This is a genomic window from Streptomyces sp. 35G-GA-8, assembly GCF_023534745.1.
Taxonomy (GTDB): domain Bacteria; phylum Actinomycetota; class Actinomycetes; order Streptomycetales; family Streptomycetaceae; genus Streptomyces.
In genome coordinates this window covers 173,015-627,716 of record NZ_JAMHJQ010000005.1, presented here as the reverse complement: position 1 = coordinate 627,716, position 454,702 = coordinate 173,015, and the positions used below count along the sequence as shown (strand labels likewise).

The following is a 454,702-nucleotide window of genomic DNA, read 5'->3' as shown; positions in this document are numbered from 1 at the left end:
GCCGAGTCGCGTGGGGGCGGCCGAGGGAGCGGGGGCGGCGGCGCGCGGCGCGGCGGCGGGCGCGGTGCGCGGTGTGCCGGACACTGGGGGTGCCCCGGGTCGCCGCGGCGCGCGCGGGCCCTCGTCCACCGCCGGACGCGGCACCGGGGTCCGGTGTGACAGCGGGGGGAGCAGCGGCCCCGTGCTCGGCGTGGCGACGGTGCCGACGGGACGCTCGGGCCCCACGCCCGGACGTGCCGCCTCGGTCCGTACCACCGTCTGCCGGTCCGTCCGGACCTCGCGCTCCTGGTACATCAACTCCGCAGGAGCGGCGGCGGGTTGGGAAGCGTACGGGATCAGCGCGGCAGGCTCGTCGGGCTCCCGCGGGCCGGACCGCAGCGCTTCGGCCCGCTCGTACCGGCCGGGCAGCCGTGGCCGGACCCGCGCCATGCCCCCGACGCCGTCCGCGCCGCCGGCGCCCCCGGCACCGGGCACCCCGGGCACCGGCGTGTACCGGGCGAGCAGCCGGTCGAAGTAGTCAGGCATCCGTACACAGCTCCAGGTAGTAGCGACGCCGCAGCGGGCTGAGCGCCAGGATCTCCGGTTCGCTCCACCCGTAGGCGCTCGCGAGCAGATGGACATCGAGCAGCAAGTCCCTTGCCCAGGCGTCCAGTTCGGTCCACAGATACGAGGTGATGTCCAGTGCGGCGGGGGTGGCCCCGCCGCACTCGGGGCAGTTGACATTCAGCGTCACATCGGCCGCCGGATCGGCCTCTGCCGCCTTCTCGGCGAGACGCCGCTGTACGTCCGCGGGCAGCAGCACGGCCAGCCGCTCCGGTGGCACCGGCTCCCCGCCCCGTACGGCCGAGACCGCGCAGCGCGCCACCAGCAGCCGACGGGCCTCCGCCGCGTCCGGTGCGGAGCCGGCCGCCGCGAGGTCGGCGACGGTGGGCAGCCGGAACTCCACCACCCAGTCGCCTTCCTCGACCCGCACTGGTCCCTCCGGTGTCCGCCCCCGCACACCCAGCGATGTCGCGTCGAGATCGAACTCCATCGCCTCTTCGCACGACGCGCACTCGACGCGGACCTGCATGCGCTCGCCGAACAGCGCCCGGCGCAGCGCGAAGAGATCCGCCTCGCGCGCGCCGACCGGCATCGACAGCAACTCGTCGGTGCCGGCCCCCGGGCGGGCCGCCCGGTGCAGCAGCAGAGACCGTCCCGCGTCGCGCTGCGCCAGCCCGGCTTCCCAGGTGGCGAGCAGCTCGGCCGGCCCCGTCGGCGTCATCGCTCATTCCTCCGGTGTGCAGGTGGTATCGGTGGTACGTCTCCGCGTGAAGAGGCGGTGCGTCTCCGCGTGGAGAGGCGGTGCGTCTCCACGGGAAAGGCGGTGCGGATCAGGCCGGATGAGTGAACGACGGCTCGACCGGCTCCTCCACCTCGTAGTCCCGCTCCCAGCCCTCGCATTCGAGCTTGACGCTCTGGATGGCGACGGCGTTCGCGTTCGCGTCCAGCTCGCCGAGCACCTGGTACTCACTCACCCAGGCCCGGTAGAGCTTGTGCGAGACGGCCACCTGCCCGGCCTCGTTGAGGACCTGGATGATGATGTCCTTGCGGAAGTCGCGCAGCGAGACCTCCGAGCCGAGCCCGGCCCCGACCTGCCAGACCTTGTTGGCCCAGCGGTCGAACTCCGGGTCGTGGGTGACGCCGCGTTCGAGCGTGACCCCCTCGAACTCGGAGCGGCCCGGGGACTTCCGCGGTGAGCTGGGGTCGCCGCCATGGCGGTGCTTGACCACTTCGGTGGTGCGCTTCAGCGGACTGATCTTGCTGACGCCCGCGACCGTTCGACCGTCCCACAGGACCAGGAACTTGAAATTCTTGTAGGGGTCGAAGCGATGGGCGTTGATCTGGAACTCAGCCATCGGTTTCCTTCGTGTTCCTTTTCCTCGGTTACGACAGGTCGAACTGCCCGGCCACCTGCTGGATCTTCACGATCACGAACTCCGCGGGCCTGACCGGCGCGATGCCGATCACGACATTGACCACTCCGCTCTCGATATCCGCCTCGGTGGTGGTGTCCTTGTCGCACTTGACGAAGTACGCCTCGCGCGGTGTGCCGCCCTGGAAGGCGCCCTGCCGGAAGAGATCGTTGAGATAGGCGGAGGCCTTCAGCCGGATCTGCTGCCACAACTGCTCGTTGTTGGGCTCGAAGACGACCCACTGCAGACCGCGGTAGAGACTCTCCTCGACATGCAGCGCGAGCCGGCGCACCGGCACGTACTTCCACTCGCTGTCGAGCGCGTCCGCGCCCCGCAGCGTACGGGCGCCCCACACCAGCGGACCGACCACCGGGAAGGTGCGCAGACAGTTCACACCGAGCGGATTGAGCAGTCCGTTCTCCCGGTCGGTGAGCTTGACGGTCAGCGCCCTGACACCGGCCAGCCGAGCCTCGGTCCCCGCCGGTGCCTTCCAGACGCCGCGCTCGCCGTCGGTGCGGGCGATGACACCGGCGATGGCCCCGGACGGCGGGAAGGGGCGCAGCCGTCCCGTGAGCGGGTCCGTCAGCTGGAGGTGCGGGAAGTACAGCGCGGCGTGATCGCTGCGTACGGGGTCGAACGCGCCGATCCCGGCCCGCGCGGCGTCCACGCTGCCCCAGGTGGACGGCGAGTCCACGAGCAGGAAGATCCGCCGCTCCCGGCACAGCTGCTCGGCCGCGGAGAGCACCGTGACCATGTCCTCGGTGGACTCGTACGCCGAAAGCTCGGGCAGGGCGAGCAGATTGACATCGTCCACATCGCGCAGCGCCTGCACACCGGTCTTGCGCGCCTCGCTGCCGATGAGATCGCGCGGTCCTGGCGGATCGCCGTCCTTGCCGCCCTTGAGCGGGAAGACGGGCGGGTTGACCGATGCCTCAAGGCCCAGATCGTTGGCGCACTCGCCGACGAAGCGCACCACGTCGTCGGGGTCGAGGGAGCCGGCGACGACCTGGATCCTCCGGCCGAACGCCGTGACCTCGGCGCCGGCGAAGGTGTGCTTGCCCGGCGCGTCCGGGAGCGAGCGCAGCTTGCGTTCCAGCAGGAGGGCCAGTTCCGTGACGGTGGTCGGCGCCTCGCCGTCGTGGTCGGGTTCGTGGAGTGTGAACTCACGCTCCACATCGCCGATCTTCACCTTCAACTCGACGTTCAGATTGGGCAGTTCCGCGGAGAACGGCTTGGAGACCGTGCCGGAGGGGTCGGGCCTGTCCTCGTCCAGGGCCTTGACGCGGACGAGGGAGGAACCGGCGTTGACGACCGTCTCCACGAACCGTCCGTGGCCGGTGTTCATCGACAGACCGGTGAAGGTCTCGCGGGCGCCGCCGCGGGCGTCGAGGATCCGGAGGTTGAACGTCTTGTCCGGGGTCGGTGTGTCGTGGTCGACGGCCACCCGCAGCCCCGAGCCCCAGACGCCCGGCTCCTTGGCGCGTACCTCAAGCACCGGGCACTGGCTGTGCCCCTCGGTGGATTCGAGCGTGACGCGGGCTTCTTCGCCGGTGCCGGCCTTGGCCACGCGCACGATCACCCCGACGGAGCCGCCGTTGCCGAAGAACTGATGGACGGCGTAGCCGACCGCGCTCTGGGAGGTGAGCCCGCCGAAGCGGCGCTCGAAGTCCGCGAAGCTGGTGATCCGCACGGGTTGATTGAGCGGACCCCGGCGGGTGTGCCCCACGAACGCGGTCACCGAGGTGGTGACCGAGGCGATGGTACGGATGCTGCTGGGAAGCTCTTCGATGTATACGCCGGGATAGCCCATGTGCGTCGGCATTCCCCCTCCATTCCCTTCGCGCACCAAGAGATGAGGGGAGGAAGTGAAGAGGTTGCGTATATATGCCGAACTCGCTTACGCGTTCCCCGTTGTTCCCCCGTCACACACCCCGTGCGATATCGGTCTCGCAGGGCCGTCCGCATGCGTATGCGAATGGCGCATGCGCATGCGTCAGTGGCTCCTGATGCATGAGTGCCGCTTGCGAGTCTGGATTGTGCGTCAAGGGATGGTCAAGAGAGTGATTCGGTCATCGGTTGATCGTTTTCCGCGATTCCGTTCGCGGGCGAAAAGGCATGGTCGGAGAGGTGGCGCCGGACGGGTATGAAGATGAATTCACGGCTGCTTCACAGGACCACTCGATCCCGCGCGGGAAACAAGCCGAATAAAAACCCGCCCGGCGCGCCGCCTTGTGTCCGGTTCACGCGGTATATGCGGCTTGGGTGGGTTCTTGTCAGCGGGCCAGAAAGGTGACCGCGCTACAGGCACCGCTCGCCGCCCCGACGGCCACCACGGCCGCCGCCACCGCGCGCGTTCTGAGCTGCCGGTAGCGCGCGGTGTATTCGAGGCGCAGTTCGGTCGCGCGGTCGGAGATACGTACGAGCATCGCCCGGGAGGCCGCCACCCGGTCTGCGGTATAGACCCTCTCCACGTCCTCGCGCTGGGCCGTGGTCAGCCAGGGCAATTGTGCGGTGAAGCGGGCCGCCTGCCGGCGTACGTCCTCGATCTCCGCGCTCCAGAGCAGATAGCCCTCGATCTGGTAGAGACCGCGGGCGCTGTCCTTGTCGGGCTCCACGTATTTCTCCTTGCTTTTCCCCTTGCGCTCCTCGTGCATGCCGCTCTCTTCGTACAAGGCACCGGGATAGTCATTTCCGCTGGTCACCCGCCCCCGAGGGGGTGGCGGCGGCGCCGGGGTTGTTCAGCGCCTCGTCGAGCAGCCGGATGGACGGGTAGTGCAGATCGAACGCGGGGGACTCGGAACGGATACGCGGGAGCGTGATGAAGTTGTGCCGCGGCGGGGGACAGGAAGTGGCCCATTCCAGCGAACGCCCGTACCCCCAGGGGTCGTCGACCCCGACCGGCTTCCCGTACTTCTCGGTCTTCCAGACGTTGTAGAAGAACGGCAGCATCGACAGGCCGAGGACGAACGAGCTGATCGTGGAGACGGTGTTCAGCGCGGTGAAACCGTCGGCGGCGAGATAGTCCGCGTAACGGCGCGGCATGCCCTCGGCGCCCAGCCAGTGCTGCACGAGGAAGGTGCCGTGGAAACCGGCGAAGAGCGTCCAGAACGTGATCTTCCCGAGCCGCTCGTCCAGCATCTTGCCGGTGAACTTCGGCCACCAGAAGTGGAATCCGGCGAACATCGCGAACACCACCGTGCCGAACACCACGTAGTGGAAGTGCGCCACCACGAAGTACGAGTCGGACACATGGAAGTCCATCGGCGGCGACGCCAGGATGATGCCGGTCAGACCACCGAAGAGGAACGTGACCAGGAAGCCGATCGACCACAGCATCGGTGTCTCGAAGGAAAGTGAACCGTTCCACATCGTGCCGATCCAGTTGAAGAACTTCACCCCCGTCGGCACCGCGATCAGGAAGGTCATGAACGCGAAGAACGGCAGCAACACCCCGCCGGTCACAAACATATGGTGCGCCCAGACCGTGATCGAAAGACCTGCGATCGCGATCGTCGCCGCCACCAGACCGATATAGCCGAAGACCGGCTTGCGGCTGAAGACGGGGAGGATTTCCGTGACGATGCCGAAGAACGGCAGGGCGATGATGTAGACCTCCGGATGGCCGAAGAACCAGAAGAGGTGCTGCCACAGGAACGCCCCGCCATTGGCCGCTTCGAAGACATGCGCGCCGAACTTCCGGTCCGCCTCGAGCACGAGCAGCGCGGCGGCCAGAATGGGGAAGGCGAACAGAACCAGTACGGCGGTCAGCAGGACGTTCCAGGTGAAGATCGGCATCCGGAACATCGTCATGCCCGGTGCCCGCATACAGACGATCGTGGTGATGAAGTTGACCGAGCCGAGGATCGTCCCGAAACCGGAGAAGGCCAGCCCCATGATCCACAGATCGCCGCCGACCCCCGGCGAGCGGACCCCGTCCGTCAGCGGTGAGTAGGCGAACCACCCGAAGTCCGCCGCTCCGTTCGGAGTGAGAAAACCGGCAACGACAATGAGTGACCCGAACAAATAGAGCCAGTACGCCAGGATGTTGAGCCGTGGGAACGCCACATCGGGCGCACCGATCTGCAGCGGCATGATCCAGTTCGTGAATCCGGCGAACAACGGTGTCGCGAACATCAGCAGCATGATCGTGCCGTGAATCGTGAACGCCTGATTGAACTGCTCGTGCGAGATGATCTGAATACCGGGACGGGCCAGTTCGGCGCGCATGAAGAGCGCCAGCACCCCGCCGATGATGAAGAACCCGAACGACGTCAGGAGATAGAGCGTGCCGATCGTCTTATGATCGGTGGTGGTCAGCCACCCCACGATGACTTTGCCCGGCTCCCTGCGCCGTACCGGCAGCTCATTCTCGTAGCTGTCGTCGGCCTCCGCCGATTCTTCCGTGCCCGTCGTGGTCACTGCAACGCTCCTCCGGTCAGCAGTGGCGTGTGAACTCGGCAGCAGCATGGCGTTGCTTTCACCCGGCCGGTGCGACCTTCTTCCCTCCGGCGCGTCGCGAGAATCGTCATCGCCCTCCGCGGAATTCCCCGAAAGCGTGCTGTCACTGGGCCGAGGGGCGGTTTTGCCACGTATCGCGGGCTCCGCGCCCGGCAATCGCGGCCGGGGCACATTCACCCGATCGTGCGGTCCCTGTTCGCCGTCCGGGACCGGGGGCGCCGCCCCGCGAGCACAGCGGGACCGGAGCGGGGAGGCCGGGGGAGCAGGGCGCCCGGGTGAGCTCACGGGTCGCGGAATACGCCCCTGCCCCACCTCGTTGAGCGCGGGGAGTGGGAGTGGCAGCTCTCCAGCGATCAGAACCAGAGCCAGAACCAGAACCAGAGCCAGAGTCAGAGGGAGACCATCCGTGACATCGACGGTACCGGCGACATCGACCCCCGACGAGCGGGCGAACCGGGCGGGACGCGTCCTTTCCCGCCCCTTCAGCATCGGGGACCTCGTCCTGCCGAACCGGATCGCCATGGCGCCCATGACGCGCAACTTCTCGCCCGGTGGCGTCCCCGGCGCCGATGTGGCGGAGTACTACGCGCGCCGGGCGGCCGGCGGCGTGGGTCTGATCATCACGGAGGGGACCCATGTCGACCATCCCTACTCCGGGCTTGAGAAGCGGATCCCGCGCATCCACGGGGAGGACGCGCTCGCCGGCTGGGCCCGGGTCGTCGATGCCGTACACCGCGCCGGTGGCCGGATCGCCTCCCAGCTCTGGCAGGAGGGCACCGGCCGGGTGACCGACGACGACTCCGTGGCGAAGGCGGTCAGCCCGTCGGGGCTGGGCCTGGACGGCAATCCGGAGGGCCGGGCGATGAGCCTCGCCGAGATCGACGACGTCGTCGCGGCCTTCGCCGCCGCGGCGGCCGACGCCGAGCGCCTCGGGTTCGACGGTATCGAGCTGCATGGAGCCCACGGCTATCTCATCGACCAGTTCCTCTGGTCCCGTACGAACCGCCGTGCCGACGCCTACGGTGGCGACGAGGCGTCCCGGATCCGGTTCGCCACCGAGATCGTCGCGGCCACGCGCGCGGCCGTGTCGGCGTCCTTCCCGATCATCTTCCGGCTGTCCCAGTGGAAGGCGGGTCACTACACCGCCAAGGTGACCGAAACCCCCGAAGCGCTGGAACGTCTGCTCACCCCGCTCGCCGAGGCGGGCGCCGATGTCTTCCACGCCTCCACACGCCGGTACTGGGAGCCGGAGTTCGACGGCTCGGAGCTGAATCTCGCCGGCTGGGCGAAGAAGCTGACGGGCCGGCCGACCATCACCGTCGGCTCCGTCGGACTGGACAGTGTGTTCCTGGAGGCCGTCGAGCAGGGCAAGGTCAAGGGGGTCGCGGGTATCGAACCGCTGCTGGACCGGCTGGAGCGGGACGAGTTCGACCTGGTGGCCGTCGGGCGCGCGCTGCTGGCCGATCCCGAGTGGGCGGTCAAGACGATCGAGGGACGGGCGGACGAACTGGTGCCCTTCGACACCGGCGCCCTGACGGAACTGCGCTGACGGAACTGCGCCGGTCGAGCGTCGACCGAGCCGCGCTGACCGCACGGCACTGATCGGCGGACCGTACGACGACGGGACGAGCCGGCCTCTTCAGCTCTGTACGCGGAGGGTCCGGCCGTCCCCTCCGCGCCCGCGCCATCGGTCAGTCCCAGGCCCGGCGTTCGTCATCCCGTGGGGCGTGGACGACCTCGGGGGCACCGGGGCCGTACGTCATCACCGGGCGCGAGGCGTCCCAGGCCGGCCAGCCCGGATTCCCGGTGGTCGCGAAGCGCACCCAGTCGGCGTGCATGGTGTCCGCGAGGGACTGCGGCGCCTCGGCGCCGGTGAGCGAGATCGTGGCCGGCTCGCGCAGGGTGTCGAAGACGAAGCCGATCTCCAGGGCGTGGCACGCGCCGAGCCGCTGGACCGGCGAGGGCCAGGCGAACTCGTAGAAATAGGTGGCGGCCGGGGCCTCCCGGCGCGCGTCGGCGAGCCGGGTGAGCGGGATACGCAGCAGCCGGTCGGTGGCGAGCGCGCCGAGCAGTTCCCCGGCGGACGCGTCGGGCCGGTTGGCGCGGTACACCGCGACCGTCCGGCGCCGTACCCGGAACCGGACCATGGCGAGGCGCAGCGCGACCGGACCGATCCGGTCGAGCGCGCCGCCGGGTATGAGCCACAACCGGTACTCCTCCGAGGTGGTGCCCATCAGCAGACCGATCTCCGCGCCCTGCCCCGCGGCCAGCGCGGCGGCCGGGTCGCGGGGCAGCACCTCGCCGTCCACCACGAGATCGAAGCTCGCGCCGCCGCCCAGCGGGCTGCCCGCGGTCATCTCGCGCTGTGCCCGCAGCAGCCGCTCGCGGTCCACCCCGGCGAAGGCCGCCGCCGTCGCCGGGACTCTCAGCCGCCGGGCGATGCGCCGGGTGGTGCACCGGGCCCTGGCCGGGGTGACGGCGGACGGGACACCGCTCTGCAGCACGGCCCGCCGCAGCAGGCCCGCGGAGAGCGGGGAGGCCAGGATCCCGGCGATGGAGAACGCCCCGGCGGATTCGCCGAAGACGGTGACCAGTCCGGGATCGCCGCCGAAGGCCGCGACATTCCGCCGTACCCACGCGAGCGCGGCCAGCTGGTCCCGCAGCCCCAGGTTGGCGGGCGCGTCGGGGAACATCCCGAACCCCTCGACACCGAGCCGGTAGTTCAGCGACACGAGGACCACGCCGTCCCGGGCGAACGTGGCGCCGTCGTAGGTGGGAACGGCCGACGAGCCGTGCCGCAGCGAGCCGCCGTGGATCCAGACCATGACGGGCAGCCCGGCGCCGCCCGGATCGGGGGTCCACACATTGAGGTTCAGACAGCCGTCCCCCGGCACGGACGGTTCGGCCAGCAGCCGGTCCAGGGGCGGGGCGTACGGCAGCTTCGGGGCGGTCGGCCCGAAGGCGGAGGCATCGCGGACACCGTCCCACGGCTCGGGCGCGGCCGGCGCGCGGAAGCGGTACGGGCCGACGGGCGGCGCGGCGTACGGGATACCGCGGAAGACGGCGACCCCGCGCTCGATCCGGCCGCGCACCCGGCCGTACTCGGTGCCGACGACGGGTTCCCGACCGGCGACGGGGTCCGCGTCACCGATCCCGCGTGGCCCGCTCACGCCCGCCCGTCCCGCCCGCCGCGCCGGCGGGCACGGACGGCGCCCGCCCCCATCCCCCGAATGGGCAGCTCGTTCTCCGCCGGGCCGGCCGGGGGCACACCGGTGACGGCTGAGGCCTTTCCGTAGCGCTGGGCGAGAGGCGCGGAGGTGATGCCGTGTGCGAGGACACTGAGCAGCACGGTGCACGCGACCACGGGGGCGATCGAATGCCAGGCGGACGGGGCGAGTTCTTCGACCGCCAGCAGGCCGAAGATGACGGATGCCAGCCCGCGTGGGCCGAACCAGCCCACGAACAGGACGGTTCTTTTGTCCAGACCGCTCCCGGCCAACGAAAGGGCCACGGGCACCATGCGTACCACCGTCAGGCTCAGTACCGCGTAGAGCACCGCCTGCCAGGTGAAGTGCTCGAAGGCGGCCGGTACCAGTACGGCACCGAAGAGGAGCCAGACCAGCATGGAGAACAGCGAGCCGGTCTGCTCGACGAACAACAGCACGCCCTGCGGGGCGCCGTGCGTCGATCCGAAAGCCAGGCCGGCGGCAAAAGCGGCGACGAAGCCGTTGCCGCCGATCGCGAGGGACGAGAGATAGCTGAGGAGGGCCAGCGCCAGGACACCCGTCCCCGCGACGTCCTCCGTCGCCCAACCCCTGCGCAGGGCGAAGCGCAGCAGCCATCCCGCCACCAGTCCGAGCACCACGCCGTAGATCAGACCGATGGCGAGTTCCACGAGGGCGCCACCGGAGCCATGCGTGTCGGACGTACTCCCGGCCGCCGCCACTCCGGCCAGCGCGAGCACGACGAACGGGGTGGCGATGCCGTCGTTCAGACCGCTCTCGACGTTGATGAGCCGGCGAATCCTCGCGGGCACGGCCGGATCGACCATCATGGTGGCGCCGAGCGCGGCGTCCGTCGGAGCGAGTGCGGCGGCCACGTACAGCGCGGCCCAGCCCGACACCCCGGGGAGCAGACCGATGGCCAGCAGGGTGCCGAGACCGATGCACATCGGCAGCCCCAGCAGCAGAAGCCGTCCGTACAGGCCGAGTTCCGGGCGCAGGGCCCGGAAGGACAGCCGCGCGGCATCGGTGAAGAGCACCCAGGTGAGGGTGACTTCGGCGAGTGTCCGCACTGTCTCGGGCGACGGGGCCAGGTCCAGTACGCCGACTCCCTCGCTCAGCAGAAGGCCCAGCAGGACGAAAGCCACGGGGGCGGTGAGTTCGACGCGCGCCAGCCGCTGCGAGCACAGACTCCAGAGGAAGAGAAGAAGCAGGATCAGTGAGAAGGTTCCATCCACCGTGGACTCCGTAACCGTGGCCGGCTCGTCGGCCGGGTCCCGCGGACCGGACAGGCCGTAGGGCCTGATTCTCGGCGGTCGTGGCGCCTTGAGGATCCGGCCGGAGGAAAGGACCACAGCTTTCACCCGAGTGGCGGAGCGCGCCGTGCCGTCCCGCGCCCGCCGGCGGTCCGGTCTCGGTGCGCGAGATCACGTTGACCCCGGGTGACGTTCCTCGGAAAGGTTGGGTGCATGACACATGTACCGATACCGTCGCCCGGACAGGCACTGGGCCCCGGCGCCGCCCTCTCCATCGACGGGGGCGTGCGGTGCGCGGGGTACTGACCGGATTCGGTGTCATCGCGGTCGTCATCGGTGTCGGCTATCTGATAGGCCGTCGCAGATATCTCGGGGACAACGGGCGCGAGGTGCTGACCAAGCTCGCCTTTCACGTGGCCACACCGGCGCTGCTGTTCACGACGCTCGCCCAGGCCGATCTGTCGGTGGTCCTCTCCAGCAGGCTGCTGATCACCGCGCTCAGCACGGCGGTCGCGGCCGGGGCCTTCGTGGCGGTCGCGCTCGTACGCCGCTGGGACGTGGGGGCCACCACGATCGGCGCGCTCTGCTCCAGCTATGTCAACGCCGGCAATCTCGGCATCCCGATCGCCGTCTATGTCCTCGGCGACGCCTCGCTGGTGGCGCCCGTACTGCTCTTCCAGCAGATCGTGGTCACACCGATCGCGCTGACGGTGCTCGATCTCTCGGGCTCCGGCGAGAAGCGACCGGTGTGGCAGCGGGTGACGACACCGCTGCGCAACCCGGTCGCGGCCAGCTCACTGTGCGGAGTCGCCGTGGCGGCGACGGGGGTGACGGTGCCGGGCCCGGTGCTCGACCCGCTGGTACTGATCGGCAACATGTCCGTCCCCGCGGTGCTGCTGGCCTTCGGGATCTCGTTGTACGGCAGCGCCCTGCCGGGCCGGGGTCCCGACCGCCGGCCGGTGCTGCTGTCCGCGGTCCTGAAATCGGTGGGGCAGCCGCTGGTGGCCTGGGCGCTCGGGGCGCTGGTCTTCGGGCTGCACGGTGCGGCCCTGCTCGATGTCGTGGTGACCTCGGCCCTGCCTGCCGCGCAGAACCTCTATACGTACGCGTCCCGCTACCGCGTCGCCGAGCGGCTGGCCCGTGAATCGATTCTGCTGTCCACGATGCTGTCGGTGCCGGGGCTGGTCGTGGTGGCGGCGTTCCTCGGCTGACGGCGGGGGTTCCCCCCGGTCGGGCGGCGGACCGGGCACCCGGCCGCGCGGTCACCCCGTCACCCGGTCACCCCGTCACCCGGTCACCCCCCGTCACCTGGTCACCTCACCAGTCGAACGCGCCGCTGTACGCGTTGAGCGCGGGCTGACCGCCCAGATGCGCGTACAGCACCGTCGAGTCCCTGCCGATCTCGCCCGTACGCACCAGATCGATCAGCCCGGCCATGGACTTGCCCTCGTACACCGGGTCGATGATCATCCCCTCCAGCCGGCCGGTGAGCCGGATCGCCTCCAGCGTCGACGCCACAGGGACGCCATAGCGGTCGCCCGCCCATCCTTCGAGCACGCTGATCTCGTCGTCGCGCAACTCGCGCCGCAGGCCGATCAGATCGGCGGTGTGCCGGGCGATGCGCCCGACCTGCTCACGGGTCTCGTCGATCCTCGCGGAGGCGTCGATGCCGATCACCCGCCGCGGGCGGTCCTGGCCCGCGAATCCGGCGACCATCCCGGCCTGTGTGGAGCCCGTGACGCTGCAGACGACGATCGTGTCGAAGAAGACGTCGTGCTCGGCCTCCTGACGCTCCACCTCGTACGCCCAGTTCGCGAACCCCAGCCCGCCGAGCGGGTGTTCGGAAGCCCCGGCCGGGATCGGGTACGGTGCGCCGCCCTCGGCGCGTACCTCGTCCAGCGCCCGCTGCCAGGAGTCCTTGATGCCGATTCCGAACCCCGCGGTGCCGAGCCGGACATCGGCGCCCATGACACGGGACAGCAGGATATTGCCGGTCTTCTCGTTCGCCGGGTCGGGCCAGTCGACCCACTTCTCCTGGATGAGCCGGGCCTTGAGGCCGAGATGAGCGGCGACGGCCGCCACCTGCCGGGTGTGGTTCGACTGGTACCCCCCGATCGACACGAGCGTGTCCGCGCCCTGGGCCAGCACGTCGGGGACGATGTACTCCAGCTTGCGCGTCTTGTTCCCGCCGTGGGCGAGAGGGGAGTTGCAGTCCTCGCGCTTGGCCCAGACGCGGGCTCCGCCGAGGAACTCGGACAGCCGGTCCAGCCGGTGGATCGGGCTCGGTCCGAAGAGCAGGGGATAGCGCGGGAAATCCTCGACGGCCACGGGAGGTCCTCTCTGCGGGAAGGCGTCTCCCGGTACGGCCTTCCCCGTGGCGAGCCCCGTCAAGAGTCGAGCACGCTCCCCAGCCGCCCCTCCAGCAGGACCAGCAACTCGCCCAGCGAGCCCGCCAGCCGCTCCTGGTTCCGGGCGCCGAGCCCGTCCAGCAGGGTCGCCTCGTACCCCAGTTGCTCGGGCAGCAGACGGTCGAGCAGCTCACGCCCCTCGGTGGTCAGGAACAGATGGGTGACCCGGCGGTCCCGGTCGTCCGGGCGCCTGGCGACCAGTCCCCGCTCCTCCAGCTGCCGCAGCCGCTTGGTCACGGCCGCCCCGGAGGCGAAGGTCTCCCGGGCGATCCGGCCCGGGGTCAGCTCCCGGTCCGTACGGCGCAGGGTGCCCAGGATGTCGAACTCGGGCCGGGTCAGTCCCTCCCGCCGCAGGGGTGCGTCGGCGGCCTGCTGGAGGAGCGCGGAACAGCGGTTGAGCCGCCCGATGACCGCCATCGGTGCGGTGTCCAGATCGGGCAGTACCCGCTGCCACTGCCGCATCACGCCGGCGACGATGTCCTCGGCCATGGGGACGCTCCTCTGGCTCGTGGAGTGCGCTTCGGCAGGGAAAAAGATCAGTATGTGTTTTATCAGTAAAGGTAATATCGGTCTTCTTATCCCACCACTACACAAAAGGGTCCAAAGCGCGCAGAATGGATCTGGTGCGGCTCGATGCCGCCCACCACGGTCAGACTTCGCGAGCGAAGGAGGCGAGTCGTATGGCCGACGTCTCACACACGAGGCAGGACGTCTCACAATCGAGGCAGGACGTCTCACATACGAGGCAGGACCTGGCCGGTCACCCGGATGTCCCGGAGATGCGGGAGCGTTACAACCGCGTGCTCGGCGGACGCGACGTGGCGCTCCTCGACGGGCCGCTGTTTCTCGTCGGCCTGTTCTGCGCCTTGTCGCCCTGGATCATCCACTTCACGACCACCCAGCCGGCGCTGGCGACGCACAACCTCATCATGGGTATCGCACTCGTGGTTCTGGCGGTGGGCTTCACTGTGATGCCGCAGCGCATGTACGGCCTCAGCTGGGCCATGTGCGCCATGGGTGTGTGGCTGATCATCGCGCCCTGGGTCGTCGGCACCGGTCCCGACAAGGGCATCATCTGGACGAACGCGGTCATCGGAGCGCTGACCATCCTGCTCGGTCTGGTCGCCGCGGCCGCGGCGATGAAGAAGAGGGGTCGCAGCAGCCAAAGGGCCTGAGTCGGTCGGTTCGGCCCGTCCCGGGATGCCGGGCGGGCCGACCGCCGCTCCCCGCTCCCCGACGGCTCTTCTCCCGAAGTCTGGGACAGTGGGGCCATGCAGGCCATGACGCGCACCGAACTCACCGATCTCGTCGACTCCCTTCTCGACGGGCCCTCCCCGCTTCCCATCGTGCGCGCGGGCGATCCCGTGCTGCGGCGCCCCGCGGTCCCGTACGAGGGGCAGTTGGGGGACGCCCGGCTGGCGCGGCTGGTGCGGGTGATGCGCGAGACGATGCATGCCGCGCCCGGCGTCGGGCTGGCGGCGCCGCAGGTCGGCATCCCCCTGCGGCTCACGGTCGTCGAGGACTCCGCCGAGGTGAGTGACGAGGTACGTGCCGCGCGGGGGCGAGTTCCGCAGCCGTTCCGTGTGCTCCTCAACCCGTCGTACGAGCCGATCGGCGCCGGCCGGGCCGCGTTCTTCGAAGGCTGCCTGAGCGTCCCCGGCTGGCAGGCCGTGGTCGCACGGCACGCGCGGGTCCGGCTGCGCGGGCAGGACGAGCGCGGACGGGAACTCGACGAGGAGTTCTCGGGATGGCCCGCCCGAATCGTCCAGCACGAGACGGACCACCTCGGCGGGACGCTCTACCTCGACCTCGCCGAGATGCGCTCGCTCTCCAGCACCGAGCACGCGGTGGCGCGTTGGTCGGGACCCACCCCCGCCCTCGCCGCGGCGGAACTGGGCTTCCCGCTTCCCGCTTCCTGACAGCTTCCTGGCGCACCCAGGACGCCGCTCGGGCATCGCTCGGAGTTTCGAACGAGCCGTCAGATTTCCATGTCCACAGACGAGTCGCTGTGGCAGACTCCCCGGTGTAACGGTGGCGCTCGGGGGGTGCTGTGGTGCGTAGAGGTGGGACGTGAGCGAGCCGCGCTCCGCGCCGACGATCGGCCAACTCGTCCTCAGCAAGCAGTTGCAGACCCTGCGCGAGGGCGCGGGCCTGAGCCGGGAGCAGGCGGGCAAGCTGCTGCGTGTCACCGCCGCCACCGTCCGCCGCATGGAGACGGCCGAGGTCTCGCTCAAGATCCCCTATGTGCAGATCCTGCTGCCCGCCTACGGCGTGCCCGCCGACGATGCCGAGATCTTTCTGCGACTGGCGGACGAGGCGAACGAACCGGGCTGGTGGCAGCGGTTCCACGACATACTCCCCGACTGGTTCAGCGGATACGTGAGCCTCGAAGAGGCCGCCACGACCATCCGCTCCTACGAACCGCACTTCGTGCCGGGACTGCTCCAGACCGAGGAGTACGCCCGCGAGGTCCTCACCGCGGGCGCCCTGGGCCGGATGACCGACCCCGGCAGGATCGAGCGCCATGTCGCGCTGCGCAAACGGCGCCAGGCGTTGCTGACCCGCGCCGACGCCCCTGCCCTCTGGGTCGTTCTGGACGAGACGGTGCTCCGAAGACCCGTCGGCTCGTCGACGGTGATGCGGGCGCAGATCGACCGGCTGCTCGAGGCGACGGAGCTGCCCAATGTGACGATCCAGATAGCCGAGTTCGCCTCGGGTCATCACCCCGGCACCTACAGCCCGTTCGTGCTGTTCCGATTTGATATGCCCGAAGTGCCCGACATGGTGTACATCGAGTATCTGACCGGTGCCCTCTATCTCGATCAGGACGCGGAGGTCACCGAGCACAAGGAGGTCATGGACCGGATGGTGGCCCACGCGGAGTCCGCGAGCCGGACCAGACAGCTCCTCGCCGCGTTCCGCCGGGCGATCTGAGGTCCGCGACACCACCCGTAGCGTCCCCGGCCCGTCGTTGTGACCGGGCCGGTCCGGCCGTCACGTACTGCCCGATCCTGGCCGGACGGAATTCTTGACACAGGTCTCCCCGGGGGTTCAGGATGCGCGGGTGAACCTGTCAGACAGCCAGACAGCTGGCGAGGCGCCCAAGCGGATCAGCGCGCTGGAAGCGGTGCTCGGTCATCTTCGCGGTGCCATCGAGCGCGGAGAGTACGCCGTGGGGGAGAAGCTCCCCTCAGAGGCGGAGCTCTGCCGCCGCCTGGAAGTGAGCAGACCCGTGCTCCGGGAGGCGCTGCGCGCGCTCCAGACCATGGGGCTCACGGTCTCGCGCACCGGCAAGGGCACCTTCGTCCTCGCCCACGGCCCGGTCGAGGATCCGACCTTCGGCGACTACTCGGCGAGCGACCTCCTTGAGGTGCGCCGCCATGTGGAGATCCCGGTGGCCGGATACGCGGCGCTCCGCCGCACCCCCGAGGACCTCGACCATCTCGCGCATCTGCTGGAGCGGATGGAGCGGGAGACCGACACCACCGCGTGGGTGGCGATGGACACCCTCTTCCATCTCGCGGTCGCGCGGGCCGCTCAGAACCCGGTCTTCCGGCGGGTCATCGAGGAGATCCGGGACGCGCTGGCCCGCCAGTCGGCGTTTCTCAACGATCTCGGCGGCCGGCGCGAGCAGTCGAACCGGGAGCACCAGGCGATCGTCGACGCGCTCGTCGACCGCTCCGAGCACGAGGCCGTGGCGGCCATGACCCATCATCTGGCCCGTGTCGAGTCGACGTTGACCACCATCGTGGGCTCGCCTCGGCGCGCGGTTTCCCCCACAGAAGGCGAAGTCCGCGCGTGAGTGACCATGGCTCCTGGTACGGGGCCGCGACCTCCCTCGGCACCAAGAACGACAACGAGAGCTGACCATGAGCCACCCCACCCCGGCCGGCGCCACCCCGTCGCCCGCGCCACGCCCCGCGCGCTCCACGAGCCCCACGCCGGGCGCGCCCCCCACCGTCCGCGAGCCGGCCCATGTCCCCGTCGCGCATGTCGTACGGGGAGGAGTTGTCGAGGGCGTTCACTACGGCTCGGTCGTCGTGCTCGCGCCGGACGGCGGTGTGGAGTACCGCGCGGGCGACATCGAGGCCGCGTTCTACCCGCGCTCGGCGCTCAAGCCCGTCCAGGCGGTCGGACTGCTGCGCGCGGGACTGCCGCCGCTCGATGGTGAGGCGCTGGCCCTCACGGCGGCCAGCCACTCGGGCGAGGAGCGCCATCTGGCCACGGCCCGGCGCATCCTGGACGCCGCCGGGCTGACCGAGGACGACCTGCGCAACGTGCCCGATCTGCCCTACGGTCCTGCGGTGCGGGACGAGTGGATCCGCGCCGGGCGCGGCCCGAGCCGGCTCGCCCAGAACTGCTCGGGCAAGCACGCCGCCATGCTGATGACGGCCAGGGCCAGGGGCTGGTCACTGGAGGACTACCTCGACCCCGGGCATCCACTCCAGCGGGAGATCGCCTCGACCGTCGAGGAGCTGACCGGACAGGGCGTCGCGCGGGTGACGGTCGACGGCTGCGGCGCCCCGCTCTTCGCCGTGTCCCTGTACGGTCTCACCCGGGCCGCGGCCCGGATCGCGACGGCCGCGCCCGACAGCGCCGAGGGCCGGGTCGCGCACGCCATGCGTGAGCACCCGGAGATGGTCTCCGGCAGCGGCCGGGATGTCGCCGGGCTGATGCGCGCGGTGCCGGGACTGCTCGCCAAGGACGGCTTCGAGGGCGTACAGATCGCGGCGCTGCCGGACGGGCGGGCCGTCGGCGTGAAGATCGCCGACGGCGCCGACCGCGCCAGGATGCCGGTGACCGCGGCGGCGCTCGCGAGGTGCGGGGTCGATCCGGAGGTCCTGGCCATGTTCGACCACGCGCCGGTCATCGGGGGCGGACGGGAGGTCGGAACCCTGCGTGCGGCAGCCGCGCCGGGCGCCGCCTCGTCCGCCGCGTGACACCGCTCCACCGCTTCGCCGTTCCGCCCGACCCTCGCTCTCCCCGACCCCCGCTCTCCCCGACCCCCGCTCTCCCGCTCTTCCGCCTTCCCTTCGGCTTTCCCCCTCCCTCCTCACGAAGGACCCGCGACATGACCCCCGGCCACCGCCGCGAACACGATCTGCTGGGCGACCGCGACATACCCGCCGACGCGTACTGGGGCGTCCACACCCTGCGTGCCTCGGAGAACTTCCCCATCACCGGTACGCCGATCGCCGCCTACCCCCATCTGATCAACGCGCTCGCCGCCGTCAAGGAGGCCGCGGCCCGCGCCAACCAGGATCTCGGGCTGCTCACCGCCGAGAAGGCCGACGCCATCTCCGCCGCCTGCCGGGAGATCAGGGACGAGGGCCTGCTGCACGACCAGTTCGTCGTGGACGTGATCCAGGGCGGCGCCGGTACGTCGACCAATATGAACGCCAACGAGGTCATCGCCAACCGGGCGCTGGAGATCCTCGGTCACACCAAGGGCGACTACCACGAGCTGCACCCGAACGAGGACGTCAACCTCAGCCAGTCGACCAACGACGTCTACCCGACCGCCGTCAACGTCGCCACGATCCTCGCCGTACGGGAACTGCTCGACGCGATGACGATCCTGCGCGAGGCGTTCGCGGCCAAGGCCGAGGAGTTCCACGAGATCCTCAAGATGGGCCGGACACAGCTCCAGGACGCGGTGCCGATGACCCTGGGCCAGGAGTTCTCCGCGTACGCCGTCATGCTGGAGGAGGACGAATGCCGGCTGGCCGAGGCCGTCTGCCTCGTCCATGAGATCAACCTCGGCGCGACCGCCATCGGCACCGGTCTCAACGCCCCGGCGGGTTACGCGGAGGCCGCCCGCCGCCATCTCGCCACCCTCACAGGACTGCCCCTGGTCACCGCGGCCAATCTGGTCGAGGCCACCCAGGACTGCGGCGCCTTCGTCCATCTCTCCGGTGTGCTCAAGCGCATCGCGGTCAAGCTCTCCAAGAGCTGCAACGATCTGCGGCTGCTCTCCTCGGGACCGCGCGCGGGCTTCGCGGAGATCAATCTCCCTCCGGTGCAGGCCGGTTCCAGCATCATGCCGGGCAAGGTCAACCCGGTGATCCCGGAGGTCGTCAACCAGGTCGCGTTCGAGGTGATCGGCAACGACGTCACCATCACCATGGCGGCGGAGGCGGGTCAGCTCCAGCTCAACGCCTTCGAACCGATCATCCTGCACTCCCTCTCGGAGTCCATCACCCATCTGCGGGCGGCCTGTGTCACGCTCGCCGAGCGCTGCGTGTCCGGTATCACCGCCAATACGGAGACGCTGCGCGCGAGCGTGGAGAACTCCATCGGACTCGTCACCGCGCTCAACCCGCACATCGGCTATCTCGCCGCGACCGAGATCGCCAAGGAGGCCCTCGCGTCGGGGCGCGGTGTCGCCGAACTGGTCCTGGAACGGGGGCTGCTCCCGGCCGACCGGCTCATGGCCCTGCTGCGCCCTGAGGTGATCGCGGGTACGGGTACGGGTACGGGTGGGGGTACGGGTACGGACGCGCCCGATACGGACGCGGCCTGATACGGAGCCGCGACGCGACCAAGGGGGCACGACCACGGGGCACGACCACGCGACGCGCCCCGGCCGCCCTCAGGTTCACGGCGAGCCGCCGTGCTCCCTGCGGGGGAACGACTGGAGTTGTACGACGATCGGGAGCGCGTCCGGGGCGGGCTCGGTGCCGGGTTCGGCGCCGGGCGAGGGGAGATGGCGGGCGATGACCGCCATCAGCTCCTCGTTGAGGGCCCGCAACTGGTCCGGTGTCATCCGAAGATCACGCCAGTCCGAGATCGTGCCGGCGTTGCGCCACTCGTCCTCCCACTCCTCGCCCAGATAGTGCGTGACCCGGTCGAAGTGCTGTCTCAGCAGTTCGTGGGTGAAGACCGACACCGCGCCTCGGGCATCGGGATCGTCCCGGAAATCGGCGGTGTTGAGCACGTTCGTCACATTCACCGTGCGCCACCACCGCTCCCGTTTCGTACCGCGTCCCGTCTCCTCCTCGATGAAGCCGTGCTCGGCGAGATGGCGCAGGTGCCAGCTGATGGTGCCGGTGTTCTCGCCGAGGCGTTCGGAGAGCAGGGTTGCGGTGGCGGGGCCGTCGAGCCTGAGCAGTTCGTAGATGCTCATCCGCAGGGGATGGGCCAGCCCGCGCAGGCTGCGCGCGTCGAGGCGCCGGGTGGGCTTGGCGGCGGGCGGTGCGGCGGTCTCCGGCGTGGGTTCGTCGGTCATGCCGGAATCGTATGGTGCGCGTCCGCGGGGTCCCCCCGCCGGTGGAGGGGCGCGTGTCCTCCGTCGTCTCCACGCGTTACACCGATCATGAACGCGTATCGATTTCTCACCGCCGCCGCGGCAGGCTCCGCGCTGCTCGCCGCCGTCGCCCCCGCCGCCCAGGCGGTCGAATTCGGCTCCACGCTCAGCAGTGCCGCACAGACCGCGGCGACCGTGGGCACCAAGGCCGAGCCTGTCGTGGAAGGCGTCCTCGGGAACAAGGTGGACAAGAAGGTGGGCGCCGTGAAGAGCGCGGTGAAGGCCGGGGCCGACGCGGTGAAGGCCGGGAACGATCTGATCAACTGAAGGGAATGACGGTGGGGGCGGTGCCGGTCGGCACCGCCCCCACCGTCATGTCGGGGGCCGGAATCCCAGGGGTCCGCGCGAGGGAGTCCGACCGAGGCATGGTTGCCCGCTGCGGGACATGCGTCAACAATGCCCATGACAAAACCGGAGGAACTTCGGTCACAGAGAGGACCCCACATGAGAAAGCCTCTCCTCGGCGCGCTGCTCGCCGTTCTGCTCCTCGGAGCGGGAGCGGCACCCGCCATGGCCACCAGCCATGACGCGGGCGCGCCCACGAAGACCGCCGGGACCGCGGCAACCGCCCAAGCCAAGGTCCAGGCAGTCGACTTCGCCGGAACGGTGGCGCTCAGCAACTGTTCCGGCTCCGTTGTCCGTACGCCCGCCTCGCAACCGAGCGACCCCGCCCTCGTGCTGTCCAACGGCCACTGTCTGGAGAGCGGGATGCCCGCCGCCGGCCAGGTCATCGTGGACAGGGCGTCCACCCGCACCTTCAGCCTGCTGAACTCCTCGGGCACCGGCGTCGCGACCCTGCGCGCCAGCAAGATCGCGTACGCGACCATGACCGACACGGATGTCTCGCTGTACCAACTCACCAGCACCTACGCACAGATACAGAGCGCGTACGGGATATCGGCGCTGGAACTCAACGCCGCCCGCCCGGTCCAGGGCACCGCGATCAAGGTCGTCTCCGGCTACTGGAAGCGGATCTACAGCTGCAACATCGATGGATTCGCCTACCTGTTGAAGGAAGGGAGCTGGACCTGGAAGGACTCGGTCCGTTACACCTCCGCGTGCAACACGATCGGCGGCACCTCGGGCTCGCCCGTCATCGACAACACCACGGGCAAGGTCGTCGCCGTCAACAACACGGGCAATGAGAGCGGTGCGCGCTGCACGGTCAACAACCCGTGCGAGGTGGACGAGAACGGCACCGTGACCGTACGCCAGGGCATCAACTACGCCCAGGAGACCTACGGGATCGTGCCGTGCGTCGGCACCGGCAGCAAGATCGACCTGACCCGTACCGGCTGTACCCTGCCCAAGCCGTAGGAACGCGGGGAGCGCGTACACGGTGTGGCGCCGCCGGGGGACCGGCGGCGCTGTCGACGAGAGGGGCCGCCATGCGCGCCGAGCAGTGGACCGGGGTCGTCACCCATCACGGCGAGGGGCCCGGCTGGGACCCGAACACCGGGCAGTTGAGGATCGTCGACCTGCTGGCCGGAGATCTCCTCACCTTCGGCCCTTTCGGCCCCTTCGGCAGCTTCGGCACCGAGGCCAACGGCGTTGACGCGTACGAGCGGTGGCATCTCGGTACGGTCGCGGCGGCCTGGCGGCCCCGGCGCTCCGGCGGCGTGGTCGCCGCTGTCGAGCGGGGCTTCGTCCTGGTGGCCGAGGACGGCACCGTCACCCCCGGCGACGAGCTGTGGACCGACCCCACGGTCCGGATGAACGACGGGGCCTGCGATCCGGCCGGCAACTTCTACTGCGGTTCCATGGCGTACGACACCCGCCCCGGTGCCGGCTCCGTCCACCGCCTCACCCCCGACGGCGCCACCTCGGTCGTGCATACCGGGGTCACCATCTCCAACGGCCTCGCGTGGGCTACGGACGGCGGTTTCGCCTACTACGTCGACACCCCCACGGGGACCGTCGCCCGGATCACGACCGACCCGTCGACCGGACGCTTCTCCACCCCCGAGCCCTGGGTCACCATCGACCCGGACGACGGCTCCCCCGACGGCCTCACCCTGGATGGCGAAGGTGGGGTATGGGTCGCTTTGTGGGGCGGCTCCGCGGTCCGCCGCTACGCCGCCGACGGGACCCTGGACGAGGTGGTCGAGGTCAACGCCCGGCAGGTCAGCGCCTGTTCGTTCGGCGGCGACGGCTACCGCAGGCTCTTCATCACCACCTCGCGCCAGGGCCTCGCGGACGGCGACGATCCGGCCGCGGGCGCCGTGTTCACCGTCGATCCGGGAATCGCCGGACTGGCCCCGCTGCCGTACGCCGGGTGACGACGCGGCCGGCGGTCTTTCCGCGGACCTGCCAGGAGCACACATCGGGCCCGGTCAGAGTCCCGGCGCACCCCAGACGGGGAACCAGCGCGCGAGATCGGGCTCGATCCGCAGATCGCTCCCGAGCACCGCTCTGACCTGGAGTTCCCGCTGATTGTCCCGCTTCTCGGCGCTGCCGGGCAGGGGCGCGAAGGGGTAGAAGCTGCCGCGTTTGTAGAGATACACGAGAGCCAGCGCCCGCTGTTCGGCGTCCCGGAAGCTGAGCAGTGAGCAGAGCAGCTGAGGGCCGAAGCCGCCGTCCTGGAGCAGGGTGTTGACCGCGTGCAGATCGTTGACCAGCGTGGCCGTGTCGTCGGGCGCCCGACGCGCGAGCAGCCAGGTGTAGCCGTAGGAGTCCTGGCTGAATTCCACCGGGCGGCTGTCCTGGCCGGTGTCCGCGTCCAGCAGCTCTCGCACGTCCTGCCGGATACGGGCGAAGCCGCCGCCCTCGACGCCCGCGAAACAGACCGAGCCGAGGCCGGTGGGGGTGTATCCGGCCCCGGCCTGGAGGGTGAGCGCGGCGGACGGGAGGGCGAAGAGCTGGTCGAGATCGGGGCTGACCGGTTTGCTCCGGCCGAGGATGGCGTCGAGAAGGCCCACGGGACCAGCTCCTCAGTGTGACGGCAGTGATGGCAGTGATGGCCGTGCGGGAAGCGACGGCGGTGACGGCAGGAGCCTCACGGACGGGCGAGTTCGGCGGAGATACGGGCCAGCTGGTCCAGCCGCTGTTCCAGCGTCGGGTGCGAGGCGAGCAGCCGCCCCAGGCTCTCCTTCGAGGCGAACGCCGGCACGAAGTAGAAGGCGTTGTACGGCTCCGCCTTCCGCAGGTCCTCCGTCGGGATCCGCGCCATCTGACCGCTCACCTTGGTCAGTGCCGAGGCGAGCGCCGAGGGCCGGCCGGTGAGCAGCGCGGCCGTACGGTCGGCGGAGAGCTCACGGTAGCGGGAGAGCAGCCGGGTCAGCAGGAAGCCGATCGCGTACACCACCGCGCTGACCAGCGGAATCACCAGGATCGCGAGCCCGGCCGGGCCGGCGTTCCTGGCGCTCCTCGACAGCCCGCTGTAGAGCGCGATCCGGGTGATCAGACCCGCGAGAACGCCCAGGAACGAGGCGATGGTCATCACCGCGACATCGCGGTGCGCGACATGCGACATCTCGTGCGCGAGGACGCCTTCCAGCTCCTCCGGCTCCAGTCTGCGGAGCAGGCCGGTGGTGGCGCAGACCAGCGCGCTGCGTTCGTTCCGGCCGGTCGCGAAGGCGTTCGGTATGTCACTGCGCGCGATCGCCACCTTGGGTTTCGGCATATCGGCCAGCGCGCAGATCCGGTCGACGGCGCCGTGCAGCTCGGGTGCCTGCTCGGGGGTGACCTCGTGCGCGCCCATGCCGAAGGCCGCGATCTTGTCGCTGAACCAGAACTGCGCGATGAACAGTCCTCCGACGAGGATCAGGATGATCGGCCAGAACTTGCCCAGCACGGCCAGCAGCACACCGACCAGGACCACGTACAGCAGCCCGATCAGAAACATGGTGGTCACCATGCGGGTGGTCAGACCGCGGTCCTGGGTGTAGCGGGTCCCTGTCATCGCTCGCCTCCATTAGTTCTTTCTTCTTTCATTTTCCCCCTTTCCTGGCGAAACGGAATAAGCGCACTATATGGAAGGCGTAGGACCGGCCCCCCGAGGCGCCCCCCGGCCGGTCCTACGCCCGCTTCGCGGCCCCTTTCGTGGCCTTTCGCGCTGCCGCTACAGCTGCCGCTACGGTTGCCGCTACAGCGCCGGGTTCGCGTTCTTCAGCAGCTCCTGGAACTGCGCGGAGAACCAGTCACCGGACAGCGGAGCGTTCGGCAGCGCACCGGACATGTGGTTGTTGTTCCGGGGATTGCCGGTGTACGTCGGGTCGCACATCCGGTCGAAGCCCTTGCCCTGGTCGTTCGGGATCTCCTTGCTCGCGCCGTCCGACTCGCCCGGGGGCTTCATCCATACGTACGCGTCGATCCCGGCGGCGGGCGCCGCCTTCGGCCGCTCGCCCAGTCCGGCGCCGGACTGGTTGCACCAGTTCCCCAGGTGGATGCGGCGGTCGTAGCGCCCGCCGTCCACATAGGTGTCGACACTGGTCTGCGGACCGGGACCGGTGGGCCTGGCCGAGCCGCCCCAGCCATTGCGGGAGGTGTCGATCAGCATGCCGATGCCCGACGGGAAGCCCACGCTCACCAGCTGCTGCCGGAACGCCTGGGCGAACGACTGCTCGTCGACGTAGCGGTTCCAGTCCACCCACTTCGACTCGCGGACCGACTTGCCGGCGACGTTGTCGTTGATGGTGAAGTTGTTCTCCTTGAGCGTGCCGTAGTTGGCGGTGTTGACGATGAAGCCGTGCACCTTGTCGACCGTGCTGCCCTCGGCGGTCGCGGCCTGCTTGAAGATCTGCGCCGAGGCGTTGAAGTTGTCGTCCCAGCCGATCCAGCCGTGGTGGCCCGCGTCGACATAGTTGTAGACGTTGGGGACGGCGCCGAGATGGTTGAGCGCGTAACCGACGCCCTTGACGTAGTTGCCGTTCGCCTTCATCACATCGCACTGCGGCGTGACGGTCGGGCGGGGCGTGACATTGGTGACCAGGTTGGGCAGCGAGTCGATCTCGACGGTCGTCACGATCCGCAGTCCGGCGTACTTGCTGTCGGCGAGTATGGCGGCGATCGGATCGATGTACTCGCGCTGGTAGCGGCCGATCTCCGTCGGGCGCAGTTCCCCGTTGGAGGCGAGCGCGGCGCAGTCACGGCCCGGCAGGTTGTAGATCACGAGCTGGACGACGAGCGGCTTGCCCGCGGCCTGCCGCAGCGCCTCGTCGAGATGGTCGCGCAGCCCCATGCCCGTGCCGACGCCCTCGATGGCCGCGATCCGGTCCAGCCACACACCGGTCGGCTGGTTGGAGACCTTGCTGCCGCCGGGCTCGGCCGCGGCCTTCGCGGACCACTCCGGGTTCACGTACACCCCGGCGCCCGCGTACGGGTTGTCGACCTTGGATCCGGCCGGCGGGTCGGTCGGCGGGTCGGTCGGAGGATCCGTGGGGTCGCCGCCACCGGGCGCGTTGCAGGTGACCCCGTTCAGCTTGAAGGCGGCCGGCACCGCGTTGGACCCGGTGACCGAGGCGTTGAAGCCGAAGGACGCCGAGGCGCCGGTCGCCAGCGAGCCGTTGTACGAGACATTGGCGGCGGAGACGGCCGTACCGCTCTGGGTGATCGTGGAGTTCCAGCCCTGCGTCACCTTCTGGTCGCCGGCGAAGCTCCACTCCAGCTTCCAGGAGCTGATCGCGTCGCCGGTGTTGGTCACGCTGACATCGGCCGTGAAGCCGCCGTTCCAGGCGGTCTGGATCCGGTAGTCGACGGTGCAGCCGGCCGCCGCGGCGCCGATGGGCGCGTCCAGCGCGGTCGCGGTCCCGGCCGCGGCTGCGACCAGCGCGAACGCGGCGAGCGCAGCGCCTCGCGCACGTCGCGGAGGGGTGGTGGTGCGGCTCATGAGAGTCCCTTCAGATGGTCACGGAGTCCTACGCCGAAATTGGTGGGCGTGCCGTTGTAGTCGCTGATCAGAGCGGGCCCCGACGAACAGTCCCAGGTGTTCCAGGTCCATCCGAGATACGAGGCGCCATGGCTGTCGAGCCAGGCCATCACCCGGTCGATATAGCCGTGCGAGCAGGTGTTCTCGCCGATCTCGCCCGCCACGAAGGGCACTTGGGCGGCGACCGGCGCGAGCTGTTCGTTCCAGCAGCTCTCGCTCGCGCAGACGTTGAAGTTGTACGTGTGCCAGGCGGCGGCCAGATTGCCCGCCGGGTCGGCGGGCCGGTACTTCAGCCACTGCCGCATGTCGTTGGAGTAGGCGATGCCGGGCACCAGCACCAGGTTCCGGGCGCCGGTGGCCCGTACCGCGGTCACCAGCGACTGCATTCCGGCCACCTCGAAATCGATCCCCGGACAGCTGCCACCATCGCGCCAGCAGGTCCAGGCCGCGTCGAGATCGCCGGTGGCGCGGTCCGGGAACGGCTCGTTGAAGAGGTCGAAGACCACCGCCGGGTCGTCCTTGAAGGTCTGCGCGACCGAGGTCCAGAAGGCCGGTGTGTACCGCGCGTTCGGCATCGGCTTCTGGCAGGTCGCGTACTCGGTGTCCGGGCAGTGGTTGTCGTTGCCCGTGTACCTGCCGTGGGTCCAGTGCAGTTCGACGACCGGCGTGATGCCGTGCGCCTCCAGCCTGGTCACGAACTGCTCGACCGCCGCGATGTAGTTCGCGCCGGCGTACTCCGGCTTCACATGCGAGAGGCCGAGCCAGCACTCCTCGTTGAGCGGTATCCGTACGGTGTTGACCTTCCAGTCCGCGATGGCCCGCACCGACGCGTCGTCCACCGGACCGTCGAAGATGCCATAGCCCTGGACGCACGCGAACTCGCCACCGGAGCGGTTCACCCCGAGCATGCGGCGGGTCGCGCCGTTCTCGTCGACCAGTTTGTTGCCCGAGGCGCGCAGCTTCGGCGGGGCGCCGCCCGGCCCCGGCGGATCGGTGGGTGGATCGGTGGGGGGATCCGTCGGCGGGTCGGTGGGGTCGCCCGGTCCCGGATCGCCGTCGCACGCCACGCCGTTGAGCCTGAACGCGGTGGGCGCCGGGTTGGCCCCGGACCAGGAGGCGAGGAACCCGGCGCTGAGCGAGCCGCCGGTGGCGATCTTCCCGTTCCAGCTCTCGTTGACGGCGGTCACGGTCCTCCCGGACTGCGACCACTTGCCGTTCCAGCCCTGGGTCACCCGCTGACTTCCGGGAAAGTCGAAGGTCAGTGTCCAGTTCTCGACCGGTGAGCCGTTGTTGGTGAGCGTGACAGCGCCCTGGAAGCCACTGTCCCATTCGCTGGTGGTGCTGTAGGCGACGGTGCAGCCGGCCGCGGTTCCCGACGCGGTCGGCTGCGGTGCGAGAGCGGTGCCGGCCACGGCAAGGGCCCCGGCGGCCAGCAGTGCGGTGAGGCGCGGTGGTGCTCGCATGGAGCGACTCCTCGATGGCCGATACGCCGCCTGACACGGCGTATGACTGATGGAAGCGCTCCCACTGGTTGGCTTCCGACGGTAGCGCCGAAGTCGCGTGAGTCAACAGTCCAGTTGAATTCTTTTATCTGGCGACTCGCCCGGACGTGCGTCGTGTTCAAACTCTTGACAGGTGCACGGTCCCGCTCAACGCTTGGGAGCGCTCCCACTGGTTCGCACCCCCCTCACCACCCGCACCGGACCGCGAGGAGGACCACCCCATGCCCGGCTTACGAGGCTCACCACCAGGGGCACCACCGCCACCCGGAAGATCCGGCCGATCACGTGGAATCCGGCGTCTGCTCACCGCGCTGGCCGCCGCCCTCTCCCTGCCGCTCGGTCTGACCGCGGTCAACAGCACCCCCGCGCACGCCGCGGCCCTCCAGTGCGGCGTCGACTACAAGACCAATGACTGGGGCTCCGGCTTCACGGCCGATCTCACCCTCACCAATCGCGGTACGGACCCCATCGACGGCTGGACACTCAGCTACGAGTACGCCGGCAACCAGAAACTCACCAGCGGCTGGAACGGCACCTGGACCCAGACCGGCAGGACCGTCACCGTCAAGAACGCCGCGCACAACGCGAGCATCGCGCCCGGAGCGGCGGCGACCGCCGGTGCCAACTTCGACTACAGCGGCGCCAACGCCAAGCCCACCGTCTTCGCCGTCAACGGCGTGACGTGCGCGGGCGCGCATCAGCCGCCCCTCACCGTACTGACCAGCCCGGCGCCCGGCGCGGTGTTCACCGCGGGCGGCACCATCCCGATGGCCGCCACCGCTGTCGCCGCCGACGGCGCGGGGATCTCCAAGGTCGAGTTCTACAGCGACACCCAGCTGCTCGGCACGGACACCACCTCCCCCTACACCTTCGACTACGCGAACGTCCCCGCGGGCGATCTCTCGCTCTACGCGAAGGCGTACGACGGCCAGGGCGCCGCGGCGGAGTCCACCCCGGTCGGGGTACGGGTCACCGCGGGCCCGTCGCTGGTCGCGAGCCCCGCCCAACTGGGCGTACAGCAGGGCAGGACGGGCACCTTCGGGGTGAAGCTCTCCACCCGGCCGGCCGCCGATGTCACGGTCACCGTGGCCCGTACCGCGGGCAACCCCGGCCTCACCGTCACCTCCGGCTCCACCCTCACCTTCACCGGCGCCAACTGGAGCACCCCCCAGCAGGTGACCGTCTCCGCCGCGGCCACCGGCACCGGCGCCGCCACCTTCACCGCGACCGCGCCAGGACAGACCAAGGCCGAGGTGACCGTCACGCAACTGGCGGCGGCCGGCACCTACGACGCCCGGTTCCTCGATCTGTACGGCAAGATCACCGACCCGGCCGCCGGCTACTTCTCGCCCGAGGGCATCCCGTACCACTCGGTGGAGACCCTGATCGTCGAGGCGCCCGACCAGGGCCATGAGACGACCTCGGAGGCGTACAGCTATCTGATCTGGCTCCAGGCCATGTACGGCAAGGTCACCGGCGACTGGAGCAAGTTCAACGGCGCGTGGGCGACCATGGAGAAGTACATGATCCCCACCCACGCCGACCAGCCCACGAACAGCTTCTACAACGCGTCGAAGCCGGCCACCTACGCCCCCGAGTGGGACCTGCCCTCGCAGTACCCCTCGCAGCTCAACAGCAATGTCCCGGTCGGCAACGACCCCCTCGCGGGCGAACTGAAGAGCGCCTACGGCACCGACGACATCTATGGCATGCACTGGATCCAGGACGTCGACAACGTCTACGGCTTCGGCAATTCGCCCGGGAAGTGCGAGGCGGGACCTGCCGACCAGGGGCCCTCGTACATCAACACCTTCCAGCGCGGACCGCAGGAGTCGGTCTGGGAGACGGTGACCCAGCCCACCTGCGACGCCTTCAAGTACGGCGGCAGGAACGGCTATCTCGACCTGTTCACCGGGGACGCGGCCTACGCGAAGCAGTGGAAGTTCACCAACGCCCCGGACGCCGACGCCCGCGCCGTCCAGGCCGCCTACTGGGCCTCGGAATGGGCCAAGGAACAGGGCAAGGGCGGCGAGGTCGCGGCCAATGTCGCCAAGGCGGCCAAGATGGGGGACTACCTCCGCTACGCGATGTACGACAAGTACTTCAAGAAGATCGGTGACTGCGTCGGCGAGACGGCCTGTGCGCCGGGCAGTGGCAAGAACAGCTCGCACTATCTGCTCTCCTGGTACTACGCCTGGGGCGGTGCCACCGACGCCTCGGCGGGCTGGGCCTGGCGTATCGGGTCCAGTTTCAGCCACAGCGGCTACCAGAACCCGATGGCCGCCTGGGCGCTGAGTTCGTACGCCGATCTCAAGCCGAAGTCGGCCACCGGCCAGCAGGACTGGAACACCAGCCTCAAGCGGCAGCTGGAGTTCTACCGCTGGCTCCAGTCCTCGGAGGGGGCCATCGCGGGCGGCGCCACCAACAGCTGGCAGGGCAGATACGCGGTGCCCCCGGCCGGCACCCCGACCTTCTACGGCATGTACTACGACGAGGCGCCCGTCTACCACGACCCGCCGTCCAACCAGTGGTTCGGCTTCCAGGCCTGGTCGATGGAGCGCGTCGCGGAGTACTACCACCAGACCGGCGACAGCGCGGCCAAGGCCGTGCTGGACAAGTGGGTCGCCTGGGCCCTGTCCAAGACCACCGTCAACCCCGACGGTACGTACCGGATCCCGTCGACCCTCCAGTGGTCCGGCAAGCCCGACACCTGGAACGCCACCACGCCCGGCGCCAACACCGGTCTGCATGTGACCGTCGCCGACTACACCAATGATGTCGGGGTGGCCGCCGCGTACGCCAAGACCCTTTCCTACTACGCGGCGAAGTCGGGCAACGCGGCGGCCAGGACCACCGCGAAGGCGCTCCTCGACGGGATGTGGGACCACCACCGCGACGCGCTGGGGATCGCGGTCCCGGAGACCCGCGCCGACTACAGCCGCTTCGACGACCCGGTGTACGTACCGAGCGGCTGGACCGGCACCATGCCCAACGGCGACGCGATCAACGGGAGTTCCACCTTCGCGTCGATCCGGTCCTTCTACGAGAGCGATCCGGCCTGGTCCAAGGTCGAGGCGTATCTGAACGGCGGGGCCGCGCCGAGCTTCACGTACCACCGCTTCTGGGCGCAGGCCGACATCGCGCTGGCCCTCGGCTCGTACGCCGATCTCTTCGAGTAGCGCTGTCCTTCCGGGGTGGTTGACCGATCGTTCATGCTGGGCCCCGCGCGTCATGGGCGCGGGGCCCTCCCGCTGTCAAGACCCCTGCCAATGCGACCGATTGATGTCTGTATGCCGCACTCAATTGACAACACCAGGTCAAATCCTGGTATCTGATCTGTTCCTGCGAGTCCGATCGATGTCACTCTCTGGACGGCTCAGGGCGCGTGGATCACGCGGTGAGCCAGTTCGTGGCATTCGCACAGCTCAGCACAGCTCAGCACAGCTCAGCACCACCGGGCGGCGGTCCACCCACGGCCGTCGCTTCCCCACACAGGGCCGTTCCCGACGGCCCGGCACTCTTGGAGACTGAGTGAGACTCGTAGCTTCCACCCCCCGCTCCCACACCCCCCGCAAGAACGTCGTCCGTGTCGCGGCCCTGGTCGCCTCCGCCGCCATGGTGGTCGTCGGCGTCCAGTCGGGACCGGCCGCCGCCCAGCCCGACCCCACTCGGGAGAGCGGCGCCACGGCCCTGGAGCTGAGCCCGGCCCAGCGCGTCGACGCCATCAAGTCCGCGCAGGCGGACGCCGCGAGCGAGGCCGGTGCCCTCGGCCTCGGCGCCCAGGAGAAGCTGGTCGTCAGGGACGTCATCAAGGACGCCGACGGCACCGTCCACACCCGTTACGAGCGGACCTACGCGGGCCTGCCCGTCCTCGGCGGCGACCTCGTCGTCCACGAGGCCCCGGCCGGCGCGCGCAGCGTGACCAAGGCGACCACGGCCCGAATAGCCGTGCCCTCCACCGCCGCCGAACTCCCCGCGGCCACCGCCAAGTCGAGCGCGCTGAAGGCCGCTTCGGCGGAGAAGACCGCCGAGGCGGCGGCGGACACCGCGCCCCGCAAGGTGATCTGGGCCGCCACCGGCAAGCCCGTGCTGGCCTGGGAGACCGTCGTCAAGGGCGTCCAGCCCGACGGCACCCCGAGCGAGCTGCACGTCGTCACCGACGCGGCCACCGGCGAGCGGCTCTTCACCGACGAGGCCATCGAGGCGGGCACCGGCACGGGCAAGTACAACGGCTCGGTGACGCTCGGCACCACCAAGAGCGGCACCACGTACAACCTCACCGACGGCGGTCGCGGCGGCCACAAGACGTACGACCTGAACCAGGGCACCTCGGGCACCGGCACGCTCTTCACCGACGCCGACGACATCTGGGGCGGCGGCAGGCAGAGCGCCGCCGTCGACGCGCACTACGGCGCGGCCGAGACCTGGGACTTCTTCAAGAACGTGCTGGGCCGCAACGGCATCAAGAACAACGGGGTCGCCTCCTACTCCCGCGTCCACTACGGCAACAACTATGTGAACGCGTTCTGGAGCGACAGCTGCTTCTGCATGACCTACGGCGACGGCTCCGGCAACGCCAACCCGCTCACCTCGCTCGATGTGGCCGCGCACGAGATGAGCCACGGCGTCACCGCCGCCACCGCCAACCTCACCTACAGCGGTGAGTCCGGCGGACTCAACGAGGCGACCTCCGACATCTTCGCCACCGCGGTCGAGTTCTACTCCAACACCGCGAGCGACCCGGGCGACTACCTCATCGGCGAGAAGATCAACATCAACGGTGACGGCACGCCGCTGCGCTACCAGGACAAGCCGAGCAAGGACGGCGCGTCGAAGGACTACTGGTCGTCCACCCTGGGCAACATCGACGTCCACTACTCCTCGGGCCCGGCCAACCACTTCTACTACCTGCTGTCCGAGGGCAGCGGCGCGAAGACGATCAACGGTGTGAGCTACAACAGCCCCACCTACGACGGCTCCACGGTCACCGGCATCGGCCGCGACAAGGCCACGCAGATCTGGTACAAGGCGCTCACCACGTATATGACGTCCTCCACCAACTACGCGAAGGCGCGCACCGCGACGCTGAGCGCGGCGGGCGCCCTGTACGGCACGACCAGCGCCGAGTACAAGGCGGTCGGCGCCGCCTGGACCGCCATCAACGTCAAGTGACCCCGATGGTCCGGCACCACGGCTGATCTCCGGGGTACGGTCCCGCGCGCTCCGAGCGCGCGGGACCGTACCCCTTCGGGTCCACCGGGTCCACCGGTCGGCGCGCTCCGGATGAGGGATCGCAGCGCGCGAACTAGGGTGCGATTCATGGCCGGAGATACAGGGCTGGGGAGCGGACGGGACGCCGCCGCGGCGCCGGACCCGCGCCGCTGGAAGGCGCTGGCCGTATGTCTGGTGGCGGGCTTCATGACGCTCCTGGACGTCTCCATCGTCAATGTGGCCCTTCCGTCGATCCGCGAGGGGCTGCGCACCCCGGTCTCCGACCTCCAGTGGGTGCTGTCCGGTTACTCGCTCGCCTTCGGCCTCTTCCTGATCCCCGCCGGGCGACTGGGCGACGCCCACGGGCGGCGGCCGGTCTTCATGATCGGGCTCGCCCTCTTCACCCTGGCCTCCGCCGCCTGCGGAGCGGCCCAGTCCAGCCTCTGGCTGGTGATCGCCCGGCTCGTACAGGGCTTCGCCGGAGGCATGGTCACCCCGCAGATCTCCGCGCTGATCCAGCAGATGTTCGCCGGCCGTGAGCGGGGCCGGGCCTTCGGCATGTTCGGGGTGGTGGTCGGCCTCTCGACGGCCGTGGGCCCGCTGCTCGGCGGTCTTATCATCCAGCTGGCGGGCGCGCGGGAGGGCTGGCGCTGGGTCTTCTACGTCAATCTGCCGCTGGGCGTCGTCTGTCTGCTGCTGGCGCGGCGACTGCTGCCGGACACCCCCTGCGCGGGCCCGGCGCGGATACGCGATCTCGACCCCGTCGGGGTACTGCTGCTCGGCACGGGCGTCCTGGCGCTGCTGCTGCCCTTCGTCCAGTCGCAGCAGTGGCACGGCGGGGAGAAGTGGCTGCTGCTGATCGTCGCCGCCGTGCTGCTGGCCGGCTTTGTGAAATGGGAGTCCCGGTGCCGGCCCGGTGGCACCCAGCCGGTGCTGGACCTGGGGCTCTTCCGCGTCCGCTCCTACTGGCTCGGGTGTCTGCTGATTCTGCTGTACTTCGCCGGGTTCACCACGATCTTCTTCATCACCACTCTCTATCTCCAGAGCGGACTGCACTACAGCGCCCTGGAAGCCGGACTGGCCATCACCCCCTTCGCGGTGGGCTCCGCCGCGGCGGCGGGCATCGGCGGACGGCTGGTCAACCGGTTCGGCAGACCCTTGGTCGTGGTCGGACTCACCATGGTCACCGTCGGACTGGCGGCCACCACGCTCGCCGTGCATCTGGTGCCGGGGCGGGGCGCGGGCTGGGCGATGGCGGCTCCGCTGCTGGTGGCCGGCCTCGGCAGCGGCCTCGTCATCACACCGAACCAGACCCTGACCCTCGCGGAGGTACCGGTGCCCATGGCGGGCAGCGCGGGCGGCACGCTCCAGACCGGCCAGCGGGTGGGATCCGCGATCGGTATCGCCGCCGTGGGATCGGTCTTCTTCGCCGAGGTGGGGCCGGAGGGCTGGGCCACGGCGTTCGACCACGGGCTGATCGTCTCGGTGGCGTTCGTGATCGCGGCCCTGCTGGTCGCCGTCGCCGACGTGCTCACCGCGCACCGGGACAGAAAGCGGGGTACGGGACCGAAGGGGCCCTTCACCCACCGAACGTCCGCACCGCCGGAAGGAGACCAGCGATGAGCGGCACGCGCACGGAGAGCAACGCGGAGTACGGAAAGAAGCCCTTCAAACGTTCGAGGAGCCATTTCGCCGACCGGATCACGGCCGACGGCAGGGACGGCTGGCCCGTCGAGGCCGGCCGCTACCGGCTCGTGGTCAGCCGGGCCTGCCCCTGGGCGAGCCGGGCCCTGGTCTCCCGGCGGCTCCTCGGTCTGGAGGACGCGATCTCGCTGGCGGTCGCCGACCCGATCCAGGACGATCGCAGCTGGCGCTTCACCCTGGACCCGGACGGCCGGGATCCCGTCCTCGGCATCCGCTTCCTGAGCGAGGCGTACGACGCGCGGGAGACGGGATACCCCGGCGGGGTCAGCGTGCCCGCGATCGTCGACGTACCGAGCGGGAGACTGGTGACCAACGACTTCCAGCGGATCACACTCGACTTCGCCACCGAATGGACGGCGCTGCACCGGCCCGGCGCGCCCGATCTCTGTCCCGAGCCGTTGCGCGAGGAGATCGACGAGGTCATGGAGGGGATCTACCGCGATATCAACAACGGTGTGTACCGCGCCGGGTTCGCGGACGGGCAGAGCGCCTACGAGGACGCCTACCGCGCGCTGTTCCGCCGTCTCGACGAGGTGTCAGGGCGGCTGGCGGACCGCCGCTATCTGGTGGGCGACACGCTCACCGAGGCGGACATCCGGCTGTTCACCACGCTGGTGCGCTTCGACGCCGTCTACCACGGACACTTCAAGTGCAATCGGTCCAAGCTCACCGAGGACCCGGTGCTGTGGGCCTATGCCAGGGACCTGTACCAGACCCCCGGGTTCGGTGACACGGTGGACTTCGACCACATCAAGCGCCACTACTACCAGGTGCACACCGGTATCAACCCGACCGGCATCGTGCCCCTCGGCCCCGATCTGTCCGGCTGGCTGACCGCGCACCACCGGGAGGAACTGGGCGGACGGCCGTTCGGGGACGGGACACCGCCAGGTCCCGTGCCGAGGGGCGAGGCGGTGCCACCGGCGGGACGCCCCTGACACGCCCGCTCCACCGACCCGCGTCGGCTCCCGTGGCCCCCCGTCAGCTCTCCACCGAGGGCCGGCGCAGCAGATACACCGCCACGCACGCCACCAGCACCATCACACAGGCCGTGAACGTCAGCCCGGCGCCCTTCAGCCCCAGCCCGAGCGTCAGCGCGCCGACGCCGACGACGGGCAGCGAGATACCCGTATAGGCCACGACGAACAGCGCGGAGACCGTGCCGCCCCGGTGCTCGGGCGGCGCCGCGCCGCTGACGGCGGTCATCGCCGCGCGGAAGGAAAGCCCCTGGCCCAGACCGCCCAGGACCGCGCCCACGACGAGCAGCGCCAGCGACTCCACCGCGAGCGACGTGCCGACCAGCACCAGACCGGCCACCAGCACCAGACAGCCGCTCGGCAGCGCCCGGCGTACCCCCAGACGCCCCATCAGCGACTGGCCGATCGTGGAGGCGAGGAAGAGGGAGAAGACGACCGCTCCCGAGACGGCCAGATTGTGCACGTTCAGGGTCTGGGCCACAAAGGACGGCGCCACCGCGGTGAACAGTCCCAGCAGGGCGAAGCCCGCGAACGCGGCGAGCGCGGACGGCGCGAACACCCCACGCACCTCGGGCGGCACCACCAGCCCCTGCGGTTTCAGCCGGGGCCGCCGCGTCGGGTGCGCGACGGTCTCCGGCAGGAACCAGGTCAGTACGGAGGCGACGGCCACCAGCGCGAGATGGACGAGGAAAGGCAGCCGCAGCGGCCACGGCGCGTACTGCGCGAGCAGCCCGGCCAGCAGCGGGCCACAGCCCAGGCCGCCCATGTTCGCCGCGGTGGCGGCGAGCCCCGCCCGTGCCTCGTGGCCGGGCGGCGCCAGCTCCAGCACGGTGACGGTGGCCGCGCCGCTGAGCAGCCCGGCGGCGAAGCCGGACAGTAATCGGCCCGCGAACAGCAGCGGAAGCCCGCCCTCGAAGAGGAAGCAGAGGGCGCTCGCGGCGGACAGCCCCAGCGCGGCCAGCAGCACCGGCCGCCGGCCCACCTGGTCCGAGAGATCGCCCGCCAGCAGCAGTACGGCGATCACCCCGAGCGCGTAGACGGCGAACACGACCGTCACGATCAGTTCGGAGAAGCCGAGTTGTGCGCGGTAGAGCCCGTACAGCGGGGTGGGCAGGGTCGTACCGGCCATACCGACTGCGAACACCCCGGCGGCCACGGGATAGCCCAGGCGCCGGCTTCCATGAGCGCGATCCGTCATACCAGCCCCGTCCGTCCTGCGCGCCCTGTGGGTCCTGTCCCCCGAGCCGGGGTGGGAATCAGCTGTCGTCGCCCGTACCGGCCGTCCGCCGGCGGCGCATCAGGACCGAGCCGACGAGGGGCGCACGCTTGGATACATCAAATGCCCCTGTCGGACTTCTGTGCCATCCGGGACCGGCATAAGAGGTGACCGGGCTCTCCCCGGGCCCGCGCGCTATCCGGCGGGAGCGCCGCCGGTGCCCCGGGTGAGGTCGGCGGTCAGCGAGGGGCCCGGCTGGGGGACCTCACCGAAGTCCTCGTCGGCGCTGTCGACGCGGAGCCGGTTGATGACGGCCTCCAGCGCGGCCGGCAGCGTGGGGTGGCGTCCGTGATGACACTGGCTGAGCAGATCGTGCCTGACGGTCTCGGGCAGCAGCGAGGAGAGCGCGGGCGCCGCCGCGGGCCTGCCCGACCCGGGCAGATGACGGGACTGATGGCGCCAGTACGCCGCGTCCTTGAACTCGGCCCGCTGCTGATGGGCGAGGAAGAGACAGAAGGCGGCGGTGCGATTGCCACCGCCGGCGGCGAACTGCCACCAGAACTGGGCCGCGTCACGGTGCCCGGTCAGATGCAGGAGCGCGGCGAAGACGACGGCGCCCTCGGGGTCGATACGGTCATGGTCCACCAGCCGGGACAGACTGGCCGCAGCCTCGGGCGCGTTCAGGACGAGGGCCACGGCGAGGCTGAGGTCGTGCGCCGCCTGCTCATGGGCCGAGGGATAACGGCGCGGCGCCGCGCCCGGATCCTGGCGGCACGCCGCTCCCCGTACCGTCCGCCGAGCCCCGGCCCGGCTCCGCGCCGCGGCGGTGTCGTAGTCGTCATAGGTGGCGGTGAGGACCTCCGCGTCGTCGAGCAGCGCGTCGATCCGTCCGGGATCGGGTTCGTCGGTGTGGCGCACGGTCTACTCCTCCGCCTCGGTCTCACCTGCGTCGAGGTCCTTGGCCAGTCGCCTGCGGGCATGCCGTACATGGGACCGTACGGTGGCGACCTCGATGCCCATGTACTCGGCGACCTCTTCGTCCGGGACCTGGAGGACATGGCGCAGCACAACCACGTCGTACTGCCGCTCGGGAAGCCGGGCGATGGCCCGGTACAGCCGGATCTCCCGTTGCAGCACGTCGAACTGATCGCGCTTCTCGTGGTGGAGCAGCTTGCGGACCGCGGCGTGGAAGGCGGCGGTGTCGACCAGGGCCGGTTCCCTGTTGTGGTCGTCCAGCCACCACGCCACCTCCTCCTTGAGGAGCGCCCACGCGTACCGGGCCACGGATTCCTGTGCCAGCACATGCGGCCAGTGCTCCAGCAGCCGGGCGCAGGTGGCGTCGACCACCGTCTCGGCCGCGTCCCGACTGCCCACCTGTGTATGGGCGTAGCGCAGCCACACCGTGTGGTGGCGCGCGTCGAACGCGTCAAAGGTGAGCGCCAGCCGGTGGACCGTCCCGTCCGGGGGGACCGGATCGCGGCGGTCCTCCACGCACTGCGCGCCGTGGGTGACGCGGACCACCGGACGTTCCGGATCGACCTGCACGCATGCCCCGTTCCCTGGACACCGCGCCGCTCCACGGCGGAGGGCGTCGGTGCGAGAGGTGTGCCTCTCTCCACCAGTCAGCCAACCGGATGAGCGCCCTCAATGTGCGGGACACACCCGGGGGTTTCTCGCGGACCGCCATCATATGATTACTGGGCGGTAGAACGGGTGACGTTTCCCGAATGTTTCGTTGCCCTGTGCGCCGGTCCTCTCTCATCTGGCCTGCCCGCGAGGAGAGTTGGGTCATCTCGTACGGTTGTCCGCATGCGGTGGCGGGAAGTCACCGACTGTTATGCGGTGTTGTCCGGCGATGAGAACGGGGGGTCGCGCGATGAGCGACAACGGTGCGGTGGATCTTGAACTGGACCGGGCGCATTCAGCCCGGATGTACGACTACTACCTGGGCGGGACGACCAACTTCCCCGCGGACCGCGAGGCCGCCGCGAGGGCCATCTCCGCCTTCCCCTCCATTCTCTCCACGGCCCGCATCAACAGGCGCTTCATGCACCGCTCCGTCCGCTTCCTCGCGCGGCGGGGTATGCGGCAGTTCCTCGACATCGGCACGGGAATCCCCACCTCTCCGAATGTCCACGAGGTCGCCCAGCGGGAGGTGCCGGAGGCACACGTCGTCTATACGGACAACGATCCGATCGTGCTGGCCCACGCCCGCGCGCTGTTGCACAGCCACCCCGCCGGACGCACCGCGTACGCGGAGGCCGATGTCACCGACCCCGAGGCCCTGTTGGCCGCCGAGGAGATACGCTCGACGCTCGACTTCACCCGCCCCATAGCGCTCAGCCTCAACGCGCTGCTGCACTTCGTCACCGACGAGCACGACGCCCACGACATCGTCGAACGGCTCAAGTCCGCGCTGCCGTCCGGCTCCACGCTCGCCATCGCGCATGTCACCACCGAGTTCGACCCCGAGGGCATCGCGCGGCTCACCACCGCCTACCGCGCGGCGGGCACGCCGGGACAGGCGCGCACCCGCGAGGAGATCGCCCGGTTCTTCGCCGGCTGGCAGCTCCTCGAACCGGGGATCACGCCCTCGCACGAGTGGCGCCCCGACCCCGCCGAGCAGAGCGGGAACGTCACCGACAAGGAAGCCGCCTGCTACGTCGGGGTGGCGCGCAAACCCTGACCGGCAGCCGCCGCCGTGCGGTGGTGCCCGTCGCTCTCGCCGTTCGCCACCGCGAGTCCGGCCTCGACATCATCCAGCGCACGGCGCGCGGCGGCTATCCGGGCGAGCAGCACAGCCCGCGACTCGTCCAGGGCCGGTGCCACCGGTACGGCAGGGCTCTCGCGGCTCCGCTCGTCCTCCAGTTCGCGTGCCTCCTCAAGGGAGTTGATGACGACCCCGATCAGCAGGTTGACGAGCAGGAAGGACCCGAGCAGCACGAACGAGGCGAAGTAGACGATCGTCCAACGGGAGATCTCCAGGCCGCCCCGCACCGCGTCACCGAGGCCGTCGAGCGTGATCAGCAGAAAGAGTGTGAGGGCCGCGCGGCCCAGCGAGCCGTAGTGTTCCGGGTCGGCCGCGGCGAAGAAGACCCAGCCGAGCATGGCGTACACGTACAGCAGCAGCGCACCGACCAGCACGAAGCTCAGTGTGCCCGGCAGACTCTTGCCGACGGCGACGATGACGATGCGCAGTTGGGGCAGGAAGCGCGCGGCGCGCAGCACGCGCGCGAGCCGGAGCAGTCGCAGGACGGTGGCGTTCTCGCGGGCGAGGGGTGTGAGTGCGAGCCCGACGACCGCCAGATCGAAGATGTTCCAGGGATCGCGGAAGAAGTCCTTGGGGCGCTCCGCGTAGGTGGCGGCGCGCAGCAGGATCTCCGCGGAGAAGGCGGCGAGGAAGAGATGCTCGGCGACCTTCAGTTCCGTGTGCCACTGGTCGACCGCGCCGGTGTAGGTCTCGATGCCGAGCAGGACGGCGTTGCCGATGATGAGGCAGAACACCGCGGTGTCGAAACCGGCGGACTCCACGACGCGCCGGCTGCGATCGGCGAGAGCCGGCTGTAACCGGCTCGTCCTGTCGGACATCAGATGAACCCATTCCCCACGACGGAAGGTGACACAGACACGGATACAGAAGCTGATACGGACCCGGACCCCGGCCCGGAGCCGGCAGCAGGAGCGGACCGCACCGGAACGGACCGGGCAAGAGAAGCGGCCGGTGCCCGGGGCGGGGCACCGGCCGCTCTTCCACCGCGTGGCCTACGCGGCGGTCGGTGAGCCGGCCGCGGGGCCGACCAGTTCCTCCAGGACGTCTTCCATGGTCACGAAGCCGATGACGGTCCCCTTGTCACCGCTGACCGCGGCGAGGTGCGTACCGGCGGCGCGCATGGCCGTCATGGTGTCGTCGAGCGGGGTGTCGATCTCGACCCTGATCACCGTGTGCAGCGCACTGCGCGGGAAGGGCCGGGTCCGGTCGGCGGCACCGAGGGCGTCCTTGATGTGGAGATAGCCGAGGATCGTGTTGTCCGGCCCGGTCACCGGCAGCCGCGAGAAGCCGGAGGACGACGCGGCGCGCTCCAACTGCTGCGGAGTGACCTGGTGGTCGACGGTGATCGTCCGGTTGAGCGGGACCATCACCTCACCCACCGGACGCGTGCCCAGCTCCAGCGCGTCACGCAGCCGCTCGCCGTCCGCGGGGTCGAGCAGCCCCGCCTCGCTGGAGTCCTTGACCAGCCGGGCGAGTTCGTCGTCGGTGAAGACCGACGAGACCTCGTCCTTGGGCTCGACCTTCAGCAGCCGCAGGATGGCGTTGGCGAAGGCGTTGATCCCGAAGATCACCGGGCGCAGCGCCCGGGTCAGCCAGACCAGCGCGGGCCCCAGCGCGAGCGCGGTCGGGGCCGGCGCGGCCAGCGCGATGTTCTTCGGCACCATCTCGCCGATCAGCATGTGCAGATACGTCGCCAACGTCAGCGCGATCACGAACGCGATCGGGTGGATCAGCGCCTCGGGCACACCGATCGCCTCGAACGGCGGCTCCAGCAGATGGGCGATCGCCGGTTCGGCGACGGCGCCGAGCACCAGCGAGGAGATGGTGATACCCATCTGAGCCGTGGCCATGGCCGCGGACAGATGCTCCAGGCCCCACAGGGTGCTCTTGGCCCGACGGCTGCCCTTGATCGCCTGGGGCTCGATCTGGCTGCGCCGTACGGAGATCAGGGCGAACTCGGCGCCGACGAAGAACGCGTTGGTGAACAGGGTGAGCACGCCGATGGCGAGCTGCAGGGCGGTCATCGGTTCTCCTCCACGAGCCGGCCGGCCGCGGCGGGCTCGGTGATCCTGACCCGGTCGGCCCGGTGGTGTTCGACCCGCAGGACCGCGAACTGCCAGCCCTCGATCTCCAGCGTGTCGGTCAGCACGGGCAGCCGCTCCAGCCGGGTCGCGAGGAGCCCGGCGAGCGTCTCGTACGGGCCCTCGGGCGCGCCGAAGCCGATCTCCGCGAGCTGGTCGAGACGGACACTGCCGTCCGCCTCCCATACGCGGCGGCCGTCGGCGGCCGGCCGGCCGGGGGCCAGGTCGGGGGTCTCGTCCGGGTCGTGCTCGTCACGTACCTCGCCGACGACCTCCTCGACGATGTCCTCGACGGTGGCGACGCCCGCGGTGCCGCCGTACTCGTCTATGACCACGGCCATCGTCCGCGACTCGCGCAGGCGCCGCAGCAGCCGGTCCACCGGCAGGGAGTCCGGGACGAGCAGCGGGCTGGTGGCCAGCTCGGTCACGAGGGTGGCGTCGCGCTTGCTCTCGTCCAGGGCGAGGACATCGCGGATATGGATGGTGCCGATCACCTCGTCGAGACTGTCGCGGAAGACCGGGAACCGGGACAGGCCGGTGGCCAGCGTCAGGTTCGCCGCGTCGGTGGCGGTGGCGTGGGCCTCCAGGGCCCGCACGTCCACGCGCGGTGTCATCACGTTCTCCGCGGTCAGGTCGGCCAGATGCAGGGTCCGTACGAACAGCTCGGCGGAGTCCGCCTCTATGGCGCCCTGCCGCGCGGAGTGCCGCGCCAGGGCGACCAGTTCCTCGGGGGTACGGGCGGAGGCCAGCTCTTCGGCGGGCTCCAGCCCGAAACGGCGTACCAGCCGGTTCGCGGTGTTGTTGAGATGCCTGATCAGCGGGGCGAAGGCGGCGGTGAAGCCACGCTGCGGCCCCGCCACGACCTTGGCGACCGCGAGCGGGCTGGAGATCGCCCAGTTCTTCGGCACCAGCTCGCCGATGACCATCAGCACGACGGTGGACATGGCCACGCCCAGCAGTGTGGCGATGGTGGGCACCGCGCCCGCGGGCAGGCCGGTCGCCTCCAGCGGGCCGCGCAGCAGCACGGCCAGGGACGGCTCGGCGAGCATGCCGATGACCAGCGAGGTCACCGTGATGCCCAGCTGGGCGCCGGAGAGCTGGAACGTCAGCCGCTTGGCCGCCGCCAGCGCGCTCGCGGCGCCACGCTCACCAGCGGCGGCGGCGCGTTCCAGCTCGCCGCGCTCGATGGTGGTCAGGGAGAACTCGGCCGCCACGAACACCGCACAGGCGAGGGTGAGCGCGAGGGCGAGGAGCAACAGAAGCACTTCGGTCACCGTGCCACCTCCGGTCCATCGCTCGACGGGACGGGGACGGCACGGCTCGTACTGGGAGGCTCACCCATTGCGGGACCGCAGCTCCTTCTCAGGTCAGATGGTAGGGACGGGGTGGGCACCCCGTCCATCAATAGTAAAGGAATCGCAAAGCAGCGCAATGTCCTGTCCGATTTATGACATCGCTCAGTTCATCGGACCGCTGTGAAGTCCTTGCCCACGGTCAGTGTCACCACTCCCGGGGCGGCCTCCGCGTCCTGCTCGGCGACGCTGCCGGGCAGTCGTGAGGCCAGCACCTCGGCCGGTTCCGCCTGGTCCTGCGGATAGCCGACCGTGGTCTTCGTCGTGTCCTCGGGTGCGTCGCCGATACCGACGACGGTGAATCCCGCCGACCGCAGCGTCTCCGCGACCTCCGCGGCCCGGCCGGTCGTGCCGGAGCCGTTGAGGACCTGGACCCGGACCGTACTCGCGTAGACCGGGCTCTTCGCGTCGGCTTCCAGCTTCTTCTTGTCGACCTCGGTGTCCTTCGCCAGGGCGGCGAACAACTGCGACGCCTGCGGATACTGCCAGACGACATTCGCCTTGTCGGTCGGCACATCGGCCTCCCGCGGGTAGTTCGGCACCGTGAGGAACGTCAGCCGGTCGGTGGGGATTCCCTTGACCTCGGACGCGAGGCCGGTGAGGGGCTTGATCCCCGCCAGCGCCTTGTCCGTGGTCAGTGACTTCGTCGCCGAGTCGAGGAACCCGTAGAGCGCGTTCGGGCTGGTCAGCTTCTCCTGAGCCTTGGCGGCCAGGGCCTCCATGAACTCCTGCTGCCGGCCGATACGCCCCAGATCGGAGCCGTCGCCGACGCTGTAGCGCGTCCGTACGTACCCGAGGGCCTCCTCGTCCCTGACCGTCTGGCACCCGGCGTCAAGGTTGATATGCGCCTTCTTGTCGTTGATCGCGCTCTCGGGGCAGACCTCGATGCCGTCCAGCGCGTTCACCATGCCCTTGAAGCCCTGGAAATCGACCGACATGAAGTGGTCCATGCGCAGGCCGGTGTTCTGCTCCACCGTCCGGATGGTGCAGGCGGCGGCGCCCTCGACCTCGCCGGTCGTACCGCCTATGGCGAACGACTCATTGATCTTGAACTTGTGCGGCGTCGACTTGCTGCCGTCCCCCTTGTCGCAGGACGGTATGTCCACCCATGAGTCGCGGGGGAGCGAGACGACCGTGGCCCACTTACGGTCGGCGGACACATGCAGGACCATCAGCGTGTCCGACTGCATCGTGGTCAGGCCCTTGCCGTACTTCGCGTTGTCGCCGTCCCGTGAGTCGGACCCCACCACGAGGATGTTCTTGGACCCCGGGCTCAGATTGACCGGCCGGTCGCCGCCGATCTTGTTGTCCACGTCGGCGGAGTGGATATTGCCGTTGAGGTCCTGGTACACCCAGGCCGCCGCGCCGGACACACCGATGAGCAGCACGGCCAGTGTCCCGCCCGACCAGATGGCTATTCGGCCCCGCCGGGTCAGCCTGGCCTTGCGGCGCGCCCTCCGGCCGCCGCGGTGACCCCCGCCCGCCGAGCGGCCCCGCCGCCCGCTGGATTCCCTGCCCACGCTGATCCTCCGTGCCCCGTTACGGGCCGCCGTTCGTCCGGACAGGCCGGTTATCGCCCCGTGCGACGGATGCACTCTACTGGCTCTACAAGTCTGTAGAAGAAGCTGGGTGTTCCGGCGGCGTTCACAGCGGCGTGGCCGCTTCGAGGGCGACGAAGAGCGCGAGGGCCGCGTTGAAGGCGGACAGCGTGGACGCGGCGGTCCCGGCGGCCGCCACACAGGCGGCCATTCCCGCGCGGGTCAGCGCGGACGGCCAGCTTCCGCGCGGCGGCACGGGACCGAGCAACGCCGCGACCCGGCGCGGCACCGGGCCCGCCGCGGCGAACGCCGCCAGTCCCGGCGTCGTGACCCGGCGGGAGAACAGCGCGGCCTTGCCCACCGCGCGCGCCGTGATCCGGCGGTCGCCGGTGACCCGCGCCGCCTCCTCGTCCGCCCAGCGCTCCGTGCCGTACATCACCGCGGCCCGCAGGGGCCGCAGGAACGGGTTGGCGCAGCCGGCCAGCTGCACGGCGAGCAGCAGCCGGTGATGCCGTCCGGCCAGATGGGCGCGTTCGTGGGCGAGCAGCGCCCGCCGCTCCGCCTCGTCCAGACAGGACAGCATCCCCGTGGAGACGACGATCCGGCCGGGGGAGCCGGGCAGCGCGTACGCGTAGGGCTCCTCGTCGTCCAGGACGGCCACCTCGGCGGAGCCGATTCCGACTCCGACTCCGGCGCCGGTTCCGAGCCCGGCCAGCGCCCGGTGTGCGCGGAGGCGGAAGCGGACATGCCGCCGTAAGGTCAGCGCACACGCCACGACGACCAGGGCCAGCGCCACGATCGCCGCCTTGCCCGCGACCTCGTCGTACGGCACGGCCGCCCGCACCTCGGGATCGGACCAGCTGTCCGGGAGCGGATTGCCGGGCAGCTGCGCGGTGCCGACGACCACGAGCAGACCGAGACAGAACGTGCTGCACGCCGCCAGCACCACGGCGACGGAGGCCAGGAACACCGAGGCGCTGCGCGGATGCAGATGGTGTTCGGCCAGCCGCGCGAGCGGCAGCGCGGTCAGCGGCAGGACGAGTGGCAGGAAGACGAAGACGCCCATGGATCAGCTTTCGGGGCCGGGTTCGGATCGGGTCTCGGGGCCGCCGGTGTCCCTGAGCAGTGAGCGCAGCACCTGCTCGTCATCGGGTGACAGCGCCGACACGAAGCTGGAGAGCACCGCGTCGCGGTCGTCCCGCTCATCGAGCAGACGCCGCATCCGCAGAGCCGTGAGCCCCGCCTCGTCCGCCACCGGCGTCCACAGGAAGGAGCGCCCCGAACGACTGCGGGTCACGGCCTGTTTGCCGAGGAGACGCGTGAGGATGGTGATCACCGTGGTGTACGCCAGCTCACCGTCGAGCCGTTCCTGCACCCAGGTCGCCGCCACCGGGGAGGTTGCCGAGCCCAGCACGGCCAGCACCTGGGCCTCCAGCTGACCCTGGCCGCGTCTGCCCGTACGGGACGCCCCGTCCCGGTCGTCCATGTTCCCGACCACGAAATGGCCTCCTCCCACACCGCCGCCCCGGCCACCCTCGGGCCGGACCATCCTGACCAGCTCTTCGCGGCTCACCTTTACGGCGGCCAACTTCTACAGTGTTGTAGATTTACGATGGTGCCACACGGCACCGCGTCGCGCCGGAACGTCCGGCGTGCCCGGTTCCGGGACCGAGGAAGGGAAGCAATATGGGTGTGAGCCTCGCCAAGGGCGGCAACGTCTCGCTGAGCAAGGAGGCTCCCGGTCTGACCGCCGTTCTGGTCGGCCTCGGCTGGGACGTACGGACCACCACCGGCGCCGATCACGATCTGGACGCCAGCGCCCTGCTGGTCGACGGCTCCGGCAAGGTCGTCTCCGACCGGCACTTCGTCTTCTACAACAACCTGACCAGCCCGGACGGTTCGGTCGAGCACACCGGGGACAACCTCACCGGTGAGGGCGAGGGCGACGACGAGACGGTCAAGGTCAATCTGGCCGGTGTGCCCGCCGATGTCACCAAGATTGTCTTTCCGGTCTCGATTCATGACGCGGAGTCCCGCGGCCAGTCCTTCGGACAGGTCCGCAACGCGTACATCCGGGTGGTCAACCAGGCGGGCGGCGCCGAGCTGGCGCGCTACGACCTGAGCGAGGACGCCTCGACCGAGACCGCGATGGTCTTCGGCGAGCTGTACCGCAACGGCGCCGAGTGGAAGTTCCGCGCCATCGGCCAGGGGTACGCCTCCGGCCTCGCCGGTATCGCCTCCGACTACGGCGTCAACATCTGACCTCCGTACCCGTATCCGCCGTACCGACCGGCGCGCCCGACCCCCACGCCTTCCCAGGAGCGAACGATGAGCGTCAACCTTGCCAAGGGCCAGCAGATCAGCCTGACCAAGTCCGGTGGAGGTGAACTCACCGTCGTCCGCATGGGCCTGGGCTGGCAGGCGGCCCGCAAGGGCTTCTTCGCCCGTATGACCGCCCGCGAGATCGACCTGGACGCCTCGGCGCTGCTCTTCGCCGGCAAGGAGGCCGTCGATGTCGTCTTCTTCCAGCATCTGACCAGCAATGACGGTTCGGTGCGGCACACCGGGGACAACCGCGTCGGCGGCGCGGGACAGGGCGGTGACGACGAGTCGATCGTGGTGGACCTCCAGCGGGTCCCCGTCCATGTCGACCAGATCGTCTTCACCGTCAACTCCTTCACCGGCCAGACCTTCGAAGAGGTCGAGAACGCCTTCTGCCGGCTGGTCGACGAGACCAACGGCCAGGAGCTGGCGCGTCACACACTCACCGGCGGTGGCAAGCACACCGCGCAGATCATGGCCAAGGTGTACCGCTCGGGCGGCGGCTGGCAGATGGCCGCCATCGGCACCCCCGCCGAGGGACGGACGTTCCAGGACCTCATGCCGGCCGTCGTCCCCCACCTGTAGGCCGTGCCCCGGACCTCCCGTCCGGCATCCATCACCCCCCGACCCTCACTATCCAGGAGACTCCACGTGGCCCTGTGGGACCGCATCAAGGATTCCGCCGCGTCGATGCAGACGCAGCTGAACGCGAAGAAGAACGATCTCAAGAGCGGCGCCTTCCGTGACGCCAGCATGGCGATGTGCGCCCTGGTCGCGGCGGCCGACGGATCCATCGACCCGTCCGAGCGCCAGCGCGTCGCCTCGCTGATCATGACCAACGACGTGCTGCAGAACTTCCCCGCGGACGATCTGCAGACGCGCTTCAACGACTACTGCCAGAAGCTGACCGCCGACTTCGACTTCGGCAAGGTCGGCGTGTTGCAGACCATCGGGAAGGTCGCCAAGAAGCCCACCGAGGCCCGCGCGGTCATCCAGATCGGCATCGTCATCGGCGGCGCCGACGGCGACTTCGACGAGAGCGAGCGCGCGGTCGTCCGCGAGGCCTGTTTCGCGGTCGGCATCGCGCCGAGCGAGTTCGACCTCTGACGGTCATGAGCTGAGGGGCGTGCCGTTCTCGAACGGCACGCCCCTCAGGAGCCCCCGGCCTCGCCGGGCCGGTCCGTCCCGTCGCCGCGGTCCGTCTCGTCGTCCGCGTCGATATATCTCTGGATCCGCTTGTGCGTGCGGTGCTCGTGGAAGAGACGGCCCACCAGCGCGCCGCCGTAGACGACGAAGCCGACGCCGACCAGCCAGGACTGGATCACCAGAACCGTTCCGAACGGGCCGTAGGTGACCGCGTTCGCGGCGATCAGCGGGGAGAAGACGACGCGCGAGAACACCCGCAGCCCGAGCAGCCCCAGCGCGGTCGCGACGGCTCCCGGCAGGAGGGCCGGCCAGCGGACGCGGCCCGCCAGAAGCACCCGCTGAGACCACCAGAAGAAGAGACACGTCCCGATCAGATCGCCCAGCGTGGCGAACACGATCTCGACGACCGACTCGGAGGTGACGGGTGTGTTGACGAAGGCCAGCAGGAAGACGACGAGCACCGCCAGCCACAGGACATGGCGCCACATGGTGTGCCAGCGCGCCGTCGGCAGCTCCCAGACCCGCTCGTAACCGGTCTGTACGGCGGATCCGAACGTCAGCCCGAACACCGCCAGCGCGGCGAGTCCGAACGCCGTCGTACGCTGCAACGCCTGACCCGGCCTGCCGAACAACTGCTGGATCTCCGCCTGTGCGGAGGACGACACCCCCAGCCCCTGGCCCAGCCAGCGGGCGAACCCCTGACCGCTCGCCGGGTCGGCCGCGGCGACGAGGATCAACAGGGGCACGAGAGTAAGGAATCCGAGCGCGGCGAAGCTCATCGCCCGATGTATCAGCTCCATCTCACGCCCGCGGTTCCAGGCGAGCACGGCGGCGGACATGGCGATCGAGCGATACAGGCTCCGGAACCGGTGTCTGTGCTCCGTCGCACCGAAACGCTTGCGGGTCATAGGTCGTCTACTACCCGCCGGGGCCGCGGGGGGCGTGCACGGCCCCCCGGATGGGTGCCGCGCGCCCCGCCCGGCCCCGCCCACGCGGTCAGGCCGCGGACGGGACGGGGCGAAGCGCGTACTACCCGGGCTCTCCAGGGACTTCGGCCTCCTCCAGGGCCCAGACGCGTTCGGCGCGCAGCGGCCCGCTCCGGGCCATCACCCGTCCGTGGTCGATGGCGAGCGGGGCCAACTGCGAGGCGTAACAGAGCACCACCGCGCGCTTGGCCGCCCACTGCTCGTCGGACAGCGTCAGATCGTGAACGGCCCGTGTCCGGTAGCGGCTCGCGATCTCCCGGTAGGCGGATCCGAAGTGCTCGTCCCCGGCGAGGGCCGTGTCGGTCTCCGGGCCGCCCCACTCCTTGAGATGGCCCGTATAAGGGAGGTCGGCGTAGATGAGGGGGAGCGGCCTGCCGAGTTCGCCGAGGACCCGCAGCGCACGGTCGCGTACCTTCGTGTGATCGGCCTGGTTGGTGCCCAGGGGAAGCAGCAGCCGTGTGTCGGGGGCGAGATCGGCGAGATATGTGTCGATCTCATGGAGCGGGCCGCCGTCCCCGTACGGACCGTCGGGATGTCCCAGGACGACCCGCTCGACCCCGAGCAGCGCACAGGCCCGGGTGTCCTCCGCCACGCGGGCGAGATGTGCCTCGCCGCCGGATGAGAAGCCGCAGGTGGTGTCCCACCAGGAGACCTCCTGTCCGGGACAGGGCGCGCCGCCGTACACGGTCACGACGGTGACTGGCGAGTCGAGCGCGGGGATCAGACCCGCGAGTGACAGCGCGGCGTCGTCGAAGTGCGGGGAGACGATCACGGTGGAGGGCGGGGGCGGTGTCATACGGACATGCTCCTGTCGGTGACGGACGGAATGGGCGTCGTGAAGGCTCCGGGCGATACGGATGGCTCTGTCGAGGGCGAGGGCGAGGGCGGGGGCGGCGGCGGGGCGAAGCGCACAGCGCGGAACGCGGCGTCCCACTCGGCGTCGTCGCCCTCCCACCGCCCGGGGGCGGCCGCGACCGTGCCCCAGCCGATCCCCGGGCCGAGAGCGGCGCCGTCCGGCGGCGGGGTACGGCGCAGCCAGAGCAGATCGAACCGGTGGCGCGGATACGCCGCCGCGATGACCAGCCGCAGCCTGCGCAGATCGGCCGCGGTGAGTTCGTCGAAGGCGTCGTGGTGGACGTACAGCACATGCGCCGACGACCGCGCGAGCGTACGCCAGCGGTCGGCCAGCGCCCGGAACTTGGCGCGTACGCCGTCGAACTGCCGGTCGATGTCGGACTGCGTGAGCGCGGTGCCCGACGTGGGGTGGAAGTCGTGGAAGAAGCGGATGTCGGAGCCCCGGTCCAGCGCGCAGAGACCGTCGCTGAACGGCTCGACCATCCCGGGCCGCAGCACCTCGGCGAAGTCACCGGCGATCGTCTCCACGACGGACTCGAAGTCGAGATCGAGCCAGTCGAAGAAGTGCGCGCGGTCATTGCCGGTGATCCGGCGGATCTGATGGGTGGACTCGCAGTGGTAGCCCAGCCCGACACAGCGGTCGTACATGTCGCACATCTCCGGTCTCCCCAGGCGGTCAGCCGTTCGTACGCCGCAGGAGCAGCCCCACGCTGCCGCGCTTGCTCAGATAGGCGCGTCCCGCGCAGACCGTCTCCAACTGCGGCGGCACGAGAACGGTCTCCTCTTCCGCACGCCAGGTGGCGGACCGCTCCAGCCAGGGGCGTACGCGTGAGGCCAGCGCATCGGGTTCGAGGGCGACGAAGACGAGATCCGTGGCCAGATCGTCGAGGAGCGCCAGATCCTGGCCGTAGTAGAGCATTTCGATCAGCAGGTGCGCGGTGGCACGGGGAGCGTCTTCCTTGGCCAGATCCGCGAGATCGGCGCCGTCCACTGTGACCGCGTCGGTGCCGGCGAGCGCGGCGGTGAGCCTGGATCTGAACACCGCGTTGGGCTCGGTGGCCCGTACGGCGAAGCCGGCGGCGACGAGCCGGCGGGTCAGCGCCCCCTCACAGGCCCCCACTTCCACGAGCGCGCCTGCGGAGCCGGAGCCGAGGTCGGCGCATCGCTCCCGCACCCAGGCCGCGGTGGCGTCCAGCCGGCGCGCCTCGTACCGCGAGCTGCCGAACTCCCAGGGGTCCACCACGGACGCCGCCTCGTCGTCCAGGCTGGCGAGCAGTGCGAAAAGCCGCTCACGCTGATCGGGGTCGGTGTCGAAGAAGCGCTCGGCGGCGGGGACACGGGGGGTCTGCACCACTAACTCGGGGTCGGTCTCGGCCAGCAGATGCCCGCACGAGCCGTTGACGAAGTCCAGCTTGGCGGCGATGTGTTCCGGCCCCAGCGGGCGGTCGAGATCGCTGAGGATCTGAAGGTACGGCGAGAACCCGACGGCGTGCCGCAACTCGGCCCCCGTGAGGCCGGCGCCGGAGTCCTCGGCGTCGGCGGCGCGGGCGAGGGCGGTGTCACGGCCGAGACGCCCGCGGCTGCGCCGGTTGTCCGCGGGGGAATGGGTCCAGATCCGGCAGGGCCCTCCGGCGGCGGCCCGGCGCAGGAGCGTCGCGAGTACCTCGGGCCCCGGTGAGGCGATGCCGTCCGTCACGGGCCCGACATGGGACGCGATCAGGGCGAGGCGTTCCGGCGCTCGCATGCCCGCGCCGAGGATCAGCGTCTCGGCGCGATCGGCGAGGATCACCCGGGTCTCGCCACCGCCGTCGTCGGTGAGTACGGACAGGAAGTCGAGGACGGCGTCCTCGGCCCGGAGTACGACAACGATATCGATCACGGTACTTCGGTCCTTGGTACGGAGCCGACTGCGGGAGCGGGGCAGGGTGGGGCCGGTCGGGGGGTGCTCGGTACGGGTGTCGGCTGGCAGGGACCCTAGCGGTCACCACGTATGTGGTCCAGACCAATTGGGCGAAGGGGCGTCGAGTTTCGGCCACCTCGGCCCAGCTGGCCGAGGTGGGCCGAGAGGGGCCGAGGTGGCCGTACGCGCCGAAAACGCCGGGCGTCGACGGCGCGTCGGCTGCTACGAAGAGGAGATGGAGATGGAGATGACCACGCAACCCCTCGGCCCCCTGGAACGTCTGCTCGCGGAGCGCGCCTGTGAACGTCTGATCGCCGAGTTCGTCCGCCGGCTCGACCTCGGGGAACCGGGCACGGTCGCCGACCTGTTCACGCCCGACGGCGTCTGGGAGTGGGCCCACGACAGCCGCCGGGTGGAGGGGCGCGACGCGCTCCGCGCCTACTTCGGCTCCCGGCCCGCGGACCGGCGCTCGCTCCGCATGAGTACGAACGTCCTGGTCACCGTGGACTCCCCGACCACGGCCACGGCCACCTCGTACTTCGCCACGTACCGGGTCGACGGCTACACCGGCGGCATCGTCCCGCCCCGGCCACCGGCGAATGTCGGCCATTACGAGGACACGTTCCGCAAGGCCGGGGACGAGTGGCTGCTCGCCGCCCGGTCGCTGTTCCTGTCCTTCGGGGGTCCGACGGAGCGTCTTGCCGCTCCTCGGCGGCCGGCGGACTGAGGGCGCGGCGACACGAGCCGACGGCGGCCGGGGCCCGGCATGCGCGCCGGGGCGGCGAGCCGGTACGCGACTGGGGCGTGTCTTCGAAGACACGCCCTCGCGCTCCCACGCGCCGCCCGCGTGGGTGAACGCGGAGACGGGGCCCGTCCGGAGAATGATCAATCATCGAACGCGTCACCCCACGCCCGTGTTCGTGTACGTCCCGGAGGTTCGCCATGCCCGTAGCCCCGCTCGACCATCGGACGACCGGTTATCAACTGGCCCACGCCTACTGGCTGGCGAAGGCCGCGGAACTCGCCTACCGCGAGGAGGGCGAGGTGCGGAGCGTCCTCGCCGACTGGGGGTTCGACCGGTTCCGGCACGTCGAGGCCCGCCATGAACCGCCGTTCCCCCTGGAGGACACCCAGGAGTATGTCGCCGCGAGCGACCGGATGATCATTACCGCCTTCCGCGGCACCCAGCCGCTGGAGATCCGCGACTGGCTGACCGACGTCAACACCCCGCCCGTGCCGGGTCCTGGCAACAAGGGCTTCGTCCACTTCGGCTTCCACCGGGCACTCGCGTCGGTGTATCCGGACGTACGCTCCGCCATCGAGACATTCCGTACCGGTGGACAGACGGTGTGGATCACCGGGCACAGCCTGGGCGGCGCCCTCGCCATGCTCGCCGGTGGCCGGCTGTGCTTCGAGGAGCCGAGGATCCTCGCCGACGGCATCTGCACATACGGCCAGCCCCGCACCTGCGACCGGGTGCTCGCCGCCGCGCACAACACCGCGCTGAAGGGCCGTACCCACCGCTTCGTCAATAACAACGACATCGTGCCCCAGGTCCCGCCGGCGCCGGTGTTCACCCATGTGGACCACGTCAGGTATTTCGACGCCGACGGCGTACTCCACGACCGGATGCCGCTGATCGACGGACTCAAGGACCGAATCAAGGGGCGTACCGCCGATCTGTTCGCGCCCGCCTCCGACGGAATTCGGGACCACTTCATGCCCGCGTATCTGGCGAATATCGAGAAAAACCTCGCCTGATCCCGAGCGGGCCCGGCGGCGCGTGACGCGGTACGCACACCGCGCTCCGCGCCGCTTTTCTCAGCGGCGGCCCAGCCGGCGCTCGCCCTGCGCGCCGGTCGAGTAGGGCAGTCCGTAGTGGGCGAAGATCCGCGGCTCGTCCTCGGCGAGCAGTTCCCCGTCGGTATCGATCGACGGGGCGTTCTTGGCGAGTTGCCGGTCCCACGGGATCTTCAGGTAATTCGGCCCGACGGTGGCCTCGGCGAGCGGAACGAAGACGAGCCGCCGTTTCGTGGGCAGACCGACCGTGACCGTGGCGAACGACGGGGCGTCCGTGGCGGTGTCGACATAGATGGCTTCCAGCGAGCCGATCTTCCGTTTCTCGCCATCGACCACATCGTGGCCGCGGTACTCCCGGATGTCCTCGGCTTCGAACATGAGCGACTCGCCTCTCCTCCGCTTATCATCTGCTTATCCGCCGTTCGGGGTGGCGGACGGTTACACTCGAAAAACATTCCCGGTCGGTGTACGAAATCAACACAGCCGGCTCAAGACGGTCGCGATCGACCCGAAAGGCGTGGCTGAATGCCGATCCGTCCCTCAGGCGAACCCGCGGTACTCGAAAAGCGGCGGGAAGCGGGCAGTGATTTCGCGTGCCTCTCCAGGAAAATCACCGCGGCCGGCCTGATGCGCCGGAGGCCCGGTTACTACCTGGCGCGGATGTCACTCATCGCCGTGCTCTACGCGGCCGGCTGGGTGGCCTTCGCCCTTGTCGGTGACAGCTGGTGGACGCTCGCCGTCGCCGCGTTTCTCGCCGTCGTCTTCGGACAGGTCGCTCTCGTCGCGCATGACGTGGGCCACCGCCAGGTGTTCCGGCTGCGCCGGTCCAGCGCCTGGGCCGGCCGGATCGCCGGGAACGTCGGTATCGGCATGGGATACGGCTGGTGGCAGGACAAGCACTCCCGGCACCACGCCAATCCGAACCATGTGGAGCTGGATCCGGACGTCGAGCCCGACGTACTGGTGTGGACCCGTGGCCAGGCGCGCGAGGCCAGGGGGCTGCCCCGGCTGATCGGCGGCTCACAGGCCTATCTGTTCTTCCCGCTCCTCGCGTTGGAGGGCATCAACCTCCATGTGGCCGGGGTACGGGCGCTGGCGGACCGGTCGCTGAAACAGCGGCGCCTGGAGGGCCTGTTGCTCTTCACTCACTTCGCGCTCTATCTCGGCGCGCTGTCCGTCGTCCTGCCGCCCGGCAAGGCGGTGGCCTTCCTCGCTGTCCACCAGTGCCTGTTCGGCCTGTATCTGGGCTCGATCTTCGCCCCCAATCACAAGGGCATGCCCACCCTGACCGGCGAGGACCGCCCCGATTTCCTCCGGCGCCAGGTCCTCACCTCGCGCAATGTGCGCGGCGGCTGGTTCACCGATCTCGCGCTGGGCGGGCTCAACTACCAGATCGAGCACCATCTGTTCCCGAGCATGCCGACGCCGCATCTGCGCCGGGCGCAGCCGGTCGTCCGGCGCTACTGCCAGGAGCTCGGGATCGACTATCTGGAGACGAGCCTCCTCACCTCCTACCGCCAGGCGCTCAGAAGCCTCCACGACGCCGGCGCCCCACTCCGCTCGGCCGTCGCCGCCACCGAGGCGTGAGCCGCAAAAGCGCTGGCGGGCGCGGTGCGCGTACGGGCATCCTGGCCCCATGTTGATCAGGGAAGCCACCACCGAGGACTGGCCCGCCATCTGGCCGTTCTTCCACCGGATCGCCGCCGCCGGCGAGACCTTCACCTACCCCGTCGGGCTCAGTGAGACCGACGGGCGGGACATGTGGCTCGTCGCGCCCCCGAACCGTACCGTCGTCGCCGTCGACGACGCGGGTACGGTCCTGGGCACGGCGAAGATGAACCGGAACCACATGGGCAACGCCTCGCACATCGCGAGCGCGAGCTACATGGTCGACCCGGCGCACGGGGGGCGCGGGGTGGGCAGGGCGCTCTGTACGTACACGATCGACTGGGCCCGGGCGGCGGGGTTCCGCGCGATGCAGTTCAACGCCGTCGTCGAGACCAATACGCACGCGGTGAAGCTGTACAGGTCACTCGGCTTCGAGGTGGTGGGCACGCTCCCCGAGGGCTTCCTGCACCCGGAGCACGGTTATGTCGGGCTGCACATCATGCACCGCGCGCTCTGAGCGCGGGAGCCGACGGGAAGTGACGGCCGTCCTTTCTCGATGTGGGCTGATGTGGGCTGGCGAAGAGGTGGACACCCGCGGAGTACGGGACTCATCGGCCGGTCCGGCGGTGGTCGCGGACGGCGCCTACGGAGGCGACCGCCGGGCGCGTCCGGGCCGTCCGAGCTGTCCTGGCGGTATGAAGGACGCGCCCAGGCCGAGCCAGGTGGCGGCGAAGAGCCATCCGCCCACGACATCCGTCGCCCAGTGCACCCCCAGATAGATCCGGGTCAGCCCCACGGCGACCGCCCAGCAGACGAGGAGCACGATGAGCGCCCCTCTCAGCCATCCGGGGACCGCGTGGGGGCCGCGGCCGAACCGGACGAGCCCCCAGATCAGCAGCCCCGCCGCGAGCGCCGACGTGGTCGTGTGTCCGGAGGGGAACGCGAAGCCGGTGGCATGGGTCAGCCAGTCCGCCCTCGGCGGCCGGGGCCGGGCAGCCGCCGCCAGCAGTCCGTAGCGGGCGGCCTGCCCCGCGAGGAGGAACACCAGCGCGCCGGCCGCCGCCAGCAGCCGGTGCCGTGGATCGCGGCCCGCGAGCAGCCCGGCCGCGACGGCGCAGAGATAGGGGTACGGACCGGTGCCGCTGGCCGTTACGGCCCGCGCCGCCGTGATGCCCGCGGGGGACGACCGGTGCCTCACCGACCAGTCGAGCGCGGTCGTGTCCAGCGGGAAGGGGACGCCGTCGCGCGCCGTCGTGAAGACGGCCAGCAGGGCGAGGGCCGCGGCGCAGAGCGCGGTGACGGCCAGCGGCGCCGTGCGGACGGCTCTGCGGACCGGCGGTGCCGTACGGCTCACCGGCGGGCGACCAATGGGCGCAGCGGGGTGTCATGGAGCCGTTCGGCCAGCGGAGCGGTGCGTCGCGCGAGACTCATCAGCGCCCAGGCCACCACCGCCCCGACCAGCAGCCCGAGGACGACATCGTGCGGGTAGTGCGCCCCGACCCAGACCCGTGATCCGGCCATCAGCAGCGCGGCGGGGACCGCGAGCGCCGCGAGCGCGGGGTCGACGAACAGCAGCGCGACGGCCGCCGCCCCCGCGATCGCGGCATGGTTGCTCGGCAGCGACCAGTCGCCCAGCGGCGGGCATGCCTCGATGGTGATCGTGTGCAGCGTCTGACAGGGCCGTTGCTCCCGCATCACCGACTTGAGGGCCAGACCGGTGACATACGCCAGAACCAGCGCGAAGGGGGCGGCGAGCGCCATGACGGGCCGCGCCGAGGACCGCGGAGCCCCGGCCGTCGGCCGGGCGCGCCACCACGCGGCCAGCAGGAGCGCGCCGAAGAAGACCAGACCGTACGTGGACCAGAAGGAGACGGCGGCGTCCAGCCGGCCGGGCGAGCGGTCCGCCAGGCCGGTCACGGACCTGTACAGACCCTCGTCGAACCATCGGTCCTCGGTGGCGGACGCCGCCCGCGCGCTCGCGATCAACGTGCCTCCTCGCGGGAATCGGGCACGGTGCCCGCCCGGCGCGAGCGCAGCACCTCCAGGCCCAGCGGAATGAGGGAGATGATCACGACCACCGCGACGATGGGCAGCAGATAACGGTCGACATTGGGTACGGACGAGCCGAGCGCGTATCCGGCGAGCACGAGCCCGACCGTCCAGACCACACCGCCGATGACCTGCCAGAGGGTGAACAGGCGCGCGGGCACGTTCAGGGCGCCGGCCAGCGGGTTCAGCACGGTGCGCACGACCGGGACGAAGCGGGCGAGCACGATGGCCTTCGCGTGGCCGTACCGGTCGAGCAGTTCCTCCGCGCGGGCCGCCCCCTCGTGGAGCTTGCGGGCGCGGCTGCGCGCCAGCAGCGCCCGGCCGCCGCGCCGGCCGATCCAGTAGCCGGTCTGCGCGCCGAGCAACGCTCCGAGGACGGAGGCGATCAGGACCTGCGCGAGCGAGAGACGCGAGGTCCCGTCCGCCCCGGAGACACAGAGCAGCCCCGCGGTGAAGAGCAGCGAGTCGCCGGGCAGGAAGAAGCCGACGAGAAGGCCGGTCTCGGCGAAGAGGACGAAGGCGATGCCGAGGGCGCCGAACGCGGAGAGCAGTGATCCCGCGTCGAGAGGGTTCACGGCCCCCGGCATCGTCGCGAGGGTGGATACGTCCATTGAAGGGCTGCTCCCATAATGGTGGACGGAGGATGGACAGGGGTGTCCGTACGACGATCCGGTTGACTACAGTTCTGTAGACGGTCTACTTCACTGTAGACGAAGAGAACGGGAGGAGCGTTCCCATGGGCGACGACGGCGCGGAGCGGCGGCCGGCGGGGGAGTTGGAAGCCGGTGTGCTCGCGGCGCTGTGGGCGGCCGAGGAACCGCTCACGCCCGGACGCGTTCAGGAAGCGCTCGGTGGATCGCTCGCCCGCACCACCGTCACCACGATTCTGTCCCGGCTCTACGAGAAGGGCAGTGTCACGCGCACCCGATCGGGGCGCGGCTACGCGTACTCCCCGACCGAGGACGCCCCCGGGCTGACCGCCCGCCGTATGCACTCCGAGCTGGCGAAGGACGAGGACCGCAGCGCGGTGCTCGCCCGCTTCGTCTCCCAGCTCAACGACGAGGACGAGCGAATGCTGCGCTCCCTGCTCGACAGCGGGGAGGCCGGATGACCTACCTCGTACTGATCCCGCTGCTGATGCCGTTCCTCGCGGCCCCCGCCGCCTGCCGGGTCGCCGCCGTCCTCCCGCCGCGCCGCGCGGCCCAGCTGCTCACCGCCGCCGCGCTGGTCCTGGCCGGGAGCAGCTCGGCGGCCCTGGTGCTGCTGGTCGTACCGGGCGCGTCGTATCTGCCGGTCGTCGCCGTCCTCGGTGAACTCGCCGAACCGCTGACGGCCGGACCGCCCCCCGTGACCATCGCGCTCGCGCTCGTCGCCGGAACTCTGCTGGCGTGGCGTACGGCGGCGCTCACCGCCGCCGCCCGCCGCGACCGGGCGGAGCTGCGCCGGGCAAGGACCGTCACCGGCGGTACGGACGGCGAGCTGGCGGTGGTGCGGGACGACCGGCCCGACGCCTACGCGCTGCCGGGCCGCCCCGGCCGGATCGTCGTCACCACGGGCATGCTGCGCGCCCTGGAACCGCCCGAGCGCGAGGCGCTGTTCGCCCATGAACGCGCCCATCTGCGCGGCCGCCACCATGTCCTGCTCATGGCGGCGGAACTGGCCGCTCTCTGCCACCCCGCCCTGCGCGCGCTGCGCGAACCGCTCGGCTACGCGCTGGAGCGCGCCGCCGACGAGGCCGCCGCGACGGCCGTCGGCGACCGGCGGCTCGCCGCCCGCGCGATCGGGCGTGCCGCGCTGGCCACCCGCGGTGCGCCGGGGCTGTCCGGGGCGCTCAGGCCCCGGACCGTACTCGCGGCGACCGCGGGCCCGGTGCCCCGGCGCGTCGCCGCGCTGCTTGGCACCGGCGCGAGCGGCCGGCCCGCGCTCACGCCCCGGACCCGCCGCCTCGTCGCGGGCGCCGTGCTGATGTGTCTGACGCTGTCCGGCGCCTCGGCCATGGGGGCGGCGAACGACCTGCACACCCATATCGAGATCGCGCAGGGAGAGAATCCCGGGCGCTGACCGGCACTGCCGTCGCCGATGACCCGGGATTCCCCGTCATGCGTCCTTCACCGGGAAGTCCGGCCGAACTCCAAGGTGTCCCCGAAGGAATCATCACCCCCTGCCCTCCGGCCGGGACCGCCGCCGTGTCTTCGATACTCAGGGGCGGAGGCCGGCGCGGAGGCGACCAGTGGGCGCTCCCGGCGAAGCGGCTCCGGCAGGGCTTCCGGTGTGATCAGAGTCGGCAGCGCGCGGTCCATACGCAGCGCGTCCACCGATTCCGCCAGCAACTCGTATTCCGTGGTGTCGTCGCGGGTGGCGACACGGATGAGACGCCCGGCCGCCAAATGCTCGGCGACCATGTCCTGATGGGCCGTGTCGTCCCGCCAGTTCCGAAGTGTCGTCGGTACGTCCGGCACGCTCCGCCCCACCGGAGTGAGCGCGGCGGCCGGAAAATGGTCGCTTTCCGGGCTGGGATCCAGCCGTTCCGCGATCCAGGTCGCTCGATCCCGCAACCACCACAGTGCAAGTGACAGAGTGGGAGCGCGATATGTTCCCAGCGGAACGCCGATTCGCTGTCCACCGCAGATTCCGTACGCGGTGACATGGCACAGGAATTCGTCATGCACGGCCGCTCTCCTTGCGCCGTTCTGTGGGCCTGATGGCCTGGGCCGCAGTGCTTTTGGAGTGACGTTGCGCGGGTACTGCCGGGCGCCGTGGCGGAGCGATTTCCCGGGGGAGTGGAAAACGGCCCTGGAATGCCCGAACTTCCAACTATGAAGCCATTACTGACTTCCTGTCACGACGCGGATCCGGCCAGATTCGGAGCGTAATCACCGCCGCGTATGGCGGAAATTTCATGACACCGCGCCGCGCCGACGCGCTCATCGGCGCCCGCTCATATGCCAGCATCTGCGGGTACTGCGCGACGTCGGCCTCGTCGGGGCCGGCAGGTCTCGACGCGATGGAGGACATCCCTCATGAATACGAACCCGCACGACGGCACCCCGTACGACCACACCTGGCACGACATCTCGCAGGACGACACGCTGATGACCGCCGTCGACGGCCGGAGCGCCCTGCGGATGGAGCGCAGGCTCCCGCACCCTCCCGAGCGCGTCTGGGCCGCGCTCACCGAACCCGCCGCTCTCGCCCAGTGGTTCCCCTCGGAGGTGACCGTCGACCTCACCCCCGGTGGCGCGATGGGCTTCCACTTCCCCGGTGTCAGCGGACCGGGCATGACCGGCACCGTCACGGATGTCGACGAGCCCCGTCTCTTCGCGTTCACCTGGGGTGCCGACCATCTGAGCTGGTCCATCGCGCCCGACGGCGAGGGCTCGCTGCTCACGCTCGTGCATACCTTCGACGATCTCCCCGGCGCGGCGAGCTTCGCCTCCGGCTGGCATCTCTGCATCACCGCCCTGGCCCAGCTGCTCGCCGGCGGCCCGGTCACCGTCGGCCGTGACACGGGCGAGCTGCACGAGACATACGTACGCCGGTTCGGCCTCGGCCGTGGCACCGCCGAGACCGCCGAGACCGCCGGGGGCGACGCCACCGGTCCGCGGATCAGGCTGGAACGTCAGCTGGTGCGGCCGGCCGCGACCGTCTGGGATGTCCTGTCGGCCGGTATCGAGCCGGTGGCGGGCCTGCCCGTCCCCGCCGGATTCACCGCCGGGAACGTCCCGGCGGGCCATGTCACGGAGGTGCGGGCGCCGAAGTCGCTCACCTACACCTGGGAGCCGGCGGGGTCGGTCACCTGGGAGCTGGGGGAGGGGACGGGGCACGGGGCCCGGCTGGTGCTGACCCAGACAGGTCCCGAGGGCGGCGACGCGGACGCGGCCCTGGCGGCCTGGCGGACCCGGATCGACCAGCTCGCGGCGGACCTTCTCAAAGCCTGACGTCCTGGAAGCCGTGGGGGGAGGTGGCCGGAAGGAGGCCGTGTGGCGAGCGTGTGACGGCTCGGTAGGGGCCGTCCGATCCGCGCCGCCCAGGTGGAGGGGCGGCGGGAGCTCTCGTTAGGGTGCCTTGAATGTTCGCCCCACGAGTTCCCCCCACATTTTCTGTAAGAGGCGTGTTCGCTGGTCCGGGTTCCCTCCGGGGGGATCTGTGACACAGCTCACTGCTCAATCGTCACGGGCCGCGGCGACCGCGAACCAGGCGGAAGCCGGGCCGGCCGCGCCATCGGCCAAGAAGCGGGACGCGTTCTTCGACAACGCCAAGTACCTGGCGATCGTGCTGGTCGCGATGGGACACGCGTGGGAGCCGCTGCGGGACGGCAGCCGGGCGGTCTCGGCGCTCTACATCGTCGTCTACACCTTCCATATGCCGGCGTTCATCGTCATCTCCGGCTATTTCTCGCGGAGCTTCGACTTCCGGCCGGACCGGGTGCGCCGGCTGATCACCGGTATCGCCGTGCCGTACATCGTGTTCGAGGTCGCCTACAGCCTCTTCCGCCGATGGGCCGCGGACGATCCGTCCATGGAGATCACCCTGCTCGACCCGTGGTACCTCACCTGGTTCCTGCTCGCCCTCTTCGTCTGGCGGATGACGGCGCCCATCTGGCGCCTGGTGCGATGGCCCGTGCCGGTCGCGCTGGCGATCGCCATGCTCGCGACCCTCTCACCGGACATCGGCGACGACCTCGATCTCCAGCGGGTCCTGCAGTTCCTGCCGTTCTTCGTGCTCGGCCTGCGGCTCAAGCCGGAGCACTTCCAGATCGTCCGCCGCAAGGAAGTGCGCCTCCTGGCCGTTCCGGTCTTCGCCGCCACGGTCGTCTTCGCGTACTGGGCCGTCACCCGGATGAACATGGCGTGGTTCTTCCACCGCGACAGCGCTCAGGAACTGGGCGCGCCCTGGTGGAGCGGGATCCCGATGACGCTCGCCCTCTTCGGCTGCTCCCTCGTACTGACCGCGTGCTTCTTCGCCTGGGTCCCCGGCCGCCGTATGTGGTTCACGGCGCTGGGCGCCGGCACGCTCTGCGGCTATCTGCTGCACGGATTCCTCGCCCAGAGCGCGAGCATCTGGGACTGGTACGACGCCGACTGGCCGCACCGGCCCATCGGCGCGGTGCTCGTCACCGTCCTCGCGGGCGTGGTCGTCACGCTCCTCTGTACGCCCCCGGTCCAGCGGCTCTTCCGTTTCGCGCTGGAGCCCGAGATGGCCTGGGCGTTCAGGACCGACCCCGCCGAGCGGCGCGGAAAGAGCTGAGCGAGGAACCCGGGAGGTTCGGGCGTACGCGCGGGGCGGTGGCCGCCGGCCGCCGCCCCGCGCGTCACCCACCGGCCGACCCGATCAGAGGTCGAACTCGTGCGGCGGCAGGTCGAGGGCGTAGCAGGCCTCGCGGACCACGGCCTGCTCCGTCTTGTCGAAGTCGCCGTCGGCGCCGCCGATGACGATGCCGATCTGGATGACGGCCCGTGCCTCGACGGGCTTCTTCCTGGCCTTGCCCACCTCCTGGAGGAGGCCCACCTTGCCGAACGTGAAGTCGGCGGCCAGCTTGTTCAGATAGTCGTCGAAGCGGCGCTGGAGGTCTTCCGCGGGGAAGTTCCGCAGCACCTCATTGGTGGCGATCAACGAGGCGACCCGCTGGCGCTCGGCGGGGTCGACGGAGCCGTCGGCCGCCGCGACCAGCGCGCACATCGCCATGCTCGCGTCGCGGAACGAGCCGCTTTTGAGGTCGTTCTTCTTCGCCATGAGCTGCGTCTGCATCGTCGCGGCGGATTCCTTGAACCGGTCCCACAGGGCCATTCCGTCATCTCTCCTCAGGTGTCACACAGAGCCACCCCGACAACGCGCGGGACCGCCGCCGCGTGCCCGTCGGGTGGAGCCGGTCGCGGTCCGGAGAGGCGTTCGCCCTCAAGGCGCCCCCTTTCATACGATCGCGATGTCGCCCCTCATCGCACCAGAGCTGGGAGAGCACCTGCCATGGCCACCGAGCCGATCGACTCCAACGACTCCACCGCGCCCACCGAATCCTCGCTGCAGAACGTCTCGTTCCCGAGCGCGGGTACGACCGCCTACGGCTATCTCGCCGTACCGCCCGCCGGACACGGCCCCGGCCTGATCGTCATCCAGGAGTGGTGGGGCCTGACCGCCCACATCAAGGACATCGCCGACCGCTTCGCACGGGCGGGCTTCGTCGCGCTCGCCCCCGATCTGTACGGCGGCCGGGTCGCCCACGATTCCGGCGAGGCGCTGCGCATGATGAGCGCACTGCCCACCGACCGGGGTGTCGAACTGCTCTCCGGCGCCGTCGACTATCTGCTCGCGCGGCCCGAGACGGACGGCGACACGATCGGCACCGTCGGCTTCTGCATGGGCGGCGGATTCGTGCTCAGCCTCGCCGCCAAGGACCAGCGGATCTCCGCGGCCGTACCGTTCTACGGCGTCAACCGGGACGGCATCCCCGACTTCTCGAACCTCAAGGCCGAGATCCTGGGCCACTACGGCGCGGAGGACGACACCGTCTCGCCGTCGAGCCTCAAGGAACTGCGTACCGCGATCGAGTCCCAGTCCGGCATCGTGCCGGTCATCCATGTCTACCCGGGGGCGGGCCACGCCTTCTTCAACGACGGCCGCCCCGAGGCGTATCACGCGGAATCCGCCGCGCTCGCCTGGGACCGTACGATCACCTTCCTCCGGGAGCGGCTCGGCGTGTCGGACTGACGCCCTCCCGCGGCCGACGCGGGGCCGGACGCGGTCAGTTGAGCGCGGCACCCTGCGACAGCAGCAGCGCCACATCGGCGCCCGCGACCACGATCGCCGCGAGGAACGGCACCCTGGGACGGCGGCGGCCCAGCAGCGCGCCGCCGACCGCCGTGATCAGCGCCACGGTGACGGCGACGGCACCGAGCGCGCCCGCTCCGCCGAGCGCGAGCAGGACCGTCGCCGCCACCAGCGGGGCCGGCAGCAGCAGCCGTACCGCGGCCGGCCCCAGCCGCTGCGGCCAGCCCCGCACCCCCAGGGCGAGATCCGCCTCGATGTCGGGCAGCACATTGCCGAGATGCGCGCCGACCCCCACCAGCGCCGCGGCGGTGACGACCCACCAGACCGGCCGGGGCTGCCCCGGCAGACCGAGCGTCACAAAGGCGGGCAGGGAGGCGAACCCGATCGCGTACGGCAGCCACGACAGCACCGTCGACTTCAGCCGGAGGTTGTACAGCCAGGCCGCGGCCACCCCCACCAGATGCACCACGCCCGCGAGCGTCCCGTACGCCAACGACAGCGGAACGCACAGAGCCAGCGCCGTCAGCGCGGCGGCCCGTACGGCACGCACGCCGACGGCCCCGCCCACCAGGGGCTTGGCGCGCCGTCCGGCCGCGGTGTCGCGCGCCGCGTCGACCGCGTCATTGCTCCAGCCGACCGACAACTGCCCCGTCAGCACGGCGGCGGTCACCAGCAGACAGCCGGACGCGTCCTGTCCGGCGGCCACCGCGAGCCCCGCGACGAGCAGCGTCACCGCGACCGTGGGCCCCGGATGACACGCGCCCAGCAGCGCGGCCACCCGGCGCGGCCACCGTCCCGGTGGCCCTGTCGGTGCCCGGACGATGCTCCCTGGCCGGTCGATGGCGTCCACGCGCTCATCGTAGGCAGCGCCACCGGCATCGGGCGGCCGTCACGCCGTATCCCTCACGAACGCCGAACTGCCCGTCACGGCGCGGTCGTACAACCGCCTCTGAGGGGCCGTACAGGCGACTTCGTGTGTGGCGCGACCGAGCGGGGGCAGGGATGGCACGTCAGTCGCCTCCCGACCCCGACCTCGGACCGCAGATGACAAGCATCGCAGCCGTCCACGGAGCCCTGGCTCCGCATCGGTACCCCCAGCACGAGATCACGGACATGGTCGCCAGGACCTGTCTGCCCGCAGGTGCCGACAGGAAGGTTCTCGACCGGCTGCACCGCGGTGCGCGCGTGGACACGCGCCATACGGCCCTGCCCCTCGACCGGTACGACTCTCTCACCGACTTCGGGGCGGTGAACGACGCCTTCATCGCGGGGGCGTTACCGCTGGGAGCCGAGGCGGTCGGCGGGGCGCTGGAGGCGGCGGGGCTGTCCCCGCGCGATGTCGATCTGCTGATGTTCACCTCGGTGACGGGTATCGCCGCGCCGTCCGTGGACGCGCGCCTCGTCGGGCGGCTCGGCCTGCGCTCCGACGTCAAGAGAGTGCCGGTGTTCGGGCTCGGCTGTGTGGCGGGGGCGGCCGGCATCGCCCGGTTGCACGACTATCTGCTCGGACGGCCCGACGATGTGGCCGTCCTCCTCTCGGTCGAGCTCTGCTCGCTCACCTTCCAGCGCGACGACGTCTCGTCCGCCAACCTTGTCGCCACCGCGCTCTTCGGGGACGGCGCCGCGGCCGTGGTCGCCTGTGGCCCCCGCCGCCGGACCGCCGGGCCCGTCGTCGTCGACACCCGCAGCCAGCTCTATCCGGACACCGAGCAGACCATGGGCTGGGACATCACGGGCTCCGGCTTCCGTATCGTCCTGGACGCGAGCGTTCCGGATCTTGTCCGCAAGAACCTCGCGGCGGACGTCGACGGATTCCTCGCCGACAACGGTCTGACGCGTGACGACATCACCGCGTGGGTGTGCCACCCCGGCGGGCCGAAGGTGCTGGAAGCGGTCGAAGAGGTGCTGCAACTGCCCGCCGACGCCCTCGACATGACCTGGCGTTCGCTGGCTGCGGTGGGGAATCTGTCGTCCTCGTCCGTACTGCATGTGCTGCGTGACACGCTGGCCGAGCGCCCGCCGCCGCCCTGTTCGTACGGGCTGCTGCTGGCGATGGGGCCCGGATTCTGCTCCGAGCTGGTGCTGCTGCGCTGGTAGGGCCGGCGGCTGGTTCGCGGGCGGGGGCGGGGGCGCCGAGCGGGGGCGAGCCGCGTGGGGACGAGGAGAAGAGACCGACGGACGGGGAGAGATGATCTGGTACACCGCGCTGGTACTGGCCATGGGCGCGGAGCGCGTCGCCGAACTCGTCGTCGCCCGCCGCAACGCGCGCTGGAGTCTGGCGCGCGGCGCCGTCGAGCGGGGGCGGCGGCACTATCCGCCGATGGTCGCCCTGCACACCCTGTTGCTGCTCGGCTGTCTCGTGGAAGTGCGGCTCGCGGACCGGCCGTTCGACCCGTCGCTCGGCTGGCCGATGCTGGCCGTCGTGCTGGCCGGACAGGCGCTGCGCTGGTGGTGCGTCCATACGCTCGGCCCGCGCTGGAACACCCGGGTGCTGGTCGTGCCGGGACTTCCGCTCGTGACGGGCGGCCCGTACCGGCTGCTGCGGCACCCCAACTATGTGGCGGTGGTGGCGGAAGGGATCGCACTGCCGCTCGTGCACGGCGCCTGGGTGACCGCGCTGGTGTTCACCACGCTCAACGCGGTGCTGCTGACGATCCGGATACGGTGCGAGAACCGCGCGCTGGAGTCGGCCGCCGCGGGCGCTCTGCCGTGATCGATCTGCTGGTGGTGGGCGGCGGCCCCGCCGGTCTCGCCACCGCGGTCCATGCCGCGCGGGCCGGCCTGGAGACGGTGGTGATCGAGCCCCGTACCACCCCCGTCGACAAGGCGTGCGGCGAAGGCGTGATGCCACGCGGCGTACGCGCGCTGTCGGCCCTCGGCCTCGGCCCGCTCCCGGGCCATCCGCTGCGCGGCATTCGCTATGTCCATGGCACCCACCGGGCCGAGGCGCCGTTCGACGAAGGACCCGGGCTCGGGGTACGGCGTACGGAACTCCACGCCGCGCTGGCGCGACGGGCCGCCGAGGCCGGCGTCAGGACGGTGACCGGCCGGGTCGGCGAGGTGGAGCAGAGCGCGGACTCCGTGACCGCGGGCGGACTGCGGGCGCGCTGGCTGGTGGCCGCGGACGGGCTGCGCTCACCCGTGCGCCGCCGCCTCGGCCTGGATCTCCCGGACCCGCGGCCCCGGCGGTACGGGCAGCGGCGGCACTACCGGATGAAGCCCTGGACGGACTTCGTGGAGGTCCACTGGTCGCCTTCGGGACGGGCGGGGGAGGCGTATGTGACACCCGTGGCGGACGATCTGGTCGGGGTGGCCGTACTGACCACGGCGAAGGGCGGTTACGACGACCATCTGGCCCGCTTCCCGCGGCTGCTCCCGCTGCTGGACGGTGAGCAGGTCGGCGCCGTGCGCGGCGCGGGCCCCCTGCGTCAGCGGGTACGCCGCCGCAGCGCCGGCCGGGTGCTGCTCGTCGGCGACGCGGCGGGCTATGTCGACGCTCTCACCGGCGAGGGCATCGCGCTCGCGCTGGCGTCGGCGGAGGCGGCCGTACGGTGTCTGCGGGCCGGCCGGCCGCAGGAGTACGAGCGGCGCTGGCGCACGCTGTCCCGGCGCCACCGGCTGCTGACGGAGGGGCTGCTGAGGGTCAGCGGCCACGAGGCGGGAGCCCGGCTGATCGTCCCGGCGGCGGCCAGGATGCCCGCGGTGTTCGCGGCGGCGGTACGCGCCCTTCAGTGAGAGCCGGCCCCCGGCCCGGGTCCGGCCTCGGGTCCGGTCCGGGCCTCGGGTCCGGTCCCGGGATCAGGGAGACAGACCACCCGTCGTGTCCGTCCCCGGGGGCGTCATCGCGTTCACCGAGTGCGGCAGTACGTTCACGAGATAGTCCGCGATCGTCGCCTCCAGACCGATGTCGCGCCCCGCCGCCTCCGAGAGATACCAGCGGTGCTCAAGCACCTCGTGGTAGATCTGCGCCGCGTCCATCTCGCCGCGCATCTCCAGGGGTACGGCCCGCACGGTCGGCCGGAAGACATCGCGGACCCAGCGGTGTGCCAGGACCTCCGGCCGGGCCCCCAGCGGATCGCCCGGCGCGTAGTCCTCCTCGCCGGCCATCCAGCTCTCCAGGTCGTTGAGCAGCCGGCGCGCCTGGTTCTCCTCGGCGTCCAGTCCGGTCAGCCGCAGCAATTGCCGCTGATGATGGCCCGCGTCCACCACCTTCGGCAGGAAGGTGACCGTGTCACCGACCGGGGAGCGCTCGATCTGCATCTCCGCGACATCGAAGCCCAGATCGTTGAGCCGGCGGATCCGGCGGTCGATGTAGTGCCGCTTGTCCACCGGGTACACCGACTCGCGCGTCACCTCGTGCCACAGGTCCTCGTACCGCTGGACGATCGCCGCGCCGAACGGCACCGGGTCGACGGAAGGGTGCAGCGCGCCCGACGCCTCCAGGTCCATCAGCTCCCCTGCGATGTTCACCCGCGCCAGCTCGATGTCGTAATCGCGCTGTCCCGGGCTCAGGTTCTGCTGGATCTGCCCGGTCTCGGCGTCCACCAGATACGCGGCGTACGCGCCCGCGTCACGCCGGAAGAGCGCGTTCGACAGCGAGCAGTCGCCCCAGGCGAACCCGGCGAGATGCAGTCGTACGAGCAGCACGGCCAGCGCGTCCATCAGCCGCTTGACGGTGGTCGGCCGCATCGTCGACTCGAACATCGAGCGATAGGGCAGCGATCCCTTGAGATGCCGTGTGATCAGCGCGGGTTCCAGGGGCGCCCCGTCCGCGTCCACCCGCCCGGTCACCACCGCGACCGGGTCCACGGCGGGGATTCCGAGGCGGTGCAGATCGCGGAGCAGACCGAACTCGCGGACGGCCCCGCGCTCGGATATCTCCTTCACCGCCACGACCTCGGGCCCGGCCGAGGCGAAGCGCACCACATGGCGCGAGATACCGCGCGGGAGCGCGACCAGGCACTCGTCGGGCCACTGGTCGAGCGGGGTGTTCCACGGCAGATCCAGCAGCACGGCCGGCTGCTCCGGATTGGTCGCGCTGATCTGCAGCGCCATCGTGCCTCCCACGGCGGTCGTCGGGCGGGCACCGGACACGGAACCGCCCCGGACAGTGTGCCGGGTCGGGTCGCGCGGCCGGAGGGGCACGGGGGTGCACAGGTGTATACCCTGGAGGTGAACAGTTGTGCACCCCTGCCGCTTCCCCTCAGCGCTTCCCGTTGGCGCTTCCCGTTACGGAGAGAGATGCCCGAAGCGATATCCGAGCCCCCCGAGCCCTCCGAGCCCTCCGAATCCGAACCTTCCGCGTCCGAGCCCTCCGCGCCGCACCCCAGATTCCTCGTCGCCGTCCTGGCGTTCTGCGGCGTGGTCGTGGCCGTCATGCAGACGCTGGTCGTACCGCTCCTTCCGCACATCCCCGCGCTCACCGGCGCCACCCCCGCCGCCGCCAGCTGGCTGGTGACGATCACGCTGCTCACCGGCGCCATCTGCACCCCCGTGCTCGGGCGGATCGGCGACATGTACGGCAAGCGCCGGGTGCTCCTTGCCTCGCTCGGCGTGCTGACCGCCGGCTCCGTCCTGTGCGCGGTCAGCTCCCACATCGGGGTGCTGATCACCGGCCGGGCCCTCCAGGGCGCCGCGCTCGCCGTCGTACCCCTGGGCATCAGCATCATGCGGGACGAGCTGGCACCCGAGCGGGTGCTGTCCTCGGTCGCCCTGATGAGCTCGACCCTGGGCATCGGCGCGGCCGTCGGACTGCCCGTCGCCGCCCTGGTCGTCGAGCACTACGACTGGCACACGATGTTCTGGGCGTCGGCCGGGCTGGGGCTGCTCGACATCGTGCTGGTGCTGCTCTGCGTACCGGAATCACCGCTGCGCACCCGGGGCCGCTTCGACGCACTCGGCGCGCTCGGGCTGTCCGCCGCCCTGGTCGGCCTGCTGCTGGCGGTCACCCAGGGCGGGGCGTGGGGCTGGACATCCGTCCGTACCCTCGGGCTGCTCGTACTCGCCGTGCTGATCGGCCTCCTCTGGGGATGCTACGAGCTGCGCGTCACCACCCCCATGGTCGATCTGCGGGTCTCCGCGCGACCCGCCGTGCTGTTGGCCAATCTCGCCGCCCTGCTGATCGGCTTCGCGTTCTACGCCAACTCCCTGACCACCGCGCAGATGGTGCAGGAGCCCACCAGCACCGGTTACGGCCTGGGCGCTTCCCTCGTCGTCAGCGGACTGTGCCTGCTGCCCGGCGGCCTCACGATGGTCGCCCTGTCTCCGGTGTCCGCGCGGATCTCCGCCGCGTACGGCCCCAAAACCACGCTCGTGCTGGCCTCGGCCGTGCTGGCCGTGGGCTACGCGGTGCGCTTCTTCACCAGCCACCGGCTGTGGACGATCATCCTCGGTGCCACCGTCGTCGCCGCGGGCACTGCCATCGCGTACTCGGCGCTGCCCGCGCTCGTGATGCGCGCGGTGCCTGTCAGCGAGACAGGCGCCGCCAACGGCCTCAACACCCTGATGCGCTCGGTCGGACAGGCCTTTTGCAGCGCGGCGGTCGCCGCCGTACTCACCAGCCTCACCTTCGAGGCCGGCGGCCGTACCGCCCCCACACTCCACGCCTATCTGCTGGTCTTCGTCATCGCGGGCGGCGCCGCGCTCCTCGCGCTGGCCGTCACCCTGTGTCTGCCGCGTCAGCGGGGACGCGCGCCCGGTAGCGTCGCACGGGACAGGACGACATCGCTTGCCCGGGAGGGCGCATGAACGGGCAGGCAGCCGGCGGGTCAGCCGACGGGGCGGCGGGCGGCGCCGCGGCGCCCGAGGCGGGTACGGGACGGGACGCGATCCTGCGGGCCGCGCGGCGCGCGTTCGCCTTCCGGCCCTACGCCGAGGTCACGATGCGGGGCATCGCCGCCGACGCGGGGGTCAGCGCCTCGCTCATCGTCAAGCATTTCGCCACCAAGGAACGGCTGTTCAACGCCGTCGCCGACTTCGAGGCCGCGGCGGACCAGCTCTTCGCGGCGCCCCTGGACACGCTCGGCAGACATCTGGTGCTGACCATGCTGCGCAGCCGCCGCGAGCGCGGGGCGGACCCCTTGCTGCGCGTCGTGTTCTCGCTCGGCCACGACGACGAACGCACCCTGCTGCGCGAGCGCTTCGGCGCGCAGATCACCGAGCGGCTGGCCGGGTCGCTGACCGGCCGTGAACGCGCTCTGCGCGCCGAGCTGATCTCCGGCCAACTGCTCGGGCTCGGCGCCACGCTCAGCCTGTACCGCGAAGGCGCCACCGGACGGGCCGCCCCCGAACGGCTGGCCGATCTGTACGCGCCCGCGCTCCAGCGTCTGATCGACGCCGGCTGAGAGGCTGATCGGCCCCCGGCCGTCGACCGACGGGTTCTCAGCGGCTCAGCAGCAGCTCGGTGTTGCGGTCCGTGGACTTGCCCGCCGGGGCGGTGGTGGAACCCGGCGCGTTGTGCGACAACTCCCGGTAGAGGGCGGCGAGACCGGTCTGCGAAAGGTCCTCGAAGTCCGTCCTGTGCGGCGCCGCCGACTCGATGAGCGTGGTGAACAGCGAGAGCGTGCCGTCCCCGTTGTCGGCGATCTCGATGACCCGGGCGAGCTGCGGGAAGTCGATGTGCGAGGCGGTGGAGATCTCCCAGAAGCTGCCGTGCGGCAGGATCGAGTTGCGGTGGCTGTGCCCGTTGACCCAGGCCAGCACATTGCGGTTGCGCTTGAGCAGTGCCAGGACCTCGTCGCCGCTGTGCCGGGCCTCGCCCGGGTGGGCGGGGTCGGGGTGGGTATTGGTCATCGTCCAGCTGTTGTGATGGCTGAAGACGACGACGTATCCGTCCCGGTGCTCCGTGAGCTTGCGCTTCAGCCAGTTGAGCTGGGCCGTGTTGAGCGAGCCGGTGAAGTGCCCACCGCGGTCCGTGGTGTCGAGGCTGATGCCGGTGACGTTCTCGCCCATCGGGAACGTGTAGTAGAGCGTGTCGTTGTCCAGATTGGCCGAGGTGTAGCCATGTCCGGCCGGACCCGCGCCCACCCGGGCCGGGTCGAGGTGCGCGGTCAGATACTCGCGCGGACCGAACGGCGCCCTGCGCGGATCGGCGGTGATGGACCGCATCGCGCGCTTCGAGCGGCGCAGCAGGCCGATCAGCTTCGCCCCGTTGGGGTCCCCGCCCTTCGAGAGGAGCTTCAGCAGCTGCTTGGCCTCGGCGTCGGGGATTCCGTACAGCTTCTTCGCACCGACGGCGAACTCCGCGAGGTAGCCGGACGGGTCGGCCATCGCACCGCTGGCCAGCCCGTCGTGATTGCCGACGGTCGAGTACCACGGGATTTGCAGACCCGGGCTGTTCACCGAGCGGATCGCGGCGTCGAGGAACCCGTCGATACGCGGGTAACCGAGCCGCTTGTCGGTGTCGCGCGCGGAGTCCTCCGGATGCCAGAACAGCCGCTCGTCGGAGTTCTGCACCCCTTCGTAGCGCTGGAGGTCACCGGTGTTGGGGGTGATACGGCCACCGCTCATCACCGTGAGGAACCAGTCCAGTTCCGCCCGGGAGTTGTTGTCGGTGTTGTCACCGGTCGTCACGGCGAAGGACAGCGGCGCCCCGGTCACGGGCCCGGCCTTCAGCGCGTTGATCTGCTCGATCAGGGCCACGGCCCCCGGGACGGTGAGCGCCTCCTGCGGCCGCCACCCCGAGAGCTGCTGCGAGCGCAGATACTCGGTGCGTACCGGGTGCTGGACATCCACCAGATGCAGATCGGTGAGCTGGACGAACGAGCTGAGTACGGTACGCCGCTGGGCGCGGCCGGGGCGCGGGGCCGCCAGCGTCTCGCGGACGACCCTGCGCCAGCCGGGACCGTCGCCGAGCCGTCGGAAGGCCGCGGCGCTGTCGCGGGGCGCGGCCACCGTGTCCAGCGTCGTACGGGGGGAGACGGTACGGGTGGGCGTGGCCGGGGCGGCGGGGGTGCGGGGGGCGGGCACGGAGGGCGTCGCGGTCACTCCGGGCGCGGCGGCCGCCTCTCCGGGACCGCCGCCCGCGCCGAGCGCCAGCCCGATTCCGGCGGAGACGCCGACCGCTCCGGTGGCGGTGAGAAAGGAGCGGCGGTCGACGCCGGTGACTGCGGAGCGTATGCGTGTCATTCTGCGGCCTCCCGAGTGCGAGCGCATTGACGAGCGCGCCGGGGACGGCCCCCTGGCTACTCCTCGATGGTTGACACTGGGCGTGGCCTGCGCGTGAACGACGTTCCAACGGCCAACACCGATCACCACACAGGGATCACCGTGTCGGCGAACCGTCGCCGCGCCCATGGCCACAGGACCGGAGCCGGTCACTCACCGTTCACTCCGCGGGGAAGGGCTTCGGTCCGTACGGGTTCTTCGAAACTCGTGCGCATACGTCGTGGCGTGCCGGGCAGACGCGTCTCGGAGCCAAGCTCGCGGCCGCCCCCGGCCGCCCGAGCTCTCCCGGCCCCACCGGTGCGTCCCCCCTCGCCGGTGGGGCCGCCCCTCTTTCCGGCCTCGCGGGTCTCGCATCTCGCGCGATTCTCCGGCGGGTTGCGGGCCGGTCGGTTGTCAGACCCCCGTGGCAGGGTGTTCCCCGGGCCGGTGTTCCACCCGAACACCTCGCATCCCGACCTGAGGAGCTGTCATCATGACGGAGCGTCGTCCTGCTCGCACCCCCGCCGCCGAGGCACTGGCCGCGCTGGCCGAGCTGCTCGCGCCGGGCCGCGCGGCCGTCGTCGACGAGGTGCTGTTCGCGTACGACGATCCGGACGCCTACGTACGGACCCACGCCGAGCGTCTTGAGGACCGCGGCATCGACGCGCCCATCGAGAACCTCGCGTGGATAGCGCTCGTCGACGCCCTGACGGCACAGGGGCTGCTGGCCGAGGTCGACTGGAAGGAGGGCTCCGATGAGATCAGCCATCGGCTCCGGGGCCTGGAATCCCGTCCCACCGTCGACCCGTGGTCCCATGCCGGAGCGGACGGCACGGACGCGGCGCCCCCGGACATGGACACCGCCGCCTTCCTGAACGACGCCGGACGGCTCCATCTGAAGGTCGGGGTGGCGCTCGCCGTCCTCGACATAGAGTCGGACTGCTACCCCCTGGTCTGCTTCCCGGCCGAGCGGGCGGGTGAGCTGACCCCGCTCGCCGCGCGCGCCGGTTTCTACGCGGCGGTCCTGGGGTCCGACCAGCTCTGAACCGGGCGCGCGACGCGACGGCCCGGGGCTCAGCCCGCGCTGATCACGATCGGGCCGCCGCCGGGATCGGCGCGGTCGATCCAGTCGGCGCAGGCGTACAGCGGCCGGTTCGGCACCGCGCCGCGCCGCAGCCGTTCCCGGTGCAGCACCCGTCCGTCCTGGGTGACGACAAGGAATGACAGCCGGTCCGCCGAGCGCGCCGTACGGAGCGTGAAGCGGCCCAGCGGCGGACGTGGACCGCGTGGGTCGATACGGTTCGGCGCGACCCACCGCAGGGGCGCGTCCACCTCCACCGGCACCTGGCCACCCGGCCACGCGCCGTCCGCCAGAAACCGCAGCACGGGCCCCGCGACGAGCCGGCCCTCCCGGGCGGCGGTGCCCGCGGGCTCGATGGCGTGCAGCAGATTGCCGACGGCGAAGACACCGGGCGCGGCGGTACGGAACGCGGTGTCGACCGCCGGGCCCCGGGTGCCCCGGTCGAGGGCGATCCCGCCCCGGCGGGCCAGCTCGTGGTCGGGGATCCAGTCCCCGGTGAAGACGACCGTGTCGCAGCCGATGGTCGTCGTCCTGCCGTCGTCGTGCCTCAGCGCGACTCCGGTGAGCCGGCCCCTGCCGAGCAGTTCGGTGACGGTCGTGGCGGTGAGCAGCGGAACGCGGTGACGCAGCCGGGCCCCGAGCCCCGAGACCCAGGAGGACTGGTGGTGCGGCTGTTCGGTGACCATCGCCGCGATCTCCACGCCCGCGCCCCGCAGGGTGCGTACGGCGGAGTAGCCGACGGGTTCGGCCCCGATGACGACGGCCCGCGCCCCGATCCACTGATGGTGCAGATGGACGGCCTGTTGCAGCTCGCCGGTGGTGAACACCCCGGCCGGCCGCGTCCCCGGCACCAGCCGGGCGCCGCGCGGGCGTTCGCGTGCGCCGGTGGCGAGGACGACCGCCCCGGCGGAGAGGCTTTCCAGGCCCTCGGGGCCGGTCGTCTCCACGGTGAGCGGCCCGGGGCCGCCGGGGGTGACCGCGCGCCCATGGCGGCCCGCCCAGCCGGTCACGGAGACACCGGTGCGCAGCGTCGCTCCCGCGTCGATCGCCAGATCGCGCCAGTGGCGGGCGTACGCGGGGCCGCTCATCGGGCGACGCAGATCACGCACGCCGAACCCGGTGTGGAAGCAGTGGCGCGGGATACCGCCGGCCTGGTCCTCACGGTCGACGACCTCGACCGTACCGGCGCCCGAGGCGGCCAGTCGCCCGGCCGCGGCCAGACCGGCCGGACCCGCGCCGACCACCAGCACATCGACCGCGCGCTGCCGCCGGCCGGGGTCGGGGGCGCGGGATGCGGCGTCCCGGTCCGCTGTCGCGCTCATGGACCGACCTCCGGCCGCGGTGATGGTTCGTCGTGAGTGGTCGGGGCTCCGCGACCGTCGGGAGCTCCCGGAACTCCGGGGGTTTCGGGGGTGAGCAGGGCGCGCACCGCGGCGCCGCAGTAGAAGCCCTGGCACCGGCCGCCCCGGGCCCGGGTACGGCGCCGCAGCCCCTCCGGTGAGCGCGGCGGGACGGTACTGGCGAGGGCGTCACGGATCTCCCCGCGCGAGACCCGTTCGCAGTGGCAGACGATCCTGCCGTACTCCGGGTCCGCCGCGATCAGTTCGGCGCGTTGGTACGGTCGCGGCGACGACTCGCCGATATTCGGCATCCGTACCGGTTCGAGCTCCCGCGCCGCGCCCAGGTCCCGGCCGGAGTCGGCCAGCAGCTCCACGACATGGGCGGCGATCGCCATGGACGCGGTCAGCCCGGTGGAGCGGATACCGCCCACCGTGATGTACCGCTGCCCGGGATGGGAGCGGATGCGGTAGTCGTCGTCCTCGGTCGCGGCGCGCAGCCCGGCGTAGACGGCCGTGACCTCCTCGTCGAGCAGTTCCGGCATGATCCGTCCGCCCTTCTCGCGCAGGAAGTCCAGCCCCTCGGCCGTCGATCCCGTCGCCGTCTTGTCGGCCAGGTCCTCGGCGGTGGGGCCGAGCATCACATTGCCGTACACCGTGGGCGCCACCAGTACCCCCTTGCCGAGGGCGGTCGGCACCGGCAGCAGGATGTGCCGGACCAGCTCGCGGGCGAACTTGTCGAAGACCATGAGCTGACCGCGCCTCGGCGTCACGGTGAAGTCGGCGTGGCCGAGCAGCCGGTCGATCTCGTCGGCGTACAGCCCGGCGGCGTTGATCAGTGTCCGCGTCCGCAACACGCCGCGGCCGGTGGTCAGTTCGTGCGGTGACGCGCCGCCGGGCGCGCCGCTGACGTTCTCCACGGGGCAGTTGAGATGCAGGTCCGCCCCGGCCCTGACGGCCTGGGTGGCGTAGGCGAGTGTGGTCGTCCAAGGACAGATGATGCTCTCACCGGGGACTTCGAGCGCGCCGAGCGCGCCGGGGCCGAGGTGGGGCTCGCGGGAGTACAGCTCGTCCGCGCCGATGATCCGTGTCTCGCGGTACTCATTGCGCTCGGCCTTCTCCACCAGCCCGGGCAGCGCGGCCAGTTGTTCCTCGTCCCAGGCGACGAGCAGGGCGCCGACCGGCTCCACGGGGATGCCCGTTCGGGACGCGTACGCCGCCAGCCGCCGCTGTCCCTCGCGCACGAGCCGGGACTCCAGCGAACCGGGCACGGCGTCGAAGCCGGTGTGCAGAATGGCCGTGTTGGCCTTCGACGTACCGTCGCCGACATCGTCGGACGCCTCCACCAGCGCGATCCGCAGCCGGTAGCGGCTCAGTTCACGGGCGATGGCCGTGCCGACCACTCCCGCGCCGATGACGGCGACGTCGTACGTCTCGTCCGGCAGCGTGCCCGAGGTCGTGACAGTCATGGTGCTCCAGGTCCGGGCCGGGACGGACGCAGGTCCGGGCCGGGGTTCGGTTCTCTTCGGTTCCTTCCGGGCGGCTTCGCCGCGGGACCCGTGGTTCAGGGCGGGGGAGTACGGTCGAGCAGCGCCGCCACCTCCGCGCGGAAGACGCCCAGACGCTCCGCCGCCTCGTCCGCGCCGATCCTCGGCTCGTAGACCGCGGCGGGTTTCCACTCCGGGATCACCTCCCGCAACGACTGCGCCGGGTCGAGGCCGAGACGCGCGAGTGCGCCCACTCCCAGTGCCGTGACATCGGGCAACGCCGAGACCTCGACGGGCCGTTGCAGCAGATCGGCCTGGGTCTGCATGAGCAGCGCCGACCGGGTCAGACCGCCGTCCACCCGCAGACTCGTCAGGGGCGCCCCGAGATCGGTGGCCACCGCGCCGGCCAACTCCACGACCTGGGCGGCGATGCCCTCGCACAGCGCGCGGACCAGCTGTCCCGGGCCGGTGTCCAGGCCGAGGCCGGTCAGCGAGCCGCGCAGATCGCCGCGCCACCACGGCGCGGCGAGTCCCGCGAGCGCGGGTACGAAGGTCACACCGCCGCTGTCCGGTACACGGGAGCCGACCGTATCGAGATCGGCGGCCCCCGAGATCACCCCGAGATCGGTCAGCCAGCGCACGGCGGACGCGGCCGTGTAGACCTGTCCGTCGAGGCAGTAGCTGGTGTCTCCGCCGAGCCGCCAGGCGACACAGCTGACCAGGCCCGTCGTCCCCCGGCGCGGCCGGCCGCCGGTCTGCGCGAGCAGGAACGCGCCGGTGCCGTAGGTGCACTTGGCGGATCCCGGTTCGGTCACATCCTGGGCGAGCAGCGCGGCCTGCTGGTCCACGAGCAGCCCGGTCAGCGGGAGCTCGGCACCGAAGGCGGTGGTGGTGCCGACCGGCCCCGCCGCGTCGACGATGCGGGGCAGCGCCTCGTCGGAGAGTCCGAAGACGTCCAGCGCCTCAGGCGACCAGTCGACCCGGTCGAGGTCGAGCAGCTGGGTACGCCCGGCGGTGGCCGCGTCCGTGACGAACGCGCCGGTCAGCTGGTGGATCAGCCAGGAGTCGCTGGTGGTCACGGCGCCCTCGCGGGTCAGCTCGCGCCGGATCCAGGCCATCTTGGGCGCGGCGAAGTACGGGGCGAGCGGAAGTCCCGTCAGCTGCCTCAACCGGTCGTCGTACGGCGCGAGTTCGGCGCACAGGTGCTCCGAGCGGCGGTCCTGCCAGACGATCGCGTCGGTGAGCGGGGTGCCCGTGGCCGGATCCCAGGCGAGCACCGTCTCGCCCTGGTTGGCCAGACCGACGGCCGCGACCGGCTCCGCCGCGTCGGCGAGCGCCTGCTGCCCGGCGTCGAGTACGGAGCGGAGCAGGACGGCGGGATCGACCTCCACCAGTCCGCCGGAGCCGTAGCGGGGCGGCGCCGGCGCCGAACCCGTTCCGATCACGCCCCGTTCGGGGCAGACGACCAGCGCCTTCGTGGACGAGGTGCCCTGGTCAACGGCGAGCACCGGCCGGGTGGTTGAGCCGGCGCGGGGGCGGGGCGAGTGCTGGGCTGGCGGCATATCCCGTTCTTCGGTCGCGGAGGGGCACGAGGGTGGCGTCGATCGCGGTGGGTACTGATCGCTGAGCTGATCGCTGAGCGAAAGCGTGGTGCAGGTCAGAGCGGGCGTCAAGGGTTCTCTGGACCGTCCGGGTGCGGGTGCGGCGGCCGGGCGTCCCGGCGCTCCGGGAAATCGTCCGGGCGCCGTCGCCTGGACAGGCCCAATCCGCTTTGATCAACAGAGAGTTGCGAAAGATCAGCAAAGTGTTCGAGCCATGTCACTCTGACCCCTACACTGATCGCCGCAGTGGCAGAGAGTGCTCCTCGGTTCTCCCTCACCTGCGGCACGGCTGGTCCCTGCCTTCTGCGACGACGCCGGATCGCTCCACCCCCCACCGTCCTAGAGGATCTATGACGAACATATTTTCAGCCAGGCGCCTCTTCGGGCATGCCCGGCTCAGTACGTCCTGTAGCCGGTCCGCGGTGGCCCCCTCCTCCCGGCCGCCGCGGATCGGGAGTTCCGTGACCCCGGGTCGGGGGAGCATCCGCCACCCCCGGGTCCCAGGGCCACCGGGGACAGGGACGGTGGGCCGGTGCTAGCTTCCCCCGCCTCGCCGTCCTCACGGCTTCCCAAGCGGCCGTCACCGTGGTTCGCCCGGCGGCCGTTCTCGCGCGCGCGGACAGGACCCAGCTGATGGCGAGCGACAACATGCGACCCGTCTACCACCCGGCGGGCCACGACAACGAACTGCGCGCCGCGGTCCAGGACCTGCGCACCGGACGCTGGGTCTCGATGCGCAACCTCCTTGCCGAGACGCGCGATTGGTCCCTGTGGACCCAGCGCACCCAGGTGCTCGCCGCCGTCGCCGCCGGCTCCGACGCCGTACAGGCGTGGCTGTCGGAAGAGCCACGGAACGTCGCCGCACTCGTGATGCACACCCGCGTCCTGGTGGAGCGCGCCGTACGGGCCCACCGTGAGGGACATGCCCGCACACAGGAGCTGTGGCAGCAGGCGTGGGAGGCGTGCGGCAACGCCACGCGCCAGGCCCCCGACGACCCGGTGCCCTGGGTATGTCTGCTGGCCCTGTCCCAACTCGACGGCAGACAGCGGCTGGAGGAACACCGGCTGGCGCCGCCGGGGCCCATGCTCTTCCCCGGCCCCTGGGCGCTGCTCGCGGAGGCCGACAAGCGCGATCCGTACAACCGCGAGGCGTACCACCGCATGCTCCAGTTCGTCTACGCGCGGCGGGCCGACGGATCACTCTCGGAAGCGGTCAACTTCGTCCAGTGGGCAGCCTCTTCGGCCCCCGAGGGCTCGGCGCTGCATGTCATGCCGCTGTTCGTACGGGTGGAGCGCTACCGCCGGGAGAACGGCCACGAGAAGGCGCTGGACCTCCACTGGGTCACGGAGGACGCGACCCGGGACGCGCTGCGGGCCCAGCAACTGTGGTTCGACCACGCCGTCCTCGCCGAGGCCTCGCTGCTCGACCTCAACCAGCTGGCGCACGCGCTGTGGGGGTCGCTCCAATTCGCGCAGGGGGCCCGGGTGTTCGAGGCCCTGGGGCCGTACTACGTCTCCGTGCCGTGGGCGTATCGTACGCGCAGCCCCGGCGACGCCGCGCAGGCCGAGGACGTGTTCCTGCGCGCCCGCAGCCGGTGTCTCGCGGCTGCCCGTGATCCGCGGGACGGACCGGCCGGCTGAGTGAACACCCTTCGCGGTGCCGCTCGTTGCCCCCGCCCTCGGCAGTACGTCCCGTAACCGTCCCCTATGTGTGGTTTCTTACCGGAGGTCCATTCCATGTCCACTTCACCACCGACCTGGTCGAAGGCCGGCTCCATACCCCAGAAGGATGAGGAACAGCGGCTGCGCGAGCTCGGCTACCAGCCCGTCCTCGCCCGCCGCATGGGCGGCTTCGGCAATTTCGCCATCAGCTTCTCGGTCATCTCCATCCTGTCCGGCTGCATGACCCTGTACGGCTTCGGCATGGGCAACGGCGGTCCCGCGGTGATGCTCTGGGGCTGGGCGGGCGTCGGTCTGTTCGTGCTCTGCGTGGGCATGGCGCTGGCCGAGGTCACGAGCGCGTATCCCACCTCGGGCGCCCTCTACTACATGGCCGACCGGCTCGGCGGTCGTAAGTGGGGCTGGTACACCGGCTGGCTCAACCTGCTCGGACTGCTCGGCGCGATCGCGGGTATCGACTACGGCGCCGCGCTGTTCACCGGGGCCTTCCTCAATCTCCAGTTCGGTTTCGCCCCCAGCCCCGGCTGGACCTTTGTCATCTTCCTGTGCATCCTGCTGCTGCACGCCGTGCTGAACCTGTTCGGGGTCAGGCTGGTCAGCGTGCTCAACTCGATCAGCGTGTGGTGGCATCTGGTCGGTGTCGCCATCATCGTCGGCGTGCTGGCGATCGTCCCCGACCACCACCAGTCGCCGTCGTTCGTCTTCACCGAGTTCGTCAATGATTCCGGCTGGCAGAACCCGCTCTATGTGGCCGCCATCGGGCTGCTGCTCGCGCAGTACACCTTCTGTGGCTACGACGCCTCGGCCCATCTCTCCGAGGAGACCTCGAACGCGTCGGTCACCGCCGCGCGCGGGATCGTCCGGGCCATCTGGGTCTCCTGGATCGCCGGGTTCGCCCTGCTGGCCGGTCTCACCTTCGCCATCCAGGACTACGAAGGCGCCCAGAACAGCGCCACCGGCGTGCCGCCCGCGCAGATCCTGATCGACGCCCTCGGTACGAGCGGGGCCACCGCGCTGCTGCTGCTCGTGATCGTGGCGCAGCTGTTCTGCGGCAACGCGGAGGTCGCGGCGGCCAGCCGGATGGTGTTCGCCTTCAGCCGTGACAACGCCCTGCCGGGCTCCGCGCTGTGGCGGCGCGTCAGCAGCCGTACCCAGACCCCGGTTCCCGCGGTCTGGCTGTCGGTCATCGTCGCGGGTGTGCTCGCGCTGCCGTCCCTGTACTCCACGACGGCGTACGGTGCGGTGACCGCCATCAACGTCATCGGTATCACCCCGGCGTACGCCATCCCCATCTATCTGAAGCTGCGCGCCAAGAACCGCTTCGAGCCCGGACCGTGGACCCTGGGGCGCTGGAGCAAGCCGATCGGCTGGATCGCCGTGGTGTGGGTGGCCTTCGTCACCGTCCTGTTCTGCCTGCCCCAGTCGAACCCCGTGACGGTCGACTCGATGAACTACGCCGTGATCGCCCTGGCCGTGGTGCTGATCCTGGCGACCGCGTGGTGGTACATAGCCCGTAGCTCGTACAGCACCCCGCAGGCGTACGGCAACGCGCGCGAGCAGTCGGAGATCTCGGAAGGCATCGTCTGAGCTTCGCCGCCGTTCGGCGGGAGGCGGTGTGTGCGGCGGGGGTCCGGCCCGAGGGCGGGGCCCCCGCCGCATGGGCCGGCTCCGTCTCCGCTCAGTTGTCCATGATGAATTGTTTCGCCAGCTCGTCGCCCCGCCGCGTGATGGCCTCCTGGTCGTCCAGCCGGGCGATCTCGGAGTCCTTGAAGACGATGTAGGTCACGCCCGACGCCACTCCGCCGCCCGAGGGGTCGGCCACGATGCCCAGCGCGCGGGCCGTCGCGTACGACGCCTCCCCGATGATCCCCGGCGGGCCGGTGTCGCCGACGACGGCGTACTCCACCTTGTCGCGGTGGATGACCGCCGCGACGGATCCGCCCCGGATGCCCGACGAGCGGTAGTTCCAGATGGAGCTCGACAGGGGCACGACGATATACGGCAGCTCCTCCGGATTGAGCGCCCGGCCGTCGGCCTGGGTGAAGGCGGTGGCGGGCTGGTAGTAGGGGTCCGCCGCGGAGTTGCAGTGGGCCGTGGCCTGGCCGTCGCAGTCGATGTCCATGTCGGCGTTCCAGAACACGGCGCCCTTGGCGTCGCAGACGGGGATCGTGGCCGCGCTGCCTTCGCCGGCCCGGTAGAGCCCGTTGGAGATCTGGTCGCAGCCGCCGGCCCTGGACAGCAGAGCCGCCGCCGTGACCGGTCCGTCCTCGGGGAAGCCGTCCTGCCTGAACGATTCTCTATCGGCGGGCGGCCCGGCCGCGGGCGGCGGCGCGTCGTGGCGTTCCGGCGACGGGGCGGAGGGAGGCGCGGAGGGGTGTGGTGGCGCGGAGCGCGGCGCGGAGGGGGGCGGTGCGGACGGGTGAGGTGCGGAGGAGTGCGGTGCGGAGGAGTGCGGTGGCGCGGAGAGAGGTTCGGAGGGCAGCGAGGAGGACGGTACGGAACGCTGGGCCGCCAGGGCGAGGTACGCGGGATCGGGCGACGCGCGGGCGGGAGACGTGGGAGTGTGCGGAGCCTCGGTGGGTACGGCCAGGGCGGGGAGCACGGTCGCGGGGATGACCGCGGCGGCGAGCAGCGCCGTACTGGCGGCTACGAAGGCATGGGGGCGACGGGGCACAGAAACGATCCCTTTCCTGAATGAACCGGGCGGGACGCCGCGGCCTGGGCGGCACCGGGGTGGCGGGGTCAGCGGCGGGACGGGGACGGCCTGCGGCCGTCACCTATGCACTCGCTCAGCCGGTCGAGGAAGACCCGCTGTCCCATCACCAGTGGCTCCACGGCGTTCTCCAGGGAGAACCAGGCGACACGGTCCAGCTCGGGGAATTCGCGCAGGACACCCGATCCTCTCGGCCACTCCATGCGGAAAGTGCCGGGCGCGGCGAGGGCGGGGTCGAGATCCCCCTCTACGGCCCAGACCGTCACCGTCTTGCCACTCCGTTGCCGGGCCTCGCCGAGCGCGATCCACGGTCCGTCGGGCGGTGGCAGACCCAGCTCCTCCTGGAACTCCCGGCGCGCGGCGTCCTGCGGCCGCTCGTCCGGTCTCTGCTCACCTTTCGGGATCGACCAGGCGGCGGCATCGCGGCCGGACCAGAACGGCCCGCCCATGTGCCCGAGAAGCACCTCGGCACCGGTGTCCTTCACCCGGTACACGAGGAGCCCCGCGCTCTGTTTGCCCGACATGCCGTCAGTCTGGGCACAGTGGCATAACGGTGCATTCTGGATATCAGTTGTTTGTGCGGGTTCGGCTCATATCTTCGATGCCGACGTCCGTTGCCGGGCCCGTGGGCGGTGGAGCCCGCGGCGCATCATCGGGCGCGTCACGGGAGACCGCAGCTCTACGGTGCGTCACGCCGGGCCGATCGTATGAACCATTGCGCCGGACGAGGGTGCCGCGTCCGGTCGGTCCACGGCACGGGTTCGCCGGTCGTGTAACGGACCGCACGCGAGGAAGGGAATGGGGCGTCGATGGTCCGTCAGGGGGTAGGCGCGAGAAAAGCCCGCCCGCCCCGGTCCCGGACCGCGGCAGACGACATGGAGACGACATGCCCGGAATCATCGAGCGGATCAAGCGGTTCGCAGGCAGTCCGCAGGGGCGCCGAGTGACGGATCAGATACGCAGCGCCTCCGCCGATCCGAGGAAGCGTGCGCAGGCGCGTCAGCTGCTGAGCCGGCTGCGCGGAAGGCGCTGACGGAGCCGGGCGGCTGACGGGCTGTACGGCGGGGGAGGAGCGGGGCCCGGCCTCGGTGCGAGGCCGGGCCCCTTGACGCGTACGCCCGCGTACGCGTCCCAGCTGTGGGACCCGCTGTGGGACCTGCTACGGGAACGAGGTCACTGTCGACGGAATCGTCGAGGTGCCCGAGGTGGGTGACCCGATGCTGTTGATCACATGGTTGTACTGGCCCATGCCGCCCAGGGAGACGACCAGGAGATCGTGGAACCTCACTCCCGGTTTGACCGGCGCCTGGAAGCCGTGGTCCTGGCGGATGGTCGAGTCCGAGGTGTAGTTGCAGTAGCTGCCCAGACCCCAGCCCTCATGGTTGTTGACGGTGTCGGCGACCTTGTAGGCCGCGTAGCCCTTGATGGCGCCGTTCTGGATGGCGGCCTGGTCGGGGGCGTCGTACGCCTTCTCGTTCTGGAAGAAGATCGTCCTGCCGTTCTCGCCGTACCACTCCACGTCGTACTTGTTGAAGTGCTCGACGAAGAGCCCCGTGGCCAGCACATCGTCACCGTTGACGCGGATGCCGTAATCCGCGCGATTGGTCTCCCAGCCCACGCCCGCGCCATGGTCGGCGCGCCAGACCCAGGTGTGGTCGATGATCGTGTCATCGCTGTTGATCACCATGCTGGTGGTGGCCTTGCCGGGGCCGGCGCCGCCGATCCTGATGAACACGTCCTGGACCGTGGTCGGATTGGCGGAGTGGTCCGCGCCCGCGCCCTGGGGGCCGACCTCCAGAAGGGTGGGCGAGTTCACCGGACCGGCGTCGATCAGGAAGCCGGCCAGCTTCACCCCGTCCACATCGGCGACCTTCATGGCGGTCACCCCGTTGTCCGGGATGATCGTGGCGAGCCCGAGCCCCAGCACGACGGTGTTGGCGCGGTTCACGTTGATCGGCTGGTCGACGTGGTAGATGCCGGGGGTGAAGAGCAGGTTGAGCCCCTGGGCGAGCGCCTGATTGATCGTCGCGGCCGTCGCGCCCGGCTTGACGACATAGAACTGGTCGAGCGGCAGGGACTGGCCCTGCGGCGCGCCATTGCCCCAGGTGGTGCCGCGCGCGTTGGTGCGCTTGGCGGGGACGAAGACCTTGTACGCGTTNACTGGGTGAGCGGCAGTGACGTACCCCTGGGCGTGCCGCTTCCCCAGGTGGTGCCGCGCGCGTTGGTGCGCAGCTCCGGCAGGAAGACCTTGTACTCGGCGCCGTCGAGGTAGAGGAAGGGTTTCTCGCGTGAGACGGGGGTGTTGGTGAGGGTGGTGTAGGGCGGGTTGGGGAAGCTCTGGGCGGGGGCGCCTTCGACGCCGGAGAAGGTCATGTTCCAGACGGCGTTGGTCCAGCCGCCGACGGAGCTGTCGCGGGTGTACCACTGCTGCTGGGAGTAGGGGCCGACGGTGCCGTCGATGCGGCTGTCGGCGATATAGCCGCCGCTGGCCCAGCCGTAGCCGTTGGGTGCGAGGTTGAGGCCGCCCTTGACGTGCATACGGCGGAAGGGGGCGGCCTGGGCGACGGCCCAGCGGTTGGTGCCGCTGACGGGGTTGAGGGCCAGGTTCTCGGCGGAGCGCCAGAAGTTCTGGGTGGCGTTGCCGTTGAACCAGCCGGCGTCCACGGTCACATCGCCGTTGAAGGTGGTGTCGTCGGGCGAGAGCCCGAGGCCGGAGATCGAGGTGTAGAAGCCCAGTTGGGCGTTGATGTTGTTGTAGGTGCCGGGCTTGAACAGCAGCTGGTAGCGGCCCGAGCCGAACTGCGCCGACTCCTGCTGCCGGAAGATCTCGTCCAGCCTGCCCTGGATGTTCGGTGTCGACGGATCGAAGACCACCACATTCGGCCCGAGATCACCACCGCCCGGGAGCGGGTCCCCGCCGCCCGAGGTGCCGCCGAAGACCTGGAACTCCCATAGCGAGTAGCCCCATTGGGTGGCGCGCGCGGTGCCGTACATCCGTACATAGCGGGCGTTGCCCGAGACATTGAGCGTTTCCGTGCCGCCGGGTCCGGTGGTGGTGGAGTACGCGGTGGTCCAGCTCGTGCCGTTGGCCGAGAACTCGATCCGGTACGCGGTGGCGTACGCGGTCTCCCAGCGCAGCACGATCTGACTGATCGCGGCGGTGGCGCCGAGGTCGACCTGGATCCACTGCGGATCGGACGCCGCGCTCGACCAGCGGGTCCCGTTGTCGCCGTCGACGGCCCCGGTGGCGGGGGTGCCGGCGTTCTCCTGGCTGGAGGCGGTCACGGGCTTGCCCTGGGAGAGCAGCGTGGGCGCGGCCTGGGCGGAGGTGCCGGGGACGAGGAGTAACAGGGAGGCGATCAGGGCGGCCGCGAGGGAGGCGGCGAGCCCGCGCCGGCGTGCGGGGCGCCGACGCGCGGGCGAGGGGCCCCGGAACACCGGCGAGGCGAGGGGAGGAGCGTGCATGGGCAGGTCTCCTGAGTGTCGGGCGATGCGGGAGGCGCGGTGGGAGAGAGCTTGGAGAGCGCTCTCTGAGTACCCGAGATGGTTCTCCCGTGTTTCGTACACGTCAAGAGTTGTGCCCGAAGCGGCCGGACGCGTTCCGCGATGGCCAACACATCACCGTCGGGGCGTCCCCGTTGTGGTCGTTTGCCCCGCGTCCCGGGTGGGTGTCGGTTCAAGATCTGACGGCGGGGGCGCGCCCGTGGTGTCCGGCGCGTTCGACACGCGCTCCAGCCACTCGCCGAGCAGCGCGGCCTCGGCGGCGGTCAGCGCCGTGGGCGGCGACTGGCGGAGCAGTGCTCCCAGACGTGTCGCGGTGGCCGGGGTGTCGGCGGGGGCCGTGGCCGCGTCCCCGGCCGAGGCCGCCCCGTACATCGCCTCCGGAGTGAACACGGCGGCGTGCACCGCGTCACGGACCCTCCGTGACATGTCCGGGTCCGTGAACGTGGCGGGGCGGGCGACCAGCATCAGCGCCACACCGACATTGGCCGACATGACCATCTGGGCGGCGAGGTCCGGGGAGATCCGCAACTTTCCCTGGGCCGCCGCCCGTTCGAGATCCCGGGTGAGGATCCGATGGGTCTCCAGGGCGGAGGCCGGCGGCTTGCGCGTCAGCGGGGAGTTCATCAGCCGGTAGAGGTTGGGATTCGCCAGCGCGAACGCCACATGGGTGTCCCAGCCGTCACGCAGATCCTGGATCGGGTCGGCCCCCGGCTGATGAAGGCGCTTGGTCGCCAGATAGGTGTCGAAGCCGTGGTCGACGACGGCGGAGAGGAGTCCCTCCTTGTCGCCGAACTGCCGGTAGAGCACCGGCGCGCCGATCTGGGCGGCCTCGCAGACCGCGCGCGTGGAGATGTCGCCGTTCGGCGACTTCGCCACGAGATCGGCGGCGGCCTCCAGGATGCGTGCGCGTGTACTCATGAAAGGGATGCTATCAATCGGAGCGTAGCGTTGCTATCACGCGGACGGGACGCGCTGCCGGCACGCGCGGGAGCCGCCCGCCGGGGCCGCTGTCAGAGCAGCCTCCACAGATGGTCGTCCGTGCCGTTGTCGGCGAACTGCACCACCTGGGCGCTGTTGGCGGTCGACATGCCGTCGACGCCCAGCACCTTCCCGCTGTGCTTGTTGCGGATGCGGTACCAGCCGTCGCCGCTGTCCAGCAGCTGCCAGAGATGGTCGTCGGTGCCGTTGTCGGCGAACTGCACCACCGGCGCGCTGTCGGCGGTGGACATGCCGTCGACGCCGAGCACCTTGCCGCTGTTCCCGTTCCGGATCAGGAACCAGCCGCCGCCCGCGTCGATCAGCTGCCAGGCGTGGTCCGCCGTACCGGAGTTGTCGAACTGCACCACCCGGGCGCTGTCGGCCAGCGACATCCTGTCCACCGCCAGCACCTTCCCGCTGTGCTTGTTCTGGACACGGTGGAAGGCGGGTTCCGGTGTCCAGGGGCGCCCGTCGGGGTGCGCGGTGGGGAAGGCGGTGACACGCAGCCTGGCCGCGCCCATCGGGATCAGCGTGACCCGCTCCACCGCCGAGGCGCTGCGGGCCGGGCTGTCCTGAAGGGGAGCGACGACCCGCTGGTCGTCCGCGACCCACTCGGTGATGCGCCGGGCGGGGGCGGTGATCCGGACCGGTGTGCCCTCCTGGGTGAAGGGGTCGCCGGACAGCGGACCGCTGTCGGCGGAGAACCGCAGATCCGTCGGTGGATCCTCGGGCCGGTCGGTGGCCAGACCGTAGTTCCACGCTCCGCTCGCGTGCACGGCGAGTTCGGGGAAGTCGTCCGTCCCCGCGTAGCGCTCGTACCGTTCGCCGATCCGCAGGGAATAGGTCAGCGGGCCGTGGTCGACGCTGACGGCGCCGTGGTTGCCGTCCCAGCGCCGCACGGTGGTGCGCTGCGGCAGCCGCAGGGTCACCTGGTCACCGTCCCGCCACGTACGGTCGACCTTGACGAAGGCCGGGCCCGACGGGGCGGCCGTCCGCCGTCCTGCGACGGTGAGTTGGGGTTGTTCGCACCAGCCGGGTATCCGCAGATGGAGCGGGAAGCGGAGAGGGCGCGGGGTGGCGACGGTGAGAGTGACGGTCTCCTTGAAGGGATAGTCCGTGTCCTCGGTGACGGTGATCTCCGTACCGTCGGCGACCTTCGCGCGGACGCGGCTCGCCGCGTACATCGCGGCGGCCAGCCCTCGGTCGGGGGTCGCGAGCCACAGCTCCTCGGTGAAGTAGGGCCAGCCCATACCGTAGTTGTGGGGACAGCAGCGGTACTGGTCGACGCCGGGCTGATACGACTGCATCGCGAAGCCGTTCTGGAACTGACCCTGTGTCTTACGGGAGTTGTCGAGATCGACGCTGTTCGCGGAGGTGATGTAGTGCACGCCCCGGCCCCAGGGGTCCGTGGCGGCCGGGAGCATGTTGAACGCGAGCTCTTCGCAGCGGTCGGCCCACACCGGGTCGCCGGTGATCCGGGTGAGCAGTTCATGGCTGGCCATGAACTCCACGATTCCGCAGGTCTCGAAGCCCTGCCTGGGGTCTCCGAAGCCGGGCCTGGCGTTCTCGTCCCCCGCGAATCCGCCGCCGGGGAACTGGCCGTAAGAGCCCATGACGGAGGCGTAGTTGCGGTAGGTGGCGCGAGTGAGCTCGGCGGACCCCGAGCGCAGGGCGTACTGCGCCGGCTCACGGAAACCCTGCGCGATATTGACATTGTGCAGATCGGGGAAGCGGTCGACCCAGTTCGCGCCCCGCGTATGCATCGTGTCGACCAGATCGAGCAGGAAGGGCTCGCGGGTGCGGTTGTAGATCCACATGGCGATGTCGAGCCCGTCGCCCCAGCGTTTCGAGACCCAGCTGGAGTCGAACGCCCCGGGACCCTGCGCGTTCATATAGCGGAGGAAACGCACGATGAAAGGCGTGATCCGCTCGTCGCCGGTGAACTCCTCGTGCGAGCGCAGCGCCTGGAGCAGCGGCAGATAGGGCCAGAAGTCGGGGCCTCCGTTGAGCGCCGTACGCAGCCGGGTGGGGCCGAAGAAACCGTCCGGCCGCTGAGTGGCGAGGATCGCGTCGATCCAGCGACGGCTCGTGGCGAGGGCGTCCCGGTCGCCGGTGAGCGCGGCGAGGCTGACGTATCCGCGCAGCCAGTAGGTGACTTCCTCCCAGCCGTCCTTCTCCGGGTGGACCCAGCCGGACTCGTCGAACCGCAGGAAGTGCGAGATCTCGGCGTAACGGCCGAACAGCCCGTCGAGAAGCAGGCTCAGCTGCCCCGAGAGCCAGCCCCGGGCCGTGACACTGCCGAGGGGGAGCTTCTGGAAGGCGGTGGGGGCGAGCGGCGCGGCGTTCGGCGCGTACCAGCCGCCGGGCGCCGGAGCCACGCCGAAGGCGGAGGGCGCGAAGGGGCCGAGGAGGCCCCCACCACCGAGAGCGAGGGCGCCAGTGTGCAGAAAACGTCGTCGGTCGAGCATGATCAGGGACTCCCATCCATGTCAGTGCCGAGCAGTACAACGTTGAAAACAGCGGGAGTTGGCATCACAGCACGCGGTCGTCGCGCTGTCCAGGTGCGCGGCGCGGCGACCCCGGCGATCCTGGACGGGGGCCCGGTCGCGGGAGAGGCCGGGCGACTCTCTTGAGCTGGTCGGCGGTGCGACCGAGCTGGTTAACAATGCGACATTTTTTCGGGAAAGTTATGCTACATGCGTTCGAGCGCCACGAAACGGTGCCACGAAACCGCCACGAAACGGCGCCACGAAACAAGGAGCCCGGCCGCTGACCGGGCTCTCAGCCCACCTCCGGAGCGGGCGCATGGCAGGACGCGATCGGGACCGGGACCGGCCGGTGATCGGTGCGGACGAGGTACTCGCACTGAACCGCATGGGCAGCTTCGACTGGGACCTCGAAAGCGGGGCCTTCGAGCTGGATGCGGCGGGCCTCGCTGTGTTCGATCTGCGCCCCGACGAGTACGACGGTGTGGCCGAGACCCTGGTCTCACGCGTTCCCCACGAGGAGGGCCTGCGCCTGCAAGCCGTGGTGGACACGGCGATCCGGAGCGGCCGGACCTCGTACGGCTCGTACTTCCAGCTGACGCGCCGCACCGGGACGCGGCAGTGGACCCATACGCGGGGCCGCATCCTGCGCGACGAGCGGGGCCGCCCCTACCGCATCGTCGGCATCGTGCGGAACGCGACGGCGGACCTCTCCGAATTCACCGTGGTCGACCCGGCGGAAACGGGCCGTACAGGCATGACCGGCATGGTCCACAGCGCCGCGGACGCCCTCTCCCGGGCGATCACGGTGGACGATGTCGCCGCCGCGCTGACCGGCGCGGGCGGCCTTGAGCACTTCGGCGCCGACGGACTCGCGCTCGGGCTGGTGGAAGGCGGCGCCCTGAAGCTCATCGCGCTGGCCGGCGAGTCCATCGAGGTGCTGGACGATCTGCGCCTCCATCGCCTCGACGGCTCCCTGCCGCTCGCCGAGGCCGTACTGAACCAGCGGCCGCGGTTCGTCAGCTCACTGCGTGACCTGGTGGTCGACCGCTTCCCCCGGCTGCGGCCCTACGTCCGGGGGCTCGGGGCCAACGCCGCGGCCTTCCTGCCGCTGGTCGCCCAGTCCCGCTCGATCGGCTGTCTGGCGCTCTTCTACCGGCGGCGTACGCACTTCTCGTCCGAGGACCGCACCATGCTGATGGGCCTCGCGGGCGTCGTGGCCCAGTCGCTCCAGCGCGCCATCCTCCTCGACCAGGAGCGCGAGTTCGCGACCGGCCTCCAGGCGTCCATGCTGCCCAGGGACATCCCGGAATTCCCCGGCGCCGAGATCGCGGTCCGCTACCACGCGGCCTGGAGCGGCAGAGAGGTGGGAGGCGACTGGTACGACGTCATCACCCTGCCCCGGAGCCGGGTCGGCGTCGTCATCGGCGATGTCCAGGGGCACGACACACACGCCGCCGCCGTCATGGGCCAGCTCCGTATCGCCCTGCGCGCCTTCGCGGGCGAGGGCCACACGCCCGCGACCGTCCTGGCGCGCGCCTCGCGCTTTCTCGCCGAACTCGACACGGAGCGCTTCGCGACCTGCGTATACGCCCAGCTGGACCTGGCCTCCGGCGGGATATGCGCCGTACGGGCCGGTCATCTCGGCCCGCTGGTCCGGCACACCGACGGCAGAATCGGCTGGCCCCACCTGCGCGGTGGACTGCCGCTGGGGGTCGCCACGGCCTTCGGACAGGAGGATTACCCGGAGACCCGGCTCGATCTCGTACCCGGCGAGACCCTGGTGCTGTGCACCGACGGGCTGGTCGAGGAGCCCGGCAGTGACATCTCGACCGGGATGGACGCGCTCGCCGAGATGGTGCGGACCGGCCCCGGGCGGGCGAGCGAGCTGGCCGACCATCTCTCGGAGCGGCTGTGGGAGCGCTGGGGTACGGGCGACGACATCGCGCTGCTCGTGCTGCGCCGCCGCCCCGATCCCGGCACCGACCAGGCGCCCCGTATCCATCTGTACGTCCACCAGGCGGACCCGGAGGGCCTGGTCGAGAGCCGTTCCGTGCTGCGCCAGGCGCTGGCGGACTGGGGGCTGGCCGAGCTGGTCGACGATGTGGAGCTCGCCGCCGGAGAGCTGCTGGTGAATGTGCTGCTCCACACCGAGGGCGGCGCGGTACTCACTCTGGAGGTGCTGCCGGAGCCGGTGCGCCGCGTACGTCTGTGGGTCAAGGACCGCTCCAGTGTCTGGCCCCGCCGCCGGCAGCCCGGCGAGGCGGCCACTTCGGGAAGGGGGCTGTTGCTGGTGGACGCGGTGGCCGCGCGCTGGGGGGTCGAGCCGCGCGGGGACGGCAAGGCGGTCTGGTGCGAGTTCCGGCCGGACGGTGGACGGGGCTGAGGGCGGCCGACCGGGGTCCGGGGGCGGCCGACCGGGGTCCGGGGGCGCCGACCCGGCCTGGAGCGCCGCGGCGAGGACAATGGTCCCGTGACGTACGACTATCGCGTGCTCGGCACCACCCGGGCCGTTCGCCAGGACGGGACCGAGGCGCCGCTCAGCGGGGCGCGACTGCGGGCGCTGGTCTGCGCGCTCGCCGCCGCCGGGGGCCGGGCCGTGGGCACCGGACAGCTGGCGGACCAGATCTGGGGCGAGGACGCGCACGCGCCCGCCGACGAGATCGCCGCGCTCCAGGCTCTGGTGGGGCGGGTACGGCGGGCCCTCGGGAGCGCGGCCGTGGCCTCGGCGCCCGGCGGCTACCGGCTGACCGCGCACCGCGACGACATCGACCTCTTCCGCTTCGAACGGCTCGCCGCCGAGGGCACGGCGGCCCTCGGCACGGGCGATGTCCGACAGGCGGCCACGCTGCTGGACGAGGCCCTGGCGCTCTGGGACGGGCCCGCGCTCGCGGACCTCCCCGGCAGGGACACCGACCCACGGGCCGTACGCGCCGAACAGCGGCACGCCGAGGCCCGCCGCGCCCGGCTGGCGGCCGATGTCGAGGACGGCAGGCCGGAACGGGCCCTGGCCTCTCTCGCCGCCCTCACCGCCGGGCAGCCGCTCGACGAGCCGCTCCACGCGCTGCGCATCCGGGCCCTGCGCGCGGCCGGCAGACCCGCCGAGGCCCTTCGCACGTACGAGGAGATACGCGTCCGGCTCGCCGAGCGCCTGGGCACAGGACCCGGCCGTGAGCTGCGCGCCCTGCACGCCGCGCTGCTGGCCGACGACGAGCCCGCGCCCGCCGCCCCGGCGGTCTCGCCGCCACGCACCGCCACCCCACCCGCCCCCGCCGCCCGGTCCGCGCCCACCGACCCGGCCGTCCCCGGCAACGTCCGAGCCCGTCTCACCTCCTTCGTCGGCCGCGAGCCGGAGCTGGCCTCTCTCGCCGCCGAACTGCCGGCCGCGCGGCTGATCACACTGACCGGCCCCGGCGGCGCCGGAAAGACCCGGCTCGCGCTGGAGGCCGCACGCGCGGCCGCCGGGACATGGCCGGACGGCGCCTGGCTGGCCGAGCTGGCGCCCGTACGTGACCCCGCCGCCGTCGCCGAGGCGGTGCTCACCGCGCTCGGCGCCCGCGAGACCGTGGTCCAGGGCCCGGCGTCCGGAGACGCCGCGCCGCGCGACCCGCTGACCCGGCTCGCCGAATACTGCGCCCAGCGCCGGCTGCTGATCGTGCTCGACAACTGCGAGCATGTGATCGACACCGCCGCCGGGCTGGCGGAGACACTGCTCACCGGCTGCCCCGGAGTGAGCGTGCTGGCCACCAGCCGCGAACCGCTCGGCGTGCCGGGCGAGTCCGTACGTACCGTCGGACCCCTGCCGCGGGACATGGCGCTCCAGCTGCTCGCCGAACGCGGCGCCGCCGCCAGGCCCGGATTCCGCACCGCCGACGATCCGGTCGCGTGCGCCGAGATCTGCCACCGGCTCGACGGGCTGCCGCTCGCCATCGAGCTGGCCGCCGCGCGGCTGCGCGCGTTCGAGCCCCGGCAGCTCGCGGACCGGCTCGATGACCGCTTCCGGCTGCTCGGCGCCGGCAGCGGGGCCCGGACCGTACTGCCGAGACAGCGGACCCTGCGAGCCGTCGTCGACTGGTCCTGGGAACTGCTCACCGAGGGCGAACGGGCCGTACTGCGCCGTCTGTCGGTCTTCTCCGGCGGCTGCGCCCCGGCGGAGGCCGAGGCCGTGTGCGCGGAGAGGCCCGAGGACGGGAACACGCTGGGGCTGCTCGCCTCCCTCGTCGACAAGTCGCTGGTCGTCGCCGAACCCGGGGGCGCGGACGGTATGCGCTACCGGCTGCTGGAGACCGTCGGCGAGTACGCGGCCGAGCGGCTGGACGCGTCGGGGGAGCGCCCGGCCGTCGAACGCCGCCATCTGGCCGTCTACCGGGAGCTGGCCCGTACCGGCGACCCGGAGCTGCGCGGTCCGCGCCAGGCCCGGGTCCTGTCCCGCTTCGAGCGGGAGCACGACAATCTGCGGACCGCGCTGCGCACCGCCGTCGACCACAAGGAGGAGCAGGAAGCGCTCTGTCTGGTGCTCTCGATGGGCTGGTTCTGGCAGCTGCGCGACCACCGGTCCGAGGCCAGCGCCTGGTCCGGCGCCGCCGCCGCGCTCGGCCCCGATCCCTTCCGCGCTCCGGTGCGCCCCGCCGTACCCCTGACCGAGCCGTGCACCGCGCACGCGCCGCCCTGGCCGGAGGAGTCGCTGTGGGAGGCGCGGCGCGGGGCGCGGCTGCTGGTGCTGGCGAGCCGCGGCGAGGCGGATGCCTCGGACCCGACCTGGCCCGGTACGCCGACCCGGCTGCGCGCGATCGTGGCGGCGTACCGCCCGGGACTGCCGCAGATCTGCCGTCAGCCGGGAACCATGTGGTTCATCGCCAAGCTGATGGTGGGGGACTTCCCCGGGATCGGTGAGGCCCTGGACGCACAGGTGCTGGCCTGCCGGGAGCTGGGGAGCGGCTGGGATCTCGGGCTGGCGCTGACGCTACGGGCGCAGCTGGTGGGCGGGCGTCCGGACGGACCGGTCGGCGCGGCGCGTGACGCGGACGAGGCCCTGGCCTGGTTCGAGCGGTCGGGGGATCTCCATGGGATCGCCCAATCCCTGGGTGCGCGCGGCGAGTTGTACGAGCAACTGGGACGGTACGAGGAAGCCGCCACCGACTTCGCCCGCGCCATGGAGAGCTGTGCGCCGATCGGCGCGTACGCCCAAGTGCCCCTGTTCAAGGCCCGGCTGGCGTCCGTACGCCTGGAGTCGGCGGGGGATCCGGCCGCGGAGCGGGACGCCGAGCGGCTGCTGATCGAGGCGGTCGAGGAGGCCGCCGAGGCGGCCGGGTACGCCGAGAGCACCGCCCGGCTGCTGCTCGCCCGGCGCTTCGGACGCACCGGCCGGACGGATCAGGCGCGTACGCAGCTGCGGGCCCTGGAAACGGGCGCGGCGCGGGAGGGCGGCGCGGCGGACGAGGCCGGGGGCGGGGGCGGTGCCGGGGACGGCGCCAGGGATGGCGCCGCCTCCACCCCCGCCTCCGCCGAACAGCCGTTCCTCGGCGGGGTGGTCGCGGGCATGCGGGGCTGGCTTGACTGCCTGGACGGCGAGTTCGAGGGGGCGCGGGAGTGGACCGCCCAGGCCGTACGGCGGCTGGACAGCGTGGTCTTTCTCGTCACACCCCATCTGATCGTCCATCAGTTTCCCTGCGCCGCCTGGGCCAAGGCCCGTCTGGGGGCCGCCGAGGACGCGGCGCGACTGCTCGGCGCGTACGCCCGTCATATCGCCCGGCCGGAGGGGTTCCGTCTCGGGACCCTCCCGTCCGTCCCGGACACGGAGATTCTCGGCAGGGCCGAGGAGGCGGTGCGCGCGGGGCTCGACGAACAGACCTACGCCCGCGCCCACGCCGAGGGCGCCGGCCTCCCGGTGAAGGAGGCCGCCGCCCTGATTTGACGCTACGTCAGGTCGGCTGCGTCCGACAGGCGTTCACGCGCCTCCGCCAGATCCTCCGCCGTCGGGGCGTCGTCCTGGGTGAGGTCGAGCCGCCAGTAGCCGGAGAAGTGGACCGACCGCTTGTCGAGCCCGCGCTCCGCGACGAGATGGCGCCGCAGTGCGCGGACCGCGCCCGCCTCGCCCGCCAGCCAGGCGAGGACCGAGCCCGCGGGGAACTCGGCGGCGCGCACCGCCGCCACCAGCGGGCCGCCGCGCCCGGCGGGCGCCCCGCCGCGGTGCAGCCAGTGCACCGTCACCTCGCCCGCCGTCTCGAAGCGCTGCTCCTCCGCCGCGTCCACCACCTCGACATAGACCACGGCGCGGGCGCCTTCCGGCAGCGCCTCGACCAGGGTGCCGATCGCCGGCAGGGCCGTCTCGTCGCCCGCAAGCAGCAGCCAGTCGGTCGTGCCCAGCGGTACGGGTGTGGCGAAGTACGCGGACGGTCCGAACATACCGAGCACATCACCCGGCGCGGCGCTCCGTGCCCACGAGGTCGCGGGGCCGGCGCCCGCGCCCGCGTCCTCGCCATGGAGCACGAAATCGATGTCGATCGTGGCGCGCAGCGGATCGTGCGACCGGACGGTATAGCTGCGCGTCCAGGGCCGTTCCGCCTCGGGGATCGCCTGGAACGCGCCGTACCAGCGCATCACATCGCCGTCCGTACCGGCCTCGGGCAGCCGTGGGACGCGCTGCCCCGGCCTGGGGAAATACAGCTTCACCTGCTGATCGGGCCCGTCCAGCGTGAAGTCGCCGAGGGAGGGGCCGCCGAAAGTGACGCGTGCCAGGTGCGGCGAAATCCGCCGGACCCCGGTCACTTCGACGGTCCGTACCGGCAGCGCTCGTGGTGCGGCGACGCCGCCTGGCTCAGATGCGTTGTCTGTCATACGGCAACGCTGGCAGCCGGCTCCGACACGCCGCCGACAGCGCGCCTACACCGACGCGACGCCCAGGTCCGGGCAGGGTCTACGCCCCGTCCCCGGCCGCGAGGGCATCCACGGCGTCGGCGACGGTGTCGAGGAACCGGGCGTGCGCGCGATGGCTTCCCGGCGCTTCCGGATTCCACGGCACGATCCGCGCCCGCTCCTCGATGGCACGCCAGTGCACGTTGCCCCTGAGCCGCTCGCGCGGCGCCGCGTTAGCGCGTATGTCGGCGAGCACGATGTCCGGTGCCAGCGAGGCCGCCTCGGCCCACTCGACCGTACGCCAGTTGGCCCCGCCGCCCTCCTCGGGCTCGATCAGCGCCACCCCCAGCTCGCTGACGGCCCGTAGATCGGGCCAGGTCCCCGGCCGGGCCAGATACGCCGTTTCCGGTCCCGCCGCCGAGAGAGCCAGCACCCGGGGCGCGTCGGGGCGGGCCGCCGCCGCGCGCAGCCTGGCCTCCGCCCGCTCCAGGTCCGCCTCCGCGGGGCGCAGCGGCGTACGCAGCGAGCGGGCCAGCGCGGTGAACCGGTCCCTGATCCCGTCGAGCGAGCGGTCCTTCCCCACATCGAGGACGACCACGGGCACCTGCTCCTCCAGATGCTTGGCCGCCTCCGGGTCGATGCCGTAGATCTGCCCGCCGCCGTAGCTGACGGCGACGACGAGATCCGGATCGGCCGCGAACAGGGCGTCCAGATCGAGGGCGCCGCCCGCGCCGAAGGAGCGCAGTTCGGCGAGGGGCAGCTCGCCCGCCTTCGCCGGATCGGGGGTGTCCCCGTCGTGGTGGGATCCGAAGACGCCCAGTGGACGCAGTCCGTGGTCCCAGAGGGTCGCGCCCGCCTGTATATAGGCCACCACCCGTGTCGGGTGGTTTCGTGCCACGGTGAGATGGCCGCGGTCGTCAGTGAACTCCCAGCTGTTGCCCGGGTTCATGCCTCGCCTCGTTCCGCTCGTGTTGGTGCGGTGTCCTGGGCGCCCAATCCGTACGCGGGTTCGTACAGGCGCCACCCAGTCTCTGCCCAGCGCGGAGCGCGCGGACTCCCGTCAGGTGCCGGGCGCGATGTGCCGGACAGGATCTAGGGTTCGATCAGACCGGCCCGGATCGCGTAGCGCGTGAGTTCCAGCCGGTCCCGCAGCCCGAGTTTCTGCAGCAGGTTGGCGCGATGGCGTTCGACGGTCTTGGCGCTGATGACCAGGATTCCGGCGATCTCCTTGGAGGTGTGTCCCTCGGCCACCAGCTTGAGGATTTCCTCCTCGCGGGGTGTGAGGGCGCTGTCCGGGATGCTGTCGCCCTGTCGTACCCGGTCGAGATAGTTACGGATCAGAGCGGTCACGGCCCCGGGGTAGAGGAACGGTTCGTCGCGCATCGCGGCCCGGCATGCCTCCACCAGGTCGCGGTCCGCGACGGACTTGAGGACATAGCCGCTCGCCCCGGACTTCAACGCCTCGAAGAAATACTGCTCGTTGTCGTACATGGTCAGCATGAGGATGCGGATCTCCGGCTGGAGCCTGGCGAGTTCGCGCGCCGCCTGAAGGCCGGTCAGCCGGGGCATCGCGATGTCCAGAATGGCCAGGTCGGGTTGGTGGGTACGGGCCATCTCGATGGCTTCCGCGCCGTCGCCCGCCTCGGCGACGACCGTCAGATCCGGTTCGTTGTCGAGGATCAGCCGGACTCCCCGGCGGACCAGGGCGTGATCGTCCGCCAGGAGGATGCGGGTCTGGGTCGCCTCGGGCATGGTCAGTCGATCCCCTTGATCTCTTCGCTCTTGGTGTTCCCGGTGTTCCCGGTGTTTCCCGTGTTCTCGGTGTTCTCGGCGTTCTCGGCGCTTCGGTCGCTGTCGCCGCCGATCGGTACGCGCAGCCGTACGTCCGTTCCGCCGCCGGTTCCACCGCTCCGCGCGTGGCCCTGCCCCACCGACAGCTCGGCGCCGATGAGCAGGGCCCGTTCGCGCATCCCCCGGATGCCCGCGCCCTCCGTCGCCGTACCGATCCCGCGCCCGTCGTCCCTGAGACGCAACTCCACGCCCCCGGTGGTGCGCCGGAGCGTGAGAGCCACCTGCCGCGCGTCGGCGTGGCGCACGACATTGGTGAGACCTTCCTGCGCGACCCGGTAGAGCACCAGCTCGACATCCTCGCCCAGCCGGGGGAGCGCGCTGTCGAAGCCGCACCGTACGGAGAGGCCGGAGTGCGTGGTGATCTCGCCGGTCAGCGCCTTGAGCGCGCTGATCAGACCCAGTTCCTCCAGCACACCGGGGCGGAGCCGGCGGGCGATCCGGCGGATCTCGTCCAGGCTGTCCCGGGTCGTCTCCTGCACATGGCGCAGTTCGTCACACAGCGGCGCGGGCGCGCGGTCGGCGACGCGCTTCAACTCCAGCAGCACCGCCGTGAGGGTCTGCCCGATCTCATCGTGCAACTCCTGTGCGATCCGCCGTCGTTCGGCCTCCTGGGCGGAGAGCGCGAGCCCGCTGCTGGCGGCCCGTTCGGCCTCAAGCCGGTCGAGCATGGTGTTGAACGTCCGGATCAGGCCGGCGATCTCGCCGTGCCCCGATACCGCCGGCCTGCGCCCGGGACGCAGCAGATCGGTCGTGGTCATGGCCCGGGTGAGCCGTTGCAGCGGAGCGAGTCCGATCCGCAGCAGCGCGGCGTTGGCGACGAGCATGGCCGCCAGCCCCAGGGCCATGATCAGCGCTTCGGTGAGCAGTACGGGGGCGGACACGGTGACGGGGCCGAGCAGCAGCAGGGCGGTGGCCGCGAACAGGACCGCGGCGTTGAGCAGAAAGATCCGCCAGAACAGGGACACGGAACGCGGGCCTCCTCGCAGTAGACGCCCCCCACTATCGCCCCCACTATGGCCCGCCCGGCGAGGGCGGTCCGCCAGTCGCCCCGTGCCCCCATGCCCCCCGTGCTCCGTGGGGGGCGCACGCCCGCGCATCTACATGTCGGCCACCCCCCGATGTGGGTGTCGGCTCCGATGGCGGCCGGGTGCCCCGGCGGGTGATCGTGTGAAGGACCCGACGAGAGGGAACTCGTGGCAGCCTTCGAAGACCGGCGACTGGGCGATCTCGCCGCACAGCTGCGCCAGGACGACCCCCGTTTCGCGCGCGCCCTGGCCACGGGCTCCCCCTGCCGGCCGCGCGAGTACCGCCACGGCGCCGCCTGGCTGCTGCTGGCCGTCGCACTCGGCGGATTCGTTCTCGGCGTCGTCGTCGGACATGGACTCCTCATCGCCGGCGGCCTCGTGCTGGCCGGGTTGGCCGCCCACCTCTTCGACCCCGACCGGGGCCGCGTCCGCCGGGGCATCGCCCGCACCTCGGAGTAGCCCTTTCCCGGGCAGACCGTACCTTTTCTCCCATAAAGCCCAATCAGTACATTTTATTTTACGTTAAAATGGCGATCGGGTGACCAGCGCTCCCTTGAGTGTTGGTGTGCCCATGGCAGTGATTCTGGGCGAACGGTCGGTCACGCGGGGTTTGAGGGGGCGGTTTCCATATGCGCGCTTCCCTGCCTGTCCGCCGCGCCGGGTCGACTGACGCCGCGTCAGTCCCGTCACGGGTCCCCTTACCGGAGTGCCCCGCACCGCTGCCTCTCGCAGGGGTGCCTCCGCACGGCGCATGACGCGGAATCCCTGTCCGGTGGCGGGCGGCGCACCGCCCCGCCCCGCCGCCAGGTGGGCCCTCCACGGGACCGCCGTGCCCGCACGCCCTCACCCCACGCCCGCATGGAGCGTTCTCAATGGAGCCCACAGCTCACGTCAGCAAAACCCCCCTGCCCGGGGTCGGCACCCGCTACGACCTCAGCACCGACGCGGGCAAGCATCTGTCGGTCGTCGTGCACCAGGACGGCCGGCGCATCCTCTCCTTCCACGATCCCGAGGACGACGACAACTGCCGGGACGCCGCGACCCTCGCCCCGCACGAGGCGACCGCGCTCTCCAAGCTCCTGACGCCCGATCCCGTCGCGCATCTGTACCAGCACCTCGAAATCGATCTGCTCACCGAGCACATCCAGATCACCAAGCGGTCCCCGTATGTGGGCAGGACGCTCGGAACCGCCCAGGTGCGGACCCGTACCGGTGCCTCGATCGTCGCCGTCCTGCGCCGCACCGACGCCTTTCCCTCACCCACCCCGGACTTCCGCTTCGCCCTCGGGGACACGCTTGTCGTCGTCGGCACCCGCGAAGGCGTGGACGCCGTCGCCGAACTGATCGCCGGAGGATAAGCGCCCGTGCACGACACCACCGCACTGCTCATCGAACTCGGGGCCATCATCCTGACCCTCGGGATACTCGGCCGGCTCGCGGGCCGGGTGGGCTTCTCCGCCATTCCGCTCTATCTGCTCGCCGGGCTCGCCTTCGGCCACGGCGGGCTGCTTCCGCTCAACGCGAGCGAGGAGTTCGTCGCCACCGGCGCGGAGATCGGCGTCATTCTGCTGCTGCTCCTGCTGGGGCTGGAGTACAGCGCGTCCGAACTCGTCTCGAACCTCAAGACCCAATACCCCTCCGGCATCGTCGACTTCGTACTGAACGCCGTGCCGGGCGCCGTCGCCGCGCTGATCCTGGGCTGGGGGCCGGTCGCCGCGGTGGCCCTGGCCGGGGTCACCTGGATCTCCTCCTCCGGCGTGATCGCCAAGGTACTCGGCGATCTCGGCCGGCTCGGCAACCGCGAGACACCCGTGATCCTCGGGGTCCTCGTCATCGAAGACCTCGCCATGGCGGTCTATCTGCCGCTTCTCACGGCGCTGCTCGCCGGACTCAGCCTCGCGGGCGGGAGCCTCACGCTGCTGATCTCGCTCGGCACGGTCGGCGCCGTCCTCTATCTGGCGCTCCGTCACGGCCGGCTGATCAGCCGCGCGGTCTCCTCCGACAACCCGGAGATGCTGCTCCTGGTCGTCCTCGGTCTCACGGTCCTGGTCGCCGGGGTCGCCCAGGAGCTCCAGGTGTCCGCCGCCGTCGGCGCGTTCCTCGTCGGTATCGCGCTCTCCGGCGAGGTCGCCGAGGGCGCGCACAATCTGCTCGCCCCGCTGCGCGATCTGTTCGCCGCCGTCTTCTTCGTCTTCTTCGGTCTGAACACCGACCCGGCCGCCATTCCGCCGGTTCTTGTGCCCGCCCTCATCCTGGCGACCGTCACCACTCTGACGAAGATCGGCACCGGCTGGTACGCGGCCAAGCGGGCCGGAGTGAGGACCGCCGGTCGCTGGCGCACCGGTGGCACGCTGGTGGCGCGTGGTGAGTTCTCCATCGTCATCGCCGGACTGGCGGTCGGGGTGGAGCCGCGGATCGGGCCGCTGGCCACCGCGTACGTACTCATCCTGGTGATCCTCGGGCCGCTGGCCGCCCGTTGGACGGAGCCTCTGGCCCGGCGTCTTACGCGCAAGCCCGCTCCTGCCGCGCCCGCGCCGACGGCTCCCGCTGTCGCCGCCTCCGCTTCGCCGGAGCCGTCCGTGGCGCAGCCGCCTGCCACGGAAGCGAATGACGCGGCGCCCAGCCATCCCTGAGCCCTGGGCTCGGACGTGAACGGATCACAGGACGCGCGCCCTCGTCCTGTGACCCGAACTGAAATCTACAGGACTGTAGAAAGAATCGGGAGTGCGCCTCGCGCGAGCGCGGGGGTCGCCGGGCTCAGTAGGATGTACGACCTGCCCCCGTGAGGTGACGGCGCGGCGGGAGGGAGACATCGTGAGGGTGCACGGCAGTCCGGACGACCGTCCCCGCCGACGTGGTCAGGGCGAGCTGGAGGCCCAGGTGCTCGCCGCGCTGCGGCAGGCACCGGGGCCCGTCACGGCCGCCTGGGTGCAGGAGAGGATCGGCGGGACACTCGCGTACACGACCGTGATGACCATCCTGACCCGGCTCCAGACCAAGCACGCGGTGACGCGGGAGCGCGCGGGCCGCTCCTTCGAATGGCGCGCGGCCTCGGACGAGGCTGGGCTCGCGGCCCTCCGGATGCGCAAGGTGCTCGACGCGGAAGCGGACCGCGAGGCCGTACTGGCGCGGTTTGTCACCGCACTCTCGCCGGACGACGAACGGCTGCTGCGCGAGCTCCTCGTCCTGCCGGAGGACGGTTTTGACATCGGCCCCGCCTCCGGCGCCGCTTCCGGGGACGAACCCGAGGGCGGGACGGGGGCCTGACGGAATGGGGTTGTTCGTCTTTCTGCCGCTCGTCCTCCCGCTGACCGCACTGCCGATCGCGCGCCTGGCCGAAGTCCATCTCCATCCCCGTGTCGCCACCCGGCTGCTGTCGGCGCTGGCCGGAGTCCTCGCGCTGTGCAGCACCCTCTGTCTGGGGCTGCTGGTGGTGGTCGGTACGGCGCAGCTGCCCGGCAATCCGCTGCCCGACGCCTGGTCGGACCCGGAGGTCAGGGAGGCGGTGCCGTACGACGAGGTGGCGGGCAAGGCGGCCATCGTCGCCCTCGCCGGGGTCGCCGTCGGCTGTGCGGCCGCCGGTGTGCGCCACCGGCGCGTACGCCGTCGCGCGCACCGCGCGCTGGCCGGACTGCCCGACGGCGAGCTCGCCGTGCTGACCGACGACGCGCCGTACGCCTACGCGCTCCCGGGCTCCCGGGCGTCGAGGGGCCCCGCCGACGGCTCCGGCGTCGCGGCGCGGGGACGGATCGTGGTCTCCACGGCCATGCTCGCGTGCCTGGACGACCAGGAACGTGCCGCCCTGATCGCGCACGAGCACGCGCATCTCACCGGCCGGCACCACCGGTTCCTGCTGGCGGTGCGGCTCGCCGCGCGGGCCAATCCACTGCTGCGGCCGCTCAGGTCGGCGGTCGCGTACACCACGGAACGCTGGGCGGACGAGGAGGCGGCCAAGGCCACCGGCGAACGTACGGTCGTGGCCCGCGCCATCGGCAAGGCCGCGTTGATCTCCCGGGCGACGCCCACGCCGACTCTGGCCGGTTTCGCCGCTTCGGTGCCGGGGCCGGGACCGGTCCCGCGCAGGGTGGCCGCGCTGCTGGGGCCCGAGCCCTCGGCCGTCCGCTGGCCACCGATGTTCACGGCGGTGGGGCTCGCGGTCTGGGCGGCGGCGGCCGGAACGCTCGGCTCCGCTCTGTCCTCGGCGAACGCGACCGTCACGCTCTTCCTCGTACTGAAGGCGGCCACGCCCCTCTGACCGGCGCGCCCCCGGGCCCGCCCCCGCCCCCGCCTCACGCCGGCGGTCAGTTCCGCGCGGGCTTCCCGCTCCCCGCTTCGGCCCCGGTCGCTTCATGGGCCTCCGCCGCCCGCGCGATATTGCGGGCCATCCCGCCGAACACCACCGCGTGGAACGGCGAGACACTCCACCAGTACGCGTGGCCCAGCAGCCCCCGCGGATGGAACAGCGCCCGCTGCCGGAACACCGTACGGCCCTGACCGTCCCGGTCCGCGCGCAGCTCCAGCCACGCGAGCCCCGGCAGCCTCATCTCCGCGCGCAGCCGCAGCAGCCGGCCCGGCTCGATCTCCTCCACCCGCCAGAAGTCCAGTGAGTCACCCACCCGTAGCCGCGCGGCATCGCGTCTGCCCCGGCGCAGTCCCACCCCGCCGACGAACCGGTCGAGCCATCCCCGTACCGCCCAGGCCAGTGGGAAGGAGTACCAGCCGTTGTCACCGCCGATGCCCTCGATCACGCGCCACAGCGAAGCGCCCGACGCGTGCACGGTCAGTGCCCGGCGGTCGGTGTAGAGGCTGCCGCCCGCCCAGTCCGGGTCGGTGGGCAGCGGATCGCTCGGTGCGCCCGGTACGGAGGCGGAGGACCAGCGGGTGGTCACCCGGGCGTCGTGAACGCGCCGCAGGGCCAGTTCGACCGCGCGGTCGAACGGGAGCGGACCTCCCGGGGGATCGGGGATGTAGCGCGTGATGTCCCGTTCGCGGCAGACGACCTCATGACGCAGGGACTCCGCCAGCGGCCGGGCGATCGAACGGGGGACCGGTGTCACCAGACCGATCCAGTGGCTGGACAGCCCCGGTGTCAGGACGGGCACCGGAAGGATCAGCCGCCTGGGCAGTCCGGCCACCGCCGCGTACCGGCGCATCATGTCCCGGTACGTCAGCACGTCGGGGCCGCCGATGTCGAAGGCCCGGCAGACCTCGGCGGGCAGCCGCGCGCAGCCCACGAGCAGGCGCAGCACATCACGGACCGCGATCGGCTGGATGGATGTACGCACCCAGCTCGGCGTCACCATCACCGGCAGCCGCTCCGTCAGATAGCGCAGCATCTCGAACGAGGCGGACCCCGAGCCGATGATGACCGCCGCGCGCAGCACCGCGGTCGGCACTCCGGAGCCGAGGAGGATACGGCCGACCTCGGCGCGCGAGCGCAGATGCGGCGAGAGTTCACGCTCCGGGACCCCCGCCGGGGTGAGACCGCCGAGATAGACGACGCGCCGTACGCCCGCGGCCCTGGCCCGCTCCGCGAAGATCCTGGCGGCCCGGCGGTCCGTGGCCGCGAAGTCCCGCCCCGTACCGAGCGCGTGCACCAGGTAGTACGCCACGTCGATGCCGTCCAGGGCCGCCGCGACCGACTCGGGGTCGGTCACATCGCCCCGTACCACCTCGGCGCGGCCGGCCCAGGGATGGTCACGGAGCTTGTCGGGCGACCGGGCCAGACAGCGCACCGTGTGGCCGGCGTCCAGCAGCTCGGGCACCAGCCGGCCGCCGAGGTACCCCGTGGCCCCGGTGACCAGACAGCGCGCCCGCTCCGAAGGGGCCGGAGCGGCCGAAGCCGCCGAAGGGGCCGAAGCCGCCGAAGGGGCCGAAGCCGCCGGGAGGTCCGATTCGTCCGATGTCATACGCCACTCCCAGCGCTCCCGTTCGAGGTGTCTCGGTTCTGACGGGTCATTCCTTGCGGTACTGGTATGCCTCCGCCGCCGCGGCCGCCACCGCGTCCAGATCGCCGCCCGCCGACGCGGTGACCATCGCGGCCACCGCGCCCTCCACGAAGGGCGCGTCCACCAGCCGGGCGCCCTCCGGCAGTTCGTCCCCCTCGGCGAGCAGCGACTTCACCGTGAGCACGGCGCTGCCGAGATCCACCAGGATCGCGATACCGGCCCCCCGGTCCACCTCCCCGGCGGCGGCCACGATCAGCTCGGAGCTGGTGCCGAGCCCGCCGTCCGGGGTGCCGCCCGCGGCGGCCACCGGCGCGGTCCCGCCACCGCCCGCCAGCCCCCGCGCCAGTGCGGCGACGGCCACGGCGACCGGCCCGCTGTGCGACACCAGCACGATGCCCACCGGCGCCTCGATGCTCATTCCTTCGCCCCCTGGGCCCCCGCCGCCGTTTCCGCGAGTGAACTGATCAGCAGGGCGGAGGAGGTGGCCCCCGGATCCTGGTGCCCGATGCTTCGCTCGCCCAGATAGCTCGCCCTGCCCTTGCGCGCCTGGAGCGGTACGGTCGCCAGGGCCCCTTGGTCCGCCGCCTCCGCCGCCGCCGCGAACGAGGTGCCCAGCGCCTCGACCGCGGGCTCCAGCGCGTCGAGCATCGTCTTGTCACCGGCCTTCGCCCCGCCCAGCTGGGCCACCGCCGCCACCCCCGTACGCAGCGCCTCGGTCAGCTGCGCGGCCGTCACTTCGGTGGCGTCGCCGAGCGCCTTGCCCGTACGCCGCAGCAGCGTCCCGTACAGCGGCCCCGACGCGCCGCCCACCGTCGAGATGAGCTGGCGGCCCGCCAGCATCAGTACCGCGCCGGGCCCGGCCGGCCGCTCCTTCTCCAGTACGGTCACGACCGCCCGGAAACCGCGCTGCATATTGGTGCCGTGGTCCGCGTCGCCGATGGCCGAGTCCAACTCGGTGAGCCGGTCCGCCGCACACTCCACCGCGGCGGCCGCCGCGGTCAGCCAGTCGCGGAAGAAGCCGGTGTCGAGCACCCGGCCGGGATTCTGATCGGTCACGTGATCTCCTCGCCCCGTGGGTCGTTCCCTGCCGACCCTGCTGTCCGTCCCTGCCGTGCCGGATTCCCGTCGGTACTCAGCGGCCCCAGCGGAGCGCGGCGGTCTCGACCGGCGCGTCCCACAGCCGCAGCAGTTCCTTGTCGACCTGGCAGAGAGTCACCGAGCACCCTGCCATGTCCAGCGAGGTCACATAGTTGCCGACGAGCGTACGGGCCACCGCTACGCCACGCTCGCCCAGCACTCGCTGGACCTCGGCGTTGAATCCGTACAGCTCCAGCAGCGGTGTGCCGCCCATGCCATTGACCAGAGCGATCACCGGGCCCGACGGCCGCAGATCCTCCAGCACCGCGTGCACGGCGAAGTCCGCGATCTCGTGCGACGTCATCATCGCGCGCCGCTCACGGCCGGGCTCGCCATGGATCCCGATGCCCAGTTCCAGCTCGCCCTCGGGCAGGTCGAAGGTCGGGCTGCCCTTGGCGGGTGTGCTGACGGCGGTCAGGGCGACACCGAAGCTCCGCGCGCTCTCGTTCACCCGCCGGCCGATCGCCTCGACGCGCTCCAGCGGCTGCCCCTCCTCGGCGGCGGCACCCGCCATCTTCTCGACGAACAAGGTGGCGCCCGTACCGCGCCGGCCCGCCGTGAACAGGCTGTCGGTCACCGCCACATCGTCGTTGACCAGCACCTTCGCGATCTGCACCCCCTCGTCCTCGGCCAGCTCGGCGGCCATGTCGAAGTTGAGGACGTCCCCGGTGTAGTTCTTGACGATGAACAGCACCCCGGCCCCGCTGTCGACCGCGGCGGCGGCCCGCACCATCTGATCGGGCACGGGAGACGTGAACACCTCACCGGGACAGGCGGCGGAGAGCATCCCGGGCCCGACGAACCCGGCATGCAACGGCTCATGCCCGGACCCGCCCCCGGACACGAGCCCCACCTTCCCCGCGACGGGCGCGTCGCCCCGTACCACCACACGGTTGTCCACATCGACGGAGAGCCCGGGATGCGCGGCGGCCATACCGCGCAGGGCATCCGCGACGACCGTCTCCGGCACATTGATGAGCATCTTCATGGGTTTCTCCCGGATAGGTTGGCGGCTCTGCCCAGGACCGTGGTTCTCGCGAGCGGCTTTCGGCGGTACTGACGCTGACCGGACACCAACCTTTCTGACGCATGGTCAGCTCCTTGGGGACGGGGATGAAGACGCTCCGCGGCGGTCCGGCGTTCGGATCCAGTATCGATCCAACGCCGCCCTCCGGCACGGCCTGGAGGAGAAAGGCTTGTTGCCGGAGGCGACATACATTTATTCGAATGAGGTGGGGTGCCGCAGAGCGCGCGGAGGGACCGGGCAAGATGGTGCCATGAGCATCGTCAAGATCAATGTGCTGCGGGTTCCGGCGGAACAGCGTGAGGTGCTGGAGCAGCGCTTCGCCTCCCGCGCGGGGTCGGTGGAGAACTCCGACGGATTCGAGTGGTTCGAGCTGCTGCGCCCGGTCGAGGGCACCGACCAGTACCTCGTCTACACGCGCTGGCGCAGCGAGGCCGACTTCCAGGCATGGCTGGAGGGTCCGATGAAGGCGGCCCATCAGCGCGGCGGAGACGGCTCCCCTCAGCAGAAGCCGGCGGCTTCCGGCTCCACCCTGTGGTCCTTCGAGGTGGTCCAGCAAGCCGCTCCCAAGTCCGCCGACGACAACTGACCCACCCGGCGGGGCGGGCCTCGCGGCGGGCGGCCGGTCAGCCGCGGGGGCCCCTTCCGCCGTGGTAGCCGAGTTCGAGGTAGCGGGTGCGGGTGCTCCAGGCGCCGAGGTCCGGCGTGTCGGCCAGGATGTCGTGCCAGGGCCCGGCGCCGGGAGAGGCCGCCTCGCCGGAGGAGTCCCCCTCGTCGTGCGCGGGCGGCGGATGGCCGGGGCGCCCGGCCCAGAGCCGTACCCCCGACCGCGCCTCGGACTCGGGGACCGGCTCCCAGAAGCCCACCGAGAACATGTCGGCGAGCTGGTGCATGGCGACGAAGCTGTGCACGCCGGCCTCGGGGTCCGTGGGGTCCTGCCGCTCGGTGAGGGCGTGCCACAGGATGTACAGGTTCGGTGGCCGCACCTCGGGCCGGAAGCGGTACACGAGCCGCCTCAGCGTGATCGAGCCGATGCGGGGCAGCTGTACCCGGGTGAGCGGGAGGACCGCGGGCTCGCCGCCCGCCCAGGTCAGCGTCTGATTGCGGCCCAGGTAGCCGGGCTCGCCGAAGACCGTGACGTGGAGGCGTTCCCCGCGATCGGGCCGGCGGTTGTGCAGCAGGCCCGCGCCGGCGACGGCGCCGCCGACGGAGGCCAGGCCCGCCAGGAGGAATCCGGTCTTGCGCTTCATCGGGACGCGGCACCTCGCTTCTGACGGGACGGGCGCCTCCATCATGCGCCACCGACGGTCCGTTGATCCACCGTCCGGCCCAAGGGCCCCGGTGAGGCGTGCTCGTGCTCGTCAGCGAGCGCACCGCAGAGCGGACAGGTCGACGGCGTCGGCCATCGCCTGCATGCCCTTGTCGTTCGGGTGGAGATGGTCGCCGCCGTCGAAGAACGGCAGGATCCGCTGGTGGTCGTAGGGGTTGCGCGTGATCCTGTCGAAATCCGTCACGGCGTCGAACGCGCCGCTGTTCCTGATCCAGTCGTTGACACCCCGGCGTACGGCCTCGGCCTCGTCGTCGTACTCGTACCAGCCCTTGAACGGCATGACGGTCGCGCCGACGACACACTTCCCGGCGGTGTGCGCCCGGTCGATGATCCCCCGGTAGCCGGCGATCAGATCGTCCGCCGTGACACCGGTGTGGGCCTTGATGTCATTGATGCCTTCGAACAGGAAGACCGTGCTGACCCCCGGGTGGGAGAGCACATCACGCTCCAGCCTGTTCAGCGCGGACTCTCCGGCCCCGTCCGCCAGTACCTTGTTGCCCGAGATGCCCTCGTTCACCACCCCCTTCACGGTGGTTCCGGACGCGGCCTGGAGCCGCCGGGACAGATAGTCGGGCCAGCGGCGGTTCCCGTCCGAGGTCGAGGCCCATCCATCGGTGATGGAGTCCCCGAGGGTCACCACCGCGCCGACCCGCGCGGATGTCGTCACACTGACGGCGTCCAGCCAGTACCAAGAGCCCATCGGATCGGTCCAGTTGGCCGCGCCCTCCTCCGCGGCGTGGTCACCGGCGGCCGCGTAGGAGGTTTGCATGGCCATGCCGTGGCCGGTCGTCGGCCCCTGGGCACCCGTCACATACAGGCTGACGACGAGATCGCTCTCGGCGGCCAGCTTCCCGGGCAGCGGATCGCTCAGCACGGTCTCACCCGGCGGTACGGTGACGGACGCGGCCCGGCCGAACGTCAGCTGCCGGTTGGAGCCGCGGACCAGCTCGGCCCCCTGTTTCCGGAGCCCCGCGTAGGCGCTCGCGAAGGTGACCGGGTGCTCGCCGAAGGCGTTGGAGAGCCGGATACGCGGGTCCGTACCGCCGACGCTGGTGCGTACGATCAGCCGGTAGCTGCGGTCGGCGGGGCCGGCGCCCTGCCGCTCCGCACTCGCGCCCCAGGTCACCACGGTGTGCGTGCCCTGCCCGGACACTGTGGCCCCCTGTGCCGCCGGCGCCGCCCGGGCCGCCGGGGTGACGGTCGGCGGCCCGAGAACCGCCAGGACCAGCGCGCACACGACACCCACCGCGCGGCGCCCGGACGCGGACCGTATCCACCGCCCCCCGAGACGCGCCGAGTCGCCCCTCATCCGAGGTTCCGCAAGGTGACGGACCCACCGGGCTTGAGGCTGATCTCGCGCGCCGTGCCACCCGCGACGACGGTCGTGCGACGGCCGCCCACACTCTTCAGCGTCGCGCGGGTCACCTTGCCGTTCTTCCAGCTGACATCGGCGACGAAGCCGCCCCGGACCCCCACACCGGACACCGAACCGGAGGCCGCCCACGCGGCGGGCAGCGCGGGCAGCAGCTCGATGTGCCCCGGCCGCGAGTAGAGCAGCATCTCGATGATCGAGGCGGCGGTGCCGAAGTTGGCGTCGATCTGGAAGATGCCACGCCCCTGCTCGACCTCGTAGATGTCGAAGAGGTTCATCGCGCTGCCGTTGCTGCCGTTGGCCGACGGCTTCAGGTTGGTGACGACGAGCCGGTACGCCTTCTCGGCGTCCTTCAGCCGCGCCCAGCACAGGCCGCGCCAGGCGTTCGCCCAGCCGAAGCTGTTCATGCCGCGCGCGTCGAGAAGGGCCGTCGCGCCGTCGACGATGTCCTTCGGAGTCGATCCGTCGGGGCGGATCCTGTCGCCGGGGAAGAGCCCGATGAGCGGCGAGAGATGGCGGTGTGTGGTCTCGCCGAGGTTGTCGGGCGACATCCACTCCTGGAGCCAGCCCGTCTTCGGGCTGACCTCGGGCAGATACAGCCGCTCCCGCAGCCGGTCGACGGTCCTGCCGTAGCCGGTGTCCCGGCCGAGCGTCTCGGTCGCGGCGCGGTAGTTGCCGAAGAGGTTCCACACCACCTCCTGCGCGTAGGTGAGGCCCTTGGCGTCCTGCGGACCGTGCTCGGGCGACCAGTCGCTGTCGGCGATCAGGACCTCGCGCGAGACTCCGGACGCGTCGGTGACGGTCGTGGTGAGCAGGCGGGCCTCCCAGAACTCCACGGCGCCCTTGAGGAGGGGGTAGATCTTGCCGAGATACGCGCGGTCCTGGGTGTACTCGTAGTGTTCGTAGAGGTTCTGGCAGAGCCAGGCGTTGCCGGCCGGATGCCACCACCAGCCGCTGCCGCCATAGGGGTTGGTGGAGAAGGCCACCGTCCAGCCGGCGACCTTGCCACTGGAATTGCGGAACCTGTTGGACGGGTCGTTGAACAGCCGCTGAGTGACATCCGTCCAGGCGGGCACCTGCGCGAGGCAGTAGTCGGCGAAGGCGTCGAAGCAGTCGGACAGCCCCGCCCGGTCGGCCAGCCAGTAGTTCATCTGGACGTTGATGTCGGTGTGGTAGTCGCCCATCCAGTCCGGGTCGTTGCCGTCCAGCCACAGGCCCTGGAGGCCGAGCGGCAGGCTGCCCCGTGATCCGGAGATCATCAGATAGCGGCCGAACTGGAGGTAGGCGGCTTCGAGTTCCGGGTCGGGGACACCGTCACGGTCGCGTGCCCGCACCCGCTCCCAGGTGTCGAGTTCACGCTGTGCGGCGGACGAGGCGCCGAGATCGATGCCGAGCTGTCCGAACACCGCGCGGAAGTCGGCGACATGGGTGCGCAGCAGGCTGGTCGGTGAGTGGCCGGCCGCGTCGAGGACCTTGGTCCTGGCCAGGCGCTCGGGTTCCAGCGAAGGGTCACGGAAGCCCGCGGCGGCGTCGGGCGCGTAGTTGGTGCCACCGCTCACGACAACGGTGAGGTCCTGGCAGCCGCTGAAGGTGATCGACGTACCGTGCACCCGGACCGTGCCGGTGCCGCTGTGGGCGGTGACGGCCGCGCCGTACTTCAGACCATTGGCGAAGGAGGCGCCGAACGACGCGTACCGCCCGGCGCTGTCGGCGCTGGTGGATTCGCCGTGGGTGCCGGCGAGGGTGATGGTGCCGGTGTACGTGCCACCGCCGCGCTGCGAGAAGTACAGGACGATGGCGTCATCGGGACGGCTGGCGAAGATCTGCCGCCGGTAGCCGACCCCGGCGAGATCGTACGAGGTGGTGACCAGACCCTGGGCGAGGTCGAGGGTGCGACGGTAGTTGTGCACACGCCCCAGATCATGGTCCGGGAGGTCGACCGTGAGTTCGGCGAGCAGTGTGAAGGAGCCGAAGTCGTCGCGCCCGTAAGGGAATTGGCCGTCGCTCTGAAGTGTGTCGTTGAGCCCGCCGGTCCACAGGGTGGCATCGGTGATGAGCAGGAGTTCGGCGGCGGGGTCGTTGCTCGCGAGCGCCCCGAGGCGTCCGTTCCCCACCGGCAGCCCCTGCTCGATCATCGAGCCGGCGTCGCCGGGAGCCCCCCACCACAGCTGGTTCCTCGCGGCGTCGGCCGGTGACAGCGCGGGTGACTCGGTGGGGCGGAGCGGGGCCGCCGAGGCGGCGAAGGCGGGCAGGGCACCGAGCGCGGTGGCCGCGCCGGCGGCGGTGAGAGCGAGAAAACCTCTGCGGCTGTGCCTCGGACTGTGCCTCGGGCCGGGGGCCGGGCCGGAGGTCGGGCGGTCGTCGGGGGAGGACGAGGGAGAGTCGGTGTGCGGGATGTCCACGGGTGTGTACTCCATATCCGGGAAAACGCGCAGGCGGGATCGACGGCCGCGGACCGTCGGTGTGATGTCGGGGAATCACTCGGTGGTGCCGGGAGCCGGGGCCGGGGCCGGGGCCGGGGCCGGTCAGGGACACCGCGGGGGCCGGCACGGGGCCCGGTCGTTGTCACCGGGCCCCGCGCGGGTACGTCGGACCGGTCGTCAGACGGAGTGCGGTACGTCGATCCTGTCGAGGTCGGGCGCGTAGCCGCTGCCGCTGTCGAACGTGATGGTGTTGGCGCCCGCCTTCAGGGCCAGTTGGACACTGACGGTCTTCGCCGTGCTCCAGTCGCCGGTGGAGGGGAACTTCAGACTGGTGCCGTTGCCGCTGTTGGAGGAGACGGTCACCGAGCGGGCGTCGCCGCTGACATAGCCGACCCGGACGGTGTAGATCCCGTCCTTCCGCACGGTGATGTCGTTGAACCGCAGCTTGCCGCCGGCGTAGAGGTTGCCGACCTTCTTCCCACCGGAGCAGGCGTCGCATCCGGCGATGGAGGCGTTTCCTGTCAGTGTGTTCGCCGCCGACTCGGCCTCGTAACCGGTGGTGGGCAGCGCCTCGCCGCCGGGCCTGACCGTGAACAGTCGCGAGCCGTGTGCGGGCAGCGCCGCGGTGATCCTGTTCTTGTGGGGCCCGAGGTTCTCCTTGTTCCACAGATCGCGCACGGAGGCGTTGCCGGTGAACCCGAAGGATGCCCAGTGGGCGGTGACGGAGGCCGGTGAGTCGCCGAGGTTGAACAGGGCGACGGTGTAGCTGCCGTCGGAGTTCTCGGTGCCCCAGACCTGCTGGTCGCCCAGCGGAGTGACCGGACGCGCCACGGGCGAATCGCTCTGGTCGACGGCGATGACCTCCCGGTTGGTCAGCAGCGAGAGACCGTAACTGTCCAGTTTCGTCAGGTCGTCACCGGTGTACAGGGGCGACTTGCTGATGGCCCACAGGGTCATATAGCTCTGTCGTTCGGCCTTGGTGAGGCCGTCCATCTCGCCGTTGCCGACATTGAGCGCGTCGAGGTCGTTCCAGCCTCCCGGGCCCGCCTTGTCACTCCACGCGGGGGCGTCGTCCCATCGGTCGTCGACCGAGTTCTCCCAGGTGACCAGGGTGTTGCAGTAACACTCGATGTCGGTGTCGATGCGCCAGCCGTTGGAGTACCGCTTCCAGTCGGCGGCGTGGCCGATGTCGAGCGACCAGGAGAGCTGGAGGTGGATCGGGCGCCCGGTGGCGGCGATGGCCTTCTGCCAGGCGGCGACATCGGCCACATTGTTGTAGTTGTCACCGGACTTGAACGAGCCGGGACCCACGCCGTCCAGCTTGAGGAAGTCATATCCCCAGTCGGCGAACAACCGGGCCTGCGAGTCGATGTACTTCTGCGCGCACGGGTCGGCGAAGTCCAGCTTGTAGGAGCTGTCCCAGCCGTTGGTGGTCCGCAGGTCCGGGTGGACGATATCGGCGGTGGTGCAGCCCGGGGCGTTCCAGATCGGCACCTTGCCCTCGCCGTACGCCTCCTTCTCCAGACCGACGGGCAGGTAGATGCCCGCCTTCAGGCCCTTGGCGTGGATATGGTCCGCGACCGGCTTCATACCGCGGGGGAACCGTACCGGGTCGTTCGTCTGCCGCCCGTACTGGTCGAACCCGGGCTTCCAGTCGTTGTCGCGCCACCAGCCGGCGTCGATGTTGACGCGGTCGTAGCCGTACTTCTTGAGCTTGGCGGCGAGTGCGTCCGTCTGCTTGAGGACATTCGCCTCGGTGAGATAGCTGTAGTCGCCGTCCGGGTTCAGACCCGGGTACTTGGAGGACTGCATGCTCCAACTGGACCAGCCCATATAGGGCTTGGCGGCGATGTCGGCGTCGGCGACATCGGCGGCAGTGACAGCACCGGCCGCCTCGGGCTCGGCCACGGACGAGGCCGTCGCCGCGTCCCGGGCGGGAGACGTGGCCTCGGCGGCGGGCACGGCCATGGCGAGAGTGGCGGTGACGGCCAGGACCAGCATGGTTCTCATGGTCCGGCGCGGGGAGCCCGTCCGGGCTGCCGGCGGGGCGGGGTACGAGGATGACCGCATGGGGTCGCACCTCCTGTTGTCGGGTCACGGGGATCGCGCGGGTGGAACCGGGTGCCGGTCGGGAGAACGGGGCCGCGGTACGCCGGGCCGCGGCTCAGCCCTTGCCCGAGCCGATGGTGAGTCCGCTGATGAACTGGCGCTGGAGCGCGAAGTAGACCAGCAGGGTGGGGATCGCGGTCAGCAGGGCGCCGGCCGCGATGAGGTTCGGATTGGTGAAGTACTGGCCCTCCAGATTGGCCAGGGCCGAGGTGATCGGACGCTTGTCACCGGTCTCGATCAGCGTGAGGGACCAGAAGAAGTCGTTGTAGATCCAGATGGATTCCAGCGTCGCGAGCGCCGCGAACGCAGGCCGGCACAGCGGCAGCACGATCTGGAAGAACTGGCGCCACACCGGGGCGCCGTCGACCAGAGCGGCTTCGGAGATCTCTTTCGGGATCGTCTTCATGTAGTTGCTGAGGACGAAGGTGCAGAAGCCGCACTGGTAGGCGATATGAATGAAGATGATGCCCCAGAGCGAGTTGTAGACGAGCAGCGAGTCGCTCATCCACGAGGGCAGCGGTACCAGCAGATACAGCCGGTACAGCGGTGTGATCAGCACCTGCGCGGGGATCAGGTTCCCCGCGGTGAAGAGGATCAGCAGCGCGATGTTCCAGCGGAAGTCGAACCGCGAGACGAAGAAGGCCACCGCCGCGGCGAACAGCAGAGTGCCGAGGACCGCCGGAATGGTGATGAGCACCGAGTTCCAGAAGAAGCGCGGCATCCCGGACTGGCTCCAGGCGTCCGCGAAGTTCTCCAGACCGATACCGCGCGGCCAGGACAGATAGCCGTGCTTCGCGGTGTCGGAGTAGGGCCGCAGTGAGGTGTAGACGGCCCACAGCAGCGGAACGAGCCACAGCAGCGCGATGCCGCTGAGCATGAGGTGACGTCCGGTCTCCCGCTTCGGCCCCCGGGGAGCCTCGGCGGTCGGTGGGAGCGGGGTGTGCGACCGGGGGGCCGGCGGCGTGACGGTCGCGGTCACTTGTCCTCCTTGCGGAAGGTCTGGAAGAGGAAGGCGCCGATCGCCGCGAGGGAGACGAGGAGCAGGATGACCGCGAGGGCCGACCCGTATCCGATATGGCTGGACTCACCGATGATGTTGTCGGTGATGAGGAGGGACAGCAGCTCCATGCCGGGCTTGCTGCCGGTGCCGCCGCCGAGTACGTAGACGATGTCGAAGGCGCGCAGGGACTCCATGACGGTGACGACCACCACGATGATGTTGACCGGCTTCATGGCCGGCAGCACCACCCGCAGGAAGGTCTGGCGTCCATTGGCGCCGTCGAGCGCGGCGGCCTCCTTCAGGGCCGGGTCGAAGCCCTTGAGGCCCGCCAGATAGAGAATCATGATGTAGCCGGTGTGCCGCCAGCCCGAGGCGATCAGTACGGCCCAGAGGTTGAGGTCGGGATTGCCCAGCCAGTCGATGTGGTGACCGGACGACACGGCGCCGATCACCCCGTTCAGCAGCCCGTTGTCCGGGTTGTAGATGATCTCCCAGATGAAGCCGACGACCGCCAGGGACAGCACCATCGGCATGAAGATGGCCGTCTGGTAGATCCGGGTGAAGCGGATCTTGCGGTCCAGCTGGTAGGCGAGGAAGACCCCGAACGGGGCGGGCAGCAGCACCGTGAACAGCAGCCAGATCACGTTGTGCCGGACGGCCGGCCAGAACGGCGGGTAGTTGGTGAAGATCTGGTGGTAGTTGTCCAGCCCGACCCAGTGGATGTCGGACAGGCTCAGACCGTCCCAGCTGGTGAAGGACAGACCGATGGAGGCCAGCGCCGGGAGCCACACGAAGACCAGCAGGGCGATCAGCGGGATGCCGACGACCACCGTCAGGAAGAGGCGGTCACCAGGACCGAGCCGGCGAGGACGGGACGGCGCGCGCGACGGGGACCCGGGCGCGGTACGCACGGAGGACATGGTGGAACCTCTCCGGTGGGATCAGGCCGTGAAGAAGCGCGAGCGCTGCGACTCGATCTTCTTCAGCAGGGCCGAACCGTCGTCGGGGTGGTTCAGCCACTCGGTGAAGCCCGGCTGGACCACCGTGGAGATGAATCCGGGGTCGCTGTCGCGGTCCCCGAACTGCGTGATGTGCTTGGCGCCGGCGATGAGTTCGGCCGACTTCTTCTGGAGCGCGTTGTACGAGCCGGTGGTGGCGGCGGAGTTGACGGCGACATTGCTCGGGTCGACGCCCATGTAGAGGTTCTCGGCCTTGGCGCCGCCGAGGAATTCGAGGAACTTGCGGGCGCCGTCCGGGTTCTTCGGCTTGCGGCTCAGCATGAAGCCGTCGGTGGGCGCCTCGACCGCGTCCTGACCGTACGCCGGGTCGATCTCCGGGAACGGGAAGAAGTCGATGTCGGAGCGCAGGGATTCATCGGTGACCTGCTGTCCCAGGAAGAGACCGATGATCGCCATGCCGGACTTCTTGTCGAGCAGCGACTGCGCGGCGTCCTGCCAGGAACGCCCGCCCGCGCCCTTCTGGTAGTACGGGGTGAGCTCGCGCCACAGGTCGATGGTCCTGGCGGTGCGCCTGTCGGTCCAGGAGACCTGACCCCGCATCAGGGACATATGGAAGTCATAGCCGTTGGCCCGCAGATTGAGATAGTCGAAGGCGCCGAGAATGCTCCAGATGTCACCGCCGCCGTACCCGGACGCGATGGGGGAGAGCCCGTCCTTCTGCATCCGCTTGGCCAGGGCCGTGAACTGACTCCAGGTCACGGGGATCTCGTAGCCGTACTGCTGGAAGACGCTCTTGCGGTAGAAGACGGCCCACGGATAGTTGTACAGCGGGACGAAGTAGTACTTCCCGTCCTCACCCTTGGAGAGCTGCTTGGCGGCGTCGCTGTAGCCGGCGCCTATCGTCTCCCACACATCGTCGATGGGGCCGGCGAGGCCCTTCTTGGCGAAGTACTGCATGCGGTAGCCGGCGAACCAGGTGAAGACATCGTCCGGGGTGCCCTGGAGATAGGTGGAGATGGTCTTCTGGAACGTGTCGTGGTCGACCGTGTTCGTCTTGACCGTGAGCTTGCTGTCCTTCTCGAAGGCGTCGGTCACCGCGGCGTACGCCTTCTTCGGTGTGGCGTCCGCGCCGTTCGAGCCGAAGGTCACCGTCTTCGGGTCGGACGCGGCCCCTCCGCCGCAGGCGGCGAGGGCGGGCATGGCCAGGGCCCCGGCCCCGACACCGAACAGCCCCTGGACCACCCTTCTGCGGTGTGGACCCGCGGGGGTCCGGTGGGTGCGGCTCTGCAGCGTCATCGCTACTCCTATTGCGTGTCGGATCCGATGAAGGTCTGGATCGCGGTGGCCGCGGCCCCGCGCGCCCACTCCTCGAAGGGCAGGGGACGTGTCATCACGTCGCACTGCGCGGCGGTACCGAAGGCGGACGCGGCGAACGCGTCGCGGATGCCCTCGGCGAACAGGTCGTACGCGGCCAGGCCCTCGCCGGAGATGATCACTCGCTCAGGTCCGAGGACATTGACCACGGATCCGATGGCCCGGCCGATGGCCTCGCCCGCCCGCGCGTAGACCTCCCGGACCCCGGGGTCCCCGCCGTGGGCCATCTCCAGCGCCTCGGCCGCGGTGGTCACGGGCTTGCCCGTGGCCTCCCGGACCCCGCGCAGGATCGCCGGGTCCGCCGCGATGGCCTCGACACATCCGTGGTTGCCGCAGTGGCACCGCGGACCGAGCGGGTCGATGGACAGATGTCCGATCTCGCCGGCCACGCCATGCGCGCCCGACACCACCCGGCCATGCACCACCAGGCCACAGCCGATGCCGGCGCCCACGGTCACCAGCGCGAAGTCGGAGAGCCCGACCCCGGCCCCGAACCACTGCTCGGCGACCGTCAGCGCCCGTACGTCGTTGTCGACCGTGACCGGCAGACCGGTCGCGGTTCCGACGATCTCGGCGAGTGGGATGTCCCGCCACTCCAGGAACGGCGAGTAGCGCACCACACCGTCCGTACGGTCCACATCACCCGAGACGGCGATGCCCAGCCCCCGCACCCGCACACCGAAGCCATCGGCCTCCAGGAGCAGTTCGCGCACCAGCGCGGTGAGGGCGGGGAGCACCGCCGTAGGCTCACGGTCGGTGAGCCGTACATGCCGGGCGACCCGGATATGGCAGCACAGATCGGCCAGGACGGCGATGATCTCGTCGCCCGTCACCTTGATCCCGATGAACAGCGCCCTGCCCGCGTCGACCCGTACCAGGTTGGCCGGACGTCCGAGAGCGGGCGGCGCCCCTTCGTCCACCCCTTCGACCAGATACCCGACCTCCATCAGCGGTCGCACCGCCTTGGTGACCGCGGCCGGGGACAGCCGGGCCCGCCGCCCGATCTCGGCCCGGGTGAGCGGGCCGTGGGACAGGACGGTCGTGAAGACCAGGGAAGCGGCCGGCGTCGTCGCCGGGACCGCCTCATGAGGAGTGGTTGAGCGCATGGCCGGAAAGCTAGGGTGATTCTTTTCTGCTGTCAATGAAAGAAACAGACTTCATCCGAAGGGCCTTCTGAGGATGCCGTCGACCTGTGAAAGCCAGATGCACCACAGGTGTTGACAGCTGATCGAAGGAGAGGTTGGCTTCTCACCTCTCCTGTGGCGCTAATCGAACGCGAGGATCAATGTCTCTGATCTCCTTCGCCCCGGCCTCCGGGGTCTGGCTGCTCTCCACCGCGCGCACGTCGTACGCGCTGCGGATCGATGACACGGGAGCGCCCTGCCACCTCGCGTGGGGACCGCGGCTGACCCTCGCGGCGGCCGGGGAACTCGTACCTCCTCCGGCCGTGGAGATCAGCAGTTTCGAGGGCCGCCCGGCGGCGGGCGAGGAACTGCCCGTCGACGGAGGAGCCCGGTACGGGGCGCCCTCCCTGCGGGTACGGTTCGCCGACGGCACCCGCGCCTTCGAGTGGCGGGCCGTCGGCCATCGCACCAGCGCACCGGCGCCCGGAACAGCCGAGCTGGCCTTGGAGTTCCGCGACCGCCACTACCCGCTCTCGGTCACCCTGCACTACCGCGTCCACGAGGACACCGATGTCATCGAACGCTGGACCGTGCTGCGCAACACCGGCCGGGAACCGGTCTCGCTGCCCCGCGTGGACTCCGCGGCCTGGACCCTGCCGCCGCGCGACGACTACCGCATCAGCCATGTCACCGGACAGTGGTCGGCGGAGGGCGTGCTCCACCGGGAGCCGGTACCGCACGGCGAGACCGTGCTCACCAGCCGGCGCGGCATCACCAGCCATCACGCCAACCCCTGGCTGATGCTGGACGCCGGCGACGCCACCGAGGACCGGGGCGAGGTGTGGAGCGCGGCCCTGGCCTGGAGCGGAAGCTGGCAGGTCACCGTGCAGCGCACCCCCGACGGACGTACCGCCTTCACCGGCGGAGCCGGACATGACGGGCCGGCGCTCCCGCTCGGTCCCGGCGAGGAGTACGCGACCCCGCGCTACGCGGCCGTGTACACCGACGGCGGCTTCGGCGCGGCCAGCCGGGCCTGGCACGCGTACATCCTGGCCCATGTGCTGCCGCACCCCGAGGAGGTGCGCCCCGTACTGTTCAACTCCTGGGAGGCCACCGGCTTCGAGGTCGACGAGGCCGGGCAGAAGGCGCTGGCGGCGCGGGCCGCCGAGCTCGGTGTGGAGCTCTACGTCGTCGACGACGGCTGGTACGGCGGGCGCCGCGACGACACGGCCGGACTGGGCGACTGGGCGCCCGCGACCGGGGGCTTCCCCGACGGGCTCACGCCGCTGATCGAGGAGGTCCACCGGCTCGGAATGCGTTTCGGCCTCTGGGTGGAGCCCGAAATGGTCAACCCGGACAGCGACCTGTACCGCGCGCACCCGGACTGGGTACTGCACTTCCCGCACCGCACCCGCACCGAGCTGCGCAATCAGCTCGTGCTCAACTTCGCCAGGGACGATGTCGCCGAGTGGGCGTACGGCTGGCTGACGCGGCTGGTCGCGGAGAACGGGATCGACTTCCTCAAGTGGGACATGAACCGCGCCTTCAGCGAGGCAGGCTGGCCCGGCCGCGAGGACGGCGAGGACGTGTTGTGGACGCGGTACACACACCATCTGTACGAGGTGATCGACCGGCTGCGCGCGGACCACCCGGGACTGCGGATCGAGACATGCAGCGGCGGCGGTGGCCGGGTGGACCTGGCCATCCTCTCCCGTACGGACCAGGCGTGGCCGTCCGACAACACCGACGCGGCGGACCGGGTCTCGATCCAGCACGGATTCGGCCAGGTCTACCCGGCACGGACCATGGCGGCCTGGGTGACGGATGTGCCCAACCAGCTCACCGGCCGCTCGGTGCCGCTGCGTTACCGGTTCCATGTCGCGATGGCGGGGGTGCTGGCGGTGGGCGGCGATCTCGGGCGCTGGACGGCGGCGGAACGCGCCGAGGGCGCCGAGTGGGTGGCGGAGTACAAGAAGGTCCGCCATATCGTGCAGCACGGCACCCTGCACCGGCTGCGCGGTCCTGTCGACGACGCGCCGTCCGCCGTGCAGTACACCACCGCGGACCGGCGGGAGGCGTTCGTGCTGGTCTGGCAGCGGGCCCCGCGCCACGGCACACCGCGCCCCGCCCTCAGACTCGCGGGTCTGGACCCCGCCGCGCGCTACCGGGACACCCGTACCGGCGCCGTGCGTCATGCGTCGGTGCTGACCGGGTACGGGATCACGCCCGACCTGCCGGCCGGGGACTGGTCCAGCACGTCCCTGCACCTGATCAGGGTGGACGAGGAGGAGTAGGGGAGAAAGGAGCCGGCTTCATGGCGACGGGGGCCGCCCGGCCCGCGGCCGGACGGCCCCCGAGATCTTCAGCGGGCCGGAGGGGTCCTCTCCCCGAGGTCAGCAGTAGAGATTGCCGCCCGGTGTGGTGCCGAGGATCGAGATGAAGCGCTGGTAGGCGTCGACCCGGCTCTGGACCTGGGCGGGGTTGCGCCCGTCACACTCCAGGGAACCGTTGATGCTGCGGATCGTCTCGCCGAAACCGCGCTGGTTGACCATCGCGTTGTGCGGGGTCATCGTGCCGGGGCCGGACTGGGTGTTCCAGTACCACAGGGCGGTCTTCCAGGCCACGGCCGAGTCGTTCTGGACGAGCCAGGGGTTGTTGAGCAGATCGATGCCGAGCGCGTCCCCGGCCGCCTTGTAGTTGAAGTTCCAGCTGAGCTGGATCGGACCGCGCCCGTAGTACGCGGCCTGGCCCGCCGGGCAGCCGTAGGGCTGGCCCCAGTCGCAGTAGTGCGGGTAGTTGGCGGTGTTCTGCTCCACGACGTGGACCAGGCCGCCGGTCTCATGATTGACGTTGGCGAGGAAGGCCGCCGCCTCCTGGCGCTGGACGGTGTCACTGCCCGTCTTGGCGAAGGCGGGGTAGGCGCCGAGAGCGGCGGTCAGACCGCTGTACGTGTAGAAGGGGTTCCGGCCCGGGAACATCTGGTTGAACTGGGCCTCGGAGACCACGAATCCGCCCGGACTCGGGTTGCCGCCGCCGGTGGCAGGAGCCGACCACTTCTGGTTGCCGGCGCCGGTGCAGGTCCAGATCTGCAACCGGGTGCCGTTGGCCGAGTTGTTGCCCGTGACATCGACACACTTGTCGGCGGCGACACTCACGATGTCCCGCGCGGCGGTCACGACCCACCGTTGATTGGCGCCGCCGCTGCAGTCCCACAGCTGGAGCGGGGCCCCGTTGGCGGTCGAATTGCCGGTGACATCCAGACACTTGCCGAGAGCCCGGATGGTGCCGTCCGAGTTGACGCTCCACTGCTGGGCACCGGTGCCGTTGCAGTCGTACAACTGCACGGCGGTGCCATTGGCGCTCGAAGCGCCCGCCACGTCGACGCACTTGCCCGCCAGTCCGCTGATCTGGCCGGTGGCCGCCGCGGCGGGAGACGCGGGGAGCACGCTCAGCAGGCCCACGATGAGGGAGCCGATGGCGGCGTATGCCGCCCTGCGGGTCATGGAGCCGCGCCGCCGGGCGACCACGCGTCTCCAGTGAATTCTCATGCCCATGTCATACCTTTCACGAGCCGCGCACAAGTCGGGGATGTGGCAAGGGAGTTCACTACTTGATTCAAGGTGTGAGCGAAGCGCGCGTCAAGGGTTTGGTATGGACCAATCGCGCCGTCGTCGCGCCTCCACGATTTGGCCCTGTCCGCGGCACACCATGAGCTCCGCGGTCCTTCCCGGGCGAGCGGCGAGCGGTGAGCGGCGAGAGAGAACGGAGGAAGGGCGAGGTGGGTGTGTGGCAGCCGGTGCTGGTTCTCCTCGCGGTGGTCGTGGCCGGACTGGCGGCGCTGTACGGCCTGGCCGCTTGGCTGGCCGTCGACCGTACGCCGCTGGATTCGGGCCCGTTCACCGGTGGACTGCCCGCCGCCGAACACGCGTTCTCGCGGTTCCATGTGCGCTGGTACCCCGTCGCGATGATCTTTCTGGCCTTCGACATGGAGATGCTCTTCATGTACCCGTGGGTCAAGGTGGTGTCGCGGGTCGGGGCGAGCGCCGTCATCGAGATGTTCCTGTTCCTCGGGATTCTCTTCGCCGCGGTGGCCTACGCCTGGCGTGAGGGGGCCTTCCGATGGACCTGAGAGGCGCTCTCCGGCGCACCGCCATGCGGCAGCCCGCCGTCTTCCTCGTGACCTGGCCGGGCGCGACCGGGATCCGGCTCGGTGTGGAGGCGGAACTCCGGCGGCGGGGCCGGACGGTGGTGGCCTCGCCCGCCGCCGCCGACGCGCTCGTGGTCTGCGGGGCCCCGGTACCCGCCCGCGCGCGGTGGCTGGACGATCTCGAACGCGCCGTGCCACGGCCCGCTGTCCGCGTCACCGTGACAGAGCCCGGTCACGCCGCCCGTGCGCTCGACGAGGTACGCGAACGGGTACGGGCACAGCTGGACACGGAATCGACACCGCGCCCCACCGGACGCGAACCGACACACCACGAGGACCACGCGGGCCATGAGGACCACGACGGACACAACGGCCACGCGGACCACGACGCACACGTGATGTCCGAGGCGGCGGGTCTGCCCCTGGCCGAACGGGCCGACGACCGGGACGGCCTCCGGCTGGACCGGTTGCATGTGCCGCTGGGCCCCGCCCTGGCCGACTGGCCGGCCGGGCTGATCCTGCGCTGCGCGCTGCAAGGAGACATCGTCCAGCGGGCCGAAGCCGAGCATCTGCCCGTGGCACCGGGCGGTCTGCCGTTCTGGGCCGCGCCCTGGCTGCGGGCCGCCCGCGGTGAGCGGGTCACGCGCGGGACGGCCGCCCGCCGCCGCTGCGCGGCCCATCTCGACAGCCTCGGCAGGCTGCTCTCCGTCGTTGGATGGGCCGATCCCGCCGCCCGCTCCCGGCGCCTGCGGGACGAGGTGCTGGGGGGCCCTCACGCCGCGCGTACGACAGCGGAAGTACGGCGCCTGGCCACGCGGGTGGGGCGGTCCCGGACCCTGCGCCTGCTCCTCGCGGGACTCGGCCCGCTGCCCGCGGCCCACGCGCGGGAACGGGGCGTGAGCGGCCCGGCTCTCGCGGCTGACGGAGACGCCCACGCCCGCCTCCACCGCTGGCTGACGGAGATCGGCCGGGCCGCAGGGGACTTCGACGACACCCGGCCACTGGCCCCCGGCGACACGCACGGGCCACGCGGCGCCCTGGACGGGGAGCGCCCGCCCTCGCGGGCACTTCTCGATGTCCTGCCGGGGCTCCTCGCGGGGACGGAGTTCGGGTGCGCGCGGGCCATTGTGGCGAGCCTCGATCCCGATATCGACGAGTTGGCCCCCGCACCGTCGGCGGAGGCGGCCCATGCCTGAATCCGCGCCCCTGTGGGCCACCGCGGTCCTGCCGCTCGTCCTGCTGGCCGCCGCCGTCGTCACGGCGGGATGCGACGCGGCGCTGACGGCCGCCGCGGAGCGGGGGCGCGCGGGTACACCAGGCGAGTGGGGCGCTCGGGCGGCGGCACCGGTACGTGAGGGCCTGCGCCTCCTCGTACAGCAGCGGCGCCGGACGACAGCCGCGGACGCGGCGCTCGGCAGGGCCGGAGTGGTGCTGGTCCCCGTGGCCGCCGTGCTCGCGGGCGCGGTGCTGCCCTGGGGGTTTCGCGCCGTCAGCGATCCGAGCGTGGGCGTTGTGTGGTTCAACGCCATGGAGGCCCTTTCCTGGGCGGCGGTGTGGCTGGCGGGCTGGGGGCCCAACTCGGTGTTGTCACTGATCGGCGGATACCGCTTCCTCGCACAGGGGCTGGCGTACGAGCTGCCGCACATGTTCGCCCTCACCACCGCGGCCCTGGGCGCCGAGTCCCTGCGCGTCGGCGATGTCGTCGCCGCTCAGGAGGGGCTGTGGTTCGTGGTGTGGATGCCGGCCGCCTTCGTCGTCTATCTGCTGAGCGCGATGGCCATGTCGTTCTGGGGGCCGTTCGGCGGACCGCTGGGACGGGACACGGCAGGTGGCGCGGCGGTCGAGCTGTCGGGCGTGGACCGGCTGGTGTTCCTGGGCGGGCGGTGGCTGCTGCTCGTGGTGACCGCGGCCTTCAGCGTGCCGCTCTTCCTCGGCGGCGGACACGGGCCGCTGCTGCCCGGCTGGGCGTGGACCGTGCTGAAGACCGCGCTGGTACTGGCCCTGCTGGTGACGGGGCGCCGGCTGCTGCCGGTCCTGCGCATGGACCGCTACATGGGGTTCGCCTGGCTCGTGCTCGTACCGCTGACGCTCCTTCAGGCGCTCCTCGTGGCCCTGGTCGTGCTCCATCGATGACAGGACAGGTGGCGGGCGGGTGAGGAGCCGTTGACGCGTGACGACGTGATCTTCTGGGTGCTCGCCGTCCTCGCGACCGGCGCCGGGATCATGGTGTTCCGGTTCGACTCGATGGCGCGGGCGACCTACGCCCTGCTGATGTCGTTGCTCTGCGTCGGCGGTGAGGTCCTACTGCTCGGCCTCGACTATCTCGGCGTGGTGATCATCCTGATGATGACCATCGAGATGGCCGTCATGGCGGTGTTCATGGTGATGTACATGATGAACCCGGCCGGTCTCCTGCCCATGTCGATGGTGCACAACAAGAACGGCGCGGCCGGGATCTGCGGGGTGGTCTTCGCGGTGCTGGCCGCCGGCGCGCTCCTCGCGCCCTGGCCCGCCCCGGAAGGGAAGACCGCCGGACGATCCCACGACAGCGCTCGGGCTGTCGCTGATGGGACCGCAGATGCTCGCCATGATGACCCTGGGCCTGGCCCTGTTCGCCGCGATCGTCGCCACGGTCGCGCTGGCCACCCGACACGGACGCTACGACCGGTTCGGCGACGACCTACGAGCCGGAGCCGGAGCTGGAGCCGGAGCCCGAGCCCGGACCCGGACTGCCGGAGATCCGGAACGAGGAGGCGACGGCCCATGAGTCTCGATCTGTTCCTCCTGCTCGCCGCCGCGCTGTTCAGCACCGGGCTGTTCGGCGCGCTCACTCAGCAGTCGATCGTCATGCTGATGATGGGCCTCGAACTGATGGTGGGCGGCGTCATCCTCGGTGCCGCCGCCGTCTGGCACTACATCGCGCCCGCCTCCGCCGACGGTCAGGTGCTCGTCGTCCTCGCGGTCACGGTGATGGCGGTGGAGATGGCCATCGGCTTCGCCGTGGTCACCGCGCTCTTCCGGGCCCGCGAGGTCGACATGACCGACATGGCGGCGGAGCTGAGGGAGTGAGCGCCCTGCTGTGGGCGCTGCTCGCCCTGCCGCTCACCACGGGAACCGTACTCGCGGCCGGCGGACGCGGCACCGACCGGGCCGCGCCCGTGGCCGCGGTCGCCACCGCCCTCGTCACCCTGGGCCTCGCCATCGCGGTCGCCGTCGGCCGTCCGACGGCCGGGGCCCCGCTGCTCGACGGGCTGCCCGTACGGCTCGTGGTGGACGGCCTTTCCGGGGTGATGACCGTGACGGTGGCGGCAATCACCACCGCCGTCCTGGTCTTCAGCGTCGGCGATGTCCCTCCCGGGGCGGCGCGCGCACGTTTCTTCGGGCTCATGCTCCTGTTCAGCGGCGCCATGCTGGCCACCGTGACGGCGGCGACGCTCCCCGTACTGCTGATGGCCTGGGAGTTGATGGGCGCCACCTCCTGGGCGCTCATCGGGTTCTGGTGGCGCGATCCGGAGAACGGCCGGGCGGCGAACATCGCCTTCCTCACCACGCGCGCGGCGGACCTCGGGCTGTATCTCGCCGCCGGGGCCGCCCTCGCGGCCGGCGGGGCGGGCTCGCTCGCCCTCGCGGATCTGCCGGGTGCCACCGGACCCTGGCTCGCGGTCATCACCGCGGGGGTCATCGTCGCCGCACTTGGCAAATCGGCCCAACTGCCCTTCAGCTTCTGGCTCTCGCACGCCATACGGGGTCCGAGTCCGGTCTCCGCCCTGCTGCACTCCGCGACCATGGTGGTGGCCGGCGCGTATCTCCTGATCCGCCTGGAACCGCTGCTGGCCGCGTCCGGCTGGGGAGGGACCTCGGTGGCCTGGGCGGGCGCGGTCACCGCCGTGCTGCTGGGCCTGGTCGCGGTCGCGCAGAACGACCTCAAGCAGCTGCTGGCCGCGTCCAGTTGCGCGCAGATCGGCTTCATGGTGCTCGCCGCGGGCGTCGGATCTGCCACCGGCGCGACCCTCCAGCTGATGGCCCACGCGGCGGCGAAGAGCCTCGCGTTCCTGGTCGCGGGCTGCTGGCTGGCCGCCCTGGGCGCCAGAACGCTCCCCGCCCTGCGCGGCGCGGCACGCCGCGACCGTACGGCAGGCATCGCCTTCACCGTCGCGGCGCTCACGCTCGCCGGCGTCCCACCGTTGTCGCTGTGGGCGGCGAAGGACGTTCTCCTCGCCGCGGTGCTGCACGAGAGCGCCGCGCTGTACGGGGTCGGTCTCGCGGGGGCCGTCGTGTCGGCGGTGTACGCGGCGAAAGCGCTCTGGTTCGTCTGGGGGCCTAGGCCCTGTCTGACAAATCCCGCCTGGCTCGCGACGCCTGGCACGCGCGCTCGCCGCGTTGTCGGGCTCGTCCAAGTAGCTCCGCTACGAGAACGACCCTCCGCCTTGCGATCGCGCTCGGCATCCGAAGGAGGAGTCAGGGCGCCGAGACGGAGAGAGCGCAGCGAACGTAGTGCACCAGACGCCGCGAGCCCCGCCCTCCGGGCGGACGACGCTATTTGTCAGACAGGGCCTAGCGACGCGCCCGAGGTGACCCTTCCCCGGGTGACCCGGCCGCCCCTGGTGGGTCTCGCCGTCGCCTGCGCAGGACTGACCGTGCTGGCCTTCCCGCCGGGGCGCGAGGCCCTCGGCCGGGTACTGGGGGCCCCGGCCGAACCCGCCCCGCCGGTCTGGGAGTTCCTGCTCTCCGGCGGGCTGGCCCTCGTCGCCTCGGCCGCCGTGTGGGTGAGAGGCCCACGCGCTCCCGGCAGCCGGTGGTGGGCCGACTGGCTGGGCCTGGAGGCAGCGGCCCGTCTCCTCCTCGGGCGCCCGGTGGTACGCCTCGCCCACGCCCTGGCCGCGTTCGACGACCACGTACTGGACCGCGCGGTCGACGGCGGCGCACGCGCCGTGCTGCGGCTCGCACGCTGGACCGACCGCCGGGTCGAAGGGCGCGTCGACGGCGGCGTCGAGGGCGTCGCCGCCGGTGCGCGCGCACTCGGCCGCTGGGCACGCCTGCCGCAGACCGGTCAGCTGCATCAGTACCTCGCCCAGGCCGTTGTCGCCTTCACCGTCCTCGCCGTCGTACTCGTCCTCATGAGGTGACCGCCGTGCTCACGGCCATCGTCCTGCTTCCCACCGCCGTCGCGGCGCTGCTGCTCTGCGTCCCGCGCGGCGCCCCGCGCGGTCTGTTCCGCGCCGCGTGGGTGGCCACCGCCGCGGTGGAACTGGCCCTGACCGTCGCCGTGTGGTGGGGGTTCGGGCCCGGCGACGGGATGCGGTACGAGATCCGCGCCCGCTGGATCCCCAGCGCCGGGGTCGGCTACCACGTGGGCGTCGACGGGCTGTCCCTGCCACTGGTCGCGATGGCCTGTGTGCTGTTCCTGGCCTGCGCGCTGTACGCGTGGCGCGAGCGACGGCGCGTCCGCGAGCTCGCCGCGCTCTTCCTGTTCCTCCAGACGACCTGCCTGGGGCTGTTCGTCGCCCTCGACCTGATCCTCTTCTTCGTCTTCTTCGATCTGTCGATCGTGGCCATGTACTTCGTCATCGCGGGGTGGGGACACCGGCACGCGGCCCGTGCCGCGCTGAAGTTCTTCCTCTACACCTTCATCGGCTCGCTGGCCCTGCTGCTGGGATTCATCGGCCTGTATCTGGGGGCCTCCCCGCACACCTTCGACATCGTCGATCTCACCCGCGAGAACCCGCTCGCCGGACGGTCCCTGTACGGCGCTCTCGTCCTGCTCGCGATCGGCGTCGGACTGGCGGTCAAGACACCGACCGTCCCCTTCCACACCTGGCTGCCTCCGGCGCACACCGAGGCACCGGCCGCGGGGTCGGCGATCCTCGCCGGGGTCCTGCTGAAGATGGGCACGTACGGATTCCTGCGTATCGCCCTGCCGATCGTCCCCGGTGCCTGGCGCGAGTACGCCGCGGTCTTCGTCGTGATCGGTGTGGTCTCCGTGCTGTACGGGGCGCTGGTCGCGCTCGCCCAGAGCGACTTCAAGCGGATGATCGCGTACACCTCGGTCAATCACATGGGCTACATCATCCTGGCGATCGGCGCGGCGGCGTCCGTCGGTACGGACCCGGAGGCGCGCCGGCTCGCCGTCAGCGGCGCCGTCTTCCAGATGGTCAGCCACGGTCTGCTGACGGGAGCGCTGTTCCTGCTCTCCGGCGTGCTGTACGCGCGCGGGCGTACGTACGACATGGCGGCGTACTCGGGCGTCGCCGCACGAGCGCCGGTCTTCGCGGCGCTGACCGGCGTCGCCGCGTTCGCCTCGCTTGGGCTGCCCGGGTTCTCCGGCTTCATCGCCGAATTCCAGATCCTCACCGGGAGTCTCGGCCCGCGGCCGGTGGCCACCGGGCTCGCCGTGCTGGGGATCCTGATCACCGCGGGCCTGTTCCTGCGCGCCCTGCGACAGATCTTCTTCGGCCCGCTCCGGCTTCCGGCCGTCGCGCCGGGCGCGGCGGGACCGTTCCCCGACCTGCGGCCCCATGAGAGTGCCGCCGTCGTTCCGCTGCTCGGCCTGGGTGTGATCCTCGGCCTGGCGCCACGCTTCGTGCTGGACGTCATCGAACCGGCCTCCCGGCACGTGCTGGAGCTGCTCGCGCGATGACGGAGATGAACGAGAACCCGCTCGATCTGCTCCCCGAGGTACTGCTCGCCGCGTCCGCCGTCCTCGGACTGCTGCTGGGCGCCTGGCTGCCGCGGCGCCGGCAGTGGCTGACCGGCGCACTGGCGGTCACGGCGTGCGGCGCGGGCATCGGGGCCTCCGCCGTGGCCGCCGCCGGGCCGGCCACCACCGTGTTCGGGGGGTCCTTCGCGGTGGACCCGGTCACGAACACCGGCCGGATCGTCATCCTCGGTGGCACCCTGCTGGTGCTCGTCCTCGCCGTCGGACCGCTCCACGCGAACCGCCGGGAATGCGAGTTCTATGTACTGCTGCAACTCGCCGCCCTGGGGGCGCTGATGCTCGCCGGAACCCAGGACCTGCTGCTGCTCGCGGCCGGCTATCTGCTGGCCAGTGTCCCCGCGTACGCCCTGGCCGGCTTCCGCAAGGACGGTCCGGGCACCGAGGCGGCGCTGAAGTACTACGTCGTCGGGGCACTCCTCGGTGTGGTGATGCTCGGCGGGATCACCCTGCTGCTCGCCGCCGGGCGCGGCACGTCGTATCCGGCGCTGCGGACCGCGCTGCCGCAATCGTCCGCCGGGCTGGTGGCCGCCGGTGTGGTGGCGCTCCTGGCAGGGGTGCTGTTCAAGGCGGGCGGCGTACCGGCGCACTTCTGGGTTCCGGACGCCGTACAGGGCAGCTCGGCGCCGGTGGCGGCGTTCCTCACGACCGTGCCCAAGATCGGTGCGCTGGCCGCGTTCTACCGCCTCGTGGCCGTACCCCTCGCGGACACCTCCGTACCGTGGCCCGCGCTGGTGGCGGTCATGTCCGTCGCGTCGATGACGGTGGGCAATCTGGCCGCCTTCTTCCAACGGGACGTCAAACGGCTGCTCGCGTACTCGACCATCAGCCAGGTCGGCTACCTCCTGCTCCCCGTCGTCGTCGGCGGACGTACGGACATCGACCAGCGAGCCCTGCTGTACTACCTGGCGGCGTACGCGCTGACGAACCTCGGGGCGTTCGCCGTCGTGTGCGCGCTGCCGGGGGCACGCACCATCGAGGACTACCGGGGCCTGATACGGGAACGGCCCGCGCTGACCACCGCGTTGGTCGTCTGTCTGCTCGGCCTGGTCGGTACGCCGCCCACCGCCGTCTTCCTCGGCAAACTGGAGGCGTTCAGCGCGGCGTTCGACGGCGGCCACGCGTGGCTGGCGGTCGTCGCGGCGGTCAACACCGTGGCCTCGCTCTTCTACTATCTGCGCTGGATCGCCGCCGCGGTCTCGGGCCCCGCCCCGACGACGCCTCGCGCGTGGTCGCGGACGGCCGGCGCCCTCGCCTGCGCGATCGCCGCCGGGTCGGTGGTACTCGGACTGCTGGGCGGGCCCGTTCTCGGGATGCTGGACGGCCGCCCGGCGCCCTGAACTGCCCGCGCCGACAGGGGCGGGGCTCCCTGACCACGGCCTTACGCGTCCGGCCTCGACACCTGACGGAGTTCGCCCTCCAGCAGCCCCATCGTGAACATGTCGTACCACTGGCCATCGCGTCGGAAGGCCTGGCGCAGCCTGCCCTCGTCGACGAAGCCGACCTTCTGGTAGACGCGGTGCGCGGCGTGGTTCTCGGTGACGACGGTCAGTGAGATCTTGTGCAGCCGCATCTCCTCGAACCCGTAGCGGCAGACCGCCCGCATCGCGTCGGTGGCGTACCCGCGTCCCCAGTACTCCTTCTCACCGAGATAGATGTCCAGCTTGGCGCATCCCGTCTCCGGCTCGGCCTCGCGCAGCTGGACGAGGCCGATGAGGTGCCGATCGGTGAGCGCCTCGATCCCGAAGAGCACCTCGCCGTAGGCATTGCGCGGTCGCTCCTCCAGCCACCTCCTGACCCGGCCGAGCGGCTGGGCGTAGTCGTCGTTCATCCAGCGCATGACGTCGGGATCGTGGTTCCACCGCCACAGTGCCTCGGCGTCCGACGGATCCATCGCTCGCAGCTTGACGAGGTCTCCGAGCACCATGTCTGCCAGCCCTTCGCTGTTTCATGATCAGCTTTCTGTGAACCCGTCAGTGGTAGCACGGGCCGAACTCGGGGCTCAACCTCATAAGCGCCCGTGTACGGCGGATCCACCGCGGTGCCGATCACGCGCGTACGGACCTACTCTGTACGGATCTCCTGCGTACAGCATTTCACCCCGCCGCCGGCCTTCCGGAATTCCGAGAGATCCACCGGGACCGGACGGTAACCGCGCTCCGCCACCGCCTCGATGAGACCGACCGCGTCCTCGGCGATGACCACATGACGCCCGTCCGACAGGGAATTGAGACCGAAGCACTTGGCGTCCTGCGCGGTCGCGATCACCGCGTCAGGAAAGAGGGTTCTCAGTACCCGCTGACTTCCCGGTGAGAACGCGCCCGGATAATAGGCGACATTGTCGTCGTCGAGCGCGAACATCGCCGTGTCCAGATGGTAGAAGAGCGGGTCGACAAGGCGCAGGCTGACCGTGGGCACACCGAAGAACTCCTGGGCCTCCTGGTGCGCCTGCGGCAGGGTACGGAAGCCTGTCCCCGCGAGAAGGAGCCCTCCCACCGGTATGAAGTCCCCCTCTCCCTCACAGATATGGACAGGTGTGCCCACCTCGAAGCCGGCGCTTTCGAACCATGCCCGGTAGTGACCGGATTCCGGCCGCCGCTCCGGCGCGTGAAAGTGCGCGCCGAACACCCTCCCGTCCAGTACCAGAGCGGAGTTGGCGGCGAACACCATGTCCGGAAGACCGGCGACGGGCGTCATCAGCTCCACGTCATGTCCCAGATCCCGGTATACGGAGACGAGGGTTTCCCATTGCCGCAGCGCCAGCGCGGAATCGACCGGCACCTCCGATGTCATCCAGGGGTTGATGGCATAGCGGACCTCGAAATACTCCGGCGGGCACACCAGATAACGGCGCTTTCTCGCTGTCCGTCGTTCCACCATGAACGGCCCTTTCGTAGAACCGGGGAGAGGGGCACCAGAATAAGGAGGCCCGGGAGCCGCGAACAAGAGAGGAATGTTGCGTGGGACCGCAACTCTGTTGCGTGTGAGGGCGGGAGAGCGGCTACTCGTTAATCCGTGAGAAGCGACCGGACCCCGCCTCGGGACTGCTCGGCAGCAGATGCGACAGCACCACGAAGCTGTGCGTCTCCTTCACGAACGACTCCGCGCGGATCCGTTCGAGGACATCCTCGAAGTGCTCGACGTCGAGCGCCCTGATATGGAGGATCGCGTCGGCGCGCCCGGTCACGGTGACGGCCGACTGGACCTCGGGGTGGTTCCTGACGACCTCCGCCAGCCGCTTCGGCGGCGCGGCCCCCTCGCAGAACACCTCCACATACGCCTCGGTGTGCCAGCCCAGCGCCGACGGAGTGACCACCGTGGTGAAACCGGTGATGATCTCGTCCTCCCGCAGCCGGTCCACCCGGCGCTTCACCGCGGGCGCCGACAGCCCGATGGCCAGACCGATTTCCTTGAAACTCGCCCTGGCGTCGGCGATCAGCGCGGTGAGGATCTTGCGATCGAGGTCATCCAGGACAGTTCCGTGACGGCGCATCAGGAATCCCCTCCACTCGGGCGCACGCGCTGTCGCGTGGCCGTTGCGAAGATCATCGTGCATCACTCCGGCGGCGTCAGCGGCGTCGGTGCCGAACCCGGGGGACCCGGCGGACCCGACGGACCGACAGGTCAGGACTTCTTTCCGATGCCACTTTCGCGCTGTGTGGGCTCCTTCGCGCCCAACGGTCCGATTCGTGCGACGAAGGGCGGCCACCGTTCAGCTCCCTGCCATCGTGCGGACACGGCCGATCAGCACAGTGCAGCGGACACGGACATCCAGTTCATGGAGTACGCATGAGTACGGCAGACAGCAAGAAGAACCTGGACAGACGGGCGCTCCTGCAGGCCGCGCTGGTCGTACCGGCGGCGGGCGCCGCGGCGACGGCGCTCGACACCGTACCGGCGCGGGCCGCCACAGCGACGGCGGCGGCCACGGCAGGGGGCGGCGGAGGCCGGTTCGACGCCGAGGGCCCCCGGTTCGCGCTGGCCGTCCTTCCGGACACCCAGTACCTCTTCGACGCCGACAGTTCCGACCCGGCGCCGCTGCGCGAGACGTTCCGCTACCTCGTCTCCGAGCGGGGCGAATCGAACATCGCGTTCATGACGCACCTCGGTGATGTCACGGAGCACGGCACCGAGGAGGAGATCGAACTCGCCGCCGACACCTTCCGTACCCTGCACGGCAAGGTGCCCTACAGCGTCCTCGCGGGCAATCACGACATCAACGGGTCGATGGACGACCAGCGTGGTGACAGCGCGTATCTCAAGGCCTTCGGGCCGAAGCGCTACGCCTCCATGCCGACCTTCGGCGGTGCCTCGCCCGACGGTTACAACAGCTACCACGTGGTGCGCGCGGCGGGCCGCGAGTGGCTGGTCCTCGCCCTGGACTGGCGGGTGTCGGACGCGGGACTGCGCTGGGCGCAGGGCGTGCTCGACAAGCACGCCTCGCTGCCGACCGTGCTGACCACCCACGACCTCGCGTGGTCGGACGACGACGGCGCGGCCCAGCTCTCCGACAACGGCAAGCGGCTGTGGGACGGCATCGTCCGCGGCAACGACCAGATCTTCCTGGCCCTGGGCGGTCACTACTGGCCGCCGGGCCGCACCGTACTGACCAACGACGCCGGTCATGACGTACACGTCCAGATCACCAACTACCAGGACCGCTACTACGGCGGTGCCGGGATGATCCGGCTGTACGGCTTCGATCTGGCCCGCGGGGTCATCGATGTCGAGACGTTCTCACCGTGGTTCCTCTCCCGCGACCCGGAGAAGCGGACGCCGCTGGAGGCCGAGACCATCGAACTGACCGGCCCGGTCGACCGGTTCAGCCTGGACATCGACTTCACCGAACGGTTCGCCGGCTTCGCGCCGGTCGTACCGCCCGCCCCGCGGCCCGCCTCCGCCGTGATGCCGCGCGGAACGGTCGCGTACTGGCGGTTCGACTCCTCCGGACTGCCGGACGGCGGCCGGGCCGGCAAGCCGGTGACGGACGGCAGGGTCGCCCGTGACCTGACCGGCAACGGCAACGATCTGACGGTGCGTCGGCTGCACACGAGCGGCGACGACGCGCTGACCTGGTCCACCGAGCACCACCTCGGCCAGCCGGCCCACGCGAGCCTGCGCTTCGACGGAGGGAAGGCGCCGGACCGCGGCGCGGTCCTCACCACCGCGGCGGGCGCCCCGCTCAACAGCGCCACCTTCACCTCGGGTTACACCATCGAGACCTTCATCAAGCTGCCGGAGCCCTTCGACGGCGATCACGCCTGGATGGGGATCCTCAGCTGGGAGGGGCGCAACGGCGACGCGGGCAAGACGACCGGCTGGTCGCCCGACGAGCCCACCTGCAGCCTCAATCTCTCCCCGGAGCGATTCCTCCAGTTCGTGGTCTATCCGCAGCGCCAGGACGCCGACCCCACCTCCTGGAGCCACGCCGTCCCGGTGGGCCGCTGGATGCATATCGCCCTCGTCAACGACGGCCGTCGTACGGTGATGTACGTGGACGGCTCGAAGATCGCGCGCAACCCGGCCCAGAAGTCGACCGGTATCGCCACGCTGGGCAAGCCCTTCGTGCTGGGCGCCACCCAGTTCGACGAGCGGTTCGGCCAGGGCTTCTACGGCTGGATCGGTGACACCCGGATCGTGAGCCGGGCACTCGCGCCGAAGGACTTCCTGACACCGTTCGCCTAGGGCGTGTATCGAAAGTAGCGCCGTCCGCCCGCAGGGCGGGGCTCGCGACGTCCGGTGCGTGCGATCGCAAGGCGGAGGATCGTCCTCGTAGCGGAGCTACTTGGACGACTCCGACAACGCAGCGAGCGTGCGTACCGGACGCCGCGAGCCAGGCGGGACTTTCGATACACGCCCTAGGTCGGTGGGCCGGGTGGCGGCGGCGGGCTCACGTCCGTCGCCACCCGGCCGTTCTCGGTCCCCCTCGGCGAAGTCACCGCCGGCAGTACGGCACCGGTGACTGGTTCTCGACGTAACGGGCCGCGACATAGCCCGGTCGTGCGTCCCCGAGCAGGTACCACAGGTTGTTGCCGTCCACGTTCTCGCCCCTGACCTTGCAGAAGAGGGGGATGACCGTACCGGGCCGCAGGCCGCCCAGATAGGCGGAGTGCGAGGTCGGCTCCTCACGGATGCTCAGGGTGATCCGCGAGACGACCTTGCCCCGGGGCTCTCCCACGGGCATCCATGCCGATCGCGTGGGCAGGGGATCGCCCGCCGCGAAGGAGGCGGCGGCGGGGGAGTCGGTGATGTCGGCGGCGCCGGCGGGAGTGGCGGCCAGCGGTCCGGAGCCGACGATGACGAGCGCGGCGAGACCCGAGGCGACGCGGCGCCAGGTGCGCGGTCTGTTCACGGTATTCCCTTTCCCCGGTGGGATGTTGCCTCCTCCTTATGGCACGCGGGGCGGGACGATCGCCAGGCCGGAGGGGAATCCTCACCCGAACGGGGCGGCGTGCCCGCTGTGTTCGATGGCGCGGCCGGCAACGACCGCCGACCGCGCCCGTGGTGGAACGCCCGACCGGCCCGTGGTGGACCCGACCGACCGGTCAGCTGTTGACCAGTGCGATGTACCGGTCCCAGTCCCAGAGCCGGCCCGGGTCGGTGTGCGTGGCGCCGGGGACCTCGCTGTGCGCGATGATGTGTTCGCGTGTCCTGGGGATGCCGTATGTGCCGCAGATGGCTGCGGTCAGCGCCGCGGACGACGCGTACATCGCGTCCGTGAAGTACTCGGGCCTGTCCACCCAGCCCTCGTGCTCGATGCCGATGCTGCGGGTGTTGTAGTTCCAGTTCCCCGCGTGCCAGGCGACGTCCTTCTCGCGTACGAACTGCCCGATATACCCGTCCGCCGAGGCGACCATGTAGTGCGCGGAGACCTTCTTGGCCGGGTTCTGGAAGATCTTCATCGCGTCGGGGAAGGTCTCCTGCGTCACATGGATGACGACGAAGTCGACCTGATACGTCGTCGGACGGCTGGACACCGTGTAGTTGGAGGTGCTGGCCGGGATCCAGTGGGTGGGCGGATAGCCGGCGGACGCACGCGGTCCGCTGTCGGGGGCGCCGCGTTCACCGGGAGTACGGCGGTCGTCGGCGGCGCGGGCCGTGGAGGCGGAGATCGTGGCGAGTCCCAGCGCGGCGGCGCCGAGACCGGCACCGGAGCGGAGTAAGGCGCGGCGGGACGGTGTGGGGGCGTGGGGTTCCATGGGGTCTCCCGAAATCCATTGCCTGGAAGGGGTGACGCGCGTAGTGCGATTCCATGCTGAACCTTCTGCATGACCATGCCAATAATCGCCGGGCAAAGAAAGAAACCGGGTCTCGGTCTGGACCTCTGGCATACGCGACGCACTCCAGGGCCGGTTCGGTGGGCCGGTCCCGGTCCCCATCCTGTCGGCCGTCCGGATCCGCGCAAGGGCGCCCCATGCCGGGAGTTACGAGGGTGTAATACTCACCCCATGGTGTCGCGAGTTACGCGTGTGGGTGAAGGTGCGGCCGGAACGACGGTCTCGATCAGACGGGCGAGCGCGCGGGACGCCCGGCGGCTCACCCGGCTCGTCCGGGTCTCCCGCGCCTACGAGGGCCCGTACGCCCCGATGGTCGCGGGGTACCGGGTCGGCCCCGACTACATCGAGACCCACCGGGTCTTCCTGGCCGTGGCGACCGAAGGGGGAGAGGCGCGCGGCGCCGCGGAAGCCGTACGCACGGGCGAGCGGCTGCTCGGCTTCTACGCACTTGTTCTCGATCCGCCCGAGCTGGATCTGATGTTCGTCGCGGACGCCGCCCAAGGGCTCGGTATCGGGCGACGGCTCGTCGAACACATGACGGACGAGGCGCGCGGCGCCGGACTCGACGCCGTCCGTGTCGTCTCCCATCCGCCCGCCGAGGGTTTCTACCGCAGCGTGGGCGCCCGCCGGACCGGCACGGTGGCGGCGAACCCGCCGGCCGTGATGTGGGACCGGCCCGAACTGCTGCTCTCCGTTCCGGCCGCCGCGGACCGTACGGGGAGTGGCGGAGTGCCGCTCTCGTAGCGTCGCCCGACCGACCGGGGACCGCGCGCGGCGCGGCCCCCGACCGACGGGACACGACCTGGCTAGTTGTCGAGCAGCTTGTTCATCCGGGTGATCTCGGCGCTCTGGGACGTGATGATGGCGTCGGCCATGTCCTTGGCGCGTTTGTCGGCCCCTGCCGACTTCTCGGTCCTGGCCATCTCGACCGCGCCCTCGTGGTGCTTGACCATCAGGTTCAGGAACGCGGTGTCGAACGCCGGGCCCGTGGCCTTCTCCAGCGTGGACATGTCGCTGTCGGCCATCATCCCGGGCATCGAGTGCCCCGAGTGATCCATGCTGCCCTGCGTGGGCACCTGTGCGTCCCAGGACGTGAGCCAGCCGGACAGGGTCTTGATCTCCGGGTCCTGGGCCTTCTTGATCTCGGCGGCGAGCTTCTTCACCTCCGCCGAGGAGGCCCGGGTGGCGGCGAGGTCGGCCATCTCCACCGCCTGCCGGTGATGCGGGATCATGCCCTGCGCGAAGGCCACGTCCGCGGCGTTGTACAGCGAGCCCGCGGCCGAACCCGGGGCCGAGGCGGACGCGGACGTCGAAGCGGTGGCGGACGTACTTCCGCTGTCGGTGCCGCAGGCGGCGAGAGTGAGCGCGGCGGCGGACACGGCCGCGGTGACGGCGGCCGCGCGGGCCGCGTGACGGTACGAGGTCATGGTGGAACGACTCCTGTGCGTGGTGGGGGAGAAAAGGGCCATACCGAACGCGGCCGTCTGCCCCGCGAACCGATCGACGCGATCGGCTCGGCAGCGGGGAACGGCCGCCGGAGCGGCGCCTATATGCGCAGGAGTTGGAGTTCGCTCAATGAGGGAGGCGCCCGGTCGCCGGTCGCCGTCCCGGGAGCCTGTCGTAGCGCGGCGGGCACGTCGAGCGGTCCGGCGGGCAGCGCGGAGGCGAGCGGGGTCGGCAGCCCGGGACCGGCACCGACACCGGCGGCGGCGCAGGTGGCATCCGCGTGATCCAGATGCCCGCCGCCACCGCCGCCCTGATGCGCGCAGTCCCCGTCCACCGCGCCGGCGGCCATGGCATGAGCCGAGGGCGCGGGTACGGAGGACGACCGCGGGCCCGTGGCGGAGGCCGAAGCGGACGAGGACGGAGCGGAAGCGGTGTGCGCTTCCGGCGGGGGTACGGACGACAGCCCGTGCATCGCCAGCAGACCGGTCAGCACCGCGGTCACCAGCGACAGCAGGAGAATCCGCGGCCCCGCGGGCCGGGTCCTGCCTCGTGATGACCATCGCCTCATGTGTTTATCGTAAACACTGGTGGGCGCCCACCATGACGCGGCCCGGCCGTCGGGGAGCGACCTCTTCCCCCGAGGGACCATTCGCCACCGGCCTGCTCGGGCTCATCGCGCCCGGGCGTTCCTCTTCTCCCTGGACAGCAGCCACAGCAGATAGAGACCGCCGAGAGCCCCGGTGACCAGCCCCACCGGGATCTGGAAGGGGGACAGGAGACGCTGGGCCAGCAGATCGGCGGTGGCGAGGATCAGCGCGCCCATGAGCATGGCCGAACCGATCGGGGCACCCGGGGCCCGGGTGATCCTGCGGGCCAGTTGAGGTGCCGCCAGCGCCAGGAAGCCGATCGGGCCCGCGACGGCGATGGCCGCGCCCGCCAGGGCGACACCGAGCAGCAGGCCGAGCGCGCGGACGCGCGCGATGTTCACCCCGAGCGCGCCGGCCGTGTCGTCCCCCATCTCCATGAGCCGCAACGGCCGGCCCACGGCCAGGGTCGCGACGGCGAGTACCGGCAGCGCCAGCGCCAGCGGCGTCACCTGCGGCCAGGACACAGCGTTGAGGCTGCCGAACGTCCAGGCCTTGGCGCTCTCCGCGGACTCCAGATCGGCGCGGGTGATGAGGAAGTCGTTGACCGACGCCAGCATCGCGCCCACGGCGATTCCGGCGAGCACCAGCCGGTTGCCCGAGACACCGCGCGACGCGGTGAACGCGTACACGACCACCGCGGTCACCAGCCCGCCGAGCACCGAGCCCGCGCCGACACCGACCCCGGCCGTACCACCGCCGGCCAGGATGACGACGAGCGCGCCGCTGGTGGAGCCGGTGGTGAACCCGATGACGTCCGGGCTGCCGAGCGGATTGCGCGACAGGCTCTGGAACAGCGCCCCGGACAGCCCGAGGGCCGCTCCGACGAGCAGCGCGGCACAGACGCGCGGCAGCCGCTGACCGACGATGATGAACCGGTCCGTCCCCGATCCGCCACCGGTGAGTACGTCGAGGATCCGGCCCGTGTCGATCCGGTACGTGCCGGTGAACACGCTGAGCGCCCACACCGCGGCGCAGGCCAGCAGCAGGACGGTCATCACGACCGCGGTACGGCCCGAGTAGCGCAGGGTGAGTTCGCCGGGAAGCCGCAGTACGCGTGTCGGGGCGGCGGTCCGGTGCGGGGTGCTCACGCCGCGACCTCCTTGCGCCTGACGACGAGCCAGAGCAGCGCGGGCGCCCCGATGAACGCCGTGACGATACCGACCTCGATCTCGCCCGGCGGCGCGACCACCCGTCCGGCGATATCACTGACGAGCAGCAGAATGGCGCCGCCGGGCAGCGCGAAGGCCAGCAGCGGGCGCAGGTCGGGGCCGAGGACCAGCCGCAGCACATGCGGAACGACCAGACCGACGAACGCGATCGGCCCCGCGGCGGCGGTCGACGCGCCGCAGAGCAGCATGATCGAGAGGAAGCCGGCCGCGCGCACCCAGGGGACTCTGAGCCCGAGAGCCGCCCCGGTCTCGTCACCCAGCGCGAGCGCGTTCAGGGACGGGCCGAGCGCCACCGCGATGAGCGCCCCGACCAGGACGAAGGGGACCGCGGCGGTGAGCGCTTCCGTACCCCGGTTCTCCAGCGCCCCCACCACCCAGAAGCGATAGGAGTCGAAGGCCGTGGTGTTGAACATGGTGATGATGCCCGTACCGGCCCCGAGGCTCGCGGACAGCGCCGCTCCCGCCAGGACGAGCCGGGTGTGGTGGTGCGCGCGGGTGGCGCCCGAGGTGAGTGAATAGACGATCAGCGCGGCCAGGACCGCTCCGGCGAAGGCGAACCAGATGTACCCGGAGACGCCGGTGACATGGAACGCGGCGATCGCGACCACGACCGCGAAGGAGGCGCCCGCGTTGACGCCGACGATGCCCGGCTCGGCGAGCGGGTTACGGGTGATGGCCTGCATGACGACCCCGGCCAGCGCCAGCGCGGCACCGACGACCACCGCGAGGGCGGTACGGGGCATCCTCAACTGCCAAACGATGATGGCCTCCGGGCTTCCGTCGTCATGGAGCAGCACCCGCCCCACGGTCCCCAGCGGGATGCCCCGCGCGCCGACGCCCAGGCTGATCAGTACGAGCAGGACGACAAGGGCGAGACAGACCACCAGGGCGGCGAGGTGCTTTCCGCGGCGGCGCCCGCCGGTCCGGGCGCGCCCGCCCGGCGGTTCGACGGATCGCGGCCCTTTGGAACCCGCGCTTCCGGATATGTGATCCATCGCATGACTGTCGTACCTACTCATCTGCACTTAGGGAAGCCTAAGCTAATGCCTCGTGTACCGCTTCCGTGATCTCCCTCTCACCCGCCGCGTCAGCGGCGTCGCCATAGCCGGCGCCCTGCTGCTCAGCGGCTGTTCCACCAACTCGACGGACCCGTCGGGCGATGGCGGGACCTCCGCCCCGTCGGCCACCTCGGCCACCTCCGCCCACACGGCTCCCCGCTCCGTGCCCAAGGGCATGGGGAGCGGCGAACCCGACGGGCAATTCCCGCGTACCGTCGGCCACTTCGAAGGCAAGACCACTCTCGAGGCCGCGCCGAAGAAGGTCGTGGTGATCTCCACAGGACAGGCCGACGCGCTGCTCACGCTCGGCACGGTGCCGGCGGGCTCGACCCGCGGGGACGGGGCGGATCTCGTACCGCGGTATCTGAAGGACGACTTCCCGAAGGACGCCGCTCAGCTGGCGAAGGTCGTGGACGTGGGCTCGCGGGTCGACCCGAACCTGGAGACCATCGCGAACATCAAGCCGGATCTGATCCTGATGAACATCGCGGGCAAGAACGCCAAGACCCTCTATACGGCGCTGACCGAGCTGGCGCCCACCATCGCCACCCAGGGCACCGGGCTGTACTGGAAGCAGGACTTCCTGCTCGTCGCCGACGGACTCGGCAAGACCGAACAGGCGCGGACGTATCTCGACGACTTCCACGCCGACGCCGAAGAACTCGGCACGCGCCTCGACAAGCCGGTGACCGTGTCCTTCCTGCGGCTGAACGGCGACCGGCTGCGGGTCTTCGGTGTGCCCTCGTTCACCGGAGGCATCGCCGAGGACGCCGGGCTCGGCCGTCCCAAGAGCCAGCAGTTCGACAAGACCTCCCAGAACATCAGCAACGAGCAGCTGGACCGGGCCGACGCGGACTGGCTGTTCTACGGGGTCCAGGGAGCCGAGTCCAAGGCGTCGGCGCTGACGAAGGCGCCGCTCTGGCCGACGCTGTCCGCCGTCGCGGGCAAGACGGCGATCCCGGTCGACGACGATGTCTTCTATCTCAACACCGGGCCCACGGCGGCCCGTGATGTTCTCACCGTCCTCGAAAAGCACCTGGCCCCGGCCGCCTGAGAGCCGCTGTCCCGTCCGAACCGTCCCCTCCGAACCGTCCTGCGCATCCCATCGGAAAGCCCTGCCCGCCGGCGCTCGCCGGCGGGCAGGGCTTTGTCCATGTGGCGGCTCGTCAGCCCACGAAGATCTCGGTCACGGACCAGATGGCGAGGCCCAGCATGCACAGACCGCCGATGCGCTGGACGGTCTTGAGGGGGACGCGGGTGGCGATGAACCGGCCGGCGAGCAGCGCCAGCGCGGATACGGACATCAGCGCCGCGGCCGAACCGATGGCGGTGGACCAGGTGCCGTTGCTGGCAGCGAGGTTGGCGGTGGTGATCTGGGTGAGATCGCCCCACTCGCTGATGAAGACGGCCATGAACGCGGTGGAGTAGACGGGCCAGAAGCCGGTGACCGTCTTCTTCTCGCCTTCCTCGTCCTCCCCGTCGCCTCCGCCGCGCAGCAGCATGAAGGCGCCGAACGCGAAGAGCAGAGCGGAGACGAGCTTGACGATCCAGTCGGGCAGGAGCCCGATGAGACCGCCCGCCGCGACAGCGATGGCGACGTGCACGATGAACGCCGTCGACGTGCCGAACCATACGTAGAGAGGGCGCATGCGCGTCCCCATGGCCAGGGACGCGAACATGGTCTTGTCGGGGAGCTCCGCAAGGAAGATCAGCCCGAAGGCGGTGACGATCGCCAGGGGGTCGAGATGCATTCCGGGTGGCTTTCTCTGAGGGCCGGGCCCGGATCTTCGCGAAGCCCCGTACGGAGCCAGGAGGAGACTCGGCCCGGCACGACGGCGGCGACCGCGAGGCGCGGACACCGTCAATGCCTGACCGAAGGTCTCGCCCGCCCACTGGATCAGTGGGCCCGGCCACCGGGAACCCGGGGGTTCCAGTGTGTCGACGACCGGTTCGCGGGGCTACTCCCCTTCGCAGCACTCCACGATACCTCACCCGATCGGCAGAGCCCAGACCGGAACATGCCAGGTCCGCGGGGGTGTCGACGGGCGCCGGACGAGGGCCTGACGCGTGCCTCCCGCGGGGCCGTGTACTCCGGACGGCTCTGTCCGGTGGCCCGCTTTCCGACCCTGTCGTGTAGTGGGTGCTGAGGCCGCGATCGGGCGGGCGCTGTGCTGTCCGTGGGGCGGCCCCTGAGCTGAGGAGACCTGAATGAGGATCAACACCAGGACAGCCACCGCGGTGGCCGCGGCGGCACTCTGCGCCGGGGCGCTCGCCGGCTGCTCCGACAGTGGGAGCGGATCGGCGTCCAAGGAGAACCCCGCGGACTTCGTGGCGGCCTCCGCCACCACCTCCCCGTCCTCGTCCATGCCGGCCTCCCCGTCGGTGAACCCGTCCGAGGAAGTGGGCAAGGTATCCGTCAAGACCGGACCCTTCGGGAAGATCCTGGTCAACGGCAAGGGTCATACGCTCTACCTCTTCGAGGCGGACAAGGCCAAGAAGTCCACGTGCAGCGGGGACTGCATCGTCGACTGGCCGCCCGCGCTCGTCAAGGGCACGCCGCAGGCGGGCACCGGGGTCAAGGCGAACCTGCTGACCACCACCACCCGCAGTGACGGAACCAAGCAGGCCATGTACAACGGCCACCCGCTCTACACGTTCAGGGAAGACACCAAGCCCGGCGACACCAAGGGCCAGGACCTGACCGAGTTCGGCGCCAAGTGGTTCGTCGTCAGCCCCGAGGGCAAGGCCATCACCACGCCGCCGCAGAGCGCGAGCCCGACCTCGACCACCAGCCCGACAGCGAGCGAAAGCGCCGGCGCCAGCCCGACCGCGAGCTGACGCTCCCCGACCCTCCTGGTCCACCGGTGGCGCACCCACCTGGTCCACCGGTCCGAACTCTCGGAGAGGCCATGCCACTCACGAGGCAAGACGACGTGTGTGCGTATGGCCTGCCCCCGCCGGCCACGCGGACGTGGTGGGCGGGGGCGTGCGGCCGGATGCCGTCGGGTTCAGCGGCCGGAGCCGCGCCTGCCGCCCATGTCCGTATCGGTCCGATCGGTGTCGTACTCGATCTGCTCCTTGCGGACCTCGGCGGAGACCTCCTTCTGTTCGGTCACCTTCTCCGTCTCCATGCGCACGCGCTCGACCGGCACGGACTCCTTGCGGATGACCGGCTCCTCGGCGTGCAGGGTCACCTCGGTCTGGGCCTCCCCGATGAGGGAGCCGCGGACGCCCGTCCGGTCCTCGGGCGCGATCGCCTCGTGGATGACCCGGACCTCCTCATGGCTGAGCGGTACGGAGGTGGTCACGTTCTCGGTCACCACGACCTTGCGCAGCCGGGCGTGGCCCACCTCGTGCTCCTCGGTGCTGACGTGCAGCTGCTCCTCGGACCGGATCAGCTCCTCGCCGTGCCGTTCCTTGCCCTCGTCGGGCATCGAGCCGCGCACCCCGGCCATGGGCCGTCCCGCGCCACTGGTGGCCGCGCCGGCCAGCCCGCCGGTCGCCGTCCCGGCTCCCGTCCGCCCCGTGCCCGAGGCCGTGCCCGGTGCCGTGCCCGCGCTCGTGCCCGTGCCGGCGGTCGTGCCCGTACCCGCGGCGGTGTCCGAGGCCATGCCCAGACCCGCGCCCGTGGCGGTCAGACCGTAGTGCTTGTAGAGCTGCTTCTCCTGACTGGGGTCCAGATGCTCGTCGGCGTCCAGTCGCGGAGCGTCCTTGACGGTCTCCTTCGCGTACGGGACGTGGATGTCCTCACCCGCGCGGCGGGCGCCGGACAGCGGGACGAGGCTTTCCTTCATGCCGAACAGACCGGTCTTCACGGTGACCCACTCCGGGCGGCCCGACCGGTCGCCCACATAGACCTGGCCGACGTTGCCGATCTTGTCGCCGTCCTTGTCGTATATGGCCAAACCGTTGAGCCTGCTGGGGTTGTCGAACACGCCATCGGCTGACATCAGCGATCACTCCTCGCGTGGGGGAAGCGCGTCTGCGGGATCAGGCCCCTCACGGTCAGGCGCGCACGACTCCATCGCGCATCCGTCCGGGACCCGTGGCAACCGGGGCAGCGTGCCGGCCCCGCCGCGATGTGGCCCCCGGTGCCTCCCGGGCCAGCGCTCACGGTGGTCGTCGCCCTGGCGTGGGCATCCGGAGCCATCCGCCATTCGGGTGAATTCGACGGGGGGCCGACCGGCCCCGGCCGTCCCGCCGGGCAATCGGTGATGCTTGACAGTGCGGGGCCGCTCCCGGACTGCCGGAGCGGACCGCCCACGAGGAACCGGACGCACGGAGAGCGCGAGCATGACTGTCGAACGCATCGGTCTCGTGGTCCACCGGGGTCGCCCGGAGGCCGTCGAGGCGGCGATCGCGGTCCACACCTGGGGCCACGCGCACGGGATCCCCTGCACGGAAATCGATGTGTGGAAGGACCATGAACCGCGCCACGGCGGCCAGGAGGAGGCCACGGCGGCCGGCCATCCCGACCTCGTCCTGACCCTCGGCGGCGACGGCACCTTCCTGCGGGGAGCCCGGATCGCCGCCAAGAACGACGCCGCGGTGCTCGGGGTCGATCTGGGCCGGGTCGGTTTCCTGACCGAAGTCCCGGCGGAGAAGGTCACGAAGGCGCTGGACGCCGTTCACGAGGGGCGCGCGGAGATCGAGGAGCGGATGACGCTCACCATGCGAACGTCCCGTGTTCCGCAGATGCCCTCCGTCATGGAGGCGCTGCTGCGCTCCGGCCGCGTACCGACGCTGCCACCGCCCCATGTCCGGCCGGACACCGCGGTGGGCGACGGCTGGGGGGTGGCGCTGGACATCGTCGCGGTCAACGACGTCGTACTGGAGAAGCTCGTCCGGGACCGGCAGGTCAGCCTGGGCGTCTATATCGCCGGCCGGCTGCTCGCCGCGTACTCCGCGGACGCGGTCATCGTTGCCTCACCGACCGGCTCGACGGCCTACAGCTTCGCGGCCGGGGGACCGGTGCTCTCCCCGCACATGGACGCCGTGGTCTTCACGCCCGTGGCCGCGCACATGACATTCGACCGCACGGTCGTGGCCGCGCCGGACGAACCGGTGGCCATGCGGGTGTTGCCGCACTCCGGGGAGGTGGCGCTCAGCATCGACGGACAGTTGCGCGGGGTGCTCGGGCCCGGCGACTGGGTCGGCGTGTACGGCGCCAAGTACCGGCTGCGGCTGGTCCGGTTGGGCCCCACCGACTTCTACACCCGGTTGCGCGCAAGGTTCCGGCTCACCGACGCACCCGCGACGGCCGCCGACGGCGAGTCGGCCCCGCTGTTCCGCCCCAACACCCCGGTCCCGGACGACCTGGCCCATCTGAGCCTGCCGCCACCGTCACCGCCACCGCCCGCGCCCTCGGACTGACGCGCCGGGCCCGCGCCGGGCCCGCGCCGGGCCCGCGCCGGGCCTTCTTGCCGACAATCTAATGGTTCTGGACAGAAAAAGTTTTCGGTGCGATGCTGGGGCCATGTTGGACGTGACCGTGATCGAGGACGCGGCGGCGGCAGCCGTCTCGCTGGACCCCATGAGAGCCCGGCTGCTCGCCGAGCTGGCCGTCGGACCCGCGTCGGCGACGATGCTCGCCGGGCGGGTGGGGCTGCCCAGGCAGAAGGTGAACTACCACCTCAAGGCCCTGGAGCGGCACGGCCTGGTGGAGCTCGCGGGCGAGCGGAGAAAGGGCAATGTCACCGAGCGGCTGATGCGGGCCACCGCGGCCTCGTATGTCATCTCGCCGCTCGCGCTGGCCGCTGTCCAGCCCGACCCCGCCCGCTTCCGCGACCAGCTCTCCGCGCGCTGGCTGCTCGCGGTCGCCGCGCGGCTCGTACGCGACGTGGGCGCGCTGATCACCGGCGCGACGAAGGCCCGTAAGCGGCTCGCCACCTACGCGCTCGACGGGGAGGTGCGCTTCGCCTCCGCGGCCGACCGGGCGGCCTTCGTCGACGAGCTGACCCGCGGCGTCAGCGCGCTGATCGCCAAGTACCACGACGAACACGCCGACAACGGCCGCGATCACCGGATCGTCGTCGCGCTCCATCCCACCGTCAAGCCCGGCACCCTCAAGCCCGACACCGTCGGACCGGAGCCCGTCACGGCCGAGGCCGCCGGGCCGGCGGGCGCGGGACCGGCCGTCGAGAGCCGGGGGAACACCTCCGGCGCGCTGCCCGCCGTGCCCGCGTCCCACCCCGCATCACCCACACACGCACAGGAGTAAGTCGTCATGTCCAAGGAATTCGAGATCATCCGCGAGTTCGAGGTGGACGCGAGTCCCGAGCAGGTCTGGGAAGCGCTCACGACCGGTACGGCGGGCTGGCTGTGGCCCATGGAGTACGAGCCCCGTGAGGGCGGGGCCGCACCGCACGGCGGCACCGTCACGGCCTGGGACCCGCCGCGGCGGCTCACCGGCCGGGTCGAGAACGTGGAAGGGATCCCGCAGCAGACGCTGAATCAGCTCGACCATGTCATCGAGCCACGCGAGGGCGGCGGTTCGTGGGTGCGGTACGTCCACAGCGGCATCTTCGTCGACGACTGGGACAACCAGTACGACGGTGCCTCCAAGCACACCGACTTCTATCTGCACACACTGCGCCAGTACCTGCTGCACTTCACCGGACGCACGGCGGTCTTCGCCAGCGCGGACGGACCCGCCGCCTCCCTGGCCGCGGACGCGCTTGAGACCGCGAGCCGGGGGCTCGGGCTGCCGGACGAGACGCCGGAGGGGACGGCCGTACGGGTCGAACTGCCCGGCGCGGGGCCCGTCGACGCCGTCGTCGACTACCGCGATGCGTACTTCGTCGGTGTGCGCACCGACACGGCGATGTACCGGCTGTTCGGCAGGAACCACTTCGGCGCGCCGGTGGGGGTCAGCGTGCACGACTTCGCTCCCGGCGCCGACTCCAAGGCGATCGAGGGCGCGTGGCGCGACTGGCTCGACAGCCTGTACGCGTAGGGCCTTCTCACCGTGTCCGTCCGGGCGTTCGCACGGATGCCGGTCGCTCACCCGTACGGCCCCGCTCAACCCGTTCCGGGCCGGGAGAAGACGGCATGATCAAGACGTTGCTCCAGGCATCCGGGCCCCCGGGGCGTGTCCCCGGGGGCCCGACCCGAACGGGAACGGGAGACACATGGCGACGCGCGCGGCACTGTTCGACATCGACGGAACGCTCGTCGACACCAACCACCTTCATGTGACGGCCTGGTGGGAGGCGTTCCGGCAGGCCGGCCACACGCTCCCGATGTCGGCGATCCACCGGGCGATCGGCCTCGATTCCGGCGAACTGATCGCGTATCTGCTCGGTGACGAGCGCGACCGCGGCCAGGACGCGCGGATCAGCGCCGCGCACACCGCGCTGTACGGGACCTTCCTGAACCGGCTGCCCGCCTTCGAGGGCGCCGGTGATCTGCTGCGGTCGCTCGCCGACCGCGGCTGGCGGATCGTACTCGCCACCTCGGCGGGCGCGGCCGAGATCGCCGCGCTGCGCGAGGCGGTCAATGCCGATGACGTCATCCTGGGGACCGTGGGCGCGGACGAAGCGGCGGCGGGCGAGCCCGCGGCCGACCCGGTCGGCCGGGCGCTGGCGCTGGCCGGGGCGCCGGCGGAGCTGGCGGTGTTCGTCGGCGACTCGGTGTGGGACATGGAGGCGGCGACCAGAGCCGGTGTCCGGCCCGTCGCCCTGCTGTCGGGCGGCATCTCGCGCGCTGCCCTGGAGTCCACCGGCGCGGTGGAGGTGTACGAGGATCCGACCGATCTGCTGGCCCGCCTCGACACCAGTCTGTTCGCCGAGTTGGACGGCCGCTGAGTCCCGCTCGCCGTCCCCGCTCAACCGTTCCCCGCCGCCCCGGATGCCACGCCCGGCGGGCATCGGTCAGCCAGGGGCCGGTGCCAACCGGGTCCGGGTCCACTCCCGCAATTCCTCGGCCCGCCAGGTGTTGATGACCCGGTCGGCGGGCACGTCGCACTCCTCCGCCCGCGCGCAGCCCAGGAGTTGCCAGTCGAGCTGCCCCGGCGCGTGCGCGTCCGTGTCGATGGCGAAGAAGACCCCGGCCGCCACCGCCCGGCGCAGCAGCCGGCGGGGCGGATCGAGCCGCTCGGGTCTGCTGTTGATCTCCACCGCGGTGCCGGAATCGGCGCATGCCTCGAACACCGCGTCGGCGTCGAACGCCGACTCCGGCCGGCTGCCGCCCGATCCGCCGCGATCCCGTCGGCTCCGTCCGATGACCAGCCGTCCCGTGCAGTGACCCAGCACATCGGTCAGCGGATTGCGTACGGCGGCGAGCATGCGCCGTGTCATCGGAGCGGCGTCCATGCGCAGCTTCGAATGGACGGACGCCACCACCAGATCGAGCCTGTCGAGCAGTTCGGGCTCCTGGTCGAGCGAGCCGTCCGGCAGGATGTCGCACTCGATGCCGGTCAGCAGCCGGAACGGCGCCCACCGCTCGTTCAGCTCCGCGATCACATCGAGCTGCCGGCGCAGCCGCTCCGCTGTCAGACCCCTGGCCACGGTGAGGGTGGGGGAGTGGTCCGTGAGCACGGCCCACTCATGGCCGAGCGCGGCGGCCGTCCGCCCCATCTCCTCGATGGGGCTGCCCCCGTCCGACCAGTCCGAGTGCAGATGGCAGTCACCGCGCAGCGCCGCGCGCAGCGCGTGCCCGCGCTCCGCGAGCGGCCCGGCGGCCTCCCGCTCCAGCCGCGCCAGATACTCGGGCACGGATCCCCTCACGACGGCTTCCACGACCTGCGACGTCTTGGGACCGATGCCGCGCACCCGGCCGAGGGTGCCCGCCTCGGCCCGCCGGGCGACCTCATCGGCGGGCATGTCCGCCACCACCGCCGAGGCGGTACGGAACGCCCGTACCCGGTAGGTCTCGGCCCGCGAGCGCTCCAGCAGAAAGGCGATCCTGTCGAGTGCCTCCACCGGATCCATGGCGCCCCCAGTGCGTCGGCGGGTGTCCGGTCCATTGTCCGCGCCTGGGTCACCCGGCGCATGACGAGGCCCCGCGAACGGGGGATGTCGCGGGGCCTCACACGGTACGAGGAGAACGTCGGGGTGGCGCCCAAGTGGGATCGCCCGCCCGCTCCGTACCTCCTCGGCCTCACACCACCTCCGCCGCGGGGAGTCCGGCAGACGCGCCCCTGGGGGGCGAGCAGTCGGCCGGTCCATGCCTCATGGCCGGGTCACCACTGTCCGGGCCGCCGAGTGTTGGCGGTGGAAGTCCGGACGGCGTCCGGCGTGGCGACGGGGCGGTGTGTCGAGCGGTGGATCAGTTGCCCGCGGTACGACGCTTGCGCGCGGCCCACATGATGCCCGCTCCGGCGACCAGTACGACACCGGCCGCACCGGCGATCAGCGGGGTGGAGCTGGAGGAACCCGTCTCGGCGAGGTCGTCGCCGGCCGGGCTCGGCTGCGAGGAGGGAACCTCCGCCGGAGCCGATTCGCTCGCCTCCTCGGAGGGCGTGTCCGTCACCGAAGGCGTCGGCGTGGGCGCCTCGGTGGTGGGCGTCTCCTCCGTAGGCGTCGCAGGCGGCGTCGGGGCGTCCGACGTCGGCGGCTTGGTGGGCTCGTCGCAGACCGGAGCGGTCTTCGTCTCGTCCCTGGAGAACTGGTCGCCGTCGGCGGCCACCACGATGAGACGAACGCTCAGCTCGGCCTTGTGCTCGGGGAGATCGAGCTTCCGGTGGAAGTCGTTCTTGAAATTCTCCGTGGGCAGCAGGTCCTTGCCGTCCACGGTGACCGTCACCGTGTTCTTGTCGCTGTTGCCGTAGGCGGTCAGGTCGAGGCTGACCTCGGAGCAGGTCACCGACCACGTCGGCGTGTGCGCGACCGCGGGAACGGCCGAGAGGCCGACACCCAGCGCGCTTGCCGTGGCGACGGTTATGAGGGCGCTTCTGCGCCGCCATGATCCGCTGAATAGAGTCACAAAATCCTCCGCTATAACCGCGCCGCCCACGATGACGGCGCGCGCGCACAGTACCGCCATCCGCACCGGCCTCATCAACCGCCCCACCCAACTCGCCCTCTCCGCACACCCCATGGACCTGCTGTGACGCCGGAAAACGGGCCGCGCGGCGCGTGCGGGCGGCGGGGGCGAAGCTCCTGATCACTTCCGGCCGAGCGGCCGGATCTCGTCGTCCTCGCTGATGGCGCCCATGATTGCGGGGCGCGGAGGGGGCGGATGACGGCGTCCCCGCCCGAATACACCTCGCCTCAAAGCGTTGTGGGCAAAAACTCCGTCAATAATTCGGCGCGAGTTTCCCGTTGCGCCGCGGACGAGCGATTCACGCCACGGCGGTGGCCGGGAGAAGCCCGGCCGCCGCGCCCTTTCCCGGTCCGGTATATCGGCCGGCTTTTATCCCCGACGCCGCGGCAGGGCTTCCCGTACCCATTGCCAGGCGGCGGCCAGCCGGGGGTATCGTTCACGCGTTTCACGAGAGGCGCGGTCCAACTCCTCCATCAGCCGCTGGGAACGATTCTCCATGTCCAGCTCGGCCAGGATCCGGTCGATCTCCGCGAGCAGCGCGCCATGGAGCTGCCACTGACGAGGGTGCCGCTGGACGCCCTCCAGCAGCAGCTCCGCCACCTGTTCCCGGCTCACGCGCGCCGCCGCCAGATCCTCGGCGAGCCGTGCCTCCGCGGTCTCGGCGCTCCGGCTGGCCTCCGTGGTGACCAGTACGGCGAAGCTGACGACCGCGTCGGCGATCCGGGCCAGCAACTCCTTCAGCGCGATCCCCACCTCCCGCGGGAACAGCGGCTCCTCCGTACGCTCCTTGGCGAGATCGGTCAGCGTCCTGGCCAGTACGCGCAGCACCACCGTGCAGATCTCCAGGGTGTCGAGACCGGTACGCAGCACCACGCGGTTCAGCAGCCCCTCCTTGACCCGGGGGTTGAGCCGCACGCTGTCCTCGGCCTGCCGGAGATCCGCGTCCACCTCGCTGATGTCGTGGTCCAGCCGGCGCGCGTCGTGCAGCCGGTCGGCGGCGCGCTCGACCGGAGTGGTCTCCGTCAGCCCCTCCCCGATACGCAGCAGCAACTGGCGCATACGGCGGGACAGATCCTCGATGGACTGGCCCGCCGTACGGACCCACACCGGCGGCACGAACAGGAAGTTGAAGAGCAGCCCCACCACCGCGCCGATCAGCGTCTCCAGCACCCGGTCCCAGGCGGTGGACGCCACCCGGGTCACACCGAGGACGAGCATCGCGCTGATCGCGACCTCCGGCACGAACTCGTCCACCCTGACCAGCCGCCCGACGATCAGCGAGGCCACGATGATCAGCCCCAGACTCCACCAGGTCAGCCCCACCAGCACACTGAAGCCGCTGGCGACCAACACCCCCGCGACGACGGAGTTCACCCTGCGGATGCCGGTGGTCAGGGTCGAGTAGAGCGTGACCTGTACGACGAGCAGCGCCGTCAGGGGAGCGGTCAGCGGTGCGGGCTCGTTGCTCAGCCGGAGGGCAACCACATAGGCGATCGTCGCGGCGGCGGCAGACCGCACCGTCTGTACGAGGACCGGCTGCGTGCGCCGCCCCCTCACCAGCTCGGCCACCGCTCTCACCGCCTTCCGGAACGATGAAGGTTCACACGCGCAATGCTCGTTGGGTACGAAAGGAAGCGCACGGCCATGACCGTGCGGGGGGCCATCGCGTCGTCCCCGGGGACCGGGCTCCCGGATGCGTGTCCCGGGGCCGCTCTCGCGTACTCTGGATCAGCTCCGTACGGGCGCGCTCACCGACCGGTGGGCGATGCGCGGCCGGGGACTCTCACCACCCCGCCCCGCACCCGGTGGAACAGGCGGACGCCGTACGCCGGACGAGCAGCCGGGTCCGATGGCGCCACGCTCCGGCCGCTCGCGGTGATGCGGGACGGGGAATGATGAGGTAAACACCTTTCCAGCGGGTCGATCGGCATTCGGGCCGCGCGGCCGCTCGACTATCCGAACGGTTGTGCATGCCTTCTTCTCCGTCCCGTCAGGATCCGCCGCAGGAGCCGAGCACGGGGGCCGCGCCGAACGCGCGTCCGCAGCATCACGACATCTTCCTCGAACCGCGCTACACCGTGGAGCTGCCACCGCTGCCCGATGGCGAGGGAGAGGACGAGCCCTCCATGGACAGCGTGTTCGACCGGCCGGCGGCCCGTCGGCGTACGCCCACCGCGCGCCGCGGATAGCCGCGGGCAGCGGGACATCCGGGGAGGCGGGGCGACGGCGGGGCCGCGGGGCCCGCTCGGACGGGCCGGGTGACACCCGATCATCACCCGGATCAGCACCCGGCCCCTCGCTCCTACGCCCAGACGATCCCGTAGTACCTCAGCTGTTCGTCCTCCGCGACGAGCCGCATCCCCACCGCCGTCATGACGCGCTGGGACGCGGTGTTCTCATGGTCGGTGTCGCCCTGGACACGGGTGATCCCGCTCGCCCGCGCGAACCGCAGCAGCTCGCGCAGGGCCTCGGAGGCGTATCCCCTGCCGTGTGCCGACGGGATCAGGCCGTAGCCGATCGTGACCGTGAGGTCCTCGTCCGGGGCGCCGTGGAAGCCGAGACCGCCTATGGCGTACCCGTCCTCGCGACGGCGGATCTCGTAGGGACCGAAGGGCTGGGGATCACCGGTGATCGCACAGGTCGTCAGATAGCGCCTGGCCCCCACCATGTCGCCGTCGGCGGGGTATCCGGGCGCCCAGCGGTCATCGTCCGCGGGCTCGGCCGCCGCCACCCGTTCGGCCTCCAGAACACTCAACGGATGCAGCACGAGCCGCTCAGTCACAAGATCGTCCATGACACGGAGACGTATCACGCGCCGCGGCGGCTCCACACGCGTTTCATCCGATGTGCATATCCCGTCCGCCCGCACGTCCGGCACGTCCCGCACGTCCGGCACGTCCCGCACGTCCGGCACGTCCCGCACGTCCGGCACGTCCCGAACGTCCGGCACGTCCCGCACTGACGGCCGGTGCCGGGCGTCAAGATCGCGTCAAGGTCCGTCCGGCGGACGGCAGGGCCGCGTCAAGACGCTCGACGGCCCGAGTCGCCGGGGGCCCCGGGGGGAGAATTGAAGGTGTGGGCCGGTGTTCGGCCTGGATTCGGTGGTCGGACGATCCGGTCCGGCACACGATGTACTGCGAGGTGGACCATGACATTCCCGCTTCGCGACCGCATCGCACTCGGCGCGGCGCTGTTCGCGCCCCTGGCGGTCGCCCTGTTGCTGCTGCCGTTCCGTTCGGGCCTGGCGAGCGCCGACCTGGCGCTGATCCTCGTCCTGGTCGTCGTGGCGGTCGCCGCCATGGGGAACCGTGTCGCCGGCGCGCTGGCCGCGCTGTCGGCGGCCCTGTGGTTCGACTTCTTTCTGGCCCGGCCGTTCGAGCGGTTCAGTATCACCGGCGCCACCGACATCGCGACCGTTGTGTTGCTGCTGCTGGTGGGGCTCGCCGTGTCACAACTGGCCGCCCATGCCCGGCGGCTGCATGTCATGACGGTGGTGGACGCCGGGCTGCTCGCCCGGATCCATGACACCGCCCGGCTCGCGCAGTCCACCGGCTCTCCGGACTCCGTGGTCGACCAGGTGAGCCGTCATCTCGTGGAGATCCTGCGGCTGCGGGGCTGCCGGTTCGAGTACGGCAGTCTTCTCGGCCATCCGGCCCGCCTGGAGCAGGACGGCACCGTGACGGTGGACCGCAGGCCATGGGACATCGAGCAGCTCGGCTGGCCGGACGGCGATATCGAGCTACGGGCGGCGGGCAGCGGGCATTACGTGGGGCGGTTCATGCTCCGGCCCAATCCCGGCCTCGTCCCCTCCAAGCAGGTGCGGCTGGTGGCCGTGACGCTCGCGGACGACGCGGGGGCCGCCCTCGACACCGCGGGCCCGGCCCTGGACGCCGGCTGAGGCCCCCGGCCCAGCGGCGCGGCTCTTGATGGCTTGATGGCTCAACGCAGAGGGAACGGCACCCCGCGCTCCGCGTCGGGCCGGGGGCCGAAGATCCGGCGCTCGCTCTCCTGGATCGGTACGTCGTTGATGCTGGCCTCGCGGCGGGACATCAGGCCGTCCGCGTCGAACTCCCACAGCTCATTGCCGTACGAGCGCCACCACTGGCCGTCCGCGTCATGGCTCTCGTACTGGAAGCGCACCGCGATGCGGTCGGCCTCGAAGGCCCACAGCTCCTTGCGCAGCGCGTACTCCAGCTCGCGCTCCCACTTGCTGGTCAGCAGCTCGACGATGGCGTCCCGGCCGGTGACGAACGTGTCCCGGTTACGCCATCGCGAGTCCTCGGTGTAGGCGAGCGAGACCTTGCGCGGATCGCGGGTGTTCCACGCGTCCTCGGCGGCCTGGACCTTCTGCTTCGCCGTGTCGAGGGTGAACGGCGGCAGGGGCGGGCGGGTGCTCATCACGGACTCCTTCTGGGGTGGACGGTGCGGACGGTGCGCAGGGTGTGGACCACCATGGAGAACTGTCGTTCTCCTCGCTCGTTGATACGCTAGAGAACGATGGTTCTCAGGTCAAGGAGCGAGGGGACGAGGAGCGGAGTGGGGAACGTGCCGAGGATGGACGGCGTGGCCGCCAGGGAACAGGCGCTGGACGCGGCCGAGCGGCTGTTCTACGCCCGGGGCGTCCAGAGCGTCGGCATGGACGACATCCGCGGCGCGTCCGGAGTCTCGCTCAAGCGGCTCTACCAGCTCTTTCCCGCCAAGGAGCAGCTGGTCGAGGCGTATCTCGCGCGGCGCGACCTCGTATGGCGCCAGCGGCTGGCCGACCGGGTGGAGCGCCACCGGGATCCCGAGGAACGGATCCTGGCGGTCTTCGACCATCTGCACACCTGGTTCGGCGAGCCGGACTTCCGTGGCTGCGCCTGGATCAACGCGTACGGCGAACTCGGCGCCACCTCGCCCCGGGTCGCGGCCCAGGCGCGCGCCCACAAGCTCGCCTTCAAACGGTATCTGGCCGCCCTGGTGGCCGATGCCGAGCTGCCCCCGGACACGGCCGATCAGCTCCAACTCCTCGCCGAGGGCGCCATGGTGACCGCCGCGATACTCGAAACGGCGGAACCGGCCCTCCAGGCGCGGGAGGCCGCCGTCCTGCTGGTACGGGCCGCGCGCTGAGGGGACGCCGCTGAGTGGTGCCTCTGGGGCGCGGACATGTCATGGGCCATTCTGGAGCGGTACGGCACCGCCACCCCTCGCGTACGACAGGAGCCGCGCCCGTTATGAAGATCACCGCTGCCGACACCATCGTCACCAGCCCCGGCCGTAACTTCGTCACCCTGCGGATCACCACGGAGGACGGCCTCACCGGACTCGGCGACGGCACCCTCAACGGACGTGAACTGGCCGTCGGGAGCTATCTGGCGGACCATGTGGCGCCGCTGCTGATCGGCCGGGACGCGGCGCGTATCGAGGACACCTGGCAGTACCTGTACCGGGGTGCGTACTGGCGCCGGGGACCGGTGACGATGGCCGCCGTCGCGGCGGTGGACACCGCGCTCTGGGACATCAAGGCCAAGGCCGCCGGCATGCCGCTCTACCAGCTGCTCGGCGGGGCCTCCCGCACCGGCGCCCTCGCCTACGGCCATGCCTCGGGACGGGACGTCCCCGAGATCCTGGACTCCGTACGCGCCCATCTGGCGCAGGGGTACCGCGCCCTCCGGATCCAGTCCGGGATTCCGGGGCTCGACTCGGTCTACGGCGTGGCCGCGTCCGGTGCGGGAAGCGGCGGCCACGACGACGACCCCGCGCGCCGATCGGCGGACGGACCGCCCCGGCCGGTGGAGGAGGTGTGGGACACCCGCGCGTATCTGCGCCATGTCCCCCGGGTGTTCGAGGCGGTACGCGCGGAGTTCGGCCCGGAACTGCCGCTGCTGCACGACGGACACCACCGCATGACACCGATCCAGGCGGCCGGGCTCGGCAAGGACCTCGAACCGTACGACCTGTTCTGGCTGGAGGACGCCACGCCCGCCGAGGACCCCACGGCCCTGCGGCTCGTCCGGCAGCACACCACCACCCCGCTGGCGATCGGTGAGGTCTTCAACTCCCCGCACGACTACGGCGTTCTGCTCAGCGAGCGGCTGATCGACTACGTACGCTCGGCCGTCACGCATGTCGGGGGCGTCACGGCGATGCGCAAGCTTCTCGACCTGGCCGCTCTGTACGGCATCAGGTCGGGCATCCACGGGCCCACCGACATCTCACCCGTCGGTATGGCCGCGGCGCTCCATCTCGACCTGGCCGTGCACAACTTCGGCATTCAGGAGTACACGAAGCACTCGGCCAGGACGCTGGAGGTCTTCCGGACCTCCTACCGCTTCAGCGAGGGGCTGCTGCATCCGTCCGATCAGCCGGGCCTCGGTGTGGAACTCGACGAGACGGCCGCCGCGCGCTTCCCGTACACACCGGCCTATCTGCCCGTCAACCGCCTCATGGACGGGACCGTGCACGACTGGTAGCCGGCCGGGCGGGGTGTGCTACCGGTGGTGGCTCACCGGCCCCGGGCGCTCCTCCGGCAGCCGTCCCGCCGCCACCGCCGCGGCGAGCGCGGCGTGGTCGGCCGCGTTCCGGTCGGCGTACCGCAGCGCGAAGTCGGCCATGGCGCGGTCGAAGGCGTCGGAGCCGCCGAGGTAGTGGGCGATGGCGATCCGGTCGCCGGACCTGGCGTGGGCGCGGGCCAGCGCCGCGCCGCACAGCCGCGCGTAGTCGTGCAGCAGGGGCGGCGACATGTCCGCCACGACGGGGGAGCCCTTCATGTCACGCAGCTGGCGCCAGTAGAAGTGCCGGCCCTCGGGCCCGGTCACCCACCCGAGGAAGACATCGCCCGCGGCCTGGAGCAGCCGCTGCCCCGCCACCACCCGGTGGCCCTGGTGCGGATAGCCGCTCTGCCGCAGATGGGGTTCGAGCACCGACCGCTCGGCCTCCCTGATCTGGAGGAACAGCGGATCCCCGGCGTGCCGGCCCTCCAGCAGCACGATGTAGCAGCGCGTACCGACGCTGCTGACGCCCACGACCTTGCGGGCCGCGTCGATGAAGCGGTACCGGTCGAGGAGTGTGCGCCGGTCCTCCGGGAGAGTGCTCCGGTAGCCGATGAACACGCGGCGGAGCACGGCCATGTCCAGTCGGCTCACCGGTTGCAGCAGGGGCGGGTCGGGCGTGATCCTGCGGTGCCCGTCCGGCGCGTCGGTCAGCATGTCGAGCGTCCGCAGCCCGATGCGTTCCCCGGCGCGCGCCAGCTGGGATTCGACGCGCTTGCGGTGTTCCGACCGGATGAGCGGAAGGATGTCCTCGGCGTCGAGCCGCTCGTACCAGACGTCCAGTTCACCGCGGGCGGACAGCCGCCGCATCGACGTCCGGTAGGCGGCGGAGGCGGCGTGCACGGCCCGCCGGGTGTCGGGCTCGGAGTGGCCGTTCTCGCCCGCGGCGACCGCGATGCTCGCGGCGAGCCGCTTCACATCCCATTCGAAGGGGCCGGGAAGGGTCTCGTCGAAGTCATTGAGGTCGAAGAGCAGCGCGCGCTCGGGCGAGGCGAACACACCGAAGTTCAGCAGATGGGCGTCCCCGCAGAGTTGGACGGTCAGTCCTGTGCGGGGCTGGGTGGCCAGATCGGCGGCCATCACGGCGGCGGCGCCGCGGAGGAAGGCGAACGGAGAGGCGGCCATCCGCTCGTAGCGCAGCGGCAGCAGCTCGGGGACGCGGTTGGCGGTCTGGCGCGCCAGTACGGTGAGCGGATCGAGCCGGTCGGCGGCGGGTATCCACAGACCGTGCGATGACCGGGACGCCTGTTTGCGTGCGGACCGGCCGCGCTCCGCCCGGTCCGCGGGAGTGGTCATCACGGCCCCGCTCCCTCCGCTGGTCGATGACGCGGTATCGCCCGTGAGCACGAGCATCGCGTTCCGGCGCCCGAGGAGCCCGGCGTGACGGCCATTCGGGTGGTTTTCACATGGGAATGCACCGCGACGGCGGACAGCGGAGCATTCTCGGATCACGGCGTGTCGGCCCCCGGCGCGTGCCATGCTCGATAAGCGCCCTTACCCCCACGCGACCGCGCAACACCGCACGTACACAGGGCGATTCGGGGAGGTCGGATGGATCCGGTCCGGAAATCCGCAGACACATCGCCCGCCGGTACGGGCCGTTCGCACGCGCGTACGGGACCGCCGTCCGCCGGTGCGCGCCCACCGTCCGCCGGTACGGGCACACCGTCCGCCGGCACGGGCCAGTCACCCGGGGATACACCACCCGCGCCGGACCGCACGAGCCAGGCGCGCAGGGCGCGGCGGCGCGAGCGGCTGCTCACGACCGCCACCGAGCTGTTCATCGCCCGTGGTTACCCGGCCACCTCCATCGAGCGGATCTGTGTCACCGCGCGAGTCTCCATCCGCGCGTTCTACGAGGAGTTCGAGGGGCGTGAGGCGCTGCTGATCGCGCTGCACAACGATGTCGCCCGCGCGGGCATGGAAGCGGCGCTGACGGTCCTCAGCGATCCCGCGACGGAGTCCGCGGACACCCGCGCCAGGATCACGGCCCTGACCCGCGCCTATGTGGACGCCGTCACCGCCGACCCCGCGGCCACCCGGATCGCGTTCATCGAGGTCGTCGGCGTCGGGCGCGCGGTGGAGGACCACCGGCTGCTCTGGCGCGGCCTGTGGACCGACTTCCTGATCGGGGAGGCGGAGCGTGCCGTGGAGCGCGGCGAGGCGGTACGGCGCGACTACGCGCTCGCCATGGTCGCCCTGATCGGGGCGGTCAATGAACTGGTCGGGCACTGGGCCCGTAACACCAGTATGTTCTCGCCACTGATGCTGGCCGACGAGCTGGTCCACCACGCTCTCGCCGTCCTCGGTCTCTCCGCCGCCCCCGACGCCCCCGACGGCGCCGTCGGAGGCGACGGTTCCGGCGTTCCCATGGAGGCCGTGGCGCATAGGGACGGCGCGCGGGGCGGCCTCGCGGACGAAGGGGAGTGACGCGATGACCGGGCTCTGGCACCAGGTCCTGCGCACCATGTCCCAGCCGGGCGCGTCCCCCGACGACGATCTGCTCGCCCGGGCGGCGGCGGACATCGCGCTGCGCGACCACCCCCATCCGCCCGCCGACGCCCAGGTGGTGCTGGAGATCGCCCGCAACGAGTTCGCCGCCGTCCTCACGGTCGGCCAGGCGCGGGCGGCCCTCGACCGTGCGCGCCGGTCGTCGAAGGACGGGCCCGCCCGATGACCGAGCGGCGCGGCGGCGGGCGGGCAGGACCGGCGCTGAACAGGCATCGCGCGCGTCTCGAAGCGTACGCCGCGCTCCCGGACGGATAGCCTGTGACCACGATGAACCGTTTGACGACACCCTGGGGCGAGTTCGGCCTCACCCGATTCCCCGAGCATCCCCGCGAGACGCTGCGCGCGTGGGACGCCGCCGACGAATATCTGCTGCGGCATCTCGCGGGAGCCGAGGGCGGGCAGGGGGACTCCGCGCAGCGGGGCGACACGCCGACGGACACGGAGCCGGCGGGCGACACGCCGGGGGGCGTCGAACCGACGGACCTGTCGGGCACGGTGGTCGTCGTCGGTGACCGCTGGGGCGCGCTGACCACGGTGCTCGCCGCGCGCCGGCTCGAACAGCTCGGCGCGGACCCGCTCGTGCAGATCACCGACTCGTATCTCACCCAGCAGGCGACCCGCGCCAATCTGCGCCGGGCCGGCGTCGGCGCGGATTCCGTACGGCTGCTCTCGGCCAGGGACACCCCGCCGGAGCGCGTCGACGTGCTGCTGATCCGTGTCCCCAAGAGTCTGGCGCTGCTTGAGGACCAGTTGCACCGCCTCGCTCCGGCCGTGCACCCGGGGACCGTGATCATCGGTACGGGACGGGTCACCGAGATCCACACCTCCACACTGAAGCTGTTCGAGCAGATCCTCGGGCCGACCAGGACCTCGCTCGCGGTCAGAAAGGCGCGGCTGATCCTCACCACGGCCACGCCGGGGCGCACCAGGACCGCCAGCCCCTGGCCGCACAGCTACGCGCTGCCGGAAGGGCTCGGAACCGTATCGGGCCGTACCGTCGTCAACCACGCGGGGATCTTCTGCGCCGAGCGGCTCGACATCGGTACGCGCTTCCTGCTGCGCCATCTGCCCCGGCGCCAGGGGGCCGAGCATGTGGTCGACCTCGGCTGCGGCAACGGTGTGGTCGGCACGGCCATGGCGCTGGGGAACCCGGCGGCCAGGGTGACCTTCATCGACGAGTCGTTCTCGGCCGTGGCCTCGGCCGAGGCCACCTTCCACAAGAACGTCGACGCCGGGACCGCGGCGGAGTTCGTCCTCGGCGACAGCATGACGGACGTACCGGCCGGGACCGTCGATCTCGTACTGAACAACCCGCCGTTCCACACCCATCAGGCGACGACCGACGCGACGGCGTGGCGGATGTTCACCGGGTCCCGCGCCGCGCTGCGGCCCGGGGGCGAGCTGTGGGTCATCGGCAACCGGCATCTCGGCTACCACACCAAGCTGCGGCGGCTCTTCGGCAACTGCGAGACCGTGACCAGCGATCCGAAGTTCGTCATCCTGCGGGCCGTCAAGCGCTGAGCCGGCCGCCGGGGGCCGGGACTCGGTCGGACCGGGCCGGACCGGGCCTTGGGGACTTCCTCCAGGCGACCTCGCATCTGCCATGGATGATCATCTTAAGGATTGTATGTGCGAGTGAATACGGCCTATCTTGTCGCACATGCAGTCCTACACCATCGGTCAGGCGGCCAGGCTTCTCGGGGTGAGCCCCGACACCGCGCGCCGCTGGGCCGACGCCGGCCGCGTCGCGACCCATCGTGACGAGGGCGGGCGCCGTCTGATCGACGGCCGCGCGCTCGCGGCGTTCTCCATCGAGCTCGCGCAGAACGACTCGGGTGAGGAGGACATCTCGTACACCTCGGCCCGCAACGCGTTTCCCGGCATCGTCACCGCCGTGAAGCTCGGTGATGTCGCCGCCCAGGTGGAGATCCAGGCCGGTCCGCACCGGCTGGTGTCCCTGCTGACCCGGGAAGCCGTCGAGGAACTGGGTCTTGAGGTCGGCATGCAGGCCACCGCCCGCGTGAAGTCCACCAGCGTGCATATCGACCGCCCGTGACCCGCGCCGCCCGCGAGGCGACGCGACGCGCCGTACCGCGCCGTCGCCGTCTCCCGGGCCGCGCCGGGGCGGGACTTCGAGGACACGCCCCCGAGCCCTGCCCCACCGCCCCGAGGCGTCGCCCGTCCCCGGCGCTCCTGTCATCGTCCGCTCGCGTGCCCGCACCGGGCCCGTACCGCCAAGGAGTCCACCCTCATGTCTCTCGTCCTCACCCGGCGCCGTGCCGCGACCGCGCTCATGACCGCCGCCCTGCTCGTGCCGCTGGCCGCCTGCGGCGGTGAAAGCGACAGCGAGAAGGACACCGGCGCGGGCTCCAGCGCCGAGGCGTCGGCGAGCGGCGCCCCCGCCGCGGATCTGACCGTGCTGGCCGCCGCTTCGCTGACCGATGTGTTCAAGACGGCGGGCGCCGCCTACGAGAAGGCCAACCCGGGTACGAAGGTGACGTTCTCCTTCGCCGGTTCGCAGGAGCTGGCCGCGCAGGTCAAGCAGGGCGCTCCGGCGGACGCGCTGGTCACCGCCGACACCAAGACGATGGACGGTCTCCAGGGCGACACCGGCTCTCCGCAGATCATCGCCAAGAACCGGCTGGTGATCGCCACCGGTGAGGGCAACCCGGACGGGATCAAGAGCCTGAAGGACCTCGCCGACCCCAAGCTGAAGGTCGTCCTGGCCGCGCCCGAGGTGCCGGTCGGCCGGTACAGCAAGCAGGTGCTCGACGCCCAGAAGATCGAGGTCAAGCCGGTCTCGCAGGAGCCGAACGTGCGTGCTGTGCTGAGCAAGGTCGAGCTCGGCGAGGCCGACGCGGGCATCGTCTACAAAACCGATGCCGCCACCGCCACCGACAAGGTCGACGCCATCGCCATCCCGGACGCGGAGAACGCCATCGCCGCCTACCCGGCCGCCACCCTGAAGACCTCCGAGCACAGCGACGCCGCCGCCGCGTTCGTCAGCTGGCTCAGCGGGCCCGAGGCGCAGAAGATCCTCCAGGACGCCGGATTCCAGAAGCCGTGACCCCCACCAGGTGACCAGCGACTCCTCCTCCCAGGAACCCCGATGAGAAGCAAGCGCACCCGTGGCCCCGGCGCCCCCGTGGCGCTGGCGCTGCCCGCGCTGCTCGCGATCGCGTTCCTGCTGCTGCCCCTGATCGGCATTCTCGCCCGCACCCCCTGGGGCGATCTCGGGACGCATCTCACCAGCCCCGGTGTGGTGGAGGCGCTGAGGCTGTCGCTGCTGGTCTCCTTCTGGGCGCTCGGGCTCTCCCTGGTGCTCGGGGTGCCACTGGCCTGGCTGCTGGCCCGGGTGAGGTTTCCCGGCAAGACGCTGGTGCGCGCGCTGGTCCTGCTGCCGATGGTGCTGCCGCCCACCGTCGGCGGGGTCGCGCTGCTGCTCGGCTTCGGCCGGCGGGGGCTGCTCGGGCCCTGGCTGGAGGATTCCTTCGGGATCACCCTGCCGTTCCACACCTCGGGCGCCGTGATCGCGGCGACGTTCGTGGCGATGCCGTTTCTCATCATCAGCCTCGAAGGCACCCTGGCCGGCATGCGGCCCGCCTACGAGGAGACCGCCGCGTCGCTGGGCGCCTCGCCGGTACGGGTGTTCCTCACCGTCACCCTGCCGATGGTCGCCCCGGGGCTCGCCGCGGGCGCCGCGCTGACCTGGGCGCGCGCCCTCGGCGAGTTCGGCGCCACGATCACCTTCGCCGGCAACCTCCCCGGCACCACCCAGACTCTTCCGCTCCAGGTCTATCTGCTGCTCCAGGACTCGCCCGAGGCCGCGACCTCGGTCTCCCTGCTGCTGCTCGCCATCGCGATGGCCGTCCTGATCGGACTGCGCGGACGCTGGACGGGTGTGACGGCCGACCGCGCGCCGGACCGTGCCCCGCCGCCGGACGACACGGACGCGCCCTCCGTGCCCCCCGCGGCCGCCGCGCCCGACACACCGTCCGGGCCGGACGACGCCGTCCTCGCGGCGGACAAGTCCCCCCTCCCGGCCGAGCGCTGGCGACTGCACGCGGAGGTCACCGGCTTCAACCGGCTCGTCCTGGCCGCCGAGCCCGGTACGACCATCGCGGTCGTCGGACCCAACGGCGCCGGCAAGACGACGCTGCTGCGCGCCCTCCTCGGCCTCACCCCGCGCGCCCACGCCGAACTCCGCCTCGGGGACCGGGATGTCACCGCTCTCCCACCGCACCGCCGCGGTGTCGCCTGGGTGCCGCAGGACGGCGCGCTCTTCCCCCATCTGAGCGCCCTCGCCAACACCGCGTACGGACTCCGTGCCCACGGCGTCCACCGTGCCGAGGCCCGCCGTATCGCCCGCCAGTGGCTCGACCGCCTCGGCGTCGGGCAGCTCGCCCACCGCAAGCCGCACCAGCTCTCCGGCGGCCAGGCGCAGCGGGTCGCGCTGGCCCGCGCGCTCGCCGTCCGGCCCCGGCTGCTGCTTCTCGACGAACCGCTCGCCGCGCTCGACCAGACCACCCGGGCACGGGTACGGCATACCCTGCGCGGCCATCTCGACGGCTTCGGCGGGGTCTGTCTGATCGTCACCCATGACCCGGTCGAGGCCGTCTCGCTGGCCGACCGGGTTCTCGTACTCGACGACGGCAGGGTCCTCCAGGACGCCCCGCCCGCGGAAGTGACCCGTAACCCGCGCTCGCCGTGGGTGGCCCGGATGCTCGGACGTAACGCCTGGCCCGGCAGGTCGGGTCCCGACGGGTTCGAACTCGCCGCCGGTGGGCGGCTGGTGGTGGCCGAGCCGCCCGCCGAGGGCACGGCGGCCCTCGCGATCATCGCCCCGGAGGCCGTCTCCGTACACCGTGAGCGCCCCGGCGGCAGCCCCCGCAACGTCTGGCCGGGAACGGTACGCGAGATCACCGCGCTCGGCAGCCGGCTGCGTGTCCTGATCACCTCGGACGAGTCCCCCGATCTGGTCGCCGAGATCACGCCCCAGGCCGCCGCCGAACTCGGCCTGGCCGACGGCGTATCCGTATGGACCAGTGTCAAGGCCACCGAGGTCACCCTCGTCGCCCTGTGAGCCCCGGCCCGTCGGGGAGGTCCCGCCGGCGCCGTCGGACTGACAGGGTGAGTACGCGGACCGAGCAGGGGAGCGAGCGATGTTGCTGCGTCAGCTGGAGTATCTGGTGGCCCTCGCCAGGGAACGGCACTTCGCCCGTGCCGCCGCGGCCTGCTATGTGTCGCAGCCCTCGCTGTCCGCCGCGATCCGCAAACTGGAACACGAACTGGACGTGCCCATCGTGCGGCGTGGCCGCCGTTTCGAGGGGCTGACCCCCGAGGGCGAACGGGTGCTGCTCTGGGCACACCGGATCCTGGCCGAGCGCGACGCCCTGGGCCATGAGCTCTCCGCGATGCGCGACGGTCTGGCCGGCACCCTGCGGCTGGGGGCCATTCCCACCGCGCTGACCGCCGCCTCCTTGCTCACCACCCCCTTCGTGGAGCGCCATCCCCGGACCCGGGTCTCGCTCGACTCCCTCTCCTCCCGCGAGATAGCCCAGCGGCTGGCCGCGTTCGAGCTGGACATCGCGCTGACCTATCTGGACGACGACAGCCTGGGGCTCGTCCGCAGGAGCCCGCTGTACGAGGAGCGCTATCTGCTGCTCACCCCGCTCGACGGACCGATGGCCGGCCGCCCGGCCGCCCGCTGGGCGGAGATCGCCGAGCTGCCGCTCTGTCTGCTCTCCCCGCAGATGCGCAACCGCCGCATCATGGACGAGTACTTCGCCGCCGAAGGCGTGAGTGCCGTGACCCCGGCCATCGAGACGGACTCCGTCGCCGCTCTGTACGCGCATCTCACGGCCGGCCACTGGTCGAGCGTCATCTCCCATGCCTGGCTGCATATGTTCGGCGTGCCCGACGGGATGCGGGTGATCCCGCTGGAACACCCGGCGCACGGCCCGCGCGTGGGCCTGGTCATCGCCGACCGCAGCCCCGGATCCGTGCTGGCCAGAGCCCTGTTGGAGACAGCCAGGGAGGCGGGCGTACGGGAAGCGCTCGACCGGCTTCTGGACACCTATCTGTATCCGGCGGACCCGCCCGGTGATTCGGGATAGCCATCGCCTATCCCGAGATAGAAAGGTTCATTTTGACCATGACCCGGCGCCGCCACGAGGGTGGAGACATCTTCCCGCAGCAACGAATGAGGAGCCGCTGTCATGGCAAAGGTGCTGTGCGTGCTGTACGACGACCCGGTCGACGGATACCCCAAGACCTACGCCCGCGACGACCTTCCGCGTATCGACCACTACCCGGGCGGCCAGACCACGCCCACCCCGCAGGGCATCGACTTCACCCCCGGGCAGCTCCTCGGCAGTGTCTCCGGTGAGCTGGGGCTGCGTACGTTCCTGGAGTCCCGCGGCCACAGCCTCGTCGTCACCTCGGACAAGGACCGCGAGGGCTCGGTCTTCGACCAGGAGCTGGTCGACGCCGATGTGGTCATCTCGCAGCCGTTCTGGCCCGCCTATCTGACGGCGGAGCGCATCGCGAAGGCCGAGAACCTGAAGCTCGCCATCACGGCGGGCATCGGCTCGGACCATGTCGACCTCGACGCCGCCATCGCCAAGGGCGTCACCGTCGCCGAGGTCACGTACTGCAACAGCATCAGCGTCGCCGAGCATGTCGTGATGATGACGCTCTCGCTCGTACGGAACTACCTGCCCTCGCACCAGTGGGTCCTGGACGGCGGCTGGAACATCGCGGACTGCGTGGCCCGTTCGTACGACCTGGAGGGCATGCAGGTCGGCACCGTCGCCGCGGGCCGGATCGGGCTCGCCGTGCTGCGCAGGCTGGCGCCCTTCGACGTCGGGCTGCACTACACCGACCGCCACCGGCTCCCGGAGTCCGTCGAGCAGGAGCTGGGGCTCACCTGGCACGAGAGCGCCGCCGCGATGGTCCCGCACTGCGATGTGGTCACGATCAACGCGCCCCTCCACCCCGAGACGGAGGGGCTGTTCGGCGACGAACTGCTCGCCACCATGAAGCGCGGCGCCTATCTCATCAACACCGCCCGCGCGAAGATCGCCGACCGGGACGCCATCGACCGCGCGCTGCGCAGCGGCCAGCTCGCCGGTTACGCGGGCGATGTGTGGTACCCGCAGCCCGCGCCGGCCGACCACCCCTGGCGGACCATGCCGAACCACGGCATGACCCCGCACATCTCCGGCTCCTCGCTCTCCGCCCAGGCCCGCTACGCCGCGGGGACCCGGGAGATCCTGGAGTCCTGGTTCGCGGGCACCCCGCTGCGTGACGAGTATCTGATCGTCGACAACGGGGCGCTGGCGGGTGTCGGTGCCCACTCGTACTCCGTGAAGAACACCTGATCGCTCGGTGGCGAGCGCCTGATCGAAAGACCTGATCAGGCGTCATAGGTCCCCCGGACAAGGGGGATCCGACCTGGGTTCAGCCGCTCCTCGCCACGTCCCTGGCAGGGGCGGCTGTGTCGTGTCCGCTCGGATGTTCGGCACACTGGTGCCGTGTCCACACTTCCTCACCAGGTACAACAGGCCTCACCGGCGGGCCATATGGTCGTCTGCGGCGACGACACACTGGCCCACCGGCTGGCGGGCGAGCTGCGCGATGTCTACGGCGAGCGGGTCACACTCGTCATCCCGCCGGTACGCCCCTCCCGCCTCCCGCCCGCCCCGCTGGCCGGTCTGGGCAGAGCCTCCGCCTTCTTCGGACGGATGTCCGCGGCCATGGCCCGTACGGCGGCGACGCTCCCGGACCCGGCCGGGGAAGGGCCCAGGAGACCGGACGGCACGCGCATCCTGGAGGCGGCGGAGCTCGACGAGGATGTCCTCGTGGACGCCGGAGTCGAGGAGGCGGCGGCCCTCGCCCTCGTCCATGACGACGACGAGATCAATATCCGGGTCGCGCTCGCGGCCCGCAGGCTCAACCCCCATCTGCGGCTGGTCATCCGGCTCTACAACCGCAAGCTCGGCCAGCATCTGGAGGAACTGCTCGACCAGGCCGCCGCCGTCGCCGTCCCCGGTCTCGACCGGGCGGCGCTGGACGCCACCACCACCGTCCTCTCGGACGCCGACACCGCGGCCCCCGCGCTGGCCGCCACCGCCGTCGCGGGGACCAGCAAGGTCGTACGGGCCGACGGCCTGCTGCTGCGAGCCGTGGAGCGTAACCCGCCGGGACCCGGCGAGATCGCCGACCCGGGGCTGTGCACCCTCGCCCTGCTCTCCGCCACCACCAACGACCCGGCGGGCGCGGAGGGTTCGGACAACAGCGGCCAGGACGGCCCGCGACTGCTGCCCGACGACGCGAGCGCCGCCGCCGCCACCGGACGCGGCACGGTCGTACTGGAAGCCGTCTCGCACGCCGCTCCCGATCTGCCGCCGCGCCGGCTCGCGGGCCGCGGCGCCCCGCTCGCCTCACTGTTCTCCCGCCGGCTGCGCTGGTCCTTCGCCGGGATCATCGCCGCCGTACTCGCCCTCGCGGTCGTCTCGTCGCTGGTCACCGGAGCCCATCCGCTGGGCGCGATGTATCTGACGCTGCTCGATCTCTTCGCCATCGGCGATCCCGCCGTCGGCGAGCCCGCGCCCCGGCAGGTCATGCAGCTCCTCGCCATGGTCACCGGAATCCTGCTGCTGCCTGTCGTACTCGCGGCGGTCCTGGAGGCGCTCGGCACGTTCCGTACGGCGTCGGCGCTGCGTCGGCCGCCGCGCGGTATCTCCGGTCATGTCGTGCTCCTCGGACTCGGCAAGATCGGCAGCCGGGTGCTCGTACGCCTGCGTGAGCTCGGCATCCCCGTGGTGTGCGTGGAGGAGGACCCCGACGCGCGGGGGATCGCGCTCGCGCGCGGCCTGCGCGTGCCGACCGTCCTGGGCGATGTGACCCAGGAGGGGGTGCTGGAGGCGGCCAAGATCGAGCGCGCGCACGCGCTGCTCGCCCTCACGAGCGTCGACACCACCAATCTCGAAGCCGCGCTCTACGCACGCTCCATCGCGCCCGATCTGCGGGTGGCACTGCGGCTGTACGACGACGACTTCGCGACCGCTGTCTACCGCACCCTGCGCGCGGCGCATCCCGGGGCGCTCACCCGCAGCCGCAGCGTGTCCACCCTGGCGGCCCCCGCCTTCGCCATCGCCATGATGGGCCGCCAGATCCTCGGGGCCATCCCGGTGGAGCGCAAGGTGCTGCTGATGGCCGCCATAGACGTGGCGGGTCATCCGAGGCTGGAGGGGCGCACGGTCGCGGAGGTGTTCCGGCCGGGCGCCTGGCGGGTCATCGCGCTGGACACCGCGGCGCCGGGGGACCGGGTGCCCGATCTCGCCGACACCCGGCTCGATCATGAGCAGCACCGGCCGGCCGGGCTGGTCTGGGATCTGCACCCCGGCTATGTGCTGCACCCCCGGGACCGGGTGGTGCTGGCGGCCACCCGCAGGGGGCTGGCGGAACTGCTCGGGCGGCAGTCCGCCTCCCGGCCCCGCCCGGCGGGGTGATCCACGGCCCCGGCGCCGCCGCATACCGGGGATGCGGCGGGGCCCGGCGGGCACGAGAATGGCGAACACCGGATGAACGAGGAGGCGGCATGAACGCAGAATCCACGGCGCGACCGGAGCCCGAGAGCGTGACCCCCGACCGGCTGCTGCACACCGGCGCGTACGACCAGGTCACGGCCGAAGATCTCGCGCTGGCCTCCGGCCGCGATCTCACCCCCGAGAACATCGAATGGGCCAGGCGGCGGCTGGCCGAGCGGGGTCGCGCGGCCATCGAGGAGCAGCTGCCCTAGGGCCTGCCCCAGCCGTACCGCGGCTGTCCTGGCGCGACCGCACCTCCCATCAGGCGCCTCGCGCACCGAGCGCGCTCCACCGCGACCGAGCGGCGGGGCGCGTTTCTCGCTGCCCGCTCCCGCTGATCACATCCGTAAGCTCGCGTCCTCCCGCCCGTCATGGAACTCGCCTACGCTCCCTCTCGGTTGACATGCCCAAGACATGCGCAACGGGAGGAACAAGGCATATGGCAAAGCTCCTTCGCACCACGGTGGCGGCCGGCGCCGTCGCCGTGCTCGCCTTCACCGCCACGTCCGCCGGCGCCGCCGACCCGGGCGCGCTTCCCTACCCCTCCACCACCGGGGTCGGTGTCCACAACGCGTACGAGAAGGCCACCTTCCCGTACTTCGCGGACGCGCTCGACTCCGGGGCCGGGATGCTCGAACTCGACGTATGGACCAACCTGTTCGGCGCCTCCTGGCGGGTGTCCCACAGCAATCCGCTGGGCAATGACAACAACTGCGCCAACGCCACCACGGTGAGCCAGCTGCGGACCAACGCGAAGAACCGCGATCTGGCCGGCTGTCTGACCGACATCAGGACCTGGCACGACGCCAACCGGAACCACCGGCCCATCGTCATCAAGATCGAGATGAAGGACGGCTTCCAGGGGCAGGGCGGCCGTGGCCCCGCCGCCCTGGACGCGCTGCTCAACAGCAAGCTCGGCGACGCGCTCTTCCGCCCCGCCGACCTGGTGGGCGACCGCGCCGACCTCGACCAGGCGGCCCAGGCGGGCGCCTGGCCGTCGCGCGCGCAGATGGCCGGCAAGTTCATCGTCGAGCTGATCCCCGGCACGGTGGAGGAGCAGAACCCCCTCGACACCCTGTGGACCGACCGTGAGTACGCCACCCATCTCCGTGACCTCAAGGCGGCGGGCCGGCTGAGCGAGGCCGCGGCCTTCCCCGCCGTCCACAAGGCCACCGCCGGAGATCCGCGCACCCGCTACACGGACGCGACGATCAGGCCCTGGTTCGTGTTCTTCGACGGCGACGCCGCCACGTACACGGCGGGCGGCATCGACACCGCGTGGTACGCGCAGCGGAACTACTTCCTGCTGATGACGGATGCCCACAACGTGCCGCCGGCCATCGACGGCACCAACCCCACCGAGCAGCAGGCCCGCGACCGGCTGAGCCTGCTGGCCCAGCGGAACGCCAGCCTGATCTCGGCTGACTGGCGCGCGCTGCCGACGGTGCTCGCGACCGTCGTTCCGCGCGGCTGAGTCCGAGGGAAGCCAGGGACCCCCGGGAACCCCCGGGGAGCCACACACGTCCCGGGGCCGGTTCCGCTCACCGGCCCCGGGACTCGCGGGTTCCGCCGTCCCCTGGGTCCTGTCCGGCCCATGGCCCTGCTTCCTCAGCCGGGCTCCGCCACCTCCCGGCCGTGCGCCGAGAGGACCGTCTCGACCGTGTCCGCCTCCGTGGCGGTCTTGTCCTCGCGGTAGCGGACCACCCGGGCGAAGCGCAGCGTCACCCCCGCCGGGTAGCGGGACGACCGCTGGAGTCCGTCGTAGGCGATCTCGACCACCAGTTCAGGGCGTACGGTCACGGTGAAGCCGTCGTCACGGACCGCCAGTTCCCGCAGCCGCTCCGTCTGCCACTCCAGCATCTGGTCCGTGAGTCCCTTGAACGTCTTGCCGAGCATCGCGAACGAACCGTCCTGGCGTCGCGCGCCCAGATGCAGGTTGGAGAGTCTGCCGGTGCGCCTGCCGTGCCCCCACTCCGCGGCCAGCACCACGAGATCCAGGGTGTGCACCGGCTTCACCTTCAGCCAGCCTGCCCCGCGCCGGCCCGCGCTGTAGGGGGTGTCGAGCGCCTTGATCACCACACCCTCATGGCCCCGGGCCAGGGTGTCGCGGAGAAAGGCCTCGGCGGCCCGCCCCTCCTCCCTGGCCGCGCCGGTGACCACGATCCGGCGTACCCGCATCGGCTCGGGAACCAGCCGCGCCAGCGCCTCGTGCCGCTCCGCGCACGACAGCTCCAGCAGATCCTCGCCCCCGGCCGCGAGGACATCGAAGAAGACGGGGGACAGCGGAACGGCCGCCGCCGCGGTCCGTACGTCCATCCGCGAGCCGACCCGGCTCGCGATCTCCTGGAACGGCCTCGGCCTGCCCTCCGCGTCCAGCGCGATGACCTCCCCGTCCAGCACGAAACGGTCGCCGGGCAGCCCCAGGGCGATCGCCGTCACCTCGGGCAGCCGGTCCGTGATGTCGTCGAGCGTGCGGGTGAAGATCCGGACCGTCGGCCCGTCGCGGTGCACCTGCACCCGGATGCCGTCCAGCTTCTCCTCGACGGCGCACTCCCCGAGCCGGCCGATCGCCTCCGCGACGCTCGCCGCGCTCTGCGCGAGCATCGGCAGTACGGGCCGCCCCACCGTCAGCAGAAACTCCTCCAGCACCCGGGGCCCCTCCGTCAGCAGCCGCTCCGCCACCTGCTGGAGGGAACCGGCCAGCATCACCGCCCGGCGTACGGCGGCGGCCCGCGCGCCCGAGGTCTCCGCCAGCGCCTCGACGGCGACGGCGTCCAGCGCGCCCTGGCGCACCTCGCCGGAGATCAGCCCCACCAGGAAGCGCTGCTCCTCCTCGGTGGCCGCGCCCAGCAGCTCCTGGACCAGCCGTCTGCGCTCGCCCTGTGCCCCACGGCCCGCCACCGCCGCGAGAGAGGTGAAGACGGCGTCGACCCGGTGCACCGTCAGCGTGGCGCGGTCCGCGGGCGGTGGCGGGTCCTTCAGCGCGTTCCAGCCGACGCCGATCTTGCCCTGCGGGAGCCGGCCCGCCAGATACGGAATGACGATGGGCACGTCCTCGGCCCCCGCCGTACGGAAGAGTCCGGCCAGCAGGGAGATCTTCCGGGAGCGCGCCGACGTCTCGGCGACCTCCCGGGAGACATGCGCGAGCGGTGCCAACAGCATGCTGCCATCGTGCAACGCCGCGCGCGGGTCCGCCCGTCCTGACGGGGGACCCGGCCGCACGCCCCGTCAGCCCGGCTCCACGACGTATGGCACGAACGTATGGCAAGAACGTACGGCCGTCGGCACATTCTCCGGGCAATGGCCCGGCTCGGCCCCGACACCCGTCCCGCCCCGTGCACACTCCGGGACGGTGCGGCCATACTGGACGGGCCGGGGAGGGCGCAGCGAGGTGACGGGGGCGACAGCACGCGATGGCGGACACCAGGCTGATCCAGGGCCGCTACCGGCTGCTCGATCTGATCGGGCGCGGGGGGATGGGCGAGGTGTGGCGGGCTCGCGACGAGTCGCTCGGCAGACAGGTCGCGGTCAAGTGCCTCAAGCCGCTGGGCCCGCAGCAGGACCAGTCCTTCACCCGGATCATGCGGGAGCGGTTCCGCAGGGAGGCGCGGGTCGCCGCCGCGCTCCAGCACCGGGGCGTCACCGTCGTCCATGACTTCGGCGAGGACAACGGAGTGCTCTATCTCGTGATGGAGCTGCTCGACGGACGCAATCTCAGCCAGCTGCTGGAGGACAACGAGCAGCATCCGCTGCCGGTGCCCCATGTCGTCGACATCGCCGAGCAGGTCGCGGACGCCCTCGCGTACACCCACGGCCAGGGCATCATCCACCGCGACCTGAAGCCCGCCAACATCATGCGGCTCGCCGACGGCACGGTGAAGATCTGCGACTTCGGCATCGCGCGGCTCGGTCATGACATCGGCTTCACCTCGCGGCTGACCGGTACCGGCATCGCGATGGGGACCCCGCACTACATGTCGCCCGAGCAGATCGGCGCCGGCCATGTCGATCACCGCAGCGACCTCTACTCGCTGGGATGCGTGCTGTACGAGATCGCCACCGGCGCCCCGCCGTTCGACCTCGGCGACGCCTGGGCGGTCCTGGTCGGCCACCGCGACACCCTCCCGGAGCCGCCGCGCAAGCACCGGTCGGAACTGCCCGAGTTCTTCGACCGGCTCGTCCTCGATCTGCTGGCCAAGACGCCGGAGGAGCGGCCCACCGACGCGGGCGACCTGCGGCGCAGGATCGGCGCGGCGCGCGGCGCCCCCGGTCCGGCGGGCACGGTCCCGGGAGGCACGGGGCTCGGGAGCACGGGCCCGCTGAGCAGCGGTCCGCAGCCGACCCCGGCCTTCCCGGCGCCGTACGGGGGTGCCACGCCCCACCACCCGGGCGGCTCGGGGCCGCCGCCGGACGCGACCCCGCTGCCGCCCTGGGCCCGGTCCATGACCACCGGCCACAAGGCGACCGGTGTCTCCGTGCTGCGGCCCACCCCGCCCGACCACACCGCGGGCCTCACCGGCGAGTGGACCCGCCCGGCCGATCCGCGCGCCACCACCGGAACGTATCCGGCCGCCGCGCGGCCCACCCCGTCCCCCGAACAGCTCGCGGTCCTCGTCAGCCGGCACAACGCCGGTCTGAGCCTCGGCCGGCTCGGCCGCTGGGAGGAGGCGGGAGAGGTGCACCGCGCGGTCGCCGCGGAACGGGAGCACGCCCTGGGCCCCGACCACCCCGACACCCTCGCCAGCCGGTACGAGGTCGGGTTCACGCTCAGCAGGACCGGGCGCACGGCGGACGCGCTGCGCGAGTTCACCCGCGTCGCGGAGGGGCGCGCCCGCGCGCTGGGCCCGGACCATCCGGAGACGCTCGCCGCCCGTCAGGAGATGGCGTTCGTACTGGGACAGCTCGGCCGGCACTTCGAGGCCCATGACGTGTTCGCCGCGGTGCTCGCCTCGCGCGAGCGCACGATGGGCCCCGACCATCCGGACACCCTGCGCTGCCGCCACAACCTGGCGTACAACCTCGGCCGTCTGGGACGCCTGGAGGACGCGTACGGGCTGGCCCACTCGGTCGCCATGGCCCGTGCCCGGGTGCTCGGCGCCGACCATCCCGACACACTGGTCAGCCAGTACGAGGTGGCCTACGCGCTGGGGCGGCTCGGCCGCTGGCCCGAGGCGCTGGGCGGCTACCGCGAGGTGGCCGCGGTCCGCGCCCGCGCGCTGGGCCCCGACCACCCCGACACACTCTCCGCGCGCTACGAGATCGGCATCAGCCTGGGCCGGCTCGGCCGCAGCGAGGAGGCGCTCGATCTGTACCGCGGGCTCGTCGCCGACCGCGCCCGTGTGCAGGGGCCGCTGCATCCGGAGACCCTGCGGGCCCGGCACGGCTTCGGGGTCAACCTGGGCCGGCTGGCCCGCTGGGACGAGGCGCTCGCGGAGGCCCGAGAGGTGTGCGAGGCCCGCGAGCGGGTCCTCGGCCCCGACCACCCCGACACCCTCGTCAGCCGCCGCGAGATCGCCGTCGGCCTGGGCTGGCTGGCCCGCTGGTCCGAGGCCCTGACCGTCTACCGCAGGGTCGCCGAGGCACGGCACCGGGTCCTGGGCGCCGTCCACCCGGACACCCTGGCGGCCAGGAACGACGAGGCGCACTGCCTGGAGCAGCTGGGACGGGGCGGCGAGGCGGTGGAGCTGTACCGCCAGGTCGCCGCCCTGCGCCAGCAGCACGGCACCAGGGGCCGCTGAGCGCCCTCCCCGGCCGCCGGGGGTCAGTCCTCCGAGGCCACCCAGCCGGCCGCCTCGATACGCGCCGCGTCCTTCCGCCGTGCCTCGTCGAAGACCGGGCGTCCGCCGTCCTCGACCCGCAGCCCGTCCACATACGCGCCCCGCCCCACATACAGCCGGTCCGTCGTGTACCGCCAGCGCAGCCGTACCTCCGTATCCCGCCAGGCCGCCAGATCAGCGGTCAGCCGGTGCCAGCCGCGTCCCGACCAGCCCGTGGCCGAGCCCGCCGGGTGCGCCAGCGGCTCCTGCCCGGGGCCCACGGTCGTGAAGGGCACCGGCCGCCACGCGCCCCCGGCGTCGGCCGACGCCTCCAGGAACAGCCCGTCCGCGTCCGGCTCGGTGTCCCACCACAGCGAACAGCGCAGCACTCCGGCGCGGGCCGTGACCGGGGGAAGCGTCAGCGTGGCCGTCGTGGCGCTCGCCATGCCGGAGAACCACGCGGTACGGCCGTGCGCGGGCCGCACGGCGACGGCCCGCGCCATCCGGTTGGCCGCCGCGACGCGCGGCGCGCTGCCGGACCGCCAGCTCCGTACGGGGTGCACCGAGTTGCCGAGCACGATCAGGAAGGAGTCGGTCGTCGGGTCGAGAACGAGACTGGTGCCCGTGAACCCGGTGTGGCCCGCCGTGCTCGGGGTGGCCATCGCGCCCATGTACCAGTGCTGGTAGAGCTCGAAGCCCAGTCCATGGGCGTCGCCGGGGAAACCGGAGTTGAAGTCGGTGAACATCAGCTCCACGGACTCGGGCCGCAGGATCCGGGCCCGGCCGTACGCGCCGCCGTTCAGCAGCGTACGGGCGAGGACCGCCAGGTCCCAGGCGCGGGAGAAGACCCCGGCGTGGCCCGCGACCCCGCCGAGGCTGTACGCGTTCTCGTCGTGCACCTCGCCCCACACCAGCCCCCGGTCGAGCCCCGACCAGGGCCGACGTGCGTCCTCGGTGGCGGCGATCGCCGGTTTCCAGGAGGCGGGCGGGTTGTAGCGCGTGCGACGCATCCCGAGCGGGGCCGTGATCTCGTCACGGAGCAGGGCGTCCAACGTGCGACCGGTGATCCGCTCCAGGATCAGCTGGAGCGAGATCAGATTGAGGTCCGAGTACAGATAGGCCGTGCCGGGCCGCGTCACCGGGGCCTCGTTCCACAACAGCTGGAGCTTGCCCTCGTACGTCGGCGCCGTATAGAGCGGGACCCAGGCGCGGAAGCCGGAGGTGTGCGTCAGCAACTGGCGCACGGTCACGTCCTCCTTGCCCGCCCGCCCGAACTCCGGGAGATACGTGGTGACGCGTTCCGCCAGCTCCAGCGCTCCGCGCTCGATCCGCTGGACGGCGAGAATCGAGGTGAACAGCTTGGAGAGGGAGGCGAGATCGAAGACCGTGTCCTCGGTCATCGCGATCCGCCGCTCGGGAGGCAGCTCCACTCCGGTGTCGGTCTTCTCGTCGTACGACGCGTAGCGCACGGCGGCGCCGAGCGGACGGTGCAGGGCGACCGTACCCCCGCGCCCGGCGAGCAGTACGGCCCCCGCGTACCAGGGGTGCGCGGGGGAGGGGCCGAGGAAGGCGGCCGCGTCGTCGACCAGCCGGTCCAGCTCACCGGGGAGGAGACCGGCCCGCTCGGCGGAGCCGTGCCGCAGAGTCGTCCGTCGCGCGCCGCCGGACCCGCCGAACCCGCCGGACCCGCCGTCCGAACCGGGTGTGGTGGCGCGGGCCGAGCCTGAGGCGAACGGGATCGGCGCCACGGCGAGCGCCCCGCCCAGGGCCAGTACCCCGCCGCCCAGCCTGCGCCGGCTCATCCCACCGGCCCGCGGCTCGCTCCGCCCGCCGCCCCGTGCGCCATCCCGCGCGCCGCCCCCCGTACCGCCCGCTCCGCGTCCGCCCGCCCGGTCCTCCGCCATGCGGCAGCCCTCCCCTGAACGTCGCTTCTCACATCCGACCCAGCCGTCAGGACCTCTTACCACACCGGAACTGACACCGCATCACGTGTGACGGGACGGGATTGCCGTACGGCGCCGCCACCGCGCGTACCACCAGTACCTCTGGCAGCGTGTGGCGCATGAGGACGAGCGCCGGCATCAGGTCACTGGTGTCCCAGTGGACCGTAGTGGTGCCACTGCTCGCGGTGGTCGCGCTGATCCTCAGCTGGGGGCGCAGCCTGCCGGGCTTCGCGGTCGCGCTCGTCGCCCTCTGTCTCGCGGGCGCCGTGCTCGCGGCCGTGCACCACGCCGAGGTCGTCGCCCACCGGGTGGGGGAGCCGTTCGGCTCACTCGTCCTCGCCGTCGCGGTCACGGTCATCGAAGTGGCGCTCATTGTCACGCTGATGATCGACGGCGGCGACAAGACCGCCTCGCTCGCCCGGGACACGGTCTTCGCCGCCGTCATGATCACCTGCAATGGCATTCTCGGCCTCTGCCTGCTGGTCGGGGCGGTGCGCAGCCGGGTCGCCGTGTTCAACGCCGAGGGCACGGGGACCGCGCTGACCACCGTCGCCACCCTGGCCACGCTCACGCTCGTGATCCCGACGTTCACCACCAGCAAGCCGGGCCCGGAGTTCTCGTCCGCGCAGCTGGGCTTCGCCGCGGTCGCCTCACTCGTGCTGTACGGGCTCTTCGTCGCCGTACAGACCGTGCGCCACCGCGACTACTTCCTCCCTGTCACCCAGGAAGGGGACGTGCGCGAGGAGGACTCGCACGCCCCGCTGCCCACCCGCCGGGCCGCCGTCCTGAGCCTGGTGATGCTGGTCGTGGCGCTGATCGCGGTGGTCGGGGACGCGAAGGCGGTGTCCTCGACCATCGAGTCGGGGGTGGAGTCGGCCGGGCTGCCGCAGGCTGTGGTCGGTGTGATCATCGCTCTGTTGGTGCTGCTGCCCGAGACCCTCGCCGCCGTGCGCGCGGCCCGCCGCGAGCGGGTGCAGACGAGCCTCAACTTGGCGCTCGGCTCCGCCATAGCGAGCATCGGTCTGACGATCCCGGCCATCGCGCTCGCCTCGATCTGGCTGAGCGGGCCGCTGGTGCTGGGGCTGGGTGCCGTCCATATGGTGCTGCTCGCGCTGACGGTGGTGGTGGGCGCCCTGACCATCGCGCCGGGCCGGGCCACCCTGCTCCAGGGCGGGGTGCATCTGGGGATCTTCGCCGCGTTCGTCTTCCTCGCCATCAGCCCGTGACCCGGAAGGCCCGTGACCCGGAAGGCCCGTGACCCGGACGGCCCCTCCGGGGGATTGACCCGCCGCGCGACCGCCCGGAGGATCGCGCCATGAACACCGAGGACCACACCGCGCCGGAGTCCGACGACCCCCTGCGGGAACTGCTCGACAGCACCGTCGACGGCGTGGTGCGCCGTACCGCGGCGCGGGTGCCCGGCCGCGTGGCCGTACGGTACGCGGACCGTACCTGGACCTACGCGGAGCTGGACGCGGCCGTCTCCACCGCCGCCGCCGAGCTGCGCGGACACGGGCTCGCGGACGGCGACCGGGTGGCGACCTACGGCCATAACTCGGACGTCTATCTGATCGCCTATCTCGCCTGCGCGCGCGCCGGGCTGGTCCACGTACCGGTCAATCAGCACCTCACCGGCGAGGACCTCGGCTATCTCGTGAAGCAGTCGGGCAGCGCGCTCGTCCTCGCGGATCCGGGCCTTGCGGAGCGGATCCCCGAGGGCGTGCCGGTCCGTGCTCTGCGCGACACCGCCGGCTCACTGCTCACCGCGCTGGCCACCCCGAGGCCCTATGAACGCGCCGGCGACCCGGGCGAGTTGTCCCAGCTGCTCTACACCTCGGGCACCACCGCGCTGCCCAAGGGCGCCATGATGACGCACCGCGCCCAGGTGCACGCGTACGCCAGCGCCATCACGGCCCTGGATCTGCGGGAGAGCGACCGGCCGGTGCACTCGCTGCCGCTCTACCACTCCGCGCAGATGCATGTCTTCCTGCTGCCGTATCTCGCGGTCGGCGCGGAGAACACCATCCTGGACGCACCGGACCCGGAGACGATCCTCGAACTCGTGGGCGCGGGCCGGGCGGACAGCCTCTTCGCGCCGCCCACCGTGTGGATCGGCCTGTCGCGGCACCCCGGGTTCACCACGCGCGATCTGACCGCGCTGCGCAAGGCGTACTACGGCGCCTCGATCATGCCGGTGCCCGTACTGGAACGGCTGCGCGCACAGCTGCCCTCGCTCGCCTTCTACAACTGCTTCGGACAGAGCGAGATCGGCCCCCTCGCCACGGTCCTCGGACCCGGCGAGCACGAGGGCCGGATGGACTCCTGCGGCAGGCCCGTACGGCACGTCGAGGCACGGGTCGTCGACGAGAGCGGCGAGGACGTGCCAGACGGCACGGCCGGCGAGGTCGTCTACCGGTCGCCACAGCTCTGCGCGGGGTACTGGGACAAGCCGGAGGAGACGGCGGAGGCCTTCCGTGACGGCTGGTTCCGCTCGGGGGATCTCGCCGTGCGGGACGCCGAGGGCTACTTCACGGTGGTGGACCGGGTGAAGGACGTCATCAACTCCGGTGGGGTGCTGGTGGCCTCCCGGCAGGTCGAGGACGCTCTCTACACCCACCCCGGCGTCGCCGAGGCCGCGGTCGTCGGGCTGCCCGACGACCGCTGGATCGAGGCCGTCACCGCCGTCGTGGTACCGCGCGGCGAGGTCACCGAGGCCGAACTCCTCGCCCACGCCCGCGAGAAGCTCGCCCGCTTCAAGGTCCCGAAGCGGATCGTGTTCATGGCGGCGCTGCCGCGCAACGCCAGCGGGAAGATCCTCAAACGTGAGCTGCGCGAGCGCCTGAGCGAGTCCTGAGGCGCCGCTCGGGACTCGCTCGGGACTCGCTCGGGGTCTGCCCGGGACCCGTTCGGGCCCCGGGCTCAGTGGGGCCTGAGGTCCACGATCCGCTTGATCTTGCCCACCGAGCGCTCCAGGGTCCCCGGATCCACGACCTCCACCGCCACCGAGACCCCGACCCCGTCCTTGACGGCCGAGGCGATCGCCCGCACCGCGTCCACGCGCTGCGCGGACGTCGCGTCCGCGCGGGCCTCGGCCCGTACCGTCAGCGCGTCCATCCGGCCCTCGCGGGTCAGCCGGAGCTGGAAGTGCGGGGCCACCCCCGGCGTACGCAGCACGATCTCCTCGATCTGGGTGGGGAAGAGGTTCACCCCGCGCAGGATCACCATGTCGTCGGACCGGCCGGTGATCTTCTCCATCCGGCGGAAGACCCGCGCCGTACCCGGCAGCAGCCGGGTGAGGTCCCGGGTCCGGTAGCGGATCACCGGCATCGCCTCCTTGGTGAGCGAGGTGAAGACCAGCTCGCCCTCCGCGCCGTCAGGCAGCACCTCCCCGGTGAACGGATCGACCACTTCCGGATAGAAGTGGTCCTCCCAGATGTGGAGACCGTCCTTGGTCTCCACACACTCCTGGGCGACCCCCGGGCCCATCACCTCCGACAGCCCGTAGATGTCGACGGCGTCGATCGCGAACCGCTCCTCGATCTCGCGCCGCATCTCCTCCGTCCAGGGCTCGGCGCCGAAGATGCCCACCCGGAGAGAGGTCGTACGGGGGTCCACGCCCTGCCGCTCGAACTCATCGAGCAGCGTCAGCATGTACGAGGGCGTCACCATGATGATCTCGGGGCGGAAGTCCTGGATCAGCTGGACCTGGCGGGCCGTCATGCCCCCGGACGCGGGGATCACCGTGCAGCCGAGCCGCTCCGCGCCGTAGTGCGCGCCGAGTCCGCCGGTGAAGAGCCCGTAGCCGTACGCCACATGGACCTTGTGCCCGGGGCGCCCGCCGGCCGCCCGGATCGAGCGGGCCACCACATCGGCCCAGATGTCCAGATCCCGCTGGGTGTACCCGACGACGGTCGGCCGGCCCGTGGTGCCGCTGGAGGCGTGGACGCGCCGTACCTCCGACTGATCCACGGCGAACATCCCGAACGGATAGTTGTCCCGCAGATCGGTCTTGGCGGTGAACGGGAAGCGCGCCAGATCGGCGAGCGTACGGCAGTCCTCGGGGCGCAGCCCCGCGCGGTCGAAGGCCGTCCGGTAGTGGCCGACGTTCGCGTAGGCGTGGCGCAGTGTGGCGCGCAGCCGTTCCAGTTGCAGTACGGCCAGCTCCTCGCGGCTGAGCTGTTCCGCCGCGTCCAGCAGAGGTGTCATCGGCGCTCTCCCGGTCCCTCGGACAGTGCGGTCGTCCGATCGACCGATCATTCGGTTGATCGTCCCGGGATCAGTAATTCAGGAGTGCCGACGAGCGTCAAGAGCCGTGACGCGGCCCACGCGGCGATTCCCGGACCAACTCGTCCAGCCCCGTTCCGGCCTCGCACCGCGGCCTGTCCGGGACCGGCGCCGGTCGATAGGGTGGCTCCGGGACGACGCAGCGGGAGGAGCAGGACGTGGCTGAGAGCACCACCACCCATAAGCCGCTTTCGGGCTGGGACAAGCCGGAACTCGATCTGAGCAACGCGGACTGGCAGTCGAGCAGCCGGGGTACGGGTGACGTCCAGATCGCTTTCGTCGAGGGGTTCATCGCCATGCGCAACAGCGGCCGGCCGGAGAGCCCGTCGCTGATCTTCAGCCCCGCCGAGTGGCGGGCCTTCGTGATCAACGCGCGCGACGGGGAGTTCGACCTCACCTGACGGACGTGCCGTGGTTCCGCCCGGCGTCCGGCTGACAGAGCGTGGGCGGCCGGCTCCGGTGAAGTGGCGCGAACCCGTACCATGGTGGGATGTCCTTTCTCCGCCGCCGCAGCGCCGCCACACCCGCGGGCCCGGACTTCGATGTCCTGGCCATGGACCCGGGTGACTGGCCCGGCAATCTGGGGGCGGGGCTGCTGCCCGCGCCCGATGGCAGCTGCCAGGGTGTCTTCCTCAGGTACGACCTGTTCGGTGGCCGCGGGCCCGCGATGATCATCGGGAATCTGCCCGCGGGGTCACCCGCCCGCGAGCTGGCCGACGGGCAGATTCCGTTCGAGGTGGCCCAGCTGCTGCTGGCGTTGGAGAACGAGGAGCCGGTCGAGGTGACCGGCGCCGAGGACATCCCGGTGATGCAGGGGGACAACCTCCTGATCGTGCGTCGCCTCAAGCTCTCGGAAAGCCGGATCTCCTGCGTGCAGTTCGACCGCAGCGACGATGTGCTGGTGACCATCGCCAGCTGGGACCGGCCGATCACGGACGACCTCTACGCGCTGCTGAAGCCGCTGCCCGCGGAGCTGTTCCAGCAGGGCTGAGCCGGGAGCCGGGCGCTCCCGCACGGTAGGGATCAGGGGTCGGTATCCGGCCGGGTCCGCACCGGCGGGAGCGAATTTGTCATGTCCCTTGCCATATCAGTCATCGGACTTTTACCGTGCCTGCCATGACCCCTGGGATGAGCCGCAGAACCACGATCAAGTCCGCGCTTGGGGTAACGGGCGCACTGACGCTGGGTGTTCCGGCGATATCCGGAGCCACAGCCGCCGTTAACCCCTCCGATGAATTGACACTCAGGTATCAGACACCCGCCGCCGACTGGGAGCGCGAGTCGCTGCCCATCGGCAGTGGTGCGCTCGGCGCGAGCGTGTTCGGCACCCTCGCCACCGAACGCCTCACCCTGAACGAGAAGACCCTGTGGACCGGCGGCCCCGGCGCCGCCGGATACGACCACGGCAACTGGACCCAGCCCCGGCCCGGTGTGCTCGCCTCCGTGCAGCAGCGCCTCGACACCGAGGGCAAGCTCACCCCGGAAGCCGTTGTCGCCGAACTCGGCCAGCCGAAGCACGGCTTCGGCGCCTACCAGGTACTGGGCGATCTGGAACTGGCCGTACCGGACGCCCCCTCGGCCCCCGACGGCTCCTACCGCCGTACCCTCGACCTCGCGTCCGCGCTCGCCGCCGTCACCTACACCCACCAAGGCGTCGCGTACACCAGGGAGTTCTTCGCCTCCCACCCCGGCAAGGTCATCGTCGGCCGGTTCTCGGCCGATCAGCCGGGAAAGATCGGTTTCACCCTGCGCTACACCTCGCCGCGCGCCGACTTCACCGCCACGGCGAGCGGCGACCGGCTCACCGTCAAAGGCGCGCTCCAGGACAACGGGATGCGGTTCGAGACCCAGATCCGGGTACGGACCAACGGCGGCCGGGTCAGCGCGGGAGCGAACGGCACCCTGACCGTCACCGGCGCCAACAGCGCCTGGTTCGTCCTCGCCGCCGGTACGGACTACGCCGACACCTATCCGCGCTACCGGGGCGCCGATCCGCACCGCGCCGTCACCGGCGCGGTCGACGCGGCGGCCGCCCGCACATACGACGCCCTGCGCACCGACCATATGAACGACCATGGCGCGCTCTTCGGCCGGGTCTCGCTCGACATCGGCCAGCAACTCCCCGACCTGCCCACCAGCCAACTGCTGGCGCAGTACACAGGCGGCGCGAGCGCCGCCGACCGGGCGCTCGAAGCGCTGTTCTTCCAGTACGGCCGCTATCTGCTCATCGCCTCCTCGCGGGCCGGCTCCCTGCCCGCGAACCTCCAGGGCGTGTGGAACAACGTCACCAACCCGCCCTGGTCGGCGGACTACCACGTCAATATCAACCTCCAGATGAACTACTGGCTCGCCGAGGTCACCAACCTCGCCGAGACCACCACGCCCTACGACCGCTACGTCGAGGCGATGCGCGCGCCCGGCCGGGTCAGCGCGCGGGAGATCTTCGGCTCGGCCGGCTGGGTCGTACAGAACGAGACCAACCCGTTCGGCTTCACCGGCGTGCACAACTGGGCCACCTCGTTCTGGTTCCCGGAGGCCGCGGCCTGGCTCACCCAGCAGCTCTACGACCACTACCGGTTCAACGGCTCCACCGACTATCTGCGCTCCACCGCCTACCCGGTGATGAAGGAGGCCGCGGAGTTCTGGCTCGCCAATCTCCGCACCGACCCGCGCGACGGCAAGCTCGTCGTCACGCCCAGCTACTCACCGGAGCACGGGGACTTCACGGCGGGCGCCGCGATGTCCCAGCAGATCGTGCACGATCTGTTCACCAACACCCTGGAGGCCGCCAGAACCCTGGGGGACACACCCGGCTTCCGAACCCGGCTGGAGACCGCACTGCGCGACCTCGACCCGGGGCTCCGTATCGGCTCCTGGGGCCAGCTCCAGGAGTGGAAGACCGACGTCGACAGCCGCACCGACGACCACCGCCATGTCTCGCATCTCTTCGCACTCCACCCGGGCCGGCAGATCGTCGCGGGCAGCACATGGGCGGAGGCGGCGAAGGTGTCGCTGACCGCGCGGGGCGACGGCGGGACCGGCTGGAGCAAGGCATGGAAGATCAACTTCTGGGCGCGGCTGCGGGACGGCGACCACGCCCACAAGATGCTCTCGGAGCAGCTCAAGAGCTCCACCCTGCCCAATCTCTGGGACACCCATCCGCCCTTCCAGATCGACGGAAACTTCGGCGCGACGTCGGGCGTCGCCGAGATGCTGGTGCAGAGCCAGCACGGCCCGATCGAGATTCTGCCCGCCCTGCCGGCCTCCTGGCCGAACGGCCGGGTGACGGGGCTGCGGGCGCGCGGCGGCGCCACCCTCGACATCAGCTGGAGCGGCGGCAGGGCGAGCCGGATCACGCTGCGCGCGAGCCGTACGAGGGACCTGACCCTGCGCAGCACCCTGCTGCCGGGCGGTGAGCGCACCTTCCGGGCGACCGCGGGAAGAACCTACGAGTTCACCCCGTAGGTCCCCGACCGCTCGGTCCGGGCCCCATCCGCCACACGGCCGATGGGGCCCTTCGTGCCGAGTGGACCGCCCCTCCTGCGGAACCGGGCGGAATCGCGCAAGATGGGAGGCACGACGGGGGGCCGGCAGGCGCCTGTCCGCCCGCCCGCCGGACCTTCATCGAGCGAAGGGACAGCATGGACAGCAATGGTCTGAACCCCGACGTCCTGCGGGAACTGCGCGCGCTGCGCCCCTATCCGGCCGTGTCCCTGACGATGCCCACCCACCGCCGCGAGCACCATCACGAGCAGGACGCGGTACGGCTGCGCAATCTCCTCGCCGAGGCGGGACGTCGGCTGGAGGCCGAACCGGATCTGGACAAGCGGTCCCGCGCGGCCGTCAAAGGACAGCTCGACAAGGCCGTCGCCGAGGTCGATCTGCGTCATCTGCTCGACGGACTGCTGCTGCTCGCCGACTCCGGGGAGTTCCGGGTCTGGTATCTGCCGCGCGAGGTGCCCGAGCGCGTCGTGCTCTCCGACACGTATCTGACCAGGAACCTCGTGGCCGCCACCGCGCAGTCGCGGCCGTACTGGGTGCTGGCGATCGCCGCCGACCGCGCGACGCTCTGGAGCGGATCCGGTGAATCCCTGCGCGAGCACCGCGAGAACGGGTTTCCCATGACGCCGCCGGAGGAGACCTGGGACGTCGAACGCGAGGAACGGATCGGCGACACCCCGAGCACGTTCACCGACGAGGAGACCCGCCGCTTCCTGCGGTCCGTCGACGAGGCCATGGGCGCCGTGCTCGCGCGCCGGCCCCGGCCGCTCCTCCTGGTCGGCCTCGCCCCCGCGCTCGCCCTGCTGGACGAGGCGGGCAACGCCACCCGCACGGCGGTCGGACGGCTGGTCAAGGGTGGTCTGACGGACGGTCCGGCCCCCGTCCTGCGGAGGGAACTGGCGCCCGTGGTCGAGGAGTACGCGGACCGGCGGATGGCCGAGGTACTGACCCGGCTGGACGACGCCAAGGGCCGGCGCACCTTCGCCGCCGGACTCGACGAGGTCTGGGAGTCGGTACGCGAGAAGCGGGCCGATCTGGTCGCGCTCGAAGAGCACTACCGCCGTACGGTCCGCGTCAGCGACGGCCATCTGATTCCGGTCGACTACGAGTCCGTCGCGGCCCCCGACGTACGCGAGGACATCGTCGACGAACTCGTCGAAGCCGCTCTGGACGGCGGCGCCGAGGTCGTGTTCCTCCCGGACGACGCGCTCGCCGCCCACGACCGGATCGCCGCCGTCCTGCGCTACTGACGGGACGCCACGCCCCGGACCCCGCGCACCGACTCCGAGTGCACCGACTCCGCGCTGTCGTCCCGCCTGCCAGGACAGACATGCGCCGGGCGTCACCGGCTCCCCCGCGGCCGGCGACGCCCGGCATCCCCCCGCCGGTTGGTCAGCGCGCCGGACGCACCTCCACATCCGCCGCCTTCACATAGGCGACCCGGTGCCCGAACTGGATCTCGTAGTACGTGTCCTTGCCCCGCACCACCCGGTGTCCCGCGGTGTCGAAGGTTGGCGCGAAGTAGTACTCACTCGGCGCCTCGGCGCCCATCACATAGCGCTGCCCGGCGAGCAGCTTGTAGGGGAACGCCGACACCGTCTGGACCGGAACACCCTCCGGGTAGGCATCCGCCTCCGGATAGGCCCGTCCGTACACCGGGATCTCCGTGAGCCCGGCCCTCGGCGTCAGCACCGGCGCCTTGGCGCCCACGGCGGTCGGGCTCTTGCGCGGGTTGTGGAACCACGCCTTCTGTCCGAGGTACCAGATCGCCGTCCAGTCGCGCTCGCGACCGGCGACCGCGTACTGCTGGCCGGTCGAGGCACGGGCACCCAGGTCATTGACGTCGATCGTGGAGTCCTGGCCACCGGGCCGGAGCCCGATGTCCTTCACGAGCGGCGCGGTCGCGGCCGGCGCCGTGTGCAGCCGTACGGCGCCCGAGCCGTGCGGGGCGCAGGCCTGGCCCGCCTTCTCGCAGCCGGTGTACGCCGGCTGGTGGGACGCGTAGTCAGGACGGATCGTGACCACGGACGCGGATGACCCGGCGGTCGCCTTGAACGGCTTGCCGAGCAGCTGGAAGTAGTGCGCCCAGTCCCAGTAGGGGCCCGGGTCGGTGTGCATCCCGGGGATCAGCGCGGTGGTCGTGCCGGGCACGTTGTCGTGGCCCAGGATGTGCTGACGGTCCAGCGGGATGTCGTACTTCCTCGCCAGATAGCCGACCAGCCGCGCGGAGGAGCGGTACATCGCCTCCGTGTACCAGGCGTCCGGCGCGGCGAGGAAACCCTCGTGCTCCAGACCCACCGACTTGGAGTTGATGTACCAGTTGCCGGCGTGCCAGCCGACATCCTTGGTCGCCACGTGCTGGGCGATATGCCCGTCGGACGAGCGCAGCGTGTAGTTCCACGACACATACTTCGGGTCCTGGATCAGCTTGATCGTGGTGTCCCAGGAGCCCTCTGTGTCATGGATGATGATGTAGTCGACCGACTGGGACTTCGGCCGGTCGGCCTTGTCGTGGTTGCCGTAGTCGCCCTCGCCGAACTCCCCGTACGGCGCCGCGATCCACTCACAGGCGACGGTGCTCGGACACTCGGCCTTCCCCGGGTCGGCCGCGCGCAGACCGAGCCGCGCCGCACGCGAGGTGTCGGGGGAGATCCGGGGCGCCGCGGGCAGCGCCACCCGCTGGCCGCTGTCCGTCGTACGGCGCTCGCCGTTCCTGATCACGTCGTACACATCATTGGCGTAGATCGTGGCGGTCGCCGAGTCGTCCGCCCCGGAGAACCGGGCCACCGCTGCGTACCAGTCGGCCGGATCGCTGCTCAGCGGCGCTCCCAGCTCCCGCTGCGCGGCGGCCAGCAGCGCCGCGCCACCCCGGACATTGGCGGCGGGGTTCCGCCGCAGCTCCTCGGCGGGCAGCCCGGTCAGCTCGGCGGCGCGCTCCAGGGTGCGCAGCCGGGCGGGCAGTTCGGAGGTCGTGGGCAGCGCCGTCCCGGTGACGGTCCGCACCGCGCGCGAGGAGTCCCCGCGCGGGTCCTCCGTGCCCTCCGAGTGGTGCGGCGCGTCGGCGATCGCGGTCCTGGCGTCGGTCAGATGCATCGGGCCGTAGCCGCCGGTGACGCTGGGGGCGCCGCTGTGCGTGTCCCAGCGGGACTGGAGATACGAGACACCGAGCAGCACGCTCCGCGGCACCTGGTACCGCGCGGCAGCGGCGGCGAACTCACTTTGCAGCGCGCCGGATCCCGGCTGTTCCGCGGTGGCGGACGGAGCGGCGGAGACCAGGGGCAGCAGCAGTGCGGCGGACGCCACGACACCCCCCGCTCGCAGTGCGCGACCACGCGGGAATCTCGGTCGTGGGGGGAAGGAACCTTGCAATGCAGCCTCCAGTGACGGGTGGTGCGTGAAGGGGCCTGCCGGGCCGACGAGGACTACAGGGGTATCGGCTCCCGGACGATCCGTCAATCATCGGGCACGGAACGGATTTCGCACGTCAGCGTACGTATGACGGAGTTTCGCGGCGGTGGTGTCCGGGCCTGCGGCGCGTCAGTGGAATGGACCAATGATCAGACATCCGCCGCATGGAGCAGCGGGGGCGCCGGGAGCGGCAGGAGCCGCCGCGAGGATCCGGGCGCGGCGAAGCGCGGCCGGGCACGGCCGTCACACAGACGCGCCGCGCCGCCCCGTGAGTCCCACGGGGCGCGCGGCGCCGGTTCGTTCTCGCTCGGTACGGTACGGCCGGATCAGCGGGTCCCGACCGCCGCGCGTACGGCCCGCCGGGCCATCGCGCAGTCGTCGTGCAGCCGCCGCAGCAGCAGCCGCTGTTCCTCGGCCGGCGTCAGACCGTTCTGCTGCCCGGACGGCGACGGGTGGGGGGAGGGACCGGTGCCGGGCGCCGGCGTCTCACGCAGCGCGCGCTGCACCGCCGTCTCGTACATCCGGATCTCCCGGGTCAGTACGAGCATCAGATTGACCAGGAACGCGTCCCGCGCCACCGGTCCACTGGCCTGGGCGAGCTGACTGATCTTGCGGCGGGCCAGCGGGGCGTCCCCGAGCACCGCCCACAGCGTCGCCAGATCGTAGCCCGGCAGATACCAGCCCGCGTGCTCCCAGTCGACGAGCACCGGACCCGCAGGCGACAGCAGGACGTTGGAGAGCAGGGCGTCACCGTGACAGAACTCCATGCCCTGCCGGGCGCCGGCCAGACCGTGCAGCAGCTTCTGCAGATCGCCCAGGTCCCGGTCGGTGAACAGCCCCAGTTCGTGGTAGCGGGCGATCCGCGACGCGTAGTCGAGCGGCTTGTCGAACAGACCGGCCGGGGGCCGCCAGGTGTTCAGCCTGGCGATCGCGCCGAGCGCGGCCCGCAGATCGGCGCGCGGCGGCGCCTCCACCGGATGGCGCGTCAGCGCGGCGGCCCGCCCCGGCATCCGCTCGATCACCAGCGCGCAGTTCTCCGGGTCCGCGGCGATCAGCCGGGGAACCCGTACCGGCGGCCGGTGCCGGACGAAGGAGCGATAAGCAGCTATTTCGTGCCTGAACCGTTCGGTCCAGACGGGCGAGTGGTCCAGCAGACACTTGGCGACCGCGTTGGCCCGCCCGGTGGTTCCGACGAGCAGAACGGAGCGCCCGCTGCGCCGCAGCACCTGCACCGGGTTGAACTCCGGGCAGACCCGGTGCACCGCCGTGATCGCCATACGCAGCTGCGCGCCCTGGGGGCCGGACACGTCGATTCTCCCGCTGAGCGGTTGGGTGACCGTCCCCGCCCTGAGCCGCGGCCGCCCCGCGTGTGTGGGGTCCAGATACGGTCCGCTGCCGGGAGTGACCGTACGCTGCGACCGGGGCGGGGCGGACACGGAGGACGATGCTGTGTACATGGGCGATACAGATCCCTTCGTGTGCCGACGAATTACTCGCGCCTCCCGCCCGGCAGCCGTGGAGCACCCTGGGGAGTACGTCCGGCTGCCGGGCCGGGATGGCGCGTTCCTACCTCACACCGTCGACCCCCTGGCATACGAGCTGGCGAAGCCTGGCGAACCGTGGCGAATAGTCGCCACGCGTCTGACAGGCGGTTACTGTCAACTCAGCCGAGAACCTGGGGGCTTGACGTGAGCGGTGAACCCAACACCCGTCTGTCGGATCTGTTCGGCCTGGCCGGCTGGTCCAAGGGCGAACTCGCGAGGCTGGTCAACCGGCAGGCGGCGGCCATGGGCCACCCCCAACTGGCCACCGACACCTCGCGGGTCAGGCGTTGGATCGACATGGGGGAGACCCCGCGCGATCCCGTGCCGAGAGTGCTGGTAGCGCTGTTCACCGAGCGGCTCGGTCGTGTCGTGACCATCGAGGACCTCGGGTTCGTACGGAGCGGGCGCGCGGGGAAACGACGGGACGCCGGGAACGCGGACAACCCCGACGCCCTCCCCTGGGCGCCCGACCGGACGGCCGCGGTCCTCACCGAATTCACGGGAATGGACCTCATGCTCAACCGTCGCGGCTTGGTGGGCGCGGGTGCCGCGCTCACCGCAGGCTCAGCACTCACCAGCGCCATGCATGACTGGCTGCACTCCGACCCCGCACTCTCGTCCGACGCTCCCCGGATCGACGATCCCCTGAACGCGGAACCCGCCGGGTTCGACCGTTACGAGGCCGCCCCCATCGGGTCACAGGAGATCGAGGCCCTGGAGCGCTCCGTCGAGGTGTTCCGCGCCTGGGACGCCGCACGTGGCGGCGGGCTTCAGCGCAAGGCAGTGGTGGGCCAGCTCAACGAGGTGGGCGGCATGCTCGCCTACCGTCACCCCGACCATCTCCAGCGGCGCCTGTGGGGCGTCGCCGCCAACCTCTCCGTACTCGCCGGCTGGATGTCCCACGACATCGGTCTCGAACCCACGGCCCAGAAGTACTTCGTCATCGCCACCCACGCGGCCCGCGAGGGCGGCGACCGGCCCCGCGCGGGTGAGGCGCTGTCCCGGGCCGCTCGTCAGATGGTCCACCTCGGCAGGCCCGACGAGGCACTTGATCTGATGAAGCTCGCGGATTCGGGCTCGGGCGAGGAGGCCCTGCCCCGTACCCGCGCCATGCTGCGCACCATCGAGGCATGGGCGCACGCGTCCATGGGCCACGGCCAGGCCATGCGCCGCACTCTGGGCGAGGCGGAGGAACTCTTCGTCGCGGACGAACAGGACGTCCCGTCGCCCTGCTGGATGCAGATGTTCGACGAGGCCGATCTCCACGGCATGGAGGCACTGGCCTTCCGTACCCTCGCCGACCATGAGCCCGAGGCGGCGATCACCGCGCAGCAGCACGCCAAGCGGGCGCTGGAGCTGCGTGGCAACGGCCGGCAGCGCTCCAAGATCTTCGACTACATCTCGCTGGCGTCCGCCTGCTTCATCGCGGACGACCCCGAACAGGCGGACCGTTACGCGCGGCTGGCGCTGGTGTCGATGGGGGAGACCTCCTCGCACCGCACCTGGGACCGGCTGCGGGAGATGTACCGGCTCACCGGCCAGTACGCGGGGTACGAGAAGATCGACGATCTGCGCGAGGAGCTGAAGATGGCGATGCCGAAGGGGCCGGCGAAGCGGACGGGGAAGACCGATGTCTAGAGCGCTCTTCCCGGAGGCCCGGTCCGGCAGCCGGCGATCGTGATCAGCCTGAGCCCGTGATCGGTCGGAGCTCCTGATCAGCCGGGGATCCTGATCAGCCGGGGATACGGATGACCATCAGACAGGCGGCGTCCGTGCGTTCGGCCCTGCCCGACTCCTCGACGATCAGCTGAGCACACTCCCGCGCCGAGCCGGTTCCGGCGATCCTGGGCGCCAGCTCGACGAGGCGGTCCCGGGGCAACTCGTCGGTGTGCAGCACCAGCAGATCCCCCGGCCGAAGCCGGATCTCGGCCTGCTCGTACGCGGCCCCCGAGGTCGCTCCCAGCAGGACGCCGTCCGGCGGCGTCAGCGCGTGCCCCGTCCCGTCGCGGAACAGCAGCGGGGCGGGGTGGCCCGCCTGCGCCCAGGAGAAGGTGCCGGTCTCCGGGGCGTAGCGGGAGCAGAGCGCGCTGCCGAGCGCGGGCTGTTCCGAGGTCTCCAGCAGCTGGTTCAGATGGCCGAGCAGGGCCCCGGGCGCGATGCCCGCCACCGCCATGCCGCGCAGCGCCCCCAGCAGCATCGCCATCGAGGAGGCGCCGGCCACCCCGCGGAGGGTCAGCTCGCCAATGGTCAACAGCGATTCCCCGCACGGAAGTTCAAGGGCGTCGAACCAGTGACCACCCGTCGCGGGATGCGCCGTGTCGGGCAGCCGGCGGGCGGCCAGGTCCAGTGCGCCGGGCCCGCGCCTCGGCAGATATGACGAGCCGTGCCACGCGGGGAGCACTGCCTCGTGCAACTCGGCCACCAGCCGGTGTTCGGTCCGCGCGAGATGGTCTTCGCGCCGGAGGGAGTCATGGGAGTCGCGTACGGTCTGCTCGCCGTGGCGCAGCGCGCTGATGTCGCGCAGCACCGCCCACATGGAGGCGGTACAGCCGTCGGTGTCGAGGATGGGCTCACCCATCATGTGCAGCACCCGGACCCGGCCGTCGGCCCTGATGATCCGGAACTCGCCGTCCATGGGCTTTCCGTCGATCAGACAGTCCGTCACCATCGCGGTGAGCAGCGCCTGGTCGTCGGGGTGTACCAGGGACGGTAGTTCGTCGAGGGTCAGCGGCCCGCTCTCCGGGTCGCGTCCGAGGATCCGGAACAGCTCGTCCGACCAACTGACCTCGTCGGTCAGGAGGTTCCACTCCCCGCTGCCCACCCGGCCGAGCCGGGGCCCGGAGCAGTCGTGGCCGGGAGAGGTGTCGCGCGCGGGGCAGTCGGGCGCCCCGTCCGCCTCCGGCCTTCCCGCCTTGAGCTGATCCAAGTGCGAGCCCAGATGGTCCAGTTGACGTACCGCCAGATCGCAGAGCGCGCGCTGCCAGCGCCAGAGCGTGTTGCCGTCGTCGACCTCGGTGCCCCGGCGTACGGCGTCCACGTCGCCGCGCAGCCGGCGGGTCCGGGTGATGAGCGCGTCCATCGCTCCGGGCTCGGCGGGCCCGGGGACGGGGCGGTCCGCGAACAGAGGGGACGGCATCTCGTACTCCGATACGGGGTGGCACGGCCTGTCGGTGGGGGGACCGCTACGACTGTCGCACAGGCACCCCGGGCGCGTAAGGCGTTTGGCAACACTCGGGGCGATGGTGCCTTTGGCATATGCCGCAGGCGGGGCGTCTCGCATTCATGCACCGCGTGGGGACCGGTCTCGCGCCGTATGTCTCAGGTGACGGGCATCCGGTGGAGCGCCACCAGCAGCCGCCAGATCCGGGCCGCGATGCCCTCGGGCGTGTCCTCGATCAGCCCGTGCAGCCAGTCGGCCAGTACCCCGGCGAAGGCGGCGGCCACCGCCGAGGCGATCAGCTCGGGGGCGGGCGCCCCGGCGAGGGTCCGCTCGACACGGCTGCGCTCGCGCAGTTCCCGGTGGAGCAGTTCGCCGAGCGGGCCGCTCCCTCCCGGGCGCAACAGCGTCCGGTAGAGCGCGGTATGCGGGGCGAGACCGGTGAAGAACGAGGTCAGCGCGGGCGGCGGGACCCGTGGATCGGGGGCCCCGCGCCAGGCGTGCAGGGCGTCCACCGCGTCCCGCACCACTTCCGCGCAGGCATCGACCGCCAGCGTCCGCAGGTCCGGGTAGTGCAGATAGAACGTGGCCCTGCCCATCCCGGCGCGACGCACCAGAGCGGCGACCCCGACCTCCTCCAACGGGCGCTCCGCGCAGGCGTCGAGCAGCGCCCGCCGGAGCCTGGCCCGGGTCCTGGCCGTACGGGGATCGCCGGCCGGCCCGCTCGCGGGCGCCCCCGCCGGTGCGCCGCTCATCCCGCCGCCAGTACGGCGGCCAGGGCGAGTGCGCCGGGCAGTGCCTGGACGAACAGGATGCGCCTGTTCGCCGTGGCCCCGCCGTACAGACCGGCCACGACCACGCAGATCAGGAAGAAGACCTGGACGCGGTACCCCGTCGGGTCGGCGGCGATCAGCCCCCATATCAGCCCGGCGGCCAGGAAGCCGTTGTAGAGCCCCTGGTTGGCGGCGAGGGGCGCGGTCGCGCGGGCCATGTCGGCGTCGAATCCGGAGAGTTGACGGCCCGGCTTCCGCTCCCACAGGAACATCTCCAGCACCATCGCATAGACATGGAACGCGGCCACAAGGCCGACCAGGACGTTCGCGGCGGTCTGCATGATCGGGATCTCCCGTGGATCGGCGCTGCTGGACAGGTGTCCATGAAGCATAGACATCTGTCCAGGAAGTACCGCGGGCGGGGTGGCCCGTCAGGCCCGGGGGCCGGGCCTGACGGTGCGGCAGATGGCGGGCAAGCCGAAGCCCCCGGGCGAAGCGTGTCCCGGGGGCTCGGCCAGCATTCCCCGCTGGGGGCGCTTGGAGTTAACGCGGCACAGTCTGGCACCGCGGGCGATCAGGCGCGGGCAGGCCGCGCCGTGATCACCGGACGGTCCGCACGATCACCAGATGGCCTCCACCCATTCCGGGTGGTCGATGAACGGGTTGCGGTTGTGCTGGATCTGGTCGTAGATGACCTGGTTGCGGCGCTTCTCGAAGGCGTCCGGCGGGTCCTCGTCGTTCCACTGCTTGAGTACGGACAGCTTGCCCATCGCGGGGCTGGATCCGTTGTTGACCCGCTCATTGGGTTCGAGGTTGGGCCACGAGTCGTTGCCCTCGTACCGTACGGCCATGTACAGGATCATCCGGGCGACATCGCCCTTCACCGCGTCGCGCGGCTCGAAGGAGTCGGAGTCCGTGTAGTTGCCGGGCGCGCCGGAGACCGCGCTGCCGCCGTTGTCGAAGTCCTTATTCCCGCGTATGGAGTTGACCTGGACGTCCTCCGGGCGCAGATGGTGGACATCGGTGCCGGGACCGGTCGCCTCGCCGAAGTCGCCGTGGGACTTGGCCCAGACGTGCTCGCGGTTCCACTGGCCCGTGTTGCCGCCGTTGTTCGACTTGGAGATGGACTTGCCGGTGTACAGCTCGATCACGTTCGACGAGTTCGCGGGGTCCTGGTCCGTGGCCTTGAGCGCCGTCCAGACCTGGTCGTAGGAGATCTTCGTCTGGTTCCTGATGATCGAGTGCAGCGACGACTTGAGCGCGGTGCCGGTCTTGCCGATGGCGCTCTGGTAGTACGTGTCGTCGAGCGCGGCGGTGGCCGTGACGGTGACCGTGCCGGCCGGCGCGGCCTCCGGGGCGGCGACGGCGGGTGCGGCGGCCGCGGTGGTGGCGAGCACCGCGGTGGCGGCGCAGAGAGCCAACAGCGTGCGTCGGGTGGGGCGTTGACGACGGGACATGGGGGAGCTGTCCTCTCCGGCGGGACCATCGCGACGCACGGCCACAGGGTGGGGGCCGTGCGGCGCATGGTCGTGAAGTAACGGTTCAGCGGGAGCCTTCCACATGGCTTGTGTCCTCGCGTGAACGCCCGGTGTCGGTCATGTGCAGGTCAAGTTTCCTTACCGTTCGGTGTCGTGCCGCCCGGTTGTGGGGGGTCTGCGTTCATATGGATGCGAGACGGCCATGAATCTGGTCAGCTTTGGTCCATACCAGCTTCTTGACGACCCCTCGTACCCTCCCTTAAATCAAGTATTGAAATAAGCGTCCGAGGCGGCTCTCCCCGAAGCTTCCCGGTGCCTGCGATGTCATGCGCATGACCCCCCACTCGAAGTGATGTGATGACCTGTGCGAATCCCCATGGGACGCCGAATGGCGCTGTACGCGCTCGCCCTTCTCTGCTGTTCCAGCCTGGCGGCGGCGGTCCCCGCCGCCGCGGCGCCCGCCCCCGAGCAGCCGACCGCCGCGGTCGGGGCGGCGGCGGTCACGTTCTCCGACGACTTCAACGGCGCCGCCGGCTCGGCCGTCGACGGCGGGAAGTGGCAGATCGAGACCGGCGACAACGTCAACAACCATGAACGGCAGTACTACACGGCGGGCAACAACAACGCCGCCCTCGACGGCCAGGGCAATCTGGTCATCACCGCGCGCAAGGACAACCCCGGCAACTACCAGTGCTGGTACGGCCGGTGCGAGTACACCTCGGCGCGGCTCAACACCTCGGGCAAGTTCACCTCGACCTACGGTCGGGTCGAGGCACGCATGAAGGTCCCGCGCGGCCAGGGCATGTGGCCCGCGTTCTGGATGCTCGGCAACGACATCGGCAGCGTCGGCTGGCCCAACAGCGGTGAGATCGACATCATGGAGAACGTCGGTTTCGAGCCCAGCACGGTGCACGGCACCCTGCACGGCCCCGGCTACTCCGGCTCGGGCGGCATCGGCGCCGGCTACACCCTGCCCAACGGCCAGGCGTTCGCCGACGCCTTCCACACCTTCGCCATCGACTGGTCGCCCAACCGCATCAGCTGGAGCGTCGACGGCAACGTCTACCAGACGCGCACCCCGGCCGATCTCGGCGGCCGTAGCTGGGTGTTCAACAAGCCGTTCTTCATCATCCTGAACCTCGCGGTCGGCGGCTACTGGCCCGGTGACCCCAACAGCAGCACCCCGTTCCCGTCGCAGCTCGTCGTCGACTACGTGCGCGTCAGCACGAACGACGGCGGGTCCGGCACCGGCGGCACGATCACCGGACTCGGCGGCAAGTGCGTGGACGTGGCGGGCGCCAACCCCGCCAACGGCACGCCCGTACAGCTCTACGACTGCAACGGCTCGGCCGCCCAGCAGTGGACCGTCGCGGCCGACGGCTCGCTCCGCGCGCTCGGCAAGTGCCTGGACGTGAAGGACAACAGCGTCGCGGACGGGGCGCAGCTCCAGCTGTGGGACTGCTCCGGCGGCGCCAATCAGCGCTGGGCCGTCCCGGACGCCAGAGACATCGTGAACATCCAGGCCAACAAGTGCGTGGACGCGACCGGCAACAGCTCCGCCAACGGCACCCGGCTGCAGATCTGGACCTGCACGGGCGCCGCGAACCAGAAGTGGACGGTGAACCGCGGATGACGACGGCACGCACCCTCCGCACGTCCCTCCGATCCCTCGTTCCGCTGGCCGCGCTGCCCCTCGCGCTCGGCGCGTCGCTCATCACCGCGCCCACCCCCGCCACCGCGGCGGTCGCCGCCGTCGGCACGATCACGGGCGTGGGCGGCAAGTGCGTGGACGTGGCGGCGGGCAGCTCCGCCAACGGCACGGCCGTACAGCTCTACGACTGCAACGGCTCGGCCGCCCAGCAGTGGGACGTGGCCTCCGACGGCTCGATCCGGGCCCTCGGCAAGTGCCTGGACGTGAAGGACAACAGCACCACGAACGGCGCGCAGCTCCAGCTGTGGGACTGCACCGGCGGCGCCAACCAGAAGTGGACCGTCTCCGCGGCCCGCGACATCGTGAACACCCAGGCCGACAAGTGCGTGGACGCGACCGGCAACAGCTCCGCCAACGGCACCCGGCTGCAGATCTGGACCTGCACCGGAGCGGCCAACCAGAAGTGGACCGCGCACTCGGGCGGCGGAGGCCCCGCCCCCGGCGGACCCATGGCGGTCGCGCCGTACATCTACAACGGCTGGGGCAGCCCGCCGAACCCGACCACCGTCATGAACGCGACGGGCGTGAAGTGGTTCACCCTGGCGTTCGTGCTCAGCAACGGCTACTGCAACCCCCAGTGGGACGGCGGACGGCCGCTGACCGGTGGAGTGGACCAGCAGACCATCAACACCGTGCGGGGCGCGGGCGGCGATGTCATCCCGTCCTTCGGCGGCTGGAGCGGCAACAAGCTGGAGAGCTCCTGTTCCAGCGCCGGTGAGCTGGCGGCGGCCTACCAGAAGGTCATCAACGCGTACGGCCTCAAGGCGATCGACATCGACATCGAGGCCGCGGCCTACGACAGCCCCACCGTCCAGCAGCGCACCGTGGACGCCCTCAAGACCATCAAGGCCAACAACCCCGGTATCAAGGTCTATGTCACCTTCGGCACCGGTCAGAACGGTCCCGACACCAGTCTGATCAACCGCGCGGCCGCCGCCGGACTCACCGTCGACAGCTGGACGATCATGCCGTTCAACTTCGGCGGCGCCGGCCAGAACATGGGCACGCTCACCACCCGCGCCGCCGAGGGCCTCAAGAACGCGGTCAAGAACGCGTACGGGTACAGCGACGACCAGACGTACCGCAGCATCGGCATCTCGTCGATGAACGGCATCACCGACAACAACGAGACCGTGACCGTCGCGGACTTCCGCACCATCCTCGCCTACGCGCAGCAGCACCATCTGGCCCGGCTGACCTTCTGGTCGGTCAACCGCGACCGGCCCTGCACCGGCGGCGGAGCCGACACCTGCTCCGGCGTGAGCCAGCAGGCGTGGGACTTCACCCGCGTCTTCGCCCAGTACGCCGGCTGACCGGGCGAGGAGCCTCCATGAACCGACACCCGTACGGCGGCGGGCACCCCCGCCGCCGTGCTCTCCCGCTCACCCTGCTGCTGACCGTGGTGGCCCTGTGCGCCTCCCTGATCGGTCTGCCGCAGCAGGAGGCCGCCGCGGGAACCACCGCGGCGGCGGCCCTGCCCACCGGCTGGACCACCATCAGCAACAAGGGCAACGGCAAGTGCGTGGACGCCCGCGCCGCGGCGACCGGCAACGGCACCGCGGTGCAGCAGTACGCCTGCAACGGCAGCCTCGCGCAGAACTGGTCCCTCACGGAGACCGGCGCCGGCTACGTCAGGGCCGGCAACCGCAATGCCGACAGCCAGGTCTGGGACGTCACCGACGTCTCGGCAGCCGACGCCGCCACGATCCAGCTCTGGACCTACGGCGGAGGCGCCAACCAGCAGTGGCTGCCGGTGGCGGAGGCCGACGGCGCCTACCACTTCGTCAACCGCAACAGCGGCAAGTGCCTCGACGTACCGAGCGCCTCGACCGCCGACAGCGTCCAGCTCCAGCAGTACACCTGCAATGGCTCGGCGGCCCAGTCCTTCCGGGTCCAGGCGGCCGATCCGCCGGCCCCGCCCGGCACCCCGGACCTCGGTCCGAACGTCGTCGTCTTCGATCCGTCGATGTCGGCCTCCTCGATCCAGAACCGGGTGAACGCGACCTTCCAGCAGCAGGAGACCAATCAGTTCGGCGCCCAGCGCGCGGCCTTCCTGTTCAAGCCGGGCACCTACGACGCCGATGTGAACGTCGGCTTCTACACGCAGGTGGCCGGCCTGGGGCTGTCTCCCGACGACGTCAACATCCGTGGCGCCGTCCATGTCGAGGCCGACTGGTTCCCGCCGCAGAACGCCACCCACAACTTCTGGCGCAGCGCCGAGAACCTTTCCGTCACCCCCACCACCGGCACCGACCGCTGGGCCGTCTCACAGGCCGCCCCGTATCGCCGGATGCATGTCCGCGGCAATCTCGCCCTGGACGACGGCGGCTGGGCCAGCGGCGGATTCATGGCGGACTCGAAGATCGACGGCCAGGTCAGGTCGGGTTCACAGCAGCAGTGGCTGTCCCGCAACACCGAATGGGGCAGCTGGACGGGGTCGAACTGGAACATGGTGTTCGTCGGCGCCCAGAACGCGCCCGCGAACAGCTTCCCCAACCCGCCCTACACCACGGTCGACCAGACCCCGCAAGTGCGGGAGAAGCCCTTCCTGTACGTCGACGCGGCAGGCGCCTACAAGGTGTTCGTGCCCGCGCTGCGCGCCAACTCGAAGGGAACGACCTGGTCGGGCGGTGCTCCGGCGGGTACGTCGCTCCCGCTGGACCAGTTCTACATCGCCAAGCCCGGAGCGACGGCCGCGGACATGAACGCCGCACTGGCGGCGGGCAAGAACCTGCTCGTCACCCCCGGCGTCTACCACCTCAACCAGACGCTGAGGATCACCCGCCCCGACACCGTCGTCCTCGGGCTCGGCCTCGCCACCCTCATCCCGGACAACGGCATCACCGCGGTGTCGGTCGCGGATGTGGACGGCGTCAAGGTGGCGGGTCTGCTCATCGACGCGGGCACGGTCAACTCCCAGCGGCTGATGGAGGTGGGCGCCGACGGCTCGAACGCGAACCACGCCGCCAACCCCACCTCGCTGCACGACGTGTTCTTCCGCATCGGCGGCGCGGGTGTCGGCAAGGCGACCACCAGTCTGGTCGTCAACAGCCGGAATGTGATCGGCGACCATATGTGGATCTGGCGCGCGGATCACGGCAGCGGGGTCGGGTGGAACACCAACACGGCGGACACCGGTCTGGTCGTGAACGGCGCCGATGTCACGATGTACGGCCTGTTCGTCGAGCACTACCAGAAGCATCAGACGATCTGGAACGGCAACGGCGGCAAGACGTACTTCTACCAGAACGAGATGCCGTACGACCCGCCCAACCAGGCGGCCTGGATGAACGGCGCGACACAGGGATACGCCGCCTACAAGGTGGCCGACTCGGTGACCAGCCATCAGGCGTACGGGCTCGGCAGTTACTGCTTCTTCAACGTCAACAACAGCGTGACCGCCGAGCACGCGTTCGAAGTGCCCAACAACGCCAATGTGCGCTTCCGCAACATGGTGACGGTGTCGCTGGGCGGTACGGGCACCATCCGGCATGTCATCAACGACAGGGGAGGCCCGTCGAACTCGGCCACCAATGTGGCCAATCTCGTCAGCTATCCCTAGGCTTCGCCGTACCTGGGACCACCCCGGGCCCCCGCACGACAGGGGGGTGCCCGGGGTGGTTCCGTTCCTCTCGTCGGTAGCTCCCCCCGGGGCGGGGAGTTACCGGCAGGGGGCCCGGCAGCGGGCGTTCTACGAGGCCGGTTCGACCTCCAGGAAGCGTCGTTGCCGTGGCCCCCGGTAGAGCAGGGCCTCCCACCCCAGACGCGTCAGCACGGCGGCGCACTCGGTCAGGGCCCGCTCCTCGTCCTGGGCGGCCCCGGCGCCGTGCGGGCCCAGCCATTCCACCCGTACGGCGGCGGGCGGCTCAGCCGCGACCACGCGATATCCCGTCGCGACCCGCTGCCCCGAGCTGTCGACCACGGACGCCGGCACACCGGCGGCCTCCAGGGCCAGCGCGACGGCGCGCACCGGCCGCCGCCGCTCCCACCGCGCGGGCACCGCCGCCGGATCACCGGACCCGGTGTTCGTGAGCCGTCTGATCTGGAGCAGTCCTTCGAACGCGACCCGGACCTCGGCCGCCCGTGCCCGGGGCGTCGTGGCGCGCACCGGGCCGTCGCCCGTGGCCGCCTCGAAGCCGTCGGACCGCTCCGTCCCCTCTTCCTCGCTCGCCATCCCCGCCGCCGTCCCCTTCCGCCATGCGCCCGAACCCGTCAAGCCTGGACCGCTCAGGCCTGGACCGACAGAAGACCCCGACCGGACGGGGGATGCCGGTCGGGGTCGTCAGAGGGAGAGCGTGGATGGCGGTCGCCTCGCGGCGATAGGCTCCATGGGGCTTCAGCCGAACGATCTTCCCCATGGGCGATTCTTATGTGGGGCCCGGGGACTCAGTTCCATCCACACCCTCGATGGGTGCAACGGCGGGACCCCGCCGATTGTTCCCGGTGCGGATGATCAGGCGGGAAGCACCCAGATCGGGTTGGAGTAGAACCACAGGTCCTTCCACGGGTCGGCGTCACCCAGCACGTCCATCGCCGGGCCCACCGGGTCGACGGACGCGCCGTTCAGCCCGACGGCGGTGCGGTTGCCGTCCGTGCCGCGCAGCCGGACGTAGAGCGGTCCGGAGACCCGGCCGAGCTTGTACGTCAGCTGGACGGTGCCCTTCGACTTGTTGACCTCGAAGGACTTCGCGACCTTGGCGGTCGGCGCGGTGAAGGTGTCCTTGTCGTGGACAGGGCCGGTGACCTGGCCCTGGATGACATCGACCCGGGCCAGCGTCGGCACGAACTGCGCCCAGTTCGCGCCGTTGGCCAGCGCGATCTCGATGGACAGCTCGACGTCCGTACCACGCTTGACGTGCAGCGCGCCGCCGAGCGTGGCCCAGCGGCCCCCGCCCTTGAGCCGGGCGTCCAGACCGCTGATCAGACCGCCGTGGTCGACCCAGATCCGGCCGGCCCGCATACCGTCCATGACCGCCGCGTAGGAGAACCGGTCCGCGCCGACGTGCGTACGGCTGTAGTGGCCCGGCCAGTAGTCGCCCTTCCCGAGGTCGAGGCCGTTTCCGTAGACGGGGTCGGAGTGCTTGCCGTTGGCGTTGAAGTTGTCGTCGGGCCCGATGACGGAGGGCTCGGCGTACACGCTGTGCGAGTCCGAGTTCGCGGTGATCCACCACGGCTTACCCTCGGCCAGCAGGCTGTCCCAGAGACCACCGACGGTGGAGGTCATCCAGTCGAAGCCGCCCCAGGTGCGGTAGCTCTCCGGCGGGTACGCGGCGAAGGAGTTGGCGTTGGGGCCGTTCTCGTAGTAGCCGCGGCCACCGCCGCTGCCGACCGGCTTCGGCAGGCCGGCCGCCTGGTGACCGGGGGCGCCCTCCATACCGATGGCGATGGGGTGGCCGGACGAGGTGGCGTCGCGCCAGGCGCGGATCTCGTGGGGCGAGTCGATGCCGTTGCGGGCCGGGTGGTTGGCGAGCATCACGGCGTCGTCGACCTTGCGCCGGCGCACCTGGTCGGCGAGGAACTGGAGCCCGGAGATGGCCAGGGCCTCATCGGTGGCGTTCGAGGTGCTGGGGTGCAGGCTGCCGTCGTAGTCGGTCTCGAACTTCTTCAGCACCTCCACCTCGTTGCGGCCCGGGTGGACGAAGACCGTGGCGTGCTCGGCGCCCGGGATGTTCCACTCAAGGCCCTGGAAGACGAGCTGGTCCTTGTAGGTCTCGCGGGCTTCCTTGATGTCCGGGTTGACCTTCTCCACACCGATCTTGGCGTGCGCGGCACTGCCGTGGTCGGTGATGACCATCCAGTCGAGGCCGTGCGCCGTGCCCTGGCGCACCTGGTCGACGACGCGGTACTTGCCGTCGCTGCTGTACTGGGTGTGGATGTGGTGGTCGCCCGCCAACCAGAGGAAGCCGTTGCTCTTGCCCCGGTCGGACCCGCTGCCGGAAGCGCTTGAGTGCGCGGCGGCGGCGGCAGCGGTGGCCCCGCCCAGCACGCTCGCTCCCGCCAGGCCCGCGCCGAGCAGACCCGCGCGGCGCAGCATCGAGCGGCGCGACAGCTGACTGGGCGACAGCTCACTGTCCGGGACATTGGCGTCGAGCGCCGGGGGCAGGGGGCCGGTGTCGGCCTCCGTGTGGTGCGTGTGGTCGTGTGCGTGGTCGTGCGGGTGGTGATGGCCGTGGCCCATTGTCGCTCCTCGCCGATGCCTGTGATGCCCAGCGGGTCAGATGTTCGATCGCTGGGATGAAGGCCGGGTGACGGGAGCCCGTACGTCTGATGTTGAACTCTGAACGGAATGCCGGGTTGGGGCACGTTGGCGCAGGTCGTGTGGGTGCGAGCACCTTCACGAAATATCCGGGGGTGAGAGAACACCCCACTATGCACTCCATGTATACGCGCTATGTATAGTGCGGTGATGTCATCCGGCCGTGCCCTGACCGGGTTACCGACCCCTGCGTCGGGCCCTCCGGGCCCGCGGCCGAACCCACGTCACCCGGCGCGCTTCTCCGCGCGCCGACGTCCATCCAGGCCCGGTGCGGGCTCAGTGCCGCGCGGCCGGGCCCCGCCTCTCGTGGGGCCGTTCCGTCATCAGTAGAGGGATTTGTCATGCGAAAAAACACTTCGGTACTCGGCCCCCGAGCGGCGGGTCCCCGAGCGATGGGTCCCCGAGCGGCGGGCGCCCTGGCGGCGGTCGCCTCGCTCGTCCTTGCGTTGAGCGGCTGCTCCGCGTACGACGCCAACTCGCCCGCCGACGCCAGAGGTGACGCCAAGAGCGGGGCGAAGGTTGCTTCCGGCACGGTCGACTGCGGGAAGGAGCGCTGTATAGCCCTCACTTTCGACGCGGGACCCTCCGAGCACACCCCCGGGCTGCTCGACATCCTCAAGAAAGAGAAGGTCCCCGCGACGTTCTTCCTGCTCGGCGAGAACCATGTCGTCAAACACCCCGACCTCGTGCGCCGTATCGCGGCCGAGGGCCATGAGGTGGCCAATCACACCTGGTCGCACAAGATCCTGTCGGACCAGGACCCCGACTCCGTACGCGAGGAACTCGCGCGTACACAGGACGCCATCGCGGAGATCACCGGCCACGAGCCCACGCTGATGCGTCCGCCGCAGGGCCGCACCGACGACGAGGTCGCGAAGGTGAGTCGCGAGCTCGGTCTCGCGCAGATCATGTGGAGCGCCACCGCCAAGGACTACTCGACGACGGACTCCGAGCTCATCGAGAAGCGCATCCTCGACCAGGCGGACCGCGACGGCATCATCCTGCTGCACGACATCTACGACGGCACCGTGCCCGCCGTCCCCGGGATCATCGAGGAGCTGAAGAAGCGCGGGTACACGTTCGTCACGGTCCCCCAGTTGCTGGCGCCGGGACGCGCCGAGCCGGGGAAGGTCTACAAGCCCTGACCTCGCGGGCGCGCGGCTCGGACCCCCAAGGAATGCGGTAAAAGGTATAAAACTGTCATGATCGGATATGTGGACGCCGAATACGTGGACTCCAGACACCGCATGCGCATCAGTGAAGTGGCCGCGCGTACCGAACTGTCCCTGCGCACCATCCGGCACTACGAGGAGGCCGGGCTCGTCACCCCCTCCGCCCGCTCACAGGGTGGTCTCCACCTCTATACCGACTCCGATGTGGCCCGGCTGATGGTCATCCGCAGGATGGAACCGCTGGGCTTCTCGCTGGACGAGGTGCGTGCCCTGCTCGCCGTCGTCGAACGGCTCGACGCCGAGGAGCCGCCCGCCCCTGACGAGCGGGACGAACTCCTGGCGCGGGTGGGCGCGTTCGAGCGGGCCACCGCGGAGCGGATCGCGAATCTCCGCATCTGGCTGGCGCGGGCGGAGGAGTTCGCCGCCACGCTGCGCGTATGGACGGCGCCCGCCGGGCCGCGCGACGGCTGAGGGACGTGCTGAGGGACGTGCCGACGCGCGGTGCGGGGCGGCCGAGCGGTTCAGGACGGGAACTCGCTCTCGGGGACCTCGCTGGTGGTGGCGTTGCCGCCGATCGTCTTGGCCAGCGAGAAGGTCAGCACGGTGTACTGCGTACCCCCGCTGACCTCCACCGTCCTGAAGTCCGCCGTGTCGTCGAACTTCTCGAAGGCGCAGTCCCGCGTGAAGGACTTCTTCGCGGAGCTCCAGTCCGAGCCCGAGGCGAAGTACACGGTGTACGAGCCGTCCCCGACGCGGCGCACCGTCGTACTGGTGCCCTTGCGTATGTACACCGTGAAGGCGGTCTTCTTGCCACGGGTCAGGGAGACCACCGCGTCGGAGTCCGTGCCGTTCTTGACGGTCAGCCGCCCCAGCCCGCCCGAACGGGCGTCCTTGACGAGGGCGCCGTTGCCGAGCCGGCGGTGCTTCGGCTGCTCGGTGCGGGGCAGCTTCAGCCGTACGGGGTAGCCGAGGCCGGTGAGCGTGGTGCTCGCTTCCTTCACACGCCGGGGGCCGTCGGCCGAGCCCAGTTCGACGCGCGGTGAGACGGCACAGCGGCCTTCGCCGCCCCCCGCGTCCGCCAGGCTCCGGCTCAGATCGCGCAGCGAGGCGGCGAGAGCGGCGTTGCCGGTCGCGGCGTCATCGGGGGTATCGGCCGTCTCCAGCCCGCCCGCGGCGGTGGCGGCCGCGGTGGAGGCCGTACCGAGCGCCTGAGTCAGGGCGCGGCCCTCGCTCGCGCGGTCGACCGCGCGCAGCGCTTTGTCGAGCGGGCCGAGCGCGGTGTCCAGCGTGCCGCGGTACGCGGCGGGATCGACGGTCGGCGTAGGGCTCGGCGTGGGACCGCCGGCCGCCGACGGGGACCCCGGGCCGCCGCTGTCACCCCCCGAGGTGCACGCCGTCAGTGGTATGGCGAGAGCCAGGACCACACCCGCGGCCGTGGCCCGCCCCGAAATACGCGCGCGAATATCACTCACCCTGCTGCCCCGTTTCCCCCCGCTCGCCCCCCGGCGAGCACCGAATGCCCAGGCTTCTCCCGTGCCGGACTGCTGTCAAGACGCCGAGGGCGCGGCCCCGGTTCCCTTCCTGCTGGCGGTGGCGAGGGACCGGCCGTACGGTGAAAAAGGACGACGGACTCGTAGTGAGCTGTGCGAGTGACCTGTGCGGTCGGACGGGCGGCGGCGTGATGACGAACAGCGGAGAGGGCGTGAGCGGGTTCATCTGCAGTCATCTCGCGGATGTGGAGCCGGTGACTCCGGACAGTCCGGACAGCTGCACCGAGTGCGTGGCCATGGGCGACCCCTGGGTGCATCTGCGGGAGTGCCAGACCTGCGGCCACATCGGCTGCTGCGACTCCTCCAAGAACAAGCACGCCACCGCGCACCACAACACCTCCGGACACCCGCTCATCCGTTCGTACGAGCCGGGTGAGGGCTGGTGGTGGTGTTACGAGGACGAGGTCGTCTTCGAGGTCGAGGGCGTTCCGCCGATCCGGCCCGCCTGACCGGACGCCCCGATGCCGCCTGACCGGACGCACTCGGCGCCCGGCCCGCGCCCGTAGGGGCGTCAGCCCGACGTCACGGTGAACAGCGCGCCGTCCGGATCGCGCAGCGTCGCCTCGGCCGGGGCCCGCGACGTGTCCGGCGGCGAGAGCAGCGCGCCTCCGCCGTTGAGCGCCGCCCGCACCGAGCCGGACACCTCCGGCACCCGGAAGTACACATGCCAGCGCGGCCGGATCCGCGGGTCGGGCGTGGCCTGCACGGCGCCGCCGCGGATCTTGGCGACCACATGCTCGTCCTGCCGCAGCACCGCGTGATCGTGTTCGCGTACGAGGGTGAACCCGCCCTCGGTCTCCGGTGCCCAGCCGAGGACCTGGCTGTAGAACCGGGCCGCGTGGTCGGTGTCGCGGGTGCGCAACTCCAGCCAGGCCGGGGCGCTGCCGCGCCCCACGGTCCAGTCGGAGCGCACCGCGCCCTCCCAGATACCGAACGCCGCGCCGTCGGGGTCCGTGGCCAGCGCGGCCCGGCCCGAGTGGAAGGCCAGCGGACCCACCGCGACGGTCGCGCCGCGCTCCCTGATCCGGGCCGCGGCCTCGTCCACATCGGCCACCGCGAAGTACGGCGTCCAGGAGACGGCGACCTGGAGCGAGGCCGCCAGCGCGCCGATGCCCGCGACCGGCATCCCGTCGGAAAGGGCGACACAGAAGTCGTCCCCCAGCCCCGCCGGCCGGTACGTCCAGCCCAGCACATCGCTGTAGAAGGCCTGAGCGGCGGGCAGTTCACGGGAGAGCAGCGTCACCCAGCAAGGAGCTCCGGCCACCGTCTGTGAATCAATCTTGTCCCGCTCCACACCGCTCACTCCACCCTCGCCCCGACTCGTGTCACTCTCTGCTGTCACTACCTGCTGCCCCCGATCGGTGCCCCTACTCTGTCAGGCCCGGCGCCGCTTCCCCGCCGCGGGTGGAGAGCGCGACCGTACGCCACGGTGTCAGCCGCCTTCCCGGGGAACGGTGTCCAGTACCTTGCCGGATCTGCTCGCGGCCAGATAGGCGGCGCCGTAGTCGTCCATCACATAGACCAGCAGGACGGGCTGGTCGTCGGCGAAGACCCACGCGGGGTCCACGATCACATAGCGGTTTGTCGGTTTGTCGACGCCGAGGTCCTTCTCGGCGGTACGGAGCAGACCGGGCAGCGCGTCCCAGTCGAACGAGGTGAGGTCCACCGTCCGCTTGCCTGCGATGAGAGTGCCGCCCGCGCCCTGCCGGGTGGCCTCGCCGTCCCGGTACTGGAACGTGTCGTACAGCCGCTTGTCGTCCGGGACCGGGGCCTCGGCGGAGGCGTAATCGTCGTACACGACGAACCTGTTGACGTCCGTACCGCCCATCACGGGTTTCAGCCCGGCGATCACGTTCCTGATGGCCGACGGCGAGAGCAGGGAGTCCGGTGACCCCTCGGGAGACGTCGATGGGGAAGCCGACGGGGACACTGAGCCGGTCGGGGTCCGCAGTGGTGCGGAGGGCGCGGGGGCGCCGGTCACGGACCGGTCGCCGCCCGCGGAGTCCCCGTCGGTGCGGGAGTCGCCGGGCCACGGCACCAGCGTCCAGATCAGTACACCGGCGAGGCTCACCGCGACGACGGTGGCGGCGACCGACACCCCGCGGCCGAGGCGTCCCCTTCCGGCCGGCAGGGGTGCGGGCGGCACGTACGCGTACGGTGACGGCGGTACGGGCGGTGACGGCGGCGTGGGGGACCGGTCGACGAGCGTCACGGTGTCCACCGGTCCGACGGCGAGGCCGCCCCGCGGACCGTCCCGCTCCGGCCGTCCCGTCCCCTCGGGCCGCGGCGGCTCCTGCGGGACAGCGGCGAGCATACGGTCCAGTCCGGCCGCGTCCGGCCGGGCGCCCGTATCCCGGGTCAACAACGCCACCAGTACGGGGGCGAGCCGACCGGCCCGCACCGGCGGGGGAATCTCCTCGTCGAGCACCGCCGCCAGGGTGGCGAGCGTGGTGGCCCGCCGCAGCGGATGGCGGCCCTCGACCGCGACATACATCAGCATGCCCAGCGACCACAGATCGGAGGCGGGATCGCCCTCGTCACCGCGAATGCGCTCAGGGGCGATGTAGTCGGGGGAGCCGATGAGTTCACCGGTGGCCGTCAGCCCGCTGGACTCGCGCAGCGCCGCGATACCGAAGTCCGTGAGCACCGGTCGGCCGTCGGCGCGCAGCAGCACATTGGCGGGCTTCACATCCCGGTGGTGGATCCCGGCCGCGTGCGCCGCGCGCAGCGCCGCCAGCACGCCGCGTCCGATTCGCGCGGTCTCGCCGGGGGACAACGGCCCGTGCGCGAGCCGGTCCTGAAGCGACGCTCCCGGCACCAGCTCCATGACGATCCAGGGATGGGCCACCTCGGCGGCGTCCACGATGTGATGGATCGTGACCACGTTCGGATGGTCGATCCTGGCCAGCGCGCGGGCCTCCCGCAGCACCCGCTCGCGGAGCGTCCTGGCGGCCGCCGGATCGGCCGCGAGCATGGCCGGATCGGGGGGGCGTACCTCCTTGAGCGCCACCTCGCGGTGGAGCGCCAGGTCACGGGCGCGCCACACCATGCCCATGCCGCCACTGCCGAGCCGGTCGAGCAGCTCGAACCGTCCGTCGATGACCCGTCGTTCGGGACCCCCTGCGTTCATGGCGCTCAGGGTACGAGCCCCCCGAGGGCGCGTTCACACCGCGCTCGCACCCGATCCCGTTCCCGCACGTGCTCCCGTACCTGTACCCGAGCCAGGGTCCGCGCCGGCGTGCGCCGGATTGTGCTCCCGGCCGCCGGGGTGCCGACCGCGCCAGATCCAGAACACGGCGATGGACACGAGCGCCCAGCCCGCCAGCACGGCGAAGGGGAACACATGCTGGGCTCCGCCGAAATACACCGCCGTGTGGTTGGCGTTGATCGAGGCGCCCGGTGGCAGCCACCGTCCGATGTGCCCCAGCACGGAGGGCAGCAGCGGCCAGGAGACGGCCCCGCCGGAGGAGGGGTTGCCCAGCAGCACCAACAGCCCCCAGGTCGGCAGCATCGCCCATCGGCCCATGAGGGTGTTGAACATGGTGAAGACCATCCCGGACGTGAACATGGTGAGCGCCAGGATCAGCCAGGACTCCACGAACGGAAGACGGAGCGCGCCGAGCCACCAGTCCACCACCGAGGCGATCGCGAAGGCGCCGAGCAGTGCGTACGCGAGGGTGAAGGCGATCCGTTCCCCGGGGTTCAACCCGCTCGCCTGGACATTCAGCTGAATCGCCCCCACGAGCCCCACGACCACGGCGGCGAGCGAGACATAGAAGAGCGCGAGCCCGCGCGGATCCCCCTTCTGGAGCGGCTTGATGTCGCTGATCCGTACGGGGACCCCGGCAGCCTTGGCCACGGGCAGGGCGGTCTCCGTGAGCAGCTGCGCCACGGAGGCACCGGCCGCGCCGGCCACCGCGAAATCGACGCGGTCCGTACGGAACGTCAGAATCGCGAAGACCTCCTGTTCCTCGACTCCGCGCCGCGCCGCCGCGTCGCTCGGGAACCGACGGAGTTCGAGCGATCCGTTGAGGGCCTTCTCCATGCCGTCCACGAAGGCGGTGGCGGTTGCCGTGCCGGTGGGCCCCACCGCGGCGGCGGGGATCCGATGGGGCGTCGGGTTCGCCATGTTGTACGTGTAGGAACCCGCGAAGAGCCCGGCGGCCGCGGCGAGGATGAAGGTGAGGACGATCGCGGGGAGGAAGGGCGAGGCGGTGAAGGCGGACCAGCGCTCGCCCGGGGTCCGATGTCTGCCGTGCGCACCGCCGGAGCGTGGCCGACCTTCGTGATCCGCGTCCATGAAGGCACCGTAAACCACACATATCGGAACAGCGTCGCGGCGCAGAGGCGCGGGATTCCGGAACGGGTTCAGCGCAGCAGAAGCTGAAGACCGCCGAGGACGGTCGCACCGATCACCAGCCGCTCGAAGAGCCGTTGGTCGATCCGGTCCACACACGCCTTGCCGATCAGAGCGCCCGGGAAGACGAAGAGCACCAGGGCGGCGTCCAGCAGCAGGGAAGGGCCGTCGATCAGTCCGAGTCCCACGCTGAAGGGCAGCTTGGAGGTGTTGACGATCAGGAAGAACCACGCGGAGGTGCCCAGGAACCCGAGCTTGCGGAAACCGGCGGAGAGCAGATAGAGCGACATGACGGGGCCGCCCGCGTTGGCGACCATGGTGGTGAATCCGCCGAGCACCCCGTACGAACGTGCCTTGACGCGGCCGGCTGACGACGTCTGCGCGCCGCCTTCCCCGGCGGCCACTTCCGCCGCTTCCGTTCCCCCGGCTCCTTCCGCCCCGGCGTGCTCCTCCGGTATCCCCTCGGTCTTCTCCTCCTCGTTCTCCTTCTCGTTCTCCTTCTCCTTCGCGCTGTCCGCGCCGCCGCGCCGACGCCAGATCGTGACACCCGCCATCAGCAGCAGGATCGCGCCGATCGAGGTGCGGACGGCGGCGTCATCGGCCCAGAGGAGAAAGACCGTACCCGCCGCCACCCCCGCGGCGACCGCGGGAAACAGCCGCCACAGGGTCGGCCAGTGGGCATGGCGCCGGTAGGTGAGGACCGCCACCACATCACCGACTATCAGTATCGGCAGCAGCACGCCCGTCGACTCCCGCGCGGGCAGCACGGCGGCGAATACGGCCAGGCTGACCGTATTCGCGCCGCTCACCGCGGTCTTCGAGAAGCCGACGAGCGCCGCCGCCGCGGCGAGCGCGGCGAATCCCCACCAAGATATGTCCATTTCGGCAACCGATGGTATGCCCCGGTCCGCGGCGGCCATCGGGCGGTCGGCGCTCGAAGCGGGACTCAGCCTGGTACGGACCGGTCCGCCGGGGCGGTCAGCCGGCCGCCGCGCGCGAGCGCGAACACCGCCCCGGCGCAGGCCAGGCCCGTAGAGGCCAGCACCGCCCAGGGCAGCCGGCCGGCGTCGTGGCGCTGTGCCACATCCCACAGCGCGCCCGTGCCCAGATTGCCGAGCGTGATGCCCAGCCCGGAGACGGTGTTGTAGAAGCCGTAGTGGGTGGCGATCAGCCGTCCGCCCGACAGCGCGACGACGGTGTCCATCTCGAACGGATGGACCACGGCGCTGCCCACGGCCAGCGCGACGACCGCCGCCACCAGCGCGGCGAGCATCCACAGCCGCGCCGGACGCCCGTCACCGGCGGGGACCAGGGCCGGTGGGACGAACGCCAGCCCCATGATCGTCAGCCCCCGCACCAGCGCTCCCCGCGGACTCCAGCGGCGCGTGGCCCAGCGCGTCAGCCGGGTCTGCCCCACCACCGCCACGGCGGCCGAGACCATGAAGAGCGCGCCCGTGGCCTTCTCGGCGTCGGGCCCCAGCGCGTCGGCGGTCGCCAGTGGCAGGGCCAGATAGACCTGGAAGGTCAGCACGTACGAGCCGATCATGGCCAGCGAGAACAGCAGGAACGGCCGGTTGGCCAGCACCGCGCGCCACTGCGCGGAGACCCCCGCGGGGCGTCCGGCGGCGTTCTCCGCGCCGCCCCGGGCGGGCAGCGCGCGCCACTGGAGCACGGTCAGCGCGGCGAAGATCACCGCCGCGACCACGCACACCAGCCGGAAGTCCGCGACGAGCAGGGCGAGCCCCACCGGCGGCCCCAGCAACATCCCGGCCTGGTAGTAGACGTTGAAGACCGCGAAGGCCTCGACCCGCCGCTCGCCCGCCTCGGCCGCCAGATAGGCGCGTACCGCCGGATTGAACAGCGCGCCCGCGAACCCGGTCGCCGCCGAGGCCACGATCAGCGCGGGCAGTTGGTCCACCCACCCCAGCAGCCCGAAACCGGCCGTGCGCAGCAGACAGCCGGCCATGATCGGTGTCTTGTAGCCGAATCGGTCGGCGAGGGCGCCACCGAGGACGAACATCCCCTGTTGCGAGAGCGTGCGTACGCCGAGCACCAGCCCGACCGCCCAGGCGGCCAGCCCGAGCCCACCGGCGAGATGCGCCGCGAGATAGGGCATGAGCATGTAGAAGGCGAGATTGATGGCGAACTGGTTCGCCATCAACAGGCGTGCCGCGGGCGGGAAGGACCGGGTCGTGGCCCAGACGCCCATGGTCCCGGCCCCTGGGCCCCGGGCTGTCACCGAGCCCTTCACCTGGCCACCCCCGCCAGGCCGCCGCCCGCTTCCGGGCCGGTCGCGGCGAGCGGGTCCACCACCGTGGTGCAGCGCGTCCACCGGGTGACGGCGCGTTCGCCGGGATGCGCGATCTCCCCGGGACGGTCGGCGGGCCGGTGGTCGAGCAGGCCGTGCTCACGGCAGTACGTGTCGTCGAACACGGTCCCGACGTAGCGCTGCGGGCCGTCCGGGAAAACCGCCACGATCCGCTCCTCGGGCGGCCGTACGGACGCCAGCCAGCGCGCGACCAGGGCGACCGCCCCGACGCTCCAGCCGCCCGTCGCGTAACGCGCCCGCGCCAGCGAACGCGCGGCCCAGACCGCCTCCGGGGCGGCCACCCAGTGCACCTCGTCGAAGAGGCCGTACGCGACATTGCGCGGATGGATGCTGCTGCCCAGACCGCGCATCAGCCGGGGCGCCGGGGGCTGGCCGAAGATGGTCGAGCCGGTGGTGTCGACACCCACCACACGCAGGGCGGGGAAGTGGTCGCGCAGCACGGTGCCGATCCCGGCGGAGTGCCCGCCGGTGCCGACACTGGCCACGAGCGTGTCGATCCGGCCCAGTTGGGACACCAGCTCCTGGGCGAGCGGACGGTACGCGGCCACATTGTCGGGGTTGTGGTACTGATCCGGGCACCAGGAATCCGGATACGCCCCGAGCAGCTCCGCCACCCGCCGCCTGCGGGCCTCCTGCCAGCCGCCCACCGGATGCGGCGCCCGCACCAGCTCGATGTCCGCGCCGTACGCCGTCAGCAACCCGGTCATCAGCGGTTCCATCCCGGGATCGGTGACGACGGTGACGGGATGGCCGAAGACCACCCCGGCCAGCGCCAGCCCCAGACCCAGCGTGCCGGAGGTGGATTCCACGATCCGTGCCCCGGGCGGGAGTTCGCCGCGCTCCCGGGCGCGCGCCACCATGTACAGGGCTGTACGGTCCTTGATTCCGCCGGGGTTGTGGCCTTCCAGCTTGGCCCAGAAGCCGCGCCCGGGGGCCGTGAACGGGGCGCCGATCCACAGCGTCGGGGTGTCGCCGACCAGCGCGGCCGGGCTGTGGGCCGGCTGGGGGGCGGGTGAAACGTCGAAGGTGTCCATCGCGCAGAGCTCCAGTGGCCGGCCGCGCGTGGGCGCGCCCCGGCCGAGGTGAGGGGGGAACGGTCAAAGCCCGTGGCGAGCCACCGGCGCCACGGGCGGACGCAGCCGCCCGTGCGCTGTCAGCGGCCCGGGGCCGTCATCAGTTCCGCCACACACCCAGCGCGGCGCGCCGTCGCTGTTCCGTGTCCCGGTCACCACCGGCGTCCTCGCGTGCCGCGTGGGCGCCTGGGCCCATCGGGTTCCGTACGGCGGTGTCCGCCGCGTCCGGACCGCCGTCGACGGCGAGGGGTACGGCGAACGCGTCCGGGCGCGGCGGCAGGACGCTCGGTTCATCCGTGTCGGTGCAGGAAGCCGCCCCATGGCCGGCCCGACCGGCGCAGCCGGCCATGGGCGTGGGCGGGTGACCGATGGCGGGGTACTGCGCCGAGAGGGCCGTGGACGTCGCCGCGCCCTGTGGTGCCACCGCGGCGACCGGACCGTGCGCACAGGCCAGCACGTGGAACAGGGCGGCCAGCACGGTGAGCAGGACGACGCATGGTCTCGACCCGCGCCCGCCCTTCCCGTGTCCCGCCGAACCGTTCATGTCGCGCAGCGTATGTGATCGCTCACCCCATGTCGTCACCACAGGGTGTTCGTCGCGCTGCCCGCTGCGTAGCCTGTGGCTCCCGGGAGAGGCCTCCTGGGCCGGGACGACGAAACCGCGAGGTGGATGCGATGGACGCGGAGCGACCACCGGAGTTCCACTCGGACGTGGCCCGCCCCGCACGGGTGTACGACGCGTGGCTGGGCGGCACACATCACTTCCCCGCCGATCAGGAGGCCGCCGAGCCGGCGGCCGTGGACAGGGCCTAACCCGGGGATCGTGCCCGCCGACCGCGCCAACCGCGCCTTCCTCGGCAGAACCGTCCGGTATCTCGCATCCGGCGAGCGACATCGGCGCGGAGCTGCCGGCGCCCGGAGCCGTGGCGCTGCCGGACTGGCGGCCGGACCCGCACGACGCGCGGGCCGCGAACATCCCGATGTGGGGCGGAGTGGGGCGCAAGCCCTGAGCGCCGAAACCCCCAAAAACCCGGGGACATCGGCCGCCGTAATCCGTAACCTCCTGGTCGGCGTGGCACGCGAGGGCCGCGCGGGCTTCGACGCGCCAATCCGACCTGGGTCGGACCGGTACCGGCCGAGGCCGATTCCACGAGCTGACGAGTCGACGGGCAGGGAGAACGCGATGCAGGGTGTCGGCCGGCCGATCGTCGATCTGTTGTCCCGGTACCGGACACGGGATCCCGGGGAGGCCGCCGACGCGGCCCGCGTCCGCGCGCTCGCGGAGGGCGCGGACGATCCCTGGCTGCGCTCGATCCCGCTGCATGTGACGGCGTCCGCGCTGATCGTTCACCCGGCGAGCGGACGGGTGCTGATGCGCTGGCATCAGCGCCAGCGCTCATGGCTCCAGGTCGGGGGCCATGGTGATCCGGGCGAGAGCGATCCCCTGGAGGTCGCGTCGCGGGAGGGCCGCGAGGAGACCGGGCTCGGGGACCTCGTCCCGTATCCGGACCCGTCCTCCGCGCGGCTCGTCCAGGTGGTGATCGTGCCGGTCGCCGCGGGCGCCGGTGAACCCGCGCATGAACACGCGGACCTCCGGTTCGTCCTGGCCACGGCCGAACCGGACGCGGCACGGCCGGAGAACCCCGACGCCCCGCTGCGCTGGATGACCCCGGCCGAGGCGCGGGAGGCCACCTCCGAGGAGAACGTCCGTGAGGCGCTGCGGCGGGTGGAGGAGCTGATGGCCGTCGCCGCGGAGCGCGGCTGACCGACGGACACACGGCTCAGGCCGTGGCATCGTCCGGCGCCGACCTCGGCGCCGGCGCCAGCGCGAAGACACAGGCGACCCCCGCCACCAGCACGGCGGCCAGCCCGACGACTCCCGCCAGCGTCAACTGAAGCAGCAGCGCGCCGGTCGCCGCCCCGGCGAACATGGCGATCAACGAGCCGATCTTGCGGTGTGGTTTCGTACCGGTGCCCGTTCCGAGCACGCTCTCCGCCGTGAGCCCGGTGAGCGTCTGGGTGAGGACGGTCGTCATCAGATCCCGGGGGGCGAGCACGCGCACCGTCGCGTTCTGCAGACCGGAGCAACCACCGAGCAGCGCGATGATCACCAGCACGAGCCGGTCCTCGGGGCGGAGCACCCCCGTACCGAGCAGCAGAGCCGTCAGCGTGAGTCCGAGGGCCTGGCAGGTGAAGGCCCGGACCAGCCAGAGCCGGGGCCGGCCGCCGAGGAACTTGCTGAGATGCCCGCCGAAGAACGCCCCCAGGACGAAGGCCGCCATGGCCACGATCGGTGCGAGCACCGACACCTGGGACCCCTTCGCGACGGAGAATCCGAGGAAGACGACGTTGCCGGTCATATTGGCGACGAAGACATGCCCCAGCCGCAGATAGCTCACCGCGTCCACGAGACCGGTCGTGAAGGTCATGGCCAGCAGCGCGCCGACGGCCCACCGCCGTGCCACGGGAAGTCTCTCTGGCACAGGGGCACCTGCTTTCCTTCGCGCTCGCCCTCGCGGGCGGACCGACGGATCGACCCTAGCCCCGGAGTACGGGCCGTCCTGTCCGCACCACGCGGACGGGCGCCGCGTGCGCATGAGGTAAGAAGTACGGGAACGGGCATGGCCGCCAGGCCCGATCGCCGAGAAGGGGAACTCCATGCTCCAGCCGCCCGCAAACCCCGATGTCCCCCGTGACCGGGCCATACCTCCGGTGCCGAGGAACTGGGCCGGCAACATCACCTTCAACGCGGCGCGCGTGCACACGCCCTCCTCGGTGGAACGGCTGCGGGAGATCGTCGCGGGAAGCGACTCGGTGCGCGCCCTGGGCAGCGGCCACTCGTTCAACACCATCGCCGACACCCACGGCGATCTGGTCTCGGTGGCCGGGCTGCCCCGGATCGTGGAGGTCGACGAGACGGCCGCCACCGTCACGGTCAGCGCCGGTCTGCGGTTCGCCGAGTTCACCGGAGCGCTCCACCGCGCGGGCCTCGCCCTGCACAACCTCGGCTCGCTGCCGCATATCTCCGTGGCCGGCGCCTGTGCCACCGGAACCCACGGATCCGGGGTCGGCAACGGCACACTCGCCTCGGCGGTACGCGCGCTCGAACTCGTCACGGCGGACGGCGAACTGCTCGTCCTCGACCGGGACGACGAGGACTTCGCGGGGGCGGTGACCGCCCTGGGCGCGGTCGGCGTCGTGACCCGTATGACGCTCGGCCTCGTGCCCGCGTACGACATCCGGCAGTGGGTGTACGAGGGACTTCCGTACGAGCGGCTGCGCGAGCGGTTCGACGAGGTGCTGTCCGCCGCGTACAGCGTGAGCGCCTTCACCAGCTGGCGTACGGAGCGGATCGAGCAGCTGTGGCTCAAGCAGCGGATCGGCGACGGCGACCCGGACCCGGCTCCCGACCACCGATTCGGTGCCCTACGCGCCGACGGCCCCCGGCACCCGGTGCCCGGTATGGACCCGTCGACCTGCACGGTTCAGTCCGGCGTCCCCGGGCCGTGGCACGAACGACTGCCGCACTTCCGGCCCGAGTTCACCCCGAGCAACGGCGAGGAGCTGCAGAGCGAGTACTTCGTCGCGCGGGCTGACGGGCCGGCGGCCTTCGACGCGCTGGCGCGGATCAGGGAGCGCATCGCGCCGGTCCTCCAGATCGGTGAGATCCGGACGGTCGCGGCCGACGAACTGTGGCTCAGTCCCGCCTACGGACGGGACACCGTGGCCTTCCACTTCACCTGGCACCCGGACACCGCGGCCGTCACGCCCGTGCTGGAGGCGATCGAGGAAGCCCTCGCGCCGTTCGACGTCAGACCGCACTGGGGAAAGCTGTTCACGATGGGCCCGGAGCGGGTGGCGGCGCTGTACGAGCGGTACGCCGACTTCGAGGCGCTGACGGCGAAGCTGGACCCGCGCGGAGTCTTCCGCAACGACCTGCTGGAACGGTACTTCCCGGGCAGGCGGGACTTTGAAGACACGCCCTAGGGGCGGACAGCGGTCATCGGCCGATCCGCACCACGTAAAAATGGCGGGATTTACCCCGGAAGATCCTCCCGTACCGCGCTCGGGGAGCACCATTTTGCGGCACGCTACTCGGGTGAGCGCGAACCCCGATGAGGCAGCGGACGATGAGACGGCGGACGATGAGTCCGTCGGCGAGTTATTCGATGACGCGGCGGCCCGGCGGCTGCTGGAGCTGGGCCGACGTGAGGAGGCGCTGCGGCGCAAGTTCCCGGTGAACGGACCCGACTGGGAGCGGACATCGGTCTCGCACTACACGGCGTATTCGGCGATGCTCCACGAGGACGGCGGCTGGCGACAGCTCTTCCCGGCTGTTCCGGCCGAGGCGGAGGCCAGGACGGATCTCCGCGATGTGCTGCGGGTACGGGCCCTGGACGCGGGCGAGCTGGGACCGCGCTTCACCCGGGCGGCCGAGGCGGTCGTACGCGGCGAGAACCAAGTGATCATCGGCGGCGATGTCTACCGCGTGGTGCGCATCGAGCAGACCATCATCATGACCGGCCATGGCCCGCAGCCGCCGCAGCCCCGGGACCAGGAGTTTCCGGAAGTGCTCGACGAACGTCCGGGGCCCCGGGGACCAGGACGGGAGCTGGACGACTGAGCGGTTCCCCGGTCCGACAGGGCCCATGGGGGTACACCCATGGGGGCACGCCTACGCGGGCACCCCCATGGGGTACGGCGCTCACCCCCGGCGTGCCACCACCAGGGCACATCGAGGGCTCCCGTCGGGGCGTCGGCCGAGATCCGTCAGCGGGAGGAGTTCGGTGGTGAACCCCGTACGGGCCAGTTCGTCCAGTACCTCGGGCAGCCTGAACGTGCGGTAGTACATGACGAATCGCGGATGCCAGAGCAGATTGCGCAGCCGCATCGCCGTGTCGAAGCCCCAGAGCGCCCAGTAGAGCCGGGAGCCGACGGGGGGCGGGGCCGGAAGAGGAAAGACGAACAGGCCGCCGGGACGCAGCACCGCGTGCGCCCGCGCGAACAGCACGGGCCGTTCGGCGGGCAGGAAATGGCCGAACGCCCCGAAACTGACGGCCAGATCGAAGACCGGCGCGAAGGGCAGGGCGCGCGCGTCGGCACGTACCCAGTCCACGGCCGCCGAGGTGAACTCGGAGGAGGCGGCGGACGCCGGGCCGGCCGAGGAGGCCCCGGCGGCGGCCAGCATGCCCGCGCTGAAGTCGACACCGATGACCCGCTCGTCGCACAACCGCCGCAGCACACCCACTCCGGCCCCGGTGCCGCAGCAGATGTCGAGCCCCGTGGCGAACGGCCCGAGCGGCCGGACCGTACGTACCACCGCGTCCAGCAGATGATCGGGCGTACGGAACGGCGTGTGGTCGAACTTGGGCGCCAGCAGGTCATAGCCGTGCTCGATGGACGAGAACGCCTGCACGGCGAGTTCGCGAAGGGTCGGGCCCTGAGGTGTGAACATCAAGGCCCAGGGTAACGACAGAGCCCCACGCGTCCTCGGGAGGTGCCGGTCAGGGACTCCCGAGCCGCCGCGACACGTCCGACGGCGTCCCTCAGAGGCGGAGGTTGCGGTGCAGCCGCCTCAGCGCGAGGGCCAGTTGCAGCCGCAGCCGTCCCCGGGGATCCTGCACCGGCCAGCCGAGCCACTGCTGTGCCTGCGCCAGCCGGTCCTGGAGCGTGGAGTGATGCATGTTCAGCTCCGTGGCGGCGGCGCGCAGGCTCGTGGCGTACGCGACCGTGTGGAGGGTGCCGGCCGCCCAGGGTGCCGCGGCGACGGCACGGTCCAGCGCCCGTACATCGGGGATCGGTTCCGTGTCCGGGCCGACGGAGCCGGCCAGCAGGGCGAGCCCGCCCAACTCGTCCGCGTACACCGTCCTCGGCCCCGGGTCCTGATCGGTGCCCTCCGCGGTGAACAGCGACGCGGTCCGGGCCGCGGCCGCGGACGCCGGCAGTTCGAGCACGGGCACGGCGGGACCGACACCCGCGCGCCGGCCGGCGGACAGCGGCGGCCGGACGTCCGGGGAGTGCGCCGCCTCGACCACCGGCACATCCCCCACCGGCGCCACCACCCGGGCCAGTGCCACGTTCCGCAGCCCGAGCCGGACGGCCGCCCGCCACCGGGCGTGCTCCGGGGCCGACGCGTCGAGCAGTACCTCCACCGAGGCGGGATCGGCGGCCGGGCCCGCCAGCGGCGCCCGGCCGCGGGTCCGGTCGAGGACCACACGGGCGGCGGCAGCGGTCCGTTCCAGCACCATCGCGTGGACCCCGTCGGGCGGTCCCGCGCGCTCCAGCCAGACCGCCGGGGCGCCGCCGGGCGCCAGCGGGGCGGACATCCACGACGACAGCACTGGTCCCAGGCGGCTGTGGCGTACGCCGTCGGCGTCGACCCGGATGCGTACGCCCCGCTCGTCGTCCACCAGCCGGGCCGGGCAGCCCGACAGCACGGCCGCGCCGCGCACCAGCGACTCCAGGCCCGCGCGGCCCTCGACCAGCCGGTCGAAGTACGCGATCACATGGAGGGCCGCGCCCGCGTCGGGGTCCAGCGCCGCAAGCTTGCCCGCGAGCTCCTTCACTCCCTCATCCTGCTTCTCCGCGCGGCCGGTGCCAAGCGTTCCGTTCCCTTTTCTCCCTTTCCGGTTTCTCCCTTTCCGGCGGATCCCGGTCCGGCCGAGAGCCCGCGCGCGGGTCCGTCGGCCCGTCCGTGTGTCAGCTGGCCGCCAGCACTCTGCGCAGCCACTTCAGCTGGGCGTTCCGCGCGTCCTGGGAGATCGCCGCCTGTGGCGCAAGGCCCTCGAAGCCGTGGAAGCCGCCCGGCCACACATGCAGCTCGGCCTGGCCACCGGCCTGCCACAGCCGCGTGGCGTAGGTCACGTCCTCGTCCCGGAAGGTCTCCGCCGAACCGACGTCGATGAACGCCGGGGGCAGCCCCGACAGATCCGTCGCACGGGCGGGCGCGGCGTACGGCGGGACATCGGGCCCGCCGCGCCGGTCCCCGAGCAGGGCTGTCCATCCCGTGTGGTTCGCCGCCCTGTCCCAGAGGCCGAGGCCGGCCATCTGGAGACTGGAGGGCGTGTCGTTGCGGTCGTCGAGCATGGGGCACATCAGCATCTGCCCGGCCAGCGCGGGTCCGCCCCGGTCGCGTGCCAGCAGCGCGACGGCGGCGGCCAGCCCACCGCCCGCGCTGCCCCCGGCGACGATGATCCGGCCGGGGTCTATGCCGAGTTCGTCGGCGTGCTCGGCCGTCCAGACGAGTCCCGCGTAGGAGTCCTCCACCGGCGCCGGATGCGGATGCTCGGGGGCCAGCCGGTACTCCACCGAGACCACGACCAGGTTCAGTTCCCGCGCCCAGTCGAGGAGGGAGTCGAAACCGGCCCTGTTGTCGCCGAGGATCATCCCGCCACCGTGGATGTGGTAGAGCGCGGGCAGTGCCGTGCCCGCCCCCGCCGGCCTGCCGATCAGCAGGGAGATCTCCGGCTCGCCCGGCGGGCCCGCCACCGTGCGTTCCTCGATCTCGAAGGCACCGTCCTGCCGCAGTTCCTCGTCCGAGGGCCCCACCACGATTCTGCTCTCGCGCAGGGCGGGGATGTCATCAAGGCTCACGAGGGCGCTTATCTGCTCACCGATGAGACCGAGCGCCGCCGCGAGTTCCGGATCGAACGGCGGCGGCGGACCGTACCGGTCGTCCTGCGCACCGGAGAGCGGGGTGGCGTTCATGGGCATCTCCCTACGTCGCGGTCACGTCCCTGAGACCGGTACGGCCATCCTGCCTCCGGTCCCGAGCCCGCAGGGAGTGCCAAACGGCGGAGATCGTCCGCCGGACGGCGGGTGCCGCGCGGGCCCTACGAGTGCCGCGCGGGCTGTACGGTCGGGCGCGCTGTGCGGGGTGCCGGGCGACGCGCTTGGCGCGCGCGATGGGCGGATCCCGGCCACGCGAGCCCGCCCACCGGCGGAATTCATGCGATCGCAACGCCCTGATCTCGACAGGTCCCCCCACGCGGTGCCACTCTCCCGCCATGCACCTCACCGCCCGAAGCCTGTTCCCCGCGCTCCCCGCCCTCCTCGTCATCGCCGCCGCCACGGCCTGCGCCCCGCAGGACACCTCGACCGAAGCCGACGCCACCGCCTCCGGGTCCGCCGCGTCCTCCTGCGACCCGGGGACGATGCCCACGGAAGCGAAGGGAAAGCTGACGGTGGGCACGGACAAGCCCGCCTACGCGCCCTGGTTCCAGGACGACGACCCGGCGAGCGGCAAGGGATTCGAGTCGGCGGTGGCCTATGCCGTGGCCAAGGCCCTCGGGTACGAGAAGAACCACGTCGTCTGGCAGACCGTGCCGTTCAACAACTCGTTCGCGCCCGGCGAGAAGAACTTCGACTTCGACATCAACCAGATCTCCATCAGTGACGAGCGCGAGAAGGCCGTCGACTTCTCCTCGGGCTACTACGACGTACGGCAGGCCGTCATCGCGCTGAAGGACTCCCCGTACGCCAAGGCCACGGACGCCGCCGCTCTCAAGGGCGCCAAGCTCGGCGCGCAGGTCGGCACCACGAGCCTCGACACGATCAACCAGATCATCAAACCGACGCGGGAGCCCGCCGTCTACCAGAAGAACGACTTCGCCAAGTCGGCGCTGCGCAACGGTCAGGTCGACGCCATCGTCGTCGACCTCCCCACCGCCTTCTACATCACCTCGGCGGAGGTGCCGGACGCGAAGGTCGTCGGCCAGTTCGCGGACTCGGCGGGCACCGCGGAGCGGTTCGGACTCGTCCTCGACAAGGGCAGCGCGCTCACGACCTGCGTCACCGAGGCCGTCGACGGACTGCGGGCGGACGGCACGCTCGCCGCGCTGGAGAAGCGGTGGCTCTCCGACGCCGTGGACGCGCCGGTGCTCAAGTGACCTCCTCGAACACCGTCCGGCTGACGAAGGACGACGGCGAGGACACCTACACGCCCTCGGCACGGCGGATCGCGCGCGAGCGGTACAAGCGCGCCCGCGCCCGCCGGGCCACCGCCGTCGCCGCGCTCTCCACCCTCGTGACCGGCGTCGTCCTGTTCCTTGTCATCACGGGCTCGCCCGGCTGGCAGCGCACCCGCGAGACCTTCTTCAGCGCCGAGTACGCGCGGATGGCCCTGCCCAAGGTCCTCGACGGACTGCTCCTCAATCTGCGGCTGCTGGCGATCTGCGGGGTGTGCGTCCTGCTGCTCGGACTGCTGCTCGCCGTCGCCCGCACCCTGCGCGGCCCGGTCTTCTTCCCGGTGCGTGCCCTGGCCACCGCCTACACCGACTTCTTCCGCGGACTGCCCCTGATCATCTGCCTGCTGATGGTCGTCTTCGGGGTCCCGGCGCTGCGGCTGGAGGGCGTCACCACGGACCCGGTACTGCTGGGCGGGACGGCGCTGGTCCTCACGTACTCCGCCTATGTCGCCGAGGTGTTCCGGGCGGGCATCGAGTCCGTACACCCCTCCCAGCGGGCGGCGGCCCGTTCGCTGGGACTGTCCAGCGCAAGGACACTGCGGTACGTCGTGCTTCCGCAGGCCGTACGGCGTGTCGTGCCGCCGCTGCTCAATGATCTGGTGTCGCTTCAGAAGGACACAGGACTCGTCTCGATCGCCGGCGCCGTGGACGCCGTGTACGCGGCGCAGATCATCGCCGGAAAGTACTTCAACTACACGCCGTACGTGGTCGCCGGCCTCGTCTTCGTCGCGCTGACGATCCCGATGACCCGGTTCACGGACTGGGTCACGGCCCGGATGGACCGCCGACGCGTCCAGGGAGGAACCGTATGACCGCCCACGAGGTCCGCGCGACGGGCGGCGGCGACGGGCCGGTGCTGCGTCTGGAGTCCGTACGCAAGACCTTCGGACGGGACCGGGTCGTCCTGCGCGATGTCAGTCTCGATGTGGCCCCGCACACCGTGACCGCGCTGATCGGTGCCTCCGGCTCCGGCAAGTCCACCCTGCTGCGGTGCGCCAATCTGCTGGAGGAGATCGACGACGGCGCGATCTTCCTCGACGGCGAGGAGATCACCGACCCGCGGGCCGATCCGGACGCGGTGCGCCGCCGCATCGGGGTGGTGTTCCAGTCGTACAACCTCTTCCCTCATATGACGGTCCTTCAGAACATCACGCTCGCGCCGCGCAGAGTCCTCGGCGTCTCCCGTGAGGAGGCGGAGGCGCGGGCACGCGAGCTGCTGGAACGGCTCGGTCTCGGGGACAAGGCGGGGGAGTACCCGGACCGGCTCAGCGGCGGTCAGCAGCAGCGCGCCGCGATCGTACGCGCGCTCGCGGTACGGCCGAGGCTGCTGCTCCTGGACGAGATCACGGCGGCGCTCGACCCCGAACTCGTCGGTGAGGTGCTCTCGGTCGTACGCGATCTGAAGGGCGACGGGATGACGATGGTGCTGGCCACCCATGAGATGGGCTTCGCCCGTGAGGTCGCGGACCAGGTGTGTTTCCTGGACGACGGGGTGGTGCTGGAGCGCGGGTCGCCTCAGGAGGTGTTCGGGAATCCGCGGCAGGAGCGCACGAGGCGCTTCCTTCGGCGAATCGTCGAGGCGGGCCGGCTGTGACGAGTCGGGGCCGGCTGTGACGAGTCGGGCCGGCTGTGCCGGTGGCACGTCGGCGAACTGAGGTTTTCCCCAGTCCCATCGTGAGGCCAGCGGTATGTTCCACGACCACGGTCGATCGGATCATGGGAGTCGTACCTGAACGATCGACGGGGGAGACCTGAGCATGCGCGGGAAGAGTTCTTCGGGCCGGTCGGCGACCGGAGTCGTGGCGGCGCTCGCGCTGCTTTCGGTGGTGGGCGGTGTCGCCATCCCCGCGCCCCCGGCGGGCGCCACATCGCGTCCGGGGCCTCCGACCGGAGTGTGGCGGACAGACGGGTACGGGACGGTGCTCGCGGCGGAGGAGGGTGTTCTGCGGGAGTACCAGACCACCGCTGTGGGCTGTCTGGAGGGCGCGCCGGCGCGTCGCACCGGCGGGGACGCCGGATCGGCTCGGTACGCCGACGACGACGGCGATGTCTTCACCCTGCGCTCGACGGACAGCCGGGACCGGGCCTCGATGCGTGTGGACGGGTCGGTCGGGGAGAGGACCCTGTTCCGTATCGCGGCGCTGCCGGATTCCTGCGCCCGGGAGCAGGCGACCGGTCCCGTGGCGACCTTCGATGTCTTCTGGGCGACCTTCGAGGAGAACTATCCGTTCTTCGCCGCCAAGGGGATCGACTGGTCGGCGGTCCGGGAGCGATTGCGCCCCATGGTCCACGAGAACACGACCGACGCCGAACTGTTCGCTGTTCTCAGCGAGATGGTGCGCCCGCTGTACGACGCCCATGTCGTCGTCCTCGGGGGCCCCGCGGGCGTCTTCGCGCAGAGCAGGCCGGGCACCGCGGTACCGGGGCCGGAGCTGGACAACCGGACCAAGGAGTATGTCGAGCGGCGCGATCTGGGCGGCCGTCAGCTCCAGGAGTTCGCGGGCGGGCGGATCGGCTACGCGGATCTGCCCGGCGGACAGGGGTATGTGCGTGTCTCCGGCTTCAGTGGCTATACGGAGGAGGACACCTACGCCACCGACAGCGCCGAGCTGGACCGGGCCCTGGATGCGATTCTCACCCGTGAGCGCACGACCGGACTGACCGGGCTGATCATCGACCTGAGGGTGAACGGTGGCGGGTCCGACGCTCTCGGACCGCGGATCGCCGCCCGTCTCACCGACCGTCCGTACTTCGCCTACGCCAAGCGGGCCCGCAACGACCCGGCCGATCCGACCCGCTTCACCCGGCCGGAGCCCCTGTACGTACAACCGGCGCGAGCGCCCCGGTTCACCGGGCCCGTCGCCGTGCTGACGGCGGGCACCACCTACAGCGCCGGGGAGACCTTCACCCAGGCACTCATCGACCGTCCCGGCAGGACCGTACGGATCGGGGAGCCGACCCAGGGCGTCTTCTCGGACATCCTGCGGCGCGAGCTGCCGAACGGATGGTCGTTCTGGCTGCCGAACGAGGAGTTCCTGACCCGCTCGGGCGAGACCTTCGACGGTGCCGGTATCCCGGCGCACCTACCGGAACCCGTCTTCACCGAGGAGGAGTTCGCCCATCGGCGGGACTCCGCGTTCGACCGGGCGACCGAGGTGCTGCCGACGCGGTCCTGAACGCCGGTTTCCCGCCCGCGATATCGCTCGATCATTGGTCATATGTGCTCGGGGGCGGGTCCGACGGGGCGGTTCACCGGGGGCCGGGGATCCGGGCCCCGGCCGGTGAGAACTCCACGGGGAGGGAGACCGGGATACGTGTCCAGGGTGAGGGGCGCCAGGCGACCTGGTCGGCGGGGATGGTGAGTCTCATGTCGGGGAGCAGGTGCAGGACGGTGTTGACGGCGGTGCGGGTGATGAGTCGGGCGGGTACTTGTGCGGGGCAGACGTGGGGGCCGGCGGAGAAGGCGAGGTGGGCGCGGTTGCCGGGTTCTCCTGCGGTGTCGTCGGGGCGGATGGCGGGGTCGTCGTTGGCGGCGGCGATGCCGAGGATGAGGACGTCGCCGCGGCGGATGCGGCGCCCGCCGAGTTCGGTGTCGCGCAGTGCGTAGCGGGCGGGCATGTTGTTCATGGGCGGGTCGCGCCAGAGGGCTTCGTCGAGGGCGTCGTCCACACCGAGCCGGCCGCCGTGTGACCGGGCGCCGAAGCGTGGATCGGTGAGCATCAGCCGGAGCGCGCCCGAGATCCAGGACGTGACGGTCTCGTTCCCCGCCGAGACCATCACCACCATCGACTGGAGACGCTCCGATTCGCTCTCCAGCTTGGGGTGGTTGAGAAACGCCGTGGTCAGATCGTCGGTCGGGTTCTCCCGCCGGGCGCGCAACGCGTCGACCAGGATCTCCTCGAAGTGGCGGTCGCCGTCCCGTGAGCCGTCGGCGGGGCCGGACAGGGCGAGGTGCGCACGGAGCAGTTCCTGTCCCTCCGTGCCGTCCAGACCGAACAGGGAGGCGATGGAGAGTGTCGGCACGATCGTCGCGTACTGGCTCACCAGATCCGCGCGGCCCCGCCGGGAGAATTCCTCGATCAGCTCGGCGCAGAGAGTTTCGACCTGGCGGCGCGCCCTGCGCTGGTCGATCCGCGCCACACCGTCGTCCAGCGGCTGGCGCAGCCGACGGTGCTCGGGGCCGTCCGTGCCGATGACATCGGCACGCCGGGCCATCATCGGCAGCAGCGCGGAACGCGGTGAGACCACGCCCTTGTCGAGATCGCGCCAGTTGCGGGCGTCGCGGGAGAAGACCTGTTCCTGCCGGGTGATCGTCAGCAACTCCCGGTAGCCCATGACGAGCCAGGCCGGTACGCCCGGTTCCAGCTCGACGCGGGCGACGTTGCCGTACCGCTCGCGCAGCCGGCGGTAGACCTCGCGGGGCCGGCTCGCGCCGGTCGCGGCGGAGAGCGGAAGCAGCTCCGTATCAAGGGGATCGGGGCTATCGGGGGTATCGAGGCGATCGAGGGAGAGGAGGGAGGGGGAGGGGGCCGGGCAACCGGGTGGCGGGGAGAGCGCCGGAGGCGGGGCGGGCGGCGAGGAGCGGTTCATGAAGCGGTCTCCCTGGCACGTACCGCACCGACGCTCGACACATACTCGACCAGGCTGATCAGCGCGTCCACCGACGCGGCACGCTCACGCGCGTCGCACATCACCACAGGCGTCTCCGGCAACAGATCGAGCGCGGCGCGCAGTTCCTCCACCCCGTACTCCTCGCTGTCCGGGAACTGGTTGACCGCCACCGCGAACGGCAGCCCCCGAAGCTCCAGTTGCTCCAGAACGTCGAAGCTGTCCTCCAGCCGCCTCGTGTCGACGATGACGAGCACCCCGAGGGCGCCTTCCGCGAGGCCGTCCCACAGATCCCAGAACCGCCGCTGTCCCGGGGTGCCGAACAGATAGAGGACCAGCCAGGAGTTGAGGGTGATCCGGCCGAAGTCCATGGCGACCGTCGTGGTGGTCTTGGTGCTCATCCCGGCCAGATCGTCCACGCCGACACTCGCCTCCGTCATCACCTCCTCCGTGCGCAGCGGTGCGATCTCGCTGACCGAGCCGACCAGGGTGGTCTTCCCGACGCCGAAAGCGCCCACCACGAGAATCTTGACGGCCTGCTGGACCGTGTCGGGCAAGTAGCGGTCAGCGGAGCCGACGGAGACCATCCAGTACCTCCTGAAGCAGTTGCGAGTCGGGCAGAACGGCCTGCGGAACGCCGGAGCGCGCGGACAGATGGCCGCTGTCGACGAGATCGGATGCCAGCACCTTCACCAGACTCACCGGCAGTTCGAGATGGGCGGCGGCCTCCACCAGGGAGAGCAGCCGCTCGCACATCCGCACCAGCGCGCGCTCCTCCCGCGTCGCGGAGACCGGAACGTCGCGCGGGGGATCGACGGCGATGAGGAGGGTCTCGACTCCTATGGTGTTACGGGAGGGCCTGGAGCGTCCCTTGGTGATCACATAGGGACGTAACGCACTGGCCGCGTACTCACCGTCCGGTTCACTCACCGCGCGGACTCCTGTCGCGGCGGGCTGCTCAGATTCCCGGCGCCGATCTTCATGACCTGCGCCTGCATCTGACGGGCCACCAGCTTCGGGTCCACCACGGGGCCGGTCACCACCGCGAGATGGGCGCCGTTGGCGCTGCGCATGAAGAGGAAACCGCCGTTGAACTCCACCATCTGCTGATGGACGGCTCCGCCGTCCTCGCCGAACTCCCGGCCCAGGCTGCGGGCCAGGGACTGGAGACCCGAGCAGTTCGCCGACAGCCGGTCGGCGGAGTCCCGGTTCATCCCCTCGGAACTGGCCAGCAGCAGTCCGTCGGCGCTGAAGACGATCACCTCGCGCACCCCGGGAACCGCGGCGACCTCGGCGATCATCCAGCCTCGCTGCTCCGGGTTCTCCACGTAACTCATGCTCACGTCAGTCCTTCCGGTGAATCGGGGGTGGGGGAGGAAGAGCCGTCCTGGCCCTCGTACGGGACGGAGTCGGACGTCGGGACGGCCCGGCCGCCCTCGAAGAACTGCTCCATCCAGTCACCGGCCTGTTCCGGTGTGCCCGGCGGTGTGAGGGCGGTGGGGGCCGCCTCGACTGCGGGTGCGTACTCGTCGCGCCGTGAACGGCGCTGGGGGAGCCGGCGGCCGTTTCGCGAGGGGAGGGCCGACGCGCCGGAGGCCGGGGCGTCCTGGACCGTCGCGTCGCGCGCGGAGGGCACGGACACCTCGGGTGGCGGAGCCGCGGCGCTCGCAGGGGCGGCGGGCCGGGAATCGACGGGCACGGTCGTCCCGGGCTCGGGAGCGGCGATTTCGGGAGCGGTGGATGCGGAGACGGCGGCCTCGGAGACCGCGGGCTCGGAGACGGCTGACGCGGAGACGGCGGATGCGGAGACGGCCGGGTGAGCGATGGCCGGCCGGTCGGCGACGAGGCCGTCCCCGGGGGCGGTTCGCTCCGACGGGGTGCCGAAGGCGTCGGGCGCTGAGCTGGGCTGGGGCACTTGGGGTACCTGGGGTACGGGAGGGACGGGCGCGGTGGTACCGGCGGGGGCGAGGGTCTCCAGCACCCCCGTGGGCACCAGCACCACGGCGCGGACACCGCCGTACGGTGAAGGGCCCAGGTCGACCTGGAAGCCGTGCCGGTCGGCGAACCGGCCCACGACCGGGAAGCCGGTCTGCGGGATCTCGCCGACCTCGCCGACCCCGAGCAGCCGGCTGCCGGAGACGATCTCGCGCGCCTCGGCCAGCCGGTACTCGTCCATGCCGAGACCGCCGTCGTCCACCTCGATGACCGCACCGCGCTGCACCGTGCGTACGGTCACGGGCACACCCGTACGCGGCGGTGAGTACTCGGTGGCGTTGGCGAGCAGTTCGGCGAGCAGATGGATCAGGGGTTCGACGACCGACGGTGTGACCCCGACATCCGGGTCGCCGGTGACCTCGATGCGCTTGTACGCCACGATTCGTCCGGACGCGGCCCGGACCACGTCCACCATCGCCAGCGGCTTCTGCCACTGCTGCCCCGGCCACTCGCCGCAGAGCACCTTGAGGCTCTGCGCGTGCCTGGCCTGCTGGGTCGCCGCGTGATCCACCTGCATGGTGGTCTCCAGCAGATCGGCGTCACCGGGATAGCGGTCCGCCAGCCCCGTCACCGCCGCCTGGATCCGGTGTGCCGAGGTCTGCACCCGGCTGGCCAGCTCGACCAGCGCGAGCCGCTGCGACTCCTCGCGATGGTCCACCGCCTCGGCGACCTCGGTCAGCAGCCGGCCGAACCAGTCGGTGACCCCTTCCCCCAGCCGGTCGGGGCCATGCAGCGGGCCGGGGATCTCCCCCCTGGAGAGTGCCGCGGGCAGCCGCTCCTTGACGAGATGCTCGACCTCCTCCCGTACCAGCTCGGCCTGGTGCTGGACATGGGTGCGCCAGCGGGTGTCGCGACGGGCCGCGTCCGCCTCCCGCTCCCGTGTCTCGTCGCCGTGGCGGACCACATCGGACTCGGCGCGCCGGTGCTGTGCGCGCAGCACCGACAGGGAGACGAGGACCAGCAGCACGACCACGCCGTAGGCCACGGCCGCGCCGGTGCCGAGGCGCGCTATGGGCACGATCGCGACAGCGAACGCGGCCAGGGCGGTCAGCAGGGTCGCCCGCCAAAGCCACGGCGACCTGCGGGAGCGGGGAGAGGGCGCGGGGGAACGTGCCATGGAGAACCTTCGAGTTGGCTGAGAAATGTGGTGCGGAGGCTTCACCCGGCGATGGTCACGGGGAGTGGGGGCGGCGCGGAGCCGGTACGACTGCCGAGTGCGAGGGCGCCGGTCGGCGGGGTATCTCAGTCCCACCACGGCCATGCGACTTGATCACGGGTTGAACTACCTCTTCACCAGACGTTGTTGGGGGATCGTATATCCGCCCGGCCTCCCCCGAAGTCATCTCGGGGCCACTGGGAGTGACGAGGATGTGGTACGCCGGTGGGCGCACGCCGGTGTTGTTCTGTGCATGATTGTCGCGAACGAGCGGGGCGTCGGGAGCCCCGCTCGACCCGTCTGGCGAGGTGGTCTTCCCCTCGTGGCACCCCGGCCCCGGGGGCGCGCGAAAGAGTGTCCAGGGTCTCGTGTATCCCCTTCGGGGTTCCCTGGACGGCAGTTGTTCCTGAAAGCAAAGAAACGGCAAAGGCCGGTAGGCCCGCTGTCATACGGTCGGGGGCGCCCTGTCCCGACGGCAGCCGGGCGGCGGGCTCAGCGCTTCATACGGTCGATCTCGCGGATCTTGTTGGTCACATCGAGAGCGGCGACCTTGTACGACTCGGCGAGCGTCGGGTAGTTGAACACCGCGTCCACCAAGTAGTCGACCGTACCGCCGCACCCCATCACGGCCTGGCCGATATGTATCAGCTCCGTCGCCCCCGAGCCGAAGCAGTGCACTCCGAGCAGCCGCCGGTCCTCGGGGGACACCAGCAGTTTCAGCACCCCGTGCGCGTCGCCGACGATCTGGCCCCTGGCCAGTTCGCGATAGCGGGAGACACCGACCTCGAACGGCACCCGCTCCTTCGTCAGCTGGTCCTCGGTCCGGCCGACGAAGCTGATCTCCGGGATGGTGTAGATACCGATCGGCTGGAGATGGTGCATCGGATTGACCGGCTCATTGCACGCGTGATAGGCGGCGGCCCGGCCCTGCTCCATCGAGGTCGCGGCCAGGGCGGGGAAGCCTATGACATCACCGACGGCGTAGATATGCGGAACCTCGGTGCGGTAATGCTCGTCGACCGCTATCCGGCCGCGTTTGTCGGCGGAGAGACCCGCCTTGCCGAGATCGAGTTCATCGGTCAGCCCCTGGCGCCCGGCGGAGTACATCACGGCGTCGGCGGCGATCTTCTTGCCGCTCTCCAGAATGGTGAGCGTGCCCTCCTCGTGCCGTTCGACCGCCGCCACCGTCTCGCCGAAGCGGAACGTCACGGCCAGATCCCGCAGCCGGTACTTGAGGGCCTCGACCACCTCGACATCGCAGAAGTCCAGCATTCCCGCGCGCTGTTCGACCACAGTGATCTTGCTGCCGAGGGCGGCGAACATCGACGCGTACTCCATGCCGATGACACCGGCGCCGACGATCACCATGGACCGGGGCACCTTCTCCATGCTGAGCACACTGTCCGAGTCCAGGACCGTACGGTCGTCGAACTCGACGCTCGCCGGACGGGCCGGCCGGGTGCCGGTGGCGATCACGATGTGTTCCGCGGTGAGCAGCCGGTCCTGGCCGGTGGCGTCCCGCACGGCGACGGTGTGGTCGTCCATGAACCGGCCGGTGCCCGCGAGCAGCGTGATCTGGTTCCTGGCCAGCTGGCTGCGTACGACATCGACCTCCAGGCCGACCACATGCCGGGTGCGTGCCGTCAGATCGGCGACGGTGATCTCTTCCTTGACCCGGTAGCTCTGGCCGTACAGATCCCGCTGGGCCAGCCCGGTGAGATAGAGCACCGCCTCGCGCAGGGTCTTGGACGGCACGGTTCCGGTATGAATGGAGACACCACCGACCATGTCGGGGCGGTCGATCACAGCGACCCTGCGACCGAGCTTGGCCGCCGCGATGGCGGCCTTCTGGCCGCCCGGTCCTGATCCGATGACAAGCATGTCGAAGTCGGGCACGGGAGGAGTCTGTCAGTCGCGCGTGTTTCCGGGAAGAGCCGGCTTCACGGTGAGATCCTGACCGGGCCTCATCGGGGGAAGGCCCGTCCTCACCGAGGAGGAATGGATCAACAGTGATTCTGAGAACATTCAGATGGGCGTTTGTCGTCACCGCGGCTGGCCTCGCCGTCGGGGGGCTGTACGGCGGTTGGGCGGCTCTGGGGATCGTCGCCATCCTCGCCGTCCTGGAGATCTCGCTCTCCTTCGACAACGCGGTGATCAACGCCGGGATCCTGAAGAAGATGAGCGCCTTCTGGCAGATGATCTTCCTCACCGTCGGTGTGCTGATCGCCGTCTTCGGCATGCGGCTCGTCTTTCCCGTCCTGATCGTCTCCCTCACCGCCAAGATCGGCCCGGTCAAGGCGGTGGAACTGGCCATCGACGACAAGGACCGCTACCAGCAACTGGTGACGGACGCCCATCCGTCGATCGCCGCCTTCGGTGGCATCTTCCTGCTGATGATCTTCCTCAACTTCATCTTCGAGGACCGGGAGATCAAGTGGCAGGCGTGGCTGGAGCGGCCGCTGGCGAAGCTCGGCCAGGTCGACATGCTCGCGGTCTGTATCGCGCTGATCGTGCTGCTCGTCGCGTCCATGACGGTCGCCACCCATGCCCACCAGCACGGCGGCGCACACGCGGACAAGGCTCAGACGGTGCTGACGGCCGGGGTCGCGGGGCTCATCACCTATCTGATCGTCGGCGGGCTCTCCCGCTTCTTCGAGAACCGCATCGAGGACGAGGAGGAACGGGTCGAGGAGGCCGAGAGGAAGCGCGGAGCCGGCTCGGCGCTCGCGCTCACCGGCAAGGCCGCGTTCTTCATGTTCCTGTATCTGGAGGTCATCGACGCCTCGTTCTCGTTCGACGGGGTCATCGGCGCCTTCGCCATCACCAACGACATCGTGCTGATGGCCCTCGGCCTCGGCATCGGGGCGATGTATGTCCGCTCGCTCACGGTCTATCTGGTCCGGCAGGGAACACTCGACGACTTCGTCTATCTGGAGCACGGCGCGCACTACGCCATCGGGGCGCTCGCGCTGATCCTGCTCATCACCATCCAGTACCAGATCAGCGAACTCGTCACCGGACTCGTCGGCGTCGTCCTGATCGGCTGGTCCTTCTGGTCCTCGGTCCGTCGTAACGCCCGTCTGGCCGCGTGACCCGTGAGAACGGCGGCGGCACCTGGGAATGGTGCCGTCACTCCGAGATGACGGTGAACAGGCCGCCGTCGGGGTCGCGGAGGGTCGCCTCCTCCCCGGCCCGGGTGAGACCCGGGGGAGTGACGACGACGCCTCCGGCCTCGGCGGCGGCCCGCGTGGCCGCGCTCACGTCGGCCACCCGGAAGTACACATGCCAGCGCGGTCTGATCTGCGGGTTCGGAGCGCTCTCGATCGCTCCGCCGCGCAGCGCCGCGACCGTGTGCGCGCCGACGCGGACCAGCACCTGATCGTCCTCGTAGTGGACGTCGGGGCCCTCCTTCTCCTCCGAACCCCAGCCGAGGACCTGCCCGTAGAAGATGGCGGCGGCGAACGCGTCCCTGGTACGCAGCTCCAGCCGCGCCGGCGCGCTGCCCCGCCCCACGGACCAGCCGGCGACGGTCCTGCCCTCCCAGAGGCCGAACACGGCGCCGTCCGGATCGGCGGCGAGGGTGGCACGGCCCGTGTGCATGGGCAGCGGCCCCACCGCCACGGTCGCGCCCCGCTCCCGGATACGGGCGGCGACCAGGTCGGCGTCGTCGACGGCGAAGTAAGGGGTCCAGGCGACCGCGGCCTGAAGACTCGGAGCGAGAGCCCCGATACCGGCGACCGCCGCGCCCTGGTTGAGCGCGAGGCTGAACTCGTCGCCCAGGGCCGTGGGCCGGAAGGTCCAGCCGAGGACCGCGCCGTAGAAGACCTGGGCCGCCTCCAGGTCGCGGGCCATCAGGCTCACCCAGCAGGGGGCCCCGGAGAGGGGGTGACGTGACGCCGGCATGGTTCCTGTCCGCTCCCTTCCGCTCCGGCCCTCAGCCCATCGCCCGGTCGAGGTTGATCGCCGAGCTGATCAGGGCGAGGTGGGTGAACGCCTGCGGGAAGTTGCCCAGATGCTCACCGGTCAGCCCGATCTGCTCGGCGTACAGGCCCACATGGTTGGCGTACGTGAACATCTTCTCCAGCGCCAGCCGCGCCTGCTCCACCTCGCCGGTGCGGGCGAGCGCCTCCACCCACCAGAACGAGCAGATCGAGAACGTGCCCTCCGAGCCGTCGAGCCCGTCCGGGGCCTGCGACGGGTCGTAGCGGAACACCAGGTTGTCCATGACGAGCCGGTCGGCGATGGCCTCGACGGTGGACAGGAACCGCGGATCGACCGGCGAGATGAACTTGACCATGGGCATCAGCAGCAGCGAGGCGTCCAGGATGTTCTCCGGAGGCCGGCCGGGGTCGAGCGAGAGCCGCTGGACGAACGTACGGGCCCGCGGATCCCAGCCCCGCTCCATGATCTGGTGGTAGATCTCGTCCCGCGCCGCCGTCCAGCGGACCAGATCGCCGGGCAGTCCGCGCTGGCGCGCCATCCTGATCATGCGCTCGACGGCGACCCAGCACATCAGCCGGGAGTACGTGTGGTGCTGCTGGCCCGCCCTCGTCTCCCAGATGGACTGGTCGGCGCTGTCCCAGTGTCTGAGCAGCCACTCCAGGATCTCGCACAGATCGGTCCAGCTCTCGTGCGAGATGCCCGCGCCGTACTTGTTGAACAGATAGATCGAGTCGATCAGTTCGCCGTAGATGTCCAGCTGGCGCTGGTCGCTGGCGTTGTTGCCGATACTCACCGGATACGAGCCGCGGTAACCCTCCAGATGTCCGAGCACCTCCTCGGGGAGATGGTCGTGACCGTCGATCGAGTACACGACACGCAGCGGACCCACCCTGCCGTCCGTCGCGGCCCGCAGCCGCTCGGCCAGCCAGCTGATGAACCCCTGGGCCTCCTGGGTGAAGCCCATCCGCAACAGCGCGTACAGGGAGAACGCGGCGTCCCTGATCCATACGTACCGGTAGTCCCAGTTGCGCGCCCCGCCGAGCTGTTCGGGAAGCCCGAGCGTCGGCGCGGCGACGATGGCGCCCGTCGGCTCATGCGTCAGCAGCTTGAGGGTCAGCGCCGAGCGGTGCACCGTCTCACGCCAGCGGCCGGTGTACGTGGACTGGCGCAGCCAGCGGCGCCAGAAGTCCTTGGTGGCCAGGAAGAGCGCTTCCGCGGCCTCGGCGTCGACCGCGCAGGGCACAGGACCGGTGGCCCCGCCGATGCCCGCGTCCGCGGCGAGGGACACGGAGGCGTAATCCGTTTCGAGGTCGAACAGGGCGGTCTCGCCCTCGGCGAGGTCGAACGTCGCGTAGGCGTCGGTGTCGTCGAGCTCCAGAGCGACGGAGGAGCGCAGCGACAGCGCGAGGACGTCGCCGATGAACCGTACGCCGTCGGGCATCCGCTCCAGCCGGTGCCGGTCACGCCCGTAGTTCAGCCTCGGCGCGATCCGCACCCCCAGCCGCATCCGGCCACGCACGTTGACCACCCGGCGCACCAGCCGCTGCCGGTGGTGCGGGTCCTGCTCCCGCACGATCGGCATGAAGTCCTGGACCTCCACGATGCCGTCCGCCGTGAGCATGCGGGTGATCAGGATGTTCGTGTCGGGAAAGTAGAACTGGTTGTGGGTGGAGACCTGGCACACCGGCCGGATGGTCCAGCAGCCGCCGCGCTCCGCGTCCAGCAGTGACCCGAAGACGCTGGGAGCATCGAAGCGGGGAGCGCAGAACCAGTCGATCCGTCCGTCGGTGCCCACCAGCGCCGCGGTCCGCAGATCCCCGATCAGACCGTGCTCGGCGATCGGCAGATACTTCTCGTCCCGTTCGTCCCCGGTCGGGGTGTCCGTCTTCTGAGCGTCCTCGTTCATCGTGCTGTCGAGTCTCGCGCACCGGCCTCCGGCCCGCATGTCGGTTCAGGAGCGGGCGCCGTACACCCGCAGATAGTCGACCCGGTACGACATGGCGGTCACCCCCGGCTCCGGGGCGGGGTGGTACCGGCCGGCGCAGACGGAGAGATTGACGATGAGATGGGCCCGCCAGTCGCGGCCCACGCCCCTCCCGTCGGCGAAGACGCGCCGGCCGTTGACCCACCAGACGACGGTCCCGGACCGGAACTCCACCTTCAGCTCCACCCAGGTGCCGGGGCCGATCGCCGGGTGGGTGTAGTAGCGCAGGCCGCCCCGGACATGGTTCGAGAGCTCCAGCAGATGGGGGTTGTCGGGGTGGTACTCGAAGATGTCGATCTCGTTCCCGCCGTCCAGCCAGGTCCAGATCGCGGGCCACGCGCCGGTCTCGGTGGGCAGCTGTACGCGCGTCTCCAGCACGTCTCCGGTGCGGACGGTGAACTCCTCGGGGCTGCCCTCGGTGGTCAGCAGCCCCGTGTTCCAGTAGCCGTCGGAGCGGGCCGTCGCCCGGAAGACGCCGCCGCGGCTGTACTCCGGGTCGGGTACGAGATGATCGAGCTTGTTGTCTCCCGGATTGGTCGGCCCGCCGCCGGGATACGCCCACGAGTGCCCCGCGACCCACTGTTCCGTGGAGGAGAAGTCGGCGGTGAAGCGTGGTGTACGGGGCGTACAAGGCGTCCGGGACGGGTCGGGCGTACCGCTGCTCACCGTTCTCATGCTAGGGATCCAGGGCCGGGCGCGGGGGTGGCCGGACCGCGTGGGCGGGGGCGGTCATGTGTTCGTACGCCCGGCCAGTGCGTCACCCCGTGCGTGGCGGGTGGCCCGCCGGGAGGCGCCGGGTCCACACGAGAACGAGGACGGACGCCAGCGCCGCGAGGGCACACCAGGTGGAGATGAACTCCAGCCGCCAGAACGCCGCGCACACCACGGCTCCGTACGCGACGACCACGCCGAGCAGCCGCACCGCCGGATCGCCGCCCATGAGCAGGGCGCCGACCGTGGCGAGGAGATAGGCCACCACGAAGAACGGGGTGTGCGGGAGGCCGAGCGCGTACCCGACGGTATGGCCGCGGATCTCGGCCGTCACCGTCCGATGGACGAGGAAGTACGACAGCGCCGCCGCGGTGCCGAGCCCGATCGCGGCCGGAACCATCAGCCGGCGCCGCGCCCGGGCCGGCGCGGCGAGCAGCACGGCGAACGGCACCCACACGGCCAGTACGGGCAGCGCGATCACGGCCCAGGCGAGGGTGGCCGGGCCCGCGCCGCCGCCCGAGCGCCACACGACCGATTCGATGATCTGGTGGGCGCCGAGGAGCAGCGGCAGCGCGGCGAACGGCAGATCACGGGCCCTGCGCACGCGCGCCACACAGGCCACGCCGACCACGGTGATACCGGCGCCCGCCACAAGATCGGCTGTCGCACTCCAGCACACCCGTACCACGGTACGCGTCCGCCCGTTTCCCGCCCGGCCGCCCGCGCGGCGCCAATTTCTGTGGTCATCGACGCAGAACTCAGCTTGATGGGCGATGAAGATTTGTGGCAGGGCGGGTGGAGTGATAATGCCCGCTGTGCCCGGCCGCTCGCGCCGTGCTACTGTTGATCTCAGTTGCGGTTGTGGTTCCCAACGACTTCAAGTGCTCTTACCGGCTCTATCCGCCGGTGGGTGCGCTTTTCTATTTCCGGGCATTCTCCGGACGGGGTGATCACCGCGGTGACGTGGGGTCCGCGCAGTGCGGATCTCCGGGCTGAACGCCCCGAAGGAGTTTCCCGCGCTTTTCACAGAGCCCGTTCCGCACACATTGACGGTGCCCGGAACACGACGCGCGGTTCCGGCTGTTCACCGCCCCGGACCGGCTCTGGTTTCTATATGTATCGGCTCGTTCTTGCGATTCTCTGTGCGGATTTCCTGCCGAGAATTCTCGATACGTGCCCATCGAGAAAGGTTCTGAATGAACCGCGCAGCACGCACGAACGACCGTTACTCCCGGACCCGTACGGGCGGCTCCGCCGGCTCCGGCCGGGGCAGCCGCTTCGGCTCGGGCGCCGCCGGCCGTTCCGGCTCCCAGGGTCGTTCCGGCGCCCCGGGCCGTTCCGGCGGTGGCTCCGGGCGGCGCCCCGCCGCGCCGAAGGGCGAGTTCGCCCTCCCGGTCACCCTCACCCCGGCCCTGCCGGCGGCCGTGTCCTTCGCCGACCTGGACATGCCGTCCGAACTGCTCAAGACGCTCACCGCCCTGGGTGTCAGCGAGCCGTTCCCGATCCAGGCGGCCACGCTGCCCAACTCGCTGGCCGGCCGGGACGTGCTCGGCCGGGGGCGCACCGGCTCCGGCAAGACCCTCGCCTTCGGCCTGGCGCTGCTGGCCCGCACCGCCGGACAGCGCGCCCAGCCCAAGCAGCCGCTGGCGCTGATCCTCGTCCCGACCAGGGAACTGGCGCAGCAGGTCACCGACGCGCTCACCCCGTACGCCCGGTCGCTGAGGCTGCGGCTGGCCACGGTCGTCGGCGGAATGTCGATCGGCCGGCAGTCCAGCGCGCTGCGCGGCGGCACGGAGATCGTCGTCGCCACCCCGGGACGGCTCAAGGACCTCATCGACCGTGGTGACTGCCGGCTGGACCGGGTCGCCATCACGGTGCTCGACGAGGCCGACCAGATGGCCGACATGGGATTCATGCCCCAGGTCACCGCGCTGCTCGACCAGGTACGCGCCGAGGGCCAGCGGCTGCTGTTCTCCGCCACCCTCGACCGCAATGTCGATCTTCTGGTCCGCCGCTATCTCCACGACCCGGTGGTGCACTCCGTCGACCCGTCCGCGGGCGCGGTCACCACGATGGAGCACCACGTACTCCACGTCCACGGCGCCGACAAATACGCCACCACCACGGAGATCGCGGCGCGCGACGGCCGGGTGCTGATGTTCCTGGACACCAAGCACGCCGTCGACCGGCTCACCGAGCATCTGCTGAACAGCGGGGTACGCGCCGCCGCGCTGCACGGCGGCAAGTCCCAGCCCCAGCGCACCCGCACGCTCGCCCAGTTCAAGACCGGCCATGTCACGGTGCTGGTGGCCACCAATGTGGCGGCCCGCGGCATTCACATCGACAATCTCGACCTCGTCGTCAACGTCGACCCGCCCAGCGACCACAAGGACTATCTGCACCGCGGCGGGCGCACCGCACGGGCCGGCGAGTCCGGCAGTGTCGTCACGCTGGTCCTGCCGAACCAGCGGCGTGAGATGAACCGGCTGATGGCCGACGCGGGCATCACCCCGCAGACCGCCCAGGTCCGTTCGGGCGAGGCCGAACTGAGCCGTATCACGGGTGCCCAGGCGCCCTCGGGCGTTCCGGTCACCATCACCGCGCCGGTTCCCGAGCGGGCCGGGCGCGGTCCCTCCCAGGCCCGTGGCCGCGGCCGCGGGGGTCAGGGCCGCCGCGGCTCCGCCGGTTCCGCGGCCAAGGCGCGCACCGGCGGCGCGCAGCGCCAGTCGCCCCGTAACGGCACCGCCTGAGCCGGTGGCCGAACACGGCGGAAGGGCCCCGGTACCAGCTGGTACCGGGGCCCTTCCCCTGTGGTGTGCCGGGCCGACCGAGACGGCCCGGGGGGTTCGGAGAGGGAGCGGACGGTCTCAGCCGTCGGAGTAGCTGAGGTCTCCCACTGTCCAGGCGTTCACATCCCCGATGGCGATGCGGTACATACCGCCGGTCTCCGGGATCCCGAGACTTCCCTGGAGGATTCGGGCGACATGGAAATGCAGATGGGTGGGCGGCTCGTCCGGTCGCGGTGAGCGGGCGTCAGCGCCGGGCGGTCCGAAGACGGCGGCGAACGGCCCCAGCCGCTCGGAGTCCTCCAGGACCTCGGCGACCCGCTCCCTCCACACCACTTCCGGCGCCAGCCGTCCTGTGATGACGGCGCCCTGGACGACCACGGTGAGGGACATCTGATTGCTTTGCTCGGACTCCACGGTGGTGGCGATGTCAACAAGCAGATGATCAGGCTTCGACATGGGCGCCGACTCTACTACGCGGGCGGCGCCCTGAGTGGGCGTATGAAGACGTCAGGGAAGCCTCTCCGTGTAGGTGATCCGCTTCAGGTGGTAGTACTCGGCGACACAGCGGGCCGGCCAGACCCTGATTCCCCGCTGTCCGAAGGGTTCCCCCATTCCGCTGACGGACAGCGGCCTGTACGGGAGGACCCGCGCGCCCTGTGCCGCCTGCTCCCGCAGCCACCGGTCCTGGTGGTCCCACTTCTCGGCGCGCACCCGCATCTGCTCGCCCAACTCGCCGAGCGGAAAGGCGAGTCCGACGCACACGGCGACACACATCGCCGCCCCGGCGGCCGTCGCGACGACACCCGTACGCCTCGTGTGTCCCCGCAGCGCCCGTCCCAGGAGTGCTCCGGCGCCCACCAGAAGCGCCACATACAGCAGGAGGTAGTCGTTCCAGGTCCGGGGCGCGACCACCACATGCGATCCGAAGAGCGGGTACGTGATGACGGTGCAGAGGTATCCGGCGACCAGGAAGGTGACGGTGCCCGCGCCCAGCAGGAAGAGCGGGCGGCACGGCAGCAGCGCCGGAACGCGCCCTTCGCGATTCCCGGTCAGCAGCGCCAGCAGCACACCGGCCGCGAGGGCGCCCAGATACTGCCAGTTGGTCAGCAGGGTCCCGAGGATGTCCAGATACCCGTCCAGCGAGTCCGCCAGCGACTCGGGCGCGAACATCGAGGCGGTGCCCGCGTCGAACCGCGCACGGCGGTTGCGCGATCCGGGGGAGGTGAGCAGCAGCAGTGTGCCGATCCCGATCCCGGCCACACCGGCCAGGCACCAGACGCGCGCGTGGGCCCGTACGCGGGGGGCGAGGATCTGGCGGTTGAGCAGCAGCAGGGCCGTCAGCACGACCAGCGCGACGACCGATGTCTCCTCCGAGAGTGTGCCGAGGAAGACGCCCACGACGAGAGCGGAGGCCGCCGCCACGACCCGTCCCCGGCGCGATCGGGCCCACAGCAGAGGCACCGCCGCCGCGCACGCCAGTACCGGCGCCGCGGTGTGCGAGACGGAGGAGGCGGGCCAGTAGAAGGTCTTGTACGTGTTGAGGCTCGCGAAGAGAAACACCACCGTCACCATCGACGCGACGAGCAGTGGTACCCCGCGCGGCGCCGTCCGGCCCGCAAGGCGCAGCAGCAGTACGGTCACGGCCCACAGCAGTCCCAGCATCACCACACCACTGACCAGGCCGAACCACTGGTGGCCCGCGACCCCGAACTTCGCGTACGCCCCGACCAGCAGGCCGTTGCCGAGCCGTCCGTTGTCCGTGAAGTAGAACTTCCCGACCAGCGCCGCGATGCCGTGATCGCGCACGCTGGGCAGGAAGCACCACTCGTCCGCGCTGGGACGGACATGGCGGCCGAGCCAGAAGGCCGACCCGAGAAGGCCCAGAGGCAGTGTCAGCAGGACCGGTAGCGCGTATCCCGGCCAGGAACGCGCGGGACGCGCGGAATGTGCTGGTGGTACGGATGGACCGCGGCCGTTCTCCCGCTTCCGCCCGGTTCCTTCGCCCGGCTGTTCCGGGATGACGACGCTCGACGCGCCCGCGGCCATGGACACCACTGCCTTTCGAGAGGGGACGGGGCTTTCGGGAGCGGACGGGAATGTTCCGTATCCGGCGGGCCCGCGGCCGCCCGCCGGTGCCCTATCGCTCCGAACGGGCTTGTCCCACGGAAGCCGCCGACGGGGCACCGGACGGAAAGGGCGTACGCGTCGATTCCGTTTCCCGGACCACATAGTGCGGACGGCGCTTCGCCTCGTGGTAAATCCGCCCGACGTACTCGCCGATGACGCCGAGCGTGGCGAGCTGAATTCCGCTCAGCGCCACGATGGCGGTCATGAGCGTCGTATAGCCGGGCGCGTCCACACCGTTGAGGGCGACATTCGCGATGATCCACAGCGCGTAGACGAGCGCGGAGAGAAAGAGCCAGAGACCGGTATGGATGGCGAGACGCAGCGGGCGGCTGTTGAAGGAGAGCAGCCCGTCGATGCCGTAGTTCAGCAGATTCCGGCCGCCCCACTTCGAGGTGCCGGCCGCGCGCTGGACATTTCGGTAGGTGAAGCTCGCGGTGTCGAAGCCGATCCAGGAGAAGATTCCCTTGGAGAATCTGTTGCTCTCCGGCAGGGACAGCACGCTGTTCACCGCGTGGCGCGAGAGCAGTCTGAAATCACCTGCCCCGTCCACGACATGGACATCCATACAGCGCCGCACCAGCCGGTAGTAGACCCGGCTGAGCGCGGTGCGCAGGGCGCTCTCGCCCGCGCGGTCGCGCTGCGCCACGACCTGGTCGTAGCCGTGCCGGTGCAGCTCCAGCATGCGGGGCACCAGCTCAGGGGGGTGCTGGAGATCCGCGTCCATGAGCACGACGGCGTCGCCCCTGGACATGCGCAGTCCCGCGAGCATCGCGGCTTCCTTGCCGAAGTTGCGGCTGAAGGAGGTGTAGCGGACGCGCGGGTCCGCCGCCGCCAGTTCGCTGAGCTGCCGTCTGGTTCCGTCCACGCTGCCGTCGTCCACGTAGCAGATCTCCAGGGTCTGCCGGGTCGGTTCGAGCGCGGCGAGCAGAGCGGTGTGAAAGGCGCCGAGCACCTCGCTCTCGTTGAAACACGGTACGACAATGGAAATCTGAGGGGTCGTCATCTCACTCCACATACCCGTGATGGGGCGGGAAGGAATGGTCACCGAAAGGGAACGGGTCGCGAGGGAAAGCCGTTGATTTTACGGTGCTGTTCGTGGTGTTGAGGGGGCGTTACCCGATCCCGCCCGTACGGTTTCCGGAGCTGTCACGGAAAACGCGGTACGCGCGTGGGGACGTGTATGTCAGCGGGTGCCGGCCGACGGGCATATGGGCAGGAAGAGCTGTGATGGAACGTTCCTCACTCTTCTTCCTCCGGTTCACGCCGCGTTCACTGATGCGGTGGCAACTATAAGATTTATCTATCGCCTGCTCAAGCGTCACGACGGCATGGCGCCGAGGCGGCTGAAGCGTTTCTTCAGCATCGTCACGCCGTGTAGGCATGCGCGGCGGACGATGGAATGCGAGACCCGTGTGCTGTGATATGCGGCACAGTCGAAGGTCCTGAGACGGATCCCGCATTTCAGGGGCATGACAGGTCGATATCACGCACATGATCCGCGGATTGCCGCCACCGGCGGCGCGTCCGATTGCTGCCCGCTCGCGAGGGTTCTGCGGCCGCGGAGTGTGTGGGTCGGCGGCGATGTGCAACTCGTCGCTGAGTGTGACGAGTTGACCCCTGGGAGGCAAGGCCAGTTAACTACCGGCCAGTCACCTTCATGGTCTGCCCCCCACGGTCAACCCCCCACTTCGATCCGGGAGACTTCATGCGGATGCCGGAATCCGTCGCGTCCATTGAGTCCTCACTGCCTCAGTCGGTCATCGCCGTCAACCCGCTCCACCGCTCGTCACCACGGCTGACGGCCGCAGCGGCGCGGGCGGGTGCGCTCAGTGTGCTCGAACTGTCCACCGGTGATCCGAGGAGCGTCGCCGACACACTCGACCGCACCGTGCGCTGGTCGTCGCTGCCGTTCGGTGTGCGCATACGGCCGGGCTGCACCGTCACCGCGGCGGATCTGCCCGAGGCGGTGGACACCGTGCTGCTGGCGGACCCCGGGCGGGCACCGGGAGAGTTCGCCGGGCGCCGGGTCCTGGTGGAGGTGACCGATCCGGCGGGCGCGCGGCAGGCCGCCTCGGCCGGGGCCGCCGGACTGATCGTGCGCGGTGCGGAAAGCGGCGGCAGGGCCGGTGAGCTGAGTACGTTCGTCCTGCTCCAGCGGGTACTGGCGGACCCTGACCTCGCGCTGCCGGTCTGGGCCTGCGGTGGTATCGGGCCGCACACGGCCGCCGCCGCTGTCGCCGGAGGCGCGACGGGTGTCGTACTCGACACCCAGCTCGCGCTGTTCGACGAGGCGGGCCTGCCCGCGGAGCTCACCGGCGCGCTCACCGGGCTCGACGGCTCCGAGACCGTGCTGCACCACGGGACCCGCGTGCTGCGCCGACGTGGCCCCGGCGCCCCCGAACTCCCCGCGGATCCGGTCGAGTTCGCCGCCAGGGTCGGCAGTGACGATCCCCGCACCCAGTTCCTGCCGGTCGGTCAGGACGCCTTCCTCGCGGCCTCCTTCGCCGGGCGCTGGAAGTCGGTGGGCGATGCGATACGGGGCGTCCGGGCGGCGATATCCGCCGCCGTCGAGGACGACCGGCCCGCCGCCGCGCTGGCCGCGGACTCGGCCGGCGCGCAGGCGCTCGGCACCCGATTCCCCATCGCCCAGGGGCCGATGACCCGGGTCAGCGACGAGCCGGAGTTCGCCGCCGCCGTCGCGGCCGGGGGCGGCCTGCCGTTCCTGGCCCTGGCGCTCGCGAACGCGGACCGCACCCGGACGATGCTGGAGCGCACCCGCGAAGCCCTCGGCGACGCCCCCTGTGGAGTCGGTGTGCTCGGGTTCGCCGACGAGGAGATCAGATCCGCGCAGCTGGAGGTCGTACGGGAACTGCGGCCGACGCACGCGATCATCGCGGGCGGCAGGCCCGCCCAGGCCGCCGCGCTGGAGGCGGAGGGCATCACCACCTTCCTCCATGTGCCCTCCCCGGGGCTGCTGCGGCAGTTCCTCGCGGCCGGCGCGCGACGGTTCATCTTCGAGGGCGCCGAGTGCGGCGGGCATGTCGGGCCGCGCAACAGCTTCCCGCTGTGGGAGGCGCAGACCGAGGTCCTGCTCGACTTCATCGCCGAGAACGGCGACGAGACCGCCGCCGAGCTGACCGTTCTGTTCGCCGGCGGCATCCACGACGCGCGCTCCGCCGCGATGGCGGCGGCCCTCGCCGCCCCGCTGACCCGCGCGGGAGCCGCGTTCGGCGTGCTGATGGGCACCGCGTATCTCTTCACCGAGGAGGCGGTCGCGGCCGGTGCCATCCAGCCGCTCTTCCAGCGCCGTATCGTCGCCGCCGAACGGACCGATCTGCTGGAGACCGCCCCCGGGCACGCCACCCGCTGCGCCCACAGCGCCATCACCGGCGACTTCGCGCGCCTCAAGGCCGAGCTGCGGGGACAGGGCGTGCCCGACCGGGAGATCTGGGAACAGCTGGAGCGGTTCAACGTCGGCAGGCTCCGGCTCGCCAGCAAGGGCATCGAGCGGGTCGGCGACGAGCTGCGGCCGGTCGACGAGACGCGCCAGTCCGACGAGGGCATGTTCATGGCGGGGGAGGTCTGCGTCCTGCGCGAATCCGTCACCACCGTCGCGGCGCTCCACGAGTCCGTCGCCGACGGGGCCGCCGGATGGCTGCGCTCCCGGGCCGCGGAGCTGCGCACCGTACTCGGGCTCGACCGCGTGGACGATGCCGCCCGGAGCGCCCCCGAGCCGCTGCGGATCGCGGTGGTGGGCATGGCGGGCATGTTCCCCGGCGCCCCCGACCTCGCCGAGTTCTGGGCCAACATCCTGGCGGGGAAGGACTGCGTCACCGAGGTCCCGGCCCACCGCTGGGACGCGGAGCGGTACTACGCGCCGGACGGCGACGGTGAGCACACCCCCTCCCGCTGGGGCGGATTCCTGCCCGAGATCCCCTTCGACCCGCTGCGCTACGGCATCCCGCCGGCCTCGCTCGCCAGCATCGAACCCGTACAGCTGCTCGCGCTGGAGGCCGCGCGGCGCGCGCTCGCCGACGCCGGGTACGACGGCGCGGACACCGATCACGCCCGTACCTCGGTGGTGTTCGGCGCGGAGGCGGGCAGCGATCTGTCCAACGCGACGACCCTGCGCACGGTGCTGCCCGGATATGTCGGCACGATCCCGTCCGCGCTCGACGAACAGCTGCCCCGGCTGACCGAGGACTCCTTCCCCGGGATGCTCGCCAATGTCATCGCGGGCCGGATCGCCAACCGGCTGGACCTCGGCGGCGCCAACTACACCGTGGACGCGGCGTGCGCGTCCTCGCTCACCGCCGTGGACGTGGCCTGCAAGGAACTGATCACCGGCACCAGCGATCTGGTGCTCTGCGGCGGCGCCGACCTGCACAACGGCATCAACGACTATCTGCTGTTCTCCTCCGTGCACGCGCTCTCCCCGACCGGCCGCTCCGCCACCTTCGACGGCGCCGCCGACGGCATCGCGCTCGGCGAGGGCGTGGCCTGTGTGGCGCTCAAGCGGCTGGCCGACGCCGAGCGCGACGGAGACCGGATCTACGCGGTGATCGACGGCGTCGGCAGCGCCAGCGACGGCCGGGCGCTCGGCCTGACCGCGCCCCGCCCGGCCGGCCAGCGCTCCGCGCTCACCCGCGCCTACCGCAACGCCGGTGTGTCCCCCGCCGATGTCGGACTGATCGAGGCGCACGGCACCGGCACCGTCGTCGGCGACCGCACCGAACTCGCCACGCTGACCGAGGTGTTCACCGAAGCCGGGGCCGAGCCGGCCGGCTGCGCGATCGGCTCGGTGAAGTCCCAGATCGGCCACACCAAGTGCGCGGCGGGACTCGCCGGACTGATCAAGACCACCCTGGCTCTCTACCACGGGGTGAAGCCGCCGACCCTGCACGTGCGGGAGCCCAACGCGGCCTGGGACGGCGACAGCAGCCCGTTCGTCTTCCACACCGCCGCCAGGCCGTGGGCCGCCGAGCCCGCGGACCGTATCGCGGGAGTGAGCGCTTTCGGATTCGGCGGCACGAATTTCCATGTCGTTCTACGCGCGTACGACCAGGCGCCGGCCGCCCATACGCTGGACACCTGGCCCGCGGAGCTGTTCACGTTCCGTGGCCGGGACGCCGCCGCGGCGCGCCGCGCGGCCCGCGCGCTCCTTGAGCTGATCCAGCGCGGAGGCGCATGGCGCCTGCGCGACTACGCGCGTCACGCGGCCCATCGAAGCGACCAGGCCGCGGTACGCGACGAGCCGGTACGGATCGCCGTCGTGGCACCGACCCTCACCGCGCTGCCCGGACTGCTGCGCAGGGCCGCCGACGGGGAGCACGACCCGGAGGCCGGGCTGCATACCTGTGACGACACCGCGACCGGCTCCACCGGCACGGACGGCGAGGCACCCGGAAAGCTCGCCTTCCTCTTCCCCGGACAGGGCAGCCAGCGCCCCGGCATGCTCGCCGAACTCTTCGTCGCCTTCCCCGAGTTGCAGCGTTACCTCCAGCTCGGCGCCCGTTGGTCGGACGCGCTCTACCCGCCGGCCGCCTTCGACGAGGAGACGAAGGCCGGCCAGCTGGCCCGGATCACCGACACCTCCGTCGCCCAGCCCGCGCTCGGTGTGGTCGAACTCGCCGCCGCCGAACTGCTCGCCTCCCTCGGCGTACGCCCGGCCATGGCCGCGGGCCACAGCTATGGCGAACTGGTCGCGCTCGGCGTGGCCGGCGCGCTCGCACCCCAGGACGTCCTCACCGCGAGCGCCGCCCGCGCCGAGGCGATCCTCGCCCAGGTGGCGGACGGCGACGCCGGCACGATGGCGGCCGTCACCGCCGGCGTCGAGCAGGTCGAGGACGTGCTGCGGCGGGCCGGTCTCGCCGGGGACGTCGTCGCCGCCAACCACAACGCGCCCCGGCAGACCGTCATCTCGGGCCCCACCGAGCCGATGGCCGCCGCCGTCACCCATCTGCGGGACGCGGGCTACTCGGCGAAACCGCTCCAGGTGGCCTGTGCCTTCCACAGCCCCCTGCTGGCCGGCGCGGGCGACGCCTTCGCCGACCGCCTGGCGTCCATGACCGTCCACCCGACCGCCTTCGACGTCTGGGCCAACCGCACGGCCGAGTCGTATCCGCCGGACCCCGAGGCGATCCGGGCCGGTCTCGCCGCGCAGATCGGCGCGCCCGTCCGGTTCACCGAGCAGATCGAGGCCATGTACGCGGCGGGCGCCCGGGTCTTCGCCGAGGTGGGGCCCGGCCGCGTACTGAGCGGGCTGGTCTCGGCGGTCCTCGGCGACCGCCCGCACCGTACGGTCCCGCTCGACGGCGGCCGGGGCGCCGGACTGACCGGCTTCCTCACCGCCCTGGCCCAGCTCGCCGTCGGCGGAGCCGATGTCCGCACCGCCCGGCTCTTCCAGGGACGCGACGCCGTCGACCCCGAGAGCGCGGTCCCCGAGCGCACCGCCGGCTGGACGGTGGACGGCCAGCTCGTCCGTCTCGCCGACGGCACCATTCCCCCCAACGCCCTGCACCCCGCCCGACCCGTTACGGAGCTGATCGTGCCGGAGAACCACGCCCACCACGGCGCCGCGGCGTCGGGTCCCGACGCACTCGTCGCCGAATTCCTGCGCACCAGCAGGGACTTGGTGGCGGCGCAGCGAGACGTCATGCTGAGCTATCTCGGCGGCCCCGCGGCCGTCCCGGTGGACCGGCCGGCCGTCCACGCCGCCGCGCCCCAGCTGTCCGCCCCCGTCGCACTGCCCGCCGCGCCTGTCCCCGCGACCGCTGTCGTCACGACCGCTGTCGTCACGACCGCTCCTCCGGCGCCGGCTGTCGCCGCTCCGGTGCTGGATCGTGCGGCGGTGTTGGGCGCGGTGTTGGCGGTGGTGGCGGAGCGTACGGGTTATCCGGTGGACATGATCGAGCCTGATCTTGATCTGGAAGCGGATCTGAGTGTGGACTCGATCAAGCGGACGGAGATCGCGGGTGAGTTGGCGGTCCGGTTGGGTCTGCCGGTCGACGGTGGTGCGGAGTTGGACGGGTTGAGCGCGGCCCGCACGGCCGCCGGGATCGCCGGACTCCTCGCCACCCGGCTCGGTGGAGGGGAGAGCGCCGAGACGTCTGCCCCCAAGGCGGGTCCCGCCGAGTCCGGGACATCCGGCTCGCCCGCCGGGCCCGCTGCCGAGATCGTGCCGCCGCAGCGGCTGGAGTTCACCGAGGCCGAACTGCCGGCGGTGACCGGGACCGTGGACAGCGGAAGTACGGTGCTGGTCCTGGGCGGCGGTGAGCTGGCCCCGGTCGTGGCCGACCGGCTGCGCGCGGCCGGCGCTGTGCCCCGGCTCATACCCAGTGGAGAGCTGCCCGAGGGCGGCGCCGACGCCGTGCTCTGTCTGGACGCCCTCGACGCGGCCGAGGCGCCGCTGCCCGAGGCCTTCCCGCTCTTCCAGAGCGTGCTGGCCGGCGCACCGCGCCGGCTGCTCGCCGTCGAGCGCAGGACCGAGGGCGCGGCCAGCGGTCTGCGCGGCTTCTTCCGCAGCGTCGCCCGGGAGTACCCCGAGCTCGCCGCGACCCTGGTCGAGGTGGCGCCCGGCGCCGCACCGGACGCGATCGCCGACGCACTGGTCACCGAACTCGCCGCCACGGAACGCGAGCCGGTCGTCCTGACCGACGGCGGTACCCGGCGCGCCCTGCGGCTGACCCTCACCGACCTGGGCTCGCTGGCCGCCACCGGCGCGGGCCCGGCCGGTGACGGGGTCGCGGAGGCCGAGGCGGCGGGGCTCGACCGGGACGCCGTCGTCCTGCTGGTCGGCGGAGCACGCGGGATCACCGCGCGGTTCGCCCGTACGATCGCCTCCGTCAGCCGGTGCCGTATCGAACTGATGGGCCGCACACCGGTCCCCGCCGGCACCGAGGACCCGGCGACCGCCGGAGCCACGGACCGCGCCGGGCTGCGGGCCGTCTTCCTCGCCGCCGGACCGGCCTCGCCCGCCGAGATCGAGCGCCGGGTGTCCGCCACGCTCGCCGCGCGCGAGGTGCGGGACACGATCGCCGGACTGCGGGCGCTCGGCAGCCAGGTCCGCTACCACTGCGTCGATGTGCTCGACGGTGAGGCGGTACGGGCCACGGTCAAGGACATCCACGCCGAGCACGGCAGGCTCGACGGTGTCGTCTACGCCGCCGGGGTCATCGAGGACAAGCTGATCGCCGAGAAGCCGGTCGAGTCGTTCCGCCGGGTGTTCTCCACCAAGGTGGGCGGGGCGCGCGCGGTGCTCGACGCGGTCGACTCGCTGCCCACCGGGCCACGCTTCGCCGTACTGTTCGGCAGCATCGCCGCCGCGCTCGGCAACCGGGGGCAGTCCGACTACGCCGCCGCCAACGACGCGCTGGAGGAGCTGGGACGGCGCTGGTCCACCGCCGACCGGCGCGGACTCACCGTCCACTGGGGCCCCTGGGCCGCGGCCGAGACGAACGGCGGCATGGTCACCCCGGAGCTGATGCGCTCGTACGCGTCGCGCGGCATCAAGCTCATCGACCCCGAAGAGGGTCCGCTGAGCCTCCTGCGTGAACTCGCCTGGGGCGCCCCCTCGGTGCACGCCGCGGTCTACACCGCCTCCGGCTGGTGACCGGGATGCGTCCGCGGACGTCCGCGGGCTCCGGGACACCGGTGGCCATCGTCGGGATGGCCGCGTTCTTCCCCGGCGCGCGGGACCTGGACAGCTACTGGCACAACATCGTCAACGGGGTCGACGCGATCAGTGACGTACCGGCCGACCGCTGGGACGGGGAGTTCTACGCGCCCGACGGGCCCCGGCGCAGCGACCGGGTGTACTGCCGGCGCGGCGGATTCGTCGACCAGGAAGCCGAGTTCGATGTCACGCGGTTCGGCATCATGCCCACCTCCGTGGCGGGCACCGAGCCCGACCAGCTGATCGCGCTCGATGTCGCCCACCGGTCCATCGAGGACGCGGGCGGGGACCCCGTACTCCCCGCCGACCGGCAGCGCGCCGGGATCGTCCTGGGCCGGGGCGGCTATCTGACGCCCGGTCTGGTCCGGCTCGACCAGCGGGTGCGTACGGCGGGCCAGGTCGTCCGTACGCTCCGTGAGCTGGCGCCCGAGCTCGGCGAGGACAGGATCGAGGAGGTACGGGCGGCCTTCGCCGCCCAACTCGGCCCCGAGCAGCCGGAGTCGGCCATCGGGCTCGTGCCCAATCTGGCCGCCTCGCGCGTCGCCAACCGGCTCGATCTGCGCGGCCCCGCCTACACCGTGGACGCCGCCTGTGCCTCCTCGCTGGTGGCGGTCGACCACGCGGTCCGTGAACTGGCCGCCGGGCGTTGTGATGTCATGCTGGCCGGCGGTGTGCACCACTGCCACGACATCACCCTCTGGAGTGTGTTCAGCCAGCTCGGCGCGCTCTCGCCGAGCGAGCGGATCCGTCCGCTGCACGCCGGCGCCGACGGGGTGCTGATCGGTGAGGGCACCGGTGTCGTGGTGCTCAAACGGCTCGCGGACGCCGAGCGGGACGGCGACCGTGTCTACGCCGTGGTGTCCGGGACGGGAGTGGCCAGCGACGGCCGCTCCGCCAGCCTCTTCAACCCCGACCCCGGCGGCCAGATCCGCGCGGTACGGCAGGCGTGGGACGCGGCGGGTCTCGACCCGCGCGCGGCCGACGCCCTGGGGCTGCTGGAGGCACACGGCACCGCCACCGTCGCGGGTGACCGCGCCGAACTGACCACGCTCGCCGAGGTGTTCGGCCCGGCCATGGGCGAGCGGGCGGCCATCGGCTCGGTGAAGTCCATGATCGGGCACACCATGCCGGCCGCCGGGATCGCCGGGCTGATCAAGGCGGCGCTGGCGATCCACCACGGGGTGCTGCCCCCGACCCTGCACTGCGACGAGCCGAACCCGGCACTGGACGGCACCCGGTTCGCCCCGCTGGCGAAGGCCGGGCCCTGGGCGGAGCCCGCGACCGGCGCCCCGCGCCGGGCGGGCGTCAACGCCTTCGGCTTCGGCGGTATCAACGCCCATGTCGTACTGGAGCAGCCGGCCACCGCCCCCGCCGCCCGGAAGGCCCGTACGACGGTGACCGAGCCCGAGCGGGTGCTGCGGCTCGCCGCGGCGAGCACCGCGGAGCTGGCCGACCTGCTGGCCGCCGACGACTCCACCGTCCTCGCGGCCGGGCTCGACGAGCGCGCTCCGGCGGCCGGGACCGTACGGCTCGGCATCGTCGACCCGACCGCGCGCCGGCTGAAGCTGGCACGCAAGGCCGTCACCAAGGGCGCCGCCTGGCGTGGCCGCAGCGATGTGTGGTTCAGCCCGCGCCCACTGCTCGGTCCGGCCGGTGGCGGACGGACCGCGTTCGTCTTCCCGGGCCTCGAAGCGGAGTTCGAGCCCCAAGTGGCCGAGCTGGCCGAGCGGTTCGGTCTCTCGTGGTCGGCCGGCGAGGACGCCAGGGTCGGCGATGTGGGACGCCATGGAGCCGCGGTGTTCCAGCTCGGGCGTGTCCTCGACACCGCGCTGCGCAGGCTCGCCGTCGTGCCCGACGCGGTCGCCGGGCACAGCGTGGGGGAGTGGACCGCCATGGCCTGCGGCGGCATCCACGCCGCCGACGAGGTGGACACCTTCCTCGCGGGCTTCGACCCGGACGCGCTGCGCGTGCCCGGCGCCGTCTTCGCCGTGCTCGGGATGCCCGCCGACAAGGTGCCGGCCGAGCTGGGCGGCCGTACCGATGTGGTGCTCTCGCACGACAACGCGCCGAACCAGTCGATGATCTGCGGCCCGGAGGAGGCCGTGGGCGAACTGGTCCTGCGCTTGAGGGGCCAGGGCGTGATCGGGCAGGTGCTGCCGTTCCGGTCCGGCTTCCACACCCCGATGCTCGCGCCGTACCTCGATCCGATCCGGCGCGCGGCGGAGACCTACACCCTCCACCCTCAGACCACCCCGGTCTGGTCCGCGACCACCGCCGCGCCCTACCCGGCGGAACCGGCCGCCGTACGGGAGCTGTTCGTCCGGCATCTGCTCGAACCGGTGCGGTTCCGGCTCATGATCGCCGCGATGCACCAGGCGGGGTACCGCGCGTTCATCCAACTGGGCGCGGGGCAGCTGGGCTCGCTGATCGACGACACCCTGGCGGGCGAGGACCGGCTCGTCGTCTCCGCCCACTCCACGGCCAGGGACAGTCTGGCGCAGCTGCGCCGGGTGGTCACCGCGCTCTGGGCGGACGGCGCCGCTCCCGATGTCGCGCCGCTGCTGGGGCCCGTGACCGCGACGGCGGTCCGTACCGCGACCGCGCGGCCGGCCCGGCCAGGGGTACGTCTCGATCTCGGCGGGGCCCTCGTCTCCCTTCCGGAGCGGACCAGGAAGGCGCTGACCGGGAGCCTTTCCAGGACCGTCACCCCCACGGCCTCGCCCGCGCTCGCCGTCGCCGACGGCGGGGCGCTGGAACTGCTCGGCCGGGCAGGCGCGCGGTTCCCCGTGGCCGCGGAACTCTCCGCGCTGCTGCACGACACCGCGGCCGTCGCGAACGAACTCATCGGCGCGGGCGCCACGCACCGGCGCCCCGCACCGGCCCGCCGGGGACCCTCGACGGGCACGCCCGCTCCGGGCCCGGCCCCCGCCCCGGCCGTGGCGCCGGTCCCCGAGGTCCTGCGGGTGGACGTCGCCGCGATGCCGTACCTGCTCGACCACTGCTTCTTCCGGCAGCGCCCCGGATGGCCCGACGAGGCCGACCGCTGGCCGATCGTGCCCGCCACCACCGTCATCGGCCATCTCATGGAGATCGCCGAACGCGCCGTGCCCGGAACGCGGGCCGTCGCCGTGCACGAGGTACGGCTGCTGAAATGGATCGAGGCCATGCCGTCCGTCGACGTACCCGTGGTGGTACGGCGGCAGGCGCCGGACCGGGTCGAGGTGAGCCTGACCGGCTACTCCCGGGCAGTGGTCGAACTGGCCCCGCGCTATCCGGCGGCGCCCGCGCCGTGGCCGGTGGACCCGGCCGCCGAACGCGCCCCCGGCCTGCGGGCCGAACAGCTCTACAGCGAACGGTGGATGTTCCACGGGCCGCGCTTCCAGGGCGTCAGCGAACTGACCGCCCTCGGCGATCTGTCGGTACGGGGCGTCATCACCGCGCCGGACGCCCCCGGCGCCCTCCTCGACAACGTCGGACAGCTCCTCGGCTACTGGATCATGGCGACGCTCACCGAGCGCACCACGGTCTTCCCGATCGGGATGGACCGGATCCGGTTCCACGGGCCGGAACCGAAGCCGGGGGAGCGGCTGGACTGTCTGATCCGGATCACCGAGATCACCGACCTCACCCTCACCGCGGACATGCAGCTGGTCCACGAGGGCCGGGTCTGGGCGGAGTTCACCGGGTGGCAGGACCGGAGGTTCGACACCGACCCCAACATCCGCGCGGTGGACCGCTTCCCCGGCAGCAACACCCTCTCCACGGCCGAGCCCGAGGGCTGGACGACGGTGCACGAGCGCTGGCCCGATCTGGCCACCCGCGAGCTGATCATGCGCAATATGCTCGGTGGCGCCGAACGCGCCGGGTATGACGCACTGCCCCCTGTCCGCCGTCGGCAGTGGCTGCTCGGCCGGGTCGCCGCCAAGGACGCGATCCGCGGGCTCCTGTGGCGGGAGGGCGCGGACGAGATCTATCCGGCCGAGATCGCCGTACGCAACGACGACTCGGGGCGGCCCCTCGCCCAGGGGGTGCACGGACGCGCGCTGGGCGAGCTGACCGTGTCGATCGCCCACTGCCGGGAGACCGGAGTGGCCATCGCCCGGCGCGGATCGTGCGGGATCGACGTCGAGGAGATCACCGACCGGCCGAGATCCGCCGCCGAGATGGCCTGCGACAGCGGCGAACTGGCCTTGCTGGACGGGCTGGTGGCAGCGGCCCCGGACAGCGGGCCCGGCTGGTTCACCCGGTTCTGGACGGCCAAGGAGGCCGTGGCCAAGGCACGCGGCACCGGTCTGCGCGGCAGACCCCGGGACTACCGCGTGGTGGCGGCGGACGCGCAGAGGCTGCGCGTGGTGACCGAGGGCCGGGCGTACGAGGTGAGTGCCCGGCAGGTGGCCAATCCACCGGGACTGCCCGAGCGGCAGTACATCGTCGCCTGGACGACCGATGACAACGAGACAGGAGAGTCTGATGAGCACTGAGGCGATCGGGATCATGACCACGGAGCCGCTGGACAGCGATGATGCCGCTGTGCTGGCGGACATCACCCGGATGCTGCGCGAACTGCTGGCGCAGGACGGACTCGACGACGCCGAGATCAGCCGGGAGACCACCTTCCACGACGATCTCGAACTGGAGAGCATCGATCTGGTGACGCTCGCCGGCATCCTGCGCGAGCACTACGGGGACCGGGTCAACCTCGCCCTGTTCATCGCCGATCTCGAACTCGACGAGATCATCGCCCTCACCGTCGGTGAGCTGGCCGACTATGTCGCGGCGTCGCTGCGCTCCACCGCCACAGGACAGGGCTGAACCGATGACGAAGATCCGTACCGGCGAGATCACCACACATGTGCAGCGGCTCCCCGCCGCCACCCGGCCCGCGGACGGCGGTGAGACGCCCGTCGTCGTGTTCGTGCACGGTCTGCTCACCGACAGCCTGGCCAGCTACTACTTCACCCTGGGCCCGGCCTTCGCCGCCGCGGGCCTCGACGTGATCATGTACGACCTGCGTGGCCACGGCCGCAGCGACCGGCCGGCCACCGGCTACCGTCTGGAGTCCTTCGTCGCCGACCTCGCCGGACTGCTCGACGCGCTCGGCGAGACCCGCCGGGTGCATGTCGTCGGCAACTCCTTCGGCGGTACGGTGGCCGCCGCGCTCGCCGCGTGGCACCCCGACCGGGTCGCCACGGTCACCATGATCGAGTCCGAGCCGCCGGTCACGGAGTGGACCCGGCACATGGCCGACGGGCTCGCGGACGCCAAGAGCCAGCTCGCCCGCGAGGATGTCATCGGCTGGATCTCCGCCCATCACGGCGCGCACACCGCCCGGCTCTCCCGGGGCGCCGGCCGTATCCTGCGGGTCACCACCCTGGCCGAGGACATCCCCGCCGGACGCGTCATCGACGACGATCTCTCCGCGCTCGACTGCCCGGTGCTGGCCATCTTCGGCGACGAGTCCGGCCTGAGCGCCCAAGTGGACTCCCTGGAAGCGAAGTTGGCCTCCTGCCGCACCGTGGTCCTGGCCGAGCAGGGCCACTCCGTACTCGTGGAGCGCACCGAGGAGACCCGGGACCTGATCCTGGAGTGGGTACGGGAACACACCCTCGCCGGGGCGGTGCGGTGACCCGCTTCCTGCTCGTCGTCCCACCCCTGGTCGGGCATGTCAACCCGCTGGTCGGGGTGGCCGGTGAACTCGCCCGGCGGGGGCATCCGGTGGCGTGGGCGGGCCATGCCGAGCAGATCCGCCGGCTCGCCGGACAGGACGCCACCGCCCTCGACTGCCCCATGCCCGAGAACGGACTGGTCAGGCCGCCGGGGCTGACCGGACCCGCCGCCTTCCGGTTCCTGTGGGAGGAGTTCTTCGTCCCGCTGGCCGACCGGATGGCGCCGGGGGTCGAGGACGCCATCGACGCGTTCCGCCCGGATGTCGTCCTCGGCGACCAGCACGCCGTGGCGGGCGCGCTGATCGCGGAGCGCAGGGGCATCCCTTACGTCACCTCCGCGACGACCTCGGCCGAACTCATCGACCCGCTGGCGGGGATGCCCAAGGTGGCCGCCTGGCTCGATGAGCTGCTCGGCGCGCTGCGCGCGCGTATCGGCGACCCGGCGAGCACGGCCGACCCGCGCTTCTCCCCGTACGGTGTCATCGCCTTCACCGGGCGCGAACTGCTCGGTGACGCGCCGCTGCCCTGGGAGCGGACACATCTGGTCGGACCGGCCATCGCGCCGCGCGCCGACCGCTCCGACTTCCCGTGGGAGGAACTGGATCCGGGGCGCCCCACCGTTCTCGTCTCGCTCGGCACGGCCAACGCGGACGCGGGCGGCCGGTTCCTGGCGGAGGCCGTCACCGCCCTCGACGGGCTCGGGGACGCGGTACAGGGTGTCGTGGTCGACCCCGGCCATACGCTCTCGGCGGTGCCACCGGGAATCCTCGTACGCGCCCATGTGCCCCAACTCGATCTGCTGGCACGGGCCGACGCCGTCGTCTGCCACGCCGGACACAACACCGTGTGCGAGTCGCTGTGGCACGGGCTGCCGCTCGTCCTCGCCCCCATCCGCGACGACCAGCCCATCGTCGCGCAACAGGTGGTCGACGCGGGCGCGGGGGTGCGGGTCCGCTTCAACCGGGTGAACGCCGCCCGGCTGGCCACGGCCGTCGAGACCGTACTGGACAGCGCCTCCGGCCACCGCGCCGCCGCCGAGGCGATCGGCAGGTCCTTCCGCGCGGCGGGCGGCCAGGTCACCGCCGCCGACCACTTGGAGCGGATCGCGGCACACCACGTACCCGTCCCCGCGACCCACTGAACACCCCCACTCCCCACCCCTTCTCCCCCCGGTGAACCCCCTCCCGACCAGCGAACCCGGACCCCCCATGACAACGGTTTCCGCTCCTCCCACGACGGCCGGGACCCCTCGGCCACCCGCGCCGGCCCAGCCCCCCGAGCCGCCCGCGACGCCCCCGCTGCGCGTACTGCTGCGCTACGCCCGCCCGCATCGGACGGTGCTGCTCGCCACGCTGCTCCTCGTGCTGGCCGCCAGCGCCGCCGGACTCGTCCAACCGCTGGTGGCCCAGCACGTACTGGACGGACTGAGCGACGGACGCGGGGTGCTCGGGCCCGTGCTGCTGCTGGCCGCGCTCGTCGTCCTGGGCGCCGGGCTCACCGGACTCCAGTCCTGGTGGCAGCAGCGCACCTCGGAGCGTGTGGTCCGGCAGATCCGCCGCGACCTGGTGTTCCGGCTGATACGGCTGCGCGTACCCGAGCTGGACCGCCGTCCTCCGGGCGACCTCATCTCGCGCGTCACCTCCGACAGCGCCCTCGTCCAGAACGCCGCCACCGAGGGGCTGGTGATGGTCTCCAACGGCGTGCTCAGCATTCTCGGCGCGGTGGTGCTGATGGGCGTGGTGCATCCGGGACTGCTCGGGGTCACCGCCGGCGTCCTGATCGCCGTCGCGCTGGTGATGACGCTCGTCCTGCCCCGGATCCGTGAAGCGGTCGCCCGCGCCCAGGAGTCGGTCGGCGCGGTGGGCGCCGCACTGGACCGTACGCTCGGCGCCGCCAGGACCGTCAAGGCCAACGGCGCCGAGGGCAGGGAGACAGCACGCGCCGGGGACGCCATCGAAGGCGCCTACCGCGCCGGACTGGCCGGCGCCCGCTATGTCGCGCTGGTGAAGGTCCTCTCCGGGGTGTCCATCCAGGCGGCGTTCCTCGCGGTGCTCGGCGTGGGCGGCGCGCTGGTGGCCTCCGGCGACCTCGAAGCCTCCGCCCTGATCGCCTTCCTGCTGTACGTGTTCTATCTGGCGAGCCCTGTCGGCTCACTGGTCGCCGGGCTGAGCATGCTGCAACAGGGGCTCGGCGCCGTCGGCCGTATCGAGCAGGTCAAGCACATGCCGGTCGAGGACGATGTGGACGACCCGCGCGCCGCCGCCCTGGCCGCGCCCGGCGCGCCGCCGGTCGAGTTCCGGGACGTACGGTTCGCCTACCCCGGCCGCGCATCCGCCCTGCGCGGTATCTCGTACACCGTCGCAGGCGGCACCCAGACCGCGCTGGTCGGACTCTCCGGTGCGGGCAAGACCACGATGTTCGCCCTGCTCCAGCGCTTCCACGAACCGGCCGCCGGACAGATCCTGATCGACGGCGTCGACATCGCCACCCTGCCCCGGTCGGAGGTGCGCAGGCGCATCGCCTATGTGGAGCAGGAATCGCCCGTGATGGCCGGCACCATCGAGGACAATCTGCGCTACGCCGCGACCGGCGCGTCGGACGAGGACATCGCGGAGGTCCTCGGGCTCACCCGGCTCGACTCCCTGATCGACCGGCTGCCCGAAGGACTGCGCACCGAGGTCGGCAACCGCGGTGTGACGCTGTCGGGCGGTGAGCGGCAGCGGCTGGCCATCGCGCGTGCGCTGCTGCGCCGGCCGGAGGTGCTGCTCCTGGACGAGGCCACCGCCCAGCTCGACGCGAGCAACGAACGGGCGCTGCGGGAGGCGGTGGACCAGGCGGCCAGACGGTGCACCGTGATCCTGATCGCGCACCGGCTGTCCACCGTGACCGGGGCCGACCAGATCGTGGTACTCGAACACGGTCTGGTGCGCGCGGCGGGAACCCACGCGGAGCTGGTCGAGGCCGATGTCCTCTACCGCGAACTCGCCTCCTCCCAGATGCTGGTGAGCGAGGGCGATGAGGGCATCGACGCATGGGCGGCCGACGGGCCGCGCTGACAGAAAGAAACGGCGGGGGACAGGGCACAAGGGAAATGGCAGTGGGGGCGTTCCGCGAAAGAAAGCGGAACGCCCCCACTTATGTGATCGACAGGCCGGTGGGCCTGTTGCTCCGTCAGCCGGTGAGGGCGTTCAGAGCGGCCAGATAACCGTCGCGGTGACCCGCGGCGTTCGGGTGGTAGGACTCGTTGATCTTGTCCCATTCCAGGCTGGTGAGCCAGGTGGAACCGGACGAGCAGATCGTGTGCGGGTCGAATACCGGTCGGGCGTCCAGGAATTCAAAACCGGCGGCCGCCGCACGGGCGGACATGACGGAGGCCAGGGTGTCGGCCGCGGAGTTCAGCGCGGTACGTTCGGTGTCACTCAGTCCGAAAATTCCGCAGGAACCCCCGATGGTGTAGAGCCGGGGATATCCGATGACGATGACTCTCGCGTTGGGCGCGGCGGCACGCACCGCGCTGTAGGTCGTCGCGAGCGCCGGGGACAGAGCCGACTCCGCCGCCTGCTTCGCCAGCGCGACGCCGTTGAGGCAGTCCCGGTCGTCGATGGTGAGGACGCAGTTGGTCAGTACGTCGACAAAGCCGACATCGTTGCCGCCGACCTGCAGCGTCACCAGTGTCGTGTCCGCGGTGAGCTGCGGGATCTGGGAGTTGATCACCTCGGCCGTGGTCGCACCCGAACACGACGCCTCGACGAACGCCACCGAGCTGTGCTGAGCCGCCCACAGCCGCGGGTAGGTCAGCGGGCCCCGGCGGCACGCGTGATTGGGGTCGTCGTAGGTACGGGTGCCGGGAGCGACCGCGTACGAGTCACCCATCGCCACGTACTTACCGTCGGCCGCGTACGCGGACGGCGAGATCGTGACCGCCGCGACGATGGCCAGAAAGACGGCGAACAGTGCCTTTATTGAACGCACGGAGATTCTTCTCCAGGAGTGGGGGGACAAGGACCCCACTTGGATAGCAGTTCACGGCGGCGAGTGACGATGGATTCAATGAAAAACTGATGACGTTTCATGTGCCACATGGATCGCGGTGGCCACCAGGCCCCGGTCCGCGATCCAACGGCCCTGGAATTCACCGATATGACGGTCGTCCACGAAGGGGCCCGGTACCAGAAGCCTTGCCTGAAAGGTCCGTTCGACCGGGTCGATGTCGATTTCCGCCTCGGAGAAGTCGAGTTCGCGTTGGGTGAGCGGATACCACACCTTGAAGACGCTTTCCTTGGCGCTGAAAATCAGCCGGTCATAACTGACCCCGGGGTGACGTTCGGTGAGGGTCGAGATCAGGGTCCGCTCGGCCGGCAGCGTGATGACATCGAGCACACCGTCGGGCAGCGGCGCGTCGGGCTCCGCGTCGATGCCGAGCGCCGCCGTTTCCCCGGATCTGGCCACCACCGCGGCGCGGTAGCCGTCGCAGTGCGTCATGCTGCCGACGATGCCTTCCGGCCACTGGGGCGCCCCGCGCCGGTTGGGGAGCAGCGGTACGGGCCGCTGCCCGAGACGGCGCATCGCGCGCCGGGCCAGGAACCGTACGGTGGTGAACTCCCGCTGCCGTTTGGGAACCGCGTTCGCCACCAGCGCCTTCTCCTGCGGGAACAGCTCTTCGCCCGGCTCGTGCCCGTCGTCGTAGGCCGCCTCGGCGGCGACCTCGGCGGGCAGTACCTCCCCGATCACCTGGCCACCTCTCCGGCCGGCTCGGGCAGGATCTGGCGCAGCGGCTCCCGGGGCGGGCGTTTGCGCCACTCGCGCGGATAGCCGATCGACACCTCCTCGAAGCGCACCCCGTCGTGCCAGGTGACCCGGGGGATGTGCAGATGCCCGTAGACCACGGCGGCGGAACGGAAGCGCACATGCCAGTCGGCGGTCAGTTCCGTACCGCACCACTGGGCGAACTCCGGGTAGTACAGAATGCGCGTGGGGTCGCGGACCAGCGGGAAGTGGTTGACCAGAACCGTACGCAGGGACGGATCGATCGCCGACAGGCGGCGCTCGGTCTCCTCGACGCGCGACCAGCACCAGGCGTCCCGGCCCGCGAACGGATCGGGGTGCAGGAAGTACTCGTCGGAGCAGACCACGCCCGCCTCATGGGCCAGCCGCAGCGACTCCTCCGTCGTGGTCGCGCCGGGCGCCCGGAAGGAGTAGTCGTAGAGCACGAAGAGCGGCGCGATCGCCGCCGGACCGCCGGCGCCCCGCCAGACGGGATAGGGGTCCTCCGGGGTGGCGATGCCCAGCCCCCGGCACAGCTCCACCAGATGGAGATAGCGCTTCTCGCCGCGCAGATCGCACGGATCCTGGGGATGGGTCCACAGCTCATGGTTTCCCGGCGCCCAGATCACCTTCGCGAACCGCTCGCTGAGCAGCCGCAGCGCCCACTCGATATCGGCGTACTTCTCGGCGACATCGCCCGCGACGATCAGCCAGTCGTCGTCCGAGGCCGGGCGCAGTTCCTCGACCAGAGCGCGGTTCTCGTCGTACACGACATGCAGATCGCTGACGGCGAGGAGTTTTCCGTCGGGCACAATACCGTCCTTATCGGTCGGGCTCGCACGCCGGTCATCGGACCGGCACGCTGACCCTTCGAGATTACGCGGAAGCGCGCGGCGACACCTCAGCCACCGGAAACCACACCGTCGGCGGCCGGCCGGGGGGAGCCATGGGCGCGGGCGGCGTGCAGACGCGCGTAGGCGCCCTGTTCATGGATCAGTTCGTCATGTGTGCCGCGCTCCACGATCCGCCCCGACTCCATGACCACGATCACATCGGCGTCGCGGATGGTGGACAGCCGGTGCGCGATGACAAAGCTGGTCCTGCCCGCGCGCAGGGTGTTCATGGCGCGCTGGATCAGCACTTCGGTACGGGTGTCGACGGAGCTGGTGGCCTCGTCGAGGACCAGCACGGCGGGCTGGGCGAGAAACGCCCTGGCGACCGTGATCAGCTGCTTCTCGCCCGCGCTCACGCCGGCCGACTCGTCGTCGAGCACCGTGTCGTAGCCGTCCGGCAGGGTGCGGATGAAGCGGTCGGCGCAGGTGGCTCGGGCCGCCGCGACGATCTCCGCACGGGTGGCCCCGGCGCGGCCGTACGCGATGTTGTCGGCGATCGTGCCGCCGAACAGCCAGGTGTCCTGGAGCACCAGACCGAACTGCGCGCGCAGCTCGTCACGGGTCATCGCCGCGATGTCGGTGCCGTCGAGCAGGATCCGGCCCTCGTCGACCTCGTAGAACCGCATGAGGAGATTGCCCAGCGTGGTCTTGCCCGCCCCGGTCGGGCCGACGATCGCCACCGTACTGCCGGGCTCCACGGTCAGGGAGAGATCATCGATCAGCGGGGTCTCGGGGGTGTAGCGGAAGCCGACACGGTCGAACTCCACCCGTCCGGTGATCCGTTCCGGCCGGACGGGACGGCTCGGGTCGGGGCCCTGTTCCTCGGCGTCGAGCAGGGTGAAGACCCGCGCGGCGGAGGCGATCCCGGACTGCAGACGGCCCGCCACACTGGCGACCTGCACGATCGGCTGGCTGAACTGCCGGGAGTACAGGATGAACGCCTGTACGTCCCCGAGCGTCAGCGCGCCGCTCACCACCTTCCAGGCGCCCACCACCGCCACCACCACATAGCCGAGGTTGGCGATGAACATCATGGCGGGCTCGATGGTGCCCGACGCGAACTGGGCCTTGGCGCCCGCCCGGTACAGCGCCTCGTTGAGCGCGTCGAACCGCCGCTCGGCCTGCTCGCGCCTGCCGAAGCCCTTGATCAGTGAGTGGCCCGTACAGACCTCCTCGACCTGGGCGTTCATCGAGCCGGTGGCGGCCCACTGCTCGGCGAACCGGGGCTGGGCGCGCTTGCTGATCCAGGCCGCGAGCACCCCGGACACCGGCACGCTCGCCAGCATGATCAGCGCCAGGGACGGCGAGATCACCAGCATCAGGACGAGCATGGTGATGATGGAGAAGACCGAGGTGATCAGCTCGGCGAGGGTCTGCTGAAGGGTTCCCTGGAGATTGTCGACATCGTTGGTCGTGCGGCTCAGCACCTCGCCCGCCGGATTGCGGTCGAAGTAGCGCAGCGGCAGCCGTCCGAGCTTCTCCTCCGCCTTCTCGCGCAGATCGCGGACCACGCGCTGCACGACGGCCGCGACCAGCCGTCCCTGCGCCAGCATGAACAGCGACGCCGCGACATACAGCACCAGCAGGAGCAGCAGCAGACGCCCGACCGCGCCGAAGTCGACGCCCGCGGTGGTGACCCCCGGCGACGCGTCGCCGGAGCCGATCGGCAGACCGTCCACGATCAGGTCGGTGGCCTTGCCGAGCAGGAGCGGACCGAACGCGTTGAGGACGATCCCGCCGATGCCCACCAGAAGGGCGACGGCGATCCGGGGCCGGTGCGGCCGGAGCAGGCCGAGGAGCCGGCGGCCGGGCCTTCGGGACTCAGTGGGGCCGGGGCCGGCCGACGAGACCATGAACGGTCTCCTCCTCGGTGAGCTGGGAGTTGGCGATCTCACGGTAGGTGGCGCTGTCGCGCAGCAGTTCGTCATGGGTGCCGGTGCCGACCACGCGTCCGCCGTCCAGGACGACGACGCGGTCGGCGTGCCGGACGGTGGCGACCCGCTGGGCGACGGTGATCACGGTCGACCGCGCGATCTCCGGAGCCAGCGCGGTGCGCAGCGCGGCGTCCGTGGCGTAGTCGAGCGCGGAGAAGCAGTCGTCGAAGAGATAGACGGCGGGCCCGCGCAGCAGGGTGCGCGCGATGGCGAGCCGCTGGCGCTGGCCGCCCGAGACATTCGTGCCGCCCTGGGAGATCTCGGCGTCGAGCCCGCCGGGCAGGCCCGTGACGAACTCGGCGGCCTGGGCGACCCGCAGGGCGTGCCACAGCTCGTCGTCGGTGGCGTCCGGGTTCCCGAAGCGGAGGTTGGTCGCGACCGTCCCGGAGAACAGATACGGCTTCTGCGGTACGAACCCGACGGCCCGGCTGAGGACATCGGGGTCCAGCCGCCGTACGTCGACGCCGTTGACCCGTACCGAACCATCGGTGACGTCGAACAGCCGCAGGACGAGGTTGAGCAGCGTCGTCTTGCCGCTGCCGGTGGAGCCGAGGATCGCCACGCTCTCCCCGGGGCCCGCGGTCAGATCGATCCCCTGGAGCACCGGCTTCTCCGCGCCCGGGTAGCGGAACTCCGCCCCGCGCAGCTCCAGTCGGCCGATGTCGTCCGACGCGGCGGGGGCCGGCTCGGACGGCGGGGTGACACTCGTCGGCGTATCCAGGAGCTCCTGGATGCGCGCGGCCGACACCTTCGCGCGCGGCACCGACAGGAACACGAACGCGACCATCACGACCGACATGAGGATCAGGGAGAGATAGCCGAGGAAGGCGCTGAGCGCGCCGATCCGTGTCGCCCCGCTGTCGATCCGGTGGGCGCCGACCCAGAGGACGGCGACCATGAACCCGTTCATCAGGAGCAGCACCACGGGCAGCATCGACGCGATGAGCCGGCCGACCCGCCGCGAGACCTCGTACAGCTCCGTACTCGTACGGGTGAACCGCTCGCGCTCGTAGCCGTCCCGTACGAAGGAGCGCACCACGCGTACGCCGGTGATCTGCTCGCGCAGCAGCCGTCCGAGCCGGTCGAGACAGGTCTGCATCCGCTCGTAGAACGCGCCCATCCGGGCCAGCAGCAGCCCGAACGCGACGGCGACGACCGCGACGAGGACCACCAGGATCAGCGCCAGCGGAACGTCCTGCTGAAGCGCGAGCACGACGCTCCCCAGACACATCAGGGGCGCGGCCACCACGATGCCGAAGCCGGACTGCGTCAGCGTCTGCACCTGCTGCACATCGTTGACCGTCCGGGTCAGCAGCGACGGCGTACCGAAGCGGCCCACCTCACGGGCTGAGAAGTCCAGCACCCGGCGGAAGACGACGCGGCGGATGTCGCGCCCCATCGCCATCGCGGTACGGGAGGCCAGGGACACCGCGCCGATCGCCGCGGCGACCTGGACGAGCGCCAGCGCGACCATGACCGCGCCGAGCCGCGAGACATAGCCGGGGTCCCGCGCGACGACACCGTTGTCGATCAGGGCGGCGCCCAGCGTCGGCAGCAGCAGGGTGCCGAGGATCTGGATCAGTTGCAGGAGCACCAGCAGGGCCCCGGCTCGCCGGTACGGGCGCACATGGGTACGCAGAAGTCCGAACAGCACGGAAAGACGCTCCGGTTGACAGAGGCCGGCCCGAACGCCGACGCACACAGTGCACCGCATCGCGGTCCCGAAAATTACTAGTGTTCCGTCTCTCCGCGCCTTCCTGACGGGGCTCCGACTCGGGAATTCCCTAGTAAGCACGGGATTTCTTGACACCGTGGTCGGCGGCTTGCGAGCGTGCCGATGTCTATCGTCCGGACAGAAGCGTATTCGATGCAAGGTCGTCGACCGAGCTCTGCGTTTGGGCGGTCTCTCCGTGGTCGAGAAGGGGTTGGTATGACCAAGCGTGCGCTGATCACCGGAATTACCGGGCAGGACGGTTCTTATCTGGCCGAGCATCTCCTGTCCCAGGGCTACCAGGTGTGGGGATTGATCCGAGGACAGGCCAACCCGCGAAAGTCCCGGGTCAGCCGTCTCGTCTCCGAACTCTCGTTCGTGGACGGCGATCTGATGGACCAGGGCAGCCTGGTCTCCGCCGTCGACACCGTGCAGCCGGACGAGGTCTACAACCTCGGCGCGATCTCGTTCGTGCCGATGTCCTGGCAGCAGGCCGAACTCGTCACCGAGGTCAACGGCATGGGCGTCCTCCGCGTCCTGGAGGCGATCCGGATGGTGAGCGGGCTGAACAGCTCACGCACCGCGGGAGAGGGACAGATCCGCTTCTACCAGGCGTCCTCCTCGGAGATGTTCGGCAAGGCCGCCGAAACCCCGCAGCGTGAGACCACCCTGTTCCATCCGCGCAGCCCCTACGGCGCCGCCAAGGCATATGGCCACTTCATCACCCGCAACTACCGTGAGTCCTTCGGGATGTACGCCGTCTCCGGGATGCTCTTCAATCACGAATCCCCGCGCCGGGGCTCGGAGTTCGTGACCCGCAAGATCTCCCTCGCCGTCGCCCGGATCAAGCTCGGACTCCAGGACAAGCTGCACCTCGGAAACCTCGACGCGGTCCGTGACTGGGGCTTCGCCGGCGACTATGTGCGCGCGATGCACCTCATGCTCCAGCCCGACGAGCCGGACGACTACGTGGTGGGCAGCGGCACCATGCACTCGGTACGCGACGCGGTGCGCATCGCCTTCGAACACGTCGGCCTGGACTGGCAGGACTATGTCGTCATCGACCCCGAGCTGGTCCGCCCCGCGGAGGTGGAGATCCTCTGCGCGGACAGCGCGCACGCCCGTACCAAGCTCGGCTGGAAGCCCAGCGTCGACTTCCCGGAACTGATGCACATGATGGTCGACGCCGATCTGAATCAGGTCTCCCGGGAACACGAATACGGAGACCTTCTGCTCGCCTCCAACTGGTAGCGGAACGAAGGGCCGCGGAGGACTAGGGAATTCCCGTAGCGGTCCGTACGACACTCGCCACATGGCTTCCCGCTAAACGGCTGCGAAGCCATGTGGCTTTCTATTTTCCGTATTGCACGGCGAGCGCGAGATGCCCCGCGTGATTCATGTTCGGCCGCTGGCTGTCGAGATGGGTTGAGTTGAGATGGACAACGAACAGAAGCTCCGGGACTACCTCAAGCTTGCCACCGCCGATCTCCGACGGACGCGGCAGCGGGTCAATGAGCTGGAGAGCGCCGCCCAGGAGCCGATCGCCATCATCGGTATGACCTGCCGCTACCCCGGCGGTGTCCGCGGCCCGGAAGACCTCTGGAGGCTGGTCGAGGCCGGTGGGAACGGCATTACGGCGTTCCCCACCGACCGCGGCTGGGACGCCGAGGCGCTCGCCTCGTCCACCACCTCGTCCGGCGGATTCCTGCATGACGCCCCCGACTTCGACGCGGACTTCTTCGGCATCTCGCCGCGCGAGGCCGTGGCGATGGACCCGCAGCAGCGCGTCGCGCTGGAGTCCGCCTGGGAGGCGTTCGAACGCGCGGGAATCGACCCGACCTCGGTCAAGGGCAGCCAGACCGGTGTGTTCATGGGCGCGATGGCCCAGGACTACCGGGTCGGCCCCGCCGACGGCGCCGAGGGGTTCCAGCTCACCGGCAACACCGGCAGCGTCCTGTCCGGACGTATCTCCTACACCTTCGGCACCGTCGGCCCCGCGGTCACCGTGGACACCGCCTGCTCCTCCTCGCTCGTGGCCGTCCATCTCGCCACCCAGGCGCTGCGCGCGGGGGAGTGCACCCTCGCCCTGGCCGGTGGTGTCACCGTCATGTCGAGCCCCGGCACCTTCATCGAGATGGGCCGGCAGGGCGGCCTCTCCGCGGACGGCCGCTGCCGCTCCTTCGGGGACACCGCCGACGGCACAGGATGGGCCGAGGGCGTCGGTGTCCTCGTCCTGGAACGGCTCTCCGACGCCCGGCGCAACGGGCACGAGATCCTTGCCGTGGTCCGTGGCACGGCCGTCAACCAGGACGGCGCCTCGAACGGACTGACCGCCCCCAACGGCCCCTCCCAGCAGGAGGTCATCCAGCAGGCGCTGATCAACTCCCGGCTCTCCGCCGCCGAGATCGACGCCGTCGAGGCGCACGGCACCGGCACCACGCTCGGGGACCCGGTCGAGGCAGGGGCCCTGCTCGCCACCTACGGGCAGGGCCGCGACGAGAACCGGCCACTGCTGCTGGGCTCCGTCAAGTCGAACATCAGCCACACCCAGGCCGCCGCCGGAGTCGCCGGTGTCATCAAGATGGTCATGGCGATGCGTCATGGGGTGCTGCCGCGGACCCTGCTGGCCGACGAACCCTCCTCGCATGTCGACTGGTCGCGGGGCGCGGTCCGCGTCCTCACCGAGAACGCCCCCTGGCCCGAGACCGGCGCGCCCCGGCGCGCGGGAGTCTCCTCCTTCGGCATCAGCGGCACCAACGCGCACACCATCATCGAACAGGCCCCGCCCGCCGACGAGGCCCATGACGCCCCCGATGCCCCCGGTGACGGCGCGGGCATCGAGCCGGGCACCGTACCCCTGCTGATCTCCGGACGGACCCGTCAGGCGCTGCGCGCCCAGGCCGGCGCGCTGGTGGCCGCGCTGGCGGCCGACCCCGCCGCGACCGTCCTCGACACCGCTTACTCACTGGCCACCACCCGGGCCGGCTTCGAGCACCGCGCCGTACTGATGGCCGCCGACCGGGACGGCGCGCTCGCCGCGCTGACGGCGCTGGCCGAGGACGGGGAGGAGGCGGGCCCGCCGCGGGGCACCGTCCAGGGCGCCACCCGGAGCGACGGGAAGCTCGCGTTCCTCTTCACCGGCCAGGGCTCCCAGCGCCTCGGCGCCGGACGTGAACTCCACGCCAGGTTCCCGGTGTTCGCCCAGGCCCTGGACGCCGTCTGCGCCGCACTCGACCCGCTGCTCGACCGGCCGCTGCGCGAGGTGCTCTGGGGCGAGGACGCCGACGCGCTGAACCGTACCGAGTACGCGCAGCCCGCGCTGTTCGCCGTCGAGGTCGCGCTGTACCGGCTCGTCGAGTCCTGGGGCGTCAAGCCCGACTATCTGACCGGCCACTCGATCGGTGAGATCACCGCCGCCCATGTCGCGGGCGTGCTGTCGCTGACCGACGCGGCGGCCCTGGTCGCGGCCCGCGGCCGGCTGATGCAGGCGCTGCCCGGGGGCGGCGCGATGATCGCCGTAGCGGCCACCGAGGACGAGGTCGCCCCGCTGCTGTCCGGCCACGAGGACACGGTGTCGATCGCCGCGGTCAACGGCCCCTGCGCCCTCGTCCTCGCCGGGGAGGAGAGCGCGGTCACCGAGATCGCCGGCCGGCTGGCGGACGGGGGCCGCAGGACCAAGCGGCTGACGGTCTCGGGCGCCTTCCACTCGCCGCTCATGGAGCCGATGCTCGACGAGTTCCGCGCCGTGGTGGCCGGCCTGTCCCTCCAGGCCCCGCTGCTGCCGTTCGTGTCCAATCTCACCGGCGAGCCCGCCACGGTCGCGCAGGTGACCTCGGCCGACTACTGGGTGGACCATGTCCGGCGTGCCGTACGGTTCGCCGACGGCGTCGGCTGGCTCGCCGGCCATGGCGTCACCACCTTCCTCGAACTCGGCCCCGACAGCGTCCTGTCCGCGATGGCCGAGGACTGCCTCGACACGGCGGACACCGAGGACCACGCGGCACTCCCCGCGCTGCGGGCGGGCCGCCCCGAGGCCGACACCCTCACCACCGCGCTGGCCGGACTGTACGTACGCGGTGTCACCGTCCGCTGGGCGGAGTACTTCGCGGGCACCGGCGCACACCGTCACGACCTGCCGACCTACGCCTTCCAGCGCCGCAGGTACTGGCCCAAGGGCGGCGCCCGCGACCAGTCGGCCGACCTGCGGGCCGCCGGGCTCGGCGCGGCGCACCACCCGCTGCTCTCCGCCGCCGTCTCCCTCGCCGACTCCGAGGGCGTCCTGCTCACCGGCCGCCTCTCGCTGCCGTCCCACCCGTGGCTCGCCGACCACGCGGTGCGCGGCACCACACTGCTGCCCGGCACCGCCTTCCTCGAACTCGCCCTGCGCGCGGGCGACGAGGTCGGCTGCGATCTGGTCGAGGAACTGACCCTGGCCGCGCCGCTGATCCTCCCGGAGCGGGGCGGCATCCAGGTTCAGCTGTGGATCGGCAACCCCGACGACTCCGGCCGCCGCACCGTCACTGTCCACTCGCGCCCCGAGGGAAGCGACGAGACGGCCTGGACGCGGCACGCCACCGGCGTACTGTCCGTCGACGGGCGGGCCGGGGAGCGGACCGCCGGTTTCGACGCGGCCGTCTGGCCCCCCGCCGGGGCCGAGCCCGTCGCCGTCGACGGTGTCTACGAGCGGCTGGCCGACGACGGCTTCGCCTACGGGCCGGTCTTCCAGGGGCTGCGGGCCGCCTGGCGGCGCGACGGCGAGGTGTACGCCGAGGTCGCGCTGCCCGAGGACGCCGACACCGACGCGGACGCGTTCGGTCTGCACCCGGCGCTGCTCGACGCGGCGCTGCACGCGACGTCGTTCGTCGAACTCGGCGCGGAGAGCCGCGGCGGACTGCCCTTCTCGTGGGAGGGCGTGTCGCTGCACGCGACCGGCGCCACCGCGCTGCGGGTACGGCTCTCCCCGGTCGCCGAGGACGCGGTCTCGATCACCGTCGCGGACACCTCGGGCGAGCCGGTCGTCTCCGTCGAGTCGCTGGTGCTGCGCGCGGTCGCGGCACAGCAGATGGGCGCCGCCGCCACGGTCGCCCGCGACGCGCTGTTCGGCCTGGACTGGATCCCCGTACGAGAAGGGACGCGGGCCCCCGAGTCCATTGCCCTCGTCGGCCCCGACGCGTTCGGACTCGCCGGGCCCGAGGCGCCGGCGGGCACGGCCGCGCTCGCGGTCCATCCCGATCTGGCGGCGCTGGCCACGGGCGAGGAGCCGGTACCGGCCGTCGTACTCATGACGGTCGATGGCACGTCCGGAGAGGACCCGGCCCGGTCCGCGCACACACGGACCGAAGAGGTCCTGGCGGCGGCGCGCGCCTGGCTCGCGGAGGAGCGGTTCACCGGATCCCGGCTGGTGTTCGTGACCCGCGGCGCGGTGGGTGGCGCCGATGTGGCATCGGCCGCGGTGTGGGGGCTGGTGCGCTCCGCGCAGTCGGAGCACCCCGGCAGCTTCGGCCTGGTCGACCTGGACCCGGCGGGGCCCGTCACGCTCCCGCTCCCGGCGCTGGGCACGGACGAGCCGCAGCTGATCGTCCGGGACGGCGGGGCCAGGGCCGGCCGGCTGGTGCGCAGGGCGCTCGGCGAGATCGGGGCGGCGCCGGTCTGGGACGCCGACGGCAGCGTGCTGGTCACCGGCGGTACGGGCGGTCTGGGCGCGGTCGTGGCGCGGCATCTGGTGGCCGGGCACGGTGTGCGCCGACTGCTGCTGGTCAGCCGCCGGGGCCCGGACGCCGAGGGCGCCCAAGCGCTGACGGACGAGCTGACGGAGCTGGGCGCCGAGGTCGCGGTCGAGGCATGCGACGTGGCCGACCGCGAGGCGCTGGCCGGGCTGCTGGCCCGCCACACCGTCTCCGCCGTGATCCACACGGCGGGGGTGCTGGACGACGGTCTCATCGCCTCGCTCACGGCGGAGCGGCTGGCGGCGGTTCTGCGGCCGAAGGCCGACGCGGCCTGGAACCTGCATGAGCTGACACGGGGTCGGCGGCTCGCCGCGTTCGTGGTCTTCTCGTCGGTCGCGGGAGTGATCGGCAGCGCCGGACAGGGCAACTACGCGGCCGGGAACGCCTTCCTGGACGCGCTGATGGAGCACCGTCGGGCCGAGGGCCTGCCGGGTCTGTCCCTCGCCTGGGGCCCCTGGGACCGTACCGGCGGTATGACGGGCGCTCTCGCGGAGTCCGAGGCGGAGCGGCACGCACGCTCCGGGGTGCCCGCGCTCCCGGTCGAGCAGGGCGTCGCGCTCTTCGACGCGGCGCTGACCACGGGCGAGGTCGCCCTCGTACCCGTACGGCTGGATCTGCCGGTGCTGCGCGCGCGGGGCGATGTCCCGCCGCTGCTGCGGTCGTTGATCCGTACCCGCGCCCGCCGGGCGTCGGTCGCCGGATCGAGTACGGCCGGCGGTCTCGTCCAGCGGCTGACCAGGCTGGAGGCGACCGAGCGCGCCGAGCTGCTGCTCGATCTCGTACGCGGTCAGGTCGCTCTTGTCCTCGGCCACACCAGTGGCGCGGACATCGACGCCGGGCGCGCTTTTCGCGAGCTGGGCTTCGACTCGCTGACGGCGGTGGAGCTGCGCAACCGGCTGGGCACCGTCACCGGGCTGCGGCTGCCCGCCACCCTGGTCTTCGACTACCCGACCGTGCGCGCTCTGGCCGGCTACCTCCTCGACGAACTGCTGGGCTCCGACGCGGCGGTGGCCGGGCCGGTCGCCGGCCGGACCGTCGCGGAGGCCGACGATCCGATCGTGGTCGTCGGGATGAGCTGCCGGTACCCGGGCGGCGTGGCCTCGCCGGAGGATCTGTGGCGACTGGTCACCGAGGGCGCGGACGCCATCTCCGGCTTCCCCACCAACCGTGGCTGGGACGTCGAATCGCTCTACCACCCGGACCCGGACCACGCCGGTACGGCGTACACCCGCTCGGGCGGATTCCTGCACGAGGCGGGCGAGTTCGACCCGGCGTTCTTCGGGATGTCGCCGCGTGAGGCGCTGGCGACCGACTCGCAGCAGCGGCTGCTGCTCGAAGCCTCCTGGGAGGCCGTGGAGCGGGCGGGCATGGACCCGACGACGCTGCGCGGCAGCGCGACCGGGGTGTTCGCCGGGGTGATGTACAGCGACTACGGAGCGGTGCTGGCCGGGGCGGAGTTCGAGGGCTTCCGGGGCAGCGGCAGCTCGGCGAGCCTGGCCTCCGGCCGGGTCTCGTACACGCTGGGTCTGGAGGGGCCGGCGGTGACGGTGGACACGGCGTGCTCGTCGTCGCTGGTGGCGATGCACTGGGCGATGCAGGCGCTGCGCAGCGGTGAGTGCTCGCTGGCGCTGGCCGGCGGTGTGACGGTGATGTCGACCCCGTCGGTGTTCGTGGACTTCGCGCGCCAGCGAGGGCTGTCGCCCGACGGCCGCTGCAAGGCGTTCTCGGACGCGGCGGACGGTGTCGGCTGGTCCGAGGGCGTCGGCATGCTGGTGCTCGAACGGCTGTCCGACGCACGGCGCAACGGTCACGAGATCCTGGCGGTTGTCCGTGGCTCGGCCGTCAACCAGGACGGCGCCTCCAACGGTTTGACCGCCCCGAACGGTCCCTCGCAGCAGCGGGTGATCCGTCAGGCACTCGCCGGCGGGGGACTCACGGCGGACGACATCGATGTGGTGGAGGCGCACGGTACGGGCACCACGCTCGGCGACCCCATCGAGGCTCAGGCCCTGCTCGCCGCGTACGGCAGGGACCGCGACCCGGAGCGTCCGCTGCTGCTGGGCTCGGTCAAGTCGAACATCGGACACACCCAGGCCGCCGCCGGTGTGGCCGGTGTGATCAAGATGATCATGGCGATGCGCCACGGCGTGCTGCCCCGGACGCTGCACATCGACGCCCCGTCGTCCCATGTGGACTGGTCCGAGGGCGCGGTGGAGCTGCTGACCGAGCAGAGGCCCTGGCCCGAGACCGGCCGCCCGCGCCGCGCCGGTGTCTCCTCGTTCGGGATCAGCGGGACCAACGTCCACACCATCATCGAGCAGGCCCCGCGCACCCCGGCCCCCGCGCGCACCGCGCCGCGCCGCGAGCCCGGAGCCGTGCCCTGGCCGCTCTCGGGCCGGACCCGGGACGCCCTGCGCGGCCAGGCCGCCCGGCTGCTCTCCTACGTACAGGCGCGGCCCGAACTGGACCCGGTGGACGCGGCGTTCTCGCTCGCCACCACCCGCACCCGGTTCGACCAGCGCGCCGCCGTGGTGGCCGAGGACCGTACCGCGCTGCTGCGGTCCCTCACCGCGCTGGCCACCGACCGCCCCGACGCCGGACTGATCGAGGGCGAGGCGGCACGGCGGGGCAGGACCGCGATGCTCTTCACCGGCCAGGGCAGCCAGCGGCCCGCCATGGGACGCGAACTGTACGAGCGGTTCCCGGCGTTCGCCGACGCACTCGACGCGGTGCTCGCCGAGCTGGATCCGCTGCTCGACCGCCCGCTGCGCGAGGTGCTGTTCGCCGACGCGGGCACCGCCGAGGCGGCGCTGCTGGACGAGACCGGCTGGACCCAGCCCGCGCTGTTCGCGTTCGAGGTCGCGCTGTTCCGTCTCGTACGGTCCTGGGGCGTCATCCCGGACCATGTGGCCGGCCACTCGATCGGTGAACTCGCGGCGGCCCATGTCGCGGGGGTGTTCTCCCTGGAGGACGCGTGCGCCCTGGTGGTGGCGCGCGGTCGGCTGATGCAGGCGCTGCCCGAGGGCGGCGCGATGATCGCCGTAAAGGCCACCGAGGACGAGGTCACCCCGCTGCTGGCCGGCCGCGCGGACTCCGTCTCGATCGCGGCGGTCAACGGCCCCGACTCGCTGGTCGTCTCCGGGGACGAGGACGCCGTCCTGGAGATCGCCGCCGCGTTCGAGCGGCGCGGGCGCAAGACCAGGCGCCTGCGGGTGAGCCATGCCTTCCACTCGCCGCGCATGGCCGCGATGCTCGACGCGTTCCGCACCGTCGCGGAAGGACTGGTCTACAGCGCGCCGCGCATCCCGCTGGTCTCCAATCTGACCGGCGCCCTCGCCACCGCCGAGGAGGTGTGCTCGGCGGAGTACTGGGTCGCCCATGTCCGCGACGCGGTCCGCTTCGCCGACTGCGTACGCACACTGCGCGACGCCGGCACGACCACCTTCCTGGAACTGGGCCCCGACGCACCGCTCTCCGCCATGGTCCAGGACACCCTGGGCGACACCTACGAAGCCGAACTCGTCCCGCTCTGCCGCGCCGACCGCGCCGAGGAAGTCGCCGTCACCACCGCGCTGGCCAGGCTCCAGGTCCAGGGCGTCACCGTCGACTGGCGGGCCTACTTCACGGGCAGCGGCGCCCGCCGCGTCGATCTGCCGACCTACGCCTTCCAGCACACGTTCTACTGGCCCGAGCTGCCACCGGCCCCGGGTACGGCGAACGCCGACCCCGGGGACCAGCGGCTGTGGGCCGCCGTGGAGCGCGGCGACGCCGACGAGCTGGCCGCCCTCCTCGGTCTGGGCGAACAGGAACACGACTCCCTCGGCTCCCTGCTGCCCGCGCTGACCTCCTGGCGCCGCGGCAACCAGGAGAAGACCCTGCTGGACTCGCTGCGCTACCGCGTCGAATGGACGAGGCTCGACAAGCCGGCCGCCCCGGTCCTGGACGGCACCTGGCTGCTCGTCACCAGCGACGTCGAGGACACCGGCGCGGACGGCGGCGAACTCACCGGGCAACTGACCCGCGCGCTCAGCGCCCACGGCGCCCGGGTACGCCACCTCGTCCTGGACCCCTCGTGCGCCGACCGGCGGACGCTGGCCGCGCGGCTCGAAGCCATCGAGTCCGGCGAGTCCGGCGAGTCCGCCGAGTCCACCGACAGCGCCGCCCAGGTGCTCTCCCTGCTCCCGCTGGACGAGCGCCCGAGCGACAGCCACGCCCCGCTCACCAACGGCCTCGCCCTGACGCTCGCGCTCGTCCAGGCGCTGGACGACACGGGATCCCGGGGACGGCTGTGGACGGCCACCCGGGGCGCCGTGTCCACCGGACCCGCCGACCCGGTCACCCGCCCCGCCCAGGCCGCCGCCTGGGGTCTGGGCAGGACCGTGGCCCTGGAGTACCCACGGCTCTGGGGCGGGCTGATCGATCTGCCCGGCACCCTCGACCAGGGGGCCGCCCAGCGGCTCGCGGGCGTGCTCGCCACGAAGGACGCCCCCGACGGTGAGGACCAGATCGCGCTGCGCGCCTCCGGAGTCTCCGGCCGCCGGCTCGTCCGGTACACCGTCGACGCGCTGCCCGCCGCCGGGGAGTTCACCGCCCGGGGCACCGTACTGGTCACCGGCGGCACCGGTGGCCTCGGCGCCGAGGTCGGCCGCTGGCTGGCCCGCTCCGGCGCCGAGAACCTGGTCCTCACCTCCCGGCGCGGCCCCGACGCACCCGGCGCCGCCGAACTCCGCGCCGAGCTTGAGGAGTTGGGCGCCCGCGTCGAGATCGTCCGCTGCGACGCCGCCGACCGCGAAGCGCTCGCCGCCGTACTCGCCGGCATCCCGGCCGAACTGCCGCTGACCGGTGTGGTGCACACCGCGGGCGTCGGCCAGTACGGCCCGCTGGCCGAGCTGACCCCCGCCGAGTTCGCCGGGCTGACCTCCGCGAAGCTGGCGGGCGCAGCCCATCTCGACGCCCTGCTCGGGGACCGCGAACTCGATCTGTTCGTCCTCTTCGGCTCCATCGCCGGAGTCTGGGGCAGTGGCGGCCAGAGCGCCTACGGCGCCGCCAACGCCTATCTCGACGCCCTCGCCGAGCACCGGCGCGCCCGGGGACTGACCGCCACCTCCGTCGCCTGGGGCCCCTGGGCCGAAGCCGGTATGGCCACCGACGAGACGGTCTCCGGCACCCTCAAGCGCCAGGGACTCGGCTTCCTTGAGCCCGGCCCCGCGATGACCGAACTGCGCCGCGCCGTCGTCCAGCGGGACACCACCGTCACGGTCGCCGACGTCGACTGGGAGCGCTACGCGCCGGTCTTCACCTCCGTACGCCCCAGCGCGCTGCTCACCGCCCTGCCCGAGGTACGGGCGCTCGCGGGCGCCGCCGAACAGGACGGCGCCGACGGCGCCCCCGAGTTCGTCTCGCGCGTACGCGCACTGGACGAGCCCGAGCAGGACCGGTTCCTCGCCGAGCTCGTACGGAGCGAGGCCGCGGCGGTCCTCGGCCACGGCTCCGCCGACGGCGTACCGGAAGGACGCGCGTTCCGCGACATCGGCTTCGACTCGCTGACCGCCGTCGAACTGCGCAAGCGGCTCTCCGGCGTCACCGGCCTCGCCCTGCCGAGCACCATGGTCTTCGACTATCCGACCCCCGTGGAGCTGGCGCGGTATCTGCGGGCCGAGATCCTCGGCTCCGTCCTGGAGACGGCGGGACCGGTCACCACCGGCGCGGCCGACGACGAGCCCATCGCCATCATCGCCATGAGCTGCCGCTTCCCCGGCGGCGCCGACTCCCCGGAACAGCTGTGGGACCTGGTCACCCATGGCACGGACGCGGTGACGGAATTCCCCGTCAACCGCGGCTGGGACGCCCAGGGGCTCTTCGACCCCGACCCCGACCGGCAGGGCAGGACCTACTCGACGCTCGGCGGATTCCTGCACGAGGCCGACGCGTTCGACCCCACGTTCTTCGGTATCTCCCCGCGCGAGGCGCTGGTGATGGACCCCCAGCAGCGGCTGCTGCTGGAGACCACCTGGGAGGCCTTCGAGCGCGCCGGGATCGACCCCGCCGAGGCGCGCTCCAGTCTGACCGGCACCTTCATCGGCTCCAGTTACCAGGACTACGGGCTCGGCGCGGGGGACGGCGCCGAGGGCCATATGGTCACCGGCAGCAGCCCCAGTGTCCTGTCCGGACGTATCGCGTATGTCTTCGGACTCGAAGGCCCCGCCGTCACCGTCGACACCGCCTGCTCGTCCTCACTGGTCGCGCTGCATCTGGCCTGCCAGTCGCTGCGCAACGGCGAATCCACGCTGGCCGTCGCGGGCGGCGCCACGATCATGACCACGCCCGCCCCCTTCGTCGCGTTCAGCCGGCAGCGGGCCCTCGCCCAGGACGGACGCTGCAAGGCGTTCTCCGACGACGCGGACGGCATGACGCTCGCCGAGGGCGTCGGCATCCTGCTGGTCGAACGGCTCTCCGACGCCCGGCGCAACGGACACCCCGTCCTCGCGGTGATCCGCGGCTCGGCGATCAACCAGGACGGCGCGTCCAACGGGCTCACCGCCCCCAACGGCCCCTCGCAGCAGCGTGTGATGCGCCAGGCGCTGGCCAACGCCCGACTCGCCCCCTCCGACATCGACGCCCTGGAGGCACACGGCACCGGCACGCCGCTCGGCGACCCGATCGAGGCGCAGGCGCTGCTGGCGACCTACGGCAAGGATCGCGACCCCGAGCGCTCCCTGCTGCTCGGCTCGGTCAAGTCCAATATCGGGCACACCCAGTCCGCCGCCGGTGTCGCGAGCGTCATCAAGATGGTGATGGCGCTGCGCCACGGCGTCCTCCCGAGGACGCTCCACGCCGAGAACCCGTCCTCGCACGTGGACTGGTCCTCCGGTACGGTGCGGCTGCTGCACGAGGCCGTTCGGTGGCCCGAGACCGGCCGCCCGCGCCGGGCCGCCGTCTCGTCGTTCGGTATCAGCGGCACCAACGCCCATACGCTGCTTGAGCAGGCGCCCGCCGCCGACGAGCCCGAGGAGACCGGGACCGCGCTCCCGCCGGTGCCCGTCGCGGGCGGCGTCGTCCCCTGGACCGTCTCGGCCAGGACCGGCGCCGCGCTGCGCGAGCAGGCGGCCCGGCTGGTCTCGTACGTCGAGCACGTCGAGCACGCCGAGCACTCCGCCTCCGCGCCGCGCCCGATCGATCTGGGCTTCTCGCTCGTCGCGTCCCGCTCGGTCTTCGAACACCGCGCCGTGGTGGTCCCCACCGAGGACAGCGACCCGCTGGAGGCCCTGCGCGCCGTCGCGGCCGACGGACCGTCGTCCGTGGTGGCCCGGGGCGTGGCCGATGTCGAGGGCAAGACGGTCTTCGTCTTCCCCGGCCAGGGCTCGCAGTGGGCCGGAATGGGCGCCCGACTGCTGGCGGAATCACCGGTCTTCGCCGAGCGGATCGGCGAATGCGCCGCCGCCCTCGGCGAGTTCGTGGACTGGTCCCTCGTCGATGTGCTGCGGGAGGCGGCGGGCGCCCCCACCCTGGAGCGCGTCGATGTCGTCCAGCCCGCCTCGTTCGCGGTCATGGTGTCGCTGGCGGCGCTCTGGCGCTCCCGGGGCGTGGAGCCCGCCGCGGTGGTGGGCCACTCGCAGGGCGAGATCGCGGCGGCCGTCGTCTCCGGCGCGCTGTCCCTGCGGGACGGCGCCCGGGTCGTCGCGCTGCGCAGCCAGGCCATCGGCCGGGCGCTGGCCGGACACGGCGGCATGATGTCCGTGGCGCTCCCGGTGGACCAGCTGGAAAGCCGGCTGGAGACCTGGTCGGGCCGGGTGTCGGTGGCCGCCGTCAACGGGCCGCGCTCGGTCGTCGTCTCCGGTGAACCCGAGGCGCTGGACGAACTGGCGGCGGAGCTGACGGCCGAGGAGGTACGGGTCCGCCGGGTCGCGGTGGACTACGCCTCCCACTCCGCGCAGGTGGAGAATCTGCACGACGAACTCCTCGATGTGCTGGCCCCCGTCAGCCCGCGCGCCTCCGACGTCCCGTTCTTCTCGACGATGACCGGTGACTGGCTGGACACCGAGGAGATGGACGCGGGCTACTGGTTCCGCAATCTGCGCCGGCGGGTCCTCTTCGCCGACGCCGTACGCGAGCTGCTGGGTGCGGGACACCGCGCCTTCATCGAGGTCAGCTCGCATCCCGTACTGACCATGTCGGTCCAGGACATGATCGACGAGACGGCGGAACCGGCCGTCGCCACCGGCACGTTGCGCCGTGACCAGGGCGGTCTCCCGCGCTTCCTGCTCTCGGTCGCCGAGGCGTACGTACGCGGAGTCGAGGCCGACTGGGCCGGACTCTTCGCGGGCACGGACGCCCGCCGGGTCGATCTGCCGACCTATGCCTTCCAGCACGAGAGGCTCTGGGCCGTTCCGCCAGCCCCGGGGCACGCGGTCGCCGCCGACCCCGTCGACGAGGAGTTCTGGACGGCGGTGGAGCAGGAGGACCTGTCCGCGCTGACCTCCACCCTGGGCACGGACGAGGACTCCGTGGCCGCCGTGCTGCCCGCGCTGTCGTCATGGCGCAGGTCCCGCAAGGACCGCTCCACCGTCGACTCCTGGCGCTACCGGGTGTCCTGGACGCCGGTGAGCACCGTTCCGCGGCGGTCGCTGACGGGCGGCTGGCTCGTCGTCTCCGCCGAGGGCCACGACACGGACGAGGTGGCCGACGCGCTCGCCGGCCAGGGCGCCGAGGTGATCCGGCTGGTGCTCGACGAGCCGTGTGTGGACCGCGCGGTCCTCGCCGAACGGCTGGCCGGGGCCGGTGAGTTCGCCGGGGTCGTCTCGACGCTCGCCGCCGCCGAGGAGCCCGGCGACCTCCACCCCGGACTGACGCGCGGACTCGCGCTGACCGTCTCGCTGGTCCAGGCCCTGGGCGACGCCGGAATCGAGGCCCCGCTGTGGTTCCTCACCCGGGGCGCGGTCTCCACCGGCCGCTCCGACGAGGTCACCTCCCCCGTCCAGGCACTGGTGTCCGGCGTCGGCTGGACCACCGCGCTGGAGCACCCGCAGCGCTGGGGCGGCGTCATCGACCTGCCGGACACGCTCGACGGGCGCGCGGCCGGACGGCTCGCCTCCGCGCTCTCGGGCGCGCTGGGCGAGGAGGACCAGCTCGCCATCCGCTCCTCCGGGGTCTTCACCCGCCGTATCGTCCGCGCCGGAGCCGGTGAGCAGGGGATCTCCCGCGACTGGACACCGCGCGGCACCACACTCGTCACCGGCGGCTCCGGCACTCTCGCCCCGCATCTCGCCCGCTGGCTGGCCGGACAGGGCGCCGAGCACCTGGTGCTGATGAGCCGCCGGGGCATGGACGCACCGGGCGCCGCCGAACTCGTCGCCGAACTGACCGCGTCGGGTACGGAGGCCACCGCCGTCGCCTGCGATGTGACCGACCGCGAAGCCGTCGCCGCGCTCCTCGGGGACCTCAAGGCCCAGGGCCGTACCGTACGCACGGTCGTCCACACCGCCGCGCTCATCGAGCTGTACTCCCTGGCCGAGACCACGATGGACGCGTTCTCCCGCGTCCTGCACGCGAAGGTGACCGGCGCCCGGGTCCTGGACGAACTCCTCGACAACGACGACCTGGACGACCTGATCCTCTACTCGTCCACCGCCGGAATGTGGGGCAGCGGGGCGCACGCCGCCTATGTGGCGGGCAACGCCTATCTCGCCGCGCTCGCCGCCCACCGGCGCGCCCGCGGACTGCGCGCCACCTCCCTGTCCTGGGGCATCTGGGCCGACGACATCAAGGCCGGCCGCGTCGACCCGAAGCTGATCCGCCGCAGCGGTCTGGAGTTCATGGACCCGCAGCTGGCGCTGACCGGACTGAAGCGGGCCCTGGACGACGACGAGACCGTCATCGCGGTCGCCGACGTCGACTGGGAGACGTACTACCCCGTCTACACCTCAAGCCGCCCCACGGCCCTGTTCACCGAGGTCCCCGAGGTCCGGGCGCTCACCGAGGCCGCCGAGCAGAGCACCGGGACCGTCGTGGAGGGCGAGTTCACGGCCAGGCTTCGCGCGCTGTCCGCCGCCGAGCAGGACCGGCTGGTGCTGGAGGTCGTCCGCACCGAAGCCATGGCCGTCCTCGGCCTCTCGTCGCCCGACGCCCTGCCCGACCAACGGGCCTTCCGCGACGTCGGTTTCGACTCGCTCACCGCCGTAGGACTGCGCAATCGTCTCACCTCCGTCACCGGGCTGACGCTGCCGACGACCATGGTCTTCGACTATCCGAGCCCGGCCGCGCTCGCCGCGTTCCTCCGCTCCGAACTGGCCGGCGCGCAGAGCGCCACCGGGGCGCCCGCGCTCCCCGCGTCCCTCTCCGGGTCTCTCTCGGGGTCCGAGGACGATCCGATCGCCATCGTCGGCATGAGCTGCCGCTACCCCGGCGGGGTCACCTCCCCGGAGGAGCTGTGGAAGCTCGTCCTGAACGGTACGGACGCCATCTCCGGCTTCCCCGCCGACCGCGGCTGGGACGCCGAGTCGCTCTACGACCCGGACCCGGACCGCTCCGGCAGGACCTACTCCGTCCAGGGCGGATTCCTGCGGGACGTCGCCGACTTCGACCCCGGCTTCTTCGGCATCTCGCCGCGTGAGGCCATGTCGATGGACCCGCAGCAGCGCCTGCTGCTGGAGACGGCCTGGGAAGCCTTCGAACACGCCGGGATCGACATCGTCGCCCAGCGCTCCAGCCGCACCGGCACCTTCATCGGCGCCAGCTACCAGGACTACGCCTCCAGCGTGGCCAACTCCGCGGAGGGCTCCGAGGGCCACATGATCACCGGCACGCTCTCCAGCGTGCTGTCCGGCCGGGTCTCCTATCTCTTCGGATTCGAGGGACCGGCCGTCACCCTCGACACCGCCTGCTCCTCCTCGCTGGTCGCGCTGCATCTGGCCTGCCAGTCGCTGCGCGACGGCGAGAGCTCCCTCGCGCTCGCCGGCGGCGTCAGCATCATGTCCACCCCCAGCGCCTTCGTCGGCTTCAGCAGGCAGCGGGCGCTCGCGGCCGACGGCCGCTGCAAGGCGTACGCCGAGGCCGCCGACGGCATGACGCTCGCCGAGGGCGTCGGCCTGGTCCTGCTGGAGCGCCTTTCCGACGCGCGGCGCAACGGCCACACCGTACTCGCGGTCGTACGGGGCTCCGCCGTCAACCAGGACGGCGCCTCCAACGGACTGACCGCCCCCAACGGCCCCTCGCAGCAGCGCGTCATCCGCCAGGCCCTGGCCAACGCCGGACTTGAGTCCCGCGAGATCGATGTCATCGAGGGCCACGGCACCGGCACCGCGCTGGGCGACCCCATCGAGGCACAGGCGCTGCTCACCACCTACGGACAGGACCGGGACGCCGAACGGCCCCTGCTCCTCGGCTCGGTGAAGAGCAACATCGGCCACACCCAGATGGCCTCAGGCGTCGCCAGTGTGATCAAGATGGTGCACGCGCTCCAGCGGGGCATCGTGCCGAAGACCCTGCACATCGACACCCCGTCCTCGCACGTGGACTGGTCCTCCGGCGCCATCGGGCTGCTGACCGAGCGGACCGACTGGCCCGAGACCGGCCGCCCGCGCCGCGGCGCCGTCTCCTCCTTCGGACTCAGCGGCACCAACGCGCACACCATCCTCGAACAGGCCCCCGCCGAGGAGGCAGTCGAGGAGCCCGCCGAAGGACCGGAACCCGGCGGCGCGCCCCGCCCCGGCCTCCTTCCGCTGGTGGTCTCCGCCAGGAGCGAGACCGCGCTGCGCGCCCAGGCGGGACGGCTGCTCTCGCTGGTGGAGGAGCGCCCCGACGCGCGCCTCACCGACCTCGCCTTCTCCCTGGCCACCTCCCGGGCCGGTCTGGAGCGCCGCGCCGCCGTGGTGGCGGGGGAGCGCGACGAACTGCTGCGGGGCCTGCTGGCCCTGCGCGACGGACTGCCGGGCCCCGGGGTCGTCCAGGGCGGTACGGGCCGCGGCCGTACGGCGTTCCTCTTCACCGGCCAGGGCAGCCAGCGCCCCGGCATGGGCCGGGAGCTGTACGAGCGCTTCCCCGTCTTCGCCGACGCGCTCGACGCCGTACTGGCACGGGTCGACGGCGCGCTCGACCGGCCGCTGCGCGAGATCCTGTTCTCCGCCGAGGACTCGGCGGAAGCGGCCCTGCTCGACCGGACCGAATACGCGCAGCCCGCGCTCTTCGCCATCGAGGTGGCGCTGTTCCGGCTGGCCGTCTCCTGGGGCATCACCCCGGACTATCTGGCCGGCCACTCGATCGGTGAACTCGCGGCGGCCCATGTCGCGGGGGTGTTCTCCCTGGAGGACGCGTGCGCCCTGGTGGTGGCGCGCGGCCGGCTGATGCAGGCGCTGCCCGAGGGCGGCGCGATGATCTCCCTCCAGGCCGCCGAGGACGAGGTCCTGCCGCTGCTCGCAGGACGCGAGGACGAGGTGTCCATCGCCGCCGTCAACGGCCCGGCGTCGCTCGTCGTCGCGGGCGCCGAGGAGGCCGTCCTCGACATCGCCGCGACGATCGCGGCCGACGGCCGCAAGACCAAGCGGCTGCGGGTGAGCCATGCCTTCCACTCGCCGCTCATGGACGCCATGCTCGACGACTTCGCCCGGGTCGCGCGGGGCATCACGTACCACCCGCCGGTGATCCCCCTCGTCTCCAACGTCACCGGCTCGCTCGCCACCGGCGACCAGGTGAGCACACCGGATTACTGGGTCACGCACGTACGCCGGGCCGTCCGCTTCGCCGACGGGATCAACTGGCTCTCGGCCCAGGGCGGTGTCCGTACGTTCCTGGAGACCGGCCCCGACGGCGTGCTCTGCGGCATGGCCAGGGACAGCCTCACCGACGCGCCGCGCACCGGACTGCTGCCGCTGCTGCGGGCCGGCCGGCCCGAGGAGCGGACGGTCGTCACCGCGCTGGCCGGGGCGCACGCCCACGGCGTGGACATCGACTGGGCCGCGTACTTCGCGGACACCGGCGCACGCCGGATCGAACTGCCCACCTACGCCTTCCAGCGCGAGCGCTACTGGCCCGACACGCTCGCCGTCACGGATACGCCGCGCGGCGCGGGCAGCGCGGCGGACGCCGAGTTCTGGTCGGCCGTGGAGCGCGACGACATCGGCGCGCTCGCCGCCTCGCTGGGCCTCGACGACGCGACCGTCACCACGATGGTCCCGGCGCTCACCGCCTGGCGCCGCCGCCGCGACGAACAGTCCGAGGTGGACGCCTGGCGCTACCGGGTCACCTGGAAGCCGCGGACCGGATCCACCGCGCCGACCGCGCTCACCGGCCGCTGGCTCGTCCTCGCGCCGCCCCGCACGGAGGACGCCGAATGGTCCGACGAGGTCGTGCGCTCCCTCGCCACCCGGACCGTCGGCTGCGAGGTCACCGGCGCCGACCGGACCGCACTCGCCGCCCGGCTGGCCGAACTCCACGCCGAACACGGGGAGTTCGCCGGGGTCCTGTCACTGCTCGGCCTCGCCGGCTGCGAGAGCGTGTCCCGCACCGGCGTACCGGACTCCCTCGCGCTGACCACCGTCGCCGTACAGGCGCTCGGCGACGCAGGGATCGGCGCGCCGCTGTGGACCGTCACCCGCGGCGCGGTCTCCGTGGGCCGCTCCGAGACGGTGGTCGGACTCGACCAGGCCGCCGTATGGGGCCTCGGCCGCGTCATCGCGCTGGAACATCCCGACCGCTGGGGCGGCTGCGTCGATCTGCCCGAACGGCTCGACGCCCACACCGCGCGCAGGCTGCGCGGCGTCCTGGCCGGGACCGGCGGCGAGAGCGAGGCGGCCGTACGCGCCTCCGGCGTCTTCGTACGCCGGCTCGCCCACAGCCCCGCCGCGGGGAGCGGCGGGTCCCTCCCGGACGGGTCGAAGGGGTGCCCGTCCGGCACGATCCTGATCACCGGCGGTACCGGCGGCCTCGGCGGACATGTCGCCCGCGGGCTCGCCCGCGCCGGCGCCGAACATCTGCTGCTCGTCAGCAGGCGCGGCGAGGACGCCCCGGGCGCCGGCGCGCTGCGCACCGAACTGACCGGACTCGGCGCCCAGGTCACCATCACGGCCTGCGATGTCGCCGACCGCGAGGAACTGGCCGCCCTGCTCGGTACCGTCCCCGAGGACGCCCCGCTCGGCGCGGTCATCCACACGGCCGGTGTCGTGGCCGACAGCGTGGTGGACACGCTGACCCAGGACGGCTTCAGGGCCGTCCTGGACGCGAAGGTCGCCTCCGCGCGCCATCTGCATGAACTGACCGCCCAGCTGCCGCTGTCCGCGTTCGTCCTCTTCTCCTCCACGGCGGGCGTCTTCGGCGCCGCCGGACAGGGCAACTACGCCGCGGCCAACGCCTATCTGGACGCCCTCGCCGAATACCGGCGCGCACACGGACAGACCGCGCTCTCGGTGGCCTGGGGCCCCTGGGCCGGATCCGGCATGGTCGCCGACGCGGCCGAGATCGAGACCCGCGTACGGCGCGGCGGATTCGAGCCGCTCGCCCCGGAACCCGCCGTCCGCGCCCTGCTCCGCGCCATCGAGCAGGACGACACCGCCCTCGCGCTCGCCGACATCGACTGGACCCGCTTCCTGCGCGCCTTCGCGCCGACCCGCCCCCTGCCGCTGGTCGGCGACCTGCCCGAGGTACGGCAGTCACCCACCGCAGGCGCCGGCGCCCTCGACGGGGAGCCGGAGCTGCGGCAGCGGCTCGCGGAACTCCCCGCGGCCGAGCGCGCCGGATACCTGCGGGATCTGCTGCGCGGCCAAGTGGCCGCCGTGCTCGGCCACTCCGACGCCGGGGCCATCGAGGACGACCGGCCCTTCCGTGACCTCGGCTTCGACTCGCTGACCACACTCGAACTGCGCAACGGGCTCGCCGCCGCCACCGGGCTCGGCCTCCCCGCCACGCTCGTCTACGACCGGCCGACCCCGCGCGAGCTGGCCGACTTCCTGCTCGCCGAACTCGACGGCTCGCTGCGGGGACCGGCCGCCGCCGCGCCGGTGGCAGGGGGACGCCCGCTCGACGACGACCCGATCGCCGTCGTCGGCATCAGCTGCCGCTTCCCCGGCGGGGTCTCCTCGCCCGAGGCGCTGTGGCAGTTGCTGGACCGGGGCGGGGACGGCATCACCCGCTTCCCTGACGACCGGGGCTGGGACATCGAAGCCCTCGGCGCGGGCGCCTCCGACACCCTCGAAGGCGGATTCCTCACCGGGGTCGCCGACTTCGACGCCCGCTTCTTCGGCATCTCGCCGCGCGAGGCACTGGCGATGGACCCGCAGCAGCGCCTGCTGCTCGAAGCGGCCTGGGAGGCGCTGGAGCGCGCCGGGATCGACCCGTCCGCCCTGCGCGGCTCCACCACCGGCGTCTTCGTCGGCACCAACGGCCAGGACTACCCCACCCTGCTGCGCCGGTCCGGCTCCGACGTCCAGGGGTATGTGGCCACCGGCAACACCGCCAGCGTCATGTCCGGCCGGCTCTCCTACGCCCTCGGGCTGGAGGGCCCGGCCGTCACCATCGACACCGCCTGCTCCTCCTCACTGGTCGCGCTGCACTGGGCCGGGAAGGCACTGAGCGCCGGTGAGTGCTCGCTGGTGATCGCGGGCGGTGTCTCCGTGATGTCGAGCCCCGACTCCTTCGTCGAGTTCTCCACCCAGGGCGGACTGGCCCCCGACGGCCGCTGCAAGGCGTTCTCCGACTCCGCCGACGGCACCGCCTGGTCCGAGGGCGTCGGCGTCCTCGTCCTGGAACGGCTCTCCGACGCCGTACGGAACGGACACCAGGTCCACGGCATCATCCGCTCCACCGCCGTCAACCAGGACGGCGCGTCCAACGGACTGACCGCCCCCAACGGACCCTCGCAGCAGCGCGTCATCCGGCAGGCGCTCGCCGACGCCGGACTGACCGCCGGCGACATCGACGCCGTCGAGGCCCATGGCACCGGCACCACCCTGGGGGACCCGATCGAGGCCCAGGCCCTGCTCACCACGTACGGCCGCGACCGGGAGCGCCCGCTGCTCCTCGGCACCGTCAAGTCCAACATCGGCCACACCCAGGCCGCCGCCGGTGTCGCGGGTGTCATCAAGATGCTGCTGGCGATGCGGCACGGCACCCTGCCCACGTCGCTGCACATCGACGCCCCCTCCGCGCATGTCGACTGGACGGCCGGCGACGTGCGGCTGCTCACCGAACCGGAGGCATGGCCGGAGACCGGCCGCCCGCGCCGCGCCGGAGTCTCGGCGTTCGGTGTCAGCGGTACGAACGCGCATGTCATCGTCGAACAGGCACCGGCCGTCGAAGCGCCGGCGCGGGAGAGCGCCGAGCCCGCCGCCACCCCGGCCGTCGTGCCGTGGATCGTCTCCGGCCGGACCCGTGAGGCGCTTCAGGCCCAGATCGACCGGGTCACCACCTTCGCGGCGGCCCACAGCGGCCTGTCCCCGCTGGACATCGGCCGCTCGCTCGCCACGGACCGTACGCTCTTCCCGCACCGCGCGGTGCTGCTGGCCGGCGCCGACGGCGTACGGGAGAGCGCGCGCGGTGTCGCGAGCCGGGCCCCCGGCAGGACCGCGTTCCTCTTCTCCGGCCAGGGCAGCCAGCGCGGCGCCATGGGCCGCGAGCTGTACGAGCGGTTCCCCGTCTTCGCCGAAGCCCTGGACGCGGTCCTCGCCCATCTGGACACCGAGCTCGAATTCCCGCTCAGGGAAGTGCTGTTCGCCGACCCGGGCACCTTCGAGGCGGAACTGCTCGACGAGACGGGATGGACCCAGCCCGCGCTGTTCGCGATCGAGGTCGCGCTCTTCCGGCTCGCCGAATCCTGGGGCCTCACCCCGGACTTCGTGGCCGGTCACTCCATCGGTGAGATCGCCGCCGCGCATGTGGCGGGAGTGCTCTCGTTGGCGGACGCCTGCCGGCTGGTCGCGGCCCGCGCCACGCTCATGCAGGCGCTCCCGCAGGGCGGCGCGATGGTCGCCCTCCAGGCCACCGAGGACGAGGTCGCGCCGCTGCTGGCCGGCGATGTCTCGATCGCGGCGGTCAACGGCCCGCGCGCACTGGTCATCGCCGGTGCCGAGGACGCCGTCCTGGAGATCGCCGAGGTGTTCGCCGCCGACGGACGTCGCACCACGCGGCTGCGGGTCTCGCACGCCTTCCACTCGCCGCTGATGGACCCGATGCTGGCGGACTTCGCCCGGGTCGCCGAGGGACTCGGCTACGAGGAGCCCCGTATCCCGGTGGTCTCCAACCTGACCGGCGCCCTGGCGACGGCGGACGAACTGCGCTCGCCCGCCTACTGGGTGCGGCACGCCCGCGAAGCCGTACGGTTCGCCGACGGCGTGCGCACCCTGCGGGACGCCGGGGTCGGGACGTTCGTGGAACTGGGCCCCGACGGGGTGCTCGCGGCGATGGCCCAGCAGAGCCTGGACGGGGCCGAGCCCGCGCCCGTGGTGGTGCCGCTCCTGCGCGGGGAGCAGGGCGAGGAGACGGCCGTGGTCGCCGCGCTGGCCGCGCTGCACACGCATGGCACGGGACCGCGCTGGGCCGCCTTCTTCGAGGGTCTTGGCGCGCGCCGGGTCGAGCTGCCCACGTACGCCTTCCAGCGCGAGCGGTACTGGCCCGAGCCCGCCGCGCCCGCCGCCGCCGGGGCGGCCGACCCGGTGGACGCCGAGTTCTGGTCGGCGGTGGAACGCGAGGACCTGGAGTCGCTGGCCGCCTCGCTGGACCTGGACGGCGACACCGTCACCGCGATGGTGCCCGCGCTCTCCGCCTGGCGCCGCCGCCGGGGCGAGCAGGCCGCCGGCGCCGACTGGCGCTACCACGAGACCTGGACACCGCTCGCCGCGCGGGCCGTGACCGAGCCGTCGGGCGACTGGCTGGTGATCACGGAGTCGGGCGCCGACTCGCCGTGGCACTCCGCCGTCGTCGAGGCGCTGCGTACGGGCACGGCCCGGCTGGACACGGTCACGGCCGACCCCGCCGACCCGCGCGGACTGGTCGAACCACTGGCCATGGCGCGCGCGAACCGGGACGGATCCCCCTACACCGGCGTCGTCTCCCTGCTCGCCGCGGGTGCCACCGGTGCGGTGGACCTGCCGTCCGATGCCGCCTGGTCCGACGCGCTGCTGACGGCCCTGGAAGAGGCGGGGATCGACGCGCCGCTGTGGTGCGTCACGCGGGGTGCCGTCTCCGTGGCCCCCTCCGAGCCGCCGCTCAGCGCCGGACAGGCCGCCGTATGGGGCCGGGGCCGGGTCACCGCGCTGGAGCACCCGGAGCGCTGGGGCGGTCTGATCGACCTCCCCGGAACGATCGACGACCGCACCGGCGCCGCCTTCGCGGCGATCCTGACGGTGCGTCAAGACCTGGACGGCGAGGACCAGATCGCGGTCCGCGCGAGCGGAGCATTCGGACGCAGGCTGGTCCGTACGACCACCACGGAGGCCAACCCGTCCGGTGCCTCCTGGCGCCCCACCGGCACCGTGCTCATCACCGGCGGTACGGGAACGATGGGCGGCCTGGCCGCCCGCCGGCTGGCCCGCGAGGGCGCCGGGCACCTCGTACTGACCGGTCGTCACGCCTCCGATCTCGCCGGGGCCGACGCGCTCGAAGCCGAACTGAAGCGGCTCGGCGCCACTGTCACCTTCGCCGTCTGCGACCTCTCCGACCCCTCTGACTCCTCCGACCACGAGGCGCTGACCGCGCTGCTCGACGCGCTCCCCGAGGACACGCCGCTGACCGCGGTGATCCACGCGGAGGGGATCACCCCTACCGGCGACTCCGGATCCGGGGGCCTCGCCGCCGCGCTCGCCGGAGTGCGCCGGCTCGACACCGTCCTCGGCGACCGGCCGCTCGACGCGTTCGTCCTCTTCGGCACGATCGCCGGGGTCTGGGGCGTCCGGGAGCAGGCGGACGAGGCCGCGTTCGGCGCGTACCTCGACGCCTTCGCCCGGCAGCGCCGCGCCCGGGGCGCCACCGCGCTCTCCGTCTCCTGGAGCGCCTGGTCGGACGCGGTCGACACGAGCATGGCCGGGCATCTGCGGATGAACGGACTGCCCGTTCTGGACGCCGATACGGCGCTCGCCGCGCTCGGCCGCGCCGTCGCGGACGGCGAGTCGGCCGTGACCGTGGCCGATGTGCGCTGGGAGACCTTCGCACCGGCCTTCGCCAAGGCCCGCCGCGGCACCCTGCTCTCCGACCTGCCCGAAGCACGCGAGGCCATCGCCGCGGTCGAACGCGACCGCGGCGACGAGCGGCATACGGCCGACGCCTACCGGCTGGGACTGCTGGAACTGCCCGAGGCGGAGCGCGCCGACGCCCTGCTCACGCTGGTCACCGACAAGGTCGCCGTGGTACTCGGACACCCGGACACGGCGGTCGTCGAATCCGATCTGCCCTTCCGCGACCTCGGGTTCGACTCGCTGACCGCCGTCGATCTGCGCAACCAGCTCACGGCCGCGACCGGCGTCACCCTGCCCGCCACCCTGGTCTTCGACCACCCCACCCCCGCCGAACTCGCCGGTCATCTGCGCGGCCTGCTGCTCGGCGAACTGCCGGACACCGCGGCCCCCGTGGTCGCCCCGGCCCGTACCGGCGACGACCCCGTCGCCATCGTCGGCATGGCCTGCCGCTACCCCGGCGGTGTCGGCTCGCCCGAGGACCTGTGGCGGCTCGTCATGGACGAGACCGACGCCGTCGGGGAGTTCCCCACCGACCGAGGCTGGGACCTGGACACCCTGCTCGGCGGTCCGCCGGAGGGCGGACGCGGACGCAGCACCACCGGAAACGGCGGCTTCCTCTACGACGCCGCCGACTTCGACCCCGGGGTCTTCGGCATCTCGCCGCGCGAGGCCATCGTGATGGACCCGCAGCAGCGCATCGTGCTCGAAGCGGCCTGGGAGGCGCTGGAGCGCGCGGGCATCGACGCGGCGACCCTGCGGGGCAGCACCACCGGTGTCTATGTCGGCGGCGGCAGCGGCGACTACCGGCCGCCGGCCGAGGCGGGCCAGTGGGAGACGGCCCAGTCGGCGAGCCTCCTGTCCGGCCGGCTCGCCTACTCCTTCGGCCTCCAGGGACCCACGGTCTCCGTCGACACCGCCTGCTCCTCGTCGCTGGTCGCGCTGCATCTGGCGGCCCAGGCGCTGCGTTCCGGCGAGTGCTCGATCGCGCTGGCCGGCGGGGTGACCGTGATGGCCACCCCGGCGGGCTTCGTCGAGTTCAGCGCCCAGGGCGCGCTGTCGCCCGACGGCCGCTGCAAGGCGTTCTCCGAGGACGCGGACGGCACCGGCTGGTCCGAGGGCGTGGGCATGCTCGTCGTCGAGCGGCTCTCCGACGCCCGCCGCAACGGTCACCACGTCCTGGCGGTCCTGCGCGGTTCCGCCATCAACCAGGACGGCGCCTCCAACGGACTGACCGCGCCCAGCGGACCCGCCCAGCAGCGGGTGATCCGGCAGGCGCTCGCCAACTCAAGCCTGACGGCCGCCGAGGTGGACGCCGTCGAGGCCCATGGCACCGGCACCAAGCTCGGTGACCCCATCGAGGCACAGGCGCTGCTGGCGACCTACGGCCAGGACCGCGACCCGGCACACCCGGTGCTGCTCGGGTCACTGAAGTCCAACATCGGCCACACGCAGGCCGCTTCCGGTGTCGCGGGCGTGATCAAGATGGTGATGGCGATGCGGCACGGCACCCTGCCGAGGTCGCTCCACACCGAGACCCCCACCTCGCACGTGGACTGGACGGCGGGCGCCGCCCGGCTGCTCACCGAGACGGTCGCCTGGCCCGAGTCGGGCCGCCCGCGCCGCGCCGGAGTCTCCTCGTTCGGTGCCAGCGGTACGAACGCCCACGTCATCCTGGAGCAGGCGCCGCCCGCCGAGCCCGCCCCGGCGCCCACCGCGCCCGAGGCGCCCGTTCGTACGGCGGGGACGCTGCCGGTCCTGCTCTCCGGCAAGTCCGAGAACGCACTGCGCGCCCAGGCACGGAGGCTGCACACCCGGGTGACGGAGCGCCCCGACGCCCCGCTGACCGATCTGGCGTTCTCGCTCGCGACGACCCGGGCGGTCTTCGACCACCGGGCCGCCCTGACGGTCACCGACCGGGACGGACTGCTCGCGGGACTCGCCGCACTCGCCGAGGGCGCCACCGCCTCGGAGCTGGTCGAGCACCAGGTGGAGCGGGTCGGGAAGCGCGCGTTCCTCTTCTCCGGCCAGGGCAGCCAGCGGCTCGGCATGGGCCGCGAACTGTACGCGGCCTTCCCGGTGTTCGCGCGGGCGCTGGACTCCGTACTGACCGCGCTCGACGCCGAACTGGGCCGCTCGCTGCGCGAGGTCATGTGGGGCGAGGACGCCGAGCCGCTGAACGGGACGGACGTCACCCAGCCGGCGCTGTTCGCGATCGAAGTGGCGCTCTTCCGGCTGGTGGAGTCCTGGGACCTGAGGCCGGACTTCGTGGCCGGCCACTCGATCGGTGAGATCGCCGCGGCCCATGTGGCGGGGGTGTTCTCGCTGGAGGACGCGGCCCGGCTGGTGGTGGCCCGTGCCCGGCTGATGCGGGCCCTGCCGTCCGGTGGCGCGATGGTCGCCGTGCAGGCCACCGAGGAGGAGGTCCTGCCGCTGCTGTCGGAGCGGGTCTCCGTGGCGGCGGTCAACGGGCCGATGTCGGTGGTGATCTCCGGTGCCGAGGACACGGTCCTGGAGGTCGCGGCCCAACTGGAGGCCCAGGGCCGCAAGACGACCGGGCTGCGGGTCTCGGGCGCCTTCCACTCACCGCTGATGGACCCGATGCTGGACGAGTTCCGCACCGTCGTCGCCGGGCTCTCGCTCCGGGCGCCCCGTATCCCGATGGTGTCCAATCTGACCGGTGCTCAGGCCACGGCCGGCGAACTGCGCTCGCCGGAGTACTGGGTACGGCACGTCCGCGAGGCCGTCCGCTTCGCCGACGGCGTACGGACGATGGCGGAGCGCGGCGTGACCACGTTCCTGGAGCTGGGCCCGGACGGGATTCTTTCCGCGCTGGCCCAGGAGACGGCGCCGCGCGGCGCCGTGGCCGTACCGGTCCTGCGCAAGGGCCGGGGCGAGGAGACCACGCTCGTCACCGCGCTCGCCCGGCTGCATGTCCACGGGGCGAGCCCTCGGTGGTCCGCGTTCTTCGCGGGTACCGGAGCCCAGTGGCTGGACCTGCCCACGTACGCCTTCCAGCACGGACGGTTCTGGCCGGACGTCATGCCCGGCGCCACCGCCGCGGGCGCCGACGCGCGGGAGACCGGGGCCAGTGACCGCGCGTTCTGGGACGCCGTGGAGCAGGAGGACTTCGCCTCGCTGGAGTCCGCCCTGGATGTCGAGGGCGACGCCCTGTCGAAGGTGCTGCCCGCGCTGCTGGACTGGCGCAGGCAGCGCGACGACGAATCGGTCGTGGAGGGCTGGCGCCACCGGATCGTCTGGAAGGCCCTGGCCGGGGCGTCCCTCGCCCACCGCAAGCCGCTGACGGGCACCTGGCTCGCGGTGGTACCCGCCGAACCGACCGAGGACGCCTGGGTGTCCGCCGCGCTCGACGCGCTCGGCACCAAGGTCGTACGGCTGGCCGTCTCCAGTCCCGACCGGACGGAACTGGCCGGGGAACTGCGCGCCCTCGCCGGCCGTGTCCACGCCGAGGACGGCACCCGGCCCTCCGGTGTCCTCTCGCTCCTGGCGCTGCGCGAGACCCTCGCGGGCAGCGTGCCCGAGGGAGCCGCCCTCACCGCCGTACTGCTCCAGGCACTCGGGGACGCCGGGATCGACGCGCCGCTGTGGTGCGCCACCCGGGGCGCCGTGTCCGTGAACCGCGCGGCCGGCGCGCACCGCCCGCTCCAGGCCGCCGTATGGGGGCTCGGCCGGGTCGCCGCGCTGGAGTACCCGGAGCGCTGGGGCGGTCTGATCGACCTCCCCGAGACGCTGGACGAACGCGCCGCGGCGGGCTTCGCCGGAGCGCTGGCGGGCCTCGACGGTGAGGACCAGGTGGCGGTACGCACCTCCGCGGTCCTCGCCCGACGGCTGGTACGGGCGCCCGGCGAGCGGTCCGCCCGCGCCTGGGACCCGGAAGGCACCGTCCTGATCACCGGCGGCACCGGCGCCCTCGGCGCCCATGTCGCCCGCAGGCTCGCCGAGGAAGGCGTCCAGCACCTGGTGCTGCTCAGCCGCAGTGGCCCCGAGGCACCGGGCGCCGACGCCCTGCGCGCCGAACTCGACGCGCTCGGCACGGCCGTCACGATCGAGGCCCGCGATGTCGCCGACCGCGCCCAACTGGACGCCGTACTGGCCGACATCCCGGCGGAGCACCCGCTCACCGGCGTGGTCCACGCCGCCGGGGTGCTGGACGACGGGGTACTCGACCGGCTCACCCCGGAGCGGTTCGAGGCGGTCTTCCGCTCGAAGGTCACCTCGGCCCTCCTGCTCGACGAACTGACCCGTGAGCTGGACCTCGCGGCGTTCGTGCTCTTCTCCTCCGCCTCCGCGGCCGTGGGCAACCTCGGCCAGGCCAACTACGCGGCGGCCAACGCGGTCCTGGACGCCCTGGCCGAACGGCGCCGCGCCCAGGACCTGCCGGCGACCTCCATCGCCTGGGGCGCCTGGGGCGGCGGCGGAATGGCCGGTGGCGCAGGTGCCGACGAGGCCGCGAAGCGCGCCGGAATCGGCGCCATGGACCCGGCGCTGGCCTGCGAGGCGCTGCTCCGGCTGGCCGGGGAGCCCGAGCCGACGGCGGTCGTCGCCGAAGTCGCCCTGGACCGCTTCGTCGGCGCCTTCGGCGCGGCCAGGCCGAGCGCCCTGCTCCGTGAACTCCCCGGCTACGGCGAGATGGTGGCCGCGACGACGGCGGCGGCGCCCGGGGACGGCGCGGCCGAGGGCGGACTGCGGGACCGGCTCACGGGCCTGCCCGCGAACCGGCGACTGGAGACGGTCGTCGACCTCGTCCGTACCCGGGCCGCGCGGGTGCTCGGCTATCCGGACACGGACGCCGTCGGCGCCGAACGCTCCTTCCGGGATCTCGGGGTGGACTCGCTCGGAGCCGTCGAACTGCGCAACCAGCTCAACACGGCCACCGGCCTGAGCCTGTCCGCGACGCTCGTCTTCGACCATCCGACGCCCACGGCCCTCGCCGAGCATGTGCTCGGCGAGCTGATCCCCGACGAGGGGGACGGAGCCGGGGCCGACGGCGAGGAGGCGGAGATCCGGGCCCTGCTGGCGTCCGTACCGCTCGCGCGGTTGCGGGACATCGGCGTGCTGGAACCGCTGCTCCAACTGGCCGGGCGGGGCGAGAGCGCCCCGGCGCGGGACGAAGGAACCGACAACACCGACGAGTCCATCGACTCGATGGCAGTGGCAGACCTGGTGCGGGCCGCGCTGGGCGGCCAGTCCGACCTGTAGCGCGAGAGTGATGGAGCAGAGAATGAACGCCCCCACCGAGAAGGCCCCCAACGCCGACATCGTGGAAGCACTGCGCGCCGCGATGAAGGAGACGGAGCGGCTGCGGCGGCAGAACAGAATGTTCGTCGCCGCCGCCAAGGAACCCATCGCCATCGTGGGAATGAGCTGCCGGTTCCCCGGCGAGGCGCACTCCCCGGAAGGGCTCTGGGACCTCGTCGCCGCCGGCACCGACGCCATCTCCGGATTCCCCGCCGACCGGGGCTGGGATCTGGACGCGCTGCGCGACAGCACCACCGACGAGCGCGACACCTCCGTCAGCCAGCAGGGCGGATTCCTCAGCACCGTCGCCGACTTCGACCCGGGCTTCTTCGGGATCTCGCCCCGCGAGGCCGTCACCATGGACCCCCAGCAGCGGCTGCTGCTGGAGACCACCTGGGAGGCCATCGAGCGGTCGGGTATCGACGCCACCCGGCTGCGCGGGACCCGCACCGGCGCGTTCATCGGCACCAACGGCCAGGACTACGCCTATCTGCTGGTCAGGTCGCTGGACGACGCGACCGGCGATGTCGGCACCGGCATCGCCGCCAGCGCGGTCTCCGGCCGGCTCTCGTACACCCTCGGGCTGGAGGGCCCGGCCGTCACCGTCGACACCGCGTGCTCGTCGTCCCTGGTCGCGCTCCATCTGGCCGTGCAGTCGCTGCGCAACGGTGAATGCGGGCTGGCACTCGCGGGCGGCGTCAATGTGATGTCCACCCCCGGCTCGCTCATCGAGTTCAGCCGGCAGGGCGGGCTCGCCAGGGACGGCCGCTGCAAGGCGTTCGCCGAGTCGGCGGACGGCACCGGCTGGTCCGAGGGCGCGGGCGTGCTGATGCTGGAGCGCCTGTCGGACGCGCGGCGCGAGGGACACCCGGTCCTCGCCGTGATCCGGGGCTCCGCCGTCAACCAGGACGGCGCCTCCAACGGCTTCACCGCGCCCAACGGCCCCTCGCAGCAACGGGTGATCCGGCAGGCGCTCGCCAACGCCGGACTCACCCCGGCCGAGGTGGATGTCGTGGAGGCGCACGGTACGGGCACCCCGCTGGGCGACCCCATCGAGGCGCAGAGCCTGCTCGCGAGCTACGGCCAGGACCGGGAGCACCCGCTGCTGCTCGGCTCGGTCAAGTCCAACATCGGTCACACCCAGGCCGCTTCGGGTGTCGCGGGCGTCATCAAGATGGTGATGGCGATGCGGCACGGCGTGGCTCCGAAGACACTGCACGCGGACGAGCCGTCGTCGCATGTCGACTGGTCGGCGGGCAAGGTCGAACTGCTCACCGAGGCGCGCGCGTGGCCGGACGCGGGCCGTCCGCGCCGTACCGGTGTCTCCTCGTTCGGGGTCAGTGGCACCAACGCGCATGTGATCATCGAGCAGGCGCCGAACGCCGAGGGAACCGCCACCGGGAACGACGAGGCCGCACCCGCCCGTCGTGCGACCGCGCTGCCGTGGGTCGTCTCGGGGCGGACCGCCGAGGCGCTGCGCGACCAGGCGACCGCGCTGCTGAACAGGCTTGAGAGCGAGCCGGGTACGCGCGCGCTGGACACCGCGCTCTCCCTCGCGGCATCCAGGGCGAGCCTGGAACACCGCCTCGCCGTCGTCGCGGACGAGGACGGCGGGGCGGGACGCGCGGCGCTGAAGAGCTGGATCGAGAACGGCACGGCGGCCGGCGCGGTCGAGGGCACGGTCGCGGAACGTACGAAGAGCGCCGTGCTCTTCTCCGGCCAGGGCAGCCAGCGGCTCGGCATGGGCCGCGAACTGTACGAGCGCTTCCCGGTGTTCGCCGAGGCGCTGGACACCGTACTGCCGCTGCTGGACGCCGGACTGGACCGGCCGCTGCGCGAGGTGATGTGGGGCGAGGACGCCGAGGCGCTGAACGACACGGGTTTCACCCAGCCCGCGCTGTTCGCCATCGAGGTGGCGCTGTTCCGGCTGGTGGAGTCGTGGGGCGTGGTCCCTGACTTCGTGGCGGGGCATTCGATCGGTGAACTCGCCGCGGCCCATGTGGCGGGCGTGTTCTCGCTGGAGGACGCCTGCACGCTCGTGGTGGCGCGGGCGCGGCTGATGCGGGCGCTGCCCCCGGGCGGCGCGATGGTCGCCGTCCGGGCCACCGAGGACGAGGTGCTGCCGCTGCTGTCCGGCGACGTGTCCGTCGCCGCCGTCAACGGCCCCGACTCCCTGGTGATCTCCGGCGACGAGGAAGCCGTCCTCAAGGCCGCGGCGCGGCTGGGGGAGCGGGGCCGCAAGACCAGCAGGCTCCGGGTCTCGCATGCCTTCCACTCGCCGCTGATGGACCCGATGCTGGACGAGTTCCACGCCGTCGCGCGGGGCCTCGCCTACGCCGAGCCGGTCATCCCCGTCGTATCGAACCTGACGGGCGCCCTGGCGTCGGCGAAGGAGCTGTGCTCGGCCGAGTACTGGGTACGGCATGTCCGCGAGGCCGTCCGCTTCGCCGACGGTGTACGGACCCTCGGCGCGCAGGGGGTGACCACCTTCCTGGAACTGGGTCCTGACGGGGTGCTGTCGGCCATGGCCCAGGAGTCCGTACCGGCGGGCGCCGTGACCGTACCGGTGCTCCGCAAGGACCGCCCCGAGGAGACCTCGGCCGTCACCGCGCTGGCCCAGCTGCATGTCCATGGCGTGCGCGTGGAGTGGCCCGCGTTCTTCGACGGCACCGGCGCCCGGCTGGTGGATCTGCCGACCTACGCGTTCCAGCACGAGCGGTTCTGGCCGAAGACGACCTTCCGGCCGGCCGACGCGACCGGTCTCGGACTGGCCTCGGCCGACCACCCGCTGCTCGGCGCCGCCATGTCCGTGGCGGGCTCCGACGAACTCCTGCTGACCGGCACCCTCTCGCTGGCCACCCACCCGTGGCTGGCCGACCATGTCGTCAGCGGAATGGTCTTCTTCCCCGGCACCGGATTCCTCGAACTGGCGATCAGGGCCGCCGACCAGGCAGGCTGCGACCGCGTCGAGGAACTGATGCTCGCCGCGCCGCTCATCCTGCCCCGTACCGGCGCCGTCCAGGTACAGATCTCCGTCGGCGGCGCCGATGACGAGGGCCGCCGCGAACTGCGCTTCTACACCCGCCCCGCCGACGCGCCCGACGACGAGTGGACCCTGCACGCCTCGGGCCGGATCGGCGGCGGCGAACGGATCCTCGGCTTCGACGGGTCCGTATGGCCGCCCAAGGGCGCGACCGTGGTGGACATCGAGGGGCTGTACGACCGCTACGCGAGCAACGGACTCGACTACGGCCCGGTCTTCCGCGGGCTGCGCGCGGTCTGGCGCCGGGGCGAGGAGATCTTCGCCGAGGTCGCCCTCGACCGGGGAGTCGACGACGCGAAGGACTTCGGCGTGCACCCGGCGCTGCTCGACTCCGTGCTGCACAGCACCGTGTTCGCCAGCGCGGACGGCGACGACCGCAGCCTGCTGCCGTTCGCCTGGAACGGGGTCTCCCTGCACGCCTCCGGGGCGTCGACCCTGCGTGTCAGGATCACCGGCAACGGCGCCGACTCCGTCCGGCTCGCCGCCGTCGACGCCCACGGCGAACCGGTCATCTCCGTCGACTCGCTGCTGCTGCGGGAAGCGGGCCCCCGGGCGGCGGACAGCGGACGACGGGACGAGCTGAACTCGCTCTTCCGCGTCGACTGGGTGCCCGGCACCCCGGAGAAGGTCTCCGAGGACACCGAGTGGGTGGTACTCGGCACGGACACCCTGGGCCTGAGCGCCGCCCTCGCCGCGACCGGCGCCGCGAAACTCGGCGCCCCGGCGGGCACCCTGGCCGAACTGACCTCGCGCGGCGGCGCGGCGATGCCGGGGGTCGTGGCCGTACCGCTGCGCGGCGACAGCGCGCGCGGCGCCTCGTCGGCGCACGAACTCGCCCACTACGCACTGACGTTGGTCCGGGAGTGGCTGGCCGAGGAGCGCTTCGCCGACTCGCGGCTGGTGTTCGTCACCCGAGGAGCCGTCGAGGACGGTGCCACGGACGTCACCGATGTCGCCGCCGCCCCCGTATGGGGCCTGGTGCGCTCGGCGCAGGCCGAGAACCCCGGCCGGTTCCTGCTCGTGGACGCCGACGACACCGCCGAGTCGGCGGCCGTACTCCCCGCGCTGCCGGGGCTGGTGGCCGCCGACGAGCCCCAGGCCGTGCTGCGCGCGGGCGCGCTGCGCGTCGGCAGGCTCGCCCGGCTGGAGTCGGGCACGGGCCTGGTGCCGCCGGAGGGGGTGCCGTGGCGGCTGGGCAGCCGGGCCAAGGGCAGCCTCGACGGGCTGACCCTGGCCCCGTTCCCCGAGGTCCTCGAACCGCTGACCGGCCGCGAGGTACGGATCGAGGTCCGCGCGGCCGGAGTGAACTTCCGCGATGTCCTCAACGCCCTGGGCATGTACCCGGGCGACGCCGGGCTGTTCGGCTCGGAGGCGGCCGGAGTCGTGGTCGGGACCGGGCCCGACGTGACCGATCTGCGGGTCGGCGACCGGGTCATGGGCATGCTCTTCGGCGGCTTCGGCACCCATGTGGTGGGCCACGAGCGCATGATGACCCGCGTCCCTGACACCTGGTCGTGGGAGACGGCGGCGTCGATGCCGCTCGTCTTCCTCACCGCCTACCACGCGCTCNGCTGCTCACCCGGCTGCCCGACGGCTGGTCGTGGGAGACGGCGGCGTCGATGCCGCTCGTCTTCCTCACCGCCTACTACGCGTTGGTGGAGCTGGGTGGTGTGCGGCGTGGTGAGAAGGTGCTGATCCACGCGGGTGCGGGTGGTGTGGGTATGGCGGCGATCCAGGTGGCGCGTCATCTGGGGGCCGAGGTGTTCGCGACGGCGAGTGAGGGCAAGTGGGAGGTGCTGCGGTCGCTGGGGGTGGCGGACGATCACATCGCGTCGTCCCGTACGACTGATTTCGAGGCGGCGTTCGCCGGGGTCACGGGCGGAGAAGGCGTCGACGTCGTACTGAACTCGCTGGCCGGCGAGTTCGTGGACGCGTCGCTGCGGCTGGTCGGTTCCGGCGGCCGGTTCCTGGAGATGGGCAAGACCGACATCCGGGATGCCGCCGAGCTGCCCGAGGGTCTGGACTACCAGGCATTCGACCTCGGCTGGGTCGGCCCCGAGGGCATCCAGCGGATGCTGGTCGAGCTGGGCGAGCTGTTCGAGCGCGGCGTACTGGAGCCGCTGCCGGTGCGGTCGTGGGACGTACGGCGGGCGCGCGACGCGTTCCGCTTCATGAGCATGGCCAGGCATGTCGGCAAGATCGTGCTCACCATGCCGCCCGTATGGAACCCCGAGGGCACGGTCCTGATCACCGGTGGCACGGGCGGTCTGGGCGGCGTGCTGGCCCGCCACCTGGTGGCCGAACACGGCGTACGGCACCTCGTGCTCACCAGCCGGCGCGGCGTGGCCGCCCCCGGAGCCGCCGAACTGGCCGCGGAGCTGCGGACCCTGGGCGCGGAGGTGTCGGTCGCCGCCTGCGACGTGGCGGACCGGGAAGCGCTCGCCGAACTGCTGGCGTCCCTACCGTCCGATCACCCGCTGACGGCCGTGGTGCACACGGCGGGCGTGCTCGACGACGGCGTCATCGGCTCCCTCACCCCCGAACGGCTCGCCGCTGTGCTGCGTCCCAAGGTCGACGCGGCGTGGAATCTGCATGAGCTGACCCAGGATCTCGATCTGGCCGCGTTCGTGGTGTATTCGTCCACGGCCGGAGTCATGGGCAGCCCCGGACAGGCCAACTACGCGGGAGGCAACACCTTCCTCGACGCCCTGGCCGCGTACCGCCGCGCCCAGGGGCTGCCCGCGCTCTCGCTGGCCTGGGGCGCCTGGGAACAGGGCGTGGGCATGACCAGCACGCTGGAGGACCATGACGTACGCCGGGTGAGCGGCGCCTCCGGAATGCCGCTGCTCTCGGTGGCGCAGGGCCTGGCGCTCTTCGACGCCGCCACCGCGAGCGACGAGGCGCTGATCGTCCCGCTCTCCATCGGCGGTGGGGCCGTCCCGGCCGCGGCCGGTGTCCCGGCCCTCCTGCGCGGACTCGTACGGACCGGCCGCCGCGCCGCGAAGAGCGGCGGCGCGGGAGTCTCCCGCGCCGGACTCGTCGAGCGGCTGGCCGCGCTGCGCGAGAACGAGCGGCCCCGGCTGCTGACCGACCTCGTACGCGCCGAGGCCGCGGTGGTGCTGGCGCACTCCTCGCCCGAGGCGATCGCCGTGGAAAGGGAGTTCAGGCAGCTCGGCTTCGACTCGCTGACCGCCGTCGAACTGCGCAACCGGCTCGCGTCCGCCACCGGACTGACGCTGCCCGCCACCCTGATCTTCGACTACCCGACACCGGCCAGGCTCGCCGCGTATCTCCTCGACGAGCTGGTCGGCGAGGACGATGTCGCGGCCGTCACCGCGCGCGAATCGCGCGACAGCGCCGACACCACCGACGACCCGATCGCGATCGTCGGTATGAGCTGCCGCTTCCCCGGCGGTGTGGAGTCCCCCGAAGGACTCTGGGAGCTGGTGCTCTCCGGCGGCGACGCCATCTCCGGCTTCCCCGACGACCGCGGCTGGGAGGCCGACGCGTCCATCGGCGCCGTCGAGGGCCAGGGCGGATTCCTGCGGGACGTCGCCGACTTCGACGCCGGATTCTTCGGCATCTCGCCGCGTGAGGCCCTTGCCATGGACCCGCAGCAGCGCGTCCTGCTCGAAGTCTCCTGGGAGGCGGCGGAACGCGCGGGCATCGACCCGGCCACCCTGCGCGGCAGCCGCACCGGCGTCTTCGTCGGCGTCAGCGGCCAGGACTACGCCGGTCTCGTCATGCGCTCCAAGGACGACATGGCGGGCCATGCCACCACCGGCCTCGCGGTCAGCGTCGTCTCCGGCCGACTGGCCTACGCGCTGGGCCTGGAGGGCCCGGCGATGTCGGTCGACACGGCCTGCTCGTCGTCCCTGGTCTCCCTGCACCTCGCCGCCCAGGCGCTGCGCGGCGGTGAGTGCTCCCTCGCTCTCGCGGGCGGCGTGACGGTGATGACCACCTCCGCCAACTTCGCCGGCTTCTCCCGGATGGGCGGACTGGCCGGTGACGGCCGGTGCAAGGCGTTCTCCGACTCCGCCGACGGCACCGGCTGGTCCGAGGGCGCGGCCGTGCTGGTCCTGGAGCGGCTGTCGGACGCGCGGCGGGGCGGCCACCAGGTCCTCGCCGTCGTCCGCGGCAGCGCCGTCAACCAGGACGGTGCCTCGAACGGTCTGACAGCCCCCAACGGGCCCGCGCAGCAGCGCGTGATCCGGCAGGCGCTCGCCAACGCCGGGCTCTCCCCGGCCGAGGTGGACGCGGTGGAGGCGCATGGCACCGGCACCCCGCTCGGTGACCCGATCGAGGCCCAGGCGCTGCTGGCCACCTACGGCCAGGACCGCGATCAGGACCTGCCGCTGCTGCTGGGCTCCGTGAAGTCCAACATCGGCCACACCCAGGCCGCGGCGGGCGCCGCCGGTCTGGTGAAGATGGTGATGGCGCTGCGGCACGGGACGCTCCCGAGGACACTGCACCTGACCGAACCGTCAAGCCATGTCGACTGGTCGGCGGGGGCCGTGGAACTGCTCGCCGACACCACCGCGTGGCCGGAGACCGGACACGTACGCCGGGCGGGCGTCTCGTCCTTCGGGATCAGCGGTACGAACGCGCATGTGGTCCTGGAGCAGGCGGACCCGGCGGACGACACCGCCGACGGCGCGCCGCTCACGCCCGGGGCCGCCCCGCGCGCCGTGCCGTGGCTCGTCTCGGCCAAGAGCGAGGCGGCGCTGGACGGGCAGATCGACCGGCTCAGGGCCTTCGCGCGGGAGCACCCCGAGCGCTCCGCCGTGGATGTCGGCCACTCGCTGGCGACGGGCCGCGCGCTCTTCGAGCACCGCGCGGTGCTGCTGGCGACCGACGAGGGTGTCGCGGAGGCCGCCCGTGGTCTCGCGACCGAGCGGCCGTCGGCGGTGCTGTTCTCCGGTCAGGGGTCGCAGCGGCTGGGGACGGGGCGCGCGTTGTACGGCCGGTTCCCCGTCTTCGCCGAGGCGCTGGACTCCGTACTGGCCGCGCTGGACGCCGAGTTGGGGTGCTCGCTGCGTGAGGTGATGTGGGGCGAGGACGCCGGGCCGCTGAATGACACGGGTTTCACGCAGCCCGCGTTGTTCGCGGTCGAGGTGGCGCTGTTCCGGCTGGTGGAGTCGTGGGGTGTGCGGCCGGACTTCGTCGCCGGTCATTCGATCGGTGAGCTCGCGGCGGCGCATGTGGCGGGGGTGTTCTCGCTGGAGGACGCGGCCCGGCTGGTGGTGGCCCGTGCGCGGCTGATGGCCGCCCTGCCCCCGGGCGGTGCGATGGTCGCCGTCCGGGCCACCGAGGACGAGGTCCTGCCCCTGCTGTCGGGCGAGGTGTCCGTCGCCGCCGTCAACGGCCCCTCGTCCGTGGTGATTTCCGGCGCTGAGGGCACCGTCCTGGAGATCGCGGACCGACTGGCGGCCCAGGGCCGCAGGACGAACAGGCTGCGCGTCTCGCACGCGTTCCACTCGCCGCTGATGGACCCGATGCTGGACGAGTTCCGTACCGTCGCGGAGGGCCTGGCCTACGCCGAACCGACGCTTCCCGTCGTGTCCAACCTGACGGGCGCTCCGGCGTCGGCCGGCGAGCTGTGCTCGGCCGAGTACTGGGTACGCCATGTCCGCGAGGCCGTGCGCTTCGCCGACGGGGTGCGCGCGCTCGCCGACCGGGGCGTCGGTACGTTCCTGGAACTGGGCCCGGACGGGGTGCTCTCCGCCCTGGCACGCGAGTCCGTGCCCGCCACCGCCGTGGTCGTCCCGGCGCTGCGGGGGGACCGCGACGAGGAAACCGCGCTCGTCACCGCGCTGGCCCGGCTGCATGTGGCGGGTGCCGCTGTCGACTGGACCGGCGTCTTCGCGGGCACCGGCGCCCGGCGGGTCGATCTGCCGACGTACGCCTTCCAGCGCGAACGGTTCTGGCCCGAGGTGGTCGCCGCCACGCCCACGGCCGGTACGGACCCGGTCGACGCGGAGTTCTGGGCCGCCGTCGAGCGGGCTGACCTGGCATCCCTCGCGGCGGGACTGGACGTCGACGGTGACTCGCTCGGGGCCGTACTGCCCGCGCTGTCGTCGTGGCGTACCCGGCGCAAGACCCGTTCCGCCGTGGACGCGTGGCGCTACCGGCAGAGCTGGAAGCCGCTGACCGTCAGCGGTTCCGCGACGACGCCGGCGACGCTGTCCGGGACCTGGCTGGTACTGGCGCCCGCGCCCGGGATCGCCGACGCGTGGGTGACCTCGCTGATCGACGGGCTCGGCCCGGCCGCCGTACGGGTCGACACCGGCACGGCACGGGTCGACACCGGCACGGCACGGGTCGGCGCCGGCACGACCGACGGAACCGGCCTGGTCGCCCGGCTGACCCAGGCCGTCTCGGACGCCCCGGCGGAGATCACCGGTGTGGTGTCGCTGCTCGCCCTGGACGAGTCGGCCGGTCCCGCCGGTGTGCCCGCGGGGCTGATCGCCACCGCCGGGCTCGTCCGCGCGCTCGGCGACGCGGGCATCGCGGCCCCCCTCTGGGCCGTCACACGCGGCGCCGTCTCACCCCTCCCCTCCGAGCCGCCCGCCAGTCCGGCGCAGGCCGCCGTCTGGGGCCTCGGCAGGGTCGCGGCGCTCGAACACCCCCGCCAGTGGGGCGGGCTGGCCGATCTGCCCGACGAACTGGACGAGCGGTCCGTACGGCGGTTCCTCGCCGTCCTGACCGGCCGGGACGGCGAGGACCAGGTGGCGGTCCGCGCCTCGGGCGTGTTCGGCCGCAGGATGACGCCCGCGCCCAGCACGGAGCGCCCCGGCGCCGCCGAGGAGCGGTGGCAGCCGTCCGGCACCGTGCTCATCACCGGCGGTACGGGCGCGCTCGGCGCCCATGTGGCACGCCGGCTGGCGGGCGAGGGCGTCCCGCATCTCGTACTGCTCAGCCGCCGTGGCCCGCAGGCGCCCGGCGCCGAGGAGCTGCGGACCGAACTGACCGCTCTCGGAACGCGGGTCACCCTCACCGCCTGCGACGCCGCCGACAAGGACCAGCTCACACGGGTCCTCGCCGCCGTCCCCGAGGACAACCCGCTGACGGGGGTGGTGCATACGGCGGGGGTCCTGGACGACGGAGTGCTGACAGGGCTGACGGCCGAACGGTTCGAGACGGTGTTCCGCGCCAAGGTCGCCTCGGCGCTGCTGCTCGACGAACTGACCCGTGACCTCGATCTGTCGGTGTTCGCGCTGTTCTCCTCGGTGGCGGGCGCCGTGGGCAACCCCGGCCAGGCCAACTACGCCGCCGCCAACACCGTCCTGGACGCACTGGCCGAGCGGCGCCGCTCGGTCGGTCTGCCGGCGACCTCGATCGCCTGGGGCGCGTGGGACGGCGGCGGCATGGCCGCCCACCCCCTCACCTCCGCCCATCAGAACGGCTCCGGCGCGCTCGATCCCGCCCTCGCCGTCTCCGCACTGCTGCGCGTCGTGGTGGAGCCCGAGCCGACCGTGGTCCTCGCCGACCTCCAGCAGCCGCGGCTGCTGAACGCCCTGCTGAGTCTGCGCCCCAGCCCGCTGCTCGCCGATCTGCCCGAGGCGCGCACGGCGCTGACGGCCGTACGGGAGGCGCGGCGCGAGAGCGAATCGGCCGCCTCCGGGCTGCGTGAGCGGCTGCGCGGAGCGAGCGGGCCCGACCGGACCGCCGCACTGCTCACCGTTGTCCGTACGCAAGCGGCGGCCGTGCTCGGCCACACCGGAGCCGACGCGATCAAGGGCGACAAGGCCTTCCGCGATCTCGGCTTCGACTCGCTGACCGCCGTCGAACTGAGCAACCGGCTCTCGGAGATGACCGGTCTGGCCCTCCCCGCGAGCCTGGTCTTCGACTATCCGAACCCGCACGCGCTCGCCGGCCATCTCCGCGCCGAACTGCTCGGGGGGGAGACCAGCGAGGAGAGCGGCGAGCTGACCGAATCCGACGCCCCGGGCACCGCCTCCGCCGGGGTCACCGACGACCCGGTCGTCATCGTCTCCATGGCCTGCCGCTTCCCCGGCGGGGTGCGCTCGCCCGAGGAGCTGTGGCAGCTGCTCACCGAAGGCCGGGACGGCATCGCCGAGTTCCCCACGGACCGCGGCTGGAACCTCGATGTCCTCGCGGGCGACGGCCAGGGCCGCAGCGCGACGCGCGTGGGCGGATTCCTCTACGAGGCCGCCGACTTCGACCCGGGCTTCTTCGACATCTCACCGCGTGAGGCCCTTGCCATGGACCCCCAGCAGCGGCTGCTGCTGGAGACCGCCTGGGAGGCGTTCGAGCGCACCGGGACCGATCCGGCCTCGCTGCGCGGCAGCAGGACCGGGGTGTTCGTCGGTACCAACGGCCAGGACTACGCCCATCTGATCCTCCGGGCGAACGAGGACGTGGAAGGGCACGCGGGCACGGGTCTGGCGGCCAGCGTCATCTCCGGCAGGCTCTCCTACGCCTTCGGCTTCGAGGGCCCCGCCGTCACCGTGGACACCGCCTGCTCCTCCTCCCTGGTCGCGCTGCACTGGGCCGCCCAGGCGCTGCGCGCCGGCGAGTGCTCCATGGCGCTGGTCGGCGGGGTCACCGTCATGTCGACCTCGACCAGCTTCGCCGGGTTCACCCGCCAGGGCGGGCTGGCCCCGGACGGGCGCTGCAAGGCGTTCTCCGACTCGGCCGACGGCACCGGCTGGTCCGAGGGCGTCGGCGTGGTGGTCGTCGAGCGGCTGTCGGACGCGCGGCGCAACGGCCACGAGATCCTGGCCGTGCTGCGCGGTTCCGCCGTCAACCAGGACGGCGCGTCCAACGGACTCACCGCGCCCAACGGCCCCTCCCAGCAGCGGGTCATCCGCCAGGCCCTCGCCAGTGCCGGTCTGACCCCAGCCGACGTGGACGCGGTCGAGGCCCATGGCACCGGCACCACCCTGGGCGACCCCATCGAGGCGGGGGCCCTCCTCGCGACGTACGGACGTGACCGCGACCCCGAGCGGCCCCTGCTGCTGGGCTCCGTGAAGTCCAACCTCGGCCACACCCAGGCCGCCGCGGGCGTCGCGGGTGTGCTGAAGACGGTGCTGGCGCTCCGGCACGCCAGGCTGCCCAGGACGCTGCATGTCAGCGAGCCCTCGGCCCGGGTCAACTGGGCCTCGGGCGGCGTGGAGCTGCTGACCGAGGAGCGGGCGTGGCCGCGGACCGGACACGCCCGCCGCGCCGGTGTGTCGTCCTTCGGGATCAGCGGCACCAACGCGCATGTGGTCCTGGAGCAGGCGCCGCCGACCGAGCCGGTCGTGCCGGACCCGGCCCCGGAGGTGGCACCGGCCGTCGTGCCCTGGCCCGTCTCCGCCAAGAGCGAAGCCGCGCTGGACGCACAACTGGACCGGCTGCGCTCCTTCGTGGCGGACCGCCCCGGGCTCTCCCCGCTCGACCTCGGTCTCTCGCTGGCCCAGAGCCGGTCTGCCTTCGAACACCGGGCCGTGCTCCTCGCCCCGGGAGACGCCGCGGACGCGTCCGCGCCGCAGGTCGCCAGGGGAGTGGCGGTGGGGCGCCCGACGGCCGTCCTCTTCTCCGGCCAGGGCAGCCAGCGGCCCGGAATGGGCCGCGAGCTCCACGCGCGCTTCCCGGTCTTCGCCGACGCGCTGGACTCCGTACTCGCCCATCTGGACGGCGAGTTGCCCCGCCCGCTGCGCGAGGTGATCTGGGGCGACGACCCGGACACGCTGAACCGCACCGCGTACACCCAGCCCGCGCTGTTCGCCATCGAGGTGGCGCTGTTCCGGCTGCTGGAGTCCTGGGGGGTGACCCCGGACTTCGTGGCCGGTCACTCGATCGGTGAGATCGCCGCGGCCCATGTGGCCGGGGTGTTCTCGCTGGAGGACGCCTGCCGGCTGGTCGCGGCCCGCGCCCGGCTGATGGACGCGCTGCCCGAGGGCGGCGCCATGGTCGCCGTGGAGGCCGCCGAGGACGAGGTACGGCCGCTGCTCTCCGCCGGGGTGGCGATCGCCGCCGTCAACGGACCCGCGGCGGTGGTGATCTCCGGCGCCGAGGACCAGGTCCTGACGACCGCCGGGATCCTGGCGGCCGGGGGACGCAGGACGACCCGGCTCCCGGTGAGCCACGCGTTCCACTCGCCCCTGATGGACCCGATGCTGGACGGATTCCGGGCGGTCGCCGAGAAGCTCGCCTACGAGGCGCCCCGTATCCCGGTCGTCTCCCACCTGACCGGCGAGCCGGCCACGGCCGGTGAACTGTGCTCCGCCGACTACTGGGTACGGCATGTCCGCGAGGCGGTCCGCTTCGCCGACGGGGTACGGACCCTCGTCGGCGAGGGCGTCGGCACCTTCCTGGAACTGGGCCCGGACGGTGTGCTCTCCGCGCTGGTCCGCGCCTGCGTGCCGGACGACGCCGTGGTCGTACCCGTCCTGCGCAAGGACAGGCCCGAGGAACTGACCGCCCTCACCGCGCTCGCCCAGGCGCACGCGCACGGTGTCCCCACCGACTGGGCCGAGGTCTTCGCCGGTACGGGCGCCCGGCGGGTGGAGCTGCCCACGTACGCCTTCCAGCGCGAGCGCTACTGGCCCTCGGTGTCCCCGGCCGCCCCGGGCGACCCCGCCGGCCTCGGTCTGATGGCCGCGGGACATCCGCTGCTGGGCGCGGCGATGACGGTGGCGGGCTCCGACGATGTGGTGCTGACGGGCCGGCTGTCGCTGCCCGAGCAGCCCTGGCTGGCCGCGCACCGCGTCTCCGACGGGCCCGTGCCGCTGCCCGCCGCGGCCTTCGCCGAGCTGGCCGTACGCGCCGGTGACGAGGTGGGCTGCGAACGGGTCGAGGAACTGACCGTGGAGAGCGGGCTGTTCGTGCCCGAGCGGGGCGCGGTACGGATCCAGGTACGGGTGGGCGTCGCCGACGAGGCCGGCCGCCGCCCCCTGGACGTGCACGCCCGCCCCGAGGCAGGGGCGGATCTGCCCTGGACCCGGCACGCCACCGGCGTGCTGGCCGCCGCCGAGGGGACGGCGACACCGGACGGGGAGTTCGACACCTCCGTCTGGCCGCCCGCGGACGTCCGGGCCCTGGATCTCGGGCAGGACGGCACCGGCCCGCGCACCGCCTGGCGCCGGGACGGCGTGGTGTTCGCGGAGATCGCGCTGGACGAGGAGACGGGCGGGGACGGCGCGTTCACGATCCATCCGACACTGCTGGACGCCGCAGTCCGCGCGGCGGCACTGCTGGACACCGACACCGACACCGACACCGACAGCACCACCGCCGCCGGGGACGTCGAAGCGTTCGCCTGGCACGGACTGACCCTGCACGCGAGCGCCGCCACGGCGCTGCGGGTACAGCTGACCGCCACCGGCCGGGACACCGTGGCGCTGGCGGCCGTCGACGTGGCCGGCGCGCCGGTGATCTCCGTACGCTCGCTCGCCCTCCGGCCGGCCGATGGCGCGGATCGCGTCCCGGCGCCCGTCGCGGCGGGCGCCACCGCAGAGCCGGACCCGCTGTTCGGGATCGTCTGGGAGGCGGCGTCCGCCCCGGCGGCCGCCGCGTCCCCGGCCGGCCTCCGCTGGGCGGTCGTCGGCGCGGACCCGGCGGGCCTGGCGGCCACGCTGGACGCGGCGGCCCCGGCGGGCGGAGTGCCCGCCGTACGCGCGGCGTCGCTCGCCGCACTCCTGGACGGCGACGAGCTGTTGCCGGACGTCGTACTGGCCTCGGTAGGCGGCGATCCGTCCGGCACAGGGGACATCCCCGGCGCCGCGCGGACCACCACGGCCGCCGCCCTTGACCTGCTCCACACCTGGTCCGCCGACCGGCGGAGCGCCGCATCACGGCTGGTGTTCGTCACCCGGCGCGCGGTCGCCGTCGGGACCGAGGACGTACGGGACCTGGCCGCCGCACCCGTATGGGGCCTGGTGCGCACCGCCCAGTCGGAGGAGCCCGGCAGCTTCCTGCTGCTCGACATCGACGGCGGCGACGACCCCATCGACGGCGGCGCCGACCTCGAAGGTCCCGATGCCCTGGGCAGGGCTCTCGCCGCCCTGCCGGGACTGCTGGACGCCGGAGAGACCCAGGCGGCGCTGCGTGACGGAGCCGTACGGGTCGCCCGGCTCGCCCGGCTGCCCGAGAGCGGCGTCACCCCGCCCCAGGACGGGGTCCGGTCCTGGGACCGTGACGGTACGGTGCTGATCACCGGCGGCACCGGCGGCCTCGGCAGCGCGCTCGCCAGGCATCTGGTGACCGCGGGCGGCTTCAAACATCTGCTGCTCGCCGGGCGGCGCGGCCCCGGCGCGCCGGGCGCCGGGGAACTACGGGCCGAACTGACCGCCCACGGCGCCGAGGTGACCGTCGCCGCCTGTGATGTCGCCGACCGGGCGGCGCTCGACGCGCTGCTCGCCGCCGTACCGGCCGCGCATCCGCTGACCGCCGTCGTGCACACCGCCGGTGTGCTCGCCGACGCCACGATCGGCTCGCTCACCCCCGCGCTGGTCGAACGGACAGCGCGTCCGAAGGCCGACGCCGCCTGGAAGTTGCACGAGGCGACCCGTGAACTCGCCCCCGAGCTGGCCGGGTTCGTCCTGTACTCCTCGGTCGCGGGCGTCACCGGGGGACCGGGACAGGGCAACTACGCCGCCGCCAACACGTTCCTGGACGCGCTGGCCGCGCACCGCATCGCCCTCGGCCTGCCCGCCGTATCGCTGGCCTGGGGCCCCTGGACCTCGGACACCGGTATGACGGGCACCCTGAGCGACACCGATCTGCGCCGGATGGCCCGCTCGGATCTCGCCCCGCTGTCGGTGGCACGGGGCCTCGCGCTGTTCGACGCGGCGAGCGCCCGCGACGAGGCACTGGTCGTCGCGGCCGGGATCGCCGTCGGCACGGGCCCGGAGACGGCGCCCGCCGCGGCCGGGGTCCCCGCGCTCCTGCGCGGACTGCCGCGCGCCAAGCGCCGGGCGGCCGCCACCCGGACCCGGGCCACCGGACCGACCCTGCGCCTGGAAGGGCTCGACGCGCGGGAGCGGGAAGCGGCCCTGGTGGAGCTGGTACGGACCGAGACCGCCGCCGTACTGGGACACACCACCCCGGACGCCGTCCCGGCCGACCGTGACTTCAGCCGGCTGGGCTTCGACTCGCTGATGGCGGTGGAGCTGCGCACCAGGCTGACCGCGGCCACGGACGTACGGCTCTCCACCACCCTCGTGTTCGACCACCCCACCCCGCTCGCCGTCGCCCGGCATCTGATGCCGGCGCTGTTCGGCTCGGACACCTCCGGCACGGACGCGTCGCCGCTCGCGGTGCTCGACCAGTTGGAGGCCGCGCTCGCCGACGGCGAACTCGACGAGGTCACCAGGTCCGGGGTCGCCGGACGGCTCCACCGGCTCCTCGCGCGCTGGGACGGAGCCGCCCAGGAGACCGGCGGCGCGGCCGTGGTCACCGAACGGATCGAGGCCGCCAGCACCGACGAGATCCTCGCCTTCATCGACAACGAGCTCGGCAGGTCAACGGATTCCTGACAGCGGATTCCTGACAGCGGATTCCTGACAAGGGCCCACTCCCTTCGCACGCGATACATCTGAGGAAGGTTCACGGACGATGCCGGACGAACAGAAACTCGTCGAATACCTGAAGTGGGTCACGGCGGATCTGCACCAGACCCGCCGACGACTCGAAGAGGCCGAATCCGGCCGTCACGAACCGGTGGCGATCGTCGGGATGGGATGCAGGTTCCCCGGCGGGGTCCGCTCTCCCGAGGAGCTGTGGGAACTGCTCGCCGAAGGCCGCGGCGCCATCTCCCCCTTCCCCGACGACCGCGGCTGGGACCTGGATGTGCTCGCCGGTGACGGCGAGGGACGCAGCGCCACCCAGGAGGGCGGCTTCATCCACGACGCGCCGTGCTTCGACCCGGGATTCTTCGACATCTCGCCGCGCGAGGCCCTTGCCATGGACCCGCAGCAGCGACTGCTCCTTGAGGTGGCCTGGGAGGCCATCGAGCGCTCCGGCATCGACCCGGCCACCCTGCGCGGCAGCAGGACCGGCGTGTTCGTCGGCACCAACTCCCAGGACTACGCGCACCTCGTGCTCGCCGCGCGCGACGACATGGGCGGTTACGCGGGCAACGGCCTCGCGGCGAGCGTCATGTCCGGCCGGCTCTCCTTCGTCCTCGGACTCGAAGGCCCCGCGGTCACGCTCGACACCGCGTGCTCGTCCTCACTGGTGACCCTGCATCTCGCCGCGCAGGCCGTACGCGACGGCGAATGCTCGCTGGCGCTGGCCGGCGGGGTGACCGTGATGGCGACGTCCGCCGGCTTCGCCGGGTTCAGCGTCCAGGGCGGACTGGCCGCCGACGGGCGCTGCAAGGCCTTCTCCGACGCGGCGGACGGCACCGCCTGGTCCGAGGGCGCGGGTCTGCTGGTCGTCGAGCGGCTGTCCGACGCCCAGCGCAACGGACACCCCGTCCTCGCGGTGCTGCGCGGCAGCGCGGTCAACCAGGACGGCGCGTCCAACGGTCTGAGCGCGCCCAACGGCCCCTCCCAGCAGAGGGTGATCCGCCAGGCGCTGGCCGGCGCCGGACTTTCCCCGTCCGACGTGGACGTGGTCGAGGCGCACGGTACGGGCACGACGCTGGGCGATCCGATCGAGGCGGGCGCCCTGCTCGCCGCCTACGGCCAGGACCGCGAGCCGGACCGTCCGCTGTGGCTCGGCACGGTCAAGTCGAACATCGGTCACACCCAGGCGGCGGCCGGAGTCGCGGGCGTGATGAAGATCGTGCTCGCGCTCCGCAACGGCGTGCTGCCCCGGACGCTGCACGTGGACGCGCCCTCCTCGCATGTGGACTGGACGGCCGGGGACGTACGGCTGCTCACCGAGCCGGTGGAGTGGCCGGAGGGCGACCGGGTGCGCCGCGCCGGGGTGTCGTCGTTCGGCATCAGCGGCACCAACGCGCATGTGCTCATCGAGCAGGCGCCGCCCGCCGAAACGGCGGAGGAGCCCGGTCCGGCGCCGGCCGTCGTGCCGAAGGCCGTGCCCTGGCCGGTGTCGGGCCGCAGCGGGGCCGCGCTCGACGCGCAGCTGGACCGGATCCGCGCCTTCGCGGACGCACGCGGCGCCGACCCGCTCGACCTCGGCTTCTCGCTCGCCACCACCCGCACCGCGTTCGAGCACCGCGCGGTACTGCTGTCCACCGCGGACCCCCACGCCGGGACGCCCGTCGAGGTGGCGCGCGGGGTCCCTGGCAAGGGCGCGCTCGCCGTGCTCTTCTCCGGCCAGGGCTCGCAGCGCCTCGGGATGGGCCGCGAGCTGTACGCGCGCTTCCCCGTCTTCGCCGAGGCGCTGGACGCCGTACTGGCCCAGCTGGACGGGGAGTTGGACCGTCCGCTGCGCGAGGTCGTCTGGGGCGACGACGCGGACGCGCTGAACGACACGGGCTTCACCCAGCCCGCGCTGTTCGCCGTCGAGGTGGCGCTGTACCGACTGGTCAGCTCCTGGGGCGTCAGGCCGGACTTCCTCGCCGGGCACTCCGTCGGCGAGATCACGGCCGCGCATGTGGCCGGGGTGTTCTCGCTGGAGGACGCCTGCCGGCTGGTCGCCGCGCGGGCCCGGCTGATGCGGGCGCTGCCCGCCGGTGGCGCGATGGTCGCCGTACGGGCCACCGAGGACGAGATCACGCCGCTGCTGACCGGCCGGGTGTCCGTCGCCGCGGTCAACGGCCCGGACGCGGTGGTCGTCTCGGGCGACGAGACCGCGGTGCTCGACCTCGCCGCCCGGCTGGCGGCCGAGGGACGCAAGACCACCCGGCTCGCCGTCAGCCACGCGTTCCACTCGCCCCTGATGGAGCCCATGCTCGACGCGTTCCGCGCGGTCGTGGCGGGCCTGGCCTTCCAGGAGCCGTCCGTACCGGTCGTCTCGAACCTGACCGGCGAGGTGGCCACCACGGCCGAACTCACCGACCCCGGCTACTGGGTGCGCCATGTGCGCGAGGCCGTGCGGTTCGGCGACGGGGTGCGGGCGCTCGCCGGGCGCGGCGTACGGACCTTCCTGGAACTGGGCCCGGACGCCGTGCTCTCCGCCCTCGTACCGGAGTCCGTCCAGGACCCGGCCGTGACGGCGCTGCCGGTCCTGCGCAAGGACCGGTCCGAGGAAATCGCGGCCGTCACCGCGCTCGCCGGGCTGTACGCCCGCGGTGTCGCGGTGGACTGGGCCGCACTGTTCGCCGGTACGGGCGCCCGCCGGGCCGAGCTGCCGACCTACGCCTTCCAGCGCGAGCGGTACTGGCCCACGGTCCGCGCGGTGACCGGCGACGCCTCGGGTCTCGGGCTGGTGGCCGCCGGGCATCCGCTGCTCGGCGCGGCGGTCACGATCGCCGGGTCGGACGAGATCGTGCTGACCGGCAGGATGTCGGAGCGGTCGCATCCCTGGCTCGCCGACCACCGGATCTCCGGCCGGACCGTGCTGCCGGGCGCGGCCTTCGCGGAGCTGGCGATCCGGGCGGGCGACCAGGCGGGCCGGCACCGCGTCACGGAACTGACGCTGTCCGCCCCTCTCGTACTGACCGCTCGCGACGCGGTCACCGTGCAGGTACGGGTGGGCGCGTCGGACGACGCGGGCAACCGGGCGCTGACGGTGCACTCCCGCCCCGCCGACCGCGACACGGACGGCTGGACACTGCACGCACGAGGCGTGCTGGCGGCGGCCGGGCAGGCCGAGGAGACCGGCGGGTTCGACACCACCGTCTGGCCGCCGCGCGACGCCGAGCCGGTCGCCCTGGAGGGACTGTACGAACGGCTCACCGGCGCCGGCCTCGCCCACGGGCCCGTGTTCCAGGGCCTGTCGGGCGTCTGGCGGCGCGCGGGCGAGGTCTACGCCGAGGTGGCGCTGCCCCCGGCGGCCGAGGACGCCGGCGCGTACGGCATCCACCCGGCGCTGCTGGACGCCGCCGCGCGCGCGGCGGGCTCCCTCGACCCCGACGGCGCGCCCGCCGCCGTCCCGGTGTCCTGGAACGGGCTGACCCTGCACGCCGCGGCGGCCTCCGCCCTGCGTGTCCGGATCACCGCGACCGGCCAGGACGAGGTGGCGCTGAGCGCGGTCGACACGACGGGCGCTCCGGTGCTCTCCGTCGATTCGCTGGTGCTGGGCCCGCCCTCCGGCGAGCCCCGCCAGGCCGCGCCGACGGGCGGCGGCACCGAGCGGGGCGCGCTTCTCACGCTCGACTGGGTGTCCGTCCCCGAGCCGGTGGCCGCCACCGGCACCCGCTGGGCGGTCGTCGGCGTCGACGAACTCGACCTGGGCTACGCGATGCACCGCGCCGACGAGACCGTCAGCGGCTACGCGGAGTCCCTGACCGGCGCGGTCGGCGACAGCGGTGTCGCCCCCGATGTCTTCCTGGTGCCCGTGGTCGGCGACCCGGCGATGCCGGGACCCGAGTCGGTGCGCGCCCTGACCACCTTCGTCCTCGGCCTCCTCCAGGAGTGGCTGAACGAACCGGCGCTGGCCGGCTCACGGCTGGTCTTCGTCACCCGGGGCGCCGTCGCCGTCGACGGCGAGGACGTCAAGGACGTGGCCGCCGCCGCCGTCTGGGGCCTCGTACGGTCCGCGCAGACCGAGAACCCCGGCAGCTTCCTGCTGGTCGACATGGACGACACGTTCCTGTCGGCGGGGGTCCTGCCCGGTCTGCTCGGCCTCGACGAACAGCAGGTGGTCGTGCGCTCCCACACGGTCAGGGCCGGTCGGCTCACACGGCTGCCCGAGAGCGACCAGACCTCCTCGGCAGGCGGCACGGCGCGCCCCTGGGACCCCGAGGGCACCGTACTGATCACCGGCGGAACCGGCGGCCTCGGCAGGGAACTGGCACGCCATCTGGTCGCCGAGCACGGCGTACGGCATCTCCTGCTCGCCAGCAGGAGCGGGCGGGACGCCCCGGGCGTGCCGGAACTGCTCGGCGACCTGGCCGAGCGGGGCGCCGAAGTCTCCGTGGTCTCCTGCGATCTGGGCGACCGGGACGCGGTGACCGCGCTGCTCGCGGCCGTACCGGCCGGACATCCGCTGACCGCCGTCGTCCACACCGCCGGTGTGCTGGGCGACGCGCTCACCGGCTCACTGACGCCGGAGCTGCTGGAGCGCGTACTGCGGCCGAAGGCGGACGCCGCCTGGTATCTGCACGAGGCCACCCGCGATCTCGATCTGGCCGCCTTCGTGCTGTACTCCTCCGTCTCCGGTGTGCTGGGCAGCCCCGGCCAGGGCAACTACGCCGCGGCCAACGCCTATCTGGACGCCCTCGCCCAGCACCGCAGGAGCCGGGAGCTGCCCGCGCTCTCCCTCGCCTGGGGCCCCTGGGGCCGGGGCAGCGGTATGACCAGCCATGTCAGCACCGCCGATCTGGCGCGGATGGCCCGGGGCGGTATGCCACCGCTGGCCATCGAGCAGGGACTTGAGCTGTTCGACGCCGCGCTCGTCCGGGACCGGGCCACGGTGGTGCCGACCCGGATCAATGTCGCCGGACTCCAGGAGCAGGGGGCCCTGCCGGCGCTCTGGCGGGAGCTGGTGCCCCGTACCCGGCGCACCGCCGCCGCGGCCGACCGCTCGCCGGTCACCCTGCGCGAGCGGCTGCGGCACCTGGCGGCGCCGGAGCAGGAGAGCCTGCTCACCGAGCTGGTGGTGGGTTACTCCGCCGCGCTCCTCGGCCACTCCGACCCGACCGCCGTCGACCCCGAACGCGGCTTCCTTGAGCTGGGGTTCGACTCGCTCGTCTCCGTCGGGCTGCGCAATCAGCTCGCCGAGGCGCTCGGGCTGCGGCTGCCCAGCTCGGTGGTCTTCGACAACGCGACCCCGGTGAAGCTCGCCCGCCGGCTCCACGGGGAGCTGGCCGGACAGCTCGCCCCCGGCACCCAGGGCACCGCCGCACCCGCCGCCGCGCGAGGCACCCAGAACCCGGAGGAGACGCTGGAGGGCCTGTTCTACGCGGCGGTGCAGGCCGGAAAGATGGTCGAGGGCATGCGCATGCTCAAGGCCGTCGCCAACACCCGGCCGACCTTCGAGACCCCCGCCGACCTGGAGGAGCTGTCGGCGCCCGTCGTCCTCGCGGACGGTCCGAGCAGCCCCCGGCTGGTCTTCGTCAGCGCCCCGGGCGCCACCGGCGGCGTACACCAGTACGCCCGCATCGCGGCGCACTTCCGCGGCAAGCGGCATGTCTCCGCCCTGCCGCTCATGGGGTTCGCCCCCGGTGAGCTGCTGCCGGCCACGAGCGAGGCGGCGGCCCGTATCGTCGCGGAGAGCGCCCTGCACGCCAGCGACGGCGAACCCTTCGTCCTGGTGGGCCACTCCACCGGCGGCTCCCTCGCCTATCTGGCCGCGGGCGTACTGGAGGAGACCTGGGGCATCCGCCCCGAAGCGGTGATCCTGCTGGACACCGCGAGCATCAAGTACCAGCCGGGCGAGGGCAAGGACCTCGACAGGACCACCCGGTACTACCTGGCCGACATCGACTCGCCGTCGGTCACGCTGAACAGCGCCAGGCTCTCCGCGATGGCGCACTGGTTCATGGCGATGACCGACATCGAGACGGTGCCCACCACCGCGCCGACGATGCTGGTCCGGTGCGTTCAGTCGCTGGACGGCTTCCTGTTCGACACCGACGGCGTCCCCGCGGACGACATCCGTGAGATTCAGGCCAACCATCTGTCCCTCGCCAAGGAGCACTCCGCGCTGACGGCGCGAACGATCGAGGAGTGGCTGGGCGGCCTGCCCGCAGGCGAGGCGTAACACCGGGCCGGGCGGGGCGGTTGTACGACGCCGCCCCGCCCGGCCCCATCACCGTCCGACCGTCCAGAGGAGAGACCCCCATGACCACCTCCCACGAGCTGCCGTCGCTCAAGGGCGTGCCGCCGACCGTGCTGCGGCTGAGCCCGCTGCTGCGCGAGCTCCAGACCCGGAGCCCCGTCTGCAAGGTGCGCACCCCCGCCGGCGACGAGGGATGGCTGGTGACCCGCCACGCCGAACTCAAGGAACTGCTCCGCGACGAGCGGCTGGCCCGCGCGCATCCCGATCCGGCGAACGCCCCGCGCTATGTCCACAACCCGTTCCTGGACATGCTCGTCACCGACGACGCCGAGCTGGCGCGGAAGCTGCACACCGAGACCCGCGCGATGCTCACCCCGAACTTCTCGGCCCGGCGCGTGCTCAATCTGATGCCGAAGGTCGAGGCCATCGCGGAAGGTCTGCTGGAGAGCTTCATCGCCCAGGGGCCGCCCGCCGATCTGCACGGCGGGTTCTCCCTGCCGTTCTCGCTGTCCGTGCTCGGCGAACTCATCGGTGTGCCCGCCGAGGACCGGGGTCTGCTGGTCAGCCTGCTGTCCCGGATGGGCGGTCTGGACGACCCGAACACCGTCCAGGGCGGGCAGCAGGACCTGTTCGGCTATCTGGTGGAGCTGGCCGGCCGCAAGCGGGCCGAACCCGGCGACGATGTGATCTCCCGGCTGTGCGCGAACGAGCCGTCGGACGAGCGCATCGGGCCGATCGCGGCCGGGGTGCTCTTCGCCGGACTGGAGGCCGTGGCCAGCCATATCGATCTCGGGGTGGTGCTGTTCACCCTCTACCCCGAGCAGCGCGACGCGGCGCTGGGGGACCCGAAGCTGATGTCAGGGGCGGTGGAGGAGATCCTGCGCTCGGCGAAGGCGGGCGGCTCGGTGCTGCCGCGGTACGCCACCGAGGACGTCACGATCGGCGGGGTCACCATTCGGTTCGGCGATCTGGTCCTGCTCGACTTCACCCTCTCCAACTTCGACACCCAGATCTTCGACGACCCCGAACTCTTCGACATCACCCGTTCGCCCAACCCGCATCTGACGTTCGGTCACGGGATGTGGCACTGCATCGGCGCCCCGCTGGCCCGTATGCAGCTGAAGACGGCGTACACCCTGCTCTTCACGCGCCTGCCCGAGCTGCGCCTCGCGCTCCCGGTCGAGGAGCTTCAGGTGCTGGGCGGCCGGCTCACGGCCGGTCTCACCGAACTGCCGGTCACCTGGTAGTACGGCCGGTCCGGGCGGGACAGGACCGCACAACGGGCTCTGCCCCCACCGAGGTGGGGGCAGAGCCCGTTGTGAGCGACAGGGCCTGGTCCGCCGCTCAGCTCTCCCGCACGGTGATCGCCTGGGACGGGCAGATCAGCCCCGCCTGCCGCGCGGCCTCCCGCCCCGGCTCGTCCCTCGGCTCCTCCAGGACCAGGACGATCCCGGAGTCGTCCTGGTCGAAGACATCGGGAGCCGACAGCACGCACTGCCCCGCTCCCACACAGCGTTCCGTGTCCACGCTGATGCGCACCATCATTCCTCCGTCGGTTACCTGCGGTCGTCCGTGTGTCCCGGGGCGTGTCCTCGAAGACACGCCCCGGCCGGGGGCGCCGGTCTACCAGCGCACGGGCAGGGCGTGCAGCCCGTAGAGCACCCCGTCGTACTTGAGCGGCAACTCCTCCACCGGCACGGCCAGTTCAAGGGTCGGGATCCGCTCGAACAGCGTCCGGTAGGCGATGTCCATCTCGACCCGGACCAGGTTCTGGCCGAGGCACTGGTGCACTCCGTACCCGAACGCCACATGCGAACGGGCGGACCTGCTCGGGTCGAACTCGTCGGGGCGGTCGAAGACGGTCCCGTCGTGGTTGGCCGCGGCGACCAGCGGGATGATGCCCTCGCCCGCCCTGATGAGCTGTCCGCCGATCTCGACGTCCTCGACGGCCACCCGGAAGGCGACCAGGTCGGCGACCGAGTAGTAGCGCAGCAGCTCCTCCACCGCCCGCTCGTCACCGATCCACCGCGGGTTGGACAGCAGCGTGACCACACCGAGGCCGATGTTGTTCGCCGTCGTCTCGTGCCCGGCGATCAGCAGCAGCATGGACACACCGGACAGCTCCTGCTTGCTCAGCGTCCCCTCGGCCAGCAGCTGACTGATCAGATCGTCGCCGGGCCGCTTCTGCTTGATGGTGATCAGCCGGTTGAGATAGCGCAGCAGCGCCATGGACGCCGCCTGCCGCTGCTCGTCCGTGGAGGTGAGCGTCACCAGCACCCGGGTCTTGGTCTCGAAGAAGTCCCGGTCGGCGTTGGGCACCCCGAGCAGACTGGAGATCACCAGGGACGGCACGGACAGCGCGAAGTCCGCGATGAGATCGGCGGAGTTCCCCGCCGCGAGCATGGCGTCGATACGCTCGTCGACGATCTGCTGGATGGCCGGCCGCATCTCCCTGACCTTGCGGACGGTGAACTCGGGGATCAGCGTCTTGCGGAACCGCCCGTGCTCCGGCGGGTCCAGCGCCACGAACCAGCCGGGCACCTCGTCCTGGGACGGGACACCGCCGGTCTTCGCCGCCCGGGGGAAACCGGGGTGCGAGGGGTTGGAGCTGATCCGCGGATCGGTGAGGACCGTACGCACGTCCTCGTGCCGGGTCACCAGCCACACCTGGACGCCGGAGGGCAGCGTCGTGCGCACCAGCCCGTCCTGTTCGCGGAAGTCCCGGTACTCCGGCGGCGGAAAGGACTGGCCGGGCCGCCGCAGCGGGAAGGCGACCGGGCACCTGTCGGTAGTCGTCATCTTCTCGATTCCCCTGGGCCTAGGCGCCGTAGAACTTGCGGATCGTGCCCGTGATGAACTCCTGGTCCTCCTCGGTCAGCCCGGTGTGGGTCGGGAGGTAGAAGCCGTCCTCGCTGAATCGGCTGGCCTTCAGCGAGGGCCAGTCGGCGTGGAGATAGCCGGGCTGCCGGCTCATCGGCTTGAAGAAGACCCGTGTCTCGATGCCCTGGTCGGCGAGGAAGTCCCGCAGCTCCTCCCGGCGTTCGGCGCGCAGGTCGTACATCCACAGCACATCGCGCGGCGGCATCAGCGTGATTCCGTCGATACCGCTCAGGCCCTCGTCGTACCGCCGCTCGATCTCCCGGCGGGTCTCCAGGATCGTGTCGAGCCGCTCGGTCTGCGCCAGGGCGACGGCCGCCTGCATGCTCGTCATACGGAAGTTGTAGGCCAGCTTCTTGTGCAGGAAGCTGTGGTCCTTGGTGAAGGCCATCGCCCGCAGATGTGCCATCTGATCGGCGAGGTGCTGGTCGTCGGTGAGACAGATACCTCCCTCACCGGCGGTGATGATCTTGTTGGCGAAGAGCGAGAAGCAGGCGATGTCGGCCACCGGCCGTACGCCGTGCGCCTCGGCGGAGTCCTCCACCACCCGCAGGTTGTACTCATGGGCCAGTTCCATGATCCGGTCCATGTCGCACCGGCGGCCGTAGATGTGCACCGGCATGATCACCTTGGTGCGTGGGGTGATCTTCTCCTCGATGAGCGCGACATCGATATTGAGATCGTCCCCGCAGTCCACGAAGACGGGCGTGGCACCGGTGTAGGTCACCGCCCACGCCGTCGCGATCATCGTGAACTCGGGGACGATCACCTCGTCGCCGGGGCCGACACCGAGGGCGCGCAGGGCCAGTGTGAGCGCCGTCGTTCCGGACGAGCAGGCGACGCCGTGCGCGATCCCGTTGTAGCCGGCGAACTCGCTCTCGAACTTGGCGACGTACGGCCCCTGCGAGGAGATCCAGCCGTCACTGACGGCGTCCGTCACATATTCGAGCTCACGCCCGCCGAGCCAGGGCTTGGACACAGGATGGGTGTATGACATGGATTGCCTCGTTCAGTCGGTGGCGGGAGCGGGCTCGGCGGCGGGAGCGGCCTCGGTGGCGGGAGCGGGCCCGGTGAGGGCCGGGAGGCCCAGAATCAGATCCGCGGCGGCGGACCGGCCGCCCGCGGCGCGCAGCAGCTCCGCGAAGTGCTCGGCGCGCTCACGGAACGCGCCGTCGTCGAGCACCCGGGTGAGCTTGTCGAACACGTCGTCCGGATCGACGGTCTCCGGACGGTCCAGGGTCAGGCTGACCCCGAAGTCCTGGCCGCGGATCGCCTGGTCGTCGCAGTCGACCCAGAGGGGACGCACCACCAGCGGCTTACCGAAGTACAGCCCCTCGTGATAGCCGTTGCCGCCGGCGTGGGTGAAGAAGACCTTGACCTTCGGATGGGCCAGCACATCCAGCTGGGACGGGACCCAGCTCTCGATCCGCAGATTGGCGGGCAGTTCGTCCCGAGGGGGCAGCAACTCCTGCTGCTCCTTGGGCAGTTTCCACAGCACCGCCGCGCGCTTGCCCGCCAGCCGTCGCGTCACGTCCACCAGCGCCCCGACCTGTTCCCCGGTCAGCCGGGTGATCGTGCCGAACCCCATGTAGACCACGGACTCCTGCGCGTCGAGCCACGCGGAGAGACCGTCGTCGTCCGGCGCCTGCGGCAGCGGCGGCACCATCGCGCCGACCAGCCGCATCTTCTCCGGCATCGGGAACGGATAGTCCAGCTCGGGCACCGAGTAGCAGAGCACCATCTCGGCATGGTCGATCCTGGCCATCATCTGGCGTGCCTCGGGCGCGATCCCCAGCTCCTCGCGGATCCGGTTGTCCTCCTCGACCACCTTGCGCATCGAGGACGTCATGAACATCCCCAGCGTCCGCAGCCGGAAGAGCTGGTTCTCCACCCGCTGCGCGAACGTCATGTCCAGCGGCAGCCCCGAGTGCGGCACCGGGAAGCCGCCCGGGGTGTAGGACTTGGCGAACGGCACATGCGAGGTGAGCACATTGCTCGGTACGAACGGGACGCCGAGCACGAAGGGGATCTTCTTCGTGATGGCCAGCTCGTGCCCGAACTGGCACATCGACTCGATGACCATCAGAGCCGGTTTCACCTCATCGACAATGGCTTCGAGGCGTTTGTACTTCTCCACCCGGGACTCCGGGGCGAAGGAATGCTTGATGACCGCGCGATGCGCCTTGAACCGCGAACGCTGGGTCACCTCCCGATAGGTCTCGTCGTCCCAGGTGACGGCCGACATCTCGGACACCACCTCGCCCAGTGACGCGAACTCCACGGGCGTTCCCGCTTTGGCCGCCCCGATATCGGCCCGACCCTTTTCGTCGGTCGCGAACCACAGATCCTCCACCCCGCGGCGGGACAATTCCTCCGCCAGTACGAGCAGCGGGTTGAGAAGACCGCTTTCGGCATAGCTGACGAACAGGATCGGCCGCCGAATCGAGCTCATGGACAACACCCTTCGGAAGTGGCAGCCGGAGCGTTCGGTGCCACAGGTACCCACACGGCCGGTCGCCGGGTGGCCGCGCCGCGCGAGGAAGCGGAACAGTTACTTGGTCTCACGCCACGCTCCGGAGAATCCCTAGTCTTCCGCCGGGGGCCGCTGAATTCCTTAGGGAAAAGTACAGCGTTGCCGCCCATACGATCCGGCACGGAGAGGTGTCCGAGGCCCGACTTTCCCTAGGGGTGTGCAACGTCATGACGATCGGAGCCGACGAAGACCCGGTAGTGGTCGTCGGGATGGCATGCCGCTGTCCGGGCGGCGTGCGCTCCCCCGAGGAGCTGTGGGAGCTGGTCCGTACGGGCCGTGACGCGATCTCCGGCTTCCCGGCGGACCGCGGCTGGGACCTGGACGCGCTGGCCGGCGAGGGACCGGGCCGCAGTGTGACCCGCCACGGCGGATTCCTGTACGACGCGGCCGACTTCGACGCCGGATTCTTCGGCATGTCACCCCGCGAGGCGGTGTCCACGGACCCGCAGCAGCGGCTGGTGCTCGAAACCTCCTGGGAGGCCGTCGAACGGGCCGGGATCGACCCGTACGCGCTGCACGGCAGCCGCACCGGTGTGTTCGTCGGCACCAACGGCCAGGACTACGCCACCGTCACCCAGCGGTCGGGGGAGGACCTGGCGGGCCACGCCATGACCGGACTCTCCCCCAGCGTCGCGTCCGGACGGCTCGCCTACACCCTGGGTCTCGAAGGGCCGGCGGTCACCGTCGACACCGCTTCCTCCTCCTCGCTGGTCGCCCTGCACTGGGCGGCGCGCTCCTTGCGCGCGGGGGAGTGCACGATGGCGCTGGCCGGCGGTGTCACCGTGATGTCCACCCCGGTCGGCTTCGTCGGCTACTCCCGGCAGGGCGGGCTTGCCCCCGACGGACGCTGCAAGGTGTTCTCCGACGACGCGGACGGCACCGCCTGGGCCGAGGGCGTCGGCATCGTCGTACTGGAACGCCTCTCCGACGCCCGCGCCCAGGGGCACTCCGTACTCGCCGTCATCCGCGGCAGCGCCATCAACCAGGACGGCGCGTCCAACGGACTGACCTCCCCGAGCGGCCGGGCCCAGGAGGACGTCATCCGCCGGGCGCTGGCCGACGCGGGCCTCAGCGGAGCCGATATCGATCTGGTCGAGGCACACGGCACCGGTACGAGGCTGGGTGACCCGATCGAGGCCCAGGCACTGCTCGCCACCTACGGCCGCGACCGTGCCCCGGGGCGTCCGCTGCGGCTCGGCTCCCTCAAGTCGAACATCGGACACGCCCAGGCGGCGGCCGGGGTCGCGGGCTTCATCAAGACGGTGCTGGCCATGCGGCACGGACTGATGCCGCACACCCTCCATGTGAACAAGCCGACCTCCCATGTGGACTGGACGGACGGCGCCATCGAGCTGCTGACCGAGCCGGTCCCGTGGCCCGCGGCCGGCCGGCCCCGGCGCGCGGGCGTGTCGTCGTTCGGGATCAGCGGTACCAACGCGCATCTGATCGTCGAAGAGGCCCCGGCCGCGGGCGAACCGGCCGCGTCCGCTCCCGAACCGGACACCGTGCCCGCCGTGGTGCCCTGGCCGGTCTCGGCCAGGACCGAAGCCGCGCTGAAGGACCAACTGGCCGCGCTCACGCAGTACATGGCCGACGCCCCCGGCATCGCGCCGGTCGACATCGGCTTCTCCCTGGCGACCGGCCGGGCCGCGCTGCGGCACCGGGCCGTGCTGCTCGCCGACGGCCGGGGCGTCACGGAGGCCGCCCGCGGCGAGGCGGGCGACGGCACCACCGCGATCCTCTTCCCCGGTCAGGGCAGCCAGCGCCTGGGCATGGGACGCGAACTGTACGCACGCTTCCCCGTCTTCGCCCGCGCCCTCGACGAGGTGCTGACCGAGCTGGACGGACATCTCGGCCGGCCGCTGCGCACGGTCATGTGGGGCGACGACCCGGAGACCCTCAACCTCACCGGCTGGACCCAGCCCGCGCTGTTCGCCGTCGAGACGGCGCTGTTCCGGCTGGTGGAGTCCCTGGGCGTGCGCCCCGCCGTGGTCGGCGGCCACTCGATCGGCGAGATCACGGCCGCCCATGTGGCCGGAGTGTTCTCGCTGCCCGACGCCTGCCGGCTGGTCGCCGCGCGCGCCGCGCTGATGCAGGCGCTGCCCACGGGCGGCGCCATGATCGCCGTCGAGGCCGCCGAGGACGAGATCCTTCCCCTGCTCGCGGGCCGCGCCGACCGGGTCTCCATCGCCGCCGTCAACGGGCCCGCGTCCGTCGTCGTCGCGGGCGAGGAGAGCGCGGTCCTGGAGATCGCCGCACACGTCAGTGGCCTCGGGCGCAGGACGAACCGGCTGCCGGTGTCGCACGCCTTCCACTCGCCGCTGATGGACCCGATGCTCGCGGACTTCCGGCGCGTCGTGGAAACACTCACCTTCCACGAGCCGGCCGTACCGGTCGTCTCGAACCTCACCGGCGAACCGGCCGGCGCGCGGCTGCGCACGCCGGAGTACTGGGTGCGGCATGTACGCCGGCCCGTGCGCTTCGCCGACGGCGTCAGGGCGCTGGGCGAGGAGAACGTGGACGTCCTGCTGGAGCTGGGCCCCGGAAGCGTGCTCTCCGCGATGGCCAAGGACAGCCTCGGCGAGACCGCCCGGCGCATGACCGTCGTACCCGCGCTGCGCAAGGACCGTACGGAGGAAGCCGCCCTCGTCGCCACGCTGGGCCGGCTGCACACCGCCGGAGTCCCGGTCGACTGGCGGGCCTTCTTCGCGGACACGCCCGCCCGCCGGGTCGATCTGCCCACCTATGCCTTCCAGCGCGAGCGTTTCTGGCCGGCCCCGCCACCGGCCGGCGCGGCGGATCAGGGCACGGGCGCCACCGGACATCCCCTGCTCGGCGTCACCCTGGAACTCGCCGACGGCGAGGGCCTGGTGTTCACCGGACGGCTCTCCACCCGTACCCACCCCTGGCTGGCCCAGCACGCGATCGCCGGACGGATCACGCTGCCGGGAACCGCCCTGCTGGAGCTGGCGATCCGGGCCGGCGACGAGGCGGGCTGCGACCGGATAGAGGAACTGACCCTCACCGAACCCCTCGTCCTGCCCGAGCACGGCTCCGTACGGGTGCAGGTACGCCTGAGCACGGCGGACGGCATCGGCTGGCGCACCGTCACCGTCCACTCCAGGCCCGAGGGCGCCGTCCACGCGCCATGGACCCGGCACGCGACCGGCGTCCTGACCCCCGTCCCCGGCGAGCCGCGCACCGCCGCCGACCTCGGTTTCGGTACGGGGACCTGGCCGCCCGCGGGCGCCGAGCCGGTGGACCTGGAGGACCACTACGAACACCTCGCCGACCGCGGCTTCGACTACGGCCCGGTGTTCCAGGGGCTGCGGGCGCTGTGGCGGCGCGGCGCCGAGACCTTCGCCGAGGTCGCCCTGCCCGCCGAGGTGACCGACGCGGAGGCGTACGGACTCCATCCCGCCCTGCTGGACGCCGCGCGGCACGCCGCCATGACGGCCGAGGGCGCTCTGCCCGACCGCTGGCGTGGCGTGTCCCTGCACGCCTTCGGGGCCTCCGCGCTGCGCGTACGGCTCACCCCGCGCGACGACGGCGGTGTCGGCGACGGCGACTGCTCCGAGCTGGAGTTGACGGCGGCGGACTTCTCCGGCACCCCGGTGCTCACGGTCGAGACGCTGCGCGTACGCCCGCTGACCGCCGAGGAGTCGCTGCCCGACCGGGCGGTGCCCAGAAGCGGAGCCCGTACGGAGTCCGCCGCCACCCGCACCACCCGGCCGCCCGCCGCCAAGCCCGGTGTACGGGACGGAGACGTCCCCACCCTGGTCAAGCGGTTGGAGGGGATGCCCGAGGCCAAGCGGGCGCGGCAGCTGCTGGATCTCGTGCGGACCGAGGCCGCCGCGGTCCTCGGACACGGCGGCGCCGACGCCATCGGCGCCCGGCACGCCTTCAAGGAAATGGGCTTCGACTCGCTCGCGGGCGTCGAGCTCTGCGACCGGCTCGGCGCACTGACCGGCCGGGCGCTGCCCAGCACGCTCGTCTTCAACTTCCCGACGCCCGTACGGATCGCCGACCATCTCGCGGCGATGCTCACCGCGCCCGCCGCCCCGGTGACGGGATCGGCGGACGACGAACTCACCAGATTCGAGTCCGTCATCCACGCGGTGTCCTCGGACGGTTCGGAACGCCAGGTGATCGCCGACCGCCTGGAGAAAATCATCTCCACCCTTCGACAATCCACGCCCCCCGCACCGCGCGTTTCCGGCGAGGACATCGAGACGGTGTCGGTCGACAGACTGCTCGACATCATCGATGAAGAGTTCGAAACCACATAGAGAATTGTTGCTTTCGTTCGCGACCCGATGATGAGGACGGACCGGTGCCAGAAGATCAGCAGGACAAAGTCGTCGACTACTTGAGGCGGGTCACTTCCGATCTCCGCCGCGCGCGGCAGCGCATCGGCGAACTGGAGCACAAGAACAATGAGCCCATCGCCATCGTCGGAATGAGCTGCCGGCTGCCCGGAGGCGTACGTTCCCCGGAAGCCCTCTGGGAACTCGTCCAGTCGGGCGGCGACGCCATATCGGGATTCCCCGCCGACCGCGGCTGGAATCTCGACCGGCTCACCGGGACCGGTGAGGGAAACAGCGCCACCCACGAAGGCGGATTCCTCTACGAGGCGGCCGAATTCGACGCGGACTTCTTCGGTATCTCCCCGCGCGAGGCCATCGCCATGGACCCCCAGCAGCGGCTGCTGCTCGAAGTGACCTGGGAGGCCCTGGAGCGGTCCGGGATCGCCCCGACCGCGCTGCGCGGCAGCCGGGCCGGGGTGTTCGTGGGCGCCTACCACTGGGGAGCGCCCTCGGCCGCCGCGGCCGGTGAACTCCAGGGACACGCGCTGACCGGTACGGCGGCCAGTGTCCTCTCGGGACGGCTCGCCTACACCCTGGGGCTCGAAGGCCCCGCCATCACCGTCGACACCGCCTGCTCGTCGTCGCTGGTCGCCCTGCATGTGGCCGCGCAGTCGCTGCGCAACGGCGAGTCCTCGCTCGCCGTCATCGGCGGCGTCACCGTACTCACCGAGCCCTCCGTCTTCGTGGAGTTCAGCAAGCAGGGCGGCCTCGCCCCCGACGGACGGTGCAAGGCCTTCTCCGACGACGCGGACGGTACCGGCTGGGGCGAAGGGGTCGGCGTACTCGTCGCGGAACGCCTCTCCGACGCACGGCGCAACGGGCACCGGGTGCTGGCCGTGCTGCGCGGCTCCGCGGTCAACCAGGACGGCGCGTCCAACGGGCTCACCGCCCCCAACGGCCCCTCCCAGGAGCGGGTGGTGCGTCAGGTCCTGGCGACGGCCGGACTGTCCCCGTCCGATGTGGACGCGGTGGAGGCGCACGGTACGGGCACCAGGCTCGGTGACCCGATCGAGGCGCAGGCGCTGCTGGCCACCTACGGTCAGGACCGGGACCCGGAGCGTCCGCTGTGGCTCGGCTCGCTCAAGTCCAACATCGGTCATACGCAGGCCGCCGCCGGAGTCGCGGGCGTCATCAAGATGGTGATGGCACTGCGCAACGGCGTACTGCCCAGAACACTCCACGTGGGGACCCCCTCGTCACATGTCGACTGGTCCTCGGGCGCGGTACGGCTGCTGACCGAGGAGGTCCAGTGGCCGGAGACGGGACGGCCGCGCCGGTGCGCGGTGTCCTCGTTCGGCATCAGCGGCACCAACGCCCACGCCCTGCTGGAGCAGGCGCCGGCGGAGGCGGAGGCGGACGGAGTCGCCGAAGGGGACACGAACGCTCCGGAGCCCTTCACGGGCCCCGCCCTGCCCTGGATCGTGTCCGCTCGCGGTGAGGCGGCGGTACGCGCCCAGGCGAGCGCGCTCGTGGCCCGGCTGGAGACCGACCCGTCGCCGCGACCCGCCGACATCGCCCACTCCCTCCTCTCCTCCCGCTCGGTCTTCGAGAACCGCGCGGTCGTGGTCGGCGCGGACCGCGCCGAACTCCTCGCCGGAGCAAGGGCGCTGGGCACCGGCGAGTCCTGGACGGATCTCGTCTCGGGCGCGGCCGATGTCGAGGGCAAGACGGTGTTCGTCTTCCCCGGACAGGGATCGCAGTGGGCCGGAATGGGCGCCCGACTGCTGGCGGAGTCACCGGTCTTCGCCCGGCGCGTCGGTGAATGCGCCGCCGCCCTCGGCGCGTTCGTGGACTGGTCGCTTGAGGACGTGCTGCGCGGGGCGCCGGACGCCCCGTCGCTGGAGCGCGTCGATGTGGTGCAGCCCGCGTCCTTCGCCGTGATGGTCTCCCTCGCCGCCCTCTGGCGCTCCCACGGCGTGGAGCCCGCCGCGGTCGTGGGCCACTCACAGGGCGAGATCGCGGCGGCCGTGGTCGCCGGCGCGCTCTCGCTGGAGGACGGCGCCCGGGTGGTCGCGCTGCGCAGCCAGGCGATCCGACGCACCTTGGCGGGCCACGGCGGAATGATGTCCGTTCCGCTGCCGGTCGACGAGTTGGAGCGACTGCTGGAGACCTGGTCGGGCCGGGTGTCGGTGGCCGCCGTCAACGGGCCGCACTCGGTCGTCGTCTCGGGTGAACCCGGCGCGCTCGACGAGCTGTCGGCGCGGCTGACGGCCGAGGACGTACGGGTACGCCGGGTCGCGGTGGACTACGCCTCCCACTCCGCACAGGTCGAGCACCTGCGTGACGAACTCCTCGATGTCCTGGCCCCGGTCACCCCGCGCGCCTGCGACATTCCCTTCTTCTCCACGGTGACCGGTGACTGGCTGGACACCGAGCGGATGGACGCGGGGTACTGGTTCCGCAATCTGCGGCAGAGAGTGCGGTTCGCGGAAGCCGTCGGGGATCTGCTGGCCGCCGGACACCGCGCCTTCATCGAGGTCAGCTCGCACCCCGTACTGACCATGTCGGTACAGGACATGACCGAGGCGTACGGCGAACCGGCCGTCGCCACCGGCACGCTGCGGCGTGACCGGGGCGGGCTCGGGCGCTTCCTGCTCTCCGCCGCCGAGGTGTTCGTACGCGGCATCGAGGTCGACTGGGCCGGACTCTTCGCGGGCACGGACGTCCGCCGGGTCGAACTGCCCACCTACGCCTTCCAGCACGAGCGTTTCTGGAACATCCCCGCCGTGCTCGACCGGGCCGACACCGTCGACCCGCTGGACGCCGAGTTCTGGGCGGCCGTGGAGCGGGAAGATCTCCCCGCGCTCACCACCGCGCTGCGCACGGACGAGAACTCCGTGGCCGCCGTCCTGCCGGCGCTCTCCTCCTGGCGCAGGTCCCGCAACGACCGCTCCACCGTCGACTCCTGGCGCTACCGGGTGACCTGGGCGCCGGTGAGCTCCGTTCCGCAGCGCTCACTGACGGGCGGCTGGCTCGTCGTCTCCGCCGCCGGCACCGACGACGGCGAGACCGTCGGCCTGCTGGAGAACGCGGGCGCCGACGTCACCCGGCTGGTCCTGGACGAGCCGTACGCGGACCGCGCCGCCCTCGCCGAACGGCTCGCCGGAATCGGCGAGTTCACCGGGATCGTCTCGACGCTCGCCGCCGCCGAGGAGCGCGGCGAGCGCTACCCGGGCCTCACCGTCGGCCTCGCGCTGTCCGTCTCGCTGGTCCAGGCCCTGGGCGACGCCGGAATCGAGGCGCCCCTCTGGTTCCTCACCCGGGGCGCGGTCTCCACCGGTCGCTCCGACGCGCTCACCCACCCGGTGCAGTCCCAGGTCGCCGGTGTCGGCTGGACCGCCGCACTCGAACACCCCCAGCGGTGGGGCGGCGTCATCGATCTGCCACCGACGCTCGACCAGCGCACAGCCGGGCGTGTCGTCTCCGCCCTCGCGGGCGCGCTGGGCGACGAGGACCAGCTCGCCGTACGCGCCTCGGGCGTCTTCACCCGCCGTATCGTCCGCGCCGGAGCCGACGGGCAGGACCCGTCCCGGCCCCGCTCCCGTACCTGGACACCGCGCGGTACGACACTGGTCACCGGCGGCTCGGGCACCCTCGCCCCCGATCTCGCCCGCTGGCTCGCCGGCCGGGGCGCGGAGCATGTGGTGCTCGCCAGCCGCCGGGGCATCGAGGCCCCGGGCGCGGCCGAACTGGTCGCGGAACTGGCCGCGTCGGGCACCGAAGCCGCCGCCGTCGCCTGCGATGTGACCGACCGCGAAGCCGTCGCCGCGCTCCTCGGGGACCTCAAGGCCCAGGGCCGTACCGTACGCACGGTCATCCACACCGCCGCCGTCATCGAGCTCCACACCCTGGCCGAGACCACGATGGAGTCCTTCTCCGATGTCGTGCACGCCAAAGTCACCGGCGCCCAGCACCTGGACGAACTGCTCGACGGCGAAGAACTCGACGACTTCATCCTCTACTCGTCCACCGCGGGCATGTGGGGGAGCGGCCACCACGCCGCCTATGTGGCGGGCAACGCCTATCTCTCCGCGCTGGCCGTCAGCCGCCGCGCCCGTGGTCTGCGTACCACCTCGGTGCACTGGGGCAAGTGGCCCGACGACATCGAACGCGAGCTGGCCGACCCGCACCACATCCGCCGCAGCGGCCTCGAATATCTCGACCCACGGCTCGCGTTGAGCGGTCTCGGCACGGTCCTGGACGACGACGAGACCGTCATCGGACTCACGGACATCGACTGGGACACGTACTACCCGGTCTTCACCGCCGGCCGTCCCACCCGGCTCTTCGACGAGGTCCCCGAGGTCGCCCGTCAGCTCACCGGCACCGCCGAGCAGAGCGGCGGACGGCCGGAGACGAGCGATCTCGCGGCGCGGCTGCGCGAACTGCCGGGCCCCGAACAGGAACGCCTGCTCCTCACCCTGGTCCGTGCGGAAGCCGCCGCCGTCCTGGGCCACGCCTCGGCCGAGTCCTTCCCCGAGCGGCGCGCCTTCCGCGACATCGGCTTCGACTCGGTCACCGCCGTGGATCTGCGCAACCGCGTCGTCGCCGCCACCGGGCTGACCCTGCCGTCGACCATGGTCTTCGACTACCCGAACGCGGTCGCGCTCGCGGGCTTCCTGAAGTCCGCCGCCCTGGGTGGCGGCGAGGAGCGGGCCGTGGCGGCCCGCACCGCGCCCGGCGGAACCGGAACCGGAGCCGCCGCCGACGACTCCGACCCCATCGCCATCATCGGCATGAGCTGCCGCTACCCCGGTGGCGCCGGCTCCCCCGAGGAGCTGCTGCGGCTCGCGCTGGACGGCGCGGACGTCATCTCCGAGTTCCCCGCCGACCGCGGCTGGGACGCCCAGGGGCTCTACGATCCCGACCCCGACCGACAGGGCAGGACCTACTCCACCCGGGGCGGCTTCCTGCACGAGGCCGCGGAGTTCGACCCCGGCTTCTTCGGCATCTCACCGCGTGAGGCCGTATCGATGGACCCCCAGCAGCGCCTGCTGCTGGAGACCTCCTGGGAAGCCTTCGAGCGCGCCGGGATCGATCTGGACTCACTGCGGGGCAGCGACGTCGGCACCTTCATCGGCGCCAGCTACCAGGACTACTCCACCAGCGTGCAGAACGGCGCCGAGGGCTCCGAGGTACACATGGTCACCGGCACGGCGGCCAGCGTGCTGTCGGGCCGGGTGTCCTATCTGTACGGCTTCGAGGGCCCGGCCGTCACCGTCGACACCGCCTGCTCGTCCTCGCTGGTCGCGATCCATCTGGCCTGCCAGTCGCTGCGCGGCGGCGAGAGCTCACTCGCGCTGGCCGGCGGCGCGGCCGTGATGGCCACCCCGCACGCCTTCGTGGGTTTCAGCAGGCAGCGGGCGCTCGCGCTCGACGGCCGCTGCAAGCCGTTCTCCGAGGCCGCCGACGGGATGACGCTGGCGGAGGGCGTCGGTGTCGTCCTGATGGAGCGGCTGTCGGACGCCCGGCGCAACGGCCACCGCGTCCTCGCGGTCGTACGCGGCTCGGCGATCAACCAGGACGGCGCGTCCAACGGGCTCACGGCCCCCAACGGCCCCTCCCAGCAGCGCGTCATCCGCCAGGCCCTCGCCAACGCCGGACTGACCGGCGCCGAGGTCGACGCGGTGGAGGCGCACGGCACGGGCACGAAGCTCGGTGACCCGATCGAGGCGCAGGCGCTGCTGGCCACCTACGGTCAGGAGCGGGACCCGGAGCGTCCGCTGTGGCTCGGCTCGCTCAAGTCCAACATCGGTCATACGCAGGCCGCCGCCGGAGTCGCGGGCGTCATCAAGATGGTGATGGCCATGCGCGAGGGCGTCCTCCCCGGAACGCTGCACGCCGACGTCCCTTCGTCGCACGTCGACTGGTCCTCCGGCGCGGTGGAGCTGCTGACAGGACAGACCGCGTGGCCGGACACCGACCGGCCGCGGCGCGCGGGCGTGTCGTCCTTCGGGATCAGCGGCACCAACGCGCATCTGATCCTGGAACAGGCGCCCCCGGCGGAGGCGCCAGCGGCCGATGAGACGTCGGCGCCCGGGGATGCGGCCGAAGCCGAGGCCGAGACCGACGACGAGCGCGTCGTGCCGTGGCTGGTCTCGGCCAAGTCCGAGCAGGCGCTGCGCGACCAGGCCGCCAGGCTGCTCGCCCTCGCCGACGCCGACCCCGGCCTCTCGCCCACCCGGGTGGGCTGGTCGCTGGCGACCACCCGCTCCGCCCTCACCCACCGCGCGGTACTGCTCGGCCGGAGCAGGAGCGACTTCCTGCACTCCCTCGAAGCGCTGGCCACCGCGCGGAGCGCGGCGGGCGTCGTCCACGGCACCGTCGGCGAGGGCTCGACAGGACCCGTGTTCGTCTTCCCGGGCCAGGGCTCGCAGTGGTGGGGCATGGGCCGCGAACTGCTCGCGCGCTCCGAGGTGTTCCGGGAGGCCGTGGACGCCTGCGCCGACGCGCTCGCCCCGTACATCGACTGGTCGCTGCACGACGTCCTGGGCGGCGAAGGGGACCCCGCGCTGCTCGAACGCGTGGATGTCGTCCAGCCCGCGCTGTTCTCGATGATGGTCGCCCTCACCGCGCTGTGGCGCTCGTACGGAGTCGAGCCGTCGGCCGTCGTCGGCCACTCGCAGGGCGAGATCGCCGCCGCCCATGTGGCGGGCGCGCTCACCCTGGAGGACGCCGCCGCCGTCGTGGCCCTGCGCAGCCAGGCCCTGCCCCGGCTCTCCGGCCTCGGCGGCATGATGTCGGTGGCCGCGCCGGTCGAGCGGGTGACCGCGCTGCTGGAACCGTGGGGCGAACAGCTCTCGGTCGCGGCCGTCAACGGCCCCTCCTCGGTCATCGTCTCCGGCGACGCCGGGGCGCTCGACGAACTGCTCGCCGACTGCGAACAGCAGGGCGTGCGCGCCCGCAAGGTGTCGGTGGACTACGCCTCGCACGGCGCGCACGTCGAGGCCGTACGCGACGAACTCTCCCGCGTGCTCGCACCGGTCCGCTCGCGGGCCCCGCGCGTGCCGTTCTACTCGACGGTGACCGGCGCCCGGCTGACGGACGCCGCCTTCGACGGCGCGTACTGGTACACCAACCTGCGCAGGACCGTACGGATGGAGGAGGCGACCCGGGCACTGCTGGCCGACGGACACCGCGTCTTCATCGAGATGAGCCCGCACCCCGTGCTGGCCGCCCCCATCCAGGAGACCCAGGAGTCGGTGGCCGAGGCCGTCGCCGACTCGGCGGTGGTGCTCGGCACCCTGCGCCGGGACGAGGGCGACCTCAGGCGCTTCCTCGCCTCCCTCGCCGAGGCGTACACGCACGGCACCGCGGTGGACTGGCGCGCGGCGTTCCCCGCCGGCGGGGCCGTCCCGGTCGAGCTGCCCACATACGCCTTCCAGCGCCGCCGGTACTGGCCGGAGCCCGGACCCCTGGCCGGGACCGGCGCCGTCGGCAGCGGCGGCGGCACGGACGCGGACACGGCGTTCTGGAATCTCGTCGAGAGCGAGGACCTGGAGTCCCTGGCCGACGAACTCGGCGTCGGCGCCAACGGCGCGCGCTCCTCGCTCGGCGATGTCCTGCCCACGCTGTCCGCGTGGCGGGCCAGGTCGCGTGAGCGCTCCGCCGTCAACGCCTGGCGCTACCGCGTCGACTGGACCCGGCTGAACGAGCCGGCCACCACCGCACCCGCCGGCCGCTGGCTCGCGGTGGTCCCGGCCGGCCGCGCCGACGACGCCTGGATCGCCGCCACGCTGGCCGCGCTCGGCCCGGACACGGTCCGGTTCGAGGCCGAGGGCGCGACCGCCGACGGCACCGACCGGGCGGCCTGGGCCAAGCGGATCGCGGAACTGACCGCGGACGGTACGGAGTTCGCCGGCGTACTGTCCCTGCTCGCGCCCGTCGAGGAGCGCCACCCGGACCACGCCTCCGTACCCGCCGGACTCGCCCTGACGCTCACCCTCGTCCAGGCACTGGGCGACGCGGGGCTCCGCGCCCCGCTGTGGTGCGCCACCCGAGGCGCCGTGTCGGTGGGGCGGGACGACCGGCTCACCCGGCCCGTACAGGGCGCCCTGTGGGGCCTCGGCCGGGTGGTCGCGCTGGAGCACCCCGACCGCTGGGGAGGTCTCGTCGACCTGCCCGGGACGCCGGACGCGCGCGCCACGGCCCGGCTGACGGCCGTCCTGGCGGGCCTGGACGGGGAGGACCAGCTCGCGATCCGCCCGTCCGGGGTCTACGGCCGCCGTATGACCCACGCCGCGCCCACCGCCGACCACCCCGAGCGCCGCTGGCGGGGCCGGGGTACGGCGCTGATCACCGGCGGCACCGGCGGCATCGGCGGCCGGATCGCCCGCTGGATGATCGAACGCGGCGCCGGACATGTGGTGCTGACCAGCCGTCGCGGCGAGGCCGCGCCCGGCGCGGCGGCGCTCCGCGCCGAACTGGAGGGCCTGGGCGCCCGCGTCACCATCGCCGCCTGCGACGCCGCCGACCGCGAGGCGCTGGCCGGCGTACTGGCCGCCATCCCCGAGGAGTTCCCGCTCGCCTCCGTGTTCCACGCGGCGGGCGTGGCCGACGGCGACGCCACCGTGGAGTCACTGACGCTGGACCAACTGGACGCGCTGATGCGGTCCAAGCTGACCGCCGCCCTGCATCTGCACGAGCTGACCCGCGGCCTCGACCTGGACGCCTTCGTGCTGTTCTCCTCGGGCGCGGCGACCTGGGGCAGCGGCGGCCAGCCCGGCTACGCGGCGGCCAACGCGTTCCTCGACGCCCTCGCCGAGCACCGCAGGGCCGAGGGCCTGACCGCCGCGTCCGTCGCCTGGGGCACCTGGGCCGAGGTCGGCATGGCCACGGTCGACGAAGTCCACGAACGGCTGCGGCGCCAGGGCGTGATGCCCATGGAACCGCCGCTGGCCATCGCCGCGCTCCAGCGGATGCTGGAGGACGACGACACGGCGCTCACCGTGACGCTGATGGACTGGGAGCGGTTCACACCCAGCTTCACCGCGACCCGGCCCAGCCCGCTGCTCTCCGGGATCCCGGAGGCGAGCAGGGCGCTCGCCGCCTCCGACGAAGCGCCCGTCGGCGAGGGCGGACCCGCCGTCCCGCCGCTCAGGCGGCGGCTCGACACCCTGGCCACGGCCGAACGCGACCGCGCCCTGCTCGAAGCGGTACGCGCGGAGGCGTCCGCGACGCTCGGCCACGACGCGGCCGACGCCATCCCCGCCGCCCGCGCCTTCCGCGACGTCGGCTTCGACTCCGTGACCGCGGTCGAACTGCGCAATCGGCTGCGGACGGCCCTGGGCCTGCCGCTGCCGGCGGCCCTGGTCTTCGACCACCCGACCCCGGCCGCCCTCGCCCAGCACATCGGCTCGCTGCTCTTCGGCACCGCCCCCGGGCGGACCGACGAGCACCGCGCCGACGATCCCGACGCGGAGATCCGCGAGGCCCTCGCCTCCGTTCCCATCAGCCGGCTCCGCACAGCGGGACTTCTGGACATGGTGCTCGAACTCGCCACCGCCGACACCACCGAGGCGACCGCCCCGGCCCCCGACGGCGAGGACTCGCTCGACGAGATGGACGCCGAGAGCCTGCTGCGGCTCGCCACCGAGATGTAGTCCACCCGAGGCGACGTCCGCCCCCCTGGCGCCGGGCGGATGTCGCCGGTCGTGCGGCACCTGCGAACCGAATGAGATCTGGAGAGTCCGATGAGCACGTCCACCAACAAGTACGTCGAGGCGCTGCGGTCCTCCCTGAAGGAGATCGAGCGGCTCCGTCAGCAGAACCAGCGGCTGGTGGCCGCTGCCGAGGAGCCCATCGCCGTCGTCGGGATCGGCTGCCGCTATCCCGGCGGGGTGACCTCCCCCGAGGACCTGTGGGAACTGGTCACCGAGGGCCGCGACGTCATGGCCGCCTTCCCCGCCGACCGCGGCTGGGACCTGGAACGGCTCGCCGGGGACGGGCCCGGCCGCAGCCTCGCCCAGGAGGGCGGGTTCCTCTACGACATGGCGGACTTCGACCCCGGGTTCTTCGGGATCTCCCCGCGTGAGGCCGTCGCCATGGACCCCCAGCAGCGGCTGCTGCTGGAAGTCGCCTGGGAGGCCCTGGAGCGCGCCGGAATCGACCCGGACACACTGCGCGGCAGCCGGGCCGGGGTGTTCGTCGGCACGGCCGGGCAGGACTACGCCACGGTCATCAAGGCGTCCGACGAGGACGCCGAGCTGTACTCGACCACCGGGCACGCCGCGAGCGTCATCTCGGGCCGGCTCTCCTACACGCTCGGCGCCGAGGGCCCCGCCGTCACCGTCGACACCGCCTGCTCCTCCTCACTCGTCGCCCTGCACTGGGCGGCGCAGTCCCTGCGCAACGGCGAGTGCTCCATGGCCCTGGCGGGCGGCGCCTCCGTGATGGCGACGCCAGGACCGTTCGTCTCCTTCACCGCCCAGAGCGGCATGGCCGCCGACGGCCGCTGCAAGTCGTTCTCCCAGGACGCGGACGGCACCGGCTGGGGCGAGGGCGCCGCCGTCCTCGTACTGGAACGTCTCTCGGACGCCCGGCGGGCCGGCCACCCGGTGCTGGCGGTCCTGCGCGGCAGCGCGATCAACCAGGACGGCGCGTCCAACGGCCTGTCCGCACCGCACGGCCCCTCGCAGCGGCGTGTCATTCGCGCCGCCCTGGAGAACGCCCGGCTGTCGCCCGCCGAGGTGGACATCGTCGAGGCGCACGGTACGGGGACGACCCTCGGCGACCCGATCGAGGCGGGGGCCCTGCTGGCCACCTACGGCCAGGACCGCGAACGGCCGCTGCGGCTGGGGTCGGTCAAGTCGAACATCGGGCACACCCAGGCGGCCTCGGGCGCCGCCGGTGTCATCAAGATGATCATGGCGATGCGGCACGGACTGATGCCGCGCAGCCTGCACGTGGGCGAGCCCTCCCACGACGTCGACTGGAGCACCGGCTCCATCGAACTGCTCGACCGGCCCGTCGCCTGGCCCGAGACGGGCCGGGCCCGGCGCGCCGCCGTCTCCTCCTTCGGCGTCAGCGGCACCAACGCGCATGTGATCCTCGAACAGGCCCCGCCGGCCACCGAGAGCGCCCCCGCCGAGGGCGCCTCCGGCGACAACGCCCCCGCCGAGGACTCGACGCCGCCCGGTGTCGTCCCCTGGGCCCTCTCCGGGCGGTCCGCCGCCGCCCTGGCCGACCAGCGCGCCCGGCTGCTCTCCTTCATCGAGCGCAACCCCGGGACCCGGCCCGCCGATATCGGCCACTCCCTCGCCACGGGGCGCTCGGTCTTCGAGTACCGGTCCGTACTGCTCGCCGACGCGACCGATGCCACCGAACCCCCCACCGTGCTCGCCGACGGCGTCGCCGACGAGGGCCCGCTCGCCGTACTCTTCTCCGGCCAGGGCTCCCAGCGCCTCGGCATGGGGCGCGAACTCCACGCCCGGTTCCCGGTGTTCGCCGAAGCCTTCGACGCCGCCGCCGACGCGCTCGCCCCCCATCTCGACCGCCCGCTGCGCGACATCGTCTGGGGAACCGACCCCGACCCGCTCGACGACACCCGCTGGACACAGCCCGCGCTCTTCGCCGTCGAGGTCGCGCTCTACCGCCTCGTCGCCTCGCTCGGCGTCACCCCCGACTTCGTCGGCGGCCACTCCATCGGCGAGATCGCGGCCGCCCATGTGGCGGGTGTGTTCTCGCTGGAGGACGCCTGCCGTCTCGTCGCCGCCCGCGCCTCGCTGATGGCGGCCCTGCCCGCCGGCGGCGTCATGGTCGCCGTACGGGCCACCGAGGACGAGATCGCCGCGCGGCTCACCGGGGTCACCGAACGGGTGTCGATCGCCGCCGTCAACGGACCCACGTCCGTGGTGATCGCCGGTGACGAGAACGCCGTAGGGGCCGTCGCCGCCCACTTCGAGGAGCAGGGCCGCAAGACCAGCCGGCTGCGCGTCTCGCATGCCTTCCACTCGCCGCTCATGGAGCCGATGCTGACGGAGTTCCGCGCCGTCGCGGAGAGCCTGACGTACGAGGAACCCACGATCCCCGTCGTGTCGAACGTGACCGGGCGGATCGCCGACGTCGCGGAGCTGTGCTCCGCCGCCTACTGGGTACGGCATGTCCGCGAAGCCGTACGGTTCGCCGACGGCGTCCGCACCCTCACCGGACGCGGCGTCACCACCCTGCTGGAGCTGGGCCCCGACGGCGTCCTCTCCGCCATGGCACAGGACTCGCTGACGGAGCGGGCCGCGATGGTGCCGCTGCTGCGCAAGGACCGCCCCGAGGAACTGGCCGCGGTCACCGCCCTCGCGCGGATCCACGTCCGCGGCGCCACCGTGCGCTGGGCCGGTCTCTACGACGGCTCCGGCGCCCGCCGCGTCGACCTGCCCACCTACCCGTTCCAGCGCCGGCGCTACTGGCCGGCCGCCGGACCCGACACGGCCGACGACATCCGCGCCGCCGGACTCGGCTCCGCCGGACACCCGCTGCTCGGCGCGGCCGTCGAACTGGCCGACGGCGAGGGCGCGCTGTTCACCAGCCGGCTGTCCACGCGGTCCCACCCCTGGCTCGCCGACCACGGCGTGCGGGGCCGCGCCCTGCTGCCCGGCACGGCCTTCGTCGAACTCGCCGTCCGCGCCGGTGACGAGGTCGACTGCGGCCGGGTCGAGGAACTGGCCCTCGCCGCGCCGCTGGCACTGCCCGAGCACGGCGCCGTCCAGCTCCAGGTGCGCGTCGGCGCCGCCGACGCCGCGGGACGCCGCCCGCTGGGCATCTACTCACGCGCCGAGGACGGCTTCGACCTCCCCTGGTCGCAGCACGCCACCGGTGTCGTCGCCCCCGGCACGGGCGCCCCCGACCCCGGCTTCGACGCCACCGTATGGCCGCCCGCCGGCGCGGAACCCGTCGACCTCGACGGCTGCTACGAACGGCTCGCCGGACTCGGCTTCGACTACGGCCCCGTCTTCCAGGGACTGCGCGCCGCCTGGCGGCTCGGTGACGAGGTGTACGCCGACGTCGCCCTCCCGGAGGGCGCGGGCACCGACGCGAGCGCCTTCGGCCTCCACCCGGCGCTGCTCGACGCGGCCCAGCACGCGGCGGCCTTCACCGACCTCGGCGCGATCAGCCGGGGCGGCCTGCCGTTCGCCTGGGAGGGCGTGTCACTGATCGCCTCGGGCGCCACGGCGGTACGCGCCCGGCTGTCCCCGGCGGGCGACGACACCGTCTCCATCGCGGTGTACGACGCGGCGGGCGGCCCGGTCCTCTCCGTAGACTCCCTCGTCTCCCGCACGGTCCCCACCGAGAGCCCCGACAACTCCGGCGCGGTACACCGGGACTCGCTGTTCCGCGTGGAGTGGACCGCGGTGAAGGGCACGGCCCCGGCCGGACCCGACGCGGTGGCGGTGATCGGCGCCGACCCGCTCGGCATGGCCGACGTCCTGCGTACGGCGGGCGCCCCGGTGACGGCACACCCCGGCCTGGACGCGCTCGCGGCCTCGGACGGCCCGGTTCCCGGCGTGGTCCTGATCGCCGCCGACGGCGCATCCGACGGCGCATCCGACGGCACATCAGACGGCGCGTCCCGGGGCACGGACGGGGGTGTCGTGGCGGCCACCCACGCGCTGGGTGCCCGCGTCCTCGACGACGTACAGCAGTGGCTGGACGAGGACCGGTTCGCCGACGCGCGCCTCGTGTTCGTCACCCATGGCGCGCTCACGGGCGACGACCTCGCCGCCGCCTCGGTCCACGGCCTCGTACGCACGGCCAGGACGGAGAACCCCGGACGCTTCGGTCTCCTGGACCTGGAACTTCCGAGCCGGACGGGACTTTCCCGAGGGGCCCCCGACCCCGGCACGGCCTCACTCCCCCCGGAGGCCGTGCCGGCTCTTCTCCTCTCCGCACTCGCGGCGACGGCCGACGAACCCGACCTCGCGGTACGCGGCGGAGAACTGCTCGCCGCCCGGCTGACCCGCGTCCAGAGCACCGTCCCCGCCGCCGTCCCCGAGGAGCGGGCCGTCTGGAACAGCGAGGGCACCGTCCTCATCACCGGCGGCACGGGCGGACTCGGCGGCGTCCTCGCCCGGCACCTGGTCGCCGAGCACGGCGTACGGCACCTGCTGCTCGTCAGCCGCCGCGGCCCCGCCGCCGACGGCGCCGAGACGCTCAAGGCCGAACTCGCCGCGCGGGGCGCCCAGGTGACCGTCGCCCCCTGCGACGTCACCGACCGGACCGCCCTCGCGGAACTGCTGGCGACCGTCCCCGCCGCCCACCCGCTCACCGCCGTCGTCCACACCGCCGGTGTCGTCGACGACGGCGTCATCGGCTCACTGACCCCGGCGCGCCTCGACAGCGTGCTGCGCCCCAAGGTCGACGCCGCCTGGAACCTCCATGAACTGACCCGCGGACACGACCTGGCCGCGTTCGTGCTCTTCTCCTCCGTCGCCGCCACCCTCGGCAGCCCCGGCCAGGCCAACTACGCGGCCGGAAACGCCTTCCTGGACGCGCTCGCCACCCACCGGCGCGCCGACGGACTGCCCGGCCTCGCCCTCGCCTGGGGCCCCTGGACCCAGAGCGTCGGCATGACCAGGACCCTCACCGACATCGATGTGGAGCGCATCGCGCGCTCCGGCATGCCGCCGCTCACCGTCGACCAGGGCGTGGCGCTCTTCGACGCCGCCCTCGCCGCCGACGCGCCGGCCGTCGCCCCCGTACGTCTCGACCTGCCCGTCCTCCGTACCCAGGGCGAGATCCCGCCGCTGCTGCGCGGCCTCATCCGCACCCCCGGCAGGCGCGCCGCCGCCCAGGTCTCGCAGACGGCGGGCGGCCTCGCCCAGCGGCTCACCGGACTGAACGCCGCCGAACGCCGCGAGATCCTGCTCGACCTCGTACGCGGCCAGGTCGCCCAGGTGCTCGGCCACGCCGACGCCGCGGAGGTCGAGGAGTCCCGCCAGTTCCAGGACCTCGGCTTCGACTCGCTGACGGCGGTCGAGCTGCGCAACGGCCTCAACGCCGTGACCGGCCTGCGGCTGCCCGCGACCATGGTCTTCGACTACCCGACCCCGAGCGCCCTCGCCGACCATATGCGCGACGAACTGCTCGGCACCGGGGCCGAAGCACCGGCCGCGCCGGTACCGGCGCCCTCGCCGGTCGCCGACGACCCCATCGTGATCGTCGGCATGGCCTGCCGCTACCCGGGCGGGGTGACCTCGCCCGAAGACCTCTGGCGGCTCGTCACGGAGGGCGGCGACGCCATTTCCGGCTTCCCCACCAACCGCGGCTGGGACCTCGACGGCCTCTACGACCCGGACCCCGACCACCCCGGCAGGACCCATGTCCGCGAGGGCGGATTCCTGCACACGGCGGGCGAGTTCGACCCGGACTTCTTCGGGATGTCGCCGCGTGAGGCCATGGCCACCGACTCGCAGCAGCGCCTGCTGCTCGAACTCTCCTGGGAAGCGATCGAACGGGCCGGCATCGACCCCGTCTCGTTGCGCGACAGCCGGACCGGTGTGTTCGCCGGCGTCATGTACAACGACTACGGACCGCTGCTCACCGGCGAGGAGTACGAAGCCTTCCGCGGCAACGGCAGCGCGCCGAGCGTGGCCTCCGGCCGGGTCTCCTACACGCTGGGGCTCGAAGGCCCGGCGGTGACCGTGGACACCGCGTGCTCCTCCTCCCTGGTCGGCATGCATCTGGCCGCGGGGGCCCTGCGCAGCGGTGAATGCTCACTGGCGCTGGCCGGCGGTGTCACCGTCATGTCCACCCCGAGCACCTTCGTCGAATTCTCCCGCGCCCGCGGCCTGGCCCCCGACGGCCGGTCCAAGGCCTTCTCCGAGTCGGCCGACGGCGTCGCCTGGTCGGAGGGCGTCGGCATGCTCGTACTGGAGCGGCTGTCGGACGCGCGCCGCAACGGTCACCAGGTGCTGGCGGTGCTGCGCGGCAGCGCGATCAACCAGGACGGCGCGTCGAACGGACTCACCGCCCCGAACGGTCCTTCGCAGCAGCGGGTGATCAGGCAAGCTCTCGCCAGTGGGGGACTGACGGCGGACGACGTCGATGTGGTGGAGGCGCATGGTACGGGTACGACGCTGGGTGACCCGATCGAGGCGCAGGCCCTGCTGGCGACGTACGGCCGTGACCGCGACCCGGAGCGTCCGCTGCTGCTCGGTTCCGTGAAGTCCAACATCGGTCACACGCAGGCGGCGGCCGGTGTGGCGGGTGTGATCAAGATGATCATGGCGATGCGGCACGGAATGCTGCCGCGCACGCTCCATGTGACCGAGCCCTCCACGCATGTCGACTGGTCGGCGGGCGCGGTGGAGCTGCTGACGGAGCAGGTGGAGTGGCCGGAGGCCGGTCGTGCGCGCCGGGCGGGTGTCTCGTCGTTCGGGATCAGTGGGACGAACGCCCATGTCATCCTGGAGCAGCCGCCCACCGTCATCCGGGGATCGGTGCTCGCCGGATCCGAAGTCCCGTCCGTGGAGCCGGGCGTCGAGCCGGGCGTGGTGCCGTGGATGCTCTCGGGCAGGACACCCCAGGCGTTGGCGGATCAGGCACGACGGCTGCTGTCCCTCGTCGTCGGGGCGGACCCGGGAGCGCGGCCGGTGGACGTCGGATTCTCGCTGGCGACGGGCCGTTCGGTGTTCGACCACCGCGCGGTGGTCCTGGCGGGCGACCCCGCCGACACGGAGCGCGCGCTGACGGCGCTGGCGGCGGCCGAACCGGACACCGCGGCCGTATCGGGTGCGGTGGCCACCGGCAAGCGTGCCTTCCTCTTCTCGGGGCAGGGATCGCAACGGCTGGGGATGGGGCGTGAGTTGTACGCCCGGTTCCCGGAGTTCGCGGAGGCGCTGGACTCCGTACTCGCGCTGCTGGACGCCGAGTTGGGGCAGTCGCTGCGTGAGGTGATGTGGGGCGAGGACGCCGAGGCGCTGAACGACACGGGTTTCACGCAGCCCGCGTTGTTCGCGGTCGAGGTGGCGCTGTTCCGGCTGGTCGAATCGTGGGGTGTGCGGCCGGACTTCGTGGCCGGTCATTCGATCGGTGAGCTCGCGGCTGCCCATGTGGCGGGGGTGTTCTCGCTGGCGGACGCCTGCGCGTTGGTGGTGGCCCGAGCGTCGTTGATGCGGGCGCTGCCGGCCGGTGGCGCGATGGTCGCCGTCCAGGCCACCGAGGACGAGGTATCGGCCCTGCTGTCCGGCGAGGTGTCCGTCGCCGCCGTCAACGGCCCCTCGTCCGTGGTGATTTCCGGCGCGGAGGACGCCGTGCTGGAGATCGCGGCGCGGCTGGGGGAGCGGGGCCGCAAGACGAGCAGGCTCCGGGTCTCGGGCGCCTTCCACTCGCCGCTGATGGACCCGATGCTGGACGGGTTCCGGGCGGTGGCCGAGGGGCTGTCGTACGAGGCGCCCCGTATCCCGGTGGTGTCGAACCTGACCGGCGCCCTGGCGTCGGCCCAGGAGCTGTGCTCGGCCGAGTACTGGGTACGGCATGTTCGCGAGGCCGTCCGCTTCGCCGATGGCGTACGCACCCTCGGTGACCAGGGTGTGACCACCTTCCTGGAGCTGGGTCCTGACGGGGTGCTGTCGGCCATGGCCCAGGAGTCCGTACCGGACGGCGCCGTGACCGTACCCCTGCTCCGCGAGAACCGCGCGGGAGAACCCGCCGCCCTCACCGCTCTCGCGCGGCTGTTCGTGCGGGGCGTTCCCGTCGACTGGGCGGCCGTGTTCGCAGGAACCGGCGCGTCACGGGTCGATGTGCCCACCTACCCCTTCCAGCACCAGTGGATCTGGCCGGCCGGCTCCCAGGGCGGTGCCGCCGGTGATGTCCGTGCCGCCGGACTCGGCTCCGCCGAGCACCCGTTGCTGGGCGCGGCTGTCGAACTCGCCGAGGGCGAGGGCGCGTTGTTCACCGGACGGCTGTCCGTCCAGTCGCACCCCTGGCTCGCCGATCACGCGGTCATGGGCCGGATCCTGCTGCCCGGCACCGCCCTGCTCGATCTGGCGTTCCGCGCCGGTGACGAGGTCGGCTGCGACCGGGTCGAGGAGCTGACGCTCGCCGCGCCGCTGGTGCTCCCGGAGCGGGGTGCGGTCCAGGTACAGGTGCGAGTCGGGGTCGCGGACGACACGGACCGACGCTCGATCACCGTGCACTCCCGGCTCGACGGCGCCGACGAGCGGTCGTGGACACAGCACGCCATGGGTGTGCTGACGGTCGGCGGCCCGACCCCGGCCGGCGGCTTCGACGCGACGGTATGGCCGCCGGAGGGCGCGGAGGCGCTGGCGGCGGAGGGCTGCTACGAGCGGTTCGCCGAGCTGGGCTTCGGGTACGGCCCGGTGTTCCAGGGCCTGCGCGCCGCCTGGCGGCGCGACGACGAGATCTTCGCGGAGGTGAGGCTCCCGGAGAGCGCGGAGGGCGACGCCGCGGCGTTCGGACTGCACCCGGCGCTGCTCGACGCCGCGCTGCACGCCTCGCTCCTCGCGGGCGACGGCGAGGAGGGCAACGGAGGACTGCCGTTCTCGTGGGAGGGCGCGTCGCTCCACGCCACGGGCGCCTCCGCGCTCCGGGTCCGTATCGCCCCGGCCGCCGGCCGCGGCGGTGCGGTGTCAATCATGGTCGCCGACCTGTCCGGTGCGCCGGTCGCCTCGGTCGATTCGCTGCTCGTACGGGCGGTGTCGAACGAGGAGCTGAGCGAGGACGCCGCGCTGGCCAGGGACGCGCTGTTCGGCCTCGACTGGGTTCCGGTGCCGGTGGCTTCCGGTACGGATGTGCCCGCGACTCTCGGGCTGGTGGGGCCCGACGCGTTCGGGCTCGCCGACGCACTGGCGGCCTCGGGGTCGCGCGTCGAGACATACGCCGATCTGGCGACGCTGACGGCGGGGGAGTCCCCGGTGCCGGACGTGGTGCTGGTCGCCGTGGCCGGGGGCGGGGGCGGGGCCGGGGACGGGGACGCGGACGGAGCCGCGGACGGGAACGGGGGCGGCGTGGTGGCGTCCGCCCACGCGCTGACCACCGACGTACTGGCGCTCGCACAGGGATGGCTCGCCGCCGAGGAGCGGTTCGCCGGCTCACGGCTGGTGTTCGTCACCAGGGGCGCGATGGCGGCCGGTGACGAGGAGGCCACCGATGTCGCGGCGGCCTCGGTGTGGGGCCTGGTGCGCTCCGCGCAGACGGAGAACCCCGGCTGCTTCGGCCTGGTGGACCTCGGCGTCACGGACGACGGCGCCGCGTCGCTCGCACAGTCCCTCACCACGGACGAGCCCCAGGTGGCGATCCGCGACGGCGCGGTCCTGGCAGGCCGGCTGACGCGACTGGAGTCGGGTACGGGCCTGGTGCCGCCGGCCGGGGTGCCCTGGCGGCTCGACAGCGAGACGCAGGGCAGCCTGGACGGGCTGACCCTGGCCCCGTTCCCCGAGGTCCTCGAACCGCTGACCGGCAGCGAGGTACGGATCGACGTACGGGCCGCCGGTGTCAACTTCCGCGATGTCCTCAAGGCACTCGACATGTACCCCGGCGACGCCGGACGCATGGGACGCGAGGCCGCGGGCGTGGTGACCGAAGTGGGTCCCGACGTGACCGGGCTGCGGCCCGGCGACCCGGTGACCGGACTGGTCTCCGGCGGCTTCGGCTCGCAGGTGGTCGGTGACGCACGGCTGCTCACCCGGCTGCCCGACGGCTGGTCGTGGGAGACGGCGGCGTCGATGCCGCTCGTCTTCCTCACCGCCTACTACGCGTTGGTGGAGCTGGGTGGTGTGCGGCGTGGTGAGAAGGTGCTGATCCACGCGGGTGCGGGTGGTGTGGGTATGGCGGCGATCCAGGTGGCGCGTCATCTGGGGGCCGAGGTGTTCGCGACGGCGAGTGAGGGCAAGTGGGAGGTGCTGCGGTCGCTGGGGGTGGCGGACGATCACATCGCGTCGTCCCGTACGACTGATTTCGAGGCGGCGTTCGCCGGGGTCACGGGCGGCGAAGGCGTCGACGTCGTACTGAACTCGCTGGCCGGCGAGTTCGTGGACGCGTCGTTGCGGCTGGTCGGTTCCGGGGGCCGGTTCCTGGAGATGGGCAAGACCGACATCCGGGATGCCGGCGAGCTGCCCGAGGGTCTGGACTACCAGGCCTTCGACCTCGGCTGGGTGGAGCCGGACGGTATCCAGCGGATGCTGGTCGCCGTCATGGACCTGTTCCAGCAGGGTGCGCTGGAGCCGCTGCCGGTGCGGTCGTGGGACGTACGGCGGGCGCGCGACGCGTTCCGCTTCATGAGCATGGCCAGGCATGTCGGCAAGATCGTGCTCACCATGCCCCGGGTCTGGGACACCGAGGGCACGGTCCTGATCACCGGTGGCACGGGCGGCCTGGGCGGCGTGCTGGCCCGGCACCTGGTGGCCGAACACGGCGTACGGCGCTTGGTGCTCACCAGCAGGCGCGGGCTCTCCGCCGAGGGAGCCACGGAGCTTGTCGCCGAACTGACGGCACAGGGCGCCGAGGTGTCCGTCGAGGCGTGTGATGTCGCGGACCGCGACGCCCTGGCGGGGCTGCTGAGCGCGATCCCGGAGGAGCGCCCGCTGACGGCGGTCGTCCACACGGCCGGTGTCCTGGACGACGGCATCATCGGTTCACTGACCCCCGAACGACTGGCCCGGGTGCTGCGTCCCAAGGCCGACGCGGCCTGGCATCTGCACGAGCTGACCCGGGATCTCGATCTGGCCGCGTTCGTGGTCTTCTCCTCGGTCTCCGGTGTGATCGGCGGCGCGGGGCAGGGCAACTACGCGGCGGGCAACGCCTTCCTGGACGCGCTCGCCGGGCACCGCCAGGCGGCGGGCCTGCCGGGAGTCTCACTCGCCTGGGGTGCCTGGAACCAGGGCGCGGGCATGACGAGCGGCCTCGGGGAGGCCGATCTGCGCCGCGCCGCCGAGGCGGGCATGCCCCTGCTCTCGGTCGACCAGGGCGTGTCGCTCTTCGACGCCGCGCTCGCCACCGGCCAGGCGGCCGTGGCACCCGTACGGCTCGACCTGTCGGTGTTCCGCGCGCGGGACGCCGTCCCGCCGCTGCTGCGGGGACTCGTCCGGACCACTGCCCGGCGCACGGCGGTCGCGGGGCCCGGAGCGCGCACGGACGCCGGACTCGCCGAGCGCCTCGCCGGGCTGGAGCGCGCTGAACGGCACGAAACACTGCTCACGCTCGTACGCGGCCAGGCGGCGCTGGTGCTCGGCCACGCGAGCGGCGACGGCGTCGACCCGGCGCGGGCCTTCCGCGATCTGGGCTTCGACTCACTGACGGCGGTGGAGCTGCGCAACCGGCTCAACACGGCGACCGGACTGCGGCTGCCCGCCACGATGGTCTTCGACTACCCGACCGTCGAGGCACTGGCCGAGCATCTGCTCGACGAACTGGTCGGCCCCGACGCGGACATGGCCACCGACGCCGCGACGCCGGAACTCTCCCGGGCCCTGCTCGACGACGACCCGGTCGTGGTCGTCGGCATGAGCTGCCGCTTCCCCGGCGGCATCGGGTCGCCGGAGGATCTGTGGCGGGTGGTCACCGAGGGCGCCGATGTCGTCTCCGACTTCCCGGTGAACCGTGGCTGGGACGTCGACGCGCTCTACAACCCCGACCCGGAGCACATGGGCACCTCGTACACGCGGCAGGGTGGATTCCTGCATGACGCGGGCGAGTTCGACCCGGCGTTCTTCGGGATGTCGCCCCGCGAGGCGATGGCGACGGACTCGCAGCAGCGGCTGCTGCTGGAGACATCGTGGGAGGCGATCGAGCGGGCCGGCATCGACCCGGTGTCACTGCGCGACAGCCAGACCGGGGTGTTCGCCGGTGTGATGTACGGCGGCTACAACACGGCCCTGAGCGGCAAGGAGTTCGAAGGCTTCCAGGGCCAGGGCAGCGCGCTGAGCGTGGCCTCGGGCCGGGTCTCGTACACCTTCGGATTCGAGGGCCCCGCCGTCACGGTGGACACGGCGTGCTCGTCGTCACTGGTGGCGATGCATCTGGCCGCGCAGGCGCTGCGGAGCGGTGAGTGCTCGCTGGCGCTGGCCGGCGGTGTGACCGTGATGTCGATCCCGGACACCTTCGTGGAGTTCTCCCGGCAGCGGGGCCTGGCCCCCGACGGCCGGTCCAAGCCGTTCTCCGAGTCGGCCGACGGCGTCGGCTGGTCCGAGGGCATCGGCATGCTCCTCCTTGAGCGGCAGTCCGACGCACGGCGCAACGGTCACGAGATCCTGGCGGTGGTCCGTGGCTCGGCCGTCAACCAGGACGGCGCGTCGAACGGTTTGACGGCGCCGAACGGTCCTTCGCAGCAGCGAGTGATCCGTCAGGCGCTCGCGAGCGGTGGACTGTCGCCGGCCGATGTGGACGTGGTGGAGGCGCACGGTACGGGTACGACGCTGGGTGACCCGATCGAGGCGCAGGCGCTGCTGGCCACGTACGGGCGCGACCGCGACCCGGAGCGTCCGCTGCTGCTCGGCTCGGTGAAGTCGAACCTGGGACACACCCAGGCCGCCGCGGGCGCCGCAGGTGTGATCAAGATGATCATGGCGATGCACCACGGAGTGCTGCCCCGGACGCTGAACGTGACCGAGCCGTCGTCGCATGTCGACTGGTCGGCGGGCGCGGTGGAGTTGCTGACGGAGCCGGTGGAGTGGCCGGAGGCCGGTCGTGCGCGCCGGGCGGGGGTCTCGTCGTTCGGTATCAGTGGGACGAACGCCCACGTCATCCTGGAGCAGCCGGTAACGGTGCTTCAGGGAACGGTGGTCGCAGGGCCGGAGGCTCCTGTCGTGGAGCCGGGTGTGGTGCCGTGGGTGCTCTCCGGCAAGACGCCGGAGGCGCTGCGCGGTCAGGCGGGCCGACTGCTCTCCTACATCCAGGCGCGGCCCGAACTGCGGCCGGTGGACATCGGGTTCTCGCTGGCGACGGGCCGGTCGAAGTTCGACCACCGCGCGGTGGTGTCGGCCGGCGAGCGCGCGGAGACGGTGCGCGCGCTGGCGGGCCTGGCGGTCGGCGAGCCGGACGCCTTGGCGGTGTCGGGTGCGGTTGTCGGTGGGAGGACGGCGGTGCTGTTCTCGGGGCAGGGTTCGCAGCGGCTGGGGATGGGGCGCGAGCTGTACGGCCGGTTCCCGGTGTTCGCGGAGGCGCTGGATTCCGTACTGGCGCTGCTGGACGGTGAGTTGGGCCGTGACCTGCGTGCGGTGATGTGGGGTGAGGACGACGGGCTGCTGAATGACACGGCGTTCACTCAGCCGGCGTTGTTCGCGGTGGAGGTGGCGTTGTTCCGGCTGGTGGAGTCGTGGGGTGTGCGGCCCGAGTTCGTGGCGGGTCATTCGATCGGTGAGGTTGCGGCGGCGTACGTGGCGGGGGTGTTCTCGCTGGAGGACGCGTGCGCGTTGGTGGTGGCGCGGGCGCGGCTGATGGGGGCGCTGCCGGACGGTGGTGCGATGGTCGCGGTGCGGGCGACGGAGGACGAGGTCCTTCCGCTGCTGTTCGAGCGAGCGGACCAGGTGTCGGTCGCCGCCGTCAACGGCCCCTCGTCGGTGGTGATCTCCGGCCACGAGGACGTGGTCCTGGAGGTCGCCGCGCGCCTGGAGGAGCAGGGCCGCAAGGCCACCTGGCTGCGGGTGTCGCACGCGTTCCACTCGCCGCTGATGGACCCGATGCTGGACGGGTTCCGGGCGGTGGCCGAGGGGTTGTCGTACGAGGCGCCGCGCATCGCGGTGGTGTCGAACCTGACGGGTGGCCTGGCGTCGGCGGAGGAGCTGTGCTCGGCCGAGTACTGGGTACGGCATGTCAGGGAGGCCGTGCGCTTCGCGGACGGGGTACGGACGCTCGGCGAGCAGGGTGTGACCACGTTCCTGGAGCTGGGGCCGGACGGCGTGCTCTCCGCGATGGCACGGGAGTCGGCACCGGACGACGCCCTCACGGTGCCGGTCCTCCGTAAGAACCGCGCCGAGGAGCTGTCGGCCGTCACCGCGCTCGCTCAGCTGCATGTGCGTGGGGCCGCTGTGGACTGGGCCGGATTCTTCGCCGGTACCGGGGCATCGCGGGTGGACGTTCCGACGTACGCCTTCGAACACCGGACGTTCTGGCCCGACGGCATGCGCGGCGGCGCCGACGCGGCGGCGATCGGGCTGGTGGCGGCGGGGCATCCGCTGCTCAACGGTGTGGTGGAGCTTGCCGAGGGCGAGGGCGTGCTGCTCACCGGCCGGCTGTCGGTGCGCTCGCACTCCTGGCTGGCTGATCACGCGGTGATGGGCCGGATTCTTGTACCGGGTACGGCACTGCTTGAGCTGGCGGTCCGGGCCGGTGACGAGGCCGGCTGCGACCGGGTCGAGGAGCTGACGCTCGCCGCGCCGCTGGTGCTCCCGGAGCGGGGCGCGGTGCAGACGCAGGTGCGGGTGGGTGTGGCGGATGAGTCGGGGCGGCGTGCGGTCGCGATCCACTCGCGTCTTGAGGGGGAGGTTGAGGCGCCGTGGACGCAGCATGCGACGGGTGTGCTGGTCGTGGGCGCTGGGGCCGGGGCCGGGGCGGGTGTTGATTTTGATGCGTCGGTGTGGCCGCCGGTGGGTGCTGAGCCGGTGGATCTGGAGGGTTTCTACGATGCTCGGGCTGCGGAGGGTTTCGCGTACGGTCCGGTGTTCCAGGGTCTGCGGGCGGCCTGGCACCGGGACGGCGAGGTCTTCGCGGAGGTGAGCCTGCCCGACGGCGTCGAGGGAGAGGCGGAGGCGTTCGGGCTGCATCCCGCGCTGCTGGATGCCGGGCTTCACTCGGCGTGGTTCGTGGGTGCGTCGGTTGATGGCTCGGATCGGCTGGGTGGTGGGGTCCCGTTCTCGTGGAGCGGGGTGTCGTTGCAGGCGTCGGGGGCTTCTTCGGTGCGGGTGCGGCTGGTTCGTGGGGTCGATGGTGAGGTGTCGATCGCGGTGGCTGATGTGACGGGTGCGCCGGTCGCGTCGGTGGAGTCGTTGGCGATGCGCGCGCTGTCGGCGGAGGCTCTGAGCGATGAGGGTGGGCCGACGAGGGACGCGCTGTTCCGGCTGGAGTGGCTGCCGGTGGCTGCCGCGTCCACCAGCACTCCGCAGCGAATCGCCGTACTCGGCCAGGACAGCCTGGGCCTGGTGGAGGCGCTGCGTGCTGCGGGTGCCGAGGCCGAACTGAGCGCGGATTCAGCTGGGTTGGTGGCCGGTGCGTCCGTGGTGCCCGGTGTGGTGCTGATTCCGGTGGCCGGGGATCCCGGCGCCGATATGGCTGATTCGGTACGGGCGTTGACGCGTCGGGTGCTGGGACAGCTTCAGGAACGGTTGGCGGATGAGCGGTTCGCGGAGTCGCGGTTCGTCTTTGTGACGCGGGGTGCTGTGGGTGGCGCTGATGTGGCGGCGGCTGCGGTGCGGGGTCTCGTACGGTCGGCGCAGTCGGAGAACCCGGGCTGCTTCGGTCTGGTCGATCTTGATCCGGCCGGGCCGGTGACTCTCCCGCTTCTTCCGCTGTCGGTGCTGAACGCGGATGAGCCGCAGGTGATCGTGCGGGACGGCGAGGTGCTTGCCGGGCGGCTGGTGCGCGCGGCGGGGGCGGGGCTTCCGGCAAACCTGGCCTGGGATGGCGATGGCAGTGTGCTGATCACTGGTGGTACGGGTGGTCTGGGCGCGGTCGTGGCGCGGCATCTGGTGGCCGAGCATGGAGTGCGTCGGCTGCTGCTGGTGAGCCGGCGGGGCCTGGCCGCTGAAGGGGCCGAGGAACTGGTCGCCCAGCTGGAGCTGCAAGGGACCGAAGTCCGGGTCGCGGCCTGCGATGTCGCGGACCGTGGCGCCCTCGCCGAGCTGCTGGCCGGGCACACGGTGTCGGCCGTGGTGCATGCGGCGGGTGTGCTGGACGACGGTGTGGTGGGATCGCTGACGCCGGAGCGGCTGGACAAGGTCCTGCGGCCGAAGGCCGACGCGGCCTGGAACCTGCACGAACTGACCCGTGAGCACGAGCTTTCGGCGTTTGTGGTCTTCTCCTCGGCCGCTGCTCTGTTCGGTAGTGCGGGGCAGGGGAACTACGCGGCGGGTAACGCGTTCCTGGACGCGTTGATGGAGCACCGGAGGGACGAGGGCCTGCCGGGTGTGTCGCTCGCCTGGGGTCCGTGGGACCAGTCGGGTGGGATGACGGGGACGTTGTCGGAGGCGGACGCGGAGCGGATGGCTCGTGCGGGCGTGCCGGCACTGTCGGTGGAGTTGGGGGTGGCGTTGTTCGATGCCGCACTCGTGACCGGCGATGCGGTGGTGGCGCCGGTGCGGCTGGATCTGTCGGTGCTGCGTGGGCGGGGTGAGGTTCCGCCGTTGCTGCGGTCGTTGATTCGCTCGCGGTCGCGTCGGGCTGCTGCGGTGGCCGGTTCGGCTACGGCGGCGGGGCTGGTGGAGCGGCTGGCCGGGCTGACGGTGGTTGAGCGTCAGGAGGTGCTGTTGGACCTCGTACGTGGGCAGGTCGCCCTGGTCCTGGGCCACGCCGACGGCAACGCGGTCAACCCGGGCAGGGCCTTCCGCGAACTGGGCTTCGACTCACTCACGGCGGTGGAGCTGCGTAACCGGCTCAACACCGCCAGTGGGCTCCGACTGCCCGCCACGATGGCCTTCGACTATCCGACGGTTCAGACGCTGGTCGACCATCTGCTCGATGAACTGCTGGGCTCCGAAGCCGCGGTGGCCGTGCCGGCCGCCACGCGCACCGCGGTGGTGGCCGACGATCCGATCGTGGTCGTGGGCATGAGCTGCCGCTATCCGGGCGACGTGGCCTCGCCGGAGGACCTGTGGCGACTGGTCACCGAAGGCGCGGACGCGATCTCGGGCTTTCCGACCAATCGTGGCTGGGACGTGGACGGGCTGTTCGACCCGGACCCCGACCACATGGGGACGTCGTACACGCGGGAAGGCGGATTCCTGCACACCGCCGACGAGTTCGACCCGGCGTTCTTCGGAATGTCGCCGCGTGAGGCGCTGGCGACCGACTCGCAGCAGCGGCTGCTGCTCGAAGCGTCCTGGGAGGCGATCGAGCGGGCGGGGATCGACCCGGTGTCGCTGAAGGGCAGTACGACCGGCGTGTTCGCCGGTGTGATGTACAGCGACTACACCACCCTCTTGGGCGGTCCGGAATTCGAGGGCTTCCAGGGAGGCGGAAGCACGAGCCTGGCCTCGGGCCGGGTCTCGTACACGCTGGGTCTGGAGGGGCCGGCGGTGACGGTGGACACGGCGTGCTCGTCGTCGCTCGTCGCGATGCACTGGGCGATGCAGGCGCTGCGCAGCGGTGAGTGCTCGCTGGCGCTGGCCGGCGGTGTGACGGTGATGTCCACGCCGACCGTGTTCGTCGACTTCTCCCGGCAGCGAGGGCTCTCGCCCGACGGCCGGTGCAAGGCGTTCTCCGAGTCGGCCGATGGTGTGGGCTGGTCGGAGGGCGTGGGCATGCTGGTGCTGGAGCGGCTGTCGGACGCGCGCCGCAACGGCCACCAGGTGCTGGCGGTGGTCCGTGGCTCGGCCGTCAACCAGGACGGTGCGTCGAACGGTTTGACGGCGCCGAACGGTCCTTCGCAGCAGCGGGTGATCAGGCAGGCGCTCGCCAGTGGGGGGCTGACGGCGGACGATGTGGACGTGGTGGAGGCGCATGGTACGGGTACGACGCTGGGTGACCCGATCGAGGCGCAGGCGCTGCTGGCGACGTACGGCCGTGATCGCGACCCGGAGCGTCCGCTGCTTCTCGGTTCGGTGAAGGCGAACATCGGGCACACCCAGGCGGCGGCCGGTGTGGCGGGTGTGATCAAGATGATCATGGCGATGCGCCATGGAGTCCTGCCGCGGACGTTGCACGTGGACGCTCCGTCCTCGCATGTGGACTGGTCGGCGGGCGCGGTGGAGCTGCTGACGGAGCCGGTGGAGTGGCCGGAGGCCGGCCGCGCTAGGCGAGCGGCTGTGTCGTCGTTCGGGATCAGCGGTACGAACGCCCACATCATCCTGGAACAGCCGGCCACGGTGATCCGGGGAACGGTGGTCGCGAGGCCGGAGGCTCCCGCCGTGGAGCCGGGTGTGGTGCCGTGGGTGCTCTCCGGCAAGACGCCGGAGGCGCTGCGCGGTCAGGCGGGCCGACTGCTCTCTCACGTCCAGTCCGGTCCGCAGCCGCGGCCGGTGGATGTCGGCTACTCGCTGGCCACGGGCCGGTCGGTCTTCGACAACAACGCTGTGGTGCTGGCGGGTGACTCTGCGGACGCGGTCCGGGCGCTGACCGCTTTGGCCTCTGGCGAGCCGGACGCCTTGGCGGTGTCGGGGGCGGTTGTCGGTGGGAGGACGGCGGTGCTGTTCTCGGGTCAGGGCAGTCAGCGGTTGGGGATGGGGCGTGAGTTGTATGGCCGGTTCCCGGTGTTCGCGGAGGCGCTGGACTCGGTGCTGGAGCTGCTGGACGGTGAGTTGGGGTGCTCGCTGCGCGAGGTGATGTGGGGTGAGGACGACGAGTCGCTGAATGACACGGGTTTCACTCAGCCCGCGTTGTTCGCGGTCGAGGTGGCGCTGTTCCGGTTGGTGGAGTCGTGGGGTGTGCGGCCGGACTTCGTGGCGGGTCATTCGATCGGTGAGGTTGTGGCGGCGTATGTGGCGGGGGTGTTCTCGCTGGAGGATGCCTGTGGGTTGGTGGTGGCGCGGGCGTCGTTGATGCGGGCGTTGCCGGTGGGTGGTTCGATGATGGCGGTGCAGGCGACGGAGGAGGAGGTTCTTCCGTTGCTGTCGGACGGGGTGTCGATTGCCGCGATCAATGGTCCCGCGTCCGTGGTTGTCTCGGGTGATGAGGACGGGGTTCTTGCGGTGGCTGCGCGGCTGGCGGAGCGGGGTCGTAAGACGGCGCGTCTGCGTGTGTCTCACGCTTTCCATTCGCCTCTGATGCGGCCGATGCTGGATGACTTCCGAACGGTTGCGGAGGGGTTGTCGTTTGCGGTTCCGTGTATTCCGGTCGTGTCGAATCTGACCGGTGGTCTGGCGTCGGGGGAGGAGCTGTGCTCGGCGGAGTACTGGGTGCGGCATGTCCGTGAGGCGGTCCGCTTCGCCGATGGCGTGCGGACGCTGGCCGAGCAGGGTGTGAGCACGTTCCTGGAGTTGGGGCCGGACGGTGTGCTGTCGGCCATGGCGCAGGAATCCGTACCGGACGGAGCGGCCACCGTACCGATCCTCCGCAAGGACCGGCCCGAGGAGTCGACGGCCGTCGCCGCGCTGGCCCAGCTGCATGTGCGTGGGGTCGCTGTGGACTGGGCCGGGTTCTTCGCCGGTACCGGGGCGTCGCGGGTGGATCTGCCGACGTACGCCTTCGAGCACCAGGCGTTCTGGCCCCGGAGTCGGCGGGGCGGCGCTGATGACGCGGCGGCGATCGGGCTGGTGGCGGCGGGGCATCCGCTGCTCAACGGTGTGGTGGAGCTGGCCGAGGGCGAGGGCGTGGTGCTCACCGGCCGGCTCTCCGCCCAGACACATCCGTGGCTGACCGATCACGCGGTGATGGGCCGCGTTCTTCTCCCCGGCACCGCGCTGCTTGAGCTGGCGGTCCGGGCCGGTGACGAGGTCGGCTGCGACCGCGTGGAGGAGCTGACGCTCGCCGCGCCCCTCACGCTGCCCGACTCCGGCGCCGTACAGACGCAGGTGCGGGTGGGTGTGGCGGATGAGTCGGGGCGGCGTACGGTCGCGATTCATTCGCGCGCTGAGGGTGAGGTGGAGTCGGCGTGGACGCAGCATGCGTCGGGTGTGCTGGCGGTGGGTGATGGTGTCGGGGTCGGGTCTGATTTTGATGCGTCGGTCTGGCCGCCGGTGGATGCCGAGCCGGTGGATCTGGATGGTTTCTATGATGCGCGGGCTGCTGAGGGGTTTGCGTATGGTCCGGTCTTCCAGGGGTTGAGGGCCGTGTGGAGTCGGGACGGCGAGGTCTTTGCCGAGGTGAGTCTCCCGGAGGGCGCGCAGGGTGATGTGGAGGGGTTCGGTCTGCATCCGGCGCTGTTGGATGCGGGGCTTCATGCCGCGTGGTTTGTGGATTCGTCTGTGGATGGTGTTGATCGGGGGAGTGGTGGTGTCCCGTTCTCGTGGGGCGGGGTGTCGTTGCAGGCGTCGGGGGCTTCTTCGGTGCGGGTGCGGCTGGTTCGTGGGGTCGATGGTGAGGTGTCGATCGCGGTGGCTGATGTGACGGGTGCGCCGGTCGCGTCGGTGGAGTCGTTGGCGATGCGGGCGCTGTCGGCGGAGGCTCTGAGCGATGAGGGCGCGTCGGCGCGGGACGCCCTGTTCCGGCTGGACTGGACACCTGTGTCCACTCAGGCTGCCGCCACTTCGCAGACGATCGCGGTGGCGGGCCAGGACACTCTGGGTCTCGCCGAGTCCCTGCGTGATGCGGGAGCCGACCTCGAACTCGTCGCGGACTTGGCTGCGTTGGGCGTCGCTGGGGCTCTGGTGCCGGGTGTGGTGCTGATCCCGGTGGTTGGGGAGCCTGGTGCCGGAATGGCCGATTCGGTGCGGGCGTTGACACATCGGGTACTCGGGCAGGTTCAGGAGCGGTTGGCTGATGAGCGGTTCGCGGAGTGCCGATTCGTCTTTGTGACGCGGGGCGCTGTTGGAGGCCACGACGTGGCGGCGGCTGCGGTGCGGGGGCTTGTTCGGTCTGCGCAGTCGGAGAGTCCGGGCTGCTTCGGTCTGGTCGATCTTGATCCGGCCGGGCCGGTTGTGCTGCCGCTGTCGGCGCTGGGCGGGGACGAGCCGCAGGTGATCGTGCGGGGCGGCCAGGTGCTGGCCGGGCGTGTAGTGCGCGCGGCGGTGGCTGAGCCTGCGGCGCGTCCGGTCTGGGACGGCGATGGCAGTGTGCTGATCACTGGTGGTACGGGTGGTCTGGGCGCGGTCGTGGCGCGGCATCTGGTGGCCGAGCATGGAGTGCGTCGGCTGCTGCTGGTGAGCCGGCGGGGCCTGGCCGCCGACGGAGCCGAAGCACTGACCGATGAACTGACCGAGCGCGGCGCCGAGGTGTCGATCGAGGCGTGCGATGTCGCGGACCGTGGCGCGCTGGCGGAGCTGTTGGCTCGGCACAGGGTGTCGGCTGTGGTGCATGCGGCGGGTGTGCTGGATGACGGTGTGGTGGGTTCGCTGACGCCGGAGCGGCTGGACAAGGTCCTGCGGCCGAAGGCGGACGCGGCCTGGAACCTGCATGAACTGATGCGCGGCCAAGACCTCTCCGCCTTCGTCGTGTTCTCTTCCATCGCTGCTCTGTTCGGGAGCGCTGGTCAGGGTAATTACGCGGCGGGCAACGCGTTCCTGGACGCGTTGATGGAGCTCCGGCGGGATGAGGGTCTGCCGGGTGTGTCGTTGGCGTGGGGTCCGTGGGACCAGTCGGGTGGGATGACGGGGACGTTGTCGGAGGCGGACGCGGAGCGGATGGCTCGTGCGGGCGTGCCGGCGTTGTCGGTGGAGCAGGGTGTGGCCCTGTTCGACGCGGCTGTGAGCACTGGCGATGTTGTGGTGGCGCCCGTGCGGCTGGACCTGTCGGTACTGCGCGCGCAGGGTGAGGTTCCGCCTCTGCTGCGGTCGTTGATCCGTTCGCGGTCGCGTCGTGCTGCTGCGGTGGCCGGTTCGGCGACGGCGGCCGGTCTCGTGGAGCGACTGGGAAGGCTGACGGTCGTTGAGCGTCAGGAGGTGCTGTTGGACCTGGTGCGCGGGCAGGTCGCCCTGGTCCTGGGCCACGCCGACGGCAACGCGGTCAACCCGGGCCGAGCCTTCCGCGACCTGGGCTTCGACTCATTGACCTCCGTCGAACTCCGCAACCGTCTCAGCACCGTGACCGGGCTGCGACTGCCGGCCACGATGGTCTTCGACTACCCGACGGTCGAGACCCTGGTCGACCATCTTCTCGACGAACTGCTGGGGTCCGATGCCGCGGTGGCTGGGCCGGCCGGCACGCGTACGGCCGCGGTGGCCGACGATCCGATCGTGGTCGTGGGCATGAGTTGCCGGTACCCGGGCGGGGTGGCCTCGCCGGAGGATCTGTGGCGGCTGGTCACCGAGGGCAGCGATGTGATCTCCGCGTTCCCGACGAACCGTGGCTGGGACGTGGACGGGCTGTTCGACCCGGACCCCGACCACAAGGGCACCTCGTACACCCGCTCGGGTGGATTCCTGCATGACGCGGGCGAGTTCGATCCGGCGTTCTTCGGTATGTCGCCGCGTGAGGCGCTGGCGACGGACTCGCAGCAGCGGCTGCTGCTGGAGACATCGTGGGAGGCGATCGAGCGGGCGGGGATCGACCCGGTGTCGCTGAAGGGCAGTACGACCGGCGTCTTTGCCGGTGTGATGTACAACGACTACAGCGCCGTCCTGGGCGGTCCGGAGTTCGAGGGCTTCCAGGGGAGCGGAAGCTCGCCGAGCCTCGCGTCGGGCCGGGTCTCGTACACGCTGGGTCTGGAGGGTCCGGCGGTGACGGTGGACACGGCGTGCTCGTCGTCGCTCGTCGCGATGCACTGGGCGATGCAGGCGCTGCGCAGCGGTGAGTGCTCGCTGGCGCTGGCCGGCGGTGTGACGGTGATGTCGACCCCGTCGGTGTTCGTGGACTTCGCGCGCCAGCGCGGACTGTCGCCCGACGGCCGCTGCAAGGCGTTCTCGGAGTCGGCGGACGGTGTGGGCTGGTCGGAGGGTGTCGGCATGCTGGTGCTTGAGCGGCTGTCCGACGCACGGCGCAACGGTCACGAGATCCTGGCGGTTGTCCGTGGCTCGGCCGTCAACCAGGACGGCGCCTCCAACGGTTTGACCGCCCCGAACGGTCCGTCGCAGCAGCGGGTGATCCGTCAGGCGCTCGCCGGCGGAGGACTCGTTGCCGAGGATGTCGATGTGGTGGAAGCGCATGGTACGGGGACCAGGCTCGGTGACCCGATCGAGGCACAGGCGCTCCTTGCCGAGTACGGCCGTGATCGTGACCCGGAGCGTCCGCTGCTGCTGGGCTCGGTGAAGTCGAACATCGGTCATACGCAGGCGGCGGCCGGTGTGGCGGGTGTGATCAAGATGATCATGGCGATGCGCCATGGTGTGGTGCCCCGGACGCTGCACATCGATGCCCCGTCGTCCCATGTGGACTGGTCCGAGGGCGCGGTGGAGCTGCTGACCGAGCAGACGCCCTGGCCGGAAGTCGGCCGGGTGCGGCGCGCGGGTGTCTCGTCGTTCGGGATCAGCGGTACGAACGCCCACATCATCCTGGAACAGCCGACCACCGTCATCCAGGGAACCGTCATGGGCAGCCAGGATGCCCCCAAGACCGAGCCGGGTGTGGTGCCGTGGGTGCTCTCGGGCAGGACTGACGAGGCGCTGCGCGGCCAGGCGGCCAAGTTGCTGTCGTCGATCGAGTCGCGGCCGGAGCTGCGGCCGGTGGATGTCGGGTTCTCGCTGGTGACGGGCCGTTCGACGTTCGATCATCGGGCTGTGGTGCTGGCGGGTGACTCTGCGGACGCGGTCCGGGCGCTGACTGCTTTGGCGTCCGGTGACCTGGACCGTTCGGCGGTGTCGGGGGCGGTACTCGGCGGCAGGACCGCGGTGCTGTTCTCGGGTCAGGGCAGTCAGCGGTTGGGGATGGGGCGTGAGCTGTATGGCCGGTTCCCGGTGTTCGCGGAGGCGCTGGATTCCGTACTCGCTTTGCTGGACGGTGAGTTGGGGTGCTCGCTGCGTGAGGTGATGTGGGGTGAGGATGCGGATCTTCTGAATGACACCGGGTTTGCTCAGCCGGCGTTGTTCGCGGTGGAGGTGGCGCTGTTCCGGTTGGTGGAGTCGTGGGGTGTGCGGCCGGACTTCGTGGCGGGTCATTCGATCGGTGAGGTTGCGGCGGCGTATGTGGCGGGGGTGTTCTCGCTGGAGGATGCCTGTGGGTTGGTGGTGGCGCGGGCGTCGTTGATGCGGGCGTTGCCGGTGGGTGGTTCGATGATGGCGGTGCAGGCGACGGAGGAGGAGGTTCTTCCGTTGCTGTCGGACGGGGTGTCGATTGCCGCGATCAATGGTCCCGCGTCCGTGGTCGTCTCGGGTGATGAGGACGGGGTCCTGGCGGTGGCGGCGGAGTTGGCGGAGCGGGGTCGTAAGACCACGCGTCTGCGCGTGTCTCACGCTTTCCATTCGCCTTTGATGCGGCCGATGTTGGATGACTTCCGTACGGTTGCGGAGGGGTTGTCGTTTGCGGCTCCGTGTATTCCGGTCGTGTCGAATCTGACTGGTGGTCTGGCGTCGGCGGAGGAGCTGTGCTCGCCCGAGTACTGGGTGCGGCATGTCCGCGAGGCGGTCCGCTTCGCGGACGGTGTGCGGACACTCGGCGAGCAGGGTGTGGCCACGTTCCTGGAGCTGGGGCCGGACGGTGTGCTGTCGGCCATGGCGCAGGAATCCGTACCGGACGGAGCGGCCACCGTACCGATCCTCCGCAAGGACCGGCCCGAGGAGTCGACGGCCGTCGCCGCGCTGGCCCAGCTGTATGTGCGGGGAGTCCCGGCAGACTGGTCGGTGTTGTTCGCGGGGGCCGGGGCGCGGCGGGTCGAGTTGCCCACGTACGCCTTCCAGCGCACGTGGTTCTGGCCGGCGGGCCCCCTGGGCGGTACGGCGGACGTGCGCGCGGCGGGTCTCGGTTCGGCCGAGCATCCGTTGCTCGGCGCGGCTGTCGAACTGGCCGCTGGTCAGGGTGTGTTGGTGACGGGTCGTCTGTCGGTTCAGTCGCATCCGTGGCTGGCTGATCATGTGGTGATGGGTCGGGTTCTTGTTCCTGGTACGGCGTTGCTTGAGGTGGTGATTCGGGCTGGTGATGAGGTTGGTTGCGGTCGGGTGGTGGAGTTGACGCTTGCCGCGCCTCTTGTTCTTCCGGAGCGTGGTGCGGTTCAGGTGCAGGTCGCGGTGGGTGTTCCTGATGAGTCGGGGCGGCGTTCTGTGGGGGTGTACTCCCGCCCGGAGGACATGGCGGACGCACCCTGGACCCAGCACGCCACCGGCTCTCTGACGACCACCGACATCACCGTGACGGACCCCGGATTCGATGCGACGGTGTGGCCGCCGACCGGTGCTNATGGCGGACGCACCCTGGACCCAGCACGCCACCGGCTCTCTGACGACCACCGACATCACCGTGACGGACCCCGGATTCGATGCGACGGTGTGGCCGCCGATCGGTGCGGAGGCGCTGGAGGTTGAGGGTTGCTACGAGCGGTTCGACGAGATCGGGTTCGCCTACGGTCCGGTCTTCCAGGGGCTGCGGGCGGCCTGGCGGCGTGACGGTGAGATCTTCGCCGAGGTGAGCCTTCCGGAGAGCGCGGAGGCTGATGCGGCCAAGTTCGGTCTGCATCCGGCGCTGCTGGATGCGTCCCTGCATGCCTCGCTTCTGGCGGGCGATGGTGACGATGACGGGGGGACCGGGGGTCGTCTTCCGTTCTCGTGGGAGGGTGTGTCGCTGCATGCGACGGGTGCTTCGGCGTTGCGGGTGCGGTTGGCGCCGGTGGGTAAGGACGCGATTTCCGTGGTCGCCGCCGACTCTTCCGGTCAGCCGGTGGCTTCGGTCGACTCGCTGCTCGTACGGGCCGTGTCGAGCGAGCAGCTGACCGGCCCCGGTTCCGCGGCGGACCTCGTCCGTGACGCGCTGTTCGGTCTTGAGTGGTCGCCGGTGACGGCCGTGGCCGGGTCGGACGTTCCGGGACCGGTGGTGGTCCTCGGGGCGGACACCCTGGGACTTGCCGAGGGCCTGATCGACTCCGGTGCGGAGGCCGGGACGGTGGGGACGGCCGAGACCTACGCCGATCTGCTGTCGTCGGTGGCGGGGGAGTCCCCGGTGCCGGGCACTGTGCTGGTGGGCATCGACGGTAGGTCGTACGAGGACCGGAACGAGGACGGGAGCGGGAGCGGGGTTGGGGTCGCGGAGTCGGCGCATGCGCTGACGGCGGCGTCGCTGGCTCTGGTTCAGGGTTGGCTGGACGAGGACCGGTTGGCCGGGTCGCGGCTGGTGTTCGTCACGCGGGGGGCGGTGTCCGTGGACGGCGGTCCTGTCGCCGATGTGGCGGCGGCCTCCGTATGGGGTCTGGTGCGGTCCGCGCAGTCGGAGAACCCGGGCCGCTTCGGGCTGCTGGATCTTCCCACCGACACCGATCTGTCGTCCCTGTCCGAAGCGCGGAGGGCTCTCGGTTCCGACGAACCGCAGCTGATCGTCCGTGACGGCACGATTCGCGCGGGACGACTGACCCGCGTACCCGTATCCGCACCCGCACCCGCCCCCGTATCCGTGACCACGGGTGAGAGCGGCAGCCAGGCGGATCCGGCCTGGGACGGTGAGGGTACGGTCCTGATCACGGGAGGTACGGGCGGCCTGGGCCGTGTCCTGGCCCGGCATCTCGTCGCCGGGCGCGGTGTGCGCCATCTCCTGCTGGCCGGCAGGCGAGGCATGGACGCACCCGGCGCCGCCGAACTGGTCGCCGAACTGACCGCGCAGGGCGCGCGGGTCACGGTCGCCGCGTGTGACCTCGCCGACAGGTCCGCCGTGTCCGGGCTGCTGGCCGACGTACCGTCCGAGCACCCATTGACCGCTGTGGTCCACGCCGCGGGTGTGCTGGATGACGGTGTGGTGGGTTCGCTGACGCCGGAGCGGCTGGAGAGGGTTCTGCGGCCGAAGGTGGACGCGGCGTGGCATCTGCATGAGCTGACCCGAGATCTCGGTCTGGCGGCGTTTGTGGTGTTCTCGTCGGTCGCGGGTGTGTTCGGTGGTGCGGGGCAGGGCAATTACGCTGCGGCGAACTGTTTCCTGGACGCTTTGGTGGCGCGTCGGCGGGCGGAGGGTCTGCCGGGTGTGTCGCTCGCCTGGGGTCCGTGGGATCAGGTGGGTGGGATGACGGGGACGGTGAGCGAGGCGGACATGCGGCGCCTGGCCCGCTCCGGGATGCCGCCGCTCTCCGTCGAGCAGGGCCTCACACTCTTTGACGCGGCGCTCGCCTCCGGTCGGACCGTGGTGGCACCGCTGCTCCTGGACCTCCCCGCCCTACGCGCACAAGGTGAAGTGCCGCCGCTGCTCAGGTCGTTGGTCTCTACCCGCTCCCGTCGGAGCGCGGTCGCCGGATCGGCCGCCGCCGCTACCGGGCTTCTCGGCCGGCTTGCCGGACTGACCTCGTCCGCCCGGCACGAAGCACTGCTCGACCTCGTACGGAGTCAGGTCGCCCTCGTACTCGGCCACGCCGACGCGGCGGCCGTCAACGCCACCTCCCAGTTCAGGGAGTTGGGCTTCGACTCGCTGACAGCGGTGGAGCTGCGGAACCGGCTGAGTACGGTGACGGGTCTGCGGCTGACAGCCACGCTGATCTTCGACTATCCGACCGCGACAGCGCTCGCGGACCATCTCGGGGACGAACTGTTCGGCACCGAGGCGGAGGCCACGATCCCGGTCCGGATGCTGCCGCCTGTTGCCGACGATCCGATCGTGATCGTCGGGATGAGCTGCCGTTACCCGGGTGGGGTGGCCTCGCCGGAGGATCTGTGGCGACTGGTCACCGAGGGCACCGACGCGGTCTCGGGCTTCCCGACGAACCGAGGTTGGGACGTGGACGGCCTGTTCGACCCGGATCCGGATCACGCGGGCACGTCGTACACACGCTCGGGCGGATTCCTGGAGAACGCGGGCGAGTTCGATCCCGCCTTCTTCGGGATGAGCCCGCGCGAGGCGATGGCGACCGACTCGCAGCAGCGGCTGCTGCTCGAAGCCTCGTGGGAGGCGATCGAGCGGGCCGGGATCGACCCGGTGTCGCTGATGGGCAGTGCGACCGGTGTATTCGCCGGTGTGATGTACAACGACTACGGCACCACACTGAACGGCAAGCAGTTCGAAGGACATCAGGGCCAGGGCAGCGCGGGAAGCGTGGCCTCGGGCCGGGTCTCGTACACCTTCGGGTTCGAGGGTCCGGCGGTGACGGTGGACACGGCGTGCTCGTCGTCGCTCGTCGCGATGCATCTGGCGGCCCAGGCGCTGCGCGGCGGCGAATGCTCGCTGGCACTCGCGGGTGGTGTGACGGTGATGTCGACCCCGGGCACCTTCGTGGAGTTCTCCCGGCAGCGGGGGCTGTCGCCCGACGGCCGGTGCAAGGCGTTCTCCGAGTCCGCCGATGGTGTGGGCTGGTCGGAGGGTGTGGGCATGCTGGTGCTTGAGCGGCTGTCCGACGCACGGAGCAATGGTCACCAGGTGCTGGCGGTGCTGCGTGGCAGCGCGATCAACCAGGACGGTGCGTCGAACGGTCTGACCGCCCCGAACGGTCCTTCGCAGCAGCGGGTGATCCGCCAGGCACTCGCCGGCGGTGGGCTGTCCCTGGACGATGTGGACGTGGTGGAGGCGCATGGTACGGGTACGACGCTGGGTGACCCGATCGAGGCGCAGGCGCTGCTGGCGACGTACGGCCGTGATCGCGACCCGGAGCGTCCGCTGCTTCTCGGTTCGGTGAAGTCGAACATCGGGCACACCCAGGCCGCCGCCGGTGTCGCCGGTGTCATCAAGATGGTGCTCGCGATGCGGCACGGAACGCTGCCGCGCACGCTGCACGTGACCGAGCCGTCGTCGCATGTCGACTGGTCGGCGGGCGCGGTGGAACTGCTGACCGAGCAGACTCAGTGGCCGGAGACCGGCCGGGTGCGGCGTGCGGGCGTCTCGTCCTTCGGGATCAGCGGGACCAACGCGCATGTCATCCTCGAACAGCCGCAGCCGTTGGCCGAGTTCGCGGCAGAGTCGGCGCAGACCGCGTCGCCCTCCGTGGTGCCGTGGGTGCTCTCGGGCAAGACTGACGAGGCTCTGCGCGGCCAGGCGGCCAAGTTGCTGTCGTCGATCGAGTCGCGGCGGGAGCTGCGGCCGGTGGATGTCGGGTTCTCGCTGGTGACGGGCCGTTCGACGTTCGATCATCGGGCTGTGGTGCTGGCGGGTGACTCCGCGGACGCGGTGCGGGCGCTGACCGCTCTGGCGTCCGGTGACCTGGACCGTTCGGCGGTGTCGGGGGCGGTTGTCGGTGGGAGGACGGCGGTGCTGTTCTCGGGTCAGGGTTCGCAGCGGTTGGGGATGGGTCGCGAGCTGTATGGCCGGTTCCCGGTGTTCGCGGAGGCGCTGGATTCCGTACTCGCTTTGCTGGACGCCGAGTTGGGGTGCTCGCTGCGTGAGGTGATGTGGGGTGAGGACGACGGGCTGCTGAATGACACGGGTTTCACTCAGCCGGCGTTGTTCGCGGTGGAGGTGGCGCTGTTCCGGTTGGTGGAGTCGTGGGGTGTGCGGCCGGACTTCGTGGCGGGTCATTCGATCGGTGAGGTGGCGGCGGCGTATGTGGCGGGTGTGTTCTCGCTGGAAGACGCCTGCGCACTCGTCGTGGCGCGGGCGCGACTGATGCGGGCGCTGCCGGCCGGTGGCGCGATGGTAGCGGTGCAGGCGACGGAGGAGGAGGTTCTTCCGTTGCTGTCGGACGGGGTGTCGATTGCCGCGATCAATGGTCCCGCGTCCGTGGTCGTCTCGGGTGATGAGGACAAGGTCCTCGCGGTGGCGGCGGAGTTGGCGGAGTGGGGTCGTAAGACCACGCGTTTGCGCGTCTCGCACGCTTTCCATTCGCCTCTGATGCGGCCGATGCTGGATGACTTCCGTACGGTTGCGGAGGGGTTGTCGTTTGCGGTTCCGCGTATTCCGGTCGTGTCGAATCTGACCGGTGGTCTGGCGTCGGCGGAGGAGCTGTGCTCGCCCGAGTACTGGGTGCGGCATGTCCGTGAGGCGGTCCGCTTCGCCGATGGCGTGCGGACACTCGGCGAGCAGGGCGTGAGGACCTTCCTGGAGTTGGGGCCGGACGGTGTGTTGTCGGCCATGGCGCAGGAATCCGCGCCGGAGGAGGCGGTGATCGTTCCGATCCTCCGCAAGGACCGGGGCGAGGAACTGACCGCCCTCACCGCGCTGGCTCGCCTGCACACGCACGGTACGACGGTCGACTGGACCGGGTTCTTCGCGGGGACGGGGGCGCGGCGGGTCGAGTTGCCCACGTACGCCTTCCAGCACCAGTGGTTCTGGCCGACGGGTTCGCGGTCCGGTGCCGTCGGCGATGTGCGCGCGGCGGGTCTCGGTTCGGCCGAGCATCCGTTGCTTGGTGCGGCTGTCGAACTGGCCGCTGGTCAGGGTGTGTTGGTGACGGGTCGTCTGTCGGTTCAGTCGCATCCGTGGCTGGCTGATCATGTGGTGATGGGTCGGGTTCTTGTTCCTGGTACGGCGTTGCTTGAGGTGGTGATTCGGGCTGGTGATGAGGTTGGTTGCGGTCGGGTGGTGGAGTTGACGCTTGCCGCGCCTCTTGTTCTTCCGGAGCGTGGTGCGGTTCAGGTGCAGGTCGCGGTGGGTGTTCCTGATGAGTCGGGGCGGCGTTCTGTGGGGGTGTACTCCCGATTGGAGGACGCGTCGGACGCACCCTGGACCCAGCACGCCACCGGTTCGCTGGAGAGCGGCTCCGAGGGGCCGGAGACCGGTTTCGATGCGACGGTGTGGCCGCCGATCGGTGCGGAGGCGCTGGAGGTTGAGGGTTGCTACGAGCGGTTCGACGAGATCGGGTTCGCCTACGGTCCGGTCTTCCAGGGGCTGCGGGCGGCCTGGCGGCGTGACGGTGAGATCTTTGCCGAGGTGAGTCTTCCGGAGAGCGCGGAGGGTGATGCTGCCGCGTTCGGTCTGCATCCGGCGCTGTTGGATGCGTCGCTGCATGCCTCGCTTCTGGCGGGCGACGGCGACGGCGACGGTGATGGTGATGGGACCGGGGGTCGTCTTCCGTTCTCGTGGGAGGGTGTGTCGCTGCATGCGACGGGTGCCTCGGCGCTGCGGGTGCGGTTGGCGCCGGTGGATAAGAACGCGATTTCCGTGGTCGCCGCAGACTCTTCCGGTCAGCCGGTGGCTTCGGTCGACTCGCTGCTCGTACGGGCCGTGTCGAGCGAGCAGCTGACCGGCCCGGCGGGTGCGGGCAGGGACTCTCTGTTCGGCGTGGAGTGGACGCCGGTGACGGCGGTGGCCGGGTCGGACGTTCCGGGAGGGGTGGTGGTCCTCGGGCGGGACACGCTGGGACTCGTAGACGGTATGGCCGAGTCCGGTGCGGAGGCCGGGACGGTGGGGACGGCCGAGACCTACGCCGATCTGCTGTCGTCGGTGGCGGGGGAGTCCCCGGTGCCGGGCATCGTGCTGGTGGGCATCGACGGTAGGTCGTACGAGGACCGGAACGAGGACGGGAACGAGGACGGGAACGAGGACGGGAACGGGAACGGGAACGAGGACGGGGACGGGGTTGGGGTTGCGGAGTCGGCGCATGTGCTGACGGCGGCGTCGCTGGCTCTGGTTCAGGGTTGGCTGGCCGAGGACCGGTTCGCCGGGTCGCGGCTGGTGTTCGTCACGCGGGGGGCGGTGTCCGTGGACGGCGGTCCTGTCGCCGATCTGGCGGCGGCCTCCGTATGGGGTCTGGTGCGGTCCGCGCAGTCGGAGAACCCGGGCTGCTTCGGGCTGCTGGATCTTCCCATCGACACGGATCTGTCGTCCCTGTCCGAAGCGCGGAGGGCTCTCGGTTCCGACGAACCGCAGTTGGTGCTCCGAGGGGGCGAGGTCAGGGCCGCGAGGCTGGCCCGCGTAACGCTTCCGGAGCAGGTCACTCCCTCCGAGGGGGAGACCGAAGGGGCGGCGGAGAGCTGGGAGCGGGGCGGCACGGTACTGATCACCGGCGGAACCGGCGGACTCGGTGCCGTACTCGCCCGGCACCTGGTCGCGGAACGCGGCGTACGCCGGCTGCTGCTGCTCAGCCGCCGGGGTCCCGGTGCCGAGGGCGCGGGAGAGCTCGTCGAGGAGTTGGAGCGGCTCGGCGCCGAGGTCACGGCCGCGGCGTGCGATGTCGCGGACCGGGGGGCGCTGGCCAAGGTGCTGGCGGCCGTACCCGCCGCGCACCCGCTCTCGGCGGTCGTCCACGCCGCGGGTGTGCTGGATGACGGTGTGGTGGGTTCGCTGACGCCGGAGCGGCTGGAGAGGGTTCTGCGGCCGAAGGTGGACGCGGCGTGGCATCTGCATGAGCTGACCCGAGATCTCGGTCTGGCGGCGTTTGTGGTGTTCTCGTCGGTCGCGGGTGTGTTCGGTGGTGCGGGGCAGGGCAATTACGCTGCGGCGAACTGTTTCCTGGACGCTTTGGTGGCGCGTCGGCGGGCGGAGGGTCTGCCGGGTGTGTCATTGGCGTGGGGTCCGTGGGATCAGGTGGGCGGGATGACGGGGACGGTGACCGAGGCGGACATGCGGCGCCTGGCCCGCTCCGGGATGCCGCCGCTCTCCGTCGAGCAGGGCCTCACACTCTTTGACGCGGTGGCCACCGGCTCGCGGGCGCTGGTGCTGCCCGTACGGCTGGATCTGGCGGCCCTCCGCGCCCAGGGCGAGGTCCCGGCCCTGCTCAGCGGTCTGATCCGCACAACGTCCCGGCGGTCGGCGACGGCCGCTCCGCGGTCGGCCGAGTCGCTCGCACAGCGGTTGACCGGACTGACCGACGAGGAGCGTCGTGATGTTCTTCTGACGCTGGTCCGCGATCAGGCGGCCGTGGTGCTCGGACACGCGGACGGGACGGCGGTCGGCGCCTCGCGGCAGTTCCAGGAACTGGGCTTCGACTCGCTGACAGCGGTGGACTTCAGGAACCGGCTGAACGCGGCCACGGGGCTGCGCCTGCCGGCCACCCTGCTGTTCGACTTCCCCACTCCGGCCGCGGTCGTGGACCAACTCCACTCCCAGCTGGTGACCGAGGAGCCCGGCGGAGCCGGATCGGTGCTCGCCGTGCTCGACCAGTTGGAGAAGGCGATCACGGAGATGACCGTCGACGCGCAGGAGTTCAAGCATGTCGCAGGACGCATCGAGGTGCTGAGGACGAAATGGGCCGCACTGCGGCAGGAGTCGGCGAACGGCTCCGGCGAGTTCGACCTGGAGTCGGCGTCGGACGACGATGTGTTCGCGCTCCTCGACGACGAACTCGGCCTGTCCTGAACGGCGGGGGCTCCGCGAGCCCCCGCGTCGAAGGCGGTTCCTTCACTCACGAGTGGGTTCCGCCACCGATGTCCATACGAAGTCCATACAGAGACTAGGGAATTTCCCACTGTCCGTCCTAGTGGAATGGGGTGGTCGGTCACCGGGCCGACAAGTGGCGGTCGGTGAGAGTGCGAGCCGGGTGACGTGAGTCGCCCGCCCGCTCTGTTGGGTAGGAGTGCCGCATGGAACGTTCGGTCGCGTCGGCGAGATCATGGCGCTCGCGGTGTGCCACGTCCCGTCAGGTTCCGCTGTCACCGGCCCGGAGGCCCGGACCGTCTCGCGGTCCGGATCGCTTGGCCCACCCCTAGGAGGATGCAACACATGACGACGTCCACCGAGGAGAGCCTTTGGGCGCGGTGCTTTCATCCAGCACCGGCCAGCTCGGAGCAACTCTTCTGTTTCCCCCACGCGGGTGGCTCGGCGTCTTTCTACTTCCCGGTCTCCGCGCAACTGTCTTCTGTGGCCGAGGTGTTCTCCGTGCAGTACCCCGGCCGTCAGGACCGGCGCAAGGAGACCAGCCCCGGTGATCTCGGGGTCATGGCCGATCAGATCTACGAGGCGCTGCGCAAACAGCTCCGCGCCCGGCCGACCACCTTCTTCGGGCACAGCATGGGCGCGACGATCGCCTTCGAGGTCGCGCGGCGGTTCGAGGCCGACGGCGGGGAGCTCTCCCATCTGTTCGCCTCCGGCCGGCGCGCCCCGTCGCGCCACCGGGACGAGCGTGTGCATCAGCGCGACGACGACGGTCTCGTCGCCGAGCTGAAGCTGCTGTCCGGTACGGATACGGCGCTGCTCGGCGACGAGGAGATCCTACGGATGATCCTCCCCGCGATCCGCAGTGACTATCGGGCCATTGAGACCTACCGCTGCGATCCAGCGACGAGGGTCCGGGTCCCGATCTCGGCGCTGACCGGCGACAACGACCCGAAGACCACGTTGGACGAGGCCGAGGACTGGCGTGGCCACACCACGGGAGCCTTTGACCTGAAGGTCTACCCCGGCGGGCACTTCTTCCTCAGTTCGCAGGCACCGGCGGTGATCGCGCTCCTGCGGACACATCTCGCCACTCGCGTCTGACCGCAGTCCGTCCGCCGAAACCACCGAGCCACCGAGCCACCGAAGATACTGAACGACCGACCTGTCCACGTCGTGCACCTCTGTGATCAGGGGCTCCGAATAGTCAATGACTTCTCGGAAGATCAACACCTTCGGGTGGTGTGTGGTTCCTGATGCGCTTCTGGCGCGAGTGGTGGCGCGGTCGTGCTCGCCGCTCTGGAAGAATGTCTTCTTGTTCGGTCATCCGGATCATCCGGTTATCCGGACATCCGGGTTTCCGGAGCGGTGTGCTGCCCGGAGAGCGGGTGGCTCTCCGGGCGGGCGTGCCACCAACTCCCGGACGGTGCAGTGGCGTCCAGCGGACAGTAGTGCTTGATCCAGTTCGCGCTGGGTAGTCCCCAAGTGCCGAAACGGGCCTCGTGGGCTTCGTGGGTTGCGGGATCTTGTGATCATGCGACTTCGCGCTGCCGATCGTGGAACGTTCAGCTGTTTTTCCGAGATGTGCGGGATGTTGCGGGACGCGTCGACGAGTCATCGCGTCTGTTGTGTCCCCCGAGAGGCGAGGAGACCAAGATGCTGGAACAGGCCGACCTCTCCGGTTTGTCCAGCAGTCTGGTCGGTCGCGCCCGTGAGCTGCGGGTGCTGAGCCGCCATGCCGAGGCCGCGCGCGCCGGACGCGCGGGACTGGTGATCCTTTCCGGCCCCGCGGGCATCGGGAAGACCAGTCTTCTGCGGGCGTTCCTCAGGAGCGATGCCTGCCGCAACATGGCTGTGCTGTACGGGGCGTGCGGCGAGGTCGCGGCGGGCGCGGGATACGGCGGCGTACGCGAGCTGTTCGGCTCGCTGGGGCTCAGCGGCGAGGACGCCAGGAACTCCCCGCTGCTGCGCGGTCTCGCACGTCGCGCGCTGCCCGCCCTCACGGCCGGCCCCTTCGAGCACGAGACGTTAGGCGCGTCCGCCACCTATCCGGTGCTCCACGGGCTGTACTGGCTCGCGGCGAATCTGATGGTGGACCGCCCGCTCGTGCTCGTACTGGACGATGTGCACTGGTGCGACGAACGCTCCCTGGGCTGGGTGGACTTCCTGCTGCGCCGCGCCGACGATCTGCCGCTGCTGGTGGTGCTCGCGCACCGCAGCGAGGCCGAGCCGGTCGCGCACTCCGCGCTGGCCGACATCGCCGCGCAGCGCCGGCCCGCCCTGATGCGGCTGGCTCCGCTCACGCGCGCGGCCGTCGGCGAGATGGCCCGGCAGATCTTCCAGGTGCCCGTCGAACCGTCCTTCACCGAGCGCGCCGCCGCCGTCTCCGGCGGCAACCCCCTGACGCTCAGCCGGCTCCTGGGCGAACTGCGCGCCGAGGGTGTGCGGCCCGACGAGAAGGGTGTTCGGAGAGTGGCCGAGGTGGGCGGCCAGGTGATCGCGTCCTCCGTGAGCGCGCTGCTGGACGATCAGCCGCTCTGGGTGCGTGAGGTGGCACGGGCCATCGCGGTCCTCGGTGAGGAGTCCCCCGATCTGGTCGGCATGCTCGCCGATGTGCCGCCGACGCTCGTCGCGGAAGGCGTTGTCGCCCTGCGGCGCGCCGAGGTGCTCGCGGCGGACCGCGCCGACCTGGTGCATGACGTGGTGCGCTCGGCCGTGCTGGCACCCCTCGGCGCCGAAGCGCTGGCCGGGCTGCGTACGAGAGCCGCCCTGCTGCTGAGCGACGCGGGCCGGCCCGCCGAGGAGGTCGCGGGCCGGCTCCTGCTGTTGCCCGCCCTGACGCAGTCGTGGATGCCGGCGGTGCTCCGTGACGCGGCCGTCCAGGCGGAGGGGCGCGGTGCCCCCGAGGCCGCGGTGCGCTATCTGCACCGCGTGCTGGAGGTGGAACCGGACAGCGTGCCGGTACGTATCCAGATGGCCACGTCCCTCGCGGAGATCAATCCGGCGGAGGCCATCCGGCTGCTGGAGGAGGCGCTGTCGCTGGCCGACGACCCGCGCGCCAGGGCGATGGTGGCCGTGCGGTACGGAATGGTCTGTCTGGCCGTTCAGCGCTCGCCCGCCGGCGTACGGGTCCTCGAAGCGGTCCTCGCGGAGCTGGAGGCCGCGTTGGGCCCCGGCCCCGATCCCGCCGACCGTGAACTGCGCACGCTCGTCGAGTCGGTCCTGCTGATCGTCGGGGCCGACGAGAAGGAGACGGTCTCGGCGGCCCTGGACCGGGCCGCGCGGCTGACCGCGCCTCCCGGTGATACGCCCGCCCAGCGCCAGATGCTCGCGATGATGACCGTACTGACCGCGATGGAGGGCCGCTCGGCGGAGCGGACGGTCGAACAGGCCCGCCGCGCGATGAGTTCACCCGGGGCCGAGCTGGAGAGCTGGCCGCTGCTCGCCTCGTCGTTCGCGCTCAGCCTCGCCGACGAGGTGGATGAGGCGGTGGACGCGCTGGACCGCATGCTCCAGCACAGCCAGGACAACGCCGCCGTCTGGTCCTTCGTCCTCGCGCTGTCCACCCGCGCTCTGGTGCTGCACGGCGCGGGCGCGTTCCCCGACGCCCTGGCCGACGCGCAGACCTCCATCGAGATCATCGGCGAGGAGAGATGGGGCGACGGCGCCGCGCTGCCCCAGATCGCGCTCGCGACGATGCTGGTGGAGCGGGGCGAGGCCGAGCGGGCCGAGGAGGTGCTCGGCGGTATCAAGCGGGGCGGCCTCGACCGCTTCGTCATCGAGTACCACTGGTCTCTGATGGCACGGGCCCGCGCCAGATCGGCGCTCGGCGACCGGGAGGCGGCGCTCGGTCTCTACCGCGAATGCGGCAGATCGCTGGCGGAGTCCCGGTTCAGCAATCCGGCGTTTCTGCCCTGGTGGTCCGAGGCGGCGTGTCTGCTCGCGGTCATGAACCGCGGCGACGAGGCCCGGGAGATGGCCGAGTACGGCGGCGAACTGGCCCGGCGATGGGGGACCCCGCGCGCCCTCGGGCTCGCCGCGCTCGCCCGTGGTGTGATCGCCCCCGGTGGCACGGGCATCGAACCGCTCATGGAATCGGTGCTCACCCTGGCCGGCTCGCCCGCCAGGGCGGAGCACGCCAACGCGGAATTCGTCCTCGGCCGCGCCCTGCTGAAGACCGGCGACCAGCGCGGCGCCCGTGAGCATCTGCGGACCGCCACCGACCTCGCCCAGCGCTGTGGGGCCCTGGCGCTCGCGGGGGTCGCCCGCAGGCTGCTGGTCACCGCCGGCGGCAGGATGCGGAAGATGAGCGCCTCACCGCTCGACATGCTCACCGGAATGGAACGCAGGGTGGCGGGCCTCGCCGCGGCGGGCGCCAGCAACCGCTCGATCGCGGAGACCCTGTTCGTCACGGTACGCACCATCGAAACACATCTGACCAGCGTGTACCGGAAACTGGGCGTGAGTGGGCGTACCGAACTGGGCGCCGTTCTGCGCACGCCCGACATCCCCGATGGGCAACCACCGGGCTGGGTATCCGAATCACGCTGGCGACGCTGAAGCGAACGGGGCGAGGCGGTGCGCGTGACTGGCCGGAACGACAATTGTCTGAGCACGCGGTCTCCGGAGCGGACGTATGGACCGGACACCCGTCGGGACGGGATTCACCTGCTCGAACGCGGGCGTGAGCAAGCGGCGCTGACCTCCCTGCTCACCTCGCTGGGCGGAAGACGCGCGGGCATCGTGACCCTCACCGGAAGACCGGGCCACGCCCAGAACGCGCTGCTGAGATGGGCGGCCCGGCGAGCCCGGGACGGCGGACTGTGCGTACTGCACGCCCAAGCGGCCCCGGCCGAACGAGAGGTGCGCTACGGCGTGATCGCGCAGCTCATGACATCGATGGCGGGCCAGGCCGAGGAGGGCCCGACCGGGGTCTCGCTGCGGGAACTGATGGAGCACCGGCTGCCCGATCCGCTGCCCGGACTCGACGGAACCCTTCACTTCGCACAGACGATGCCTACCCTGCTGGTGATCGAGGACACCCAATGGCTCGATCCCGCCTCCCTGCGCTGGCTGCACGCGCTGGTCCGGCGGCTGACCCCGGACACACCGGTCGCGGTGCTGGCGAGCGGCAGTGGCGTGTCGGCCAAGGGCAGGGACTGGCTCAGCCTGCTGCCCGCCTCCCCGGTGCCCAGCAAGCAGCTCGTGCTGCGCGGACTGACCGAGCGGGGCGTCGCCACCGTCGTGGAGACGGTCTGCGGCGCCCCCGGCGACCAGCGGTTCACCTCGGCGGCCGCGGCGGCCACCGAGGGCAACCCCGCCGTACTGTGGGATGTGCTGCGCCAGTTCACCGACCAGGGCCATGAACCGGTCGCCGCCCGGCTGCCCGAGCTGCGCGCGATCACCGCCGCTGTCGTCGGCGACCACGCCACGCGCTCTTTGGACGGTCTGCCCGCCGAGGCCGTCGCGCTGCTGCGGGCGCTGGCGGTCTGCGGCGAACTGATCAGCTTTCCCCTCGTCCGCGCGCTGGCCGGACTGAGGCCCGTACGCGGCCAGGAAGTACGTGTGATGCTGGAGGCGGCCGGACTCACCGTCTCCGGGGGAACGAAGACACAGGTACGCCACCCCGTGGTGAAGGCCCGGGTGCTGGAGGACATGGCCACCGACGAACGGGCCCAGCTGTACTCCCGGGCCGCGGAACTGGCCCACCGGGCCTGGGCGAACGACGAGGACGTCGCCGAGATCCTGCTCCGTACGCCGCCGCCGGGAGCCCCCTGGGTGGTCGGCACGCTGTGCGAGAGCTTCGCCGCCGCCCTGGACGCGGAGGACCACGGCCGCGCCGCCGCGTATCTCTCCCGCGCCCTTCGCGAACCGCTGGAGCCGCGCGAGCGCGCCCGGCTCACCCTGGAACTGGCCGCCGCCGAAACGATGTCGGCGCCCCTGGCGGGGGACCGAAGGCTCGGTGAACTCGTCCGGGCCGGCAGCGGCGCCCCCGAGGGACTGCGGGCCCGCGCCGTCGACCTCGGACTCGCCCGCGGCGACAGCGACTGGGCACGCCGCGCGGCGGCCGAGGCGCTGTGTGAGGTCCGGCCCGGCGAACGGGACGATCTGATCGCGCTGTTCTGGCTCGCCGACGAGTCACGGGACGACACCGAACCGATGGTGCCCGAGGTGCCCGTACTGCCCGACCGCCCCTCGACCCCCGCGCAGAGCGGCGTACGGGCCTGGCAGCTCGCGGTGCGCGGCGAGGACCTGGCGACGACCAGGGCGCTGGCCCGCGCCGCCCTCGCGGGCGACGGCCCCGACACGCCCCTGATGCTGCCCCGGCTGGCCGCCTGCCGGGCGCTCATCCTGACCGACGACCACGAAGAAGCCGCCGCCGAGCTGGACGCGCTGCTCACCGTCGTACGGCGCGACCATCGCCGGGCGGCCACCGCTCGGATCCTGACGGCGCGCGCCGAACTGTCCCTGCGAGCGGGCCGGTTCGACGCCGTGGAGCGGGACATCCAGGCCGCCGAACGGGCCCTGCCGTTGTCGAGCAGGCATCCGCTCATCATTCCGAGCCTGACGGCCCTGCGCATCGCGAGCGCGGTGGAAGCCGGCCGTCTGGAATACGCGCGCTCGCTCGCCGCCGCGTCGACGCCGCCCGGGGCGGAGGAGGGCGTGCCCTGGTCCGCCCTCCTCTACGCCAAGGCGCGGGTCGCCGCCGTCGACGGGCGCTGGGCCGAGGCGCTGGAGCTGGCGAAGGAGAGCGGCCGGCGGCTGCTGCGCAGACAGTGGAGCAATCCGGCGCTGCTGTGCTGGCGCCCGCAGGCCGCCGAGGCCTGCTACGCCCTCGGCGACCGCGCGGAGGCGGCGCGGCTGAGCCTGGAGGAGCTGAGGCTCGCCCGCCGGTGGGGCTCGGCGAGCGCGCTCGGCGTCGCCGAGCTGTGGACCGTCCCGATGACCGGCGCCGACGGCAGGCCCGTGATCGCCGCCCGCGAGGCCGTCCGCGTCCTGGGCGACTCACCCTCCCGGCTGGCCTACGCGTGGGCGCTGGCCCGACTGGCCTCCTGCGAGCTGGAGGAGGGCGACAGCCGGGCCGCCGCGCGCTCCCTCGCCCGGCTCTCCCCGTTCACCGCGGCTCATCCGTCGGGCCGGCTGGCGGCGGCGGTGAGCGGGCTCACCGAACGGCTGGAAAGGCCGGCCGGGCCGGTGACCCCCGCCCTGCCCCCGGAGTGGACCACGCTCTCGGAGGCCGAACAGCGCACCGCGACATTCGCCGGACGCGGCTACGGGAACCGCGAGATCGCCGAACTGCTCGCCGTGAGCAGACGCACCGTCGAGCTGCGGCTGAGCAACACCTACCGAAAGCTGCGTATCACCGGACGCGAGGAACTGTGCGTACTGGTGCGGAACATGGGAGAACGGCAGAACGATGCTTCTTGAGCGGGATACGGAACTGGCGCGGGTGGGGGCCGCGTTGAGCGCCGCGGACGAGGGCACCTCATCGGTGATACTGCTGTCCGGACCCCTCGGCATCGGAAGATCGGCTCTGCTGCGCCGGCTGCCCGGTGTCGTCTCCGGTACGGATGTACGCGTCCTGCGGGCGAACGCCGCCCCGATGGAGCGGGACTTCGCGTTCGGTGTGGTCAGACAGCTGCTCGACAGTCTGCTCGCCGGCGGCCCGCAGGCGGACCGCGAGCGCTGGGCGCGCGAACCCGACCGGACCACCGGCCCGCTGTTCGGCGCCGACGGCATCCCGGCCGACGCCATCCCGGCCGGCGCCGCGTGCGAGTCGACCCTGCGCGGACCGCGCTCGCTGCTCGCCGACATCAGCGAACACGCCCGGCTGCTCATCCTCGTGGACGACCTCCAGTGGGTGGACATCGCCTCCCTGCGCTGGCTCGCCTACCTCACCAAGCGGCTGCGCGGACTGCGGGTCGTGCTCGTCTGCACGCTCCGGGACGGCGACCAGGGCGCCGGACACGCCCTCGTGCGCGAGATCGCCGCCGCCTCGACCCAGCTGCTGCGCCTCGCCCCGCTGTCGCGCGACGCCACCCGCACGGTGATCCACGAACGGTCCGGCGTGCCCGGGGAGGAGGAGTACGTACGCGCCTGTCACGAAGTGACCGGCGGCAACCCGCTGTTCCTCGTGTCCCTGCTGCTGGGCATGGACGCACGGGGCTACGAGCCGACCGCCGACCACGCCGACCGGGTACGCGCCCTGCGGCCCGCGGGGCTGCGCGAGCGGCTGGCGAGCTATCTGCGGACCCGGACACAGGCGGTACGTGACACGGCCGCGGCGATCGCGGCCTTCGGCGGCCACGGCGACCCCGCGCTCATCACGGAACTCGCAGGACTGGACGAGATCGGCTTCGGTGCCGCCCGGCGCGCCCTGCGGGAGGCGGGGCTGCTGACCGACGCGCGCGAACCGCGCTTCGTCCACCGTGTCGTCCAGGACGCCGTCGAATCCGCGATGTCCGTGGCGGAACGCGAGCGCTGGCACGCCGCCGCCGCGGACCTGCTGTACCGTAGCGGCCGCCCCGCCGAGCAGGTCGCGGCCCATCTGATGGCCGTCACCGCCTTCGGCCGCCCCTGGTCGGTGATGGTGCTGCGCGGCGCGGCCGACACCGCGCTGCGCCGGGGCGCGCCGGAGACCGCCGCCCGCTATCTGCGCCGCGCGCTGCTCGGTCACCGCCCCCAGGACGAGAGCCGGGCCCGACTGCTGGTCGAACTGGCCACCGCGGAGCGCGGATTCGACCCCGAGGCATGCCGGCGCCATATCGTCCAGGCGATGCCTCTGCTGACCACGGTCAGGGACCGGGCCGCCGCCGCGCTGCGCATCCCGCCGCCGCTGCTCGGCGCCGTACCCCCCTCCACGGCCACGCTTCTGCGCGGTGTCGGCGAGGAACTCGGACGGCCCGCCGAACTGGACGGCCCGGCACGGGAGATGGCCCTGCGGCTCGAAGCCCGGCTCAGGCACGACGGGCACGAGAACCCGGGAGAGCTCGCGTCGGCCGGGGAACGTCTGCGCGAGCTGGGGGAGGAACCCCCGCTCGGCTCCGTGGCCGAACGCGAGCTGGTGGCCGTGCTCCTCTTCTCCGGCACGCTCACCGGCGGGCTGACCGCGGCGGAGGCGGCACGTACGGGCGGCCGCATCCTGGAACGCGAGCCGGCCACCTCGGCGGGCGCGCACACCACACTGCCGCTGGTCGTGATCACCCTCTTCGCCGCCGAGTCGGTACAGGACGTGGGCTCCTGGCTGTCCACCGAGCAGCAGGCCCGATGGCAGAACGCGACCGGCGCCGACACCGTCCTTCTGCTCGCGGAACGCGCGTTCGTCCTCGTCTCGCAGGGCAGGCCCGCCCAGGCACGCGAATATGTCGAGCGTGCCATGGGGTCGGCCGAGGCGGACTGGCGCGAGGCGTCCATCATGATTCTCTCCACCGTCGCGCTCGAACTGCGGGACCCGGCGCTCAGCGAACGGATCCTCGCCAGGGCCCTGCGGCGCGGGACGGCGGGGCTGGCCCTGACGGCCGCACTGCGCATACTCCAGGCGTCGGTGGACGCCCAGCGGGGGCTGCGGCCCCGAGCGCTGGAGCGGCTGCTCGCCTGCGGCCGTCAACTGGACGTCTCCGGCTGGCGGAACTCGGCGCTCTTCCCATGGCGTCCACACGCCATCGGCCTCTACCAGCGGCTCGGCGACTCCCGTTCCGCACTGCGGCTCGCCGAGGAGGAGCTCACCTGGGCCACGGCGTGGGGAGCACCCGCCGGGCTCGGCCGCGCCCTGCGGCTGAAGGGCTGGCTCCAGGGCGCCCAGGGTGTGCCGTTGCTGCGTGAAGCGGTCGCCGTGCTGCGCGATTCATTCTTCGAACTGGAACTCGCCAGGACACTCGTGCTGTTGGGCCGGCAGTTGGGCAGCGGCGCCGAGGCGGAGGCGGCGCTACGGGAGGCGGGCACCGTCGCGGCGGCCTGCGGTGCTCCCTGGCTGGTGGAGCGGGCCGAGCACGGTCTCGGTACGGCCTCCGCGCCGAAGACCGCCGTGCTCACCCGTAGCGAGCGCAAGGTGATCACTCTTGTCGGTCGCGGGCTCACCAATCAGGAAATTGCGGGTGAACTCGGCGTGAGTTCACGCGCCGTGGAGAAACATCTTACGAATTCCTATCGCAAGCTAGGCATCTCGGGCCGGCATGAGCTCGCGGATGTTCTTCCCGCGTAGACTCCGACGCGTAACTGTTAACGGCATGCTACGTGACGCTGTGGCGTGTGCGGCCCCTGCGCGGCCTGGTTCGGCCCGGCTTGCCGCACGAACCTCAGGGGAACCTCAAACAAGGCCTAATTGCGCGGATGCGGCGCCTATCCGTCCCGCCCGGCATGCCGGGTTTTTCCCACCGTAGACATCGTCATTGCGGACCGAACCTTCCCGGGGCGGGACCACAGCTTTAGCCATCTGAACAGGGCTCTTGTTGACGGGCCGACGCAAGGCTACCTACTCTCAATTCAGTAAATGGATTACCCCGTCAATGAGGTCACGAGAGACCGGCTGCCGGTGTTATCCGACCCGCATAGCGATGTTGAGTATTTCCAATGAATCGGGGGGACCCGAAAGGATGGCGGTCTCGTGGCGATTGCTGCACTCGCGGATTCGGCGCAGGTCACAACGAGCGACCTCAAACCCGACCAGAACGGGCACGGACGCGCCCAGCAGTTCGACCAGCCGGGGCTGTGCATGGCCTCACTCGACCCGGCTCTGACCATCCAGCAGGCGAACGAGGAGTTCTTCCGGCGGTTCGGTGACGCCTCGGCGGGCGTCTGCGGCCGCAGCTTCCGCGATCTGGTGCATCCCAGCGTCCAGCAGCCACTGATGCGCCAGTTCTCCCGGCTGGTGGAAGGGAAGCGTCAGCGGTTCGCCTCGCACGTGGTGGCCGTGGGACCGGAGGACTCCGCGTTCGCCGGGACGCTGACGGCCGCGGCCGTCAGCGGGGAAACCCCCGACGTGGCCGCGATCCTGGTGCTCATGCGCTCCTCGGAGGGGTCCGAGGACGCGGGCGTGCTGACCAACCAGAAGAAGATCCTCACCGAGATCGACGCGCGCATTCTTGAGGGCATAGCCGCGGGTCTGTCCACGATCCCGCTGGCCTCCCGGCTCTATCTGAGCCGGCAGGGCGTCGAATACCACGTGACGGGGCTGCTCAGGAAGCTCAGGGTGCCCAACCGCGCCGCCCTGGTCTCCCGGGCCTACTCGATGGGCGTGCTGAACGTCGGCACCTGGCCGCCGAAGGTCGTCGAGGACTTCATCAAATGACAACGGTGCCGGAGTCGGCCGCCAACGGCTCCGTCCACCGCGGTCGATACCGCCTATAGCGCGGAATCCACCGACCGCGCACCCACCCGCCGGACCGTGACGCCTCGACCGGGCGCCACGGTCCGGCGGGTTTCTGCGTTCTTGTCCGACTTCCCTCATCGATCCGCTCCACCACCTATTTCGACCGGTGTCCGCCGCGGATTCGGTTGGTCATGCGACCGTAAAATCTCTCTCGCCGAGTCCGCTTGTGCCATCTCCCTTGTCTGTTTGCCCGAGCATTACCGAGGAGCGCCCCGAAGAGCTTGGGGCACGCTCCTGCGGTGAGTGAACCCGGCGGCATGGCGATAGTGGAGGTGACATGTATGTGCTATTTATCGTCGATGGCGTGCGAGAAACGTTTCACTTCGACTCCACGGCGCGTACCCCACGGCGTGGAGATCGAGTGATCGAGAGTAATTGTGCTGTGCGGCACATTTCGAAGCCCGATGTTCGAATGGAATGGTTACCGTGTGGTTCTGGCCACCGCCGCCTGTGGTTTTGCTGACCGATTCGTCGCGACCGAATCCGGACCGACCATGGCTGAGCCGCGGTCGGTCCGGACAGGACCTCGATACGAGGGGCGGACACAGGTGGTGTGTCTGGGGTGCGGTGGCTGATCAGACGGATCCTCAGCCGGCGGATGCCTGGTAGAGGCCACGGCCGGCACGGTGGGCACGCGAGGTGCCGACGAGCCGGTCGAGGGTGCTGCGTACCGCGTTGATGCTGCCGGGGGTGCCGTCCCGGCCCAGCTCCTGCGCCACATCGCGGGCACGGACGGGGTTGCCGTCGGACGCCGCGAGCACCGCGAGGATCTGCTCGGTCAGTCCGCTCGCCTGCTCGCTCGCCGGGGCGGGAGCGACAGCGGCGGCCGTCTTCTTGGCGCGGGTCTTCGTGGCCGTGGCGGGCGCGGCCTTCTTGGCCGGGCGGCTCGTCCGCTCCTTGGGCGCCTGCTCCTTGGCTGTCTGCTCCTTGGACGTCTGCGACTTCGCCCCGGAACCCCCGCCGGAGGTACGGGCCGACGACGACGCCGAAGCGGACTTACGGGACTTGGCCGCCTTGGCGGGTGCGGGCTTCTCCTTGGCGGGCGCCTCGGCAGCCGCCTCTTCGGCGGGCGCCTTCTCAGCGGGTGCCTCCGCGACGGGAGTCACCACAACGGGTGCCTGGGCGGCGGGAGTCTCCGCGGCCGACGGCTCCGCGGCCCGCTGCTCCGGCACGGTCTCCTGCGCCTGGGGGGTGGGGCTGAGTGCCTGCAGGGCACCCAGGGCGGTACGTACAGACTCCAGGCGCCCGGTGACGCTGGCCAGCTCCCGTTCGAGGGACTGCTGATGTGTTTCCAGCTGGGGGAGTTCACCGCGCAGGAGCGCTGTCGTGGTTTCGATGCTGTCCGGTGTGTTGGACGGGGATGTCATGGTGTAGCCCTCTCGTTCCGCGTCACCGCTGTTGCCCCCGTTGGTGACCGATGGAGAGAAGAGTAGGCGCTGTTGCGTTGTGATTGGTAACGGATGGACGGGATATGGCCCCAAGTTCGTGGTCCGGTGCCCCCGCGGCGAGGTGTGAAACGGCCGCCACCGCGTGCCAACCAGCCCTTGGATCAAGGATGGTGTGAGATCGACGAGTGAACTGCCACCGCGAGGCGAACCCGTGGGAATCGCTGCCGGGTTTCGTCGGTGTGGTGGCCTCCGCGCGGAGATCTTGACGGCGTCGGACGGATCCGGGGGCCTCGCCGGCCCGGAACCCTGCCGCCCCGCTCGACGGCCCGGGGACCTCACGGGCCGGGGACCTCAGAGCCCGGGGACCCCACCGGCCGGGAGCTCAGCCGCCCGCCCCGGAACGCGTGTGACATCCGCGCGTAACAGAACGGCGGCTCGAAGGACAAGTGTTGGTGTTACGGTCGGGGACACGCGGTCGCCGCTGCCCGCCGGTCTGCTTCCCCCGCTCCACGAGACCGGTCGTACAGGAGACTCGTGTCCGCACCGCCTTCATCGCCTTCTTCCCGCCCCCCGTCCTCCGCCCGGCGTTCCCTGCCTGCGTGGCTCACGCACCCCCTGGGCTGGCGCTCCGCGCCCATCCCCTGGACCGCCGCGCTCCGCGGCGCCCTGAGCGCCGGACCGCTGCTGGCGCTCGGCCTGCTGACCGGACACCTGAGCCAGGCGGTCCTCGCCGGGCTGGGCGCGATGCTCGCCGGTGTCAACGACCGGCCGGGTACCCGGCGCACCGGTGTGGTCCACATCGGTCTGCCCGCCGTCGGTGGGGCCCTCGGGCTGCTGTGCGGCGGACTGCTCGCCGACGCCGACAGCCGCTGGACCGCCGTACCCGCCCTCTTCGTGGTGGGCTGGCTCTCCGGCGCGCTGAGTGTGACCGGCCCCGTGTGGTCGGCCGCGGCCATGCAGTGTCTGGTCACCGCGGCGATCGGCGCCGGGATGCCGATACCGGGACCCGCGTGGCTCAAGGCGGTCTGCTATCTGGGCGGCGCGGTCTGGCTTCTGCTGCTGCGGTTCCTGCTGCGCGCCCCACGGCACATCGTGCGGCGCGGCGCCCGCCGCGAGGGCGAACGCGAGGCCGTCGCCGAGGTCTTCGACGCGCTCGCCGACGCCCTCCACGCTCTGGGCGGACCCGACGCGGAGCCCGCTCGCCGACGGCTGATCGCCGCACAGCACCGCGCCGACGAGTCACTGCGCCTGATGCGGCTGCTGCCCCTCCCCGGTCGGCGCGGAGGCCGCGGCTCCGCCCAGGCCCACCGCGTGACAGAGCGCTTCGCCGCCGCCACCGCCTTGTGCGAGGCCGGGATCGCACTGCTGTGGGAGGGCAGGCCACTGCCCCGCCAGGTGGCGAACGCACCGCGTCTGCTGGCCGTTGCCGTACGCGCCGATTCCGCCCCCGGCGCACTGGCGAGCCCCGTCTCCGACACGGTCCAGCGCGGGGCGTTCGACCGGGCGTTGCTGGCCGCGGCGGTGACTTTCGACCGCACGGCCCTGCGCGAGCCGCCCGTGCCGCCCATGTCATCCGTGCCGCCCATGCGGCCCGTACCGTACGAGCCGACGCGTCCGGTGCGTTCCTCGCGTGCGTCCCTGAACGCCCGAAGCGCCCGGCGGGCGCTGAAGGAGCTGACCGGGCCCGGCGCACTCCGTACGCTCGGCCGCGCGTTCGCCCCCGCCAGGCGTGAGAACGCGCTGCGCGTGGCGCTCTGCGTGGCGGCCAGTGCCGCCGTCGCCCTCAGCCTCCACCAGACCCACTGGTACTGGCTCCCGGCCACCGCGGCCTTTCTGGTGAAGCCCGATCTGGGGCCGCTCTTCTCCCGTGTGGTCAACCGTGTCGCCGGTACCGCCACGGGCGTGCTCGTCTTCACCGTCCTCACCCTGGCCATGGCGGGACTCGGTGGCCTGTGGTGGCTGGTCGCCGTGGTCGTGGCGGGCGGCGCGCTCATTCCGGTCGCCACCCGCCACTTCGGCTTCCAGACCGCGGTGGTGACCCTGCTCGTTCTCTCCTTCGTCTACGCGGTGGGCGACACCGAGGCGACGGCCGCGCGGCTGCTGGACACGGCGCTCGCCTGCGGGATCGTGCTGCTCGTCGGCCACCTGCCGCATCTGACGGACCCGCGTGTGCGGGTCGGCCACCGCTTCGCCGTCGCGCTGCGCGGCACGGAGCGGTATCTGCGGCACGTACTGGACACCCCGAGGACCGACCCGAGGACCGACCCGGGGACCGGCCCGAGGGGCACCCCGGCGGCGCCACGCGGTGGCGACGCGACGGGCATTGCGCTGCGGTACGCCGCGTACCGGGCGCTCTCCGAGGCGCGGGCCGCGGCGGAGACGGCCGCGGCCGAACTGCCGGGGCTCCACCGCGCACACCGACACGACTGGCTGGCCGTCATGGCACGCGCGGAGCGTGTCGTCGACGCCGCCACCGTCTGCGCCGTACGCGTTGAGCAAGGGGTGCCCCTGCCCACCGCCACCGAGGCACGGTGGGTCACCGGAGCGCTGGCCGCGATGGCGGACGCGCTGGAGGGCGGCCGTGGCACCCCGATGCCCACGCTGCCGCCGGTCCCGAAGGACTGCCGTTCGCTGCGGGATGTGATGACCGAGCTGCACGGCATCCAGTCCTTGACCACCGTCGCCTGAGCCTGTGCCCGCCGCTACCCGGGCCGGTGCGCCCGCGTCCGCGCCCGCCGGGTGAGTGGCTTCTCGATGAGGTAGTGGGAGGCCGTGGCGGCGGCGAGGCTGGCGGCGATCGTGGCGGTCGTGTGCCACGCGGCGCTCACTCCCAGATCGGAGACGAGCCGGCTGAGCGGGTAGTGCCACAGATAGAGGCCATAGCTGAGATTGCGGCCGACCCAGACGAGCGGGGCCAGGGACAGTCCCCGCGAGAGCCAGGTGCGCGGCCGCAGTTCCAGCGCCGCCACCACCGTCGCCGACAGCACGGCGGCCACCAGGAAGCCGACGGTGTACCACGGCATGGTCCAGGCGCTCGTGCCGGTCATCGGTACGTACCGGACGATCAGCGCCAGGACCCCCAGCGCGGGCCAGGCCAGCCGCGCGGACCAGCGCCGCAGCGCGGCCAGCCGCGGGTCGTCCGCGTGCAGCCGGGCCACCAGGATCGCCAGTACCGCACCGGCCAGCAGTTGGTCCGCGCGGGTGTCGACGCCGTTGTAGATACGGTGCGCCGCGGTCGGGTTCCACAGGATCAGCCGCCAGATCAGCGGCAGCAGACACAGCACCGCGGCGCAGAGCAGCACGGTCCGCGCGCCCACCCGCCGCAGGAGCAGCACCAGAACGGGCGGCCAGACCAGGTAGAACTGCTCCTCCACACTCAGGGACCAGCTGTGGGACAGCAGAGAGGTGTCGCTCGAATAGACGCCGGGCTGGGCGGCCCTGACGAGATTCATCAGGAAGGTGGCGGCCAGCGCGATCGCCACCCATGGAGCGTCGAAACTCGGCAGCCCCGTGGTGAGCGCCAGTACGGCGCACACCGCGCAGACCGCCAGCAGGGCGGGGACCAGCCGCACCCAGCGCCGCCAGTAGAAGGACCGCATGGCGACATCGCCGGTACGGGCGTACTCGGCGAGCAGCAGCCGCGTGATGACGAAGCCGCTGATGGTGAAGAAGACATCCACCCCCAGGGCGCCACCCGGCAGCAGCCCCGGTTCCAGGTGATAGACGATGACCACCGCGACGGCCAGCGCCCGCAGACCGTCCACGCCCCGCACTCGCCCGTCGGCCCGCAGCGCGGAGGGGAACCCGCGCCCGCCCCGGACGAGCCGGCCCTCGATCCGCCGTGGGAGGAGAGCCAGGGCGACACCGGGTGGGGTGGTGTGGTGTCCGGCTCGGTCGGGTAGGTGTGCGGCAGCGCTGTCCGCGCCGCGTCGTGTGTCCGCGGTGGGTGGGGAGTCCATTCAGTGCCCGTGCCCACGATGCGGCGAAGCACGCGGGAGTTAACCGAAAACTCAGAAACACCACCCGTCCGTCCCACACCACCCGACCGCCCCGAACCGGTGTCCCCGGGGTCGGCCGGCGGCTACTTCAGTGGTTCGGCGAACAGCGGGACGACCTTCTCCAGCGCGTACGCCACCGAGAACACCGAGTCAGTCGAGAAGGCCGCGCTGAGGGTCTCGTCGTCGAACACCACGGACCGGCCGGCCTTGACGGAGGGGACGGCCCGGTACAGCGGGTCGTCGCTGATCTTCGAGGCGGGTATCCCGATGGGCGTCATCACCGTCAGATCGGCGTCGAGCAGATCGAGGTTCTCGCGGGAGACGTCGATGTAGAACGACGCGCCGGCCTTGGCGTCGACCGCCGGGTTGTTCTTGAAGCCGAGGCGCTCGACGAAGTCGGTACGGCCCGTGCCGTGCACATACGCGCCGAACCCGTCGCCGGTCCGGGAGCCGAGGGTGATGGTCTTGCCCTTGAACTCGGGATGGGCGGCGGCCGAGTCACGGAACTTCTTCTCGGTCTCGGCGATGAGCGACTCGCCCTTCGCGGGAACACCGAGGGCGGTCGCGACCATCTCCGTCTGCTGACGCCACGAGATCTTGTACTGGTCGCCGCCCTTCGGGACGCCGACGGTGGGTGCGATCTTGCTGAGCGTGTCGTAACGGGCTTGGTCGCCGCTGGACTTGGTGTCCAGGATCAGATCGGGCCGGAGAGCCGCGATCTTCTCGAACTCCGGCTCCAGCGTGCCGATCAGCTGAGGGCTCTTCTTGTAGAGGCCCTTGGCCCAGGGGCCGACCCCGTCACCGCCGAACGCCAGCCAGTCGCTGGCTCCGACGGGCTGTCCGCCGAGCGAGAGCACGGCCTCGGCATCGCCCCAGCCCAGCGCGACGACGCGCGCGGGCCGCTTTTTCACGGTGATGTCGCCGAACTTCGTCGCGACGGTGGCGGGGAAGGCACCGTCCTCGGCACCGGACGCGGCTTCCGCCGAGGCGCCGGCGGAGTCGGAGTCGGACGTGGTGCCGCAGGCCGTCAACCCCACGACGAGGGCGGCGAGTACGGCCCACAGCGCGATGGAAGCCGGCCGGGAGCGGTGTGCGGGGGGAGCGGAGGGGTTCTCTCTCGATGACATGAGATTAGGTTAGCCTACCCTAAATCATGCTTGAACCGGGGTGATGTGATGACGCCCGATCGGTACGATCATGGGCGTGCCCGACGCGGGGTCCTCGGCGATCGAACAGCGCATCCCGAACACCTCCGTGACCAGCTCTGCCGTCACGATCTCGGTGGGAGCGCCCTCCGCCACGATCCGCCCGTCCTTCATCGCGACCAGATGGTCGGCGTAGCGGCAGGCCAGATTCAGATCGTGCAGGACGACCGCGATGGTGGAGCCGAACTCACGGTTCAGATCGGTCAGCAGGTCCAGTACATCGAGCTGGTGGCTGATGTCGAGGAAGGTCGTCGGCTCGTCCAGCAGCAGGATGTCGGTGCGCTGGGAGAGCGCCATGGCGATCCAGACACGCTGCCGCTGGCCGCCGGACAGCTCGTCGACCGGCCGCCCGGCGAGCTCCAGCACATCGGTGGCGAGCAGCGCCCGCGCCACGGCCTCGTCGTCCTCGGCCGTCCACCGGCGGAACCACCCCTGGTGCGGATAGCGGCCGCGGCCCACCAGATCGCTCACGGTGATGCCGTCCGGCGCCACCGGGCTCTGCGGCAGGATGCCGAGCACCGACGCCACTTCCTTGGTCGGCATCTCCTGGACGCTTCTGCCGTCCAGGAGCACACTGCCCGAGGACGGCGCGAGCAGCCGGGCCATCGAACGCAACAGGGTGGACTTCCCGCAGGCGTTCGGACCGACGATCATGGTGATCGCGCCGGGCGGAATGTCCAGACTCAGCCCGCTGACCACCTCGCGGCCGCCATAGCCGAGCCGGACGTCCCGCGCCGCCAGCGTGTGCTCCGCACTCATGCGCAGATCCTTCCGTTCCATCGATCAGCCGCCCTTGCCCACACGGTTCGACCGGGCCAGCAGCCACAGCAGATACGGGGCGCCGATCATGCTCGTCACCACACCCACCGGGAACTGGACGGAGCCCAGCAGATGTTGTGCCGCGAAGTCAGCGACGCTCACGATCAGCGCCCCCGTCAGCGCGGCGGGCAGCAGGGCGGCGCCCTGGCGCGGCAGCAGCCGACGCGCGATCGGCGCCGGCAGGAGAGCCACGAAACCCACCGGTCCCGCCGCGGCCGTCGCCACCCCCGCGAGCGCCACCGCGCAGCCGATCAGCGCCAGCCGGCCGCGCTCCACCCGAGTGCCGAGCCCCCGCGCGGCGTCGTCCCCGAGCTGTAGCGCCGGCAGCGCCCGCGCCGCCAGGAACGTCAGCGGTAGGAGCACCACCATGGCACCGAGCAGCGGCCACATCTGCTGCCAGGACACACCGTTGAGGCTGCCCGTCAGCCAGGCGAGGGCCTTCTGCGCCTCGGTCACCTCCGTACTGGTCAGCAGATACGAGACCAGGCTGGACAACCCCGCGCCGATGCCGACACCGACCAGCACGAGCCGGTATCCGGCGACGCCCTCGCGCCAGGCCAGTGCGTAGATCGCCCCCGAGGTCAGTACCGCGCCCGCGAGCGCGCTGACCGAGAGCGGGAAACCGCTGACGCCGAAGACCGCACTGGCCAGCACACCGGCGGCGCTCGCGCCCCAGGTGATACCGATCATGTCCGGGCTGGCCAGCGGGTTGCGCAGCAGGGTCTGGAACACCGCACCCGAAAGCCCGAACGCCGCCCCCACCAGCAGACCGGTCAGCGCGCGCGGCAGCCGCAACTCGATGATGACGAACCGCGAACCGGGATCGCCCCCACCGGCCAGGGTGGCGACGACCTCGCGGAGCGGTACGACGAGATCGCCCACGGACAGTGCCAGACACAGCGCGGCGAACACGGCGGCCAGCAGGGTGACCGAGACGGCGGTGGCGCGGGCCCGGCCGGCCCGGCGTACCAGGGCGACCTCCCGTACGGCACCGGCCGGCGGCTCATCCGTGACCGCGCCGCCGTAGGGCCGTACGTCCCCGGCCATGTCACGTCGCACGTCCGCCGTCAACTCCTTCACAGCTCCACCAGATTGCGGCGGCGCACCAGCAGCACGAAGGGAATCGCGCCGATGGCGGCCGTCACGATCCCCACCTGTACCTCGCCCGGCCGGGCGACGACCCGCCCCACGATGTCCGAGACCAGCACGAGAACAGGCGCCAGAAGCAGGCTGTACGGCAGGATCCAGCGGTAGTCGGGGCCGGTGACGATCCGCGCGGCATGCGGGACGAGGAGGCCGACGAAGCCGATCGGCCCGGCGATCGCGGTGGCCGCGCCGCACAGCAGCACCACGGCCGCGGCCGACGCCAGCCGGGCCAGACCCACCCGCTGCCCCAGCGCCCGCGCGAGGTCGTCACCGAGCGAGAGGGCGTTCAGCCGCGGCCCCAGCGCCAGCGCGAACACGGCTCCCACGGCGATGAACGGCAGCGCCTGCCAGAGCACCGCGGTGTCCCTGTCGGCGATCGAGCCGACCTGCCAGAAGCGGAACTGGTCGAAGGTCTGACGGTCGGCCAGCAGCATGGCGGTGGTCAGCGAGGTGAGGACGGCGGTGGTCGCCGCGCCGGCGAGAGCGAGTTTCACGGGCGTGGCGCCCTCCCGGCCGAGCGAGCCGACGCCATAGACCAGGACGGCCGCGCCGAGCGCACCGAGAAACCCGAACCAGATGTAGTGCGACGGCTCCGTCAGCCCGAGCACACCGATCGCGAACACCACGACCACCGACGCACCCGCGTTGATCCCGAGAAGGCTCGGGTCGGCCAGCGGATTACGGGCCACCCCCTGCATCACCGCCCCGGCCAGGCCCAGCGCCGCGCCCGCCAGAAGACCGGCGACCGTACGCGGAACGCGCACCTCCCGTACGATCAGCTGCCCCTTGTCGGACATGTCGGGATCGAGCAGCGCGCGCACCACATCACCCGCGCCGGCGTCTCCCGAACCGATCACCAGGCTCGCCCAGATCACCACCGCGAGGATGACCGCGGTCGCCGACAGACCGGCGGCGAGCAGCGGACGGCTCCGGACCGCACGACCGGACTTCTCGGCCGCCACGCCGGTCAGCGAGTCCGCCGTCACGCCCCGACGGCCTTCGAACCGATCGTGCCACCGCGCATGCGAGCCGCCCTCACTGCCTCTCCGCGACCAGTTGTCCACCGGGCGGAACGTCACCGTCCAAAAAGTAAGGCGACCCTAACATTGAAGGTTCCGCGCGGAGGTCACCGGGGAGGCCGATACAGCTCGGTCAGCAGGGTGACGGCGGCGTCCGTCGCCGGATGGGGTTCGTGCCGGGGCCAGATGAGCCGGACCGCGATCGGCGGGGCGTCGCGCAGCGGCCGGAAGACGATCCCATGGCGCCGGTACTGGCTGACGGTGCTCTGGGGGGTGATCCCGATGCTGCGGCCGGTGGCGATCAACGCCAGCCAGTCGTCTATGTCCTGGGTGTACTCCACCGTCGGCCGGGGGCCCTCCGGCCAGAGACCGGCCGTGGTGGTGCCGGTACGCCGGTCGACGAGGATCGTCCGTTCCCTGACATCGTCCAGCCCCAGGGAGCGGCGCTTGGCCCAGGGGTCGTCGGCCGCCAGGGCGCAGTAGCGGCGCTCCCGGCCGACGACCGCGCTCGCGAAGCGCCGTTCGTCGAAGACGGCGCGGGCCACGGCGAGATCGCAGAGTCCTTCGGCCAGACCGCCGGTGGCGGAGTTGGTACGGATCAGCCGGAGCTCGATGCCCGGGTGCAGGACGGCCCAGCGGCGCTGGAACTCCGCGGTGTGGCGGCCCATGGCCGACCAGGCGTGGCCGATGCGCAGCCGGGTGTGACCGGTGGTGGCCTCGGCGATCAGATCGTCCGCCTCCGCCAGCAGCCGCCTGGCCCGCGCCAGGACCCGTACGCCCGCGGTGGTGGGTGCGACGCTCCTGCTGGTGCGGTGGAGCAGCCGCACCCCCAGGATCTCTTCGAGCGAGAGCAGGGTGCGGGAGACCGCGGCTTGCGAGACACCCAGTTCGATCGCGGCGTCGGTGAAACTTCCGGTCTCGACGATCGCGACCAGACAGCGCAGATGCCGCAGTTCCATATCCATGACCCCAGCGTATGGATGGCGGCGCCGGGACATTTCTCGTGTGGGCGCACCACCGGGCATGCTCCGCCGCATGAAGATGTCTGTGCGCGCGCGACGGGCCGGGGGCACGCGGACTCCCGGCGGTGACGCCCACCGTGCTTCCGCCCGCTCCGGCCGGCTGGCCGGCGTGGCGATGATGTTCGGCAGCGGACTGTCCAACCAGGTCGGCGCGGCCACCGGCGCCCTCGCCTTTCCGGTGATCGGACCCGCGGGTGTGGTGGCCGTACGGCAGTGGGTGGCCGGAGCCGTGCTGCTGGCCGTGGGCCGTCCGCGCGTACGCTCGTTCACCTGGCGGCAGTGGTGGCCCGTGCTCTGCCTCGCGGTGGTGTTCGCCACGATGAACCTGTCGCTGTACACCGCGATCGACCGTATCGGCCTCGGGCTGGCGGTCACGCTGGAGTTCCTCGGACCGCTGGCCGTGGCGCTGGCCGCCGCGCGCCGCGCGGTGGACCTCGGCTGCGCGCTGATCGCCGGAGCCGCCGTCGTCGTACTGGCCCGTCCCCAGCCGACCACCGACTATCCGGGCATCGCGCTGGGACTGCTGGCCGCGGTGTGCTGGGCCTCCTACATCCTGCTCAACCGCACCGTCGGCAGCAGGATCCCTGGTGCGCAGGGCTCGGCGGCGGCCGCCGGGCTGTCCGCGCTGCTCTACATACCCGTCGGTGTCACCGTCCTCGTCCACCACCCGCCGACGGCGGGCGCACTCGGCTACGCGGCCGTCGCGGGCATCCTCTCCTCGGCGGTCCCGTTCCTCGCCGACCTGCTCGCCCTGCGCAGGATCCCGGCCCGCTTCTTCGGCGTCTTCATGAGCGTCAACCCGGTGCTCGCGGCACTGGTGGGTCTGGTCGTCCTGGACCAGACTCTCCAGGCGGTCGAATGGCTCGCCATCGCGGCGATCGTGACCGCCAACACGGTCAGCGTCCTCACCACGGGCCGCGGCCCGTCGACCGCTCGGCTCCGGGGCGTGGGACGCGCGCGGGACGGCAATTACCATGGTGGCCGTGACCGTGATTGATGCCGAGGAAGTCCGCCGTATCGCGCTGTCCCTCCCGCAGACAGTGGAGAAGGAGGCGTGGAGCATGCCCACGTTCCGTGTCGCGGGGAAGATGTTCGTCACGGTCCCGGACGATCAGACGTCGTTCGCCGTGCGCTGCCCCCGGTACGAGCGGACGGAGTTGATCGCGGCCGAGCCGGAGAAGTTCTGGGTGCCCCCGCACGAGGCGAGTTCCGCGTGGGTGCGGGTGCGGCTGGGCGCGCTGGAGGATCTGGACGAGCTGCGCGACATCCTCGTGGACTCCTGGAAGCAGGCCGCTCCGGACAGCCTCGTGGAAGCGTTCCCCACCCTGGAACCCGGCGCGGGCACTCGCGCCAAGAAGGACTGAGCCGCACAACGACAACGCCCCCTCCGCCGGAGGGGGCGTTGTACTGCTCGATCACGTCAGCGTGCTGCTCGATCACGCCAGCCAGGGCCGACGGCGGGATTCGTACCCGCGAACTGAGGAAACCTTAGCCCGCGATCGACGCGCATCGGTGGAGTTCGGCGGACACGCCGACCGGCACGGGGGTGAAACCACCCGTTCGGCCGAACGGTGGGCGGATCCAGGTCGCTCTGGCCCCGAACGTCTCGCCCGCGACGGCTGAGAGCGCATGCCTGATAGTGGGTCACAACTGAGTGATCTGCGCCACATTCGGATCGATTGTGGATTGAACTCGACGCGGGGGCGGCCGGCGGTGGCTCGGTTCGCGCTGTCTCGTCGACGCAGGTCGGGGCCTGCCTGTCGGTGTTCGCGCGCTTACTCGGTGTGGCGGATGGGGTGGATGGGATGGCATCTGTATGTAAGGGGACGATCGCTTTCCGTATTTTTCTTGGGTGTCGCGTTGCACGTTTGACCGCCCCGGTCCGAAAAGCTGCTTCTTGAGGACATCGAAGTCCTCCAGCACCAGCGGGGGTTCGAGGGTGCTGCTCAGTAGAAGAAGGACATGCCGTGACGCCCAACGACGTCTTCGCCCTGCTGGTGGTCGCCACCGCCGTGCGCGTCTTCGCCTCGGACCTGCGCCACCTGACGCGGCGTCTGCTGCGCGCCGGGGTGCGGGTGGGAGCCGCCGCGCTGATAGAGGACCGCCACCGCGGCGCTCCCCGTGCTCCGCGCGCTCCTCGTGCTCCCCGGACCGAAGTGCTCACGCCCGCCGCCCACGACGAGGAGGCCCAGCCGTGAACACCGACCTCCCGTCGCCCGACGACCACGGCGAATACCTGGCCGAGGTGCGGTACACCCTGCCGCCCGCGCTGGAGGCCTTCCACGACCTGTATGTGAAGGCCTATCTCAACTACGCCCACGCCATGCTCGGCGACAAGGCCGCCGCGGTGGCGGTGGTGCGCCGCTGCTTCTCCCATCTGGCCCTCAACTGGGAACGCGTCATGCGGGCGGAGAGCCCGGAGGCATACGCGTGGGCGCTGCTGAAGGCGCGGGTGGACACCCATCTGCGGCTGGCGGGCCTCGACCCCCAACTGGTGGAGACCGCCGCGTTCCAGCGCACCGCCCGCGCGGTGCTCGAATCGGTGCGGTGCACGTTCGAGGTGATGGAGACCTCCCTGGGTCTCTACACCGCCATCGCCTCGCTGCCCGAGCGGCAGTACGACGTGATCGTCCTGCTGTATGTGCTGGGCTACCCCTCGTACAAGGTCGCCCGCATCATGGGTGTGGAGCGCGACACCGTCCGTTCCCACCGGCGGCTGGCCAAGCGCCGTATCGCCCAGAAGCTCGGCCTGCCCCTGTACGCGGACGCCGGCAAGGAGAAGGAGTGAACCCCATGCAGTCCCCGCGCGGCATCGACGAGGTCCTGGAAGACGCTGTGATTCCCGACGCGTTCGCCGAGTACGACCTCGCCGCCTCCAAGGCGCAGATCGCCCGTGATGTCGCCGACACGCTCATGTTCGACGGCTCCGTCGCCCGTAACGCCGGTGTCGCCAGGACCCGGCCCGCTGCCCCGGCCGACTTCTTCCCGACCGTCCACGATCAGGCGGGCAAGGACCTGCACGCCCTGTCGGCCGAGGCGTTGCACGGCATCGACGCGGCCGGGCGGCTGGCCCGGCTCGCCAACTCCCGCCGTATCGACCCCGACGGCGCGCTGTACTTCGCCTGCCTGCTGAACCTGGCCGGATGGCACGAAGGCGCGCAGTTCTGGTGGCAGTTCGCGGCCGGCGCGGGCAACCCCACGGCCGCCTACTGCCTCTATCTCCTCCATCTCGGCAGAGGTGAGCGGCGAGACGCCGCGCACTGGGCGGACCAGGCCGCCGATCTCGACTCCGGGCTCGTGGCGCTCCCGGCGGGTCGTCTCACCGTCAGCCGGCCCACCACACACCACCGGCGCCCGCCCAGCCCGGCGCTGCGCGCGGCCGTCCAGCGTCTGACGATCGAGGAGGACGAGGAGTTCGGCAGCGTTCCGCACCCCGACCCGCATCTCGCGGAACAGATCGGGGAACTCGCCGACGCGCTGTGAACGCGCCCGGCACGCGGATACGGGGTCCGCGGCCGAGTGGCCGGTCGCGGGGGGCCGCGACCGACCGCACGGCCGCGGCCGGATGGTGCGCCGGATCAGTCCTCGGTCAGCTCCGCGCCGGGACCGGCAGAGCGCGCAGCCAGTCGGTCAGCAGCCGGCCCACCTCGTCGGCGCGTTCCTGCTGCACCCAGTGCCCGCAGCCGTCGAGGATATGCGAGGAGACCAGACCGGGGAGGGTCGTGGGGTACGCCGCGATCGCGTCGGCCAGCCAGGTCGTGGACGCGTCGAGCGCACCGCCGATGAACAGCGAGGGCTGAGTGATCGGCGCCCCGTCCCACGCGGCGAGATCCGCCCAGTCCCGGTCCATGTTGCGGTAGCGGTTGAGCGCCCCGGTCAGCCCCGTACGCTCGAACTCGTGCGCGTAGACGTCGAGATCGGCGTCGCTGAGCCAGGCGGGCAGGGAGGCGTCGGGGAAGCGGTCCGAGAGTTTTCCGCCCACCGGGACGAAGTGCGGATCGCCGCCGTCGGCCGGGGGAACCGCGTCGCCCGAGAGCGCGGCGTAGAACCCGGCCAGCCAGCCGCGGACATCGCGCTCGATCTCCGCCTCCGCCCGGCCGGGCCGCTGGAAGTAGCTGACATAGAACTCCTCGGGGCCGCCCATCATGGAGAAGGCGTCCGTCGGCCGGAAACCGCCGCGCGGTGTGTAGGGAACGCTGAGCAGTCCCACGGCGGTGAAGACATCGGGCCTGAGCAGCGCCGTATTGGCGGCGATGGTCGCACCCCAGTCATGACCGATGACGGTGGCGGTCTCCTCGCCGAGCGCGCGCACGACACCGACGTTGTCGGCGACATGGGCCAGCATCCGGTACGCCTCGATGTCGTGGGGTTTCGAGGAGCGCCCGTAGCCCCGCACATCGATGGCCACCGCCCGGAACCCCGCCGCGGCGAGCACCGGGAGCTGGTGGCGCCAGGAGTACCACGACTCGGGGAACCCATGGACCAGCAGAACCAGGGGACCGGTGCCCTGCTCCACCACATGGATCCGGCCGCCCGGAACATCCACCAAGCGGTGTGTCACGTCCGGTACCTGCGCGTGCTGAGACATCCGTCCTCCTTGAGCATTCCTGCGTGGTCGTGCGACGGCGTACCACGGCGGGGCAGCCCGGGTCCGGGGCCCCGCCGTGACGAACGCCGTCACCACGACCATGTGGCCCCGGCACGGCAGGGGCAAAATCTCTTTGCCGATCCGGCAAACCGGCCGGGCACACCGGCCGGTGCCGTCTCGACGGCACCCCTAAAGTGTGGCCGCGGACGCCGCGCGCAACAGCCGGAGCTGGCCTATCTCGGCGACGTTCTTCATCAGCTCGGCATTCACCCAGCCGGCCATGTCGGCGACGCTGTGCCCGGGGTCGTTCCGCCACGGGAACGGGGCGGTGGCGTCCAGATCGGTGTCGGTGAGCCGGTCGAGCACCGTCAGCCACTCCGCACGGAGGCCGCGCAGCCAGGCGATGGCCGCCTCACCGTCGCCCGGCCACCCGATCTCCTCCCGCTCCCGCGGCGTCCGTCCCCGCGCGTGATCGATGGTCACACTCCACCACCATCCGATGTGCCAGGTCAGCCAGCCGATCGTGGGGACGGGGACGGGATCGGGTTCGGTCTCCGCCCAGTCCGGCGCCCATGTCCCGGTGGCGTCGTCCTGTCGTACCGTCCAGCAGTGGGACGCCGGCTCCCACAGGAAGTCCGCGGGCTCCAGCCGCTCCAGGTGGTAGTCGAAGAGCTGCCAGGTGAGGTCGAACTGTCGGCGCAGCAGTGCACATCGGGATACGTCCATCGGCCGACCCTGCCACGCCGTCGCCGCGCCCGGACAGCCGTTTTCCGGCGGCGGCCCGGTACGGGAAGCCCCGGAGCGGGTCAGATCTTCCCCGTCCCCGCACCCGCCGTCACCGACGCGACGACACTCGACGCCGGTTCCGCCGTGTAGCTGTACGGCGGTGTGGTGAAGGAGCCGGTCCCCGAGATCTCGGTGGCGGCGCCTCCGAGGTCGTTTCCGCGCAGCACCGCGTAGCCGTCCACATCGCTGCTGCGGTTCGTGGTCACCGCGACCTTCGTGTCGCGGAAGACATTGTTCTCGACCAGCATCTGCGCCCCCATCCGGGAGTGGCAGGCGGTGTCGGCGCCCTGGACGTAGTTGTCGTAGAAGTGGCCGGTACCGAAGCGGAGGCTGGGGAGGCGCGAGTAGACGTTGCTGAACTGGTTGTGGTGGTACGTCACGCGCAAGTGCCCGGTGTCCTCGGCGCTGTTGTTGTCGCTGTGACCGACGAGCGAGCCCTTGAAGTGGTCCTTGAAGGTGTTCCAGGACACCGTGACCTGGTCGGAGGCGTGGGTGATGTCGAGCAGTCCGTCGTAGTGGTCCTTGTCGTGGTCGCGGTCGGCCGAGAAGGCGTTGTGATCGATCCACACCTTCGTGGACTTCTGTACGGTGATGCCGTCCGCGGGCGCGACGGGCTTGCTGATCCGGAGATTGCGGATGATGACATTCGTCGATTCCTTGACGCGCAGTCCGCCACCGGTGAAGCCCGACTCCGAACCCACCCCCAGCACCGTGGTGTTGGAGCCGATGTCGACCTGGCCGCTGAGCGTGATCAGCCCGGAGACGCGGACGACCTTCGCGGAATCACCCGCGACGGCGGAGGTGAACGCGGCGAGCGTGCTGACCGTGACGGGCGTCGCGCCGCCGCCGCCGGTGGTGCCCGCGCCGAAGCCGATGGGCCCGGTCTCCGCGGCGACGGCGGACTGCTGCGGTATCGCGCCGAGGGCGGCGACGGCGACGGTGGAGGCGAACAGGGCCGCCAGGCGGCGCCGGCTGATGATCGTGGACATACGGGTGTGTCCCTTCGGAGGGCAAGGAGGGGGACGGGCGCTGTGCGCCCGGGGCGTTCCCCCTCTTGTCGCCGACGAGGACCGAAAGGTTGCCGGTCCGCGAGGGACGGGCCGCGGTGTCCGGCCCGGATCACTCCCCGGCGGCCGGGCCCGCCGACTCGGCCGGGGCGGCCGGGCCCACGGAGTCGGCGGGCTCGGCGACAGGAGTGATCGGCAGGCACACCCGGAATCGGGTATGCCCCGGCCGCGAGTCCACCCTGATGTCGCCGTGGTGCTTGTTGACGACGATGCGGTACGAGATGTCCAGGCCCAGTCCGGTGCCCTCGCCCACCGACTTCGTGGAGAAGAACGGTTCGAAGATCCGCGGCCTGACCTCCGGAGGAATACCGCTCCCGGTGTCCGTCACCTCGACATACAGCCGCTCGCCGTCCCTTCTCGTGCCCAGAGTGAGCGTGCCCTCTCCGTCCATGGCGTCGACCGCGTTGTCGATCAGATTCGTCCACACCTGGTTCAGCTCGGCGCCGAACGCCGGGATCGGCGGCAGGCTCCTGTCGTACTCCTTGACCACCCGGATCCCGGCGGGGATCTTCGCCCGCATCATCGTCAGCGTGGCGTCGAGCAGCGCGTGCACATCCACGACCTGATGCGGAGCCCGGTCCAGCTGGGAGTACTGCTTGGCCGCACCGACCAGGTCGGAGACCCGGGTCACGGCGTCGTCGATCTCCCCCATCAGCAGTTCGGTGTCGATGGCGTACGCCAGCCAGCGCACCGCCGAGTCCAGATGATCCTTGCCCACCGCCTCGGCGGCCGACGCCAGCCAGGGCACATTGACCCCTCCGGAGACCAGGACGGGCGCTACATCCCAGGGGCTGGCCACCTCGTGCTCATCGAGCCAGTCGGTGAGTTCGTCCTCGGCGTCCGAGGCGTCGAGCGCCGACATGGGGGAGGCCGCGGCGGCCTGCTTGACCGCCGCGTCCTGGAGCTCCACCAGAGCACGCAGCCGGGTGCCGTCCAGCCGGCCGTCCGCGATCAGGGCGAGTTTGTGCCGCATCCCGGCCACCCGCTCGCGCAGCGCCTCGGTGGCCCGTACCGCCGCCGCGGCCGGATTGTTGAGTTCATGGGTGAGACCGGCGGACAGCGCTCCCAGCGCGACCAGCCGCTCCCGCTCGCCCAGGATCGTGTCCGCCGCGCGCGACCCGAAGAAGAGCCCTTCGAGCAGATGGAGCGCCATCGGGAACCAGCCGCGTATGGCCGCGGCGAACTCATCGGCCGGCAGGGCGAAGAACTCCGCGTCGCTGATGGCCCGCAGCGTGTTCGGATAGACCTGGTCGACACGGTCACCGAGGTACGCCTGGGTCGCCCCGCTGTACACACCGCGCCGGTCGGTTCTGGTGACCTCGATCTCGTCACCGTGCAGCCGTCGGCTGAGCGTCACGGCGCCGCTGAGCAGCACGAAGAAGCAGGTGGCCGGCTCACCTTCGGTGTAGACGGCGCTGCCGCCCGTCCGCCGCTCGACCCTGCCCCGCTCCGCCAGCCAGGCCAGCTGGTTCTCGTCGAGCGCCTCGAACAGGAACAAGGTGCGCAGTTCCGCCGGCGTCAAACGGTTCGAAGCACTCACTGTGACTCCAAGTAGCGGTGGACCAGCGAAATGGCCATCGCGCCGTCACCGACGGCGGAGGCGACGCGTTTGAGCGACGCGGCACGGACGTCACCGGCCGCGAACACCCCCGGCACGCTGGACTCCAGGTGGTAAGGGTCCCTCGGCAGCGGCCAGTTGGCCGGCCGCCGGCCGTCGGCCACCAGATCGGGGCCGGTGATCACGAACCCCCGCGCGTCGCGCTCGACCACACCCTCCAGCCACTCCGTACGCGGCTCCGCGCCGATGAACACGAACAGCCAGGACGAGTCGACCGAGTCCGTCGCCCCCGACCGGACGTCCCGCAGCGTGATCTGCTGCAAATGGCCGTCGCCCTTCCCGCCGACCGCCTCGGTCCAGGGGTGGACGACGATATGGTCGATGTCGTTGATCTGCTCGATCAGATAGCTGGACATCGAACTGGTCAGATCCGAGCCCCTGATGAGCAGATGCACACGCCGCGCGTAGCGGGAGAGATACACGGCCGCCTGCCCTGCCGAGTTGGCGCCGCCCACCAAGTACACCTCCTCGTCCGAGCAGGTGGACGCCTCGGTGACAGTGGACCCGTAGAAGACCCCCGCTCCCGTGAACTCGTCCAGGCTGGAAGCGGCCAGACGGCGGTAGGACACGCCGGTGGCGAGCACCACGGTATGGGCGGTGATGGAGCTGCCCTGTCCGAACCGCACCACCCGGCCCGATCCGGCCGCGTCCAGCCCGACGACCTCGCGGGCGCTGAGGATCTCGGCGCCGAACTTCAGCGCCTGGCGACGGGCGCGGTCGGTGAGCTGGGCTCCGGAGACGCCGTCGGGGAACCCGAGATAGTTCTCGATCCTGCTGCTCTGTCCCGCCTGCCCGCCGGTCGCCTCGCGCTCGACCAGTACCGTACGCAGCCCCTCGGACGCGCCATACACCGCGGCGCCGAGCCCGGCAGGTCCGCCGCCGACCACCACGAGGTCATAGAAGTCCGAGGTGGGGGTGGTACTCAGCCCGACATGCGCGGCGAGCTCCTTCTCGGCAGGTGCCACCAGCGATGTGCCGTCGGAGGTGACCACCAGCGGTACGTCCGCGGGCGCCACTCCGGCGGCGGCCAGCAGCCTGGCGCCCTCGGGCTCGTCGGCGGGCAGCCAGCGGTACGGCACCAGATTGCGGGCGAGGAAGTCACGTACGGCGAAGGACGGGGCGGACCAGCGGTGCCCCACCACGCGGGTCTCGGTGCTGGTCGGATCCGGGGTGGTCGCCCAGGCGTCCAGCAGTTCGTCGATCACCGGGTACAGATGCTCCTCCGGCGGATTCCACGGCTTGAGGAGGTAGTGATCCAGATCGACGACATTGATCGCGTCAATGGCCGCGCCCGTGTCCGCGTACGCGGTCAGCAGCACCCGTCGGGCAAGGGGGAAGAGGTCCATCGCCGCTTCGAGGAACTCGATGCCGTTCATCTGCGGCATCCGGTAGTCGGCGAGCATCACCGCGAGCCGTTCACCGCGCAGCTTGATCTCGCGCAGCGCGTCCAGCGCCTCCGCCCCGGAGACGGCGCGCACGACCCGGTACTGACCGCCGTATTTGCGCCGGATGTCGCGGGCGACCGCTCTGGAGACCGCCGGATCGTCGTCGACGGTCAAGATCGTCGGGTTCGCCATGCCATCACCATCGCCTGAGGACGAAACGGCCTTCAAAGAACCTTCAATGAAACAGTCTACGAGCGCCCGCCCGCTCCGCCTCCAGACGCCCGGGGCGCGGGCCGGACAGGGCGCCGCCCGGCCTGCCCGGGAGTGACGGCCCCGCGACACGGAGTGTCCGGGCGCCGCGCGCGCCTCCGGCTCGGACGGGCTGGTGGCGGGCCCCGTTACGGTGGGGCAGATCATGGTCTCCGAGATGTCAGCCGTCCGTTGGTGTCCGGGGGTTGCGGGGAGGGTCGATGAGGCTCTGTTTTGTGGTGGAGGAGCAGTACCGGTTCGACGGCATGCCGGTGGAGGTGATCGGTCAGCTCGCCGGCTGGGGGCACCGGGTGGACGTCGTACGGCCGGGCGCGTCACTGCTGCGGTTGTCGGAGGCCGTACGCGCGGGCGGTCATGACGCGTGGGTGCTGAAGACCGTCTCCGGGGGCCCGGGGCTGGCGTTGCTGGAGGCCGCCGCGGCGGTCGGGCTGACGACGGTGAACGACGCGCGGTCGATCCGTGGCGTACGGGACAAGATGGCGGCGGCGGTGGTCGGCCACAGCCGGGGACTTCCGGTTCCGGAGACCTACGCGGTCGCGCGCCCCGAGTTGCTGGCGGAGCTTCCCGCCGCGGCGTTTCCGTTGGTGGTCAAGCCCGCCGAGGGGAGTTCGGGGCGGGGCGTGCGTCTTGTGCGGTCGCCTGACCGGCTGGCGGCGGCGAGCGCCGGGCTGCCGGGGGAGGGGATGCTCATCGCCCAGCCGTACATTCCCAACTCTGGCGTCGATCTGAAGGTGTACGGGGTGGGTGGCGAACTGTTCGCGACGGAGCGGTCCTCACCGCTGCATCCCGGGAAGTCCCAGCGGGAGCGTTCCGTTCCGCTGCCGGCGGAGGTGGCGGGGCTGGTCGCCGAGGCCGGTGAGGTCTACGGGCTCGATCTGTTCGGTGTGGATGTGCTGCTGGGCCCGGACGGTCCGGTCATCGTCGACGTGAACGACTTCCCGAGTTTCCGGCGCGTGCCCGACGCGACGGCGCGCGTGGCGAGGGCGGTCCTTGAGCTGGCGCGTACGGGCGGTACCGCTCGTGGTGCGGCGGCGGCCGGTCCGTTCCCGCGGCCGGAGGCGGTGTCCGAGTCGGTTCCGGTGGCGGTGCCGGAGCCCGTATCGCTCCTGACGTCCGCCGGGGTTCCGTTCCGGATACCCGCGACGGCGGGAGAGGCCGGATGAGGATCTGTCTGATCACCTCCCGGCCCGATCACCCGGTGCTGGCCGCGACCACCGCGCTGCTGACCCGCCGTCACGAGGTGGAGTCGATCGATCCGGAGTCGGCCCCGGAGTCGGCCCCGGAGTCAGGGGGCGACGGTCCGGCCGGCGACCCGGCCGCTTCCGGCTCGCTCGCCGATGTCTATCTGCTGAAGGCACGGACACCGCGGGCGCTGGCCCTGGCCGGATCCTTGGAGGAGCGCGGGGCTCCGGTGCTGAACTCGTCCTCGGCGACCGCGCTGTGCCAGGACCGTACGGAGATGGCCGGTCTGGCCCGGCGCGCCGGGCTGCCGTTCGCGGCCACCCGGAGCGTGACAAGCCTGGCCGCACTCGCCGACGAGCGCGACCTGCCGTATCCGCTGGTGGTCAAGAGCCGGCACAGCCGACGGCACGACCTCGTCACCCGGGTCGACGGCGCCGCGCGGCTGCGCGAACTGCGCTCCGAATGGGCTCAGGAGCCGGTCGTGGTCCAGCGGTTCAGCGAGAACAGCGGCTGGGACCACAAGCTGTGGGTGATCGGCGGCCGGGTCTTCGCGGCCCTGCGCCGCTCGGAGCTGGCCGAGGGCGGGCGGGGCCCGACGCTCCCGCTCGCACCCGGCGATCTGCCCGACGGCTGGCAGGACTTGGCGCGCACGGTCGGTTCCGTATTCGCGCTGGAGGTGTACGGCGTCGATGTGATCGACGCGGGCGACGGCAGCCCACTGATCGTGGACATCAACGCGTTTCCCGGAATACGCGGTCAGGAGGGCGCCCCGGAAGCCCTCGCGGCCCTGGCGCTACGGGCGGCCCGGCGGTCGGCCCGGCGGTCCGCGCGGCGGTCGGCGGCAGTTGGGCCGTCGGTCTGATCACCGCTCACCGGTCGTCCGTGTCCGTGTCGCCTTCGACCCGTGAGTCCGTGCGGCGGCGGGTGCTCTCCAGCCGGCGTGCACGGTGGCTGGCGACGTTGAGCCGGTTGCCGCACAGCTCGGGCATGCAGTAGCGACGGCGCCCGGCCTTGCTGGTGTCGACGAACATCCCCTCGCACACCGGCGAGGCGCAGTGACGGAACCGGTCGTGGCTCAGGGTCCGCAGGGCGCCGAGCAGTCCCGTGCCCATGAGAACGGCCAGCTCGTCGGCGACGGACGTGTCCGGTGACGTCATGACGTACCACTGCCAGCGGTCCTCGGTGTCGCGGTACAGGGACGGACCGATGCCGCCCCGCCCGACCAGCGCGCTCGCGGCTTCGACGACATGCTCCTCGGCGTCGGCCTCAAGAATGGCGCGGATCTCTCCGCGCAGGGCGCGTACGTCTTCGAGATCGGTGTCGTCCGGCAGCCGGCCATCGGCGAGGGCGTCGAGGTGGATGTCGTGTTCCGTCAGGAAGTGCGTCAGTGCGGCGGGGTCGATCAGGATCTCGCCCACCGTCCGCCAGACCAGGGGCGAGGTGTTGACCAGATCGGTCGCTACGCCTGCCCCCAGCTTGTAATTGGAAAAAGGAATCTTCAAGCCTTACTCCATGCTAGGGTAACCGAATAAATCAACTATACCCATTACCGACAACGCCGCTGAGGAGAACACCATGGACACCGCTCCCTTCCTGGCCTACCTCGACGGACGCCAGGTCCGCTGGCAGCTGATACTCGACGAGTGCGTCGACAACGCCGGTGACGACCCGCGCGCCCGGCTCCTCGCGGTCTTCGACGCCCTGCGGTCGTGGGCGGCCTCATCGCCCGGCTTCCGCGGTTGCGCGCTCGTCAACGCCATGGTCGAGCTCGCCGACCCGCGGCACCCGGCCCGCTCCGTGACCGCCGCCCACAAGCGGGCGCTGCGCGCCAGGATGCTGAAGCTGGCCGAGGCGACGGGCACGCCCGATCCCGGCCTGCTCGTGGACCAACTCCTGCTGGTCTACGAGGGAGCGATCGCCGGTCACGCCGTGGGCAGCGTGGAGAAGGCCGAGGACAAGGCGCACATCACGGCCCGTCGGCTGATCGCCGCCGCCACTCCCTATCCCATCGACACCTTCTGGGCGGGCCCCGAACCTACGGCGCGGTAGCGCCGCGAAGGGGAAACGCCAGGTCGGGTGGCATCATCGGGCGCATGGCTCTGATCGAGGTCGTACAGGGTGACATCACACGCCAGGACGTGGACGCCATCGTCGCGGCGGCGAACACGTCGCTGATGGGCGGAGGCGGCGTGGACGGCGCGATTCACCGGGCGGCCGGGCCGCGGCTGGCCGAGGCGGGCGCCGCGATCGGACCATGCCGGCCGGGCGACGCGATGGCGACCCCCGCGTTCGACCTCGACCCACCGATCACGCATGTGATCCATACCGTCGGCCCGGTCTGGAGCGGCGGACAGCACGGCGAGGGCGAGGTTCTCGCCTCCTGCTACCGCCGCTGCCTTGAGGTCGCCGACGAACTGGGCGTCAGGACCCTCGCCATTCCGGCCGTCTCCACCGGTGTGTACGGGTTCCCGGCGCAGAAGGCGGCGCGGATCGCCGTCGCCACCGTCAGATCGTCACCGACCTCGGTCGAGGTGATCCGGCTCATCGCCTTCGACCGGGAGACACATGACGTGCTGACAGCCGCTCTCGCGGAGTAGCGAGCCGTTCGCGCCGGGCCGCCGCCCCGGGCCGTGCCGCCGGGGCCCTGCCGCCCGGGACCGGATTCGTCACTTCCCCTACGGCCCGGTCCGCGCCAGGCTGGGGCCCGCATGTGTCATCAGCGAGAGGAACCGACGGCAATGACGTTCGACGTGGCAGCGGTACGCGCGTCCTACCCCGCGCTCAGCGACGGTACGGCCTATCTCGACGGCGCGGCGGGCACGCAGGTGCCGACCGCCGTCATCGACGCGATCACGGACGCGTACCGGTCGGGGATCGGCAATGTGGGCGGCTCGTTCGCGGCCAGCAGGCGCGCGGGGGAGATCGTCGCCGAGTGCCGCCGGGCGCTCGCCGATCTGGTCGGCGGCGTCTCCGAGGGCATTGTCCTGGGCCCGAACACCACGTCGCTCATCTACCGCTTCTCCCAGGCCCTCGGCTCGACCTGGCGGCCCGGTGACGAGATCGTGGTCTCCCGGCTCGACCACGACGCGAACATCCGGCCGTGGCTCCAGGCCGCGGCCCGCGCGGGCGCGGTCGTCCGGTGGGCCGAGGTCGACCCGGCGACCGGCGAACTGCCGGTGGAGCAGTACGACACGCTGCTGGGCGACCGTACCCGCCTGGTGGCGGTGACGGCGGCCAGCAACATCCTCGGCACCCGCCCCGATGTCGCGGCGATCACCGCCAAGGCACACGCGGTCGGTGCCCTGACATTTGTCGACGGGGTCCACGCCACCCCGCACGGTCCGGTCGATGTCGCACAGCTGGGCGCGGACTTCTACGCGACGAGCGCCTACAAGTGGTCCGGTCCGCATATCGGCGCGGTGGCGGCGGACCCGCGGCTGCTGGAGACGCTGAGCCCGGACAAACTGGTCTGTTCGCCGGTCGCCGTGCCGTCCCGGTTCGAGACCGGCACGGCGCCCTTCGCGGACCTGGCCGGTGTCACGGCCGCCGTCGACCATCTGGCCGCACTGGCCGGCCCCGCTCCGGGCGAGCGGCGCGAGCGCCTGCTCCGGTCGATGGCCGCCGTGGAGTCGTCCGAGCGTGAGCTGTTCGCCGTGCTGCGGCGAGGGCTGGCGGAGCTGCCCGGGGTCACGCTCCACGGCGAGCCCGCGCACCGGACCGCGACCGTCTACTTCCGGGTGGCGGGCCACACACCGGGAGAGGTCTCCGAGCGACTGGCTGCCCGTGGGGTGAATGTCTGGGACGGTCACTGCTACGCCTGGGAACTGGCCGGCGTGCTGGGGCTCCGGGACACCGGTGGCGCGGTACGGGCCGGGCTGGTGCACTACAACGACCGCTCGGACGTGGACCGGCTGCTGACGGCCGTCGCGGAACTGGAGGCGTGACGCGTGGCGCCGCCACCGGTACAGGTCTCCGGCCGGAAGGCCCGGCGCGGCCCCGCTCGTCCCGTTCCGTCGAGTTGACCGGCAGGACGGGGCCGGATGTCACCCCCCGTGGCTATTGTTGAGAGGTATGAGGGAGACCGGGGGAACTTCCGCATACTTTTCGGCGGACGGTAGTTGGCGGGTACGGCTGTTCCAGGGGGAGGACCGCGGGGCGGCGCCGCTCGGAGCGGGAGTGCTGCTGTCCGGTGGGCTGGTGCTCACCTGCGCCCATGTCGTCCTGTCCGAGCGCCGTCCGGGAAGCGCCGGTGCGCCCCGGCCCCTGGAGCGGGTGTACGCGGAGTTCCCGGGCGCGCGCTCCGCGGTGCCCGAGCCGCTGCGCGCCGAGGTGCTGGCCGAATATCTGCGGCCGCCCACCTCGCACTTCAGCGCGGACATCGCGCTGCTGCGGCTGGCCGGGAGACCGCGGGTGAAGCCCGCGGTGCTGCACCGGCAGATCCCGGCGCGCAACGCGCTGGTGCACACGGTCGGCTATCCGGTGGACCTGCCGGGCGGTGAGCACATCAACGCGCGGCTGATGGGGCGCGGCGGTCCCGGCCATGACCCCGAGTGGGTGCAGCTCGACCCCGAGTCGGCGCCCTACGCGGTACGGCACGGGTTCAGCGGCAGCGGTGTGGTCCACAGCGGTACGGGCGGGGTCATCGGCATCCTCGTGGACCAGCACGGCACGGAGCGCTTTCCCGTCGCCCTGGGCCACGCCTATGTGATCCCGACCGAGACGATCCTGAGGCATCTGCCCACCGACAAGCTGGATCTGCTCGTGTCGGGGCCGCGCGCGGTCTCGCGCACCATCCCGCTCGCCCCCGGCACGGGGAGTGTGGAGCGCGCCCTCGGGCTGCGCAGGACGATGACCCGGTGGCTCAGCGACGGCGGCCCCGTGACAGGCACGGGCACCGCGGGCACGGGTACGGCAGGCACCGCGGGCACGGCGGGCACGGACACGGGAGCGGCGCCGGGCACCGATTCGGGAGCGGCGGGGGGAGCGGGGGCGGGGTCGCGTACGAGCACACCGGGGGCCGGGGCCGCGGCCTCTCTCGATGTCGCCGCGGTGCCCGACCGCGTGGCGGAGCCCGTGGAGCTGGCCTTCGCCCATGACGGCGACCACGACGCTCTGTTCGCCATTCACTCGACACTCATCCTCGCCGACCGTGAGCGCAATCCGCGGGCGGTACGCACCGGTGGACCGATGGATCCACAGGCAGGCTCGATCGACATCGCGCTGGACGCGACGGGCTGGACGGCCGAGCAGCTTGTCGCCCGCACTGCGGCCCGGGCCGGTCTGCGCGACCGTACGTCACCGCCCGCCGGCACCGCCGTACTGCTGGAGCGGATCGCCGAGGAGTGCCCGCCGCTCTCCGCCGCGTTCCTCTCCGTCGACCGGGTCGCCCCGGAGGGGGTGGCGGCCCTGCCCCTGCTCCGCGCGCTGCTGAAACCCGGCCACAGCAGGCTGCTGCTCGTCTTCCGCGATCCGCACTCCCCACTGCTGGAGCGCGTCGCCGGTGAACTGCTCGACCCGGGGTGGGCGGAGCGCCGCGCGGCGGCCGTCGCGGGGCGGCTGGCCGTACTCGCCGCTCTGGAGAAGAGGCGCCGTCAGCTCCAGCGGACGAGGACGGAGCGGTGGGCCGTGCGGGCCCCCGAATCACCGGCGAGTCAACTCGCCGCGCGATTGGCGGAGTTGCGCCAGGGGGATGTGCTGCGCAACAGCGCGGTCGTCGCGTACGAGCTGTTCCGGCTGACCACCGAGGTCGAGGACGCCGTACAGTCACTCGATCTGCCGCACACCCCACGGGGATACGTCGTGCTCCCGCCGGGCGACGGACTCACCGACCTCCCGCACGTCACCGTCGGCAATCCCGACGATTTCGTCGAGCCGGAGCCGGAGCTCGACCACGAGCCTGAGCACGGTGAAGAGTTCGGAGCCCGGCCCCGCCCGCCACGGCCGCCCGTCGCCGCGGCCGGTCCCGGTCCCGGTCCCGGTCCCGGTTCCGGTTCCGGTTCCGATCCCGGTCTCGTACGCGGACAGGAGTTGCACCAGCAGTACCGGGTCGTCGGCCGGCTCGGCCAGGGCAGCTACGGGCAGGTGTATCTCGCCCGCGACCAGATGCTCGAAGAGCGGGCCGTGGCGCTCAAGGGCGTGCGCGATCCCGATGATCCGAGCGCCACGAAAACCGCCCTGACGGAGCGTCTGCGGCTCGTCAGCCTCAACCATCCGTCGATCATCAAGGTCTTCAACTACGCCAGGCACCCCGGCCACCCGGCGAACACCGCCAAGTTCATCGTGATGGAGTTCGCCGACGGCGCCCCGCTGGCCTGGGTCGCCGAGCAGATCGCCCAGCGCGTCGCGCCGTTCCACGACTACCGCGTCCACGAGTTCATCGCCGTCTACGGGCTGCGCATCCTCAACGCCTTCACGTATCTGCATGTCGAGAGAGAGTTCGTCTACGGTGACCTCTCCCTCACCAATGTGATCCACTGCGGCGACGGCATCAAACTGATCGATGTCGCCGGCGTGCGGAAGATCGGTTCCCCCGGGCCCGTGACCTATCCGGCACCCGAGCTGCGCACCTCCACCAACATGACCGTATCGGCCGATCTGTATGCCGTCGGCGCCGTTCTCCAGGCGCTGCTCGACCGGGTGCCCGAGGACCCTTCCGGTCTCGGTACGACATCACTGCGAAGGGCCCTGAGCCGCGCCATGGCGCCCCGGCCCGAGGAGCGGTTCGCCACGGCGGAGGAGATGTCCGTCCAGCTCCGCGGCGTCCTGCGTGAGCTGCGCTCGCTGCGGATAGGTGAAGAGACATTCGAACCGTCACCGCTCTTCGCCGCGGCGCCCGCCGCCCTCGACGGCGAGCTGGGCAAGGCCCCGCCCCTGGAGCAGTGGCGACACGGCGGCAACGGCAAGCGCCGGCTGACGGCCTGGCCACCGAGACCGACGGAGGTCGCTCTTGGGCTGCCGGTCCCCAAACCGGACGACGCCGACGAGAACTGGACAGAGTTACAGCGCACTTCGTACGACGATCCGGCCGGACTGCTCCAGCTCAGCAGCGCCTGGGACGAGTCCCCCGAACGGGCCCTGCTGCGCTGCCGGCTCCATCTGGAGATCGCCCGCGACCATCCCGCCGAGGCCGTCCGGGAACGGGCCGCCGCCGAGCGGGAGCTGACGCGGGCCCGGGTCGCCGTCGGCGCTCTCGCCGCCCACGACTGGCGGCTGCACTGGCATCAGGGGCTGCTCCATCTCGCCCGTGACCGGGTGGAATCCGCGCTGGAGTGCTTCGACCTGGTCTACGCGGCGATCCCCGGCGAGTACGCCCCCAAACTGGCCCTGGGCTACTGCCACGAGGTGCTCGGCCGTCCGAAGGAGGCCATGGTGCTGTACGGGGCCGTGTGGCACCGCAATCACGCCCTGGGGGGCGCCGCTTTCGGTCTCGCCCGTATCCATCTCGCCGACCGGAAACCGCGGCTCGCCCTCGACTGTCTCGAAGCCGTCCCCGCCGATTCGCGCCATCGCACCGCCGCGCGGACGGCCATGGTGCGCATCCTCGCCGACCCGCCCGTCGACGGCTCGCCGCCGACCGTGGCCTCGGCCAGACAGGCGTGGGTGGCCCTGCACCGGCTGACCCTGAAGGAGGGCCTGACCGACCGGCACGCGCAGGAACGGCTCCGCGCCGATCTCCAGGAACTGCTGCTCCTGCTGGTCACGACCGCGCGCGGGAGTGAGCAGAGCCGTACGGTTCGAGGCCGCGGCAGACAGGGCCGCGGCGGAAAGGCGCAGGACGCGGCCGAAGCGGAGTCCGGGCCGCTGGCCACGCTCCACGCGGAGCTGGCGGAACTGCCCGAGACGATCCCCGCCCCGGTCACGGCACGGGAACTGCGCGAACAGCTCGCGGCCTGCTATCTGCGGCTCTCCGAGCAGGTGCCGCTCACCGCACGGCCCGAGGACCGGGAGCTGGCCGAGGCCCTGGTCGACAACGCGTACCGCACCCGCCCCTACGCCTTCAGCCATCGCCGCGGTGAACCGAGTCGCGGCCTGTTCCGCGGCTGGCTCCGCGGCCGGCCCTCCGGCCCGGCGGGTGCCACCACGACCGGGGAGCGGAGATGAGCGACCGACTCGGGCGCCACCCCCGGGACGGCTCCGCGGGGGAGCCCGGCGGACGCGTCGCGCGGTCGTTCGCGCGCGTCGGGCGCCGTGTGAACTGGCGGGGCGCGGGGCGGGCGCTGTGGCGCCGGGCGTCCGGGCGCACGCCCTCGGGCGACCGGCGGTCCACCGCGCAGTTCCTGCTCGGCCGGATGCTGCTGCTGCCCGCCGTCGCCTTCACGGTGCTCGCCCTGGCGGCCACGGCGTACTTCGACCTCCAGGGCCGTACGGGACAGCTCCGCGACCGCTACGCCCCCGCCCTGGTCGAACTGACCCATGCCAGGATCTCGCTGACGCTCGCGCGGTACGAGGCCGAGCGCCGGCTCGGCAAGGGCGGGGAGGAACCACTGGCCCAGACCGCGCTCGTCGGGCTCGGCGAACGGTATCCCTCCCTGCTGACCGAGGCGTCGCAGAGCCTGAACAACGCCGCCCAGACCAAGGCCCTGAACAAGGCGCAGGAGCAGGAGGTCCGGGTGATCTCGGGGCTGGTCGTCGCCTACGACGACTGGATCAACTGGGCCAACAGCCACTACGGGAGCGACGTACTGCGCGGCGCCGGCATGGAGTACGCGGCGGGCCTGCTGGGCAGCGGCACGGGCCCCATCGATGACACCTCCCCGGCCCTCCTCGATCGCATCAGGAGTCTGGAGGCGGACCTGCGTGCCGACGTGGACGACCTCTCGGGATGGACCGCGCTGCCGGTGGGTGCGGCGTCGGCGGCGGGGCTGGCGGCGCTGGTCTTCACGTTCACCGTCGTCGGCACGCTCAACTTCGTCAGGGGGCAGCTGCGCATACGGAGCCCGCTGCTGACGGTCTACGCGGTGCCTGTCCTGCTGGTGCTCGTCGTGCTGGGTTTCGGCGCCGCCGGCCAGCACCGCGCGCAGCTGTACGTACAGCACACGGCCGAACGCCTCGGGGACATCGCGGTGCCGCACACGCCCGGTGACGGGATCAAGAAAGAGATCAAGAGCGAGATCGACACCGACACCCTGATCGAGGAGGCGGACGAGCGGCTCGCCGCGAATCTGCGCGGTACGCACCCGGGCGCCTGGGCACCGGCCGCGGGCCTGGCCCTGGCTCTCGCCGCTGCGTCCACCGTGGCCTGCGGTTTCACCCTCTTCCACTACGGCCGGAGGCATTTGGCGATCCACTGGAGGTCCCCATGAGAACCACGCGCCCCCTGTTCCGCGCCGTTCTGGCGGGCTGCCTGCTCGCCGTGGCCGCGCTCGTGTCGGCCGGCTGCTCGACCGAGGAGGACAGGACGCTGGTGGTGCTCGGCCCGTGGACCGACGGTGAGGAACAGCCGTTCGTGGACACGCTGAAGAAGATCAGCGAGCGGACGGGGGACACCTACGTCTACGAGGGCACGCGCTCCCTGCGCGAGACGCTGGTCGCCCAGCTGCGGACGGACACACCGCCCGATGTGGCGATCCTCAACGGCCAGGGCGAGCTGGCCGAGTACGCGCGCGACGGCGACGCGCGGCCGTTGCCGGAGGGCGTGGCGGAGGCGGCCATCGGACCGTGGTCACCGAGGATCACCCTCAGGGACAAGGACGGCGAGCAGCGCCAGCACTCGTACTGGGTGCCGGTGCGGGTCGACCTCAAGAGCATCGTATGGAGCCGTCCCGACGACAGGGACGCGGCCGGGAACCCCACCTGGTGCCTGGGCATGGCGTCGGGCGCCACGTCCGGCTGGCCGGGCACGGACTGGATCGAGGATCTGCTGCTGCAGCGGTACGGCCCCTCCGTGTACGAGCGGTGGGCCACCGGCGATCTGGAGTGGGACGTCGGCCCGGTGAGGGAGGCCTGGCGGTCCTGGCGGACGCTGCTGACGGCGGGCGGCGGCAACGCGGGCAAGGACGCGCTCGCCACCTCCTTCCAGGGCCGGAACGGCCTGCTGAACAGCGGCGACTGCACCCTGGAGCACCAGGGTTCCTTCATCCGTCGCCACTACGGCAACGACGTACTGCCCGCGCCCACCTCCGACGTCGTCCCCGGTCTGCCGGCCCCTCAGAAGGCGTACGAGGTCTCGGGCGACATGGCGGCCGTCTTCACACCGAGCGACGCGGCCTGGAAACTCATGAGGCAGCTGACCTCGCGGGAAACCCGTGACGACTGGGCCGCCGCGGCGAAACCCGCGGAGCGCCCCATCTTTCCTGACCGCACCGCGGGCCCAGGAGCCCTGACGGCGGGCACCGCGAAGGTCCTGGAACTGTTCCGGGAGGCGGACGAGCTCTGCTTCGACGCCTCCGACGCCATGCCGTCGACCCTCCGAGGGGCCTTCCAGCGGGCCGTACTGGAATTCCTCCAGAACCCCCGTGACGACAAGCTGCTCGACGGACTGCTGCGACAGCTGGAGGCGGAACGGCGGTTGCAGCGGGAGGCGGGCGCGTTCGCCATAGACCATCTGTGCGGGGGCCTCCCGGACGGCTGAGCCGGCCCGCCGGGTGGGGCGCACCCACCGAGGTGCGCCCCGAGCCGGTTCAGGACGAGCGGTTCAGGACGAGTGGTTCAGAGCGAGCGGCGCGCGGCGACCGCGTCAGCCGGCCTCCGGCGCCTCCAGCAGACCGCGGACCTCCTCCGCGGTGGTTTCCTGGAGCTCATCCGAGAGGAGCAGCCAGCGGGTGACACCGGCCTCTTCGAGGAACCGCAGATCGTGGCTGGCGATCAGGAGCGCGCCCTCGTACGACGCCAGCGCGCTCGTCAACTGCCGCACACTCGCCGTGTCCAGGTTGTTGGTCGGCTCGTCCAGCATCAGCAGCTGCGGGGCGGGCGCGGCGAGCATCATCGCCGCGAGCGCGGCACGGAAGCGTTCTCCGCCGGAGAGTGTGCCCGCCGGCTGCTCGGCGCGCGCACCCTTGAACAGGAATCGCGCGAGCTGGGAACGGATGTGGTTGTCGGCCACACCGGGAGCCAGCCGGGCCACATTCGCCGCGACGCTCAGCTCGTCGTCCAGCACATCCAGACGCTGCGGCAGAAAACGCAGCGGTACGAACGTCCTGGCCTCGCCGGACAGCGGGGCCAACTCCCCGGTCAGTGTGCGCAGCACCGTGGTCTTGCCCGCGCCGTTCCGCCCGACCAGGGCGATCCGCTCGGGCCCGTGCACATGGAGGTTTCCCTCGCGCAGTGCCCCGAACCGGGGACGCAGCTCACGCAGGCTCAGGACGGTGCGGCCCGTGGGCACGGCCGTATGAGGAAGGCTCACGCGGATCTCGGCGTCGTGACGGATCGCGTCCGCGGCCTCCTCCCGGCGCTCACGCGCCTCATTCAGCCGGTCCTCGTGCAGGCCGCGCAGCTTGTCCCCCGATTCCTGCGCGTTACGTTTCCGCTCGCCCGCCACGATCCTCGGGGCCCGCCGCTGCGCGTCCATTTTCTTGCTGTGCCGCTGGCGCCGGGCGATCTTGACCTGGGCCTCTTCCAGCTCGCGCTTCTGCCGGCGCACGTCCGCCTCGGCGGCCCGCAGCATCCGCCCGGCCGCTTCCTGCTCGGTCGCCAGGGCTTCCTGATACGCGGACCAGCCGCCCCCGTACCAGCTCACGGCTCCGGCGCGCAGTTCGGCGATACGGTCCACGCGTTCGAGCAGTTCGAGGTCATGGCTGACGACGACGAGCACACCGGAGCGCCAGGAGTCGACGGCCTCGTACAGCCTGCGGCGCGCGGACAGGTCGAGGTTGTTGGTCGGCTCGTCCAGCAGGAGGATGTCGGGACGTTCCAGCAACAGGGCGGCCAGCCGCAGCAGGACGGTCTCCCCGCCGGACATCTCGCCGACCGTACGGTCGAGTTCGACGTTGCCGAGGCCGAGCGAGCCCAGTGTCGCCAGAGCGCGTTCCTCGACGTCCCAGTCGTCGCCGATCGTCTCGAAGTGTGTTTCGCGGACATCGCCGGCCTCGATGGCGCGCAGCGCGCCACGCCGCTCGGCGATGCCCAGGGCCTCGTCGACGCGCAGGGCCGTGTCGAGGGTGACGTTCTGGGGAAGGTGGGCGAGGCTGCCGCCCGCGCTCACCGACCCCTCGGAGGGGCGCAGCAGGCCGGCCAGCAGCCGGATCAGTGTGGACTTGCCCGTGCCATTGGCACCGACGAGACCGGTGCGGCCCCGGCCGAAGGTGAGGGACAGCCCGTCGAAGACGGTGGTGCCGTCGGGCCACCGGAAGGACAGGGCGGAGCAGGTCAGGGAGGCGCTGGGGGTGGTGGGTGTCGCCATGGGGATTCTCGCAGTCGAAAGCGTGGTGGACGGGGGGCTTCGTATGCGAGCACCACGCGGCGACCAGACCGGGAAAAGGAGGGTGCGGCGGTCCGGAGAATGGAGAGGACGGCTCCCTGCACCGAGGTCGCTTCCACGCGGGTGTCACGGACGGCACGAATGCCGCTACAGCGTGACGGGCGCACGGCGAGAGCCGTACGGCGCGGTGATCGCGAACCTCAGATGCGCAACGTCCACCTCAATCGGAGACAACAGGACCGTGGAAAACCATAACGACCTCTCCGGCGAATGGCAAAGCCCCGGCGTGATGCCCGGGGGAGCGGGCCCCGGGGGAGCGGGCCCGAATCGGGTCGCGCGCGGTGATCGGCCGGTCGGCCGTACGGATTGTTGTGCCGGGGCCGATCGGGGAACGTGAGCCTTGATCGCGAGCTCGCGGGCCCCGCGAATTCGCCCGCGACCGGTCCATCACCCCCGAGAACCCGGAATCCGAGGGAGCCGCTGTGAAGTTCGGTGTATCGACCTTCATCACCGACCAGGGCATCGCGCCCGCCCCGCTGGGGCGCGCGATCGAGGAGCGAGGGCTCGACTCCTTGCTCATCGCCGAGCACACGCATATCCCGGTGGAACGCCGTTCGCCGTACCCCGGCGGCGGCGAGCTGCCGGAGATCTACTACCGCACCCTCGACCCGTTCGTCGCGCTCAGCGCGGTCGCCGCGGTGACCGAGCGGATCCTGCTGGGTACCGGTATCGCGCTGGTGGTCCAGCGGGACCCGATCATCACGGCCAAGGAGGTGGCGTCCCTGGACCTCGTCTCCGGCGGGAGATTCATCTTCGGGGTCGGCATCGGCTGGAACGAGGAGGAGATGGAGAACCACGGCGCGAACCCGCGCACCCGGGGCCGCCTCGTGGACGAGCGGCTGCGGGCCATGCGGGAGCTGTGGACGAAGGAGAAGGCCGAGTTCCACGGGGAGTTCGTCGACTTCGATCCGGTCTACTCGTGGCCGAAACCGGTCCAGCGCCCTCATCCGCCCATCTACGTGGGCGGTGGCGAGGGGGCCTTCAAGCGCGTGGCCTCCTTCGGCGATGCCTGGCTGGCCAACAGCAGGGGAGCCGAGGAACTGGCCCCGAAGATCGAGCGGCTGCGCGGCGTCGCGGGCCGGGACGTGCCGGTGACCGTCTACGCGGTGGAGAAGAAGCCCGAGATCGTCGAGCAGTACACACAACTCGATGTGGAGCGGCTCCTCTTCTCCCTGCCGACGATGCCGGAGGCCGAGACGCTGGCCTACCTGGACGAGCTGGCCGGCGTCGCGGAACGCTTCCGGTGAGCCGTTGGACGCCGCAGTGCCGAGCATGACGAGCGCCCGGGCCCGGGAACACTTCGCCCGGGCCCGGATCGCCCGCCTCGCGACCGTCGGGGCCCGCGGCACCCCGCATCTGGTCCCCGCGGTCTTCGCGCTCACCGGCGAGACCCTGGCCTTCGCGGTGGACCACAAGCCCAAGCGGTCGACCCGGCTGAAGCGGCTGGCCAACATCCGCGCCCACCCCGAGGTCTGCCTCCTCGTCGACGGCTACGACGAGGACTGGGACCGCCTGTGGTGGGCGCGCGCGGACGGCACGGCCACCGTCCTGCCCCCGGCCGCGGACTCGGCGGCGTCCGCGCGCTACGTGAGCCTGCTGACGCGGAAGTACCCGCGGCAGTACGCCGACCGCCCGCCGGAAGGACCCGTGGTGGAGATCGCGGTGACTCGCTGGTCCGGATGGGACGCCACCTGAGGGCAGGCTCCGGCCATGGTTCGGAACCCCGGATCACAGCGGCAGTCGCTTGTCCTGTTCTGATGGGCCGAGCGGGTGACATAGCCGCAGATCTTGTCGCAAAGGCTGTATACCGGGGCATGCATCCGATGTTCGCTTCACCTGACGTAGGGAGCTCACATGCGTATCCGTACGGCGCTCGCCGCCACCGCCCTCGCCGCCACCGCTCTGCTGGGCGGCGCCAGTTCGGCGTCTGCCTGGGACGGTCACGACGCGACCGCCGCGGCGGGCTTCTTCGGGGCGGAGGGCGGCTCGGGTCATTACGAAAACCTGGGCGGCGACGCGGGAATCACCGAGGCCGAGTTCTCGGCGTTCCAGGTCGAGACCTGGTTCGGCTTCCTCCACTTCTGACGTTCGCCCTGCCGTTGCCGCCCCGCCCTCTGCGCCGAGCGCAGGGGGCGGTTGGCGTTTCCGCGCGCTCCTCAGGGACAATCCCTCCGGTCAGTAGATGCTGACGCCGTACGCGTTCAGTACCGGGATGATCGGCTGGAAGTACGCCCTTCCGCCGCTGGTGCAGTCTCCGGTGCCGCCCGAGAGCACCCCGATGGCGCGGTCGCCCGCGTAGAGCGCTCCACCGCTGTCCCCCGGCCGTGTGCAGATGGTGGTGCCGATCAGGCCGGTCACGATGTCGCCGTTGCCGTAGTTGATCGTGGCGTTGAGGCCGGTGACGACCCCGTTGACGACGCCGGAAGCCGCGCCGCGGAAGGTGACGGCCATGCCGACGGTGGCGTGGGCGGCGCTGGTGATGTCGACGCTCCCGACCGTGCCGGGGGCGGGGACCGCGGGGTTGGTGTAGCGCACGAGGCCGTAGTCATGGGTGGGGAAGCTGGAACCGGCGGTGGTGCCGATGAGCGTGTTCTGCGTGGCGTCGGTGTACCAGGTTGACCGGCCGCTGGTGCAGTGTCCCGCCGTCACGAAGTAGTACGTAGCGCCGCTGACGACATTGAAGCCGGCCGAGCAGCGCGTGCCTGTGGAGTAGATGGCGTCACCGCCGGAGAGCTGGGGCGAGAGCCGGCCCGCGATGTGCTCGATGCGCAGCGCATCGGCGTCGGGGCCCGCGGCCCGCTCGATCGCGGCCCTCTGCGCGGCGGTCACGGTGCTGTCCGCGGTGACGACCACGGTGCCTGCCGCGGGATCGGCGTATATGGCGGTGCCCGCCACACCTGTGTCCAGGACCGTGTCGACGGTGGCGGCGAGCCTGTTCGCGGTGGACGGGCCGGTGGCGGGCCCGGCGTTGGCGGCGGGGACCGCGAGTGCTACGGCGGCGGCCAGCCCCGTGGCGACGGCGAGCAGCCGGGGATGTCTGGGGACGCGGGCGCGGCGAAGGGTGTGTGTGATCCTCACGTGGTGTGTCTCCCGGGGAATCGGGGGCCCTTCGAGGGGTGCGGGCCCATGAGGCGCGGCGTGGGCGGCCGTGCGCCCCGGCCGGACCGCGCGCCCCGGCCGGTGTTGGTCGGGAGTATCGGGGTCCCCAACTCGCCCCGCAAGAGCGGCTTTTGGCCGTGGGGCCACTTCGTTCGTCCCCGTGCTGCCGACGCGTCCGGTCGGCAAGGCTCGGCCCCGGAGCCGATTGGTGCGACACGGGAGCCAGGGGAGATCATCGGGGCGTAACACGCCGCCCTCGGCGCCCTGTTGGGTCCGTTGGCGGAATGCGGCTACGGAGGGATGTGGGATGCACAGAACGCTGAGTGCGCGACTGCGCTATTGGTTCGACGGGACGATGGACCGTGGCACGCCCGCGCTGATCGGCTGGCTGGGGCTGGCCTCGTTGGCGCTGATCACCCTGGTCTCCGGTGTGGTGGTCGTCGCGGCACACAAGGACACCGAAGAGAACGGCGGCTGGCCGGGCGTCGTCTGGATGAGTCTGCTGCGTACCCTCGATCCGGGCACGATGGGCGGGGACACCGGTCAGCCGCTGTTCCTGATCCTCATGCTCACCGTTACCATCGGCGGGATCTTCATCGTCAGCGCGCTCATCGGTGTGCTGACGACCGGCCTGGAGACCCGGATCCAGGAACTGCGCAAGGGCAAGTCACGTCTGATCGAGCACGGGCACACCATCGTGCTGGGCTGGTCGGACCAGATCTTCACCGTGATCGCCGAGTTGGCGGAGGCCAATCAGAGCGAGCGCCGGTCCTGTGTGGTGATCCTCGCCGACCGGGACAAGGTCGACATGGACGACGAGATCAGGCGGCGGATCCCGGACACCGGGAAGACGCGGGTCATCTGCCGCTCCGGCAGTCCGCTGCAACGCGCCGATCTGGAGTTGGTGAGTCCTGACTCCGCCAAGGCGATCATCGTGCTGCCGCCCGTCGGGGACGACAGCGATATCGATGTCATCAAGGTGCTGCTGCTCCTGAACAACCGCACGTGGCGCGGGACGCGCCCGAATGTGGTGGCGGCCGTGCAGAACTCCTCGAACCTGGCCGCCGCCCGGCTGGCCGCCGGCGAGACCGCGCTGGTGATCGACGTCGACGACATCGCCGTACGACTGATCGTGCAGTCCCACCGGCAGTCCGGGCTGTCCACCGTCTTCAACGAGCTGCTCAGCTTCATCGGAAACGAGATCTATCCCTGGTCCGAACCGGGGCTGACCGGTTCCAGCTACGGGGAATCCCTGAACGCGTTCGAGCTGGGCGTACCCATCGGACTGCACCGCGAGAACGGGGAGATCCTCGTCAATCCGGCGATGGACACCGTCATAGCGGGCGGCGACCGGCTGCTCGTACTCGCCGAGGACGATCTGCTCATCGAACGGGCGAGCGCGCGGCCCGCGATCCCGCGGTCGGCGATCAGGAGCGCCCAGGTGCGATCCCCCTTACCGGACCGGACCTTGGTGATCGGCTGGAACCCGCGAGCCACGAAGATCATTTCCCTGCTCGACCGTCTCGTGAAGCCGGGATCCGTGGTGGACGTCGCGGCTCCGCGGCGACCTCTGGAGGACTTGAACGGGCCGTGGGAGAACCTGACCGTGGGCTTCAAGCACTGCGATCCCATCCACCGGCCGTCGCTGGAGGCCCTGGGGCTGGACAGCTACCGGCACGTCGTGGTGCTCACGGACGACGCGATCGACCCCCGGCGGGCCGACGACCGTACCTTGGTCACCCTGCTGCATCTGCGCGACATCGAGATCCAGCTCGGCGACCCGTACTCGATCGTCACCGAGATGAACGACGACGCCAACCGCGAGGTCGCGCAGGTCACCAAGGCCGACGACTTCATCGTCAGCACGAAAGTCATCAGTCTCCTGCTGACACAACTCAGCGAGAACCGCGATCTCTACGCCGTGTTCGCCGACCTCTTCGACCCCAAGGGGTCGGAGATCTACCTCAAGCCGGCGCCGAGCTATCTTGTCCCCGATGCCGAGGCGAACTTCGCCGCCGTGATCGAGGCCGCCCGGCAGCGCGGCGAGACGGCCATCGGCTATCGACTGGCACAGCAGAGCGACGAGCCGCCGCTCTACGGTGTTCATCTCAATCCTTCCAGGACCGCGCCCCTGATCCTGTCCGAGGGTGACTCGGTCGTGGTCCTCGCCGAGGACTAGTGCCGGGAGGGGCACTGGTGTCGGGAGGGTCACCAGGTCCTGTCCGGGAGGGGGCATGGGCGCCGACAGTCCCGCCCTCGGATTCGGCCGGTGTCTCCACCGGGCGCGTCTCGGGCGCCAGCGCGACGGTGCCGGCGGTGAGCGCGCTCATCAGGGCCATGAAGGCCACGACGCCGAGGACGCTGTGGTCGAACCACAGCAGCAGTCCGGCGGCGATGAGCGGGGCGAGGCCACCGGTCAGGACGGTGCCGACGTTGTTGGCGACGCCGACGGCGCTGAAGCGGACTTTGGTGTCGAACAGTTCGGCGAAGAAAGCGGGTTGTGATCCGAGGATCGCGGCCTGCCCGACGCCCAGGGTGACCAGCAGGGCCAGCCAGGTCGCCCAGGGCTGTCCGCCGTCGATCAGTGCGAAGAACGGCCAGGCGGCCAGGAGCAGTACCAGGGCGCCGCCGATGCTCACCGGCCGTCGGCCGACTCGGTCGGAGAGCGCTCCGAAGGCGGGGACGGAGAAGAGCTTGACGGCGGCGGCGATCGAGATGCCGGTGAGCAGCGCGGTGGTGGGCTGTCCGCGGTCCTCCACGTAGGCGACGGAGAAGGTGCCGAAGATGTAGTACCCGGCGTTCTCCGCCGCCCCCGCGCAGATGACGATGATCATCTCTCGTGGGTAGCGGGTCCATGCCTCGACGAAACGGCTCTCCCGGAACCGCTGACGCAGGGGACGCGCGGCCGTGTCCCGCTTGAGGACGCCGGCCTGCTGGAACTCGGCCGTCTCCTCCAGGGACGCCCGTACCCACAGACCGAACAGCGTGAGGAAGGCGCTCGCGAGGAACGGGACCCGCCAGCCCCAGCTGAGAAACGCCTCGTCGGACAGCAGTCCCGTCATGAGCGCGAACGCGCCGGTGGAGAGGAGCGTGCCGGTGCCCGTGCCGATCGCGGGCAGTGAGGACAGGAGTCCGCGCCACTTCGGCGGCGCGTTCTCGAAGAGGATGATCAGCGCTCCCGTCTTCTCGCCGCCGGCCGCGAAGCCCTGCACGAAGCGCAGGACGGTGAGCGCGATCGGCGCGGCCACGCCGATCTGGGCGTAGGTGGGCAGCAGACCGATCGCGGCGGTGGCGACGCCCATGAGCAGCAGCGTGGTGACGAGGACCTTCTTGCGGCCTTCGGTGTCGCCCTTCTCGCCGAAGTAGGCGCCGCCGAGCGGCCGGGCGAGGAACCCGATGGCGAACGTGCCGAACGCCAGGGTGGTGCCGACGAGCGGGTCGGCGTCCGGGAAGTAGAGCTTGTTGAAGACGAGGGCGGCGGCCGTGCCGTAGAGGGCGAAGTCGTACCACTCCACCGTCGTGCCGAAGACGGCCGCGACGGCCACCTTGGGCTGGAAGACCGGCCGTTCGGCCGCTGTGGCGCCGGCCGCGTCCGTCGGTGGGCTGTGCTCGGAACTCATCGGGGACTCCTTTGTCGCCTCCGGTATCACCATGCGGTACCACCAGGCGGAACACTTGTGCCGCTGAATGGTTCGGTGATGTTATGGAGGTGGCAACTCGCTGACAAGAGACCGGCGACGACTATTTCGCGGAGGAAGAGGATTCATATGCCTGAACCCGATGCCGGCGGTGTCCGCAGCGTCCAGCGCGCCGTGGACCTGCTCGCCCTCTACGACGCGGAACACCCGAGCCGTTCCGTACGGGAACTCGTCAGCGCCACGGGGCTCCCGAAGACGACCGTGGTCCGGCTGGTGCACACCCTGGAACAGTGCGGTCTGCTCTGGAGCCGAGGCGACGGACGGACCGTCCCGGGCACCGGGCTGCTGCGCTGGGCGGAACTGGCCCGCAATACCTGGCAGTTGCCGGAAGAGGCGTTGCAGCGGCTGAAAGAGCTGAGCGAGGCGAGCGGCGGCGAGACCGTACACCTCTACGTTCGCCAGCAGGGCACCCGCGTGTGCATCGCCCGCCACGAGGGGACGCGGACCCTGCGCCATGTCGTGCATGTGGGCGCCGAGATGCCGCTGTGGTCCGGCGCGTCCAGCCATGTGCTCCTCTCCCGTGCCGAGCGCGCGGACGTCGCCGCCGTCGCGGCCCGCGCGCCGCATCCTGGCTGGGACAAGACGCTGTGGGAGCGCGCTCGGCAGGCCGCCGTGCAGGGCTGGTCCGTCAGCCACGGGGAGCGCGAGGCGGGCGTGTCCGGCGCCGCGGCGCCCGTGTTCGACGCGGCGGGCCGGCTGACCGGCGCCGTTGCCCTGGGCGGTCCCACCGCCCGTTTCACCGACGAGGCCGTCGCGGGCTTCACGTCCGCCCTGGTGGACACCGCTCGGGCCCTGACCGCCCTCGACTGCATCGGAGGCACGGCCTGATGACGACCGCGCTGCTGGACGGCGTCCGCGTCCTCGACCTCACGAACGTCCTCGCCGGGCCCTTCGCCGGCTATCAGCTCGCCCTTCAGGGCGCCGATGTACTCAAAGTGGAAATGCCGGGATCGGGTGATCTGGCACGCCAGTTGGGGGCCGACCGCGCCCTGGACGACGAGCTGCTCGGGGCGTCCTTCCTGGCCCAGAACGCGGGCAAGCGCTCCCTCACCGTGAATCTCAAGGACCCGGACGGGCGCGAGGCGCTGCTGCGCGCGGTACGGGAGTCGGACGTCCTGCTGGAGAACTTCCGCCCCGGGGTGATGGAACGGCTGGGGCTGGGCTGGAAGACGCTGCGCGCCGAGAACCCCGCGCTCGTCTACTGCGCCATCTCCGGCTTCGGACAGACCGGGCCGATGCGGGACCGTCCCGCCTACGACCAGATCATCCAGGGCCTGAGCGGCATGATGAGCGTGACGGGCACCCCGGAGGCGACGCCGCTGCGCGCGGGCTTTCCCGTCGCCGACACCCTGGGCGGTATGGCGGCCGCGTACGCCGTCGCCGCCGCCCTCGTCCGGCGCGGCCGTACCGGTGAAGGCGCGTTCGTCGACGTATCGATGCTGGAGTCCGCGCTGACCGCGATGGGCTGGGTGACGTCCAACTACCTGATCACCGGCCGGGAACCGAGGCCGATGGGTAACGAGAACTTCACCGCCGCCCCCTCCGGCACCTTCCGCACCGGCGCCGGGCATCTGAACATCGCCGCCAACCGGCAGCAGCAGTTCACCACGCTGTGCCGCCTGATCGGCCGGGAGGACCTGACCTCCGACCCGCGGTTCTCGCACCCCGCCGACCGCAAGACACACCGTGAAGCACTGCGCGCCGAGGTGGAGTCCGCGCTCGCCGCCCGCCCGGCCGCCGAATGGGAGGAGATCCTCTCCGACGCCGGCGTCCCGGCGGCCCGCGTACTGTCGCTGCCCGACGCCCTGGACCTGGACCACCTGGCCGCGCGCGGCTTCGTCCACACGCTCCCCTTTCCCGACGGCCGCGAACGGCCGCTGAAGGTCCTCGGCAGCCCGCTGCGCGTGGACGACGAACCCGCCGTCCCGGCGGGACCGCCACCCCTGCTGGGCGAGCACACCGACGCCGTCCTGGCGGAACTCGGATACACCTCGGCGCAGATCGCGGCGCTGCGGGAACGGGGTGCGGTGTGAGCGGCCCCGACACCTCGCGCGGCACCGGGCCGGCGACCGCGACCGCGCGGGAGGGGCCCGCGATGATCGAGGAACACCGCGTCACCGACTGGTGGTCGACAGCGGTGAGCCGTATCCGCCCCGGCGAGATCCTGCTGCGCGGCTACCCCGTCGAGCAGCTGATCGGCCGTATCACCTTCGCCGAGCAGATCTGGCTGATGCTGCGCGGCGAACTCCCCAGCCCTGTTCAGGGCCGCCTGCTGGAGGCCGCGCTGGTGGCGGCCGTCGACCACGGTCCGCAGGCCCCCTCGATCGCCGCCGCCCGGATGGCGGCGACCTGCGGCGTTGGACTGAACAGCGCGGTGGCCACCGGCGCCGGCCTGCTCGGGGACGTCCACGGCGGCGCCGGGCAGCAGTGCATGGAAGTGCTGGAGCGCGTCATCGGCGGCGAGGACGCCACCGCCGTCGTCGCCGGGTTCCGGGACCGCCGCGCCTACGTACCCGGCTTCGGACACCGCTTCCACCCCCGCGATCCACGGCGCGATCCGCTCCTCGCCCTGGTCCGGGAGGCCGTCGCGGAAGGCGAGGTACCGGGCCGGGCCCTGGCAGCCGGTCTCGCGCTCGAAGCGGCACTGGCCGAGGGCCGGACGCGCCCGGTGCCGATGAACATCGACGGCGCCACCGCGATCATCTACGCCGAGCTGGGCTTTCCCGCGGAGCTCGGCCGCGGGCTGTTCGTACTCTCCCGAAGCGTGGGCATCCTCGCGCACGCCTGGGAGGAACAGGAAGGCGGCGCACGCATCAAGGGGCCGCTCCCACGACCGCTGCTCGCGGGGTACCGGGGCACCCCGGCACGCGACCTCGGCCCACGGGACTGACCGGCACCGGCCACTTCCCGTCGCGGGGTCAGCTCCGGCGTTCCGTCAGTGTCAGCACCCGTCGTGCGTCGGCGACGACGGCCGCGTCCACGAAGCGGCCGTCGGGGAGCGCCAGGGCGCCCGCGTCCGCCGCGGCCGTCCGGACGATCTCGCGGGCCGCCGCCACCTCGGGCTCCGTCGGCAGGAAAGCCTCCTCGATCACCGGGAGTTGCCTCGGATGGATCGCCGTGCGGCCCAGGAAGCCCAGCGCGCGGCCCTCGGCGCAGGAGCGGGCCAGGCCCTCGGTGTCGCGGACGTCCGGGTACACCGACTGCGGCGGGGGCGGCAGTCGCGCCGCCCGCGCCGCGACCACCGCGCGTCCGCGCGGCCAGGCGAGACCCGCCGCGTCCGTGACGCCGAGTTCGGCGCGCAGGTCCGCCTCGCCCAGCGCGATACCGCGCACACGCGGATGGCCCGCGATCGTGTACGCGTTCTCGATGCCGAGGGCCGATTCCAGCAGGGCGTACAGGGGCGGCACGTCGACCGCCCAGTCCAGGACGCGGGTGAGGTCGTCCGGACCGGTCACCTTCGGCAGGCGCAGCGCGTCCAGGCCGGGCAGCGGGGTCAGACGGCGTATCTCCCGCTCCGCGAGAGGACCGTCGAGGGCGTTGACGCGGACATGGACCGGCACCTCGTGCTTGTCGGCGAGGAGTTCGGCGGTCGCGTCGAGCGCGTACCCCTTGCGGTCGGGGGCGACGGCGTCCTCCAGATCGACGAGCACCACGTCGGCCCCGGAGCCGAGGGCCTTGGCGACGACGCCGGGGCGGTCACCGGGAACGTACAGCCAGGTCAGATACGCGTGATCGGTCACACCGCACCCGCCGAGCGCAGCGTGGTGATCTCCGTGTCCGTCAGGCCGAGTCCGCTGAGGATCTCGTCCGTGTCGGCGCCGTGCGGACGCCCCGTCCACTTGATGGAGCCCGGGGTCTCGGAGAGCCGGAACAGGACGTTCTGCATCTTCACCGTGCCGAAGTCCGGGTCGGGCAGCTCCGTGATCGAGTCGAGCGCCCGGTACTGCTCATCGGCCATCACCTCGCGGATGTCGTAGATCGGGGCGATGGCCGCCTCCGCCTTCTCGAAGGCCGTCACGACCTCGTCGCGGGTGTGCGCCGCGATCCAGGAGCCGACCGCCTCGTCCAGCTCGTCGGCGTGCGCGGCACGGCCGGAGCCCGTGGCGAACCAGTCCTCGTCGATGAACCCGGGCCTGCCCACCAGGCGCATCACACGCTCCGCGATCGACTGCGCGGAGGTCGAGACCGCGACCCACTTGCCGTCGCCGGTGCGGTAGGTGTTGCGCGGCGCGTTGTTCGTGGAGCGGTTGCCGGTGCGCGGCTGTACGTAGCCGAGCTGGTCGTACCAGAGGGGCTGCGGGCCGAGGATCGTCAGCATCGGCTCGATGATCGCCATGTCGACGATCTGGCCGCGGCCCGTCCCGTCGCGGCCGCGCAGGGCGGCCATCACCGCGTACGAGGTGGCGAGCGCGGCGATCGAGTCGGCGAGGCCGAACGGCGGCAGCGTCGGCGGACCGTCCGGCTGCCCGGTGATCGCCGCGAAGCCGCTCATCGCCTCGGCCAGGGTGCCGAATCCCGGGCGCCTGGCGTACGGACCGAACTGGCCGAAGCCGGTGACACGCGCCAGGACGAGGCGGGGGTTGGCGGCCGACAGCTCGTCCCAGCCGAGGTGCCACTTCTCCAGGGTGCCGGGGCGGAAGTTCTCGATCAGGACATCGGAGTCGGCGACCAGTTTGAGGAGTACTTCCCGGCCGCCGGTGGTGGACAGGTCGAGCGTGATGTTCTTCTTGTTGCGCCCCAGCAGCTTCCACCACAGGCCGATGCCGTCCTTCGACGGGCCGTGGCCCCGGGAGGGGTCCGGTTTGCGGGGGTGCTCCACCTTGATCACCTCGGCGCCGAAGTCGCCGAGCATCGTGGCGCACAGGGGACCGGCGAAGAGCGTCGCGAGATCGAGGACACGCAGGCCCGTCAGCGGGCCGTCGTGCCGGGGAGGCCGGGGGAGCGAGGTGTCGTTCATCGTGCCTTCCGTACGTTGGCGACCGGGATCGTGATGGCGGGGGTCATGGCGGCCGGGGTCGTGGTGGCCGTGGACATGACGGCGGGGCCCAGGGTGGTCGGACGTGTCATGCGCGGGCCTCCAGGGTGAGGCGGGCCAGTTCGTCGAATCCGATGCCGTCGAAGCCGCCGACCGTGGTGGCGAGGCGGTTCTTCAGCGGGGCCGTCCAGCGGTCACCGAGCGCTCCCGGGCGGCCCGCGAGCAGGCCCGCGATCGAACCGGCGGTCGCGCCGTTGGAATCCGTGTCCCAACCACCCGACACCGCACGGCAGATGGAGCCCGTGAAGTCGCCGTCGGCGTGGGTGAGCGCGGCGGCGAGCAGGGCCGCGTTCGGCAGGACATGCACCCAGTGGTGGTCATGGGCGTAGCGGGCGTGCAGGGCGTCGACGACCCGCTCGAAACCGGCCGGAGTGCCGGTGGGTTCCGCCCGCGCCGTCTCGGTGCCGAAGCGGATCGCCCGCGCGTAGCGGGAGTCCGGCGGGATATGGGCGAGGGCGGTCGCGAGGGTTTCGTGGATCGTGGTGGGGGCGGGGCCGGCCGCGTGCGCGATCGCCGCCGCCACGAACATCTCGCCGTACACGCCGTTCGCCGTGTGCGACAACATCGCGTCCCGGCGGGCGAGTTCGGCGGCCTTCGCCGGGTCGCCCGGGTTCGTCCAGCCGAAGATGTCCGCCCGGATCTGTGCGCCGATCCACTCGCGGAACGGATTGTGGTGGGTCGCCGTGTGCGGTGGCTCCAGACCGGCCAGGAGGTTGCGGTAGGCGATCCGCTCGGCGGTGAACGTACGGCCCGCGGGGAGTTCGTCCAGCCACAGCTTCGCCACATCGCCCGTGGTGAAGTCGTGGCCGTGGCGCTGGAGCAGCAACAGGCCCAGGAGCGGGTAGTTGAGGTCGTCGTCCTCCGGCATGCCGTCGATGTTCTCGGCGAGGGAGGTCGGGCGGGAGCGGCGGTTCCATGGGTACGCCGCCGCGAGCCGCGGGTCCAGGTTCCGCTCCGTGAACCAGGTGTTCAGGGGCCAGTTGCCGGTGTCGCGGGCGAGGGCGCGGATACCGTCGAGGGGGAGCTTCTCGACGGGCTTGCCCAGGACGCAGCCGACGGCCCGGCCCAGCCAGGCCGCGTGCAGCCGGTCCCGCTCCGATCGGGTCTCCCGCTCCGATCGGGGGTCCGTCTCCGCTGCCGGGTCCGGGTCCGGGTCCGGTCGCCGCCCGTACGGCTTGTCCTCACGTACCGCACCGACCTGGAACACGGTCGGTTCCGCTGCCGCGAGGGGAGACGGGAGCCGCGCCAGTTCGTCCAGCAACTCCTGGGCGAGCGACCTGAGTTCGGGCGAGGCCGGTCCCGGTGACGCGCCGGCCCGCTCAGGCGCCGGATGGCCGCCCGCCGCGATCCAGCGGCGTTCGACGTCCGTCGCGTCACGGCCGTCCTGGGCCGCCTGGCGCAACTCGTGCCCGACCAGGTCCTCGGGCTGTACCCAGGTCAGACGTAGCATCAGGACCCCGCGAGCGTGGTGAAGGCGGCCTCATGGGCGCGGCGCCGCTCCAGATCGCGGGCGAACACCTCGCGCGTGACACGGGCGAGGGAGAGCGCCGGGGCGTGCAGATCCAGCCTGCTGGCCCGCGCGACCTCCGTGCCCCACTCCTTGGGCACCGCCTCCTCGCCGTACAGGGCACCGACGATCGCGCCGCTCATCGTGGCGATCGAGTCGCAGTCGCGGCCGTAGTTGACCGAGCCGAGCACCGTGTGCCGGAAGTCGCCGCGACCGACCAGCAACATGCCCAGGGCGACGGGCAGTTCCTCGATGGAGTGCAGACGGGAGGGGCGGCGGGCGCCGAGAGACGGCTTGCGGTACTCGGGGCCGACCGTGTCGAACGGCGCCACGGCCGCGCGCAGCGGGGCCAGCGCGTCCTCGAAGTCGTCGTAGTGTGCCGCCACCTCGCACACGGCCTCGATCGCCGACTTCGTGCCGTCCTTCGCGAGCCTCAGCACATCCTCGACGACGGACTCGGGCGTCGCGCCCGGTGCGAACGCCGAGGCCACCGCCGCCGCGAAGACACCCGCCGCCTCGCGGCCGTACGACGACTGGTGCGCGCCCGCGACCTCCAGCGCCTCCTCGTACGCCTTCAGCGGGTTGCCCGCGTTGACCACGCCGACCGGCGCCATGTACATCGCCGCACCGCAGTTGACGATATTGCCGACGCCCGCCTCGCGCGGGTCGACATGTCCGTAGTGGATACGGGCGACGATCCACTTCTCCGCCAGGAAGATGCGCTGGAGCGGCAGCGCCTCGGCCTCCAGCTCCGGGATCCACCGCGGGTTGGTGATCAGATCCGGGACCAGATGGTCGGCGACCGCGTACGCGTCGAGGTGGTCGCGGACCTTCTCGTAGACACGGATCAGGGCGTGTGTCATCAAGGTGTCGTCGGTGACATGGCCGTCGCCCTTGTGGTACGGCGCGATGGGCCGCGCGGTCTTCCACTCGTCCTTGTGGAAAGGTTCCACGATGCCGCGTACTCGGCCGCCGTGCCGCTCGGCGATCGCCTCCGGGGTCCAGCCCTCGACCGGACCGCCGAGCGCGTCGCCCACGGCGGCTCCGACGAGGGCGCCGACGGTGCGGTCCTCCAGGGACGGGATGGGACTCGTCGGGTTGCTGGACGTGGTCATGCCGGGATTCCTTCGGGAGAGGGGGAGTCGGTCGGGCTGCTCATGGTGGCCAGGCGCTCCGCCAGGCCGATCAGGTCGGTACCGGCCAGGCGCGGCAGCGCGCAGCCCGCGAGTGTGCGGCAGGCCGCACGCCAGCTCTCCGGGAACGCGTCGCCGCCGCCGAGCGCGCCGGTGAGGGCGCCGGCCAGGGCAGGGGCCGAGTCGGCGACACGGGAGAGACAGGCCGCGGTGGGGACCGCTTCGCTGATGGCTCCGGCCGCCGCCGTGGCGACGGCGAGGGCGACGGGCACCGTTTCGGCCGCGGCGATGCCGTAGCTGTAGACATGGTCGACGATCTCGTGTTCCAGCACGGGCACGAGGGCGAACGCGTTGCCGGGCAGGCCGGGGTGCGCGGTCACCGCGGCGCGGGCCAGATCGACGGCGCGCACCGCGTTGCGGTGGATCTCGGTGCCCTCGGGCAGTTGGGCGAGGGCCGCGTCCACGCAGCTGTCGACGGGCGCGCCGCCGAGCGCCGCGGAGACCGCCGCCGCCATGGCGCGGGCGCCGTGCACGCCGTCGCCGTCCTGGGTGTAGCGCGCGTCGAACTCGGCGAGATCAGCGGCGAGTCGCGGCTCGCCCGGGTGCACGACCGCGAGAACGGCGGCGCGCACGCAGGCCGCGTCATCGAAGTAGTGCGGGTTGTCGTGCCCCGTGGCGGGAGGCCGTAGACCGGCGGCGAGATTGCCCAGGCCGGCCCGTACGGAGATACGGGCACGCAGCGGCATCTCGGCCGACTCGATCTCGTCCGCGCGGTCCGCCGCCGCCGCTATCTCGTCCGCGAGCGTGTTCCACGCGAGCGAGAGCGCGGAGCGTACGCGCTGGTCGGCGGGGAGGTCCCCGAGGCCGTCGGCGTAGGCGCCCAGGACGGCGAGCGCGGTGAAGGCCGCCCACTCCGCGTCGTCGGACGGGCCGAGGCGCAGCGGCTCCGGGGGCTGGTTGAGTGCGATCGGGACCGGCAGGGTGGTCGTCGCGTTCTGCTCGGCGAAGGTGTCCAGTTCGCGGGTGAGGCGGCGTGTCCAGTCGGGCAGCCGGGCGGCGCGGTGCCGGCCCGAGGGCCATCCGGCGGCGTCACCCGCGGCGATGCCGAGGAGCAGGCCCTCGATCCGGTGGGTGGCGTCCGCTGGTGCGGGGAGCATGAGAGCGAGGGGCCTTTCGGTGGTACTGGGCGGTACGGCGGCGATGTCCCGGCGTCCGGATCCGTGCGGACCGACCGGACAGGCCGGACAGGACCTGGTCACGCCGTCGTTCCCGGCCGGTCCGGTGCGGAGGGCGTCAACCGGTCCGCGATGTCGAGGATGTGCCGTCCGGCCATGGAAGGGAGGCAGCTGCCGCGTACCGGACCGATCGTGTCCGCCCAGTCCGCGGGGATCGCGGACTCGCCGCGCAGGGCGCCGGCGAGGGCGCCCGCCACGGCTGCCGTGGTGTCGGCGTCGCGGCCCATGTTGACGGCGATCAGGACCGACTCGCGGAAGTCGCCCCGGGCCACCGCGAACGCGCCGAACGCCAGGCCCACCGCCTCGGGCGCCAGATCCGTCCATGGATAGCCCCCGATGACGACGGCCTTGCGCACCCCGCGCTCCCGTGACAACTGCGTACTGTCGGGGTCGCGGCGCGCCCGCCCCGCCGCCGACACCGCGCGATGCAGTGAGCGGGCCGTCCACGAGTCGTCCGGTACGACGGAGAGCGCGGCCTGGACGACCGCGTCCGGGGTGTGGCTGACCATGGCCGCGGCGACGCCCGCCGCCACCGCCCGGCCGCCGAGGATGCCTTCGCCGTCGTGCGACACGGTGCCGTCGATCGCGACCAGCCGGGCCGCCTCGGCCGGACGCCCCGCCGCGTACACCCCGAAGGGCGCGGCGCGCATGGCGAGACCGTCGCTCCAGGCGTGCCTGTGCTGAGCGGAGATCGGGGCGGCGAGGCCACGGCGCAGATTCTCCAGGGTGCCGCGCTCGCTGAACCCGGCCCCCTTGAACGCCCCTTCGTCGCGGTCGGCGATCCCCTCGTGCCAGGCCGCCTCGACATGGGCCATGGTGAGAGCGGAGCCGTGGTCGGCCAGCAGCAGACCCGAGAAGATCGCGTACTCGGTGTCGTCCGTACCGGCCGGGTCGTCGGCGACGAAGCCCTGGATACGGCCCCAGCGCTCACGGATCTGGGAGGGCTTCATGTTCTCGGCCGGCGCGCCGAGCGCGTCGCCGACCGCGAGGCCGAGCAGGGCGCCGCGGGCGCGGTCCCGGAGCCGAACCGCGGCGGCGGACGCCGGCCGGGAGAGGGGGACGGTACGGCGCCCGCGGGCATCCGGTGCGCCCTCGGCCGGCGGCGCGGGATCGGAGTCGAGGCTGACACTCATGGTGCGTGCGTGCTCTTTTCTGAGGTTGTGCTCGGGTTCAGCGCTGATAGCGGTCGAGGATGCGATTTCCGTCGTCCGCCAGGCGTTCGCGCAGTTCCGCGATGCCGAACGCGTTGTTGTAGTACTCCTGGTAGGCGGGGGTGGCGATCTTGTCCTTCCACTCCGCGTAGCCGCGTACCCCGAGCACCGGGGACGGGCGCAGACCGGCCGCGATGGTGGCGCCGGTCCTCCACCCATAGGTGTCGGTGTTGAGGGACGGGTCTTTCAGGGCCTGGGTGCTCGTGGGCAGCAGCCAGTCGCCGCGCGCCAGCCGCAGTTGGTGTTCGGGCCGGTTGAGGAAGGCGATGAAGTCGACCGCCGCCCGCTTGTGGGGGCTGTCCTCGGCGACCGAGAGGGTCTGCGGGATCGTGCCCTGGGTGGGCTCCCCCGCGCCGGTGGGCATCGGCAGGACCGTCCAGTCGAACCCCTTGGGAGCCTGCTGCCGCACCTGCTGGCGGAAGGAGAAGTTGAGCGGAAGCATCGCGTAGCGGCCGGCGAAGAAGCCGGGCAGGGTGTCCGAACCCGACATGCCGAGGCCGTTCTTGGGCGCGGTCCGGTCCTCGTTGACCTGTCGGTCGATCAGCCGTGCGACGGACGAGTCGGCGTCGTCGTAGCGGATCTCGTTCTTGCCGTCCGCGTCCTTGTAGAAGATCTTGCCACCGGTGGACAGCGACAGATTGACGGACTGGGCGACCGGCTCCTTCATGGACCAGGCCACGCCGTACTGGTCGGTCGTGCCGTCGTTGTCCCTGTCGCGTGTCAGCTTCTTGCTGACCTCCTCGAACTCGCCCCAGGTCCAGGGCTGTCGGGCCGTGGGGATACGGACCCCCGCCTGGCGGAGAAGTTTCGTACTGGCGATGAGGACGCGTGGCTCCTGGACGAACGGGACGCCGTATGTCCCCGTGCCGTAGGTCGTGGTCTCCCACGCGGCCTCGGGGATGTCCGCGCGCAGTGACGCCGGCAGATACTCGCTGAGGTCGGCGAGGTAACCGCCGTTCGCGAAGTCCGTGAGGTCCGAGGCGTCGTCGTGGATGATGTCGGGTGCCTCACCGCCCTCGAAGGAGGTGAGGAGTTGGTCGTGGATGTTGTCCCAGCTGCCCTGTACGTATCTGACCTGGACATCCGGGTGCGTCGCGTTCCACTGCTCCACGAGCGCCTTGTTGGCGTCGACGGACTCCTTCTGCCAGGCCAGGCTGAGGAATTCAAGGGTGATCCGGCCGTCGGAGGAGTCCGGCCCCGGGCCGCCGCATCCGGCGACCAGGGTCAGCGCGAGGGCCGTGGCCGCGCAGGCGCTCAGCCGCTTCGTACGGATACGCATCAGCCCTTCACCGCCCCGCTGAGCATGCCGCCCACGAGCCGGCGCTGGAGCAGCGCGAAGAAGAGCAGGCTGGGGAGGGTCGCGAGGACCGAGGCCGCCGCCAGCGGGCCCAGGTCCGCCACGCCCTCGGCGCCGATGAAATGGGTGAGGATCACGGACATCGTCTGGTTCTCCGGAGACTTGAGGAGCACGAGGGCGAAGAAGAACTCGTTCCAGGCGGTGACGAAGGAGAACATCAGCGTCGCCACCAGGCCGGGCGCGAGCAGCGGCAGGACCACGCTGACGAGCGTGCGCAGCCGGCCCGCGCCGTCCATCGCCGCGGCCTCCTCAAGCGAGCGCGGCACGGACTTGACGTAGCCCTGGAGCATCCACAGGGAGAAGGGCAGATTCCAGACGACGTACACGATGATCAGGCCGCCGAGGCTGTTGATCAGGTGCAGATTCTTCAGGACCAGGAACAGCGGGATGATCACCAGCACGAACGGGAACATCTGGCTCACCAGGATCCAGACCGTGCCCGCCTGGCTGACCCGTGTCCTGTAGCGGACCATCACATACGCGGCCGGGACGGCGATCGACACCGAGATGACCGAGGCGCTGACCGCCACGAGAAGGCTGTTGAGCGCGGAGCGGAGCAGTGGCTGCGCCTCGAACGCGGCGCGGTAGTTGCCGAGACCGGGGTCGACCGGCAGCCACGTCGGGTTGATCGAGCCCAGTTCCTGGGGCGACTTGAAGGACGTGGACAGCAGCCAGAGGAGCGGGAAGGCCAGGAAGACCAGGAAGCCGAGCAGTGCCACGTACTGGCCGGTGCGGCCCGCGGCGCGCAGGGCCCGGACCTTGGGCGGGGCAGACGTCGCGCTCATGCCGCGTCCTCCTTCAGCTTCTTGCGCAGGAACAGGGCGAGCAGGACCGCGATCACGGCGACCATGATCAGACCCATGGCGGCCGCGTAGCCGAACTGCCCGTATTTGAAGGCCTCTTCGTACGCGAAGAGCATCGGGAGCCGCGTCTGCCCGCCCGGTCCGCCCTGTGTGAGGACGTACACCAGGCCGAAGGAATTGAAGTTCCAGATGAAGTTCAGGGAGGTGATCGCGAGGATGACCGGCTTGAGCGCGGGCCAGGTGACGGTGGTGAAGCGGCGCCAGAGCCCGGCGCCGTCCAACTGGGCGGCCTCACGCAGTTCGTGCGGAACGTTCTGCAGACCGGCCAGGAGTACGACCGTGGTCTGCGGCATGCCCGCCCACACGCCGACGGCGATGACCGCGGGCAGCGCGTAGGAGAGATCGGCGAGCCAGTCCACGTTCTCGTGGAGCAGGCCGAGCTGGGTGAGTGTCTTGTTCAGGACACCGGCGTCGGAGTGATACACGAGCCGCCACATGATGCCGACGACGACCTCGGGCATCGCCCACGGTACGAGCGCCAGCGTCCGGGCCAGCCAGCGGAAGCGCAGATTCTGGTTGAGCAGCAGCGCGAGGCCCATGGCCAGCACGAATTGCAGCCCCGTCACGGACACCGCCCAGACGAGACCGATACGGAAGGACTCCCAGAACAGCGAGTCGTGGCGCAGGTCGAGAAGGTTGTCCAGTCCGATGAACTGTGTGGCCGCCGTGCGTCCCGCCTGCGCGTCGGTGAACGCGAGCGAGACGCCGTACAGGAGCGGGCCCACGCTGAGCACCAGGATCGGGATCAGCGCGGGAAGGAGCAGGAACCAGGCGCCCCGGTCGAGGCCGAGGGCCTGTCTGCGCTGGGCGGGGGTGCGGGGCGGTGGGTTGCCGCGGCTGCCCGGGACGGCCTTGGCCCGGGAGGCGGTGAGACTCATGGGGACCTCGTCCTCTAGCTGGTGGCTGTCGTCGGCGCGGTGGAGGCGCGGACGACGAGGCGGGGAGGGGCAGTGGTGGTGCGGGGGGCCCTGGGTGTCGTGCCGTCAGGGGTGCGAAGGCGTTCCAGAAGGAGTTCGGCCGCGTGTCGGCCGCGCTCGGTGGAGCCGAGGTCGACGCTGGTCAGCGGGGGCCAGCCGGCCTGCGCGAGCAGGCTGTCGTCCATGCCCGCGACGGCGACGTCCTCGGGGATGCGCAGGCCCCTGGAGTGCAGGGCACGGGCGACGCCGAGCGCCAGTTGGTCATTGGCGCAGAACACGGCGTCGGGCAGCAAGGCGCTGTCGGCCAGCAGCTTCTCGGCGGCCTCGGCGCCCGACTCGATGCCGAAGTCGGTGTGCACGACGAGCGAGTCGTCGTATACGAGACGGTGCTCCGCCATGGCGGAGCGGAACCCCTCGTCCCGGTTGCGCCCTGGCACGGTGTCGGAAGGGCCGTTGACGAAGGCGATACGGCGCCGGCCGGTCTCGTACAGATGGCGCACGGCCAGGGCGGCGCCGGCGACGGAGTCGGCGCGCACGCTGTCCACGGGCACCTCGTCGGGGAGCGAACCGATGACGACAACCGGTCCGGCCGCGGAGCGCAGCGCCTCGACATGCTCGTCCGTGATCCGGATCGGGCAGATGATGAGACCGTCGCTGGTGCGGTCGCCCAGGCTGCGCAGCACGGCGAGTTCGTCGGCCACCACGGCGTCGGTGGAGTGCAGCAGCAGCCGGTAGCCGGCCGCCTTGGTGACGGACTGGATGGCGCGGACCATCGCGACGTACACCGGGTTGCCGATGTCGGGCATCGCGAACGTCAACTGCCGTGTCCTGCCGTCCTTGAGGGAGCGCGCCACCGCGTTGGGCACATAGCCCAGCTCGGCCGCGGCCCGCTCCACCCTCTCGACGGTGTCCCGACGGGCTCCGAGGCCGTTGAGCACCCGGGAGACCGAAGCGATGGAGACCTCGGCGCGTTCGGCGATCGACACGATCGTCGGCTGACCGCCGCTCTGTGCCCTCGGCATCGTTCTGACCCCCCGGCAGTCGGACTCTGTAAACGTTTCCGGCGACTGGAAACGTTTACAGATATTGCTGTCGCGTTTCCTTACCGTCAATAGACAGTAAATGTGACGCATCTCATAGGGGAAGGGCGGGCGCGGGCCGCAGCCCGCGTCCGCCCTCCCTCAACGCCGGTTGAGGCCCGGCCACTTCGTCCGTGCCGGCGTACCGGATGCGTTCGCCCCGGTTACGCCTCGACGGCGGACTTCTCCGGCGCGGGGGCCGAAGTGGCCTTCTCCGGGCCGGGCGTGGCGTTGCGTACGGCCGGAATGACGGCCGCGATCGCGGCCGAGACCACGGCGATGCCACAGCCGATCAGCAGGCCGGTACGGAAGCCGCCCTCGGATGTGATGCTCCGGCCGGCGATGCTGGTCGTCATCTGGGAGAGCACCAGACCGATCACGGCGGCGCCGACGGAGGTGCCCAGAGAGCGCATCAGTGTGTTGAAGCTGTTCGCGGCGGCGGTCTCCGAGAGCGGCACGGAGCTCATGATGAGTGCCGGCATCGAGCCGTAGGCGAGTCCCACACCGCTGTTGATCACCATGATGGCCAGCATGATTCCCCACGCGGACCCCATCAGCGCGAGCGACAGCCCGTAGCCCGCGGCGATGACCAGGGCTCCGCCGAGCAGGGTGACCTTCGGGCCGTAGGCGTTGGTCAGCTTGCCGCCGAGCGGGGAGACGATCATCATCATCACGCCACCGGGCGCCATCCACAGGCCGGACGCGAGTATCGACTGCCCCAGGCCGTAGCCGGTGGCCTCGGGGAACTGCAGCAGCTGCGGCATCACCAGCATGCCGGCGTACATCGCGAAACCGACGAAGATCGAGGCGACGTTGGTGAGCAGCACCCGGGGGCGGGCCGTGGTGCGCAGGTCGACCAGCGGGTCGGCCGTACGCAGTTCCCACGCGCCCCAGCCGATCAGGAGCACGACGGCGGCGGCGAACAGACCGAGTGTGGTCCCCGAACCCCAGCCCCAGTCGGCTCCCTTGGAGATGGCGAGCAGCAGACAGACCAGACCGGCCCCGAGGCCGAGCGCGCCGGGCGCGTCGAAACGCTGACCCTTGGCGGCGGCGGGCACGCTCGGGATCAGAAACCAGATCAGCACCGCGATCGCCGTGGCCAGTACGGCGGAACCCCAGAAGAGCACCCGCCAGTTCGCGTACTGGGCGACCGCCGCGGCGATCGGCAGACCGAGGCCGCCGCCGATCCCCATGGAGGCGCTCACCAGGGCGATGGACGAGCTGAGCTTCTGCGCCGGAACGACATCGCGCAGCAGGGCGATTCCCAGCGGCACCATGCCCATTCCCATGCCCTGCAGCCCGCGCCCGATGATCATCGGCACGACGGAGGACGAGAGCGCGCACACCACCGAGCCCGCGATCAGCGGCACCGAGCACGCGAGGAGCATACGGCGCTTGCCGATCAGGTCGCCCAGGCGGCCGACGACCGGGACGCAGACAGCCGCCACGAGGAGGGTGGTCGTGATCACCCAGGTGGCGTTCGAGGGCGAGGTGCTCAGAATCTGCGGCAGCTCCGCGATGAGCGGTGTGACCAGTGTTTGCATGATCGCCGCCGTGGTGCCGGCGAGCGCAAGCGTGGCGACCACGCCACCCGAACGGGAAGCGTGCTGTGGGGCGTCCATCAGGGGACTCCTATGACTGTGCAGCCGGAAAGTATGTGCTTGTGCATCGTACATACTGACTGCAACAGCCACTTTACGTGCATGATTCATACGGGTGAGGAGTGCGGGTCGTCCGGACGCGGTGCGACAATGACGGGCGAGAGAGACTGGAGGCGACAGACGCATGGTCGGGGCCACGCACGAGGTCGAGTACGAGCAGATGCTGCTCAGCCGCCACACGTTCCTGAACCAGAGAGGCGGACGACGCAAAGACGCCGTACTGGACCGCAGCGCCTACATCCTGCTGAGCCGTATCCGCTTGCAGGGGCCGATGTCGATCGGTGAACTCAGCGACGCCTTCGGGCTCGACGCCTCCACCCTGAACCGGCAAACGGCCGCGACCGTGCGCGCCGGACTCGCGGAACGCATCCCGGACCCCGACGGCGGCATGGCCCGCAAGTTCCGCATCACGCCGGAGGGCGCGCGCGTACTCGACGAGGAGCGAGAGGGCATCGTCCGCTCCTTGGACCGGGTCATGGCCGATTGGCCGGAGGAGGACATCGCCGCCTTCGCCGCCTATTTGAAGCGCTTCAACACCGACATCGAACGCCTCGGCGGCAGGCCCTGGCCCCGCGTCTGAAGTCGAGCGGACCACTGGGCGGCCGTCCTCGGAGCAGGACGGCCCGCCGTCCGAGGAACATGACGGCGGGCCGTACGAGCGGGCCGGGTCGGGTTCAGGCCGCGGTTCGGGAGCGGATCCCGCCCGCCTCCCGACCCTCCACGTCACGGTGAATGGGCGTCCCCGAACCGGTCAGCGGAACCCCTGTCCCGCCCCGCCGCGCCGCGACGATCTCGGCCGCGATGGACAGCGCGGTCTCCTCGGGGGTACGAGCGCCGAGGTCGAGACCGATCGGTGAGCGCAGACGCGCCAACTCGCCTTCGCCGACGCCGACTTCGCGCAGACGCCGGTTGCGGTCCTCATGGGTGCGGCGCGACCCCATCGCGCCGACGAACGCGACCGGCAGCCGCAGGGCCGTCTCCAACAGGGGAACGTCGAACTTGGCGTCATGAGTGAGCACGCACAGGACGGTTCGTTCGTCGGTCGCGGTGCGCCGGAGGTAGCGGTGCGGCCAGTCGACCACGATCTCGTCGGCCTCGGGGAAGCGGACACGGGTGGCGAAGACCGGCCGGGCGTCGCACACGGTCACGTGGTAGCCGAGGAACTTGCCCGCCCGGACGAGCGCCGTCGCGAAGTCCACGGCCCCGAAGACGATCATCCGGGGCGGTGGCACCCTCGACTCGACGAACAGTGCCACGCCGCCCGGGCAGCGCGATCCGTCCTCCGCGATCTCGACGGTGCCGGTGCGGCCGGAGTCCAGCATCGCGCGGGCCTCCGCCGCCGCCGTCCGGTCCAGTTCCGGATGTCCGTCGAGGCTTCCCTCGTACGACCCGTCGGGATGGACGAGCAGCGCCCTGCCGAGGAGTTCACCCGGCCCCCGGGCCACCCGGGCCAGTGCCGCCGCCTCTCCTCGGTGCGCGGCCGACACCGCGGCCCGGAACACCGGTGCGTCCGCGCGCACCGGCGTGACCAGGACCTCGATGACGCCGCCGCAGGTGAGTCCCACGGCGAAGGCGTCCTCGTCGCCGTATCCGAACCGTTCGCGTACGGTGCGGCCGTCCTGGAGCGCCTGGACGCACAGGTCGTACACCGCCCCTTCCACGCAACCGCCGGAGACGGAACCGATGGCGGTCCCCTGACCGTCGACCGCCAGGGCGGCGCCTGGATCGCGCGGCGCGCTGCCCCCGACGGACACGACGGTGGCGACGGCGAAGTCCCGGCCCTCCTCGAACCAGCGGTTCAACTCCTCAGCCATGTCAAGCACTACGGGCTCCCTCCGCCGTCCGGCGCCGGGCCTCATCCGCCGCACGCAGGACCCGGTCCGGACGGATCGGCAGGTGCCGGTGGCGTACGCCGGTCGCGTGCCACACCGCGTTGGCGATGGCGGCGGCGACGCCCACGACGCCGATCTCGCCGATGCCCTTGATCCCGATCGGGTCGCCCGGGACGGGGTCGTCCACCCAGTCCGCCTCGATGAACGGCACGTCGGCGTGTGCGGCGAAGTGATAACCGGCGAGGTCGGCACCGACATGACCGCCGGAGGCCTGGTCCCTGACCGCCTCCTCGTGCAGAGCCATGGACAGCCCCCAGGTCATTCCGCCGATGAGCTGGCCGCGGGCCGTGAGCGGGTTGACGATGGTGCCCGCGGCGTAGATGCCCAGCAGCCGCCGTACGCGCACCTCACCGGTGGTCACGTCCACCGCGACCTCGGCGAACTGCGCCCCGAAGGAGTGCCGTTCCTTCTTCGCGAGGGCGCCGATGGCCTCGGCCGTGTTCGAGCGGGCGGTGATCCCCTCCGGCGGAATGCCGCCGCCCAGGGCCAGCCGCTCCCGCAGTTCGTCCGCCGCGATCGTCACCGCCCAGGCCCAGGAGCGCGTGCCCATCGAACCGCCGGCGATCATGGCCGGGCCGAGATCGCTGTCCGCGAGGCGCACCCGGATACGGTCCGGATCCACCGTCAGCGCGTCGGCGGCGACCAAGGCGATCGCGGTCCGCGCCCCGGTGCCGATGTCCGTCGCGTTGATCCGTACGGTGAAGGTGCCGTCCGCCTCCGCGGTCACGGCCGCCGTCGACGGGCGGGCTCCCGAGGGATAGGTGGCCGCCGCGGTTCCGGTCCCGAGCAGCCAGCGCCCCTCACGGCGCAGACCGGGACGCGGATCGCGGTCCGCCCAGCCGAATCTGCGGGCGCCCTCCTCGAAGCAGGCGAGCACATTGCGGCTGCTGAACGGCAGCCCGGACACGGGACCCGTCTCCGGCTCGTTGCGCGCACGCAGCGCGATCGGGTCCAGGCCGCACTTCTCGGCCAGTTCGTCCAGGGCGGATTCGAGGGCGAAGGAGCCCGGCGCCTCGCCCGGTGCGCGCATCCAGGACGGGGTCGGCACGTCGAGCCGTACGAGCCGGTGCAGCGTGCGATGCGCGTCGGCGTCGTACATCACGCGTCCCAGCACCGCGCTCGACTCGATGAACTCGTGCACGGTCGACGTAAGGCTCAGTGCCTGGTGGTCGAACGCCCGCAGCCGGCCGTCGGCGTCGGCGCCGAGCCTCATCCGCTGCGCCGTGGGACTGCGGAAGCCGACCAGCGAGAACAGCTGACGGCGGGTCAGTACGACACGGACCGGGCGATGGAGGAGGGTCGTGGCCATCACCGCGGCCACTTGGTGCGGGGTGAGCCCCTTCGATCCGAAGCCGCCGCCGACGTGTTCGGACCGCACCCGTACGGAGGCCGGATCGAGCGAGAAGAGATATGCCAGCTCGGTCGCCACCCAGGTACTGCCCTGGTTGGAGTCGACGACGTCGAGCCGGCCGCCGTCCCAGCGAGCCGTCGCCGCGTGCGGCTCCATGGGGTTGTGGTGCTCCTCGGGAGTGGTGTACTCCTCGTCCACGACGACAGCGGACGCGCCGAGTTGGGCGTCCATGTCCCCCTTCTCCGTCTCGGCCTGGACCAGCGGGTTGTCGTCCGGCGTGTACACATCGGAACGTCCGGCGAAGAACGCGACGTCGTGCGGCTCCTCGTCGTAGCGCACCACCAGTGCCTCGGCGGCCTCCCTGGCCTGCTCGGACGTCTCGGCCACGACCAACGCCACCGGCCATCCCACGAAGGGGACACGGTCGTGCTGGAAGAGCGCGAGGACCGGGTTCGGCCGCCCGAACAGGCCCATGTAGTCGGTGTCGACGCGCGGCGCGTTCCCGTGGTGCAGCACGGTGAGGACGCCGGGCATCGCCAGGACGGGGGAGTCCTCGACGGAGCGGATACGGCCACGGGCCACGGTCGACAACACCAGCCAGCCATGGGCGAGTTCGGCGAAGGGGATCTCACCGGAGTAGCGGGCCGCCCCGGTGACCTTGTCATGGCCCTCCACCCGGGTGTGGGCGGAGCCCACGGCTCCCGTCACGGCGGAGATACCGGCACTCGTGGTCGGTGCCGTCGGTGTGATCGGCGTGGTCGGCGGGGTCATCGGGTCGCCCCCTCGGAGAGTTCGGTCAGCACGGCCACCACGAGGTTGCGCGTCAACGTCACCTTGTATCCGTTCTCGGGAAGCGCCTCGGCGGCCTCCAGCTCGGCATCCGCGGCGGCGGCGAACGCCTCCGCGCTCGCCGGGCCGCCGATCAGCGCCCGCTCGGCCGTACGGGCCCGCCACGGCCGGGACGCGACCGCCCCGAACGCCAGGCGCACTTCCCGTACGACACCGTCCCGGACGTCGAGCGCGGCGGCGATCGAGCCGATCGCGAACGCGTACGAGGCGCGCTCGCGCACCTTCCGGTAGCGCGAGTCGGCGGCGACCGGGGCAGGCGGCAGCGTGACGCCGGTGATCAGCGCGCCGGAGGGGAGGGCGGTCTCGATGTGCGGGGTGTCGCCCACGGGCGAATAGAACTCGGCGATCGGCAACTCTCCCGGCCCGTCCGCCGTTTCGTACGCTATGACGGCGTCGAAGGCGGTGAGCGCGACGGCCATGTCCGAGGGATGGGTGGCGACGCAGTGCTCGGAGGCGCCGAGGATCGCGTGATTGTGGTGCTCACCCGCGAGGGCGGGGCAACCGCTGCCCGGAGCACGCTTGTTGCACGGTTTGCTGAGGTCGGTGAAGTAGCCGCAGCGGGTCCGCTGGAGCAGATTCCCGCCGACCGTGGCCATGTTGCGCAGCTGTCCCGAGGCACCGGCCAGGACGGCCTGTGCCAACGCCGGGTAGTGACGCCGTACGTCGGGGTGGGCCGCGAGATCGCTGTTGGTGACGGTCGCGCCGATGCGCACTCCGCCGTCCTGTGTGAACTCGATTCCGTCGAGGGGGAGTTCGCGTACGTCGATGAGCAGCGCGGGCCTTTCCACACCGGACTTCATCAGGTCGATGAGGTTGGTGCCGCCGCCGAGGAAGCGGGCCTCGGGAGCGGCGCCGAGCAGGGCGACCGCGCCGGAGACGTCGACGGCACGCTCGTAACCGAATTCCCTCATGCCGCCGCCTCCTTGACCTCGGTCCCGACCGCTGCCGCGTCGGCCTCGGCGGCCTCCTCCGCCGCCCGCGCGACCGCCCGCACGATCGACACGTAGGCGCCACAGCGGCACAGATTGCCGCTCATCCGCTCGCGTATCTCCTCGGCGGTGAGCGCGGGCACTCCCGCTTCGGGCCGGATGTCGTCCGTCACGGCGCTCGGCCAGCCCGCCGCGTGCTCCTCGATCACCGCCAGCGCCGAACAGATCTGCCCCGGTGTGCAGTAACCGCACTGATAGCCGTCGAGGTCGAGGAAGGCCTGCTGCACCGGGTGCAGCCGCTCACCGTCGGCCACGCCCTCGATGGTGGTGATCGCGCGCCCCTCGGCCGCGACCGCGAGCTGGAGGCAGGAAACCGCCCGGCGTCCGTCGAGCAGCACCGTACAGGCGCCGCATTGGCCCTGATCGCATCCCTTCTTGGTGCCGGTCAGTTCAAGATGCTCACGCAGGGCGTCGAGAAGAGTGGTGCGATGGTCGACGGGCAGCGTGTACTTTTCGCCATTGATGTTCAGAGTGATGGCGCTGGACGTCGATGGGGCCATGATCAGCCTTCTTTCGCATTGCTGATACGCGTCGTCGAACGAGACGATCCCGGTGGACGGTCCGGGAGGGAGGGGCATGGGTCGGCCACACTGGCCGAAGGTGCCGCTATGGTGAATCTAAGCGGACAACTGTCCGTTACTCATCGAACCTAACGGACAGCTGTCCGGTTAGCAAGGTCGGCTTGATCGTTGTTCCGGGAGCCCCGGAAGACCTGGCTTGATGCCGGAAGGAGGACAAGTGCGGCCGGAAGAGGGACGGGCGCGGGAAGAGGCGGCACTGCGTTCGGACGCGCAACGCAACCGCCGGCGCATTCTGGAAGTCGCGCTGGTCGAGCTGACGCGCGCCGCGGACGCCCCGCTGAGCACGATCGCGAAGAAGGCGTGCGTCGGGCAGGGGACGTTCTACCGCAACTTCCCCAACCGCGAGGCCCTTGTCCTGGAGGTCTACCGCTACGAGATGCAGCAGGTCGCCGACACCGCCGCCCAGCTCCTGCGGACCCGCGCGCCCGACCGGGCCCTGCGGGAGTGGATGGATCGCCTGGCCCAGTACGCGATGGCCAAGGCGGGCCTGGCCGCCGCGCTGCGCAAGGCCACCAGTGACCACGGCGGCCTGGCTCAGCTGGGGCACGGCCCGGTGACCCGGGCGGTCACGCTGCTGCTGCGCGCGAACGAGGAGGCCGGCACGATCCGCCCGGGGCTGACCCCCGACGACTTCGTGCTCGCCATCGCCGGGCTCTGGCAGCTCGACCCGCACAGTGATTGGCAGCCGCGCGCGACGCGACTCCTGGACCTCGTGATGGACGGACTGCGGGCGGGCGCGTCCGGAGCGGACGGGCCCCATCGGGGGCGGTAGGTCCGGGGCCCCGTCGGAACCACGCGCCGCGCCGTCGCGTCTGTCGGGGGCATGAGCGAAAGAACCACGTCAGGTATCACTCGTATCGACCCGGAGACCCGGGTCGCCGCCGGATGCATCCTCGCCGGCCTCGGCGCGACGACCGCGGCGCTCGTGTGGGCGCCGCGGGCCGCCTTCAGTATCGACGGTGGATTCGAGGGCCACGCCCGTGACTTGAGTGTCCTCTTCGTCGATCTGCCGCTGATCGTGCTCGGGGGCGCTCTGGTTCCGCTCATCGCCTGGGCGCTGACCACGAGATGGGTGCGCCGTCCCTGGGTCGCCGCGCTCGTGGCCGTGGCCGCGCTCGCGCTCGGGGTGTGGGGCCTCACCGAGTGGTGGACCCCCCGCCGGCAGCCGGACCCCGGTTACGGACCCGGCATCTGACGACCGGAGTTGAGGCCCGGGGAGGGCGTCCGGAAGCGGTCGATATCGGCACCGATCAATGATCAATACATCGACGGGTTACCATATGAGCGCCGCCTAGCTCGAAAGATAAGATCTGTGACTGTCGCTGAGGAATCGTTCACCAACTGGAAGCACCGCGAGGAGATCGCGGAGGCGATGATCCCGATCATCGGGAAGCTGCACCGGGAGCGGGACATCACAGTCCTCCTCCACAGCCGCTCCCTGGTGAACAAGTCGGTGGTCAGCATCCTCAAGACCCACCGGTTCGCCCGGCAGATCGACGGCGAGGAACTTTCGGTCACGCAGACGCTCCCGTTCCTGCGCGCTCTCACCACACTCGATCTCGGCCCCTCGCAGATCGACATCGGCATGCTCGCCGCGACGTACCAGGCCGACGACCGTGGTCTCTCGGAGGAGGAGTTCACCGCCGAGGCCGTCGCGGGCGCGACGGGTGACAACAAGATCGAGTGCCGCGCGCCGCGCGATGTCGTCCTCTACGGTTTCGGCCGCATCGGCCGCCTTCTCGCCCGTCTGCTCATCGAGAAGACCGGCTCCGGCAACGGCCTGCGGCTGCGCGCCATCGTCGTACGCAGGGGAGCCGGCCAGGACCTCGTCAAGCGCGCCTCGCTGCTGCGCCGTGACTCCGTCCACGGCCAGTTCCAGGGCACGATCACGGTCGACGAGGCCAACAACAAGATCATCGCCAACGGCAACGAGATCCGGGTGATCTACTCCGACGACCCGACGTCGGTGGACTACACGGCGTACGGCATCAAGGACGCCATCCTCATCGACAACACCGGCAGGTGGCGCGACCGCGAGGGTCTGTCGAAGCATCTCCGCCCGGGCATCGACAAGGTCGTGCTGACCGCACCCGGCAAGGGCGATGTCCCCAACGTCGTCCATGGCGTCAACCACGACGCGATCTCGTCGGATGAGCGGATCCTGTCCTGCGCGTCCTGCACCACCAACGCGATCGTCCCGCCGCTGAAGGCGATGGCGGACGAATACGGCGTCCTGCGCGGTCACGTGGAGACCGTCCACTCGTTCACCAACGACCAGAACCTGCTGGACAATTACCATCAGTCCGACCGCCGCGGCCGGTCGGCGCCTCTCAATATGGTCATCACCGAGACGGGCGCCGCCTCCGCGGTCGCCAAGGCGCTGCCGGACCTCGACGCACGGATCACCGGCAGCTCCATCCGCGTCCCGGTGCCGGACGTCTCCATCGCGATCCTCAGCCTGCGACTCGCACGCGAGACCAACCGCGAGGAAGTCCTCGACTATCTGCGCAACGTGTCGCTGAGCTCTCCGCTCAAGCGTCAGATCGACTTCATCAGCGCCCCCGACGCGGTCTCCAGCGACTTCATCGGCTCGCGCCATGCCTCGATCGTCGACGCCGGTGCCACCAAGGTCGACGGCGACAACGCGATCCTCTACCTCTGGTACGACAACGAGTTCGGCTACTCCTGCCAGGTCATCCGTGTCGTCCAGCACGTATCCGGGGTGGAGTACCCGACCTACCCGGCCCCGGCTGTCTGATCCCGAGGGCTCTCACCGCCGCAGCGCGCGGGCGCACCAGCCGATGACCACGGCGTTCACCAGGGCGCCGAGACCGATCGCGATGAAGATCATGGAGGTGTGGTCCGGCAGTACGATCACGATCAGACTGACCGGAGCGGTGGCGATCAGCGGCACCACCCCGGCGAACGAAGCGTCGGGGTTGTCGCCGAGACTCACCACAACGGCCCAGACGCTCAGGACCGCGCATACGGCGAGGTAGACGCGGGCGAGAACGCTGCCGAGCGCCTGGCGCACGATGCGCGGGACCGGGTGCGTCGACTCGGAGTCGGAGTCGGTCATGACGGTGTTCTCCTCGTGTGCGCTGCTCATGGCCTCAACGTGCTGTCGATGGTGGGAGGTTGCGGACGGCCGGTGGGCGTCACCTGTGTGTGCCGGGTGGGGTCACACGGGCGAGACCCAGGTCGTACGCGAGGATGGTCGCCTGTACTCGGTCGCGTACCCCGAGTTTGCGCAGCAACGCGTTCACATGGGACTTGACGGTCCCGACGGTGATGTCGAGTTCGGCCGCGATCTCCGCGTTGTTCAGTCCGGAGGCGACCAGGGTGAGGACGAAGCGCTCTCGTGCGGTCAGCCGGTCCAGGCTCGCCGCCGTCTTCCCGGCCATCGGCCCGGCGGGCCGTTCGGCGGCGTAGTGGCCGATGAGCCGGCGGGTGGCGGACGGGGCGAGGACGCTCTCCCCACCGGCCACGACCCGGATGCCGTGCAGCAGTTCGGCCGCCTGTACGTCCTTGAGGAGAAAACCGGACGCACCGGCGCGCAGCGTTTCGAAGACATACGCGTCGAGGTCGAACGTGGTCAGTACGAGGACGCGCGGCGGATTGTCGCGCCCGGTGATGATCCGGGTGGCGGTGATGCCGTCGAGTCCGGGCATCCGTACGTCCATGACGATCACGTCCGGCGCGAGCTGTTCGGCGAGGCTCACCGCGGCGGCGCCGTCGCCTGCCTCACCGACGACGGTCATGTCCGGCTCGGCGTCGATGACGGCCGCGAAGCCCGCCCTGACGACTGTCTGGTCGTCGACCACCAACACGGTGAGGGTCATGGGGCTTCCTTCCGGGGTGTGGCCCCGTCACTCGGGACGGTGCTCAGGGGCAGACGCAACAGGACCGTGTCCGGTCGTTCGACGGTGAGGGTGCCCCCGAGGGCGGCGGCCCGTGTCACCAGCTGTCGGTGTGCCGCGAGGCGGGTGGCGTGGGACACACCGGTCGCGGTCAGGGTCAGTTCGTGGTCGGCGGCGTCGAGGACGAGTTCCGCGGGTTCGTCGCCGCCCGCCTGGAGAATGGTCTCGGCGGCCCGGTAGGCGGCGATGTCCACCTCCGGGGGCAGCCGCTCGGGCACGCGGTCGGAGAGTCGCACCTCCACCTGGCGCCCGGTGGCCCGGCACTGGCCGACGAGCAGGTCGAGGGCCTGGAGCGTGGGCTGCGGCCGGAGTTCGGCGTGCTGCTCCCCGGCACGGACCGTTTCGAGCAGGGACCGCATGGCGGCCAAGGCGGCGCGGGCCCGTTCCGCGGTCTGCGCGAGCCGGCCCGCCTCCGCCTCCTCGACCACTTCGGCCGTGCGTGCCAGCACGGTGGTCTCCAGCCCGATGGTGATGCGGCGGCGCTCGGCCCAGGCGTCCCGGACCGCCTCCTCCGTCCAGGCCGCGAGACGGCCCTGGTCCGTGTCGCGGACGGCTCGTCGGCGCTTCCCGTACCAGGCGCCGATGGACCGGGCGAGGACGGTCGCCGACGCGGCCATGGCGATCGCGGCCCCGGCGACCGCCCAGACGGGAGAGGTGACACCACGGGCCAGTACGGCGGCGATCACCGCGACCGCGTGCACGGCGGCGGCCACCACCGGTACGGCCCGGCGAGGTACGGACCGGCGAGGCTCGGCCCGACGAGGCACGGCCACGTTTCCGGCGCGGCGAGGCACTGTCACCGTCCCGTTCGGATCGGGCCGGCGCGCGGCGGGCCGCGCACGGGTGCGCCCGGCGGGGGAGAGGCCGGACCCGGAGGCACCGGCCGCCATCATGGCGAGCGCCACGCAGGTGGCGAGCGCGCTCAGACCCGGCGGCAGAAGCACCGGCCCCGTGTACCCGCTGACGGACATCGCCACCGGCCAGAGTCCGGCGAGGACCAGCAGCACACCCAGCGCGGTCCGTGGAGCCTGCCGCAACCACAGCAGTGTGAGCACCTGCGCCGTGGCGAGCAGCGCGAAGAGCGCGCCGGCGGAGACCCCCGGGCCGGCAGGCGTCGCGCTCTCCCGAACGACCAGGAGCGGCAGCAGCGGCTGGAGGCACAACCCCGCGGCGGCGATGAGCTGAGCGAAGCGGTAGGCGCGTGGAACGGACGGGGCCGACGCTGCCGCGTTCCGCCCCGGCAGGACCGCGTGCACCTCCCACCCTCCGTCCGGTGTCGGCCCGCTGGTGAGCGTGCCGCCCACCTCCCGTGCCCGGCCGCGCAGGAAGTTCTGGCCGTTCCCGCCCCCGAGCCCTTCGCCGCGCGGTGGAGTGGTGCCGGACGTGTCCGGCGGAGCGTTGCGCACCACGATGTCCGTGTGGGTGTCGCCGTAGGCGCAGCGCACGGTGGTGGGCGCGCCGGAGGCGTGGCGAACCGCATTGGTCAGCGCCTCGCGGACAATGCCGTACGCGGCGTCGCCGACAGAGCCGTCCGGAAGCGCCTCGGTCTCATAGGCCACCGGCTGCCCGAGGGCACGGAAACCGGCCACGAGTTCGCGCAGCCGCTCCTCCGGCGCCGGAAGGTCTTCCGGTGTGGGCGTCGGGGCCCGCACCGCGCTCAGCGCGCGGGTCACCTCACGGCCGGTCTCGGCGGCGAACCGCACCGCCTGATCGGCCAGCTCGGGCCGGCGCTCGCGCAGCCCGAGCGCCGCCTCGACCGTCACGACCACCGCCGTCAGATGGTGCGCGCTGACGTCGTGCAACTCCCTTTCCATCCGGCGTCGTTCCGCCGCCGGAAGCCGGTGCCGCTCGTCCTCCGCCCGGTGCAGACGCCGTTCGGCGGCCTGCCGAGCCGCCCGTACCCGCCGCAGGAACAGCCCCGTACCGGTGGCGGTCGCGTAGAGCAGCGTGGTGAGGACGAGGTCGAGGCCCTGGCCGCCGCCGAGCCCGTGCAGGCTGAGGCCGTGTACGAGCTGCCAGGCCGCGAGCGTCGCCACGCACAGCAGCGCCGTGAAGGTGTCCCGCTCAGTGGCCACCGTGCACAGGGCCAGCGCCACACCAGCGGTACCGAGCACAGCCACCGCGCCCACGGGCAGCGGTCCCGCGCCGACCGCACAGGCGGCGGCGACCAGGATGAGGACGGGTACCGGGCGGGTACGGCGCACCGTGAGCGCGACGGCCACCGGACCGCCCACCAGGGCGGCCGCGAGGAGGTGCGCGGCCGTCGGGGTCGCACCACGCGACAGCGCGTACCCCGGCCACACGGCGGCCTGGGCGCCGAGCAGCAGGACCGGGAGAAACCGGTGGTCAGTTCGTTCCATGATGGGCCTCACGCTACGGTCACCCGCGCACCGTGGGCATCGGGCCTCAGGACGATCACGCCCTCCAACCAGAGATAGAGACGGCCCCGTCAGCGGGGAGCGTCGGCGATCTGTACGCGGTCGCTGTCGTGGTCGGAAAGGAACGAGGCCAACTCCCGCCCCTCTTCGGCCACGGCGGTGCGGTCGGCCGGGCGGAACGGGCGCAGCGGGGTGACCACCACCGTGCCGGCCGCGACGGTCCAGGTCGCGGCCACCCGGCCGTCGACCAGGACAACGCGGGCGCCGGTGACGGACAGGCCGCGGTGGGCGTCGTCGATGATCCGGCCGCGGTCGTGGTAGCCGAGGATCGCGTTGTCGAACGCCGGCAGGAACCGCACCGGGGCGGGGGTGTCGGGGTCGGGGCGCGGCGCGTCGGGGAGGTCGAGCAGCTCCCGGCCCCGCTCGTCACGGAAGGTCACCAGCTCCTCGCGTACCGCGGCGACCGCGGCCGGCAGTCCGGTGAGGCCGCACCAGGCGCGCAGGTCGGCCGAGGCCGCCGGGCCGAACGCGGCCAGGTAGCGCCGTACCAGCGCCTGGCCCACAGGATCGGAGCCGTCCGGGGACGGCGGATCGATCTCGCGACCCAGCCAGGACGCGAGCAGCACATTGCGCACCCCTCCCTTGGTCCGCCAGAGCCCGCGCGGCGGCAGCTGCGCCACCGGGACGAGGGCCGCGATCAGCATCTCGCCCAGTGGCCGCGTCCCCGGCGTCGGCCAGCGGTCGGCGAGCGCTCGCGCGAGCTCGGTCATCGAGCGGGGCTCGCCGTCGGCCATGACCGCCCGGCCCGCCGCGGACAGCTCGCCGAGGTCTATCCCGTCGAGCTCGCGACGGTAGGTCCCCAGCACCCGCTGGCGCAGCATGGTGTCGTGGCGGGCGCGCCAGGCCAGGGCGTCGTCGGCGGTGACGAGATGGACGGTGCGGCGCATGAGATGGGTCCGCACCACACGCCGCCCGGTCAGCAGATCCGACAGCACCGACGGGTCGAACGCACGCAACCGTGACCAGAGCCCGACGAACGGTTCCTGGGGTTCCTGCGCTTGCAGACCGCCGAGGTGCGCGACGGCGTCGAGGACCGGTACGTCGGCGCGATCGAGCAGCAGCTGCCGGGCCAGCGTCGCGCGGTTGAGCGCCCGGGTGTCGAGAACGGTCATCGGACCACGTCCGCGGCGCGCTGCCGGCCGGTATTACCGGCCTGTCCGACCATCGGGCCGACCAGACGGGAGGGGGCGACCTGAATACCGGTCCGCCCCGGTTCGCGCATTCTCACGGTGACGCCGTTCCCTTCGCGTTCGTACATGTTCGTACCTGTTTCGTCCACACCTTGAGGCCGGGACCGGACGGCGGGCGGATGGCCGCCGCCCGGTCCCGGCCGGAATCCGTCGCGGGTCAGGTCGACTTCCGGCCGTCGAGCGTCTCGCGCAGGATGTCCGCGTGCCCGGCGTGCTGGGCGGTCTCGGCGATGAGGTGCATCAGCACCCCGCGCACACTGAGCACGGCTCCCGGCTCGTTCCAGGGCGCCTCGGCCAGCGGGTGCGTCGTTGACAGGTCGGGCACGGTGGTGGCGATCTCCTCGGTCCGGGCGGCGACCTCCTCGTACCGCGCGATGATCCCGGCCAGCGTCTCGCCGGGCAGCATCCGGAAGTCGTTCCGGTGGTCGATCGCCCACTGCGGGAACTCGCGTGCGGTGCCGGCCGCGATATCGCCCCAACTGACACCGTCGGGCAGGTCGTAGCGCATCGCCGACGGGCCCTCGACCGCGAAGCGCGCCCAGCCCTCCTCCATGGACGCGACATGCTTGATCAGCCCGCCCAGGCACAGCTCGCTGACCGTGGGGCGCTCGCCGGCCTGTTCGTCGCTGAGCCCGCGCACCGTGTTGATCAGGGC

Annotated in this window: 302 protein-coding genes and 5 pseudogenes (1 of these 307 only partly in view); 147 read left to right on the top strand and 160 right to left on the bottom strand. The window is 71.5% G+C overall.

Features of this window, described 5'->3' with window-relative positions:
* From M1203_RS14330 to ctaD, 6 genes and pseudogenes are all read right to left on the bottom strand, one after another.
* Positions 1-525, bottom strand: a pseudogene (locus M1203_RS14330) (hypothetical protein); the annotation flags it as partial.
* Positions 518-1,264: a hypothetical protein gene (locus M1203_RS14325; RefSeq protein ID WP_249950017.1), complete on the bottom strand. Its 747-nt coding sequence runs from the start codon at positions 1,262-1,264 to the stop codon at positions 518-520. The gene M1203_RS14325 and the pseudogene M1203_RS14330, both read right to left, overlap by 8 nt.
* 109 nt (positions 1,265-1,373) lie before the next feature.
* Positions 1,374-1,898 (bottom strand): phage tail protein, encoded by a 525-nt coding sequence (locus M1203_RS14320; protein ID WP_249950016.1) that lies wholly within the window; start codon positions 1,896-1,898, stop codon positions 1,374-1,376.
* A 28-nt stretch (positions 1,899-1,926) separates the two neighbouring features.
* Positions 1,927-3,777 carry a phage tail sheath C-terminal domain-containing protein gene (locus M1203_RS14315; protein ID WP_249950015.1) on the bottom strand — a complete coding sequence of 617 codons (1,851 nt, stop codon included), beginning with the start codon at positions 3,775-3,777 and terminating at the stop codon, positions 1,927-1,929.
* Positions 3,778-4,228: 451 nt separating this feature from the next.
* Complete coding sequence (locus M1203_RS14310) at positions 4,229-4,570, bottom strand: hypothetical protein (protein WP_249950056.1); 342 nt, start codon at positions 4,568-4,570, stop codon at positions 4,229-4,231.
* Positions 4,571-4,640: 70 nt separating this feature from the next.
* Positions 4,641-6,374 carry a cytochrome c oxidase subunit I gene (ctaD, locus tag M1203_RS14305; protein WP_249950014.1) on the bottom strand — a complete coding sequence of 578 codons (1,734 nt, stop codon included), beginning with the start codon at positions 6,372-6,374 and terminating at the stop codon, positions 4,641-4,643.
* Positions 6,375-6,819: 445 nt separating this feature from the next.
* Between ctaD and M1203_RS14300 the strand changes: the two genes are divergently transcribed.
* On the top strand, positions 6,820-7,962 hold the full coding sequence (locus M1203_RS14300) for an NADH:flavin oxidoreductase (protein WP_249950013.1): 1,143 nt from the start codon (positions 6,820-6,822) through the stop codon (positions 7,960-7,962).
* A gap of 142 nt (positions 7,963-8,104) precedes the next feature.
* Here the strand turns inward: M1203_RS14300 and M1203_RS14295 are convergent, their stop codons facing one another.
* Complete coding sequence (locus tag M1203_RS14295) at positions 8,105-9,565, bottom strand: carboxylesterase/lipase family protein (protein ID WP_249950055.1); 1,461 nt, start codon at positions 9,563-9,565, stop codon at positions 8,105-8,107.
* 14 nt (positions 9,566-9,579) lie between these two features.
* Entirely contained in the window at positions 9,580-10,872 is a 1,293-nt protein-coding gene (locus M1203_RS14290; protein ID WP_249950012.1) for a cation:proton antiporter, read from the bottom strand.
* Between the two features lie 308 nt (positions 10,873-11,180).
* Between M1203_RS14290 and M1203_RS14285 the strand changes: the two genes are divergently transcribed.
* Positions 11,181-12,101: an AEC family transporter gene (locus M1203_RS14285; protein ID WP_249950011.1), complete on the top strand. Its 921-nt coding sequence runs from the start codon at positions 11,181-11,183 to the stop codon at positions 12,099-12,101.
* Between the two features lie 106 nt (positions 12,102-12,207).
* Here M1203_RS14285 and M1203_RS14280 read toward each other — a convergent pair whose 3' ends face one another.
* Positions 12,208-13,218: a 1-aminocyclopropane-1-carboxylate deaminase gene (locus tag M1203_RS14280; RefSeq protein WP_249950010.1), complete on the bottom strand. Its 1,011-nt coding sequence runs from the start codon at positions 13,216-13,218 to the stop codon at positions 12,208-12,210.
* A 59-nt stretch (positions 13,219-13,277) separates the two neighbouring features.
* The gene (locus M1203_RS14275) at positions 13,278-13,787 is read right to left on the bottom strand and encodes a MarR family winged helix-turn-helix transcriptional regulator (protein WP_249950009.1); all 510 of its coding nucleotides are present in this window, start codon (positions 13,785-13,787) and stop codon (positions 13,278-13,280) included.
* Positions 13,788-14,077: 290 nt separating this feature from the next.
* Here M1203_RS14275 and M1203_RS14270 point away from each other — a divergent pair, with 290 nt between their 5' ends.
* The 6 genes from M1203_RS14270 (at position 14,078) to aspA (ending at position 19,821) form a co-directional block, all read left to right on the top strand.
* Positions 14,078-14,473 (top strand): SPW repeat protein, encoded by a 396-nt coding sequence (locus M1203_RS14270; protein ID WP_249950008.1) that lies wholly within the window; start codon positions 14,078-14,080, stop codon positions 14,471-14,473.
* A 105-nt stretch (positions 14,474-14,578) separates the two neighbouring features.
* Entirely contained in the window at positions 14,579-15,217 is a 639-nt protein-coding gene (locus tag M1203_RS14265) for a peptide deformylase (protein WP_249950054.1), read from the top strand.
* A 151-nt stretch (positions 15,218-15,368) separates the two neighbouring features.
* Positions 15,369-16,232: a helix-turn-helix transcriptional regulator gene (locus M1203_RS14260; RefSeq protein ID WP_249950007.1), complete on the top strand. Its 864-nt coding sequence runs from the start codon at positions 15,369-15,371 to the stop codon at positions 16,230-16,232.
* Between the two features lie 130 nt (positions 16,233-16,362).
* Positions 16,363-17,100 (top strand): FadR/GntR family transcriptional regulator, encoded by a 738-nt coding sequence (locus M1203_RS14255; protein WP_249950006.1) that lies wholly within the window; start codon positions 16,363-16,365, stop codon positions 17,098-17,100.
* A gap of 67 nt (positions 17,101-17,167) precedes the next feature.
* Entirely contained in the window at positions 17,168-18,238 is a 1,071-nt protein-coding gene (locus M1203_RS14250; RefSeq protein WP_249950005.1) for an asparaginase, read from the top strand.
* Positions 18,239-18,369: 131 nt separating this feature from the next.
* Complete coding sequence (aspA, locus tag M1203_RS14245) at positions 18,370-19,821, top strand: aspartate ammonia-lyase (RefSeq protein ID WP_249950004.1); 1,452 nt, start codon at positions 18,370-18,372, stop codon at positions 19,819-19,821.
* Positions 19,822-19,896: 75 nt separating this feature from the next.
* Here aspA and M1203_RS14240 read toward each other — a convergent pair whose 3' ends face one another.
* Positions 19,897-20,526 carry a winged helix-turn-helix domain-containing protein gene (locus tag M1203_RS14240; protein WP_249950003.1) on the bottom strand — a complete coding sequence of 210 codons (630 nt, stop codon included), beginning with the start codon at positions 20,524-20,526 and terminating at the stop codon, positions 19,897-19,899.
* 87 nt (positions 20,527-20,613) lie between these two features.
* Between M1203_RS14240 and M1203_RS14235 the strand changes: the two genes are divergently transcribed.
* The 3 genes from M1203_RS14235 (at position 20,614) to M1203_RS14225 (ending at position 22,883) form a co-directional block, all read left to right on the top strand.
* Entirely contained in the window at positions 20,614-20,871 is a 258-nt protein-coding gene (locus tag M1203_RS14235) for a hypothetical protein (RefSeq protein WP_249950002.1), read from the top strand.
* 177 nt (positions 20,872-21,048) lie between these two features.
* Complete coding sequence (locus M1203_RS14230; RefSeq protein WP_249950001.1) at positions 21,049-21,921, top strand: serine protease; 873 nt, start codon at positions 21,049-21,051, stop codon at positions 21,919-21,921.
* A gap of 71 nt (positions 21,922-21,992) precedes the next feature.
* On the top strand, positions 21,993-22,883 hold the full coding sequence (locus tag M1203_RS14225) for an SMP-30/gluconolactonase/LRE family protein (protein ID WP_249950000.1): 891 nt from the start codon (positions 21,993-21,995) through the stop codon (positions 22,881-22,883).
* A 54-nt stretch (positions 22,884-22,937) separates the two neighbouring features.
* Here M1203_RS14225 and M1203_RS14220 read toward each other — a convergent pair whose 3' ends face one another.
* From M1203_RS14220 to M1203_RS14205, 4 genes are all read right to left on the bottom strand, one after another.
* Positions 22,938-23,522, bottom strand: coding sequence for a hypothetical protein (locus M1203_RS14220; RefSeq protein WP_249949999.1), 585 nt, complete (start codon positions 23,520-23,522; stop codon positions 22,938-22,940).
* Positions 23,523-23,599: 77 nt separating this feature from the next.
* Positions 23,600-24,505: a zinc metalloprotease HtpX gene (htpX, locus tag M1203_RS14215; protein ID WP_249949998.1), complete on the bottom strand. Its 906-nt coding sequence runs from the start codon at positions 24,503-24,505 to the stop codon at positions 23,600-23,602.
* A gap of 183 nt (positions 24,506-24,688) precedes the next feature.
* Complete coding sequence (locus tag M1203_RS14210) at positions 24,689-26,431, bottom strand: glycoside hydrolase family 6 protein (RefSeq protein ID WP_249949997.1); 1,743 nt, start codon at positions 26,429-26,431, stop codon at positions 24,689-24,691.
* The gene (locus M1203_RS14205; protein WP_249949996.1) at positions 26,428-27,933 is read right to left on the bottom strand and encodes a cellulase family glycosylhydrolase; all 1,506 of its coding nucleotides are present in this window, start codon (positions 27,931-27,933) and stop codon (positions 26,428-26,430) included. Before M1203_RS14205 ends, M1203_RS14210 begins: the two co-directional genes overlap by 4 nt.
* A gap of 260 nt (positions 27,934-28,193) precedes the next feature.
* Between M1203_RS14205 and M1203_RS14200 the strand changes: the two genes are divergently transcribed.
* From M1203_RS14200 to M1203_RS14185, 4 genes are all read left to right on the top strand, one after another.
* Positions 28,194-31,151: a glycoside hydrolase family 48 protein gene (locus tag M1203_RS14200; RefSeq protein WP_249949995.1), complete on the top strand. Its 2,958-nt coding sequence runs from the start codon at positions 28,194-28,196 to the stop codon at positions 31,149-31,151.
* A 436-nt stretch (positions 31,152-31,587) separates the two neighbouring features.
* The gene (locus M1203_RS14195) at positions 31,588-33,144 is read left to right on the top strand and encodes a M4 family metallopeptidase (RefSeq protein ID WP_249950053.1); all 1,557 of its coding nucleotides are present in this window, start codon (positions 31,588-31,590) and stop codon (positions 33,142-33,144) included.
* A 147-nt stretch (positions 33,145-33,291) separates the two neighbouring features.
* Positions 33,292-34,806, top strand: coding sequence for an MFS transporter (locus tag M1203_RS14190; protein ID WP_249949994.1), 1,515 nt, complete (start codon positions 33,292-33,294; stop codon positions 34,804-34,806).
* Positions 34,803-35,825 (top strand): glutathione S-transferase family protein, encoded by a 1,023-nt coding sequence (locus tag M1203_RS14185; RefSeq protein WP_249949993.1) that lies wholly within the window; start codon positions 34,803-34,805, stop codon positions 35,823-35,825. The genes M1203_RS14190 and M1203_RS14185 overlap by 4 nt, the downstream gene beginning before the upstream one ends.
* A gap of 43 nt (positions 35,826-35,868) precedes the next feature.
* Here the strand turns inward: M1203_RS14185 and M1203_RS14180 are convergent, their stop codons facing one another.
* The 3 genes from M1203_RS14180 to M1203_RS14170 form a co-directional block, all read right to left on the bottom strand.
* Positions 35,869-37,062: an MFS transporter gene (locus M1203_RS14180; protein WP_249949992.1), complete on the bottom strand. Its 1,194-nt coding sequence runs from the start codon at positions 37,060-37,062 to the stop codon at positions 35,869-35,871.
* 213 nt (positions 37,063-37,275) lie between these two features.
* Positions 37,276-37,998, bottom strand: a complete 723-nt coding sequence (locus M1203_RS14175) for a hypothetical protein (RefSeq protein WP_249949991.1) — start codon at positions 37,996-37,998, stop codon at positions 37,276-37,278.
* Between the two features lie 3 nt (positions 37,999-38,001).
* Entirely contained in the window at positions 38,002-38,625 is a 624-nt protein-coding gene (locus tag M1203_RS14170; protein WP_249949990.1) for a sigma-70 family RNA polymerase sigma factor, read from the bottom strand.
* 331 nt (positions 38,626-38,956) lie between these two features.
* Between M1203_RS14170 and M1203_RS14165 the strand changes: the two genes are divergently transcribed.
* Entirely contained in the window at positions 38,957-39,766 is an 810-nt protein-coding gene (locus tag M1203_RS14165; protein ID WP_249949989.1) for an SAM-dependent methyltransferase, read from the top strand.
* Here M1203_RS14165 and M1203_RS14160 read toward each other — a convergent pair.
* The 6 genes from M1203_RS14160 to M1203_RS14135 form a co-directional block, all read right to left on the bottom strand.
* Entirely contained in the window at positions 39,739-40,668 is a 930-nt protein-coding gene (locus M1203_RS14160) for an ion transporter (protein WP_249949988.1), read from the bottom strand. The two genes, M1203_RS14165 and M1203_RS14160, sit on opposite strands and share 28 nt — an antisense overlap.
* 174 nt (positions 40,669-40,842) lie before the next feature.
* A complete protein-coding gene (locus M1203_RS14155; RefSeq protein WP_249949987.1) occupies positions 40,843-41,874 on the bottom strand; it encodes a hemolysin family protein in 1,032 nt (343 codons plus the stop codon).
* Complete coding sequence (locus M1203_RS14150; protein ID WP_249949986.1) at positions 41,871-43,205, bottom strand: hemolysin family protein; 1,335 nt, start codon at positions 43,203-43,205, stop codon at positions 41,871-41,873. Before M1203_RS14150 ends, M1203_RS14155 begins: the two co-directional genes overlap by 4 nt.
* A 188-nt stretch (positions 43,206-43,393) precedes the next feature.
* Positions 43,394-44,719, bottom strand: a complete 1,326-nt coding sequence (locus M1203_RS14145) for an LCP family protein (protein ID WP_249950052.1) — start codon at positions 44,717-44,719, stop codon at positions 43,394-43,396.
* A 208-nt stretch (positions 44,720-44,927) separates the two neighbouring features.
* Positions 44,928-45,887 carry a M56 family metallopeptidase gene (locus M1203_RS14140; protein ID WP_249949985.1) on the bottom strand — a complete coding sequence of 320 codons (960 nt, stop codon included), beginning with the start codon at positions 45,885-45,887 and terminating at the stop codon, positions 44,928-44,930.
* Between the two features lie 3 nt (positions 45,888-45,890).
* Positions 45,891-46,307 carry a BlaI/MecI/CopY family transcriptional regulator gene (locus M1203_RS14135; RefSeq protein ID WP_249950051.1) on the bottom strand — a complete coding sequence of 139 codons (417 nt, stop codon included), beginning with the start codon at positions 46,305-46,307 and terminating at the stop codon, positions 45,891-45,893.
* A 200-nt stretch (positions 46,308-46,507) separates the two neighbouring features.
* Between M1203_RS14135 and M1203_RS14130 the strand changes: the two genes are divergently transcribed.
* The 3 genes from M1203_RS14130 to M1203_RS14120 all read left to right on the top strand — a co-directional run bounded on the left by M1203_RS14130 (position 46,508) and on the right by M1203_RS14120 (position 48,250).
* On the top strand, positions 46,508-47,083 hold the full coding sequence (locus M1203_RS14130; protein ID WP_249949984.1) for a TerD family protein: 576 nt from the start codon (positions 46,508-46,510) through the stop codon (positions 47,081-47,083).
* 66 nt (positions 47,084-47,149) lie between these two features.
* On the top strand, positions 47,150-47,728 hold the full coding sequence (locus M1203_RS14125; RefSeq protein WP_249949983.1) for a TerD family protein: 579 nt from the start codon (positions 47,150-47,152) through the stop codon (positions 47,726-47,728).
* Between the two features lie 66 nt (positions 47,729-47,794).
* Positions 47,795-48,250, top strand: a complete 456-nt coding sequence (locus M1203_RS14120) for a tellurite resistance TerB family protein (protein WP_030352289.1) — start codon at positions 47,795-47,797, stop codon at positions 48,248-48,250.
* A gap of 44 nt (positions 48,251-48,294) precedes the next feature.
* Here the strand turns inward: M1203_RS14120 and M1203_RS14115 are convergent, their stop codons facing one another.
* The 4 genes from M1203_RS14115 to M1203_RS14100 all read right to left on the bottom strand — a co-directional run bounded on the left by M1203_RS14115 (position 48,295) and on the right by M1203_RS14100 (position 52,009).
* Entirely contained in the window at positions 48,295-49,128 is an 834-nt protein-coding gene (locus M1203_RS14115; RefSeq protein WP_249950050.1) for a YhjD/YihY/BrkB family envelope integrity protein, read from the bottom strand.
* 190 nt (positions 49,129-49,318) lie between these two features.
* Positions 49,319-50,071, bottom strand: coding sequence for a PIG-L deacetylase family protein (locus M1203_RS14110; RefSeq protein WP_249949982.1), 753 nt, complete (start codon positions 50,069-50,071; stop codon positions 49,319-49,321).
* Complete coding sequence (locus M1203_RS14105) at positions 50,068-50,778, bottom strand: DUF1796 family putative cysteine peptidase (protein WP_249950049.1); 711 nt, start codon at positions 50,776-50,778, stop codon at positions 50,068-50,070. Before M1203_RS14105 ends, M1203_RS14110 begins: the two co-directional genes overlap by 4 nt.
* A gap of 28 nt (positions 50,779-50,806) precedes the next feature.
* Positions 50,807-52,009, bottom strand: a complete 1,203-nt coding sequence (locus M1203_RS14100; RefSeq protein ID WP_249949981.1) for an SAM-dependent methyltransferase — start codon at positions 52,007-52,009, stop codon at positions 50,807-50,809.
* Positions 52,010-52,277: 268 nt separating this feature from the next.
* Here M1203_RS14100 and M1203_RS14095 point away from each other — a divergent pair, with 268 nt between their 5' ends.
* Positions 52,278-52,757, top strand: a complete 480-nt coding sequence (locus tag M1203_RS14095; RefSeq protein WP_249949980.1) for a nuclear transport factor 2 family protein — start codon at positions 52,278-52,280, stop codon at positions 52,755-52,757.
* A gap of 215 nt (positions 52,758-52,972) precedes the next feature.
* Positions 52,973-53,791 (top strand): lipase family protein, encoded by an 819-nt coding sequence (locus M1203_RS14090; protein ID WP_249949979.1) that lies wholly within the window; start codon positions 52,973-52,975, stop codon positions 53,789-53,791.
* A 60-nt stretch (positions 53,792-53,851) separates the two neighbouring features.
* On the opposite strand, the gene M1203_RS14085 is transcribed toward M1203_RS14090, so the two are convergent.
* Complete coding sequence (locus M1203_RS14085) at positions 53,852-54,208, bottom strand: PRC-barrel domain-containing protein (protein ID WP_249949978.1); 357 nt, start codon at positions 54,206-54,208, stop codon at positions 53,852-53,854.
* A gap of 147 nt (positions 54,209-54,355) precedes the next feature.
* On the opposite strand from M1203_RS14085, the gene M1203_RS14080 reads away from it, so the two are divergent.
* On the top strand, positions 54,356-55,417 hold the full coding sequence (locus M1203_RS14080) for an acyl-CoA desaturase (RefSeq protein ID WP_249949977.1): 1,062 nt from the start codon (positions 54,356-54,358) through the stop codon (positions 55,415-55,417).
* A 49-nt stretch (positions 55,418-55,466) separates the two neighbouring features.
* Positions 55,467-55,955 carry a GNAT family N-acetyltransferase gene (locus M1203_RS14075; protein WP_249949976.1) on the top strand — a complete coding sequence of 163 codons (489 nt, stop codon included), beginning with the start codon at positions 55,467-55,469 and terminating at the stop codon, positions 55,953-55,955.
* Positions 55,956-56,081: 126 nt separating this feature from the next.
* On the opposite strand, the gene M1203_RS14070 is transcribed toward M1203_RS14075, so the two are convergent.
* Genes M1203_RS14070 through M1203_RS14060 form a run of 3 tightly spaced genes read right to left on the bottom strand, consistent with a single transcriptional unit; the run spans position 56,082 to position 58,098 of the window.
* Positions 56,082-56,792 (bottom strand): phosphatase PAP2 family protein, encoded by a 711-nt coding sequence (locus M1203_RS14070; RefSeq protein ID WP_249949975.1) that lies wholly within the window; start codon positions 56,790-56,792, stop codon positions 56,082-56,084.
* Complete coding sequence (locus M1203_RS14065) at positions 56,789-57,424, bottom strand: phosphatase PAP2 family protein (RefSeq protein ID WP_249949974.1); 636 nt, start codon at positions 57,422-57,424, stop codon at positions 56,789-56,791. The genes M1203_RS14070 and M1203_RS14065 overlap by 4 nt, the downstream gene beginning before the upstream one ends.
* Positions 57,421-58,098 carry a DedA family protein gene (locus tag M1203_RS14060; protein WP_249949973.1) on the bottom strand — a complete coding sequence of 226 codons (678 nt, stop codon included), beginning with the start codon at positions 58,096-58,098 and terminating at the stop codon, positions 57,421-57,423. Before M1203_RS14060 ends, M1203_RS14065 begins: the two co-directional genes overlap by 4 nt.
* Positions 58,099-58,223: 125 nt before the next feature.
* Here M1203_RS14060 and M1203_RS14055 point away from each other — a divergent pair, with 125 nt between their 5' ends.
* Together M1203_RS14055 and M1203_RS14050 are read left to right on the top strand one after the other, a co-directional pair.
* Positions 58,224-58,598: a BlaI/MecI/CopY family transcriptional regulator gene (locus tag M1203_RS14055; protein ID WP_249949972.1), complete on the top strand. Its 375-nt coding sequence runs from the start codon at positions 58,224-58,226 to the stop codon at positions 58,596-58,598.
* Positions 58,595-59,548 (top strand): M48 family metalloprotease, encoded by a 954-nt coding sequence (locus tag M1203_RS14050; RefSeq protein WP_249949971.1) that lies wholly within the window; start codon positions 58,595-58,597, stop codon positions 59,546-59,548. Before M1203_RS14055 ends, M1203_RS14050 begins: the two co-directional genes overlap by 4 nt.
* Positions 59,549-59,748: 200 nt before the next feature.
* Here M1203_RS14050 and M1203_RS14045 read toward each other — a convergent pair.
* Positions 59,749-60,156: pseudogene (locus M1203_RS14045) on the bottom strand (hypothetical protein); the annotation flags it as partial.
* Between the two features lie 351 nt (positions 60,157-60,507).
* Here M1203_RS14045 and M1203_RS14040 point away from each other — a divergent pair.
* Together M1203_RS14040 and M1203_RS14035 are read left to right on the top strand one after the other, a co-directional pair.
* Positions 60,508-61,425 carry an SRPBCC family protein gene (locus tag M1203_RS14040; protein ID WP_308404870.1) on the top strand — a complete coding sequence of 306 codons (918 nt, stop codon included), beginning with the start codon at positions 60,508-60,510 and terminating at the stop codon, positions 61,423-61,425.
* Positions 61,426-61,633: 208 nt separating this feature from the next.
* Positions 61,634-62,734, top strand: coding sequence for an acyltransferase family protein (locus M1203_RS14035; RefSeq protein ID WP_249949970.1), 1,101 nt, complete (start codon positions 61,634-61,636; stop codon positions 62,732-62,734).
* Between the two features lie 84 nt (positions 62,735-62,818).
* Here the strand turns inward: M1203_RS14035 and M1203_RS14030 are convergent, their stop codons facing one another.
* Positions 62,819-63,274 carry a tellurite resistance TerB family protein gene (locus M1203_RS14030; protein ID WP_249949969.1) on the bottom strand — a complete coding sequence of 152 codons (456 nt, stop codon included), beginning with the start codon at positions 63,272-63,274 and terminating at the stop codon, positions 62,819-62,821.
* A 177-nt stretch (positions 63,275-63,451) separates the two neighbouring features.
* Here M1203_RS14030 and M1203_RS14025 point away from each other — a divergent pair, with 177 nt between their 5' ends.
* Positions 63,452-64,192, top strand: coding sequence for a dienelactone hydrolase family protein (locus tag M1203_RS14025; RefSeq protein WP_249949968.1), 741 nt, complete (start codon positions 63,452-63,454; stop codon positions 64,190-64,192).
* A gap of 34 nt (positions 64,193-64,226) precedes the next feature.
* On the opposite strand, the gene M1203_RS14020 is transcribed toward M1203_RS14025, so the two are convergent.
* Entirely contained in the window at positions 64,227-65,102 is an 876-nt protein-coding gene (locus tag M1203_RS14020; RefSeq protein WP_374402906.1) for a UbiA family prenyltransferase, read from the bottom strand.
* Positions 65,103-65,296: 194 nt separating this feature from the next.
* On the opposite strand from M1203_RS14020, the gene M1203_RS14015 reads away from it, so the two are divergent.
* The 3 genes from M1203_RS14015 to M1203_RS14005 all read left to right on the top strand — a co-directional run bounded on the left by M1203_RS14015 (position 65,297) and on the right by M1203_RS14005 (position 67,987).
* Positions 65,297-66,349, top strand: coding sequence for a type III polyketide synthase (locus tag M1203_RS14015; protein ID WP_249949967.1), 1,053 nt, complete (start codon positions 65,297-65,299; stop codon positions 66,347-66,349).
* Positions 66,350-66,440: 91 nt separating this feature from the next.
* Positions 66,441-66,965 (top strand): isoprenylcysteine carboxyl methyltransferase family protein, encoded by a 525-nt coding sequence (locus tag M1203_RS14010; protein WP_249949966.1) that lies wholly within the window; start codon positions 66,441-66,443, stop codon positions 66,963-66,965.
* Positions 66,962-67,987: an NAD(P)/FAD-dependent oxidoreductase gene (locus M1203_RS14005; protein WP_249949965.1), complete on the top strand. Its 1,026-nt coding sequence runs from the start codon at positions 66,962-66,964 to the stop codon at positions 67,985-67,987. The genes M1203_RS14010 and M1203_RS14005 overlap by 4 nt, the downstream gene beginning before the upstream one ends.
* A gap of 63 nt (positions 67,988-68,050) precedes the next feature.
* On the opposite strand, the gene M1203_RS14000 is transcribed toward M1203_RS14005, so the two are convergent.
* Positions 68,051-69,307, bottom strand: a complete 1,257-nt coding sequence (locus M1203_RS14000) for a DUF4032 domain-containing protein (protein ID WP_249949964.1) — start codon at positions 69,305-69,307, stop codon at positions 68,051-68,053.
* A 186-nt stretch (positions 69,308-69,493) separates the two neighbouring features.
* Here M1203_RS14000 and M1203_RS13995 point away from each other — a divergent pair, with 186 nt between their 5' ends.
* Positions 69,494-70,999, top strand: a complete 1,506-nt coding sequence (locus M1203_RS13995) for an MFS transporter (protein WP_249949963.1) — start codon at positions 69,494-69,496, stop codon at positions 70,997-70,999.
* The gene (locus M1203_RS13990) at positions 70,996-71,595 is read left to right on the top strand and encodes a TetR family transcriptional regulator (protein WP_249949962.1); all 600 of its coding nucleotides are present in this window, start codon (positions 70,996-70,998) and stop codon (positions 71,593-71,595) included. Before M1203_RS13995 ends, M1203_RS13990 begins: the two co-directional genes overlap by 4 nt.
* Positions 71,596-71,632: 37 nt before the next feature.
* On the opposite strand, the gene M1203_RS13985 is transcribed toward M1203_RS13990, so the two are convergent.
* Positions 71,633-73,378 carry a TIGR03767 family metallophosphoesterase gene (locus tag M1203_RS13985; RefSeq protein ID WP_249949961.1) on the bottom strand — a complete coding sequence of 582 codons (1,746 nt, stop codon included), beginning with the start codon at positions 73,376-73,378 and terminating at the stop codon, positions 71,633-71,635.
* A gap of 511 nt (positions 73,379-73,889) precedes the next feature.
* Between M1203_RS13985 and M1203_RS13980 the strand changes: the two genes are divergently transcribed.
* Positions 73,890-74,441, top strand: a complete 552-nt coding sequence (locus tag M1203_RS13980) for a DUF6630 family protein (protein ID WP_249949960.1) — start codon at positions 73,890-73,892, stop codon at positions 74,439-74,441.
* 29 nt (positions 74,442-74,470) lie between these two features.
* On the opposite strand, the gene M1203_RS13975 is transcribed toward M1203_RS13980, so the two are convergent.
* From M1203_RS13975 to M1203_RS13965, 3 genes are all read right to left on the bottom strand, one after another.
* Complete coding sequence (locus M1203_RS13975; protein ID WP_249949959.1) at positions 74,471-75,799, bottom strand: NAD(P)/FAD-dependent oxidoreductase; 1,329 nt, start codon at positions 75,797-75,799, stop codon at positions 74,471-74,473.
* Complete coding sequence (locus M1203_RS13970; RefSeq protein WP_249949958.1) at positions 75,796-77,283, bottom strand: FAD-dependent oxidoreductase; 1,488 nt, start codon at positions 77,281-77,283, stop codon at positions 75,796-75,798. The genes M1203_RS13975 and M1203_RS13970 overlap by 4 nt, the downstream gene beginning before the upstream one ends.
* A 95-nt stretch (positions 77,284-77,378) precedes the next feature.
* Positions 77,379-78,863: an FGGY family carbohydrate kinase gene (locus M1203_RS13965; RefSeq protein ID WP_249949957.1), complete on the bottom strand. Its 1,485-nt coding sequence runs from the start codon at positions 78,861-78,863 to the stop codon at positions 77,379-77,381.
* Between the two features lie 672 nt (positions 78,864-79,535).
* Here M1203_RS13965 and M1203_RS13960 point away from each other — a divergent pair.
* Positions 79,536-80,543 (top strand): hypothetical protein, encoded by a 1,008-nt coding sequence (locus M1203_RS13960; protein WP_249949956.1) that lies wholly within the window; start codon positions 79,536-79,538, stop codon positions 80,541-80,543.
* A 96-nt stretch (positions 80,544-80,639) separates the two neighbouring features.
* A complete protein-coding gene (locus M1203_RS13955) occupies positions 80,640-82,169 on the top strand; it encodes an amino acid permease (RefSeq protein ID WP_249949955.1) in 1,530 nt (509 codons plus the stop codon).
* A 91-nt stretch (positions 82,170-82,260) separates the two neighbouring features.
* On the opposite strand, the gene M1203_RS39035 is transcribed toward M1203_RS13955, so the two are convergent.
* Together M1203_RS39035 and M1203_RS13945 are read right to left on the bottom strand one after the other, a co-directional pair.
* The gene (locus M1203_RS39035) at positions 82,261-83,256 is read right to left on the bottom strand and encodes a glycoside hydrolase family 75 protein (protein WP_249949954.1); all 996 of its coding nucleotides are present in this window, start codon (positions 83,254-83,256) and stop codon (positions 82,261-82,263) included.
* Between the two features lie 68 nt (positions 83,257-83,324).
* Positions 83,325-83,819 (bottom strand): NUDIX domain-containing protein, encoded by a 495-nt coding sequence (locus M1203_RS13945; RefSeq protein ID WP_249949953.1) that lies wholly within the window; start codon positions 83,817-83,819, stop codon positions 83,325-83,327.
* Positions 83,820-84,181: 362 nt separating this feature from the next.
* Between M1203_RS13945 and M1203_RS13940 the strand changes: the two genes are divergently transcribed.
* Entirely contained in the window at positions 84,182-84,328 is a 147-nt protein-coding gene (locus M1203_RS13940; protein ID WP_249949952.1) for a hypothetical protein, read from the top strand.
* 126 nt (positions 84,329-84,454) lie between these two features.
* Here M1203_RS13940 and M1203_RS13935 read toward each other — a convergent pair.
* The 3 genes and pseudogenes from M1203_RS13935 to M1203_RS13925 form a co-directional block, all read right to left on the bottom strand.
* Positions 84,455-86,760: pseudogene (locus M1203_RS13935) on the bottom strand (discoidin domain-containing protein).
* Positions 86,761-86,913: 153 nt separating this feature from the next.
* A complete protein-coding gene (locus M1203_RS13930; RefSeq protein WP_249949951.1) occupies positions 86,914-87,717 on the bottom strand; it encodes a TetR/AcrR family transcriptional regulator in 804 nt (267 codons plus the stop codon).
* Positions 87,718-87,809: 92 nt separating this feature from the next.
* Entirely contained in the window at positions 87,810-90,245 is a 2,436-nt protein-coding gene (locus M1203_RS13925) for an RICIN domain-containing protein (RefSeq protein ID WP_249949950.1), read from the bottom strand.
* Between the two features lie 337 nt (positions 90,246-90,582).
* Here M1203_RS13925 and M1203_RS13920 point away from each other — a divergent pair, with 337 nt between their 5' ends.
* Together M1203_RS13920 and M1203_RS13915 are read left to right on the top strand one after the other, a co-directional pair.
* On the top strand, positions 90,583-92,649 hold the full coding sequence (locus tag M1203_RS13920; protein WP_249949949.1) for a SpoIIE family protein phosphatase: 2,067 nt from the start codon (positions 90,583-90,585) through the stop codon (positions 92,647-92,649).
* 87 nt (positions 92,650-92,736) lie between these two features.
* Complete coding sequence (locus M1203_RS13915; RefSeq protein ID WP_249949948.1) at positions 92,737-96,177, top strand: BTAD domain-containing putative transcriptional regulator; 3,441 nt, start codon at positions 92,737-92,739, stop codon at positions 96,175-96,177.
* A gap of 2 nt (positions 96,178-96,179) precedes the next feature.
* Here M1203_RS13915 and M1203_RS13910 read toward each other — a convergent pair whose 3' ends face one another.
* From M1203_RS13910 to M1203_RS13895, 4 genes are all read right to left on the bottom strand, one after another.
* A complete protein-coding gene (locus M1203_RS13910) occupies positions 96,180-97,100 on the bottom strand; it encodes a siderophore-interacting protein (RefSeq protein ID WP_249949947.1) in 921 nt (306 codons plus the stop codon).
* Positions 97,101-97,179: 79 nt separating this feature from the next.
* Entirely contained in the window at positions 97,180-98,067 is an 888-nt protein-coding gene (locus M1203_RS13905; RefSeq protein ID WP_249949946.1) for an ABC transporter substrate-binding protein, read from the bottom strand.
* Between the two features lie 143 nt (positions 98,068-98,210).
* A complete protein-coding gene (locus tag M1203_RS13900; protein ID WP_249949945.1) occupies positions 98,211-98,870 on the bottom strand; it encodes a response regulator transcription factor in 660 nt (219 codons plus the stop codon).
* A 2-nt stretch (positions 98,871-98,872) separates the two neighbouring features.
* Positions 98,873-99,934, bottom strand: coding sequence for a HAMP domain-containing sensor histidine kinase (locus M1203_RS13895; protein ID WP_249949944.1), 1,062 nt, complete (start codon positions 99,932-99,934; stop codon positions 98,873-98,875).
* Between the two features lie 228 nt (positions 99,935-100,162).
* Between M1203_RS13895 and M1203_RS13890 the strand changes: the two genes are divergently transcribed.
* The 5 genes from M1203_RS13890 to M1203_RS13870 all read left to right on the top strand — a co-directional run bounded on the left by M1203_RS13890 (position 100,163) and on the right by M1203_RS13870 (position 104,249).
* Positions 100,163-100,453 (top strand): DUF3040 domain-containing protein, encoded by a 291-nt coding sequence (locus tag M1203_RS13890; protein WP_249949943.1) that lies wholly within the window; start codon positions 100,163-100,165, stop codon positions 100,451-100,453.
* Between the two features lie 413 nt (positions 100,454-100,866).
* On the top strand, positions 100,867-101,352 hold the full coding sequence (locus M1203_RS13885) for a cation:proton antiporter regulatory subunit (RefSeq protein WP_249949942.1): 486 nt from the start codon (positions 100,867-100,869) through the stop codon (positions 101,350-101,352).
* Between the two features lie 6 nt (positions 101,353-101,358).
* Entirely contained in the window at positions 101,359-102,627 is a 1,269-nt protein-coding gene (locus tag M1203_RS13880) for a cation:proton antiporter (RefSeq protein ID WP_249949941.1), read from the top strand.
* Positions 102,628-102,814: 187 nt separating this feature from the next.
* Positions 102,815-103,261 carry a BlaI/MecI/CopY family transcriptional regulator gene (locus M1203_RS13875; protein WP_374402936.1) on the top strand — a complete coding sequence of 149 codons (447 nt, stop codon included), beginning with the start codon at positions 102,815-102,817 and terminating at the stop codon, positions 103,259-103,261.
* A 4-nt stretch (positions 103,262-103,265) separates the two neighbouring features.
* The gene (locus M1203_RS13870) at positions 103,266-104,249 is read left to right on the top strand and encodes a M56 family metallopeptidase (RefSeq protein ID WP_249949939.1); all 984 of its coding nucleotides are present in this window, start codon (positions 103,266-103,268) and stop codon (positions 104,247-104,249) included.
* Positions 104,250-104,295: 46 nt separating this feature from the next.
* Here M1203_RS13870 and M1203_RS13865 read toward each other — a convergent pair whose 3' ends face one another.
* From M1203_RS13865 to dhaK, 4 genes are all read right to left on the bottom strand, one after another.
* Positions 104,296-105,903, bottom strand: a complete 1,608-nt coding sequence (locus M1203_RS13865; RefSeq protein WP_249949938.1) for an SDR family oxidoreductase — start codon at positions 105,901-105,903, stop codon at positions 104,296-104,298.
* A 46-nt stretch (positions 105,904-105,949) separates the two neighbouring features.
* Positions 105,950-106,360, bottom strand: a complete 411-nt coding sequence (locus tag M1203_RS13860) for a PTS-dependent dihydroxyacetone kinase phosphotransferase subunit DhaM (protein ID WP_249949937.1) — start codon at positions 106,358-106,360, stop codon at positions 105,950-105,952.
* Entirely contained in the window at positions 106,357-106,974 is a 618-nt protein-coding gene (gene dhaL / locus M1203_RS13855) for a dihydroxyacetone kinase subunit DhaL (RefSeq protein WP_249950046.1), read from the bottom strand. Before dhaL ends, M1203_RS13860 begins: the two co-directional genes overlap by 4 nt.
* Before the next feature lie 100 nt (positions 106,975-107,074).
* Complete coding sequence (gene dhaK, locus M1203_RS13850; protein ID WP_249949936.1) at positions 107,075-108,067, bottom strand: dihydroxyacetone kinase subunit DhaK; 993 nt, start codon at positions 108,065-108,067, stop codon at positions 107,075-107,077.
* Between the two features lie 289 nt (positions 108,068-108,356).
* On the opposite strand from dhaK, the gene M1203_RS13845 reads away from it, so the two are divergent.
* Entirely contained in the window at positions 108,357-108,692 is a 336-nt protein-coding gene (locus M1203_RS13845) for an antibiotic biosynthesis monooxygenase (RefSeq protein WP_249949935.1), read from the top strand.
* Between the two features lie 37 nt (positions 108,693-108,729).
* On the opposite strand, the gene M1203_RS13840 is transcribed toward M1203_RS13845, so the two are convergent.
* The 8 genes from M1203_RS13840 to M1203_RS13805 all read right to left on the bottom strand — a co-directional run bounded on the left by M1203_RS13840 (position 108,730) and on the right by M1203_RS13805 (position 119,776).
* Positions 108,730-109,353 carry a hypothetical protein gene (locus tag M1203_RS13840; protein WP_249949934.1) on the bottom strand — a complete coding sequence of 208 codons (624 nt, stop codon included), beginning with the start codon at positions 109,351-109,353 and terminating at the stop codon, positions 108,730-108,732.
* Positions 109,354-109,464: 111 nt separating this feature from the next.
* Positions 109,465-110,742 (bottom strand): SGNH/GDSL hydrolase family protein, encoded by a 1,278-nt coding sequence (locus M1203_RS13835; RefSeq protein WP_249949933.1) that lies wholly within the window; start codon positions 110,740-110,742, stop codon positions 109,465-109,467.
* Entirely contained in the window at positions 110,739-113,207 is a 2,469-nt protein-coding gene (locus M1203_RS13830; protein ID WP_249949932.1) for a glycoside hydrolase N-terminal domain-containing protein, read from the bottom strand. Before M1203_RS13830 ends, M1203_RS13835 begins: the two co-directional genes overlap by 4 nt.
* 198 nt (positions 113,208-113,405) lie before the next feature.
* Positions 113,406-115,298: a carbohydrate-binding protein gene (locus M1203_RS13825; RefSeq protein ID WP_249949931.1), complete on the bottom strand. Its 1,893-nt coding sequence runs from the start codon at positions 115,296-115,298 to the stop codon at positions 113,406-113,408.
* A 94-nt stretch (positions 115,299-115,392) separates the two neighbouring features.
* Positions 115,393-116,316 carry a carbohydrate ABC transporter permease gene (locus tag M1203_RS13820; protein ID WP_249949930.1) on the bottom strand — a complete coding sequence of 308 codons (924 nt, stop codon included), beginning with the start codon at positions 116,314-116,316 and terminating at the stop codon, positions 115,393-115,395.
* Positions 116,313-117,257, bottom strand: coding sequence for a carbohydrate ABC transporter permease (locus M1203_RS13815; RefSeq protein ID WP_249949929.1), 945 nt, complete (start codon positions 117,255-117,257; stop codon positions 116,313-116,315). Before M1203_RS13815 ends, M1203_RS13820 begins: the two co-directional genes overlap by 4 nt.
* A 21-nt stretch (positions 117,258-117,278) precedes the next feature.
* The gene (locus M1203_RS13810; protein ID WP_249949928.1) at positions 117,279-118,592 is read right to left on the bottom strand and encodes an ABC transporter substrate-binding protein; all 1,314 of its coding nucleotides are present in this window, start codon (positions 118,590-118,592) and stop codon (positions 117,279-117,281) included.
* Positions 118,593-118,600: 8 nt separating this feature from the next.
* Positions 118,601-119,776, bottom strand: a complete 1,176-nt coding sequence (locus tag M1203_RS13805) for an ROK family transcriptional regulator (protein WP_249949927.1) — start codon at positions 119,774-119,776, stop codon at positions 118,601-118,603.
* A gap of 179 nt (positions 119,777-119,955) precedes the next feature.
* Between M1203_RS13805 and M1203_RS13800 the strand changes: the two genes are divergently transcribed.
* Positions 119,956-122,088, top strand: coding sequence for an alpha-galactosidase (locus M1203_RS13800; RefSeq protein WP_249949926.1), 2,133 nt, complete (start codon positions 119,956-119,958; stop codon positions 122,086-122,088).
* A gap of 99 nt (positions 122,089-122,187) precedes the next feature.
* On the opposite strand, the gene M1203_RS13795 is transcribed toward M1203_RS13800, so the two are convergent.
* Positions 122,188-123,297 (bottom strand): glycoside hydrolase family 19 protein, encoded by a 1,110-nt coding sequence (locus M1203_RS13795; protein WP_249950045.1) that lies wholly within the window; start codon positions 123,295-123,297, stop codon positions 122,188-122,190.
* A gap of 275 nt (positions 123,298-123,572) precedes the next feature.
* Between M1203_RS13795 and M1203_RS13790 the strand changes: the two genes are divergently transcribed.
* From M1203_RS13790 to M1203_RS13755, 8 genes and pseudogenes are all read left to right on the top strand, one after another.
* On the top strand, positions 123,573-123,923 hold the full coding sequence (locus tag M1203_RS13790; protein ID WP_249949925.1) for an NADH-quinone oxidoreductase subunit A: 351 nt from the start codon (positions 123,573-123,575) through the stop codon (positions 123,921-123,923).
* Positions 123,914-125,137 (top strand): hypothetical protein, encoded by a 1,224-nt coding sequence (locus M1203_RS13785; protein WP_249949924.1) that lies wholly within the window; start codon positions 123,914-123,916, stop codon positions 125,135-125,137. The genes M1203_RS13790 and M1203_RS13785 overlap by 10 nt, the downstream gene beginning before the upstream one ends.
* Complete coding sequence (locus tag M1203_RS13780; RefSeq protein WP_249949923.1) at positions 125,130-126,074, top strand: NADH-quinone oxidoreductase subunit H; 945 nt, start codon at positions 125,130-125,132, stop codon at positions 126,072-126,074. The genes M1203_RS13785 and M1203_RS13780 overlap by 8 nt, the downstream gene beginning before the upstream one ends.
* A 90-nt stretch (positions 126,075-126,164) precedes the next feature.
* A pseudogene (locus tag M1203_RS13775) lies at positions 126,165-126,708 on the top strand (NADH-quinone oxidoreductase subunit J).
* On the top strand, positions 126,705-127,010 hold the full coding sequence (gene nuoK / locus M1203_RS13770) for an NADH-quinone oxidoreductase subunit NuoK (protein WP_249949922.1): 306 nt from the start codon (positions 126,705-126,707) through the stop codon (positions 127,008-127,010). The pseudogene M1203_RS13775 and the gene nuoK overlap by 4 nt, the downstream one beginning before the upstream one ends.
* Complete coding sequence (locus M1203_RS13765; protein WP_249949921.1) at positions 127,007-129,067, top strand: proton-conducting transporter membrane subunit; 2,061 nt, start codon at positions 127,007-127,009, stop codon at positions 129,065-129,067. Before nuoK ends, M1203_RS13765 begins: the two co-directional genes overlap by 4 nt.
* A 5-nt stretch (positions 129,068-129,072) precedes the next feature.
* On the top strand, positions 129,073-130,578 hold the full coding sequence (locus M1203_RS13760) for an NADH-quinone oxidoreductase subunit M (RefSeq protein WP_249949920.1): 1,506 nt from the start codon (positions 129,073-129,075) through the stop codon (positions 130,576-130,578).
* On the top strand, positions 130,575-131,993 hold the full coding sequence (locus M1203_RS13755; protein WP_249949919.1) for an NADH-quinone oxidoreductase subunit N: 1,419 nt from the start codon (positions 130,575-130,577) through the stop codon (positions 131,991-131,993). The genes M1203_RS13760 and M1203_RS13755 overlap by 4 nt, the downstream gene beginning before the upstream one ends.
* Before the next feature lie 41 nt (positions 131,994-132,034).
* On the opposite strand, the gene M1203_RS13750 is transcribed toward M1203_RS13755, so the two are convergent.
* The 3 genes from M1203_RS13750 to M1203_RS13740 all read right to left on the bottom strand — a co-directional run bounded on the left by M1203_RS13750 (position 132,035) and on the right by M1203_RS13740 (position 134,146).
* Positions 132,035-132,580: a GNAT family N-acetyltransferase gene (locus M1203_RS13750; protein WP_249949918.1), complete on the bottom strand. Its 546-nt coding sequence runs from the start codon at positions 132,578-132,580 to the stop codon at positions 132,035-132,037.
* A gap of 137 nt (positions 132,581-132,717) precedes the next feature.
* Positions 132,718-133,533, bottom strand: coding sequence for a dimethylargininase (gene ddaH, locus M1203_RS13745; RefSeq protein WP_249949917.1), 816 nt, complete (start codon positions 133,531-133,533; stop codon positions 132,718-132,720).
* A 121-nt stretch (positions 133,534-133,654) separates the two neighbouring features.
* Positions 133,655-134,146, bottom strand: a complete 492-nt coding sequence (locus M1203_RS13740) for an Lrp/AsnC family transcriptional regulator (RefSeq protein WP_249949916.1) — start codon at positions 134,144-134,146, stop codon at positions 133,655-133,657.
* 296 nt (positions 134,147-134,442) lie between these two features.
* Between M1203_RS13740 and M1203_RS13735 the strand changes: the two genes are divergently transcribed.
* Entirely contained in the window at positions 134,443-136,338 is a 1,896-nt protein-coding gene (locus M1203_RS13735) for a LamG-like jellyroll fold domain-containing protein (protein ID WP_249949915.1), read from the top strand.
* Between the two features lie 250 nt (positions 136,339-136,588).
* On the opposite strand, the gene M1203_RS13730 is transcribed toward M1203_RS13735, so the two are convergent.
* Both M1203_RS13730 and M1203_RS13725 read right to left on the bottom strand, forming a co-directional pair.
* Positions 136,589-137,005, bottom strand: a complete 417-nt coding sequence (locus M1203_RS13730; RefSeq protein WP_249949914.1) for an SH3 domain-containing protein — start codon at positions 137,003-137,005, stop codon at positions 136,589-136,591.
* Positions 137,006-137,198: 193 nt separating this feature from the next.
* Positions 137,199-137,852, bottom strand: coding sequence for an N-acetylmuramoyl-L-alanine amidase (locus tag M1203_RS13725; RefSeq protein WP_249949913.1), 654 nt, complete (start codon positions 137,850-137,852; stop codon positions 137,199-137,201).
* Positions 137,853-138,101: 249 nt separating this feature from the next.
* On the opposite strand from M1203_RS13725, the gene M1203_RS13720 reads away from it, so the two are divergent.
* Positions 138,102-138,674, top strand: a complete 573-nt coding sequence (locus M1203_RS13720; protein ID WP_249949912.1) for a GNAT family N-acetyltransferase — start codon at positions 138,102-138,104, stop codon at positions 138,672-138,674.
* Positions 138,675-138,736: 62 nt separating this feature from the next.
* On the opposite strand, the gene M1203_RS13715 is transcribed toward M1203_RS13720, so the two are convergent.
* From M1203_RS13715 to M1203_RS13700, 4 genes are all read right to left on the bottom strand, one after another.
* On the bottom strand, positions 138,737-139,357 hold the full coding sequence (locus tag M1203_RS13715) for a DUF305 domain-containing protein (RefSeq protein ID WP_249949911.1): 621 nt from the start codon (positions 139,355-139,357) through the stop codon (positions 138,737-138,739).
* Positions 139,358-139,476: 119 nt separating this feature from the next.
* A complete protein-coding gene (locus M1203_RS13710; protein WP_249949910.1) occupies positions 139,477-139,944 on the bottom strand; it encodes a DUF6153 family protein in 468 nt (155 codons plus the stop codon).
* Between the two features lie 102 nt (positions 139,945-140,046).
* Positions 140,047-141,111 carry an iron chelate uptake ABC transporter family permease subunit gene (locus tag M1203_RS13705; RefSeq protein WP_249949909.1) on the bottom strand — a complete coding sequence of 355 codons (1,065 nt, stop codon included), beginning with the start codon at positions 141,109-141,111 and terminating at the stop codon, positions 140,047-140,049.
* A complete protein-coding gene (locus M1203_RS13700) occupies positions 141,108-142,187 on the bottom strand; it encodes an iron ABC transporter permease (protein ID WP_249949908.1) in 1,080 nt (359 codons plus the stop codon). Before M1203_RS13700 ends, M1203_RS13705 begins: the two co-directional genes overlap by 4 nt.
* A gap of 55 nt (positions 142,188-142,242) precedes the next feature.
* On the opposite strand from M1203_RS13700, the gene M1203_RS13695 reads away from it, so the two are divergent.
* Positions 142,243-143,304 carry an iron-siderophore ABC transporter substrate-binding protein gene (locus M1203_RS13695; RefSeq protein ID WP_249949907.1) on the top strand — a complete coding sequence of 354 codons (1,062 nt, stop codon included), beginning with the start codon at positions 142,243-142,245 and terminating at the stop codon, positions 143,302-143,304.
* Positions 143,305-143,416: 112 nt separating this feature from the next.
* On the opposite strand, the gene M1203_RS13690 is transcribed toward M1203_RS13695, so the two are convergent.
* Complete coding sequence (locus M1203_RS13690; RefSeq protein WP_249949906.1) at positions 143,417-144,001, bottom strand: TMEM165/GDT1 family protein; 585 nt, start codon at positions 143,999-144,001, stop codon at positions 143,417-143,419.
* A 457-nt stretch (positions 144,002-144,458) separates the two neighbouring features.
* Here M1203_RS13690 and M1203_RS13685 point away from each other — a divergent pair, with 457 nt between their 5' ends.
* Positions 144,459-145,088: a hypothetical protein gene (locus M1203_RS13685; RefSeq protein ID WP_249949905.1), complete on the top strand. Its 630-nt coding sequence runs from the start codon at positions 144,459-144,461 to the stop codon at positions 145,086-145,088.
* 170 nt (positions 145,089-145,258) lie between these two features.
* Here M1203_RS13685 and M1203_RS13680 read toward each other — a convergent pair whose 3' ends face one another.
* Complete coding sequence (locus tag M1203_RS13680) at positions 145,259-146,200, bottom strand: DUF2382 domain-containing protein (protein WP_374402882.1); 942 nt, start codon at positions 146,198-146,200, stop codon at positions 145,259-145,261.
* A 343-nt stretch (positions 146,201-146,543) separates the two neighbouring features.
* Between M1203_RS13680 and M1203_RS13675 the strand changes: the two genes are divergently transcribed.
* The 4 genes from M1203_RS13675 to M1203_RS13660 all read left to right on the top strand — a co-directional run bounded on the left by M1203_RS13675 (position 146,544) and on the right by M1203_RS13660 (position 150,055).
* Positions 146,544-147,623 carry an NAD(+)/NADH kinase gene (locus tag M1203_RS13675; protein ID WP_249949904.1) on the top strand — a complete coding sequence of 360 codons (1,080 nt, stop codon included), beginning with the start codon at positions 146,544-146,546 and terminating at the stop codon, positions 147,621-147,623.
* A gap of 103 nt (positions 147,624-147,726) precedes the next feature.
* Positions 147,727-148,470 (top strand): helix-turn-helix domain-containing protein, encoded by a 744-nt coding sequence (locus tag M1203_RS13670; protein ID WP_249949903.1) that lies wholly within the window; start codon positions 147,727-147,729, stop codon positions 148,468-148,470.
* A gap of 6 nt (positions 148,471-148,476) precedes the next feature.
* On the top strand, positions 148,477-149,205 hold the full coding sequence (locus M1203_RS13665) for an SRPBCC domain-containing protein (RefSeq protein WP_249949902.1): 729 nt from the start codon (positions 148,477-148,479) through the stop codon (positions 149,203-149,205).
* A gap of 175 nt (positions 149,206-149,380) precedes the next feature.
* Positions 149,381-150,055: an HAD family hydrolase gene (locus M1203_RS13660; RefSeq protein ID WP_249949901.1), complete on the top strand. Its 675-nt coding sequence runs from the start codon at positions 149,381-149,383 to the stop codon at positions 150,053-150,055.
* Between the two features lie 66 nt (positions 150,056-150,121).
* On the opposite strand, the gene M1203_RS13655 is transcribed toward M1203_RS13660, so the two are convergent.
* The 3 genes from M1203_RS13655 to M1203_RS13645 all read right to left on the bottom strand — a co-directional run bounded on the left by M1203_RS13655 (position 150,122) and on the right by M1203_RS13645 (position 153,803).
* Complete coding sequence (locus M1203_RS13655; RefSeq protein WP_249949900.1) at positions 150,122-151,180, bottom strand: PHP domain-containing protein; 1,059 nt, start codon at positions 151,178-151,180, stop codon at positions 150,122-150,124.
* 337 nt (positions 151,181-151,517) lie between these two features.
* On the bottom strand, positions 151,518-152,174 hold the full coding sequence (locus M1203_RS13650; protein ID WP_249949899.1) for an LPXTG cell wall anchor domain-containing protein: 657 nt from the start codon (positions 152,172-152,174) through the stop codon (positions 151,518-151,520).
* 429 nt (positions 152,175-152,603) lie between these two features.
* A complete protein-coding gene (locus M1203_RS13645; RefSeq protein WP_249949898.1) occupies positions 152,604-153,803 on the bottom strand; it encodes an aromatic acid exporter family protein in 1,200 nt (399 codons plus the stop codon).
* A 401-nt stretch (positions 153,804-154,204) separates the two neighbouring features.
* On the opposite strand from M1203_RS13645, the gene M1203_RS13640 reads away from it, so the two are divergent.
* Complete coding sequence (locus M1203_RS13640) at positions 154,205-154,423, top strand: hypothetical protein (protein ID WP_249949897.1); 219 nt, start codon at positions 154,205-154,207, stop codon at positions 154,421-154,423.
* 113 nt (positions 154,424-154,536) lie between these two features.
* Here the strand turns inward: M1203_RS13640 and M1203_RS13635 are convergent, their stop codons facing one another.
* Complete coding sequence (locus tag M1203_RS13635; RefSeq protein WP_249949896.1) at positions 154,537-155,028, bottom strand: GNAT family N-acetyltransferase; 492 nt, start codon at positions 155,026-155,028, stop codon at positions 154,537-154,539.
* A 354-nt stretch (positions 155,029-155,382) separates the two neighbouring features.
* Here M1203_RS13635 and M1203_RS13630 point away from each other — a divergent pair, with 354 nt between their 5' ends.
* Entirely contained in the window at positions 155,383-156,132 is a 750-nt protein-coding gene (locus tag M1203_RS13630) for a DUF4118 domain-containing protein (RefSeq protein ID WP_249949895.1), read from the top strand.
* Between the two features lie 41 nt (positions 156,133-156,173).
* On the opposite strand, the gene M1203_RS13625 is transcribed toward M1203_RS13630, so the two are convergent.
* Positions 156,174-156,632: a nuclear transport factor 2 family protein gene (locus M1203_RS13625; RefSeq protein ID WP_249949894.1), complete on the bottom strand. Its 459-nt coding sequence runs from the start codon at positions 156,630-156,632 to the stop codon at positions 156,174-156,176.
* A 156-nt stretch (positions 156,633-156,788) separates the two neighbouring features.
* Here M1203_RS13625 and M1203_RS13620 point away from each other — a divergent pair, with 156 nt between their 5' ends.
* Positions 156,789-157,343 (top strand): TetR/AcrR family transcriptional regulator, encoded by a 555-nt coding sequence (locus M1203_RS13620; RefSeq protein WP_249949893.1) that lies wholly within the window; start codon positions 156,789-156,791, stop codon positions 157,341-157,343.
* Positions 157,344-157,447: 104 nt separating this feature from the next.
* Positions 157,448-158,686, top strand: a complete 1,239-nt coding sequence (gene manD, locus M1203_RS13615; protein ID WP_249949892.1) for a D-mannonate dehydratase ManD — start codon at positions 157,448-157,450, stop codon at positions 158,684-158,686.
* Between the two features lie 18 nt (positions 158,687-158,704).
* Here manD and M1203_RS13610 read toward each other — a convergent pair whose 3' ends face one another.
* A complete protein-coding gene (locus M1203_RS13610) occupies positions 158,705-160,060 on the bottom strand; it encodes a DUF2252 domain-containing protein (RefSeq protein ID WP_249949891.1) in 1,356 nt (451 codons plus the stop codon).
* A gap of 255 nt (positions 160,061-160,315) precedes the next feature.
* Here M1203_RS13610 and M1203_RS13605 point away from each other — a divergent pair, with 255 nt between their 5' ends.
* The 11 genes from M1203_RS13605 (at position 160,316) to M1203_RS13555 (ending at position 172,342) form a co-directional block, all read left to right on the top strand.
* Positions 160,316-161,194: a TetR/AcrR family transcriptional regulator gene (locus M1203_RS13605; protein ID WP_249949890.1), complete on the top strand. Its 879-nt coding sequence runs from the start codon at positions 160,316-160,318 to the stop codon at positions 161,192-161,194.
* A gap of 4 nt (positions 161,195-161,198) precedes the next feature.
* The gene (locus tag M1203_RS13600; RefSeq protein ID WP_249949889.1) at positions 161,199-161,441 is read left to right on the top strand and encodes a hypothetical protein; all 243 of its coding nucleotides are present in this window, start codon (positions 161,199-161,201) and stop codon (positions 161,439-161,441) included.
* Positions 161,442-161,542: 101 nt separating this feature from the next.
* On the top strand, positions 161,543-162,796 hold the full coding sequence (locus M1203_RS13595) for a methyltransferase (RefSeq protein ID WP_249950043.1): 1,254 nt from the start codon (positions 161,543-161,545) through the stop codon (positions 162,794-162,796).
* Positions 162,797-162,935: 139 nt separating this feature from the next.
* The gene (locus M1203_RS13590; protein ID WP_249949888.1) at positions 162,936-163,331 is read left to right on the top strand and encodes a molybdopterin-binding protein; all 396 of its coding nucleotides are present in this window, start codon (positions 162,936-162,938) and stop codon (positions 163,329-163,331) included.
* 195 nt (positions 163,332-163,526) lie between these two features.
* A complete protein-coding gene (gene modA / locus M1203_RS13585) occupies positions 163,527-164,342 on the top strand; it encodes a molybdate ABC transporter substrate-binding protein (RefSeq protein ID WP_249949887.1) in 816 nt (271 codons plus the stop codon).
* 42 nt (positions 164,343-164,384) lie between these two features.
* Positions 164,385-166,358, top strand: coding sequence for an ABC transporter permease (locus M1203_RS13580; RefSeq protein WP_249949886.1), 1,974 nt, complete (start codon positions 164,385-164,387; stop codon positions 166,356-166,358).
* Between the two features lie 79 nt (positions 166,359-166,437).
* Positions 166,438-167,391 carry a LysR family transcriptional regulator gene (locus M1203_RS13575; protein WP_249949885.1) on the top strand — a complete coding sequence of 318 codons (954 nt, stop codon included), beginning with the start codon at positions 166,438-166,440 and terminating at the stop codon, positions 167,389-167,391.
* A 102-nt stretch (positions 167,392-167,493) separates the two neighbouring features.
* Positions 167,494-168,657 carry an NAD-dependent formate dehydrogenase gene (locus tag M1203_RS13570; RefSeq protein ID WP_249949884.1) on the top strand — a complete coding sequence of 388 codons (1,164 nt, stop codon included), beginning with the start codon at positions 167,494-167,496 and terminating at the stop codon, positions 168,655-168,657.
* 201 nt (positions 168,658-168,858) lie between these two features.
* Positions 168,859-170,790: an NAD(P)-binding protein gene (locus tag M1203_RS13565; RefSeq protein ID WP_249950042.1), complete on the top strand. Its 1,932-nt coding sequence runs from the start codon at positions 168,859-168,861 to the stop codon at positions 170,788-170,790.
* Positions 170,791-170,879: 89 nt separating this feature from the next.
* Positions 170,880-171,080, top strand: a complete 201-nt coding sequence (locus M1203_RS13560) for a hypothetical protein (protein WP_249949883.1) — start codon at positions 170,880-170,882, stop codon at positions 171,078-171,080.
* A 227-nt stretch (positions 171,081-171,307) separates the two neighbouring features.
* Positions 171,308-172,342, top strand: a complete 1,035-nt coding sequence (locus M1203_RS13555) for a phosphatidylinositol-specific phospholipase C domain-containing protein (protein ID WP_249949882.1) — start codon at positions 171,308-171,310, stop codon at positions 172,340-172,342.
* A 134-nt stretch (positions 172,343-172,476) separates the two neighbouring features.
* Here the strand turns inward: M1203_RS13555 and M1203_RS13550 are convergent, their stop codons facing one another.
* Positions 172,477-174,030: an ATP-dependent DNA ligase gene (locus M1203_RS13550; protein WP_249949881.1), complete on the bottom strand. Its 1,554-nt coding sequence runs from the start codon at positions 174,028-174,030 to the stop codon at positions 172,477-172,479.
* 251 nt (positions 174,031-174,281) lie between these two features.
* Between M1203_RS13550 and M1203_RS13540 the strand changes: the two genes are divergently transcribed.
* A complete protein-coding gene (locus M1203_RS13540) occupies positions 174,282-176,606 on the top strand; it encodes a serine/threonine-protein kinase (protein ID WP_249949880.1) in 2,325 nt (774 codons plus the stop codon).
* A gap of 23 nt (positions 176,607-176,629) precedes the next feature.
* Here M1203_RS13540 and M1203_RS13535 read toward each other — a convergent pair whose 3' ends face one another.
* Positions 176,630-178,528, bottom strand: a complete 1,899-nt coding sequence (locus M1203_RS13535) for a serine hydrolase (protein WP_374402872.1) — start codon at positions 178,526-178,528, stop codon at positions 176,630-176,632.
* A 158-nt stretch (positions 178,529-178,686) separates the two neighbouring features.
* Here M1203_RS13535 and M1203_RS13530 point away from each other — a divergent pair, with 158 nt between their 5' ends.
* Positions 178,687-179,793: a calcium:proton antiporter gene (locus M1203_RS13530; protein ID WP_249949879.1), complete on the top strand. Its 1,107-nt coding sequence runs from the start codon at positions 178,687-178,689 to the stop codon at positions 179,791-179,793.
* Between the two features lie 89 nt (positions 179,794-179,882).
* On the top strand, positions 179,883-181,421 hold the full coding sequence (locus M1203_RS13525) for a fatty acyl-CoA synthetase (RefSeq protein ID WP_249949878.1): 1,539 nt from the start codon (positions 179,883-179,885) through the stop codon (positions 181,419-181,421).
* A gap of 65 nt (positions 181,422-181,486) precedes the next feature.
* Here the strand turns inward: M1203_RS13525 and paaK are convergent, their stop codons facing one another.
* Positions 181,487-182,773: a phenylacetate--CoA ligase PaaK gene (gene paaK / locus M1203_RS13520; RefSeq protein ID WP_249949877.1), complete on the bottom strand. Its 1,287-nt coding sequence runs from the start codon at positions 182,771-182,773 to the stop codon at positions 181,487-181,489.
* Positions 182,774-183,009: 236 nt separating this feature from the next.
* On the opposite strand from paaK, the gene M1203_RS13515 reads away from it, so the two are divergent.
* The 4 genes from M1203_RS13515 to M1203_RS13500 all read left to right on the top strand — a co-directional run bounded on the left by M1203_RS13515 (position 183,010) and on the right by M1203_RS13500 (position 187,602).
* Entirely contained in the window at positions 183,010-183,252 is a 243-nt protein-coding gene (locus tag M1203_RS13515; RefSeq protein WP_129767557.1) for a DUF397 domain-containing protein, read from the top strand.
* 89 nt (positions 183,253-183,341) lie between these two features.
* Positions 183,342-183,842 (top strand): hypothetical protein, encoded by a 501-nt coding sequence (locus M1203_RS13510; RefSeq protein WP_030353882.1) that lies wholly within the window; start codon positions 183,342-183,344, stop codon positions 183,840-183,842.
* A gap of 155 nt (positions 183,843-183,997) precedes the next feature.
* A complete protein-coding gene (locus M1203_RS13505) occupies positions 183,998-186,316 on the top strand; it encodes a glycoside hydrolase N-terminal domain-containing protein (RefSeq protein ID WP_374402932.1) in 2,319 nt (772 codons plus the stop codon).
* Positions 186,317-186,492: 176 nt separating this feature from the next.
* Positions 186,493-187,602 carry a chemotaxis protein gene (locus M1203_RS13500; RefSeq protein WP_249949875.1) on the top strand — a complete coding sequence of 370 codons (1,110 nt, stop codon included), beginning with the start codon at positions 186,493-186,495 and terminating at the stop codon, positions 187,600-187,602.
* A 142-nt stretch (positions 187,603-187,744) separates the two neighbouring features.
* On the opposite strand, the gene M1203_RS13495 is transcribed toward M1203_RS13500, so the two are convergent.
* Positions 187,745-189,721, bottom strand: coding sequence for an N-acetylmuramoyl-L-alanine amidase (locus M1203_RS13495; protein ID WP_374402868.1), 1,977 nt, complete (start codon positions 189,719-189,721; stop codon positions 187,745-187,747).
* A gap of 365 nt (positions 189,722-190,086) precedes the next feature.
* Positions 190,087-191,217, bottom strand: coding sequence for an aminoglycoside phosphotransferase family protein (locus tag M1203_RS13490; RefSeq protein WP_249949873.1), 1,131 nt, complete (start codon positions 191,215-191,217; stop codon positions 190,087-190,089).
* 231 nt (positions 191,218-191,448) lie between these two features.
* Here M1203_RS13490 and M1203_RS13485 point away from each other — a divergent pair, with 231 nt between their 5' ends.
* Entirely contained in the window at positions 191,449-192,942 is a 1,494-nt protein-coding gene (locus M1203_RS13485; protein ID WP_249949872.1) for a hypothetical protein, read from the top strand.
* Between the two features lie 94 nt (positions 192,943-193,036).
* On the opposite strand, the gene M1203_RS13480 is transcribed toward M1203_RS13485, so the two are convergent.
* The 4 genes from M1203_RS13480 to M1203_RS13465 form a co-directional block, all read right to left on the bottom strand.
* Positions 193,037-194,440 (bottom strand): PP2C family protein-serine/threonine phosphatase, encoded by a 1,404-nt coding sequence (locus M1203_RS13480; RefSeq protein ID WP_249949871.1) that lies wholly within the window; start codon positions 194,438-194,440, stop codon positions 193,037-193,039.
* A 182-nt stretch (positions 194,441-194,622) separates the two neighbouring features.
* The gene (locus M1203_RS13475; RefSeq protein ID WP_249949870.1) at positions 194,623-195,216 is read right to left on the bottom strand and encodes a TetR/AcrR family transcriptional regulator; all 594 of its coding nucleotides are present in this window, start codon (positions 195,214-195,216) and stop codon (positions 194,623-194,625) included.
* Positions 195,213-195,575 (bottom strand): DUF1304 domain-containing protein, encoded by a 363-nt coding sequence (locus M1203_RS13470; protein ID WP_249950040.1) that lies wholly within the window; start codon positions 195,573-195,575, stop codon positions 195,213-195,215. Before M1203_RS13470 ends, M1203_RS13475 begins: the two co-directional genes overlap by 4 nt.
* Before the next feature lie 279 nt (positions 195,576-195,854).
* Positions 195,855-196,691, bottom strand: a complete 837-nt coding sequence (locus tag M1203_RS13465) for an endonuclease I family protein (protein ID WP_249949869.1) — start codon at positions 196,689-196,691, stop codon at positions 195,855-195,857.
* Positions 196,692-197,088: 397 nt separating this feature from the next.
* Here M1203_RS13465 and M1203_RS13460 point away from each other — a divergent pair, with 397 nt between their 5' ends.
* Genes M1203_RS13460 through M1203_RS13450 form a run of 3 tightly spaced genes read left to right on the top strand, consistent with a single transcriptional unit; the run spans position 197,089 to position 201,985 of the window.
* The gene (locus tag M1203_RS13460; protein WP_249949868.1) at positions 197,089-198,345 is read left to right on the top strand and encodes a family 16 glycosylhydrolase; all 1,257 of its coding nucleotides are present in this window, start codon (positions 197,089-197,091) and stop codon (positions 198,343-198,345) included.
* A complete protein-coding gene (locus M1203_RS13455) occupies positions 198,342-199,736 on the top strand; it encodes a ricin-type beta-trefoil lectin domain protein (protein WP_249949867.1) in 1,395 nt (464 codons plus the stop codon). The genes M1203_RS13460 and M1203_RS13455 overlap by 4 nt, the downstream gene beginning before the upstream one ends.
* Positions 199,737-199,753: 17 nt before the next feature.
* Entirely contained in the window at positions 199,754-201,985 is a 2,232-nt protein-coding gene (locus tag M1203_RS13450) for an RICIN domain-containing protein (RefSeq protein WP_249949866.1), read from the top strand.
* A gap of 129 nt (positions 201,986-202,114) precedes the next feature.
* On the opposite strand, the gene M1203_RS13445 is transcribed toward M1203_RS13450, so the two are convergent.
* Both M1203_RS13445 and M1203_RS13440 read right to left on the bottom strand, forming a co-directional pair.
* The gene (locus tag M1203_RS13445) at positions 202,115-202,597 is read right to left on the bottom strand and encodes a hypothetical protein (RefSeq protein WP_249949865.1); all 483 of its coding nucleotides are present in this window, start codon (positions 202,595-202,597) and stop codon (positions 202,115-202,117) included.
* A gap of 279 nt (positions 202,598-202,876) precedes the next feature.
* Positions 202,877-204,601 carry a PHP domain-containing protein gene (locus M1203_RS13440; protein ID WP_249949864.1) on the bottom strand — a complete coding sequence of 575 codons (1,725 nt, stop codon included), beginning with the start codon at positions 204,599-204,601 and terminating at the stop codon, positions 202,877-202,879.
* 419 nt (positions 204,602-205,020) lie between these two features.
* Here M1203_RS13440 and M1203_RS13435 point away from each other — a divergent pair, with 419 nt between their 5' ends.
* Positions 205,021-205,824 (top strand): polysaccharide deacetylase family protein, encoded by an 804-nt coding sequence (locus M1203_RS13435; RefSeq protein ID WP_374402863.1) that lies wholly within the window; start codon positions 205,021-205,023, stop codon positions 205,822-205,824.
* A 57-nt stretch (positions 205,825-205,881) separates the two neighbouring features.
* Entirely contained in the window at positions 205,882-206,322 is a 441-nt protein-coding gene (locus M1203_RS13430) for a MerR family transcriptional regulator (protein WP_249949863.1), read from the top strand.
* A gap of 50 nt (positions 206,323-206,372) precedes the next feature.
* Here the strand turns inward: M1203_RS13430 and M1203_RS13425 are convergent, their stop codons facing one another.
* Positions 206,373-207,323: a hypothetical protein gene (locus M1203_RS13425; RefSeq protein ID WP_249949862.1), complete on the bottom strand. Its 951-nt coding sequence runs from the start codon at positions 207,321-207,323 to the stop codon at positions 206,373-206,375.
* A gap of 230 nt (positions 207,324-207,553) precedes the next feature.
* On the opposite strand from M1203_RS13425, the gene M1203_RS13420 reads away from it, so the two are divergent.
* The gene (locus M1203_RS13420) at positions 207,554-207,850 is read left to right on the top strand and encodes a UBP-type zinc finger domain-containing protein (RefSeq protein WP_249949861.1); all 297 of its coding nucleotides are present in this window, start codon (positions 207,554-207,556) and stop codon (positions 207,848-207,850) included.
* 62 nt (positions 207,851-207,912) lie between these two features.
* On the opposite strand, the gene M1203_RS13415 is transcribed toward M1203_RS13420, so the two are convergent.
* From M1203_RS13415 to M1203_RS13385, 7 genes are all read right to left on the bottom strand, one after another.
* Positions 207,913-208,665 (bottom strand): VOC family protein, encoded by a 753-nt coding sequence (locus M1203_RS13415; RefSeq protein WP_249949860.1) that lies wholly within the window; start codon positions 208,663-208,665, stop codon positions 207,913-207,915.
* A 168-nt stretch (positions 208,666-208,833) separates the two neighbouring features.
* Complete coding sequence (locus M1203_RS13410; RefSeq protein ID WP_249949859.1) at positions 208,834-210,531, bottom strand: serine/threonine-protein kinase; 1,698 nt, start codon at positions 210,529-210,531, stop codon at positions 208,834-208,836.
* A 33-nt stretch (positions 210,532-210,564) separates the two neighbouring features.
* Positions 210,565-211,701 carry an ABC transporter permease gene (locus M1203_RS13405; protein ID WP_249949858.1) on the bottom strand — a complete coding sequence of 379 codons (1,137 nt, stop codon included), beginning with the start codon at positions 211,699-211,701 and terminating at the stop codon, positions 210,565-210,567.
* Between the two features lie 68 nt (positions 211,702-211,769).
* Positions 211,770-212,639, bottom strand: a complete 870-nt coding sequence (locus M1203_RS13400) for a sulfite exporter TauE/SafE family protein (protein ID WP_249949857.1) — start codon at positions 212,637-212,639, stop codon at positions 211,770-211,772.
* 65 nt (positions 212,640-212,704) lie between these two features.
* Entirely contained in the window at positions 212,705-213,967 is a 1,263-nt protein-coding gene (locus tag M1203_RS13395; RefSeq protein ID WP_249949856.1) for an MFS transporter, read from the bottom strand.
* A 38-nt stretch (positions 213,968-214,005) separates the two neighbouring features.
* Positions 214,006-215,121, bottom strand: a complete 1,116-nt coding sequence (locus M1203_RS13390) for a PLP-dependent cysteine synthase family protein (protein WP_249949855.1) — start codon at positions 215,119-215,121, stop codon at positions 214,006-214,008.
* A gap of 139 nt (positions 215,122-215,260) precedes the next feature.
* A complete protein-coding gene (locus M1203_RS13385; RefSeq protein ID WP_249949854.1) occupies positions 215,261-215,704 on the bottom strand; it encodes a hypothetical protein in 444 nt (147 codons plus the stop codon).
* Positions 215,705-215,835: 131 nt separating this feature from the next.
* Here M1203_RS13385 and M1203_RS13380 point away from each other — a divergent pair, with 131 nt between their 5' ends.
* On the top strand, positions 215,836-215,973 hold the full coding sequence (locus M1203_RS13380; RefSeq protein WP_374402857.1) for an SAM-dependent methyltransferase: 138 nt from the start codon (positions 215,836-215,838) through the stop codon (positions 215,971-215,973).
* A gap of 370 nt (positions 215,974-216,343) precedes the next feature.
* Positions 216,344-216,925 (top strand): NUDIX hydrolase, encoded by a 582-nt coding sequence (locus M1203_RS13375; RefSeq protein ID WP_249950038.1) that lies wholly within the window; start codon positions 216,344-216,346, stop codon positions 216,923-216,925.
* A 16-nt stretch (positions 216,926-216,941) separates the two neighbouring features.
* On the opposite strand, the gene M1203_RS13370 is transcribed toward M1203_RS13375, so the two are convergent.
* On the bottom strand, positions 216,942-217,643 hold the full coding sequence (locus M1203_RS13370) for a YoaK family protein (RefSeq protein WP_249949853.1): 702 nt from the start codon (positions 217,641-217,643) through the stop codon (positions 216,942-216,944).
* Positions 217,644-217,818: 175 nt separating this feature from the next.
* On the opposite strand from M1203_RS13370, the gene M1203_RS13365 reads away from it, so the two are divergent.
* Both M1203_RS13365 and M1203_RS39030 read left to right on the top strand, forming a co-directional pair.
* Positions 217,819-219,147, top strand: coding sequence for an FAD-binding protein (locus M1203_RS13365; RefSeq protein ID WP_249949852.1), 1,329 nt, complete (start codon positions 217,819-217,821; stop codon positions 219,145-219,147).
* Positions 219,148-219,259: 112 nt separating this feature from the next.
* Complete coding sequence (locus tag M1203_RS39030) at positions 219,260-219,784, top strand: DUF5954 family protein (protein ID WP_249949851.1); 525 nt, start codon at positions 219,260-219,262, stop codon at positions 219,782-219,784.
* Between the two features lie 81 nt (positions 219,785-219,865).
* Here the strand turns inward: M1203_RS39030 and M1203_RS13355 are convergent, their stop codons facing one another.
* The 3 genes from M1203_RS13355 to M1203_RS13345 form a co-directional block, all read right to left on the bottom strand.
* Complete coding sequence (locus tag M1203_RS13355) at positions 219,866-220,615, bottom strand: class I SAM-dependent methyltransferase (protein WP_249949850.1); 750 nt, start codon at positions 220,613-220,615, stop codon at positions 219,866-219,868.
* Between the two features lie 91 nt (positions 220,616-220,706).
* Positions 220,707-221,726: a helix-turn-helix domain-containing protein gene (locus M1203_RS13350; RefSeq protein WP_249949849.1), complete on the bottom strand. Its 1,020-nt coding sequence runs from the start codon at positions 221,724-221,726 to the stop codon at positions 220,707-220,709.
* Positions 221,727-221,859: 133 nt separating this feature from the next.
* Complete coding sequence (locus tag M1203_RS13345; protein WP_249949848.1) at positions 221,860-222,867, bottom strand: alpha/beta hydrolase; 1,008 nt, start codon at positions 222,865-222,867, stop codon at positions 221,860-221,862.
* Between the two features lie 299 nt (positions 222,868-223,166).
* On the opposite strand from M1203_RS13345, the gene M1203_RS13340 reads away from it, so the two are divergent.
* From M1203_RS13340 to M1203_RS13325, 4 genes are all read left to right on the top strand, one after another.
* On the top strand, positions 223,167-224,048 hold the full coding sequence (locus tag M1203_RS13340) for an ABC transporter substrate-binding protein (protein ID WP_249949847.1): 882 nt from the start codon (positions 223,167-223,169) through the stop codon (positions 224,046-224,048).
* Positions 224,045-224,938, top strand: a complete 894-nt coding sequence (locus tag M1203_RS13335) for an amino acid ABC transporter permease (protein WP_249949846.1) — start codon at positions 224,045-224,047, stop codon at positions 224,936-224,938. The genes M1203_RS13340 and M1203_RS13335 overlap by 4 nt, the downstream gene beginning before the upstream one ends.
* Positions 224,935-225,720 carry an amino acid ABC transporter ATP-binding protein gene (locus M1203_RS13330; protein WP_249949845.1) on the top strand — a complete coding sequence of 262 codons (786 nt, stop codon included), beginning with the start codon at positions 224,935-224,937 and terminating at the stop codon, positions 225,718-225,720. Before M1203_RS13335 ends, M1203_RS13330 begins: the two co-directional genes overlap by 4 nt.
* A gap of 163 nt (positions 225,721-225,883) precedes the next feature.
* Positions 225,884-227,302 (top strand): S41 family peptidase, encoded by a 1,419-nt coding sequence (locus tag M1203_RS13325; protein ID WP_249949844.1) that lies wholly within the window; start codon positions 225,884-225,886, stop codon positions 227,300-227,302.
* A 73-nt stretch (positions 227,303-227,375) separates the two neighbouring features.
* On the opposite strand, the gene M1203_RS13320 is transcribed toward M1203_RS13325, so the two are convergent.
* The 6 genes from M1203_RS13320 to sthA form a co-directional block, all read right to left on the bottom strand.
* A complete protein-coding gene (locus M1203_RS13320; protein ID WP_249949843.1) occupies positions 227,376-228,716 on the bottom strand; it encodes a cytochrome P450 in 1,341 nt (446 codons plus the stop codon).
* Positions 228,713-229,321 carry an ATP/GTP-binding protein gene (locus M1203_RS13315; protein ID WP_249949842.1) on the bottom strand — a complete coding sequence of 203 codons (609 nt, stop codon included), beginning with the start codon at positions 229,319-229,321 and terminating at the stop codon, positions 228,713-228,715. The genes M1203_RS13320 and M1203_RS13315 overlap by 4 nt, the downstream gene beginning before the upstream one ends.
* The gene (locus M1203_RS13310; protein WP_030353841.1) at positions 229,299-229,664 is read right to left on the bottom strand and encodes a DUF742 domain-containing protein; all 366 of its coding nucleotides are present in this window, start codon (positions 229,662-229,664) and stop codon (positions 229,299-229,301) included. The genes M1203_RS13315 and M1203_RS13310 overlap by 23 nt, the downstream gene beginning before the upstream one ends.
* Complete coding sequence (locus tag M1203_RS13305; RefSeq protein WP_030353840.1) at positions 229,661-230,071, bottom strand: roadblock/LC7 domain-containing protein; 411 nt, start codon at positions 230,069-230,071, stop codon at positions 229,661-229,663. The genes M1203_RS13310 and M1203_RS13305 overlap by 4 nt, the downstream gene beginning before the upstream one ends.
* 2 nt (positions 230,072-230,073) lie before the next feature.
* Positions 230,074-231,846, bottom strand: a complete 1,773-nt coding sequence (locus tag M1203_RS13300; protein WP_249949841.1) for an ATP-binding protein — start codon at positions 231,844-231,846, stop codon at positions 230,074-230,076.
* A 531-nt stretch (positions 231,847-232,377) separates the two neighbouring features.
* Complete coding sequence (gene sthA / locus M1203_RS13295; protein ID WP_249949840.1) at positions 232,378-233,781, bottom strand: Si-specific NAD(P)(+) transhydrogenase; 1,404 nt, start codon at positions 233,779-233,781, stop codon at positions 232,378-232,380.
* A gap of 113 nt (positions 233,782-233,894) precedes the next feature.
* Here sthA and M1203_RS13290 point away from each other — a divergent pair, with 113 nt between their 5' ends.
* Positions 233,895-234,977, top strand: a complete 1,083-nt coding sequence (locus M1203_RS13290) for a DUF475 domain-containing protein (protein ID WP_249949839.1) — start codon at positions 233,895-233,897, stop codon at positions 234,975-234,977.
* Positions 234,978-235,014: 37 nt separating this feature from the next.
* Here the strand turns inward: M1203_RS13290 and M1203_RS13285 are convergent, their stop codons facing one another.
* From M1203_RS13285 to M1203_RS13270, 4 genes are all read right to left on the bottom strand, one after another.
* On the bottom strand, positions 235,015-235,788 hold the full coding sequence (locus tag M1203_RS13285) for a VOC family protein (RefSeq protein WP_249949838.1): 774 nt from the start codon (positions 235,786-235,788) through the stop codon (positions 235,015-235,017).
* 31 nt (positions 235,789-235,819) lie between these two features.
* On the bottom strand, positions 235,820-237,733 hold the full coding sequence (locus tag M1203_RS13280; protein WP_249949837.1) for a glycoside hydrolase family 15 protein: 1,914 nt from the start codon (positions 237,731-237,733) through the stop codon (positions 235,820-235,822).
* A 45-nt stretch (positions 237,734-237,778) separates the two neighbouring features.
* A complete protein-coding gene (locus M1203_RS13275) occupies positions 237,779-238,486 on the bottom strand; it encodes a beta-glucanase (RefSeq protein WP_374402848.1) in 708 nt (235 codons plus the stop codon).
* Positions 238,487-238,568: 82 nt separating this feature from the next.
* On the bottom strand, positions 238,569-239,201 hold the full coding sequence (locus M1203_RS13270; protein ID WP_249949835.1) for a DUF6629 family protein: 633 nt from the start codon (positions 239,199-239,201) through the stop codon (positions 238,569-238,571).
* Between the two features lie 517 nt (positions 239,202-239,718).
* Here M1203_RS13270 and M1203_RS13265 point away from each other — a divergent pair.
* On the top strand, positions 239,719-241,272 hold the full coding sequence (locus M1203_RS13265; protein WP_249949834.1) for a DEAD/DEAH box helicase: 1,554 nt from the start codon (positions 239,719-239,721) through the stop codon (positions 241,270-241,272).
* Between the two features lie 117 nt (positions 241,273-241,389).
* Here the strand turns inward: M1203_RS13265 and M1203_RS13260 are convergent, their stop codons facing one another.
* The 3 genes from M1203_RS13260 to M1203_RS13250 form a co-directional block, all read right to left on the bottom strand.
* A complete protein-coding gene (locus M1203_RS13260; RefSeq protein WP_249949833.1) occupies positions 241,390-241,767 on the bottom strand; it encodes a hypothetical protein in 378 nt (125 codons plus the stop codon).
* Positions 241,768-241,818: 51 nt separating this feature from the next.
* The gene (locus M1203_RS13255; RefSeq protein ID WP_249949832.1) at positions 241,819-243,357 is read right to left on the bottom strand and encodes a DUF6056 family protein; all 1,539 of its coding nucleotides are present in this window, start codon (positions 243,355-243,357) and stop codon (positions 241,819-241,821) included.
* Positions 243,358-243,448: 91 nt separating this feature from the next.
* Positions 243,449-244,441 (bottom strand): glycosyltransferase family 2 protein, encoded by a 993-nt coding sequence (locus tag M1203_RS13250; protein WP_249949831.1) that lies wholly within the window; start codon positions 244,439-244,441, stop codon positions 243,449-243,451.
* 702 nt (positions 244,442-245,143) lie between these two features.
* Between M1203_RS13250 and M1203_RS13245 the strand changes: the two genes are divergently transcribed.
* The 6 genes from M1203_RS13245 to M1203_RS13220 all read left to right on the top strand — a co-directional run bounded on the left by M1203_RS13245 (position 245,144) and on the right by M1203_RS13220 (position 260,834).
* On the top strand, positions 245,144-252,049 hold the full coding sequence (locus tag M1203_RS13245; protein ID WP_249949830.1) for a type I polyketide synthase: 6,906 nt from the start codon (positions 245,144-245,146) through the stop codon (positions 252,047-252,049).
* A 5-nt stretch (positions 252,050-252,054) separates the two neighbouring features.
* Complete coding sequence (locus M1203_RS13240) at positions 252,055-256,593, top strand: type I polyketide synthase (protein ID WP_249949829.1); 4,539 nt, start codon at positions 252,055-252,057, stop codon at positions 256,591-256,593.
* A complete protein-coding gene (locus M1203_RS13235) occupies positions 256,583-256,924 on the top strand; it encodes an acyl carrier protein (protein ID WP_249949828.1) in 342 nt (113 codons plus the stop codon). Before M1203_RS13240 ends, M1203_RS13235 begins: the two co-directional genes overlap by 11 nt.
* Positions 256,925-256,928: 4 nt before the next feature.
* Entirely contained in the window at positions 256,929-257,738 is an 810-nt protein-coding gene (locus M1203_RS13230; protein ID WP_249949827.1) for an alpha/beta fold hydrolase, read from the top strand.
* Complete coding sequence (locus tag M1203_RS13225; RefSeq protein WP_249949826.1) at positions 257,735-258,919, top strand: glycosyltransferase; 1,185 nt, start codon at positions 257,735-257,737, stop codon at positions 258,917-258,919. The genes M1203_RS13230 and M1203_RS13225 overlap by 4 nt, the downstream gene beginning before the upstream one ends.
* A 67-nt stretch (positions 258,920-258,986) precedes the next feature.
* Positions 258,987-260,834: an ABC transporter ATP-binding protein gene (locus M1203_RS13220; protein WP_249949825.1), complete on the top strand. Its 1,848-nt coding sequence runs from the start codon at positions 258,987-258,989 to the stop codon at positions 260,832-260,834.
* A gap of 115 nt (positions 260,835-260,949) precedes the next feature.
* Here M1203_RS13220 and M1203_RS13215 read toward each other — a convergent pair whose 3' ends face one another.
* The 5 genes from M1203_RS13215 to M1203_RS13195 form a co-directional block, all read right to left on the bottom strand.
* Complete coding sequence (locus M1203_RS13215; protein ID WP_249949824.1) at positions 260,950-261,750, bottom strand: SGNH/GDSL hydrolase family protein; 801 nt, start codon at positions 261,748-261,750, stop codon at positions 260,950-260,952.
* 75 nt (positions 261,751-261,825) lie between these two features.
* Entirely contained in the window at positions 261,826-262,509 is a 684-nt protein-coding gene (locus M1203_RS13210) for a 4'-phosphopantetheinyl transferase superfamily protein (protein WP_249949823.1), read from the bottom strand.
* On the bottom strand, positions 262,506-263,354 hold the full coding sequence (locus M1203_RS13205) for a metallophosphoesterase (protein WP_249949822.1): 849 nt from the start codon (positions 263,352-263,354) through the stop codon (positions 262,506-262,508). The genes M1203_RS13210 and M1203_RS13205 overlap by 4 nt, the downstream gene beginning before the upstream one ends.
* Before the next feature lie 89 nt (positions 263,355-263,443).
* Positions 263,444-265,288, bottom strand: coding sequence for an ABC transporter ATP-binding protein (locus M1203_RS13200; RefSeq protein WP_249949821.1), 1,845 nt, complete (start codon positions 265,286-265,288; stop codon positions 263,444-263,446).
* The gene (locus M1203_RS13195) at positions 265,257-267,023 is read right to left on the bottom strand and encodes an ABC transporter ATP-binding protein (RefSeq protein ID WP_249949820.1); all 1,767 of its coding nucleotides are present in this window, start codon (positions 267,021-267,023) and stop codon (positions 265,257-265,259) included. The genes M1203_RS13200 and M1203_RS13195 overlap by 32 nt, the downstream gene beginning before the upstream one ends.
* A gap of 276 nt (positions 267,024-267,299) precedes the next feature.
* Between M1203_RS13195 and M1203_RS13190 the strand changes: the two genes are divergently transcribed.
* From M1203_RS13190 to M1203_RS13165, 6 genes are all read left to right on the top strand, one after another.
* The gene (locus M1203_RS13190) at positions 267,300-268,331 is read left to right on the top strand and encodes a GDP-mannose 4,6-dehydratase (RefSeq protein WP_249949819.1); all 1,032 of its coding nucleotides are present in this window, start codon (positions 267,300-267,302) and stop codon (positions 268,329-268,331) included.
* A gap of 184 nt (positions 268,332-268,515) precedes the next feature.
* Positions 268,516-297,177: a type I polyketide synthase gene (locus M1203_RS13185; protein ID WP_249949818.1), complete on the top strand. Its 28,662-nt coding sequence runs from the start codon at positions 268,516-268,518 to the stop codon at positions 297,175-297,177.
* Positions 297,178-297,199: 22 nt separating this feature from the next.
* The gene (locus M1203_RS13180; protein ID WP_374402839.1) at positions 297,200-301,954 is read left to right on the top strand and encodes a beta-ketoacyl synthase N-terminal-like domain-containing protein; all 4,755 of its coding nucleotides are present in this window, start codon (positions 297,200-297,202) and stop codon (positions 301,952-301,954) included.
* The gene (locus M1203_RS13175) at positions 301,879-313,743 is read left to right on the top strand and encodes a type I polyketide synthase (RefSeq protein WP_308404869.1); all 11,865 of its coding nucleotides are present in this window, start codon (positions 301,879-301,881) and stop codon (positions 313,741-313,743) included. Before M1203_RS13180 ends, M1203_RS13175 begins: the two co-directional genes overlap by 76 nt.
* Before the next feature lie 79 nt (positions 313,744-313,822).
* Positions 313,823-319,984 carry a type I polyketide synthase gene (locus M1203_RS13170; RefSeq protein ID WP_249949817.1) on the top strand — a complete coding sequence of 2,054 codons (6,162 nt, stop codon included), beginning with the start codon at positions 313,823-313,825 and terminating at the stop codon, positions 319,982-319,984.
* Between the two features lie 80 nt (positions 319,985-320,064).
* A complete protein-coding gene (locus M1203_RS13165; protein WP_249949816.1) occupies positions 320,065-321,249 on the top strand; it encodes a cytochrome P450 in 1,185 nt (394 codons plus the stop codon).
* A gap of 97 nt (positions 321,250-321,346) precedes the next feature.
* On the opposite strand, the gene M1203_RS13160 is transcribed toward M1203_RS13165, so the two are convergent.
* The 4 genes from M1203_RS13160 to M1203_RS13145 form a co-directional block, all read right to left on the bottom strand.
* The gene (locus M1203_RS13160; protein WP_249950035.1) at positions 321,347-321,541 is read right to left on the bottom strand and encodes a ferredoxin; all 195 of its coding nucleotides are present in this window, start codon (positions 321,539-321,541) and stop codon (positions 321,347-321,349) included.
* Between the two features lie 84 nt (positions 321,542-321,625).
* Complete coding sequence (locus M1203_RS13155; protein ID WP_249949815.1) at positions 321,626-322,801, bottom strand: cytochrome P450; 1,176 nt, start codon at positions 322,799-322,801, stop codon at positions 321,626-321,628.
* 19 nt (positions 322,802-322,820) lie between these two features.
* Positions 322,821-323,876 carry a DegT/DnrJ/EryC1/StrS aminotransferase family protein gene (locus tag M1203_RS13150; RefSeq protein WP_249949814.1) on the bottom strand — a complete coding sequence of 352 codons (1,056 nt, stop codon included), beginning with the start codon at positions 323,874-323,876 and terminating at the stop codon, positions 322,821-322,823.
* Between the two features lie 12 nt (positions 323,877-323,888).
* Positions 323,889-325,331, bottom strand: a complete 1,443-nt coding sequence (locus M1203_RS13145) for a glycosyltransferase (protein ID WP_249949813.1) — start codon at positions 325,329-325,331, stop codon at positions 323,889-323,891.
* A gap of 260 nt (positions 325,332-325,591) precedes the next feature.
* Between M1203_RS13145 and M1203_RS13140 the strand changes: the two are divergent.
* The 9 genes and pseudogenes from M1203_RS13140 to M1203_RS13090 all read left to right on the top strand — a co-directional run.
* Positions 325,592-329,701, top strand: a pseudogene (locus M1203_RS13140) (type I polyketide synthase); the annotation flags it as partial.
* Positions 329,702-329,745: 44 nt separating this feature from the next.
* A complete protein-coding gene (locus M1203_RS13125) occupies positions 329,746-339,381 on the top strand; it encodes a type I polyketide synthase (protein WP_308404868.1) in 9,636 nt (3,211 codons plus the stop codon).
* Positions 339,382-339,471: 90 nt separating this feature from the next.
* Positions 339,472-364,923 carry a type I polyketide synthase gene (locus M1203_RS13120; protein ID WP_249949812.1) on the top strand — a complete coding sequence of 8,484 codons (25,452 nt, stop codon included), beginning with the start codon at positions 339,472-339,474 and terminating at the stop codon, positions 364,921-364,923.
* On the top strand, positions 364,859-372,751 hold the full coding sequence (locus M1203_RS13115; RefSeq protein ID WP_249950032.1) for a type I polyketide synthase: 7,893 nt from the start codon (positions 364,859-364,861) through the stop codon (positions 372,749-372,751). The genes M1203_RS13120 and M1203_RS13115 overlap by 65 nt, the downstream gene beginning before the upstream one ends.
* Before the next feature lie 363 nt (positions 372,752-373,114).
* The gene (locus tag M1203_RS13110; protein ID WP_249949811.1) at positions 373,115-373,870 is read left to right on the top strand and encodes a thioesterase II family protein; all 756 of its coding nucleotides are present in this window, start codon (positions 373,115-373,117) and stop codon (positions 373,868-373,870) included.
* A 552-nt stretch (positions 373,871-374,422) separates the two neighbouring features.
* Complete coding sequence (locus M1203_RS13105; protein ID WP_249949810.1) at positions 374,423-377,326, top strand: AAA family ATPase; 2,904 nt, start codon at positions 374,423-374,425, stop codon at positions 377,324-377,326.
* Positions 377,327-377,350: 24 nt separating this feature from the next.
* A complete protein-coding gene (locus M1203_RS13100) occupies positions 377,351-380,194 on the top strand; it encodes a LuxR family transcriptional regulator (RefSeq protein WP_249949809.1) in 2,844 nt (947 codons plus the stop codon).
* Complete coding sequence (locus M1203_RS13095; protein ID WP_249949808.1) at positions 380,184-382,967, top strand: LuxR family transcriptional regulator; 2,784 nt, start codon at positions 380,184-380,186, stop codon at positions 382,965-382,967. The genes M1203_RS13100 and M1203_RS13095 overlap by 11 nt, the downstream gene beginning before the upstream one ends.
* A 504-nt stretch (positions 382,968-383,471) precedes the next feature.
* Complete coding sequence (locus M1203_RS13090) at positions 383,472-384,053, top strand: LuxR C-terminal-related transcriptional regulator (protein ID WP_365911756.1); 582 nt, start codon at positions 383,472-383,474, stop codon at positions 384,051-384,053.
* A gap of 668 nt (positions 384,054-384,721) precedes the next feature.
* Here the strand turns inward: M1203_RS13090 and M1203_RS13085 are convergent.
* Positions 384,722-385,501: a hypothetical protein gene (locus tag M1203_RS13085; protein WP_249949807.1), complete on the bottom strand. Its 780-nt coding sequence runs from the start codon at positions 385,499-385,501 to the stop codon at positions 384,722-384,724.
* 555 nt (positions 385,502-386,056) lie between these two features.
* Here M1203_RS13085 and M1203_RS13080 point away from each other — a divergent pair.
* On the top strand, positions 386,057-388,210 hold the full coding sequence (locus M1203_RS13080; protein WP_249949806.1) for an FUSC family protein: 2,154 nt from the start codon (positions 386,057-386,059) through the stop codon (positions 388,208-388,210).
* A 14-nt stretch (positions 388,211-388,224) separates the two neighbouring features.
* On the opposite strand, the gene M1203_RS13075 is transcribed toward M1203_RS13080, so the two are convergent.
* The 6 genes from M1203_RS13075 to M1203_RS13050 form a co-directional block, all read right to left on the bottom strand.
* The gene (locus M1203_RS13075) at positions 388,225-389,481 is read right to left on the bottom strand and encodes an acyltransferase (RefSeq protein ID WP_249949805.1); all 1,257 of its coding nucleotides are present in this window, start codon (positions 389,479-389,481) and stop codon (positions 388,225-388,227) included.
* A gap of 122 nt (positions 389,482-389,603) precedes the next feature.
* Complete coding sequence (locus tag M1203_RS13070; protein WP_249949804.1) at positions 389,604-390,647, bottom strand: iron-siderophore ABC transporter substrate-binding protein; 1,044 nt, start codon at positions 390,645-390,647, stop codon at positions 389,604-389,606.
* A gap of 24 nt (positions 390,648-390,671) precedes the next feature.
* Positions 390,672-391,484 (bottom strand): ABC transporter ATP-binding protein, encoded by an 813-nt coding sequence (locus M1203_RS13065; protein WP_249949803.1) that lies wholly within the window; start codon positions 391,482-391,484, stop codon positions 390,672-390,674.
* A gap of 24 nt (positions 391,485-391,508) precedes the next feature.
* Complete coding sequence (locus tag M1203_RS13060; RefSeq protein WP_249950030.1) at positions 391,509-392,591, bottom strand: iron chelate uptake ABC transporter family permease subunit; 1,083 nt, start codon at positions 392,589-392,591, stop codon at positions 391,509-391,511.
* A 29-nt stretch (positions 392,592-392,620) separates the two neighbouring features.
* Positions 392,621-393,676 (bottom strand): iron ABC transporter permease, encoded by a 1,056-nt coding sequence (locus tag M1203_RS13055; protein ID WP_249949802.1) that lies wholly within the window; start codon positions 393,674-393,676, stop codon positions 392,621-392,623.
* A gap of 140 nt (positions 393,677-393,816) precedes the next feature.
* Positions 393,817-394,674 carry a LysR family transcriptional regulator gene (locus M1203_RS13050; protein WP_249949801.1) on the bottom strand — a complete coding sequence of 286 codons (858 nt, stop codon included), beginning with the start codon at positions 394,672-394,674 and terminating at the stop codon, positions 393,817-393,819.
* A gap of 172 nt (positions 394,675-394,846) precedes the next feature.
* Here M1203_RS13050 and M1203_RS13045 point away from each other — a divergent pair, with 172 nt between their 5' ends.
* The 5 genes from M1203_RS13045 to M1203_RS13025 all read left to right on the top strand — a co-directional run bounded on the left by M1203_RS13045 (position 394,847) and on the right by M1203_RS13025 (position 398,214).
* Positions 394,847-395,728, top strand: coding sequence for a DMT family transporter (locus tag M1203_RS13045; protein ID WP_249950029.1), 882 nt, complete (start codon positions 394,847-394,849; stop codon positions 395,726-395,728).
* Complete coding sequence (locus tag M1203_RS13040) at positions 395,706-396,095, top strand: MmcQ/YjbR family DNA-binding protein (protein ID WP_249949800.1); 390 nt, start codon at positions 395,706-395,708, stop codon at positions 396,093-396,095. The genes M1203_RS13045 and M1203_RS13040 overlap by 23 nt, the downstream gene beginning before the upstream one ends.
* 603 nt (positions 396,096-396,698) lie before the next feature.
* Positions 396,699-396,929, top strand: coding sequence for a hypothetical protein (locus tag M1203_RS13035; protein ID WP_249949799.1), 231 nt, complete (start codon positions 396,699-396,701; stop codon positions 396,927-396,929).
* Entirely contained in the window at positions 396,926-397,519 is a 594-nt protein-coding gene (locus tag M1203_RS13030; protein ID WP_249949798.1) for a sigma-70 family RNA polymerase sigma factor, read from the top strand. Before M1203_RS13035 ends, M1203_RS13030 begins: the two co-directional genes overlap by 4 nt.
* Before the next feature lie 5 nt (positions 397,520-397,524).
* Positions 397,525-398,214, top strand: a complete 690-nt coding sequence (locus M1203_RS13025) for a hypothetical protein (protein ID WP_249949797.1) — start codon at positions 397,525-397,527, stop codon at positions 398,212-398,214.
* 106 nt (positions 398,215-398,320) lie between these two features.
* Here the strand turns inward: M1203_RS13025 and M1203_RS13020 are convergent, their stop codons facing one another.
* From M1203_RS13020 to M1203_RS13000, 5 genes are all read right to left on the bottom strand, one after another.
* Complete coding sequence (locus M1203_RS13020) at positions 398,321-399,319, bottom strand: alpha/beta fold hydrolase (RefSeq protein WP_249949796.1); 999 nt, start codon at positions 399,317-399,319, stop codon at positions 398,321-398,323.
* A 189-nt stretch (positions 399,320-399,508) separates the two neighbouring features.
* Positions 399,509-400,045 (bottom strand): DinB family protein, encoded by a 537-nt coding sequence (locus tag M1203_RS13015; protein ID WP_249949795.1) that lies wholly within the window; start codon positions 400,043-400,045, stop codon positions 399,509-399,511.
* An 80-nt stretch (positions 400,046-400,125) separates the two neighbouring features.
* Positions 400,126-401,094, bottom strand: a complete 969-nt coding sequence (locus tag M1203_RS13010) for a polysaccharide lyase family 1 protein (protein ID WP_249949794.1) — start codon at positions 401,092-401,094, stop codon at positions 400,126-400,128.
* Positions 401,095-401,224: 130 nt separating this feature from the next.
* Positions 401,225-402,712: an ATP-binding protein gene (locus M1203_RS13005; RefSeq protein WP_249949793.1), complete on the bottom strand. Its 1,488-nt coding sequence runs from the start codon at positions 402,710-402,712 to the stop codon at positions 401,225-401,227.
* On the bottom strand, positions 402,709-404,367 hold the full coding sequence (locus tag M1203_RS13000) for an FAD-dependent oxidoreductase (RefSeq protein WP_249949792.1): 1,659 nt from the start codon (positions 404,365-404,367) through the stop codon (positions 402,709-402,711). Before M1203_RS13000 ends, M1203_RS13005 begins: the two co-directional genes overlap by 4 nt.
* A 278-nt stretch (positions 404,368-404,645) precedes the next feature.
* Between M1203_RS13000 and M1203_RS12995 the strand changes: the two genes are divergently transcribed.
* Together M1203_RS12995 and M1203_RS12990 are read left to right on the top strand one after the other, a co-directional pair.
* Positions 404,646-405,608 carry a RimK family alpha-L-glutamate ligase gene (locus tag M1203_RS12995; RefSeq protein ID WP_249949791.1) on the top strand — a complete coding sequence of 321 codons (963 nt, stop codon included), beginning with the start codon at positions 404,646-404,648 and terminating at the stop codon, positions 405,606-405,608.
* Positions 405,605-406,489: a RimK family alpha-L-glutamate ligase gene (locus tag M1203_RS12990; RefSeq protein ID WP_249949790.1), complete on the top strand. Its 885-nt coding sequence runs from the start codon at positions 405,605-405,607 to the stop codon at positions 406,487-406,489. The genes M1203_RS12995 and M1203_RS12990 overlap by 4 nt, the downstream gene beginning before the upstream one ends.
* Before the next feature lie 7 nt (positions 406,490-406,496).
* Here M1203_RS12990 and M1203_RS12985 read toward each other — a convergent pair whose 3' ends face one another.
* Complete coding sequence (locus M1203_RS12985) at positions 406,497-407,129, bottom strand: CGNR zinc finger domain-containing protein (protein WP_249949789.1); 633 nt, start codon at positions 407,127-407,129, stop codon at positions 406,497-406,499.
* 73 nt (positions 407,130-407,202) lie between these two features.
* Here M1203_RS12985 and M1203_RS12980 point away from each other — a divergent pair, with 73 nt between their 5' ends.
* The 6 genes from M1203_RS12980 to M1203_RS12955 all read left to right on the top strand — a co-directional run bounded on the left by M1203_RS12980 (position 407,203) and on the right by M1203_RS12955 (position 416,197).
* On the top strand, positions 407,203-407,676 hold the full coding sequence (locus M1203_RS12980) for a TetR family transcriptional regulator C-terminal domain-containing protein (protein WP_249949788.1): 474 nt from the start codon (positions 407,203-407,205) through the stop codon (positions 407,674-407,676).
* Between the two features lie 44 nt (positions 407,677-407,720).
* Complete coding sequence (locus tag M1203_RS12975; protein WP_249949787.1) at positions 407,721-408,224, top strand: O-acetyl-ADP-ribose deacetylase; 504 nt, start codon at positions 407,721-407,723, stop codon at positions 408,222-408,224.
* A gap of 141 nt (positions 408,225-408,365) precedes the next feature.
* On the top strand, positions 408,366-409,571 hold the full coding sequence (locus M1203_RS12970; RefSeq protein WP_249949786.1) for a cysteine desulfurase-like protein: 1,206 nt from the start codon (positions 408,366-408,368) through the stop codon (positions 409,569-409,571).
* A gap of 232 nt (positions 409,572-409,803) precedes the next feature.
* On the top strand, positions 409,804-413,727 hold the full coding sequence (locus tag M1203_RS12965; protein ID WP_249949785.1) for a tetratricopeptide repeat protein: 3,924 nt from the start codon (positions 409,804-409,806) through the stop codon (positions 413,725-413,727).
* Entirely contained in the window at positions 413,724-414,929 is a 1,206-nt protein-coding gene (locus M1203_RS12960; protein WP_249949784.1) for a hypothetical protein, read from the top strand. The genes M1203_RS12965 and M1203_RS12960 overlap by 4 nt, the downstream gene beginning before the upstream one ends.
* A complete protein-coding gene (locus M1203_RS12955) occupies positions 414,926-416,197 on the top strand; it encodes an ABC transporter substrate-binding protein (RefSeq protein ID WP_249949783.1) in 1,272 nt (423 codons plus the stop codon). Before M1203_RS12960 ends, M1203_RS12955 begins: the two co-directional genes overlap by 4 nt.
* A gap of 105 nt (positions 416,198-416,302) precedes the next feature.
* On the opposite strand, the gene M1203_RS12950 is transcribed toward M1203_RS12955, so the two are convergent.
* Complete coding sequence (locus M1203_RS12950; protein ID WP_249949782.1) at positions 416,303-417,964, bottom strand: ABC-F family ATP-binding cassette domain-containing protein; 1,662 nt, start codon at positions 417,962-417,964, stop codon at positions 416,303-416,305.
* Between the two features lie 500 nt (positions 417,965-418,464).
* Between M1203_RS12950 and M1203_RS12945 the strand changes: the two genes are divergently transcribed.
* The 3 genes from M1203_RS12945 (at position 418,465) to M1203_RS12935 (ending at position 420,127) form a co-directional block, all read left to right on the top strand.
* Positions 418,465-419,289: an LLM class F420-dependent oxidoreductase gene (locus M1203_RS12945; protein WP_249949781.1), complete on the top strand. Its 825-nt coding sequence runs from the start codon at positions 418,465-418,467 to the stop codon at positions 419,287-419,289.
* Positions 419,290-419,314: 25 nt separating this feature from the next.
* Positions 419,315-419,737, top strand: coding sequence for a TIGR03668 family PPOX class F420-dependent oxidoreductase (locus tag M1203_RS12940; RefSeq protein WP_283958550.1), 423 nt, complete (start codon positions 419,315-419,317; stop codon positions 419,735-419,737).
* 159 nt (positions 419,738-419,896) lie between these two features.
* The gene (locus M1203_RS12935) at positions 419,897-420,127 is read left to right on the top strand and encodes a hypothetical protein (protein WP_249949780.1); all 231 of its coding nucleotides are present in this window, start codon (positions 419,897-419,899) and stop codon (positions 420,125-420,127) included.
* Between the two features lie 90 nt (positions 420,128-420,217).
* Here the strand turns inward: M1203_RS12935 and M1203_RS12930 are convergent, their stop codons facing one another.
* A complete protein-coding gene (locus tag M1203_RS12930; RefSeq protein WP_249949779.1) occupies positions 420,218-421,120 on the bottom strand; it encodes a S1 family peptidase in 903 nt (300 codons plus the stop codon).
* 328 nt (positions 421,121-421,448) lie between these two features.
* Between M1203_RS12930 and M1203_RS12925 the strand changes: the two genes are divergently transcribed.
* Positions 421,449-423,320 carry a potassium transporter TrkA gene (locus tag M1203_RS12925; protein WP_249949778.1) on the top strand — a complete coding sequence of 624 codons (1,872 nt, stop codon included), beginning with the start codon at positions 421,449-421,451 and terminating at the stop codon, positions 423,318-423,320.
* On the opposite strand, the gene M1203_RS12920 is transcribed toward M1203_RS12925, so the two are convergent.
* Complete coding sequence (locus M1203_RS12920) at positions 423,250-424,761, bottom strand: MFS transporter (RefSeq protein WP_249949777.1); 1,512 nt, start codon at positions 424,759-424,761, stop codon at positions 423,250-423,252. The two genes, M1203_RS12925 and M1203_RS12920, sit on opposite strands and share 71 nt — an antisense overlap.
* Before the next feature lie 147 nt (positions 424,762-424,908).
* Between M1203_RS12920 and M1203_RS12915 the strand changes: the two genes are divergently transcribed.
* Genes M1203_RS12915 through M1203_RS12905 form a run of 3 tightly spaced genes read left to right on the top strand, consistent with a single transcriptional unit; the run spans position 424,909 to position 427,729 of the window.
* Positions 424,909-425,667, top strand: a complete 759-nt coding sequence (locus tag M1203_RS12915) for an IclR family transcriptional regulator (RefSeq protein ID WP_249949776.1) — start codon at positions 424,909-424,911, stop codon at positions 425,665-425,667.
* On the top strand, positions 425,667-426,872 hold the full coding sequence (locus tag M1203_RS12910) for a CaiB/BaiF CoA-transferase family protein (RefSeq protein WP_249949775.1): 1,206 nt from the start codon (positions 425,667-425,669) through the stop codon (positions 426,870-426,872). Before M1203_RS12915 ends, M1203_RS12910 begins: the two co-directional genes overlap by 1 nt.
* The gene (locus M1203_RS12905) at positions 426,869-427,729 is read left to right on the top strand and encodes a citryl-CoA lyase (RefSeq protein WP_249949774.1); all 861 of its coding nucleotides are present in this window, start codon (positions 426,869-426,871) and stop codon (positions 427,727-427,729) included. The genes M1203_RS12910 and M1203_RS12905 overlap by 4 nt, the downstream gene beginning before the upstream one ends.
* A gap of 28 nt (positions 427,730-427,757) precedes the next feature.
* Here M1203_RS12905 and M1203_RS12900 read toward each other — a convergent pair whose 3' ends face one another.
* The 11 genes from M1203_RS12900 to M1203_RS12850 form a co-directional block, all read right to left on the bottom strand.
* On the bottom strand, positions 427,758-428,579 hold the full coding sequence (locus M1203_RS12900) for a CoA ester lyase (protein WP_249949773.1): 822 nt from the start codon (positions 428,577-428,579) through the stop codon (positions 427,758-427,760).
* Positions 428,576-429,796 (bottom strand): CaiB/BaiF CoA-transferase family protein, encoded by a 1,221-nt coding sequence (locus M1203_RS12895; RefSeq protein WP_249949772.1) that lies wholly within the window; start codon positions 429,794-429,796, stop codon positions 428,576-428,578. The genes M1203_RS12900 and M1203_RS12895 overlap by 4 nt, the downstream gene beginning before the upstream one ends.
* A 106-nt stretch (positions 429,797-429,902) precedes the next feature.
* On the bottom strand, positions 429,903-431,324 hold the full coding sequence (locus tag M1203_RS12890; protein WP_249949771.1) for an ADP-ribosylglycohydrolase family protein: 1,422 nt from the start codon (positions 431,322-431,324) through the stop codon (positions 429,903-429,905).
* Complete coding sequence (locus M1203_RS12885; RefSeq protein WP_249949770.1) at positions 431,324-432,496, bottom strand: ADP-ribosylglycohydrolase family protein; 1,173 nt, start codon at positions 432,494-432,496, stop codon at positions 431,324-431,326. Before M1203_RS12885 ends, M1203_RS12890 begins: the two co-directional genes overlap by 1 nt.
* The gene (locus M1203_RS12880) at positions 432,493-433,671 is read right to left on the bottom strand and encodes an ADP-ribosylglycohydrolase family protein (protein ID WP_249949769.1); all 1,179 of its coding nucleotides are present in this window, start codon (positions 433,669-433,671) and stop codon (positions 432,493-432,495) included. Before M1203_RS12880 ends, M1203_RS12885 begins: the two co-directional genes overlap by 4 nt.
* A 98-nt stretch (positions 433,672-433,769) precedes the next feature.
* On the bottom strand, positions 433,770-434,882 hold the full coding sequence (locus M1203_RS12875; RefSeq protein ID WP_249949768.1) for an ADP-ribosylglycohydrolase family protein: 1,113 nt from the start codon (positions 434,880-434,882) through the stop codon (positions 433,770-433,772).
* Positions 434,883-434,919: 37 nt separating this feature from the next.
* Positions 434,920-436,239: an ABC transporter substrate-binding protein gene (locus M1203_RS12870; RefSeq protein ID WP_249949767.1), complete on the bottom strand. Its 1,320-nt coding sequence runs from the start codon at positions 436,237-436,239 to the stop codon at positions 434,920-434,922.
* Positions 436,239-437,102 carry a carbohydrate ABC transporter permease gene (locus M1203_RS12865; protein ID WP_249949766.1) on the bottom strand — a complete coding sequence of 288 codons (864 nt, stop codon included), beginning with the start codon at positions 437,100-437,102 and terminating at the stop codon, positions 436,239-436,241. Before M1203_RS12865 ends, M1203_RS12870 begins: the two co-directional genes overlap by 1 nt.
* A complete protein-coding gene (locus M1203_RS12860; RefSeq protein WP_249949765.1) occupies positions 437,099-438,058 on the bottom strand; it encodes a carbohydrate ABC transporter permease in 960 nt (319 codons plus the stop codon). Before M1203_RS12860 ends, M1203_RS12865 begins: the two co-directional genes overlap by 4 nt.
* Before the next feature lie 14 nt (positions 438,059-438,072).
* Positions 438,073-439,119 carry a LacI family DNA-binding transcriptional regulator gene (locus M1203_RS12855; RefSeq protein ID WP_249949764.1) on the bottom strand — a complete coding sequence of 349 codons (1,047 nt, stop codon included), beginning with the start codon at positions 439,117-439,119 and terminating at the stop codon, positions 438,073-438,075.
* A 221-nt stretch (positions 439,120-439,340) separates the two neighbouring features.
* A complete protein-coding gene (locus M1203_RS12850) occupies positions 439,341-440,798 on the bottom strand; it encodes an MFS transporter (protein ID WP_249949763.1) in 1,458 nt (485 codons plus the stop codon).
* A 163-nt stretch (positions 440,799-440,961) separates the two neighbouring features.
* Between M1203_RS12850 and M1203_RS12845 the strand changes: the two genes are divergently transcribed.
* The gene (locus M1203_RS12845; protein ID WP_249949762.1) at positions 440,962-441,417 is read left to right on the top strand and encodes a MarR family winged helix-turn-helix transcriptional regulator; all 456 of its coding nucleotides are present in this window, start codon (positions 440,962-440,964) and stop codon (positions 441,415-441,417) included.
* Positions 441,418-441,511: 94 nt separating this feature from the next.
* Here the strand turns inward: M1203_RS12845 and M1203_RS12840 are convergent, their stop codons facing one another.
* From M1203_RS12840 to M1203_RS12825, 4 genes are read right to left on the bottom strand one after another with little or no spacing between them, the layout of a single operon-like run.
* Positions 441,512-442,660: an XdhC/CoxI family protein gene (locus M1203_RS12840; RefSeq protein ID WP_249949761.1), complete on the bottom strand. Its 1,149-nt coding sequence runs from the start codon at positions 442,658-442,660 to the stop codon at positions 441,512-441,514.
* Positions 442,653-444,851 (bottom strand): xanthine dehydrogenase family protein molybdopterin-binding subunit, encoded by a 2,199-nt coding sequence (locus M1203_RS12835; protein ID WP_249949760.1) that lies wholly within the window; start codon positions 444,849-444,851, stop codon positions 442,653-442,655. The genes M1203_RS12840 and M1203_RS12835 overlap by 8 nt, the downstream gene beginning before the upstream one ends.
* A complete protein-coding gene (locus tag M1203_RS12830) occupies positions 444,848-445,840 on the bottom strand; it encodes a xanthine dehydrogenase family protein subunit M (protein ID WP_249949759.1) in 993 nt (330 codons plus the stop codon). The genes M1203_RS12835 and M1203_RS12830 overlap by 4 nt, the downstream gene beginning before the upstream one ends.
* Complete coding sequence (locus tag M1203_RS12825; protein ID WP_249949758.1) at positions 445,837-446,418, bottom strand: 2Fe-2S iron-sulfur cluster-binding protein; 582 nt, start codon at positions 446,416-446,418, stop codon at positions 445,837-445,839. Before M1203_RS12825 ends, M1203_RS12830 begins: the two co-directional genes overlap by 4 nt.
* A 220-nt stretch (positions 446,419-446,638) precedes the next feature.
* On the opposite strand from M1203_RS12825, the gene M1203_RS12820 reads away from it, so the two are divergent.
* From M1203_RS12820 to M1203_RS12810, 3 genes are all read left to right on the top strand, one after another.
* The gene (locus M1203_RS12820; protein WP_249949757.1) at positions 446,639-447,271 is read left to right on the top strand and encodes a TetR/AcrR family transcriptional regulator; all 633 of its coding nucleotides are present in this window, start codon (positions 446,639-446,641) and stop codon (positions 447,269-447,271) included.
* Positions 447,272-447,322: 51 nt separating this feature from the next.
* Positions 447,323-447,694 (top strand): hypothetical protein, encoded by a 372-nt coding sequence (locus M1203_RS12815; RefSeq protein WP_249949756.1) that lies wholly within the window; start codon positions 447,323-447,325, stop codon positions 447,692-447,694.
* Positions 447,695-447,811: 117 nt separating this feature from the next.
* Positions 447,812-449,257: a glyceraldehyde-3-phosphate dehydrogenase gene (locus M1203_RS12810; RefSeq protein WP_249949755.1), complete on the top strand. Its 1,446-nt coding sequence runs from the start codon at positions 447,812-447,814 to the stop codon at positions 449,255-449,257.
* Between the two features lie 12 nt (positions 449,258-449,269).
* Here M1203_RS12810 and M1203_RS12805 read toward each other — a convergent pair whose 3' ends face one another.
* The 5 genes from M1203_RS12805 to M1203_RS12785 form a co-directional block, all read right to left on the bottom strand.
* Positions 449,270-449,608: an SCO4225 family membrane protein gene (locus M1203_RS12805; protein ID WP_249949754.1), complete on the bottom strand. Its 339-nt coding sequence runs from the start codon at positions 449,606-449,608 to the stop codon at positions 449,270-449,272.
* A 49-nt stretch (positions 449,609-449,657) separates the two neighbouring features.
* The gene (locus tag M1203_RS12800) at positions 449,658-450,341 is read right to left on the bottom strand and encodes a response regulator transcription factor (RefSeq protein WP_249949753.1); all 684 of its coding nucleotides are present in this window, start codon (positions 450,339-450,341) and stop codon (positions 449,658-449,660) included.
* A complete protein-coding gene (locus tag M1203_RS12795; RefSeq protein WP_249949752.1) occupies positions 450,338-452,779 on the bottom strand; it encodes a histidine kinase in 2,442 nt (813 codons plus the stop codon). Before M1203_RS12795 ends, M1203_RS12800 begins: the two co-directional genes overlap by 4 nt.
* A gap of 89 nt (positions 452,780-452,868) precedes the next feature.
* Positions 452,869-453,969: a winged helix DNA-binding domain-containing protein gene (locus tag M1203_RS12790; protein ID WP_249949751.1), complete on the bottom strand. Its 1,101-nt coding sequence runs from the start codon at positions 453,967-453,969 to the stop codon at positions 452,869-452,871.
* A gap of 235 nt (positions 453,970-454,204) precedes the next feature.
* Positions 454,205-454,702, bottom strand: the 3' portion of a protein-coding gene (locus M1203_RS12785) for a DinB family protein (RefSeq protein WP_249950027.1). 81 nt of this gene lie beyond the right edge of the window; only the last 498 of its 579 coding nucleotides appear in the window; its start codon lies beyond the right edge, outside the window — the gene reads right to left on this strand; it ends in the stop codon at positions 454,205-454,207.

Bases quoted from the DNA above. Each gene is read 5' to 3' on its own strand.
- M1203_RS14325 (WP_249950017.1), bottom strand. From the start codon at position 1,264: ATGACGCCGACGGGGCCGGCCGAGCTGCTCGCCACCTGGGAAGCCGGG.
- M1203_RS14320 (WP_249950016.1), bottom strand. From the start codon at position 1,898: ATGGCTGAGTTCCAGATCAACGCCCATCGCTTCGACCCCTACAAGAAT.
- M1203_RS14315 (WP_249950015.1), bottom strand. From the start codon at position 3,777: ATGCCGACGCACATGGGCTATCCCGGCGTATACATCGAAGAGCTTCCC.
- M1203_RS14275 (WP_249950009.1), bottom strand. From the start codon at position 13,787: ATGGCCGAGGACATCGTCGCCGGCGTGATGCGGCAGTGGCAGCGGGTA.
- M1203_RS14270 (WP_249950008.1), top strand. From the start codon at position 14,078: ATGCGGGAGCGTTACAACCGCGTGCTCGGCGGACGCGACGTGGCGCTC.
- M1203_RS14265 (WP_249950054.1), top strand. From the start codon at position 14,579: ATGACGCGCACCGAACTCACCGATCTCGTCGACTCCCTTCTCGACGGG.
- M1203_RS14250 (WP_249950005.1), top strand. From the start codon at position 17,168: ATGAGCCACCCCACCCCGGCCGGCGCCACCCCGTCGCCCGCGCCACGC.
- aspA (WP_249950004.1), top strand. From the start codon at position 18,370: ATGACCCCCGGCCACCGCCGCGAACACGATCTGCTGGGCGACCGCGAC.
- M1203_RS14240 (WP_249950003.1), bottom strand. From the start codon at position 20,526: ATGACCGACGAACCCACGCCGGAGACCGCCGCACCGCCCGCCGCCAAG.
- M1203_RS14235 (WP_249950002.1), top strand. From the start codon at position 20,614: ATGAACGCGTATCGATTTCTCACCGCCGCCGCGGCAGGCTCCGCGCTG.
- M1203_RS14230 (WP_249950001.1), top strand. From the start codon at position 21,049: ATGAGAAAGCCTCTCCTCGGCGCGCTGCTCGCCGTTCTGCTCCTCGGA.
- M1203_RS14225 (WP_249950000.1), top strand. From the start codon at position 21,993: ATGCGCGCCGAGCAGTGGACCGGGGTCGTCACCCATCACGGCGAGGGG.
- htpX (WP_249949998.1), bottom strand. From the start codon at position 24,505: ATGACAGGGACCCGCTACACCCAGGACCGCGGTCTGACCACCCGCATG.
- M1203_RS14210 (WP_249949997.1), bottom strand. From the start codon at position 26,431: ATGAGCCGCACCACCACCCCTCCGCGACGTGCGCGAGGCGCTGCGCTC.
- M1203_RS14205 (WP_249949996.1), bottom strand. From the start codon at position 27,933: ATGCGAGCACCACCGCGCCTCACCGCACTGCTGGCCGCCGGGGCCCTT.
- M1203_RS14200 (WP_249949995.1), top strand. From the start codon at position 28,194: ATGCCCGGCTTACGAGGCTCACCACCAGGGGCACCACCGCCACCCGGA.
- M1203_RS14195 (WP_249950053.1), top strand. From the start codon at position 31,588: ATGGTGGTCGTCGGCGTCCAGTCGGGACCGGCCGCCGCCCAGCCCGAC.
- M1203_RS14190 (WP_249949994.1), top strand. From the start codon at position 33,292: ATGGCCGGAGATACAGGGCTGGGGAGCGGACGGGACGCCGCCGCGGCG.
- M1203_RS14185 (WP_249949993.1), top strand. From the start codon at position 34,803: ATGAGCGGCACGCGCACGGAGAGCAACGCGGAGTACGGAAAGAAGCCC.
- M1203_RS14180 (WP_249949992.1), bottom strand. From the start codon at position 37,062: ATGACGGATCGCGCTCATGGAAGCCGGCGCCTGGGCTATCCCGTGGCC.
- M1203_RS14165 (WP_249949989.1), top strand. From the start codon at position 38,957: ATGAGCGACAACGGTGCGGTGGATCTTGAACTGGACCGGGCGCATTCA.
- M1203_RS14160 (WP_249949988.1), bottom strand. From the start codon at position 40,668: ATGTCCGACAGGACGAGCCGGTTACAGCCGGCTCTCGCCGATCGCAGC.
- M1203_RS14155 (WP_249949987.1), bottom strand. From the start codon at position 41,874: ATGACCGCCCTGCAGCTCGCCATCGGCGTGCTCACCCTGTTCACCAAC.
- M1203_RS14140 (WP_249949985.1), bottom strand. From the start codon at position 45,887: ATGGGCGTCTTCGTCTTCCTGCCACTCGTCCTGCCGCTGACCGCGCTG.
- M1203_RS14135 (WP_249950051.1), bottom strand. From the start codon at position 46,307: ATGGACGACCGGGACGGGGCGTCCCGTACGGGCAGACGCGGCCAGGGT.
- M1203_RS14130 (WP_249949984.1), top strand. From the start codon at position 46,508: ATGGGTGTGAGCCTCGCCAAGGGCGGCAACGTCTCGCTGAGCAAGGAG.
- M1203_RS14125 (WP_249949983.1), top strand. From the start codon at position 47,150: ATGAGCGTCAACCTTGCCAAGGGCCAGCAGATCAGCCTGACCAAGTCC.
- M1203_RS14115 (WP_249950050.1), bottom strand. From the start codon at position 49,128: ATGTCCGCCGCCGTGCTCGCCTGGAACCGCGGGCGTGAGATGGAGCTG.
- M1203_RS14110 (WP_249949982.1), bottom strand. From the start codon at position 50,071: ATGACACCGCCCCCGCCCTCCACCGTGATCGTCTCCCCGCACTTCGAC.
- M1203_RS14105 (WP_249950049.1), bottom strand. From the start codon at position 50,778: ATGTACGACCGCTGTGTCGGGCTGGGCTACCACTGCGAGTCCACCCAT.
- M1203_RS14095 (WP_249949980.1), top strand. From the start codon at position 52,278: ATGACCACGCAACCCCTCGGCCCCCTGGAACGTCTGCTCGCGGAGCGC.
- M1203_RS14090 (WP_249949979.1), top strand. From the start codon at position 52,973: ATGCCCGTAGCCCCGCTCGACCATCGGACGACCGGTTATCAACTGGCC.
- M1203_RS14085 (WP_249949978.1), bottom strand. From the start codon at position 54,208: ATGTTCGAAGCCGAGGACATCCGGGAGTACCGCGGCCACGATGTGGTC.
- M1203_RS14080 (WP_249949977.1), top strand. From the start codon at position 54,356: ATGCCGATCCGTCCCTCAGGCGAACCCGCGGTACTCGAAAAGCGGCGG.
- M1203_RS14075 (WP_249949976.1), top strand. From the start codon at position 55,467: ATGTTGATCAGGGAAGCCACCACCGAGGACTGGCCCGCCATCTGGCCG.
- M1203_RS14060 (WP_249949973.1), bottom strand. From the start codon at position 58,098: ATGGACGTATCCACCCTCGCGACGATGCCGGGGGCCGTGAACCCTCTC.
- M1203_RS14055 (WP_249949972.1), top strand. From the start codon at position 58,224: ATGGGCGACGACGGCGCGGAGCGGCGGCCGGCGGGGGAGTTGGAAGCC.
- M1203_RS14050 (WP_249949971.1), top strand. From the start codon at position 58,595: ATGACCTACCTCGTACTGATCCCGCTGCTGATGCCGTTCCTCGCGGCC.
- M1203_RS14040 (WP_308404870.1), top strand. From the start codon at position 60,508: ATGAATACGAACCCGCACGACGGCACCCCGTACGACCACACCTGGCAC.
- M1203_RS14030 (WP_249949969.1), bottom strand. From the start codon at position 63,274: ATGGCCCTGTGGGACCGGTTCAAGGAATCCGCCGCGACGATGCAGACG.
- M1203_RS14025 (WP_249949968.1), top strand. From the start codon at position 63,452: ATGGCCACCGAGCCGATCGACTCCAACGACTCCACCGCGCCCACCGAA.
- M1203_RS14015 (WP_249949967.1), top strand. From the start codon at position 65,297: ATGACAAGCATCGCAGCCGTCCACGGAGCCCTGGCTCCGCATCGGTAC.
- M1203_RS14010 (WP_249949966.1), top strand. From the start codon at position 66,441: ATGATCTGGTACACCGCGCTGGTACTGGCCATGGGCGCGGAGCGCGTC.
- M1203_RS14000 (WP_249949964.1), bottom strand. From the start codon at position 69,307: ATGGCGCTGCAGATCAGCGCGACCAATCCGGAGCAGCCGGCCGTGCTG.
- M1203_RS13995 (WP_249949963.1), top strand. From the start codon at position 69,494: ATGCCCGAAGCGATATCCGAGCCCCCCGAGCCCTCCGAGCCCTCCGAA.
- M1203_RS13990 (WP_249949962.1), top strand. From the start codon at position 70,996: ATGAACGGGCAGGCAGCCGGCGGGTCAGCCGACGGGGCGGCGGGCGGC.
- M1203_RS13985 (WP_249949961.1), bottom strand. From the start codon at position 73,378: ATGACACGCATACGCTCCGCAGTCACCGGCGTCGACCGCCGCTCCTTT.
- M1203_RS13980 (WP_249949960.1), top strand. From the start codon at position 73,890: ATGACGGAGCGTCGTCCTGCTCGCACCCCCGCCGCCGAGGCACTGGCC.
- M1203_RS13975 (WP_249949959.1), bottom strand. From the start codon at position 75,799: ATGAGCGCGACAGCGGACCGGGACGCCGCATCCCGCGCCCCCGACCCC.
- M1203_RS13970 (WP_249949958.1), bottom strand. From the start codon at position 77,283: ATGACTGTCACGACCTCGGGCACGCTGCCGGACGAGACGTACGACGTC.
- M1203_RS13965 (WP_249949957.1), bottom strand. From the start codon at position 78,863: ATGCCGCCAGCCCAGCACTCGCCCCGCCCCCGCGCCGGCTCAACCACC.
- M1203_RS13960 (WP_249949956.1), top strand. From the start codon at position 79,536: ATGGCGAGCGACAACATGCGACCCGTCTACCACCCGGCGGGCCACGAC.
- M1203_RS13955 (WP_249949955.1), top strand. From the start codon at position 80,640: ATGTCCACTTCACCACCGACCTGGTCGAAGGCCGGCTCCATACCCCAG.
- M1203_RS13945 (WP_249949953.1), bottom strand. From the start codon at position 83,819: ATGTCGGGCAAACAGAGCGCGGGGCTCCTCGTGTACCGGGTGAAGGAC.
- M1203_RS13940 (WP_249949952.1), top strand. From the start codon at position 84,182: ATGCCCGGAATCATCGAGCGGATCAAGCGGTTCGCAGGCAGTCCGCAG.
- M1203_RS13930 (WP_249949951.1), bottom strand. From the start codon at position 87,717: ATGAGTACACGCGCACGCATCCTGGAGGCCGCCGCCGATCTCGTGGCG.
- M1203_RS13925 (WP_249949950.1), bottom strand. From the start codon at position 90,245: ATGCTCGACCGACGACGTTTTCTGCACACTGGCGCCCTCGCTCTCGGT.
- M1203_RS13920 (WP_249949949.1), top strand. From the start codon at position 90,583: ATGGCAGGACGCGATCGGGACCGGGACCGGCCGGTGATCGGTGCGGAC.
- M1203_RS13910 (WP_249949947.1), bottom strand. From the start codon at position 97,100: ATGACAGACAACGCATCTGAGCCAGGCGGCGTCGCCGCACCACGAGCG.
- M1203_RS13905 (WP_249949946.1), bottom strand. From the start codon at position 98,067: ATGAACCCGGGCAACAGCTGGGAGTTCACTGACGACCGCGGCCATCTC.
- M1203_RS13900 (WP_249949945.1), bottom strand. From the start codon at position 98,870: ATGCCCGAGGCGACCCAGACCCGCATCCTCCTGGCGGACGATCACGCC.
- M1203_RS13885 (WP_249949942.1), top strand. From the start codon at position 100,867: ATGGAGCCCACAGCTCACGTCAGCAAAACCCCCCTGCCCGGGGTCGGC.
- M1203_RS13870 (WP_249949939.1), top strand. From the start codon at position 103,266: ATGGGGTTGTTCGTCTTTCTGCCGCTCGTCCTCCCGCTGACCGCACTG.
- M1203_RS13865 (WP_249949938.1), bottom strand. From the start codon at position 105,903: ATGACATCGGACGAATCGGACCTCCCGGCGGCTTCGGCCCCTTCGGCG.
- M1203_RS13860 (WP_249949937.1), bottom strand. From the start codon at position 106,360: ATGAGCATCGAGGCGCCGGTGGGCATCGTGCTGGTGTCGCACAGCGGG.
- dhaK (WP_249949936.1), bottom strand. From the start codon at position 108,067: ATGAAGATGCTCATCAATGTGCCGGAGACGGTCGTCGCGGATGCCCTG.
- M1203_RS13845 (WP_249949935.1), top strand. From the start codon at position 108,357: ATGAGCATCGTCAAGATCAATGTGCTGCGGGTTCCGGCGGAACAGCGT.
- M1203_RS13840 (WP_249949934.1), bottom strand. From the start codon at position 109,353: ATGAAGCGCAAGACCGGATTCCTCCTGGCGGGCCTGGCCTCCGTCGGC.
- M1203_RS13835 (WP_249949933.1), bottom strand. From the start codon at position 110,742: ATGAGGGGCGACTCGGCGCGTCTCGGGGGGCGGTGGATACGGTCCGCG.
- M1203_RS13825 (WP_249949931.1), bottom strand. From the start codon at position 115,298: ATGCGGTCATCCTCGTACCCCGCCCCGCCGGCAGCCCGGACGGGCTCC.
- M1203_RS13815 (WP_249949929.1), bottom strand. From the start codon at position 117,257: ATGTCCTCCGTGCGTACCGCGCCCGGGTCCCCGTCGCGCGCGCCGTCC.
- M1203_RS13810 (WP_249949928.1), bottom strand. From the start codon at position 118,592: ATGACGCTGCAGAGCCGCACCCACCGGACCCCCGCGGGTCCACACCGC.
- M1203_RS13805 (WP_249949927.1), bottom strand. From the start codon at position 119,776: ATGCGCTCAACCACTCCTCATGAGGCGGTCCCGGCGACGACGCCGGCC.
- M1203_RS13800 (WP_249949926.1), top strand. From the start codon at position 119,956: ATGTCTCTGATCTCCTTCGCCCCGGCCTCCGGGGTCTGGCTGCTCTCC.
- M1203_RS13795 (WP_249950045.1), bottom strand. From the start codon at position 123,297: ATGACCCGCAGGGCGGCATACGCCGCCATCGGCTCCCTCATCGTGGGC.
- M1203_RS13785 (WP_249949924.1), top strand. From the start codon at position 123,914: ATGGACCTGAGAGGCGCTCTCCGGCGCACCGCCATGCGGCAGCCCGCC.
- M1203_RS13780 (WP_249949923.1), top strand. From the start codon at position 125,130: ATGCCTGAATCCGCGCCCCTGTGGGCCACCGCGGTCCTGCCGCTCGTC.
- nuoK (WP_249949922.1), top strand. From the start codon at position 126,705: ATGAGTCTCGATCTGTTCCTCCTGCTCGCCGCCGCGCTGTTCAGCACC.
- M1203_RS13755 (WP_249949919.1), top strand. From the start codon at position 130,575: ATGACGGAGATGAACGAGAACCCGCTCGATCTGCTCCCCGAGGTACTG.
- M1203_RS13750 (WP_249949918.1), bottom strand. From the start codon at position 132,580: ATGGTGCTCGGAGACCTCGTCAAGCTGCGAGCGATGGATCCGTCGGAC.
- ddaH (WP_249949917.1), bottom strand. From the start codon at position 133,533: ATGGTGGAACGACGGACAGCGAGAAAGCGCCGTTATCTGGTGTGCCCG.
- M1203_RS13740 (WP_249949916.1), bottom strand. From the start codon at position 134,146: ATGCGCCGTCACGGAACTGTCCTGGATGACCTCGATCGCAAGATCCTC.
- M1203_RS13735 (WP_249949915.1), top strand. From the start codon at position 134,443: ATGAGTACGGCAGACAGCAAGAAGAACCTGGACAGACGGGCGCTCCTG.
- M1203_RS13725 (WP_249949913.1), bottom strand. From the start codon at position 137,852: ATGGAACCCCACGCCCCCACACCGTCCCGCCGCGCCTTACTCCGCTCC.
- M1203_RS13720 (WP_249949912.1), top strand. From the start codon at position 138,102: ATGGTGTCGCGAGTTACGCGTGTGGGTGAAGGTGCGGCCGGAACGACG.
- M1203_RS13715 (WP_249949911.1), bottom strand. From the start codon at position 139,357: ATGACCTCGTACCGTCACGCGGCCCGCGCGGCCGCCGTCACCGCGGCC.
- M1203_RS13710 (WP_249949910.1), bottom strand. From the start codon at position 139,944: ATGAGGCGATGGTCATCACGAGGCAGGACCCGGCCCGCGGGGCCGCGG.
- M1203_RS13700 (WP_249949908.1), bottom strand. From the start codon at position 142,187: ATGGATCACATATCCGGAAGCGCGGGTTCCAAAGGGCCGCGATCCGTC.
- M1203_RS13690 (WP_249949906.1), bottom strand. From the start codon at position 144,001: ATGCATCTCGACCCCCTGGCGATCGTCACCGCCTTCGGGCTGATCTTC.
- M1203_RS13685 (WP_249949905.1), top strand. From the start codon at position 144,459: ATGAGGATCAACACCAGGACAGCCACCGCGGTGGCCGCGGCGGCACTC.
- M1203_RS13680 (WP_374402882.1), bottom strand. From the start codon at position 146,200: ATGTCAGCCGATGGCGTGTTCGACAACCCCAGCAGGCTCAACGGTTTG.
- M1203_RS13675 (WP_249949904.1), top strand. From the start codon at position 146,544: ATGACTGTCGAACGCATCGGTCTCGTGGTCCACCGGGGTCGCCCGGAG.
- M1203_RS13670 (WP_249949903.1), top strand. From the start codon at position 147,727: ATGTTGGACGTGACCGTGATCGAGGACGCGGCGGCGGCAGCCGTCTCG.
- M1203_RS13665 (WP_249949902.1), top strand. From the start codon at position 148,477: ATGTCCAAGGAATTCGAGATCATCCGCGAGTTCGAGGTGGACGCGAGT.
- M1203_RS13660 (WP_249949901.1), top strand. From the start codon at position 149,381: ATGGCGACGCGCGCGGCACTGTTCGACATCGACGGAACGCTCGTCGAC.
- M1203_RS13655 (WP_249949900.1), bottom strand. From the start codon at position 151,180: ATGGATCCGGTGGAGGCACTCGACAGGATCGCCTTTCTGCTGGAGCGC.
- M1203_RS13640 (WP_249949897.1), top strand. From the start codon at position 154,205: ATGCCTTCTTCTCCGTCCCGTCAGGATCCGCCGCAGGAGCCGAGCACG.
- M1203_RS13635 (WP_249949896.1), bottom strand. From the start codon at position 155,028: ATGGACGATCTTGTGACTGAGCGGCTCGTGCTGCATCCGTTGAGTGTT.
- M1203_RS13630 (WP_249949895.1), top strand. From the start codon at position 155,383: ATGACATTCCCGCTTCGCGACCGCATCGCACTCGGCGCGGCGCTGTTC.
- M1203_RS13625 (WP_249949894.1), bottom strand. From the start codon at position 156,632: ATGAGCACCCGCCCGCCCCTGCCGCCGTTCACCCTCGACACGGCGAAG.
- M1203_RS13620 (WP_249949893.1), top strand. From the start codon at position 156,789: ATGGACGGCGTGGCCGCCAGGGAACAGGCGCTGGACGCGGCCGAGCGG.
- manD (WP_249949892.1), top strand. From the start codon at position 157,448: ATGAAGATCACCGCTGCCGACACCATCGTCACCAGCCCCGGCCGTAAC.
- M1203_RS13610 (WP_249949891.1), bottom strand. From the start codon at position 160,060: ATGACCACTCCCGCGGACCGGGCGGAGCGCGGCCGGTCCGCACGCAAA.
- M1203_RS13605 (WP_249949890.1), top strand. From the start codon at position 160,316: ATGGATCCGGTCCGGAAATCCGCAGACACATCGCCCGCCGGTACGGGC.
- M1203_RS13600 (WP_249949889.1), top strand. From the start codon at position 161,199: ATGACCGGGCTCTGGCACCAGGTCCTGCGCACCATGTCCCAGCCGGGC.
- M1203_RS13595 (WP_249950043.1), top strand. From the start codon at position 161,543: ATGAACCGTTTGACGACACCCTGGGGCGAGTTCGGCCTCACCCGATTC.
- M1203_RS13590 (WP_249949888.1), top strand. From the start codon at position 162,936: ATGCAGTCCTACACCATCGGTCAGGCGGCCAGGCTTCTCGGGGTGAGC.
- modA (WP_249949887.1), top strand. From the start codon at position 163,527: ATGTCTCTCGTCCTCACCCGGCGCCGTGCCGCGACCGCGCTCATGACC.
- M1203_RS13580 (WP_249949886.1), top strand. From the start codon at position 164,385: ATGAGAAGCAAGCGCACCCGTGGCCCCGGCGCCCCCGTGGCGCTGGCG.
- M1203_RS13575 (WP_249949885.1), top strand. From the start codon at position 166,438: ATGTTGCTGCGTCAGCTGGAGTATCTGGTGGCCCTCGCCAGGGAACGG.
- M1203_RS13570 (WP_249949884.1), top strand. From the start codon at position 167,494: ATGGCAAAGGTGCTGTGCGTGCTGTACGACGACCCGGTCGACGGATAC.
- M1203_RS13565 (WP_249950042.1), top strand. From the start codon at position 168,859: ATGGTCGTCTGCGGCGACGACACACTGGCCCACCGGCTGGCGGGCGAG.
- M1203_RS13560 (WP_249949883.1), top strand. From the start codon at position 170,880: ATGAACGCAGAATCCACGGCGCGACCGGAGCCCGAGAGCGTGACCCCC.
- M1203_RS13555 (WP_249949882.1), top strand. From the start codon at position 171,308: ATGGCAAAGCTCCTTCGCACCACGGTGGCGGCCGGCGCCGTCGCCGTG.
- M1203_RS13550 (WP_249949881.1), bottom strand. From the start codon at position 174,030: ATGCTGTTGGCACCGCTCGCGCATGTCTCCCGGGAGGTCGCCGAGACG.
- M1203_RS13540 (WP_249949880.1), top strand. From the start codon at position 174,282: ATGGCGGACACCAGGCTGATCCAGGGCCGCTACCGGCTGCTCGATCTG.
- M1203_RS13535 (WP_374402872.1), bottom strand. From the start codon at position 178,528: ATGGCGGAGGACCGGGCGGGCGGACGCGGAGCGGGCGGTACGGGGGGC.
- M1203_RS13530 (WP_249949879.1), top strand. From the start codon at position 178,687: ATGAGGACGAGCGCCGGCATCAGGTCACTGGTGTCCCAGTGGACCGTA.
- M1203_RS13525 (WP_249949878.1), top strand. From the start codon at position 179,883: ATGAACACCGAGGACCACACCGCGCCGGAGTCCGACGACCCCCTGCGG.
- paaK (WP_249949877.1), bottom strand. From the start codon at position 182,773: ATGACACCTCTGCTGGACGCGGCGGAACAGCTCAGCCGCGAGGAGCTG.
- M1203_RS13510 (WP_030353882.1), top strand. From the start codon at position 183,342: ATGTCCTTTCTCCGCCGCCGCAGCGCCGCCACACCCGCGGGCCCGGAC.
- M1203_RS13500 (WP_249949875.1), top strand. From the start codon at position 186,493: ATGGACAGCAATGGTCTGAACCCCGACGTCCTGCGGGAACTGCGCGCG.
- M1203_RS13490 (WP_249949873.1), bottom strand. From the start codon at position 191,217: ATGTACACAGCATCGTCCTCCGTGTCCGCCCCGCCCCGGTCGCAGCGT.
- M1203_RS13480 (WP_249949871.1), bottom strand. From the start codon at position 194,440: ATGCCGTCCCCTCTGTTCGCGGACCGCCCCGTCCCCGGGCCCGCCGAG.
- M1203_RS13475 (WP_249949870.1), bottom strand. From the start codon at position 195,216: ATGAGCGGCGCACCGGCGGGGGCGCCCGCGAGCGGGCCGGCCGGCGAT.
- M1203_RS13470 (WP_249950040.1), bottom strand. From the start codon at position 195,575: ATGCAGACCGCCGCGAACGTCCTGGTCGGCCTTGTGGCCGCGTTCCAT.
- M1203_RS13465 (WP_249949869.1), bottom strand. From the start codon at position 196,691: ATGTCCCGTCGTCAACGCCCCACCCGACGCACGCTGTTGGCTCTCTGC.
- M1203_RS13460 (WP_249949868.1), top strand. From the start codon at position 197,089: ATGGGACGCCGAATGGCGCTGTACGCGCTCGCCCTTCTCTGCTGTTCC.
- M1203_RS13455 (WP_249949867.1), top strand. From the start codon at position 198,342: ATGACGACGGCACGCACCCTCCGCACGTCCCTCCGATCCCTCGTTCCG.
- M1203_RS13450 (WP_249949866.1), top strand. From the start codon at position 199,754: ATGAACCGACACCCGTACGGCGGCGGGCACCCCCGCCGCCGTGCTCTC.
- M1203_RS13445 (WP_249949865.1), bottom strand. From the start codon at position 202,597: ATGGCGAGCGAGGAAGAGGGGACGGAGCGGTCCGACGGCTTCGAGGCG.
- M1203_RS13440 (WP_249949864.1), bottom strand. From the start codon at position 204,601: ATGGGCCACGGCCATCACCACCCGCACGACCACGCACACGACCACACG.
- M1203_RS13435 (WP_374402863.1), top strand. From the start codon at position 205,021: ATGCGAAAAAACACTTCGGTACTCGGCCCCCGAGCGGCGGGTCCCCGA.
- M1203_RS13430 (WP_249949863.1), top strand. From the start codon at position 205,882: ATGATCGGATATGTGGACGCCGAATACGTGGACTCCAGACACCGCATG.
- M1203_RS13410 (WP_249949859.1), bottom strand. From the start codon at position 210,531: ATGAACGCAGGGGGTCCCGAACGACGGGTCATCGACGGACGGTTCGAG.
- M1203_RS13405 (WP_249949858.1), bottom strand. From the start codon at position 211,701: ATGGACGCGGATCACGAAGGTCGGCCACGCTCCGGCGGTGCGCACGGC.
- M1203_RS13400 (WP_249949857.1), bottom strand. From the start codon at position 212,639: ATGGACATATCTTGGTGGGGATTCGCCGCGCTCGCCGCGGCGGCGGCG.
- M1203_RS13395 (WP_249949856.1), bottom strand. From the start codon at position 213,967: ATGGGCGTCTGGGCCACGACCCGGTCCTTCCCGCCCGCGGCACGCCTG.
- M1203_RS13390 (WP_249949855.1), bottom strand. From the start codon at position 215,121: ATGGACACCTTCGACGTTTCACCCGCCCCCCAGCCGGCCCACAGCCCG.
- M1203_RS13385 (WP_249949854.1), bottom strand. From the start codon at position 215,704: ATGAACGGTTCGGCGGGACACGGGAAGGGCGGGCGCGGGTCGAGACCA.
- M1203_RS13380 (WP_374402857.1), top strand. From the start codon at position 215,836: ATGGACGCGGAGCGACCACCGGAGTTCCACTCGGACGTGGCCCGCCCC.
- M1203_RS13375 (WP_249950038.1), top strand. From the start codon at position 216,344: ATGCAGGGTGTCGGCCGGCCGATCGTCGATCTGTTGTCCCGGTACCGG.
- M1203_RS13365 (WP_249949852.1), top strand. From the start codon at position 217,819: ATGCTCCAGCCGCCCGCAAACCCCGATGTCCCCCGTGACCGGGCCATA.
- M1203_RS13355 (WP_249949850.1), bottom strand. From the start codon at position 220,615: ATGTTCACACCTCAGGGCCCGACCCTTCGCGAACTCGCCGTGCAGGCG.
- M1203_RS13345 (WP_249949848.1), bottom strand. From the start codon at position 222,867: ATGAACGCCACCCCGCTCTCCGGTGCGCAGGACGACCGGTACGGTCCG.
- M1203_RS13340 (WP_249949847.1), top strand. From the start codon at position 223,167: ATGCACCTCACCGCCCGAAGCCTGTTCCCCGCGCTCCCCGCCCTCCTC.
- M1203_RS13330 (WP_249949845.1), top strand. From the start codon at position 224,935: ATGACCGCCCACGAGGTCCGCGCGACGGGCGGCGGCGACGGGCCGGTG.
- M1203_RS13325 (WP_249949844.1), top strand. From the start codon at position 225,884: ATGCGCGGGAAGAGTTCTTCGGGCCGGTCGGCGACCGGAGTCGTGGCG.
- M1203_RS13320 (WP_249949843.1), bottom strand. From the start codon at position 228,716: ATGAACCGCTCCTCGCCGCCCGCCCCGCCTCCGGCGCTCTCCCCGCCA.
- M1203_RS13315 (WP_249949842.1), bottom strand. From the start codon at position 229,321: ATGGTCTCCGTCGGCTCCGCTGACCGCTACTTGCCCGACACGGTCCAG.
- M1203_RS13305 (WP_030353840.1), bottom strand. From the start codon at position 230,071: ATGAGTTACGTGGAGAACCCGGAGCAGCGAGGCTGGATGATCGCCGAG.
- M1203_RS13300 (WP_249949841.1), bottom strand. From the start codon at position 231,846: ATGGCACGTTCCCCCGCGCCCTCTCCCCGCTCCCGCAGGTCGCCGTGG.
- M1203_RS13285 (WP_249949838.1), bottom strand. From the start codon at position 235,788: ATGCCGGCGTCACGTCACCCCCTCTCCGGGGCCCCCTGCTGGGTGAGC.
- M1203_RS13280 (WP_249949837.1), bottom strand. From the start codon at position 237,733: ATGAACGAGGACGCTCAGAAGACGGACACCCCGACCGGGGACGAACGG.
- M1203_RS13275 (WP_374402848.1), bottom strand. From the start codon at position 238,486: ATGAGAACGGTGAGCAGCGGTACGCCCGACCCGTCCCGGACGCCTTGT.
- M1203_RS13265 (WP_249949834.1), top strand. From the start codon at position 239,719: ATGAACCGCGCAGCACGCACGAACGACCGTTACTCCCGGACCCGTACG.
- M1203_RS13260 (WP_249949833.1), bottom strand. From the start codon at position 241,767: ATGTCGAAGCCTGATCATCTGCTTGTTGACATCGCCACCACCGTGGAG.
- M1203_RS13255 (WP_249949832.1), bottom strand. From the start codon at position 243,357: ATGGCCGCGGGCGCGTCGAGCGTCGTCATCCCGGAACAGCCGGGCGAA.
- M1203_RS13250 (WP_249949831.1), bottom strand. From the start codon at position 244,441: ATGACGACCCCTCAGATTTCCATTGTCGTACCGTGTTTCAACGAGAGC.
- M1203_RS13245 (WP_249949830.1), top strand. From the start codon at position 245,144: ATGCGGATGCCGGAATCCGTCGCGTCCATTGAGTCCTCACTGCCTCAG.
- M1203_RS13240 (WP_249949829.1), top strand. From the start codon at position 252,055: ATGCGTCCGCGGACGTCCGCGGGCTCCGGGACACCGGTGGCCATCGTC.
- M1203_RS13235 (WP_249949828.1), top strand. From the start codon at position 256,583: ATGAGCACTGAGGCGATCGGGATCATGACCACGGAGCCGCTGGACAGC.
- M1203_RS13230 (WP_249949827.1), top strand. From the start codon at position 256,929: ATGACGAAGATCCGTACCGGCGAGATCACCACACATGTGCAGCGGCTC.
- M1203_RS13220 (WP_249949825.1), top strand. From the start codon at position 258,987: ATGACAACGGTTTCCGCTCCTCCCACGACGGCCGGGACCCCTCGGCCA.
- M1203_RS13200 (WP_249949821.1), bottom strand. From the start codon at position 265,288: ATGGTCTCGTCGGCCGGCCCCGGCCCCACTGAGTCCCGAAGGCCCGGC.
- M1203_RS13190 (WP_249949819.1), top strand. From the start codon at position 267,300: ATGACCAAGCGTGCGCTGATCACCGGAATTACCGGGCAGGACGGTTCT.
- M1203_RS13185 (WP_249949818.1), top strand. From the start codon at position 268,516: ATGGACAACGAACAGAAGCTCCGGGACTACCTCAAGCTTGCCACCGCC.
- M1203_RS13175 (WP_308404869.1), top strand. From the start codon at position 301,879: ATGCCGCTCGTCTTCCTCACCGCCTACTACGCGTTGGTGGAGCTGGGT.
- M1203_RS13170 (WP_249949817.1), top strand. From the start codon at position 313,823: ATGCCGGACGAACAGAAACTCGTCGAATACCTGAAGTGGGTCACGGCG.
- M1203_RS13165 (WP_249949816.1), top strand. From the start codon at position 320,065: ATGACCACCTCCCACGAGCTGCCGTCGCTCAAGGGCGTGCCGCCGACC.
- M1203_RS13155 (WP_249949815.1), bottom strand. From the start codon at position 322,801: ATGACGACTACCGACAGGTGCCCGGTCGCCTTCCCGCTGCGGCGGCCC.
- M1203_RS13150 (WP_249949814.1), bottom strand. From the start codon at position 323,876: ATGTCATACACCCATCCTGTGTCCAAGCCCTGGCTCGGCGGGCGTGAG.
- M1203_RS13145 (WP_249949813.1), bottom strand. From the start codon at position 325,331: ATGAGCTCGATTCGGCGGCCGATCCTGTTCGTCAGCTATGCCGAAAGC.
- M1203_RS13110 (WP_249949811.1), top strand. From the start codon at position 373,115: ATGACGACGTCCACCGAGGAGAGCCTTTGGGCGCGGTGCTTTCATCCA.
- M1203_RS13105 (WP_249949810.1), top strand. From the start codon at position 374,423: ATGCTGGAACAGGCCGACCTCTCCGGTTTGTCCAGCAGTCTGGTCGGT.
- M1203_RS13095 (WP_249949808.1), top strand. From the start codon at position 380,184: ATGCTTCTTGAGCGGGATACGGAACTGGCGCGGGTGGGGGCCGCGTTG.
- M1203_RS13085 (WP_249949807.1), bottom strand. From the start codon at position 385,501: ATGACATCCCCGTCCAACACACCGGACAGCATCGAAACCACGACAGCG.
- M1203_RS13075 (WP_249949805.1), bottom strand. From the start codon at position 389,481: ATGGACTCCCCACCCACCGCGGACACACGACGCGGCGCGGACAGCGCT.
- M1203_RS13070 (WP_249949804.1), bottom strand. From the start codon at position 390,647: ATGTCATCGAGAGAGAACCCCTCCGCTCCCCCCGCACACCGCTCCCGG.
- M1203_RS13065 (WP_249949803.1), bottom strand. From the start codon at position 391,484: ATGAGTGCGGAGCACACGCTGGCGGCGCGGGACGTCCGGCTCGGCTAT.
- M1203_RS13060 (WP_249950030.1), bottom strand. From the start codon at position 392,591: ATGGCCGGGGACGTACGGCCCTACGGCGGCGCGGTCACGGATGAGCCG.
- M1203_RS13050 (WP_249949801.1), bottom strand. From the start codon at position 394,674: ATGGATATGGAACTGCGGCATCTGCGCTGTCTGGTCGCGATCGTCGAG.
- M1203_RS13045 (WP_249950029.1), top strand. From the start codon at position 394,847: ATGATGTTCGGCAGCGGACTGTCCAACCAGGTCGGCGCGGCCACCGGC.
- M1203_RS13040 (WP_249949800.1), top strand. From the start codon at position 395,706: ATGGTGGCCGTGACCGTGATTGATGCCGAGGAAGTCCGCCGTATCGCG.
- M1203_RS13025 (WP_249949797.1), top strand. From the start codon at position 397,525: ATGCAGTCCCCGCGCGGCATCGACGAGGTCCTGGAAGACGCTGTGATT.
- M1203_RS13020 (WP_249949796.1), bottom strand. From the start codon at position 399,319: ATGTCTCAGCACGCGCAGGTACCGGACGTGACACACCGCTTGGTGGAT.
- M1203_RS13015 (WP_249949795.1), bottom strand. From the start codon at position 400,045: ATGGACGTATCCCGATGTGCACTGCTGCGCCGACAGTTCGACCTCACC.
- M1203_RS13010 (WP_249949794.1), bottom strand. From the start codon at position 401,094: ATGTCCACGATCATCAGCCGGCGCCGCCTGGCGGCCCTGTTCGCCTCC.
- M1203_RS13000 (WP_249949792.1), bottom strand. From the start codon at position 404,367: ATGGCGAACCCGACGATCTTGACCGTCGACGACGATCCGGCGGTCTCC.
- M1203_RS12995 (WP_249949791.1), top strand. From the start codon at position 404,646: ATGAGGCTCTGTTTTGTGGTGGAGGAGCAGTACCGGTTCGACGGCATG.
- M1203_RS12990 (WP_249949790.1), top strand. From the start codon at position 405,605: ATGAGGATCTGTCTGATCACCTCCCGGCCCGATCACCCGGTGCTGGCC.
- M1203_RS12980 (WP_249949788.1), top strand. From the start codon at position 407,203: ATGGACACCGCTCCCTTCCTGGCCTACCTCGACGGACGCCAGGTCCGC.
- M1203_RS12975 (WP_249949787.1), top strand. From the start codon at position 407,721: ATGGCTCTGATCGAGGTCGTACAGGGTGACATCACACGCCAGGACGTG.
- M1203_RS12970 (WP_249949786.1), top strand. From the start codon at position 408,366: ATGACGTTCGACGTGGCAGCGGTACGCGCGTCCTACCCCGCGCTCAGC.
- M1203_RS12960 (WP_249949784.1), top strand. From the start codon at position 413,724: ATGAGCGACCGACTCGGGCGCCACCCCCGGGACGGCTCCGCGGGGGAG.
- M1203_RS12955 (WP_249949783.1), top strand. From the start codon at position 414,926: ATGAGAACCACGCGCCCCCTGTTCCGCGCCGTTCTGGCGGGCTGCCTG.
- M1203_RS12950 (WP_249949782.1), bottom strand. From the start codon at position 417,964: ATGGCGACACCCACCACCCCCAGCGCCTCCCTGACCTGCTCCGCCCTG.
- M1203_RS12940 (WP_283958550.1), top strand. From the start codon at position 419,315: ATGACGAGCGCCCGGGCCCGGGAACACTTCGCCCGGGCCCGGATCGCC.
- M1203_RS12935 (WP_249949780.1), top strand. From the start codon at position 419,897: ATGCGTATCCGTACGGCGCTCGCCGCCACCGCCCTCGCCGCCACCGCT.
- M1203_RS12925 (WP_249949778.1), top strand. From the start codon at position 421,449: ATGCACAGAACGCTGAGTGCGCGACTGCGCTATTGGTTCGACGGGACG.
- M1203_RS12920 (WP_249949777.1), bottom strand. From the start codon at position 424,761: ATGAGTTCCGAGCACAGCCCACCGACGGACGCGGCCGGCGCCACAGCG.
- M1203_RS12915 (WP_249949776.1), top strand. From the start codon at position 424,909: ATGCCTGAACCCGATGCCGGCGGTGTCCGCAGCGTCCAGCGCGCCGTG.
- M1203_RS12910 (WP_249949775.1), top strand. From the start codon at position 425,667: ATGACGACCGCGCTGCTGGACGGCGTCCGCGTCCTCGACCTCACGAAC.
- M1203_RS12895 (WP_249949772.1), bottom strand. From the start codon at position 429,796: ATGAACGACACCTCGCTCCCCCGGCCTCCCCGGCACGACGGCCCGCTG.
- M1203_RS12890 (WP_249949771.1), bottom strand. From the start codon at position 431,324: ATGCTACGTCTGACCTGGGTACAGCCCGAGGACCTGGTCGGGCACGAG.
- M1203_RS12885 (WP_249949770.1), bottom strand. From the start codon at position 432,496: ATGACCACGTCCAGCAACCCGACGAGTCCCATCCCGTCCCTGGAGGAC.
- M1203_RS12880 (WP_249949769.1), bottom strand. From the start codon at position 433,671: ATGCTCCCCGCACCAGCGGACGCCACCCACCGGATCGAGGGCCTGCTC.
- M1203_RS12875 (WP_249949768.1), bottom strand. From the start codon at position 434,882: ATGAGTGTCAGCCTCGACTCCGATCCCGCGCCGCCGGCCGAGGGCGCA.
- M1203_RS12870 (WP_249949767.1), bottom strand. From the start codon at position 436,239: ATGCGTATCCGTACGAAGCGGCTGAGCGCCTGCGCGGCCACGGCCCTC.
- M1203_RS12865 (WP_249949766.1), bottom strand. From the start codon at position 437,102: ATGAGCGCGACGTCTGCCCCGCCCAAGGTCCGGGCCCTGCGCGCCGCG.
- M1203_RS12860 (WP_249949765.1), bottom strand. From the start codon at position 438,058: ATGAGTCTCACCGCCTCCCGGGCCAAGGCCGTCCCGGGCAGCCGCGGC.
- M1203_RS12855 (WP_249949764.1), bottom strand. From the start codon at position 439,119: ATGCCGAGGGCACAGAGCGGCGGTCAGCCGACGATCGTGTCGATCGCC.
- M1203_RS12850 (WP_249949763.1), bottom strand. From the start codon at position 440,798: ATGGACGCCCCACAGCACGCTTCCCGTTCGGGTGGCGTGGTCGCCACG.
- M1203_RS12845 (WP_249949762.1), top strand. From the start codon at position 440,962: ATGGTCGGGGCCACGCACGAGGTCGAGTACGAGCAGATGCTGCTCAGC.
- M1203_RS12835 (WP_249949760.1), bottom strand. From the start codon at position 444,851: ATGACCCCGCCGACCACGCCGATCACACCGACGGCACCGACCACGAGT.
- M1203_RS12830 (WP_249949759.1), bottom strand. From the start codon at position 445,840: ATGAGGGAATTCGGTTACGAGCGTGCCGTCGACGTCTCCGGCGCGGTC.
- M1203_RS12825 (WP_249949758.1), bottom strand. From the start codon at position 446,418: ATGGCCCCATCGACGTCCAGCGCCATCACTCTGAACATCAATGGCGAA.
- M1203_RS12820 (WP_249949757.1), top strand. From the start codon at position 446,639: ATGCCGGAAGGAGGACAAGTGCGGCCGGAAGAGGGACGGGCGCGGGAA.
- M1203_RS12815 (WP_249949756.1), top strand. From the start codon at position 447,323: ATGAGCGAAAGAACCACGTCAGGTATCACTCGTATCGACCCGGAGACC.
- M1203_RS12805 (WP_249949754.1), bottom strand. From the start codon at position 449,608: ATGAGCAGCGCACACGAGGAGAACACCGTCATGACCGACTCCGACTCC.
- M1203_RS12800 (WP_249949753.1), bottom strand. From the start codon at position 450,341: ATGACCCTCACCGTGTTGGTGGTCGACGACCAGACAGTCGTCAGGGCG.
- M1203_RS12795 (WP_249949752.1), bottom strand. From the start codon at position 452,779: ATGGAACGAACTGACCACCGGTTTCTCCCGGTCCTGCTGCTCGGCGCC.
- M1203_RS12790 (WP_249949751.1), bottom strand. From the start codon at position 453,969: ATGACCGTTCTCGACACCCGGGCGCTCAACCGCGCGACGCTGGCCCGG.